This is a genomic window from Rathayibacter tritici (assembly GCF_001641005.1).
GTDB lineage: Bacteria > Actinomycetota > Actinomycetes > Actinomycetales > Microbacteriaceae > Rathayibacter > Rathayibacter tritici.
This window is the reverse complement of sequence record NZ_CP015515.1, coordinates 113,114-570,388: the sequence shown is the minus strand read 5'-3', so window position 1 is coordinate 570,388 and position 457,275 is coordinate 113,114. Positions and strand designations below refer to the sequence as shown.

Genomic DNA, 457,275 nt, shown 5'->3' with positions numbered 1-457,275 from the left:
GAGGCCCTCGTCGAGGCGGCTCTCGATGACGCACACGAGCGCTTCAACGGGCGCATCGTGCCGGCCTGCCCGTTCGTCGCCGAGTTCATCGCCGAGCACCCCGACTACCAGGAGCTCCTCGCCGGCTGAGCCGGGCTGAGCCGAGCCGAGTCGGGGAGCCGCCGCTCCCCTCCGACCCGCACGCCCGTCAGGGCACGCGCCGGAGCCACTCCGGAGTCGAGTACTTCGTCCGCACCAGCTCCTCGGCCGCCGCGTACTCCTCCTCGGTCAGCGTCCCCGGCTCGCCGCCGTGCAGCTGCACGAAGGTCGCCTTCATCCGCTCGATGATCTCGGCGCGACTGAGCCCGGTCTGGCTGCGCAGCGGGTCGACGCGCTTCACGGCGGAGGCGATGCCCTTGTCGGACAGCTTCTCGCGTCCGATCCGCAGTACCTGCACCATCTTCTCGGCGTCGATGTCGTAGCTCATGGTCACGTGGTGCAGCACCGCGCCGGAGCCCAGGCGCTTCTGCGCCGCTCCGCCGATCTTGCCGGAGGGCGAGGTGATGTCGTTGAGCGGCTGGTAGACCGCGTCGATCCCGAGCGACTGCAGCGCGCTCACCGCCCACTCGTCGAGGAAGGCGTAGGAGTCGGCGAAGGTCAGCCCCTGCACGAGGTCGCCGGGAACGTAGAGCGAGTAGGTGACGACGCTGCCCGCCTCCATGAACATCGCGCCGCCTCCGGAGATGCGGCGCACCACATCGACGCCGTACTTCGCCGCGTTGTCGAGGTCGACCTCGTTCCGCAGCGACTGGAAACTGCCGATCACGACGGCGGGTCGGTCCCACTCCCAGATCCGCAGCGTCGGTTCGCGGCGGCCCTCGCCCACCGCGGCGGTCAGCACCTCGTCGAGTGCCAGGTGGGTCGCCGGAGGAACGGCCCGGTCGTGCACGATCCGCCAGTCGTAGTCGCGCCAGCTGGTGGCCTGTTGCAGCGAGCGCCGGATCGCGACGGCGACGGCCTCGGGAGTGAAGCCGAGGAGGACCGCATCGGCGGGGAGCGCCTGCCGGATGGCAGCGGCGAGGGACTTCGCGTCCGTCTCGACCGGGAGCCCGATGACCGCCCGGTCGATGTCGTCCAGTGCCGTGTCCGGCTCGAGGAAGAAGTCGCCTGCCAGCCGGAAACCGGCGAACCGTCCGTCGACCACGTCGAGGTCGACGACCACGAGCTTTCCGCCGGGGACCTTGTACTCGCCATGCATGACGCCAGCCTAGGCGCCGCTCGGTGCGGGGAAGCGCTCGCCCAGCCACTCCACCAGATCGGTGGTGACCTCGGCCCGGTTCAGCTCCTGGAAGAGTTCGTGCCGAGCCTCCGCGTAGACGCGCACCGAGACGTCCGTGTATCCCGCGCGGCGCCGGTAGGACCGGGCGAGCGCGCGCACGGAGCGCTCGCCGCCGAGGGTGTCGTCGGCGCCCACCACCAGCAGCAGCGGCAGCGGATGCGCGGGCCGGCGCTTCGGGCGCCCGACCAGCCGCAGGGTCTCGACCAGGCCGATCCGCTGCGCGAGCGGAGTGGTGAAGGTGAGCGGGTCGTCGTGGAACCGCTGCCAGACGTCCGGGTCGCGCGAGAGCCACTCGAGCCCCAGGCCGCCGGGAACGCGGTGCCGCTTCGTCAGGTCGCCCGCATTCATCCAGCCCGGGAGGCGGTAGGCCGTACCGCTGAGCACGAGCGCGGCGTAGTCGGCCGCGTGGTGGTCGATGATCCGCTGCGCCATCAGCGACCCCCAGGAGTGACCGAGCAGCACGATCGGCACGCCGGGGCTCTCCTCGGCGAGCAGCCGGGTCAGGCGGAGGATCGCCGCCTCCGTCGCGCGCAGGCCGCCCGGGCCCAGCAGTCCGAGCCGGGAGGAGTCGCCGCGGTGCTGCTGGAGCCCGGTCCGCCCGTGGCCGCGGTGGTCGTCCGCCGCGACGGCGTATCCCGCGGCGACCAGCGCCTTCGCCACCTCGAGGTAGCGCCCCGAGTGCTCGCCGACGCCGTGGGCGAGCTGCACGATCGCGCGAGGCGCGGGGTGCGGCCACCAGCGGTAGTGGATGGTGACGCCGAAGGCGTCCTCGAAGGTCCTGTCGACAGCGGCGTCGGTCATGCTGACCAGTGTGGCGCTCCGGCCGCTGAGCGCGAGGGACGCGCTGAGAACTGAGAAAATACTCATGATCCACCGGTGTGCACCCCGGTCGCCACTGCGGCTCGCTACCGTTTCCTCTGACGGGTTCCCCTGACGAGCGACCCCTACGACCGTCCCCCGACCCCCTTCTCGAGCGAGGCCACCCCTTTCATGACCGTGTCGCCCCTGATCTGGACCCTGACGATCGTCTTTATCGTCCTGCTCCTTCTTTTCGACTTCTTCTTCCACGTTCGCAAGGCGCACGAGCCCACGCTGAAGGAGTCGGCGACCTGGTCGGCGCTCTATGTCGGCATCGCTGTGCTCTTCGGCCTCGGCGTCCTCGTGTTCGGCGGAGCGACTCCCGGCTCCGAGTACTTCGCCGGCTACATCACCGAGAAGGCCCTCTCGGTCGACAACCTGTTCGTCTTCCTGATCATCATGGCGAGCTTCAAGGTGCCCCGAGCCGACCAGCAAAAGGTCCTGCTCTTCGGCATCGTCTTCGCGTTGATCGCCCGCACCGGCTTCATCTTCCTCGGCGCCGCGCTGATCAACTCGTTCGCCTGGGTGTTCTACATCTTCGGCCTGATCCTGCTGCTGACCGCGTTCAACCTGGTGAAGCCGGGCGACGACCACGCCGGCGACAACGTGATGGTGCGCCTGGCTAAGCGGCTCTTCAAGACCAGCGACCAGTACGACGGCGACAGGTTCTACACCCGGATCAACGGCAAGAAGGTTCTCACGCCGATGATCCTCGTGATGGCGGCGATCGGCGGAACCGACATCCTGTTCGCCCTCGACAGCGTGCCGGCGATCTTCGGCCTGACCAGCGACGTGTACCTCGTCTTCACGGCGACTGCATTCTCGCTGCTGGGCCTGCGTCAGCTGTACTTCCTGATCGACGGCCTGCTCGACCGCCTCGTCTACCTCAGCATCGGCCTGGCCGCGATCCTCGCCTTTATCGGCGTGAAGCTGATCTTGCACGCGCTGCACGAGAACACCCTGCCGTTCATCAATAACGGCGAGCACGTGGACGTGTTCGAGATCGGCACCGGCCTCTCGCTCTCGGTCATCATCGGCGTCCTGGTGATCACCGTGATCGCCTCCCTGGTCAGCCCGAAGGGCCGCCGCATGGCCGCCGAGGCCGCCGAACGCCGCCGCGTGGCCGAGACCGCCGGAGCGGACGTCGACGCGACGCACTGACCCGCTGCATAACGAAGGCTGGGACGCCGTTCCAGGGCTGCAGGGCCCGGAACGTGCGTCCCAGCCTTCGTTGTGACGTCACCGAGCGCGGTACCGGTGCTCCGGGCGGCCGGTAGTGCCGTAGCTGAGGGTCATCTCGACGAGGCCGCGGCCCGCGAGGCCGGAGAGGTAGCGCTGGGCGGTGGCGCGCGAGATCCCGGCCCGCTCGGCCACGTCGAGGGCCGAGAGCTCGGCACCGGACTCAGCCAATCGCGCGAGGACCAACTGCTCAGTCGCCGAGCGTGACGGCTGCGCGGCGGAAGCGTCGCCCGAGTGCAGGATCCGCAGGGCCCGCTCCACCGCCTCCTGATCGGCCGCGCGGTCCTCCCGCAGCACGTTCCGAAACCGCACGTAGGCGTCGAGGCGTTCGCCGAGCAGCCGCGCCTCGAACGGCTTGATCAGGTAGCCGAGAGCCCCCGCGTGCAGGGCCCGACGCACCGTCCCCCCGTCGGAGGCGGCGCTCACCACGAATGCGTCGGTGTCGAGCTCCCGAAGCAGCGCGATCCCGCTCTGATCCGGCAGGTGGACATCGAGCAGCAGCAGGTCGGGGGCATGCTCGGCGACGGCCGCCCGCGCCGCCCGGGCCGTGTGTACCGGAGCCAGCGCGGTCAGACCCTGCCGCGCGTCCACCAGGTCCGCATGCAGCTGGGCAACCCGGAAGTCGTCGTCCACCACCAGCACTGTGCGCTCCTGCGCCGTGTCCGCGCTCACCAGTCACCCCCGTCCAGCTGCGGCGGCCTGACCGACCCGGGGAGCCGCGCGCAGAGCACGGCCCCCGACTCCGCCCCGCCTGCGTCCGCCAGCCAGACCTCGCCGCCGCGCCGAGCGGCCACCTCGCGGCAGAGCGGGAGCCCGAAGCCGCGCCCGTGCACCCGACCGTCGTCCGCGAGAGGGTCGCTCGCGCCCGACCGGTCAAACAGTGACTCCGGATCCACGACGCCGTCGCCGGAGTCGGCGACCGTCACGAAAAGAGCGTCGCCGTCGTCCAGCAGCTCGACCTCGACGAAACGCACGTCCCGCCGCCCCTCGACCGCCGCGCGCACCGCGTTGTCGACGAGGTTCCCGATCACCGTCGCGACGTCCTCCGGCTCGACAACGGTGCCGCGCACCAGCGTCTCCTCGCCGAGCGTCAGCAGCACGCCGCGCTCGGCCGCCTCGATCCCCTTCGCTCCGACGAGCGCCTGCAAGTACGGCTCCTGCAGCCGGTCGGCGTGCTGCACGGGGTACTTCAGCGGCCCGCGAGTCAGCACCTCGTCGAGGTAGTCGCGCGCCGAACCCGTCCGCCCCGCGTCGAGCAGGCCCGCGACCACGTGCAGGCGGTTGGCGAACTCGTGCCGCTGCACGCGGAGCGCGTTGGTCATCGCGCCGACCGCGTCCAGGCGCCGGCTGAGCGCGGCGAGGTCCGTGCGGTCACGGAGCACGACGACCACCCCCAGGTCGCGGTCGCCGCGGGTCACTCGGCGGATGTCGACGTAGACGATGCGCGAGCGGACCACGAACCCCTCCTCGCCGCCGGCCCGGGCCTGCTCCACGGAGTGCAGGGCGGCGCCGATCGCATCGGCCAGCGGAGTCGGCAGCTCCAGCGCGGCGAGCGGTCGCCCGTGCAGCGCCCGCCCGGTCGGGTCATCGGAGCCGAGGATTGCCGCGGCCCGTGCATTGCAGACGCCGACCCGCCCGTCGCGGTCGAGCGCGAGCACGCCCTCGTCGACCCCGTTGAGTACCGCGGCCTGGTCTTGGACGAGCGAGGTCAGCTCCTCCGGGGCGAGCCCGAGCGTCAGACGCAGCAGGCGGCGGCGGATGAACAGGGAGGCGACGGCGGCGAGCACGAGTCCGGCGAGCGCCGCGGCGAGGACCCCGAGCAGGGTGGTCGGCAGGTCGGTGAAGACACTGGAGCGCGCGAAGCCGATGCTGACCTCGCCGACGACCCGCTGCTCCCCCGCCGCGAAGACCGGTACCTTCGCCCGTGCCGACTCACCCAGCGTGCCGGTGCCCCAGGAGACGCTCTCGCGCCCGGCGAGCGCCTCGTCGGGGCTGGTCGAGACCCGCTCGCCGAGCCGGTCGTCGTCGGGGTGCGCGAGGCGGATGCCCTGGTCGTCGGTGATCACCACGAAGAGCGCGCCGGTGCGCTGCTCCACTCCGGCGGCGACCTCCTCCAGCGGGCCCTCGCGCAGCTCGGCGGCGTCCGGCGCGCCGGGCACAGCGGAGGAGGCGGCGACCGCGTCGCGCACGTCGGGGTCCTCGGCGACGGTGCGGGCGATGGCGAGCGCCGTCCCCTCCGCCTCACCGCGCAACTGCTGAACGCTGAGCGCCGTGACGAGGCCGGCGCAGACCAGGACGGCGGCCGAGACGGTGGCGAGTTGCAGGACGAGGACGTGCGTCGCGAAGCGCATCGCCCCTCCTCGCCGTCGTTGTGCGCAGAATGCGCAGAAGCCACACTATGCGCAGATGTCGCCGTAATGAGCGATACCGCGGCGAGGGCTCCGGGGCTGCCTAGGGTTTCCCCATCTCGCGTCCGGCTCTCCCGCCGAGCGCGGGCGGAGGCACCCGACGAAGGAGTCAGCTGTGTTGGTAGTACTCGGATTCACGATGATCCTGGCCTTCATGGCCCTGATCATGACCAAGCGGCTGACGCCGATGGTCGCCCTGATCGTCGTGCCGACGATCTTCGGCCTCTTCGCGGGAGCCGGTCTCGGCATCGGCGACATGGTGCTCGAGGCGATCGGCAACCTCGCGCCCACGGCCGCGCTGCTGATGTTCGCGATCATGTACTTCGGGATCATGATCGACGTCGGGCTTTTCGATCCGCTGATCCGCTTCATTGTCCGCGCGCTCGGCGACGACCCGGCGAAGGTCGTGCTCGGCACGGCGCTGCTCGCCGGCGCGGTCTCGCTCGATGGCGACGGCTCGACCACCTTCATCGTCACCACCGCCGCGATGCTGCCGATCTACCTCCGCCTGGGGATGAATCCGGTCGTGCTGACCTGCGTCGCGGGCCTGGCCAACGGCACGCTCAACATCGTCCCCTGGGGCGGACCGACGGTGCGCGCCGCCGCGGCCCTGCAGGTCTCGCCGAGCGAGATCTTCGTGCCGATGCTCCCCTCGCTCGCGGTGGGCCTGGCCGTCACCCTCGTCTTCGCCTGGTTCCTCGGCCTCGGCGAGCGCCGTCGCCTCGGCACGCTCGCGCTGGCTGAGCCGATGCTCGAGCAGGAGCTCGTCGGCGCCGGTCGCGGCTCCTCCTCCCGCTCCGGCGGAGCCCGCACGAGCGGCGGCCTGGCGGCGCTGACCGGAGGCATCCGCACCATCGCCCGGGAGCGTTTCTCCTTCCTCCGCGGCCCTCAGGCCCTGCGCGGGGCCCAGGTAGCGGTCGCCGCCCGCGTGCAGGCGGACGACGGCGACACTGCGATGGCCGACTCGATGCTGGACCCCGAGCGCGAGACGCTGCGCCCGACGCTGATCTGGGTGAACCTGGTCCTGACCCTCGCCGTGATGACGCTGCTCGTCGCCGACATCCTGCCGCTGCCCTACGTCTTCATGGTCGGCTCGGCGATCGCCCTGCTGATCAACTTCCCGACGATGAAGGACCAGGCGTCCGAGATCGTCAAGCACGCGCCCAGCATCGTCGGCGTCGTGTCGATGGTGCTCGCGGCGGGCGTGCTGATCGGCGTGCTCAATGGCACGGGCATGGTCGATGCGATGGCGGAGTGGGTCGTCGCGGTGATCCCGCCGGCTCTCGGCCCGTTCCTCGCCGTGATCACGGGCGTGCTGAGCATCCCGATGACCTTCTTCATGTCGAACGACGCGTTCTACTACGGCATCCTCCCCGTGCTCTCCGAGAGCGCAGCGAACTACGGCATCTCGCCGGTCGAGATGGCTCGCGCGTCGATCACCGGCCAGCCGGTGCACCTGCAGAGCCCGCTGGTGCCGGCGATCCTCCTGCTCGTCTCCCTCGCCGCAGTGAACCTCGGCGACCACCACCGCAAGGTGCTGTGGCGCGCGGTGATCGTCTCGCTGGTCATGCTGGCCGTCGGCGTGCTCGTGGGCTCGATCCCCTTCGGCTGACGACGAGCAGGCCCGAACGCTTCTGGCGGGATCGCGTGCTGCGGCGGGGTCCCGCCCGTGGGTGGACGCCGACGGCATCCGTCCTGCGGGGCCGCTACCGCAGCAGCGGCGCCAGGTTCTCGGTCCAGACGTCGGAGCCGACCTTGAGGATGAGGGCGCCGACGACGACGAGGAACGCGACGCGGATGAACCGGCTGCCGCGGGCCACGGCCATCCGGGAGCCGAGGTAGGCGCCCGCGACGTTCGCGACGCCCATCAGGAGGCCGAGCAGCCAGATCACGTGGCCGCCCGGCACGAAGTAGAGCAGGGCGCCGAGGTTGGTCGCGACGTTGACGATCTTCGCCTTCGCGCTGGCGAGCAGGAAGTCGTAGCCCAGCGCAGTGATCAGGGCGATGATCAAAAAAGTGCCGGTGCCGGGACCGATCAGGCCGTCGTAAAAGCCGATCAGGAGTCCGAGGACGGCCGCCGTGACGAGGTGCCGGCGGCCCGCGTGCTTGAGCACGGTGACGCTGCCGAGGGCCGGACGCGCGATCGTGACCACGGCGACGACGATGAGCGCAACGACGATGATCGGCTTGAACACCGTGGCCGGAAGCAGGCCGGCGAGCGTCGCACCACCGTAGCTGCCCGCGAGGGCGACCGCCGCCATCGGCACCGCGGTGCGCAGGTCCGGTCTCGCCCGGCGGTAGTAGGTGATCGCACTGGTGGTCGTGCCGAAGACCGACGCGAGCTTGTTCGTGGCGAGGGCCTGCACGGGAGAGATGCCGGGGACGAGCAGGAGGGCGGGGAGTTGGAGCAGGCCACCGCCGCCCACCACCGCGTCGATCCAGCCGGCCGCGAAGGCGGCAAGGATCATCAGCGCGAGAACGGGGAGGCCGAGATCCTCGGTGAAGGTCAGCATCGGGGGAATCCTACGGTGCTCCGACGCGTCACCGCGGAGCGATGCCCGCCCCTCCTACGCCTCCCGCGACCGCCCCGCAAGTCCTTGGGCGGCCCCGGCCCCGCGCCTACGGTCAGAGCATGGACGCACAGGACATCCGCTGGAACGACGAAGCCCGAGACAAGATCCTCGAGGACTCGGACAGAGTGCTCCGCGAGGCGGTACTCGACCTCGCGACGAGCAAGAAGGGTGAGCCCTGGGAAGACGTCTTCGCCGAGCTGAACGCGCGTCTGAAGGACCGCTTCATCGACTTCGAGCCCGGCCCGGACCTCCGCAAGTACGCCGAGGCCGTCTCCGCCGGGGAGATCGAGACCGGCTCGTGAGCGAGCACGACCGCGACGCGGCCCTCGACGACGAGATCACCTCGATCCATGCCCTCGGCGAGGGGCGCGTCGGCGAGACGGCTGGCCCGGAGGACGAGGACCACGAGCTCTCCCCCGAGCAGGACGCCCGGATCGAATCCGAGCTGAAGAATCGTGGCGGCGCGAGCTGATCGAGCCGCAGTATCTCGACCGAACGCGAGCGTCCAGCGGCGTCAGTGAAGCATGCCGGGCAATTCCGCCATCGAGGTGAAGACGGTGGCTCCCTCGGCTTCCAGCCACGAGGCGGGGGTCAGCCCGCCGGCGTAGCCGAAGACACGCATTCCTGCGGCGCGGGCGGCGCGGACTCCGTATTTGCTGTCCTCCACGACAACGCAGTTCTCCGGCTGGTGCCCCAACCGGTGAGCGGCGTGCAGGAAGATGTCCGGTGCAGGTTTGCCGTTGAGCACTTCCGAGGAGCTGAAGATGCGGCCCTCAAAGCGACGAAGGAGACCTGTGTGCCCCAAGGTCTTTCGGATCTTCTCGTGACTGCCGCTCGACGCAACGCAGGTTCGGAACTCGAGCTGGTCGAGAGCGGCCTCGATGCCGGGGACCGCCTGCAAATGGGCGTCGAAGGCCTCGTCGTACCACGGCTGGTACTTCTCTTCCCAGTCGAGCGGTAGCTTCCTACCCAGGTGCTCCTCGAGCTGCGAACAGAAGTGGGAAGCGGGTCTGCCGAGGAAGCGATCGACGACCTCCTCGGTGGACAGCTCCCAACCGAATTCTGCACAGATCCGCTTGTCGACCTCGACGGCGAGCACCTCACTGTCGACGAGAACTCCGTCGCAGTCGAATATCACGAGGTCGACGTGGTCAAGCATTGACATCCTTTACCCTTCCCTTAATTTTTCATTTCGTCGTGGATTTGCCGCACATGCATCAGCTAATATTGAAAGGGTGTCCACGGTTGTCCCGGGCCACATAATTCGATCATGCACCGCCAGGCGGACAGGGTGAAGCCCCGCGGTGAGCGCGCCGACAAGTTCGAAGTCTGAACCATCTCCGACAAAGATTGTTTCCGACGGAGTTGCGTTAAGCAAGGCAGCTGCCTGCTCAAAAATGGACGGCGCCGGCTTCATCCTTCCCGCTTCCGAAGAAAGTGTTATGGCCGCAAAAGAATCGGAAATACCCGAATCAGCGAGTAACGAGCGAACATCTGAACTGCAATTCGACACCAACCCGAGAAGCCGACCAGATCCGCTGATTTTTCCTAACTCTCTCGTGATTCTCGGCTGTGCAGCATAAAATTCTGCACCATGAATAGCGCGACGCGCAGCCAAGGCGTCGCGAACAGCAGTGCTCGACCATTTTTTATCTAGGTTCTGTGATAACTCGTCAAGGTATTGCTCGAGAGGCCTCGTCTCTCTTGCCTGCCGTGTTGCGTCCCAGGCCGTCCGTAATAACCTCGGATCCTCGTCGAGATGCTCGCAGAAAGCGTAGAATGCTTGCGCCTTCGTCGCTTGAGGTAGCGGGACTAATGTTTCCCATAGATCAAAGAGGATCCATTGAGCGTCGACTTCCTCCAAAAGCGATTGAACTGTGCGGGCAACCGGAATGACAGTTGGTGAATGCCACCGAGAATTATCGATGATAACATCCGCATGGTCCTGGGGGCGATTTTGCTGTAGAAAGAACCGTTGTCCCGGGATGTATTTTTCATGATACTTGCGTAGGACACTGAGTCCTTGATGTGGCACGTCCCTGCGATACGCTCGGTCGAGCATTTCCTGGGGCTCGACGTGCAGGAAAACCATGTAATCGATGAATTCCCGCACATCTTCTCGGAGTAAGAAGATTCCCTCGACTATCATGACGCCACCGGCGGCGACGACGTAATTCTTTTTTATGGAGAACGTATCGCTATCGAGGTCAAGGTGCTGAAGCTGAGCATTAAGCGTCCCCGTGTCGCGTAATGGTCGAAGAAGGCCGTCAATCAGCCGTTCCATGTCGATGCTTTTCTCGAGATACGCTTCTGATTCAGTGAGCCTTTCGTCGTAACGTATTTTTTTCGGGTTGTGAAAGTCATCGACGTGAACGATAGTAGCCGCAACCCCGGACTGAGCCAGCACTGCCTGCATCCGACTCGCCATCTGACTCTTGCCGGATGTATCTGGCCCGGTAATGCCGACAACTATTGGTGCGACATGAGTCCGTCTCTCGAAGACGCCGGCCAGGACCGCGTCGAAGGCAGGTATGGAAGTGCTCATGAGGGCCACCTCGTGGGACGCAGAATTTTCAGATGCTCACTCAGCCGAGTGGAGAGGTCTCGGTAAAGCTCTTGCCCATACTGAGCGTTGTCCTGGTACTCGGGCGGAGTCGGATCGAGCCGAAGCGCTGTGATGTCGTTTCGATGAGAGCCATCGATGAGAACTCGCCCTTGCCGATCTGCGGCGAGACGGAAAGGCGTGTCTGGCGCGCGAACCATCCGACCGGAGCTGTGCATAATTTTAGGAGTCCGGCCGACGTACCCGAGCGCCTGAACAATGAGTGCCGCCCGGTCATACAAATCGCGCTGATCTTGCAGCAAACTGATGGGCATCATTGAGACTTGAGAGATCTGCCCCTGAGACGCACGTAAGAAGATAGCCTTGGACTCATGTCGCAAGCCAGTATCCCGAAAGACATTTCCCGATGCACTGCACACTGCCGCGTCCGTCACCGGCACCTCTCGATTCAAATCCTGGTAAATACGAGCTTCCTCCCGCGAGGAGTAAAACAAGCGAGCTTTCGACCGTTGCAGTACCAAGATCTCTCGCTTTCCAAACTTTTGGGGAGCCCGCGCTCGAAGGGCCAGTAGGACGCGAAGGGCGGACATCGCAGAATGCGACGATCCGGCGACAACGATCGGCTTAGTAGGATGCATGTCAAGGGTGTCGAGCGTGCGCGCCTCTTCAGCCGGGTTGAGGAGATGTCCGGAGAGGATCGTTTTGTCGCGCCACATCTCGAGTGCTGGGTGGAGCAACTCATGTCGCCCTGTTGCGATCACGAGATGACGCGAGGTCAGCTCTTGTCCAGTGTCCAGCGTCACTCGAGGCGCGCCGCCGCAGACAACGATTTCTCGCCCCGCACACCCGGTCATAACCGCTTCCGCGGGAAGCGCTCCGGTGAGGACAGCGCCGACTCTGTCCAAGGCTGAAGCCAGCTGTCGAAGGTCGATTGGCCCTTTAGCGTTGGCGACTTTCCCTACGAGGTCGTCGCTGAGGAGGGGAGCAAAATCGGCCTTCAAATCAATATCTTTAAAGAATCTTGAGCCGATAGAAGTGCTTTGAATCGCGTAGCCGTGAAAATCACCACCCCCTACCCGGGTACGCTTCTCAACAATTCCGATGCGTCGCTTGAGCAACCAGGGGGCCGAGGCGAGGAACGTCGTCGTTCGAAAGCCACCTCCAAGGAAGAGGATTTCGAAATCTACGTCAGAAGTTGGCATGAGCTGCGAGGAGCCGTTCGAACCGGTCGCAGATGTCATCTGCTTGGGTCATCGTCAAGATGAGAGGCGGGCGGATCTTCAGGACGTTGCCGCGTCCGTACCGTGAAGTACGCATAATCAATCCGAAGTCCATCGCCTTTCGAGCAAGATCGTTGGTTAGGTCAACGTTCGGCGTTCCGTCTACGTCAGCGATTTCGATTCCGATCATCAGACCGACGCCTCTCACATCGTTAATCACCGCATATTTTCTTTTCATTTCGTTCAACCGCCCGAGGATACGGTCACCCGTCGCACGAACGTTAGCGAGGAATTCCTTATTGTCGATCACCTCGAGGGTCGCGATGGCCGCCGCCGCGGCCATGATATTAGAACCATATGTGAAGGAGTGCTGATCACTGGGCAGTCCGGCCATGTCATCGCTGGCGAGGATGGCCGCGACTTGCGCGCCGGAGCCGCCTAGACCTTTTGCGACCGTGATCGCATCAGGCTCAACGGCAAAATGTTCGGCCGCGAACATGCGGCCCGTCCGTCCTATGCCTGTCTGAATTTCGTCGAGAATCAATTTGACGCCAGTATCGTCGCAGAATTTACGCAACTTTTGGAAGTAGCCATCAGGCGGGACTATGTTGCCGCCGTTCCCGGAAATTGGCTCGACCATGAACGCCGCTACGCTTCCACTGCTGGCATACTCCATGAAGTCGTACAGGCGCTCGGTACATAGCGAGCCGCAGCTGGCTTTTTGCTGCCCATAGAAGCACCGGTGACAGTACGGATCGGGGACCTGAAGCGAGTTATGAAAAAGCGTCTGAAATGGCTCCCGGCGGAAAGCGTTGCCTGACATGCTCGTCATCATCATCGTCTGACCGACGTGCGCTCGAAAGAGCGTAATAACGTCTCGTTTTCCCGTTGCCCGCTGAGCCATCTTGATTGCGCCCTCGTTTGCTTCCGATCCACCGGCAACTTTAAGGTGCGTACGAGTAATGGACGCGGGAGCAAGGTCAGCGAGGCGCCGCGAGAGATGATTAATTTGATCTGTTTGGAAGCTGCTCGTGACGTGGATAAGTTGATCAGCCTGATCCTTAATCGCCTTGACGACGGCCGGGTGGGAGTACCCGAGACTCAGGTTGAAGGTCGCCGACGCACAATCGAGGAACGCGTTACCCTCGTCATCGAAGAGGTAAACGCCTTCTCCTCGGACCATCTTCTGCGCCGTAACTGGATAGTAGACAGCGCTTGGATCAGTTACCTGAGTATTTTCGATCGACAAAATTTTCTCACTTCCACGGTAAACTAATAACCGCCCCGGCAAGTAGAGCAGAACGCCGCGTGAGGCATGCCGCTCACGTTCCTCGACCCCTGGGCTAAATGTTCGACACGAACTTAGCAGGAGAAAATGAGGAAACCGCATCTGGCGCGCTTCGGCGCCTGATTGGCATTCGGCAGCGGGGTGGGCGACTGCACCCGTCCTGCTCGTGGCATAAGAGCAGACCTGCTGACTGGTGGCGAGGTGTCGTACCCGAGCGCGTGGCCCGCGGTATCCGCATCGCAGGGGCGGACTCTGGCACCGGCAAGGTCTCCGTTATTCAGGGCGCGACGTTTGTGACACCCCTGATCTCTCGGCGCTAGGGGTCCGGCGTCGCCCGCGTCCGACGGTAGTCCGCCCAGATCGAGGAAGAGCGCCTTAGCAGCCAACGGGCCGCAGCGGAACACGGAAGGCCCGCTCCCCGTCGAGGGAACGGGCCTTCCGGCTGTCTGGTGAGGACGGAACGTGCACCGACTACGCCGAGAGGCGCTCGTAGTCCGTGTAGCCCTCGGCTCCGCCGCCGTAGACCGTCTCCTGGACGACCTCGTTCTCGGGGTGACCGCCCTGCCAGCGCTCCACGAGGTCGGGATTCGCGATCGCTGAGCGGCCAACGGCGACGGCGTCCGCGTGGCCGTCGGTGATCAGCTCGGTCGCCTCCTCGCGGCTGGTCGGCGAGCCGAAGCCGCTGTTGGCGATGAAGACGCCGTCGAAGCGGGAGCGAAGGCTCTGGACCAGCTCGCCGGTCGGCTCGGCGTGCAGCACGCTGAGGTAGGCGAGCCCGAGCGGAGCGAGCCCGTCGACCACAGCCTCGTAGGTGGCGCGCACGTCGTCGGCGTCGGTCTCGACGACGTCCTGGATGTTGTGGGCCGGCGACAGGCGGATGCCGACGCGTCCGGCGCCGACCTCGTCGGCAATGGCGCGGGTGACCTCGAGCACGAACGCGGCACGCTCGGCCGGGGTCCCGCCGTACTGATCGGTGCGCACGTTCGAGACGGGCGAAAGGAACTCGTGCAGCAGGTAGCCGTTGGCGCCGTGCACCTCGACCCCGTCGAAGCCCGCGTCGATCGCGCGACGGGCGGCCGCGACGAACTCGTCCCGCACGATCGCCAACTCCTCGGTGCTCAGCGCGTGCGGCACCGGGAACGGCTTCTTGCCGGAGGGGGTGTGCACCTCGCCGTCGATGGCGACGGCGCTCGGGGCGACGATCCGCTCGGTCCCGGTGATCTCGATGTGCGAGACCCGGCCCGCGTTCATCAGCTGCATGACGATCCGTCCATCCGCGGCGTGCACGGCGTCGGCGACCGCACGCCAACCGGCCGCTTGCGCGTCCGTCTCGATGCCCGGCTGCCCGGCGTAGCCCTTCGACTCGGCGCTGGGGAAGACGCCCTCGCTGATCAGCAGGCCCATGCTGGCGCGCTGGGCGTAGTACTCGGCGACGATCGCGCCGGGCACCCCCTGCTCGTCGGAGCGCAAGCGCGTCATCGGAGCCAGGACGATGCGGTTGGCGAGATCGAGGTCGCCGGCGGTGAGGGGGGAGAACGGATCCACGGGATCGCCTTTCTAGGCAGCTGTCTCAGGAGCATCCCTGAGGGGGAGGCACGCGCACCTTGCGGCGCACTCCGAGCGTCAACCGCGAGCGGCGCGCGGCCATTCCTCCTCTCGGCGTTCTCCCATACCCCACACGAGGCACGCGGTCGACGGCCCGCCGCCTCCCGACCCACCTCGGACACCGGGGCTGTCTACACTCGGGAGGCGACGACGAAGGAGTGTGCGCGATGCCGGCGAGACCCCACCACCCCGTGAGTTCCCTGCGACTGCCGGCGCTCGTGGCCCTCCTGGTCGCCGCGACCCTTGCGCTGGTCCCGACGACCGCGGCGGTGGCCGAGTCGCCCGTCGCGTTCTCCTCCTCCCCTGTGCTCGACTCGGCCGGCGTGCTGAGCCCCGCTGAGACGACCGAGATCGAGCGGGCCTCGAGCGCCCTCAACAATCAGCACCGCGTGCAGCTCTTCGTCGCCTTCGTCGACACCTTCACCGATCCCTCCGACCGCACTGCTTGGGCCGATGAGACCGCAACGCGCAACGGGCTGGGCACCGACGACGTCCTGCTGGCCGTCGCGGTCGACGCCCGTCAGTACCAGGTGTCGGTGGCGCAGGGCTTCGCCCTCGACGAGGAGCAGGTCTCCTCGCTCCAGACCGACGACATCGAACCCAGGCTCGCCGCGGGCGACTGGGCAGGAGCCGCGGTGGCGGCCGCCGACGGCATCGGGCAGCGCCTGGACGCGCCCACCACCGGCGAATCCCTCGGCTCGGGACTGCTGATCGCGCTCGGGGTGCTCGCTGCCCTGGTCGTGATCGGACTCGTGGTGCTGTTCCTCGTCCGTCGCGCGCGGCGTCGCCGGGCCCAGGAGGCGGTGGAGGCCTCGATAGACGAGCTCGCCACCCGCGCGGGGTCGGCCCTCGTCCACACCGACGACGCCGTCCGCACCAGCGAGCAGGAGGTCGGCTTCGCGGAGGCGCAGTTCGGCGCCGACGCGACCGGCGCGTTCCGCGAGGCGCTGGTCACCGCGAAGCGCCTGCTCGGCGAGGCCTTCACCCTGCAGCAGCGGCTCGACGACGCGGAGCCGGAGACGGATCAGGAGCGCCGCGACGGCTACCAGCGCATCCTCCAGCTCTGCGCCGACGCCGAGCAGACCCTCGACGAGCGCGCGAGCGCCTTCGACGAGTTGCGCGACCTCGAGAAGAACGCCCCGCAGGTCGCCGCCGCACTCGCGGCCCGCGCCACCGAGGTCGGCGACCGCCTCCCCTCGACCCGCGCCCTGATCGCCGACCTCTCCGTCCGCTACGCGCCGACCGCGGTCGAGGACGTGAGCGACGACGCCGACCAGGCCGAGGACCGGCTCCGCTTCGCCCGTGACCAGCTCGCCGCCGCCCAGCAGGCGATGCAGGCCGGCGACTCCGGCCGCGCCGCCGTACTGCTACGCGCCGGGCAGCAGGCCGCCGAGCAGGCCTCGGGGCTCGCCGATGCCGTGGCCGCCCGCCGGGCCGACCTGCAGCGGGCGGAGGCGTCGCTCGCCGGCCGCCTCGCCGAGATCCGCGCCGACGTGGCGCAGGGTCGCGCACTCGCCGCGTCCGACGCTCCGGAGTCCGCCGCCCAGGCTCAGAACGTCGCCACCGCCGTCGCCTCGACCGAGGCCGCCCTCGACGGGGTCGAGCGCGCGGCCGGTTCTCAGCCGCACGACCCGCTCGCCCTCCTCGAGGCACTCGCCGCGGCCGACGCGACCATCGACGCGGCCGTCGGCGGGTTCCGCGACGCCCAGGCCCAGCGCGAACGCGAGCGGGCCGCCCTCGGCGCCGAGTTCACCGCCGCCCGCAGTCGCGTCTCGGCCGCCGAGGACTTCATCGCCGCCCGGCGCGGGGCCGTCGGCTCCGAGGCCCGCACCCGCATCGCCGAAGCCGCCCGCTCCGCCGAGTACGCCGAGCGGATGGCGACCATCGACCCGCGCGAGGCCCTCGCTTCGGCCCAGCGCGCCTCCTCCCTCGCCCAGCAGGCGCTGGAGCGGGCGCGCACCGACGCGGGCAGCTACTCCGCCCCGAATGCCGTCGGCAGCCCGTACGGCCACGGCACGGCGGGCGCCTTCCTCGGCGGGATCCTGGTCGAGTCGCTGCTGAGTGGGGGACGCAGCGGCGGCTACCGCTCGGGCGGCTTCGGCGGGGGCGGGCTCGGCGGCTTCGGCGGGGGCGGCTCGTCCCAGCGCTCCGGCGGCGGCGGGTTCGGCGGGGGACGCAGCGGAGGCGGACGTCGCGGCGGCGGCGGCGGACGCTTCTGATCCTCCCGCCGCACCACGGCTCACCACCCCGGCACCACCTACGACACAAGGAGAGACATCATGGCTCAGAGACAGTCGATCTTCGGCCGCATCGCGCAGCTCGCGAAGGCCAACATCAATGCGCTCCTCGACCAGGCCGAGGACCCGCAGAAGATGCTCGACCAGATGGTCCGCGACTACACCGACAGCATCCGCGACGCGGAGTCCGCGATCGCGACCACGATCGGCAACCTGCGCCTGCTCGAGGACGACTACCGCGAAGACGAGCAGAACGCCCAGGAGTGGGGGAGCAAGGCGCTCGCCGCGAGTCGCAAGGCGGACGAGCTGCGCACCTCCGGAAACGCGGGCGACGCCGACAGGTTCGACGCGCTGGCCAAGGTCGCGCTGCAGCGCCAGATCCAGTCCGAGAAGGAGGCGAAGGACGCCGAGCCGACCATCCGCTCGCAGACCGAGGTCGTCGACAAGCTCAAGTCGGGCCTGAACCAGATGCGCGAGAAGCTGCAGCAGCTTTCCAGCAAGCGCGACGAGCTGATCGCCCGCGCGAAGACCGTCGAAGCGCAGAGCCAGGTGCAGGACGCCGTGAAGAGCATCGACCTGATGGACCCGACGAGCGAGGTGAGCCGTTTCGAGCAGAAAATCCGCCGCGAGGAGGCGCGCGTGCGCGGCGCGGAGGAGCTCGCCTCCTCGAGCCTGGACGCGCAGTTCGAGTCGCTGGAGGACCTCGGGGAAATGACCGAGGTGGAGGCGCGCCTCGCCGCGCTGAAGTCCGGCCGCCCGCAGGACTCGATCAGCTCCTGACGCCCGCGCGCCTCCGACTGCTCGTTCCGTCGGAGGCGCGCGCCCCCATTGCGCCACATCCGGGCGCGAGACTGGCAATCGCCCTGGTGCGGTGGTGCCCGCGTCCCCGTAGTGTTCACAGTAGGTTGCCCGTGACCCCGGCCGCCCACATGCCGCGTCCGGCCACTACCGACGCGGTGAACCATGAGCGGACCGCCCCCGTCGGGATCGCTCGCCAAGAGACTGTCGCCGCCGACGGTCACCACGAAGAGCGAGGCGCTGATGAGCACCCCCACCACCACGTCCGTCCCCGCAGGCGCCCCCCGCGTCGTGCGGACCCGACCCCGCGCCGACGGTCGCGTCAACCCGACGACCGAGTACTCCGGCCTCCTCAGCACGGTCCGCGACGCGGGGCTCCTGCGTCGTCGCACCGGGTTCTACTACACGATGTTCGGCGCGCTCGTCCTCGCGCTCGGCGGTATCGTCACCGGCTTCGTCCTCCTGGGCGACTCCTGGTTCCAGCTTGTGCTCGCCGCTGCCCTGGGCATTGTGCTCACGCAGTTCGCCTTCCTCGCCCATGAGGCCTCGCACCGCCAGGTGTTCGAGTCCGGCAAGGCCAACGACGTCGCAGGACGCACCCTCGCCAACCTCGTCGTCGGCATCAGCTACTCCTGGTGGATGACCAAGCACAGCCGTCACCACGCGAATCCGAACGTTCTGGGCAAGGACCCGGACATCGAGCGCGACGTCGTCTCGTTCACTGCCGAGGACGCTGCGCGCTCGCGCGGCCTCTACGCCTGGCTCACCCGCCGCCAGGGCTACGCGTTCTTCCCGCTGCTGCTGCTCGAGGGCCTCAACCTGCACCTGCACGGCTTCCGTACCGTGTTCGGCAAGGGCAAGGTCGACAAGCGATGGGTCGAGATCTCGATGCTCGTCACCCGCGTCGGCCTCTACCTCGCCGTCGTCTTCTGGGCGCTCCCGCTCGGCATGGCGTTCGCCTTCGTCGGCGTGCAGCTGGGCGTCTTCGGCCTGTACATGGGCGCCTCCTTCGCGCCGAATCACAAGGGCATGCCGCTGCTGCCGAAGGAGGCGCGCGTCGACTTCCTGCGCCGCCAGGTCCTCACCTCGCGCAGCATCCGCAGCACCTGGTTGACCGACCTGTACATGGGCGGCCTCAACTACCAGGTCGAGCACCACCTCTTCCCGAACATGCCACGCCCGGCGTTGCGCCGCGCGCAGGTCATCGCCAAGGAGTACTGCGCCACCCACCAGATCCCGTACACCGAGACCTCGCTGATGGAGTCGTACGCGATCGTTGTGCGCTACCTCAACAAGGTCGGCCTCTCGGCCGGCGGCGACCCGTTCGACTGCCCCGCCGCCTCCGCCTACGGGCGCTGAGTCCCCGCCTTCGAGGGCCCCTCGCACCGATCCGGTGCGGGGGGCCTTCGTCGTCGGCGCGAGCGCAAGGGGGTGCCCCCGGCGGCGTCGGAGTCGTAGCGTCGGACCATGAGCAGCTCCGACTACGACATCGAGCCCACCCCGTCCGACGCGACCGACGACGCGCGCACGCCCGACCCCGCGACCGAGACCGGCACCTCCGCCGGTCTTGACGAGATCGGCGGCGCCTCCTCTCCTCTGGCCGACGGCGTCGGCGCCGACGGCGAGGAGCAGAACCCGCCGCTGCCGGACTGGGGGCCCACCGACGGCGTCCACGGGACCGACGCCGAGACCGACGCTTCGGGTACCGAGCAGCGCTGATTCGTCCACGGCCGGGACCTTCTCGGCCGGTCGGCGAACGATCCGACTGCGTTCCGAGCAGGTCCCTCCGTGTTCGCCCGAGGGTCGACCGGCGGTGTGTCGCCGCGCCCTACACTGGCGAAATGCAGCCGACCGAACGCGCCCTCCGCGTGATCTCCTACAACCTCCGGGAGCACCGAGCGCACGCGGAGATCGCTCCTCTCGCCGCCCGCCATGACATCGACGTCCTCTGCCTGCAGGAGTGCGACACGACAAAGCTGCCGCAGGAGGTAGGCGCGCTCCGACTCGCCTCGGTCACCGCCCGCAACCGTCTGGGCCTGGCTGTCTACTACTCGCAGGATCGCTTCGAGCTCTCGGCAAGCGCTGCGTTCGAGCTCAGCAAGTCCATGCACGACCGGGTGATGTCACCGGCTCACGAGCGCTTGCTGGCCGTCCGCCTCGACGACCGCGACGGCGGCTCGATCGCGGTCTCCTCGTTCCACGCCGCTCCGCTGTCGGCCGGCAACGCCCTGCGCCGCAAGCAGATCGACGAGGCACTGAATCGGCTGCGGGAGTATGCACCGGACACCCCATCGCTCATGGTCGGCGATTACAACTACCCGTGGTTCTTCCGCAGACTCGACCGCCGGATGACCCGCAACGGCTACCTGGTCTCGCGCAGCGACTCCCCCACCTATGCGCGCTACCGCTACTTCAGCGGGCACTTCGACTTCGCCATCAGCGACTCCGTGCGGATCGAGCGTGTCTCGACGCTGCCCCAGGGCGTTTCGGACCACCTCCCGGTGATGGTCGACGCGCACTACACGGTGCCGGCCGCCTAAGCGCCTGCGTCGTCGCGGTCGCTAGGCTCGGGGGGTGACGACCTTGATCCTCGCCCGGCACGGAGAGACTGTCTGGCACTCCGAGAACCGCTTCGCGGGCTCCTCCGACATCGCACTGACCCCCCGGGGTCAGGACCAGGCCGCGACTCTGGCGGCCTGGGCCGTCGACGCCGACCTCGAGGCGGTGTACTCCTCCACCCTCGTCCGGGCCGTGCGCACCGCCGTGCCGGCCGCGCGCGCCGCCCACCTCGAGCTCCAGCCCGACCCGGCGCTGGTCGAGGTCGACTTCGGCCGCGGTGAGGGGCTGACGACCGACGAGATGGAGAAGCGCTTCCCGGACGAGTACCACGCGTGGGTCGCCGCCCCGGCGATCCAACCGATGCCCGGAGGCGAGTCGGGCCTGGACGCCGTTGCCCGCGCCAACACCTCGCTCGCCCGGATCCACAGCGAGCACCCCGACGGCCGCGTACTCGTCGTCGCGCACGGCACGCTGCTCCGCTTGCTCCTCTGCGCCTACCTCGGCATCAACCCCGAGACCTATCGGCACACCTTCCCCGTGGTCGACAACGTGTCGCTGACCACGCTGCGCTGGGACGAGACCGGCATCGGACTGCTCGGCTACAACGTTCCGCCCGTGCAGACCCAGCGGCGCTCCAGCTGAGCGCAGTGGCCGGGCCGGAGCGCCCTCCGGCGAGCGCGGGCTCGATCGGCCTCGTGCTCGGGTCGGTCGCGAGTGTGCAGCTCGGCGCCTCCTTCGCCGTACTGCTCTTCCCCGCCGCGGGGCCGCTCGGCACCGTGACGTTGCGGCTGGTGTTCTCGGCCGTCGTGCTGCTCCTGGTCTGCCGTCCGCGGCTGCGCGGCCACAGCCGCAGCGACTGGGCGACGGTCGCCGCGTACGGACTCGCCCTCGGCGGGATGAACGCCTGCTACTACGAGGCGATCGCTCGGATCCCGCAGGGCGCGGCGGTGACCCTCGAGGTGCTGGGGCCGCTGACGCTCTCGGTGATCGCCGGGAGGAGCCTCGCGAGCCTCGTCTGGGCTGTGCTCGCGCTGGCCGGCGTGGTGACGCTCTCGCAGGGCGGCTTCTCGGCGCTGGATCCGGTTGGTGTCGGCTTCGCGCTCGGCGCGGCGGTGCTCTGGGCGGCGTACATCGTGTTCGCGGGGCGCACCGGCGGGCGGTTCCAGGGGCTCGACGGGCTCGCACTGGCGCTCGCGGTCGGAGCAGTCGTCTCGCTGCCGGTCGGCATCGCGTCCGCCGGGCCCGCCCTCGTGCTGCCGCCGGTGCTGCTGCTCGGGCTCGCCGTGGCGGTGCTCTCCTCTGCCGTCCCCTACGCGCTCGAGCTGCTGGCGCTGCGGCGGCTGCGCTCCTCCACATTCTCGATCCTGATGTCGCTGGCGCCCGGGGCCGCCGCGCTGTCGGGCTTCCTCGTGCTCGGGCAGCGGCTCAGCGCGGTCGAAGTGGTCGGGATCGCACTCGTGGTGGCCGCGAGCATCGGAGCGGTGCGGAGCGCGCGGACCCCCACATGAGGGGTATTAGTTTGTTAGCCTAGCTATGTGCCTTCAATCGGGACTCCGCGGAACGACCGCACTCCGACGACCCTCGCAGACGAGCTGCGGGCGGCGACCGGGCGGCTCCGGCGACGACTCCCCGAGCAGGGTCAGCACGAGCTCAAGGATCGGAGCCTGCTGTACTCTGCGGCGGCGGCGCGCGCGGTCGCCGACCGGTGAGCGCGATGTTCCGCTCCCTCGCGGTGCCGAACTACCGGATCTGGTTCGCCGGCGCGATGGTCTCGAATGTCGGCACCTGGATGCAGCGCACCGCTCAGGACTGGATCGTGATCAACGACCTCACCGATCACGATGCGACGGAGCTCGGCGTGACGATGGCGCTGCAGTTCGGGCCGCAGCTGGTAATGGTCCCCTTCTCCGGCTTCATCGCCGACCGCTTCGACCGTCGCACGCTGCTGATGGCCACCCAGGGCGCGATGGGGGCGCTCGGGCTCGGGCTGGGCCTGATCGTCGTGACAGGCGTCGTCCAGCTCTGGATGGTGTACCTCTTCGCTCTGCTGCTGGGCTTCGCCGCCGCGATCGACGCACCCGTGCGCCAGACCTTCGTCTCGGCACTGGTGGAGGAGCACGATCTCACCAACGCCGTCTCGCTGAACTCGGCCTCGTTCAATTCGGCCCGGATGATCGGGCCGGCTCTCGCGGGCGTGCTCATCGCCGCGATCGGTTCCGGCTGGGTGTTCCTGCTCAACGCGGCGAGCTTCCTCGCCGTGCTGCTCTCGCTCCGGGCACTGCACCGCGATCAGTTGCGCAGCGCCCCGCGCGCGACCCGCGAGCCGGGCGCACTGCTGGAAGGGTTCCGCTACGTCTCGAGGCGGCCGGACATCCTGGTGGTGCTGGCGATCGTGTTCCTGATCGGCACGTTCGGCCTCAACTTCCCGATCTTCGCCTCGACGATGGCGACCGTCGAGTTCGACCTGGGGGCGAGCGAGTTCGGCCTACTCTCCTCCGCGATCGCCGTCGGCTCGGTGCTGGGGGCGCTGCTCTCGGCTCGGCGGGACCGCCCGCGGCTCCGCCTTATCGTCGGCGCCTCGGCCGCATTCGGCCTCGCGCTCGCGCTGGCCGGACTGATGCCGACCGTCTGGGCGTTCGCGATTTTGCTCCCCTTCGTCGGGATCGCGTCGCAGACGCTGATGACCTCCGCCAACGGTTACGTGCAGCTCTCGACAGCGCCGGAGATGCGCGGCCGGGTGATGGCGTTGTACCTCGCGATCTTCGTGGGCGGGACGCCGGTCGGTGCGCCGCTGATCGGTTGGGTGACGGACGCCTACGGGCCGCGCCAGGCGATGCTGGTGGGCGCCGCCTCCGGGATCGCGGCGGCCGCGATCGGGGTCGGCTTCCACCTCCGCCTGCGCCATGCCGCCCGGTTCGCGGCGGCCGACGTCGAGCCCGGCTCAGGTACCGGGGCCCGCCCGCTCCTGAGCCCCCGCGCGTGAGAGCGCGCCGAACTGTACAGAAAATCGCGAGCAACGTACACTCACCGCATGGTCACGATCTCCGTCACGGATGCGCGCGCGAACTTCTCCGACCTCGTCGAGCGGTCCCACACCGAGGCCGTCATCGTCGAACGCCGCGGGCGAGCGGAGGCTGTCATCGTCAGTCCCGAGCAGTACGAGCGGATGATGGACGCCCTCGAGGAGGTCGAGGACGTCCAGGCCTTCGACGCCGCGATGGCCGAGGAGGGCGACGACATCCCCTGGGCTCAGGCCAAGGTCGATCTCGGCTGGGAATGAGCAGCTACCGCATCAATCTGCGGCCCGCGGCCGTCAAGGCTCTTCGGGGGATCGACCAGCGGGACCGGAAGCGGATTCAGGGCGTCATCGCACTTCTCGGTGAGGATCCCCGACCGCCCGGCGCCACGGCCCTGCGAGGACGGCCCGGACTCCGGGTCCGCGTTGGCGACTACAGAATCCTTTACACCGTCGACGATGGCGTGCTCCTCGTCGTGGTCATCACGCTCGGCCACCGCCGCCAGGTCTACGAGCGATGATCCTCTCACCCCTCACGCCTCGCGCGTGATCTCGACGCGGACGAAGAGCTTCGACGAGCGCGGACCCGCGAAGACCCCGCGCAAGGGCGCGATGTCGTTGTAGTCGCGGCCCCGGCCCACGATGACGTGGCGATCGCCGATGTCCATCAGATTGGTCGGATCGTAGCCGCGCCACGCGCCTCCGCAGAACCACTCCACCCAGGCGTGCGACTCCCCCACCACGGTTTCGCCGATCTCGGCGTGCGGCTTGGGGTGGAGGTAGCCCGACACGTAGCGCGCCGGGATACCCACCGAGCGCAGCGCCCCGAGGACGATGTGGGTGATGTCTTGGCAGACGCCCTCGCGTGCGGTCCACGACTCCGACGCCGTGGAGTGCACGCCGGTAACGCCCTGCCGGTACGTCATCGCCCGACCGATCGTCTCGGCGATCGAGAGCGCGGCCTCGCAGGGGCCGGAGGCGTCGTCGGCGAGCGACCGGGCGAGTGCCGCGAGATCCTCCGCGGGCGCGGTGCGGTGGGTCTGCTTCGACTGCTCGACGTACTCCGTGCGCGTCTCGACCTGCTCGGACAGCTGCTCCCAGCCGGTGGGGTGGTCGGGATGAGGCTTCGGCCGGATCTCGACGAGCGAGGTCGCCGTCAGCGAGAGCTCACGATGGGCGTCGAGCACGTCGAACGACGAGACGCGGGTGCCCCAGTAGTCGGTGTAGGCGTGCACCGAGGTCACCGGCCGGATGTCGAGGTTCGAGAACAGCACCAGCTGCCCGTCGGAGGAGGCGGGCAGCATCCGCGCCTCGTTGTACGACGCGACCACATCTCCCGCGTAGGTGAAGCCCGTGGTGTGTCTGATGCGCAGCCTGCTCACAATGCCTCCCCGATCCAGCTCGGCATGACGTTGGTGGGGAAGTACCGCTGGCGAATCGCCTCGGACGCGGCCGACGTCGCCTCCTGCACGCTGTCCATATGGCGCGGCAGGTCCACGAGGATGTCGGTGATCGGCCGGAACTCCAGCTCGCTGCGGATCCGCCCGAGGACGCGCTGCGCATCTCCCGAGTGGCCGATGCGGCCGGTGCGCGGCTCGATGTCGCGCATGCACGCCTCCGCCCGCGAGACCGAGAAGAGGATCGAGCGCGGGAAGAGCCGGTCCAGGAGGAGGAACTCGGCCGCGTTCCGCGCGCTCGGCACGCCACGGTAGGTGCGCAGGTAGGCCTCGTAGGCGCCGCAGGAGCGAAGGATCGTGGTCCAGGAGGGGCCGCTCGCCTCGGTGAGCGACCGGGTGGCGAGGAGCCGGGCGGTCATGTCGGCGCGCTCGATCGAGCGGCCGAGGGTGAAGAACTGCCAGGCCTCGTCGCGCGAGGTCGCCGACTCGATGATGCCGACGGCGAGGGCGGAGCGCTCGCGTACCCAGCTGAAGAACTCCGAGACGCGCTCGCCCGACACGCGGCGCGGCATCCGGGTGCGCGTGGTGTTCAGGCACTCCCAGAGCTCGGTCGAGACGATTTCGCGGGCGCGGCGGGCGTTCTCGCGGGCGGCGCCGAGCGAGTAGGCGATCGAAGCGGGGTTTGCGCGGTCGATCGCGAGGATGCTCAGCACGTCGGCGCGGGTGATGTCGCGCATATCGTCGGGCGGGGTCGAGCCCATCACCGACAGGAGCGAGCGACAGGCCGTGTCCTCGTCGATCCACGGATCCTCGAGGAGGAGCTGGAGGTGGACGTCGAGGATGCGGGCGGTGCCGTCGGAGCGCTCGATGTAGCGGCCGATCCAGAACAGCGACTCGGCGATCCGGGAGAGCATCAGTCGTCCTCCCCTGCCGCGAGAGTCTGCTGCTGCTGCTGCTGGTCCTGGTCGTTGGTCGGCGCGTCCTGCGGCGAGTGGTCGGGGGTGTGGTTGAGCGGGTAGACGATCGGGATGGAGCTGGTGACCGCGGCCTGCTCGGCGACGAGCGCCTGGATGTCGCGTGCCTCGGGCTCGGCGGTGCGCGGATCCTCCAGACCGACCACCCAGGTGTCCTTCGATCCGCCGCCCTGCGACGAGTTGACGACGAGCTGCCCCTCCGGGAGCGCGACGCGGGTGAGACCGCCGGGCAGCACCCAGACGTCGGTGCCGTCATTCACGGCGAAGGGCCGCAGGTCGGCGTGGCGGGGACGCATCCCGTCGTCGACGAGGGTGGGGATGGTGGAGAGCTGCACGACCGGCTGGGCGATCCAGCCGCGCGGGTCGGCCTGGAGGCGCGAGCGCAGCTCGGCCAGCTCCTTCGCGGACGCGGCCGGCCCCACGACCAGCCCCTTCCCGCCGGAGCCGTCGACCGGCTTCACGACGAGCTCGTCCAGGCGGTCGAGCACCTCCTCGAGCGCGCCCGGGTCCTCCAGCCGCCAGGTGTCGACGTTCTTGATCACCGGCTCCTCCGAGAGGTAGTAGCGGATGAGGTCGGGCAGGTAGGTGTAGACGAGCTTGTCGTCGGCCACGCCGTTGCCGACAGCGTTGGCGATGGTGACGGTCCCGAGCCGGGCGGCGAGCATCAGGCCGGGGGAACCGAGCATCGAGTCGGCGCGGAACTGCAGCGGATCGAGGAACTCGTCGTCCACGCGGCGGTAGATCACGTCCACCCGGGTGGGGCCGGAGGTGGTGCGCATGAACACCTTGCCGCCGGTGCAGAACAGGTCACGGCCCTCGACCAGCTCGACGCCCATCAGGCGGGCGAGCAGGGTGTGCTCGAAGTAGGCGGAGTTGTAGACGCCCGGGGTGAGCACGACGACTGTCGGGTCATCGACTCCCTCCGGGGCCGAAGCGCGCAGGGCCTGCAGCAGCTTGTTCGGGTAGTCGCCGACCGGGCGCACGCGCATCGAGACGAACAGCTCGGGCAGGGTCTGCGCCATCATCCGGCGGTTCGAGATCACGTAGGAGACGCCGGAAGGCACCCGCACGTTGTCCTCGAGGACGCGCCAGCCGCCCTGCTCGTCGCGGATCAGGTCGATGCCGGACACCTGGATCCGCACGCCGTTGGCCGGGACGATGCCCGCCGCCTGACGGTGGAAGTGGTGAGAGCTGGAGATCAGGCCCGCCGGGATCACTCCGTCGGCGACCGCGTTCTGCGGGCCGTAGACGTCGGCGAGGAAGGCCTCGAGGGCGCGGACTCGCTGCGTGATGCCGCTCTGCACCTCGTTCCACTCCGCGCGCTCGATCACCCGCGGCACGGCGTCGAGGGGGAACGGACGCTCCTCCCCCGCGAAGTCGAAGGTGACACCCTGCGCGAGGTAGGAGGAGGCGAGCGCGTCGGTGCGGCCGCGCAGCTCCTCCTGGGTCATCCGCGCGAGCGAGGAGTAGATGTCGCGGTAGGCGCCGCGGACCCCGTCGGGGCCTCCTGCAGACGCCACGTCGGCGAACATCTCGTCCCAGGGGGCGGCACCCGAGACGGGCCGCGCGACCTTCTGGGACCCGTATCCGTCGAAAAGGTCACCCATGACACGACTCTAGTGCGGGGCGCATTGCCGGGATGTTCCGGGGAGCGCGGGCTGTCCGGCTCGCGGTCACGGACGACATCAGACCTTGCACGCGGCACTCGTCCCGTGAACGCTGTAACCTTTCAGTGGCATCGCTACATGGGTGCGCTCGGTTACACTGCAAGCAGTACCCGATGGGTTACATTATGGTATGTAGCCGTACGGTTACACCTATGGAGGAGGCGGACGATGTTCAGTGGAGTGAACGACCTGAGGCAGCTCGTGGTCTCACTGCGAGAGAACGCGGGCCTCAGCCAGGCCGAGCTCGCCCAGCGTGCAGGACTCTCCAGGAAGTGGGTGAACGAGTTCGAGCGAGGTAACCCCAATGCGAGAGTCGGTGCGGTGCTCGACGTGCTCCGAGCACTGGGTTACGGCCTCGAAGAAACAGCGCTCGATGCCCGCCGCGCGTGAGCTCGTCGCCTATCTCGACGGCAGAAGAGCCGGAACCTTTCTGCAGGAAAGCACGGGCAACACCGTCTTCGTCTATGACGAGGAGTACAGGCGCGACCCGCTGAGCACCCCCCTCTCCTTATCGATGAGCACAGCAGTGGAGCGACACAACAAGCGGAAGGTCCTGCCCTGGCTCAACGGGCTCATCACCGACAACGACGCAGCACGAAGCGCCATTGCTCAACGCTTCGACGTCAATCCCAAGAATCCATTTGCCATCCTCGAACACACAGGAGCCGACACCCCAGGAGCCGTTCAACTTCTTCCTCCTGGAAAAGGATCTACCGACGCGGACAGTGACCGGACCGCGGTAGAGAGATTGGCAGACGAGGACGTCGCCGAGCAGCTTCGATTGGTCATCGACGAGTACCGCGATGGGACTCCGGACGCGCGCCTCGATCAGCGGTTCTCTCTCCCTGGAGCGCAACCCAAGATCGCGCTCGTTCGCGACCGAGGCGAGTGGGCACGTGCGTTGGGCGCAACTCCGACAACCCACCTCCTCAAGCCGGTCCCACCGGACGGATTCCGGCGCGTCGACGTCGTCGAATACTTGACATTGACCGCGGCGAGCAACCTGGGTCTCACGACTGCCGAGTTCTGGATTGAGCAGATCGGGCCACACCGAGTCTTCGTCTCGAAACGCTACGACCGAGAGCCCGGAGCAGACGGAATCATCCGGCGATTACATCAGGAAGACCTAGGACAGGCCCTGTCAACGGATCCTGCGAAGAAGTACCAGCGACGGGATGGTGGACCAGGGATCGGCGCCGTCGCGACCCTCATCCGCGCTCTTGCACTCAGCGACAGCCAGAGAGTGCAGACCGGATGGGAGTTCTTCCGTGGTGTTGCCTTCAACAGCGTCGCCTACTGCACCGACGCGCACATCAAGAACTATTCGATGATGCTCGACGGCGCCCACTCTCAACTAGCACCCCTCTACGACCTGAACACCATCGCCCCCTACCTTGACGATCGGTCGCGATTCGGGGCCAGGGGTGAAGCACCACAGGCGGCAATGTCGATCGACGGTGAATACCGCTTCGATGCGATGTCCGACGCAGGCTTCGCGAAAGAAGCGAAGAAGCTCGGGGTGGACGGCGGTCGAGCCGTCGATGAGGTCCGTCGGCTTCGCCGCGACCTGGTGGGAGCCTTCGAGATCGCCCGCGACTCCCTCGTCACTGTCGATGACGACACGACGAGCTTCGCCCAGGAGGTCGTCGACGGGGTGGCCCGCATTCCTTCCCTGACGCGCTCCTGAGCAGCCAAACGAGGGCCGGGAATGAATCCGGCTGCGCGCGGTTGTATGCCCTTGTACATGCAGACGCATAGACCAGGCCCCGCCGGGCCGGAGGACAGAAGGAGCGCCCGATGCAGTTCGGCATCTTCACGGTCAGCGATTCAACGACCGACCCCACGACCGGACGGACACCGTCGGAGTCCGAGAAGATTCAGGCGACCCTCGCGATCGCGCTGAAGGCCGAGGAGATCGGCCTCGACGTCTTCGCCCTCGGCGAGCACCACAATCCGCCGTTCTGGTCCTCCTCCCCCACTACCACGCTCGGCTACCTCGCGGCGAAGACCGAGAGGATCCAGCTCTCGACCGCGATGGCGCTGATCACCACGAACGACCCGGTGAAGCTCGCCGAGGACTACGCGATGCTTCAGCACCTCGCCGGCGGCCGCGTCGACCTGATGCTCGGCCGCGGCAACACCGGCCCCGTCTACCCGTGGTTCGGCAAGGACATCCGCCGCGGCATCGAGCTGACGATCGAGAACTACGACCTGCTCCATCGCCTCTGGACGGAGGAGTACGTCGACTGGGAGGGTCACTTCCGCACCCCCCTCCAGGGCTTCCAGTCCACCCCGCGCCCCCTCGACGGCGTCGCGCCGTTCGTCTGGCACGGCTCGATCCGTTCGCCCCAGATCGCCGAGCAGGCCGCGTACTACGGCGACGGCTTCTTCGCGAACCACATTTTCTGGCCCGCCTCGCACACGCAGAAGATGGTGGAGCTCTACCGCCAGCGCTTCGAGCACTATGGCCACGGCACCGCGGACCAGGCGATCGTCGGGCTCGGCGGGCAGATCTTCCTGGCGCAGAACTCGCAGGACGCCCTCTCGCAGTTCCGCCCCTACTTCGACAACGCCCCCGTCTACGGCCACGGCCCCTCTCTCGAGGACTTCACCGAGCAGACCCCCCTCACCGTCGGCTCCCCGCAGCAGATCATCGATCGCACCCTCGGCTTCCGCGAGTACGTCGGCGACTACCAGCGCCAGCTGTTCCTGATGGATCACGCGGGCCTTCCGCTGAAGACCGTCCTGGAGCAGATGGACATGCTCGGCGAGATCCTCCCCGCTCTGCGCGCCGGATTCGCCGAGGGCCGCCCGGCGCACGTGCCGGACGCGCCCACCCACTCCTCCCGTGTCGCCGCGCGCGACGCGCAGCCCGAGCCCGTCACCGTCTAGTCAGGAGCCCGCATGGACACCCGCAGGATCACCGTCCTCTCGGCCGGCCTCAGCCAGCCGTCCTCGACCCGTCTGCTCGCCGACCGCCTGGCCGACGCCACCGAGTCCGCCCTCGTCGAACAGGGCTTCGCCGTCGAGCGGAGCGTCGTGGAGCTGCGCGACCTCGCGCACGACGTCACGAACAACCTCCTCACCGGCTTTGCGAGCCCGGCACTGCAGACTGCGCTGGACGCCGTCGCCGGCGCCGACGGGCTGATCGCCGTGACGCCGATCTTCACCACCAGCTACAGCGGGCTCTTCAAGTCGTTCGTCGACGTCCTCGACACGGAGGCGCTGCGCGGCCTACCCGTGCTGCTGGCCGCCACGGGCGGATCACCCCGCCACTCCCTCGCTGTCGACTACGCGATGCGTCCGCTGTTCAGCTATCTGCACGCGGCTCCACTGGCGACCACCGTGTTCGCGGCGACGGACGACTGGGGCGGCGCGACCGAGGACGGACGGGCGCTGCCTTCGCGCACTGAGCGCGCCGGACGCGAGCTGGCCGCCGAGGCCGCCCGCTCCTCCCGCTCCGGATCCGCCCCCGACCCGTGGGCGCTCGACGGATCGTTCGAGGGGATGCTGGGCCGCCGCAGCTGAGCGTCCGGCGGGCCGTTTTTTCGACGACCCGCTCCGGCCGGCCTGGGCGTGGAGAGTGCGGGGTGACCACCCCTGTGTGCCACCGGGGGTGTCAATCCCCCCCGTCCAACCGACCGGGCCGGTACCGACTCGCGGTACGGTCATCGCAAGCGCCCGTCCTGTGCGCCTGGAGCGCACCGTTCGAGCGGAAGGCGGGATCGCCGTGAGTGCTATCGCCGCGAATGCCGCCCAGCAGAAGGTCGCGGGCCGTTACTACCTGATTGAGCGGATCGGCTCCGGGGGGATGGGCTCGGTCTACCGGGCTCGTGACGAGTCGGTGCAGCGCGACGTCGCGGTGAAGGTGTTCCGCGCGGAGGCCTCGGACCCTGAGGACGTCGCCCGTCAGGAGCGCGAAGTGCGGATGCTGAGCTCCTTCGCCCATCCCAATATCGTGAACCTGTTCGACGCCGGCCTGCACAACTTCGGCGGCGACGTGCGCCGCTACGTCGTGATGGAGCTCGTCGCCGACCCCACGATGGAGGCGCGGCTCGAGGCCGGCCCCCTCCCCGCGGGTGAGGTCGCTGCGATCGGCGCGCAGCTCGCCGAGGCGCTGGCCTATCTGCACGAACGGGGCGTCGTGCACCGCGACGTGAAGCCCGCGAACATTCTGGTCAGTGACGTCGCGTCCAGCGGCTACGACCGCACGGCCAAGCTCACCGACTTCGGCGTGGCCCACTTCATGGACGGGTCGCGCCTGACCAGCGACGGCGTCGTGATCGGCACCGCCAGCTTCGTCAGCCCGGAGCAGGTTGCGGGCGAGCAGATCAGCGGAGCGAGCGATGTCTTCTCGCTCGGGCTGGTCCTCCTCGAGGCGCTGACCGGGCACCGCGAATATTCGGGAACGGTCCTGGAGGCAGCGATCGCTCGCCTGCACCACAGCCCCTCCGTGCCGGACACGCTGCCCGCGGAGTGGAGGACGCTGCTGTTATCGATGACGCAGCGGAATCCGGACAAGCGGCCGACCGCTGACGAGGTGGCACACAGTCTGCGTGGAGGGGTGGCGGCGGGGTCCGCTTCGAACTCGCGCGCGGCTCGGATGCGGCGCACGGTGATCATCGGCTCGAGCGTGGTGGGCGTCAGCGCGATCGCGGCGCTCTCGTGGATGCTGGGAGTGCTGACCGGGCGCTGACCGCCGTGCGGTGCGGGGGCCGCGCGATCTGCAGGCACCCGTGCGATTCGCAGGTCACGCGTGCGATTCGCAGGGGACGGTGCGATTCGCAGGGGCTCGTCGGCGGAGAGCGCTCTCCGCCGCGTGGCGCCGGTCCGGAACGACGGATCTCCTGCACATCGGACTCGCCCTGGCTCGGGGTGCTGTGGTCTTGGACGTGCGCGGTCTGTCGGGGGCCGTGCGATGTGCAGGGGGCCGTGCGATGTGCAGGGGCTTCCAGGCGGAGAGCGCTCTCTTCCGCGTGACGCCGCTTGGGCATGACGGATCCCCTGCACATCGGACGGTGGGGACGGAGGAAGGCCTACGCCTCGCCGGGGAGCGCGAGGCGGAGGACGATCCGGGTCCAGGCGCCGAGGTAGATCCGGTCGCCCTCCTGCACTTCACGCCGCTGACCGGCCGCGATCGGCGTCTGTGGGAGGGGTGCGCCGGCCGCCGCGAGGTAGGTGCCGTTCGCCGACTGCAGGTCCTCGACCCACCAGCGGTAGCCGTCCGTGCTCAGCTGACAGTGCCGGCGTGAGACTCCGGAGTCGGAGCCGCAGTCGACCTGAGGCGAGATGCCGCGCGAGACGGAGGGCCGCCCCACCAGCTCGGTGCGCTCGCGCAGGACGACCGTCGCGGGCGGTCCGGGCGAGGGCATCGGGTCGTCGGCGCGCTGCTCGGCGTACCACTCAGGATCGACCCAGAGCTCGGCGATCCAGGGGCGGTCCGGATCGGCGGAGGCGGCCGTGCGGGCGGACCCGGTGGCCGGCGCGGACGTGGCCTTCTCCGGCGGCGCCACCTCCGGAATCACCTCGGTCGGCGGGGCGGCATGCGGAGCAACAGCCGCGGCAACAGCCACGGAGCCGGCCGGCGGCACCGTCGCGACCGGCGTGTCAAAGCCCGCCTCCTGCTCCGGAATGAGCTCGGTCGGAGCCGCGGGGTCGACCCGCGGCGCAGAGGCCTCCCCCGGGTGCTCGGCCGGGTCGCCGCCCGGTGTCGCCGATCCGCCGACCTCGCCCGGCGCGCGCACGGCGCCCGAGGCGGTGAACGGATCGGCCTCGGGCAGGGAGCCGGTGGTGAAGTCGTAGCCGCAGTTCTCGCAGAACAGCGCACCGGCCTCGTTGGGGAACGAGCAGTGCGGGCAGACCGAGGGTCCGGTCGGGATCGCCGTGGTCGGCGCGGCGGGAGCGGGAGGCGTGACCGGCGCGGCTCCGATCGGCGCCCCGCAGACGTCGCAGTAGTCGCCCGACTGGGAGGTGTGCCCCTCGGGGCAGCGGAAGCTCACTTGCGCACCCGTGTCGTCTTGGTCGACGCGGTGTCCAGCGCCATCTCGTCGAGACGGTCGACACCGCGCCTGAGCCGCACCGTCCCCTCGTTCGGGTTGTCGATCTCGACGACCTTGCGCAGCTTCGCGGTCGCCTCGTCGTTCCCGGTGACGGACGCGAGCTGCACGGCGCGGCCAAGCTTCACCGTCGCGGTCGCCTCGTCGCCCCGGGCTTTCGCCGCGAGTCCGTCCTGGATCGCCGAGGCGAGCTCGGTCTGGCCGGTGTAGTGCGCGACGGCCGGGTCGATACGGGCGGTCAGAGCGGAGTCGTCGGTCCAGCGAGCCTTCACCAGGGCGGAGGCGACCACCTGGTCGCGGACACTGAGCTGCACCCGCGCGGCCAGCTGCTCCGCACCGACCGGCTTCGATGCGACCCGGACAGCCACGTGGTACTCCCGAGACTCATCGCCCCAGGCGCCGGTCGGGTAGGCGCCGGTGAGCGGATTCACGGCGGAGCGCCGGACGCTGAGGTCCTCGAGGTTCGGCGCCACCTGGCGGACGAAGAGCAGCTGCGCGCCCTGCGGCGTCCACACCCGCAGCTCGCCGTTGGCGACTCCGCGGCCCATCGACGCCCGCATCAGCGTCTCGAAATCGGCGGCCATGTCGGCCGGGTTCGCGATCAGGCCCACGGTACCCAGCAGGGCGCTCGCGATCGTGCGCGCCTCCTCGACGATCCAGCGCGAGCCGACGCCGCGCACGTCGCACTGGAACTCGCCGCCCGCCGCTCGGATCGCCGCATCGAGCTGCATCCGCGACTCGTGCTCGTTCTTGCCGTCCGTGAGCAGGATCGCGTGCCGCTGGGTCGCCTCCGGAACTGTCGCGAACAGCTGGCGGGCGAGGGTCAGCCAGGTGCCCATCGCGGTGCCGCCGTCGGCCTGGAGGTAGCCGATCGCTTCCTTCGCCGCGGCACGCGCACCCGGCTCCATGCGCACCATCGATACCGTGGCGTTGGGGTAGGGGAAGGCGCGGTCGGCACGCTCGGAGCCGGCGACGATCGCGAAGAATGTGCCGTCAAGGATCTGGTCGACGGCCACGGCGGCGGCGCGCTTGGCGGCCGTCATGTTCTCGCCCGTCATCGATCCGGAGCAGTCGACGATGATGATCTCGGCTGCGGCACCGTCGGACCCGGCGGCTCCGGTGCCGGACGCGGTCACCGTGATAATGGCGTGCACGTCAGTCGCGCCGTCCGAGAGGAACTCGTTCTGGAAAACCGTCGCGCTGAACTCCGCCATTGCGTCAGTTTATGGGGACGCCCGACGCGGCGGGCCCCGGCACCACGATGGTGTACCGCGTGCACCGCGGAACGCACCGGATGCCGTTGCTCGTAGCGTTCACGCTGGTCGCGCTCTTCATCGGGATCGCCGAGAGCATCGCGACCTCGGCGGGGGCCTGGCTCTACCCCGATCAGGTCGTCGGCTGGCAGCCCGTGTCGGTGTCCACGCTGGTCTCCTGGTTCCTGCTGATGATCGTCTCCGTCCTGCTCGCTCGTCCACCTGCCGCGCGCACCGGACGCGACTCTGCCCGTCGGCCCCCGCCGGCGGACCACCGACGCCTGACCGCCGAGCGCCCCCCCCGTCCGGGTTCGGTGGCGACGCCGAGGCAGTCGAGGAATCCGCGGTACGACCGGGCCGCAGCGATCCTGACGCGCGCCATCGTTGCCGGATTTGACGTCGTACTGCCCGTGCGGGACAGGGGAGAGGGATACACTGCGGAGCCGACCCGCTGTGCCGGGTCTCAGGCACTTCATTGATCGGGCACCACCGCTGCGGCCCTCCGGACAGAATCGGCTGCTTCCATGCCACACCACGACAGCGCCCAGGGGCACCACGACAGCGCCCAGGGACATCTCGACAGCGCCCCCGGTGCTCTGCGCCCTCGGGCGGACCGGCGACCCACCGTCTCGGTCGTGATCCCCGCCTTCAACGAGGAGGTGATCATCGCCAGATGCCTCGAGGCGCTCGGGAATCAGAGCGATCCGGCCGACGAGATCATCGTGGTCGACAACGGCAGTCGCGACGCAACGCTCGCGATCGTCGCTCGATTCGCGCGGGTTCGGGTCGTGCACGAACCGCGTCGCGGCGTCGGCCACGCGCGCTCGAGCGGTTTCGACGCCGCCAGAGGAGACGTCATCGCCCGGATCGACGCCGACTCGCTCGTCCGCGCCGACTGGGTCGAGAGCATCCGCACGATCTTCGCGACCGAGGACATCGATGGAATCGGCGGGGGCGCAGCGGTCGCTGAGCTCTCCCCCCACGGCCGGTTCTGGTTCAGTTGCTGGTACCGGGGCTTTCGGGCGTGGCACCAGCGCAGCATCGGTGTGCGGCCCATGCTCTACGGCTTCAACAGCGCGTTCCGCCGCGACGCGTGGCTCACGGCCCGGCCCCTGGTCGGAGCCGACGACGAAGGGATCAGCGAGGACGTCGATGTCACCATCGCCCTCCTGCGCACCGGCCACTCCCTCCGCTACGCACCGACGGCGATGGTGAAGGCCCGGCTGTTCCGCTCGATCGACCGCGACAAGCTCTCCCGCTACTACCGCACCGACACGCTGACCCTCGCGCGGCACGGCTACGGCAACCCGGCCCGGCGACGCACGTGCTCGGCGCCGGTGGCCGCACCGCCCGCGTCCGTGACGTCCCCAGCGGATCCGTCACCTCGATGAGCGAGGTTGTGAGTACGACGCCCGCCGCGGTCGTTCCCCGCCCGCACTGGTACCAGTCCCCGCGCTTCTGGCTGAGCGCAGCGACGGCTGTCATCGTTGCGCTGATCGTGTGGAGCGCCTGGCCGACCGTGGTCGACGCCGTGGGGAACCTGAACCGGATCAACCTGTGGATCCTCGTGCTGCTGGTGCCCCTGCAGCTCGCGAGCTTCGCTGCCACGGGTGAGGTCCTCTTCTCCTTCCTCCGCTCCCAGGGCGAGATCTCGCGGGTGGGTCCACTCACGGCCATGCGGATGTCGCTCGAGTTCAACTTCGCGAATCACATGTTGCCCGCCGGCGGCTCCGCCGGCATCGCCTATACGGCGTGGAAGCTGAGCACCCTCGGCGTGCCAGTGAGCCGCGCCACGTTCGCCCAGCTCGCGCGCTTCGCCGTGACCTTCGCCTCCTTCCTCCTCCTGCTCCTCGTCGCGGCCGGCTCGCTCCTGTTCTCGGGCGATCCGGCGCCGGGAGTGCTGTGGCTCGCCGCCCTCATCGGCGGCCTCGCGATCGGCGCCACGATCGCCGGCTTGGTGCTGCTGCGCCGCCGCCGCCTGCTGCACCGGTTCGCCGGATTCGTCGCCTGCGCGGCCGATCGCGCCGTACGGCTCTTCCGGCGCCGCTCGAGGATCGACACGGTAGCGCTGGTGCGCTTCTTCGACGGTTTGCATCTCGAGCTGCGTCGTGTCCTGACCCGGCCGCGCGCCCTCATCGCTCCGTTCGCCTGGTCCTTCGCGGTGAACGCTCTCGATGCCGGGCTGTTCTGGGTGGCTCTCGCCTCGTTCGGGACGGCCGCCGATCCCGCACTCGTCTTCGTGGCCTACGGCGTGGCCACGGTCGCCAGCATGGTCATCGTCACACCCAACGGTGTGGGCGGCTACGAGGTCGCGATGGTGGGAACCCTCGTCGCCGGCGGCGTCGATGGCACGGTGGCCATTGCGGCGGTGGTCCTCGCGCGAGTCATCCTCCTCTTCGGGACCATCGTGTTCGGCTGGCTCTTCTACCAGCACAGCATCGCGACGGCCGGAGCACCGCGCGTGACGGCGGCCGGTCGCCGCTGAACCGCACCGGCGCCCGCCCCGCAGGCCCGTCAAGCCCGGCGCGGACACCGCCGGAGCCTGAGAGGCTGAGCACGTGCCTGCGTGGACCCTCGCCCTCATCAGTGGCGCCATCGGTGGCGCCACCCTTCTGATCGGCGCCTTTCTCGCCTGGTTCGTGCGCGTCCCTCCCAAGCTCACCGCCGCGATTTCGGCGTTCGGCGCGGGCGTGCTGATTTCGGCGCTCGCGTACGAGCTCGTGCAGGAGGCGGTGGACGACGGCGGGCTGCTCGCGACGATCCTCGGGACCCTCGCCGGAGCCGTGGTCTTCGTCGGCGCCGACGCGCTGCTCACGCGAGCGGGGGCGGGGAACCGCAAGAGCGCCAAGGGGTCGGGCGGCGGCGCGGGAGCGGCGATCGCCGCCGGCGCGCTCATCGACGGCATTCCGGAGTCGATCGTGCTCGGCCTCTCGGTCGCGCAGGGCGGGACGGGAGCGGCGATCAGTGTGCCGATCGTCGCCGCGGTCGCGATCTCGAACCTGCCCGAGGGCCTCTCCTCCACGGTCGGCATGAAGACGGACGGCCGATCCGCTCGCTACGTCTTCACCGTCTGGGGCGGGATCGCGGCGCTGTCGGCCGCGGCCGCGCTCGTCGGCTTCCTGGTCTTCGCGACGGCACCGGGAGCGGTGGTGGCGTTTGTGACGACCGTCGCCGCAGGCGCGATCCTGGCGATGATCTCGAACACGATGATCCCGGAGGCTTTTGACCGGGACAACGTGCTCACGGGGCTCTACGCGGTACTCGGGTTCGTGACGGCGTTCGCGCTGCATAGCGCTTCTTAGGACGCCACTTCTTATTGCTGCGCTTCTGAGAATCCCGCTCCGCGCGCGGCGGTGTGGACATCCTCAGCCCGAGATCGGCCTTCCCCCGACAGTCCCTGCCAGCCTGCCGAGGACGGAAGAGGACCTCGATGACTGCTCATTTTTCTGCTCGGCGCCACCGGCTCAGGCGGCGACTCGGCACACGGATACTGCTCGCCTGCATCGGCGTCGGTGTCACGCTCGGAATGCTCAGCGCGGGCGCTGCGCCGGCGAGCGCTGTCTCCGAATTCCGCGAGCAGATCCCCATTCAGGCCGGGAGCCACGTCGCAATCGGGAGATTCCGATGCACCGTCGGCGCCGTCCTCATTTCGACGACCTGGTACGGGTCGATGGGTCCGTCGGCCCGGGCGACGCGCTACATCGTCACGGCGGGACACTGCGGCCACGTAGGCGACCCGGTCAGAGTGAACCTCCAGGGCATCATCGGCTCGGTGATCTGGGAATCGCCAATACTCGACGCGGAGATCGCGCGGATTGACCCGATCGCCGAGAACAACTTCGGCTGCGATCCCAGCTCGGCGCTCCACCGCTGCACCATCGCCACGGCCTATACCCGGCGAGCAACCGGCCGAATCTTCCTGTTCGACAACGGCGGACGCTACGCAAGCCTGCCCGTCACCGGAATGGGCGTCCCCGGCGTCAATGAGGTCTTCTGCACGAGCGGCGCCTACTCCGGCGTGAACTGCAGCTGGGGTATCCATCCGCTTCCGCCCGGTTCTCCGCCGTACATCCTCGGCGCGAGGACTTTCCGCAACCAGGTCGAAGACGGGGATTCAGGAGGACCGGTGGCGAGCAGGAGTGGGACGCTGTACGGAATCATCAGCGATGGCACGTATCCAAAGGACCCGGATCCCGACTTCATGACCTACGTCCCCCTCAGTCGCATTCTGCAGGCGCAGCCCGGCTACACCCTCGCACCGCCCACCTGAAGCGGTGGTCGCCCGGCACCGGTCGGCGGCGTCCTGCGTCCGATCAACCGCTGAAGGCGGTGAGGGCGTCATCGAGGATGCTGAGGCCGCGAGCGACCTCCGCGGGGGTGATGACAGCCGGGGGAACGACGTGGATCCGATTGTCGGCGGTGAAGGGCAGCAGGCCTCGGGCGAGCAGGTCGGCCTTGAGGCGGGCGACGGCCGCGGCGGGCAGCGGAGTGCGCGCGGCCCGGTCGGTGACGAGCTCGAGCGCCCAAAAAACTCCTGAACCGCGGACCTCACCGATCAGGTCGTGCTTGGCCTCGAGAGCGGCCAGGCCGGGTGCGAGGTGCTCGGAGCCGATGATCCGCGCGTTCTCGACGATGCCCTCCTCCGCCATCGCTTCGAGCGTCGCGACGACGCTGGCCGCGGCGAGCGGGTGGCCGGAGTAAGTGAGGCCGCCGGGGAAGACGCGCTCGTCGAAGTGGTGGGCGATCGGATCCGAGAGGACGACGCCGCCGATCGGGACGTAGCCCGAGTTGACGCCCTTCGCGAAGGTGATGAGGTCGGGACGCACGTCGAAAGCGTCGAAAGCGAACCACTCGCCCGTGCGCCCGAAGCCGGCCATGACCTCGTCGAGGATCAGCTGGATGCCGTACCGGTCGGCGATCTCGCGCACACCCGAGAGGTAGCCGGGCGGCGGCGTGAGCACGCCCGCGGTGCCGGGGATGGTTTCCAGCAGGAACGCGGCGATCGACTCCGGCCCCTCTGCCTGGACAATGCGCTCGAGGTGGTGCAGGGCGCGCTCGCACTCCTGCTCGATCGTCTCGGCCCAGAACTCGGTGCGGTAGAGGTACGGTCCGAAGGCGTGCACGTGACCGCGGGCGTACTCGTTGGGGATGCGCCGCCAGTCACCGGTGGACACGATCGCCGCGCCGGTGTTGCCGTGATAGGAGCGATACAGCGACACGACCTTGTCGCGGCCGGTGACCAGGCGGGCCATCCGGATCGCGTTCTCGTTCGCGTCCGCTCCGCCGTTGGTGAAGAAGACCTTCGCCATGCCCTCCGGCGCCCGCTCGATGATCAGGCGCGCCGCCTCTGCACGGGTCTCGTTCGCGGAGGCGGGGCCGACCGTGGCGAGAATGCCGGCCTGCTCCTGGATCGCGGCGACGACCTTCGGATGCTGGTAGCCGATGGTGACGTTGACCAGCTGGCTCGAGAAGTCGAGGTAGCGGGTGCCGTCGACGTCCCAGACCTCGGCGCCGAGGCCGCCCGCGATCGGCAGCGGATTCAGGGCGCCCTGGGCCGACCAGGAGTGGAACACGCGGGACCGGTCCGCAGCGGTGACCGAGGCGTTGTCGCGGACGGCGGGAAGGGGCGAGGACGTCATGGAGTCCATCGTGCCGCGACCGGTGCACCTCCGCGCGGGCGGATCCGTCGACGCGCCGCCTCCGACCTGGCCGGAACGTCGAGGCCTGTGCGGATCTCCTCAGCGCCGAGCCGTGTCTCTCTCGACTCGCGCTGGCACTCTCTGTGCAGGGACGGCCCCGAGGCCTGATCGGGAACGGCTCGATCGTGCCCTTCCCGCCACTCGCTCCACGACTCTCACCAGGAGATCCCTTGACCGCCTATTTCTCGCTGCGCCACAGGCTCGGACGACGGTTCCGAAAGCGGAGGCGAATCGTTCTCGCGTCGCTCGCGGTCGCCGTCGCGCTGATCGGCGCAGGAACAGCGCCCGCGAACGCCGTCTCGGAGTTCCGCGAGAAGACCCCCCTCCAGGCCGGGAGCCGGGTGGAGCTACCGCGCGCGTACTGCACCGTCGGTGCCGTCCTCAGCTCGACGAGCTGGTACTCCCCGATGTCGCCCGGGATCAGGAAAACCCGATACGTCGTGCTGGCCGGGCACTGCGGGAACGAGGGTGATTCCGTCAGCGTGGCTGATCAGGGCGTGATTGGGAGGGTGATCTGGGAATCAGGAACCTCCGATCTCGAGATCGCCAGGATCGACCCGATACCCCGAACCAACTGGAACTGCGGTAGCGGGTCGATGATCCGCCACTGCGACCCTTACACCACCTACTCCCCCCGCGCCATCGGCAATATCTTCCTCCGCGACCACACGGGACGGTACGTGAGCATGCCCTTCGACGGCATGGGAGTCCCGGGTGAGAACGAAGTCTTCTGCACCAGCGGAGCGGTGTCCGGGGTGAACTGCACCTGGGGTATCGCGCCGCTTCCGCCGGACTCCCCGGCCTTCCTGCTTGGAGCGACGACGTGGACGGCGTCGGTCATCGCCGGTGACTCGGGCGGACCGGTAGCGAGCCGTGGCGGCAAGTTGTACGGGATCATCGCTGACGGCGCCCTGCCGGCAAGCACGCGACCCGACCTGATGACGTACCTCCCGATCTCCCGCCTCTTCGAGGAGCAGCGCGGCTACGTGCTCGCGCCTCCCGGCTGAGCCCGCTGCGAGCCCGTCGGCACCACGCCGGATGTGAGGACGCTACGGCCACCGCCGGTGCGGAGCCCTCACGTGCGGATCTCCTCATCCGGGGCGCGCCCTCTTCTCGGTCGCCGCCGCCATCCTCCCCCTGGCCCGCCGCCACCAGAGACAAAGGACTGACATGACCCTCACCACTCTCAGCGGAGCGCGCACCGCGCTCCGAGCCCTCAGCATCGGAGCCGTCCTCGCGGCGACCGCTGCCTTCGTTCCCACCGGCGCCGCCACTGCCGCGAATGCCCCGCAGGTCTCCCTCCTCGCCCTGGGAGACTCGACCACCCGAGCGTTCACCGCTTGCGGATCCTTCGCGGACTGCCCCGATCGCAGCTGGTCGACGGGCAGTGACCCTGCTGTCGACTCCTTCGCCCGACGTCTGCAGGACTCTCGCCCGTGGACGACGGTCAGCACCGCCAACTTCGCGCAGAGCGGCAATACCGTCTCTCAGGTCCCGGCGCGAGTCGCGGCCGCGGTCTCGGCGGGCGTGCATCCGAATGTCATCACGCTCCTGGTCGGCGGCAATGACCTCTGCGGCCCGAACGTGCCGGTGGCGAGCGACGGCTACACGATGACTCCGGTCGACACCTTCCGCCAGGGCGTGGACGCCGCGATGAGCGCGATCCGCAGCTCGTGGCCGACGGCCGGGATCGTCCTCGCATCGGTGCCGAACAACGCCTCGCAGTGGCACTCCGTTCGCGGGACCTCCGGCGCTGGGCGCTGGGCATCGGCTGGAGTCTGCCGCACCACCCGCGGAGTCAGCGCGACAGGCGCCCCCCTGAGTCCGGCGGCGGCTGCGGCCTCGGGCGCCGCCGCGGCGAAGCGCCTCGAGGACTTCAACACGGTCCTCGAGAACGCGTGCGCAGCGCAGGGCTCGCTGTGCCGCTGGGACGGCGGTGCGCTCAGCAGGCTCGACTTCACGCCCGACCTGCTCAGCACCGTCGACCACTTCCACCCCAACGTTGCCGGGCAGGCGAGAATCGCCGAGGTGGAGTGGAACGCGTCGTCGTTGGCGACCGGCTGAGCGACCCGACAGCCGGTGCGCGCGGCACAACGTCAGCTGCGGGTAGGTCTCATCGACGATGGTGGATAAGACGTGCTCTCAGCTGACGTTGTGCGGCGCCGACGCTCGCTCCGGGTCCGCACGTCGGCCGGCGCGACCCTGCGCCTACGATGGACGAGTTGTGGAAGGGAGCCGCGCATGCCCGCGACCGTCCGCGATCTGCTGGCAGAGCCGGCCTTCCGCCTCCGGGTGCTCGCCGGCGTGCACAACGAGGCCGACCTCGACGCCCCTCTGACCTGGGCGCACTCCTCCGACCTCGTCGATCCGACGCCCTGGCTCGAAGCGGGGCAGCTGCTGCTCACTGACGGCGTCCACTTCACCGGACACGACAGCGCCGAGTTCTCGGAGGAGTACGTCGCCCGGCTGCGTGGCCGCGGCATCCGCGCGCTCGGCTTCGCTACCCGGATCGTGCACGACAACGTGCCCGCCGCGCTGATCGTGGCCTGCGAGCGTCAGGGCCTGCCACTGGTGGAGGTGGCGGACCTCACGCCGTTCATGGGGATCATCCGTTTCGTCGCGGACGTGATCTCGCGGGAGCAGCGTGAGCGGCTGGAGTGGTCGCTGGAGGCCCAGCGGCGGGTCGCCCGCGCAGCACTGCGGCCGGACGGGCTCGCGGCGATCCTCACCGAGCTGGAGCGTCAGTTGGGGTGCTGGGTCGCCCTGTACGACGCGGTGGGGCAGCGGGTGCGCCTGCCCACGCGGCTCTGCGTGCCGGCGGAGGAGGCGGTCGCCGCGGCCGCGAGGCATGCGCTGAGCCGCGGCACCCGCGCGGGGCTGCGGCTGGACGACGGAGGAGGCGTAACGCTCCAGACGATCGGGCGCCGCGACCATCTGCGCGGGGTGCTCGCGGTGGGGACGGGCACGCCGCTGGATCCGGCGGGCAACGACCTGGTCGCGAGCGTCATCGCACTGGCGAGCATCGCCCTGGAGCAGCGGCGCGCCCTCGACTCCTCCCGCCGACAACTGCGATCGGGGCTGCTGGAACTGTTGGCCGCGGGCGCGTTCGACGTGGCCGAGAGCACGGCACGGCGGCTCGGGAGCCCGCTGCCGGACGAGCCGGTGAGGGTGATCGTGCTGAGCGCACCCGTTCAGGGCGACTCGCTCCTCGACGAGCTGGAGGTCGTGGCGGACGAGGACGACGCGACGCTGTTCTTCGCGGAGCGGGACGGATCCCTCGTCGCCATCACCGGCGCCGACGGGCTCGACCCGCTGATCGCGGTACTGGAGCGGCACGGAGCGGCGGGCGGCGCCTCCGCTCCGCTGGGCTGGGCCGACCTCGAGCGAGGCCTCGAGGAGGCGCGGCGGGCGGCGACGCGGGCGAGCGGCGCGCGTCTGATCCGCTTCGAGGACGTCGCCGCTGAGGGGATGCTCGGGCTGCTCACCGCGTCCGGAGGCGCCCCGCTCGCCCGCCGGATGCTCGCACCGCTGCTGACCCCGGACGGTGCGGTGTTGCTCGAGAGTGCTCGCGCGTGGCTACGCCGCAACGGCGCCTGGGAGCCGGCGGCGCGTGACCTGGGCGTGCACCGCCACACGCTCCGCAACCGCATCACCGCCGTAGAGCGCGCCCTCGGCATCGATCTCGGCGACGTCTCCGCCCGCACAGAACTTTGGACGGCGCTGCGGCTGATCCACTAGGACTGCCGCGGGAAGCCGAGATCGATGCCGCCGTGGGAGGGGTCGAGCCACCGGCTCGTGATGGCCTTCTGCTGGGTGAAGAAGCGGACGCCCTCGGCACCGTGAGCCTTGGTGTCGCCGAACAGTGACGCCTTCCAGCCGCCGAAGGAGAACGTCGCGACCGGCACCGGGATGGGGACGTTGATGCCGATCATTCCGACCTCGACCTCGTTCTGGAAGCGGCGGGCCGCTCCTCCGTCATTCGTGAAGATCGCCGTGCCGTTACCGAAGGCACCGGCGTTGATGAGCGCGACGCCCTCCTCGTAAGACGCGACGCGGACGATCGAGAGGACCGGTCCGAAGATCTCCTCCGTGTAGGCGCGGGACGTCGTCGGCACGCGGTCGAGAAGGGTCGGGCCGAGCCAGAAGCCGTTCGCGTCACCGTCGACCTCGATGCCGCGGCCGTCGATGACCACCTCGGCGCCGTCCTCCTGCGCGATCGCGATGTAGGAGGCGACCTTGTCGCGGTGCGCCTCGGTGATCAGCGGGCCCATGTCGCAGCCGCGGCGGCCGTCACCGGTGCGGAGGGCCGCGGCCCGCTCCCGGATCTTGTCGATCAGCTCATCCGCCACGGGTTCGACCGCGACGACGACCGAGATCGCCATGCACCGCTCCCCCGCCGAGCCGAAGCCGGCGTTGATCGCGGAGTCGGCGACGAGGTCGAGGTCCGCGTCCGGGAGGACCAGCATGTGGTTCTTCGCCCCACCGAGCGCCTGCACCCGCTTTCCGTGGCGGGTGCCGGTCTCGTAGACGTACTGGGCGATCGGCGTCGAGCCGACGAACGAGATCGAGCGGACGTCCGGGTGCTCGAGCAGCCCGTCGACGGCGACCTTGTCGCCGTTCAGCACGGTGTAGACGCCGTCGGGGAGGCCTGCCTCCTTCCAGAGCGCGCCGAGCCAGATCGCCGGTGACGGGTCCTTCTCGGAGGGCTTGACCACGACGCTGTTGCCGGCAGCGATTGCGATCGGGAAGAACCACATCGGCACCATCGCGGGGAAGTTGAACGGGCTGATGATCCCGACGACGCCGAGAGGCTGCTTCACCGAGTAGACGTCGACGCCCGTCGAGACCTGCTCGGAGTACTCGCCTTTGAGGTGGTGGGCCAGGCCGGTCGCGAACTCCACGACCTCCTGCCCGCGGGCGATCTCACCGAGTGCGTCCGAGACGACCTTGCCGTGCTCCGAGGTGATCAGCTCGGCAAGCTCCTGCTTCCTGGAGTCGAGCAGCTCCCGGAAGCGGAAGACGATCTGCTGCCGCTTCGCGAGCGACGTGTCGCGCCAGCCGGGGAAGGCGGCCTTCGCAGAGGCGACGGCGGCGGCAACCTCGGCGCGGTCGGCGAGGGCGACCTCCCTGGTCACGATTCCCCGGGCCGGGTCGTAGACCGGGGCGGTACGGCCGGACGAGGAGACCGAGGGAGCCCCGTCGATCCAGTGGCCGACGACGGACAGGGCGGTGGCGGGCTCAGCGATGCTCATGGCGACGACTGTAGGGACGGAGGCGGTCGCGGAGGTGCGCGGATCCGTCCAGCGCGGGCTGGGGGTACTGGACGAACGGGGAACACCGGACGGACCGGGGAACGCTAGTCCGCAAGCACGAAGCGGGCCAGCGCGACCGTGATGTTGTCGTGCCCGCCGCGCTCGTTCGCCCAGGCGACCAGCGCCTCCGCGAGGGTCACCGGATCGGCGCCCACCCGCTCCTGCGCCTCGCGGAGCACGCGCGCGAGGTCGTCTGCGGCCGACGCGTAGTTCCACAGCCCATCGGAGCAGACCAGCACCCAGCCAGCCTCGGTCAGCTCCTCGGAGGCGACGCGCGGCTCCTCGTCGTGCGCGTCGGCGCCGAGCCACCGGGTGATCGCGTGCGCGTCGGGCGCCGTCTCGGCCTGCTCCCGCGGCACTCCCGACGCGATCTGCTCCTGCGCCCACGAGTCGTCGACGCTCAGTTGCCGGGGCTCGCCGGCATCCGGGATCCAGTAGCTGCGGCTGTCCCCCACATTGCCGGTGACGAGGAGCGCTCCGTCGAGCACTGCCGCGGTGAACGTGCACGAGGGCGGATTCGCCCGCTTCCCGGGCAGGGCGGCGTCGATCGCTCCGGAGGCGCGCGCGGTCGCCATCTGCAGGAGCGCACGCCAGCGGTCCGCTCCTTCGCTTTCGCCGCCGACCTCGGCCTGCAGCGCGCTGAGCGCGGCCCGGGCCGCGGCGAGCGACGCTCTGTCGGAGTCGGGGGTCGACGAGACTCCGTCGCACACGACGAGGAGCGCCGTCCGCAGAGTGCCGTCCTCGCCCGCGGTCGCTCCGATCGCCATCGCGTCCTCGTTGGCGGGGTGGCGGAGCCCGCGGTCGCAGACGCCGCCGACGAGCGGGTGCGGCGCCTCGGCCCAGTGCTCGCGCTCGCTCGGCGCGGGGCGGCCGCACTGCTCGCAGTAGCCGTCCTCGGCGACCACTCCGCCACAGAAGACGCAGCTCGCGGGCGCCGCGACGGCGACGGGCGGAGTGGAGGCGGCGGCCGCGACGATCAGCGGCGTCCCACAGGCTTCGCAGAACGCGTCACCCGTGGTGACCGGCTCGCCGCAGGTCGGGCAGGGAGTCGAGAGCGCGGCGCTCATGTCAGCGTCCAGCGTCGGACCTCGTTGGCCCGGTCGACGAGACGCACGCGCTCATCGCGCTCGCGGGTAGAGGCGGCGAGCGCGCGGTAGGAGGCCTCGAGGCCGTCGCGGATCGCGGCCTCATTCGCCTCGACTCCGCCGAGGTTCGCACCCTCGGCAGGACCGTCGCGGTGCACCAGCTCGAGCGCGGAAGCGAGGACCTGCGTCGTCAGCTCCAGGCGGGTCCGCTGGTCGATGGACACGGAGTCGACGCTCGCGAGGGCGGCCGAGAGCGCGGGCAGTCCCCGGTCCGACTCCGCCAGTAGCTCCGCTCGGCGGCGGCGCGCGTCGGCGTAGGAGGAACGAGTGGGCGCGACGATGTCGAGGGCGTCGAGTGCTCCGTCGAGGTCGGAGCGCAGCTGCCGCACCCGGGCGAGGCCGAAGGCGGCCGGAGCGGTGTAATTCGCATCCGCGCGGGCGCAGATCACGTAGAGCGACTCGGCGACCTCGGGCTCACCGCTCGCCTCGCAGGCTGCGGCGAGCGCGAGCTTGGGGGCGAGCTCGCCGGGGACCTGCCCGTAGACAGTGTTGAAGGAGGCACGAGCGCCGACATCATCGCCGCGCGCGAGCTGCGCGAGGCCGCTCATCCACACCGCCCGCCACTCCCACGGATCCTCGGTGAGGATCTCGCCGGTCGCGCGCGCCGCCTCCTCCCAGCGCTGGGCCTCGATCGCCGCGCGGGCGCGGGCGAGGCGCACTTCGACGGTGACGGTGGGCGCGAGCGCGAGGGCACGCAGACGCACGATCGGGTCGGCGACGTTGACGCCTGCGAGCCACGACCGGGCCGGGTCGGACTCGTCACGGCGCAGCGCCGGCAGTGCGTCCCACGGCGGGACGCGGTCGACCACGTCGGCCACGGGTGCCTCGAACAGGGCCGACTCCGTCGAGTGCAGCGCGGGATGCCCGGGGCCGCGATCGGTAGCGACGACCTCGCGCAGCACGCCGAGCAGCTGGCCGCGCATCTCGTCGACGGTCGCGAAGCGGTCCTGCGGGTCGGGAGCGCAGGCCTTCGAGATCAGGCGGTAGAAGGAGTCGTAGCGCTGGAAGAGCGGCGTCTCGGAGACCGGCGGTAGCGACGCGACGAAGGTGGTCTGGTTGCCGCGGAAGTCGAGCACGAGCGAGGCCAGTGTGCGGCCGATCGTGTAGACGTCGGAGGCGACGGAGGGCCCGAGGTCGGCGACCTCGGGGGCCTGATAGCCGACGGTGCCGTAGATCGCGGAGTCCTCATCGTCGATCCGGCGCACTCCACCCAGGTCGATCAGCTTGACCTGATCGCCGACCTGAATCATGTTGTCGGGCTTGAAGTCGCAGTAGAGCAGGCCCTGATCGTGGAGGTAGGCGAACGCGGGCATCACCTCCAGCACGAACGCGAGCGCCTGATCCACCGGCAGCGGATCCGCGGCGCCGCCGTTCGCGTCCAGCCGCTCCTTCAGGATCTGCTTCAGGCTCGGTCCGCCGACGTACTCCATCACGATATAGCCGGCGCCGTCGTGCAGAACGAAGTTGTAGATCTCGACAATGAGCGGGTGCTCGACCTCGGCCAGGAACCGGCGCTCGGTGACGGCCGCCGCATAGGCGTCGGGGTCACCGGAATTGAGAAGGCCCTTGAGCACGACCCAGCGTCCCGAGACGTTCCGGTCGCGCGCGAGGTAGATCCAGCCGAGGCCGCCGTAGGCGAGGCAGCCGACCACCTCGTACTGCCCGCCGACCACGTCGCCCCGCTTCAGCTGCGGGGTGAACGAGAAGGGCGTGCGGCAGGTGGGGCAGAAGCCCTCTGTGCGGCCGGGCCGCCCGTCGCGTCCGCGGCCGACGGCCGTGCCGCAGTGCGAGCAGAATCGCTTGCGCTCGGGGAGAACCGCCTCGGTCATCAGCGCGGCCATCGGATCGGCGGCCGGGCGGGAGGGGACGGTGGTCAGTCCGGCACCCAGACGCGGGCCGCGGAGGCGGGTCGAGGTGGTGCCGACACGGCGGGTGACCCTCGAGCCGGTCTGCGCCGTGCGGGCGGAGCCGAGGGCCGCGGTGGCGAGGCGGGCGGAGGAGGTGCGGGTGCTTCGCGCGGTGGCCGGCTCCTCCACGGGGCCGGATGCGGCTGCGCGGGGGGTGCCCTCGGCGAAGCCGGTGCCGAAGGCGCCGGACGCGGTCGCCGGAGCGGGTGCCGGAGCGGGTGCGGCGCGACGGGCGGTGGGAGCGGACGCGGCAGCAGCGTCCCCGGGTGGCAGGCCGCAGACGTTGCAGTAGCCGTCCTCGATCGTTCCGGTGCAGCCGGGGGTCGCGGTGCAGGGGGCGCCGTTCATGGGGTGGCCTTCCGGTGGGGCGCGGGCTCGTGGTGCGGGAGGTCGCGGGTGACGACGTCGTACTGCTCGACCAGATGGCGGGCGAGCGGGACGGAGCAGGGCACCGCCTCAAGTGCGGCGCGCACCTCCTCCGCGGCCGCGAGTCCGACCGGGGTGGCAGCTCGGCCGTTGCCCTCGGCGCGCTCCCGCAGCGCCCGGAGGCGGAAGCCCAGGGCGGCGCGCTCGCGCAGCGGCGATGTGTAGGCGGCCTCGACCGCGTCGAAGGCTCGGCCGACGGCCGTGAGTCGGACGAGGTGCGCGTCCAGTTCCTCGCGGTTCAGCGGAGGCTCCCCGAGGCGCGAGACGTCGGGCACGGCGAGGCGAGGCGGGTCGGCGATCTCGCGGCGGCATCGGGCCACCAGCTCCCGCAGCGGTACTTCACGGCGCTCGGCCGCCTCGGCCAGCTCGCGGGCTCGACGGCGATCGCGCTCGAGCCCGCGCCGCTCCGACGCAGCGATGATCAGGTCGCGTTCGAGCCGGGCGGAGTCGCTCTCCAGCTGTCCGAGCGGCCCCGACACGTCGGCTCCCCGACCCGCCCTCTCGGCGAGCGCGTCGAGCCGGGAGCGCAACACGTCCACCCGCTCCGCTCGCGCGCGATCGACGGTGCCTCCGCCGTCGCGGGTCAGGTCGCGGCAACGCTCGATCTCGGCGCGCACCCCCACGATCCGTCCGGCGACGTCCGTGCCGCTCGGGTCGAGCTCGAGCCGGGAGCGCAGCTGGCCGACGACCGCGTCGCACAGGCGCACAGCCTCCACCAGCGACACGGCGCCGCTCCCGGAGGCGTCCAGGCGCCCCCAGATCAGCTGCGACATCCGCTCTCGCGCGACCACGTCGACGCGACCGGAGTCCCAGACGACCTCGAGTTCGGCGAGACGCCGGGTGACGGATTCACGCAGCGACTGAGCGAGCACCACGTCGGCCGTGTAGTTCTCGGCCTGCGGAGACGCCAGCGCGGCAGCGTCCACACGCGAGAGCTCGCGCGTCGTCCGCTGCAGCCAGCGGGTGAGCGCGGCGAGATACTCGAAGAGTTCGCGCTGCGGCGCGGCCTCCCCGAGCCGACCCGGGGCGGCGGGCGTCCCCTCCGCGAGACCGGTGCTCATCGGCCGTACACCGGAGCCGGAGGCGAGGCGTCGCCGAGGACACCAAGCCAGCGCCCGTAGATGCTCTGCCAGCGGCCGTCGCTGCGCACGGTCTCGAGCGCGGCGTTGACGAAACGCACGAAGTCGGGATCGTCGGCAGGCAGCCCCAGGCCGTAGGGCTCCGAGCTCAGCGCGTCGCCGACGACCTTCGCGTACGGGTCCTGCGCCACGAAACCCGCGAGGATCGTGTCGTCGCCCGCGATGGCATCGACCTCGCCGGCCTGGAAGAGCGCGAGGCACTGCGAGTGCGTGGCGGCCTCGACGGCGTCCACCTCCGGGTAGTCGTTCTGCATCCGGCTGAGCGTCGTCGTGCCGCTCGGCGCGCAGACCCGCTTGCCATCGAGGTCACCGATGCCGGTGACCGGGACGCCCTCGGGGTCGTCCGAGACGAGCACCTTGAGACCGGCGTCGTAGTACTCCGCCGAGAACGCGATCGAACTCCAGCGGTCGCAGGTCATCGTGAGAGTGCGCGCGACCATGTCGACCTGCGGGGCGCCGTCGCCGCCCGTGAGCGCTGGGAGGCGCTGGGCGGAGGTGATCACGACGTAGTCGATGGCATCGGTGCCGAGGATCGCGCGGGCGACCTCTCGGGCGATGTCGACGTCGAAGCCCTCGATCGCTCCGGTGATGGGGTTGCGGGCACTCATCAGCAGCGTGTCGGCCGAGACACCGACGCGCAGGGTCCCGCGTCCGCGGATCTCGGCGAGCCGGGTGCTGTCGGTCACGCCGGTCGGCGCGTAGGAGGTGACGGCCGAGGGCGAACAGTCGGCGGCGGCAGGAGCGGCAGGAGCGGCGGAGCTCGCTGTCGGAGTCGGAGTCGCGGCGGCCAGGGGCGCGCCCAGGTCGTCGGCCCCCGTGCTGCACCCGGCAAGGGCGAGAGCTGCGGCGGTGACCAGGGCGAGGGCGGCGGCGCGCAACCGGTTCATCGGTACTCCTCCAGTCGCTGGGCGACGCCCCGCCAGGCGAACACGGCGCCCGCGAGACCCGTCGCCAACAGCACCCAGGAGACCAGGGAGGAGAACTCCGCGCCCCGGTCAAGCGTCGTAGCGGCGGCTACAGCCTTCTCCTGCACCACCTCGCGGGCGTCGCTGGAGAAGGTGCTGAAGAGGTCGTTCGGCGTTCCGGTCCCGGTCGCCGTGGCGACGCGGACGGCTTGATCCCACTTCCCGGCCTCGTCCACCTTCCGAATCTCCGTGTGGAACGACTGCCACTGCCCGAACTCGTCGACCAGCCGCGTCCGCGCCGACTCGTCCCGCAGGTCACCCGAGAGCTTGTCGCGCGCCGACGCGACCGCCTGCGTGTACCGCTCCTCGAGGGCTGCACCGGACCCGCGTGTGATCAGCGTGAAGCTCTCGAGCGACTTGGCGTCGCTCGCCGCGATAAGGGCGTTCGAGACGGTGAGCGCTTCGCGGTACGACTCGACGCGGGCCGTCCCCGCGTCTGCCGCGACCGATCCGTAGGCGAGCGCACCGCCGATGCCCAGGACGAGCAGGAGGGCGGTGCCGGTCGCGAGCGGACGGTTGAGGTAGCGGTGGGTGCGCCGGGCCAGCCAGACCTGCGCCGCCAGGAGGAGGACCAGCATCACGAGCGAGCCGATCAGCAGCAGGACGCTCCAGCGGACGGCGTCGTAGGCGGACGCCACCCGGTCGGCGCCGGAGCTGACCAGCCCGTCGAGGTCCTCGAGGATGCCGCCGTCCCCCGAGAGCGCCGCCGACGCCTGATCGAGATACGCCGACGCAACGGGGAAGCCCTGGCGATTGTTGGCGCGGGCCTGCTCGATCAGACCGCTGTAGGTCGTGATGCTGCTCGCGACACGGGCGAGGGCTGCGGTGTCGGCCGAATCGGCGGCCGACAGTCCGGCGATCGCCGACGCGGCGCCCGTGAGGCTCGACACGTAGGACGCACGCAGCTCGGTCGGCTCGAGCCCGCCGACGAGGAAGGTGTTCGCCGCGATCGCATTCGCGTCGACGAGCATCGTGCGCACGTTCTGCACGCCGAGGAGCTGAGCCGACTGCTCCCTGGCCGTCGTCGCGGCACGCGCCTGCATCGCTCCGGCCTGCTGCGCGAATACGCCGAAGAGGACGGCGGCCAGCGCCGTCAGCGCGAGGAGGAGGCGCAGCGCGCCCGGTGTGGTCGCGGTCGCACGGGCAAGGAGGGAGGGTCTGCGCGGAGCAGGGCGGTGGGCGACCTGGACGGGAGGCGACTCGGGGAGCCTCTGCGCGGGGGGCGCGGCCTGGGCGGTGCTCATGGGGACTCCTCCTCGGGGCTGCCGGGGGCGGGGGGCTCGGTGCCGCTGTCGGTGGTCGTGGCGTCGGAGGCGTCGGAGGCGTCCCCAGGGCTCCCGCCGTCCTCAGGGCTCCCCACGTCCTCAGGGCTCTCCACGATGTCGTCCGGGAGCAGGATCCGCAATTCGTCGAGCGTCGGCTCCTCCACGTCGCGCAGCCGCCAGGCATGGCGGGCGATCGCGGCGTCGAGGACGTTGCGTACCCAGCGCCCGTTGCCGAACGCCTCCGTGCGCTGCTGCGCCGACGCGAGCTCGGCGAACGCGGCGAGCGCCGTCTCCGTCGGCTCGAAGTCCGCGGAGGCGGCCAGCCGGCCGAAGATCGCCGAGAGCTCGTCGTCGGAGTAGTCGGCGAAGTCGATCGTGGTCGAGAAGCGGCTGGCCAGGCCGGGGTTCGTGTCGAGGAAGCCCTGCATCGGACCGGAGTAACCGGCGACGATCACCACGAGGTCTCCGCGGTGGTCCTCCATGTCCTTGACCAGAGTGGTCACCGCCTCCGCCCCGTACTGATCGAGCGCGAGCGCGTACGCCTCGTCAATGAAGAGGACCCCGCCGCGCGCCGAAGCGATGACCTCGGCCGTCTTCGTCGCGGTCTGCCCGAGATAGCCGGCTACCAACTCCGACCGGTCGACCTCGACGAGCACCCCCTTCGAGAGGATGCCCAGCGAGCGGTAGATCCGCGAGACCAGCCGCGCGACGGTCGTCTTCCCCGTGCCGGGATTCCCCGTGAAGACGAGGTGGCGCGTGAGTGTGGGCGTGCTGAGCCCGGCGGCCTGGCGCAGCGTGTCGATCCGGAGCAGCTGAGTCTGCCGCTTGATCTCGCTCTTCACCCGGTCGAGCCCGGTCAGGGCGTCGAGTTCGGCGAGCAGGTCGTCGATGGATTCGGGCGGGTCGAGTGGCTCCGCTTCGGGCGCGGGCTCGGTGACGGCCGCGGCGGTGGGGGCCGCCTCGTCCTGTGGGCCGTCGTGCTCGGTCCGGCGCAGACGGGCAATAATCTCGTCGACCCCGGGAACGCCTGCGGGAAACCCGGCAGAAGTGGTCCCGCCGATGCCGTCCGCGGGGCCCGCTACCGTCGCTGCTCCGCTCCCCGTCGCGGTCGTCCCCCGGGCCCCCGGGACCGCGGCGAGCTGGGCTGCAGCCGTCGCGGAGGCGGAGGCGATACCCCCGATGCCGGGGTCACCGAGTGCGCTCGCGGCGGAGACGACCTCGGTCAGGGCACGCGCATAGGCCACGGCGTGCGAGGAACCCGCGCCGGCCAGCGCGAAGAGCTGATCGGTCGGCGCCGACCGCCAGCGCCGACCCCTCGAGGCGGCGGTGAAGAAGGCCTCGAGGCCGCCCGTCGCGCCGGTGGCAGCAAGCCAGTCCTGGCCGGCCCCGCGGATCGACTCGGCGACGGCGGCGGCCAGCCGCGCACCCTCCTCGCGGACGACGGCGGCGTCAAGACCCGCGGCTACCCCCGCGAGCACGAGGGCGTCGAGTGCCGGCGCGAGCATGGTCACGAGGCACTCGGCGGGGTCAGCGAGCCGGGCCCGGACGAACTGCCGGGCTGCGGGGGCGCGTCGAGACCACTCGGCGAGAGCGAGGAGTCCGTGAACTTCTCCGCCAGGAACTGCCCGTGTGCGATCAGTGCTGAGGCGTCTTGGCGCGAGACGGCGTCCGAGATGCGGTCGAGCGTGCCCCCGAGGAGGTCGAGCTGGTCGCAGAGGATCATCAGCGAGGTCTTCCCTTTGTGCACGGCGCGGCGGTCGGCGAAGTCCCTCGGCAGTCGGAGGTACCCCTCGACCGCCTCGGGGAGGTAGCTGGTCGCGGTCGCGACGACGGTGTGGCCCTGCCTGCTCATCCCGCCGAGGCGGTCGAGTCGGGGCACCATCTCGCGCACGGTCTCGTCGATCCGCTGGATGCGAGCCGCGACGATTCCGGGCACCTGCCCCTCGGTCCGGCTGCTCACCCGGTCGAGCGCCGCGAGGATGTCCTCGCTTGTCGGGACGCGCGGCAGAGCGGGCGCGGTCTCCTCCGGCTCAGCGGGGGCGCCCGAGAACAGTCGGGAGAACCAGCCCATCGGCTAGCGGCCGAGATCGAGCGAGGACGCCGCGTCGATGTCCGAGTTGCTGCGGCGAGCGCGCTCCACGTAGTCGCCCGCCTTGGCCGTCTCGGTCTGGAGGACCCCGACGGTCTGGGCCATGCTGTCGAGCGCCTTGATCTTGAAGTCCGAGATCGAATCCATCGTCTGGTAGATGTTCGCGAATGCGGCCTGCAACTGCGGCAGCCCGACGGTGGCGGAGGCCGCCTGCGATTGGATCGAGGCCGACTGGTCGGCGAGCATGCGCGAGGTGGCCTCGATCATGTTCGACGTCGTCGTGTTGAGCGCGGTGATCTGATCAAGGACGAGACGCTGGTTGGCGAGCGCCTGCGCGACGATGACCGCGGTACGCAGCGCCGACACGGTGGTGGTCGTCGCGCGGTCGACACCCTTGATGAGTTCGACGTTGTTCTTGATGACGACATCGATCGCGAGGTACCCCTGAATCGACACGGCGAGCTGAGTCAACAGGTCCTGGTGCTTCTGGCGCGCGTAGAAGAGGACGTCCTCGCGCAGCGCCCTCGCCCGCTCCGGGTCGGACGCATCGAGCTCCGCAATCTTCGCCGAGAGCTTCACGTCGAGCCGCTCGGCGACGTAGATGTATTCGTTGAGACGCGACATCGTCTCCCAGAGGTTCTGCTTCTCGAGGTTGAGCGCCGCGTTGTCCTTCCGCAGCTCGTCCTGCCCGTCGTACAGGGCCTGGATGATGGCGTTGAGGTGCGACTGGGCGCTCTCGTACCGGCGGAAGTAGTCGGTGATCCTGTTGCCGAAGGGGATGAAGCCGAGGATCTTCTTCTGCACGTTGTCCTCGGACGGATCCAGATCCTCCACCGTGCGACGCAGTTCGAGCAGCGTCTTGCCGATGGTCGACCCCTCCGAGAGCCCGCCCTCCTTCAGTGCACGCACGGGCGTGCTCAGCAGCCGGTTCGACGAGTCCGCGGCCGAGCGGATGTCGGCGTCGCCCATCGTGCGGATGTCGTTGGCCCGCGTCGCGAACTCGGGGCTGCGCGCCTCGGTCGACAGGAGGGTGTCGAGGTAGCCGTCCACCTTGGCCTCGAGGCCGGGCAGGGCCGCCTCCGGGACCTTCGGCGCGATCGACGGCGCCGAGGTGGTCGGCACCGCCGCCACCGGCTCTGGCGGTGTGAGCGAGAGGGCATTCTGGACGGGCGGCTGCAGGGCCTCGGTCATCGGGATCCTCACCGTTCCTGGCGCTCAGCGCCGACTGGGATGGACGTCCCACAGCATATCCCGGGCTCTCCCGGTCGATCCGCGGGAGCGGCGAGGACGGACGAGTCGACGTGATCCGGTGGCTGTGGAGGAGCATCTGTCGACGCTCAAGCCGCTGTCGGACGCCTCCGCAGCGTCGCCACGGCGACTCCGGCCAGGGCGAGCGCACCGCCGAGCAGTGCGGCGAGAGGTGGAGTCTCGCCGAGGACGAGCCAGGACAGTAGGACGACCACCGCGGGCACCGCGTACGTCGAGGCGGCCGTGCGCCCCGCGCTGGACCGGGCGAGGACGTAGCCCCAGGTCGTGAAGGCGACCGCTGTCGGGAAGATCCCGAGATAGACGACTGCGAGAACGGAGGAGACCGGCGCGGTGCGGAGCGCCTCGATCAGCTCCGGCGCGAAAGGCAGGCACGCGAGCGTCCCGGCAAGGCAGCCCAGCCACGTCATCGTCGGCGCATCGATCCGGTCCAGCAGGCGCTTCTGGAGCGTCGCGGCACTCCCGTAGACGACGGCCGCGACCAGGCCCAGGACGACCCCGATCACGTCGAACTGCCCGGTCGAGGTGGAGAACGCGATCACCGCGACACCGGTCAGCGCCACGAGCATCCCCGCGATGAGCCGTCGCGGGAAGCCCTCGCCGAGCAGCAGCCCCGCGAGCACCGCCGTGATCATCGGCGCGATGTTGACCAGCAGCGCCGCCGTTCCCGCATCGACATGCCGTTCCGCCGCGTTCAACGAGAGGTTGTAGACCCCGAACCACGCGACTCCCCAGGCCACCACGAGGACGAGGAGGCGACCGCGCGGGACCTTGGTGCGCGGATCGGGAGCAGCGGCCAAGCGGCGCCGGCGAGCGGAGAGGACGAGCCGGACGACAGTGAGCGCCAGCGAGCCGACCACGATACGCCCCAGGGTGAGCGAACCAGGACCGAAATCCCCGGTCGTCGCGCGGATCCCGACGAAGGCTGACGCCCAGAGCAGGACGGTCACCACAATCGCCGCCCAGAGCAGGACGGCGTCCCTGGTGGAGGGTCGCGCGGAGGAGGCAGTACGGGTCATGAGGCCATCGTGGCGTCCGCGGGAGGCGTCCACCATTCCTCGCTCGCCTGCGCCGCGCGGAGCCCGCCTGGCGCATCCGGGCTGCGAAACGGGCGAGTTCGCAGCGCGCGGGAGCACGATGGCCGCGTGATCTCTGTCGAACCCGTCACCCGTTCCGCGCCTCCGCTCGGCGGAGCGCGCATCCTGCGGCAGCGCTGGACCGAGGCGACCTTCCTGCACTGGCGCGTCGACCCCGCACTGGTGGCGCCCCACCTGCCGCCCGGGACCCGGCCGGACGAGCACGACGGTTCATCCTGGGTAGGCCTCATCCCGTTCCGACTCTCGCGGACGGCCTTCCTCAGCGGACCGCGGGTGCCGTGGCTCGGCACGTTCCCCGAGGTGAACGTGCGCCTCTACTCCGTCGACGAACACGGGCGTCGGGGCGTCGTCTTCGTCTCACTCGACGCGGCGCACCTGGTGGCCGTGCTGACGGCGCAGGCGGTGTTCGGGCTCCCCTACCGATGGGCTCGGATGAGCATCGAGCACCGTCACGGCGCGGTGATCTACGACACCATCCGGCACACGAACGCGACCGCCCACTCGCGGATCGTCGTGCGCCCCGGAGAGCCCACGGGCGACGATCCGCTGGCCTCGTTCCTCACCGCACGCTGGGCCTACCACGAGCGACACGTGGGCTCAACCTGGTACGGACGGAACCTGCACCGTCCGTGGCCGCTGCACCGAGCGGAACTGCTGGCGCTCGATGATGGACTGCTCGAGACGGCCGGCTTCCCAGGGCTGGCGTCGCGGGCGCCGGACTCGGTGCTGTACTCGCCAGGAGTCGAGACGGTGTTCACACTGCCGCGGCGGGTGTGATGAGAAGAGCCCCACGGAAGGGGGTCGCGCTGGCGACATTCATCGGAGAACATTCGTTTGTATCGATGTCAGCTTCACCTGGGGGAACCGTGGAATTCACCGAACGACTCATCGCTCTGGCGACGAAGGTCCATCAACAACGCGAGATCATCCAGACGGAGGAGGCGACGAAGAACGCCTTCATCATGCCCTTCATCTCGACGATCCTCGGCTACGACGTCTTCAACCCACTCGAAGTCGTCCCGGAATTTATCGCGGACGTCGGGGTGAAAAAGGGCGAGAAGATCGATTACGCCATCGTTCACAACGGCGACGTGCAGATGCTGATCGAATGCAAAAAGTCCACGGAACCTTTGCGCATCGAGCACGCATCGCAGCTGTTCCGCTACTTCGCGGTCACCACTGCGAGGATCGCGATCCTCACCAACGGCGAGCAGTACCACTTCTACACCGACCTCGACGCTCCGAATCGGATGGATGCGAAGCCGTTCCTCGTGTTGGACCTGACGGACATCGACGAGACACTCATCCCCGAGCTGACGAAGCTGACCAAGGAGGTCTTCGACCTCGATTCGATTATCAGTGCGGCGGGCGAACTCAAGTACATCGGACAGCTGAAACGGGAGCTCGGCACCCAGTTCGCTGCCCCCAGCGACGAGTGGATCAAGTTCTTCACCACCCGGGTCTACGAAGGCGCCTACACGCAGAAAGTGCGAGAGCAGTTCTCGGCACTGGTGTCGAAGGCGTCCAAGCAATTTCTCAACGAACAGGTCAATGAGCGGCTGAAAACCGCTCTCGGTGCGCCCAACTTCCCTCGCACCGAGGCGATCGCAGCAGAACAGTCGCTCACCAGCCAGGCCGTCGTCGAGGAGGAACTCGAGGAGCAGAGTGACATCGAGACAACTCTGGAGGAGCTCGAGGCCTTCCAGATCATCAAGGCCATCGCCTGCAGCGAGGTGAAGGTGAACCGGATCGCGCAGAGAGACGCGAAATCGTACTTCGCCGTGATTCTGGACGACAACAACCGCAAACCGGTGGCCCGCCTACACTTCAACCGTAAGCAGAAGTACCTCGGCACCTTCGACGCGGAGAAGAACGAGACCCGGCACCCGATCGCAGCCCTCGACGAGATCTATGAGCACGCCCAGACGATCAGGGAGACCGTGCGCGCCTACGCGTAACGCTGCGTCGGCGTAGGCTCCTCCACAACCTGCAGATCTCCCGTTCCTCTGATGGGGTGACTGGAGCACCACCGACAGTCGACCGGTGCGTACTTGGCTGTCAGCATGACCCCTCGGAACGGCCCTGACCACTTCGACAGCGATCTACTGTCGTCGGTGAAGAACGTGAGCGGACGGCATGCTGAGCGCTCCGCCATCGAAGCTTCGCGGTACCAGGCGATCGAGGAGACGCGCCGCATCGCGATGAGCGCGTCGGCCGCGCTCGCGGGCGAACACGTCCAGGTGGAGGTAGACCGGGCGGAGGCGGCACACCGCGCGCTGATCGCGGAGCTTGCGACGGGTCTGCGCGTCTCCGAGGCGCACGCGTCGGCACTCGTCGACGAGGCCCGCCTACTGGTCAATGATCTCCCCGCGACGCTGCGTGCACTCGCCAACGGAACACTCTCGCCCGAACACGCGCGGATCGTGGTGCGAGCAGCGCTCGACGTACCGGCCGACGTCCGGGGACGCTTCGACGAAGAGGCCGCGACGATGGCGGCCACCTGCACGCCGCCCCAGTTGCGGCGCGCGCTCCGGTCACTCCGCGAACGGCTGCACCCCCAGACGCTCAGCGAGCGGCATGCTGACTGCGCTCGCCGCCGATCCCTGTGGGTCGAGGGACTCGACGATGGGATGGCGATCCTGCATCTCTACGCTGCAGCTCCCGACGTGCTTGGTGCACTGGACAGGATCGACCGGGCCGCGCGCTCACTCGCAGACCTGCCGGACGAGGAGCGGACGCTCGGACAGTTGCGTGCGGACGTCGCGGCAGCGCTGCTACTCGACGGCGACACTCCCGGCGAGCGGAACGGGACACGGATGCCGACGGGCATACGGGCCGAAGTCGCCGTCACTGTACCTGCGCTGACCCTCCTCGGACGGTCCGACCAGCCGGGAACGCTCGACGGATACGGACCCGTCGATCCCGAGACAGCGCGACGTCTCGCTGCCGGGGCGCCGTCCTTCACGCGGCTGCTCACCCACCCCGAGAGCGGAGCGGTGCTCTCCGTCGGACGCGACTCCTACCGAGTACCGGCGGACCTGCGACGCCACCTGCAGCATCGCGACGGGACCTGCCGGTTCCCCGGCTGCACCCGCAGCACGCGGCACGCGGACATCGACCACACGAGGGAATGGCAGCACGGAGGAACCACCTCCGCCGACAACCTCGCGCACCTTTGCCGCCACCACCACCGGCTCCGCCACACAACCACGTGGACCAGCGAGCAGGAGGCGGACGGGACTCTCCACTGGCTGAGTCCGACGGGGAGACGGCACACGACGCGGCCCGAGGACGCGGGGCAACGCCAGAAGGAGGAACCCGAACGGACCGAAGACGGCGGGCCCTGACGGGACGTGCAATCCCAGCCGTGCCGAGCAACGCACTACGAGGTCAAGGGGCCAAGCCGCTTCTGCGCGCCCGCGTAGCGTGAAGAACTCCGGGCGGAAGGCGCGGGATGGAGCAGCAAGGAGCAGCGATATGGCAGCAGCGAAGAACCGTGTCGAAAAGACCACCGGGACCGCGGCGGTCCTGTTCGACATCGACGGGACGCTCGCGGACACGAACTTCCTCCACGTCGAGGCATGGTCACAGGCTTTTTGGCAGTGCGACCTCGTCGTCCCCGCCTGGCGGATTCAGCGTGCAATTGGCGCCGATTCATCGGAACTGCTCGACATGCTCCTCGAAGACGACGTGAACGACGACCGACGTGCTCTAGTGAAAGTGCTGCACACGAAGAATTACGCCGAGACGACAGCGCGGATCACTCCCCTTCCGGGGGCACGAGAACTCGTCGCTACGCTCGTAGGCCATGGGCTTCACGTCGTCCTCGCGACGTCGGCGCCGCAGAACGAACTCGACGTTCTTCTCGACGTCCTCGACCTCGGCGGCTCCGTTTACGCAGTCACCAGCGGTGCTGATGTCTCGACCGCGAAGCCCGCCCCAGACCTGATCGCGATCGCCCTTGAACGAGCGGGCGTCTCGGCGGACCGTGCGATCATGGTGGGCGATGCGACCTGGGACGTCATCGCTGCCGAACGGGCCGGTCTGGCGACCGTCGGTGTCCTCTCCGGCGGCACCTCCGAGCACGATCTTCGAGAGGCCGGTGCCGTCGCTGTCTATGATGACGCCGCGACGGTCCTCACCGGTCTCCACGAGGGCCCGCTCGCAAGCCTCCTGAACTGATCATCAGCCCGCTCAGGAGGCCTGGGAGTCTCAGCTGCGGGGCCGCCGGCGAAGCACGAGAAGCGTGCCTCCGATGACGGCTGCGACAGCGGCGAGTGCGCCGCCGATCCAGAGCACGTCGCCGAGCAGCGCGGGGTTCGATCCGGACCGTGCCTGAGCGTCGTCAGCCGACCCGAGACTTCCCGAGACCGCGATGGTCCCATTGCAGTCCGGGATCGAGCTTGATCCTTCGGCAAGCGTGGTGCCCTCTGTCGGCGCCCAGTCGAACGCGTACTGCCCAGACACGGGGTGCCCATCCGTCGACACGACCTGCCAGGTCACCTCGTAGTGACCGGCCACGCCGAGCTCCAGCGGCATCGAGGCCTCCGGCCCGACGACGGCGACGCAGCCGTCTCCGTAGTAGAGCCCGTCCGGCCCGACGACGCGCAGTGCGGCCGCCGTCCCGTCCGTCCCCAGCACGAGGAGATCGTCGTTGGTCGTGAGTTCCAGTGCCCCCGGCTGCTCGGTCACCGTGGAGTCCGCAGCCGGAGTCGTCGAGACGAGGTAGTTGTGCGCACTCGCGGGCGCCGCGACCGTGATCGAGCTGAGGAGCCCGATCACGGCCGCGGAGACAACGAGTTTACGACGAGTCACTCCGACGCCTGAGGGTCGCGGCGGCGGGATGCGAGACCGACGGCGACGCCTACCGCGCCGACGACGAGGCCTCCGACGCCGAGGATTCGGGCGAGGAGGTCGTCCCCGCCCGTCGCGGTCGTCGTCGAGGCTGTCGTCGCGACCTCGCCGTCCCCATCGTCGTGGCCTGCTTCGCCGTGGTGTCCGCCGCCGTGGCTGGAGCCGGCCTCCGCAGCGGTCACTGCGACCGTGGGTGCGGGTAGCTCGGGCTCGTCCTGGCCCTCGACGGTCGGCTGGTCCCAGGTGGTGCTACCCGTCTCGCAGGTCTGCAGCACTGGGAACTCCAGAGTGGAGCCGGCCGCGTCCGCGGGGAGCTGGAGCTGGAGGGAGACCGTGTCGCGGTAGCCGTCGGCGAGCGGAGTCTTCGCCGTGTAGACCACGTCCGAGACGCGCTTCGTCGCGGTGTTGCCGTGGGAGTCCGTGACCGGTTCCGCGATCGCGACTTCGTTCTTCACGACGTCCCAGTTCGGGTTGACGGTCGGGCTGACCGAGTTGATCCCATCGGGCATCGTGATGGTGAGACCCGTCGTGGGTGAGCCCTCGCAGCCGTGGGCGAGCGAGAAAGTGACGACGGAGTAGGAGCCCGCGGCGGTGCTGCTCGCGGCAGCGGTCACGTGGGCGCTGGCTGCGGTGGGGGCGGCGAGCGCGAGCGCGAGCGCTCCGGTGGCGACGAGGGCGCCGCTGCCGGCGATGCGCAGGCGGGAGAAGGATGAAGGAGAGCAAATCATGGCGGTCGTGTCCTCTGAGGTGTCCGGCCCAGTGCCGGGGTTCAGGACGCAGCGCGGGTTCGCGGTGCGCGCGGGTGCGCCGACCGGGGCCGCTCCCACGCGGGAGGGACGTCAGGCGGCGCGAAGAGCGCGCGCGGGCGGTCCACGGTGTCGGAGGACCGAGAGGACCGTATCGAGCGTGCGGGGTGCTCGTGGCTCGGGAGCGCCCGTCACCGCCACGCCCGGGCTCTGCGGGAGCGCCAGGGCGGATGCTTCGGCGACGATCCGCACGACGACGCGGTGCAGTTCTGCGCCGAGGGTCCAGAACAGCCGCTCTCCGTGGCGGAGTGCGGCGATGGTGAGGCCTGCGGCGGCGAGGTGGGCGACAAGCATCAGGGGCCTGTGGGCGGCGTGCCCGCCTTCGCCAGCTATCAGCTCGATGGTCGATCCGTCATGGAAGTGCGCGGCGCGGCCAGTCGTGCCGATCACGCTCACCTCTCCTCCGGTGCCTGTCACGAGGAAGAGCCCGTGGTAGGCGATCTGGCTGAGCAGGACGGAGGCGGTCAGGCGCGGGAGGGAGAGATGGCGTCCCGAGAGGAGCACGCAGACGACGACCGCGAATGCCGCGGCGAGGGCGAGGACCGCGGGAGCAGGAGTGACGGCGCCGGCGAGCGTGTGGGAGGCGGCGGCGGTTGCGGTCGCGGCGAGAGCGGCCGAGGCACCGCGTGCCACTCGTACGCCTCGGGTCTGCACCGGCTCGTCCTCTCGTCCTCGCGTCCCGCGTGCGCGTGACGACTCCAGGATAATCGACGTAGAGGCGAGGCTCACTGACCTTCGGTTCTGCGCCGTTACGAAGCCGTTACCTAGATCGCCGAAAGAATTCCAAACCCTCTCCGTGAGGGCTCCGAACACTTGTCAACGGCCGCGAAACGGTCCACACAGAACAGGTCCACCGCGTCACGTGGGGGCCGTCTCACGAAGGAGAAATCCCATGCGATCCACCAAGCGTTCCGCCCTCGCCGCATTCGCCCTGTTGGGCACCGCCACCCTCGGCCTCACCGCCTGCTCGAGCGGTAGCGGCTCGACCACCACCTCCAGCGACACGGCGACCGGGATGTCGACCCCGATGGCGACCTCGTCCTCCGCTTCGTCCACCCCGATGGCCACGATGGACCCTGCCGCGAACCTCGTCGGCGCCGGCTGTGCCGCTTACGCCGCCCAGGTTCCGGACGGTGCAGGCTCGGTCGAGGGCATGTCGCTCGACCCCGTTGCAACTGCCGCGTCGAACAACCCGCTGCTGACCACGCTGACCGCTGCGGTCTCCGGTGGCCTCAACCCCGATGTGAACCTGGTCGACACCCTGAACAGCGGCGAGTTCACGGTCTTCGCCCCGGTCGACGACGCGTTCGCGAAGCTCGATGCAGCCACCGTCGAGACCCTCAAGACCCCCGAGGGCGCACCCACGCTGTCCTCGATCCTGACCTACCACGTCGTCCCCGGCCAGATCGCCCCTGACGCGATCGCCGGCGACCACGCCACTGTCCAGGGCGGTAACGTCACCGTCACCGGCTCGGGCGACGACCTGAAGGTTAACGACGCGTCGGTTATCTGCGGTGGCGTCAAGACCGCCAACGCGACCGTGTACCTCATCGACACCGTGCTGACCCCCCCGGCCAGCTGAGTCCCTCGGCGGTGAGAGCCGCCGATCACGCCGAAGGGCGGACACCGCGAGGTGTCCGCCCTTCGGCGTTCCTGCGTTCGTGACGTCAATGACGGGAGGCGTAGACCCCGGTCAAGGGATCCACGCCTCCCGTCATGCGCGGGCCTGCTACTCGGCGGGTGTGCTGATCTCGCGAAGGATGCGATCGCCGGGGCGGGCCTCGACCATCTCCGCCTCGATCTCGGCGCGGTCGAGCAGCTCTTCCATCCGGCGACGGCGGTTGCGCGTGATCAGAGTGACGACCGTGCCCTTCTTGCCGGCCCGGCCGGTGCGGCCGGAGCGGTGTAGGTAGGTCTTGTACTCGTCGGGGGCGTCAGCCTGGATCACGAGGTCGATGTCGTCGACGTGGATACCGCGCGCGGCGACATCGGTCGCGACGAGGACGTCCACGCGTCCGCTGGTCAGCAGGGCGAGGTTGCGCGTGCGGCGGGACTGATTGAGATCGCCGTGCAGGCTGGTCGCGGGGATGTCCGCGTGGTCGAGCTGCTCCGCCAGCTGTTCAGCGAAGGCGCGGGTGCGGGCGAAGATCAGCGTCTTGCCCCGGCGGGCGGCGAGCTGCTCGATGATCTCGGCCTTGTCGCGATCCTCGATCAGGAGCACGCGGTGGTCGATGGTCGAGGACGCCTGGTCCTCGCCGGCGACTTCGTGGACGCTCGGATCGACCAGGAACTCGTTGACGAGCGTCGCGACGCCCTTGTCGAGCGTGGCCGAGAACAGCAGGCGCTGACCGCCGTCGGCAGTCTGGCGAAGGATCCGTTGCACCGGCTCAAGGAAGCCCAGGTCGCACATGTGGTCGGCCTCGTCGAGCACCGTGATGGTGATATTCGAGAGGTCGAGGCGGCCCTGCTCGACGAGGTCCTCGAGGCGGCCCGGTGTCGCGATCACGATGTCGACACCGCGCTGGAGCGCGCCCACCTGCTTGTACTGGGGGACGCCTCCGTAGATGGTTGTCGTGAACAGTCCGACCGAGCGGGCGATCGGCTGGATCGTGCGGTCGATCTGCATCGCGAGCTCTCGGGTAGGAGCCAGGATGAGCGCACGCGGAGCGCGGCCCGGCTTGCGGCCCTTGGCTCCGTTGTTCTCCATCAGACGCTCGACGACAGGGGCGCCGAAGGCGATCGTCTTGCCGGAGCCGGTCTTGCCTCGTCCGAGAACGTCTTTACCGGCGAGCACCTCAGGGATGGTCGCGGCCTGGATCGGAAACGGTGACGCCGCTCCCAGCTCGGTCAGCATCCGGACAATGTTGCCGCCCAGACCGAGGTCACCGAACGTGACGCCCTCGACGTCGACGGCGAGCGTGGCCGTCGCCTCGAGGCGCTCGAGCACGACGTCATCACCCTGGTGCGGTACGCGGGCGTCGCGGCTGGGGTAGAAGTCCGAGCCGGAGTCGCGGCGCGAGGGCCGGGAGTCACGGTCGTAGGAGCGAGCCGGGCGGTCGCCGCGGTCGTGACCGCGCGAGGGACGCGAGTCGCGGTCGAACGAGCGGGCGGGACGCTCACCGCGGTCGTAGGAGCGCACCGGACGCGCATCGCGGTCATTCGGGCGGGCGGGCCGGTCATCGCGTCCGGAAGAGCGCGCCGGACGGTCGTCGCGGTCGAACGAACGCACCGGACGTGCATCGCGGTCGTACGAGCGAGCCGGACGGTCATTCCGGTCGAAGGAACGCGCCGGACGTGCATCGCGGTCACCGCCACGCACCGGACGAACATCACGGTCGTACGAGCGAGCCGGACGGTCATTCCGGTCGAAGGAACGCGCCGGACGTGCATCGCGATCGCCGCCACGCGCCGGACGGGCATCACGGTCGTACGAGCGGCCGGGCCGTTCGTCGCGATCGCCGCCACGCGCCGGACGTGCATCACGGTCGTACCCGCGCGCGGGCCGCTCGTCGCGGTCGTACCCGCGGGCCGGACGCTCCGTGCGCTCCGTGGCGCGCGCCGCGCGCTCGTCGGCGTTCCAGCGCGCCTTCTTGGGCGCGTTCTCGTCGATCGGGCGGAAGCCGCGGTGGCCCTCGCTGCGGGAGCCGGGCTTGGCCGCGGGGAAACGCGAGCGTCCGCCGAGTTGTGACTTCCCGCTGGAGGCGCCGAAACGGTTGGGTTCGAAGTTCTTGGCCGGACGTCCGCCGGCGGGCTTCTTGTTCTTGGGCATGGCAGTTCTTCCTGGGTTCAGGTCGTGCGCGAGGAAGGCGACGCCGGAGCAGCCCCGTCGTGGAGAGCGTCCGTGCGCTGGACTGCTGCGGGGCAGCAGGGGAAGAACCCGGGCGAGTCGTTGACCGGGGCCGATTCACACAGGTGATTCGCCTCACGACGACTGTCGGAGGCTCGGCTCACGTGACGAACAAACCCATCCGCACGAGAACGCGCGGTGTCAAGAGCCGACCGAGCGAGTCTACACGCGGCTCCACGCCCTGGCTAGGCCGCCGGTCAGCAGCACAGCGACCGCCCACTACTGCGAGGCGCGCCGAGCCCGGTACGCCGCGACGTTGGCGCGGTTCCCGCAGTTCCCCGTGTCGCAGTAGCGCTTCGAGCGATTGCGGGAGAAGTCGACGAGCACCGCCTCGCAGTCCTCCGCGGCGCAGACGCGGATCCGCTCGCGCTCATCTCCGCGAACCACGTCGACGAATGCCATGGCCGCCTCGACCACGATGCGGGTGGCGAGCGGGCTCTCGTCGCGCGTCGCGTGAAGGTGCCAGCCGTAGGGTCCGTGCCGCACCAGTTGCGGCAGCGCGCGTCCGGAGTCGAGCATCGCGTTCACCACGGGCACGAGGTCCTCCTCGGCCCGGGTGAGCCAGAGAGTGCGGAGGGAGGAGCGGATCGCCCGCACCGCCTCCAGCTCGTCGGCCGACCCGTCGCGGCTGCCGGTGTAACGGTTCTCGAGGAGGAACTCGTCCAACTGCTCGAGTGTTGCCATCTCATCGTCTCCGGACGCCGAGAGTTCGGGGAGCGTGTTGACCAGAGAGGCGGTTGAGGTCAGCGACGCCTCGACGTCATAGGCGAACACCATGTTGACTCCTGACAGTGCGGCTCAGTAGTGTGCGATCAGCTCGTTGTCACGAGTGTAATCATCTTGACTCCTGAAGGGACGGCCATGACCGCCGAGAGTACTGCTGCCCTCGCCCTCCCCGCCGAGACAGCGCCCAAGCCAGCGCGCCATCTCGGCTCCGGCCTCGTGGTCGCCGTGGCCGCGTCGGCGGCGTTCGGTCTGGGCGGGCCCTTCGTGAAGCCGCTGCTCGAGGCTGGCTGGACGCCCGCGGCGGCGGTCCTCTGGCGGGCCGGCGGCGCGGCCGTGATCCTCGCGATCCCCGCCATACTCTCCCTCCGCGGCCGTCGGCGCGTGCTCCGGCGGAACCTCGGCACGATCGCGCTTTACGGAGTGTTCGCGGTCGTCGCCGCTCAACTCTGCTTCTACAGCGCGATCGAGCACCTCTCCGTCGGCGTCGCCCTGCTGATCGAGTACCTCGCCCCTGTCTTCCTCGTCCTGTTCTCTTGGGCGCGCACCCGCCGCCATCCCGGCCGCTTCACCCTCGTCGGCTCGGTGCTCGCACTCGGCGGCCTCGTCCTCGTGCTCGACCTGTCCGGCGAGTCCTCGCCCGAGCTGATCGGAATCGCGTGGGCGTTGACCGCCTCGCTCGGCCTCTGCGTCTACTACGTCATCGCCGGGCGCGTCGATCCCGAGCTGCCGCCGATCGCGCTCACCGCAGGGGCGATGGTCGTCGGTGCGGTGATCCTGCTGGTCCTCGGGGTGCTCGGAGTCACGCCGCTGCGCGCGACCTTCGGCGACGTGCTGTTCGTCGGCGCCGAGGTGAGCTGGCTCCTGCCCGCAGGCGTGATCCTGGGCATGTCGACGGTGCTGGCCTATCTGCTCGGGATCGAGGGCGGACGTCGGCTCGGGACCCGCATCGCCTCCTTCGCCGGACTGACAGAGGTGCTGTTCTCGATCGCGGCCGCGTGGCTGATCCTCGGCGAGCTGCCCGCGCCGATCCAGTTCGGCGGCGGCGCGCTGATCCTCGCCGGAGTGGTGCTCGTGCGTCTCCAGCGAGAGCCCGGCACCCCCTGATTGCGGGGTACTGCATCCGCAGTGCCGGGCACTCCGTACGCTGATCGCACTCCTGCGCGAGCCCAGCCGATCCCCGCGACGCGTAGCCCCACTCCTGCCCGGCGACGTCGCCGAGCTGCTACAGCTCGCGGTCGCCGGTGCTCCGGCGACGACACGGTGCGCTGCTTCGCTCGGCCCGTCTGAGCCGACGCCGATCAGTCCAGCGAGCAGCCCGGCTCGTCCGACAGCGCCCGCTCGATCCGGGCACGGTGATCCCCGGACATCGGCGGCAGGGCATCGGGCGCGAACCAGCCGACCTCGGTCGACTCGTCGTCGGCGACGTGGGCCTCCCCCGAGATCCACCGGCAGCGGACCACGTGGTCGAGGTACTGCGAGCGGTCCCCGTGGGGATACTGCATCGGCGGGAGCGTGTGCACCTGCACGAGGCGCTCGACCTCGATCTCGACGCCCGCCTCCTCCTGCGCCTCCCGGCGGGCGGTACCGGCGACGGTCTCGCCCGGGTCGATGATGCCGGTGACGGCTGTCCAGGCACCGGTATCGGCGCGGCGCACGAGCAGGACCTCGAGCGCCGGCTCCTCACGGAGGATCACCGCGGTCACTCCCGTGAGCCAGAGCAGCTCGGTCCCGATCCGCTCGCGCAGCCGCAGGACGAACTCGGGAGTGGCCATCAGTGAGCCTCGGGCCGGAAGTCGAACGCGACAATGCCGGCCGTGTCGACGAACGGGCCGACGAACTCCTTGAACGCGTCGTGCGCCGGGTCCCAGTGGGCGGGATCCTGCACCGCGGGCCGGCCGAGGTAGTAGTGCAGGTCGCCCTCGGACGAGAAGGTCAGCAGGAACGCGCGGTCGAACCCCTCGCCCGCGCCCTCGATGCTCAACTGCGGCCCGGTCTCGATCGACTCGATGTAGGGTCGCCCCTCGCGCACACACTCGTCGGCCAGGGCGAGGAAGCGTCGGACGACCTCCTCGGCCTCGGCGGCCAGTGCCGTCGGGCGGAAGCGGATCAGGACGATGTGCCGCAGCGTCCCGGGGCGGAAGTCCCGCGCGACGAAGCGCTCAGGGCCGATCTCGTCGAGGACCGCTGCGGCCCGCTCCGGTCCGCTGCGCCAGCGCGAGCCGACCGTCTCAGCCGCGTCCCTGATGTCCGTCATGCCGACGCCTTCCCGGCGCGGGCGGCACGCCGCCGCTCACGATACCCCTCGACCAGGTTGTAGACGACGGGCAGCACCACGAGCGTCAGCACAGTCGAGGAGACCAGGCCGCCGATCACGACGATTGCCAGCGGCTGCGAGATGAAGCCGCCGTGGCCCGTGATCCCCAGCGCCATCGGCAGCAGGGCGAAGATCGTCGCCAGGGCGGTCATCAGGATGGGCCGGAGCCGCCGCTCCGTGCCGTGCAGCAGCGCCTCCCGCACCGGCATCCCCCGATCGCGGTACTGGTTCACCAGGTCCACGAGCACGATCGCGTTCGTGACCACGATGCCGATCAGCATCAGCACGCCGATCAGGGACGGCACGCCCAGCGGCACGCCGGTGATCACCTGCAGGAGGATCGCGCCGGTCGCCGCGAACGGCACCGACACGAGCAGCAGCAGCGGCTGCAGGAGTGAGCGGAAGGTCGCCACCATCACGACGTAGACGATCAGGATCGCAACCAGGAGCGCGATGCCCAGCTGCGAGAACGCATCGGCCTGATCGGCCGTGACTCCGCCGAGGGAGGCGTCGACGCCGGCCGGCAGGGTGGTCGCGTCGATCGCGTTCTGCACGGCGATGTTCGCCGAGGCGAGGTCGTCGCCCTCCGGGGTGACCGTGATGGTCGCGGTGCGTTGGCCACGCTCGGTCGTGATGGTGGCGGGCCCGTCCGTCTGCTCGACGGCGGCGAGGCTCGAGAGCGGGACGGTCCCGGTGACGGTCGGCACCTCGAGGGTCCGCAGCTCATCGATGGTCGCCGGCGGCTGCGCGTCGGCGAGGTAGATCGAGAGCGTGCGGTCCTCGATCACGACACTGCCGACCTGAGTAGGCTGCAGCGCCTGGCTGACGAGCGTGCCGACGGCCACCTCGCTGAGCCCGGCCCGCGCGGCGGCATCGCGGTCGACGCGCACGGCGATGTAGGGCAGCGCGGAGGAGAGGTTGCTCTCGGCCTGGCTGATCCCATCGGTTCCGCGCAGAGCCTGGAGCAGCTGGTCGCTCGCACTCTGCAGGTCGCTCTGCGAGGCGGTCGAGAGGTCGACCTCGATGTCCGAAGAGGCGCCGAAGCCGGACGAGGCGGCGACGCTGATGTCCTCGGCCGAGGCGACGCGTGAGAGCGCATCGCGGACGTCGGCCTGCACGGCCTCCTGGTCGGCCGATTCGTCAGTGGTGACGGAGTAGCGGATCGAGGTGCCGCCTCCGCTTCCCCCGCCGAAGGCGCTCTGCAGCCCGCCGGACGAGCCCACGGTGAGCTGCACGGTCTCGACGCCGCCGACGCCGAGGATGGCCGTGCTCGCCTGCTGCGCCGTCGCGTCCTGCGCGCTGAGGCTCTGCCCGACGGGAACGTTCTGGGTGACGGTGAAGGTGTTCTGGCCGCTCGCACCGAGGAAGTTCGTCTTCATCAGCGGGTACAGCGCACCGGTCCCCACCAGCACGAGCAGCGCCAGGAGCACGGTGACGACCGAGTGCTTCAGCGTCCAGTGAATGATCGGGCCGTAGACCGACTGCAACCCGCGCGCCCTGCGAGGCGCAGCGTGGGCACCGTGGAGCGGTGCTTCCTCGACGGGAGCGGCGGTGTCGGGAGCGGCGGTGTCGGGAGCGGCGGTGTCGGGAGCGACGCTCGCCGCGAGGGGCCCGCCCGCAGCAGCACGCTCCTCCGCGAGCGCCGCCTGCGCCGCCTGACGCACGGCCGGCCGCTTCGAGGGGCGGAGGAACCAGTAGGCGAGCACGGGCACGATCGTCAGGGCGACGACGAGCGAGGCGAGCAGCGCGATCGAGACGGTCAGTGCGAAGGGCCGGAACAGCTCGCCGGTGGTGCCGCCGACGAACGAGATCGGCAGGAACACCGCGACCGTGGTGATCGTCGACGCGGTGATCGCCCCGGCGACCTCGCGGACGGCCACTGCAATGGTCCGGGCCCGGTCCTCACCCGCGTCGAGGTGTCGCTTGATGTTCTCGATGACGACGATGGAGTCATCGACCACGCGGCCGATCGCGATCGTGAGCGCGCCGAGGGTCAGGATGTTCAGGGTGTAGCCGGCCGTCTGCAGACCGATGAACGTGATCAGCACCGAGGTCGGGATCGAGATCGCCGTGACCAGGGTCGAGCGCACCGAGAGCAGGAACAGCAGGATCACCAGCACGGCGAAGACGAGGCCGAGCGCCCCCTCCTGCGCGAGCGAGGCGATCGACTCCTGGATGTACGGCGCCTGGTCGAAGACCGAGGTGAAGGTGGCGTTCTCGCCGATCGAGGCCTCGAGGTCGGGCAGCAGCGCGCTCACGCCGGTCGACACGTCAACCGTGTTCGCTGCCGGAAGTTTGGTGATGGAGAGGGTGAGGGCGGGCTGGCCGTTCACTCGCGAGATCGAGGTGACGGGGGCGTCGGTGATGGCGACCGTGGCGACGGAGCCGAGGGTGCTGACGGCGGGGACCGCTGCCGCTGCGCCTGCGGCCGCCGACGGCAGCAGCGGCAGCGCCGCGATCGCGTCGGTCGAGGCGAGCTTGACGCCCGACTGCACCGAGAAGGTCGAGCCGTCCTGGGTGATCCGACCACCGGCGACCAGGACGCCGTTCTGCTGCAGCGCCGAGCGGATGTCGCTGGTCGAGAGTCCGGCCGCCGCGAGCGCCGCGTCGTCGGGCGTAATCGTCACGCGCTGAGCACTCTCGCCGACCAGCGCCGCCTCGCGGACGCCGTCGACCTCTTCGATGTCGGGGATGACCGTCGTGCGTAGCCGCTCGGCCAGCGCGTTCGCATCGCCGTCGCTCGACACGGCGAGCTGGAGCACCGGCAGATCGTCGAGGGAGCCGGTGACCACCTGCGGGTCGACGTCGTCCGGGAGGGTGCTCCTGATCCGGTTGATCGCCTGCAGGATTTTCTGCTCGGCGGTGGCCAGATCGGTGCCGTAGGTGAAGGACGCCGCGATCAGCGAGGAGTCCGTCGAGGACGTCGCGCTGGTCGCCTCAAGGCCCGGTACTCCCTGGATCGCGGTCTCGATCGGCGTCGAGACGTCGTCGTTGACCACCTCCGGAGCAGCGCCCGGGTAGGACGTGACGACGGCGAGCTGGGGGAAGGAAATCGACGGCGCGAGCTCCTGCTTGAGCCCGGTGAGTGCGACGGCGCCGAAAACGGCGATGACGACGGTGACGAGCGCGATGAGCGCCCGGTTCTTCATGCTGAGGACCGCGAGGAGATGCACCCTCCGAGTCTTCCATCAGCCCACTGAGTATTGGGCGGGACGTCATGTCCCGGATCGACAGATCGCTGCTGCGCCTCAGCCCAGTCGCGTCTGGGCCCTCGACCGTCCGACCGGCAGTCCGAACCGGGCGAACCGGGCGAAGATCGCTCTCAGCTGCTGGCGCAGCGCTCGCATCGGCGGGGTGGCGCACCCTCGGGGGCACGACCCAGGAAAAACCCTGGCGCGCCTCCGAGGTCGCCGGACCCTCCTGGGCACGATGGATTCTCGATTGACTGGAGGAAGAGTCACTATGACCGAAACCGCACGACGAGGCCCTCGTCGGCTACTGATTGCTGCCGCCGCCCTTCTGATCGCGACAGTGGCGGGCGCGGGCATCGCGCTGTCCAGCTCGGCCTCTGACAGCGGAGCGCCCGGTGAGACGGACGTGCTCCGCGACACGGGGGCGCTGATCGTGCGGCGCATCGACCTGGCCGACCCGGTCGCCCGCTCCAAGTGGCTCAGCGGGACGCCGATCGACGACGCGCAGCGCGAGGAGGTCGTCCTCGACGAGGCCGCGCATCGCGCATCGGAGCAGGGCACCGACACCGACCTCGTCCGCCGCGTCTTCCGCGCGCAGATCGACGCCAGCAAGACAGTGCAGCGCGGCCTGATGGAGCAGTGGAAGCAGCATCCGGACGCAGCACCCACGTCCGCGCCTGACCTCACCACCGTCCGGACCGAACTCGACGAGATCGGCGGCTCGCTGGTGAGTGCCCTCGGCCGCGCCGCCGACGTCGCCGGGAGGCCCGAGTGCCCCGACCTCGTCGCCACGGAGCGCGAGCGCGACGCGGCGGGCCTGGATGATCTGCATCGGAGCGCGGTCGAGACGGCCTGGCAGACGTTCTGCGCCGGATGAGCTCCTCGCCGACGGCCTCGGATTCAGACCACGTCGGCGAGGTACCCCGGATCGGCAGCCGGGTGCCGGGCGACCTGAGCCCACGCCGTCGCGAGCGCCTGCACGGCCCGATCGGTCGCTTCCGGCGAGTAGCCGATCGGGATGCGCAGGAAGCGTTCGAAGGCGCCGTCGATCCCGAACCGCGGACCCGCGGTGATCAGCAGGCCCACCGTCCGGGCGGCGAGCGCCAGCTGCGAACTCGCGGGCCGGCCGAGCCCGACCCAGGTGGAGAGGCCGCCCGAGACCCGCGGCACACTCCACTCCGGGATCGTGTTCGCCAGCGCCACCTCGAGGTGGTCGCGACCCGCCCGCAGCTGCGAGCGGCGCAACTCCAGCACCCCGTCCATCCGCCCGAGCATGTCCGCGACCAGCAGCTGCTCCAGGATCGGGCAAGGACTCAGTGGAGATCCGGTCGACAGCGTTCAGGTCGCCCTCACCGAGATGCGGGACTCCTCGGTCGGATGCCCTCGTCTCCCGCTCAGACATCATGGCCGAACGGCGATCACCACACCGAGGGCGACCGGCTTGATGGCCTCGGTGACGACGATCCGTTGAGAGATCTCGATCGAGCGCATCGCCAGGGCGGGAGCGAGGAAACGCGCCTCCCAGACCGTCATATCGCGCGAGGCCCTTTCGAGGACGATCGACACGATATCCACGTCGGGACCCTCCTCGCCGCCGGGCACGAAGCAGTTCGCAGCGAAGCGGAGTCCCGGCTCTCCGCTCGCCCGCCCGCCTCCGCTGAAGGAAATCCATTCCCCGATCTCGACGAGGGCATCCCACGGTCGCTTCTGCGATCCGCCTGTCACGGTCGAAGCCTGCCCGTCATGCCATCGGACTCTCCTGCTGGAACGGCCGTTCAGGACGGATGGTGCACGTCACCCCTCGCCACGGTCGCGGCCTCCCCTTTCGAAAATAGCGAGCTTTGGAGTTCCCCTTTCTCGAACCGGAAGCCGATGCCTCTGAGAGACACGCCCGAATCAGACGTTATGAATAATGCTCCACGTTCGAGATGAGGATACCGAGAATGGTCAATATAACTGCTATATTGAGGGCAATTAGAAAAGCCAGTAGATAGGCGGGGGCCGGGCTCAATGCCATGTCTCGAACGAGTCGCACAAAATTCATTCCAGCAATGAGGGCAGCAAAAGCGAACCATATCGGCGAAAGCGTGACAGCAAGAAGGGCCATCGCGAGCAGCAAGACCACACCCAGGACGGGTGACCTATACAGTTTTTTATCGTTTCGATGCAGAGCTGATGAAAGCATGTCGTCGCCATCCGGTCGAAAATTCCGTCGAAAGCCTATCCGATACCGCAAACCGTGTCACCGTGCGATGCAGCAAGCGTGAAGACGGAGCGCGCGCAATAGGAAGGCTGTTGAACGTCGATGCCGCCTAGGTTAAGCTTGAAGCGGTAGCTCCCATAAACGAATCCAGCACCATCAGAAACCCCCTGACCAGTATCACTTCCGACATAACTCCACCCGAATGCCGAGGTGCGGCCACCTCCGTCAACATAATGTGCTGTGACAATCGATGAGTCGTCGGCGCAAGCCTGACCCGTTGTCCAGAATTCCCCAAGCGTACCGCCGACTTGATTCGAGAAGCTGCCGCGCGTCGTATAAGTTCGGCAATCATCCTGGCTGGAAAGAACTGACGCTTTGCTTTCTGTTGTCGCGATCTGGATCGACGTTGGTCTGATCCAGACTTCAAAAAGAGACTTCTCTGCCGGGGTAAGGGACGCAAGTTTTGCTTCTGGTTCGGGCGAGGTTGCTACCGAGCCATAAACAGCCTTTGCGTCGGCGGCGAGGTCTACTTCATTGGCAGCTGCTGCCGGTGAAACCGAAACGATTGCCAAAGTTGCGGCGGCAGCCACCGCGAACAATTGCTTTCTAGCTCTTCCCATGTGAAATCCCCTCCCCAAAAAAGATGCCACTTATTCACGACTCTCGATCCTCTGGCTTCGGAAGCGGTGCGGGCCACATTTCCCAGCAACCCGCCGAGGTTCGAAGCCCGTCACCCATCATCGAAGGCACCGACAAGGATGTCAAGGGGCTCTTCGGAGTTGAGGGTGTAGCCGTGCGGATGTATGGGGGGCGCGTCGGAACCGGGAACGGGGTCGAGGTTTTCCGATGATGGGAGTTTCTACGCTGCCCACCCGAAAGACTTCCACGTGCCTCACGCTACCTTTTGCGACCCGGACCTCACGACCTTTTGCCGCCTCTACGAGCTGGGCTTGCGCGCGGTGGGTCTCTAACCGGACCGGGGGCTGGAGTGCCGTGTCGTCGATGCCAACCTGGAGCGTCCCCGCTTCGGTGGACTCGGGGAGCAAGCTTGGGAGCTTCGAGCGCTATTCATAAGCTTCTTACCAGCCTAGTCGATAAAGTTCTTCCCGATCACACTCGTCTTCCTCTCGGAATTTCCTGTCCGCGCTCATCGACCCGAGATCCGGCCTTCGCGCCTACCGCGAAGATCATGTCAGGGGAGATCTTATTACGCCGACTCCACTTACCGAAAAGATTCGTGTTGCGCATCGGAACCGGTCGATCGATCGCGTAGCCCTCACGACGAAGATCGTCAGCGATACGCGCGCCGAACCTCGCCTGCCCTCTCATACCCCATCCGAGCGCGACGACCGCGAAGAGACCCAGAAGAACTGCGAGGGGGGTCTGCCATGGCGTCCTCGCCAGGACGAACATCGCAACGCCCATGCCGACGTATCCGATGACGAAAAGGACCACCGAGAGGCCAAGATTACGCCTCACCGGTTCGTGCTGCTCGCAGTAGTCCGGTCCGATGAGCTCTCCCGACACGCGAGAGGTCGAACTGTCTGTGATTTCCATACTCTTCACTCTCCTGCTGAGCATCAATGCCGAGCAGCATCGTCCGCGTCACGTTCGGATTCAGCTTCCCGGTCGCGCTCGTCTTCCTCACTGAAGGTCTTGGCCGCGCCCATCGAGTCGAGACCCAAGCCCGTCGCCGCGTAAGGCAGAGTCGCCCGGGCCATCCCCACGCCTAGCGCTCCTCCCTCGACGTATATTCCAGCCACGCCACCTCCTGCCGCCAAGCCATTGAAGACCGCCCCGCCGCAACCGAGGTTGTCGCCGCCTACGCAGGCGTACAGATCCAGCCCTGCCCTCACGGCTCCGAGCCCAACCCCCACCCATCCCACGGCGGCACTCACCTCGACCACCGCGCCGACGCCCGTCAGCGCGAAGGCGACGGGTCCGATCCCGATCCCGACCGTCGCGACCGTGTCCATCCAGTCCCACAGACCGAGCGGATCCGGCGCGTTCGGCGGGTTGTTCCCCGCATACAGATACGCCTCGTGCGTCGCGCCCACGAGCGGGTCGACCGACAGGAACAGCGCCGTCACCGGGTCGAAGTACCGGGCTCGCAGGTAGAGGAAGCCCTTTTCGGCGACGACGTACTGGCCCGCGAACTGCAACACGGTCGATGCCGTCCCGGTCTTGGCCTGCACAGCGCCCTGCGCCGTGTACGCATATCCGGCGACGACGGCGCCCGAGACGTCGGTCAGCTGCACCGGCCCGGAGACGATCGCGACCGAGCCTCCGCTGCGGTGAGCAGCGGCCTCTGGCTACACCACGTCGGCGAGGTACCCCGGATCGGCAGCCGGGTGCCGGGCGACCTGCGCCCACGCCGTCGCGAGCGCCTGCACGGCCCGATCGGTCGCCTCGGGCGAGTAGCCGATCGGGATGCGCAGGAAGCGCTCGAAGGCGCCGTCGATCCCGAACCGCGGACCCGCGGTGATCAGCAGCCCCGCCGTCCGGGCGGCGAGCGCCAGCTGCGAGCTCGCGGGACGGCCGAGCCCGACCCAGGTGGAGAGGCCGCCCGAGACCCGCGGCACACTCCACTCCGGGACCGTGTTCGCCAGCGCCACCTCGAGGTGGTCGCGACCCGCCCGCAGCTGCGAGCGGCGCAACTCCAGCACCCCGTCCATCCGCCCGAGCATGTCCGCGACCAGCAGCTGCTCCAGGATCGGCGTGCCGAGATCGCTCGCCGAGCGCGCGAGTGCCAGCTTGCGGATCACCGCCCGCTCAGCGCGGATCCAACCGATCCGGATTCCGCCCCACAGCGTCTTGCCGACGGAGCCGATCGAGAGCACGGTGCCCTCGGGCCCGTAGGCGGCGAAGGGTAGCGGCGACATCCGCCGGTCGATGTCGAGCTCGGCCGTCGTCTCGTCGGCGATGATCAGGGTGCCCTGCCGGACGGCCGCGCTGATCGCCCGCTCCCGCAGTTCGGGGGCCATCGAGCGGCCGGTCGGATTGTGGAAGTCGGGCATCAGGTAGGCCAGGCTCGGGCTCGTCCCGCGCAGCGCGGCGATCAGGCCCTCCCCGTCCCAGCCGTCGGCGCCGTCGACGTTGACCGACACGAGCCGCGCACCGGCCAGCCGCAGTGCCTCGTACGCGTGCGGGTAGGTCGGCGCCTCGATCAGCGCCCGGTCCCCTCGGGCGAGGAGGGTCCGCGCGACGAGCGCGATCGCGTGCTGCGCGCCGATCGTCACCATGATCTGGCCGGGCTCGGTGCGCAGGCCCCGCGCGGTGTAGCGCTCGGCGATCGCCCGGCGCAGTACCGGCAGGCCGACGATGTCGTAGGAGCCGGAGTCGAAGTGCTCGGGAGCCAGCTGCGCCGCCCGGGTGTAGGCCTCGGCCAGCTCGGGGACGGCGGGCAGTGTCGCCTTCGTGAAGTCGAGAAAGTCCGGCGCGAGCGAGGGCACGGCGTGCACCGCCGCTCCGGGGAGGCGCGTCACGCTGCCGGAGCCGCGCACGCTGACGAGGTACCCACTCTCGCGCAGCTCACGGTAGGCGGCGGCGACGGTCGTCCGGCTGACGCCGAGGCGGGCCGAGAGCTCGCGCTCGGCCGGGAGGCGGCTGCCGGCGGGGATGCGGCCGTCGATCCCGAGCAGGCGGATCCGGTCGGCCAGCGCGAGGTACGCCGGGCGGATGCCGCGCTGCTCGCGCCAGTCGCCGAGGAGGGTCTGCAGGGCGCGAGCGCCGAAGTGGACATCAGCCATGCGTCCACGGTAGCCGGATTGGACCGCGCGAAAAAGGCCAATGGCGCGGTCGGATGTTCTCCATGACGATGATCGCACCGGCCGAGGCAGCCGCTCCTCCAGCGGGCCAGTGGCGCCTCCAACCCGTGCCGCGGCTGCTGAGCGGGCTGGTCCTGTATGGCTTCGCCGACGCGATGATGATTCGCGCAGCCATCGGAGTGGATCCCTGGACGGTCTTCGCCCAGGGCCTCGCTCACCGGACCGGCCTCGGCATCGGACTGCTCACGAACATGATCGGCCTGCTCGTCCTGCTGCTGTGGATCCCCCTCCGGCAGAGGCCCGGGCTCGGCACGGTGCTGAATGTGCTCGTGGTCGGCACGATGATCGACGTCGGCCTGCGCGTGCTGGCGACGCCGGAGGAATGGTGGGCGCGCGGGCTCCTCTTCGCGGGCGGGCTGGTACTGCTCGCGGTGGCGAGCGGGATCTACATCGGCGCGCACCTGGGCCCCGGGCCTCGCGACGGGCTGATGCTGGGCCTGCACACTCGCACGGGACTGCCGATCTGGATAGCGCGCTCCGGAGTCGAACTCACGGTGCTGATCCTCGGCTGGGCGCTGGGCGGCGACGCCGGCCTCGGTACTCTCCTCTTCGCGGTGCTGATCGGGCCACTGTGCTCGGTGACGCTGCCCCTCCTCGGGGTGCGCAGGCACTGACAGCGCGACGGCCCCGCCCCCGGATCGCTCCGGAGACGGGGCCGTCCATGCGGTCGGGCTAGCGCTTGCCCGCGATCTCCGCGCGCATCCGGGCCGCCTCGTCCGAATCCTGGATCGAGGCGATCCCCTCGGTGATCGACGTGCCTGACGCCGGAGCCTCGTGCTCCTCCGCGCCGAAGGTCGTCTCGTCGAAGGGCGAGCGTCCGCCGAGAACCTCGCGGACCTGCACCATATCGATCTGCTTGGTCCAGGTGCCCACAAGCAGAGTCGCAACCGCGTTACCGGTGAAGTTGGTGACCGCGCGGGCCTCCGACATGAAGCGGTCGATGCCCACGATCACGCCGACGCCGTTGACCAGGTCGGGGCGGAAGGACTGGAGGCCGCCGGCCAGCGTGGCCAGACCCGCTCCGGTGACGCCGGCGGCGCCCTTCGAGGCGATCATCATGAACAGCAGGAGGCCGATCTGCTCCGGGATCGACATCGGCGCGCCGGTGGCCGAGGCGATGAAAAGGGACGCCATCGTGAGGTAGATCGCGGTGCCGTCGAGGTTGAAGGAGTAGCCGGTGGGCACAGTGATGCCGACGACGGGCTTGGAGACTCCGAGGTGCTCCATCTTCGCGATCAGGCGGGGCAGCGCCGCCTCCGAGGAGGAAGTGCCGACGATGAGCAGGTACTCGCGGGCCAGGTACTTCATCAGCGAGAAGATGCTGACGCCGGTGACCAGGCGCAACAGCAGGCCCAAGACCACGATCACGAAGATCGCGCAGGTGATGTAGAAGCCGATCATCAGGGTGGCGAGCGCGACGACCGCGCCCCAGCCGGTCTTGCCGACGACGGCCGCGATGGCCCCGAATGCGCCGATCGGAGCGACCCAGAGCACCATCGAGAGGATCCGGAAGACCAGGACCTGCAGCTGCTTGATCACCCCGAGGATCGGCTGGCCCTTGGCGCCCATCTTCTGCAGTGCGAAGCCGACGAGCAGCGCGACGAAGAGGGTCTGCAGGATGCTGCCGTCCACCAGCGAGGAGAACAGCGAGACGGGGATGATCCCGAGGATGAAGTCGGAGGTGCTCTCGGCCTTCAGGTCGCTGGTGTCGTAGGTGGCGCTCGAGATGTCCAGGCCCTCACCCGGGTGCAGGATGTTGCCGACGACGAGGCCGATCGCCAGAGCAAAGGTCGACATCACGATGAAGTAGCCCAGCGCGAGACCGCCGACCTTGCCGACCGTGGCAGCCTTCGCGATCGAGCCGATGCCGATCACGATGGTGCAGAAGATGATCGGCGCGATCATCATCTTGATCAGCCCGACGAACGCCTTACCGACGGGCTCCAGGGTCGCCGCGAAAGCGGGGGCGACAAGCCCGACGATGATGCCGGCGACCACGGCGATGATCACGGCGATGTACAGCCAATGATTGCGGTCGATCCGCCGCCGGGTCTTCGGCGGGGTGACCGCAGGGAGCAGCCGGTCGTGCGGCGTGCGAGGCGTCTTCGCCATGAGGTGTCCTTCTCTTCGTCGAGGTCAGGGGGTAGAACGATGGTGGCTCCACCGCCGACGCGCGGCACGGTTGCGTTCATACTGTTCACGGCCGAGGCTGTCCACGGCGGGGCAGTTCACGGCGGGGCTGTCCACGGCGGGGCAGTTCACGGCCGAGGCTGCCCACGGCGGGGCGCTGCGGGCGCTCGCTCACGAGGGGGTGGCATGGTCAGGACGACGAGCGCACACGGGCCGCGCGGCAGCATCGCAGCCCGCCTCTTCGTCGTGCAGCTGCTCTGCATCCTGCTGATCGCGGCCGCGGCCGTCGCCGTGCTGGCACTCGACGCGCGCGGCCGGGCGGGCGAGGAGGCAGCGCAGCGAAGCCTCGTGGTGGCGCGCACCGTGGCCGACAACCCGTTCGTGCTGCAGGCCGCGGGCGAGCCGGATCCGGCCGCGACTCTGCAGCCCTACGCCGAGGAGATCATGCGCGACACCGGCGTCGACTTCCTCACGATCATGAATCCGGACCGCACCCGCTACACCCACCGCGACCGCGACCAGATCGGCCTGCCGTTCCGCGGCACGATCCAGCCAGCGCTGGAGGGCCGCACGTTCACCGAGACATACACCGGCACGCTCGGCCCCTCGGTGCGCGCCGTCGCGCCGATCGAGAACGCCGATGGCAGGGTGGTCGCGCTCGTCTCGGCCGGGGTCACCCTCTCGAGCGTGGACGCCTCCTTCGCCGCCCGCGTGCAGGTCGTCGCCTGGGGTGCGCTCGGGGCGGTCGCCCTCGGCGCGCTCGGCTCGTGGCTCCTGGCCCGCTACCTGCGCCGCGTCACCGGCGGCAGGGGCCCCGAGCAGATGAGCCAGGTCTTCGCCTACTACGAGTCGGTGCTGCACTCGGTGCGGGAGGGGCTGCTGCTGGTGGACGACCGCGGCCGGCTGGTGCTCGCCAACGACCACGCGCTGGAGCTGCTGGGGCTCGAGGGCGTGCGGACGCCGGTGCCGGTCGCCGAGCTCGACCTCCCCGACGCGCTGCGCGAGCTGCTGCAGGACGACGAGCCCGTCTCGGACCGCCTGATCGTGGCCCGCGAGCGGATCCTCGTGGTGAACGAACGGCCGGCCGCCTCCCCCGGTGCCCGGCCGATGGGCACGGTCATCACCCTGCGCGACCGCACCGAGCTGCAGCGGGTGAGCGGCGAGCTGGAGTCGCTGCGCACCCTCTCCGATGCGCTGCGCTCGCAGACCCACGAGTTCTCGAACCGTCTGCACACCATCGCCTCGCTGATCGAGCTCGGTCGACAGGACGAGGCGCTCTCCTTCGCGGCAGGCGAGCTGAACCTCAGCCAGCGCCTGGCCGACCGGGTCCTCGGCTCCGTGCAGGAGCCGGTGATCGCCGCGCTGCTGCTGGGCAAGGCCGCGCAAGCCCGCGAGCGCGGCGTCGAGCTGCACTTCGAGACCCACCTCGAGCCCGGCACGCAGGGGCTCGAGCCGGGGGATCTAGTGACCGTGCTCGGCAACCTGATCGACAACGCTCTGGACGCCGCCGCGTCCTCCGCCCCCGACCGCACGCCGTGGGTCGAGGTCTACCTCGGCCTCGCGGAGGGCGAGCTGGTCGTGCAGGTCTCCGACAGCGGCCCCGGAGTCGAGGGCGCCGCCGACGTGTTCGCGCGCGGCTACTCCACGAAAGAGTCGGACGGCTTCGGCCGCGGCATCGGTCTGGCGCTGGTGCAGCAGGTGGTGGAGCGGCTCGGCGGCACGATCGAAGTGTCGCGCCACGTCGGCGCGGTGTTCACCGTGCAGCTGCCGTTGCCCGCGCGGGTAGCGTCATGATCCGGGTGCTCGTCGTCGAGGACGAGCCGCTGACCGCGAGCGCCCACGCCGACTACGTCCGCCGGGTCGAGGGCTTCGAGGTGGCCGCGGTCGCGGGCAGCGGGGCGGAGGCGATCCGGGCCCTGCGCGCGGATCCGGGGATCGCGCTGATCCTGCTCGACATGAATCTGCCGGACATGGGTGGCCTCGACCTCTGCCGGGCGGTCCGGGCGGCGGGTCTGGACGTCGACGTGATCGCGATCACCGCCGTCCGCGACGCCGCGGTCGTGCGCGCCTCCGTCGCCGCCGGGGTCGTGCAGTACCTGATCAAGCCGTTCGTCTTCAGCGTGTTCGCGGCGAAGCTCGCCAGCTACCGGGCCTACCGCGAGCGGATGCACAGCGCCGACGTCGCCAGCCAGCACGAAGTCGACGGCGCCTTCGCGGCGCTGCGCACCTCCAACGCTCCGGGCCTGGCGAAGGGTCTCTCCGCCGAGACGCTCGAGGCCGTCACTGCACTGCTGGGCCCCGTCGGCCTCTCGGCCGCCGAGCTCGCCACCCGCCTCGATATCTCGCGGGTGACGGCTCGCCGCTACCTCGAGCATCTCGCCGACTCCGGAGTCGCGGACCGCGCGCCCCGCTACGGCTCCCCCGGCCGCCCCGAGCTCGAGTACCGCCGCCGCTGAGTCGGAGTCACGCGGCCCGCACCGCCTGAGCGATCTCCTCCTCGATCAGGTCGTGGTTGATCGCCGCGCCCACGCGCAGGCCGTCGGCGGCGGAGGCGACCACCTGCGACATCGGCTCGACCAGCGAGCCCGCGGCGAACACCCCGGGCACGCCCGTCCGGCCCATCGGGTCGACGGCGAGGTGCCGCGCGACGCCCGACGCGTGGTCCGCGAGCTCCAGCCCGAGCCCCTCCGGAAGCCGCCCCTGCACCCGCGGGCCGACGACGACCGCATCGAGCGCGTGCCGCCGCCCATCGATCACGACCCCCACTAGGCGGTCCTGCTCCACGAGGACTCTCTCAACCAGGCCAGGCAGGAGGGCGATCCCGCGCGCGGCAAGCGCCGCCGCCTCCTCACCCGTCGGCGCGGGCGCCCCGTTCTGCAGGATCGATGTCCGCTCGCTGAGCTGCCGGAACATCTGCGCCTGATGCGCCGCGAACGAGCTGCCGAGCACGCCGATCCGCTGCCCGCGCACCTCGAAGCCGTGGCAGTACGGGCAGTGCAGCACGTCGCGTCCCCAGCGGTCGGCGAGCCCGGGAACGTCCGGCAGCAGATCGCGGACGCCTGTCGCGAGCAGGAGTCGGCGGGCACGGAGGACCGTGCCGTCGGCGAGGGTCGCCGTCACCCCCTCCGGGCCCGCGGAGGCGCGCACCGCGTCGCCCGCAACGACCCGGGCCCCGTAGCCCTCGGCCTCCGCTCGGGCCAGGCGCACCAGCTCGGTCGGTGACGTGCCGTCTCGGGTCATCACGTTGTGCGCGCCGGGCGAGGGCGCGTTCCGCGGCGGTCCGCCGTCGACCAGGAGGACGTCGCGGAGACTGCGGCCCAGGGCCGTGGCGGCGGCGAGGCCGGCGAAGGAGGCGCCGAGGATGAGGACGTCGGCGTGGGCATCGGTGGAGGGGCCGGTAGAGGCATCGGTGAAGGTCATGCCCCCGATGCTCCGCCGCCCTGCACGAACCCGCGAGGATCCGTGCTGTTCCGGCACGCGCCGCAACTCCTCGTGCCAGGATGGCGCCGTGCCCGAGACCCCGCCCACCCCCTCCGACGACGAGATCGTCGCCGCCGTCGGACCGCGCCTGCGACGCCTGCGCACCCGCCGCGACCGCACTCTCGCCTCGCTCGCGGCCGAGACCGGCATCTCGGCGAGCACACTGTCGCGGCTCGAGAGCGGCGGCCGGCGCGCGACGCTCGAGCTGCTCCTCCCGATCGCACGCGCCCTCGGAGCGCCGCTCGACGAACTCGTCGGGGCCGCGCCGGAGGATCCGCGAGTGCACGGGCGGCCGGTGCGCCGGAACGGCATGCTGATCCAGCCGCTCAGCCGTGATGCGGGGGCGCTCCAGGCGTTCAAGCACACGCTCCCGCCCGGGCCGGTGACGGAACCCGGTGAGCAGGGCATCCACGAGGGCTTCGAGTGGCTCTACGTCCTGAGCGGTCGGCTCCGCCTGCGCCTCGGCGAGCACGACCTGGTGCTGCCCGCGGGTGAGGCCGCCGAGTTCGACACCCGCGTGCCGCACTGGTTCGGCCGCGCCGACGAGCAGCAGGTCGAGTTCCTCAGCCTGTTCGGCCGCCAGGGCGAGCGGATGCACGTGCGCGCATCGACGCGCCGGTAGACGCCCTCACCCCTCGCCGAGCACCTCGGTCGATCGCCGCCCCCACCGCCCCACTACCCCGATAGTGGGGCGGGTTGTACCGGCAGGTTCTACTAGACCTGAGTTTCCCTCCGCCCTACGCTGCAATCACAGAGGAAACGCTTGTTTCCGCATGATGAAAGAGGAACCCTACAGTGCGCCCAACAGCCCTAGTCGGCATCGCCCTACTCGCCGTTCTTACCTGTACGGTAACAGCCGCAGCGACGCCCTCTCCCCCGCCTCCATCGCAGTCCGACCAGAAACAAGAAGATTCCTGGCACTTCTCTCCCGAGGTGCAGGACTTCATCGATCGCGTCGGCTGGAATCGTCTGGACTACGAGCGCGGAGCCGGGTCTCTTCTCGATTGGCTCGATGAGAACAAGGCACAGGATCAGGGCTTCCTCTTCGGGGCCGTCTCCGCAGACAACCGAAGCTACGAATTGTACTGGAGCGGAGCGTCACCGCTCAGCGCCGCTGCGGTCGCCAGAGGCAAAGAGTTGAACCTCGACGTGACGATTGTCGACCGCCCCTTCGCCTGGAAGGACATTGACCGGCAGGCCCGATCAACGATGGCTGCCGCCGAGGAATTCCGGAAGCTCGGGTTCGTCATCAGTGCGGTCAAAACTCTGAGTAAGGACACCGCGGATCTTGTGGTTGTCGGGTCTTATGTCGACCCGACAACAGCACAGAACACGAACTCCCTCGGCGAAAAAGCGCGTTCCCTCATTCAGGACAAGCTTTCATCCCTCGGGCCGATTTCGACGCAGATCACGTCCGACGTGAAGGCTGTGAACCACGCCACAGCATCGCGCAATGACGACAACGCTCCGTACTACGGCGGCGGGTTCATGTACTCGTACTTCGGCGTTCAGGCGAACAGCGCAGTCTGTTCATCGGGGTTCTCACTGCGATTCGACTCGAACAATGCGACGACGACGGCGCGTCATTGTCAACCGCCCGGCGGCTCCTGGACATCGTATGACAACTACTCGTCCCATCTCGGCGGCATCGTCGCAACGTCTCCTGACTATGGGGCTGCTCGCCTCGAATCCGCAGGCTCGGGCAGAGTCTTCGACGGCGGGGTGAACTCCTCCTCAAGCGTTCCCGTGAAGGGACATCAAGCTGTCGGAATCGGGAATGAAGTGTGTTCCGAGGGCGGAAATACCGGTGTATCCTGCGGTGGCGTCATCGATAATATGGCGGTTCTCTGGAATGATGGACAAGGCGACCCCTTTTACAACATCCAAGCCGAAAAGGACGATTGGATCAACGCAGGAGGGAACAGTGGCGGACCAATGGTCGTGCCCTGGTCTGACGGATTCGGGGCAGTCGGGATGATTCAGTACGGCAACACTCCCACCTCGTGCCCGTCATTGGCGCATTCGGAGGATGTCGACTGCTATCGAGGCGTCGGCTTCACCTCGATCCAGAATATTGCGGAGGCCTGGGGAGCGGGTCTCGTCACAGGATAGACCTCAGAGAGGAGGACGAGGCGAATCCGCGCCTCGCCCTCCTCATCGGTGTCAAAGACGACGGAGGTCGGGCGTTGCTCTGATCATAAGAACAACAGTGCGCACCAGGACGAGCAAGGCCGAGATCCCCGCGCAGAGGCTGATACCGAGCAGGACACTCACTGGCCCAGCCAACGGTGTCATCTCTGTAGCCCATGCGGCCGCTGCCATTCTAGCAAAGTTCAAGAAACCGAACGCAAAGAAGGCGTGCTGTATTTCTTTAGCGATTACTGTGGCGCCACCGGCAAGCGGCCATATAACAGAGAGGAAGAGTAATCCTAGGCAGACTCCTATCCGGAGTAGGTGATTCTCTGCGATCTGCAACCCGAAGAGCAGCAACAGGGAGATTCCGATTCCTACCGCCGCGAAAGTCCACTTCGACGTCCGGCGAACGAAGACAGCGGCAAGCACAGCCCACCCCAGTGCAGATGCGACTACTCCTGCAATTCCGATGGCTCCCATTCCGCTCGCCATCGTAGCGATGTTGTCACCTTGTTCGGACTGCACTGCTCGGATCAGCCTCTGAGCCAAGTCGATCACGGTGAGAGACGATCCGGCAAGGAGGAGAACACTTGCGAGGATCGCTCCCCATCCCGAGGCCGCGAAGCTCAAACGCACGTGTTCGTGAGCGCCGCTTATACGGCTCATCACCCGTTCCGCAGTGGTCGATCTTTTCATGCGAGATTCTCCCTTACAACGACGCTCATTTTCTCCACAACGATGCTCTCCTCCGTGAGTGCTGCCACCCGCGGACGTGAGCATAGAATACCGACGTCATCGGCCCGCGAGAGCCCATCGATGTCCGACGACACCGGCCGACAGTTCCCACTCCAGACGCCCATCACCGCCGCGCGCGTCCTCCGCTGCTCGGGAGGAGCGCGCTCCCGAGCCCAGGCCGGGATCAGCCCAGGTGGGCGACGGCCTCCTGCGGAGCCTGCGCGAGGAACTCCTCCTTCTTCACCCGGATCATCGCGACGGCGACGACGGAGGCAACGACCAGTCCGATCGCGGCAGCGACGAAGACCGCGGAGTAGCCAGCGACGAACGCGACGGGCGACTGCTGCTCTCCCGCGACGCCCGCGTAGAGAGTGGTGAAGATCGAGAGTCCGATCGAGCCGCCGATCTGCATGGCGGCGTTCGCGGTCGCTCCCGCGGCCCCGGCGTCGTGCGCCGCGACTCCAGTGAGCGCGAGATTCTGCAGCGGCACGAAGACCATCGCCATGCCGATGCCGAGCAGGATCAGCGCGGGCAGCACCTCGACGAGGTAACCGCCACCCGGGGTGATCCGGCTGAGGTAGAGCAGGCCTGCGGCGGCGATCAGCGGGCCGACGATCATCAGGACGCGCGGGCCGGTGCGCGGCAGCAGCTTCGCGGCGACTCCCGCGACGACCATGATCGTCACCGTCATCGGCAGGTTCGCCAGGCCGGCCTCGAGCGGCGGCAGGCCGAGGACCAGCTGCAAGTGCAGGGTCAGGTAGAGGGTGGAGCCGATCATCACGCTGCCGACGATCGCCTGCACCAGGAACGCTCCACCGCGGACACGATCGGCCACGATGCGCAGCGGCAGCGAAGGGTGGTCGGAGCGGGCCTGGATCCGCACGAAGAGGGCGAGCAGCAGGACGCCGACCAGGAGGAACCCGAGCGTGTCGACACGGAGCCAGCCCTGCTCGGCGAGGGTGAAGCCGTAGACGACGCTCGCGAGGCCGAGCGCGACGGTGATCGTCCCCGCGACGTCGAAGCGGTTGCGACCCTCCGCGCGGCTCTCGGTGACCAGCAGCTGACCGGCGATCGCGCCGACCACCACGACCGGGACGTTGACGAGGAGGCACCAGCGCCAGTCGGCGAATTCGGTGAGCAGTCCGCCCAGCACGAGGCCGACGGCGGCACCCGCTCCGGCAACCGCGCCGAAGACGGCGAAGGCCGTGCCCCGCTCGCGGCCGGAGGGGAAGGAGACGGTGAGCAGGGCCAGCGCGGCCGGGGCGAGCAGCGCGGCGAACGCACCCTGCAGACCGCGCGCGGCGATCAGCTCGGTGCCGGAGGAGGCGAGGCCGCCCCACGCCGAGGCGGCGCCGAACCCGATCATGCCGATCAGATACGTGCGCTTGCGGCCGGTGTAGTCGGCGATGCGCCCGCCGAGCAGGAGGAGCGCGCCGAACGCGAGCGCGTAGGCGGTGACGACCCACTGGCGTTCGACATCGGTGAGGCCGAGGTCGGCCTGCGCGGCGGGGAGGGCGATCGTGACGATGGTGCCGTCGAGGACCACGACGAGCTGTGTGAGCGCGAGGATCACGAGCACCCACCAGCGGCGGGCGGAAGAGGGAGCGGACGGGGAGGGCATGGCGGCCTTTCGCACAGGAGCGGAGCGGGACCGGCGGGTCCGGATCCGAGCCGCGTCGTCGGGGCCGAACCACCCCAACCAGTTGGTTGGGCGAAGAAGAGTGTATCGTTCGAGCGCCCGGAGGTGCACCATGAAGCCGATATCCGATCTGGCGGTACCCGCGCGCGAGCGGATCCTGCGCGCCGCCTCCGTCGAGTTCGCCGCCCACGGCTTCGCCGGCGCTCGAGTGGACCGGGTGGCCGCTGCCGCGGGCCTGAACAAGGAGCGGCTGTACGCCTACTACGGCGGCAAGCGCGGGCTGTTCGTCGCGACCATCGTCGAGGCCCTCAGCGCCCTCGACGAGACACTGCTCGCCGACGCGGCAGACCTGCCCGACCTCGCGGGCCGCATGTTCGACCACGTCTGGGAGCACCCGGAGTTCCTCCGCCTGCTCACCTGGGCGCGCCTGGAAGGCGCCGGTGTCTGGGAGGAGGCCGGCGAGCGGCTCGGCGGCGTCCCCGCCCCGGAAGCGCGGGTCCTCGAGTGGCAGCACGCGGGAGTCGTCGATGCGAGCTGGTCGGCCGACGACCTCTTCATCGCGCTCCTCGGCCTCTGCGAGATCTGGCACCTCACCCCCTTCGCCTCCCGCGGCGACGAGGAGACGCGGGACCGCCGTCGCGCCTTCGTCGTGCACGTCGCGCAGCTCGTGGGCACTCCGCGCTGAGGCGGCTCAGCCGGTGGGCGGCGGCGCGGTCGGGGTCGAGGTCGGCTGGCCCAGTCGAGGCTGCGGCGCGATCCCCTCATCGCCCGGCAAGACCACTCCCGCCGCTCGTTGAGCGTTGTCCTCGAGAAGAAGCGATTCGAAATCGCCCGGAGCGCACGGCATGACCGCGTCGATCAGGTACTGATCCTCTACGGCTCCGGTGTGAAAACTCGCACGCAAGACCGGCCCACCCTCCCCATAAACATTGGGCCACAGAGTCGGCCCCGTCACCCTCACCGTCATCCCCAGCGACTCCCAAAACTCCGCGACCTTCCGAGCATCACCTGAGCTGCCCAACGTTTCCTGGACCAGTTGAATAGTTGTCTACGCGGCGAGGTTCTCGGTGATCCATGCCTGCTCGGCTTCGTTCGGGGTCCGATAGTCAAGCCCCGAGTGAAGTCGTTGTTGATTGTAACGCAGTTCGATGTACCGTGTCACGTCGCGGATCGCTTTCTCTCTTGTCGGATATTGAGTGCGATTGCAGCGCTCGTTCTTCAGTGTTCCGTTGAATGATTCGGCCCACGCGTTGTCCCAGCAGACTCCCGTCCGGCCCATCGATTGTCTGATGTCGAGCTTCTTCGCGAGTTTCCCGAAGTCGGCGGAGGTGTAAACGGAGCCGCGGTCGCTGTGGAAGATCGTTTTCGCGGCCCGGTTCGGCTGGTTCCTTGCCGCCATTTCGAGAGCTTCGCTGACGAGTTCGGTACGCATGTGGTCGGCGAGGGCGTACCCGACGACCTTCTTTGAATAGCAGTCGAGGACGGTCGCGAGGTAGACCCATCCTTCCCAGGTGCGGATATAGGTGATATCACCGACCCATTTGCAGCCGGGTCGGTTTGCGGTGAAGTCCCGCTTGACGAGGTCGGGGATGTCAGTCGGATCGCCTGGGGTCGTGGTCACCGGCCGCCAGGGCTTGGGCTGGCAGGGTTCCAGTCCTGCTGCGCGCATGAGCCGGCGGACGGTCTCGTGGGCGACTGGACGGCCCCACCGCGCCAGCTGCGCGGTGATGCGGCGGTAGCCGTAGGTGCCATCGGAGGCCTGAGAGGCTGTTCGGATGAGTTCGGTGATACCTATACGCCATTCAGCGGTTGCGGAGGTCTTGCGATCGCGCCATTCGTAATAGCTAGATCGATTGACGCCGACCGCCTGGCACAGTCCGCGGATTGATAGCGTGCGGCTGGGGTCGCGTTCTTCGCGGCGAATGAGTTCGAGCTTGGCGGCTAGCGGAACTTCTTCGCGAAGAACGCGGATGCTTTTCCCAAAAACAGGTTTTCCTCTTCGAGTTCGCGGACCCGCCGTTCGAGTTCCTTTATTCGCGCCCTGTCCTGAACGGTCAGTTCTTCTTCGCCGCCGGCACTGCTTCGGCGATGCGCAGCCACCCAATTAGTGAGGGTCTGCGGAACCAGTCCGAGCTCTCGAGCGACGTCCGCGACGGATCGCGACCTATCAATCACCTCGCGCACTGCCTCCGCGCGGAACTCCGGAGAATACTTCCCACGGGAACTGGACATCCCGGGCCTTCCTTTCGGTCATCGCGGTAATCCTACCAATTCCGCGGTGGTCCAGAAAGAATGGGGCACCTCAACCCTCGACATCCGTCCCCGCCGGAGCCCACAAGTCGTAGCTATAACTCGCACCCTTCACCCCATCGCCCAAGCCGCACTCATCGGGCCGCGCCTCTCCGGTGCGCGGTGACCACCCCTCCACATCCAGACGCCCCGCGGAATCCCGAACGAACTCCACCACCCGATCCCGACCCTCCCGTGGACTCATCGTGCTCACCGGCCTCGCCTCCCTCTCCGCCGCACAAGCGGAGACCATCACCACGAGAACAACAGCAGTCGCCGCCGAGAGGACGCGGCGGACGACGCGGTTCATCCCTCCGAGCCGGAACTCGACGGATCGGGCTCAAGCGGCAGGTCCCGCGGATCCGGCTTCGGCACAACCCCTTCATCACCCGGAAGGACCGCGCCCGCGTCGCGTTGCGCATTGTCATCGAGGAGGAGCGATTCGAAATCGCCCGGAGCGCACGGCATGACCGCGTCGATCAGGTACTGATCCTCTACGGCTCCGGTGTGAAAACTCGCACGCAAGACCGGCCCACCCTCCCCATAAACATTGGGCCACAGAGTCGGCCCCGTCACCCTCACCGTCATCCCCAGCGACTCCCAAAACTCCGCGACCTTCCGAGCATCACCCTCGACATCCGTCCCCGCCGGAGCCCACAAGTCGTAGCTATAACTCGCACCCTTCACCCCATCGCCCAAGCCGCACTCATCGGGCTGTGCGGCACCGCTGCGCGGCCACCACCCAGTCACATCGAGCCGCCCCGCGGAATCCCGAACGAACTCCACCACCCGATCCCGACCCTCCCGTGGACTCATCGTGCTCACCGGCCTCGCCTCCCTCTCGCCCGCACAGGCGGACATCATCATGATCAGCAGAACAGCAGCGGCCGCCTGGACAACACGGCAGTCGACCCGACTCATTCCTGCGACCCACGGTTGGACGGAGTGATTCCCACTGGTGGGTCCCGCGGATCCGGCTTCGGCACAACCCCTTCATCGCCCGGCAGGACCGCGCCCGCATCGCGCTGCGCGTTGTCATCGTCCAGCAACTGCTCCGCATCGCCCGGAGAACACGGCATGACCGCCCCGATGTTGTACTGATTCTCGACCGCGCCCGTATCAAAACTCGCCCGCAGCACCGGCCCACCCTCGCCGTACACCGTCGGCCGCGGAGTAGTATCCGTCACTCTCACCGTCATCCCCAGCGACTCCCAAAACTCCGCGACCTTCCGAGCATCACCCTCGACATCCGTCCCCGCCGGAGCCCACAAGTCGTAGCTATAACTCGCACCCTTCATGCCGTCGCCCAAGCCGCACTCATCGGGCTGTGCGGCACCGCTGCGCGGCCACCACCCAGTCACATCGAGGCGCCCCGCGGAATCCCGAACGAACTCCACCACCCGATCCCGACCCTCAAGTGGACTCATCGTGCTCACCGGCCTCGCCTCCCTCCCGCCCGCACAGGCGGACAACGTCATCACCAGCAGAACGACAGTCGAAGTGACCGGGATACGCCCTCGATCACCACGTGTGCGCATTGCTGAACCCCTTGATCATCCGCTTCTGCGTCTCAGTCATACCGAGCGGCTTGTTCTCCGTCAGTAGGTCGGCCTGCCCCGAGAGAGCCCGGGCAGTGTTGCGCAGCGATTCCGTGCCTTTGTCGAAGTACCCCGCCAGGTCGCCGTAGTCTCCTTTTGTAGCGTCGTGGTTCGTCACGATCCTCCCCTTGTCGCCGCCCGTCTCGACTCCGAAGACTGTCGCTCCGAAGTCCTCGTCGGCGGGGTTCGTGTGGTGGTCCCAGCTGAAGAAGCGGCCCATCCATGCGGCCTCGTCGCCGCTCTCGGTCTCGCCGATGTACTTGCCTCGCGCCTGCCCCGCGTACACGGCCTCCGCGTGCAGGTCGCTCGCCTTGTCGACGCTGTCCGGCAGGCCGGCCGAGCCCAGTGTCACGACGACCCCGAGCTCGACGTCCGAGCGCGAGGCGGCGACCGCCATCACGGTACTGCCGTAGGAGTGGCCGACGACGTTCGGCTTCGGGAGGTCATCGCCGCGGACGGCCGAGAGTCCTTGGACAGCGGAGGCGAGAGCGGCTCCGCCGGCGACAGCCTCCTTCGAGGTGAGAACGTCCAAGCCGTCCCCGCCGATGGAGGGCATCGGCGGAGTCTCGTAGCCGATCCAGGCGACGACGGCGCTGCCGGGCGGAAGGAGCGACTGCAGATTCTGCGACGCCTTCGTCCACTCGGTCATGCCCTCCGTCGTCTGCCCCATCCCGGGGACGGCGTAGGTGACGTTCGTCGCGGTGTCGAGATCGCCGATCGAGACGGCGGCGAGTGGGGGCTCGTCGTCGGTCAGGGAGATGAGGAAGCGCGGGTCCTGACCGAAACGGCGCGTCAGTGACGCCCGGATGCTCCTCAGCGCAGCCAGCTGCGACTCCACCGCCGTCAGCCGCTCAGCCGCCTCGTCGTTCCCCTCTTTGCGCAGGCCCGCCGCCTCCCCCTCCAGCGCCGCGATCCAGGTCGTGAGCGTGCTCTCGTTCGCCGTCGCCCGCGCACCGTACGGCACCCCCTCGAGGTTCCCGATCACCCCCGGCAGGCCGGCGACCAGCGCCTCCTGCTGTGCTGAAAAGCGTGCGCCGTCGGTGGGGTCGAGGCTCCGCCACCACTCGTTCACGAGGGCAGGAGCGACCCGTCGGAGCCGCGCTGCGAGGTCGGGCGACGAGGCAAGGAGTGCTGCGAGGTCCTCGGCCGAGAGCGTCGAGAGAGAGTCGAGCAGGCGCCGACCGCCGAGGGGCTGCGCAAAGGTGCCGACGACGTCGAGCACAGGAGTGGAGAGTTCTCCTCCCCCGGCGGCGGCGAAGGCCAGGGAGATCTGTTCGACCCAGCTCGCGTCGGCCGCGCTGATGGCCAGTAGCTCGCGGAAGCCCCGGAGCACCGAGAAGGACTCGACCGGCGCCCACGAGCAGCGGTTGCCGAACACTCCCCACGCTGTCATCAGGTCCTTCAGCCGCCATCGCAGCGCGTCATCGGCCTGGCGAATCTCGGAGACGAAGACGTCGAGGTGCTCGGGGTCGGCGGAACTCGTGCCTCCGAAGGCCCGCCCGCCCACAGAGGTGCGGCTGACGGAGATCGGGGAGAACACTCCCGAGATCGTCGGCGGCACGATCGGCTGATCCGAGGGCGGCCGGTCGAAGACCTCGTCGACCCCGGCGGTCAGGGCCGCGACGGGGTCGGCACGTCGTCGCTGCTCGCGCTCAGCCGCTCGCTGCTCCCAGGCGGCGTACTCCTCGCGGCGCTGACGCTCCTGCGCGGCGCAGCTCGCGACGACCCGTACCGTGTCGGCGAGTTCGTGTAGTTGCCCGCTGAGCCGATTGCGGTTGTCGGTCTCGCAGAAGCAGACCTGCCGGAATAGCTCGGAGTAACCGCCTCGAAAGTCCCGGAGCGCGTACTCCATCGCGGCGGACCGCAGCAGGCCCTGGGTCGAGAGCGAGACGGCCGCCTGCTCAGCGGCGTCGGCGAGGGCCACTGCCGCAGCATCGTCGAAGGGGAACTCCATGACCGCCTCCCGAATGAGAACATCTCGGAAAGGTTAGATCGGACGCCACGGTCGGCTGTCCAGTTGGCGCGAGACGCCGCTCGTCCCGCGACACGGTGGCCGCTGCTCAGCGCCGCTCGCTCGGGACCCGCGGCTCACTTCGCCGCAGTCAGCCGTTCCAGGTACCCCGCGAACGCGCGCAGGTCCTCCTCCGGCCACGCGCTGAGCGCCTCCTGCATCCGCTGCCGCTGCTGCCCCCCAAGGTCGCGCATCCGCTCGCACCCGGCCGCGCTGAGCGAGAGGAACCGCGCTCGGCCGTCTGCAGGGTCCACCGTCATCTCAACGAGGCCCAGGTCGACGAGCTGGCGGACCTGGCGGCTGATCGCACTGCGGTCGACTCCGAGCCGCTCCGCCGCGGCGCCGGAGTGCACCGGACCGCAGCGCTCGAGCATCCGCAGCAGCCTCAATCCGAAGGGCGGCAGCGCCGGGTCGATCGACGCCGCCGCGTCCCGGACGGCGAGGCGCACGTGGACGGCGAGCACGGTGATCTGCTCCTCGACCTCGTCCAGCGCCTGGGCCGAGGACGTGGCGGCGGGCATCAGGAGCGCTCGATCACGTCGGCGTGCCGACGACGTCCGGCGCAGACGCTCTCCCGGCTCTCCTCGGCGTGGACCGCGTCGTCCGTCCGTTCGGCCTGGCCGACGGGCCGCAGAGCCGCCTGGCCGTCGGCGGCGGCGATCAGCGCGTCCTCCGCGGCCCGGAGCGCGGTCGCGGGCTCCGCCGCGAGCTGCACCGCGTTCTTCGAGCCCAGGCTGACGTTCGGCAAGAGGATGACGGCGATCAGCGTGACGATCGCGAGCGGGATGCTGAAGAGGAAGACGGTGCCGACTCCGATCCCATAGGCGCTCTCGACCACGACGCGCACGGCGTCGGGCAGGGTCGCCGGCTGCGGGATCGTGCCACTGCCCAGGGCCTGCGCGGCGAGGACTTGATCGGCCGGCGTGAGGCCCGCGATCCCGGTCGCGATCCGGTCGGCGATCACGGTGCCGAGCACCGAACCCAGGACAGAGACGCCGACAGTGCCGCCGAGGCTGCGGAAGAAGGTCACCGCGCTGGTCGCGACGCCCAGGTTCTTCACCTCGATCGAGTTCTGCACGACGAGGACGAGGTTCTGCATCAGCATGCCCAGGCCTGCGCCGAGCACGGCCATGTAGACACCCACGAGCACGAGGTCGGTGTCGTAGCGCAGGGTGCTCAGGAGGGACGTACCGATCACGGCGAGCACGCCGCCGCTGATCATGATCGCCTTCCACTTGCCGGTGCGCGAGATGATCCCGCCGAAGATCGTCGAAGCGATCAGCAGACCGGCCATCATCGGGATCGTGAGCAGGCCCGACTGGGTCGGTGTGGCTCCGCGCGCGAGCTGCATGTACTGCGCGAGGAACACCGCGACGCCGAACATCGAGACGCCGACCGAGATGCTCGCCACGACGGCGAGACTGAAGGTGCGGTTCCTGAACATTCCCATCGGGATGATCGGTTCGGCCACGGTGAGTTCGGTGACGACGGCCGCGATCAGCAGGACGACCGCTCCGCCTACCATGACCGCGGTCTCCCACGATGCCCAGCCGACGCTCTTTCCGGCGAGCGAGACCCAGATCAGCAGGAGCGAGACGCCGCCGGCGATCAGGACCGCGCCGAGGTAGTCGATCCGGACCGTGCGCTTGGGGTGCGCGGGAAGGCGGAGGGTCATCTGGAGCAGAATGATCGCGACGATGGCGACGGGCATCGCGATGAAGAAGTTCCAGCGCCAGCCGAATGCGTCCGTCACGACGCCGCCCAGCAGCGGGCCGCCGACGGTGCCGATCGCCATGACTCCGCCGAAGAGCCCGGCGTACTTGCCGCGCTCACGCGGGCTGATGATGTCCGCCATGATGATCTGGCTCAGCGCGGCGAGTCCTCCGGCGCCCAGGCCCTGGAACACGCGGAAGACGATCAGCATGGTCGTGTCCTGCGAGAAGCCGGCCAGGGCGGAGCCGACGACGAACAGGCCGAGGGCGAGCTGGATCAGCAGCTTGCGGTTGAACAGGTCGGCGAACTTCCCCCAGAGCGGGGTCGAGACGGTGGTCGCGAGCAGGGTCGCGGTCACGACCCAGGTGTAGGCGTTCTGGTCGCCCTCGAGGTCCGAGATGATCCGGGGCAGCGAGGTCGAGACGACCGTGCCCGCGAGGATCGAGACGAACATGCCCAGCAGCAGGCCGCTCAGGGATTCGAGCACCTGACGGTGCGACATGGCGCCGTTCGGCCCGGCGGGGGCGTGCGGCGCGGCGGTTCCGCGCGATGCGGCGCGGTGTTCGGGGTGTGACATGGGCTCCTTCTCGGCACGGCAGCGGTCCTAGTTGATTCTGATCAACTATTGACTGGCTGCAACTATATAGCCGAGCGTCACAAATCGCTAGCGCTCCTCCGTCGCCGGTCGGGCGCCCTGCCGCCCGCGCCTATCCTCGGAGGGTGGACAACATCGATCGGAAGATCCTCGATCTCCTGCGCCAGAACTCCCGCGCGGGCTACGGCGACATCGGCGGAGTCGTCGGCCTCTCAGCCTCCGCCGTGAAGCGGCGCGTCGACCGCCTCGTCGCCGATGGCGTCATCCGCGGCTTCACGATCAAGGTCGACCCCACCGTCGACGGCATGGCGACAGAGGCCTACGTCGAGCTCTTCTGCCGCGGCACCGTTGCGCCGGACGAACTGCGCCGGATCCTCACCGCGGTCCCCGAGGTCGTCGACGCCGGCACGGTGACCGGCTCGGCCGACGCGATCGTGCACATCCGCTCGCGCGACATCCCCAGCCTCGAACTCGCCCTCGAGAAGGTGCGCATCGCGCCGAACGTCGACCACACCCGCTCAGCGATCGTCCTCTCTCGGCTCATCCAGCGCAGCGAGGCATAACAGGACCCGCCACTCGCTCGACACCGACGCACTCCAGCTGGTAGACCATATGTGTATGGTCATTCCAGGAGGGTGGGGCATGAGCGGCAGCGAGAGAGCGGGCACGGCGGCAGAGCGAAGGAGGCGCCTCTGGCTGATGCTGCCGATCCTGTTCGTCGGCGTCCTTATCGGCCGCGCGGTCGCGAAGGCGATCGGCGCCGAGGATCCGTGGAACGTTGTCGTGACCGCTGCCGTCGCGGCAGTGCTGGCGGTTGTCGTTCTCGTGCTCGTCGACAGGCCGCGCTGACCCTCCTCCTGGATCGGAACCCGATGGAGGGAACGACGATGGAACGAACGAGAACGAGCACGGCGCTGGTCGCCGCCGCGGCCACCCTGCTGGCGGTGCCGCTGTTCGCGGCTCAGGCCGCACGAGCGGAGCCGGCGAGCGGCGGTGGGAGCGGTGGGAGCGGTGGGAGCGGTGGGAGCGGCCAAGTCCACCTCGAGGCGCGCGGAGGCTCCGCCTCCACGGTGATTTTCGACGTCACCGATGGCACGCGGATCATCGCGCTGGCCGGCGGCGGAGTGGGATTCACGGACGGTGCCGAGACGTCCGAGGCACTCCCGGAGCGGATCGATGTCGGCCGCGGCCGCACGGTTTCGGGGCACTGGTCGATCGACGACTCCGACACGCTGACGTTCCACTTCGCGCCCGACGTCTCGGCAGGCGCGGCAAAAGGTGGCCAGCACCTCGACAGCGACTGGGGCTCGGCCGACTGGGGCCACTGCGTCGCAGGGAACGGGGTGAGCGGTGCGGCGACCGGCGGCCTGATCGGCGCGATCAGCGGTCCGGGAGCGATCGTCGGCGCGACCGGCGGGATGCTGACCGGGATCATCGGCGGCGCGATCACCTGCTGACGGGCGTCCGATCGGGCGAGCGAGCGTCCGTGACGACGGCGCCGCCGATCCGGACGAGATCGGCGGCGCCGTCGGGATCAGAAGCCCGAGGGAGAGAAGGCCTGCGCCATCTGGGAGAAGAGCGCCACCGACCAGCCGATCACGATCAGGATCGAGACGACCACGACGCCGAGGAAGATCCAGAGCGGGAGCAGTCCACCGCCGGTCACGCGCTTCACGATGACGCTGCGTCCGATCACGTAGACGTACGGCGCCACGAGGAAGGCCCACGCCCAGTGGAACGGACGCTGCAGGCCGGCTCGCTTCAGCTGACGCCAATCGAGGAACGCGAAGACGACCTCCGCGGCGTAGATCAGGAAGCCGACGATCTGGAGCACGCCGAGTCCGACGAGGTAGGCGGTCGACATCCCCATCGAGGACCTGGGTCCGTACGTCGTGGCCGTCGTCGAGTCGACGACCGCGCTCGGCGGCAGCAGAAAGATCGAGAGCGCCGAGAGAAGGGGCAGGAGGACGACCACCCAGATCCACGCCGTGGCGGTGACGATACTCGGGTCGCGCTGCTGGGCGGTGGCACCGGGCGCTGCGGCGTAGGCCGGGTACTGCGGCTGCTGCGCCTGCTGCGGCTGCTGCGCCTGCTGGCCGTAGCCCGGCTGCGGGTCCGCGGACGCCGGCTGCTGCGGGTACTGCCCCGAGGCCGACTGCCCGTAGCTCGTGCCGACTCCGCTCGATGTCTCGCCGTAGGCCGGGCGCGCAACGGGCGGAGCGGGCGCGACGGGCGGAGTCGGTGCGGCAGGCGGAGTCGGCGCTGCGGCCTGCGACGAAACGTCCTCAGCCGCGACGGTGGGCGCCGCCGTCGGCGCGTCCCGAAGCGACTCCGTCCAGCCGGCCCCGTCCCACCAGCGCTGACGGGACGAGCCCGCCGGGTCCGGGTACCACCCTGCACGGGGTCCGGAGGCCTCGCCGCCGATGCGTGCGCCCTGGTCCGAGCCGGTTCCGTTGTCGTCGGTCATGACGTCCTCCACTCCGCTCCGGGCGTTCTGCCCGCGATCTCGACCCACCGTAGCGCCGCGGCGCGATGCGCGGCCTGAGGGCCCGCTGATCGAACGCTGTCCACCACCGCAGGCACCTGAGCCGCGCGACCACCAGGATGGACGCATGCCCCACCTCCTCCGCGCCCGCGCCGCCCTCTTCGACATGGACGGGACGCTCGTCGACTCGACGGCCGTCGTCGAGACCATCTGGGGCGCCTTCGCCGAACGCTTCTCGCTCGATCGCGACACGGTGCTCGGGGCCGTGCACGGCGTCCGTGCCGCCGACAGCGTCCGCCGCTTCGCTCCCGCAGGCAGCGACGTGGACGCGATCGTCGCCGAGCTCGACGCGTACGAGCTCGAGCACACCGAGGGGACCGTCGAGATCCCCGGCGCGAGGGCGTTCCTTGCCTCGCTCCCCCGCGAGCGCGTCGCCCTGGTCACCTCCGCGAGCCCCGCGTTGGCCGGCGGCCGATTGTCCGCCGCGGGCCTCCCCTCCCCGGACACCGTCGTCACCGCCCACGACGTCGCGAACGGCAAGCCCGCTCCCGACGGCTACCTCGCCGCCGCCGCCCTGCTCGGCGTCGCCCCCGAGGACGCGCTCGTGTTCGAGGACGCCGAGGCGGGCATCCGCGCGGGTCTCGACGCCGGCATGCGCGTGATCGTCGTCGGAAGCCACGAGAGCGCAAGCACCCGGGGTCTGCCGCGGATCGCGCACTACTCCCACGCGCGAGCCATCGTCGAGGGCGACGAGCTCCTCCTCACCCTCGGCGGACCCCGGTAACGGATCGCGTCGATCAGTAGCGGATCGCGTCGATCACCTTCACCCGCACGGCGACGATCGCCGGCACCAGACCCGCGAGCGCACCGACGAGTGTCGCTGCGCCGAGTCCGAGAACCGCCGCCTCGGCCGGGAACGGCGGGATATCGCTGATGCCGGCTCCTGCTGGGTGCTGGTGACGGCGCCGTCCGGGCCGATCGTCTCGACCGGGTCGCGCGGAGTCTCGACGCGGATGTCGTAGATGAGGTCGCCCGACGCGACGGCGGCCCCCTGCTGCACGGAGACGTCGTCGACGGTGCCGGCCGCCGTCGCCTTCAGCGGCACGGCGGGGTCGGTGGCGACGGTGCCCTGCAGGGTGAGGTCATTGGTGACCGTGCCGCGGGCGACTGCGACGGTCGGCTCGGTGATCTCACCGGTCGGCCGCGTCGGATCGGCCTCGGCCGCTCCGTTCGGGAAGAACGCGATTTTCACGAGGGCGCTGCTCGCCGCTGCGATGATAACCATCCATACGATCGGGAACACCCAACGCCGAACCGCACCCACCACGTCCCCCGACCCCACTTCGCGAGCACTCCGTCATGGCGCGCCGGAGGCAGCCTATCCGGCGCGGGCGTTGACGTTGCGCCCGTGGAACGAACGTCAGCCGGCGAGCGCCGCGACGACGGAGGCGATCCGCCGCTCCCGCGTCTCGGCAGCCTTGGCCCCCTCGACCGATGCGACATGCGCTTTCCGCGCACTGGGCGAGAGCGCTGCGAAGCGCTCCGCAGCGCCCGCCTCGGCCAACGCGGAGGCCAGGTCCTCCGGCACGACGACCTCGCGCGGCGCGGTGTCGAGCTCGATCACCACGTCGATCGCGTCGCCGCCGGCCAGCCCCGTCTCGCGGCGCTTCTCGGCCGAGAACGGGACCAGCGCACGGCCTCCCATCGCTCCGACCGTGCTGGTGAAGCGGTAGCCGTTCACGGTCACGACGACCGCGGGCCGCTTGCCACCGCCGAGGGACTCGAGGACCTCGGGCGGAACCTCGATGCCGGTGTTCGTGCCGGTCTGGAAGAGCGTCGTTGCGAACTGCACGAGGCGATAGTGGCACGGACTCTCTCGTGTCGCACGGTCGGTGGCCATACTGACCCGCATCGCCCGTCGACTCCCTCTTCGTCCCCCGTCACCGATCTGGAGCGCTCGACGGCGTTCTCCGCGGCGCTCGGCTCCGCGGGGACGTGCTCAGCAGGCGCGGGTGTCCGGGTCGCCGAGCGAGGAGCGTACGGTGTCGACCGTCATCCGCCCGTCCGGGTCGAGCCGGGTCAGCATGCGCGCCATGATGTCAGCCAGCTGAGGGATCTGCTCGGGCTCGAGAGGGTCGATGACGTCGGCCAGCACGGTTGCCACGTGGCCGGGCGCGGTGTCGACGATCTTCTGCATCCCCGCATCGGTCAGCACAGCGTTGGTGGCGCGGCCGTCGGAGTCGCAGCGGCGCCGCTCGAGGTAGCCGCGTGCGACGAGGCGAGTCACCACATGCGAGAGCCTCGGGAGGGTGGCGTTGGTACGGGCCGCGAGCGTGGTCATCCGCAGGGCGCGGTCGGGCGCCTCGGAGAGCATCGCCAGCGTGAGGTACTCGAAGTGGGTGAGTCCGGCGTCGCGCTGAAGCTGGGTGTCCAGTGCCCCGGGCAGCAACTCCACGACCGCGATGAACCGCAGCCAGGCGCCGAGCTGATCAGGCGTCAGCCACCGGTTCTCAGGCGCACTCATCCCCCCACCCTAGCGACTACTTGCCGCGACAAGTATGCAGCCCCTGCACCCTCGCCCGCCCGCCACCGATGAGCCCCTCCTCAGCGGAGCCCCTCGCGCCCCCCTCACCGCGAACCGGGGATCCGCGTGCTAGCGGATCGCCGTAGCCGAACGCCTCCCGCTCCACGAAACGCACCCCACCGCGACGCCGACCGCGCCACGCCCGGCCAGGACGGGCGGGGAAACAGGTTCACACCACGTCGTCGCTCAGGTCGATCGGGTTCCCGAAGCGGTGGTTGGTGATCGAGATCGCCTGTTCGCGGAGGAAGGGCAGCAGTTCGACGCGACCGGCGGGGGTGACCGGATCAGCGTAGATCACCGTGTCGAGGGCGCCGCCGAGTGCTTCGGCGAGGGCGGTGGCGAGGGGGATGCGGGATCCGTCGGCGCGGGTCAGCGGGACGGGTGCTCCGGTGCTGCCGCGGGTCATGCCCGCGACGACGTCGCTGAAGGACCCGGTCGAGTCGGAGGATCGGCGCAGCACGGCCTGCTGTCCGCCCGGGGACGGGGTGCCGGCGCTGGCCTGCGGGCCCGCGTAGCCCTCGACGCGGTCGGAGACGATGTCGCCGATGATGCGGATGCGTGTCGCCGTGATCCGGCCGGCCGCGGCACGCTCGAGCCAGTGGGCGTCCGTCTCGACGACGATGCGCGGGACGAGGCCGGCCATCTCGGCGAGCTCGTCGCCGCCGAGCATCTCTTGGACTCGCGCGGGGAGCGGGATCGAGGTCGAAATGTCCATGCGCGAGCGCGTCAGCAGGCCGGCGGCGATGACGCGGAGGAGCTCACCGAGATCTCCGCCATCGGCCAGCCGGAGGGCGATCGGGACGCGGAGGTAGCGGAGAAGATTGCGCTCGACGCCGAGCTTCGAGATGTCGGTGACGACTCCGAACTCGGTGGCCCAGGCGAGCTGGTCGGAGAGGGCTGAGCGTCGGAGCAGGTCGAACTGCTCGAAGCGGAGCGCGGACTGGGCCGCCTCGATGAACTGACGGACGCGAGCGTCGAGGCCGCGCAGGTGCAGTGTCGAGGAGGAGCGCGCGGGTGAGGGCTTCCACGAACCGAGCCCGATGAGGTGGTGCGGCCCGCCGGCCTTCGCGCCACCTCCGACCGAGGAGCGCTTCCATCCGCCGAACGGCTGGCGCCGGACGATGGCGCCGGTGATGCCGCGATTGACGTACAGGTTGCCGGCCTCGACGGAGTCGATCCAGAGGGCGAGCTCGTCGGCATGCAGTGAGTGCAGGCCCGCGGTGAGGCCGTAGTCGGTGCCGTTCTGCATGCGGATGGCGTCCTCGAGGGTCGCCGCGTGCATGATCCCGAGAACCGGGCCGAAGAACTCGGTGAGGTGGACGTAGCTGTCCTCGGTGACACCCTCGCGCACTCCGGGCGACCAGAGCGTGCCGCTCTCGTCGAGGCGGCGCGGCTCGACCAGCCACGATTCGCCGCCGCCCAGGGTCGTGAGCGCGTGCAGCAGCTTGCCGGTGGGCTCCTCGATCAGGGGACCCATGACCGCCGACGGATCATCGGGGCGGCCGACGCGCAAGGAGGTGACGGCGTCGACCAGCTGAGCGCGGAACCGCTTCGAGCGGGCGACCGAGCCGACCAGGATGACCAGGGACGCGGCGGAGCACTTCTGTCCCGCATGGCCGAAGGCGCTGCGGACAATGTCGGCGACGGCGAGATCATAGTCGGCGTGGGGCGTGACGATGATCGAGTTCTTGCCGCTCGTCTCGGCCTGCAGTGCGAGGTCGGGCCGCCAGGAGCGGAAGAGCCGGGCTGTCTCGTAGGAGCCGGTGAGCAGGACGCGGTCGACGAGCGGGTCGGTGATCAGCGCACGGCCCAGCTCGTCCTCGTCGAGGTCGACGAGCGCCAGGAGTTCGTGCGGGATGCCCGCGTCCCACAGCGCCTCGACCAGCACGGCGGCCGAACGGCGGGCCTGCGGGGCCGGCTTGAGCACCACTCCGGAGCCGGCGGCGAGCGCCGCGAGGATCGAGCCGGCCGGGATCGCGACCGGGACGTTCCACGGCGGTGCGACCACGATCACCCGCTCGGGGACGAACGTCGCTCCGCCGACCGCGTCGAGCTCGCGAGCGCGGGTGGCGTAGTAGTGCGCGAAGTCGATGGCTTCCGAGACTTCGGGGTCGGCCTCGGCGATCGTCGTGCCGGTCTCGGAGGCCATCACCTCGATCAGGCGGTCGCGGTTGGCGGCGAGGACGAGGCCGGCGCGGTCGAGCACGGCGGCCCGGTCGTAGCCCAAGCGTTCACCCCAGCGCTCGGCGCGCCGCGACACCGTGCGCAGCACCTCCTGGAGCTGCTCAGGCGTCTGCACCCGGGCGGCGTCGGCGGTACTGGATCCGATGGTCGACCCGGGGATGCGCTCCGTGATCAGTCGGGCCCAGCGGCGGTTGCCGGGGAGGGCGGGGTCGGTGTCGGGCTCGTTGTGGAAGCCGGTGGTGGCGGCAGCAGCACCGGACCCGCGACTGAGCCCGAGGACCGCCTGGGTGAGACCGTCTGCAGCCGGATCCTCCACCCGCTCACCGGCACCCGCGTGCTCTTGCACCAGGCGGCGGCCGGAGCCCGCGGACCACTCCCGCAGCCGGTCCTGGCTGCGGTTGGGGGGCGGGACGGAGTCGTCGAGCGCGTCGAGCGAGATGCGGAACCGGCCGAGCTCGCGCTGCAGCACCTCCTCGTCCTCACCGCGGAACGCGGCCGAGAGGAAGTTCTCGGGGCTGCTGTTCTCCTCGAGTCGCCGGATGAGATACGAGATCGCCACGTGGAACTCGTGCGGGTGCACGACGGGCGTGTAGAGCAGGAGCCGTCCCACGTCCTCGCGAACGGCTCGCGCCTGCCCCGTCGCCATGCCGAGCAGCATCTCGATCTCGACCGCGTCGGTCACGCCGCGCTCGGTCGCGGTGAGCCAGGCCCAGGCGAGGTCGAACAGGTTGTGCCCGGCGACGCCCACGCGCACCGCGTCGGTGCGCTCGGGCCGCAGCGCCCGGTCGAGCAGACGCTTGTAGTTCGTGTCCGCCTCCGCCTTGCTCCCGACGGTCGCGAGCGGCCAGTCGTGCAGGGCCGCGTCGACGCGCTCCATCGCCAGGTTCGCGCCCTTGACCACGCGGACCTTGATCGGTGCCCCGCCGCGGGCCCGCCGCTCGCGCGCCCAGTCGGTCAGCTCGTCGAGCACGCGAACGGAGTCGGGCAGGTACGCCTGCAGGACGATGCCCGCTTCGAGCTCGAGCATGCCCGGCTGTTCGAGGAGGCGCCGGAACACGGCGACCGTCAGGTCGAGGTCGCGGTACTCCTCCATGTCGAGGGTGATGAAGGTGGGCTCGGCGCTGGACGCGGCGGCCTGGTAGAGCGGAGTGAGGCGCTCGACGACGCGGTCGACCTCCTCCTCGAAGGCCCACATCGAGAGCGGACTGACGACACTCGAGACCGCGACGCTGACGTAGTCGACGTCCGGCCGCTCGAGCAGGCGGAGCGTCCCCTCCAGCCGCCGGCGCGCCTCGCGCTCGCCGAGCACCGCCTCGCCGAGCAGGGTCAGGTTCAGCCGGTCGCCACCCTCCCGCAGGGCCGCGACGGCCTCGCCCAGACGCGCTTCCGAGGCGTCGACCACGAGGTGGCCGACGAGGTGCCGCAGCACCCGTCTCGCCGCCGGCACAACCACCCACGGCAGTACCGGACCCACGGCCCCGCCGGTACTGATCGCGGCGCGCAGGTAGGAGGGGAGGAACGCGGGCGTCTTCGCAGTGAGCGCCGCGAGGTTCTCGGCCGCGACCGACAGGTCCTCGGGCCGGACCACGCCGTCGAGGAAGCCGACGGTGAAATCAAGGCCGTTCGGATCCTGGAGCACGCCCGCGAGCCGCTGCGCCGCAGGCTCGACCGGGAACTCGCCGCTGCGGGCGATCCAGCGCCGGACCAGGGACTCGACGCGCTCGAGCATCGGACGGTCGTCGTCCTCCAGCAGTACCTCGACGCCGGACGGTGCTGCCTCGGACTCGAGCCGCTGCTCGGGCGCCTGCTCGAGCGCCTGCTCGACCACGTCCGCCGGCTCGTCGCCGACGTCCTCCGCGCTCCCCGACGCACCGCCGTCGCCCTGCACGAGCGCACCACCGTCGCCCTGCACGACCGCGTCGTCGGGCTCGCGCTCCGGGTCGCTGCCGGGCACTCCTGGGGTCGTCGACTGCTGCATCCTCCGAGGCTAAGCCCGACTCGGTGCCCGGAGGCGGCGTGACGCGGTGCTCCCGCGGACTCGGCCCCGAGCCGCCCCTGTGGAGGAGCATCTCAGTGCCGGCGGTGGTCCTGGATCGTCATCCTCGGACCGTGCCGCGGCTTCCGCACCCCGCTACAGCCGATCAGCCGGATCACCCGCTGCCGGTGGCCGCGCCACGGCTCCAGCAGCTCCAGCATCCCGTCGTCGTCGACCCCGAGATGCCCGGTGAGCGCGAAGCCGACCGCCGCGGCGAGGTGGTAGTCGCCCACGCTGACCGCGTCCGGGTCACCGTGCGCGCGCATCATCACCTCGGAGGCCGTCCACGCTCCGATCCCCGGCACCGACTGCAACCGCCGCGCGATCTCCGCGCCGCCCCGCCCGAGGGCGAGCGTCCGCTCGAGCCCGGAGGCGACGAGCGCCGCGGTGAGGACCGTGCGCGATCGCCGCGGGTCGACTCCCGCCCGGTGCCAGTCCCACGACGGCACGCGCCGCCACTGCTCCGCACTCGGAGCCACATGCAGGGCGACGGGCCCCGGCGCAGGTTCCCCGTGCAGCCGGACGAGCGCGCGGTAGGCGCGCCACGCCTCGGTGCTGGTGACCTTCTGCTCCAGGATCGACGGCGCGAGCATCTCGAACACCAGGTTCGCGCGGGTGAGCCGCAGGCCGACCGTGCGCCGGAGCACCTCGGCGAGCGGCGCGTGCGCCGACAGGTCGAGCCCGCTCCAGTCGTCGCCGTGGCCGAGCAGCTCGGGGACCCGGTCGATCAGCCACTCCGCTCCGTCGCCCCAGGCGCGCGCGTGCACCGATCCGTCGACCGCCTGCCGCAGGTGCAGGGTGCCCGGCCCGAGCGGAGTGCGGAACCCTCGCCAGAAGCCGGACGCGTCCACGAGCATGGTCGGGTCGCCCGAACCGCGCAGCAGCGTGCGGAGGGTGAGCGCGAGGCTCACCGGCTCCGCCGGCGCGTAAACCGTCGCCCAGGAGGACTCGGGAGCGGGGGCGGCGATCGACACGCAGCGATGCTAACCGGCGGCTCCGACACTGCGAGCAGACGCTCTCCGCAGAGCCCCCGTTCACGCCGTGTTCGGAGCGACACGCCCGGCGGTTTGGTCCAACAGGAATGAACACATGCGCGGATCGGATCCCTCGTTGTGACTGGTCAGCGTGCGGATTCCGGGCGTAGCTTCGCGATGTCGCGGCGGCACTCCAGCCGTCCGACACCCGCCTATCACTGGAGATGCGCACATGTTCGATACGACCTTCATCCGCAACGCGATCGTCAAGAGCTCTGAGACCGCTCTGGACCGTCGCCGCTTCTTCGAGGCCACCGGCGTCGCCGGCCTCGGCATCGGAGCCGCGGCACTCGCCGCGCCCACCGCCTCCGCCGAGGAGGTCGCTGCCAGCGGCCCCAGCGACGCCTCGATCCTCAACTTCGCCCTCAACCTCGAGTACCTCGAAGCAGAGTTCTACCTCCGCGCGGTGTACGGCGACGGTCTGGGCGGCTCGGACGTGACCGGGAAGGGCACGCCCGGCGGCGTCATCGGCGGCCGGCCCGTCAACTTCACGACCCCGTGGCTCAAGAGCTTCGCCACCGAGGTCGCGAACGACGAGAAGGCGCACGTGAAGTTCCTCCGCTCGGCTCTGGGTACGTCGAGGGTTGCGCGTCCGGCGATCAACCTGAAGGACAGCTTCAACGCCGCCGCCACCGCGGCAGGGCTGATCAAGGCGGGCCAGAGCTTCGACCCGTTCGCGAGCGAGGCGAACTTCCTGCTCGGCGCGTTCGTTTTCGAGGACGTCGGAGTGACCGCCTACAAGGGCGCCGCTCCCCTCATCCAGTCGAAGACCTACCTCGACGCGGCTGCGGGCATCCTCGCGGTGGAGGCGTACCACGCCGGTGCCATCCGCTCGGCGATCTACGCCGCCGACCTGTCCGACTCGGCGAACAAGCTCTCCGACGCTCGCGACAGCCTCGACGGCAAGACCGACCTCGACCAGGGCGTCAAGGTCAATGGCCAGGCGAACATCGTCCCGACCGACGGCAGCTCCATCGCCTTCAGTCGCACCCCGGGCCAGGTCCTGAACATCGTGTACCTGAACCCCAAGGCCTCGCGCACCGGCGGATTCTTCCCCCGCGGCGTGAACGGTGAACTGAACACCAGCCAGGCCAACTAGCACCGAGTACGACGACGGGCCCTTCCTCGAGGCGGCGAGGAGGGGCCCGTCGTCGTCCGCGTGCACATCCGTTCACCAGGTCCTCTAACCTGAGCGAGTGAAGATCGGGATCCTGACCTCCGGCGGCGACTGCCCCGGCCTCAATGCCGTCATCCGCGGTGCCGTGTACAAGGGCATCAAGGTCTACGACCAGGAGTTCGTCGGGTTCCGCAACGGCTGGCACGGCGTGGTCGACGGCGACTTCCTGCCGCTGGGTCGACCCGAGATCCAGGGCATCGCCAAGCAGGGCGGCACGATCATCGGCACCAGCCGCACGAACCCCTTCGAGGGCGAGAACGGCGGACCGGAGAACATCGCGGAGATGATGGCCCGCAACGGCATCGATTCGATCATCGCCATCGGCGGCGAGGGCACTCTCGCCGCAGCCAAGCGCCTCACCGATGCGGGCTTGAAGATCGTCGGCGTCCCCAAGACCATCGACAACGACCTCGGCGCCACCGACTACACCTTCGGCTTCGACACCGCCGTCGGCATTGCGACCGATGCGATGGACCGCCTCCGCACCACCGGCGACTCGCACGGCCGCTGCATGGTCGCCGAGGTCATGGGCCGCCACGTCGGCTGGATCGCGCTGCACTCCGGTATGGCCGCGGGTGCCCACGTCATCCTGATCCCGGAGAAGCGCACGTCACTCGACCAGATCGTCGAGTGGGTGCAGAGCGCTCAGGATCGCGGCCGCGCGCCGCTGGTCGTGGTCGCCGAGGGCTTCTCGCTCGACACGATGGACGACGCCCACTCGGAGCGAGGCCTCGACGCCTTCGGCCGGCCCCGCCTCGGCGGCATCGGCGAGCTGCTCGCCCCGCTCATCGAGGAGCGCACCGGCATCGAGACCCGCGCCACCACGCTCGGCCACATCCAGCGCGGCGGGACGCCCACCGCATTCGACCGCGTGCTCGCGACCCGCCTGGGCATGGCCGCGATCGACTCCGTCGTGGCCGAGCACTGGGGCCGCATGGTCGCCCTGCGCGGCACCGACATCTACCACGTCGACTTCGCCGAGGCCCTCGGCATCCTCAAGACGGTGCCCGACGCCCGCTACGAGGAGGCGCGCATCCTCTTCGGATAGCGCGAATCTCGACGAATCGCACTGGGGCGTCTCGAGACCGACTCCCTCAGCCCTTCGCTCCGTCCGGGGTCGCCGTCGCCACGATCTGCGCCCGCGCCAGCGTGTGGAAGTGGACGTTGAAGCCGAGGATCGCAGGAGTCGACTCCGGATCCAGATCCAGCGACTCCACGTCGAGGGCGTGCACCACGAAGAAGTAGCGGTGCTCGCGGTCCGGCGGGGCCGCTCCGATGAACTGGCGCAGCCGCATCTCGTTGGGGAGGGTCTGGGCGCCTGCCGGGAGCAGCTCGAAGCCGGCGGCTCCGGCTCCGGTGGGCAGCCCCGTGGTGTCGGCGGGGAGGTTGTAGACGGCCCAGTGCCAGAAGCCGGAGCCGGTCGGCGCATCCGGATCGAACACGGTGACGGCGAAGCTCCTCGTCTCGGCCGGCGCTCCCGACCAGCGCAGCTGCGGCGAGACGTCCTCGCCACCGGCGCCCTCCCCGTAGTGGCGGGCGGACAGGGGCGCTCTGTCCGCGATGTCGTCGCTCTCCAGCGTGAAAGTCGGTACGTCGCCGAGGCGGGCGTAGGGGTCGTAGGTCCAGTCGGACATCCGGTTCTCCGTTCGGGTCGAGCGGGCGGGGCCCGCGATCTTAGCCTAGGAACCCGCTCCGGCCCGCCGAAAGGCTTGCGGAGCAGGTCACGACCCGAGAGAGCGTCCCGGCCGGTGGTTGAACGCCACGAGGATCACGCCGAACGGGATGGTGAGCGGGTACCCCAGCAGCAGCGCGAGGCCGGCCGTGCCACCGGTGACCGCCTGGCTCGCGCGCAGCAGATACAGGCCGAGCGAGACCAGGAAGGCGCCAGCGACGAGGCCGAACACGTCCTCCAGGCGGGAGTGCGGCACGGTGGCGGAGGCGTCGGACACCCGATGATGCTGCCACCCGCCGCGCCTGGGGCCCGCGCCCTCGTATGATGTGCCGGTGCTGCCGAAGATCCTGCTGTTCTACCGCTTCGTGCCGCTGGCCGACCCCGAGTCCGTGCGGCTGTGGCAACGGGAGCTGTGCGAGTCGCTGAGCCTGCGCGGGCGCCTGCTGATCTCGGAGCACGGGGTGAACGGCACCCTCGGCGGCGGGATGGATGCGCTCAAGCGCTACCTCCGCCGCACCCGTGAGCACTCGGCGTTCCGCGGCCTCGAGGTGACGTGGAGCGACGGATCCGGCCTCGACGACGCGGGCCGCAGCCTGGACTTCCCCGGGCTCTCGGTGAAGGTGCGCGACGAGATCGTCTCGTTCGGCGCTCCCGACGAGCTGCGGGTCGACGCGGGCGGCGTCGTCGGGACGGCTCCGCGGCTGGACCCGGACCAGCTCGACGCCCTCGTCGCCGAGCGCGAGGACGTGGTGCTGTTCGACGGCCGCAACGCCTTCGAGGCCGAGATCGGCCGCTTCGAGGGAGCCGTCGTGCCCGCGGTTGCCAGCACCCGCGAGTTCGTCGAGCAGCTCGACGCCGGCGTCTACGACCATCTCAAGGACCGCCCCATCGTCACCTACTGCACCGGCGGCATCCGCTGCGAGGTCCTGTCGAGCCTGATGAGGGCACGCGGCTTCGGCGAGGTGTACCAGCTCGATGGCGGCGTCGTCCGCTACGCCGAGGCGCGGCGCGACCGCGGGCTCTGGCAGGGCGCGCTCTACGTGTTCGACGGCCGCGGATCCGTCACGTTCTCCCCGGATGCCGAGGTGCTCGGCCGGTGTGCCTCCTGCGCGGCGCCGACGAGCCGGATGCGCAACTGCACCGACGCCTCCTGCCGCGCGCAGCTCGTCGTCTGCGCGGACTGCGAGGCGACGGCCTGCGCCGCGCATGCCGGCCCTACGCTCGTTCCATGAGCATCCACGCGCGCGGACGCGCCCTTGTCGACCTCCACACCGCCCCCGAGCTGCTGCAGGTGGTGAACGTCTGGGACGTGATCAGCGCGACCACGGTCGCCGCCCTCCCCGGGACACGCGCGCTCGCGACCGCGAGCCACTCGATCGCCGCGACCTTCGGCTACGAGGACGGTGAGCGGATCCCGCTGGAGCTGCACCTGGGGATGATCGAGCGGATCGTCGCCGCCGTCGAGGTGCCGGTCTCAGCCGATCTCGAGGCCGGCTACGGCGATGCGGACGAGACGGTTCGCCGCGCCATCGAGGTCGGCGTCGTGGGGGCGAACCTCGAGGACCAGGCGAAACCGCTTCCCGAGGCGCTGCGCGCGGTCGAGAAGGCCGTCGCTGCGGCCGAGGAGGAGGCGGTGCCCTTCGCGCTCAACGCCCGCACCGACGTCTTCCTCCGCGCCGGCGAACGCGACCGCGGCGAGGTCCTGGCCGACGCGATCGAGCGCGGCCGCGCCTACCTCGACGCCGGCGCGACCTGCTTCTTCGTGCCCGGGCTCCTCCAGGACGCCGAGCTGGAGGCCCTGGTCGGCGCCCTCGGCCGGCAGCGCGTCAGCGTCATCGGCGTCCCCGGATCGCAGTCCCCCGCCCGCTTCGAGGAGCTCGGGCTCGCCCGCGTCTCGTACGGCCCGTGGACGCAGCGCGTCGCCCTGACCGCGTTGCAGGACGCAGCCGTCGCGCTCTACTCCGGTCGGCCCCTCCCCGAGGGCACCCGTCCCCTGAACTGACCGCCCGGGCACGGGCCCGCGGGCGTAGCGTGGGCCCATGTACCGAGCCATCGTCGTCGAGCGGCACTCCGACTCCGACACCGACACCCCGAACCGAGCCCGCCTCCTCGAGCGCGACGACCCCGACCGCTCGCACGGCGACGTAACGATCGCCGTCGAGTACTCGAGCGTCAACTACAAGGACGCCCTCGCGCTGGCCGGGCGGCCCGGTATCGTGCGGCGCACACCGCTTATCGCCGGCATCGACCTGGTCGGCACCGTGGAGTACGCGGACGGCGAGGCGGGCGAGCGCTTCGACTCCGGCGACCGCGTGGTGCTGAACGGCGCGGGTCTCGGCGAACTCCACGACGGCGGACTCGCCGAGCGGGCCAGGGTCGACTCCGGCTCGCTACTGCGTCTGCCCGGCGCGATCTCGTCGGCGCGCGCGGGAGCGATCGGCACCGCGGGCTTCACAGCGATGCTGGCCGTGCTGGCCCTTGAGCGGCACGGCGTGCGCCCGGGTAGCGGGCCGGTGCTGGTGACGGGAGCGTCCGGCGGAGTCGGGTCACTGGCCGTGGCGCTCCTGGCCCGGCTGGGCCACGAGGTCGTCGCCTCGACCGGTCGGCTCGGCGAGCACGGCGCACTGCTGCAACGCCTCGGCGCCTCCGACGTCATCGACCGCGCCGAGCTGCAGGAGGGCGGCAAGCCGCTGCAGTCCGAGCGGTGGGCGGGAGCCGTGGACTCCGCCGGCTCGCACACCCTCGCCAACGCCCTCGCGCAGACGTGCTGGGGCGGGACCGTGGCCGCGTGCGGCCTCGCGCAGGGCTCCGATCTGCCGGTGAGCGTGATGCCGTTCATCCTGCGTGGAGTGACGCTCGCGGGCGTCAACTCGGTGCAGGCCCCGCGCAAGCTCCGCGAGGAGGCGTGGCGCCGACTCGCGCACGACCTCGATCGTGAGCTCCTCGACGGCCTGACCACCACGGTGCCCCTCGGCAGCGCCGTCGATGCCGCCGAGGACGTGCTCGCGGGCCGCTCGCACGGTCGGACGCTGGTGGATGTCCGCGCCTGACGACGCAACGTCAGCTGAGAGACCATCTCATCCACTATCGTCGATGAGGACGTCTCTCAGCTGACGTTGTGCGGCGGCGCGGCTACTCCGCGGCCTCGGTGGCGCCGCTCGGCTCGGCCGATGCGTGCTCCACGGACGGGTCGGGCCGGGCCGTGTGCTGCTTGGCCGTGCTGCGGGGCTGCGGAGACCGCTTCGCGGCGGGCGCAGGCTTCGCGGCGGCAGCCTCCTCGGCCCGTTCAGCCTGCTCCGCGACCTCGGGGAGGATCACCAGATCGTCGGCGTCGACCACGGGGATCGCCGCGGTGCCGAGCTGGAGCGCCGCGATCAGCTCGGGCGCGTGCTTCGTGCTCACGATCAGTCGGGAGTAGTCCTCGTCGACCAGGTCGATCACGACGGCCGACGAGGTGCGCTTGAGCAGCAGGAAGTCCCTACCGCCGTGGAACTTCCAGGTGCCGACCGCGAGGGTGAGCGGCACCGCAGTGCCCGGCGCGCTGACACCACGGACCCAGATCCAGGGGTCTTCGGTGACCGTCGCCGAGCGGATGTTCGCCCGGTCGACGACGACGTCGCTGCAGTGGAACGCGAGCAGCCGTTCGGCCACGGTCAGGCGGAGTTCGAGGCGGTCGGGGAGCACGGTCACGACGGGCATGCCCCTAGTCTGCCCGCCGCCTGCCGCCGGGTCAGCGCTGGGTCGCACAACGATGCTCGATTGCGAGCGTCGGTGGCAGCATGGTCGGATGGCGATGGATCCGGACGAGGCGCTCCTCCTGGACGCCCTGCTGTCCGAGCGGCAGGCCGGGATGCGGCTCGACATGGCCCGGCTCGAGGCCTCGCTCGTCGAGCTCCTGCGCGACCGGGCCGACGGCACCGCCGACGACGAGCACGACCCTGAGGGCACTCCCCTGTCCGCCGAGTGGTCGCGAATGGCCGGAGTCCGCGACGCCCTGGTGCGCACCTCGCGCGAGCTGGACGGCGCTCGCGCTCGCCTCGGCAGGGGCGAATACGGCGACTGCGCCTCCTGCGGCCGCCCGGTCGGCGCCGCCCGCCTGACCGCCCGGCCCACGGCCGAGCTCTGCATCGCCTGCGCCCGTCAAGCGGAGTCGCGCGCCCGCTGAGCACCCCGGCCCGGTCGCCCTCACCATGCCGCGCCTGAAAGCCCCCACAGATTGCGGCGCACAGAAACCCGGTTTCTCCTGCGAGCATTCACATCTGGTCATGTCCCCCGAATAGGGCAGGCCCTCCTCCCCTTCGAAAGGCACCCCTGCGATGACCGAGACGTCGACCGCCCGATCGACCGGCGCCCCTCCCGCCCCCGACAAGCGCGCCTGGCGCTCGCTGATCGTTCTGCTCGCGGGGATGTTCATCGCCCTGCTCGACACGACCATCGTCAACGTCGCGCTGCCCACCATCCGCACCACGCTCGACGCGTCGGAGTCGACGCTCTCCTGGATCATCTCCGGCTACGCCCTCGCGTTCGGCCTCGCGCTGATCCCCGCCGGCCGCCTCGGCGACCGCTTCGGGCACAAGTGGATCTTCGTCAGCGGAGTCGCACTCTTCACCCTCGCGAGCATCGCCTGCGGTCTCGCGGCCGACGATGCCCAGTTGGTCGTCGCCCGCGTCGTCCAGGGCCTCGCCGGCGGCATCTTCGTCCCCGCGGTCAATGCCTACATCCAGCTGCTGTTCCGCGGACCCTCGCGCGGCAAGGCGTTCGCCGTGATGGGCGCGGTCCTCGGAGTGTCTTCGGCGCTCGGTCCGATCATCGGTGGCCTGATCATCCAGGCCTTCGGCGACGAGAACGGCTGGCGCCTCGTCTTCTGGGTGAACGTACCCATCGGCATCGCGACCCTGATCGCCGCCGCGATCCTCCTCCCCGCCCGCCGCGACCTCGAGACCGGCGAGCGCGCCCCGAGCGGAGGTGTCGACTGGCTCGGACTGGTACTCGTCTCGGGCGGCCTGGTCGCGTTGCTCGTCCCGCTCATCCAGGGCGAGGACGAGGGCTGGCCGCTCTGGACCTTCCTCTCGATCGCTGGCGGAGTCCTCCTCCTCGCCGCCTTCGGCGCCTGGGAGGTCCTCCACGTCCGCCGCGGTCGCGCTCCGCTGGTGCCGCCGTCGCTGTTCCGCCACCCCGCCTTCACCGGAGGCGTGATCCTCGCGCTGGTCTACTTCGCCGCCTTCACGAGCATCTTCTTCACCATCTCGCTGCTCTGGCAGTCGGGCCTGGGCCACACCGCGCTCGAGTCGGGCCTCGTCTCGATCCCCTTCGCGATCGGCAGCATCATCAGCTCGTCCCAGAGCAACCGGATGACCGCGCGTCTGGGCCGCACCGTCCTGGTGATGGGCAGCGGTCTGCTGGCGATCGGCCTGGGCTGGGTGTGGCTGGTGCTGCTCGCCGCGACGCCCGACTCGATCAGCAACTGGCAGCTCCTGCCGCCGCTGCTGATCGCGGGCCTGGGCAACGGTTTCTTCATCGCCCCGAATGTGCAGTTCATCGTCTCGACCGTCGACCCTCAGGACGCAGGCGCGGCGAGCGGAGTGATCTCGGCGATCCAGCGCATCGGCTCGGCCGTGGGCATCGCGGTCATCGGCAGCGTCCTGTTCGGGGGCCTGGTCATCACGGGGCCGGATACGGTGGCCTCCGGCTTCCTCGATGCCGCGGCTCCCGCGATGCTCCTGAGCACCCTGATGGCACTCGCCGCCTTCGCCCTGGTGTTCGTGCTGCCGAAGTCGGTCTCGCGCCGGGGGTGACGCCGCGTGCCCGGCCCCCGCACACGGCCGGGCACGACGGAACGAGCGTCTCCTCTACGCCCGAGCGGCGGCAGCGGCCCTGGCCGCCGCCGGCAGCGCGTCCACGATGCGTCCGATCGCCGAGTCGTCGTGCGCGGCCGAGACGAACCAGGCTTCGAACACCGACGGCGGCAGCGAGACGCCCGCGTCCAGCATCGCGTGGAAGAACGCCGGATACCGGAACGACTCCTGCGCCTGCACCTGCGCGTAGTTGCGCACGGGGTGGCCCAGGTCTGTGAACATGAAGCTGAAAAGGTTTCCCGCCGTCTGCACGGTGTGCGCGACGCCCTCGGCGGTCAGCGCCGCCGAGACCTCGCGCTGCAGCGTCCGCGCCGTGGCGTCGAGAGCGGCGTAGACCTCGTCGTCGGCCAGGTGCAGAGTCCTGATACCCGCCGCCACGGCGACCGGGTTCCCGGAGAGCGTGCCCGCCTGATAGACCGGCCCCAGCGGGGCGAGATGGTCCATCACGTCCGCGCGACCGCCGAGCGCCGCGACCGGCATCCCTCCGCCGATGACCTTGCCGAAGGTGAAGAGGTCGGCTCGATACGGAGCCTCGGCGTCGCGGTTCTCGAGCCCCCACCAGCCGCCGGCGCTCACGCGGAAGCCCGTCAGCACCTCGTCCATGATCAGGAGCGAGCCGTTCGCATGCACGAGCTCGGCGAGGGCCGCGTTGAACCCCGGATCGGGCGCAACGACGCCCATATTGGCGGCGGCCGCCTCGGTGATCACCGCCGCGATGTCGGGGCCGCGCTCGGCGAGCACCGCGCGCACGGCGTCGAGATCGTTGTAGGGCAGCACGATCGTCTGGGCCGCGGTCGCCGCGGTAACGCCGGCGGAGGCGGGGAGGGAGAGGGTCGCCAGCCCGGATCCGGCGTCGGCGAGCAGTCCGTCGGAGTGGCCGTGGTAGTGGCCGGAGAACTTGATCAGCAGGTCGCGGCCCGTGACGCCGCGGGCGAGGCGGATCGCCGTCATCGTCGCCTCAGTGCCCGTGGAGACCAGACGGAGCTTCTCGATCGGCGACACCCCGCCGGCCGTGATGCGCGCCTCGACCAGCTCGGCGAGATCGGTCTCGGCAGGAGTGGACGCGCCGAACGAGAGGCCGCGAGCTGCCGCCTCCTGCACGGCGGCGACCACCTCCGGGTGCGCGTGCCCGAGGACGGCGGGGCCCCAGGAGCAGACCAGGTCGACGTACTCGCGGCCGTCCGCATCCGTGATGTACGGGCCTCTCGCGGAGACCATGAAGCGCGGGGTCCCGCCGACCGAGCGGAAGGCTCGCACGGGCGAGTTGACGCCTCCGGGGATCGCGTGCCGGGCACGCTCGTACAGGGTGTCGTTCGCCGAGATGGTCACGTCCCCAGGGTACGCGCGCTGCCCGGCTCCCTCCCCGCGAGGGGCGGTTTCGGACCGGCCGAGCCTTGCCCGGCGCGGGGCTACCGCAGCAGGTCGCGGGCGATCTCGACCGCCCAATAGGTGAGCACCGCGTCGGCCCCGGCGCGGAGGATGGCGGTCACCGACTCGAGGATCGCCGGCTCGCGCGAGATCCACCCGTTGGCGGCTGCGGCCTCGATCATCGCGTATTCGCCCGAGACCTGATACGCCCAGACCGGCACGTCCGAGACGGCCGCGACGTCCGAGAGCACGTCGAGGTAGCTCATCGCCGGCTTGACCATCACCACGTCGGCGCCCTCCGCCAGGTCGAGCGTCGCCTCGCGCAGGCCCTCTCGGCGGTTCGCCGGGTCCTGCTGATAGGTGCGCCGATCGCCCTCGAGCGTCGACTGCACCGCTTCGCGGAACGGGCCGTAGAAGCTGGAGGCGTACTTCGCCGAGTAGGCGAGGATCGCGGTGTCGAGGTGTCCGGCCCTGTCCAGGGCGGCGCGAATCGCTCCGACCTGGCCGTCCATCATCCCGGACAGCCCGAGCAAGTGCGAGCCGGCCGCGGCCTGCGCGAGCGCCATCTCCTCGTACCGGAGGAGCGTGGCGTCGTTGTCGACGCGCCCGCGGTCATCGAGCACGCCGCAGTGGCCGTGGTCGGTGAACTCGTCCAGGCACAGATCGGTCTGCACGACCAGAGCGTCGCCGACCTCCTCGACGACGACCCGCGTCGCCGCGTTGAGCACACCGTCGGGGTCCGTCGCTCCGGAGCCGACCGCGTCGCGCGTGGTGGGCACGCCGAACAGCATCACACCGCCCAGACCCGCCTCGGCCGCCTCGGTCACCGCGCCGCGCACGCTCTCGAGCGAGTGGTGCATCACCCCCGGCATCGAGCCGATCGGCCGCGCGTCGGTGATCCCCTCGGCCACGAAAAGGGGCAGGATCAGCTGCGCCGGGTGGATGCGCGTCTCCTGCACGAGTCGGCGGAGTGCGGGAGTCGTGCGGAGGCGGCGCGGGCGGATGGCAGTCATGCTCTCCAGCGTAATCCCGCCCGGCAGCGCACCTCCCGGCAGCGCACCTCCCGGCAGTGCTCCTCCCCAGCGCACGGCGCCAGGCACTCTCCACAGTCCAGACCGATCGGCGCCCGCGCCCGCGCCGGATCGTCGATCCTCATCGCGTGACCGACCTCCTCGCTCTCCTTTCCGCCGCCGGCGGCATCGCCCCCTCGAGCGCACTCACGAGCGCTGGCATACGACGCGCCGCGCTCGAGCACGCGCTGTCGACCGGCCGGGTCATCCGTGTCCGTCGTGGGTGGTACGCACTCGCCGATGCTCCCGCCCTCGAGCTCGCCGCTGTCCGATCCGGCGGCCTGCTCACCTGTGTCTCCCTTCTGCGGCACCTCGGGCTGTGGACGGTGGAGCGCCCCGCCCTGCACGTCGCCCTCGGTGCCTCATCGGTTCGGGCGGTGCGCGCGGGAACCGTCGGGCACTGGCGCCGCTGGCCGGGACAGGGGCAGCGCTCGTTCGCGCAGGACGGGATCGGTGCCGCGATCCTGCACCTGCTGACCTGCGTCAGCGAGATGGACGCGATCGTCACCGTCGACTCCGCGCTGAACACGGGTCTGCTGGCCAAGGAGGAGCTCGACGCACTCCGAGCGCTCGCACCGATCGGGAAGAGAGCGCTCTTCGACCTCGTGGATGGCCGGAGCCAGTCGGGCCTGGAGACCAAGACCCGAGTGAGCATGAGGCGACACGGAGTCCAGGTACGCGCTCAGGTCTTCATCCCCGGCGTCGGACACGTCGACGACATCATCGGCGAGCGCCTCGTCGTCGAGAGCGACGGATACCGCTATCACTCGTCGCTGGCGCAGTTCCGCGAGGACCGGCGGCGGGACCTTGAGCTCGCCCGGCGCGGCTACCTCTGCCTCCGGCTGGACAACCACCAGATCATGGACGACTGGGCTCGGACCGAGGACGTCTTGCTCACACTGATCCGAAATCGGGAGCATCTGTGGACGCCGGCGCAGAGGCGACGACACAACATCAGCTGAGACACCATCTCATCCACGATGGTGGATGAGATGGTGTCTCAGCTGACGTTGCGTTGGGCGAATCAGCGGGGGGCGCGCTCGGTGGCGACACCGGCGACCGCGTCGATGAGGGAGGAGGCCGACCTCTCGTCGGCGACCACGTCCACGCGCAGGCCGAAGGCGCGGGCGTCCTTCGCGGTCTGCGGCCCGATCGCCGCAACGAGGATGGACTCGGGGACCGGGCCGAGCTGCTTCTGCACCTGCTCCGCGACGCTGCCCGACGTGACGAGGATCGCGTGCACCGCGCCGCTGGCGACGTCGGCGACGACGCGCTCCTCCACCGGGACCCCGACCGTGCGGTACGCGACCGCCGAGCGCACGTCGTGCCCGATACGGGTCAGCCCCTCGGTCAGCAGCGGCTTGGCGATCTCGGAGCGCAGCGTCAGCACGCGCAGGGGGTGCCTGCCGCCCGTCGCTTCCTCCCACTCGGCGAGCAGGCCGCGGGCGGAGTTGTCCTCGGAGGGGACCAGGTCGACGGAGTAGCCCGCGGCGACGAGCGCGGCAGCCGTGGTCTCGCCGACCGCGGCGACCTTGGTGGTCTCGGGCACGGTGGTGCGCAGGAGAGAGAGGACATCGACCGTCGTAGCGCTCGTGACCGTCATCCAGTCGAAGGCGCCCGCCTCGAGATCGGCGAGAGCCTGTTCGAGCGCGGGGAAGTCATCGGTCGGCGCGAAATTGATCATCGGAGCAACGACGGGCGAGGCGCCCTTGGCTCGGAGGGCGGCGGCGACACCGTCCCCCCACGGGCCTCCGCGGGGGACGAGGATGCGCCAGCCCTGCAGCGGCTTCTCCCACTGGGAGTAGGCGGCGGGGACGATCACGACGGGGCTCCCAGGGGTGCGAGTTCGGCGGCACCCGCACCGAGAAGCGCGTCAGCGAGCAGAGAGCCGCAGCGGAACGCGGCTTCGACGACGGGCAGTTCGCGACCACCATACTGCGAATCCGCCCAGTGTCGACCACCGCCGACCGAACCGTTATCCACCGGCTCCGCCACCTCCCGCGCCAGGGATGCGGCGCCGTCCGTGGCGAAGACCACACCGTGCAGCACCACGCGGTCGGCCTCCACGACGGCGGAGGCTCCGATCGGAGCGGCGCAGCCCGCCTCGAGCGCGGCGAGGAGGGAGCGCTCGGCCGTGATCGCGGCACGGGTGGGCAGGTGCTCGACGGCGGCGAGCGCGGCGCGCAGCTCCTCCGACGGCTCCTCGTCGCGCACCTCGATCGCCAATGCGCCCTGTCCGGGCGCGTGCGGCGACACATCGAAGCCGAGCACCTCGGTGATCGCGTCGACCCGTCCCAGGCGGCGCAGGCCCGACAGGGCGAGCACGATCGCGTCCAGCGGTGAGGCGCTGCCGGGCAGCACCCGCCGCAGCCGCGTGTCGATGTTCCCGCGGATGTCCACGATCTCGAGGTCTGCACGCGCAGCCAGCAGTGCCGCGCGGCGGCGGGGCGAGCCCGTTCCCACGCGCGCGCCAACGGGCAGGGTCGCCAGGGTGAGGCCGTCGCGCGCGCACAGCGCGTCGCGCGGATCCTCGCGCTCGGGCACTGCGCCGAGCAGCAGGCCCTGCACCGGGGCGGTGGGCAGGTCCTTCAGCGAGTGCACGATCGCATCGCAGTGCCCCGCGAGCAGCGCGCCGCGCAGCGCACTGACGAACACGCCGGTGCCGCCGAGGGAGGCGAGCGAGCCGCGCATGCGGTCACCGTCGGACTCGATACGCACCAGCTCGACGGGCACCCCCGCCGCGGCCGACATCGCATCCGCCGTCATCCTGGTCTGCGCCACGGCGAGCGCGCTCGCGCGAGTGCCGACGCGGATACTCACGACCGAGGGCTCCCGATCACAGCGCCACTGCGGCGATCACGGCGCCACTCCGGCGAGGGCGGGCTTGAACCCCGCTCGCACGTTCTCGCAGCAGCCGGGGCGGCAGACGTCGTACCAGGGGCCGAGCGCCGTCATCGACGGACGCTCCTCGGTCGGCACACCGTTGACGCGCTCGAGCACGAGGTCGATCAGGCCGGAGACGTAGACCGGGTCCGTGCCGGGGGTTGCGACGCGGAGCGCGACGAGACCGTGCTCCTGGGAGGTCTCGAGTGCCTCGTTGTCGAGGTCCCACATCACCTCCATGTGGTCGGACACGAAGCCGAGGGGGACGATCAGCAGCGCGCGGCGGCCCCGGGCCGGCAGCTCAGCGATGGCGTCGTTGATGTCCGGCTCGAGCCAGGGCTGGGTGGGCGGACCGGAGCGCGACTGGTAGACGAGCTGCCAGGGCACGTCCTCCTCCGTGGCGGCGGCCATGACGACCTCCGCGACCGCGAGGTGCTGCGCCTCGTAGGCGCCGCCCGGGCCGAACTCGTGCACGTCGACGACAGTGCCGTCCTCGTGACGCTCGTGGGGTCCGCTGCGCGCCGCGTCCGAGCTGGGGATCGAGTGGGTGGCGAAGAGCACCTCGACCTCGGTCGTGACGTCGAGGTCGGGCATCCGCTCGCGCAGCTCGTCGAGACCGTCGTGCACGGCCTTCACGAACGGCATCACGAAGCCCGGGTGGTCGAAGAACTGGCGCACCTTATCGATCCGGAGGTGCCCCTCGAGCCCGGTCGCGTCCAGCGCGGCCGCGAAGTCCTCGCGGTACTGGCGGCAGGACGAGAAGGAGGAGTAGGCGCTGGTCGCGATCGCGAGCAGGTTCGTGAACCCGCGCTCCTTCGCCTCCGCGACTGCCTCACTCAGGTAGGGCGCCCAGTTGCGGTTGCCCCAGAGCACGGGGAGGTCGATGCCGCGGTCGGCGAGCTCGGCCTCGAGCGCCTTCTTCAGCGCGCGGTTCTGCGCGTTGATCGGGCTGACGCCGCCGAAGTGGCGGTAGTGGTGGGCGACCTCCTCGAGGCGCTCCTCGGGGATGCCGCGACCGCGCGTGACGTTGCGCAGGAACGGGATCACGTCGTCCTGTCCCTCCGGTCCGCCGAAGCCGGCGAGGAGGATGGCGTCGTAGGCCACGGGGATCTCGACATGCTCGGGACCGGATGCCGCCGCGGGTGTGGCACCGCGGACGAGGATCTGGTCGCTGGTCGTGTCACTCATCGGAGCACCTCGGCGATCTGGTCGGCCTCGATGCGCCGGCCTGTGTAGAAGGGGACTTCCTCGCGCACGTGGCGGCGGGCCTCGGTGGCGCGCAGGTCGCGCATGAGGTCCACGAGGTTGACGAGCTCCTCGTCCTCGAGGGCGAGGATCCACTCGTAGTCGCCGAGCGAGAACGAGGCGACCGTGTTCGTCAGGACGGAGCGGAATCGCGAGCCCTGGCGCCCGTGCTGGGCGAGCATCGCGCGGCGCTCCTCCTCGGGGAGGATGTACCACTCGTAGGAGCGGACGAAGGGGTAGACGGTCAGCCAGCGAGCCGGCGCCTTGCCGCGCATGTACGCGGGGAGGTGGTTCGCGCTGAACTCGGCGTCGCGGTGCACACCCATCGCGTTCCAGGTCGGCAGGAGGCCGACCAGCAGCTCCGAGCGCCGCACTTCTCGGTACGCGCGCTGCAGCTCCTCCGGGGCGGATCCGGTGAGCCACAGCATGATGTCGGCGTCGGCGCGCAGGGCCGAGACGTCGTAGGTGCCGCGGACGGTTACGCCCCCTCCGTCCAGCTGGGCGACGAGGTGCTCGTACTGCTTCACCGCGGGAGCGACGGCATCGCTGGAGAGGGTGAACGGACGTGCGGGATCCCTGCGGAGAACCGCCCAGAGCGTGTACCCCAGGGCCTGATCGGAGTGATCCTGATCGGCGGGGAGCTGTGGCGCCGCAACGGCGGCGCTCGTGTCGGGGGCGGACTGAACGGGATCCGCCGTGCCGGCGGTCTGATCAATCATTGATCCATCATCCCTCCGCTCGTGCCGATGCACAAAAGCGGCGGTGGCTCTGGCGCCGAAGGGCCCGGGACGCTAGCGCTCCGGGCCCTCGTGGCGCTCACTCCTCGATGATCTGCTTCGCGATACCCCAGGCGACCAGGCCCACGGCGGCGGCGGCACCGACCGCTCCCGCGATCAGCGCGGAGGGGTTCTCGCGACGGACGACCCGGAGCTTGCGCCCGAGGTTCCGCTGGGCCATGCGCAGCTTGCGCGGGACGTTGACCTTGTACTCGATCGCGTCGAGAGTTGCGGCCAGCTCGGAGCGCGCACGCTCGATGTCGGCCTTCAGCTGGCCGGGAGTGAGCTCCGCCGGATCGACGAAGCGGGGCGTACTGCTGCTGACGGATCGCTCAGTTGTCATAGCTGCCCACTCCCTTGAACGCCTGGACGTCCTTCTTGATGCTGTCGATCGACTCCTGCGGAACCGGCGGCACGGCCTTCTTGATGGTGCGCACGCCCACGAGGGCGAGGATCACGGCCACCAGGAGGAAGAACACGGTCACGATGAGCGCCGACAGCCACGCAGGAACCCAGGAGGCGATGCCGATGATCGCGAAGGCGACCAGCGTCGCCCAGGCGGTCAGAAGCAGGAAGGCCGCGACCGCGAACAGGGCGACCGCGAGACCTGCGCTCTTCGCCTTACCCGCGAGCTCACTCTTGAGCGACGCGACCTCGGCCTTGACGAGCTCGATCACAAGACCGGGCAGGTCACCGACCAACTCCCCCAGTGATCGGGCGTTCTTCGGATTGCGTTCATTCACCACGGGAGCTCCTCGAGGGTGGGACGTGCCGGCCGGCGCGTGCCTGGCACGGCCGGAGGGATGAGCACTAGGCCTTGCTGGTGGAGGTGGACGTCGCCGATCCTCCGGAGCCGCCCGATGCCGCGGCCTCGTCGACCTTCGAGGCGGCCGTGCGAGCGGCGGCCGATGCCTCCGCGTCGCTCGCCCCCTGGGCCTTCTTGCCACCGGACACGGCCTTGACGACCACCGAGCGCACGACCTCGTACGCCTTGTCGGAGACGCTGCTCAGCTGCGTCTTCGCCGCTCCACCGACGGCACCCGCGACGTCCTGCACGGGCTGCGTCTGCCAGAACTTCGACGCCGCCGAGGCGATCTGCTCGTACCGCTTGCGGCCGGCGCGTGCTCCCAGCACATACCCGGCTGCGGCTCCTGCCACGAAAAGAATCTTGCCCTTCACGCCTACTCCTCGTCCTGGGTCGCTCTCGCGATCGTCCACGGGGTCGGTGACCACTCGTGCCGGGGCACGCCACACGCTCGCGCGGATGCCTGGGCCTAAGAGTAGCCGTCGGCGTCGCGGTTCTCGCTCGGGAGTCCGACGCCTTGACGCACCAGTCGGCGCCGGATAAGGGCGGCCGTCTCGGCGGCGTGCGGGAGTACCGAGGCCAGACCGGTGCCCGCGATCCAGGTGCCGGTCACAGCGACTCCCTCGAGCGGGGCCACCGCCTCGCGGAACGCCTCCAGGTGCGCCCGGCGGCCCAGCGCTGCGGCGGGGCGGACGTTCGCCCAGCTGACCCGGGCGGAAGCGACGAGCGACGCCGGGTCGAGGGCGACGCCCAGCAGCGTCGAGGCGTCCAGCAGCGCGATCGCGGCCGCCTCCGCGTCGGGGCGCCCCTGGAGCGGCGGCCGCTCGCCCGGTCGCCCGTAGGAGAGGCGCAGCACGTGGCGCCCGGGCGGGAGGGAGGCGGCCAGCCAGTCCCACTTGGCGGTCGCGTGGGTGATCGCCTTGGCGGTCACGTCGGTCGCGGTGGGCGCCACGAGTACCCCGGATCCACGAGGTGCCGCGTCCAGGCGTGCATCGTCCACCACCAGGGTCACCAGCTCGACGGAGTCGTCGGGCGCCTCGTCCGCGCTCTCCGCGACCGCGGGCGCGAGGCCGGCGAGCAGCGCTCGGGCATCGCGCTCGGGCGTGGCGACGATGAGCGAGCGGGCGGTCAGCGTTCCGTCGGCGAGAGTCAGGACGACATCACCGTCGGAGCCCTCGAGCCTCTCGACGAAGGCTCCGGTGCGGATCTCGCCGGAGAGGTAGTCGATCCGCTGGACCAGCGCCGCGACGAGGCGGTGCATCCCGCCCTCGAGCCCGCGGACCGCGACTCCGGCCGGGAGGTTCGCGCGCAGGGCGGCCACGGCCCGGGCGAGCGACCCCGCACGGGTGAGGGCGCCGTTCAGGCCGGGCGCGGCGAGGTCGACGTCGATGTCCTCGGGCCGGCTGGAGTAAACGCCGGACACGACCGGCGCGACCAGGTCCTCGAGCACGCGCACGCCCATCCGGGTGCGCACCAGCTCGGCGAGGGAGTGGGCGCGGCCGATCCGCAGCACCGGCATCAGGGTGTCGAGCCAGGCCCGCCAGGCGCCGCGGCGTCCGAGCGCCCGCACGACATCGGGCGCGAGCGGAGTCCCGGGGATGCCGAGGATGCCGGCCCGCGGCGATGGAACGCAGCGGCCACCCGAGAGGTGCAGCCATGAGCCGTGCGTGCGCGGCTCCACGATCGACTCGGCGAGCGGGACGCCGTCGAGGGTCAACGCGGCGAGAGCCTGCTCGACGTGCCCGCCCCGGGTGGCGAAGCTCTCGGCGCCCGCGTCGAGCTCGACTCCGGCGATCGTGAACGGTGCGACCGAGCCGCCGACCCGCTCCCCCGCCTCCAGCACCACGACCCGGAGGCCGATGCGCAAACACTCGGCGGCGGCGGCGAGGCCCGCCACTCCTCCGCCGACCACCGCGACGTCGTACTGCGCGGCGTCTCGCCGACGCTCCTCGCTCACGGCCGCCAGGCGTGCGCGAACGCGACGAGGCGCGTCAGCACGTCGGGGTCGGACTCGGGCGGCACGCCGTGCCCGAGGTTGAGCACGTGCGCGGGGGCGCTGAGGCCGCGGCGCAGGACGTCGTCGACGTGCGCCTGGAGGACCTCCCACGGCGCGGTCAGCAACGCGGGATCCACATTGCCCTGCACCGGCACGAAGCCGCCGAGGCGGTGGTTCGCCTCATCCAGGGGGATCCGGTAGTCGACCCCCACCACGTCGGCGCCGATGCCGTGCATCGCCCCGAGCAGTTCCCCCGTGCCGACGCCGAAGTGCACGATCGGCACGTTGCGGCGCGTCTCGCCGTGGTCGAAGGCGAGGTCGCGCACGTGCGCGAGGGCGCGGGCGGAGGCGGGCGCGACGTGCGCCGTGTAGTCCGAGAGGGAGAGCGCGCCAGCCCAGGAGTCGAAGAGCTGCGCCGCACTCGCTCCGGCGAGCACCTGCGCGCGCAGGAACCGGCCGGTCACCTCGGCCGTCCACTCCATCAGCTGCGCCCAGGCGGCGGGGTCGGCGTGCATCATCGTGCGGGCGCGCAGGTGATCCTTGGACGGCCCGCCCTCGACCAGGTACGCGGCGAGAGTGAAGGGAGCGCCCGCGAATCCGATCAGCGGGGTATCGCCGAGACCGGCGACCGTGCGGCGAACGCCCTCGCGGATCGGCTCGAGCGTCTCATCGAGCACGGACGGGTCGATCGACGCCAGCTCGGCGACGTCGGCGGCCGTGCGCACCGGCTTGTCCAGCACCGGCCCCCGCCCGGGGACAATGTCGACGCCGACCCCCGCCAGCCGCAGCGGGATGACGATGTCGCTGAAGAAGATGCCCGCGTCCACTCCGTGCCGGCGTACCGGCTGCAGCGTGATCTCGCTCGCGAGGGCCGGATCGAGGCAGGCGTCGAGCATCTTCGTGTCGGTCCGCAGTGCCCGGTACTCGGGGAGGCTGCGGCCGGCCTGGCGCATGAACCAGACGGGCGTCGTCTCGGTCCGCTCCGAGCGATAGGCGCGGAGCAGCGCCGAATCGGCGGTGCGACCGGCGGAGAGGGGGTGCAGCGGATCGAGCAGGCCGTCGGTGGAGGAGGTCACCGCGGCATTATTTCAGGCGCATCCGTGATTCCCGGCGCATCCGTGCATTCCTCCCCCGCCCCGCGCCCCGCCTTCGGGGAGCGCGGGTACACTGACGTGGTGCTTCTGTGTCTGACGGCGTCGCACAAGAACGCCAGCTTCGATCTCCTCGAGAAGCTCTCCGTCGACTCCGCCGCCGTGACCGCGGCCCTGTCCGGGGGGATCGACTTCGTCTCCGGAGCCGTCGTCGTCGCGACCTGCAACCGCTTCGAGGCCTACCTCGACATCGAGGAGCCGCTGACCGCCGCGCGGGCCGTCGCGGTCGAAGCCGCGACCGCCGCCGTCAGCGCTGCGACGGGCGTGGAGCAGGACGAGCTGCGCGGCAGCGTCGACGTCGTCTCGGGCGACCAAGTGGCCGAGCACCTGTTCGCCGTTTCCAGCGGGCTCGAGTCCGTTGTCGTCGGCGAGGGCGAGATCGCGGGCCAGGTCCGCCGATCCCTCGAGGAGGCGCGACGCCTCGGCACCACCTCCTCCGAGCTCGAGCGGCTGTTCCAGCGCGCCTCGCAGACCTCCCGCGGCATCAAGAACCGCACCGGACTCGGCAGTGCCGGCCGCTCGATCGTGCGCCTCGCCCTCGATCTGGCGGCGAGCCGCATCACCGACTGGCGCGCCGCCCGCGTCCTGCTCGTCGGCACCGGCAGCTACGCGCGGGCCACCGTCGCCGCCCTGCGCGACCGCGGAGTCGTCGACATCGCCGTGCACTCCCCCTCCGGCCGCGCCGAAGGCTTCGCCGCCCGCCGATCGCTCCGCCCCATCGACGCGACCGACCTCGCGCTCGAGGCCGTCTCGGCCGACATCGTCATCACCTGCACCACCACACCGGAGCCGGTGCTCGATGCGGCGCTGCTCGCCGAGGGCCGCCTGCAGGGCTTCTCCCGCGAGCGCCAACTCGTGATCGACCTGGGCCTGCCCCGCAATGTCGCCGCTGACGTGACCTCGGTCACCGGTGTCGAGCTGCTCGACCTCGAGACCATCAGCCTGCACGCCCCGCTCGACGTGCTCGACGCGTCGCAGCAGGCGCGCGCCCTGGTCGACAGGGCGGTCCGGAAGTTCTCGGACGTCGCCGACGAGAAGAGCCTGACCCCGGCTGTTGTCGCGCTGCGCTCGCACGTCTTCGACGCGCTCGACGCCGAGATCGAGCGCGCCCGCTCCCGCGGCGACGAGGACGGCCGCACAGAGCAGGCCCTCCGCCACCTCGCGGGCGTCCTGCTGCACACCCCCAGCGTCCGGGCCCGCGACTACGCGCGAGCCGGGGCTCAGGAGGCGTACCTCACCGGACTCGAGGCGCTGTTCGGCATCGAGGTCCCGGCCGAGCCCGCCGCCACCGCCCGCCCCGACTCGGGTGCGGCCACCGCGTGAGCCTGCGACTCCCGTTCAACGCGTAACCGCTACGCACCCCTCCTCTCCGCTGCCCTCCCGCCTCCCCGCCCTCCCCGCGAGATGCCACTTATGAGGCCGACACGCCGCTACGGCGCGTCACAAGTGGCATCTCGCCCAGCGCGTTAGGCGCCGCGTAGACCAGCGAACAGGTACGCCTCCAGCTCGGTGAGCGGGATGCGCTCCTGCTTCATCGTGTCGCGGTCACGGACAGTCACGGCGTCGTCCTCGAGGGAGTCGAAATCGACGGTCACGCAGTACGGGGTGCCGATCTCGTCCTGGCGGCGGTAGCGGCGGCCGATCGCTCCGGAGTCGTCGAAGTCGACGTTCCAGAGCTGGCGCAGCTGGTCGGCGACGCGGCGGGCGAGCGGCGAGAGGGCCTCGTTGCGCGAGAGCGGAAGGACGGCGACCTTCACCGGCGCCAGGCGCGGGTCGAGGTGCAGCACGGTGCGCGTCTCGACCTTGCCCTTGGCGTTCGGCGGCAGCTCCTGCTCCTCGTAGGCGTCGACGAGGAACGCCATCAGGGCGCGGGTCAGGCCGAACGACGGCTCGATCACGAACGGCACGTAGCGCTCGTTCTTGTTCTGGTCGAAGAACGAGAGGTCTTTGCCCGAGTGCTCGATGTGCGTCTTCAGGTCGTAGTCGGTGCGATTCGCGACTCCCATCAGCTCGCCCCACTCGCCCGAGGCGAAGCTGAAGCGGTACTCGATGTCGACAGTGCGCTTGGAGTAGTGGGACAGCTTGTCCTTGGGGTGCTCGTACTGACGGATGTTCTCGGGGTTCATCCCGAGGCCGACGAACCAGTCCCAGGCGAGCTGCATCCAGGTCTCCTGCCACTCCTCGTCGGTGCCGGGCTCGACGAAGAACTCGAGCTCCATCTGCTCGAACTCGCGGGTACGGAAGATGAAGTTTCCCGGCGTGATCTCGTTGCGGAACGCCTTGCCGATCTGGCCGATGCCGAACGGCGGCTTCCGCCGGGCGCTCTGCAGCACGTTCGCGAAGTTGGTGAAGATGCCCTGCGCGGTCTCGGGGCGGAGGTAGTGCAGTCCGGACTCGTCGTCGACGACGCCTAGGTAGGTCTTCATCAATCCCGAGAACTGCTTGATCTCGGTCCACTGACCGACCTTGTCTGGGTGCTCCGGATCGGGGATGTCATCGAGGCCGTTCGCGGGCGGGTGGCCGTTGACCTCCTCGTACTTCTCGAAGAGGTGGTCGGCGCGGTACCGCTTGTGGGTGATCAGCGACTCCGTCAGCGGGTCCGAGAAGACGCCGACATGGCCGGAGGCGTGCCAGATCGCCGTGGGCAGGATGACCGCGGAGTCGAGGCCGACCACATCGCCACGACCCTGCACGAAGGTCTTCCACCACTGGCGCTTGATGTTCTCCTTGAACTCCACGCCGAGCGGCCCGTAGTCCCACGCGGAGCGGGTGCCCCCGTAGATCTCACCCGAGGGGAAGACGAATCCCCTGTGCTGCGCGAGGGTGATGACTGTGTCGAGGGTGGTGGGTTCTGCCACGGGTTGCTCCTCAGCTGTTCGGGCGCACGGGGCCCCGGCGCGCGCCGGCTGCGCGCGTCCTTCTGGTGTGCCCCCATGCTAGCCGCGGGCTCGCGGCGCCGGCCCGCCCGTGACGGGCATGATGAACGGATGAGCGCTCTCCCGCCGATCGTCGTGTCCGCTGTCGCCGTCGTGCGCGAGCGGCGCGTCCTCATGGTCACCGCTCGCGGCCGCGACGTCCTCTATCTCCCCGGCGGCAAGGTCGACGAGGGCGAGAGTGCGATCGACGCGGCGGCGCGGGAGACCCGCGAGGAGCTCGGCGCCGACGCGCTCGGGCTCGAGCCGCTGTTCACCGTTCGCACCCAGGCGCACGGCGAGCCGGAGGGGGGCGACGTGCACATGAGTGTCTTCGCCGCCCAGCTCGATCGCGAGGCGCGCCCGAGCGGCGAGATCGACTCGCTGCACTGGGTCGACAGCTCCGACGCTGATCGCTGCCCGCCCGCCGGGGTCGAGACTCTCCGGCTGCTTCGCGCCCTGGGCCTGGTGAACTGACGCAGTCGGCTCCGCGTCGAGTGCGGGGCGGCTACCCTCGTGGCGTGGAGACGAGACGACGAGCGCGGGACCGGACGACGGCGCAGGAGCCGGGCCGGCTCGAGGCGGTGCGCCTGGAGGCCGCGGTGCCGATCCTGCGGATCTTCTCGGTCGCCAAGGCGGGCGAGTTCTACGTCGACTACCTCGGCTTCGAGGTGGATTGGGAGCACCGTGCCTCGCTCGACGCGCCCCTCTACCTCCAGGTCTCGCGCTCGGGTCTGCGCCTGCACCTCAGCGAGCATCACCGCGACGGCAGCCCGGGTGCGGCCGTGCACGTCGCGCTCCGCGGTGTCCGCGAGCTGCACGCCGAGCTCGATGCGAAGGCCTACCCGTACCTCAACCCCCGCATCACCCGCACGCCGTTCGGCTTCGCACTCGAGGTGATCGACCCGTTCGGCAACCAGCTCCGCTTCGCCGAGCCGGTCCCGGTGCCGCAGGCGACCTGAGCGGAGGCCCTCCGGCCGGTGACACGACGCGAACGCCAACTGGTCAACCATTCATCGCCCGTCCATGCGCTTCGGAGTCGGATCCCCTACCGTGGGAACAATGGTTTCACGGGGGACGATCGAACGGCCGGTCACGGCAGGGGCAGCGACACGGCGACGTCGACCGCGGCCCCTCTTTCTCGACGCCGCTCCGCTGGCGACGGGCCTGCTCGGCTCGCTCTCCATCCTCTTCGGTTCACTCGGCGTGGGCTACCTCCCGGCCGACTCGCCGATCCGCGACTGGCCTGTCGTCGCGTCGATCCGCGCCACCGGCTGGCTGACGGAGTGGAGTGCCGCCCTTGTGGTCGGCGGCGGGATGCTGCTGCTGATCGCCTGGCTGCGCCTGCGCTCAGTCGCACTCGCCGCCGGACCCGGCTCCGTCCGCACGATCCTGGTCGCCGCCCTCGCCTGGGCCGCACCGCTGCTGGTCACGGTACCGCTGTTCAGCCACGACATGTTCTCCTACGTCGCGCAGGGCCGCCTGATGACGCAGGGGATCGACCCTTACACGAACGGCGTCGCGACCCTGCCCGGCTGGTTCAGCCTCGGCGTCGATCCGCTCTGGGCGGACACCCCCACGCCGTACGGGCCGTTGTACCTCCTGGTCGAACGCACCGCTGTGCAGCTCGCGGGCTACGGCTCGCCCGAGCTCTCCATCGCGATGCTCCGCGCCGTCTCGGCAGCGGGAGTGGTCGTGATGGCGGTCTACGCACTGCGCCTGGCGCGCCTGCGCGGCCTCTCCGTGTCGCTCACGGCATGGACACTTGTCGCCAATCCGCTCACGCTGGTGCTGTTCATCGTCGCGGGTCACAACGACTCCGTGATGCTGGCGCTCATTCTCGCCTCGCTCTACTACGCGCAGACCGACCGCCGCATCGCTGCCGTCGTGCTGATGGCCGGCGCGATCGCGATCAAGCCGATCGCTGTCCTCGCCCTGCCCGTGCTCGCGCTGCTGTGGCTGCGTCACGACGCGACCTGGCGTGAGCGCGCCCGCGGCTGGCTGTGGACCGGCGCCGGGGCGCTGGGCCTCGTAGTCGCGGTGGGGCTGCTCGCGGGTGTCGGAGTCGGCTGGGTCGCGGCGATGGTCGTGCCCGGTTCGATTTTGCACTGGTACGCGCCGATGTCGTTCGTCACGGTCGCCCTCTCCCGCACCGTCGAGTTCACGGGCCACGACCCTGCCGCGGCCATCGCCGTGGCGAAGGTCCTCGCGCTGGGCCTCGCCGGTCTGATCGCCGCGCGCCTGATGCTCTCGCGCCGGTCGATCGATCCGCTCGCCCGCCTGTCCGGAGCGCTTCTGGCATTCGTGACGGCCTCGACGGCCGTCCACCCGTGGTACGTCCTATGGATATTGCCGATCGCTGCACTCGCGCGGCCCTGGCGCGGCGCTCACGTGCACCTGGCGGTGTACGCGTCGATCTTCCTGATGTGCGTCACGCTGGCGGAGCCGGTCGATGGCGGGGGCGGCACGATGGACCAGATCCCGGGTCGAGTGGCCACTATCGCCGCGATCGCCGTAGTAGGGATGTACACCCTCCTCGGCTACACCGACGAGGAGCGCGTCGAAGGCCCGCCCCTGGCACGCGCCCTGCCGTTCGGCTCCGAGCTCCTCGCGCGCTTCAGCGGTGGCCGCCTGGGCGACGCCCGGCTCGCCAGCACGCGCACGCGCGACTAGAGCCCCGCGCGACCAGAACCCGCTCGCGCTCAGGAGTCGTCGCGCTGGCGAGGGGTGCGGCGATCGATGGCCGCTTGCGCCGCGGCGGCGGTCGAGTCCGCAGAGCCGACGGGTCCGCCCGGGCCCGCGAGCACGCTCGAGAGCGACGACAGCCAGCCGACGTCATCACGTCGACCATTCAGCGCCGTCGTGAACAGCGGTAGCTCGCTGCGTGTGGCGTGGATCGCGTAGGACTCGCGGGTGAAGCCGTTGTCGGGGACAACCGGGTCGCGACCACGGGCCGGTGCGGCTTCTGCCGGAGCGGGGTCTCCGTCCGCGGGGTCCGCCTCCAGGGGTTCCACGTCCACGGGTTCCGCCTCCACGGGATCCACGTCCGCGGGTTCCGCCTCCGCGGGATCCGCCTCCACGGGATCCACCTCCGCCGCCTGCTCCTGGGGGGCGTCGCGCTCGTCGCGCGGGTCAGTGCTGTCGTGGTCCACGGTGATCCTCCTGCTCTCCGCTCCTCGCGGCGGAGCGGACGCCGCGGAGTGACGCGGCGCCCGGACAGGCTATCCCTCGTTCAGGGAGTGCGGTCGTCGGTGGCGCCGGATGGCGGCGCGGGGCGCCAGATGACCAGTTCTGTGCGGCGCTGTGCGCGCGTGCCGTGGCGCAGGGTGACCACGTCGCCCTCCAGGCCGGCAGCGAAAACGCGGCGGCCCGGCCGGTTGAGCAGTTCGTCCGCCAGAGCCGTCTCCAGCTCGCGCACCCGCTGGGAGAGCGACTGCACCTGATTCTCGAGCTGCAGGATCCGGGCGATACCCTCGAGCGAGACGCCCTCGGAGGACGCTCGCGCGACCTCGCGCAACTGCACCACGTCGCGCATCGAGTAGCGGCGCGACTTCCCCGCGGTGCGCGTCGGGCTCACAAGCCCGAGGCGGTCGTACTGCCGTAGCGTCTGCGGGTGCATCCCCGCGAGCTCGGCGGCGACGGCGATCGCGAAGACGGGCGTGTTCTCGTCCATGTCCCCTCCTCCTCCGACCGGCCGCGCCGACCAGTGCCTCGACTAGTAGCGGGCCTTCTCCAGGATGTCCTCGCGCGGATCCTCGTCCGGCTCGGCGGCGGCGAAGGCCTCGAGGGCCTCGCGGGCGGCGGCGGACAGATGGCCCGGGACGGCCACCTGGAGCACCGCGAGCAGATCGCCCGTGCCCTTCGAGGTCGTGACTCCGCGGCCCTTGACCCGCAGTACCCGACCGCTCGGCGTGCCCGCGGCGACCCGCAGCTTGACGGGCTCGCCGCCCAGCGTCGGCACCTCGATCGTCGCGCCGAAGACGGCCTCGACGAAGGTGACGGGGACTGTGACCCGCAGGTTCACTCCGTCCCGCTCGAAGACGGGGTGCTTGCGCACCGAGACGGTCAGCACGAGGTCTCCGGGCTCGCCTCCGTCGGGGCTCGGGCGACCCTTGCCACGGACGCGGATCTTCTGCTCGTCGGCCACGCCAGCCGGGATGCGCACCGAGAGGGTGCGCCCGTCGCCGGTCTGCAGCTGCACGGTGTCACCACGCGTGGCGGTGCGGAAGTCGATGGTGGTGCTGGCGGTGACATCGGCGCCCTTCTGCGGGCCGCCATATCCGCGGTAGCCGCCGCTGGGCTGGCCGAAGCGACTGCCTCCGCCGCCGAACATGCCGCCGAGGATGTCCTCGAATCCGGGCGGTGGGCCCTGCTGCGTGCTGTAGGTGTTGCGCCCACCCTGGCCGAACATGCCGCCGAAGACGTCGTCGAATCCTCCGGGCTGGCCGCCGGCGGTGAAGCGCGCCCCGCCGCCCATCGCGCGGATCTGGTCGTATTCTTTGCGCTGATCGGCGTCCGAGAGCACGGTGTACGCCTCGCTGATCTCCTTGAAGCGCGCCTCGGCCTTCGCGTCGCCGGGGTTGGAATCCGGGTGGAACTGGCGGGCGAGCTTGCGGTACGTCTTCTTCAGGTCCGCCGCGGAGACGTCCTTGGACACGCCGAGGACTGTGTAGAAGTCCTTGTCGAACCAATCCTGGCTGGCCATGTGCCTCTTCCTGTGTCGAATGCGGCGAGGGACCCCGCCCGGGGCGGCAGCGTTCTGCCGAGCGGGGCGGGGTCCTCCGCGGTGGTGGTGCGGGTGATCGGGTCAGTCCGCGGGGACGGCCACGACCACCTTGGCGGCCCGCAGCAGCGAGCCTCCGAGGTAGTAGCCCGACTCGACGACGTCCGCGACCGTGGAGGTCTCGGCTCCGGGGGTGGGCTGCTGGAAGATCGCCTCGTGAATGGTCGGGTCGAACAGGTCCCCCGCGGCGCCGGTCTTCACCAGGCCGAGCTTCTCCACTCCGCCGCGCAACTTCTGCGCGATGGCCGTGAACGGGCCGCCCTCGGCGAGGTCGCCGTGTTTCTCGGCGCGGTCGAGGTCGTCAAGCACGGGGAGGATGACCTTCACCGCGTCGCCGATCGCCCGCTCCTTGTCGACCTGGCGGTTCGACTCGGTGCGCTTGCGGTAGTTCGCGTACTCGGCGGTGACCCGCTGAAGGTCGGCGAGGTGCTCCGCGGCGAGCGTCTCGGCGCTGGACTGACCGGAGAGGAAGGAGAGGTCGGCGTCCGAGAGGCTGGTCTCGACGTCCGGCCCTTCGGCCTCGATGAGGCCCTCCTGGTCTTGCGCGTCCTGCGCCGCCTCGGCTCCCGCCTCGCCGCCAGTGACCGACTGCTCCTCGGGGAGGTCGCGGGGCTCGTCCTGGGGCTCGTTCTCGGGGTGGCTCTGGGCTGCCATGACTACTTCTTGTCCTTCGGCTCGTCCTCGTCGATGACCTCGGCGTCGACGATGTCCTCGTCGGCCTTCTTGTCACCGTCGGCCGGAGCGTCCGCGGGGGCGCTCTGCGCAGCCTGGTCCTGGGAGTAGATCGCCTGACCGATCTTGGTCTGCGAGGCGTTGAGCGCGTCGAACGCGGTCTTGACGGCCGCGTCGTCGTCGCCGGCGAGCGCGGTCTTCAGCGCGTCGACATCGCCCTGCACCTCGGACGTGACGTCCTCCGGCAGCTTCTCCTCGTTGTCCTTGATCAGCTTGTCGATCGAGTACGCGAGGGTCTCGGCGTTGTTGCGGATCTCGGCGGCCTCACGGCGGGCCTTGTCCTCGGCAGCGTGCTCCTCGGCCTCGCGGACCATGCGGTCGATGTCGTCCTTGGGCAGCGAGGAGCCGCCCGTGATCGTCATCGACTGCTCCTTGCCGGTGCCCTTGTCCTTCGCGGACACGTGCACGATGCCGTTGGCGTCGATGTCGAAGGTGACCTCGACCTGCGGGATACCGCGCGGGGCCGGCGCGATCCCGGTCAGCTCGAAGGTGCCCAGGTTCTTGTTGTCGCGGGTGAACTCGCGCTCGCCCTGGAAGACCTGGATGGCGACGGACGGCTGGTTGTCGTCGGCCGTGGTGAAGGTCTCGGAGCGCTTGGTCGGGATCGCTGTGTTGCGCTCGATGAGCTTGGTCATGATTCCGCCCTTGGTCTCGATGCCCAGCGAGAGCGGAGTCACGTCGATCAGAAGGACGTCCTTGCGCTCTCCCTTGAGGACACCGGCCTGCAGCGCGGCGCCCACGGCAACGACCTCGTCCGGGTTGACGCCCTTGTTCGGCTCCTTGCCGCCGGTGAGCTTCTTCACGAGCTCGGCCACGGCCGGCATGCGGGTCGAGCCGCCGACGAGGACGACGTGCGCGATGTCCTCGACCTTGACGCCCGCCTCGGCAATGACGTCGGTGAAGGGCTTGCGAGTGCGCTCGATCAGGTCGCTGGTGAGCTCCTCGAACTTGGCGCGGGTGAGCGTCTCGTCGAGGTTCGCCGGGCCGTTCTCGGTGAGCGAGAGGTAGGGCAGCTGGATGCTGGTCGAGGTGCTCGAGGACAGCTCCTTCTTCGCCTGCTCCGCGGCCTCCTTGAGGCGCTGACGAGCGATCTTGTCCTTGGAGACGTCGACGCCGGTCGAGTCCTTGAAGCGCTTGACCAGGTGGTCGACGACGCGCTGATCCCAGTCATCGCCGCCGAGACGGTTGTCGCCGGAGGTCGCGCGGACCTGGATGGTGGAGAAGTCGTCGTCCTTGCCCACCTCGAGGAGGGAGACGTCGAACGTCCCGCCGCCGAGGTCGAAGACGAGGATGAGCTCGTCCTCCTTGCCCTTGTCCAGGCCGTAGGCGAGGGCGGCCGCGGTGGGCTCGTTGATGATGCGCAGAACGTTGAGGCCCGCGATCTCGCCGGCGTCTTTCGTCGCCTGGCGCTCGGCGTCATTGAAGTAGGCCGGGACGGTGATGACCGCGTCACTCACCTTGTCGCCGAGGTACTGCTCCGCATCGCGCTTGAGCTTGCCCAGGATGCGGGCCGAGATCTCCTGCGGCGTGTACTTCTTCTCCTCCACGCCGAACGTCCAGTCCGTGCCCATGTGGCGCTTGACCGAGGCGATGGTGCGGTCGACGTTGGTGACGGCCTGGCGCTTCGCGGTCTCACCGACCAGCACCTCGCCGTCCTTGGTGAACGCCACGACCGACGGGGTGGTGCGGAAGCCCTCGGCGTTGGCGATGACGGTGGGCTCGCCTCCCTCGAGGACGGCCACGACAGAGTTGGTGGTTCCCAGGTCGATGCCTACGGCACGGGACATATGCGTTGTTCTCCTTCGCGATCGGCGTCGCTCAGGCGACGGCCGATCAAGTCACGGGTGGTGGGGAGTCCTCTGCGGGAGTTGAGTCCCGCACGCTCAAGTTTAGCCATCCTCGCCCGAGCGTCAAGTTCACCCTCACGAACCTGAGCCTGGAGAACTCAACTTCGACCGCAACCCGGCCCCTCCTCCCCGTCCCGCAACCCGGCCCCCTCCTCCCCGTCCTCGCGATCACCGCGCGACCGGCGCCCGGAGCACGCCGTGAGCGCGGTAGTTCGCGAGTTCCACGTCGTCGAGCCCGTACTGATCGAGTTCGAGCAGATGCCGGCGCAGCGAGAGGGTCGGGAACGGGAAGGGCCGCCGGGACAACTGCTCATCGACCTGGTCGAGGTGGTTGAGGTAGATGTGGCAGTCGCCGGCGCTCCACACCAGCTCGCCGACCGTGAGCGCGCAGTGGTCGGCGATCAGGTGAGTGAGGAGGGCGTAGCTGGCGAGATTGAACGGCACGCCGAGGAACAGATCGGCGCTGCGCTGGTAGACGTGACAGGAGAGGCGGTCATCGTCGACGTAGAACTGGAAAAGGACATGGCAGGGCGCCAGAGCCATGTCGTCGATCTCGCCGACGTTCCACGCCGAGACCACGATCCTCCTCGAGCTCGGATCGAAACGGATCTGTTCGACGGCCCGAGCGATCTGATCGATCGACTCCCCCGTCTTCGTCCCCCATCGTCGCCACTGCGCACCGTAGATCGGCCCGAGGTCTCCGCTCTCATCGGCCCACTCGTCCCAGATCGACACACCCCGTTCCCGCAGCCAGCCGACATTCGTCTCGCCGCGCAGGAACCAGAACAGCTCCTGCGCAATGGACGGGAAGTGCACCCGCTTGGTCGTCACCAGCGGAAAGCCTGAGCCAAGGTCGTAGCGCAGGTGCCGACCGAAGACGCTGAGGGTTCCGGTGCCGGTGCGGTCCGACCGGCGACTGCCGTTGAGCCGGACGTCGCGCAGGAGCCATTCGTAGGACGACGACACGTGCAGCCCTTCCAGTGCTGTCGAGGTGGAACGTCCGCGTCACGGCGAGCGGAGCGCGGCAGAGGGATCAACCGGAGAAGTCGATGACGATCTTCATCTCCGACGTCATACGGTACTCGGCGAAAATCGTCCGCAGCCCCTCGAAATCGGCGAACGGATGGACGCGAGTGACGAGCGAGTCGACGTCCACGACTCCGGAGGTGATCGCCGCGAGTGCCGTGCGGATGACGACGGCGCTGCGATGCATCGGGAAAGCGCGGACATCGAAGGGGACGGACACGATCCTGATGCCCTTGGCCAGCACGAGCCAGGTGTCGAACTTCTGCAACTCCTGTGACGCACCGTAGAGGACGTACCGCCCATTCGGGCGCAGGCGCCGCATGGCCTGACGTCGAGGATCGTGCTCGTCGTCGTCGACGCGGATCGTCGGGAGGCCGTCGAAGACGTAGTCGAAGTGGTCGTCGGGGATCTCGGTGAGCTCGCCGGGCGTGACCGCACGGTCGGCGAAGATCGCGGCCGCCTGCGCATTCCGGGCGGGATTCTGATCGAGGACCACGACCTCACTGACCGCGAACGTCTTCTGGAGGATGCTCCCGGCGATGATGCCGATCGGTCCGGCACCCAGAATCAGCACCCGGTCACCCACGGCCGGCGGATTGCCGAGGATGGAGCGGAGCACTCCCGTCGTCGGCTCGATCAGGGACGCGCCGATGTCCGGCAGTGAGGACGGGACCACGACCGCCGCGGCGCGCCGGTCGTCGACGAAGGACCGCTCGGCCGGGAAGGGATCCGTCTTGCGCTCGCCCGCGAAGACGGGCCGCACGCTGCGGTACTCGGCGAGCCCGTCGAAGTCCGTCTGACCCCAGTACACGAGGCGGTCCCCGACGCGGACAGTCTCGGCCGCGGCGATCTCCGGTCCCACATCGATGACGTCGCCCACGTACTCGTGGCCGAGGACGACGGGATAGTCGTCGGGGAAGAGGTGCCCCTCGAAGAAGGAGACGTCGGTGGAGCAGAGCGAGACAGCGCGGGTGCGCAGGAGGACTCCGTCGGACGGGGTCGACGGGATCGGTCGAGTGGACGAGCGGAGGTCGCCGGGACCGGCGAGTTCGACGACCTGCATCCGATCGGTGCCGACGAGGGGAGGGCGTCGGTCATCGAGCGCGGGACGGGAGAGGGTGAGTGCCATGATTCCTTCTTGGTTTTCTCGGGTGGAGTGGTGTGGGTCGGGATGGTGTCGGGCCCGGGTGCTCACGGGCCCGGGTGCTCACCTCGCGCGCCCGGTGGCCCAGCGGCGCATCAGCGGCCGCTCGAGTCCGTAGTACAGAGCGGCCGCGGAGGCCGCGGAGGTCAGCGCCGCCACTGCGAGCAGGAGCAGCGACTCCCCTGGCCCCGAGGAACGGGCAGCGCCGGAGAGGAGAACGAGCACGGGCTGGTGGATGAGGTAGAACGCGAAGGACCACTCCCCGAGCCGCCGCCACCAGGGCGAACCGTCTCCGCGCGGTCCGCGGGCGTCGTGCGCGGCCAACGCCGCGATCAGCCACAGACACGGGAGGACGATGACCGCCTTCTGCGACCAGAGCGCGGGCAGGAACAGCGCGCCGATGTACGCGAGCACCAGAACCACCGCCGGGAGCGCGCGCGACGCGGGCCGGAACCAGCCGTCCCGCACCGCGATCGCCGCGCAGATCCCGAGGACGAACTCCGGCAGCCTCCCCACCGGGAGAACGTAGAGGAGCCAGTACTGGACACTCCGCACGGAGGAGTCGTGCGCCATCGGCTCGCCGATCGGAAGCAGCTGCGCGAGGAGCACGGTGCCGACGATCACGAGGAGCGCCAGGCCGGCGACAGCCAGGACGACCCGGCGGGGCGGGCGTCCCACGATCGCTCGCGCGGCGAGCGGGAACAGCACGTAGAAGAGCGCCTCGACGCAGAGCGACCAGCCCGGCGCATCGAGGCCGAAGTAGACAGCGGGGTCGGGCGACCACGCCTGCGTCATCAGGAGGTAGCCCGGCAGCAGGTGCGCGGCGCCCGGGCTCACGAGGAGCGCCACGACACCGCAGACCCAGTACACCGGGAGGATCTTGACGAAGCGCCGTCTCCAAAAGCCCGCGGCTGTATCGTCGGGCCGCACCGACCAGGCGATGACGAAGCCGCTGAGCAGGAAGAAGAAGCTCACCCCGGCCGCCCCGATGTGCTCCGCGACCCGCCAGAGTGGATCCGCGATCTCTGGTGAACCGCCGAGGAACGGCGCTTGCGGGAGTGCCGCGTGGAAGACGAACACAGCCAGCGCGGCGGGGAAGCGAGCGGCAGTGAGCGACGGGAGCCGCGCCGCACGGGACACGGCACCCGTGCCCGACGCGACGCCGGCCCTCGGTGACTGCGGCTGGGCATCGATCGCGCTCATCACCGCCTCTCGTCGTCGGAGAGATCAGGCGCAGAGCAGGGAGACGCCGATGGCCGTTCCCTTGCCTTGGAAGTAGGCGAGCTGGACCAGAAGCTCGGCGAGCGGCTCGATGTACCGGGCATTCCCGAGCGGACCCGCGTCGACCGCGTCGAAGCCCAGAGAGACGAGGAACCCGAGCACCTGCGCCTTGGCGTCCTCGTCGTCCCCCGCCACCGGCACGAACAGCGAGCCGGCCTCGAAGGACGCCGGGTCGTGGTTGGGAGCGAGCACGGCGTTGAGCGCCTTGACGACCTTGGACCGACCCAGGTGCGCCGCGATCTGCTCACCACCGGAGGTGCTGAAGCCGACGGTGAGGCGAGCGAAGTCCGCGGAGAGCGGGTTGGTGGCGTCGAGAACGGTCTTCCCGGCGAGTGCTGCGACCTGCTCCGGCGCGAGCTCGAGGGCCGCCTCGTACGGCAGCGCGAGGACCACCAGATCCGCTCCCGCCAGCGCTGCGACCGACTCCTCTTTCGGTGTCTTCCGCGTGACCTGCTGGACGTCGTTGCCGCTGCGACGCGCCGCGCGTGCCAGCGCACCCCCGACGTTTCCGTCTCCGATGATCGCTACAACACTCATAGATTGAACTCCCGTTCTCGTGACTGACTGGAACGTCACGATCATGGAGTCGCATCGCGCCGCGATCGAGACCTGATCCGCGAAGTGAGCTATCGTCGCAGCCGAACGGTCGGCGCTGGACGATCGCGGAGAGGGGCGGGATGTCGCTGGAACTGCGTCAGCTCCGGATCTTCGTGACCGTCGCCGACGAGCTGCATTTCGGCCGCGCCGCCGCGCACCTGCGGCTCCCGCCGTCGGTGGTCAGCGAGCAGATCAAGCGCCTGGAGCAGTTGATCGGAGTCGAGCTGTTCGATCGCAGCCGTCGGGCGATCAGCCTCACCGCCGCCGGGAGCGAGCTGGTGGCTCCGGGGCGCGCCCTGCTGCACGACGCCGAATCCTTCGTCGGGACTGCGCGGGCGAACGAGCACCCGGGTCGCGTCCTGCGCCTGGGTATCGGTCTCGGCATGGGGCGCCGGCTCGCCTTCATCCTGCGCCTGTTGGCGAGCGCCGGTCACTCCGTGCGGACCGTCTCCGTGCCGCCGGCGGAACGCTGCGCTCTCCTCACCGCAGGCGAACTCGACGCCGCGTTCATCCGCGGGCGCGTGCGCCGCGGCCCGCTGATCGCGCATCACGTCTGGGACGACGAACTCGTCGCCGCGCTGCCCGAGCACCATCCCCTCGCCACTCAGGAGTCTGTGCAGCTCGCCGACCTGGCCCAGTCCCCCGCCGCGCTCGTCCCGCGGGAGGAGAACCCGGCGCTGCACGACATCCTCTCCGGCGGCTTAGCTGCGCTCGGCCTCAGCGTCGAAGTCGGCATGCGCTTCAGCACCGTTGAGGCGACCTTCGCCGAACTGGTGGCTCACCCCACGGCGATGTGGACGCCGGTGTTCGCCGCGTACGAGACCGAGCACGTCTACGAGGGCATCTCGATCGCGGCGATCCAGCCCCGCCTGACGCTCCCGGCGTTCCTCGCCGTGCACCCCCGATCGATGGGGCGGTTGCAGTTCGTGATCGATGCGAGCAGGAAGAGTGGCGCCGGGGCGCTGCAGCAGTCTCCGCGCTGAGCGGGACCCGCCCTCCCGGCGCTTCCGGGCGTTCACCTCCTCCCCTTACGGTGGGGCCATGACGACGCGCACCGGCCGCTGGCCCGTCCTCGCCTGGGGCCTGTGGGACTGGGGCGGCTCGGCCTTCAACGCCGTCGTGACGACCTTCGTCTTCACCGTCTACCTCACCACCGACGGGCTCTTCGGCACGCCGAGCGGAGTCTCCGCCGCGCTGGGCTGGTCGCTCGCGGCCGCAGGAGTGGTCGTCGCCGTCATCGCCCCGATCACCGGCCGGCGAGCCGACCTCGGCGGCCGCCGCCGACTCTGGCTGGGGGTCCACTCGGGAGTCGTCGTTCTCTGCATCCTGCTGATGTTCTTCGTCCGCCCCGAGCCGGCCTTCCTCTGGCTGGGGCTCGGACTGCTCGCGGTCGGCACGGTCTTCTTCGAGTTCGCGAGCGTCAACTACAACGCGATGCTCACCCAGATCTCGACGCGGGCGAGCATCGGCCGCGTCTCCGGGTTCGGCTGGGGTCTGGGCTACGTGGGCGGCATCGTGCTGCTGCTGATCGTCTACGTCGGCTTCATCGCTCCCGAGGTCGGCCTCTTCGGAGTGACCGGCGACGACGGCCTCGACGTGCGGGTCTCACTCTTGCTCGCCGGTGTCTGGTTCGCGGCCTTCGCCCTGCCCGTCCTCTTCGCGGTTCCGGAGGCGCCCGCGCGCGCGGGCCGGTGGGAGCGGGTCGGGGTGATCGCCTCCTACCGGGCGCTGTTCGCGCAGGTCGCGGCTCTCTGGCGCGAGAGCCGCAGCACCGTGACCTTCCTCATCGCCAGCGCGGTGTTCCGCGACGGGCTCACCGGCGTCTTCACCTTCGGCGGCGTGCTGGCACAGGGCACCTTCGGCTTCAGCGCCGGCGAGGTGATCCTGTTCGCGATCGCGGCGAACCTCGTGGCCGGAGTGGCGACCATCTCGGTCGGTGCGCTCGACGACCGCATCGGCCCGAAGGCGGTGATCGTCGCCTCGCTGACCGGCCTGGTGATCTGCGGCGCGACCGTCTTCGCGCTGCACGACGGCGGGAAGACGGTGTTCTGGATCTTCGGGCTACTGCTGTGCCTGTTCGTTGGACCGGCGCAGTCGGCGAGCCGCAGCTACCTCGCGCGCCTCATTCCGGAGGGACGCGAGGGCGAGATCTTCGGCCTGTACGCGACGACCGGACGGGCCGCCTCGTTCCTTGCTCCCGCAGCCTTCGCGGCCGCCGTCTCGATCGCCGCCTCGGTCTCGGGGAGCGCGGAGTCGAACGTGCAGTACTGGGGCATCCTCGGCCTCGTCCTGGTTCTCGCGGTCGGGCTGATGCTCCTCCTGCCGGTGCGCCGCCCGCCGTCGAGCGCCCCTCTCGCGCCACAGACCCGCCACACGCCGTCGATTCGCCTAGAGTGACCGGGCCGCGCCGAAGCGGCGTGAAGGAGGTCGGGGATGTCGTCACGCCCCGCGGATCAGCGCACACCAGGACCGGAGCGGCACACGGACGAGGCGGTGCCCGCGGTCGAGCGGCCGCAGACGGCTCCGGTCTCCGAGTGGCCGACGGTGCCCGGCGCACCGGTCGCCCCCGAGAGTCCTGAGCACCCCGCTCGCCCCGCGAAGGTGCGGGTGCGGAAGAAGCGGCGGGAGTCGCGAGGCACCCGCGCTCGGCGCATCCTCCGGCGTGTGGGGCTGACGGCCCTCGCGGTGGTACTCCTCGTTGCGCTCGTCGGCGTCGTCGCGCTGATCCTCGCGCCGCACCAGCTCTTCTGAGCGCCCGACGCCTGCACGCAGACAGTGCGGCACGCAGACAGTGCGGCACGCAGACAGTGCGGCACGCAGACAGTGCGGCTCAGGCCGTGGCGATCCAGAAGACGATCAGCAGCAGCGTGACCAGGAAGCCGGTCAGGAAATTCAGCGCGAGGAAACGCTTCCAGCCGGCGTTCGCGCGCTCCGCCTCCGCATCGCCGAGCGACCGGTACTGCCAGATGCTCACCGCGTAGGGCACCGCGAGGATCGCCGCGAGGGTCCCCGGCCACGGCAGCAGAAGCAGGAGCAGCCCGCTCGCGACGTAGGCGGCGATGGCGAGGCGCGTGGTCGCCCTCGCTCCGATCACCGTCGCGATCGAGCCGATGCCGCCCGCGCGGTCGGCCAGGATGTCCTGCACCGCTCCGAAGGCATGGCTGGCGATCCCCCAGAGGAAGAACGCCACCAGCAACGCCACCAGCGGGCCGGTGACGACGGTGCCCGCGAGGGCGATCCCATAGACGGCCGGGCTGACGAAGTGTGTCGCCGAGGTCAGCGAGTCGATGAAAGGCCGCTCCTTGAATCGCAGTCCCGGAGCACTGTAGGCGATCACAGCAAAAACGCTGATCGCGAGGACGAGCCACGAGACCGGGGACCCCAGCACCACGAGGGCCACCAGGAACGGTACGTTCGTCGCCACCGCGGCGATCAGGGTCGCGCGGTGCTGACTCCGGTCGAGCACGGCGCCCTCGACACCGCCCTTGCGGGGGTTGCGCAGGTCGGACTCGTAGTCGAAGACGTCGTTGATCCCGTACATCGCCAGGTTGTAGGGGATGAGGAAGTAGATCGTGCCGAGCACGAAGGCGAGGTCGATCTCGCGCGTGGTCAGCAGATACGCCGCCGCGAAGGGGTAGGCCGTGTTGACCCAGCTCAGCGGGCGGCTCGAGACGAACAGCGCGCTCAGCCGGTTCACGGCTCGCTCCGACGTCGCGCGGGCAGGAGGACCCAGAGCGCCGGGAGCGCGAGGGCGGCGGCGATCGCGTAGGCGAAGTCCTCGATCGGAGCGACACCGATCCGGATGCCCGAGATGAGGTCGTCGTCGTAGGCGACCAGCAGGCCCACTCCGATCATGATGTTGTCGAAGACGGCGGTCATCACCAGCAGCACGGCGAGCGTGCCGAGCACGGCGGCCGGACGGAGGATCCGCCGGCGCAGCGCGGCCAGCAGCAGCACCAGCACCACCGCGAGGAACACGGCGTTGAGGAGGAGGTAGGTCACGCCCGAGCCCCCGCCCGCCGAGCGGCGTACCGGGACAGGAAGCCGTGCACATCCATCGTCAGGTAGCAGAGCAGCGTGAGGAAGAGGACCTCCTCGACCGGCAGCTCCGGTGCGAGCTGGAGCCCGGTCATGGAGGACGTCTCGCCGCGGAAGAAGATGCCCAGGCCGATCCCCACGAGGTCCCACACCAGGAAGAACGCGACTCCTACCGGCAGCACGATCGCCGCGCGGCGCGCATCCGCCCAGAAGAACAGCCGGAACCGCCGGTCGAGCACGACCATCCCGGTGATCGAGACGAGGAGCGCGAGCAGGTAGAGGATCCCCACGCCTACTCCCCCGCGGGAACGGGCGCGACCGGCGCCGAGGGCGCCTCGCGCACGGGCAGCGGCTCGGTCCTGACGTCGCCGCGGACGCGCTTGAGCATGACCTCGGCGCTGATGATACACATCGGCAGGCCGATCCCGGGGATGGTGGAGCTGCCCGCGAAGAGCAGGCCGTCGACGTGCTTGCTGACGTTCCCGGCGCGGAAGAACGCGCTCTGCGAGAGCACGTGCGCGGGGCCGAGCATCGAGCCGCGCCAGGCGCCGAGATCGCTCTCGAAGTCGGCCGGGCCGATGGTGCGGCGCACGACGATCCGCTCGGCGAGGTCGGTCGCGCCGGTCCAGGTCGCGATCTGCTTGATCACGGAGTCGGCGATCGCCTCGACGCGCGCGTCGCCCGCTCCGTCCACCCCGCCGTGCCCGATCGAGGGGTCGGCGGGGATCGGGACGAGCACGAACAGGTTCTCGTGCCCCTCCGGCGCCACGCTCGCATCGGTCGCGCTCGGGCGGCAGACGTAGATCGAGGCCGGATCGGGAACGGTCGGGTGCTCGCCGAAGATCTTGTCGAAGTTGTCGCGCCAGTCCCGCGTGAAGAGCAGGGTGTGGTGCTCGAGCTCGGGGAGCTTGCCGCGCACGCCGAGCAGCACGAGGACGGCGCTCGGGCCGGGCTCGCGCGTCTCCCAGTAGGCCGGCGGGTAGGTCCGCAGCTCCTCGGGGAGGAGCGACTGCTCAGTGGTGAAGAGGTCGGATGCGTTGACGACCAGGTCCGCGGGAATCCGCTCCGTGCCCTCGGGGCCCGTGAACTCGACTCCGACGACCTCGGCCCCGCGGCGCCCGCCGCGCGGGGAGCGGGCGGTGAGGATGCGCGTCGCGGGCGAGGAGGTGCGGATGCGTACGCCCGCCTCCTCGGCGACGTCGGCGACCGCCTCGATCAGCGTCGTGAATCCGCCCATCGGGTAGAGCACGCCGTCGGCGAGGTCGAGGTGGCTCATCAGGTGGTACATGCTCGGCGCGTTGAACGGCGAGGACCCCAGGAACACGGCCGGGTAGCCGAGGATCTGACGCAGCCGGTTGTCGGTGACCGCCTTCGCCGCGAACGTGTCGAGCGGGGTGAGCAGCAGGCGGCCGAGCGTCCCGGTGCGGCTGAGCACGTCGCGGCGCAGCAGCGGGAGGAAGGAGGAGAAGCTCGTATAGAGGAAGCGGCGCTTCGCCATCTCGTAGGTGTCGCGCGCGGAGTCGAGGTACACGCGCATCCGCTCGCCCGCCCCGGGCTCGATGCTCTCGAAGAGCGCGAGGTTCGACTCCAGGTCCGCGAGCACGTCGATCGGCTCCTCGACGCCCTCACTGTAGACGCGGTAGCCGGGGTCGAGGGTGACCAGGTCGAGCCGCTCGGCGGCGCTGGTGCCCATCAGGCGGAAGAAGTGGTCGAACACCTCGGGCATCAGGTACCAGGATGGGCCGGTGTCGAAGCGGAACCCCTCGTGCTCCCACGAGCCGGCGCGGCCACCGACGACCTCGCGCGCCTCCAGCAGGGTCACGTCGTAGCCGTCGCGGGCGAGCAGCGCGGCGGAGGCGAGGCCGCCGATTCCGCCGCCGATGACGACCGCTCGGTGCGGTCCGGTCTTCGAACGGGTCGCGCGGACCGGACCGGGACCCAGCCGCGGGCCGAGCGTCGAGACGGCGGCCTTCGCGGCGAGCGCCGCCTTGGTGGCCGTGGGCACACTGACGCGGGCGCGGAGCAGTTCCTCGGCGGGCGTCGCGCGGATCCGGTCGGCCAGCGCGGCGAAGAGGGAGTGGGCCAGCCGCACCGCGCGCCGGCTCGAGCGCGGGAGTTCCGGGACGATGGCGGCTGCCTCGGCGAGGTCGGCGTCGAGGTCGGCGAGCAGGGCGGCCTTGTCGCGCTCCGAGAAGGCGTGCGGATCGACTCCGGGGAAGTAGCTGCGGCCGAGGCCGTCGACATCGGCGTCGAGGTCGCGGAGGAAGTTGACCTTCTGGAACGCGGCACCCAGGCGGCGGGCACCGGCGACGAGGCGCTCGCGCGCGACCGCCGAGACGAGCCCGGCGTCCGGAGCCGCGAGGAACACGTGCAGGCACATCAGCCCGACGACCTCGGCGGAGCCGTAGACGTAGGCCTCGAACGACTCGGGAGTGTGCGCGGTCTCGCGCAGGTCGGCCCGCATCGACGCGAAGAACGGGCGGGTCAGCTCGGTGCCGAACCCGGTGGCCCGCGCTGTCCGGGCGAAGGCGTGAATCACCAGATTGGAGCTGTAGCCGGAGGCGAGCGCGCGCTCGGTTTCGGCCTCGAAGGCGTCCAGCGACTCCTCCACGGCCGCGCGGTCGAGTTGCGCCTCCTCGGCGACACCATCCACGATCTCGTCGGCGACGCGGACGAGGGCGTAGACATCCTCCACGCGCTTGCGCACGCCGGGTGCGAGCAGGCGCGTGGCCAGACCGAAGGAGGTGGAGTAGCGACGGATCACCTGCGCGGACGACTCGTGCGCGACGCGATCGTACAGTTCGCTCTGGCGGCTCATCGTGCCACCGTACGGGGACACAGGCGCAGGAACGGCATCGCGCTGCGCATCCGCGCGTGGCGGGACGCGCTCATCGGGTGCGCCCGACCACGCTGGCCACGAGCGGGCGGACCTCATTGCGGAACGCCTCCGGGACCGCCGGGGTTTCCAGCGCCGCCCAGGCACGGTCGACGAACTGGTTCGCGAGACCCTCGGCATAGCTGCGGGCACCGCAGTCCTCGAGAATGCCGCGCACCCGCTCGGCAGTCTCGGGAGCGAGGTACTCGTCGCCGATCAGGGCCTCGATGTCGGGCCAGCAGTCGGTGCCGGCCGCGTGCGCGATGAGAACGGTGCGTTTGCCCTCGCGCAGGTCGCCCAGCGTGGTCTTGCCGGTCTGCCCCTCCACGCCGAAGACACCGAGCAGGTCGTCGACGATCTGGTAGGCGATACCGATCCAGCGCCCGAACTCGCCCAGCGCGTCCACCGCCGCGTCTGAGGCGCCGGCGAGGATCGCTCCGGCTTGCAGCGGCGCCTCGAACGAGTACACCGCCGTCTTCAGGCGCTCCATGTCGAGCACCTCCTCGACCGAGGGCAGGCCGGGCATCAGCGAGAAGTCGACATCGGCGAGTTCGCCGGCGGCGGAAGCGAAGACGGCCTCGTCGAGCAGAGTGAGCAGGCGGGCGCGCACTTCGTCCGAGGCACCGACGCCCTCGACGAGGCGGTGAGCGCCGGTGAGGGCGAGGTCGCCCGCGATCACGGCGACCGACGTGCCGCGGTGCTCGGCGATCGGGATGGACAGGCCCGCGGTGGTGGCCTCGTCGCGATAGCTGCCCGAGACGTTCGGGCCGCCGCGGCGCACGAAGTCGCGGTCGATCACATCGTCGTGCACGATCAGTGCGGTGTGCAGGAGCTCGAAGGCGGCGCCGAGGTGCGCGGCGGCCTCCGGATCCTGACCGCCGTGGGCCTCGTAGGCCGAGATCACCATCAGTGGGCGGAATCGCTTGCCGCCGCGGGTATTGGCCTCCAGCGTCTGCCAGAGAGTGAGATAGCGAGGTCCCAGCCGCACTGCCCGGGACCTCGCCAGCGAGAAGAATCTGTCCAGGACGGCATCGACGTGCTCCTGCCTCAACCGGGACAGAACCACGGGGTCGCGCGTATCCACGTCGGAAGGCTAACAAAGCAGTGATCGTGAAGGATGAGCCGATTGGAGTGTTGCGGCGTGCTTGACTTGCAGCTATGACTTCGCCAGGCACCGCCGTGCAGACGGACCAGATCGAGCAGGTGGACCACATCGAGCAGGTGGACCACATCGAGCAGGTGGTCCTCCTCGACGAGGCCGGGAACGCCGTCGGCGTTGCCGACAAAGCGACCGTGCACAGCACCGCGACTCCCCTGCACCTCGCGTTCTCCTGCCATGTCTTCGCCCCGGACGGCGCCCTCCTGGTCACTCGCCGAGCTCTGCAGAAGCGCACCTGGCCCGGCGTCTGGACGAACTCCTTCTGCGGCCATCCCGCCCCGAACGAGCGGATCGAGGACGCCGTCGTGCGCCGTGCCGAGCGCGAGCTCGGTGCCCGGCTGGCGACGCCGGAGGTCGCTCTGCCGGACTTCCGCTACCGCGCGGTCGACGCCTCCGGAATCGTCGAGAACGAGATCTGCCCGGTGTACACGGCGACCCTCGAGAGCCGGGAGGCGCTCGATCCGCGCCGAGACGAGGTCATGGACTACGAGTGGGTCGACCCGGAGGCGACGGTGGCCGCCGTGCGCGCGACTCCGTGGGCCTTCTCACCCTGGCTCGTCCTGCAGCTCCCCCGCCTGCTCGGCTGACCCCCGCCCTCTCCCCTCCGCGAGATGCCACAAAGGTAGGCGTTCGTCGGCGTGTCGCGCACTCAAGTGGCATCTCGCGGCGGGCGTTAGGCCGAGTAGACGTCGGTGCGGTGGAAGTTCAGGGACGAGCGCGAGGCGGTCGGGCCGCGCTGGCCCTGATAGCGCGAGCTGTACTCGGCCGAGCCGTAGGGCTTCTCGGCGGGCGAGCTGAGGCGGAAGAAGCACATCTGGCCGATCTTCATCCCCGGCCAGAGGGTGATGGGCAGAGTCGCCACGTTGCTCAGCTCGAGAGTGATGTGGCCGATGAATCCCGGGTCGATGAACCCGGCAGTCGAGTGCGTCAGCAGGCCGAGCCGGCCCAGCGAGCTCTTGCCCTCCAAGCGCGCCGCGATGTCGTCCGGCAGCGACACCTCCTCGTAGGTCGACCCGAGCACGAACTCGCCCGGGTGCAGGATGAACGGCTCGCCCTGCGGCGTCTCGACCAGGTGGGTCAGCTCAGGTTGATCCTCGGCCGGATCGATATAGGGGTAGCGGTGATTGTCGAACAGCCGGAAGAAGCGGTCCAGGCGCACATCGACGGACGACGGCTGCAGCATCGACGGATCGTGCGGGGTGAGCCCCACGCGTCCGGAGGCGAGTTCGAACGAAATGTCGCGGTCGGAGAGGAGCACGCTGCGATCCTAGGGCGTGAGGCGACCTCGGACCTGGGGCAGGCGCGACCCTTGCTACGATGTCCTGGTGCGCCCGAGCGGCGCCGCGCGAGTGTAGTTCAATGGTAGAACTTCTGCTTCCCAAGCAGATGGCGCGGGTTCGATTCCCGTCACTCGCTCCACACCTGCTCAGCGGCCAGAGTGCCACTCGAGCACGATCTCGTCTGCGGGAAGAGCTTCCTACAGCTCGCTCTCTCTTCGCTGCTCACCCTGCGGACACCTGAAGTCCGGCGGAGACGTCGAGACTCCTTTTCGCTCGCTCGACGTAGCGGCGACACGCCATTGCGCCGTAGACCGGGCCGAGCTGCTTCTTCGCAGCCCCTTCGCCCCGGGTCTCGTCCACGAAGGACGCGAGATCATCGAGGCATTCCGCGACGGGGTCGCCGGCCTCGACGAGACCGTCGGTGTCTTCGTCACCTTCGGCTCCGAGGACTTCATCGTCCACGTCGCCGTCCGCGACAACCGGGACCTCTACGCCTTCGTCATCGACGAGCTGACCCAGCGCCGCGAGGTCGCCGACGTCCGCACCTCCGTCGTCTACGAGCACCTGCGCGAGCAGGTCGTCCTGCCGCTGGGGCCGCGCGTCACCTCCGTGGAGAAGAACGGACACATAAGATAATGTTTAACTCAGCCGCCTTCACCTAAAGAATACGAGGCCCTGATGGCGCAGCGCTCCGCCCCGCCCCGCCCTGCCGTCGCGGACGCACTGCTCCTCCTGGGCCAGCTCGTCCGCGAAGCGCGACTCGGCCGCCGATGGACACGGGACGAACTCGCCGTGCGTGCCGGTGTCTCGACACCCACTGTCGCCGCCATCGAGGCCGGCGCCCCCGGCACGGCCGTCGCCACGGTTTTCAGCGTCGCCGAGCTGGTCGGCGTTCCGATCTTCGGGATCGACGACCCGCTCGAGCTGGCCCGCCGCCGCAGGAGCGGTGAGGAGAAGCTCGCGCTCCTCCCCTCGCGTGTCCGCCACCGCACAAGCGACGATCTCGACGATGACTTCTGATCGCGTCTACGTCTGGACCTGGCTCCCCGGAGCCCAGACGCCGGTCGTCGCCGGGGCGCTCGAGCAGCGCGGCGACCGCTTCCCCTTCGTCTACGCCTCCTCCTACCGCGCGCGCCCTGACGCGATCAGTCTCTACACACCCGAGCTCCCGCTCCGCGACGGCACGATCGAGCCGCGCGACGGACTCGTCCTCGCCGGCGCACTGCGCGACGGGAGCCCCGACGGCTGGGGGCGCACGGTGATCGACGAGCGCTGGGGAGCCGGAGACCGCGGGCTGACCGAGCTGCAGTACCTGATCGCGTCGGGGTCCTCTCGATTCGGGGCTCTCGACTTCCAGGAGTCTCCGACGAGCTACGTCCCCCGGGAGGACCGTTCCTCCCTCGACGAGCTGCACGAGGCGGCCGACCGACTCGAGGCGGGACTCGCCCTCTCGCCCGCGCTGGACGCCGCGCTCCTGCGCGGCACCAGCATCGGCGGCGCCAGGCCGAAGGCGACCCTCGTCGATGACGCAGGGGTGGAGCACATCGCGAAGTTCTCCTCGAGCAGCGACCGGACCTTCCAGGTCGTGAACGCGGAGGCCGCCGCCCTCGCGCTCGCGCGACGCGCCGGCCTTGACGTCGCCGAAAGCCGCGTCGTCTCCTCGCTCGGGAAGGACGTCCTCCTCGTGCGGCGGTTCGATCGCGAGGGCCGCCGACGCCGCCACGTCGTGTCGGCGCTCACCCTGAGCGGGGAGAGCGAATTGACCGCACGCTACGTCACCTATCCCGACGTGCTGGACGTGCTGCGGCGGCACGGACCGGCGGGGGTGGATCCGGGTCCCGAGCTGTTCGCGCGAATCGCCTTCAACATGGCGATCAGCAACTCCGATGACCACCCCAGGAACCACGCTGCGTTCTGGGACGGCCGTCACCTCGGCCTGACCCCGGCGTACGACCTCGCCCCGGGCAACCGCTCGGGTGAGACGGCGAGCCAGGCGCTCGCGTACGGCCGATTCGGCGAGAGGCGCGCAAACGTCGCCGCCCTCCTCCAGACCGCGCCCATCTACGGACTCGACCTCCGAAAGGGTCGCGCTGTCGTCGAGAGGATCGTCGAGGCCGTCCTCGACGGATTCGACGACGCGGTCGATCAGGCTCGCGTGCCCGAGCGGGACCGCTCTCTGCTCCGGGGCCACCTCTTCCTCAACCCCGGGGTGCTGCACGGCCTCACCGGCGTCGTAACCGGGTGGACGGGCGGCGTCGGACCCTCTTCCGTCGCGACACGCCGGGCGGATCCGCGGTAGGGCGCCGGATCGGGGAGCGCAGAGGGCAGGGTGGAGGGGTGAGCGAGCTCGTGCAGATCCCGTCACCGGGCGTCGCCCTCGAGTACGGGCAGCCCGGCCGGCCCGTGGTGGTCGTGCTGCACGACGTGTTCGGGCGCCTCCCGTGGCTGGAGCCGTTCGCCGAGGCAGTGGCGAAGCACGGCTACCACGTGCTCGTGCCGGACCTCTACGACGGCTGGGCCACCCTCACTCCGGAGGACGCGCGCGACCTCGCCGCGATGGCGGCGCAGGACCGAAACCTCGCCGTCGTCGCCGAGGCGGTGCACACCGGAGTCGCGGTAGGAGCGCAGCGCAGCGCCGTCATCGGCTTCGGGTTCGGCGGTCGGCTCGGGCTGCTCGCGGCGGGCACGGGCCTCGTCGACGCGGTCGTCGCCTACTACGCCACCCTCGGCGCCGAGGAGCACGTGCTCGTACCGTGCCCGACACTCCTGCACTACGCGCAGCACGACGAATGGCCCGCGGGCGATGACCCGGAGTCGTTCGTCGGTCGGCTGAAGGAGTCGGGGACTCCGGTCACGACGCACACCTACCCGGATACCCGGCGCCACTTCGCGAACGGCACCCTGCGCGACGCCGTGAGCCCGGCCTCCGCGGCCCTCGCCTACGCGCGGACGCTCTCGTTCCTGAATCCGCAGCTCATCGACACCTGAGCCTCAGCCCTGCACATCGTGCAGGTGGTGCTGGATGTCGTGCAGGTAGTAGCGGGCGATCGTCTCGACGGTGAAGGAGGCGCCGTCGCTGCGGCGGCCGGGGCGCTGCCACTGGGCGCCGGTGACGGAGTCGAAGATCTCGGCGACCCGCTCGGCCGCGTCGACCAGGTCGCGGCCGACCGTGCCCGGGTCCTGCTGGTCGTAGCGCTCCTCAACGGCGGTGACGTCCTGGTCCCAGTTGGGATAGAGCGGGTCGTCGCCCGTGAGCATCAGCTGCACCCGAGTGCGGTAGATCCGGTGCACGTCGCGCACGTGCGCCGCATACTCCAGGGGCGACCAGGTCTCATCGTCCGGCCGACCCGCGGCGTCGTCGCGCTCGAGCACGTACGGCCAGGCGGCGGCGTTCTCTCGGATGAGCCCGGCGACCTCGTCGGCGTCGACGAGCGAGGCGTCGAATCCGCACTCGAGGCAGGGCCGCTCGAGGACCCAGGTCCAGTCCTTGGTGTCGGGAGTGATCGGCATGGCACCAGAGTAGAACGCCCCGGGCTCAGCAGCGCGCCGAGGTCTCCTGCACCGCGCTGCGTTCGCCGTCGGCCGTCCACGGGAGCTGCGGGAGACCGTCCGCTCCGGCCGCCGCGCCCTGCTCGACCGCGATCGCGGCCAGGGCCCGGGCGACGGTCGCGGCGAAGTCGCCGCCGGGCGTCGAGCTGTTGATCGAGACGGCCACCGTCAGTCCCGAGACCGGGTCGGAGTAGGCGGCGGTGACGAAGCCCGGCGCCACGCCGGAGAAGCCGCGGAGGGGACCGGCCTCGTGTCCACCGAGTCCAGCGCGGAGATAGTCGGCGCGGCCCTGGCCCTGCGCGATCGGGTCCTGCCACACGGCGTCACCTGCGGGGTCGGCGGCGAGGCCCGAGGCCAGGCGCCGCAGATCCTCGAGATCCGTCAGGGCGCCACCGGCCGCGCCGAGTGCGGACGGGGATGCGGCGGTGACGTCGAGCCGCACGTCGCAGCGCCTCTCTCCGGTGACCGGGTCGAGCGCGACAGCGTAGCCGTGCGGGGACGGGGCGGGGAGATCGACCTCGGAGCCGCCCGGCAGCTTCGTGCTGCGCAGGCCGTACCGCGACACCACGTACTGGTCGTACAGTTCGCCGATGCTGCGCCCGGTGACCTGCGTGGCGACGAGGCCGGCGAGCAGCGGCCCGGTCGAAGAGTCGGACCAGACCGCCCCGGGGGCCGTCGAGGCCCCGCGCACCTGGGCTGAGGCGAGTAGCTCCAGCGTCGGCCACTGCCGCGCCGGGTTCCGCAGCACGGTCGGCCAGAGCGGCGAACGGAAATCGGCGAGGCCCGAGGTGTGCGCGCAGAGTTGGCGCAGGGTGAGGCCGTCGACGCCGGGAAGGGAGCGCAGGGTCTCGCCGATGTCGGCGTCGAGGTCGACGCGGCCGGACTCGGCCAGCGCGACGACCACGTCGCACGTCATCGCCTCGGTGCCGCCGGTGCCCAGCCGCAGGTGGACGTCCGTGGTGAGCGGAGTGGTGCGTTCGTCCGACTCCCAGCCGACTGCGCCCTCCCAACTGCCGCCCCACGGCGACCACACTCCGGCGACCGCTCCGGTCGCACCGGCGATGCCGAGCGTCTCTTCGAGGAGCCCCGTCAGCGCGGCGGAGAGTTCCTCCGACGCGGGCTGCGCGGGAGCATCGGCGACGCGGGCGGCGGCCGGCGTGCATCCGGCCAGTGCGAGCACCAGGACCGGGACGACGAGCAGCCCCGTCCGCGTCAGTGTGCGAAACCCCATGCCGTGCGACTCCCCTGGTCGTCTGAGAACGGCACCACTGTACGGGGGCGTCGGCGGGCCGCGACGGCCGGTCTGCGCACCGGCGCGATTCGTGTCCTGACCGTGACCGGTGGCTGCCAGTGACGGGCGCAGCCCTGATCGTGATCGGCGCGATCCACCTCATGGGCGGCGCGGTCCACCCCGTTCCCAAACCGGCAGGCCGCGGGTTACGAAGAGGGGGAGTACAGCGCAGAGGCGCTGCTCGAAGGAGGTAAGAGACCATGCGTAGATCCCCTAATCGACTGCTGGCGACTCTCTTCGGAGCCGTCTATGTCGTCGTCGGGCTTCTCGGCTTCGTCGTCACCGGAGGCGTGCAGTTCCTCTCGACCGAAGGCGGGCTCCTGCTCGGCATCTTCGAAGTGAATCCGTTGCACAACATCGCTCATCTGCTCATCGGAGGCGCGCTGCTGATCGCGGGCCTGTCGACCGTTGCCGCGGCGAAGAGCGTGAACGCGACGGTCGGAGCGGTGTACCTGTTGCTGGGCATCGTGGGCTTCTTCTTGGTCGATACCGCTCTGAATGTGCTGGCGCTGAATACCGCCGACCACTTCCTGCACCTGGCCAGCGCGCTGGTGCTCCTGGGAGTCGGACTCGGTACCGAGAAAGGGGCGAGGACGCGTACCGCCGCGACCGCCTAAACCCGGGCGGCATCGCCGCCCCTCCAGACTCCGTCCGCCGCGGGCCCGCCGTTTTCCGCGGCGGACGGACCGAACGGCCCCGGACGACACGATGCGGTGTGTCGATCCGGGGCCTCCTTTCTTTCCCCACCCGTCCCCGACCGCATGATCGGAGCAGTCATGACGACCGTGGCACGCTGCAACGCCGCCTTCGCCGGACTGGGTGCGGGCCTCGTTCACCTCTCGATCGCCGCCGGTGGTGAGGGAGTGCCGGCCCCCGTGATCGGTCTGCTCGGCGCCGTCGAGATCCTCTGGAGCGTCCTCGTTCTGTCACGCGGGCGGATCCTTCTGCCGCGAACCGCACTCGTCGTCGCGGTCGCCGCTCTCGCCGCCTTCGTGCTGGCCCTGGCGACCGGCGCTCTCGCCGAGCCGATGCCCGCGCTCGCCGCAGCGGTCCTCGAGCTGACCGCCACCGCCGTGGTCGCCGTCTCGCTCCGCTCGTCGCGGACCGAGGAGCGCACCGTTTCGCCCACGCGCGCCCTGATCGGCCTGCTGGCCGGCGCACTGGCCGTTTCGGCCCTGGCGACTCCGGCGTTGGCCGCCTCCTCAGGGGGTTCCGGCGAGAGGGGTGGGATGCACTCGGTCGTCGACGGTGGCCACCAGCACTGACACGCAGGCACACTGGATCGCAGGCACACTGGCCCACGGTGCCCCCTGGTCCCGGCGGCGTCGCTCGGCTAAGGTAAGGCCAACCTAAGTCGTCGAGGGAGGCCACCGTGTCGAACGTCGTACCGTTCTCCGAGGCCCTGCGCCTGCGCATCGGCCAGTCCGGTGCCGACGACGAGGGCGCCGCCTTCATGACCTCGCTGATGACCGGCTCCGGCAGCCGCGACGACTACATCGCGCTCATCTCGCAGCACTACTTCGTCTACGAAGCGCTCGAGGCCGTCGCTGAAGACATGGCCGGCGATCCGGTCGCGCAGCCCTTCCTCTCGGCCAAGCTCACCCGCCTCCCCGCGATCGCGGAGGACCTGCGCTTCCTCGTCGGCGAGGACTGGCGCGAGCGCATCCGCCCGCTGCCCTCGACCAGCGCGTACGTCGACCGGATCCGCACCGTTGCCGCAGGCTGGAGCGGTGGATTCGTCGCGCACCACTACACGCGCTACCTCGGCGACCTCTCCGGCTGCGCGATCGTGAGGGCCCTGCTGCAGCGGCGCTTCGGCTTCGAGACCAACGGCGTGGGCTTCTTCCTGTACGGCGAGATCGCCGCCCCCTCGGCCTTCCGCGCCACCTACCGCGAGCAGCTCGATGCGGCGGGCTGGGACGACCAGGAGCGCGAGCGGGTCATCGCGGAAGTCGCGGAGGCGTACCGGCTGACGACGGAGCTGTTCCGCGACCTCGCGCGCACCTGCGCGGCGGCCTGACACCGCGCCCGTGCCGGGCGGGCATCAGTCCGCGGACGCCTCGGCGACGGCGGCCGGCTCCGCTCGCCGCTCCGACATGAAGCGCAGCACGTCCTTGTCGACGATGATGTCGCTCGGGCGCAGCGGGCGGGTGAGGTAGAGCCCCTCGAGGCTCGTGATGCGGCTGAGTGCCACGTACGTCTGGCCGGGCGCGAAGGCGCGCTGACCGAGGTCGACCACGGCCGAGTCGTAGGTCTTGCCCTGCGACTTGTGGATCGTGACCGCCCACGCCAGACGGAGTGGGAACTGAGCGAACTCCGCGACGATCTCGCGGGTCAGCTTCTTCGTGGCCGCGGAGTAGGAGTAGCGGTAGCGCTCCCAGGTCGCGGGCGCGACCTCGTGCACCTCCCCGTCCACCTCGACCCAGACCGTGCCCGCGACCTTCGTCACCCGGCCGATGGTGCCGTTCACCCAGCGCTGATCGGAGTCGTTGCGCAGGAACATCACGTGCGCGCCGAGCTTGAGCTCGAGCTTCTGATCCGCCGGGTAGGCGCGCCCGCCGAAGTCCCCGCTGATCTCGGCCGAGGCCGTCTTGAGCGGACCTTTCAGCCGGGCGAGCGCCGCCTGGTTGATCCGGTTGACGGTGTCGTTGCGGGTGGCGAGCGTGATCGCGTCGTCGGCCGGGGGCGTGCGGGCACCGGCCGCGTTGAGCACGTCGGCAATGTCCTTCGTCACCATGCCGAAGCGGACCGCATTGAGCATCCATTTAAAGCGCTCATCGCTCTGCCGATGGATCCGGCCGAGCTCGACGATCCGCAGCGGCGCCTCCTGCCAGACCAGCGCGTCGAAGAACCACAGCGAGCGGTAACGGTCGGCGAAGTAGGCGCGCTCCTCCGGGTCGCCGGGGACGGGCGCGAGCTGGAACGGGTCGCCGAAGAGCACGACCTGCACGCCTCCGAACGGTTCGGAGCGCCGCTGCCGCGCCTGACGCAGGCTGCGGTCGATGCCATCGAGGAGGTCGGCGTTGACCATCGAGATCTCGTCGATCACGAGGGTGTCGATGGTGTTCAGGAGCTTGCGCAGCTCGGGCGGCTGGTCGAGGTCGGAGTCGGCGATCACGCCGATGGGCAACCGGAACAGCGAGTGGATGGTCTGGCCGCCGACGTTCAGCGCCGCGACCCCGGTCGGCGCGCAGATGACGATCTGCTTGTCGGTGTTCCAGCTCAGGTGGTTGAGCAGGGTGGACTTGCCGGTGCCCGCGCGGCCGGTGACGAACAGGTGCTCGCGGGTGTTCTCGATGAGCTCGAACACCCGCTGCTGCTCGTCGGAGAGGGTGGGCTGGGTCACCGGTCCACTGTACCCGCGGCCTGCGCGAGGTCCACCGCGGACGGCGCGGGTCAGCCGCGCTTCTCGAGCGCGGCGAGTCGGTCGTTGTAGGCGGTCAGCTCGGCCTCGTCGGTGCGGTCGGCCTGGCGGTCGCGGCGCTTGGTCTCGCGGGCGTCGGAGCGGCTCCACATCATCGCGACCACGATCGCCAGGGCGAGGGTCGGGATCTCGCCGATGCTCCAGGCGATGCCGCCGGCCGCCTGTTGATCGGCGAGAGCGGAGGTGCCCCAGCCCATCGCTCCGTACCAGTCGGCAAGCAAGAGGCCCTCCCCCGTCATCAGGGCGAGGCCGAAGAAGGCGTGGAACGCCATCGTGCCCAGCAGCAGCAGCAGGCGCATCGGGTAGGGCACGCGGTGCACGCTCGGGTCGACTCCGATCAGCACACTGACGAAGAGGTAGCCGGTGATCAGGAAGTGGACGATCATCCACTCGTGGCCGATGTGGTCGGTGGTCGCCCAGCGGAACAGCGGCGAATAGTAGAAACCCCAGAGCGAACCGACGAATAACAGCGCGGCGACGATCGGATGCGAGATCGCGGTAGCGAAGCGGGAGTGCACGGCGAGCAGCACCCACTCGCGCGCGCCGCGGGAGCCGTCGGTGCGTCGGGTGGCCGCTCGGGCGATCAGGGTGACCGGGGCCGCCGGGACGAGCAGCAGCGGCACCGCCATCGTCAGAACCATGTGCGAGAGCATGTGGGCGCTGAACAGATACTTCTCGTAGGCGTTGACGCCGCCGTTCGTCATGTAGGCCAGCAGCAGCATGCCCGCGATCCAGAGGATCGTGCGGTGCAGCGGCCAACGGTCGCCGCGGCGGTGCAGCCGCACGACTCCGGCGATGTAGAAGGCGATGGCGAAGCCGCAGATCAGGAGCCAGACCAGGTCGACGTTCCACAGCGTGAGGACGTTCATCGCGCTCGCGGGCGGGGGCAGCGGTTCACCGGTGAGCAACTGGGCCGGGGTCGGGTCGGTGAGCTGGCTGGCGACGACCTGATCGACGGGAGTTGCGGTGCGGGCGAGCGCCGCGGCGACTCCGGAGGCGATGCCCATGAAGGCGAGCTCGGCACAGACCAGCCACCAGAAGCTGCGGCCGCCGACACCGCCGGCCCGTCTCATCCGCTCGATGAGGAACCGGCGCTGCAGGACACCGAACAGCCCCAGCGCGACCAGCACCGCGACCTTGACCAGCACGAGGATCCCGTAGCCGGTGAGCAGGTTGTCGAGGGTGGCGAGCCGCAGCTCCGCGCTGACGTATCCGGAGGCGGCGACCGCGACGAAGCTCACGAGCGCGAGACTGGAGTAGCGCTCGATCACGGGCAGCAGACGCGTTCCACCGAGCAGCGGCCGGAGGGCGACCATCGTGATCAGGCCGCCCAACCAGATCGCCGCGAAGACGAGGTGCAGGCCCAGCGCGGTGACCGCGGCGTCGTGGCCGCTCGCTCCTGCCGCGTGCCCCTGCTGCGCCATCGGCAACAGCGTGAGCAGGGCGAGGGCCGTCACGAAAACGAGGGCGGTCTGATTGCGTACGGCGAAGCAGAGGACGGTGACGACGGCGGCGAGCAGTGTCGTGGCAAGCCAAGCCTGCCCGACCGGGACGCTGCCGATGAAGTAGCTGAGCTTGGTGCCGAAGTCGCGGTCGAGGCTCAGCGGTGTCTGCGTGACGTTGAGGAAGGTCAGGAAGCCGGTCACCGCGCTGGCAGCGGCGAAGAAAGCAGCGCTGGCTGCGGCGACGTCGAGGGCCACCGAGAACTCGGTGCGCGGCTCGGCGGCGGGCTCGGCGACCGCCGTGCGCGCGGGGGCGGCGACGGTGCGAGGCGCGGAGGTGGAGGTGCGAGGCGCGGAGGCGCGAGGCGCAGAGCGGGCCTCGCGCGCGGCGGCGGCGCGGGGGCTCAGCGCGAAGAGCGTCAGCACGAGCGAGCCGATCATGCCCGCGGCGCCCAGATTGACGGCGAGCTTGGCGATCGGAAGACCGTAGCGGACCACGGGGCCGGGGTCGTTGAGCAGCTGAGCTGCGGCACCTCCACCGAAGGCCAGCGCCGCGAGGAGGGCGACGAGCGCTGCGGCGACGAGCACGAGCGCAGGGCCGACGATCCGGACGGTTCGATTCACCCTGTCAGCCTACGTTCCGCGGCTGGTCGGCAGCCGCGTCCGCGGACGACGACGGCCCCGGCGCAGTGCCGGGGCCGTGTCGGAGGTAGCGACTACTTCGCGGCGGCCTTGAGCTTGGTGCCCGCGGAGACCTTGACCGAGTGGCCGGCGGCGATCTGGATGGTCTCGCCGGTCTGCGGGTTGCGGCCGGTGCGCGCGGCGCGGGAGGTGCGCTCGACGGCGATCCAGCCGGGGATGGTGACCTTCACGTCGTTCGACACGGAGTCGGCGAGGGTGGTGAAGAGCGAGTCGAGGACGCCGTTGACGGCGGCCTGGCTCTGGCCGGAGTCGGCGGCGATCTTCGCGACGAGCTCGGTGCGGTTGAGCGACTTGTCAGCCATGGAGTGTCCTCCCAGGACGTTCTCGCTGTCGGAACAGCTGGTTGTGGTGGATCGTCCTCGGTAGGGGACGGACGTCCTCGACCGATCGGACCGTCGGTAACCTACCAGCCCCGTCCCGGATTTCCGGCGATTTCGGCCCCGGGATGCCCGGAACGACGCCGATCGCGCCCCGTGGTCCCTCCACAGGAGGTGCCTGGCGCGTCTCTCCACCGATCAGCTGATGTCCTCCCCACCGCCTCCGCCCTGTGGCGAGGATCGGCTCATGATGACGACGACACTCCTTCCTCCTTCTTCCGTTCGGCCCGCCGCGGCCCTCCCCCGAAGCCCGCGGCGACGCCGTCCGGCCCGCCGGCCCCAAGAACCCGGACTCACCGCGCTGGCGCTGGGCCTGCTCGCGCTGGCATCCTCCGTGCATCCGCTCTGGGCCCTGCCCGCGGTCGCCGTGGCGGCGGTGGCCGCGGCCCTGTCGGCACGGGCGCTGCGCTGGGCGGGCGAGCGCAGGAACGCGGTCGTCGGTCTCGCCTGCGCGGCTCTCGCGCTACTCGTCTGCTCCGTCACCGCGCCCGCCGCTGCACGGGCGGGACTCGCGGTCCTGGCCTGGATCGCCGATTCGCGGCCGGGTCCGTGAGCGGGCGCGGCCCAGGCCACGTCGCTACAGTGGCGAGGGCGCGTGCCCGAGCGCGCCGGAGGGACGGCCACGATGGCGCAGGCGGACAGGTGGATCTCGACCGCGATCTGGTGGCACGTCTACCCGCTCGGCTTCACGGGGGCCGAAGCGAGCGCCGCGGAGGGCCCCGGTCCGCAGGACGAGCCGACGCACCGCCTCCGTGCGCTACTGCCCTGGCTCGACGACCTGCTGGCGCTGGGCTGCAACGGGCTCCTACTCGGGCCGGTCTTCGCCTCCTCGACGCACGGATACGACACGGTCGACCACTTCCGTGTCGACCCGCGCCTCGGCGACGAGGCCGACCTCGACGCGCTGATCGCGGCCTGCCGCGAGCGCGGCATCAGGGTGCTGTTCGACGGTGTCTTCAACCACGTGGGCCGCGAGCACCCCTGGTGGCGTGCAGCGGTGGCGGCGGGAGAGGGTTCGCGCGAGGCGGCGCGCTTCTCCCGGAGCGAAGGCTCCCGGGAGGTCGATGGACTCCGCGTGGACGTGTTCGAGGGCCACGACGCCCTGGTCGAACTCGACAACGCGCAGCCGGAGGTGGCGGAGTACATCTCGTCCGTGCTCGCGCACTGGCTGGAGCGAGGCATCGACGGCTGGCGCCTCGACGCGGCATACGCGGTCGCACCGGCCGACTGGCACGCGGCGATCGATCCGGTGCGGCAGCGCTTCCCCGAGGCGTGGTTCGTCGGCGAAGTCATTCACGGCGACTACGCGGCCTATGTGCGCGAGTCGGGGCTCGACTCCGTGACGCAGTACGAACTCTGGAAGGCGGTCCGCAACTCGATCGAGGAGGCGAACCTCTTCGAGCTGGCCTGGTCACTGGAACGCCACGACGGCTTCGTCCGCGAGTTCCTCCCGCTCACGTTCGTCGGCAACCACGATGTAACCCGGATCGCCAGCGCAATCCGCGACGAGCGCCACCACGGCCACGCCACCGCACTCCTCGGATTCGTCGCGGGCGTCCCGAGCATCTACTCGGGTGACGAACGGGGCCTGCGCGGAGTCAAGGAGGAGCGAGCCGGCGGCGACGACGCGATCCGCCCCGAGTTTCCGGCCGACCCCGCCCAGTGGCCGGGCGGGGAGGCCTACCGCGCGCACCAGGAGGTGATCGCCTTCCGCCGCCGGAATCCCTGGCTGGTCGGCGCGAGCATCCGCACCGTCGACTTGTCCAACACGGCCGCGCTGCTCGTAGCGGAGGGGCCGGAGGGACGCACCGCGCGGCTCGCCCTGAACCTGAGCGACGAGACCGCGACCGTCGGCGGCATCGAGGTGGCCGCTCACTCCTGGTCACTGCACGACTGACCTGGTCACTGCACGACTGACCTGGTCACTACACGACTGACCTGGTCACTACACGACTGACCCGGTCACTGCACGCCTGCACCGGTCACGAGGGGGAGCCGCAGGGCGATCGATCAACCGATGCGCGACGCCGGGATCAGCACGCCTGCTTCCACATCCGCGATGAAGTCCGGTCGCAGGACGCGGGCCTCGATGGCGAGGCCCCCCGAGGTCCAGCCGTCGCCGAGCGGGCGCTCGGGGGTGATCAGGACGTGGCCGGGAGTGGCGGATCGGCCCAGGACCGCGGCGACCTGTCCGACGGGGTCGTAGAGGGCGTGATCGACCAGGGGCGCGTACACCTCGTACGCGGCGAACTCGTCGCGGTTCCCGAGGAAAACCGGCAGCAGCTCCTCCCCCTCGCGCAATCCGTTCGGCCACCAGCGGAAGCGCTCGACGAGGTGGTGGCAGGAGGTGCACGAGGGCGAGAAGAAGACGAGATGGGTCGCGGGGCGGGAGAGCTCCTCGAGCGTCAGACGCTCCCCTGCGGCGGTGACAAGGGCGAGGTTCGGGTCCGCCGGGGACGCGAAGGGCGAGGGGGCCGCGGAGGTGGCCTGGGCCGCGGAGGTGGCGTGGGCGACGGAGGATCCGGCACGACGATCGCGCACCAGCACCAGCGAGACCGCGGCGAGAGCCGCTGCGAGGCCGGATGCGGCGACCGCCGCGACTCCGCCTCCGCCCGCGAGCAGGGCCGAGGGGGCGAGCCCGCCGAGGACTCCGGCGAGCGCCAGCACGAGCAGCACGGCGTTGCGCGCGACGGTGCGCCCGGTCATCCGCGCCGAGCCCAGCCCGCCGAAGCATTCGCAGTCGACGTCCTCCCTCGCACGGACCGCACGGACGGCAACGACCAGGAACACGATGTCGAGGAGCACCACCGGCACGAGCGCGGCGCGGTGCAGTGGGGCGGGCGACAGCACGACCGCGGCACCCAGCACGATCTCGACGACGGGGAAAGCGGTGGCGAACCAGCGGCGGCGCCGGAGCACGAGCGGGACGCCGAGAGCCGCGAGACTCGCGCGGAACTCCGCCGTGCGGCCGAGCTTGAGGGCTCCGCTGATGACGAGCACTGCACCCGCGCACCACCCGGCGACCGCGAGAATCACGTCCAGCATCCATCGCCTCCTCGTTCGGCTCCTGCCCGCAGGACGCTACCGGCGCGGATCGGCCGGACACGACGCAGGCGGGGAACGATGCGGAGGCGGCGCGATCCGAGACGCTCGGGCGCGGGGCAGCACAAGATCATGACAGGCCGGTACTCCACAGGATCGTGACAAGCCGGGACTGAACAGGCGGTACCCCTGCCCGCGCATCCTCCCGGCCTCGGACGCCCGCCTCGCCGTACACTGCGAGAAGATCGGAGGGGTCATGCGGGGACGGCGAGTGCGCGAGCAGCGGCACGAGAGTCCGGTGACCCCGCCGGCCGACCTCGCTCCGGTCCTCTCCGACTCAGCCCACGACGCGTCGGGCGACGTCTCGATCGGGATGCGGATCGCCGCCGCCTGGTCGTGGCGCTTCCTTGCCGTGGCGGCGCTGCTCTACCTCCTCGTCCGTCTCGTCTCGCTGCTGCCCCTGATCGTGGTGCCGGTGCTGATCGCTTTGCTGCTCACCGCGCTCCTGACTCCGCTGCGGAACCGGCTCGAGCGCCTGCGGCTGCCCCGCCCGCTCGCGGTCCTGGTCTCGATCCTGGCGATGCTCCTGCTGCTGTCCGGGCTCATCGCTCTGGTGATCGTGCAGTCGCGCTCCGGCTTCAGCGGAGTGGGTCAGCGTGCTCTCGACGCGGTCGATAAGGTCGAGGCCTGGCTCCAGGGACCGCCGCTGTCCTTCTCGGACGTCCAGCTCGGCGACTGGGCGCAGCGGGCGATCACCTGGGCCGACACGCAGGCCTCGACCATCGCGTCCGGTGCTCTCGCCGTCGGCTCGCAGCTCGCCGAGGTATTCGCCGGGACGCTGCTCACGCTCTTCTCGCTGATCTTCCTGCTGCTGGACGGCCGCCGGATCTGGCAATGGTTCCTCCGTCTCCTCCCCCGCCGTGCCCGGCCCGGGATGGAGCGCGGCGGCGCCGCCGGCTGGCAGACGCTGAGCCAGTTCGTGCGCGCGCAGCTCGGCGTCGCCGGGATCAACGCCGTCGGCATCGGGATCGGGGCGCTCGCCCTGCAGTTGCCGCTGGTCGTGCCGATCGCGATCGTGGTGTTCCTCGGCTCGTTCGTGCCGATCCTGGGCGCGATCGTGACGGGAGCGCTGGCTGCCCTCGTGGCGCTGCTGTTCAGTGGGCCGGTGGCCGCGCTGGCGATGATCGGCGTCGTGATCGTGGTGCACCTGCTTGAGGGGCACGTCCTCCAGCCCCTCATCCTGGGGACCGCCGTGAAGGTGCATCCGCTCGCCGTGGTGCTCGGAGTTGCGACCGGGCTCGAGGTGGCGGGGCTCGCCGGGGCGCTGTTCGCGGTGCCGACGATCGCGACGCTCAATGCGGCGATCACGGCCATGCGGGCGCGCGCGCCCGGCGCGGAGTGAGCGCGTTCGATCCGGCCGCTCGACCCGGATCGACGGTACTTGCCGCGCTCGCCTGCCCGGTCTGCGGCGGTGGACTGGCGCCCGACGCGCTGCCGCGCCCCTCCTCGCTCCGCTGTTCTCTGGGGCACAGCGCCGACATCGCGCGCCAGGGCTACGCCTCGCTGCTACGCGGGCGCCACGCGACCTCGGGCGACACGGCGGCGATGGTGCAGGCCCGCGCCGACCTGCTCGGCTCGGGCCACTACCGGACGATTCAGGACGCGGTGGCGGCGGCCGTGCCCGTGGGCGCGCGGCTCGTGGTCGACCTGGGCTGCGGCACCGGCGCCTACCTCGCAGCGGTGCTCGACGCGCACCCCGAGGCGGACGGACTGGGCCTGGACCTCTCGGCTCCGGCCGCTCGCCGCGCCGCCCGCGCTCATCCGCGCGCGGTGGTGGCGACCGCCGATCTGTGGCAGCCACTCCCGCTTGCGGACTCCTGCGCCGACGCGCTGCTCACTGTCTTCGCTCCGCGCAACGCCCCCGACATGCGGCGGGTGCTGCGGCCGGGCGGCGTCGCGGTCGTCGTCACCCCGCGCGAGCGGCACCTGCACGAGATCCGGGAGCGGTTCGGGATGCTGAGCATCGACGCGGGCAAGGCGGAGCGGCTCGACGAGCAGCTGGCCGGGCTCTCGCTCCGCGCGCGGGACGAGCTCGAGAGCACGGTGCGGATGAGCGCCGATGAGCTGCGCGCGGAGGTTCTGATGGGCCCGAGCGCGCACCACGTGGATCCGGACGTGCTCGACGCGCAGCTCGCGGGGGTGACGGGAACGACGGCGGTGACAGTCGCGGTGACGGTGTCGCGGTTCGTGCGGACCGGGTAGCCCGCGCGGCGGACGCCCCGTGCAGCCCCGGCGTCAGTACGTCTCGCGCAGGCGCTCCTGGTCGACGACGGCGGCCCGATCGGCGAGCCTGCGCAGGCCCGCGAGGGGCTGGGCCATCCGATGGTTGCCGCGCAGGACCGGCTCGGCGCGGTCGAGGAAGGCCCAGTAACCCGCGGTCACCGGGCAGGCATTCTCGCCCAGGCGCACCTTCGGGTCGAAGCGGCAGCCGCCGCAGTAGTCGGACATCCGGTTGATATAGGCGCCGCCCGAGGCGTACGGCTTGGTCGCGACGACGCCGCCGTCGGCGTGCTGCGACATCCCGATCACGTTCGCCGGCATCACCCACTCCGTGCCGTCGACGAAGACGTCCACGAACCGGTCAGTGAGCTGCGCCGGATCCCACCCCCGCTGCAGCCCCCAGTTGCCGAGCACCATCAGCCGCTGGATGTGGTGCGCCCAGCCGTGCCGGTGGACGTCGTCGAGGGTCTCGTGCAGGCAGTTCGCCTCGATGCCGCTGGGATCCAGGGCGAGCAGCTCGGCGGGCAGCGGGGTGGAGGCGCCCAGCGCCCGACTGCGGTCGCGGTACTCCGGGCCGAGGTGCCAGAACAGGTTCCAGACGTAGTCGCGCCAGCCGAGGATCTGACGGACGAATCCCTCCGTCGCTGCGATCGGCGCGCCGCCGGCGGCGTACTCGGCCGCGGCCGCGTCGATGACGGCACGCGGATCGAGCACGCCGAGGTTCATCGGGGCGCTGAGGAGCGAGTGCGCCATCGTCCAGTCGCCCGAGAGCATCGCGTCCTCATAGGTGCCGAAGTCGGACAGGCGCGACGAGACGAAATCGGCGAGCGCCGCCTCCGCTTCCGCCGGAGTCGCGGCGAAGCGGCGCGGGCCGTCGGCGCCGACCAGACGGACCGCTCCCTCCGCCTCCCATCGCATGAGATCGGCGCGCACCTCCTCGTCGATGTCGTCCTCCTCGGGCCACCACGGATCGGGCAGGCCGAGACGGGAGGCACCCTTGGGCGGCGGCTGGCGATTGTCGTGGTCGTAGTTCCAGCGGCCGCCCTCTGGCTGGTCGCCGCGCATGAGCACGCCGGTGCGCTCGCGGCTCCAGCGGTAGAAGTCCTCCAGTAGCAGGCGCTTACCGGAGCGGGCGAGGGCCCACTCGCGGAAGTCCTCCTCCGCAGTGATGAAGCCGCGGCTGGGCAGGATGCTCATGCCGAGCCGACGGGCGAGGCGGCGGCCGCCCCGGGTGGGCGGGTCGATCACCTCGAGGTCGTCGCGTCCGGCCAGGGCCTGGCCGAAGGTCTCTGCGCGGACGTACTCGGCGCGGTCGCCGAGCTCGCGGGCGCGGTGACGCAGCGCCGAGAGCAGCAGCTGCGCCTTCGCGCGGTGCATCGGGCGGCGTCCGAACGACGACCGCGCCTCGACCAGCAGCATCGGTCCGCCGTCGTCGAAGACCGGTCCGAGCTGGCCGATGACGCTCCAGCGGGTACGAGGGGAGCTGCTCATCTCCGACACGGTAGGCGGGCGGAACGGGCGGCTATAGGAGTTGCGCGGCACGGATGTGCAGGCGCCACGTCTTGCACCGCCGCCCGGGATGCAGAAGTCTCGGATCGAGCGCGGCCGATCCGACCGCGCACCGACGCGACGAAGCGAGGAGGCCGCAATGGCCCACCACGACCACGACCAGCACGAGGGTCACGAGCAGCACGAGGGTCACGACGAGCACGCCGCCGGGAGCGGCCGCCACATCGCCGCGGGCACGAGCACCGCGGGGACGAGCACCGAGGGGACGAGCACCGAGGGGACGAGCACCGAGGGGACGAGCACCGAGGAGAGCACCGGCGGCGAGTACACCTCGACCGGGGGCGTCTCGCACACCTCGACAAGCGAAGAGGGCAGCTATATCGACACATCCCGCAACGACGAGGACACCTCGGTGAAGGGCAGCTACGTCGACACGGGCACGGCCAGCACTGAGGGCGAGGACGAGGGGGAGTACACGGACCGCGACGAATGAGCGCCCCTCCCCTCCGGGCGGAGTGAGCGCTTCAGGCGGGCTTCAACGCCGCCCCGGATACCCGCGGGGACTGCGGGGGAGCCCGCTCGTCGAGCCCGGGAGGGCGCCTCCCCCGGACGCGGCACACACGTGGATGCCGCGTCCGTGATGCTCTCGACGCGGGAGTCGTGGGTCAGCGGCCGCCACCGGCTCCGGGGGCGTTACCGCTGTTCCCCCGAGCATCGCCGTTATTCCCTCCAGCGTTCCCGTTGTTCCCCCGGCCGTTCCCACTGTTTCCGGGAGCATTCCCGCTGTTTCCCGGGGCGTTCCCGCTGTTCCCGGGGGCGTTCCCGCTGTTCCCGCTGTTCCCGCTGTTCCCCGGGGCAGTCCCGTCGTTCCCCCCGTTCCCCGGAGCGTTGCCCCCGGTGCCGGGGGTGTCGCTGCTCGGGGCAGAAGGAGTTCCCTGCGTCGGCTCGGCCGGCTCGGTCGGCGTCTCCTCCGGCTCCGACTCGTCCGGCGAGGGGACGAGATCGTCCTCCGGCCCGACGGACGAGGGAGTGTCCTCCGGCTCCTCCTCGACCGGCGTCGACTCCTCGGGCGTCGGGCTGGTCGTCTCGACCGGCGTCGGCTCGGCAGCTCCGGCGATCAGGGCCTCGAGATCACTGCGGACAACATCGACCTGGACCTGCACGGTCTGTGCACGATCGGAACTGACCGAGCCCGCCGCGAGGGCGGAGTCGAGGGCTGCCTGGAGCCTGGCCAGCTCGGTGAGCGCCCCCTGGTAGTCGTCGGCCGACGCCTTCTCGGCGACGGCCACGACCGCGTTGTCGAGGGTCTGCGCCGTGCCCTCGTCGATCCCCTGCGGCGTGGAGGCGCATCCGCTCAGCACCAGGACTGAGGCGAGCACGGCGCCGGCGGCCCGCCATCGGAGGCCCCTCATGAGCGGATGCTCTCGCGCAGCCGGCGGAGATGGTCGCCCAGCTCGCCGTCGACCTGCGGCAAAGGCGACTGCGGAGCGTCGATCAGGATGATCGCGAGCCCGACGGCGATCGCGACCAGCGCGAGCACCACCACAATCAGCCACGGGCTCGGGCCGTGGCGCCGGCGCGGCGCAGGAGCCGACCGGGCGTCGGGGGCGGGGGCGGGGGCGACGCGCGGGGCCGGGGCAGTGCGCTGGGTCGGAGTGATCACCTCGGTCGCTGGCGTCGTGTCGGCCGGGAGCGGACGAGTCGGCTCGAACACCTCCGTCCGCGTGATCGGCTCCGTCGCGCCGAGCAGTTCGGTCGACAGCACCCGCGTCCCGGCGACGTCGGGGACGACGATGGCCGCCGGCGGGGAATCGCGCCGCGGGTCGATCAGTCGGCGTGCCGACTCCGCCACCTGCAGCGCGGTCGGGCGAGTGCCGGGCTCGCGCCGTGTCATCGCGGTCAGGAGCGAGGTCCAGCCGCTGCCGAGCGACTCCGAGATCTCGGGGTCGCGGAGCAGACGCGCGAGCGTGACCTCGATCGCCGAGCCGGTGAACGGGCGGCGGCCGGTCAGCGACTCCAGGAGCACGAGGCCGAGCGAGTAGATGTCGCTCGCTGCTGTGACCGGGTCGCCGTGCGCCTGCTCGGGGCTGAGGTAGGCGGCGGTACCGACGAGGGCGCCGGGCGCGGTGATCCGCGTCGCGTCGATGAGGGAGGCGATGCCGAAGTCGGCGAGCTTGGGGCGGAACTCGCGACTGGTCAGCGGGCTCGGCACGAGCAGCACGTTCGACGGCTTCACGTCGCGGTGCACGACTCCGGCCGCGTGGACCGTGTGCAGGGCCTCGCCGAGGTCTCCCGCCATCGAGGCGACGTCGTTCGGGGCGACCGGGCCCTCCGCGAGCCGCTCGGACAGGCTCGGCCCTTCGGCGAGTTCCATCACCATGTAGGCCTGCCCGTTCGTGTCGTCGCCGCCGTCGTGCGCGTCGTAGAGGGTGACGAGCGCGGGGTGGTTGAGGGCCGCGAGCAGGCGGATCTCGGAGGCCTTGCGCTGCAGGTCCTGCGCGTCGTCGATGCCGGGCGCGAACATCTTCAGCGCGACGGAGCGGCCGAGGACGCCGTCGCGCGCCCGGTAGACGGTGGCCATTCCGCCCCGGCCGATGAGTTCCTCGATGGTGTACCGGCCGTCGACCGTCGTCCCGACGATCCGGGTGTCGCCTGTCCGGTGGGATGCCACGGGTCCTCCTCGCGGTCGGCGGCGGGTGTGCCGCGCCCCCCGGTGCGACCGTCGACCCAGGGTAATACGTCGACCCTGCGCGCCGCCCTCCCCCCGGCCGGGCTGTCAAGCAGGTGCCCGGATGCGTGCCCCGACGTAGCGTCGGAGGTACCGACGAAAGGCGATGACATGGACCAGGACCGCACGCAGCAGAACGTCACGGAGCAGGACGATCAGGGCTCGACCATCGGCACGCCGGAGGGGGCGGCGCCCGCCACTTCCTCCGAGAGCGAGACCATCGAGAAGGACATCTCGGAGTCGCCCGGCAGCGAGCGTGAGACCGAGGCCAAGCAGGATTCGGACCCGGCCGAGAGCCGCACCGCCGTGTCCGGCTCGGCCGAGGTGAAGACCGTGCCCGGCACGGGTGGACCGGACGACGTGGGCGATGTCGAGGTCGACCCCGACGAGGTCTCGCTGAACGGCAAGCCGTTCCCGGGCCACGCGGGCACCAAGTAGGACGCGCGCACGACGTAGGACGCTCGGGAGCGCCGCGGCTGTGGCTGCGGCCCTCCCGCCTTCTTACTCCGGCGGCACCGGTGACGTCGGCGGCGGCGTCGGCGGCGGCCGCATGATCGGCGGGCGCGTGAACGAGTCCTCCCACTTCGGGAACGGAATCACGACCCCCGGCGGCGAGGAGACCGGCGCGACCGTCGTGCTCCGGCCGCCGATCGCGATGATCAGCTCCGTGGCGTCATTCGACCAGAACAGCTCGCTGACGACCTCTAGCGAGTAGCGACCGTTCTCTCTCACCGACCAGTTCACCCACCACCCGTCGCCCGTTTGTGCCCAGAGGTCCCGCTCCCCGGTCATCTCCCGCGTGTAGTAGTCCCAACCCTTCGACACGACGTAGCTCCGCATCGGCTCCAGCCCGGCCTCGTCATCGGAGCCACCCGGCACCTCGAGGACACGGCTCGCAGCGAAGTAGTAGCTGTTGTTTTCGGTGGCGCCGGGAAGTCCGCCGCCTACAGCGCCGAGCCCACCGAAGGGTAACCAGTCGACGCTGATCCATTCCCAGTCCGCGTCGCTGATCTGATGCTGCGCCTCCGCCAGCAGCGCTTCCAGATGCGCGTACCTCTCGCTCACCCGAGCGAACTCCTGCTCCTGGCTCAGCCCCGCGATGTCCTCGCGCGTTAGTCCCGCCGCATCCCGCATGTCCCGCTCCTCTCCTGCGCCACACCCGGCGCTCGTCATCGTCACCACCACCGCAAGTGCCAGCGCCCGCCACACCCCGCGTCTCACGGCCTCCCTCCAACGGCGATGCGCGCGATGGCCGCGGTCGTCGAGGAGTCCCGCGAGAGGTAGCCGACGGCGCCGCTCGACTCATCGGCCGTCATGTCGTGCCCGGTGACGGCGCGCGTGCCTTCGCCGGACTCCGAGGAGAACACGTCCACACCAGGGATGCCGCGCGGGTCCCTCCGGCGGCCCATCGCCCAGCGGCGGCCCCTCCGTGCGATGTGATCGGCGGCTGCCTCGGTAGCGTGCACCTCGTCGGCGTTCAGCTCGTCGACCTCCGTGCCGGCAGCGAAGCCGGGTGAGCCGTAGGCGACGAAGTCGTCGATGCGGTGCTCGGTGAGCTGTAGGGCGAGGGCGACGAGGGTCGACCCGTAGGAGTGGGCGGTGACGGTCAGGTGCTCCGGCGGCGAGCCTGCGCGGGACTCGACCACGCCGTCGAGGAAGGTCGCGAAGCGCTCGGCGCCGGACTCGGCCCGGGTCGTCGTGTTCACCTCGGGCAAGGACGGCGCCCGGTAGCCGAGCCAGGCGACAACGGCGGTCGAGCCGCCGCCGTTCTTCACCGTGGCTTCTCTCACCACAGCGGCCGCGTCGACGTTCTCTCTGACGCCTTCGAGTGTCGTCCCTGCGCCCGGCACATTCACGATGACCGTCGATGCTGTGTCGAGGTCCCCGATTGACACCGCGGCGGTCACCGCGCAGTCGTCGGTTCCGAAGCCGACTAGCTGCGCGACGGTCGAGTTCAGCCGTGCGCGCTCGTCGGCCTTCGCGAGGCCCGCCGCGAGCGCCCCGATCTGCCGCTCGAAGTCCTCAAGCGAGAGCCCCGTCGCCCCGGCCAGCCCCATCGAGCTGCGCATCCGCACCGGGTCGCGCATGGCGTCAGCGAGGAGCGACCGGGACGCCGCATCGCGGACGGCGGCGGGCAGCCCGTCGAGACCCGCGAGGCCCAGGCGCGTCGAGACCGGCAGCACCGCCACATCCTCGACAGCGAGATCGAAGCGCGACCACTCCGCGGCGATCTCGGCCGCACTGAGGCCCGGTTCGAGCAGACGGAGCACGCCCCGCGGTGTCTGAAAGGAGGCGCGGGCGTCGAGCGCGACGTCGGTCAGCCCTACGCCGCCGGCCTGCTCGAAGGCGGCCGCACTTCGCTCGGCCCAAGCGGCGTCCTCCAGGAGAATGGCGAGGAAGGAATCGGCTCCGGTGAACACATCGACGTACTCGACTCGCCCCCACGGGCACGAGTCGAGGAAGTCGGTCCAGCTCGAGTGCAGCAGCAGGAGCGGGTGGTTCGCCTCGTCCACCAGCGATCGGACGCCGCCGGCGAACACCCTCAGCCGCTCCGGATCCGCCGAACTGCGCGCTCGAGTGGGGGCGCCGCCTGGGATCGAGCAGCGGCTCCAGGTCCCGCAGGGCACCGAGCAGCGGATCGGCGGCGGCCTGCTCCCGCTGCGCCTCCCGCTCCCGCCACTCGGCGAGCTCGCGCCTGCGCCGCCTCTCACTCTCGGCCTGCCCGGACACGGCCGTCACCTGCGCGGCGAATCCGTTCAGCTCGTCGACGAGCCGGTGCCGGTCCGCGACCTCCTGCTGGAAGCCCTCGTAGAACATCCGCGAGTAGGTGCCCGAGAAGTCGATCATCGCCTGCTCGACCAGGCCACTCCTCGCCGGGAACTGCGCGTCGAGCACCGCGGCGAGTGCGGTCAGCCGGGAGCACAGGCGCTCGGCGACCTCGTTGTCGTACCTAAGGTCCACTGCGGATCTCACCTCTCCTGATGCGCGGACGGATCCTCAGGTTAGGGGAGAGGGAGGCGGGAGTACCGGAGTTGGCGCCGAATGCCTCGCGCCGTCAGGCGACCGGCGTGAGCAGCCCCGGGTCGCGACGGTCGACCGTGCGGGAGTTGTTCACGCGACGATCCACCGGGTACGCGGTGACGGTCGCGGCCATCGCGACGGAGGCGCGGTCGAGGGTGGCGAGCATCTCCTCGGCGGAGTCGAGCGGGACCGGGTCGAGCCAGGCGTCGCGCGCGTCGGGAGTGAGGAACACCGGCATCCGGTCGTGCACCTCGCCGGAGGCGTCGCGGGCCTCACGGGTGATGATCGTGAACGAGACGTGCCAGCCCTCTCCCTCCGTGCGGGCGGTGTAGAGGCCTGCGGCGGCGAGGATCGGCTCCTCACCGTGCACAAACCACGGCTGCTTGCCGTCGGCGCGCGTCTCCCACTCGTAGTAGCCGCGCATCGGGACGATCGCGCGGTGCTTGGCGAACGCGCCGCGGAACAGGCCGTTGGTCGCGACCGACTCGAGGCGCGCGTTGATCGGCGACGGCCGCTTTCCCGTCGACGTCCCCGTCGACCAGGACGGGGTGAAGCCCCAGGACGCGAGCTCGAGTTCACGCTCCCGCTCACCGTCGTGGACCCGCTCGCGCACGATCGGCGCGATGTCGGTCGGGGCGACGCTGTAGTCGGGCGCCCAGTCCGCGGCGTGCCCACCGGCCGCGACGAACTCGCGGATCAGCTCATCGGTCTCGGAGTCCATCGCGAAGCGGCCGCACATGCCGCCACGCTACGCCGCAGCTCCGACGTCGCGCGAGGAGCCGGGTCGGACCTCACGGGACTTCGCGGACCAGAAGCGCATCAGCGCGCCCGCCAGGACCGAGCCGAGTGTCCCCGCGGCGAGGTCGCCGAGGGTGTCCTCATAGCCGACGAAGATCGAGGAGTCGATGAAGCGGTGGCCCGCCCACTCGCCCCACTCCCACAGCACGCCCGCGGTGGTACCGAAACACGCGCAGAGCACGATCGCGGGAGCGAGCGAGCCGCGCTCACCCGACGCCGCCGGGACGACTCCGGCCCGCGCGGCCACGATGTACGCCACCGCGGCGATCAATCCGTTGAGCACGCAGTGCACCACCAGGTCCCACTGCGGCCACGCCTCGTAGAGCCCGAGCACGCTGCTCCAGGAGGCGACGAGCAGCGCCACCCCGAACGCGGCGTCGAGTGCCGGTCGGATGCCGAGGAACCTCGGCAGCACCAGGCCGATTGCGGCAAGCGCGAGCACCGCCACATCGACCAGGTCCCAGCCGACGCCGGCCGTCACGATGCTCACGGCCCCGACCGCGCGAATACCATCCGCCGTCCACTCACCGCGGGTGCGCGGGAGTTGAAGGAAGGTCTCGACGAGGGCGGAACTGCTCACGGGTTCGTGAAGCGAAGCACGGCCTGGACCGGTTCGTGGTCGGACGGCGCCGCACCTGCGTAGCGGACGGCGTTAATACCCGCCGAAACGACCTCGAACGCGCCCTCGCTGGCGAGCAGCCAGTCGATCCGCTTTCCCGGAGCGGGCGGCCGGTAGTTCGAGAACGTGCTCCAGGAGTGGGTGAGCTGCTGCTCGGCGGCCTCCCAGGAGTCGACGAGGCAGCCGTCGTCGAGCAGCGCACGGTAGGGGACCGTGTCGATGTCGGTGTTCGTGTCGCCCATGACGATCGCGGGACGGCCGAGCGCGAGCACCCGCTCGGCGATCAGCTCGGCGGAGCGCTGGCGCGAGCGTCGCGAGATGTGGTCGAAATGCGTCGAGATCACGGTGAACTCGCGGCTGGTCGCAGAGTCGGTCAGCTCCGCGATCACGGCTGTGCGCGGGATCCGGTTACCCCAGCTGCGCGAGCCGGCGATGTCCGGAGTGTCGGAGAGGGCGATCTGGCTCCAGTGACGGATGGCGAAGCGGCTGCGGTCGACGAAGAGCATCACGCGCTCGCCGCCGCGGTCGGCGTCCCGGCCGAAGCCCATCGCCTCGAAGGAGGGGCCCATCGCCTCGTGCACAGCGGCCGACTGATCCGGCAGCGCCTCCTGCACGGCGAGGATCGAGGGCCGCTCCTGCTCCAGCAGTCGCTGCACGAGCGGGCGGCGGCGGCCCCACTGGTCGGCGGCGCGGGAGGTCAGGCGCGGCATGCGACGACGGATGTTGTAGGTCATCACGTGCAGCTCGGGCGCCTCGGTCGGGCCGATCAGAGGCGACGCATCGGTCATCCTCTCAGCCTACGGCGGCGAATGCGGGCGGCCAGGAGGCTTGCGGTCGCCGCTCCCGGCCGCTCTACTTCCGACATGGCCCTCTCTCCCGCCCTTTCCGCTCTCGCCGACGAACGCTTCGTCTCCCTCACCACGTACCGCAGGTCCGGCGATGCCGTCTCGACTCCGGTCTGGATCGCCCGCGACGGCGATGAGCTGATAGTGACCACTCCCCGCCGCAGCGGAAAGGTGAAGCGGATCCGCAACGACACGCGGGTGACGCTGGTGCCGTGCGACCGCCGTGGCCGCGTCTCCGACTACGCGGTGCCGATCGAGGCGGCCGCCCGGATCGACGCCGATGCCGGGGAGGTCGAGCGGCTGGGCCGGGTGTTCCTGGGCAAGTACCGGCTCGAGTACCGGGTGTTCCTCCTGATCGAGGGCCTGGCGACGCGCGCCGACCGTACTCGCGTGATGCTCCGCGTCATCGACCGCTGACGCCGCCCCGGCCCTACACCCGCGGGACCCTCCGCCGGAAGGCCTGGGGGGCTTTGGACCCCGGGCCTAGCGTGGGGCAATCGCCGGTGCCCCTGCGCGCTCCCCGCGCGCGCTCCGGCGGCAGTCAGAAGGAGTACGCAATGAGCATCGGAGCAGGAATCTTCCTCCTCATCGTCGGCGCGGTCCTCGCCTTCGCCGTGGACGTGCAGGTATCGGGGATCGACCTCAAGCTGGTCGGCTACATCCTGATGGCGGCCGGAGCGGTCGGCCTGATTCTCGGGCTGGTCCTGTTGACACGCCGTCGCCAAGCCGTCTCGACCACACGCTCGGCCGTCGACCCGGCCAGCGGCGAGCAGGTCACGCGCCGCTCGAGCGAGAGCGACGGTCCGCTGATCTGAACGACGGAACGCTGATCTGATCTCAACGATGCAGGGCGGGACCGGTCGGTCTCGCCCTGCATCGTTCGCGGCTCTACTCGGTGGGCTCGTCCGGCTCGCCACCGGAGACGGTGTCGGTGTCGCCGCCGCCGGAGGAGGTGTCCGTCCCGGTGCCATCGGGGAGGTCCTCGGTCTTGTCGGTGTCCTCGCCCGTGGTGCGGTCGGTGCTCATGGCGCTCTCCCTTCGCGTCGGCGACCTGCCGACCGTCCCACTCTGCTCCGCCCGCGGCGAGCGGGGCAGGGGGTAGCGGAGGCAGACGCAGACGTGACAGGTCGGCGTCACACCCCGACGTGACAGCCCGGCTCGGCTAGTGCCACGCCTTCTGCAGCGAGGCTCGCGCCGACACGACCGCCGGATGCTCTCGGGAGAGCCGCTGCGCCTCGACGAACCGATATCGAGGCGGCGACGTCGGCTCGTGCCACAGTCCGAGCACCGTCCAGTGAGGGCGCTGGTAGGACCACCACCGCACACCGTCCCAGCACCGCCGGCCGTGACGCTGCTCCTGAAACATGCTCAGCGCCCAGGCCTGGCTCACCGCGCGCACCCGCGTGACGACCTGCGTGGGACGCAGAGACCGATCGAGGAGGCTCCTTGCGTCATCGAGGTCGAGCAGGGGCGTGTCGTCGGGGATGTCGAACACCCCGAGGACACGGCGGCCGGCGCGCAACCACGGAGTCTCGAACATGTCCTCGGACCACACCGCCAGGTCTCCGAAGGACTCGCCGATCGCGACCTCGGGTGTCTGCCCGAAGTACCAGGTCGTGTACGACGCGGGATTGTCGAGCCGGGAGAATCCCTGCGCCGGGCTGTAGACGTGGTCCGGGTGCCCGGAGGCGCCGGGCCCCGCCTCCGGATCGTGGGCGAAGACCCGATAGACCAGCACGGTCTACGCCATTGCGACGTCGAGGGCCTGGACAACCGGTGTGCTGCCGGACGCCTTGAGGACGTCGATCGGCCGCGCGCCGTCGAGGAGGGCACAGGAGCCGGTCAGCCAGTCGATCGCCGCGCGGCCCGACCACGCCTGCCGGGCCTTCGCCATGACGTAGTCGAGATCGAGCAGCAGCTGGATCGTCCGCGGCGCAGGCTGCTCGTTGCCCTTGCTCCACTGCGACGGCTGGCCGCGATGGACGTCGAGGAGACGCGCCAGCTCGGCGCCGCTTCCGAGCGAGTCGATGAGGAGCGCGACCCGCGCCTGGATCGCAGACTCAGCGGGGACCGCCGGGCGACGCCTGCTCGGAGAAGCGTCGGACACCGCCGGAATCTCGACGGCGACTTCAGTGCTGGCCATGACGCCTCCTTGTTCGGCCCGTAGAGTGCGGGCGCGCGCCACGCTACCACCCGACACTTGTGTCGGGAGGAGCGTGGCGCGGAGCGCGGGCGCTGCGGCGCCTACTCCTCGACGACGATCGTCGTGATGACCGGATTGCGGCGGTGACGGCGAGTCAGCCAGCGGCCGAGGGTGCGCGTGATCAACGCCTCCATCGCCTCCAGCTCGACCGGCTTGCCCGCGGCCTGCAGGACCGCGTCGTCGATCGCCTTACTCGCGTTCGCCTTCCAACCCGGCTCCTCGACGAAGCCGCGAGTGAAGAATTCGACGGGCTCGCCGAGCGTGCCCCGGTCGAGGTCGGCGATGGCGAGGACCGTGATGGCACCCTCCTCCGCGAGCACGATGCGATCGTTCATGGCGTCCTCGGTCGCGACGCCCATCGTGGTGCCGTCGACCAGGATCTGATCGGCCGGGATGCGCCCGCTGATGCGCGAGCGGCCCTTCACCAGGTCGATCGAGACGCCGTCCTCGATGACGAAGACGTCCTTCTCGTCGATCCCGGTGCGAGTCGCGATGGCCGCATTGGCGGTGAGGTGGCGCCACTCGCCGTGCACGGGGAGCACCGCCGTGGGGCGGAGGATGTTGTAGCAGTAGGCGAGTTCGCCCGCGCTGGCGTGTCCCGAGACGTGCACCTTGGCGTTGCCCTTGTGCACAACGGTCGCGCCCCAGCGAGTGAAGGCGTTGATGATCCGGTAGATCGCGTTCTCGTTACCGGGGATCAGCGAGCTGGCCAGCAGCACCGTGTCGCCGGGGCCGATGTCGATGATGTGGTCCTTATTGGCCATCCGCGAGAGCGCCGCCATCGGCTCGCCCTGCGATCCGGTGCAGATCATCACGATCTCGGTCGCGGGCAGCTTCTCGAGCATCTTCATGTCCACGACGAGGCCGGCCGGGATCTTGAGGTAGCCGAGATCGGCGGCGATGCCCATGTTGCGCACCATCGAGCGGCCGACGAAAGCGACCTTGCGGCCGTGGCGGTGCGCCGCGTCGAGGACCTGCTGGATGCGGTGCACATGGCTCGCAAAGCTCGACACGACGATGCGGCGCGGCGCGGTGCGGAACACCTGGTCGATCGCGGGGGCGAGGTCGCCCTCTGAGATCGCGAAGCCGGGGACATCGGCGTTGGTGGAGTCGACCAGGAACAGGTCGACTCCCTCATCGCCCAGGCGGGCGAAGCCGGGGAGGTCGGTGGTGCGACCGTCCAGCGGGAACTGATCCATCTTGAAGTCACCCGTGTGCAGCACGAGGCCGGCCTCGGTGCGGATCGCGACGGCGAGGCCGTCCGGGATGGAGTGGTTGACCGCGAGGAACTCGAGGTTGAAAACGCCGGCGTCGACGCGGTCGCCCTCCTTCACCGGGCGGGTGCGCGGGGTGATCCGGTGCTCGGTGAGCTTCGCGCTGATCAGCGCGAGGGTGAAGGTCGAGGCGATGATCGGGATGTCGCCGCGCTCCTTCAGCAGGTACGGCACACCGCCGATGTGATCCTCGTGGCCGTGGGTGAGCACGATGGCCTCGATGTCCTTCAGGCGCGAGCGGATCGCGGCGAAGTCGGGGAGGATCACGTCGATGCCGGGCTGGTTCTCCTCGGGGAAGAGAACGCCGCAGTCGACGATGAGCAGCTTGCCCTTGTGCTCGAAGACGGTCATGTTGCGGCCGATCTCGCCGAGGCCGCCGAGCGGAGTGATCCGCATTGCGCCCTTCTCGAGGGGCTTGGGCTTGGGGAGCTCGAGGTGGTGGCGGGCGGGCTTGGCGGTTCTGGCGTTTCTCATGCGGGACTTTCAGGAGGGAGTGGCTGGACGCATGCGCTCGGCGCAGGGTCCGACCGCGCGCCCGGTCGGGCCGCGGTGGTGTGTCGCTCCGGCGCTGTGAGCGCTGTCGGGAGCGGGTGGAGGTCTGCGGGACGGGGGCGGCGGGGCCGCTGTTCAGCGGGCGGTGCCGTCCGTGCGGCGCGCCTTTGCGCACCGACCGTCCCGTACATCCTGCCAGCCATCCCCGGGTTCGGGGTTCAGAAGGCGGGATCGGGTCCCGAAGGGGCTGACGGCCTGGCGCGCTCGACGCGTTTTCTGAGAGTAAGAGCGCTTGAGGGAATCTGGATAAAACGCTCTAAACCTCAAAAAAATCGTCGTCATGGATGCCGTTGACAACCCCTCCACGCCGAACGCCGGAGCGCTACCGGAGACTCTGATCGGTCGCGACGAGCAGACGACGGCCTTCCGCACCCTCCTTCGTCGTCTGCGGCGAGGGCGCACGGAGCAGTCCATGATCATCACCGGCCTGCGGAGCGTGGGGAAGACGGTCCTCCTGAACAGCTTTCGCTCGATCGCGCTGGAGGAGAACTGGGAGTTCATCGAGTTCGAGGCGGTCAAGCACGGCGAAGGCCGATTCCGCGGTCCGGAGCCGCAGAAGGCGAGCGATGTCGCCGCGCTCCTCGGCCGGTCGTCGCAGCAATCCGGTCCCACCAGAGCTGAACTGATCGAGATGGGCCTCCTTTTCACTCCTCAGCACGGTTTCGCCGCCTTCACCGTGCCCGACGTCGATCGGTTCATGAAGCGCGCCGTTCCGGTCCTGGACGTGCCCCCTGTCGTGAGCCGGCGCGCTCGTCGTGCGCCGTCCACTGAGAGTTAGCCACCATCGGCCACGCCGACGGCGACCGGATCAGGATCCGACCCGAGCACCGGTGAGCAGAGATTACGGCCGCAGTCCCGAGACGAGCGCCAGCAGCCCGTCCATCGACTCGACCACCAGCGGAGGGAGGTCGCCGCGCTCGGCGACGAAGGCGATCGGAGTGGTCGCGACGACGTGTCCAGCAAGCTCACCGTCGATGTGCACGACCAGGAGGCCCGCCCCCTCCGCCTCAGGGGTGCCGACCACGACCTCGTGCTCGCCGAGGAAGCCGACGCTCGGGTCCTTCCGGGCGGAGCGGATCCACGCGGGCAGCGGCTCCTCGGCGACGTACATCGAGAGGGCGTCCTGCAGTGACGAGCAGGCCACATCCTCCTGCGGGAGGCCGAGCCGGTGCGCCTCGAAGCCGCCGCCCACCGGTGTGATGAAGCCGAGCACGGCCTCCGGCTCCTGCGGGTCTTCGGTTCGGGCGCGGACGCGCCAGCCGTCCTCGCCGACCGGATCGAGCTCCACGTCGTCGACGGTCTTGGGTAGCGCTGTGCGAATCATGGGGCATCCCTTCTGCAGAGATCATCCAGTCCACCGAACGCCCGCCGCCGTGTCACCGGGGTTGACCCCCCGCGGCGGCGGCGCTTCGATTCGTCACGAACGGTCGTCATCCGCGCCCCCACGGAGCCGTTCGTGACGAATCAGAGCGAGGGGGCGGGAGGCGGGAGGGCGGGGGCGGTTCGTTGGGCACACGGCTCAGCACGCGGCCTGCTGCGTCCGGTTGAATGGGGGTGAGGCGCCTACTCTCGGCGCACCGGGAGGCGACATGGCGAACCACCGTTTCGAGCTGCGGTCCGGCCGCGGGATGGGCGTCTCGGCGGCGGGCGACCCCGTCGCCGACCGGCTGGTGGTGTTCTGCCATCCCACTCCTGGCGCGGGCGGCTTCGATCCCGATCCGATCGTCACGGGCCCCTGGGGCCTGCACCTGCTGATCCTCGACCGCCCCGGCTATGGCGCCTCCGACCCGGTCGACGCCGGGCACGGCCGCGTCGAGGACCGCGCGGACGACCTCGCCGAGTTCCTGCGCCGCTCCGAGCGCACCGCCCGTATGGTCGAGGGCGCCCGCTTCGGCAGCGTCGGTGTGGTCGGCTGGGGCTCCGGCGGAGTCTTCGCGCTCTCGCTCGCCGCCCGGCACCCCGACCTCGTCGACCGCCTCGCGCTAGTCGGCACGCCCGCTCCCCCGCAGGCCGGAGTGATCGTGCGCCCGACCTCCGCCTGGGAGCGCCGGGAGACCCTCCGCGGGGAGGACGCCGCCGCGATCGCCGCCGCCCTGCCGCAGACGCAGCCGGGCCTGGACGCACTCGGCATCGACTCCGATGACCCCGTGCTCGCCAGCCACGGCGGCCTGCGCAACCGGCTCGAGCGGATGCTCGGCGAGGGCTGGCGACAGGGTCCGGGCGGCGCAGCGACCGACCTCGCGGCACTCCGCGACGGGTCCTGGGCCGAGGACCTCGACTCGGTGGCCGCCGAGACACTGATCGTGCACGGCGACGCGGATCCGGTGGCCGGCGCCGAGGATGGCCGCTGGTACCGCAGCCGCCTCCCTCGGGCCCGCACCGCATCGGTCGACGGCGCGGGGCGGCTGGCTCTGGTCCGCGAGTGGCGGCGCATCCTCGACCACGTCGCTCCGCTCGAGCGCGGCGCGGAGGGACGATGAGCCGCCTGGGCGCCGGCCCGCGCGTCCTCGTCGCGGCAATGGCGGTCTCGGGAGTCGTGCACCTGGTGCACCCGCGGACGTTCGATGCCGTCGTGCCGCGCGGGATGCCCGGCTCGGCCCGCGGCTGGGTCCTCGTCTCGGGAGTCGCGGAGCTGGCCTGCGCGGCGGCGACGCTGCACCCGCGCACGCGCGGTCTGGGCGGTGTCGCGTCCGCCGCCCTGATGGCCGCGGTTTTTCCCGGGAATGTGCAGATGGCGCTCGACGCCCGACGGCCGCGGACCCGCGCGATCACCCTGCTGCGCCTGCCGTTGCAGGTCCCGCTGGTGCTCTGGGGACTCCAGGCAGCGCGGAGCCGCTGACACAACGTCAGCTGAGGCACCTTCTCATCCACGATGGTGGCTGACGAGGCCTCTCAGCTGACGTTGCGCTCCGCCGCAAGCCCACGCGCGCGCCGCTTGCCCGCTGCTACCGTCCAGGTCATGACCGACCAGAGCGCGGACGACCGCCGCGACCAGCTGACCAGCGCCCCGAAAGCGACGGAGGCCGACGCGGCCCCCCGCATCGACGTCACGACCACCGATACCGGCGACACCCGCATCGACATCCGCGAGGACACCGCCGTGCGTCCGGGCCGGGTCGACGAGAACGGCGACGAGCTCGACGAGAGCCGCGACGATGCCTGAGCGGCGCCGCGCCGCCCTCGTCTACAACCCCGTCAAGGTCGACCTCGAGGCGGTGAAGGCCGCTGTCGCGCGCGCCGAAGCGGCCGCCGGCTGGGAAGAGACGCTCTGGTACGAGACCTCGGTCGAGGATCCCGGGGCCGGCCAGACGAGGCAGGCCCTCGACGCGGGTGCCGACGTCGTGATCGCGGCCGGCGGCGACGGCACCGTGCGGGTCGTCGCCGAGGCCCTGCGCGGCTCCGGCGCCGCACTCGCGCTGCTCCCCTCCGGCACCGGCAACCTGCTCGCCCGCAACCTCACTCTCACGCTCGACGACATCGACAACTCCCTCACCGTCGCCTTCTCGGGTAAGGACCGCGCGATCGACGTCGGGCTGATCGACATCGAGACGTCCACGGGCCGCGACCGCCACGCCTACGTCGTGATGGCGGGCCTCGGGATCGACGCGAAGATGCTCGCCAACACCGACGACGACCTGAAGAAGCGCGCCGGCTGGCTCGCCTACGTGGACGCCCTGCGCAAGGCACTGCTCGATAAGAACCAGCTCGAATTCCGCTACCGCCTCGACGGCTCGAGGACCCGCAGGGTGCGCGCCCACACGATCATCGTGGGCAACTGCGGAGCACTGCCCGCGAACATCCTGCTGCTGCCGGACGCGGCCGTCGACGACGGCGAGTTCGACATCGTGCTGCTGCGCCCCGAGGGCTTCTTCGGCTGGGCGCAGATCATCTTCAAGGTCGTGTGGGAGAACGGAGTCCTCCGCCGCAGCGGCGTCGTCGGCACGAAGCTGATGGGGCTGACCAAGGAGGTGTCGGCGCTGCGCTACGTGAAGGGCCGGGACCTCACGGTGCGCCTCGAGCGAGCGCAGGAGATTGAACTCGACGGCGATGCGTTCGGCTCGACCGCAGCGTTCCGCACCTGGATCGAGCCGGGCGGACTGACGGTGCGCGTCCCTGCATAGGGCCGACGGCACGCGAGCAGAGCGGCCCGGTGCGCCTCCCGCCGGGAGAGGATCCTCATCCCTCCCGGCGGAGGCGTCTGCTCCGAGCAGGGCGATGCAGTGCGGCTTCGGGTGCCGCACCCCATGCGCCTGCATGAACACGGCGACTGTAGTGCGGGATCCGTCGCCAGCGCAACGGTCTCCTCCGTTCCGGAGAGCCGGGTAGGTAGTTTCACCCTGCGACTCTCGGGCTGCGCGACGGATTTCGCAGCTGTCGCCCGACCGGGACGCACGCCGTGCGACGCGGTTCGGGCTCGGCTCGCACGGGGCGTCGAGCGTGCAGCACGGGGTGTCAAGGTGGGACGGGAGGCTCGCCCGAGCCGATACCGTCCCGTCATGGGCTTCTTCGACCGCACCGACTCCTCGACTAGCGCCGCCGAGCCGCGGCCCAGCGCACCCGAACCGCAACGGCGCCTCTGGAGCGACGGCCTCGGCCGCTTCGCCACCCGCTGCCTGCAGGTGGTCGTCGTGCTGCTGCTGGCCTCGGTGCTCGTGTTCGCGATGACGCAGCTCACGCTGGTGCTCATCCCGGTGATGATCGCAATCATCCTTGCCGCGGCGATCCACCCGGTGCTGGCGTGGATGCGGCGCAAGGGCGTGCCGTCGATCCTCGCGACCTGGCTGGCCCTGATCGGTCTGCTCGCGATCCTCAGCGCGGTCGCGTGGCTGATCACGGTCGCGGTCCGCAGCCAGTGGGACGAGCTGGTCAGGAGCGCCTCCGACGGCATCACTTCGCTGCAGGACTACGTGCAGCACCTGCCTTTCCAGATCACGGATGAGCAGATCGAGTCGGCCCGCCAGTCGGTCGTCGACTTCCTCACCTCGAGCTCGTTCGGGAGCGGCGCGCTCGCCGGAGTCTCGGCGGCGGCGAACTTCATCACCGGCCTGGTGCTGATGATCGTGGTGCTCTTCTTCTTCATGAAGGACGGGCCGAAGATCTGGGAGTTCCTCCTGCGTCCCTTCACCGGCGCGGACTACGAGCGCGCCAAGCGTGTGGGGCACAAGACAGTGGACGTGCTCGGCGGTTACGTCCGCGGCACGGCGACCATCGCGGCGGTCGACGCGCTCGGCATCGGAGTCGCTCTGGCGATCATCCAGGTGCCGCTGGCGATCCCGCTGGCCGTCATCGTCTTCCTGACCGCGTTCATCCCGATCGTCGGAGCGACGGCCGCCGGCATCCTCGCCGCTCTCGTCGCTTTGGTCGCGAACGGGCCGATCGCGGCGCTGATCGTGATCCTGGTGGTCATCGTGGTGAACCAGCTCGAGGGCAACTTCCTCCAGCCGGTCGTGATGGCCCGCTCGCTCAAACTGCACCCGCTGATCGTGCTGATCGCCCTGACCGTGGGCACTGTCCTGGCCGGGATCGTCGGCGCCGTGCTCGCTGTGCCGATCGCGGCGGTGGTCTGGGGCATCGTGTCGATCTGGAACGGCCCCGCAGATCCCGCCGAGCCGGCACGGCAGAAGCGCCCGGAGACCGTGTGACGCGCCCTGGGAAGCGCCCGTGTGGCGTCAGCGGTCGCGCTCAGGGGTAGTGATCCCGTAGAGTCGAATCATCTCCTGGGCGATCGCCCGAATTCCACGGCTGAGAAGTCGCACGACGAAGAGACTCAGCCCCTGATAGTGACCGTACCCACCGAGCGCATCGCCCTCGGTCCTCCGGTTCGAACGCCCGCCTCGCACGCGGGTACCGCCCTTCACAGGACGCCGCGGAAGCCGTGCCGTTCCTCGTTCGACCCCCGTTCCTCCGACTCCGTCGGCGGTCGGGACGTTCTCCCCCGCCGAGCCGCCCTCCCCCGGAGGCGCGAGCTCAGCCCCTAGACGACCCGGACGACTCCGGCCGACGCGTGTATCACCCGCGAAGGACGAGTCGATCGGGTACCGCACACTCGTGCGGACTCTGACGACGCCGACCCCGGTCGGCGTCATTAACACATAAGGAAAAGAAATGCCTACTGGCACCGTTAAGTGGTTCAACGCTGAAAAGGGCTTCGGCTTCATCGCTCCCGACGACGGAGGCGCCGACGTGTTCGCGCACTTCTCCGCCATCGCGAAGCAGGGTTATCGCGAGCTCGTCGAGAACCAGCACGTCGAGTACGACGTCGAGCAGGGCCGCAAGGGCCCGCAGGCCGCGAACATCCGCGGCGTCGGCGAGTAATCTCCGACCTCGGACGCCCCGTCGACCAGGATCTCCGGATCCGGTCGGCGGGGCGTCCGTCGTTTCCGCGCCACCGCTCCTTCGTCTCCAGGCATCTCTCTGGTCCGCGATATCGGTATCCTCTCCGCGACTGCTCCCGAACTCACGGAGCCCGCGAGGCGGCCGGAAGGTTCGGCGCGTCGGTACGATTTCACGGCGGAGAGTGGATCGAGCAGCTCATGGCGAGCGCGACTAACACCGGTGAGATGATCGTGGTCTCGGAGCCGCCCGAGGGCACCTGATCGCCAGCGGACTCCCCACCGGCGGCGCTCAGACCACCAGCGGCCGGGCCGCGTGGACGAGTTCCTCGTGTGGCAGGGCTCGCAGCCGCGCGGCGATCTCGGCGCGGGCGCCCGCGTCGACGGCAGCCCAGGCGTGCTCCTGCGGACGCAGCGGAGTGAGGGTGACCAGATCGGCGTGACCGGTTGCGAGGTCGAGCCGTTCGGGCAGTTCGGGGCTGCGCAGGCCCAGGAGGACGCCGACGGTGCCCTGCTCGTCGGTCCAGGCGGGCGGCGCCTGGACGTTCCCGATCCGCGCGGTGTCGAGGGAGCTGCGGCAGGAGACGCCCTGCAGGGCAGCGCGCCGGGCCGCCTCGTACAGCAGGCGGAAGTGCCAGTGGTTCCAGAGTTCGGCGGTCGGGACGCCGCGGACGGAGGAGGTCTCGAGGCACAGCTCGATGCCGAGGCCGGTACCGGGGTGCGCGAGGCGGTCGAAGGGATCGCTCAGCCCGTCGGTCGCGAGCACCACGGAGTCGCCGCAGTCGACGCGGAGGAATGCCCGGTGGTCGGTGGGCCAGCGAGCGCCGCCACGGCTCCCGGGGTCTTCGGTGGAGATGACGACGGTGCGGTCGAGCGATCCGACTCCGCGCCAGGCCTCGGCCCGGTCTTCGGCGACGGCCTCGGCCAGCGCCCGCCTCTCGTCTTCGGTCCAGCGGATCTCACGAGTGCGGTTCAGGAACAACGACATGGGACTCCCTGTCCGCGCGACCGGCGTGCCGCGCTCCGGGAACGCTACGGCGCCGACCCCCGCTCCTGCTCCAAGCCCCCAGAGCGCTAGCTGTGTGATCGGCTCGGCGGGCGGCGCCTGCCGCGGAGAAGGGCTCAGCCCAGCGGGTTGATGCCGTTGGTGCGCCAGCGCTCGTCGGCCAGCTGGCCGGCGGTTCCGGCGCTCGGGTTCTCGCCGAGGGACTCGCCGCCCTCGACGGCGTCGGCGCCGAGCGCGGTGCCCGCTCCCTCGGCGGTGCTGCCCGGGGCGAGCAGGCCCTCCGCATCCTCCCGCGGGCCCACCTCGTCCTCGGGGGCGTTCTCGGAACCGCTCTCGCTCATCGGGTCGTAGCCGTGGTCCGGGTCGCGGCTCTCGTCGGCCGTCGTGTTCTCCTCGACCTCCGCGTCGGCGGGGCGGACGTCGACGGCCTCCTCAGCGTCGGTGGAGGGCGTCGCCTCGAAACCTGCGAACTCGGGGCTCTCGTCTACGCTCATGGCCGCCACGGTAGCACCGGCCCGGCCTGCGCTGGAGGGGTTCCGCCGGTCGGCAGCGCTGCCTCCGCCCTGCGGTCACGCCCTAGGCTCGGAGGGCTGGCACGGACGACGGGAGCGATATGCGACGACTCGGGTACGACACGTTCGGTGGGCCCGACCTGCTCTCCTGGCGGGAGGCTCCGGTGCCGATGCCGCGCCGCGGCGAGGTGCTGGTGCGCACGCGTGCGGCGAGCATCAACGCGACGGATGAGAAGATCCTGTCCGGCTCTGCACGGATCATGGCGGCCGGCCGCTCCCGCCCCTACGGCTTCGGACTCGACATCGCCGGTACCGTCGAGGCGCTCGGGCCGGGCTCGCACTCCGTCGCCGTCGGCGGTCGGGTGGTGGGGATGACCCGCGACGGCGACGCCTTCGCCGATGCGTCGATTGTCCGCAGCAGCTCGCTCGTCCCGCTCCCCGACTCCCTGGACTTCGTGCAGGCCGTCACGCTCGCGATGTCGGGCGGCACGGCGGTCGGCCTCGTGGACGCCCTGCACGTGCGCGCCGGCGAGCGGATCCTCGTCAGCGGCGGCTCCGGAGCGATCGGCAACCCGACGGTCCAGCTACTGGTGCGCGCGGGCTGCACGGTCGCGGCGACCGGCTCGGCCGCCTCCGCCGACATCCTCCGCGCGCTCGGCGCGGAGCCGCACGACTACCGCGCGCTCGACCTCGGGGTGCTGCGCGGCCGCTTCGATGCGGTCGTCGACGTCTCGGGACACCTGCCGGTCCACGACGCGGCGATCCTCCTCGCCAAGGGCGGCCGAATCGCGACCCTGGTGCCGAGCGGTCCGGCACTCGGCGCGCAGGCCGTCGGCGCGCTCCGCCGCGACCGGCCGCGGGTGCGCAACCTGATCGTGGTGGCGACGGCCGAGCGGATCGGGCGCGCGATCTCGCTCGCCACCTCCGGCGAGCTGCGGCCCGAGCCGGGTGCCGTGCATCCGCTGGGCGAGATCGTCGACGTGCTCTCGCGCCGCGCGACCGGCGTGGACCGCACCATCGGCAAGATCGTCTTCACGGCCGACGACTCGGCTCCACTCGGCTGATCGCTGCGGTCCGCGCCGACGAGCGGGCGGGCCGAGAACGAGCGGGCGGGCCGAGAACATTAGCGGTCGGCACTCCTGGGGACAAGGGCGCGATGCGCCCGGAGCCGCCGGTCAGGATGGAGGCATGCCCGCATCCCCCCGGTCCTTCCCGTATCCCCTCGGCGTCTCGCTCCGCGGCGACGCCGGCGCCGATGTCGCCGTCTACTCCGAGACCGCGGATAGCGTCGAGGTCTGCCTCTTCGACGAGTCCGGAGTGGAGACTCGCGTCGCCCTCACCGAGCGGACCGGCCACGTCTTCCACGGCCTCGTCCCCGGGATGGGCGTCGGCACCCGCTACGGCCTGCGCGTCGACGGCCCCTGGGACCCCGCCAACGGCCTCCGCCACAACTCCGCGAAACTGCTGCTCGACCCGCACGCCACCGCGATCGAGGGCTCCTACACCTGGTCGGAAGACGTCTTCGGGCAGTTCTACGACGAGCCGGACCGCCGGAACGATGCCGACTCCGCCCACGCCGTCCCCCGGTGCGTGGTCACCGACCCCGCCTCCTTCGACTGGAGCGGCGACACCGCCCCGCGCATCCCGCTCGAGGAAACCATCGTCTACGAGGTGCACGTGAAGGGCTTCACGAAGCTGCACCCCGACCTGCCCGAGGACATCCGCGGCACCTACCGCGGCCTCGCGCATCCCGCCGCGATCAAGCACTTCACCGACCTGGGCGTGACCTCGGTCGAGCTGCTCCCCGTGCACCAGTTCGTGCAGGATTCGCATCTCGAGGAGAAGGGCCTGCGCAACTACTGGGGCTACAACTCTCTCGGCTTCTTCGCGCCGCACAACGAGTACTCGCACGCCGGTGAGGACGGCTCGCAGGTCGACGAGTTCAAGGCGATGGTCAAGGCGTTCCACGAGGCAGGTCTCGAGGTGATCCTCGATGTAGTCTATAACCACACTGCCGAGGGCAACGACAAGGGCCCGACCCTCTCGTTCAAGGGCATCGACAACGGCTCCTACTACCGCCTGGTGGAGGAGGACCGCGGCAACTACTTCGATACCACCGGCACCGGAAACAGCCTCAACGTCGCGCACCCGGCCGCCCTGGGATTGATCATGGATTCGCTGCGCTACTGGGTGACGGAGATGCACGTCGACGGCTTCCGCTTCGACCTGGCCACCACTCTCACCCGCCAGAGCGGCGAGGCCGAAGTGCACAGCGCCTTCCTCGATCTGATCGCGCAGGATCCGGTGCTCGCGCCCGTCAAAATGATCGCCGAGCCGTGGGACACCGCGGGCTATCAGGTCGGCGGCTTTCCCGCGGACTGGTCGGAGTGGAACGGGAAGTTCCGCGACGACGTGCGCGACTTCTGGCACGGCGCCGACTCGGTGCTCGGGACCACTGCGCAGCGCGTGCTCGGCTCGCCCGACGTCTACGAGGCCGACCGCCGCTCGCCGCTCGCCAGCGTCAACTTCGTCACCGCGCACGACGGCTTCACCCTGGCCGACCTCACCGCCTACTCCCGCAAGCACAATGCGGCCAACGGCGAAGACAACAACGATGGCGAGAGCGATAACCGCTCCTCCAACAATGGCGCCGAGGGCCCGACCGATAACACGGCGGTCAACGAGCGGCGCAACCGCATGCGGCGCAATTTCCTCGCGACGCTGCTGCTCTCGGCCGGCGTACCGATGATTCTGGGCGGCGACGAGATCGCCCGCACTCAGGGCGGCAATAACAACGCTTACTGCCAGGATGACGAGATCTCGTGGTTCGACTGGGAGAATGCCGACCGCGAACTGCTCGCCTTCACTCGCGAGCTGATCGCGCTCCGGACCGCCGAGCCGGCACTGCACCCGAAGTGGTTCCGCCGAGCGCCCGGCGACGGCGGCACCGATACGGTCGACATCCTCCGCTCGGATGCGAAGGGGTTCGCCGACGAGGACTGGGACAACCCCGACGCCCGCTCGATCACCTTCGTCTTCTCGCACGAGGGCAGCGCGAGCTTCGCTCTGCTGCTGAACGCGGCCGAGAACGGCGTCGAGTTCACCGTGCCGGAGGCGCCCGGCGCCGAGTGGCGACTGGCCGCGTCGAGCGACCCCGACCAGGTTGTCGAGGACGAGGTCACCACGCTGATCGTCCGCGACGGCTCGTTCACACTGCTGCGCTCGGCCTCCTGATGACCGGCCGGAACCCGCGGCACCTCCGCTTCGGCGGGCGTATCGCGGGGTTCGGCACGGCCTCGGGCACGCGGATCGTGCTGGGCCTGTGGCAGGACACCCCCTTCGGCCCTTTCGCGGACGCGATGATCGAGACCGGCGATGGGCACCGCCTCCTGATTGCGCCCACCCTGGCGGTTGCGGAGGTCATCGGGTCGACGTACTCGTTCGACGAGGTGCGGATCGCTGCCGTGGCCTGGCGGAGGATCGCGGGTGGCCTGTCCGTCTCGGCCGGACCCCTCGACGTGCAGCTGCGGCTCGGCGGTCTCACGCCGCTCGGCCGGCTGCTGCGGATCGTGCCGCGTCCGATCGCCGAACATCCGGCCTGGCTGACCGCGATCTCGCCGGTCGCCTCCCTGCTCGTCCGCGGCGTCAGCACGGCCGGGTCGGCCGGGCACGGCCGCCGCGAGTACTACGGCGTGCGGGCGATCCGCCGCATCGAGCGCGTCCGCGCCGTGCTGGCGGAGGAGGACCTCGGTCCGCTGCGACCGCTGTCGCCGCCCGTGCGGTTCGGCTTCTCGTCGGCGCCCGCCGCTCCGGCGATCGTCGATGTCACCACCACCATCGCGCTGCCGCGTGAGGGGACCCACGCGCTGCGGCGCGACCGAGAGAGAGGAGCCGCCTCGTGAAGAAGGGCGACAAGATCAGCTGGAACACCTCGCAGGGGGAGACCCACGGCGAACTCGTCGAGAAGAAGACGAAGGAGTTCCACTTCGAGGGCCAGAAGTTCAACGCCTCGGACGACGATCCCTATTGGATCGTGCAGAGCGATAAGACCGACGCGAAGGCCGCGCACAAGGAGTCGTCGCTGACGAAGAAGTGAGGCGGCGCGCGTGAGTCGGCATGGGTGAGTCAGTGCGAGTGAGTCGGCATGGGTGAGTCAGAGCGAGCTGAGTCAGCGCGAGCTTGGCCCTGACGCTGTGCGAGCGCGCGGCGCAGGGCTCGAACGTCTCGAAAGCCCGCCAGTCGGGCGATCTCGGGGTCGGCGAAACGACGGCCGTGCTCCGCGTCGGCCGCGTGCATGCGCGCCCGCCTGACCCGCTCCTCCGTGAGTGCCGCCTTCGCGGATGACCCGGCCTGCGCGAAGATGTGCCGCAGATTCCGCGGCGATCGACCGACAGCCTGCGCGAGTTCTTCGACCGTGAAGTCGGGATCGGTCGCCCGCATCGCGATCACGCGAAGCGCCGCGCGATGCAAGCTCTCGGCGTCCTCCGAATGTTCCGGTGCTGTGGCCTCGAGCGCGTGCAGCAGGAGCGCCGTGGTGAGATGCCGCAGTCCCAGGCCGAAGTCGGCGAAACCGGCTTCTCCGCCGACCATCGTCGAGTTGAGGGCGATATTCGCGGTGGCGACGACCGCGTCACGGTACGCCTTCGCCGGTTGCGAGAACACCATTCCGAGCTCCAACTCGTGGCGCGCCGGAGCAGGAAGCCCGGCCAGATCGAATTCGATCTGATAGCGCGCGACCGGCCGAGCGGCAGCGAAGCGGAATGTGGAGGGTCCGCCGCCCGGCAGGACCGCCACGTCACCCGGACCGATCACCTTGGGCTTCTCTCCCCACATCGGCACGTGCAGGGTCGCCTCCCCCTCGATCTGCACGATCAACAGCGCGACCTGGGAGGAGCGCGCGATGGAGTACGCGCCCTCGCTGTGCCAGATCCGACCAGCACGGAAACCCTCGAAGCGGATCTCATCGGAGACGAGCCGGAAATCCGGATCGAAATCTCCGAGGAAGTCTCGCTCGGCCAGCCAATCCTGAGCCATGTCTCCTTGAAGCAAGTATTTTCGGCGTAACGAGTCGGGGGCCACAAGATTCTCCAAAAACTCACTTATTGATCGACGAATCCTCGTCGAAAAGCACTTCGTCGAGAAGTGATTGTGCGCCTCGTTGCCCCCAGATGCGAAGCGCAGTCACAAGTTCCGGCTTCGGCCGGACTACTTCCGGCCCCGATGCTTCCTCACTTGAACGTCATGGCAATGCTTCCTTCGTCCCCCTCTTCACAAACGAAAGATCGAGCACATGACAAACAATTCCTTCGACAAGTTCCGCGACGTCGGGTCACCCCTGTCCGACTGGACCATCCCCGCGGAGGACGGCGTCCACCGCCGAACCATCGTCAAGGGCGCGGCCTGGACCATCCCGGTCGTCGCCGTATCCGTCGCGACGCCGGCTGCCGCCGCGTCGAAGACGCCGACGCTTGCGTTCACTAAGGCGTCTTACACCGGAACTGCTTGCAGCACCATCACCGGCGTGCAGGTCAAGCGCACCACCGACGGCACCACTCCCGACCCGGGCAAGACCGTCACCGTCACGCTCAAGGACGGCTACACGTTCGCCGATGGTTCAACCACCTACACGGGAACGACCGATGCCAATGGGCTTGTCACGCTGCCGGACATCAAGGTCCCCTCAACGGGCGGCAAGAGCAACTTCGCTGCGAAGTCGGATGCCCTGACCACGAATGCACCCGTATCTGCGGACCCCTCCAAAGAGACCGGACTTTATCTCTACAACTTCACCGACGGATCGACCACCGGACCGGTGGCTAACTCGGGAACCGCGATCAAGACCATCTCCTCCGCCTCCGGCGGAGGTTACGTGTTCCAGAACTCGGACGGGTCAATCCACAGTAGCGACGGCACAGTCGTTCCCGGCACTGAAACAGGCGTTGACACCGGGGACGGCCTCGTCACTCTACAGGTTAGCGGGGGTGAAACCACCGTCTACTACAAAAAAGCCGACGGTGTTTATAGCTACAACTTCACCACCAAGAAGACGAGTGGACCTATCACGGACACTACAACCAATACGAGTTCGAAGACCGCAACAAAGCTGATCTCCAACGCGGGCGGAAGCGCCTTCGTTTACCAGAGCTCGGACGGGAGCATCCGTAACAGCGGCGGAGGTCTCGTGCCAGGAACGTCAACCGGCGTATCCACCGACCAGCGTCTCACGTCCCTCGCGACAAGCGACGGGACCACATCCCTGTACTACAAGAAGTCCGACGGCGTCTACATCTACAACTTCTCCACCAAGACGACGACCGGGCCCATCGCGAATTCAAAGGACGCGACTTCGCTCATCTCAGACGCCGGAAGCGGCGCCTTCGTCTTCCAGACCTCGGACGGAAGCATTTACAATAGTACCGGTGTTCTCGTCAAGGGTACCGACACGGGAGTTGACACGGGCGCAGGCCTCGTTACCCTAGCCACCGACGCCGGAAAGACCTACGTCTACTACAAGAAGGCTGATGGGGTATACCGCTATAACTTCTCCGATGGTACGACCACCGGACCAATCGAAAGCGCGACCGCGGACTCGAAGTCCGCAACGACGCTCGTCTCCGATGGAGCAACCGGCGCATTCGTTTATCAGAGTTCCGATGGCACGATCAGAAACAGTGGCGCCGGCATCGTCAAGGGCACCGAAAAGGACGTAATTGTGGATAGCAAGCTCGTTTCACTTTACAAGAGCGGCAGTACGACTTACGCATCCTACAAGAAGTCACCCGCTTGCAAATAGTAATACAACCTGGCGTTTCGTTATAGCCCTAGCAACTTAGAGAACTCGGCGAAAGCTAAAAGAGACGTCCGGACGCAAAGCGCGTCCGGACGGCTCTTTTTTCGCGATCACGCTTCCCACCCATCCGTCCAACAAGCTGTAGTTCATAGGACGACTATTTACCTCCATACCCTTCCTTGGCCCCCAAGATCGTTCGCGACGTTGTAGCATAAATTGCCGACCGGCGACCGCCTACCGCACGCCGCCTAACGCGGGGTTAACTGCCCAATGCAACATTAGCTCGCAGGGTCATAGCATAAACGAGTACCAAGAGCGTTCGTGTCAACCGGCACCGTTTGGCGGGCACTCGTTCTCACTGCCGAATGTATCAGCAACCGAAAAGCTTTGAAAATTCGCCCGCGCAGGCGACAAGGAGGCTTATGCAAAATTGGTTTTTTGCCGAGTGAAAAAGATGAGTCCGCGGACGGCGTTGAAGGCATCTCGGAAGGTGCGCAGTGGCCGCCGGTAGTCGGTGTGGAATATCCGCCAGGTCTTGATGCTAGCAATTGTTCTCTCGATCACGTAGCGGTGGGTGTTCACGAAGCGATTGTGGTGTTTGGCGTAATTTGGCAGATGTTCTTCGCTTGGCCTCTTCTTTATTGGTGTGACCATTCCGGTGCCTTGATAGCCTTTGTCGGCCAGCGTGTTCGAGAGGTTAACGGTGTCGGCCAACCCGGTTTCTCGAAACGCGTGGGCATCGTGATGCTTGCCCGCGATCGGATCCGAAATGTGGATCAACCGACCGGAGAGATCGGCGAGGACCTGGCAGTTGTGCCCCGTGGTCATGTGTTTCCCGGAGTACAGCTCTGGCGCGTCCGACCAGGACCAGCACGGCAGGAGCGTGCCGTCGATGACGGCCGTTGTCCCGCGGAGCGCGGCCTCGACGTCCGGTTGCTCGTCGTCTATCACGACATTGAGCATCGCCTCAACCGACGCGATCGTTCGCGACACGGTCGACTGACTGACACCGACCACATCAGCGATCAACTGCTCGGTCACATTCTGGCGATAATAGAGAAGAGTGACCCGCAATGCTCCCTCGAGGGAAAGTCTGCGCGGACGTCCTCGCCGCCGACGCCACATGAACTCGTTCTCGATCCGTTCGGCGAGGATCGCGTAGTGCTCGGCCGTCATTCCCGTAGTAGACTGTGTGCGCACCGGCTGGTTCCTTTGCGAAGAGTTTCTGTTAGAGGCTGCTCTTCAATCAAAGCGGATTAGCCGGTGTTATTCGTGACCGACACGCGCAAATCCATCTCGATCAATCGTATTTTGCATAAGCCTCAAGGTATCGAATGCGCAACTTATCAATAGAAATCTCAGACTGCTCTTTTGCGCTAACGGCCAAAATAATGTCGCCCGTCAACGGCACCTCAGCCGGCGTCCCGCCGCGTCGACATCTGCTCGTCGTTCAGCTTGTCGAGGGCGCGGCGCAGGGCGCGGACATCGCGGAAGCCGGAGAGCCGTGCGATCTCGGCTGACGTGAAGCGTTGGCCGCATGTGGTGGGCGCGGCGTGGTCCCGGGCCCGACGCACGCGCTCGGCCGTGAGCGCCAGCTTGGCGGAGGATCCGGCCTGAGCGAAGACATGCCGCAGATTTCGGGATGACGTGCCGATGGCGTGGGCGAGATGCTCGACGGTGAAGGCCGGATCCGTCGCCCGCAGGGAAATAACTCGAAGCGCCGCGCGGTGCACGTTCTCCGCATCCTCGGGAAGATCGGGGGCGGTCGCGTCCAGCGCGTGCAGCAGGAGGGCGGTCGTCAGATGACGCAGCCCGATCCCGAAGTCGATGTAGCCGGCGTCTTCGCTGCTCATCGATGAATTGAGCGCGATGTTCGCCGTCGCAGCAACGGCGTCGCGGAACTCCTTCGCCGGCTCGGAGAAGACCATTCCCGATTCCAGCTCCAGGCGAGCCTGAGGTGGAAGACCGGCCAGATCGTATTCGATCTGATAACGGGCCACCGGTCGCTGTGCGCGGAAGCGGAAGGGTCGCGCGGTTCCGCCGGGGAGCACCGCCAGGTCACCGGGCTTCACCACCTTGGGCGTCTCCCCCCACAGCGGCACCTGCACGGTCGCGTCGCCTTCGACCTGCACGAGAAGCAATGCCGTGCGAGAACGACGCGCGATAGAGTAATCGCCCTCGCTGTGCCAGAGCCGGGCAGCCCGATATCCGGCAAAGCGGATTTCGTCGGAGACGAGCCTGAAAGAGCTGTCCACGTCACCGAAGAAGTGCCTCTCGGCCAGCCAGAGCCGAGCATTCTCGCCCTGTAGTGAATACTTCCGGCGAACCGACTCGGATGCCATAGACCTCTCCCTGCTTCGGCCGAGACCTGAGAATCACCACGATCTCGTCGAGGTCGAACGAGCCGAGAAGTGATTCTCCACAGATGATCCGCTCCAGGGAAGAGCATGAGACAAGTTCCGGCAAAGGAACCTCTTTTTCCGGCTCCCACCGGGTTCAGCTGGACCGGCGACCCATCGGCGCCGACCGCAGCCGCGTTACCGCTCGCCGTTCACCTTCGCGAGAGCACGTCGCAACGCTCGCGCGTCCCGGAAGCCGGAAAGGCGGGCGATCTCCGCTGTGGTGAATCGACCGCCGTCTTCCCCGACCGCGGCATGAACGCGCGCTCGGCGCACCCGCTCGCCGGTGAGTGCGGCCTTTGCGGAGCTTCCGGTATGAGCGAAAACCTCCCGCAGCGTTCGCGAGGAGGCCCCCACGGCGTGCGCCAGCGACTCCACGGTGAAGTCGGGATCCGTCGCCCGCGCCGAAATGACCCGGAGGGCGGCTCGGTGCAGGCTGTCCGCATCCTCGGGAAGATCGGGCGCCGTGGCCTCGAGGGCGTGCAGAAGGAGCGCCGTCGAAAGATGCCGGAGCCCGAGAGCGAAGTCCGCGAAGCCGGCCTCGCCCTGGGTCAGCGAGGAATTGAAGGCGATGTTCGCGGTCGACGCGACAGCGTCACGATATCCTTTCGCCGGACGCGAGAAGACGACTCCCGGTTCGAGTTCGACCCGAGCCTGTGCGGGCAATCCGGCCAGGTCGAAGTCGATCTGGTATCGCGCGACCGGGCGTTCCGCCGAGAGGTGGAACGGCGCTGTCCCTCCTGGAAGAACGGCGACGTCACCCGGTCCGAGAATCCTCGGCAGGGCTCCCCACACGGGCGAGCGGAGAGTGCACTCACCCTCGATCTGGACGAGCAGCAGGGCCGCGGAAGAGCGGCGCGCGATGACATAGGCGCCCTCGGTATGCCGCATCCTGGCCATTCTGAAACCGTCGAACAGGATCTCGTCGGACACCAGCCGAAAGGCGGAGTCCAACTGCCCGAAAAGATCCCTCTCGGCGAGCCAGGCCCGGGAGTCTTCGCCGAGCAGGGAGAACGTGCGACGTGATGATCCGCTGGCCATAGATCCCCTTTGCGTCCGTGATCACCCGGATCGAGCCGGGGCCTCGCCGGGCGTCGGCGCGACGTCGAGTCATTCTCCGGGCGTCATCGGGCGAGCGGAGGAACATGGGCAAGTTCCGGCGGCGGCGACACCACTTTCGGCGGCCGCGGAGGGCCGATCGGTGCCGCTGACGAAGCTTCGGATGTCCATCCAGCACACCGACGGAAGTCAGAGCACATGACCAAGAATCGCTTCGAGAAGTACCGAGACGTCGACACAAGCCTGTCGGACTGGGCCCTCCCGGCCGCGGACGGCGTTCACCGTCGCACCCTCGTTCAGGGCGCCGCCTGGACCATCCCGGTCATCGCCGTGACCACCGCGACGCCCGCCGCGGCCGCGTCCAACTCGCCGACGCTGACGTTCACGAAGGCGTCGTACACCGGGGTGGGCTGCAGGTTCATCAAAGGCGCGCAAGTCAAGCGCACCACAGACGGAAGCACCGCGGATGCGGGGAAGAGCGTCACCATCACCCTCCGAGACGGGTACACCTTCACAGACGGCACAACGACGTATACGGCCACGACCGACAGCAATGGACTGATCACACTGCCCGACATCAAGGTCCCGAGAGACGGCGGGAAGTCGAGCTTCGGAGCTGTCAGCGGTGACCTGTCGACGAGCGCTCCGGTAACCGGCGCGAAATCGGAGGCGGCCTTCTCGGTACGGCACGACCAGAGCCCGGTCGAGTACGCCGACGTCCCGAACGGCTCAAAGCCGGTCGGTGGTCGGTATTACCTCACCAGTGACGGCAAGCTCTACTTCGGGAACACTCTCAAGGCCTCGAACGTCACGACAGCCGTCGGCCAATACAACCGGTGGAGCACTGAGGTGCCCCATTCTTTCTGGACCACCGCGGAATTGGTAGGATTACCGCGATGACCGAAAGGAAGGCCCGGGATGTCCAGTTCCCGTGGGAAGTATTCTCCGGAGTTCCGCGCGGAGGCAGTGCGCGAGGTGATTGATAGGTCGCGATCCGTCGCGGACGTCGCTCGAGAGCTCGGACTGGTTCCGCAGACCCTCACTAATTGGGTGGCGGCGCATCGCCGAAGCAGTGCCGGCGGCGAAGAAGAACTGACCGTTCAGGACAGGGCGCGAATAAAGGAACTCGAACGGCGGGTCCGCGAACTCGAAGAGGAAAACCTGTTTTTGGGAAAAGCATCCGCGTTCTTCGCGAAGAAATTCCGCTAGCCGCCAAGCTCGAACTCATTCGCCGCGAAGAACGCGACCCCAGCCGCACGCTATCAATCCGCGGACTGTGCCAGGCGGTCGGCGTCAATCGATCTAGCTATGACGAATGGCGCGATCGCAAGACCTCCGCAACCGCTGAATGGCGTATAGGTATCACCGAACTCATCCGAACAGCCTTTCAGGCCTCCGATGGCACCTACGGCTACCGCCGCATCACCGCGCAGCTGGCGCGGTGGGGCCGTCCAGTCGCCCACGAGACCGTCCGCCGGCTCATGCGCGCAGCAGGACTGGAACCCTGCCAGCCCAAGCCCTGGCGGCCGGTGACCACGACCCCAGGCGATCCGACTGACATCCCCGACCTCGTCAAGCGGGACTTCACCGCAAACCGACCCGGCTGCAAATGGGTCGGTGATATCACCTATATCCGCACCTGGGAAGGATGGGTCTACCTCGCGACCGTCCTCGACTGCTATTCAAAGAAGGTCGTCGGGTACGCCCTCGCCGACCACATGCGTACCGAACTCGTCAGCGAAGCTCTCGAAATGGCGGCAAGGAACCAGCCGAACCGGGCCGCGAAAACGATCTTCCACAGCGACCGCGGCTCCGTTTACACCTCCGCCGACTTCGGGAAACTCGCGAAGAAGCTCGACATCAGACAATCGATGGGCCGGACGGGAGTCTGCTGGGACAACGCGTGGGCCGAATCATTCAACGGAACACTGAAGAACGAGCGCTGCAATCGCACTCAATATCCGACAAGAGAGAAAGCGATCCGCGACGTGACACGGTACATCGAACTGCGTTACAATCAACAACGACTTCACTCGGGGCTTGGCTATCGGACCCCGAAGGAAGCCGAGCAGGCATGGATCACCGAGAACCTCGCCGCGTAGACAACTATTCAACTGGTCCAGGAAACGTTGGGCAGCTCACACCGACGGCAGCGTCGACTTCTACGCCACCTACGTCACCAAGGACGGAGTCGCTCACACCATCCGCCACGACCAGGACGCCGCGAGCTACACCGACGTCCCGAAAAACTCCACCCCGGTGGGCGGACGATACTTCCTCACCGACGACGGCAAGCTCTACTTCGGGAATACCCTCAAGGCCTCCGACGTCACGACGGCCGTCGGCCAGTACAACCGGTGGACCACCGACGGCAGCGTCGACTTCTACGCCACCTACGTCTCGACCGATGGCACTGCCCACACCGTGCGCCACGACCAGGACAGCGCATCCTATGCGAACGTCGCATCCGACTCGACCCCGGTCGGTGGCGGCTACTTCCTCACGAGCGGCGGCGATCTCTACGCTCGCGACACCCTCAAAGCCTCGAACGTGAAGGCAGCGGTCGGCGAGTACAACCGGTGGACAACCGACGGCAGCGTCGACTTCTACGCCACCTACGTCGGCGCGGCCTGCTGACCGACGTCACGGTAGAGGGACGCTCTCTGCCCTTGCCATGATCGGGTAGAGACGTACCCGGGCAGAGACGTACCGGATCCGGAACCGCCGGATCCGGTACGCCTACGCGATGCGGATCAGCTTCTTGTTGACGAACTCCTCCAGGGCCGGGCGGCCCATCTCGCGGCCGGTGCCGGAGCGCTTGACGCCGCCGAAGGGCAGCTCCGCGGCGTCGCCGAGAACGAGGTTGACCCAGACCATGCCCGCGTCGATCCGGTCGGCCAGGCGCAGCGCCTGCTCCTGGTCGGTCGTATACAGGTAGGAGCCGAGGCCGTAGGGGGTGTCGTTCGCGAGGTCTATCGCCTCGTCCTCGTCGCGGACGCGGTAGAGCGCGGCGACGGGACCGAAGAACTCCTCGCGGTAAGCGTCCATCTCGGGGGTGACCCCCTCGAGCACGGCCGGGGGGAAGAAGTTGCCGGTCACCTCGCCGCTCGCGCGCACGGTGGCCCCCTGCTCGCGCGCGGCGGCGAGCTGCGCCTCGAGGCGCTCGGTCGCGGCGGAGGAGGAGAGCGGGCCGAGCAGGGTGCCGTCCGCGAACGGGTCGGCCGGCTGGGCGCGGGTGAACGCCTCGGTGAATTTCTCGGCGAACGCGTCGTACAGCTCGTCGATCACGATGAAGCGCTTGGCGGCATTACAGGACTGGCCATTGTTGTCCAGGCGCGCGGCGACCGCGTCCTCGACCGCCTTGTCGAGGTCGTCGGTCGAGAGGAGCACGAACGGGTCGGAGCCGCCGAGCTCGAGCACGACCTTCTTGAGGTGTCGGCCCGCGAGCTCCGCCACGGCGGCACCGGCCCGCTCCGAACCGGTGACCGACACGCCCTGCACGCGCGGGTCGGCGATCACGGTCGCAGCCTGCTCGTTCGAGGCGTACAGGTTCAGATACACGCCGGCGGGAGCGCCCAGCTCCTCGGCCGCGGTGCGGAAGATGTCGGCGATGGCGGCGGCCGACTCCGGGCACTGCGGCGCGTGCTTGAGCAGGATCGTGTTGCCCGCGACCACGTTCGGACCGGCGAAACGGGCCACCTGGTAGTAGGGGAAGTTCCACGGCATGATGCCCAGCAGCACGCCCAGGCCGGCGCGACGGATCAGCGCGGAGCCGGTGCCCTCGGCCAGCTCGATCGGCTCGTCGGCGAGGAAGGCCTCGCCGTGCTCGGCGTAGTAGCGGTAGATGTCGGCGGCGAATCCGACCTCGCTCTGCGCCTGATCGAGCGGCTTGCCCATCTCGCGGACGATGATCGCCGCGAGCTCGTCGGCGCGCTCGGTGTGCCGCTCGGCCACTCGGGCGATCAGCGCCGCGCGGGTCGCCACGGGCACGGTCCGCGACCAGGAGGAGTAGGCGCCGTGCGCCGAGGCGATCGCCGTAGTCAGCTCGGCGTCGCCGATGGTCGCGTACTCGCGGAGGGTCTCGCCGGAGGCCGGATCGATGACGGCGTAATGGGTGCTCATGCGACCAGTGCTCCTTCGCGATGGGGGGGCCGGTGCGGTCGCGCCGTCCTCGTCGATGATCTCCTGCGCCAGGCGCCTGCCGACGCGGATCGCGCCGTCGACGTGCTGATAGCCCTCGGCGGCGAGGTCACTCGTGCCGAAGCGGAGGGGTCCCACCGGCTCCAGCTGCAGCGCGCCGTAGCGGGTCAGCCCGCCCAGGTCGAAGCTCGCGGCGTAGGCGCCCTGCGTCCACTCCTCGGACGCCCAGTCGCTCTCGTAGTAGACGAGCGGATCCAGCGCGGCCGGCCCGAAGTACGCGGCGAGCGCGTCGAGGATCGCCGTCTTGCGCTCCGGTGCATCGAGGCTCAACACGCGGTCGGCCTTCTCATCCGAGACGAAGCCGACCAGGGTGCCGCGCTCCTCCCCGTGGTTGGAGTTGTCGTAGGCCTCGTGCACGAGCGAGTGCGGGCTGAACGCGGTGCCGGAGAGTCCGTCGGCCCGCCAGAAGGGAGTCGCGTAGGTGGCGTGCACCTTGATCACGAGGCCGAGCGACTGGTGCTGCAGAGCCTGCTGGCGCAGGCGCGGTAGCGAGGGGTCGAACGACATGCGGCCGACGAGGTTCGGCGGTACGGCGATGATCGCTCGGCGGGCGCGGAGGGTAACGCCGTCGGCGCGGACGTCGACCCCGTCGTCGCCGTAGTGCACGGAGCGGACCGGGTGACCGAGCAGGACGCGCTCGGCGCCGAGGCGCTCTGCGAGCCGCTCCGGGACCTGCTGGAGGCCGCCGATCACGCGCTTGTCAAGGATGAAGTCGGCGTCGACCAGGTTGCTGAAGCTCCCCGCGCTCGCCGCCATCAGCAGCGCCTGGAGGAGGGAGAAGGCGTGCGCGGGCTTGGTGAGCATTGCGTCGGCGAGGAAGAGGGCGATGTTCGCCCGCGCCTCCTCGTCGTCGCTCTGCTGCTCCAGCCACGCGGCGAAGGTGATGCGGTCGTAGTCGCGGGCGCGCGGGTGCGCCCACGGCGCGGCGGGGTCCGTCTCGGCGACGAGGCGGTCGAGGACCTCGATCAGCCGGGAGATCTCGGACTCGGTGCGCTCGCTCCCGGGGAAGATGTCCCCGGTGAAGCGGCGGGCGGAGCCGTCCGCGCCGACGTAGACGCTCTCGCCCTCGCGGTAGCGGGAGTAGGTGCCCAGGCCGAGTTCATCGAGGGTCTCGATCAGCGCCGTCTGATCCGGCGAGACCCACTGGCCGCCGAGTTCGAGAAGCTGCCCCTCGATGACGCGGGTCTCGAGCCGGCCGCCCACGCGCTCGCGCGCCTCGACGACGACCACGTCATAGCCCTGCTGGTGCAGCCGGAGGGCCGCGGTGAGTCCGGTGGCGCCGGCTCCGATCACGACGACGTCGTGCTCGCTGGAGGACATGACTTCTCTTTTCGTCGGTGATCGCAGGAACGGACGCGCGATTGCGAACGATTCTGACACAGGAGCGGAGGAAAACGGCAGCGCTGCCGCACTACATAGACATGCTATGTTATTACGCCGCCGCCCCGCGCACCCCCGCCGCACCCCGCTCCGCCCCTCGAGAAAGGCCCCACCCCGTGACCCCCTCCCTCCACTCGCCCGCGCAGGGCTCGATCCTGAAGCAGCCGCTGGCCGTCTGGGCCGTCGCCTTCGCCGCAGTGATCGCGTTCATGGGCATCGGCCTGGTCGACCCGATCCTCCCGGCCATCGCCGAGAGCCTGCGAGCGACTCCGACCGAGACGTCGCTGCTGTTCACGAGCTACCTCGTGATCACCGGCGTCGTGATGTTCTTCACCAGCTGGCTGTCCAGCCGCATCGGCGCCAAGAAGACGCTGATGATCGGGCTGGTGCTGATCGTGGTGTTCGCGGCGCTCGCCGGTACCGCAGGCAGCGTCGAGGGCGTCATCGGCTTCCGCGCCGGCTGGGGCTTCGGGAACGCGCTGTTCATCTCGACCGCGCTCTCGACCATCGTCGGCGCGGCCAGCGGAGGCTCCTCCGCGGCGATCGTGCTCTACGAGGCCGCACTGGGCATCGGCATCGCCATCGGCCCGTTGCTCGGCGGGCTCCTCGGCAGCGTCTCGTGGCGCGGCCCGTTCTTCGGCACCGCCGTGCTGATGGCCGTCGGCGTCATCGCCATCGCGACGCTGCTGCGCGAGGACGGCCCGACGCCCGCTCCGACTCCGCTCTCGGCGCCATTCGCGGCCCTCAGGGACCCGGCCATCCGCACCCTGGCGGGCGCCGCCCTGTTCTACAACATCGGCTTCTTCGTGCTGCTCGCCTACACGCCCTACCCGCTCGGGCTGGACGAGATGGGCCTGGGTTTCACGTTCTTCGGCTGGGGCCTGGGCGTCGCGGTCACGTCCGTGTTCGTCGCTCCGCTGCTCACGCGGCGCCTCCCGCGCGCCGTGGTGCTGCGCTCGGTGCTGCTGCTGCTCGCGCTCGACCTGGTCGCGGGCGGGCTGGTGATCTCGTCGCGGGTCGGCCTGATCGCCTGCATCATCGTCGGCGGGCTGCTGCTGGGCGTCGTCAACACGGTGCTCACCGAGTGCGTGATGGAGGCGACGGAGCTGCCTCGCTCCGTCGCGTCCTCCGCCTACTCCGGTGTCCGCTTCCTCGGCGGCGCGATCGCCCCGCCGGCCGCCTCCGCCCTGGCCGCCGCGATCTCGCCGGCCTTCCCGATGTACGCCGCGGCTGGAGCGGTGGCCGTCGCCGCGCTGATCGTGCTGCTCGGCCGCCGCACCCTGGCCCGCGCCGACGCGCACGAGCCCGAGCCCGAACTCGTCGAAGCCCAGGCCATCACCTTCGGCGAGTGAGGCCGCGGCACAACGTCAGCTGAGAAGCCCTGTCATCCACGATGGTGGATGAGGAGGCCTCTCAGCTGACGTTGTGTTGGAGCACGTGGGAGCGGCGGCGAGGAGCCGCGGATGAACCAGGTGCGAGCGCCCGCGCGTCGCTCATCGGAGGGCGTGCTTGATGTTGGTGCGGGCCAGTGCGACGGCCTCGCCGGCTCCTGCGTTCATGACGATCTTCGACACGGCCAGAGCGAAGCCCTTCACCTGTGCGCCCGTGATCATGGGCGGCAGCGAGAGGGCGAGCGGATCCGTCACCACGTCGACGAGGACCGGGCCGCCGTCGGCGAGCGCCGAACGCAGCGCCTCCTCGACGTCACGCGGGTCCTCGACGCGGATCCCGCGGATCCCGATCGCCTCCGCCACCTTCGCGTAGTCGACCATCGGCACGTCGACGGCGAAGTCCGGGAAGCCGTCGACCAGCATCTCGACCTTCACCAGCCCGAGGGTGGAGTTGTTGAACACCACGATGGTCACGGGCAACCGGTAGGCCGCGACGGTGACCAGCTCGCCCATCAGCATCGAGAGCCCGCCGTCGCCGCTCAGCGAGACGACCTGGCGCCCCGGGTGCGAGAGCTGCGCGCCGACCGCCTGCGGGAGTGCGTTCGCCATCGACCCGTGCGTGTAGGAGCCGAGCAGGCGCCGCTTCCCGTTGGGGGTGATGTAGCGGGCCTGCCAGACATTCCCCATGCCGGTGTCGGCGGTGACGATCGCGTCCTCGGCGAGCAGGTCGTCGAGGGTGGCGGCGACGAACTCGGGGTGGATCGGGCTGCGCGTACCGACCTCGGTGTATTTCCCGACGACCCCGGTGACCAGCTTCTCGTGCTTCTTCAGCGTCTTGTCGAGGAAGCGGTGGTCCTTCCGCGTCACGAGCGGGGTGAGCGCGGTGAGCGTCGCAGCCACGTCGCCGTGCACGGGGTGCGCGACGCTGACCCGGCGCCCGAGCTTCGAGGCGTCGCTGTCGACCTGGGCGATCACGACCTTCGTGGCGTCGGGGAGGAACTGCTCGTAGGGGAAGTCGGTGCCGAGCAGGAGGAGCAGCTCGGCGTCGTGGATGCCGGCGTGCGCGGCTCCGTAGCCGAGCAGGCCCGTCATGCCGACGTCGTAGGGGTTGTCGTACTGGATCCACTCCTTCCCGCGGAGGCTGTGCCCGAGGGGCGCGCCGACCAGCTCGGCGAAGGCGACGACCTCGTCGTGCGCGTTCTGCACTCCGGCGCCGGCGAAGATCGCGACCGTCTTCGCCTCATCGATCGCGGCGGCGAGCGCCTGGACGTCGGCGGCGGCGGGGACCAGGACGGGCGCGGACGGCAGGACGAACGCGGGGAAGCCGTCCACCGCCTCCAGCTCGGCGATGTCGCCGGGGAGGGTGATCACGGCGACTCCGTGCAGGGCCACCGCGCTGCGCATCGCGGCGTTCACCACGCGCGGAGCCTGGGCGGCGGTCGAGATCAGCTCGCGGTAATTCGAGCACTCGACGAAGAGCCGGTCGGGGTGCGTCTCTTGGAAGTAGGAGGAACCGATCTCGTTGCTGGGGATGTGGCTCGCGATGGCGAGCACCGGGGCGCCGGAGCGGTGCGCGTCGAAGAGGCCGTTGATCAAGTGCAGGTTGCCGGGACCGCAGCTGCCCGCGCAGACGGCGAGGCGGCCGGTGAGTTGCGCCTCCGCGCCCGCGGCGAAAGCGGCGGCCTCCTCGTTGCGCACGTGGATCCAGTCGATGCCTCCCTTCTTGGAGCCGCCGCTGCGGCGCACCGCGTCGACGATCGGATTCAGCGAGTCGCCGACGATCCCGTAGATGCGGGAGACGCCGGCGTCGATGAGCTGGGCGATGAGCTGGTCTGCGACCGTCTTCTGTGCCATGACTCCATTCGACCTGATCCGGAGGCAGACCCGCCACTCCCCCCGCGCAGGCTCAGCCCCCGCGAAGGCTCAGCCCCCGCGCAAGCTCAGCCCCCGTCGCGCGCGGGGAACAGGCGCAGCAGCAGTCCGGAGCCGATCCAGACGGCAGCGATCCCGGCGACGAGCCAGGACGCTCCGAGCCCGGAGGCGGCTCCCGCCAGCACGGCGCCGACGGCTGCCGCGGCCGAGCGCAGGCCCGCACCGATCGTGAACACCTGCGAGCGGACCGCGGCGGGGCTCTCCTGGTCGCGCAGCAGCAGCATGGCAGCGGTCGCGGGGGCCGTGAACACTCCCGCCACGGCGAAGGCGACGACGGTGACGACGATGCCCAGGTCGGGCACCGCCACCAGCAGGACGGCGCCGGTCGCGACGTAGGCCGCGCCCATCGTCCAGGCCGGCGACCGGTGAGTCCAGCGGCGGACCGCCACCGCGAGTGCGCCGAGCAGGCCGCCGACGGCGAAGGCGGTCAGGATCCACGCGGCTGCGGCGGTGCTACCCCACCGCTGCACGGAGAGGCTGATCGCGGCGACCCCCGCGGCTCCGCCCGCCACCTGACTGAGGGTGCCGGCCGAGGTGACCACCGCGAGCGGCCGGTGCCGCACGAGGTGGGTGATGCCCGCCACGACGGTCTGCAGCACGCCGACCGTGGGTGTCGGACGCGCCTGCATCGCCAGGCTGAGCGAGCCGACGGCGCCGATCAGCGCGAGCACCGCCATCGCCAGCATGGCCGTCCGCGCCCCGCCGACCACGAGCGCGAGGCCGACGAGGGCGGGTCCGGCGATCGAGGCGACCGTGTACGAGAGCGAGTCCTGCGCGTAGGCGCGGCCCGGCTCCGGGATCGCACTGGTGACGAAGCTCGACATGCCGCCCATGTAGACGGGCGTCGCCAGCCCCGCCATCAGGAGCAGCGCAACGATCAGCGGAGTCGGCACCTCGCCGAGGAAGGCGGCGACCGCGAAGGCGACGGCGGTCGTGAAGGCGGCGCCGACCAGGAGCCGACGGGGGCGGCGGACCCGGTCGAGCACGGTGCCGACCAGCGGGGCGGCGATCACGGCGGGGAAGAGCGCCGCCCCGGTCAGCGCGCCGCCGAGTGCGACGTCGTCGAGGCGTTCGACTGCGAGGACAGGCAGCGCGACGATCATGCCGGCGCCCGCTAGGCGGAGGGGGATCGACGCGGCCTGATAGCTGACCGCGCTCACGCGGCACCGGAAATTGTCATCACCTCCGATGCTGCCACGGACAAACGGGGGCAGGCGCGGCCCTCAGGCGCGCCGTCCGCGCAGGGCGAGCTGCACCGCCGCGAGCAGGAGCAGCGCCGCGAAGAGGATCCCGGAGACGCGCGCCGGCAGGAGGAAGGAGAGGGAGACTCCGACGAAGGAGAACGCGGTCGCGGTCAGCCCTACCACCAGGCCCGCGCGCACGTCGAGCAGTCCGCGGCGGGCGTTCGCGATCGAACCGGTGACCGCTGTGGGGATCATCGCGGCGAGCGAGGTGCCCTTGGCCAGCAGGTCCGCGAGCCCGAAGGCGCCGACCAGGACCGGCACGGCGATCGCTCCGCCGCCGATACCGAAGAGTCCGGAGGCGACCCCCATCCCGGCACCGAGCGCCGCGAATCCCGGCCACACCCCCCAGCCCTCGGCGACGTCGCCGGTGTCGTTCGAACCGAAGACGGCCATCCGGACCGCTGCCGCCACCAGGAGCCCCACGAACAGCCAGCGCAGCACCCCCAGCGGCAGTCGCGCGAGCAACCAGGAGCCGGCGAGGGCTCCCAGCATCGCGGCGGCCGCGATCACCGCGGCGGGAGCCCAGGCGACCTGCCCGGCGAGCGCATAGCCGAACGCACCGGCGACCGAGGTCGGGGCGATCGCGAGCAGCGAGGTGGCGGAGGCGCGGCGCTGGTCCATCCCGGCCCACGCGATCAACATCGGCACCATCACGATCCCGCCGCCGACGCCGAAGGCGCCCGAGAGGGTCCCGCCGACGGCGCCGATCAGCGCCAGGACGAGGAGGGCCCGCGGGCGCACGCGAACGGTCGGCTGCTGGGCGGTCGCGTCGGTCACGGGTCCATGCCACCACAGTGCCGCGCCGAGGGCGAATCGCTCACCGTTCAGCGTGGACCGACCGGCTCTCTGACAGTTGCCTGGGCACAGCGTCTCGGACCGTGACATTCGCCGCGTCCGGTGCGTCTCACCTTCGAACATCGCCCGACCGACCGATCGGGCACCGAGTGAACCACTGAGCGAAAGAGGAGATCATGGCCGAGACCCCCGCGACCACCACCAGCAACAGCAGCACCGGACCCGGACGCACCGTGATCGAGGACGGCGTCATCGCCAAGGTCGCCGGCATCGCCGCCCGCGAGGTCCCCGGTGTGCACGCCCTCGGTGGAGGAGCGGCCCGGGCGATCGGCGCGATCCGCAACGCGATCGGAAACGACGATCGCAGCCAGGGTGTCAAGGTCGAGGTGGGCGAGCGCCAGGTCGCCGCCGACATCACCATCGTCGCCGAGTACCCGGCGCCCCTGCAGAAGGTCGCCGAGGACGTCCGCTCGGCCGTCGCCGACGCCATCCAGCACATCGCCGGTATGGAGGTCGCCGAGATCAATGTGACCGTCCAGGACGTGCACATCCCCGAGGACGACAGCCGGGAGTCCGACCCGCGCGTCGTCTGACCCGTCCCCCACCGACGCCCCGGGCCGAACGGCACCGGGGCGTCGGCATGCCCCCACCCGGAGAAATCCTGCATTCGCCCCGACGCGGTCTCGAGCAGGGCGGCGCGCTGCTCCCCGGTAGCGACGAGAGCGACGGCCTGGGTGGGTTGAACGCGCGTCTGCGTGGGACGATCGGCTGACCGTGGCGTGCTCTGTAGCCGTCGTACTGAATGCCGTAGGCGTCGTTCAAGGTCCTGAAGCCGTCGTACTGAATGCCGTAGGCGTCGTTCGGGGTCCTGAAGCCGTCGTTCTGAATGCTGTAGGCGTCGTTCAGGGTCCTGTAGCCGTCTTCCAAGGTCCTGTCGACCCGGGAGACGAATTCCCCTGGTGTCGGGTAACGTCCGATCCGGTCCCGCCTTCTGCCGGGGTCTCTGAACCCCGAGAGAAGGAGGAGGTCCGATCGTGGACGGTGACCACTTCGTGCTCTCCACTGCGACCCCCTGGGACGACCGCACCGAGATCATGGGCGTCTACGCCTCGGAATCATGGGCCCGCGAGGCCGCAACCACGTGGCTCCGCTCCCCCGACCGTGAGGCGTTTCCCCGCTGCGTGATCGAGGGGTGGAGCGGCGCCCACCTGCTCGGCCGCGAGGTCGTGGAGGGACTGGGCCTGGGCCTGGGCCTGGGCCTGGACGATGCGGACAGCGACGAATCGCTCCGTGGACCCGGCACGATCTGACGGGCAGCGCGCAGGACGCCCGTGCTCAGGAACCTCCTGCTGAGCCACCCCAGTGCAAGGGACGCTCGACATGCGCGGGCAGTGTTGTGGCCGCGTTTCCGGGGGCGCTGGTCACCTGCGCCCGGCGTCGAGGAGGAGCGCGCCGCGCAGATCGCCGAGGTCCTCGCGGCGGCCGAGATCGACCCGGGTTCGTGACGTCATCGCTCGAGCCTCCGCGCGGCCGCAGTACGCGCTCAGTGCGCAAGGGCCAGGACACCCACGACCAGCGCGCCGAGCCCCGCAATGCCGAGCAGTGAGACGAGGCTCTGCCGCCAGGAGAGTCCCGCGCGGACGACGGCGATCACGACGATCGCCGCCAGAGTCGCGACATAGACGCCCGCGCCGATGCGCAGGGCGAGCGTGGCGTCGATCCAGCCCAGGGCCGCCGCCCCGAGCGCGAGGACCGGCAGCGAAGCGGACGCGAGCGCTCCGCCGGCGATCCGGAGCATGGTGCGCGCCTCGGCGCCGGAGGGAGTCGCCGCGTGCACGACCTGGTGTGCGATCACTTCGGCGACGAAGCCGGCGGCCGAGATCCCGACGATCGAGACCACCAGGCTCTGCAGGGCGTGCACTGCGTCCGGGTGGTCGCCGACGAGGTAGATCATCACCACGGCCAGTCCGGTGAAGGTCGCGTAGACCCGCTCCTTGAGGGCGCGGGCGATCTCGTCGAGGGGGCGGCGGGTGCGTTCGGCCCAGCGGCCGGCTCGGCCCGGGCGCAGGCGCACCGGCGTCATCCGGCCGGCGGGTGCGGTGCGGCTCCCGGCCGATCCGTCAGCGGCCGATCCGTCAGTAGGAGGCGGAGTCGACACGAGCCGCGGAGGAGTCGCCCGAGAGCCGCGCGGCGAGGTCGCCGAGGATGGTCGCGGAGCCGCTGGTGCCGAAGCGGGTGACGCCCAGCTCGCGGTAGGCGAGGAGAGTGTCGAGGTCGCGGACGCCGCCGGACGCCTTCACCTGGACGGCCTCGGAGACGGCGCCGCGCATCAGGCGCAGGTCGTGCTCGGTGGCGCCGCCGCCGGCGAACCCCGTGGCCGTCTTGACGAAGTCGGCTCCGGCGCGCTCGGCGGCGCGGCTGCCCTCGACGATCTGCTCGTCGTCGAGGACGCTCGTCTCGAGGATGACCTTGACGATGCGACCCTCTGCGGCGTCGACGACCGCACGGATGTCGTCCTCGACGTCCTGGAGCAGGCCGCTGCGCAGGCGGCCGATGTTGACGACCATGTCGAGCTCGACCGCGCCGTCGGCGAGGGCCTGTCGCGATTCGGCGACCTTCGCCGCGGTGGAGGTGGTGCCGTGGGGGAAGCCGATGACCGTGCCGACCAGGACCGCGGAGCCGTCGAGCCGGGCGACGGCGTGGTCGATGTCGGAGGGGCGGACGCAGACGCTGAAGACACCGGATGCTCGCGCTTCGTCGAGCTGGGCGTCGACGTCGGCTCGGGTGAGCTCGGGCTTCAGGATCGCGTGGTCGATGAGAGCCGCGATCTCGGCGAGGGCGGGCAGGGTGGAGTCGGTCATTCGGTTATTTTACGGCCGGAGGAACGACGAAGGCCCGCGATCCATTGGATCGCGGGCCCACGGCGAGCGCGCTACTACCAGCTCGACTTGGTGATGCCGGGCAGCTCGCCGCGGTGCGCCATGTCGCGGAAGCGGACACGCGAGATGCCGAACTTCGTGAGGTTGCCGCGGGGGCGTCCGTCGACGGCGTCACGCGAGCGGACGCGGACGGGCGAGGCGTTGCGGGGCAGCTTCTGGAGGCCGACGCGGGCGGCCTCGCGGGACTCGTCGGTCCCGGCCGGGTCGACGAGGGCCTTCTTCAGCTCGAGGCGCTTGGCGGCGTAGCGGTCAACGACCACCTTGCGCTGCTCGTTGCGGGCGATTTTGCTCTTCTTAGCCATATTTAGCGCTCCTCGCGGAAGTCGACGTGCTTGCGCACTACGGGGTCGTACTTCTTGAGCACGAGACGGTCGGGGTCGTTGCGGCGGTTCTTCTTGGTCACGTAGGTGTAACCGGTGCCGGCCGTCGAACGGAGCTTGATGATGGGACGGACGTCCTGCTGCTTTGCCATTAGATCTTCACCCCACGAGCGAGAATGTCCTTGATGACGGACTCGATGCCACGGGCGTCGATGACCTTGATGCCCTTGGCCGAGAGGGTCAGGGTGACGTTACGGCGAAGCGACGGCACGTAGTACGTCTTCTTCTGCACATTCGGGTCGAAGCGGCGCTTGGTGCGCCGGTGCGAGTGCGAGATGGCGTGCCCGAAGCCGGGGACGGCTCCGGTCACCTGGCAGACTGCTGCCATGATTTCCTCCATGTGTGGTTACCGTGGATCACGCGGGACACATGGCCTCGCCCGACCCACCCAAGGTCACTTGTCGGCGCACCGCCCGGCCGTTCGGTAGGAGCCGGAGCCCCCGCCCGGCGGGCAGCACGCAAGCGCGTGCAGATGCACGCAACCTCGCTAGCTTAGGCGGGCCCGGGCGACTGCCGCAACACGCGCGGGGCGCCTGCTGCGCCGGAGATCCCGCCACCGTTTTGCCCGGCGACCTTCCCCCCGGCTACGGTCGCCGCGATGCTCCGGGACCGGGGCTCGAAAGGGAGGCTTGTGGAGCGGTTGAGGCGGCGCGCGCTGCTGCTGGGGATCGCCTCTTCGGCGGTGGCGCTGACCGGATGCACGCCTACGGAACCGGCGCCCGCGGACGTGCAACAGCCCGTCACTCCGGCTCTCCCGCGCCCCGCGCCGAGCGGAACCGCCGCGCCGGTGCCGGTGCGGGTGAAGGCGCCGCTGCCCTCGGGCACGATCTCGGAGCTGCCGGGGGACGGGAAGCTGCTCGCGTGGACCGTCGACGACGGCGCCGACTCCGGTGTGGTGGCCGCGTACGCGCAGTTCGCGAGGGACACCGGGACGCGCCTGACCTTCTTCCTCAACGGGCAGTACGACTCGTGGACAGTGAACGCGTCGGCGCTCGGTCCACTGGTCGCCTCGGGGCAGGTGCAGCTGGCGAACCACACCTGGTCGCACGCCGACCTCACGGACCTCTCGACCGCTGGGGTGCAGGAGGAACTGGGGCGTAACGGCGACTTCATCCGCTCGACCTACGGCGTGGAGGCGGCGCCGTTCTACCGGCCGCCGTTCGGCTACACCGACGAGCGGACCCGCGCGGCGGCGGCGGCGATCGGCTACCGGGCGACGGTGCTCTGGTACGGCTCGCTCTCGGACTCGGGGCGGATCACTCCGGAGCAGGTGGTCGGCTTCGCGGATCAATGGTTCCTGCCGCAGCACATCGTGATCGGGCATGCGAACTTCGACCCGGTGACGCAGGTCTACGCGCGGCTCGTCGACATCCTCCACGAGCGCTCGCTGGAGACGGTCACCCTCTGCGACGTCTTCGCGGTCTGAGCGCCGGTAGCAGTCAGCGGAGGCAGTCAGCGGAGGCAGGCGCGGGCGGCCTCGGAGACGGCGGCGGCGAGCGCGCGCAGCCGGGAGAGGTCGAGGTCGTCGGTCAGCACCAGTTCTGCTGACGGTCTGAAGGAGCGTGAGCTGGTCTACAGGCGAGGACGCCTCTAGCGTCGACACGTGTCTCCGCTGCCCGCCGTACCGCTGCCCGCCGTACCGCTGCTCGCCGCCCTGTCGGGCCTCGGCTTCGGTCTCTCGCTCATCGTGGCCATCGGCGCCCAGAACGCCTTCGTGCTCCGCCAGGGCCTCCGCCGCGAGCACGTGCCTGCCGTCGTGGCGATCTGCGCACTCTGCGATGCCGCTCTGATCGTGCTGGGGATCGCGGGGATCGGCGCGGTCCTGCAATCGGCGCCGTGGCTGCTGGTGGTGATCCGCTGGGGCGGCATCGTCTTCCTTCTGGTCTACGCGGCGCTCGCCGCCCGGCGTGCTCTGCGCCCGGGGACGCTCGACGGCGATCCGGCCGGCGCATCCACCTCGCTCCGCACGGCGATCGGCACGTGTCTGGCGCTCACGCTGCTCAACCCGCACGTGTACCTCGACACGGTCGTCCTGCTGGGCTCTGTTGCGAACACGCACGGCGAGGAGCGCTGGTGGTTCGGAGCGGGCGCCGCGGCGGGGAGCGTGCTGTGGTTCACCGCCCTCGGGTTCGGCGCCCGGGCGCTGCGTCCGCTGTTCCGGAGCCGCGTCGCGTGGCGGGTGCTCGATGCGGCCGTAGCAGTCGTGATGGTGGCGCTCGCGGTGTCGCTGGCCCTGCACTGAGACGGCGGAGCACGGAGACGGCGGAGCCCGGAGACGGCGGAGCCCGGCGGGAGCGCGGCGGCTGCACGGGAGCGCCTCCGACGCAAGGGTCCGGGCGCGCGGGCGCGGTGTGTTGGGATGAGGACGGCCGCCACCCGCCGCCGCCCCCCTCCCGCTCCCCCTGCCGTGGCGCGGCCGATCCGACAGGACGCCCGTGTCCACGAGCCCCCGCCCCACTCTCTTCGCCCTGCCCGGGCTCGGGCTCGACGGCCGTGCCTTCGACGCGCTGCGCCGGGAGCTCGCCGAGGTCGCCGACCTCGTCGCGCTCGACCTGCCCGGCGACTCCGGAACCTCGCTCGAAGCGATGACCGCTGCCACGATCCGCCGGATCCGCGAGCACGGCGCCTCCCGCTGGCTGCTCCTCGGGCACAGCATGGGCGGCAAGATCGCCTCGCTGGTCGCCTGCCGCACGATGACCGGCCGCTCGGGCCTGTTCGGGCTGGCCGGAGTCGTGCTGCTCGCCGGGTCGCCGCTCTCGCCCGAGCCGATGGCGGAGGAGCGCCGCTCGACCATGCTCGGCTGGGTCGACGACGGCCCACTCGACCAGGCGCAGGCGCGCGAATTCGTCGACCAGAACGTCGGCTCGCCGCTGCCCGCAGACACCGACGCGGAGGCGCTCGCCGAACTACGCCGCTACTCCCCCGAGGGCTGGCGCGACTGGCTCGAGCACGGCAGCCGCGAGGACCGCACGGCCGAGGCCGCGCTCGACGCCGCGCCGGCGCTCCTGATCGCGGGCGGGGAGGACGGCGACCTCGGCACCGACGCACAGGCCCGCCTCAACGGCTCCCTCTACTCCCGCGGTCGGCTGCTCACCCTCGCGGGGGCGGGCCACCTGCTGCCGTTCGAGCGTCCTGCCGAGGTGGCCTCCGCGATCCGGCGATTCTGGGAGGAGGAGGCCGGGGTCGCTCCTGTCGTGCCGGCGGACGTGGGCGCGGTCATCGCCTCCGCCCGCACCTCCACACGGGTGCGCGGTCTGCTCGCCGTGCGTGCGCTCGCCGACGATCCGGAGTACGCGCCGCGAGCCCTGACCGCCGTGCAGCTCATCGACCTCCGCGCGATCGCCGGCCGGGTGGTCCCGCAGGAGGGCGGGCAGATCGACCTGGCCGCCCGCGTCGACACGCAGCTCGCGAACGGCGAGGGCGACGGCTGGCGCAACGCGGACCTGCCGGCCGACCCGGTCGCCTACGGACTCGCGCTCGACACCCTCCGCGGCTTCGCCGGCCTCGGCGCCGACGAGCAGGACGCCCAGCTCAGGGCGGTCGCCGACGGCACCGCCACACCAGGCCAGCTCAGTGCACGCCAGCTGACCGCCTGGTTCGAGGACTGCCGTGTCGATCTGGTGAAGCAGTGGCTGGCCCACCCCGCCTCGATGGCGCGGATCGGCTACGACGGCTACGCCAGCGGCGGCGACACGCGTGCGCTGGTGACGGGCTTCCGGCTGCTCGGTGCCGACGATCGCGAGAGCTGGGAACCGACGACGAGGAGTCACCGATGAACACGACCGGCATGCGCCGCTTCGCGCTGGAGGAGACGGTCGACGCCCTCGTGATCGGCACCGGGGCCGGCGGCGCGCCGCTCCTGTCGGTGCTCGCCGCTCGCGGACTGCGCGTAGTGGCGCTCGAGGCCGGGCCGCACGTCGATCCGCTCGGGCACACGGCCGACGAGACGGCGGCCGTGGAGATCAACTGGATGCAGGAGCGCCTCAGCGGAGGCGCGACTCCCACCGCCTTCGGGCAGAACAACAGCGGCCGCGGGGTCGGCGGCTCGACGCTGCACTGGGGGGCGTTCACGCCGCGCCCCGACGCGCGCGACCTGCGGCTGCGGAGCGACTCGGGCGTCGGCCGCGACTGGCCGATCGAGCACGCCGAGCTCACCGCGTACATCGAGCGGGTCGAGGCGTCGATCGGAGTGGCGGGGCCGGCCGAGTACCCGTGGGACCCGACGCGCCGCTACCTTCACGGCCCGCTCGCGCGGAACGCCTCGGCCGACATGATGCTGCGGGGCTGCGCGGCGATCGGGATGCGCGCGACCGACGCGCCCGCCGCCGTGTTGAGCGGGGCGCGGGACGACGGCCGTCCCGCCTGCGTCAACTGCGGCCAGTGCCATCAGGGCTGCCGCACCGGCGCGAAGGCGAGCATGGACGTGACCTACCTGCCGGAGGCGGTGCGCGCCGGCGCTGAGATCCGCGCCGACTCGTTCGTGCACGGGATCGAGCTGGACGCCGCGGGCCAGGTGTGCGCCGTGGTGTATACGAGCGGCGGACTGGAGCACCGGCAGCGCTGCTCCGCCCTGTTCCTCTGCGCGGGCGGCGTCGAGACGCCTCGGCTCCTGCTCCACACGGGTGTCGCGAACAGCAGCGGGCAGGTGGGCCGGAACTTCTTGGCGCACGGGGCGACGCAGGTGTGGGGGACGTTCGAGAGCGAGATGCGCGGCTACCGCGGTTACCCCTCCTCCGCGATCACCGAGGACACCGTGCGTCCGGCCGACGCCGACTTCGTGGGCGGCTACCTGATCCAGAGCCTCGGCGTGATGCCGCTGACCTACGCCACGACCCTCGCCCGCGGTGCCGGGCTGTGGGGCGCCGAGCTGATGGACGCGCTCGACGGCTACCGCTTCGCCGCGGGGGTGGGGATCAACGCCGAATGCCTGCCCGCCGACCGCAACCGGCTGGAGCTGACCGACGAGCTGGACGAGCACGGAGTGCCGAAGGCGCGCATCACGTTCTCGGCGGGCGCGAACGAGGAGGCGATCGACCGGCATGCGATCCGGACGATGACCGCGATCGTGGAGGCGGCGGGCGCAACGAGCACCCGTGTGCTGGCGCGCACGGCGCACACCCTCGGTACGGTGCGGATGGGGACCGACGCGGGCGACGCGGTGGTCGACTCCGACGGCCGCAGCTTCGACGTGCCGAACCTGTGGGTGTGCGACAACTCGGTGTTCCCGAGCTCGCTGATCGCGAACCCGGCGCTCGCAACGATGGCGCTCTCGCTGCGGACGGCGGACCGCTTCTTGGCGGCGTAGGGCAGGCAGGCAGGCAGGCAGCGCATCAGAACGGCGGCGGGCGGTCGTCGAAGCTCGGGCGGGGGCCTGATCGCGGTCGCGCCTCGAGGGCCGGTGGCCGGGTCGTGATGCGGCGTCCGGTGGGGGTGGTCCAGTCGGCGGTGCCGTCGGGGTGGAGGACGTAGGTCCAGCGATCGCCGTGTCGTACGTGGTGGTGGGCGACGCAGAGGCTGGCGAGGTTGCCGGGATCGGTGCCGCCTCCGTTGCGCCATTCGACGACGTGGTCGGCCTCGGCGCCGCTGGCGGAGCGGGTGCAGCCGGGGAACCGGCAGGTCACGTCGCGGAGCTGGAGGAGGAGCCGCAGCTCGCGGTGCGGGAGTCGGCGGGTGCGACCGACCGAGAGGACGGCGCCCGTGCGCGGCTCGGTCATCACCCGGGTGACGGTCGCGGGGAGGAGGCTCCGGGCGGCGCCGGCGGGTATCGGACCGTAGCCGTCGAGCTCGGCGGGGGCGTCGTCGTGGCCGGAGGCGGTGCTCGCGGCGAGGGTGACGCGCACCTCGGCCCGGACGCCCGGGACCAGGGTCGGAGCGGGTCGATCGGCGCCGGCTTCGTCGGGGATCGTGCCGATGACGTCGGCATCGCACAGGATGTCGGCCAGGGCGTCGGCCCGCAGTTGCGCGAGGGTGCGCTCGTCTCCCCCGTCGAGCCCCGGGACGGGGAGCTCCCGGCATCAGGTTCGCGTCCCTCGGCATCCGACTCGCGTCCCTCGGGACCGTCGCGGAGAATCCGGGCGATCCGGTCGAGACGCGCGTACGCCCCGAGTGCGACCGGCGCCGGGAGAAGGGCGCAGAGCGTCGCCATGCCGTCCACCTCGGGGCTCAGCCACACCGCACGGTCCTCGCGAGCGCGTCGGTGACGGTCGGCGAGGGGCTGCTCGTGGAGTTCCTCGCGGAGCCTCGCCAGAGCGCGCCGCAGTTGCGTGGGTGTGGACCGGGCAGCGAGATCGGCGGCCCGCGCGTCGAACTCCGCCCGGGAGCCCGGCGGCAGGGTGGCCGCGACCGCGCACACGGCCTGGCCCGCCTCCCAGCGCAGCCGCGCCTCGGCGAGCGCAGAGCGGGTGGCCGGCAGATCCTCGACCAGGAGCCGCGCGTTCTCGAGCTCGCGGCAGGCGACCCGCTCGGACACTCCGAGGGCGACCGCGAACTCGGCACGGATCGATCGCTCGGCGAGCTCGCTCGAAGCATGCGGCGCCGACCCTCGGGCGAATGATTCCGGACGCTCGAGCGCGACGCGGTACCCGGCGTACAGCTCCTCGGCCGACGCTAGGAGCAGCGGAGATGCCGAGCGGGCGAGCGCTGCAGCCCGGTCACCGCGTGCGCGCACCTCGCCGAGCACCGCCTCCGCCGCCGCTGTCACTCCGTGTACTCTCATATAAGTATTGAACCAGCGACCACTGACAGTGGGGCCGCGGATCGTCCTGTTCCGGACAATCGCCCCCTGAATCGGCCCTGTGGAGGGACATTCTCACCGCTCACGGAGCAGCCGACCCTCCGTCCGGCTCCAGGCGCCGTCGGCTCAGGCGTACCGCCCCGCCACCTCGGCCAGGCACTCGCGGAAGACGCGCACGGCCGGCGACGCCAGCTGCGCCTCCCGCTGGGCCGTGAAGATCGTGCGGCGAGGCGTTCCCGGCAGCTCTAGGAGGCGGCAGTCCGGCTCCTCGCCCGCCCAGACCAGGTCGGGCATCAGGGCGACGGCGTGGCCGGAGGCGGCGAGGCGGATCTGCGCCTGAAGGTCGGCGGTCTCGAAGCGGACGTCGGGTTCGAAGCCCGCGACGCGGCAGGTCTGCTCGGCGAAGTGGCGGCTCGCGGTGCCGCGCGGCTCCATCACCCAGGCGCAGTCGCGGGTCGAGGCGAGGTCCACCACAGCGGAGTCGCGGCTGACGGCGAGGCGGATCGCGTCGGTCGTGAGATCGCTGCGCACCAGCCCCGGCAGCCACGAGGTGGAGTGGCCGGGGTACTGCTCGGCGACGACGAGGTCGAACTCCCGCGCCCACGACATCTCGTGCAGCGCCCCCTCCGGCTCGCGCTGCACCATCTCGACCCGCACCTCCGGGAAGCGCTCGGCCACGGCCCGAAGCGCGCCCGGCATCAGAGCGAGCGCCGCCGACTGGAACACCGCGACGCGCACCCGCCCGGTGATCGACTCGCCGGACGCCGCGAGCGCCGCCTCCGCCCGCTCGAGCAGGGCGAGCACCTCGCCGGCCGCCGCCACCAGGATCTCGGCCTGCGGAGTGAGCTGCACGCGCCGTCCGGCCTTGCGCAGCAGCTCGACTCCGGTCTCGCGCTCGAGCACCGCGAGCTGCTGCGAGACCGCGGAGGGGCTGTAGGCGAGGGCCTCCGCGGCGGCGGCGAGGGTTCCGCGGATGGCGACCTCGCGCAGCAGGACCAGGCGGCGGACATCGAGCACGGCGGCCTCCGATCGTTCAGCTGAGCTGACCGGTACCGGTAAGGAACGGTCGCTTCTGCTCAACGGTACTCGGTCGAATACTGAGGGGACCGACCCTCAGAGCAGAAGGACCGCACCATGACGGATCTCGCCAGCCCCGCTTCCGCGCCCGCCACCTCCGGCCCCGCTCCCGACTCCGTCGACCCCCGCCTCGTCGACGACAGCGTTGCTCTGGTCCGGCGCTGGCTGCGCGAGGCCTCCGCGATCCCCACCGACGCCTCCGGGGCGCAGCTGGCAGGCGTGCTGAAGGATCCGTCTGGCCTGGACTTCACGGTCGGCTTCGTCGACGGCGTCGTCCGCCCCGAGGACACCCGCGTGGCCGCGGCGGCGCTGAAGGCCATCGCGGGCGGCGTGCCCGGGTTCCTCCCGGCTCCGATGCGCGCGGCCGTCGCCCTCGGCGGCGTGATGGCGCCGCTGCTCCCGGACGTCGTGGTGCCGATCGCGCGCCGGGTGCTGCGGCGGATGGTCGGCCACCTCCTCATCGACGCGACCGACTCGCGCCTGGGCCCGGCGATCGCCGCGATCCGCCGCGACGGCGTGCGGCTCAACATGAACCTGCTCGGCGAGGCCGTCCTCGGCCGGGAGGAGGCCCGCCGCCGCCTGGAGGGCACCCACCGCCTCCTCGCCCGTGAGGACGTCGACTACGTCTCGATCAAGGTCTCCTCGAGCACCGCCCCGCACAACCCGTGGGCCTTCGACGCTGCGGTCGACGACATCGTCGAGGAGCTGGCGCCGCTGTTCGCGCGGGCCGCCGCCTCCTCGCCGCAGAAGTTCATCAACCTCGACATGGAGGAGTACAAGGACCTCGACCTCACCATCGCGGTCTTCACCCGCATCCTGGACCGGCCAGAGTTCACGGACCTCGAGGCCGGCATCGTGCTGCAGGCGTACCTCCCCGACGCGCTGTCGGCGATGATCCGCCTGCAGGAGTGGAGCGCGGCCCGCCGTGCCCGCGGTGGCGCCGCCATCAAGGTGCGCCTGGTCAAGGGCGCGAACCTGCCGATGGAGCAGGTCGAGGCGTCGGTGCACGGCTGGCCGCTGGCGACCTGGAGCAGCAAGCAGGACTCGGACACGAACTACAAGCGCGTTCTCGACTACGCCCTGCACCCGGAGCGGATCCGCGCCGTTCGGGTCGGCGTCGCCGGCCACAACCTCTTCGACATCGCCTACTCGTGGCTGCTCGCCGGTACCCGCGGCGTCCGCGAGGGCATCGAGTACGAGATGCTGCTCGGCATGGCGCAGGGCCAGGCGGAGGCGGTGCGCCGCACGGTCGGCTCGCTCCTGCTCTACACGCCGGTCGTCGCGCCGGCCGAGTTCGATGTGGCGATCGCCTACCTGATCCGCCGGCTGGAGGAGGGCGCGTCGAGCCAGAACTTCATGTCGGCCGTCTTCGAGCTCGAGGCCGATCCGGCGCTGTTCGCGCGGGAGGAGGAGCGGTTCCGCGCCTCCGTGGCCGCCCTCGACGGGGCAGTGCCGCCGGCGCATCGCGTGGCCGACCGGTTCGCCGCGAGCGGTCGCCCCGGCGTCGGCGACTTCCGCAGCACCCCGGACACCGACCCGTCCGTGGCTGCGAACCGCGAGTGGGCCGGGGCGATCCTCGCGCGCGTTCCCTCCTCCCGCGCGGGCGCCGACGCGATCGAGGCCGCCACGATCGGCACCCGCGGCGAGCTGGAGTCGGTGCTCTCCGGAGCGCGCGCCAGCGGCTGGAGCGACGTTCCGGCGGGCGAGCGCGCCCGCATCCTGCACCGTGCCGGCGACGAGCTGGAGGCGCGCCGCGCCGAGCTGCTGGAGGTCATGGCGGCCGAGGGCGGCAAGACGATCGACCAGGGCGACCCCGAGGTCTCGGAGGCCGTGGACTTCGCGCACTACTACGCCGAGCGCGCGCTCGAACTCGACGCGGTGGACGGCGCCCGCTTCCACCCGGCCGCGCTGACGCTGGTCGCTCCGCCGTGGAACTTCCCGGTCGCGATCCCGGCCGGAGGCGTGCTCGCGGCGCTGGCGGCCGGCTCCGCCGTGGTGCTCAAGCCCGCCGGTCCCACCGCCCGCTGCGGCGCCGTGGTGGCCGAGGCGCTGTGGGCGGCGGGCGTCCCCCGCGAGGCGCTGCGGCTGCTCCGTCTGCCGGAGGAGGAGCTGGGCCGCGACCTGATCGCCTCGCCCGCGGTGGACCGCGTGATCCTCACCGGCGCCTACGAGACGGCGGAGCTGTTCCGCTCCTTCCGGCACGACCTCCCGCTGCTCGCCGAGACCAGCGGCAAGAACGCGATCATCGTCACCCCCTCGGCCGACCTCGACCTCGCGGTGAAGGACGTCGTGGCGAGCGCCTTCGGGCACGCCGGGCAGAAGTGCTCGGCCGCCTCGCTCGTGGTGCTGGTCGGCTCCGTCGCCCGCTCGACGCGGTTCCGCGGGCAGCTGCTCGACGCGGTCTCCTCCCTCACCGTCGGCTACCCGACGGACCCCGCGACGCGGATGGGCCCGGTGATCGAGCCGGCCGAGGGCAAGCTGCTGCGCGGCCTGACGACGCTCGGCGCCGGCGAGACCTGGCTGCTGCAGCCGCGGACGCTGGACGAGTCCGGCCGGCTGTGGAGCCCGGGCGTGCGCGAGGGCGTGCGCCGCGGCTCCGACTTCCACCGCACCGAGTACTTCGGGCCGATCCTGGGGATCATGACGGCGGCGACCCTCGACGAGGCGATCGCGCTGGTGAACGAGGTGGACTACGGGCTCACCTCGGGCCTGCACGCGCTCGACCCGGACGAGATCGGCACCTGGCTCGACGGGATCGAGGCCGGCAACCTCTCCGTGAACCGCGGGATCACCGGCGCGATCGTGCAGCGCCAGCCGTTCGGCGGCTGGAAGAAGTCGGCGGTCGGGCCGGGCACGAAGGCGGGCGGGCCGGACTACCTTCTCGGGCTGGGCTCGTGGAGCGCGACGCCGTCGGAGGCGACGGCCGCGGTCGTCGGCCCGGCCGCGCGACTGCTCGCGGCGGCGCGCGGCGAACTCTCGGCCCAGGAGTACGCCGGCGTCGAGCGGACTGCCCGCAGCTGCGCCGCGGCGTGGGCCGCGGGCGCTCCCCGCGACGTGACGGGGCTGGCGGCGGAACGGAACGTGTTCCGCCACCTGCCCTACGACTCCGCCGTGCTGGTGCGCCTGGCCGACGGAGAGCCGCTCGGCTCGCTCGTCCGGGTGGCCGTCGCCGCGGCGACCGCTCGGGCATCCGTGGTCGTCTCGAGTGCTGTGGTGCTGCCTCCGCTTGTCGCCGCCGCGCTCGCCGAGACTGCGGGCGCCGTGGTGGTCGAGGACGACGCGGCGTGGGAGGCACGGGTGCGCGCCCACGGCGCCGGACGGGTGCGCCTGCTGGGCGCCCCCGCCGCGACGGTCACCGCCGTGACCGGTGGACGCCCCGACCTCGCCGTCTACGCCGGCGAGGAAACCGAGGCCGGCCGCCTCGAACTGCTGCCCTTCCTCCGCGAGCAAGCCGTCTCGCTCACCGCCCACCGCTTCGGCACGCCCGACCACCTCACCGACGCCCTGCTCTGACCTCTGCCGCGAGATGCCACGTGGGTGCGCCCCGCCCGGCGTGTCGCGTACATAAGTGGCATCTCGCGGCGGGGGAGGAGGGGGCGGGGCGGGCGGGGGTGTTGTCGGCGTATCGGGAAGGGGCGACGGGGACGCAACGGGGGATCGCGTTGTCTTGAGTCATGTTCGAGACAGACCAGGCGATCACCTTCTTCGGGTGCGATCGTGAAGAAGCGCGTGCCATTGCGGAGGCGTCCCGCCGCTACCCCGTGCGCTGCCGGGTGGAGGCTGTCCCCGTCAGCCCGGTGAGCGCGGCCCTGGCGGTCGGGACGCCCTGCGTCAGCGTCAGCCACGTGAGCGCCGTGACCGCGGAGACGTTGCACGCCCTCGCCGCGAACGGAGTGCGCTCGCTCATCACCCGGAGTATCGGCGTCGATCACCTCGACGTCGAGGCGGCCGCCGCGCTCGGCATCACCGTCGCGAACGTCGGGTACGAGCCCGACGGAGTCGCCGACCACACGGTCATGCTGATCCTCCTCGCCCTGCGCAACGCCCGGCCCACTCTCGCCGCCGTCGCCCGGCACGATTTCCGCGCGCCCGACACGCGAGGCCGGGAGCTGCGCAGTGTCACCGTGGCGGTGATCGGCGGCGGGCGCATCGGCTGCGCCGTCGCCGAGCGGTTGCGCCCCTTCGGCTGCCGCGTGCTGATCGTCGGCGGTTCCGGCCCGGCGCCCGAGGGCACGGAGCGAGTCCCGCTCGAGCAAGCGCTGGCCGCGAGCGATGTGCTCACCCTGCACCTGCCCCTGTCCGACACGACCCACCACTTCCTCACCGCCGAGCGGATCGACCGACTGCGGCCGGGCGCACTCGTGGTCAACACCGGTCGCGGCGGCCTGGTCGACACGGACGCGCTGCTCGCCGCCCTCGAGGACGGCCGGCTCGGTGGCGCCGCTCTCGACGTCGTCGAGGGCGAGGAGGGCTACTTCTCGGTCGACCACTCCGGCCGGCCGCTCCCCCACCGCTCCCTCGAGCGCCTGGTCGCGATGCCGAACGTCGTCGTCACTCCCCACCTGGCCTACTTCACCACCCGCACCCTTCACCAGATCATCGAGACGACGCTCTCGCTCTGCGTGGCTCACGAGAGGACCACCACCCATGTCTAAGACGACCATCGCCATCCTGTTCGGCGGCTGCTCCGAGGAGCACGACGTCTCCGTCAAGTCGGCACTCGAGATCGCCGCCGCACTGGACCCGGTCCGGTACGACGCCCTGTGGATCGGGATCACCCGCCGCGGCGAGTGGCGACTCTGCGAGGGCCCGCGCCCCGACTGGGAGTCGCAGCACGGCCGCGCCGCAGTGATCTCCCCCGACCGCGGGACCCGCGGCCTGCTGGTCGAGGACGAGGGCACCTTCCGTCGGGTCGGAGTCGACGTCGTCCTCCCCGTCCTGCACGGCACGGGAGGCGAGGACGGCTCCATCCAGGGCCTGCTCGAACTCTCCGGCGTCCCCTACGTCGGCTGCGACATCCAGGGCTCGGTGGTGTGCATGGACAAGTCGCTCGCCTACACCGTCGCGGCGCAGGCCGGCATGCCCGTGCCGGCGTTCACCGTCGTGCACCCGGGCGACAGCGTCGATGCGGCCAGCCTGAGCTTCCCCGTCTTCGTGAAGCCGGCGCGCTCGGGCTCCTCGTTCGGAGTCACGAAGGTCGAGTCCGCCGAGCGCCTCGACGAGGCAATCGCCCTTGCCCGCCAGTACGACCAGAAGGTGCTGATCGAGGAGCAGGTGCTCGGCTCGGAGGTGGGCTGCGCCGTCCTCGGCGACGGAGACGACCTGGTCGTCGGCGAGGTGGACCAGATCCGCCTGGAGCACGGGCTCTTCCGCATCCACCAGGAGGCGGAGCCGGAGAAGGGGTCGGTCAACTCCTCCATCACCGTCCCGGCCGACCTCCCCGAGGCGCAGCGGGCGTCGATCCAGGAGCGGGCGAAAGCGCTGTACCGGGCGCTCGGCTGCCGGGGCCTGGCCCGCGTGGACATGTTCCTGCTCGAGGATGGGCGCGTGGTCCTGAACGAGGTCAACACCCTGCCCGGGTTCACCTCCTACAGCCGGTACCCCCGGATGATGGCCGCCGCCGGCCTCGGCGTCTCCGACCTGATCGACCGCAGCGTCCAGCTGGCGATGACCCGATGAGCCCGGGATTCGTCTACCTCGACGACGCCGTCGACTCCGTGCTCTGGGACGCGAAGTACGCCGGCTCCGATAACTTCACCGGCGGCCCGGTCGACGGATATGCAACCGATCGGGTCGTGACGACCGCGGCGGTGGCGGCGGCGCTGCAGGAGGCGCAGGGCCGGGCCGCCGAGCGCGGACTGGGGCTGCTCGTCTGGGACGCCTACCGCCCTCAGCGCGCCGTCGACCACTTCATCCGGTGGGCGCAGGAGCCGGAGTGCCCGCGCGCCAAGAGCGTCTTCCACCCGCGCATCAGCCGCGCCGCAATGCTCGAGCAGGGCTACATCGCCTGCTCCTCGGGGCACACCCGCGGCGGCTCGCTCGATCTCACCCTCGTCGACTCCGCGAGCGGATTGCTGCTGGACATGGGCGGTCGGCACGATCTGATGGACGAGACCTCGCATCACGCGACCGAGGAGGTAGGGCCCGTCGCCGCGGACAACCGGCGGATCCTCTGCGCCATCATGCTCGACAGCGGCTTCCACCCGTATCCGCAGGAGTGGTGGCACTACACGCTCGCCGGCGAGCCCTTTCCCGACCACTACTTCGACTTCCCGATCACGTGACATCCTGCGCCCTGCCGCCCCGGCACGACAGCGACGGATCGGGATGCGCCGCAGACGAGGGACGGCAGCCTGCGCGGTCTACGGTTCACCGATGCGGGTCCTGATCGTCGAAGACGAACCCTTCCTCTCCCGGTCGATCAGCGACGGCCTCCGGCTCGAGGCGATCGCGTCGGACATCGCCGCCGACGGACACCAGGCGCTCGCGCTCCTGGAGACGACGGTGTACGACGTCGCACTCCTCGACCGTGACGTCCCGGGCCCGTCGGGCGACGATGTCGCCCGCGCTATCGTCGCCTCCGGTTCGGGGACGCCGATCATCATGCTCACCGCGGCCGATCGCCTCCTGGACAAGGAGAGCGGCTTCGAGATCGGCGCCGACGACTACCTCACGAAGCCCTTCGAGCTGCGCGAACTCGTCCTGCGCGTGCGGGCTCTCGCCCGGCGCCGCAGCCAGGCCCGTCCTCCCGTGTACGAGCGGGATGGACTGCGGATCGATCCGTTCCGCCGCGAGGTCTTCCTCGACGGCCGCTTCGTCGCCCTGACCCGCAAGCAGTTCGCCGTCCTGCACGTCCTCGCGGAGGCCGACGGCGGTGTCGTCAGCGCCGAGGAGCTGCTGGAGCGGGCATGGGACGCGAACGCCGATCCGTTCACCAACGCGATCAGGATCACGATCTCCGGCCTACGCAAACGACTCCCCGACCCGTCGCTGATCGGCACCGTGCCCGGCTCGGGCTACCGGATCGCGCCGCGCACCCCCGAGTCCGCCGAGACCCGGCGGAGCTGACGTGGCGCCGGCCCGTCGGCCTCGCTCGATCAGCATCCGCACGCGCCTGACGCTCAGCTACGTCCTGCTGCTCGGGCTGGCGGTCACCGGGCTTCTGGGGGCGATGTCACTCTTCCTCCTGCGCTACATCACCGACGAGTACTTCGTCTCGTACTCGCAGCGCACGAACGAGCAGATCTTCGTCCCCAACCGCACCGAGCTGCTCAGCGCCTTCGTTCCGGTCGCCGCCGGGGTGATTGTGCTCCTCCTGATCGCCGGGACCGTCGGCGGCTGGCTCCTGGCCAGGAGGATCCTCGCGCCGCTGGACGAGCTCACCCGCGTCGCCCGGCTGGTCGCCGCGGACGGCTACTCGCACCGGGTCGCGGACATGCCGTCGCGGGACGAGTTCGACGAGTTGGCCGAGGCCTTCAACGCGATGCTCGAGCAGACCGAGGCGCACGTCCGCGAGCAGGAGCGGTTCGCCGCGAACGCCTCGCACGAGCTCCGCACGCCGCTGACCATCACGAAGACGATGCTCGACGTCGCCCGGCGCGACACTTCCCCCGACATGGACCACCTGCTCGCTGATCTGTCCTCCGTCACCGCCCGCTCGATCGACCTGGTCGAGGCCCTCCTGCAGTTGAGTCGGGCCGACCGCCCCGTACCCGAGGCGGAGACCCTCGATCTGTCGCTGCTCGCGGAGGAGGCGCGCGACAGCGTCCTCACCCTCGCCGAGCGCGGCGGCGTCTCCCTCCGCCTGCAGGTCGAGCCGTGCTCCGCACTCGGATCCACGTCGCTGCTACTCCAGCTGATGACGAACCTGCTGCACAACGCGATCGTGCACAACGTTTCGGCGGGGTTCGTCGTGCTCCGGACGGAGCAGAGCGCGGAGGGAGCGGTCGTCACCGTCGAGAACAGCGGTTCCGCGATCGACCCGACGACGCTGCCGACCCTGCTGGAGCCGTTCGTGCGGGGCGGTACCCGCACCCGCCGCACGGATGGGGGCCACACGGGCACCGGTCTCGGTCTGGCGATCGTCTCGCGGATCGTCGCGGCCCACGGGGGCCGCCTGACACTCACGGCCCGCGAGGAGGGCGGGCTCCTCGTGCGCGTCATCCTGCCGAGTGAGCGACCGGAACAGCCGGGTCAGGGACCGGATCAGGCCACGCGGGGGCTCAGAACAGGCCGCGCGGAGGCTCGACGGAGGCGAGGACGCCGGGCGCCGCGATCACGCTGAGGCGGCCGACCTCCTCCGGGGTCAGCTCGGGCAGGCGCTGGGCGAGATCGAGGAATCGCTCGATCTCGGGCTCTTCGAGCACGTCGGATGCGAGCGTGCGGAACTTCGCGACGTACTGCTCGCGGCTGAACGGGTGCGCCCCGAGCGGATGCGCATCCGCCACCGCGATCTCGTCGACGATCGTCGTGCCGTCCGTCATCAGAATCTCGACGCGCGCGCCGAACGCCTTCTCGCTCGGGTCGGCGGAGTGGTAGCGGCGCGTCCACTCCGCGTCCTCCCGGGTGCTCACCCGGTGCCAGAGCGCGATCGTGTCGGCGCGGGCGGCGCGCTCGGGGGCGTAGCTGTGCACGTGGTGCCAGGCGCCATCCTGCAGCGCCACCGTGAAGATGTACGGCACGGAGTGGTCCAGCGTCTCGCGCGAGGCGCTCGGGTCGTACTTCTGCGGGTCGTTCGCGCCCGAACCGATCACGACGTGGGTGTGCTGCGAGGTGTGCAGGACGATCCGCTCCACGCGCTCCGGATCGGCGGCCTCGGGGTGCGTGCGGTGCAGGCGGCGGGCGAGGTCGATCAGCGCCTGGGCCTGGTACTCGGCCGAGTGCTCCTTCGTGTACGTGTCGAGGATCGCGCGCTTGGCCTCACCGCGATCGGGCAGCGGCACGTCGTAGCTCGCCTCGGCGCCGTCGAGCAGCCAGGCGATCACGCCGTCCTCGCCCTCGTAGATCGGCGAGGGGCTGGTCTCGCCGCGCATCGCCCGGTCGACCGCCTCGACCGCCATCTTCCCGGCGAAGGCCGGCGCGTACGCCTTCCAGCTCGAGATCTCGCCCTTGCGCGACTGCCGGGTGGCGGTCGTGGTGTGCAACGCCTGCGCGATCGCCTGCTCCGTCGTCGCGACATCGAGGCCGAGCAGTGTGCTGATCCCGGCGGCGGCCGACGGGCCGAGGTGCGCGACGTGGTCGATCTTGTGCTGATGCAGGCTGATCGCGCGGACGAGGTCGACCTGGACCTCATAGCCGGTGACGATGCCGCGCACGAGCTGCGCACCGCCGATACCGGCGTGCTGGGCGACGGCGATCAGCGGAGGGATGTTGTCGCCGGGGTGCGAGTACTCGGCCGCGAGGAACGTGTCGTGGTAGTCGAGCTCGCGCACGGCGACTCCGTTGGCCCAGGCCGCCCACTCCGGCGAGACGCGGCGGGCCGGATCGACGCCGAGGACGACCGACCCCTGCCCGCCGATGGAGGCGGGGTGCGCGAGCGCCTGAGCGCGGGCGGCGACGACGGGGCGGCGCAGGAGCGATGCGGTGGCGACGGCGGCATTGTCGATCACGCGGTTGACCACCATCTCGGCGACCTCGGCATCGATCTCGACCGGATCGGCGGCAACCTCGGCGAGCGCGTGGGCGAGCTGCCCGTGTCGGGGAAGCTCCTCCTCGCTGCGGTGAACGCGGACGTGGTGTTCGTGCACGGGCGGCTCCTTGCTCTCGCCCCTAGGCTATCGCCCGCCTCGCGGCCCGGCCGCGCGGGCAGAATGGGCGGATGGCCACCCTCACGCGCGTCGCGGCGTTCGACTGCGGCACCAACTCGCTCCGCCTGCTGATCGCCGATGTCGAGGGCGGCCGCCTCCGCGACGTGCACCGCCGCACCGAACTCGTGCGACTCGGCCGAGGCGTGGACCACACCGGCCGCTTCGACCCGGGGGCGCTCGAGCGGACCCTCGCCGTCACCCGCGAGTACGCGGCCGCCGCGCAGGAGGCCGGCGCCGAGCGCCTCCGCTTCGTCGCCACCTCGGCCACCCGCGACGCCGCCGACCGCGACGACTTCCTCGCCGCCGTCGAGCGGATTCTCGGGGTCGTCCCCGAGACGATCATCGGCGAGGAGGAGGCGCGGCTCTCCTTCCGCGGCGCGGTCTCGGCCGTCGACTCCGCCCGCCCCGTGCTCGTCGTCGACCTCGGCGGCGGCTCCACCGAGCTGGTCCTCGGCGGTGCCGAGCCGGAGCAGGCGCACTCGATGGCGGTGGGCAGCGTTCGCCTGACCGAGCGGCACCGTCGCGCTGCCGCCCCGGCCGAGGCCGCGCCGACCGCTGGCGAGCGCGCGGCGATCCGCTCCGACGTGCGCGCCGCGGTGGCCGCCTCCTCCGTCGACCTCTCGCGCGCCCGGAGCGTCGTCGGCGTCGCCGCGACCGTGCTGACGGTCACCGCGCACGTCCTGCGCAGCACCGACCGCGCGGCGATCGAGACTGCACTTCCCCTGACCGACGTGCTCGCCGCCTGCGACGAACTCGCCGCGCTCTCCCCCGCCGAGACGGCGGCCCTGCCCTGGGTCCGCGCGGGTCGCGAGGACGTGCTCGCTGCCGGCGCGCTGATCTGGGGCGAGGTCCTGCGCGCCGTCCAGGACGCCTCGCCGGCCGTGACCTCGGTCCGCTCGAGCGCCCACGACATCCTCGACGGCATCGCCCTGGGCCTCGGCCTCGGCTGACCTCCACGCGACCGTCGGCGGCGAGCGCCGCGCACCGACACCGCGCCCGCCGGAGCGGTACCGTCGGAGGATGAGCGACGCAGGCGAGACCAGGACGATCCAACTCCGACGCTACGAGCTGATGGACGGGGTGCTCGACGACTTCCTCGCCTGGTTCCCCGCGCGGATCGTGCCGGCGCGCGAGGCCCACGGCTTCCGAATCGAGTTCGCCTACGCCGACCGCGAGGTGAACGAGTTCGTCTGGGCGGTGAGCACGGCCGGCGACGCCGACGCGTTCGCCGAGGTCGAGCGGGCCTACCTGGCGTCCCCCGAGCGCGACGCCGCTTTCGCGGGCGAGCCCCAGCGCGTCGCGGTGCAGCACGTGCGGCTGGTCGAGCGGATCGTCTGACCGCTGTCAGCGCCGGGCGCGCCGTGCTGCCCCGAGCACTCCGCGCAGCACGAGCGCCCCGACCGCGATCGACCCGATCGCCCCCGTGAGCCGCACCATGATGTGCTTGGGCCGGTCGATGCCTTCGCGGTCGGCCGGCGACGGGAGCGACGCCGGAGCCAGCGCGCGCCCCGCCGCTCCCGCCTCGGCCAGGTGCGCGAGCCGACGCACCGCCTCGCGGTTGCGGAGCCACAGGCCCGCGTGCATCAGCGGCTGGGGGATGAGCGTGCCCGGCCCCTTCACGGGCGCCTCGTGCATCCGCACCCTCGCGCCGCGCGCGTGGGGCTCGACCTCGACGCGGACGCGGGCCTCGCCGAGCGGCCAGCCGGCGGCCTGGATGACCATCCGTCGCGGCGGGTCCCACTCGAGGACCGTGGTGCGGTCATCGATCACGAGCGGCCACAGGCCGAAGGAGTGGTGCAGGCGCGAACCGACATGCGGGAAGTCGGCGTCGACCTTCCGCATCCGGGAGGCGCCGACGACCCAGCTCGGGAACAGCCAGCCGGAGGCGAGCACCGCGAACACGGACTCGGGCGGGCAGTGGACGACGCGGGTGGTGCGGGACATCGCGGACTCCTTCGTGAAGTGGTGGGGCTGAGGCCGCTCCCAGCCTGGCAGGCCGGCGACGGCGATGGTGGCGCCTCAGACCGGGCTCGCCTCGGGCGAGAGGTCCGGCGACTCGCTCACCCCGAACTCGTGTCGCAGCGCACTGCGCGCGGCGTGCCAACCGGCCATACCGTGCACGCCCGGTCCGGGCGGCGTGGACGACGAGCAGAGGTACAGCCCCTTCGCCGGTGTCCGCCACGGGTCGGTCGTGGGGACCGGCCGGGAGAGCAGCTGCGCCACGCTCGCGGCTCCGGCGGCGATGTCTCCGCCCAGGTAGTTGGGGTTGTAGGCCTGCATGTCTCGGGCGGTCATCGAGGAGGCGGCGAGCACGCGGTCGCGGAACCCGGGGGCGAAGCGCTCGATCTGGGCGGTGATCGCCTCCTGCTGGTCGGCCGGCGAGTACCGCGGGACGTGCGTGTACGTCCAGAGCACGTGCCTGCCCTCGGGCGCCCGGGTCGGGTCGGCGATCGAGGGTTGAGCGACGAGAACGTAGGGGCTGCGGCTGTGCCGGCCGCGCTTCACGTCGCGCTCGGCCGCCGCGATCTCGGCGCGGCTCCCGCCGACGTGCAGCGTGCCCGCGCGGGCGAGCTCGGGGTTCGTCCACGGCACGGGGCCGTCGAGGGCGAAGTCGACCTTGGCCACGCCGTTGCCGTAGCGGAAGCGCTGGAGGGCGGCGGCGTAGGCGGCGGGCAGGCGATCGCCCGCCATCGCGAGTAGCGCCGTCGGTGTGCCGTCGACGAGGACGGCGCGGGCCGGAGGCAGCTGCGCGAGCGAGGTCACCTCGACGCCGGTCTCGATGGTGCCCCCGTGCACTCGCAGGTCGTGGGCGAGCGCGTCGACGATCGACTGGCTCCCGCCGACCGGAACCGGCCAGCCCCGCGCGTGGGCGTAGGCGCCGAGCGCCAGGGCCGCGGCGGCCGTCGACGGGCTGGGCATCGGGCGGATCGAGTGCGCCGCGACCCCGGAGAACATCGCCGGGGCGACCTCCTCCCGAAAACGCAGGTTCCACACGGGCGTGCCCTGCTCGAGCACCCGCAGTCCGAAACGGATCAGCACGCTCGGGTCGGTCGGGATCCGCAGCAGTGCATCGTTCGTGAAGCCGGCCACCCGGTCGGCCCGCTCGGCGAGCGGCCCCATCAGCGCCCGCCAGGCCGCCCCGTCGCGGCCCAGCGCCTCGGCCGTGCGGTCGAGGTCGCGGTAGGCGATGCCCGCGCGACCCCCGTCGAGCGGATGTGCGTAGGAGATCTCGGGGACGACCAGCTCGATGCGTCGGTCGAGCCCGAAGGCGCGGAAGAATCCGGACGCGAGCGCCATCGGGTGCACCGCCGAGCAGACGTCGTGGTGGAATCCGGGCAGCGTCAGCTCGGCCGTGCGCGCGCCGCCGCCGATCGTCTCGTTGCGCTCGAGGACGGTGACCGCGAGCCCGGCTCGCGCGAGGGTGACCGCGGCGGCGAGGCCGTTCGGTCCCGCTCCAACGACGATGGCGTCGACCACGCTCACCTCCTCCGCAGGGCGGAGAGGACACCTACGGCTCCGGCGGCGAGGGCCGCTGCGGCCCCCGCGTAGCTGAGACCGCGGTGGCGGATCATCCAGATCTGCGGCGTCATCGTGTGCGCGCGGTCGCTGAAGAGGCCGCGCGCACCGTGATCGCCGGGGACCGGTTCGTAGACGTTGTTCGGCAGCATCGGCTCGGTCTTGTCCGCAGCCTGCTGGCCGTCGAACGCGTTGCGGGCGAGGTACCAGTCCATGAAGCGGCCGGCGAAGCGGTCGCCGAGGATCGTGCCCGCGGTCGGCTCGCCCACCCAGGTGCGGCGGCGCGGCGTGTCGGCCACATCGGCGATCGCGATCGCACCCACCTCCGGCTCGTAGATCGGCGGCACCGGCTGCGGGTGGTGCGGCAGCTGGGACTTCACCCAGTTGAACTGAATGGTGTTGAGCGCCGGCATGTCGACCTCGGACAGCCGCACGCGGCTCTTCACGTGCAGGAGCTCGGCGGTGACGGCCTCGGTGAAGCCGCGCGCGCCGAACTTCGAGGCGCAGTAGGCCGCCTGCAACGGGATGCCCCGGTGCGCGAGCGCGGAGCCCACCTGGATGACATGCCCGCGGTCGCGCGGAGTCATTCGCGAGAGCGCCGCGCGAGTGCCGTTGACGAAGCCGAAGAAGTTCACGCCCACCGCGCGCTCGAAATCGGCCGGCTCGGTCGAGAGAAACTCGCCGAACACGCCGACCATCGCGTCGTTGACCCACAGCTCGATCGGACCGAGCTCGGCCTCGACCCGATCCGCAGCGGACTCGACGGCCTCGCGGTCGGCCACATCCGTCGGGATACCCAGCCCGCGCCGGCCCTTCTGCTCGATCTCGGCGACAGTGGCCGCGAGGCCGTCCTCGCCGCGCGCCAGCACGGCGACGTCCCAGCCGCGGGAGGCCAGCTCACGGACCGTCGCGCGTCCCAACCCGGCCGTGCCTCCGGTGACGACGGCGACTCCACGGCTCATGCGCGGGCCTCGCGGACGCGGGCCTCGCGGACGGAGCTCTCGCGGACGGAGCTCTCGCGGACGGGGGTCTCGGTGCGGGGATGCTGCCTCATGGTGCGGGCTCCTTCGTGAGGGCGCGGGATGCGTCGGGAGTTCCACGCTAGGTGCGAGCGCCACCGCGGCGCGCGGGGTTGCGCCGTATCGGTGGAGAGGTCGAAGGATCTTCGCCTGGGGAGGAGAATCGCCCTCGCCACTCACGGCCATCCCCCAGAGACCGCGGCCAGACTGACGCCCGCCCGAGCACCTCCGACCGGATCGACGCATGACTACTCTCCTCGACCTGAGCCTCGTCTCCGGCGTCCTCGTCGTCTCCGTCTACGCGCTCGCCGCCACCGCGCTGCTCCTCCTGCTCGCGGTCCACATCCGCTCCCGCGGCTCCGGCCGCATCCGCCGCGGCGCCCTCGCCGTCGCGTTCCTGCTCCTGGGCCTTCTCATCGGCATCGCCCTGGCCGCCCTCGTCGGCGAATCCGACGGCCCCTTCGGCGTCGATTTCACCCCGATCACCCGCCTCTGGATCGGTCTCGGATTCGGCGGCGTCGCCGTCGCCCTCGTCGTGCTCGTGCAGGCGATCCGCCGTCGGCGCGTGCGGGGCGTGCTCGCCTCCCTCGGCGTCGCGGTGCTCGTCGTGGCGACCGCCGCGATGAGCATCAACATCGACTTCGGCCAGTACCCGACGGTCCGCAGCGCGCTCGGGATCAGCGCCTACTCCGACTCCGACGTCCTCGCCGTCGTCCCGGGCGGCCCGCACGCCGACCTCGCGACCTGGATCGCGCCCCCCGGGATGCCTGCCGCGGGCTCGGTCTCGAGCGTCGCGATCCCCGCCACCGCCTCCGGATTCCCCGCCCGCGACGCCGTGGTCTATCTCCCGCCCGCAGCTCTCACCGCGGCCCCGCCGCTCCTGCCGGTGATGGTGATGCTCTCGGGCCAGCCCGGCTCCCCCTCCGACCCGCTCTCGACCGAGAAGCTCCAGCAGGCCCTCGACACCTACGCCGCCGCGCACGCCGGCCTCGCGCCGATCGTCGTCTCGCCCGACCAGCTGGGCGACCCGAACACGAACACGATGTGCATCGACTCGCCGATGGGGAAGTCGGCCACCTACCTCACCGTCGACGTCCCGAACTGGATCCGCGCCAACCTCCCGGTACTCGGCGACGCGCAGCACTGGGCGATCGGCGGCCTCTCGCAGGGCGGAACCTGCGCGATCCAGCTCGGCGCAGGCTTCCCGGCACTGTTCGGCAACATCATCGACGCCTCGGGCGAGCTCGCGCCGACGCTCGGCAGCGAGGCCGCCACCATCGCGCAGGGTTTCGGCGGCGACGCTACCGCCTACAAAGCCGCGACGCCGCTCGGCCTCCTCGCGAAGAACGCGCCCTACACCGGCACCGTCGCGATCTTCGGGGTCGGCGCCAACGACGCCTCCTTCCTCCCCGGAGCGAAGACCCTCCACGCGGCGGCGCTCGCGGCCGGAATGAACGCCACCTACATCGAGGTGCCCGGCAGCGCCCACGACGTCACGGCGTGGTCGGCCACGTTCGACAAGGGCCTCGAGATCCTGGCCGACCGCTGGAACCTCGTCCCCGCCGCCTGAGCGGCCCAGCGCTCAGGCCCGCCGCAGCGCCGCCTCGTCCTCCAGGAACCGCGGCCGGCTCGCCACGATCCCGCTGACCAGCAGCACGGCGACGCCCGCGAACAGCAGCGTGTACGCACCTCCCCAGCCGCCCTGCACCTCGTAGAGCACGCCGATCAGCAGGGGACCGAGGCACGCGAGACCGTAGCCGAGCCCCTGCGTCGCCCCAGAAAGGGTCGAGGAGCCGGTCGTCGTCCGCGTCCGCGCATTCACCAGCGTCAGCGTCATCGGGAAGGTGCTGACGCCGAGGCCCAGGCAGACCACCCAGGCCACAGCGCCGGCCAGCGGAGCAAGGACCAACCCCGTGTAGCCGACCGCGAGCAGCGCGCAGCACACCACCACGACCACGACCGGGTTGCGCATCCCCAGCGTCAGCGGCGGCACCACGAACGCGGCGGCCAGGCCGAACACCGAGAACAGCGCGAGCAGCGCACCACCCTGCGCAGGGTCCGCGCCCGCGTCGACGAGGATCGTCGGCAGCCAGGTGATGATCCCGTAGGTGTGCAGACCGGTCATGCCGAGCATCAGCACCATCGCCCAGAGCAGCGGAGTGCGCCACGCCCCGTCCACCCGACCACCCACCGCGGTCGGCGCCGTCCCGCCTCCTCCGCGGGCCGCGAGCGCGACCCAGAGCAGGCACGCCACCGCCGTCATCCCGGCCCAGACTCCGATCGCCCAGCGCCAGTCCACCCCCGAGGCGAGCGGCACCGCGACCAGCGGGGCGACGAACTGGCCCACCTGCAACAGCGCCAGGTAGAGCGAGCTGACCGTCTTGATCCGCTCGGCGAAGTAGCGCTTCACGATCGGCACGATGAGCACGTTCGAGGTGCCCACGCCCGCGAAGGCGACGACCGTCGAGAGCACCAGCGCGACGGGGGTCGGACTCAGCGCGCGAAGGGCGATCCCCAGCGTGGTCACCAGCGTCGCGACGGCGAGCGTGCGCTCGAGCCCGATCCGGCGCGAGGCGGCCGCCGCGACGAAGCCGAACACGGCGAACGAGGCAGTGACGATCGTGCCGAGCGCGCCGTAGAGCGCGGGGCCGAAGCCGAGGTCGGCGCCGATCGTGTCGAGCAGCGGGCTGAAGCCGGTGACGGCGGTGCGGAGGTTGAGCGCGGTCATCGCGATAGCGGCCAGGGCGAGGAGGGCGGTGGCGCGGAGCGTCGGTGCTGCGGTCATGGAGTCCCCAGGAGGTAGGATGATGGGATGAATTCCGGCGAGTCTAGCCCGGCCGCGCCGTTCCAGCGCGAGAGCGTGATCGATCACGTGACCGCACTGTTCCACGAGGAGATCCGCTCCGGCCGCTGGGCCGTGGGCGAGCGGATCCCGGTGGAGGCCGAACTCGCCCGCTGGACCGGCGCGGGCCGCAACTCCGTGCGCGAGGCCGTGCAGACCCTCGTGCAGGCGGGGCTGGTGCGGCGCGAGCAGGGTCGCGGCACCTTCGTGATCGCGCGCTCGCAGCTCGCCGAGTCGCTGCGCCGCCGCCTCCCGAGTGCCGCACGCCGGGAGGGACTCGAGCTGCGGTTCGCGATCGACGGAGCGACGGCCGCGCTGGCCGCCGAGCGCCGCACCGACGAGGACGTGGCCTCCCTCCGCGCCCTGCTGGAGCGCCGGGCCCGGTCGTGGGAGGCGGAGTCCGCCGAGCGGATCGCCGCGGACACGGCCCTGCACCGGGCCGTCGTCGTCGCGACGCACAACGACCTGTTCGTCGAGCTTTACGACGGATTGACCGGCGTGTTCGAGTCGGTCCTGGAGGAGGACGTCGTCGGCGAGGAGGATCCGCACGCCCGACAGCACGCCGAGCTGGTCGAGGCCATCGCGGCGGGTGATGCGGAGGGGGCTCGGCGCGGGATCGAGGAGCTGCTGGCACCGCTGCTCGCCCCGCTGCCGGCGGGGGCGGCGCACAACGTCAGCTGAGAGGCCCCGTCATCCACCATCGTGGATGAAGAGCACTCTCAGCTGACGTTACGTCGTCCGCCGAGCGGGATCAGCCCTGCGGTCGCCGCGTGGACCAGAGCGCCCACGCCACCAGCAGCGGCTGGAACACCAGGCGGACAGCGCGCTTGCGGTCGGTGTCGAGGCCGAAGGCACTCGTCCGGGTCAGCCACTGCGAGACGTTGCCGGGGAAGATCGCGGTGAAGAAGGCGGCGGCCGCGGCTCCGACCAGCGGCGCCCGGCGGCGCGCGAGCACCAGCGCGGCGCCCAGCCCGATCTCGACCACGCCCGAGGCGAGCACGACCGCGTCCTTGTCCAGCGGCACCCACTCCGGCACCTGCGCCTGGAACTCCTCCCGCTTGCGGGTGAGATGGCTCACCCCCGCGAAGACCAGGGTGGAGCCCAGGAGCACCTTGGCGCCGGCACGGAACAGGGACGAAGAAGACGTTTGCATGTCATCCATCGTTCCGGATGCGGGCCGCCGACGACACATGGCGCGGCCGGAGCGCACACACCTGCCGGTGTCGGAGGCGGCGCCTAGTCTGATCGGGTGACTGACCGCATTCTCGTCCTCACCACCGGTGGCACCGTCGACAAGGAGTACTCGCTCGCGGGCGAACTCGAGATCGGCGCGCCGATGGTGCCCCGCTTGCTCGCCCCGGTGCTGACCACGCTCGAGTTCCGTATCGAGGAGGTCCTCGCCAAAGACAGCCTCGACCTCGACGACGCCGACCGGGCGCTGATCGCAGAACGCGTCCTCGCTGCGGAGGAGGACCGGATCATCCTCACCCACGGCACCGACACGATGACCGCGACGGCCGAGGCGCTCGGCGTCGTCCGCGACCGCGTAGTGGTGCTCACCGGCGCGATGCAGCCCGCGCGGATGTCCGACAGCGATGCGGCGTTCAACCTCGGCACCGCGGTCGCCGCCGTGCAGCTGCTGCCGCCCGGCGTCTACCTCGCGATGAGCGGGCGGGTGCTGCCGGCCGGCTCCGTGGTCAAGGACCGGTCGATCGGCATGTTCCTCCCCGCCTGAGTGCCGCGCAGCCCGGGTCGTCCGGGGAGCCGTCGGCCTCAGGCCCCGGCGAGTTCCGCTGTGCAGCCCGCGCACAGCCCGAAGACGTCCACGACGTGGCGCGCATCCGTGAATCCGTTCTGCGAGGCGACCGAGCGAGCCCAGGTCTCGACCTCGTCGGCTGCGATCTCGACTGTCAGCCCGCACCGGCGGCAGATCAGGTGGTGGTGGTGCGTGCCCGGCGTGCAGGCACGATACAGGCTCTCGCCCTCGGGCGACTGGAGCGAGTCGGCCTCGCCCTCGACCGCCAGGTCCGAGAGGGCGCGGTAGACGGTCGCGAGTCCGATCGGCGAGCCGGAGGCGTGCAGGGCGCTGTGCAGGCCCTGGGCGCTGACGAAATCCTCGCGGCGCCCGAGCGCCTCGCGCACCGCCTCCCGCTGCCACGTGTTGCGCTTGACCACGGGACCACCTCCACTCCTGACGACCCGCGCCACGCTACCGCCCCTCGCCGACCACGGCCCGGGAGCGACGCACGCCCGTGCGGCCCACGATCCGGCAGACGGCGTAGATCGCGAACGAGATCGTCGTCACGTAGGGGCTGATCGGGATCGATCCGCCCAGCGCGAGCAAGATGCCGCCCACCAGCGCGCCCACCGCGAAGAGCACGCTCAGCAGCGGCACGACCACCGGTGAGGCGGAGAGGCGCAGCGCCGCAGCCGCGGGCGTCACCAGGATCGCGAGCACCAGCAGCGAGCCGACGATCTGCACCGAGACGGCGACCGCGAGGCCGAGCAGGAGCATGAACGCGATGGAGAGCGCCCGTGTCGGGATGCCGCGCGCGGCCGCCACGTCGGCGTCGACGCTCGCGAAGGTGAGCGGGCGCCAAATCAGCGCGAGCCCGACGAGAACCACCACCGAGATACCGATCAGCCAGCCGAGCTGCGGGTCGTCGACCGCGACGATCTGCCCGGTGAGCAGGCCGAACTTGTTCGCGCTACGTCCCGGGTACAGCGCCAGGCAGAGGATGCCGAGGCCGAGGCCGAACGGCATCAGCACGGCGATGATCGAGTTGCGGTCGCGGGCGCGCGAGCCGAGCAGGCCGATCAGGACGGCCGCGATCAGCGAGCCGACGATCGACCCCTCGACGACTCCTACCCCCAGCAGCAGCCCCGCGGAGGCGCCCGCGAACGACAGCTCGCTGATGCCGTGCACCGCGAACGCCATGTCGCGCGACATCACGAAGACGCCGATCAGCCCGCCGACCACTCCGAGGACCGCACCCGCGATCACCGAGTTGATCAGCAGCGCCAGCAGCGCCCCGTAGTCCGAGAAGTCGACGATCTGCGACCAGACGTCCATCACGACTGCCCCTCCTCGTGCTCGTGCACGTGCGAGTGGTCGGGCGCGCCGACCACGATGACCCGGCCCCGGGCGCGGATCACGTCGACCGGCGCGTCGTAGAGCTCGCTGAGCACCTCCGAGCGCAGCACCTCGTCTGGTGTGCCGATGCGGAAGCGACCGCCCGCGAGGTAGAGCACCCGGTCCACCATGCCGAGCACCGGATTCACGTCGTGGGTGACGAAGAGGACGCCGAGGTTCCGCTCACGGCGGTGCCGGTCGATCAGCTCGCTGACCCCCCGCTGATGCGCGAGGTCCAGGGCGATCAGCGGCTCGTCGCAGAGCAGGAGCGCCGGATTGCCCGCGAGCGCCTGGCCGACGCGAACGCGCTGCTGCTCGCCCCCGGACAGGCGGCCGATGGGGGCGTCGGCGAACGTCGTGGCACCGACGGCCTTGAGCAGAGCGTCGACGGCCGCCCGCCGGGAACGCGAGGGCAGCGGCAGGCCGAACCGGTGACCGTCGATTCCGAGTCCGAGCAGGTCGCGGGCGCGCAGCGGCGTGCCCTCGTCAGCGAGCTTCTGCTGCGGGATGTAGCCGATGCGCCGATTACCGCGGTGCACGGGCTCGCCGAGCACCTGCATCTCTCCCGCGCTGAGCTGCTGCTGACCGAGAACCGCCCGCAGGAGGCTCGTCTTGCCGGATCCGTTCGCGCCCAGCACCGCGACGAACTCTCCGGCGCGCACGTCGAGGTCGACGCCGCTCCACAGCTCGCGGTCGCCGAAGCGGAGCCCGGCGCCGCGCAGCCGCAGCACGGGCGCCGAAGGGCCCGCCTCCGGGAAGGCGGGCCTGATCGGGTCGGTGCCGTTCGGGGGGTCGTGCCTCACGGGGAGAGGGCTCCCTCGATCGCGTCGAGGTTCGCGGTCATCCAGCCGGTGTAGTCGTCGCCCTCGGGCAGTGTCTCGGTGACGCCGACGGTGGGGATGCCCGCGGCCTTCGCCGCGTCGAGCACCGCGTCCGTCTGCGTGCCCTCGGTCTGCTCGTTGTAGATCAGGGCGTCGACGGCCTTGCCGGAGAACAGCGCCAGCGTCTCCTGCAGCGTGGTCGCGGGGACGTCGGTGCCCTCCTCGACCGCCTCACTGAAGGCCTCCGGAGTCGCGTCGGTGAGACCGAGCGCGTCGGTGAGGTAGAGCGGCACGGGCTCGGTGATCGCGATGGAACGGCCGGAGAGCACACCTTTCAGCTCGCCCTCGCGAGCGATCAGGGCGTCGAGCCCCCCGTCGAGCCTGGCAAGGTTGGCGGAGTAGGTAGCGGCGTTGTCGGCGTCGAGCGCGGCGAGCTCGTCGCCGATCCGCCCCGCGACCTCCTTCATCAGCGTCAGGTCGTACCAGACGTGCTCGTTGAACTCCGCGTGCTCGTGCTCGCCCTCCGGCTCTTCCTCCGCGTGGTCGTGCACGTCCTCGAGCCCGGCGATCACGGTGGCCGTGATGACGGGGGCCTCGGTGTTGGCCGCACTGATCATGGTGTCGAGGAAGTGGTCGTAGCCGCCGCCGTTCTCGATCACGAGGGTCGCGCCGGACACCGCGAGCTGGTCGCGGGCAGTGGCCTCGTACTCGTGCGGGTCCTTGTCCGGGCTGTCGATGATGCTGGTCACCTCGACCAGATCGCCGCCGATGCTCGAGACGAGGTCGCCGTACACGTTCGTCGAGGCGACCACCTTCACGGGCCCGCCCGACGTGGCGGAGGCGGTGCCCGCTCCGGAGCAGCCGCTCAAAGCGAGCGCGGTGCCGCCCAGGAGGGCGGTGAGGGCGAGGAGGCGGGTCTTCACGGTGAGCCGATCTGCAACGGGGCGGGGATGACACCACGGTAGCGACTATTGATAACGATTGTCAAAGTCGCGGCATGAGTGCCGTCGATCTCCGTCAGGGCGCCGACCGGCCCGCGGAGTAGCGTGAGACACAAGCGGAGGGAGGACCGTGGCCGTCACGCTGCACGACGTCGCCCGCGCCGCCGACGTCTCGATCAAGACCGTCTCGAACGTCATCAACGACTACCCGCATGTGCGCCCCACCACCCGCGCACGGGTGCAGGCGGCCATCACGCAGCTGGGCTACCGACCCAACCTCTCGGCGCGGAGCCTGCGCAGCGGGCGCACCGGCGTGATCGGCCTCGCCCTGCCCGAACTGAGCCTCCCCTACTTCGCCGAGCTGGCCGACAGCGTGATGCGCGCGGCCGACGCGCAGGGACTGACCGTGCTCATCGAGCAGACCGGCGGCGACCCCGAACGCGAGCGCCGCGTGCTCGCGAGCGAGCGCCGGCAGCTCACCGACGGGCTGCTGTTCAGCCCGCTGGGCCTCGCCGACGAGGACGCGCTCGTGGTCGACTTCCCCCTGGTGCTGCTCGGCGAGCGGATCTTCACCGGGCTGGTCGACCACGTCACGATGCAGAATGTCGAGGCCGCGCGCGCAGCGACCGCGCACCTGCTCGCCTCCGGTCGACGACGGATCGTGGCGCTCGGGACGCTCCCCGACGCTGCCGTCAGCTCGGCATCGCTCCGCCTCGAGGGCTACCGCGCCGCGCTCGCCGACGCGGGCATCGACTACGACGAGCGGATGATCGGGGTCTCCGGACCCTGGCGGCGCTCGGGCGGCGCAGAGGCAATGCGGCGCGTGCTCGCCTCCGGGCTCGACTTCGACGCCGTGTTCGCACTCAACGACACCCTCGCGCTCGGCGCGGTGAGGGTGCTGCAGGAGGCAGGGGTTCAGGTACCCGAGGACGTGGCGGTGATCGGCTTCGACGACATCGACGAGGCGCGCTACTCCTCCCCCAGCCTCTCCAGCGTCAACTCCGGGCGCGACGAGATCGCTCGGACAGCGGTCGAGCTGCTGCAGGCCCGGATCGACGGCTCGCGCACAGGGCCAGGCAGCCTGCACGAGGCTGCGTTCACCGTCCTCGCGCGGGAGTCGGCCTAGCCACAGGTCCCGCAGCGGCAGATCTCGCGGGCCGCCGAGGTACAGCGGGCCGCCCGCGACTCCGGTGAAGTGCCGCGCTGGGCCACGGGTGCCGTCGTGGTGGGGGCGGCGGAAGCCCCGTCCGCGAATCCGGTTGCGGCCGCCGCGCGCGAGGTCGAGCACAGGCGCACTGGGCGGAGGCGGGGACCGGGGCCGGAGCAGGACTGCTCTTGACAGCGGCGAGGGCGGAGCGGAGCATCATCTACAACGTTAGAATGGCTGCTCACCGCCGAGCCCGCGGGAGCCAGACGCCCGAAAGGCCCCCATGACCTCCGTCCCCGCCGCCACCGCGCGCGTCAGCCTCGACCCCACCGCGGTCGTCGCCCCCGTCACTCCGCGCCTCTTCGGCTCGTTCGTCGAGCATCTCGGCCGTTGCGTCTACGACGGCATCTACGAGCCCGGCCACCCCACCTCGAACGAGGACGGCTTCCGCCTCGACGTCGTCGAGCTGGTCAAGGAGCTGGGCACCACGACCATCCGCTACCCCGGCGGCAACTTCGTCTCGGGCTACCGCTGGGAGGACGGCGTCGGCCCGCGCTCCGAGCGCCCCCGCCGACGCGACCTGGCCTGGCACTCGCTCGAGACGAACGAGGTCGGGTTGGACGACTTCGCGAAGTGGGCGACACTGACCGGCAGCGAGATCATGTACGCCGTCAACCTCGGAACCCGCGGTGTCCTCGAGGCGCTCGACGTACTCGAATACGCCAACGGACCGGCCGGCACCACCCTCGCCGACCAGCGCATCACCAACGGCGGGACCGAGCCCTACGGCATCCGGATGTGGTGCCTCGGGAACGAGATGGACGGCCCCTGGCAGGTCGGCCACATGAGCGCCGACGACTACGGGAAGCTCGCCTCCCGCACCGCCAAGGCGCTGAAGATCGCCGACCCCTCGCTTGAGCTGGTCGTCTGCGGCTCCTCCGGCTCGTCGATGCCGACCTTCGGCGAGTGGGAGCGCGTGGTCCTCGAGCACACCTACGACGACGTCGAGTACGTCTCCTGCCACGCCTATTACCAGGAGTACGACGGCGACCTCGGCTCCTTCCTCGCGTCCTCCCTCGACATGGAGTACTTCATCGCCACCGTCGCGGCGACCGTCGACCACGTGAAGTTCACGCTCAAGAAGACGAAGGACATCAAGCTCTCCTTCGACGAGTGGAACGTCTGGTACCTCACCGAGTGGAACGCGAAGGAGAAGGCCGACGCCGAGGGCGACCAGAGCACTCGCGAATGGGCCTACGCCCCGCGCCTGCTCGAGGACGTCTACTCCGTCGCCGACGCCGTCGTGCTGGGCAACCTGATGATCACGCTGCTGAAGCACTCCGACCGCGTCACCTCCGCCTCCCTCGCGCAGCTCGTCAACGTGATCGCACCGATCATGACCGAGCCGGGCGGCGGTGCCTGGCGCCAGACCACCTTCTTCCCGTTCTCGACGACCGCACGCCTGGCCTCCGGCTCGGTACTGCGCCCCCGGATCGACGTGGGGACCTACTCAACCGCTCGCCACGGCGACGCGCCCCTGATCGACTCCGTCGCCACGGTGGACGACGGCCGCGCGGCCGTGTTCCTGGTCAACCGCTCGCAGACGGAGCCGATCGAGGTCACCGTCGACGTCAGCGGCCTCGGCGTTTCGAGCGTCGCGGAGGCGGCAGCCCTGTTCGACGAGGACCCCTACGCCAAGAACACTCGCGACGATCAGCACCGCGTGCGCCTGCGCGGGGCCGCCGCGTCGCTCGCGGACGGGGTGCTGACGCTGACCCTCCCGCCCGTGTCGTGGACGGCAGTCGCACTCACGGCGTAGGGCCGATCGCCGCTGGCGGATGGTCCGCTCTGGACTCCACGGCAGAGTGGACGATGGCCGCGCTCCCTGATCCCCTCGCCTACGACCTCGAAGAGCTGCGCGACGGCTGCGTCGGCGCGAGCATCGACGCTGACACCAGCGTCCGCGGCGCCCGGGTGTCTCCGACACAACGTCAGCTGAGAGGCCATCTCATCCACCATCGTGGATGAGACCCCCTCTCAGCTGAGGTTGTGTTGTCCTCACTGCTCCGGGCGACTCAATCGAGCAGAAGCGCCGGTTCCTCCAGCACGCTGGCGACGTCGGCGACGAAGCGGCTGACCACATCGCCGTCCACCACGCGGTGGTCGAAGGAGCCGCCGACCGTGGTGACGAAACGGGGGCGGACTTCACCGTCGACGACCCACGGCTTCTGCTTGATCGTGCCGAGGGCGATGATCGCGACTTCGCCGGGGTTGAGGATCGGGGTGCCGGTGTCCATCCCGAACACGCCGATGTTGGTGATGGTGATGGTGCCGTTCTGCATGTCGGCGGCTGTCGTCTTGCCGTCGCGGGCGTCGAGGGTGAGCTTCTCGAGGGCTTGGGCGAGTTCGAGGAGGCTCATCGACTGCGCATCCTTGACGTTGGGGACGAGCAGGCCGCGCGGGGTGGCTGCGGCGATACCGAGGTTGACGTAGTGGCGGACGATGATCTCGGAGTCGGTCCAGGCCGAGTTGACTGTGGGGTTGCGGCGAACCGCCCAGATGATCGCCTTCGCCATGATCAGCAGCGGCGAGACCTTGACCCCGGCGAAGTCGGGCGAGTTCTTCAGGCGCTTGACGAACTCCATCGTCCGGGTCGCGTCGACGTCGACGAAGACGCTGACGTGGGGAGCGGTGAAGGCGCTGGTCGACATAGCGGCCGCGATGGCCTTGCGGACGCCGCGGACGGGGATGCGCTCTTCGCGGTCGTCGCTCCAGGCCGGGGTCTGGATGTTGCGGAAGACGCTGGCCTGGGAGGCGTGGCGGATGACGTCGTCGCGGGTCACCTCACCGGCGAGGCCGGTTGCCTGCACATCGAGGAGGTCGACGTCGAGGTCCTTGGCGAGCTTGCGAATGGGGGGCTTGGCGATGACCGGAAGCGCCGCGGCGGCGGGCACGGAGGCGGGACGGGCGGGTGCGGTCGGGCGCGCGGGTGCGGCGGCCGGCCCGGCGGCGCCGGATCGGCGACGGCGGGTCTGCACCTGGCCGCCGGCGGTTCCGTAGCCCACGAGCGCCGCACCGGAGCCCTCGCCCGGCTCGGTAGTGGAGGGGACGGGCGCCCTGCCTGCCTGCGCGGGGTGCGCGGGGATCGCGGGGACCTCGGAGCCGACCACTCCTGCTCCGGAGTGCACCGTGATGATCGCAGTGCCGACGTCGACTGTCTCGCCCTCGTCGACGAGCACGTCGACCACGGTGCCGCTGAACGGCGAGGGGAGTTCGACGAGTGACTTGGCGGTTTCGATCTCGACGAGGACCTGGTTGACGGCCACCTCGTCGCCGACCTTGACCCGCCACGCCACGATCTCGGCCTCGGTGAGACCCTCACCGACGTCGGGGAGGAGGAACTGCTCTGTCATCGGGGGGACTCCTGGGGGCTCGAACGGGCGGATGTCTCGGGCGTCAGTACGCGAGCGAGCGGTCGACGGCCTCGAGCACGCGGTCGACGTCGGGGAGGAAGAGCTTCTCGACCTTGGCGGGCGGGAAGGGGGTGTCGAAGCCGGCGACGCGCAGGACCGGCGCCTCCAGCGAGAAGAAGGCCCGCTCGGTGACCGTCGCCGCGATCTCGGAGCCGAGGCTGACGTTCGCGGGCGCCTCCTGCCCCACGATGAGCCGACCGGTCTTGCGGACCGACGCGAGCAGCGGCTCCCAGTCGATCGGCGAGAGCGAGCGCAGGTCGACGACCTCGACGCTCGTGCCCTCCTCGCCCGCGAGCTCGGCGGCCTGGAGCAGGACGGCGACCATCGGGCCCCAGCCGACGAGGGTGACCTCGGTGCCCTGGCGGACGACGCGGCTGGCGTGCAGCGGCAGGCCGGAGGAGCTGAGGTCGACGTCGCCCTTGGGCCAGTAGCGGCTCTTGGGCTCGAAGAACATCACGGGATCGTTGCAGGCGATGGCCTCCTGGATCATCCAGTAGGCGTCGTTCGGGGTCGATGGGCTGATCACGCGCAGACCGGCGGTGTGCGCGAAGTACGCCTCGTTGCTCTCCTGGTGGTGCTCGATCGCTCCGATGTGGCCGCCGTAGGGCACGCGGATGACGACGGGCATGGTCATGGTGCCCTCGTGTCGATTGGTCATCTTGGCCAGCTGGGAGGTGATCTGGTCGAACGCGGGGTAGACGAATCCGTCGAACTGGATTTCGCAGACCGGCCGGAACCCGCGCATGGCGAGTCCGATCGCGGTGCCGACGATGCCGGACTCGGCCAGCGGCGTGTCGAGCACGCGCTTCGCTCCGAATTCGGCGTGCAGCCCCTCCGTGATGCGGAACACGCCGCCCAGGGGGCCGATGTCCTCACCCATCAGCAGAACGCGGTCGTCCTGCGTCATGGCGCGGCGGAGGCCGGCGTTGAGCGCCTTGGCCATGGACATCGACTCGAGCTGCGACCCGGTGGGGGCCGCCTGCGCGGTCATCGTGCTGGTGTCGATCGTCATCACTCGCCTCCGAACGATTCTTCATAGCGCTGTAGCCATGCCTTCTGGTCCTCGACGAGCGCGTGCGGCTCCGAGTAGACGTTGTCGAAGATGATGCCCGCGGGCGGCGCCTCAAGGGCGAGCAGGCGCCGACGGATGTCGGACGCGAAGTCCTGCGCCTCCTCGTCGACGTCGTCGAAGAAGGACTGCGGCACGCCCTCGCTCCGCAGGAACGCGGCGAAGCGGGTGATCGGGTCCTTCGCGACCCACGACGCGAGCTCGTCGTCGGTGCGGTACTTGGTCGGGTCGTCGCTCGAGGTGTGCGCGCCGATCCGGTAGGTCAGAGCCTCAATGAACTGGGGTCCGCCGCCGGAGCGCGCGTCGTGCAGGTGCTTGGCGGTGACGGCGTAGCTCGCGAGCACGTCGTTGCCGTCGATCTGCACGCCCGGGATGCCGAAGCCCGAGGAGCGAAGGTAGAGGGGACTGCGCGACTGCGTCGCCACCGGTACCGAGATCGCGTAGTGGTTGTTCTGGAGGAAGAAGACCTCGGGCGTCTGGTAGCTCGCAGCGAAGACCATCGCCTCGCTCACATCGCCCTGGCTGGAGGCGCCGTCGCCGAAGTAGACGACGACGGCCTCGTCCTTCTCGGGGTCGCCCGTTCCGGTCACTCCATCGAGGGTGAGGCCCATCGCGTAGCCGGTGGCGTGGAGCGCCTGCGAGCCGAGTACCAGCGTGTAGATGTGGAAGTTGCCGTTGGCCGGATCGTTCGGGTCCCAGCCGCCGTGCGTCGTGCCGCGCAAGAGGGCGAGGACGCCGAGCAGGTCGATGCCGCGGATCTTGCCGACGACGTGCTCGCGGTAGGAGGGGAAGACGTGGTCCTGCGGGCGCATGGCGAAGGCGGAGCCGACCTGCGCGGCCTCCTGGCCGTGACTCGGCACCCACAGGCCGAGCTGGCCCTGGCGCTGCAGGTTCGCGGCTTCGATGTCGAACCGCCGGACCACCGCCATCTCGCGGTAGAAGGAACGGTGCTGGGCCTCGTCCACCCCTTCGAGGTAGGAGGCGTACTGCTCGGCCGCGGGGGTCGGTGAGAACCGCCCGTCCGCGGAGAGGAATTGGACAGTCGGCGACTCCGTGCTGGTGGCTACCACCCGACTAACCTATCCGTCTCGCGGGATGGCCCTCGGGGAGGGAAGCCACAATCTCGGCGGCCGCGGAGAGGAGCTTGTCCACAGAACTCGCCTCGCCGACGGACACACGGATACCCTCCGGCGGGAACGCCCGGACCACGACTCCGGCCCGCGCGAACACCTCGGCGGCCCGCGCCGTCTCCTCGCGGGTGTCGAACCAGAGGAAGTTGGCCTGCGACTCCGGGATGGTCCAGCCCTGGTCGAGCAGCGCCCGCCAGAGGTCGTCGCGGAGTCGGGTGATGCGATGAACGCGCTCGAGTAGCTCCGCGCGGTGCTCAAGGGAGGCGACGGCCGCGGTCTCGGCGAACCGGGTGACGGAGAGCGGGATCGCGGTGGAGCGGGCGGCATCGAGGATCCGCGCGTGACCGATCGCGTAGCCGACACGGAGCCCCGCCAGCCCGTACGCCTTGGAGAAGGTGCGGGCGATCACGAGGTTGGGGAAGCGGCCGAGCAAGCGGGTGCCGTCGACGGCGCGCTCGTCGCCGACGAATTCGGCGTAGGCCTCGTCGAGGAGCACGAGGACATCGCTCGGTACGCGCTCGAGGAGGGCCTCGACGTCGTCAGCGGTGGCGACGGTGCCGGTGGGGTTGTTGGGGCTGCAGACGATGAGCAGGCGCGTGCGCTCGGTCACGGCCTGCAGCATGGCATCGAGGTCGTGAGTGTCATCGGCGCGCAACGGTACGCGGACACTGGTCGCTCCGGCGGTGGTGACGAGCGAGGGGTAGGCCTCGAACGAGCGCCAGGCGTAGACGACCTCGTCGCCCGGGCCGGCCGCCGCGGTGATCAGCTGAGCGATGACCGCGACGGAGCCGGCTCCGACGATCACCTCCTCGAGGGGGACGCCGTATGCAGCGGCGAGCGCCGTGCACAGCGCCGTGGCCGCCGCGTCGGGGTAACGGTTGAAGTCGTCGACCTCGCGCACCCGCTCGAGCACGGAGGGCAACGGGTCGAACGGGTTCTCGTTGGAGGAGAGCTTGAACGCGTCGGAGGCGGCTGCGCGGCCCTGCTTGTAGGCGGGGAGCGCCAGGATCTCGGGTCGGAGGCGGACGGGAGGCTCCTGCTGGTCGGTCACCCGCCCCATGCTAGGCGGCACGGGCACGGGGACTGCCTCGTTCGGCGCGCGCCGTCGCCGGCCCGAGACGGCCGCTCGGAGGCACCGTCCCCCGTCGGGGTACCGCCTCGAACGCGGCTCAACGACACGAATCGATGGGGGGACGGGTGCCCACGGCGGCCATCCCCCGATTAGGGTGCAGAGATGCGGAGTCGAGGGCGAACCGAGCGGTGCAGGGGTGCGCGAGCACTTCTCCGTGGCACCTCCGCGGCGATCACTCTGGTCATCGCGGCCGGCGTACTCTCGGCCTGCACACCCGGGTCGGAGGGGGCTCGGCCGACCCCGACCCTCCGCGAGACCTCGATCGACGTGGCCGCGCCGCCCGCCTACACCGCCGCCCGCGAGGCCGGTCTCGCCCTCCGGGACGACTCGCTGGCGCTGCTGACCGCCACCGACGGCGCCGTCGCGGGTGCGGCCCGCACCGATCTGCTCGTCGCGATTGGAATCCTCAACGCCGCGCTGGAGGGGGGCTCGGCGGAGGCCATCACCGAGGCGACGGCCGCCGTGGCCGAGCAGCGAACCGCTCTGGCCGAGCGGGTCCTCGGTCTCGGCGCGGCGACGCTCGCCTTCGGCCGCGGGTCGGCCGCTCGGCGAAGCACCCTGACCGACGCCGTCGAGCAGCTCCGCGGCGCCCTCGCCTCCGGAGCCACGCTCGCTCCCCCTGCCCTCGCCGTGATCGAGGCACGTGAGCCGCTGATCCCCGAGCCGGGCAGCGGAGTCGGCCCTCCCCCGCGCCCCGCACCGCCCGCCGCTCCGCGGCCGAGCACCGCACCCGCTCCGAGCCAGGTGCCGATACCCGACCCCACCGCTGCGAGTCCCACTCCTGCTCCGGAGGCGCCGGCCCCGGAACCGGCTGCTCCGGAGGCGCCGGCCCCGGAACCGGCTGCTCCGGAGGCGCCAGCCCCGCAGCCGACCGCGGAACCCGAGCCACAACCCGAGCCCGCGCCCGTCCTCCCCCCGCGGACCTGCGCCGACGATCCCCGGCTCTGCACGCCCGGCCCGGAGCCGACCATCGGCGGGCCCCTCACCTGAGCCCCGGCTCGCGACCTGCGCCGTCGCCGGGAATAGTGGAGGCATGCGCAGACTTCTCCTCGGCCTCCTGACCAATGCTGTCGCGATCTGGCTCACGACCCTGGTCGTGGCAGGTGTCCGCGTCGACCCGTACGACGGGGGCCCGGCCGCCGCGGTGCTCACATACCTGCTGGTCGCGGTGATCTTCGGAGTCGTCAACGCCGTTGTGGGCGGGGTCGTGCGCGTCATCGCGTTCCCCCTGTACCTACTCACGCTCGGCCTCCTCTCGTTCCTCGTGAACGGGCTCCTGCTGCTGCTGACCGCCTGGATCAGCGGGCTCTTCGGCTTCGGACTCGTCGTAGACGGCTTTTGGTGGGGCGTGCTCGGTGCCCTCGTGCTCGCCCTGGTGAACTGGTTCATCGGTCTCCTCCTGCGCCCCTTCCTCCGCCGCCGTCAGGACTGACTCCACGGCCTCGGCACCAGCATCGACGTCCCCACGACCGACCGAGCGCAGTCCCGCGACATCGGTGGACAACGGCTGGAATTGGCCTGCTGTGGAGGAGCTTCGGTGCGCCATGATGGGCGGGTGACCCTCGACTCCGCTACGCCCTCGGCCTTCGCCGTGTGCTTCGTCTGCACCGGCAACATCTGCCGATCGCCGATGGCCGAGGTGGTGCTGCGCTCGCTCGCGGAGCAGGCTGGGCTCGGCTCAGCGATCGAGATCAGCTCGGCCGGCACCGGCGAGTGGCACCTCGGCGAGCACGCCGACCGCCGGGCCCTCGACGCGCTTGAGCGGCACGGCTTCGACGGCAGTCGGCACCGCGCCCAGCTCTTCGATCCGTCCCGGTTTGCCGAATGCGACCTGGTCGTCGCGCTCGACCACGGACACGAACGGGCGCTGCGCTCCTGGGCCCGCACGGAGGTGGACCAGCACAAGATCCGCCGCCTGCTCGACTTCGAGCCGGGCCTCTCTCCGCAGGGCGACGTCCCCGACCCCTACTATTCCGATGCGGCGGCGTTCGACTCGGTGCTCGCGCTCATCGAGCGCGCCTGCCGAGCCCTCTTCGCCCAGATCGAACCCGGACTGCGCGGCAACCGCTCGGTCCGCCCCGACTCCACCGACGCACGCGCCGCCCTCGTGCAGGACACCTGAGAACCGGAAGGCACCACCGCATGACCTCGCTCCCCACCCAGCCGCTGAGCCCCCTCGACGGCCGCTACAGCGGCGCCGTCTCGTCGCTCGGCGAGTACCTCTCGGAGGCGGGACTGAACCGCGCACGGGTGCACGTCGAAGTCGAATGGCTGCTGGCCCTGACCGATCGGCGCCTCTTCGGCTCGGAGCCCGTCGATGCCGCGACCGCCGAGGAGCTGCGCCGCCGCGCCCGCGACTTCGGCCAGCCGGAAATCGACGAGTTGGCGGCCCTCGAGGCTCGCACCCGCCACGATGTGAAGGCGGTCGAGTACCTCGTCCGCCGCTGGCTCGACGACCTCGGCCTCGAGCGGATCGCCGAGCTCACGCACTTCGCCGCCACGAGCGAGGACATCAACAACCTCTCCTACGCAATCGTCGTCCGCCGGGCTGTCGGCGAAATCTGGCTGCCGAAGCTGCGGTCGGTCGTCGACTCGCTGCGCGAACTCGCCGTCCGCTACCGCGACGAGTCGATGCTCAGCCGCACGCACGGCCAGCCGGCGACCCCGACCACGATGGGCAAGGAGTTCGCCGTTTACGCGTACCGGCTCGAGCGGGTCATCGCGCAGATCGAGGCCACCGACTACCTGGGCAAGTTCAGCGGAGCGACGGGCACATTCGCCGCGCACCTCGCCGCCGACCCGGGCACCGACTGGCCGGCCCTCGCCGAGCAGTTCGTCACCTCCCTCGGCCTCGTCTTCACCCCACTGACCACCCAGATCGAATCGCACGACTGGCAGGCCGAGCTCTACGGCAGGGCCGCGCACGCCAACCGGATCCTGCACAACATCTGCACCGACGTCTGGACCTACATCTCCCTCGGCTACTTCCGACAGATTCCGCAGGCCGGAGCGACCGGGTCGTCGACGATGCCGCACAAGATCAATCCGATCCGCTTCGAGAACGCCGAGGCGAACCTCGAACTCTCAAGCGCTCTGCTCGACTCGCTCGCACAGACCCTGGTCACCTCGCGCCTGCAGCGCGACCTCACCGACTCGACCACGCAGCGCAACATCGGAGTCGCGTTCGGCCACTCGCTCCTCGCCCTCGACAACATCGCGCGCGGCCTGCTCGAGATCGACCTCGACCCGACCGCGCTCGCCGCCGATCTCGACGGCAACTGGGAGGTGCTGGCCGAGGCGATCCAGACGGTGATCCGTGCGGAGGTGGCGGCCGGCCGCTCCTCGATCACCGACCCCTACGCGCTGCTCAAGGACCTCACCCGCGGCAAACGCTTGGGCGCCGACGACCTCGCAGTCTTCGTGCAGGGCCTCGACATCGGCGACGCGGCCAAGGAGCGTTTGCTGGCGCTGACGCCGGCGAGCTACACGGGGCTCGCCTCGGCGCTGGTCGACCGCCTGGGCTGACGCTCGGCCGGTGCCGCGGACATGCGGGACGGGCAGGGCAGGCGATGTCGGGGGTGGCGGGTAGCGTGCGCGGCGTGTGGGGGACGACTCGGCGTGCGGCTTCCCTCTGCGTGGCTCTGCGCCGCCTGCGAGTGGCGGCTCGGAGACACGCTTGACGGCGAACTGCCCCCGCCACGGGTCGACGTCGTCTACTCCATCCGCTTCGGCGCGCGGATAAAGATCAGCACCAGCACCAGCACCAGCACCACCCCGCGCCAGCGCCTGCACCGACTCCGACACGAGGAGTTACTCGCCGTCGAGCGCGGTGGACGTGCGCTCGAACAGCACCGGCACGCGCAGTTCGCCGTCGAGCGCCTGGAGCGCACCGAGTGGTTCGCCCGCAGCACGGCGCTCGACGCCGACGTCGAGACCGTGCGGGCCGGCGAGCCCGATCCCTGGGCCCTGCACCGCCGCTGACAGAGCGAGGCGCTCGCCCTCCGGCTCTGACCGCGCGCCGACCGACAGTTCGCGACGGATCACCTCAAGCGACGCGACAGGGCACTGAGACAGGGCCGAGACAAGCCGACGTGACAGGCCGGAGCGCAGCCCGCTGGATCACGCGCCGTGCGCGTCCTGTTCGTCGATGTCCGCGATCTCGGCGTCGTCGGGCTTGAACGTCAGCGAGAACATGGCGATCGCGACGAGGACGACGATGAACGCCACTCCGAACGAGATGAGCGCGACGACCGCCTCACGCGTGGACAGCAGCACGACGAGGCCGACGAAGGCGGACATCACCGCGGAGAAGCCGATCAGTTCGAGCGGGCGGAGGCGGTCCTTCCGGCTCGGCTGGAACGTACGCGGCGTGAACTCGCCGGGGTCGCGCTCGGCCCCGGAGGCGGGGTCAGGCTGTTGGCCTTCGGCGGTCATCGGTCTCCTCCGGAGGTCGGTGTCGTGGGGCCGACGGGGTCGTGTCCGGTGGCGGCAGCTGTGGCCCACTTGAGCGAGAACGCCGCGATCGCGAGGTACACCGTGAGCATCACGGCGTAAGCGCCGAGGAGACCGACGGTGACCACGGGGTGCGGCGGAAGGAGTCCGAAGGCGGCGCCGAGCAGCATGGTGCCGATGCCGACGATCACAGCGTCGCGTCCGACGAGACCCTGGCTACGGCGTCCGCTCGAGAACTCGAGGAAGCCGGAGAGCAGCGCCCAGCCGGCGACGAGGGCGACAAAAGAGAGCAGGTTCGCCACGGGGAGCGCGAGGAACGCGGCGACACCGGCCAGCAGGGTGAGTACCGCGGAGGCGACGGCGAGCGGGCGGGCACGACCACTCCAGCGGCGCAGCCCGAGGGCGAGCGAGACCGCGCCGGTCACTACCGCGAAGCCGCCGAAGACGGCCAGACCGAAGGCGGGCCCGTGGTCGGACGAGAACGTGACGACGCACCCGGCGACCGCAGCGATCACGGCGCGCGCGAGGGGCAGGGTCCACAGGCGGCGGTCGGAGTCGGCGGCGATGGCCACAGTCGAGCCTCTCTGGGATGGAGGAAGAAGGCGTCCGGGAACGAACGGCACAGCGCACGACGGCACGGCGCCGCGGACGTCAGCGATTTTACGCTCCCCCGGCCCCGCCCCACCCCGAAGAGGGGCGACGGGCGGGATCCGGGGTGAAGTCGCAGGCGGCTCAGCCGAGCCAGACCTCCTCGACGCGCGGGAACACGGCGTCGGCCGAGAAGCGCTCGCGGAAGCGCGCTCCAGCCTTCTCGACGACTTCGGCGCGGGCATCAGCGTCCGTGATCAGCTCGTTCAGCGCAGCGGCTAGGCCGTCCACGTCGCCGGGTGCGACGACCCGCCCGCAGCCGTCGCCGAGGACCTCGGGGATGCCGCCGACCGCGGTCGAGACGACGGCCGCATCGCGGGCGAGGGCCTCGAGGATGAAGATCGGCATCGCCTCATCGCGCGAGGGCAGCACAGCGATCGAGGCCTCGTCGAGCAGCGCGAGGAGGCGGGCGTTCTCGAGCGAGCCGAGGAACTCGATCCCCGGGACGCTCCGGTCGACGACCTCGGGCTCGCGGATCGGACCGGCGACCAGCAGGCGCCAGCCCTCGACGCCCTGAAGCTTCGCCCACGCCTGCTGCAGGACGTCGACGCCCTTGCGGTGGCTGACGACGCCGCCGAAGACGACGGTGCGGGTCTTCTCGCGCGGCGTGCCCTGCTCGAGTGCGTTGGGCACGAGGTGCACGCGATCGGCGGAGACGTAGCGGCGGCAGATCGCCGAGGTCTCCTCCGAGAGCGAGATGATCTCGTCGGCGCTGCGCAGCACGTCCTTCACCAGCCGCGGGTGCGCCGCGGTGAAGGCGGCGAACTCGCTGCCGTGCAGGTGGGCGACCGTGCGCAGGCCGAGGCGGTGCGCCAGGCGCAGGAGCGATCCCTCGCGCAGGAACGAGCCGCGCTCCGAGAGGTGCACGACGATCACACTGCCGGGCTCGCGGCGCGAGAGTGCGACGATGCGGGCCGCAGCGCCGGCGGCCAAGCGGGCCGCGGCGACATGCTCGCCCGGTGCCGTGCGTGAGGAGATGACCCGGACGTCCGAGCGGGCGAACGGCCAGCGCAGGTACCCGTTGACGACCTGCGTCATCCCTCCGGGGACCTCGCCGCTGCGGCCGACGTGGTAGATCGCCGTTTTCGGGCCCGCAGGGGCGGCCGGACGGCTGCGCGGCGGCACCGCAAGCAACGCCTGGATGTCGTCGCGGACACCGCGGAGTCGGCTCCGTGCGACGAGCAGCTTCTCGAGCAGCTCACCGCGGCGAGCGAGGACGGCGGAGAAGGTCCCGACGCCCGCCGCGGGGGTCGTCCGCGACATGTCGACCGTGATGTCGTGGATATCGATCGTCTCGAAGTGGCGCGAGGCCTTGGTGGACCCGTCCATCTGCAGGCTCACCGGGGCCGCGCCCTCGGTGAACGCCATGATGATCACGTGCAGCCGGTCGCTCATCGCGATCCTGGTCCGCTGGTAGAGATCGCGCAGCAGGATCTCGTGCTCGTCGTGGGTGTGCGCCGGATCCCAGTCGAGGATCCCGGCGTCGAGGTCAGCGGCGAGTCGGCGGGAGCGCTCGGCGTCGACGGCGACCTGGGTCACGACGACGATGTCGAGGTCCTCGCGCTCGGCGAAGCCCTTGATCGCGGCCAGCCACTCCTGCTCGGGGTAGGGCCGCGCATCCACCTCGTGATCCTCGCGGAGAGAGAGGACGAGCACACGCCGCTCCTCGTCGGGCTGCACGGCGAAGGCGCGCAGCTCCTCATCGCTCGCACCCTCGCCGTAGCCGAGGTCCGGCATTGCGGCGCCGACGCGCATGTAGGCGGCCGTCTTGTCGTCGCGCCAGCGGGTGTAGCTGGAGAGCGCCATCGAGGGCCACATGATCGCGCGCGGCAGCGGAGCGAAGTTGCGGGCGCCCACACCGGCGCGGATCACGCGGCCGCCGCCCAGACGCACCAGGGCGATGCCCGGGAGCATCACGAGGTGCTCCTTCATCCCGATCAGAGTCAGCTGGATCTCTCCCGGCTTGAACACCGAGTTCGCCCGGCCGGCCAGAGCCTCGCGGGCGAGCGCCGCGTACCAGCGCAGAAGCGAGCGGTAGACGGTGTCATCGGGTCCGAGACGCAGGCCGTCGTCGTAGCCCCACGGCGAGTGGCCAACGTAGACGTGCAGCGGTCCGGATGTGCGGAGCCAGTCGAGGAGCTGGCGGCGGAGGATGATATCGCCGATGTTCTCGTACTGGCCGCGGCCGACGGCGAAGATCGATCGAGCAGGTGTCACGGGCGGGCCTTTCGGAGGGGTTCGCGTGGGAGCGGGCTCAAGGCCGATGACGCTCTCGGCAGACTACCGTAGGCAGACTCAGCTTTTGGAAGCCTCAGCAGCTGTTGGTGACGAGGAAAGCCTTGAGGAATCCACCGGTCTGATAGAAGTACTGGCTGACGAGGTAATCGAGCCCCATCGGCTCTCCGGAGGGCACCATCGAGAGGTCGCCGGAATAGCAGCGCTGGAGGATCATCTCCGCGCGGACGAGATGGGGGGAGTTGGTGATCACGATGACGTGATCCCACCCGTATTCGTCGGCCATGTCGCGCAGCTGCCGAGCCTCCCCCTGAGTCGTGAGCGGATCGGCCGAATAGCAGAGCACGTCGCCGCCCGGCTCGTTGCACTTCTTATACTTTTTCTCCTCGTAGGGCGCATCCATTTCGCCGGGGCCGACCGAGAGCACCATCGTGTCGGTCGCTCCGGAGGTGATGATCCGCCGGGCGAACTCGACGCGCGCCCTCGTGGAGGGGCCGAGCACGAACACCGCGTCGGCCTGCTTCGGGATCGGATCCATCGGCGGCGTGACGTAGAGCGGGATGCCCGCGCCGAAGAGGGCGAGCACGACGAGGGGCACGAGCAGGAGACGGGCAATCACGGCGCGGGCGCGACGGCGGCGCGGCCGCTCCGGGGAGGGCGGGGTCGACGGGAGGTCGCTGGTCGTTGCCGTGTCCATCGCGTCCTCCCTCTCGTTGGGATTGCCACTCGCCCGCGGCGGCGGAGCCGTGAAGCGAAGGCGACTGCATTCACTGCTGGACAGCCCATCATCGCAGTGTTTCGGAGCGAGGTCGGACGTATGAACACCCGATGTCTCTTCCCGCTCAGCGGCTCGACACAGGGTCCCGCTCAGAGCCGACGGGTAGGGTCGCCGTTCCTCGATTGACAAGCACTCCCCCTCGTCCATCCCACAAACGAGCCTTGCCGGAGTCTTCTCCTGATCCGATCCCCTCTGTCCAGTCCATCGTCGGCATCGCTTGTGATCGTCGCGCTTACGCATTTATCCGGTGATTCGGCGGACCTTCAGCCTATATACCGCTACCCGCCCCATCACCACGCCCGAATGGGGGACCAAGAAATGAATCCACCTCATTCGATCATTGTCCGCACGGCCCCTATATAACGTCTGGAGAGCCAGCACCACCCCCTTGAGCAGCCCCTCTGGCCCCCTCTCGCCCCCTCCCCCGCACGCCCCCTCGATGACCCGGAGTCGATCGTGAACTTTCCGACAACGCAAGACCCAATCCGTCCTCGACGAGGACGCGCACGGCTCACCCTCACCACTGCTTTGACCATCGCTCTCGGCATCCTGGTCGCCCCTCTCACGGCTCCCGCCGCCTCCGCAGCCACCCTGGACCCGGGGGCCGGACAGAGCACTCGCATTGAGGAGAACAACTCCTCACTCGCTTACAGCGGCTCCTGGCGCACGATGTCCGGCGGCGACAGCGGCGGCGGAATCAAGTTCCTCAATAGCACCGGCTCCGTTTCGTTCAGCTTCCGCGGCACCGGCTTCAGCTGGATCAGCCGTACCACCGCCTCCGCCGGAATCGCCACCGTCACCGTCGACGGCGCGAGCACCTCGGTCGACCGGTACACCACAACCACCGCCTACCAAGTCCCGGTGTTCTCGAAGAAGGGCCTCACCGACACGATCCACACCGTCAAGATCGCGTGGAGCGGGCGGGCGAACAGCGCCGCGGATGACAAGAACCTGGTCATCGATGCGTTCGACATCACCCGCTCGACCGGCTCCGTCGAGCAGCCGGCCAGCGAGACCGGCGGCGGCGACGGACCCGTGCTCGACCCCTCCGGCGCCACCAGCCTCACCGTGCAGGAGACGGACCCCGCGCTGGACTACACGGGATCGTGGAAGTCGATGGCCGGCGGCGACAGCGGCGGCGGGATCAAATACCTGACCTCGGCCGGCTCAGTGTCCTTCACCTTCATCGGCACGTCGTGGCGCTGGATCAGCCGCAAGACCTCCTCCTCGGGGATCGCCGCGATCTCGGTCGACGGCGGCCCCGTCACGAGGGTCGACCGCTACAGCTCCACCGCGCAGTACCAGGTGCCGGTTTATGAGACGACCGATCTCTCCGCGGGCACGCACACCGTGACCATCTCGTACACCGGGACGAAGAACGCGAAATCGACCGACAGGAACCTGATCATCGACGCGTTCGTGCTCGCCGAGGACGGCCTGGCGACGACCGCGGTGGAGCTCTCCCCCCTGACCGACGGCTACACGGTGGCCTGGGACGCACCCTTCAGCCCGAGAGTCGTCTCCTACGACGTGCACCGCGCCAACGGCGACGGCTCCGGCGACACGGTCCTCAGCACGGTCACCACTCCGATGCGCCAGTACCGTGACGAGACCGCCGCCGTCGGCCGCACCTACACCTACTCCATCACGGCCACGGACGACGCCGGGCGCCAGTCGCGACTGAAGGAGACGGCGACCACCACCACCGATCTCCTCGACTCCCGCGCCTCGCTGCTGGCCGCCTTCAACTGCCCTGCCGCCACCAAGACGGTGTCGACCTCGGCGCAGCTTGTGGCGGCACTGAGCAACCCGTCCTCCGGGGAGGTCATCCGCCTCGCCGATGGCTGGTACACCGGGAAGTTCGCCCTCCGAGGCACAGCCGCCCAGCCCGGCTCGATCTGGATCTGCGGCTCTCCCAACGCCGTCCTCTCCTCGGGATCGACCTCCAGCGGCACCGCGCTCATCCTCAACACGGTGAAAGACGTGCACCTGGTGGGCTTCTCGGTCCGCAGTTCCTTCCAGGGCGTCCAGGTCCTCGCCAGCAAGGGCGTTTACATGGCCGGCCTGACCGTGACCGACATCGGCTACGAAGCGGTTCACTTCCGCAACCAGACCACCGATTCGCTGATCGTGGGCAGCACCATCCGCCGCACCGGCCTCGTCGCCGCCAAGTTCGGCGAGGGCGTCTACATCGGCACCTCCGACCGCAACTGGTGCGAGTACAACGGCTGCGACCCGGACCGCACGGCCCGCATCGCCGTGGTCGACAATTCGATCAGCGACACCGGCGCGGAGCCGATCGAGGCGAAGGAGGGCACCCTCGACGGGAACATCGTGGGCAACACGGTCCTCGGAGGCTCGCGGCTCTCCCCGGAGATCGTCTCGATGATCCTCGTCTCTGGGAACGGCTGGCTCGCCGCCGGCAACTCCGCCTCCGGCACCACCACCTACGGCTACCAGGTGATCACCCGCGCCGATGGCTCGGGCAATGACAACACGATCAGCGGCAACCTCGCGCTGAAGACCACGGACGCCGTGGTCTACCTGCACCAGCCGTCGAACTGGCCGACCAGCGGCAACTCGCTGAGCTGCTCCAACTCGGGGAAGGACCTGATCGGGAACATGGCCTGCACGCCGTGACCTGACCTGCCTCCGGAAGCCGGAGCCGCCGCCGTCGTTGACTCGACGGCGGCGGTTCCGCGTTCCGTGGCCTGCGACTTACGACGCGTACGTGTCAGGCGAGGCCGCTCAGACCCAGCCCTCCTACAGGGCGAACGGCGAGCAGGAGAAATGCGGTCCCTGCTCATCGTCGTGGCCATCTCGAGCCGAATCGGCCTGAGTAGACCTGCCGTTCCCAGCTCACGTTAAACAACCTACGGGCCAGTGGCGAACGGCAGGGATGCATTGGCTACCAGCTGGACGACAATGACAATTACCGCCCCCAAATGGGAATAGCCCAGAAACAAGCCCCAACGGGCCAGCCTCAGTGTCCTGTCGTCGCCCGGATCACGTCGACGGCACGCAAGGTGCCCCAAGACGATTGCAGGAATGTTGAGCAAGAAGAACCCGCACCATACGGAATAACGGGCGAGGTCCGAGGCGGGCCAGCGAAACTTGCCAGCAGCCGGTGAAGTCGTCGTTGCATCCATACGCCAACCCCCTGTCTCATCCACAGCACCCCGAAGTACGAACCCCACACGTACCATTGCAAGCGGTATTATTCAGGGTGAAGCACCCGAAAGCGCCAGTCACCGCAACTCCCGGAGTCAGCCAGGCCGTTCCACCAGCTACAGCATCATCGAGATCAGGAAGGATAATCCCACCAGATGGATGATCACTGCGCTCCTCGGCAACTTTTCGTGACTCGAAGCGCTTCTCCGGGTCTTTCCAGAATGTCAGCAGATTCTTCTCACTCATGCCTTCCTCCTTCATAAAGGGATAATTGCTCACTCAGCTCGACAGTAGCATTTTACAACTCAGCTGCGGAAAATAGACCGATACACGCCCTCCGTATTCACCAGATCGTCGTGGACACCTTCCTGCACGACGCAACCACCGTCTAGTACGAAGATTCTGTCGGCGTTGACTACCGAAGACAACCGGTGCGAAATGACCACCCGCGTACACTTCATGTGGTCGAGCGCCGCCTCCACGCGCCTTTCGGTTTCGAGGTCCAAGTGGCTTGTCGCTTCATCGAGCAACAGCAATTGAGGTCTACCCAGTAGGGCGCGGGCCAGCGCAAGCCGCTGTGCTTGACCACCAGAGAGTCCCGCTCCACCCTCGCCGACAGGTGTGTCGAATCCGAGCGGCATCGCCCGAATGTCCTCGTACAACTGAGCTTGCGAGCAAGCCTCGACGAGATCTTCATGCGAGTACTGATCCCGACCCATACGAACGTTCTCGCCGATAGAACCCGCGATCGAGCACAGGACGGCGCTTCGTTCGCGGTACGAGTCAACACCGACCGTTGGCCGACGCCGCCTTTGGGCCGACGCACCTTGTGAAGGCTTCCACTAGTTGCTGAGGCGAACTGATATTCCTACTGATGTAGGTCAGGGAGGGTTATTCAGGGCACACGATCAGCGCCTTGAAGTTCGGCGCGGATCACAAATCTCGTAGTGAATCAGCACGGCTCTGGATGGGCCTCTGGGCTTCGTAGCTTCTACGATTGTTGCGGCATGGTCGGCATGTAGCAGGTTGCGGCTATTGTGCATGCTTCGCGCAGCGGCGTGAACGGTGAGGTTCCACCGTCACGGTCAGCCTGAAGACAGTGAGCTTTCGTTCATCGACAGCGCTTGGCTTGCGGATAGTTCACGCGTGACGCGTCGAGGGCTATTTGGGCCCTGCCGGATCGCGATGATATGCCTGATAGCTGCCGATCCCCAGACTATGTAGCGTCTGCTCTGAGTAACCCTGTTGACATTCGGTCGCAGAGTTCTCTGAACAACTCAGCGGAGACTTGGCCTCCCGCTCGCCTGAACTTCGAGCCTACGACGACCGACCAGCGGCGACCGCGATGTGACCGGTATGGCATGAAGGGAATTCGAGGGCTCAACCGAGTGCCTCTCATAAGGAGACATGCAGCTCCGGCTTACCTGGACGACATGCAAACTGGCTCTAGTGACAGGCTGCGCCCGAGCATGTATAGGCTGGTGTCGTGGATGCGCAGTCGACCGGGTTCGTGCCCCATCGGTTGTCTGAGCTGAATCCATTGCAACATCCGGCCGTATCGAGCGCTTCCGTTCTGCCACCGACAAAGCCGCCGAGCAGGTGCTCGTCTATCTCGGCCATCCCGACGGGATGGTCGCCTGCGTCACAAGCCTTAAGTCCCAGGACGTGACATCTCTCAGGATCCTTCCATATAATTTCCCACTTGCTCATTTTCATCACTCCCTCAGTGACAGCATCCGTTTGTTCCGAATGCGGCGCATGATCCGTTACAGACTGTGTTGCCCACCGTCCAGCACCCGACGACACCAGTGATAGAAGGTACTGGCGTCACTGACACCGTGCCTCCGAACGCTTCATCGAGTTCGAGATCGGTGAGCAGCGTTACCCCAGAGGGATGCGATGAAAAATCTCGATCGTTCGATCGAGTAAACCGATATTCTGGATCCTTCCAAAAGATTTCCTCAGTCATCGATGTCTCTCCCTTTCTGCGATTCTCCTCGTCTGACATGACCACTTACCGCGGGTTCGAAATATTCCATCGCTATGGGTATTACCGCCTCCTGACATTGTCAGCGGCGGCCTTGTTCCGACAAGCTAGATTCAAGTGCCGGGCTCGTCAACTGAGACTTTTCACATGTTGTCTGATTGCGCGCGAATCGCTAAAACAGCAGCGATCCCGCGTGCTTGGAGGGAACCTGCGGGCTGGCGCGGAACGGAGGTCGCAGCGGCGCGGCTCACCTTCCCATAGCGCGAGCCTTCCGCACTTCCGGTGTCCCGTCACTCGCTGTCACCGTCCAGAGCCCAGCAGTCTGCGGCAAAGATCAGCAACGGAGTTTCTCGTCGGTGATGGGAGTTCCAGGAACGTCCGGTCTTTCGCCGCCTCTACGAGGAGGCTCACGGTCCTCACTCTTTCCACTAGCCTGTCCTCGTGGTGCCGCCCTCGTTCAGCGAATGGTCGCGCCGAGGCGACGTCGACCGCCCGTAGGAACACGACGTCCCACGGATCGCGCCGGGATGTCGCGGAGTTCTCTCAACAGCGGCGCTCGAAGGTCGAGCAGTCGCACCGGGAGAAGATTATCCGGAGCATCTCGGGGACTCAGATCGAGATGAGATTGACAGAGGAGTTCGAGCCATGCAGCGGCGGATCCGGACATGACGTCGGCGCGCCATCCCGCCGTGACAGTATCGGCTCACATACTGCTCTGGGCCGTGTGCCTCGCCGTATGGGGGTTGAGCAGCCTCCTTTTCATCGACACCGTCTTTCGCTGGCAGCGGTGCGGGTCCGTCTTCGCCGATGACGTGGCGGTGGATCTCGCCGCCTCATCGCTTCTCTCGGCCTGCGCAGCGTTACGCTGGCACTTCTGGGTGCGCAGCTTCGTGCCGCCCACCTACTACGCGATCCAGATGCTCATCCTTCTCTCGCTCGTTGATGGTGCAGGCAAACTTGGGATGTTCGCAATGCTCCTCAGTGATCCGATGATCGACCCCGTCGCGGAGTTCTGGGCTTCCTGCGGAATTACGAGCTTCGTCGCGCTCTCGCGGGTCTCGATCATCTTCCTGCCGCTACTCTCCGCGGCATTAGGAGCGGTGGTGTACGCGAAACCACACCGGGCGCGTCTGCTCCTCATTATCAACGGAGTGTTCCTCGCGGCGGCGCCCCTCCTCGTCGCGATTGTCGCTCCCTAAGCCGAGACGGACGGAGAGACGCGGCGGATGTGCTCTCTCCTCGCACTGTCGGGCCCTGCGCCTCGCCGGGCGGGACGGGACTGCGTACGCTCGGGGGCGCGTCCGGCCTCCGTGCGATGTGCAGGAGATTCATCTGGGAGAGCGCTTTCCTACGCTTCCGATGCGCCACTCCAGTCGAATCCCATGCATATCGCACGCCATCCTGTAGACCGCACGCAACCTTGCAGATCGAACCCGTTCCTACACACCGCACGCAGTCCTGCACAGCGCACGTAGTCCTGCACAGCGCACGTAGCTGCCCGGTTCGGGCCGTCTCGGCAGGACTTCGGTGCGATCTGCAGGGGATTATTGCGGGAGAGCGCGATCACGCGCATACGTGGAGCTGGGCCGATCGGATCTCCTGCAAATCGGACGTCAGCCTGCAAAGCGGACGCGGGCCTGCAAATCGGACGCGGGCCTGCAAATCGGACGTCAGCCTGCAAAGCGCACGCGGGTCGGCACGGCAGGGCGCCGACCCGCAAGCGCGTCACACGATCGCGGGCGCCTTCTGCAGCTTGTGGCGGGCCAGGAGGACGGCACCGACCACGGGGGTACCGGCCGTCTCGATCCAGTGCACGTCGGCGGCGGCCTGGGGAGCGTCGACCTTGCCCTCGATCAGGACGAGAACGGCGCCGTCGGCCACGCCGCGGAAGGTCGGCGACTGCTCGGTCGAGCCGAGGGTGCCGGTGACGACCAGAACGATGTCGTAGACCTTCTCCAGCTCCTCGACGAGCGAGCGGAGGGCGTCCGTCGCCATCGGGGTGCCCGCTTGGGCGCTGCCCGCGGGGAGCAGGTCGACTCGGTCGCTCGAACGCTTCACGATCGCGTCGTCGAGCGAAGCGGCTCCGGAGAGCACCTCGCGCAGGCCGGGGCGTCCGCCCGACGCGGAGGCGAGCGCCGAGCCCTCGGCGGTGCCGTCCACGATCACGACGGAGGAGCCGAGGACGGCGAGCGCCTTCGCCAGCAGCACCGCGCTGGTCGTGTGCGGGGTGTTCGCGGAAGCCGGGGCGACCGCGAACGAGGAGAACGAGCGGGTGCGGGCGATGGCGGAAAGCTCGAACGCGACGGCCGAGTAGCGGGCCGGAATGTCGCTCGAGTTCAGCAGCTCGTCGAGCTTCGTGGACTTCGCCGGGACGATCCCCAGCAGGGGGCGGTCCAGGGAGGAGCGCACGTCGTCGCCGCTGCGGATGCGGCGGTCGAGGGCGGTCAGCACGATCGCCACGCCGACGCCGACCACGGCGCCGCCGAGGAGGCCGAGCGCGAGCAGCACGAGCAGACCACCGGTGACGGGCAGCTTCGGCGGGATCGCCTGGCTGAGGACCTCGAGCTGGATCTGCGGGACGGCCACGCCGGTCGCCGTGGTCGTCGGGTCGGTGCCCTGCACGGCGGCGTCGAGCTGCGCGGCGACGGCGTTCGCGATGGTCGCGGCCTGCTCGGGCGAGGGGTCGGTCGCCGAGATCGTGATGACCACCGACTCCGGCTCGGAGAGGACGGAGACGCGCTTGGAGAAGTCCTCGATGGTCTCATCGAGCCCGAGGCCGTCGATGACGCCCTGGAGGACGGTGTCCGAGGTGCCCAGGGCGACGAAGGTCACCGTGGCCTGCGCGGCGGCGCTGTTCGCGGCCACGCGGTCCGAGGTGGAGAGGACGCCGGTCGAGGAGACCGCGACGTAGACGCGTGCGTCCGCCTTGTACTGCGGCAGCAGCACGGCGTTGAGTACCAGTGCCGCCACGGCGCCGAGCACAGCGAAGGCGACGATGTAGACCCACCTCCGGCCGATGCCGGCGAACAATCCGTTCAAGGTCATGGTTTCTGGTGTCCCTTTCGTCGCCTGCACCGGAGCGCAGGGGGTCTGTCGTGAGCGTCGTGATGTGTCGTCCGCGGTGCGCGGAACCGGCCGCGCGGGTGCGCGGGTGCGCGGGTGCGGTGGATCAGAGGTGAGCCTGCAGGAAGGCGAGGACCGCCTTCTTGTTGTTCGGAGTATTGTTCTGGAGCCCGTGGTGGCCGGAGCCGTCCACGCCGACTTCCGCCGCCACTCCGGCGTCCTGTAACGCGACCTGCATCTCGTCGGCCTGCTCGACCGGGACGAGCTCGTCCTCGGAGGTGAGCCAGATCTGCGGCGCGTCGCTCGCGTCGACCGACGAGATCGGCGAGGCGAGGACGCTCTGCGGGCAGGTCGTGGAGTCGATCTCGTCGCAATCGAGGTAGGCGAGGATCTGCTCCTTCGCCTCGGGCAGCGGCGTGCCCAGCGACATGCCGGCCTCGGTCATGTCGGCGACCGCCGAGAAGGCGACGACCGCCTTGACCCGCGAGCCCTCGGTGAGGGAACCCTCGCCGAGCGTGCCCAGCGTGGCTCCGATGATCGCCCCGGCGGAGCTGCCCATCACGCCGATGCGCGCCGGGTCGAGGCCGAAGCGAGAGACCTGCGCGGGGTCGCGCAGCCACTCGACCGCGGCTTGCGCGTCCTCGACCTGGCCCGGATACCGGCTGTCCTGGAGCAGGCGGTAGTCGACGGTGACGGAGACGAAGCCGCGCTGCGCGTAGTACTCGCACAGCTCGGTCATCCCGCCCTCGTTGCGCGCCCCGTCGACGAAGCCGCCGCCGTGCAGCATCAGCAGCGCGGGTCGGTCGGTGCCGCCCGTGGTGGGGAGACAGGCGTCGGCCTTCAGCGAGACGCCGTCGACGGAGCGGTACTCGATCGCCTTCTGCGTCGTGAAGCCGTCGGGCGTGCGGACGGGCTCGGGCTTCGGGGTGCAGCCGGCGAGCCCGAGGGCCACGGCCACGACGGCCGCCAGGACTGCGGCTCTGCGTGCTCGTGTCGTCTTCACTCGTGGGACTCCGTCTTCTTCTGCTCGTAACTGGGTGAGGTGCCGGGCTCATCCGCCGGCACAGCGGCCGGATCGGCTGTGACGCCCGCGCCCCGCGCCGGAACCGCGACCGGCTTGCGCTTCCTGCCGGGACCGCCGAGGGCCGCCGGCGGGACGTAGAACCAGCGGATCTTCGAGAGGTACCGGGTAACCACGATGGACAGCACGACGGCGATTGTCAGCACGACCAGCAGGAGCGGAATCTCGAAGCCGGCGATCACCGACCGGTCCTCGGGGAGGAGGAAGCGCAGAGCGGTGACGCAGAGCACGATCACGTAGAGGTGCAGGAGGTAGATGTGCAGGCTGCGTTCGCCGCAGACCGTGACGAAGTTCAGGAAGCGCACGCGCGAGAGCGCACGGGCCACGAGGACACCCATCGCCACCGCCGCCATCTGGCCGGCGAGGGCGAGGAATGGCACCCACCGGACCGGGAAGAGGAAGAGGACCGCGCTCAGCACGACGAACACCGGGGTCACGTACAGGAACGCGCGAGTGCTGTTCTTCTCGACAACGTCGATAATCCGCTTCGAATAGAGCGTGCCCACCAGATAGAAAACGAAGAGGGCTCCGATGCGATTCCAGCCCACGTTGGTGGTGTTCACGAGCCCGGTGGTGAACATCGTGCCGAGGATCGCGGCGAGCGCGACCTGGACGCGGTGGTCGACCCGGCGCAGGAGCCACGCGCCGAGGGTGAAGAGGAAGAGTCCGTAAATGAACCAGTAGCTGCTGCTGGGCCAGAAGAACAGCAGGAGCAGGTTGAGCGGGTCGGTCGCGGGCAGCTCACCGAGTCCGCCGTTGGCGAGCGGGACGATCAGGTAGAAGGCCATCCGAAGGAACGACCAGATCACGTAGAGCCACAGCAGCGGGTAGAGCCGGCGGCGCCAGAGGTCGCGGAAGCTCCACGTGGTGATGCGCGAGCCGAACAGACCCGACACCAGGAAGAACAGCGGCATCGGGAACAGCTCGAAGACGATCTTGATGCGGCCGAGAGTGTTCTCGACCCCGATGTCTCCGAGGTACAGCGACGTGTGGTAGTAGACCACGAGCAGAATGGCGGCGCCCTTGGCGAAGTCCACCCATTCACGACGGGCCCCGCCCGACGGCTTCAGCATCTTCATGTTCTCCCCCTTGCGGCGCCCCGAACCGGTCGTGTATCCGCCAGGAGATGCTCATCTCTCTGAGAAACACGATGGCGCGTTCGCGGCACGCGAGCGCTTGATAAGCCTAAAGGGTGTATGGTCCGCGCCGCGCACCGCAGGGTGGGGGCGGGGAGGGCGATACCGCCGGGTCCCGTCGCGATCGCGCTCACCGGCGCCCGTTCCCGACCTGCATCGCGGCCCGGTAGAGCGAGGGCGCCGCGACGGCGAGCCCGAAAAGGACGGAGCGCTTCGCATCCCGACGCCGGACGAGGGCGGCCAGGTGCCGCAGTCCCGCCTCGCCGTGCGCATCCCGCCAGAGCCGCTCGGCCTCATCGGCGCTGTGCGCACCCGAGGTCGCGTCCTTGAAGCGGGAGAGCAGGGAGAAGCGCGCCCGGTAGTAGGTGTAGTCCTGCGAGCGGAGCAGGCGCGGATCCAGTGCGCGGGCCGTCCGCTCGATCACCGCGGCGAGCCCGGCGAGCGAGTCGGCGCGCTGCGAGCCCGAGCGGATGATCGACCCGGAGCGCAAGCGGTACTCGTAGACGGAGTCGGGGATCACCACGACCTCGTCCGCCGCGGCGAGCAGCTGAGCGACCTGCGCCTGGTCGGAGTGCTGACGGATACGGGTGAAGTCGATGCTGTCGAACAGCTCGCGGCGGAACAGCTTGTTCCAGAGGTGCCCGGTCACCTCGCCGACCAGGAGCGCGGTGAAAGCGCCCCGGCCGGAGAGCGCGAGCGGGCCGCGCAGGGAACCGACGGGCGTGGATCCGGTGCCGTCGACCGTGACTGCCTGGGCGACCACCACGTCGGCACGGCCGCTCTCGCCCGCAGCGAGCAGGACCTCGACCGCGGTCTCTGGCCACTCGTCGTCAGCGTCCACCAGCCAGACCCACTCACCGGCGGCCTCGCGGACTGCGCGCTCGCGAGCCGCGGCGACGCCCTGGTTCTCGTCCTGGCGCAGGTAGCGGATCCGCTCGTGCTCGTCGGCGAAGGCGCGGCCGATGGCAGCCGTTTCATCGGTCGAGGCGTCGTCCACGACCAGGATCTCGAGCTCGGCGTGGGTCTGCCGCAGCAGGCGCTCCAGGGCGGAGGCGAGGTGCGCTTCCTCCTGGTACGCCGGCACCACGACCGAGACGAGGGTCACCTCTGCCCCGCAACCCGGCGCAGCACCGTCTCGAGGTCGCGGCCGCTCGACTCCAGGGAGAAGCGGTCGAGCCAGCGGTCGATGCCGCTGATCTCGAGCTCGCTCGCGCGGATCAGCGCGTCGGCGAGGTCGGTGGCGGAGGGGGTGAGCGCGAGCTCGCCGGTGAGGCCGGGGACGATCGCGTCCGCGACTCCAAGCGCCCCGGACACGGCGACCGAGGGGACACCGGCAGCGGCGGCCTCGACCAGCACGTTGCCGAAGCCCTCGCGCAGCGACGGGAGCAGCACGACGGCGTTCTCGTCGAAGTGGTGGAACCAGTCCTCCACCCAGCCCTTGTCCTCGAAGTCGACGCCGCGCGCGGCGGCCTCGGCCTTCATGCTCCCGAGCAGGGGGCCGCCGCCGAAGGAGACGACCGTCGCGGGAATGCCGCGGCGCTCCAACTCCTCGGCCGCGAGGATCGCGAGCTCGGGGCGCTTCTGCACGACCAGGCGGCACGGCAGCACAATCTGCAGGCCCGCGGCGGTGCCGGGGGTGCGCGCGACCTGGCGCGAGCGGTCGACCTTGGCGGTCGCCGGGTTCGGGACGACCGTGCAGCGCTCGCCCGCGACGCCGAAGCCGGCGACGAGCTCGCCCGCGACGGGATGCGAGATCGCGATGACGTGGTCGGCGCGGCGGTAGAGCCTCTTGGCGAGCGCGAGCTGCACCTTCTGCGTCCTCGAGAAGCCGGGGACGCCGAGCGAGACAAGGTTGCGCTCGCTCACGATGGTCTTCGGGCGGTCGGCGCGGGCCGTCATCTCGGCCGACGCGAGCAGCACGATGTTCGGGTAGCCCTGCAGGGCGACCGCGACGTCGGGGGTGCGCCGGCGGAACAACTCCTTGAGCATCCTCGCCTTGCCCACGTGGCCTGTGCCCGCGCCGATGCGGTGCAGCACCGCGCCCTCGGGCAGGTACTCGTCGGTGCTCTTGACCGAGGTGGTGACGACGTCGACGTGGTGGCCCTGCTCGAGGAGCCAGCCCATCCAGGTGCGGGCGACGAACTCGGCCCCGCCGCCGTGCAGCGACGTGACGACGAACATGATCCGCATCCGCGGTCCCTTCTCCTGGGCCGCGCTCATCGCACGACCTCCGCGCCGAGGCCGCGGGTGTTCAGCGCCGAGAGGCGACGCACCTCGGGCATGGCCGACTCGATGGTGGCGCGCACACCGCCGTCACCCGGCTCGGCGAGGATGCGGTCGATCACCGGGAGGACACGGTCGGCGAAGCCGGGGAGCGGCTCGACGCAGAGCTGGGGCAGGCCGATCAGGCGCATGATGCCCTCGACCTTGCCCTGGGTGGCCAGCGTGATCGCGGGCACGCCGAGCGAAAGCGACATGATCGCGAGGTGCATCCGGCCGGTCACGGTGAGCAGGGCGTCCTCGGCCAGACCGCGGATCTCGGCGGGCATCAGCACGCGGTCGACGACGGTCACACCCTCGGTACCCACGCGCTCGGCGACCGCGCGCACGGCGACCTTGTCGTCGCCGATGGGGCGGGAGACGTGCGGGAGGAGCACGACGTGCACGCCGGCGGCGCGGAGGCGGTCGACGATCCGCTCGTACTCGGGCACCTGGTCGACCATCCCGGCGACCAGGGCGCTCGCGTTCACGAGGGCGAACGGGACGCCCTCGGGTAGTCCCAGCCCCTCGCGAACGCTGCGGTCGCGGGTGCGGGCCGAGAAGACGATGTCGGTCACCTCCTCCACACGCTGCACCCCGATGCTCCGGGCGCGCTCGGCCGAGAGCGGGTCGCGGAGCATGGGGACGACACCGGCGCGCGAGGCGGCGATCAGGGAGCGGCGGGCGGCGAGGCGCGCCGTCGCGTTCCAGGAGAAGCCGAGGATGCGCGTGGGCACCCCGGCCTCGGCGGCGGCCTGCGCGAGCAGGGAGCGGCGGACCGATCCGCGGAGGCTGTACTTGCCGTCCATCATGTCGGCGCCGACGACCGAGACCGAGCGGGAGCGGCGGATCAGCGCCGCGTAGGCGCGGAGGTCGGCGGCATGCGCGTCGCCCACTCCGTAGACCAGGTGCGGGAGTTCGACGACCGTGACCCGCTCGGCCTGATCCTCGGGGATCACGACGTCGCCCGCGTACCGCTGGACGACGACGACGGGGCCGGACGTGTTCTCGAGGAACGCCTCCAGCATCGCCTGGTCGCCGATGTTGCCGCTGCCGGGGGCGGCGATCACGAGGTGCGACTCGGGCTCGGGGCGGAGGGTCGCGAGGGCGTCGCGGAGGACTCTGCCGTCGCGGCGGGCCGGCAGGCGGGTCGTCGTGACGAAGTCCTTTTTCCAGGACTTCACGACGCCGAGCTTGAGTGTCATCGATCTCTTTCGGTGGGGGGAACGGCGGCGCTCTGCCGCTCGGAGTCGGGGGTGCCGGCCGTGACCGCGCCGTCGACCAGGGCGCTGTCACCGGTGGGACTGGTGGCGTCGACCGCGGCCGGGGAGGGAGCGGCGGCCGGGCGGCTGCGGCGGAAGTGGCGGCGCAGGTCGGCGAGGCCGAGGATCTGGCGGCGGAAGGCGGGCAGGATCAGCATCCAGAGCCCGACTCCGACCAGGACGACCGCGCCGCCCACGAGCAGGCGGAGGATCGGCTGGTCGGCGGAGATCGCAACGGTGGAGAAGTACGAGCCGACCGTGATCGATCCGAACGCGATGCCGCTGCGCAGGCCGTTGGTGAACATGTCGCGCACCGGGGCGTCGGAGGAGCGGCCGATCCAGATCAGCGCGATCGGCCACGTCAGCGCGAGCGAGGCGGCGTAGGCGATGGCGACGCCCGTCACTCCCCAGGTCGAGCCGACCAGGATGAGCACGACCATCAGCGGACGGGTCGCCAGGCTGTACCAGACGCTCTGACGCACCAGGCCCTTCGCGAGAAAGACCCACCAGGAGCAGTACGCCGTGGCCTGGAAAAAGCCGGCGACGAGCAAAATCTGGAAGATCGGCACCGAGCCGAGCCAGCGCTCCCCCAGCAGGATGCGGATGACCGAGTCGGACTGCGAGCCGAGCAGCGCGAGCACCAGGCCCATCACCGTCAGCATCGCCGACTGGCCGAAGAGGATGAAGGTGCGGAAGCGCTCGCGCTCGTCCTGCAACTTCGACAGCACCGGCAGGGCCACCCGCTGCGCCGGAGCATTCAACTGCTGCAGCGGCAGCATCATCAGCTGGAACGCGCGGTTGTAGAGGCCGAGGTCGACCGGGCCGAAGCGCGCACCAATGATGACGGAGTCGACGTTCTTGCTCGCGTAGGTGAGCGCCTGGGTGGCGAACACGCCGCCTCCGTAGCGCAGGAAGTGGCCCATCGCCTCCCCGCGGCGGTAGCGGCCGGGCCGCCAGCCGGTGATGACGACGAGCATCAGCACGCCGATCAGCGGCTGCACGACCTGGCTCGCGGCCAGCGCCCAGTAGCCGGCACCGGCAAGCGCCATCAGCACGCCGACCGCGAGGCCCAGCACCTGACCGACGATGTCGACCAGGGTCAGCTTCACGAAGCGCAGGTGCCGGGCGAGGTCGGCGCGGAACTGCGTCGAGATGCCGTTGAGCAGGAAGGTCGAGGAGAGCACCACGGTCAGCAGCTGGAGGCGGTCGTCGCCGTAGAGCGCGGCGATCGGCCAGGAGGCGGCGATCACGAGCAGCGTCAGCGTGAGGCCGATGCCCGCGTTCATCCAGAACAAATTGCTCTTCTGGCCCGGAGTGATCTCCTTCGCCTGGATCGCGGCGGAGGAGAGACCGAAGTCGCGGAAGATCTCGCCGATGCCGATGATCGCGGTGACCATCGCGAGCAGGCCGTAGTCGGCGGGGGCGAGCAGGCGGGCGAGGACGACGATGCTGCCCAGCTGGACGGCGATGCGGATCGCCTGGCCGCCGATGGTGACGGCGGCGCCGCGGCTCGCCGAGCGGCCGAGGCTCGGGGACGGCTTCTGCGTGGTTGCGCTCATCGCGTCGAGCCCTTCTTGGTGGCGAGTGCGCCCTCGTAGGCGTTCTTGAGCTGGCGGCCGAGCACGTCCCAGTCGCGCCCGGACAGCGCGGGGAGACCCTCCGGCGCTCGGGTGCGAGTGGCGGTGAGCGCCGAGGCGATCAGCTCGGGCGTGAGGTCGCCGTCGTACTCGATCACCCAGTCGTTGCCGACTTCCTCGGCGAGGGCCGTGTTGGCGGGCGTGCGGGGCACCAGGATCGGGCGGCCCAGCGAGAGGGCGACCAGGATCGAGCCGGAGTTGTGCATCTCGCGGTAGGGCAGGACGATCAGCTCGGCGCGGCCGATCTCGTCGACCATCTCGGCGTCGTCCACCCGGCGCAACGTCGTGTGCACCCGCGCATCACGGGCGGCGCGCTCCTCCACCAGCTCGCGCTGGCCCGTGCTGGGGCTGCCGACCACGTGCAGCGAGAGGGAGTCGTCCTCGAGCCTGCGGAACACGTCCATCAGCTCGACGACGCCCTTGTAGGGCCGGATGATGCCGAAGTACAGCACCCGGCCGTGTTCGCGCTCGGGCAGCGGGTGCTCGGCGAACTGGTCGCGGTAGTGGCCGTGCAGGACCGTCACGGCGGGCGCTCGGCCGGGAGTGAGAGTGGTGGGGTTCAGACGCACGAACAGGTCGGTCGCGCGGTCCATCCTGGCGAGCGAACGGCGCTCGGCGGCCGGCCCGAGCTCGTGCGGGTGCAGGTTGTGCACGGTGCGCACGAGCGGGATGCGCTGGAGCGCGAGGCGCACGAGCAGCACGTCGAGGGCCCTGCGTCGCAGGAACCGGTGCAGCGGGTTGCGGCCTCGGATCATCAGCTCGGGCCAGTGCACGTGCAGCACGTCGTAGTCGGCGAGCAGGGCGCTGCGCCAGGAGAAGAACAGCAGCTCGACCCCGGGCGCGAGGCCGTCGACGATCGAGTCCACGTACTGGGTCGTCGAGTCCGGCGGCGCGAGCGACTGCTGCACGACCAGCGCGGCCGGCGACGAGGCGTGCCGCCGCGAGCGGCGGCTCATCGCTCACTCCGCATCACGGCGGCCATCGGCGGGTCGAAGATCTGCACGCCGAGCGGCTGGCGCATCCGAATGCCCTGGGAGAAGTCGGGGACGTGCACCGGGTTCAGGCAGATGATGACGAGAAAGCCCAGGAGCAGGTGGCTCGGACGGACCGCGTCGATCGCGTTGTAGCCCGCGAGGCAGACCAGGAAGCCGAGCAGGCCGGCCGCCGGAGCGACGTCGCGGCGGCTCAGCGCGCTGCCGAACAGCGCGATCATCAGGATCACGAAGAACAGCAGGCCGGGGACACCGACGCTGATCAGCAGCTGCAGGAACGAGTTCTCGATGACCACGTCGGAGAAGTTGCGGCCGCTGATGCCCGAGGTGGCCGCTCCGGAGCCGAGCCAGTTCGAGAGCTGGGCGGCCTTGACCGCGACCGTGACCCCGAGATCGCGGGCGCCGGCCGAGATCGACGCGTCGAGGTTGTTGTTGCGCGCGGTGACCGGTTCGAAGTTGAGCACGCCGACTCCGGCGATCAGACCGGCGAGAAGGATCGAGCCGGGCCGCAGCAGCGAGCGGTCCGGGTTGAGGACGCCGACCGCGACGAGCCCGACGACGACCGCAACGGCCACGGCGGCCATCGGTCCGCGCGAAACGGTCGCGACGACTCCGGCCGACGCCAGGATGCCCAGCAGCAGATCGGAGCGGCGCGAGCCCTGCAGCCAGGCGCCGAACGCCAACGCCGCACCCACCGTCAGGAAGGTGCCCGCGAGCAGCGGGTGGCCGAACGTGATCTCGGCGCGGTAGAGCGACCAGTGCTGGTCCTGCTCGGTGCCGAGCGCGGCGTAGAGCGGGCCGAGGATCGGGGAGCTCTGCGCCACCAGCTCGAGGCAGGCGTAGAGCGCGAGCAGGCCCGAGAGCCAGACCCAGGTCTTGCGCAGCAGCACGGCCTCGCGCTGGGCGTCGAAGACCAGCATCGGCAGGCCGACGCAGACCGCGATGCTGGCCATCCACGAGACACCGGCCGAGACGAAGGAGCCGCGGACCGTCGCGACGGCCGCCCAGACCAGGAATGCCGCGAAGGCGAGAATCGCGATGGCCCGCCACGGGGTCAGCACCAGCTCACGCATCCACTCGCGGATCGGCGCCCGCCACAGCTGCGGCGCGAGCGCCCGGCGCACCGCCCAGACGATCAGGAAGACCGCCCACAGCGTCATCCGGAAGGTGAAGCTGGACGGCGTGAGCGGCGAGGGCACGATCGCGAAGAACGCAAGCGCCATCGCCGGCAGCCAGTGCGCGGGCACCCTCAGCAGCACGAAGGCGCCGACGATCCCGGCGACGCCTAAGGCGACCACCTGCGCGCCGGTGCCGGGGGTCCGCGTGGTGAAGATGTACCCCATGCCGGCGACGATGATCACGGCGACCGTGAACAGCGTGCCGACGACGAGGCGCCGCGGGAGGAGATCGATCACGTCAGGGAGTCCTTCTAGCATCGGGAGAAGCGGGCGGAGGGGGCGGGCGGTGCGGCGCTCACGGGAGTGGTCCCGTCAGCCTCGATGAGGATCGCGATGCCCTCGCGAGTCGCCTCTCGGCGGCTGGGACGCCTGCGATGCCGTGCCCTCCTCCTCCGCTGCTCGACCCTGGCCACGGCCCCCGGGGAGGAGGGGTCGCGTCGGTCCTGCCGCCGATCAGGCGGGGCCCTCCTGGAGCCAGCGCTGGAAGGTCAGGACCATGTCGGTGTTCGTGAAGCCGGGGACCACGTGGCCCAGCTGTCCGCCGTCGCCGCTGTGGTAGGCGATGGTCGCTTCGCGGGCGACGGGCAGAGCCAGGCGGCGCAGACGTCCGCCGTGGATGTCGGCCGGGACGAGCGAGTCGGCCGATCCGGCGGTGATGCGCAGGCGCGTGCCCGCCCAGACCGACTGCGGGAGACGCGACGGGTTACCGGCGCGCAGTGCGGTGAGGTCGCCGCCGTACGCGGCGACGACGCGCCCCGGGTCCCGCGACTCGGTGTCCTCGATGTCGTAGACGCCGCTGGAGTGGTAGGCACCGTAAATGGTCGGCACCAGGCGATTCGCGTAGGCCCAGCAGAGCAGGGCGCCGCCGCCGGAGTTCGAGCGGAGGAAGCTGGCACGCACGGACCACAGGCTGCTCACCCAGGTGACGGCGGCCTTCTGCGCGGCGAGCGCGGGAGCACTCGTGTAGGCGCTGCTGCCGCTGTACTGCGGGCAGATGCTGACGTAGCCCTGATCGACGAGCTGATCGGCCGAATACTGGTAGGCGCCGGAGAGAGCTGTGTAGTCGCTTCCGCTCGCGTGGTAGTACCAGACGACCGGCACCGAGAGGTTCTTCCCGGGTACCGCGCTGTGCGGGACGAACAGGCGAGCGGGGTCGTTACCGATCTTCACGTCGATGATCTCGTAGGGCTTCCCGCCGACACGTGAGCGCGCCGTGTCCCTGCGGGAGACCTCGCCTGGGAGCTTCGGGATCGCGGAGTAATTCGCCGCGGCGAATGCGGGAGTCGCTACAAGTGCGGAGGCGGTCGCGGCGACTCCGGCAGCAGAGGCGGCGAGCAGGATGCGGCGCGATAATCCGCGCGGGATGTCAGTCATATCGAGGTTCCTTCGGAGCTTTCACGATCAGAATCGAGTCGGCCGACCAGTCCGATATCGACGCACGAGAAGTCGCGTCCGGCCCCCCAACCCACTCGGAAGTGTACGGGCCGAAGATGACGCCCGGATGACGTTCTCATCACATCTGATCGCTCGGCGGTCATCAACGGGATGAGGGGAACAGTCGGCGGGAGAAGCCCGAGGACTTCTCGGCAGAGTCGTGTACGACAAAGGGCACGGCGGAATCCGCGGAGACGATCCGGCGGGCCGCAGCCTGCTCCAGCGTTCCGCGGGAAAGACTCTCTATCTCGACGGTGACCGCGAGCCCGGATTCGGCTAGGCGAGTGGCGATCTGCACCTGGTGGTCGTCGACGTGCTCGCCGAAGGAGGCGCGTCGCGGCACCAGGAGCGGCATCCGGCCCTGCTCGATGGCGCTGAGCGCCGTGCCCACTCCCCCGTGCGCGATCACGACGTCGGCCGCCGCCATCGCCTCGTTGAGCTCGTCATGCGGCACCGAGTGGCGGCCCTGGATTCCCAGCCCCGACACGTCGTTCGCGCCGGTCTGCCAGAGCACCTCCACGCCGTCCAGGAGCGGCGCGAGCGCGGCGAAGAAGCGCGGGAAGGGGTAGCCGTCCTGCGTGCCGACCGAGACGACGGCCCGGCGGATCGGCCGCGGGACGACGTCTTCGACGCGGTAGGTATCGAAGATCGAGCCGCCGAAACTCCACCGGTCGTCGGCCCAGGAGCGGTACTGCGTGTAGGTCGAGACGGCCGGGACCCGGGCGAGGATCCGGCCGGTCACCGACGGGCCGAGTACGCGCGCGGCGCTCTCGATGTAGTGCGCGGGGATGCCGCGCGAGGCCGCCAGCGGGAGGAAGGAGAGGGCCGGGCTGGCGCCGGTGCTGAAGACGGCGTCGAAGGAACCGCGGGTCAGCAGCGAGCGGCCGATCATCGCATTGCGCAGCACCGGCGCGACGGCACGGGGCGGCGGATCGGCGAGGTGCGTGATGCGCCGGTCGGCGAGGAGGGTGCGGCTGAGGGCACTGTCGACGGTCGCCCAATGCTGCTCCTCGGGGTCGACTCCGAGCAGCCCCGAGAGTGCGAACATCTCTTTGAGATGCCCGCCCCCGGAGCAGACGAACAGATACGAAGCCATACGCGCCTTCACTGGTGATGATCGAGAGAACAGGCGTGTGAACGATCGATCGCCCGCCGAGAACGACCACCGATCCCTGGTGCAGAAGTCGCCATATCGTAGCAGGAGCAGAAGTCGGGGAGTCATTGCGAAGTGAATTCTTCAGCCGTAGAACACGATGTCTGCTCACGTAGTCGGGTGCTCTCAAAACGAAAGCGCCTCAGGTCGAGTGGAAGAGTGCCTTAGTCGGGAGAAGGAGTGACTTCGGTCGAGAACGACGAGAGCGGACTGATATCCGCTCGGCCGCGATGCCTAGCGGATCAGCCGATTCCCGTCGATCACGTTCGCGGCTCCGGGCGCACGCGTAGCGTCGGAGCACCGGCGCAGAGGCCGGTCGACCCAGGAGGAGCGCCATGAGCGACAACGACCAGAACAGCCCCGTGATGGACGGAGCCGATGACGCGAGCAACGACGAGAAGCTCAGCGGTTTGATCGACCAGGTCGAGCACGACCACGGGGCCGAGGGAGCCGGCGCCATGGCGGATGCCCTGCGCGAGCGCGCCGAGGAGACCGACACCGATATCGCCGACGAGTCGGAGGCGACGGGTTCGGTCGAGGACAGCGGCACCGCTCAGGTCTGAGCGAGGGCCGACCCGGTGCAGCACGCCGTGGCCTCGTCGACACCCGCCTGCACGCCTAAACCACAAAGACCTCCGGGACGAGGCGGGTCCAGTGGCCCGCCTCGTCCCGGAGGTCTTCGCTGACGTCGCCCCGTGGGAGCGCGTCGGGGAACTGCGGCTAGGTCGTCAGAGCAACCGCCGGGGGCGTCCGGGCGGCCGTGATCGCCGGGTAGGAGCCCGCGATCATCCCCACCACGACGGTCGCGCCCAGACCCGCGAGGACGATCCCGACCGGGATGGTCAGCGGAGCACCCGAGGTCGCGGCGAAGAATGCCACCGCCGCCGTGCCGAGGACTGCGCCGCCGATCCCGCCGAGGAGCGAGAGGAGGAACGCCTCGATGAGGAACTGCGCGCGAATGTGACCGCGGGTCGCGCCCAGGGCCCGGCGGAGGCCGATCTCACGCCTCCGCTCGAGCACCGAGATCACCATCGTGTTGGCGATCCCGATCCCGCCGACGAGCAGGGCGACCGAACCGACTCCGAGAAGCAGCCCGTTGAACGAGGCGTCGACGGTGTTCTTGGCCTGCAGGACGTCCGACGGCCGCGCCACCGCGACGGTTCTGGGCTTCACCGGGTCGATGCTCGGTGCGAGCAGCTGCTGGATCCGGGGCACTGCCTCATCGGCGGACCGCTCGTACACGGTCGTCGGGTTCCCCTTCCAGCCCAGGAGCGTGCGAGCCGCTGATCCGGGGACGAGCACGGCGCTGTCCAGCTCGGGCGCGAGCGGGCTGCGGCCGAGGACGCCGATCACGGTGAGATCGGCGTCGCCCACGTGGACCATCGAACCGGGCTCCTCGATCCCGAGCGCGCTCGCGGCGGTCTCGCCGAGGACCACCGTCGGAAGCTCGGACGACGCCGCGTCGAACCACCGGCCGACGGCGACCGGTGACTCCGTCACGCCGAGCAGGCGCTGATCGGCGACAGCGACCGTGAGGCCATTGGTATTGCCCAGATCGACGAGGCGGTTGCGGTAGGCGCCGACCGGGAGGACGGCCACAGATGCCGCCGACTCGACGCCGTCGATCCGGAGCACCCGCTCGACCGCGTTCGGGGCCAGCGGGACCGGGGCGCTCATGACGCTCGCAGCGGAACTCGCCGTGAGCAGATTCGTGCCGAGATCGTGGAGGTTCTTCTCGACCTGCGCCTGCGAGGTCGCGGAGACACCGACCACCGCGATCATCGCCGCGATTCCGATCGCGATGCCGAGCGCCGAGAGGATCACGCGGAGTGGACGCAGCCGCAGCCCGCCGCTGCCGATCCGGAGGAGGTCACTCGCGAGCAGGCGTGAGCGGCTCATGCGGCTGCTCCCGTCGCCCGGATATCGGACTCAACCCGTCCGTCACGGATCGCGACCACCCGCGGAAGGCTCTCCGCGAGCGCCCTGTCGTGCGTGATCACGACGATGCTCGTTCCCTGGGCGTTGAGCTCGCGCAGAAGCGCCACGACCGCGGCCCCGGACACGGAGTCGAGGGCACCGGTCGGCTCGTCCGCGAGCAGGAGCGGCGCGTCCGAGACGATCGCCCGGGCGATCGCGACCCGCTGCTTCTCTCCGCCCGAGAGCTGATGGGGACGGTGGTGCAGGCGATGGGCCAGCCCGACTCTGTGCAGCGCGTTCTCCGCCGCCTCCCGGCGTCGGCGCAGCGGCGTGCCGACGTAGAGCGCCCCGTCCGCCACGTTGTCCAGGGCGCTGCGGGTCTCGTCCAGGTGAAACTGCTGGAAGACGAAGCCGAGCATCGTCGCCCGCAACCCGGAGAGTCGCCGGTCGCCGACCGTACCGATGTCGACGCCGTCGATCAGGACGGTGCCGGTGGTCGGACGATCGAGCAACCCCATGATGTTGAGCAGGCTCGACTTGCCGGATCCGCTCGGCCCGACGATCGCGAGGAGCTCGCCGCGGTCCACGGACAGCGTGACACCGTCGACGGCGCGGACCGCGGGGCTGCCGTGATCGCGCGTCACGTCGCGGAGGTCGAGGAGGGTCATGCGCTCGCCGCCCCGACGGTCAGGGCGTCGTGCAACCCGTCCCCGGACACCTCGGCGACGCCGTCAGCGACGAGTCCCACCGTCACGGGGATCCGCTGCTTCGATGCGTCGCCGCCGATCACCTCCAGTTCGTAGCCCCCGCCGGCGCGGGCGAGGAGCGCGTCGACCGGCACGGTGAGGACGTCGTCGTGGCGCTCGCCGATGAAGGCGGCCTGCACCGACGCCTCCTGGAGGCCGTCCGCGACGGCGGGATCCGTGAGCGCGATCTCGACGGGGACGACCCGGCTCGTTGACGGATCGTCCTGGCTCTGGCTCTGGCTCCCGGAGTTCTGCCCGCCCGACACCTGAGCCCGACCGACGGACGTCACGCTGGCGGGCGCCAGGGTGCCGTCGGGCATCGTGACGCTCACCGCCGCTCCGACCGACGCGAGGCCCTGGTCGGCGAGGGGCAGCATCACCTGCACCGACGGGGCATGCGCGGTCAGCGTGATCACGGTGGTCCCCGCTCCGACCGGCGTCTCGACGGCGACCGGAGTGGCGCCCACGCGCACGACGTCCGGAGCCACGACGATGGCGGACTGGGGAACCTCGCCGGTCTGGGGGATCTTGAGGGCCTTCTGCCACTTCCGCACTGCCTCGGCCGTGGGCTCGAGGAACTCCTCGTCCGGCACCCGCGGGAAGTACCCGAGCTCGGACAGGTTCTGCTCGAGCTGTAGGACGTCCGCCCCCTTCGCGCCGACGGAGAGGTCGCGCCAGACCGGGACCGTGCCCAGGAGCAGCACCGTGGGGACGGTGTCGACTTCGTACACGGTGTCGCCGCGTCCGAGGGAGGTTCCGACGGCGGGGACGGCGGTGAGCGTGCCGGTCGCGCGGGAGGTCGGCGACTTGACCGCTGGATAGCGCAGCGTCCCCTTCTCGGTGGTCGTCTTGGCGACCGTGCCGGTCGTCACCTGAACCGTCCGCCCGACGGGTGCAGCTGGGGACTCCGGGCTCGCGGAGGACGCCCCCCAGGGCGCCCAGAGCGCGAGGCCACCGACCGCGGCGAGCACAAGCACCGCCGAACCGGCCAGAACGAGCCGACGTCGCGTCGCCATCACTGCGACATCTCGTCGAAGCAGGTACCCGAATCCTGGTTGAGCGTCGCGTCCGTCTTCAGCAGCTTCGACATGGCCTCGTTATCCCACTGCCCGTCGGCCTGGAGATCCGGGACTTTGTGCCCCTTCGCGATGATGCACGAGCGCAGTTCGCCGTTGTACACACGCATCGCCGCGGAGTCCTCGGCCGTGGGCTGCGGCTCCGCGCCGACTTCCTCGGCGCAGGCGGCGTCCGCGGCGTCCTTGATCTGCTGCGACACACTGTCGCCCTGGGCACCGTGGTCATCAAGGCACGAGGACATTTTCCGCATGTACTCCTCGCGGGTGTTCTCGAAGGTCCCGAGCGTCGCGGCCGCCTCCTTGAGGGACGGGGTCGCCTCGGCAGCGGCGCCCTCCGCCGGCGCGGAGGAGCAGCCGGCCAGGAGAAGGGCGCCGAGGGCGAACGAGCTGAAGATCGTGAGGATCTTCGTCACCGGAGTCGAGGGGCGAATGCTCATTAGGGGTTCCTTTCGTGGAGTGTCATCGGCGCCGTTCATGGGACGACCAATTCGGAAACCATACGAAATCGATCCGTGACGATCCGTCAATTCATGCCGTCATCGGAAGCGATTGCGCCATTTTCGGAGCCGTGGGACGCAACTTCCGTCCGGAGGATGAGCGCCCGCCTCCGGGAGGAGGACCCCGTCGCAGCGGTCGGCTCGGGTCCGCGTCGTCGGGCCGGACCCGTGTCAAGGCGCGAAGTGACGCTCCCGGCGGCACCCCGGAAGAGGACGAGGCACGCTCGTCGCAGCGGTTCCCCGTTCCGCCCGCACTCCTGAGGACTGCATGGACCCCTCCCCCGACGCCCCGGTCGAGACGCTGCTGCCCGCCGAGGAGCCGCACTCTCGCAGCCTGTCGATGACCAGCGTCGTCCTCGGGCTGTGCTCCATCGTGGTCGGCGCGATCCTCGTCGTCCCCGTGATCGGGATCGCCCTCGGCATGGTAGGACTGCGTCGGGAGCCCTACCGCAAGCTGGCGCGCACGGGCATCACTCTGAACTGCGCGATGCTCGCGCTCTTCGGGGCGGTCCTCGTCGCCATGATCCTGTTCAGTGGTGAAGCGAGCGAAGCGCCGTGAGCGGGCGAGCGGCGGGCTCCCGGCCATGATCCCCCTTGCCGTCCTCGGAGCGGTCCTGGCCGGCGGACTCGCGCTCCACGTGATCCGGCCCGCGCGGATCGCCCTGCACCGACTCGCGCTCGGACGGCCGGCGCCCTCGCCTGGGCAACCGCAGGCAGAGCCGGCCGCGCCGAGCGAGGACCAGGAAACGCAGACCGGCCCCCGGTGACCCGACGACGACCCCGGCCTTCTCCACCGAGGCGCAGGGACTCGTCGGTGACGATCGGGCCAACCGTCCTGCGCTTCTCCGCCGGGACGCGGTCCTCGGCGCGACCGGGAGCCGCGTCAGCCGAGAGCCGCGTCGGCCGAGAGCGAGAGCGAGAGCGCATGCCGCTGCACGTCCCGCAGCTGCCTCCTCGCGGTGCGCTCGCCGCGCGCGAAAACCTCGAGCGTGGCCCGTGCGGTGCGGTTCGCGCAGTGCCGTTCGAGGTGTCGATCCGTCGCGGACGGGCCGTGAGCGACGGATCGGACCGGCCGGGGGCGGCGGGGTGCGACGCGGGACTGGCGCGAGGCGGGGGAGAGCTGGGCGCGGAGGCCGGGGCGCGCCTACTCTCGGGCATGACCGCGATGGCTCCGCAACTCCGGCACGACCGCTTGGTCACCCCCGACGTGCTGCGAGGAGTGGCGGTGGTCGCCATGCTGATCGCGCACGCGATGCCGCTCGTCCCGAGCCGACGGACGGGAGCTTTCGGCCTCCTCGCCTGGAACGTCAACGACCTTGCGTCGCCGCTGTTCGCGCTGGTGATGGGGATGTCGGCGGCGCTGGTGCTCGCGCGGCCCGGCGCCTCCCCCGGCCGGGTGCTGCTGCGGAACGCGATCCGCGGCGCCGTGCTGGTGGCGCTCGGGGTGTGGCTCGGCATCTGGGGCAGCTGGATCGCGATCGTGCTGCAGTACCTCGGGGTCGTGCTGGTGCTCGGCACCCCGCTGCTCCTCCTCCGCTCTCGGCTGATCGCCGTGGTCGCCGCCGTGCTGGCGCTCGTCGCCGGGCCGCTGAACGCCGCGGTAGCCGCCGCGGCACCCGGCTCGCCGCTCACCCTCTGGCTCTTCACCGGGCCGAGCTACCGCGCGACCAATCTGCTCCCGTTCTTCCTCCTCGGCGCCCTGCTGCTGCGCCACGGAGCCCGGCGCGACCGCCTGCTGCCAGTGCTTGCGGCGGTGGCGGTCGTCGTCTACCCGGTGCGGCTCGTGGTCGAGCCCCTGCTCGGAGCAGAGACCCTCTCCGGAGGCCTGCCGGACACACTGCACGACCTCGGGCTCGTGCTCGCGACATACGTCGCGGTGGTGCTGCTCACCACCTCGCGCTCGGCAGCCGTCCAGCGCGCGCTGGTGCCGCTGCGGGCGATCGGCACGCTGGCGCTCTCGGTCTACGTGCTGCAGGTCGCCCTGGTCGCGGCGCTCGCTCGCGCGGGCTTCGGCTACGCGGCCGACGCTCCGCTCGCCGCGCTCGCCCTGGTGCTCGGGCTCTGCGGGGCGGCACTGCTGTGGTGGCGCGTGCTCGGCGCCGGCCCAGTCGAGCGGCTGACGTCGCGGCTCACGGGGCTCGTGCCGCGGTGAGCGGCGGACATGTCGAACCGGAACTGAGTTGTCGCAGACGCTCCGGGGTCCGGTGAGCGCTGCCCGCCACACCAGGCAGGACACCGCGAACAAGACCGAGGCATGGGCGGCCGAGCGCGCCGCCCTTCCGCCCGAGCTACGCGCATCGCGCGAGACGGTCGCGGCCTCGTTCCCAACCGGGAGCCCGTACCCACGACGCTCTCCCCGCAGGAGAATGAAAGCGCCAACGCGTTGCTCGCCCAGCGCACACGGGAGGCCAGGTCGCGACCGCGGCGGACTCGACCGATAGCGCCAGGCGTGACAGGCACAGGGGAGAAAGCCGGCCGCGGAGTCCAAGGGAGTCCTGCCCCACCTCATCGAGGCGCTGTCGCGGCCGTGAGCCCGAACGTGACGCCCTCAGCCGCTGGCTGACCTCACCCAACTTGTCACAGCCTCCGTTTACGATGAGGCGCACGCATTGCTGATCGGAGGTACGTAGTGAGCATCCGCATCACGGTAAGCCCGGAGGTTCTGCGTTGGGCCACTGACCGTGCCGGCTGGACCGACCTCGCCATCCATGATCGCTTCCCGCGCTTCGATTCCTGGCTCGCTGCGGATCCTTCTCCGACCTTGAAGCAGCTCCAATCCTTCGCTCGAGCGGCGCACGTCCCATTTGGTTACCTCATGCTTCCGACGCCTCCTGAGGAGTCCCCACCCATCCCGGACTTTCGAACGCGCGGCGACCAGGCTCGGGCGGAGCTCTCTCCGAACCTTCGAGACACCATTTATTCTTGCCAGCGCCGTCAGGCGTGGTACAGAGATTTCGCGATAGCGCACGGCTTTGATGAGGTAGCGCTGGTCAAGATCGCTTCTATCGGTGATCCGATCGAGCCGGTCGCGGACCACATTAGCTCTGCGATTGGATTCGAGATAGAGGGCCGTAGTCGCTTTCGCAGCTGGGAAGGCGCCTTCCGTCAACTCATCGATCTGATCGAAGCGGCGGGCGTCCTTGTATCCGTCAACGGAATCGTGGGTTCTAATGCCCGCCGAGCGCTGGACCCGGACGAGTTCGGAGGATTCGCACTCGTCGATACTTACGCGCCGCTCATCTTCGTGAATGCCGCGGATACGAAGGCAGCCCAGATCTTCACGATCGTGCACGAGCTAGCGCACATCGCTGCGGGAGAGTCCGCGCTCTCCGACCCCGGCGTTGCCGCCTCCGACCATGATGCGCATGAACGTTGGTGCAACCACGTCGCCGCCGAGGTCTTGGTGCCACGAGCGACTCTGCCTGCGGCGTTCCGGGGAACGGCTGACGCGCCCGAGCTGGACCGCCTCGCCACGGTCTATCGCGTGAGCACCCTCGTCGTATTGCGCCGTCTGTTCGACATCGATCTGATCGGTCGGGACGAGTACCGAACCCGCTATCGAAACGAATTGACGCGTGTTCGAAAATCGGCTCGTGGATCCAGCCCGAGCGGCGGGAACTTCTACAAAACGCAGCCGCTCCGCCTCGGTCGCCGCTTCGCGCGCGCAGTTGTAGCGGATGCTCGTAGCGGGGGAACAACCTATGGCGACGCCTTCCGGCTCCTCGGAACGGCGAAGGCCGAGACGTTCGGGAAGCTTGCAGAGGAACTCGGGGTGGCGGCGACGACCTCGCAACGTGGGTCCAAGAGCACCTCGGCATGTTTGAGTCTGCGGACGCCGTCACGGCAGTCAAGCTGACCGAGTTGGCGCAATGGGCAAGCGACGGCACGTTCACCCAGGCTGCCATTGATGAGTTCCTGAGCGTCGCCGACTACTACCTCGTGGCTCATGCGGCCGCACACGGACACACCGTCGTCACGCACGAGGGATACCAGGCCAACGCCCGCAAACGAATCCTCATCCCGAACGCTTGCCGAGCGCTCGGAGTCCCGTACTGCACTACCTTCACAAGGCTGCGGGACCGAGACGTCCGACTAGCGCTCGACGTCCCCTGACCCGACTGGACCACGACGAGGGGCCGATCCGCGAGGACGAAGCATGCATCTTTCAGGAGGTCGGATCCGATATCTTATTTGCCGTCTTCCGCAAGCCGGCCACACCCTCGATCTAGCCGACTACCACTGAAGGGAGGCGCACTATGGCAACCATCCGCGCTGAAGTATTCCCCGCGGGGGACTCCTCGCCGACGAGCTCGAGGCGCGCGGCTGGACTCAGGCCGAGTTCGCTGAGATTCTTGGCCGTCCTCCCCAGTTCGTGTCCGAGATCATCGCCGGCAAGAAGGAGATCACTCGCGAATCTGCGGCGCAGCTCGGCGCGGCCCTGGGAACGTCGCCCGAGATGTGGCTGGAGCTTCAGGACTAGTACTTCCTCTGGCGTCAGGGGCAGGATCAGCGCACCCAGGCGTCTCTAGGAGAGGTTCGGGTGCGTGCGCGTCTGAAGGAACTCGCGCCGATCTCGATAGCGTCGAGCGACTCACGACTAAGCACATCCTTCCCCAGAAGGAGCTGCGCAACAAAATGCCCTTCGAAGTTGTCGGAAGCCTCGGGAACCTTCTCCTCGTAAACGATTCGCTCAACACCCTACTCGGCGACAAAGACTTCGAGTCCAAGAAGCGCATCTTGCGGAGCGATGGACTCAACTACGACATTGGAGGAGTTCTCGATGCGGCGGAGTGGACCAAAGACTCGATCGTGGCCCGGACACGTCTTCTTGCCGAACGTGCATATGACGACGTATGGATGCTCCCGCTGTAATCGAGACTCACGTCCGCCCGAGGGCTTGCCGCCCGCTTCACATCACGCGACGATCAGTTCCCGGCCGGTCACGCGACGATCGAGGTAACCGAGCTGATTCATCAACGTCCGGACCACGGCTTTGCCAAGCTCCAGGGGGACGGCATTGCCGAGCTGGCGCTGAACGTCGGCGCGGGGCCCGTCGATCATGAAGTCGTCGGGGAAGGACATGAGCCGCAGCATCTCGTTGACGCGGAGGCGTCGTGCGCGTTCTTCGCCAGAGGCGGTGCGGACGTTCTCCCAGTGGAACGGGCCGACCCACGGGCCGGGCTGAGCCTGGAGTGTGGTGGATGGCCGGTCAGGGTCGAGGCGGAGCAGGAAGGTCCAGTAGCGACTGCGCCATTCGAAGTGGTTACGGCCGCCGTAGCGTTCGGTATGCCACAGGTAGTTCTGACCAGGCGGGATCTCCGCGGCAAGTTCTCCGTAGTTGCCGTCGACGATCTCGTCTTCGGCCGCGCGCACGAGTCGGGGCAGTCCGGCAAACGCCTGAGAGGTGGTGATGTGCGGGATTTTGCTGGCGTCGACGGTACGGCTGTGCTCGCTCCATCCGGAGTGGGTGGGCTCGGGGAACTCGAACTTCTCCCCGTCACGGCGCCCGACGACGAACACACGGCGACGAAGCTGCGGGACCCCGTAGTCCGCGGCCAGCAGCACCTTCCACTGCGGGTTGTAGCCGAGCTCGCCGAGTCCCTTGAGGAGCCGGTCGAACTGAGCCCTGTGGGTCTTGTACGTCAGGCCCTGCACGTTCTCCAGGATGAACGCCTCTGGGCGTGACTCGCGCACGACACGGACGTACTCGTCCAGCAGCGAGGCATTGGGGTCGCGGCTCTCGCGCTTCTGCTCCAACCAGAACCCGGACTTGCTGAACGGCGTGCACGGCGGGCCGCCAACGACCAGCACCGGCTCCTCGGCCCGCAGCCCTGCTGTGGCGAGGATCTGCTCGGTGGGGACCTGTCGGATGTCGCCGGTGAGGGTCGTGGCGCCGTCGAAGTTCGCTTTCAACGTCCGCAACGCGGGCTCGTTGTAGTCCGTCGCGACCGACACGCGAAGGAGGCCGCTGCCAGGGTCGCCGGCCGCGAGGGGCTCGGCGTCGGCACGTTCGACGGCGAGGTCAAGGCCCCCTGCTCCGGAAAACAGGCTCACCACCGGAAGCTGCTCGCCCATGTGCCACCTCTTCCTCAACGTGCACGCACAGCCCGGCCCCTGCAGGCGATGCGTGTCCAACCAGTATCGTCGACACGAGTATGCCGACAGCCACCGACATACCCACCGTGACCACGGGCATCGGTGGACAACCCGAGCCGGAAGGGGTTCTGTGGAGGAAGAGACGCTCGCCGGACGCGCCTTCGGCGAGGTCTACCGCGTCCAGGGGCGCAGCGACTTACACGCATTCCTCCTCGACGCCGTACGTGCCTCCGGCGGCCGTGTGCTGTATGCGAGCGACCGACACCGCGCGCCGGTCTACCTCGGCGTGCAGCTGGACTCCGACGAGCGGATCGGGATGCTCATCTACCCCTTCCGCGTCACCGGGAACTCGATCAAGAACCGTCCCGACGACGAGGTCCGCGGACAGCTCCGCTACGGCGCCGAGGAGTCCTGGAAGCGAGAGCACCCCGTCGGGCGGGATGTCGCCGGCGTGGACGTGACCATGATCCTCGGCGTCGACCTCGCCGACGGCGTCATCCTCGGCCTGGACGCCAACCTCTGGGACCCTCTGCCGATGGGCATCTCCTTCTATGCCAAGGACGCCGAGATCCAACAGGCCACAGCGTCCGGCTGGCACGTCTGGGAGAAGATCAACCGGCCAGGAACGAAACGCTCCGAGCCCCGCTCCCCCACCAGCCTGGAGACAGTCGTCGCGTTCACCCCCGACCGCCTCATCGACTACGCACGTCTCGAACGACGAGCGACCTCTCTGCGCTTGGACCCGCCGCTGCGATACTCGGCTGCTATCGCACTCGCAGACAAGACGGCGGTCGACGAGCTGCCACGTCGGCACGTGTTGGAGGAGCAGTTCGCACTCACCAGCGAGCAGATCCTCGACATCATCGGCGGCCGTAACCGGCTCTCGGTCGCCGTCCGCGGTGGGGTCGCCGAATACCACCTGGAGCACCTGCTCGACAGTTCGCCCGACATCGCCGCGGTCGAGCGGCTCGACGTGGACGCGATGCACGACTTCAACGTCACCCTCTCGGACGGCAGGGTGAGGAGGGTCGAGTGCAAGAACGCAAGCCCGAAGACCTCCGCCAGCGGTAGCTTCAAGGTCGAGGTTCAGAAGACCCGGGCCTCCAAGGGAGATCCCGCCTCGCGCTTCTATCCCGTCGACGGGTTTGACGTCGTCGCGGCCTGCCTCTTCTCACCGGCTGGACGATGGGAGTTCCGTTACGGGCTCACCTCACGTATGGCGCGGCATAAGGACTTTCCCGACCGGCTCGCGCCGATCCAGACGATCACCGACGACTGGGCGGAGAGCCTATCCGCCCTCAGGGAGTGACCTCTCGTCGGTCGCGCACGACGTCCACGACACTCGTGGCGAGAGAGGTGGGAGCTTCGTGTTTCCAGAACCGCAGCACGCGCCAGCCTCGTTCCTCCAGCAACTCGGTGGTCTCGATATCGCGGAGTCGGTTTCGACCGATCCTGCCCTCCCCGTAGTCGCGGTTTGTCGACGGCGTCTTGAAGCGCTTGGGCCAGCCGTGCCAATAGCATCCGTCGATGAGCACCGGGCGGCGTTACGAGAAGCCCACGGCGTGTACATAGCTCGAGGCTACGCGCCTCGCTGCCATGTCAGAATCCAGCCCGCGTGCCCTGCCGTCGCCCCAAGCGGCGGGTGTGTCTCGTGACACAGGAACGATCCTCACGGATATATTCAGCCGTAGGAGGCCGTTTTCGACGAGGAGCACCAATGACTGCACAGCCTGCCCAGAGCTCAAATTTTGAGTAGAGTCATAGCGCATCGACTTCGCGCTTCAAGAATGGTGTGCATATAGACACATACTCTCTCGCGCGAAAAGTCTGGCGGACCGCGCTCGCCTAGAACGCTCCGATGGTCGAGGACCGACTCGCTCGCTGGTCGTGAGCACCCGCCGCGGACGGCCCGTGCGCCGCGAGCACCAGGTCGCGCACCGCGGTGGCCGGGAGCGACGCGGCGCCGGGCGGCAGCAGGTCCGCGTCCGAGGCCAGCACGAGCGGAGTGTCGGCCGACGAGGACGGCAGCCTCCCGTGGGTGCCGCGCACCAGCGACGCGTCCAGCGGCACCAGGTTCATCGCGTAGCGCAGTCCGAGCGCCTTCTTGGCCAGGTTACCCGCCGCCTTCGCCTTCACCAGCGGGTCGGCCGGGTCGAAGAAGAGCTCGGCCGGGTCGTAGCCGGGCTTGCGGTGGATATCGACGCCGCGGGCGAAGTCGGGCGCGCGGTCGTCGTCGAGCCAGTAGTAGTAGGTGAACCACGCGCCCGGCCGGGCGACCACGACGAACTCGCCCGAGCGCTCGTGGTCGAGGCCGTAGCGGGCCTGCGCCTCCCGGTCGAGCACCTCGTCGACGCCGTCGAGCGCCTCGAGGAGCGAGCGCACCCGCGGCAGATCGGCCGCGTCCTGCACGTAGACGTGGGCGACCTGGTGGTCGGCGACCGCGAACGCGCGCGAGGTCCACGGATCCAGCTGCTCGCGGCCGTCCTGCACATACACCTCGAGCAGGCCCTCCCTCCGCAGCGCCCGGTTCACGTCGACCGGGGTATCCGCGTCGGCGATCCCGTACTCGGCGACCACGATCACTGACGCGCCCTGTGCCTCCGCGTCATCGAGGAGCGGAGCGAGCACCACGTCCAGCTCCGTCGCGGCCCGGCGCGCCTCGGGCGAGTCCGGTCCGAAGCGCTGAAGGTCGTAGTCGAGGTGCGGCAGGTACGCCGTGGTCAGCTCGGGCGGGCCGGAGCCGTCACCGGCCAGCACGTGCCGGGTCGCGTCGACCATCCACTGCGTCGAGCGCAGCGACGCGGTCGGCCCCCAGTACTGGAACAGCGGGAACGCGCCGAAGCGCGACACCAGCTCGTCGTGCAGCGCCGGCGGGCGCACGTAGGCGTCGGGAGACTTGCGGCCGTCCGCGTGGTAGATCGGGCGCGGAGTGACGGTGACATCGGTCGTCGCCCCCATCGCGTACCACCAGCCGATGTTCGCCGCGCGGTACGGCTCCCCGCCGCGCCGACGCGCGGTCTCCCAGACCTTCTCCCCGGTGACCAGGCGGTTGTGCTGGCGCCAGAGGTGCACCTCGCCGAGGTCGCGGAAGTACCAGCCGTTGCCGACGATCCCGTGCTGGGCGGGCATCGACCCGGTGAGCATCGTGGACTGCACGCTGCAGGTGACCGCGGGCAGGATCGTGTCCAACGGCAGCCGCCCGCCGTCGCGGGCGAGGCGCGAGAGGCGGGGCATGTCGGCGAGCGCCGTCGAGGTCAGCCCGACCACGTCGAGCAGCAGCACGGGCCTCACAGCGCCGCCGCCTGCGGGAGGAGGGGCGCCAGTAGCGCGTCGCGGGAGGCGGGAGTGAGCAGGTGCTCGGCCGCCCAGGCGAGTTCGGCGCCGATGCCCGTCGAGAGGTCGCTCGGCGCGTCGGCGAGCACCGACCAGGTGTACGTCTCGACGTCGAGGTGGATCTCGTCGTACGGCCAGGCCGCGTCGACCGCGGAGACCGCCTCCACGAGCACGGCCGTCGTCGCCGAGAGCGGCGCCTCCGGCCGGTGGTGCAGCGGCACGTGGAAGTGCACCCGCCAGGGGCCGGTACCGGGGAGCGTGTCGAGCGCCTCCGGCACGTCATCGACGCGGAGCACGCCGTCGATCCCGTTCTCGCGGGTCTGGTGCAGGTAGCGCTTCTCGACGAACGGAGCCAGCGCGGCGCGGCCGGCCGGATCCTCCAGGTGCAGCGCGGCCGAGGCCTGCACCTTCACCACGCGCAGGCCCGCGTCGCGGATGCGCCGGACGGCGGTGGCCGGGTCGGCGAAGGAGACGGCGAGGTGGCAGGTGTCCAGGCAGACGCCGACGAAAGCCGGATCCACCACTCCGAACCGCGGGTGCAGCCAGTCGACGACGTCGTCGACCGTATCGAGGATGCAGCCGGGCTCGGGCTCGATCGCCAGGCGGATCGCGTGGCCGGTGGAGCGGCGCAGGTCGCGCAGTTCCTCGACGAGGCGGGCGAGGTTGCGGCAGGCCGCGTCGTCCTGCTCCTGGCCCCAGCCCTCGCGCCAGCCCAGCGGCAGCGTCGAGATGCTGCCGTCGGCGCCCGCGGGCAGCAGGTCGGCGAGGACCCGCGCGCAGTCGATCGTGTACTGCAGGCGCTCCGGGGTGGTCCAGTCGGGCCGGTAGACGTCGAGCTTGACGACCTCGGCGTGGAACGCGGCGTACGGGAAGGCGTTGAGCGTGCGGACTTCGAGGCCGTTGCGCTGGAGGGCCGCCCGCAGAACGGCGCGGTCCTCGGCGCTCGCGACCAGCCGGGCCGCGAGATCCCGCGGGATCCACAGACCGACTCCGACCAGCGCGAGCCCGGCGGCCACGCGCGCGGGTCCGGCGTACACGTCGAGCTGGCGGACCACTCCGGCCAGGTCCTCGGCGGGGTGGACGTTGGTGCAGTACGAGAGGTGCATCAGAGGACCTCCGCCATGCGCGGCGCGCCCCGGAGCACGGAGTTGCCCTCGAAGGTGCGGCTCGCTCGGGCCACGTCGACACCCGCGATGGGCGAGAGGTCCAGGCGTCCGCTCTGCCCGTAGAACTCGACCGGGTTCTGCCAGAGCAGCCGGTCCACGTCGGCCGCGCTGAAACCGGCCACGAGGAGCAGGCGGCCGGTCTTCGCGGTCGTGAGCGGATCGGAGCGGCCCCAGTCGGCGGCGGAGTTGACCAGCACGCGGTCCAGGCCGATCCGCTCGACCAGCGTCACCAGGCGGGTCTCGTCCATCTTGGTGTCGGGGTAGATCGAGAAGCCCATCCAGCAGCCGGAGTCGCGGACGGCGTCGACCGTGACCTCGTTGAGGTGATCGACCAGCACCTGACCGGGCGCGAGCCCCGAGTCGGCGACCACCTCGAGGGTGCGGCGGGTACCCGACTCCTTGTCGCGGTGCGGGGTGTGCACCATCGCGGGCAGGCCGTGCTCGCCGGCGAGCTCGAGCTGCTGACGGAAGACCTGGTCCTCCTCGGGGGTGAGCGAGTCGTAGCCGGTCTCGCCGACCGCGACCACGCCGTCCTTGGCGAGGTAGCGGTCCAGCTCGGGCAGCACGGCCCGGCAGCGCGGGTCGTTCGCCTCCTTCGGGTTGAGCCCGATGGTGCAGTGGTGGCGGATGCCGAACTGCGCGGCGCGGAAGCGCTCCCAGCCGATCAGGGCGTCGAAGTAGTCGGTGAACGAGCCGACGTTGGTGCGCGGCTGGCCGAGCCAGAAGGAGGGTTCGACAACCGCGCGGACGCCGGCGTCGAACATCGCCTGGTAGTCGTCGGTGGTGCGGGAGGTCATGTGAATGTGCGGGTCGAAGATGCGCATCGTCGCGCCTTTCTCATCGGTGGTGGTGGCCCCGCGGTCGGGGCGACGTTCGGGGGCGGTCAGCTCGGCAGGAGCACCGCCAGATCGTTCGGGAGAGGGCGCCCGGCCGCGCGGCGCTCGTCGGCGAAACGTTCGGCCATCGCCCGCAGCTCGGCGTCACTGCGCTCCTGGAGCCCGGCGACCGCTGCGAGCGGGATGCCGAGGAAGACGAGCTTGAGGACCCCGTGCCGCCAGGCGTGCGCGTCGAGGTGGCCGCGGGCGAAGGGGCCCATCGCGACGGCGACGAGACGGGTGTCGTTGGCGCGCAGGGCGTCGGCGGTCAGCTCCAGGCCGACGGCGGTGGTCGCAGGACCCGGGCCGGCCAGGGCGTTCAGCCCGGCCAGCACGCCGCGGCGCTCGGCGCCGTCCGCGCCGCGGTAGAGGCGGAGGAGGAGCACGGCCAGGTCGTCGTCCGTGAGGGCCTGCGCCGCGGACTGCACCAGGGCGGCGCGGGCTGCGTCGTCGTGCGTGCCGTGGACCAGGCCCTGCGGATCCTCGGCAGGCCGCACCGGTTCGCGTCCGGCTTCGCGACCCGCAGTGGGGAAGAAGCGCTCGATCCGCGACGGGCGCTCCAGGACCGCAACGCGGGCGGCCGTGGTCCACGGGTGCTCGACGCGCGCCGAGGCGCCGCCGCGCGCCTCCTGAATCGCCGCGATGCTCGCGATGGCCACGCGTGGCGCGTCGTGCGAGTGCCGGGGCAGCTCGACCGCCGCGATCCCGCTGTAGCCGATCTCGGCGAGGGTGGCGAAAGCCGCAGCGAGGTCGAGGGAGCCGGTACCGAGTTCGAGGTGCTCGTGCCGCTCCGGGAGCATGTCGTCGACCTGCACGTTGAGCAGCAGGCCGGCGGCGCTGCGGAGGGCGCCGACCACGCCCTCGGGCTCGACCACGACGCAGTGCCCGAGGTCGACCGTCAGCCCGAATGCGTCCGGATCGCCGAGTTCGCGGCGCAGCAGCAGCGCGTCGGCGACCGTTTCGACCAGCATCCCCGGCTCGGGCTCGAATGCCAGCCGCACACCGTGGCGCTCGGCCAGGGCGACCAGACCGCGCATCCGCTCGACCAGGAGACGCCAGGCCGCAGCCCGGTCACCGCCCGCGGGCACGACGCCCGACCAGAGCGAGACTGCGTCGGCGCCCAGCAGCGCGGCGATCTCGATGGCGCGCTCCACGAACCGCAGCCGCGGTTCCGCCTCCTGATCGACCAGCGTGGGCCGGTGCTTGGTGAAGGGATCGAGCAGATAGCGGGCGCCGGTCTCGATTACGACACGCAGGTCCAGCGCCTCGAGCCGCGACCGCAGCGCGAGCGTCTGCTCGCGGCAGTCGGCAGCGAACGGATCCAGGTGCGGGTGCCCGAGGGTGAGCGCGACGGCGCGGTAGCCGGCGGCGTGGATCACGGTCAGCGCGTCCTCGAGAGTGTGGTCGGCGAAGCCGTTGGTGCCGTAACCGAGCACGGGTCCGGTGACGCTCATGTGATGTCCGCCGTCCGCGGGCGGCGGAGCAGGAGGGAGCCGAGCGCGTCGAGCGCGAGCAGCGCGGCACCCAGCTCCGGCCGCTTCAGTCCGGTCAGTGCGGCCTGCAGCGGGATCATCCCGGTGATGCCCGCGCGGGTGGCCGTGCGTGCGGCCGCCGCCGTCGGCGTCCTCGACGCCTGCAGCTGCGCGGTGAGCACGAGCAGGAGCCAGCGACCCAGCCCCGCGGTGACGACCGCGGCCGGGGCGGCCCGGCGCTCGGCCAGGACGCCCCCCGCAGTGGACAGCGCGATCGACGCGGTCCCGGCCGCCGCCGCTCCCGCCGCGACCGGTGTGGTGCCGTGCACCTCGCCGCGCGAGAGCACAGTGACGCCCAGCGTGTGCGCGGCAACGGCGGCGGAGGCGGGGGCCGCCGCGCGCACGCCGTCCGCGCCCGCGCCGAGCAGCACGTCGAGTCCGCGGCAGGCCGCCATCACGACCGGGCCCAGCGGAGTCGGCTTCGCGAGCAGGTCGTACGACCAGATCGTCGCGGCGAGCGGCAGCGAGAGCGCGAGCGAGCGCCGTCCGTCCACGACGGCCGCGACCGCGACGCCCGCCGCGGTCAGCACGGCCGCCGTGCCCAGCGCCGCCGAGCGGCGGATCCGCCCCGACGGGATCGGCCGCTCGGGCCGCTCCCGGGCGTCGAGCTCGGCGTCCGAGTAGTCGTTGAGCGCCATTCCCGCCGAGTAGAGCAGTGCCGAGGACAGCGGGAGCGCGAGGGTGCCCGCCCCGAGTCCGCGGCCTGCCCAGGCTCCGCCCGCGAGGGTGTCGCCGATCACCGTCAGCGCTGCCTTCGCGCGGACCAGCTCCAGGTAGTCGCGCAGCTCAGCCATCGCTCCGCGTCCTGCTGCTCACCGGGGTGCGGCGCTCGGCGACGAGCGCACCGGTGCGGGCGGCCCAGGCCACCAGCTCCGCGGTCTGCTCGGCGAAGCCGTGCACGTCGCTCCCCCACGGGTCTTTGAAGAAGAAGCCGAGCTCGCCGACCGGGCCCGAGACTCCAGCCTCGTCCGCGAGCGCCAGCAGGCGGGCGAGGTCGAGGATCAGCGGGGCCGCGAGGGCGGAGTCGTACGCCGACCAGATCGTCTGCACGGTGATCCGCGAGCCGAGGAAACCCTCGGCGTGCACGTGGTCCCACGCCGTCTTGACGTCGCCGAGGTCCGGCACGTTGTCAATGTGCAGCGGAGTGACCACATCGTCGCCCAGCAGGCTGCGGAGTCCGCGGTTCTTCGAGACGAGCTTCGAGCGCACCGCCTCCGGGTCGGCGAGGGTCTGCCCGTCGCCGCCGCCGAGCAGATTCGCGCCCGCCCACGAGAGCACGCGCATCCCGCGCGCCGTGAACATCGGAGCGAGCACGCTGCGCAGCAGGGTCTCCCCAGTCTTACCGTCCTGCCCCGCGATCGGGATCCCGGCCTCGGCCGCCCACTCGTCCAGCGCCGGCAGGGCCAGCGCGGTCGACGGAGTGAAGCAGGCGTAGGCCGCGCCCGCGACGACGGCCGAGAGGGCGGCGATCGAGCTCGCCGGTAGCAGGTGCTCGCCCGGACGCGCGAGGGCGGTGCGGAGGGCGGCGAGGTCGTGGAACTCGGGGCGGTCGGCCGGCAGCACCTCGGTCGAGGCGACGTCGATCACGACGACCCGCGCGAGGCCGTGGCGCTCGCGGAAGGCGACGATGTCGGCGGCGCGCCGGTCGATATCCTCCTGCTGCGAGGCGGCGTCGGTGGGAGCGAGGCGGACCTCGGCGTCGGTCGCATCGATGCGCTCGGCGACCTCGGCGACCACCGAGGTCGGGAACATGCCGCCGGCCGCGAGGCCCGTCGCCTTCTCGAGCAACGGGGTCGGCGCGACGTCGTGGCCGCCGACGACGATGTCGGCGAAGCCCGCGAGCGGGACATCCTCGAAGGCGGGGGTCGCGGTGGCACAGCCTGAGCTGGGCGCGGCACCTGCGGCGATCGCGTGCAGGCCCACAACGGCCGTGGTGGCGACGCTGCCCCGGGCCCCGATCAGCCAGAGGCCGATGCGCTCGCCCGATCGGGAGGCGCGTGTGCTGGTGGTATCGGACGAGGTCATCGTTCTCTCCTGTCGGGAAGGGCGGGCGGGGCGGAAAGGGCGGAAGGGGCCGGCGGGGTGGAAGGCGCCGGAGGGCCCGGCGGAATGGCGAGCGTCGGCGCACACCCCGGCGATCGGAGTGCGGAAGGGCCCCGGCGCAGCGCGCGACGCGCCTCCGGCCGACGGTCTCGCGCACAACCCGCACGGGGGGCGCGCCGAGTTTGCGGGACCGTGCGGTGACTGGTTTCCTCAGGTGTGCTGACCCCCGAACCCGCCAGCCGGGCCGAGAAAAGGAGCTGAGCGTGGCCGAGCGCGCGGGTACCGCGACCGGCGACATGCTGAGGCTGTTCGCCGACGGTCGCCCGCGCACCCGCGCCGAGCTGGTCGAGGAGACGGGGCTCGCGAGGACCGCGGTGATGACGCGGCTGGAGCTGTTCTTCGAGCTGGGACTGATCGCGCACCTCGACCGCGCACCCTCGACCGGCGGACGCCCCTCCGCCCGCCTGGTCTTCGACCCGGCTGTGCGCTCTCTCCTGGCCATCGACCTGGGCGCGGCGCACTCGACCATCGCGCTGACCGACTTCGATGGACGCATCATCGTCGAGCGCCGCGAGGAGCTCGACATCGCGCAGGGTCCGGAGGCAGTGCTCGGGCACGCGCTCGACGTGTGCGAGGACGTGCTCGTCGCGGCCGGCGTCGAGCGCTCCGTGCTCGCGGGCATCGGAGTCGGCGTGCCGGGCCCGGTCGAGCACGCCAGCGGCCGCCCGGTGCGCCCGCCGATCATGCCAGGCTGGGACGGCTTCGACATCCCCGCCTTCGTGCGCCGGCGCTTCGACACCACGGTGCTCGTCGACAACGACGTGAACCTGCTGGCGCTCGGCGAGCGGGCCTCGCGCTTCCCGCACGCCCTCGACCTGATGTTCGTAAAGGTCGGCACCGGCATCGGTGCGGGCATCGTCTCGTCCGGCCTGCTGCAGCGCGGCGCTCTCGGCTCCGCCGGCGACCTCGGCCACGTGCAGGTCCCGCGCACGGCCCCGGCCGCGGCGGGCGGTCAGGAGGGGGACCTCGAGGCGGTGGCCGGCGGCTCCGCCCTGGCCGCCGGGCTGGCCCGGGCGGGACGAGACGTGCAGTCGGTGCGCGACCTGATCGATCTGCTGAACGCACGCGACCCCGAAGCGGTCGAGGCAGCGCGGATCGCGGGCCTGCAACTCGGCGAGGTGCTGGCCACCTGCGTGAGCCTGCTGAACCCCTCCGTCATCGTGCTGGGCGGATCGGTCGCCCTGGCCAGCCCGGAGATCCTCGCGGCCGTGCGCTCGGTGATCGACGAGCGCTCGCTCCCGCTCGCGACGCAGCGGCTCGACCTGGTGACCGCCGAGCACGGAGGCAGCGGAGGCGTGCGGGGCGCGGCGCTGATGCTGCGCGGGCACCTGCTCAGCCCGGCAGTGGTCGACGGCTTCCTCGAGCAGCTGCGGGCGGAGGGCCGGGCGGGCCGCTAGTGCCGCCGTGCGCTCTGCAGGAGCCGGTGCGATGTGCAGGACCCCGTGCGATTCGCAGGGGATCCGGCGCGCGCGGGCGGCACGACGGGCAGAAACGGGCCTCGACGGCGCGATCCCCTGCGAATCGCACCGGCCGCACCCGGTCAGGAGCCGACCCCCGCGCGGTCGGCCGCCTCCGGCTGGGCGCCGAGAGCGGCGGCCACGGCGGCGTCGATCCGCGCCTGCTCCCCGGCGGCCCGGCGACGGCGGCGGACCACGGTCAGCACGATGAGCCCGGTCAGCAGGGCGAGCAGGAGCAGCGCGCTCCACGGGATGGCCGCGGCGACGGACTCGGCTGTGGCGACCGGAACGTCCGGGATGACGACAGCGGAGTCGGCCTGAGAAGCCTGGTCGGCGGTGACGACAGTGCCCGAGAGCGTGGCGCGGGCGGTCGCAACGAAGAGCGGCCAGACGCCGGCCACGGTCAGCGTCCGCGAGACGGACGTGCCGGGTAGCAACTCCGGCAGTGGCTCCGGATCGATCGCGGACACCGACGCTAGGCCGAACAGGCCGGCGACGTTGATCTCGGCGCCCGGTGCGATGCGGGTGTTGCCCGCGTTGGTCACGGTGTAGTCGACGGTCGCGGAGCCGGGAGCGAAGGGGTTCCCACCGCCGTCGTACGAGACGGTGAGGCCGTCGATCGCCAGGCGCGGGACGAGGTCGCCGCCGACGCGCAGGTACATCCGGGAGCCCAGGCGCCGGTCGACCGAGACTCCGGTCTCGCCCTGCACCAGGATCGAGGAGACGACGCCCGCCGCGTAGTCGCCGGGCGTGACGTCGTCGGGGACGGCGAGCTCGAACGGCACCTGCACGCTCTCGCCCGCGGGAACCGTGACCTCGGGGGCGTCGAACGAGATCCAGCTGCCCAGCTGGGTCGAGGGTTCCGCGGCGGGGAGCAGGTCGAGCTGACCCGCTTCGGTGATGTACCCGTCGGCCGCGTAGACGCGGAAGGTCTGCGGCTCGTCGTCGTAGTTCGACACGATCAGCGCGTCGCTCAGCTGCCCGCCCGGGTCGAGGGCATACGCATAGTTCGGCCGTTCGCTGCCCTGCTCGGTGTCGGCGGGGCGCACCCCCCAGGTGACGGCGGGGTCCGCCTCCTGAGCACCCGCCTGGCCAGCCGCGAGGAGCGTCACGAGCAGCAGGGCGGCGATGGTGCGGGTGGTGCGTGGCAGGAGCGACATCGATCAGGCTTCCGTTGCAGTGCGGATGCCTCCCGCGAGATGCCACTTGTGACGGCGACGCGCCGAGCGCGGGCGTCATAAGTGGCATCTCGCGGAGAGACGGGGAGGGAGGGGGGCGGCCCGGGGGCCGCCCCACCGGGGCTAGCCGAGCGCGGTGAGCGTCAGCGTCGCGGTGTAGGTGCCGGTTCCGACCGAGAGCGGGAGCTTCAGGTCGAGGTCGGCGCCGAGGACCGAGGATCCGGTCGGGTGCTCGGCCGCGGCCGAGCCGAGGACGCGGGCGGTGGCGAGGCCGTCACCCGAGTCGAAGCCGGAGGGAATGGGAGCGCCGGCGACGGCACCGCCGTCGTTCTCCAGGACCTCGGGGGTCCAGCCGAGGTACTTGCCCGAGACGGTCGTGCTGCCGGCGCGGAAATCGCTCAGCTGTCCGGACACCGACCAGGCCGGCCCGTTGAGGCGCGAGTCGGTCACGCGGACCGGCACGAGCTCACCGGAGGCGGCGAAGTGGTCGCCCTTCTCCTCGGCGACACCGAGGTTCACCAGGTTGCTGGTGCCCTCGAGCGTCCAGGTCAGCTCGCCCTCGCGGGCCTCGGGGACGATGACGGCCACGGACTGGTCGCCCTCGGCCGCAGCGCCCGCCGCGGTTCCCGTGAAGTCGCCCGAGACAGCGGAGGCGGAGTTGCCCGCTCCGAAGTTGACCGCCGGAGCGTTGCCCGTAAGGACGATGCGTCCGCCGACCGTCGATCCCGCGAGCTGGACGTTGCCGGAGTTGCCCGACAGCGTCACATCGCCGCCGACGGTGTTGCCCAGCGTGCTGGACGAGCCGTCCGCTTCGGCGCCCAGAAGCACGCCGCGCGAGGAGCCAGTCACCGAGAGCGAGCCGCCGACGATCGCGCCCTGCACGTTCACGCCGAAGTCGCTGTCCGCGAAGACGGCGTCCCCGCCCACACTCGTCCGGTCCACGTCGACGTAGGTCGCCGCCGCGGTGCTCACTCCGCCCGCGACCGAGAGGTCGCTGAGCTCGACGTCGATGCCGCCGGCCTCGACCATCCCGCCGACCGTGAGGTCGCGCAGGTACAGGAAGCCGTTGCGGCTCCCCTCCGAGAGCGACACGACGTCTCCGCCGACGCTGGTGCCGTCGATCGAGATGCCGTACGCGTCGGTGCCGATGACGTCGCCGCCGATGGTCGCCGAGGTGGCGTCCAGCCAGGCGTCGTCGCCGACGATCACGTTGCCGGTGACGGTCACGTTGCCGAGGACGCAGGTGTCGCCCGCGGCGACGTTCAGGTCGCCGGTGATCGTCTGGTTCCCCAGCTCGGTGCTGCAGTCCGTCGTCGCCGCGAAGGCGGACGGTGCAGCGACCATCGCGAGGGACGCGGCCGCGAGGACCGCCGTGGGCGTCTTCCACTTCATGGGGGTTCTCCTCGGTGCGCTCGTGCGCGTCGTGCTGGTGGTGGTGCTGTCGGTGCGGCGCGCGCGGCGCGGGCTGCGCTCAGCCACGGAGCGCTGCGATCGCGGAGTAGCTGCGGGAAGCGGCCTCGAGGGAGTTCCCGGTGCTGGGCGGCGTCGCCAGGGTGGGAGCGGTGTCCTGCTCCCAGACGCCGAAGCGCTGGCCGCGGTCGCGCAGCTCCGAGAGGAACGCCTGGTAGGGCAGGTTGCCGGCGCCGAACTCGACGATGTCGTAGCCGTTGGTGTTGGCGTTGTTCGTCTTGCCGTCCTTGAGGTGCAGGATCGGGTAGCGGCGCGGGTTGCGCTTGATGTAGTCGAGCGGCTCGAAGCCCGGGTAGAGCTTCTTGCCGACGTAGGCCCAGTAGACGTCCATCTCGAGATACACGTGGCGCGGGTCGGTGTTGTCGTAGAACAGGTCGTACAGTCGGGTCGCCGGGTCGTCCGAGGCGAAAGCGAACTCGCCCGCGTGATTGTGCTGGTAGAGCTTCATGCCCGCGGCCGAGACCTGCTGGCCCCAGCGGTTCCACTCCTCCGCGGCGGCGAGGTAGCCCACCTTCGTGTTGACGTTGGTGGGCGCGTTGCCGGTGCCGAGGTGCGGCGTGCCGAGGATCTGCGCGATCTCGATCTGCTTCCCCAACTCCGAGCGGAGCAGGTTGGTGCCGACGTGCGAGCCGACGGCCCGCAGGCCGTTGTCGTCGAGCAGCTGACGGATCTGCTGCGGCGTGATCGCTCCGACGTTGCCCTGGGTGTAGCCGGCGAATTCGATCTCGCTGTAGCCGATGCGGCCGAGCTCCTCGAAGACGGCCCGGAAGCCCAGAGACGCGACCTTGTCCCGGACGCTGTAGAGCTGGATGCCGATGCGGTTGATCGGGACCAGGCGCGTGGATCCGGACGAGGGCGCGGGTGCGGCCCCGGCAGGCGCCGCGAGGGCTCCCGCTCCGACGCCGACCGCGACCGTCGATGCGGCCAGGGCCGTCATCAGCGAGCGTCGGCTCATCGGCTTGGCCGTGATGGATGCGTGGTGGTGGTGCATCATTTCTCCTTCGAAATGGCAGGTGGTTCGGGGGGTGGGGCCGGCCCGGTTGGGCCGGCCCCTCCGCGATCGCTACTGCTGGACCGTGAGGTTCAACAGAGTGGACGCGGCGGTGGTGTTCGCCGTGGCGGTGTGGGTGACGGTGAGCTTGTAGCTGCCCGCGGCGAGCTTGGGCAGCGTCACGACGACGTTCCCGTTCTCGTCGAGGGTGCCCGTGAGCATCGCGACGGTGGAGAGGTTCCTCTTCACCATCACGGTCACCTCGCCGGTGCCGGCGACGCCGGTGGCGGACTTCGCGCTGATCGAGACCTGCGCGCTGGCGCCGGGCTTGACCGGGTTCGGCGAGACGGTCGCGGTGAGCACCGAGGCGGCCTTCGAGACGATCAGACGGGCGGTGCCCTCCGACGCCGTGAAGGTGCCATCCGAGCCGTAGGTGGCGCGGAGGGTGTGTGTGCCGGCGCCGAGGGTCTGCGGGAGGGCGAAGGTCGCCTTCCCGTCCTTCAGCGCGGAGCGTCCGAGCTCGGTGGCGCCCTCGTACAGGACGACCTCTCCGCCGGGCGTTCCGCCCTCACCGGTGACGGTGACGGTCGCCTCTCCGGGTGCCCCGAAGCTCACGCGCGGAGCCGAGAGCGCCAAAGTCGTCGTGGAGGCGACAGTCGGGGCGTTTGCCGCGGCCAGGTCGATCGTGAACGACACCGTGCCGACGGTCGAGACGTTTCCGCCCGTGTCGGTGGCGCGGTACTGGATCGTCCGGGCGCCGTTCGTGGTGAACGGAACCGTGTACGCGCCGTTGGTGGCGCGGACCGTGGTCCACGTCGTGCCGTTGTCGGCGGAGTACTGGACGGTGGAGAGCGCTCCGTTGTCGGTCGCGGTGAGGCCGAGGGTCACGGGCTTGTTGTAGACGCCGCCGACTCCGGTGGGAGTTGCGGGGTCGAGCGTCGCCGCGACGGTCGGAGCCGTCTTGTCACCGGCGCCGACACCCTGGAAGGTGAGGGAGTCGAGCGACAGGCCGCTGGGCGAGGTCACGTAGAGCGACCCGGTGCCCTGGGGAGCGTTGGCGAAGGGGACGAGGACGTCCTTCCAGCCGGCTCCGGCGGGGATGGTCGCCGTGGCGAAGGGCGCTGCGTCAGCAGCGTTCCAGCGCAGATCGACCGTGCCTTCACCGGTGGCGCGGACCACGACGCCGGTCAGGTTGGCGACGTTCACCGGGTCCCAGCGCAGGAAGGATCCCGCACCGAGTCCGCTGACGGCGTTGCCGCCGCTGGCGGTGGTGTCCGCGTAGGGCAGGACGCCCTCCCGGGCGGCGTGCTCCGCCTCCTGCGTCTTCGGGTTCAGCCGCAGCGTCGCCTCGGCCGCGGCCGGGGGCAGTCCGTTGAAGCCGGCGTCCGTGTAGGTCACGACGACGGTGCCGTAGAGCAGCGCGCCGGGGCCGTGTTCGGGCGAGTCCTTCGAGGTGGGGAACGCTCCCGTGGCACCGGTGCCGGTGACCTCGGGGTGAGCGTGCTCGTCGTGGCCGAGGCCGTAGGTCCAGTTCACGCGGCTGCTGACGATCTGGTCGCCGTCTTCCGCGTCCTTACCGGTCACCCGGTAGGGGATCGCGTCGCCCCATGAGAAGAACGAGCCGTTGCCGGGCGTCTGGATCTGGATCTGCGGCGCCTGGTTGCCGACCGAGATGACCCGCGAGGTCAGGCTGAACTTGCCCTTGGCGTCGGTGACGCGCAGTCGGGCTGTGAACTGTCCGAGCTCGGTGTAGGTCTTCTTGGCCGTGACTCCCGTGGCGTCGAAGGTGCCGTCGCCGTCGAAGTCCCAGTCGTAGGTGAGTGCGTCACCCTCGGGATCGGTCGATCCCTTGGCGTCGAAGCTGACCTCGAGCGGCGTCTGGGACGCTGACAGCGGACTCGCCGTGAAACGCGCCTGCGGGGCCTTGTTGCCCTCGGCGTAATCGATCCGGTACAGGCCCGCGTCGGGGTTGGCGCGGAAGAATCCATCGCCGTACTCGAGCACATACATCGACCCGTCCGGGCCGAACTCCATGTCCATCGGGTTGTCGTGGATCGGCTGCGCGGCCTGACTGAGCGCCGCGTTGGGGAGGAAGTCCTCGATGTGCGTGACCGCGCGCTTCTCATCGAGCGTGAACGCCGCGATGTAGTCCTGCGAGAACTCGCCGAAGAAGGTCTTCTTGTCCCAGTAGGCCGGGAACTTCGACGTCGAACTGTTGTCCGCGTCGAAGTGGTAGACCGGTCCGCCCATCGGGCCCTGGCCGGTGCCGGTGCCGAAGGTGACGAGTTCGTCGAACGGCTGGTCACCCGGGTTGTCGCCGTAGTAGACGGTCGCCGCCTTGGCGTCCGGGATGTCGACGAGGCCGGTGTTCCAGCGCGAGTTGTTCTTCAGGTTCTCCGGGTCGAAGAAGCCGCGGGGCGTCGACGTCTCGAAGTTCCACTCGTTGTACGGCGCGTTGGGTCCGTGGACGTAGGGCCAGCCGGAGTTGTGCGGCTGGTCCAGTCCCGTGGCGTTCCACTCGACGAGGCCCATCGGGCCGCGGATGCCGTCGGCCGCAGCGGCCTTCGTGGCGTCGGGACCGTAGTCACCCCAGGAGAGAGTGTTCGTCTCGGCGTCCACATCGATCTTGAACGGGTTGCGGACACCCATCACGAAGATCTCGGGGCGGGTCTTCTCGGTTCCCACCGGGAAGAGGTTGCCCTCGGGAATCCGGTAGGACCCGTCGTCCTGCACGGCGATCCGGAGGATCTTGCCGCGGAGGTCGTTCGTGTTTCCGGCGCCGCGACGGGAGTCGAATCCCGGGTTCATCCGCGGCGCGTCGTTGTTCGGCGCGAAACCTGCGGCACCTGGCGCGCTCGCCGGAGTGTTGTCTCCGGTGGAGAGGTACAGGTTGCCATCGGCGTCCCAGTCGAAGTCGGCACCCACGTGGCAGCACTGCCCGCGCTGGGTCTCGACCTCGATGATCTTCTGCTCACTCGCCAGGTCCAGACCCGAGCCGGTCCACTTGAACCGCGAGAGGCGGTTGACGCCCTTCCACTGGTCCCAGTAGCTGTCGTCGGCACCCTCGGGGAGCATGTTGGGGGCGGCGCCGGTCGGCGTGTTCCCGGGAGGTGCGTAGACCAGGTAGATCCACTGGTTCTCGGCGAAATCGGGGTCGATGCCCACCGATTGCAGCCCGTCCTCAGAGTTCTGGTAGACGGGAATTGTGGCCACGACGCGCGTCGTGCCGGTCTTCGGATCGGTGTGGCGGATCTCGCCGTTCCGAGCGGTGTGCAGGACCGACTTATCCGGGAGGACGGCCAGGTCGAGGGGTTCGCCGACGTTCTTCGTCAGCAGAACCTTCTCGTAATTGCTCCAGTCGAGCGCGGACTCCGCGCCCGGCTCCGAGCCGTGGTCCACTCCGTCGTGGGCCGAGGCGGGCAGGCCGAGGGCGGTGAGTCCGGAGACCGTCACCAACCCGGCGATGCCGAGTGCGAGAAAACGCCTGATGCTTTTTCTCGAGGGTCGCTTACCATTCATGCGTGATGTGATTCCTTCAGTGAGGTGTTCATCGCAGAGGCCGGGTCCGTTGCTGTCCGCACGACGATGCGGATCCGGTCTCCTCCTGTCCGGCCCGTGGGCCGGCGTCTTGCACTCCCCCTCTCGCGGATGCCGATGGCGCGGCGGCCGGGATCGTCAGTGATCCGGGCGGCGCCGAGGTGGGGGTCGGCGCGAGATGGTTCCCGCGCCGACCCGGGCTGGTGGGGTCAGGACTCGAAGGCCGAGGGAAGGTACTCGGAGACGTTGTCCTTCGTGACGACCGGCGCAAAGAGCTGGATCTGGCGCGGGACGCCGAGCGAGCTGGTGTCGGCCATCGACTTGTTCTGCTCGACCAGGCGGGCGAGCTTGATGCCGTCCGCGGCCTGCGTCGAGGGGTAGACGACTGTGGCCTTGACCACGGAGTCGTCCGCCTCGATCGAGCGCATCACGTTGGCCGATCCGGCGCCGCCGACGAAGAGGAACTCGTCGCGTCCGGCGGTGTCGATCGCCGCGAGGACGCCCACACCCTGGTCGTCGTCGTGGTTCCAGATCGCGTCGATCTTCGGCGCCGCCTGGAGGAGGTTGGCCGCCGCCTGCTCTCCGCCCTGGACGGTGAAGTCCGCGGCAACGCGGTTGTCGACGTTCAGCCCGCAGCCCTCAAGTGCGTCCGAGAAGCCCTGGCTGCGCTCCTGGGTCAGCGGGAGGGAGTCGATGCCGGCGATCTCCGCGACTACGGCGCCGGGGTTGTCGCCCAGCTGCTCGCAGATGTAGGTGCCGGCGCTGACGCCCATGCCGTAGTTGTCGCCGAGGATCGTCGAGCGAGCGGCGAAGGGGCTGGAGAACTCGCGGTCGACATTGATCACGGTGATGCCCGCCTCCATCGCCTGGGTGGCGACCTGAGTGAGCGCTGCTCCGTCGATCGGCAGCAGCACGATTGCGTCGACGCCGTCGTTGATGAAGGTCTCGACCTGGCTGATCTGGAGGTTGACGTCGTTGGTGCCCTCCGCCGTGCGCAGCTCCACGTCGTCGTACTTCTCGGCCTCGGCGATGGCGGCGCGGCTGACGGCGCCCATCCAGCCGTGGTCGGCAGCGGGAGCGGTGAATCCGATGACGACGTTGTCGCCGGAGGCGTCGTTGTCGGAGGCGGCGACGGCCGCGGCGGTGCCGCCTGCGGCATTACCGGTCTCGACAGGGGCGTTGGAGATGCAGCCGGTGAGCATCAGCGCGACGGCGCCGAAGGCGATGCCGGCCGAGCCGAGTCGGGTGGTGCGGGTGAGTCGGCTGCGGGTGAAGGGGCGTGCGGGCATGGAAGTGATCTCCTTCGATCGATCCGAGGGGTCCGAGGGCACACGTGTCCTGCGGGGAAGTGACCTGAGTGGTCGGGTGGGGTGCTGGGTGTGGAGGAGCGGGGCCGGAGCCCCGGGGTCAGGACTTCCTGCCGCGCGCGGCGAACCGCTGCTGCAGCAGGACGGCGGCGACGATGATCGCGCCCTTCGCGACGGCCTGCGTCGAGGTCGACATGTTGTTCTGCGTGAAGACGTTGGTCAGGGTCGTGAAGATGAGGACGCCGAAGACGGTGCCGACGATGGTGCCGCGGCCGCCGGCCAGCAGCGTGCCGCCGACCACGACCGCTGCGATGGCGTCGAGCTCGTAGAGCAGGCCGTTGGTCGAGCTGCCCGCAGTCGTCCGGGCGAGCATCATGACGGCGGCGATGCCGGCGGTGAGCCCGGCGAGGCCGTAGACGTACATGGTGTGGCGGCGGACCTTGATGCCGGCGAGGCGGGCCGCCTCCGGGTTGCCGCCGACCGCGATGGTGCGTCGGCCGAAGGTGGTGCGGTTGAGCAGGATCCAGCCGGCGACGGCGACGACCACGAAGATGAGCACGAGCACTGGGATGCCGAGCACGTCAGCGCGGAAGAAGTCGAGGAACGGCGTGACGGTGACCACCTGAGTCTGTCGATTCGAGATCAGCTCGGCGAAGCCGCGCGCGGCGACCAGCATCGCCAGGGTCGCCATGAAGGCGACGACCCGGCCGTACGCGATCAGCGCACCGTTGATCAGCCCGCAGACGAGGCCGACGACGACCGCGGTGAGCACGATCACCAGCCAGGAGGTGTTCGCCGCGTAGTACTGCGTCGACACCGTGCTCGCCCAGACCGTCGCGAGCCCCATCACGGAGCCGACCGAGAGGTCGATTCCTCCGGAGGTGATGACGAAGGTCATTCCGATGCTCAGCACGCCGATCACGGCGGCGAGCCGGAGGATCGTGAGCACGTTGTCGACGCTGGCGAAGCGCTCCCCCGCGGTCGCGAATCCGACGATGCAGAGAATCACCAGCGCGAGCAGCAGGCCGACGTTGCGACCCAGCGAGCCCTGCATGATCCTGGCCAGCCCCGAGCGGGCGTCCTTGGACGGGGTCCCGCCCGAGGCGCCCCCCGCTGCGGCTGACGCGTGACGGGCGGCGTCCTCCTGCGGACCGCCGATCGACGGCGACGCGGTGTCGAGCTGTCCGCTCACGCTGCACTTCCTTCCATAACGAGATCGAGCACGCGGTGCTCGTCGATCGAATCGGCCGGGCCCTCGTGGACCACGGCGCCGTCGGAGATCACGAGGACACGGTCCGAGAGCCCGAGGACCTCGCCGATCTCGCTGGAGACCACGAGCACGGCGGCGCCGTTGGTCGCGAGATCCCTGATCAGGGTGTAGATCTCGGCCCGCGCGCCGACGTCGACTCCGCGGGTCGGCTCGTCGAGCAGGAGGACGCGGCAGCCGCGCACGAGCCAGCGGGCGAGGAGCGCCTTCTGCTGGTTGCCTCCGGAGAGGGTGCGGGCGTCGCGGTCGACCCCGGAGGGCCGCAGGTCGAGCGAGACCGCCTGCTCGGCCGCCGCTGCGCGCTCGGAGCGCTCGTCGAGGAAGCCGCGCTTGGCGAAGCGGTCGAAGGTCGAGAGGGTGATGTTGCGGTACACGGGCTCGTCCAGGAGCAGGCCCTGGCTCTTGCGCTCCTCCGGGCACAGGCCGATGCCGGCGTCCACGGCCGAGGTGACGGATCCGGCGCGCAGGCGCTTGCCCGCCACGCTGACCGTGCCGGTGCTCGCGCGGCGCGCGCCGTAGATGGTCTCGAGGATCTCGGAGCGGCCGGAGCCGACCAGACCCGCGAGGCCCACGACCTCGCCGGCGCGGATCTCGAGCGACACGTCCGAGAAGGAACCCTGCAGGCCCAGCTTCTCGACCTTCAGCAGCGTCTCGGCCTCGGTGTCCAGCTCCTGGCGATCGGGGAAGACGTATTCGACGGCACGGCCGGTCATCAGGGTGATGAGCTGCGCGGTCGGAGTGTCGGCGACGGCGAGGTTCTGCGCGACGGTGGCTCCGTCCTTGATCACGGTGATCCGGTCGCCGATGGCGCGGATCTCGTCGAGCCGGTGCGAGATGTAGACGATGGCGACCCCGGAGGCGGTCAGCTGACGGACCACGTGGAAGAGGTTCTCGACCTCCTCGGAGTCGAGCACGGCAGAGGGCTCGTCCATGATGATCACCCGCGCGTCGTGCGAGAGGGCCCTGGCCATCTGCACGATCTGCTTGCCGGCGGCGGAGAGGCTGCCGACCTCGCGGTTCGGCGAGATCTCCTTGTGGCCGAGTCGCTCCATCAGCTCGCGGGTGATCCTCGTCGCCGTGGCGCGGGCGGTGAAGCCGGCGCGGGAGAGTTCGTGGCCCAGGAAGATGTTCTCGGCGACCGAGAGGCCGTCGACCACGTCGAGCTCCTGGTACATCGTCGCGATGCCCAGGGCGAGGGCGGCTGTCGGGGACGGGATCGTAACAACGTTCCCGTCGACGAGGATCTCGCCCTCCGTGGGCTGGTGTGCCCCGGCAAGGGTCTTGATGAGGGTGGACTTGCCCGCGCCGTTCTGGCCGAGGAGGCAGTGCACTTCACCGGGTCGGACATCGAGGTCGACGCCGTCGAGAGCACGGGCGCCGGGGAAGACCTTCACGATGCCGCGCATCTGCAGAAGCAGCTGCTGAGACTCGTCGGACGGGCGGGGAAGAGGCTGTGCAGCAGGGCTGCGGGGGTCTGCGGTGACCATGCGGATGAAGCTACTTCCACTTACGTCGCGGGTCAAGCAAAAGTTCTGAACCGATTCGAAGGCGGTTCGGGCGATTGTCCAGTCACCTCGGCCGTCTTCTGCTTGCGCGTCAGGCCGGGGATCCGCAGGATTACGCGACATCTGACGGCGGGCCTTGAGACATCCCGTCCGCAAGAGAGCGCTCTCCAGACTCTCTGAACAATTCCGTGCTTGCGCAGCCCGGGCGCGTCGCGTCGCCATGCTCCGGACGCGCGACGTGTGCTCCCCTCACGAGTTCCGCCCGAGGTCCGCGACCGCCGCGAAAGTCCAAAAGTTGTCGCACTCGGCGCCGAGTGCGACAACTTTTGGACTTTCGACGGTCCAGAGGCGCGGGTGCGCTCGGCGTGGCTGGGCGCTGCCTCCGGCCGACCGCGGAGTGGCGCGTTCTGATCGGCTGGGCGCCGCCTGTCGTGGTCGATGACCTAATCTGCCGAGCAAAGCTCATGCAGCTGTCGTCAGCTTCGTGACAGAGCGGTCTTCGGGAGGGGCGGTAGCGGTGGTGGATCTGGGTGCGATCGAGGAGGACGTTCCGTTCGCGGCGGGGGTGGCGGAGTCGGTGGTGTCGGCGTTCACCGATGCGGCCGCTGTGGTGGAGGGGCAGTCGGGGGCGCGGGCGGGCTGGGCGGTGTCGGCGCTGGCGGAGTTCCGTGGCGGGTTCGCGGAGCTGTTCCGCCAGAACGCGCAGACCGCCGCGTCGGATGCGGCGGAGTTGGTGGCGCGGCTGCGTGAGGTGGCTGTGGCGGCGGGGCGCTTGCGGGACGAGGCTGCGAAAGAGCAGCAGCGGCGGGTGCTGGCCCGGGAGTGGAAGCGCGAGCAGGACTCCCGGAACCTGTTCGAGCAGGTCGGGGCGGCGCTGTTCGGTGAGGAGGATCCTCCGGTGGGGCCTGCGGCCGAGCAGGTGTCGATCCCCATCGAGCAGGGGGCGGTCGGGGCGCGGCAGACTCCGGCGCCGGGTGGCGGCGGGGTGGGGGGGGACGTCGTCTGCGCGGCCGGAGGATTTGCGGGCGTTCGCGGACGCCTCGTCGGCGGCGAATGACGAGCTGCGGGAGCGTCCTGGCCGGCTGCGGGGACTGTTGACGGATTTCGCGGACCAGTGCCGGTGGGGGGCGTTGGACGCGGACAGCGTGGTGACCGGGTTCCTCTCGTGGCTGGCGGCGAATGACCAGGACGTGGTGTGGGCGCGGAGCGTCGCGGAGGCGTTCGCGGCGGCGGGCGGGGAGGGAGTGGTGTCCACGCTCGCGGACAGTGCGCTGGCCCTCGCGCTGGGGTCGGCGGGGGTGGCGTTGTCGCGGGAGGACATCACGATCACGCCCGCGCAGGCGTATGGGGCGCCGCCGACGTCGGGGTTCGCGGATGATCCGGTGAACACGGGCACGGGGAACTTCCTCGAGACGGAGGTGGATCTGGGGTTTCCCGGCGGCGCGGGCTCGTTGCGGTGGGAGCGCACCTACAACTCCCTCGATGAGCGTGCGGGGGCGTTCGGGCCGGGCTGGTCCTCGGTGGCGCAGGTGCGGCTGCGCGTCGAGGACGACGGCGCGACCCTCGTGCTCCCGGATGGGCGGGAGGTGCTGTTCCCTCGGCAGGACGAGGGCTGGGACCGCGCCGTCGGCGAGAACCGGTGGCTGAGCCGCGAGAGCGGTCCGGAGGGCGACCGGCTCGTGGTGTCGGGGAACGACGGCTCCCGGTGGCTGTTCACGGCGGGCGGGCAGTGGCTGTCAGCGGCCAGCGGCCCGGGCACGCGGGTCGACGTCGCATACGACGAGGACGGTGCGCTGACGCGGCTGGTGCACGAGCGCGGCCGGTGGGTGGCTCTGGAGTGGTCGGGCGGGCGGATCGTTGTCGCGCACGCCTCCGACGGCCGCCGGGTGGAGTACGAGTACGACGCCGGCCGCCTCATCGCGGCAGCCGACCCGGGCGGGACGCGCCGGTACGGGTGGAACGCGGACGGTCTGATCGAGTCGGTGACCGACGCGGGCGGAGTCGTCGAGGTCCGCAACCGCTACGACGCGAAGCGGCGGGTGCTGGCGCAGACCTCGCCGTTCGGGCGCACCACCCGATACGCGTATCTGCCCGGCCGGGCGAGCGTCGTCTCGGACACGGACGGGTCCCGCTCGAACACCTGGATCTCGGACGCCCGGGGCCGCCTCGTGGGGATCATCGATCCGGCGGGGCGGCGGCAGTCGATGAGCTACGACGCCGCCGGGAACCTCCTCTCCGCGACCGGCCGGGACGGGACGGTCACCGCGCACGCCTACGACGCCCGCGGCCGGCTGGTGCGCACGAAGACCCCCTCCGGCGCGGACATCACCCGCGGCTACGACCAGTTCGACCGGGTGACGACCGTCGTCGCCGAGCAGGGCGGGATCACCCGCTACGAGTACGCGACCGACGAGGACCGCTCCCCGAGCGTCGTGATCGACCCGGAAGGCGGACGCACCCGGCTGACCTGGAACGCCGGGCTGCTGATCGAGGTCACCGACCCGGAAGGGGTGAGCGTCCGCCTCGGCTACGACCCGTTCGGCGACCTCGTCACCACGACCGACGCGGACGGGAACACCGCACGGCTACTACGCGATCAGGCGGGCCGTGTGGTCGCCGCAGTGTCCCCCTCCGGAGCGCGCACCGAGTACCGCTACACGCCGGCCGGTCTGCTCGCCTCCCACCGCGACCCGCTCGGCGCGACCTGGCGGTACACGTACGGGGCCGGCGGACGCCTCACCGCGATCGTCGATCCGCTCGGCGCGCGCACCATCATGGAGCACGGCGAACACGGCGCGGTGACCCGCACCATCGACCCCCTCGGCCGCGCGATCGCCCGGGAGTTCGATGACCTCGGGAACGTCTCCGCCGCGCTGCTGCCCGACGGGACATCGTGGCGGTTCGCGTACGACGCCCTCTCCCGCCTGACCGAGACCACCGACCCCGCCGGGCATCTCTGGCGCCGCGAGTACGACGCGGACGGCGCGCTCAGCGCCCTGATCGACCCGACCGGCTCGCGCACCACCGTCTTCACCGACCCGAACACCACCGCCGTCTCGGACTCCGCCGCCTCCTCCCGCACCCGCTTCGACCCCCTCGGCCGCCCCGTCGCCACCGAGGCGCACGACGGATCCACGGCCCTCACCGTCTACGACCGCTGCGGACGCCCCGTGGAACTCGTCGACGAAGAAGGCGGCCTCACCCGCCTGATCCGCGACGCCGCCGGCCGCATCACCGAACAGATCGCTCCCACCGGCGCCACCACCCGCTTCGAGTACGACCGGTGCGGACGCCTCGCGACCCTCACCGACCCCGCCGGCGCCGCAACGACGCTCGAGTACGACGCCGACGGGCGCCAGATCCGCTGGACCGGACCCACCGGCGAGACCGGCTGGAGCGAATACGACGCCGCCGGCCGCGTCACCGCCCGCCACACCCCCGGCCGCGGCACCGCCCGCTACCGCTACGACCCCCTCGGCCGCGTCGTCTGGTCCCGCGACTCCTGGCACGGCACCCGCCGGTTCCGCTACGACCCCGCCGGACAACTCATCGAAGCCGTCAACGGCGTCGGCGGCGTCACCCGCTACGAGTACGACGACCGCGGCCGCAACACCGTCATCGTCGACCCCCTCGGCGGCATCACCCGGCGCACCTTCGACGCCGCCGACCACGCCATCGCCGCCACCGACCCCCTCGGCCGCAGCACCACCGCCGGCTACGACCCCGCCGGCCGCCAACTCTGGCAGCAAGACCCCGACGGGCACCGCCTCTCCTGGACCTACGACACCGCCGGCCGCGAAACCAGCCTCACCGCCGACGGACGCCTGCTCTCCGAAACCCGCCGCGACCTCCCCGCCCGCCAAGCGGTCATCACCGACCACACCGGCCCCGGCGCCCCCATCGAACACACGCTCACCTGGAACCGCCGCAACCAGCTCCTCCGCCGCACCCGCGACGGCCAGGGCCTGGCCTGGGAATACGACGCCGACGGCCACCGCACCGCCGTCGCCGGCCCCGACGGCACCCGCACCCGCTACGAACGCGACAGCACCGGCAGAGTCACCGCGATCGAGCACCCACGCCTGGGCCGCGCGAGCTTCGAGTACGACGCCGCGGGGCACCTGATCGCCTCCACCGCCGGAGGGATCGCTCAGACCTGGCGGCACCGCGACGGCTTCATCACGGAGCACAGCACCGAGACGGGAGCGGGCACCGGGACGGCCCTAACCCGCGTGACCCGGGACGAGGACGGCCGCATCACCCGCCTCGACGCACCCACCGGCGGCGTCGACTACCGCTACGACAACGCCCAGCAACTCCTCGAGACCCGCACCGACGCCGGCACCTCGACGTTCGAGTACGACACCGGCGGACGCCTCACCCGCGAAACCCACCCCGACGGCCGCACCAGCACCCACGACTACGACGCCGCCGGCCAACTCCTCGCCACCACCCGCGAGGACGGCACCCGCATCGAATACCTCTACGACGGCCTCGGCCGCCGCACCCGCGTCACCGACAGCGACGGCCACCACCGCTCCTACGCCTGGAGTGCCACCGGCTGGCTCGACGCCGTCACCGACGGAACGTCCACCACCACCCTGCACGTCGACACCCTCGGCGAACTCGCCAGCATCAACGGCATCGACACCTGGTGGGACACCGCGTCGTACGCGCCCGCGCTGCTCGCCGTGGGCGACACCCCCATCCTCGCCACCCCGGGAGGCGTCACCGGCATCGGCGACACCTGGACCGGCGCCGGGTGGCGAGCCGACCGCCCAACAAGCGCCGACGACCCCTGGGGCACAGCCGCACCCGACACGCTCCCACCCGGCATCACCCTACCCGCCGGCATCGGCCTAACCGGGAGCGGCGGCCTCTCCATCGCAGGCCTGGAATGGCTCGGACACCGCGCCTACGACCCGGCGTCCCGGGGCTTCCTCACCGTGGACCCCCTCGACGCGATCACCGGTGCAGGCTGGTCAGGAAACCCCTACTCCTACGCCGGGAACGACCCCCTCCACGCGATGGATCCCACGGGGCTGCGGCCAGTGACAGACGCGGACCTGCGCGCCTACCGCGACGGGAACAACGGCGCCTTCGCCGCCGCCAGCGACTGGTGGTCGAACAACTGGGAATACGTCGCCGCAGGCGCCCTCGTCGCGATCGGCGTCGCCCTCATGTTCACCGGCGTGGGCACCCTCGCCGGCGCAGCTCTCGTCGGGGCCGCATCTGGAGCCTTCCTCGCCGGCGGCATCTCCGTCGCGACCCAGAAAGCCACCACCGGGAGCGTCGACTGGGGCCAAGTCGGCATCGACTCCGCCGTCGGCGCGCTCGGCGGCGCCGCTGGAGGAGCAGCCACCGCCGCCGCCAGACAAGCAGGCGCCGGCGTCTTCAAAGCCGAGATGATCGGCGCCCTCGCCGACAGCAACGTCAGCACAACCGCCGACTACCTCACCAGCCCCGGACCCCACACCACCGACAACCTCCTCGCCGCCAGCGCAGGAGGACTCGCCGCCGGCGGCCTCGGAGGCGCCGCCGGCCGACGCCTCGACAAAACAGCGGACAAACTACTCGACGAAATACCCGCAGTACCACGACTCCCGCAAGACATGAACGTAAGCCCGAAACCGCCACTAGTAAAGGACCCTTTGGGGCGGACGGTGGGGAAGAACGCGAACCAGAACGCCGAGGTCGGGGACCTCGTGGACCGGCTCAAGAAAACCGACGGCGTAGAGGATATTCGAGTTGATCAGCAACAAGTCAATGCACACGGTGAGCGCGTCGGCATTAATCGGCCGGACGTACAGTACACAGAGGCTTATGCAAAATACGATTGATCGAGATGGATTTGCGCGTGTCGGTCACGAATAACACCGGCTAATCCGCTTTGATTGAAGAGCAGCCTTTAACAGAAACTCTTCGCAAAGGAACCAGCCGGTGCGCACACAGTCTACTACGGGAATGACGGCCGAGCACTACGCGATCCTCGCCGAACGGATCGAGAACGAGTTCATGTGGCGTCGGCGGCGAGGACGTCCGCGCAGACTTTCCCTCGAGGGAGCATTGCGGGTCACTCTTCTCTATTATCGCCAGAATGTGACCGAGCAGTTGATCGCTGATGTGGTCGGTGTCAGTCAGTCGACCGTGTCGCGAACGATCGCGTCGGTTGAGGCGATGCTCAATGTCGTGATAGACGACGAGCAACCGGACGTCGAGGCCGCGCTCCGCGGGACAACGGCCGTCATCGACGGCACGCTCCTGCCGTGCTGGTCCTGGTCGGACGCGCCAGAGCTGTACTCCGGGAAACACATGACCACGGGGCACAACTGCCAGGTCCTCGCCGATCTCTCCGGTCGGTTGATCCACATTTCGGATCCGATCGCGGGCAAGCATCACGATGCCCACGCGTTTCGAGAAACCGGGTTGGCCGACACCGTTAACCTCTCGAACACGCTGGCCGACAAAGGCTATCAAGGCACCGGAATGGTCACACCAATAAAGAAGAGGCCAAGCGAAGAACATCTGCCAAATTACGCCAAACACCACAATCGCTTCGTGAACACCCACCGCTACGTGATCGAGAGAACAATTGCTAGCATCAAGACCTGGCGGATATTCCACACCGACTACCGGCGGCCACTGCGCACCTTCCGAGATGCCTTCAACGCCGTCCGCGGACTCATCTTTTTCACTCGGCAAAAAACCAATTTTGCATAAGCCTCAATATCCGACAAGAGAGAAAGCGATCCGCGACGTGACACGGTACATCGAACTGCGTTACAATCAACAACGACTTCACTCGGGGCTTGACTATCGGACCCCGAACGAAGCCGAGCAGGCATGGATCACCGAGAACCTCGCCGCGTAGACAACTATTCAACTGGTCCAGGAAACGTTGGGCAGCTCAAGACCGGCTATCGCGGACGTCTTACAGAACTTCCCAACCTCATTCGCACCGTCACCCGCCTCGAACTTTACCGACTCGGCTGGTAAATGCTTATGAATAACGCTCGAAGTGAAGGACTACCGTCATGCCGACGCAAGGGGGGTGCACCCAACGGAACTGGCCACCATCGTTGCGAAGAAGGTCACCGCAACTCTTGCTGGCCTATCCGCGGCGACCCGGAAAGCCGAGAACATGCATGAGAAGACGCTGGCTATCCGCTCTGTACAAGCGCCTGCTGTGAAGATCGTTCTTCACTGCGAGGACCGCGCCGTTCCGATTATCGATCCGTCAGACTTGCTGATTAAGCTACGGCAGCGTCTCGGTCCAATCGCCGATGTCGTGACTGTTGGGGCGTCCAAAAACACACGGGGGGGAATGGACGGTGCTCATGCCGTCGCTCGCGTAACACGCGCTTGCGGGCTTTATCTTGGCGTGTGCTTAGACCACCCTGAGCGAAGCTCTGCATCCGCGCAGGGCCAAGCGACTCCGTACTCTGAGGAGATGCGCAGCAACCCACCTCAGGCTGATCACAGACGGCACCTCGTCGCCGGCGTCGAGCTGCGCACGGTCGATGTCGGTCCGCCGGGCGCGACGGCGGTGTTCGTCCTGATCCACGGGATCGGGATGTCGCACCACACCTTCTCGCCGCTCGCCGCCGTGCTCAAGCGGTACGGCCGCGTGATCGGCGTCGACCTCGCCGGGTTCGGCGCCAACCGGCGTCCACGGCGCAGGGTGGGCCTTATGGAGCATGCGGAGCAGGTCGAGCAGGCACTGCGCGGCTTGAGTGTCTCGCGCGCCATCGTCGTGGGGCACTCGATGGGGTCGCAGGTGGCCGTCGAGCTCGGGCTGCGTACACCCGGGCTGGTCGAGGCAGCGGTGCTGATCGGGCCGGTGGTCGATCCGGAGCGGCCGGGAGCCGTCCGGCAGGGGCTGGCCCTGCTGCGCGACTGCCTCGGCGAGCCAGTGGGCGTGGACGCGATCCTGCTGGCCGACTACCTGCGCGGCGGTGTCCGCTGGTACCTGCGTCAGCTCCCCGAGATGCTGCGGTACCCGATGCAGGAGCGGCTCGCCGAGCTGGAGGTGCCGGTGCTCGTCGCGCGCGGCCGCGACGATCCGATCGCCACCCGTGACTGGTGCGAGCGCCTGGCCGCTCACGCGCGCGCGGGACGGCTCGTTGAATTCGTCGGCTCCCGCCACGTCGTTCCTCGCACGGAGCCCGACGCACTTGCGCGGGAGATCCTCCGCTTCGCTGCCGCCCTCGGCGAGACACCCGTCTCCCCGCTCACGCTGCGCGCGGAGCCGGCCGCATGAGCCGCCTCCGGCGCCTGCTGCGCAACGCCGTCTGGTGGATCCGCGACTACGCCTACGCCGTCGCCTGGCAGGCGCGCGGCGTCCTCTCGCGCCGTGCCCCTGATGACTACCTGGACGGTGATCGGCGACCGATCGTGGTCCTCCCGGGGATCTGGGAGACCTGGTCGTTCCTGCGCCCGATCATCGACCCGCTGCACGAGCGCGGGCATCCGCTGCACGTGCTGACGGGCCTCGGCCGCAACGGCCGCCCGGTTGCCCGCACCGCGGAGGACGTGGCCACCTACCTCGCCGAGCACCACCTCCGCGACGTGGTGATCGTCGCGCACAGCAAGGGCGGGCTCGTCGGAAAGTACGTGATGACCGAGCTCGATCCCGAGGGGCGGGTCGATCGGATGGTGGCGGTGTCGACTCCGTTCGGCGGCTCCCGTTATGCGCCCTACCTCGTGCTGCGCAGCCTGCGCGCATTCTCGCCGCGCAACGCCACGACCCTCCTGCTCTCGAGTCGCGCCGGTGCGAACGCGCGGATCACCTCGGTCTTCGGGCTCTTCGATCCGCACATTCCCGAGGGCAGCATGCTCGAGGGCGCGGTCAACGTGCGGATCGAGACCGGCGGGCACTTCCGCATCCTGAGCGATCTCGAGACGCTCGCCGCGGTCGTCACGGCGGTGTCCGCGGAGGAGCGCTCCTCCGCGGACCCCGCGGGACGAGACCCCTCGGGACGAGACCCCTCGGGACGAGACACCGCCGGACGAGACCCCGCAGGACGAGACACCGCCGGACGAGACCCCTCGGGTTGAGACACCGCCCGACGCCGTAGCAACCCCCGCCGCCGCCGCGGAACCCCCTGGTGCCCGCGGGCAGCGGGGCGGAGCGTGGAGCCATGCCCGCCCCTGCCACCGGCCCGACCGAGCTCCTCCTCGTCCGACACGGCGAGAGCCTCGCCAACATCGCGGCGAGCGCCGCTGAGGCCTCGGGAGCGCACGAGATCGCCGTCGATCGCCGTGACCCCGACGTCGAACTCTCCCCCGCGGGCGAGGAGCAGGCGCGTGCGCTCGGCCGCTGGCTGGCGGACGAGGCACGCCCCGCCTCCGCCTGGACCTCGCCCTACCGCCGAGCCGCCACCACCGCCCGCCTCGCCCTCGCCGAGGCCGGCATCGACCTGCCCCTCCGCGCCGACGAGCGCCTGCGCGACCGCGACCTCGGCGTCACCGACCGCCTCACGACAGCAGGAGTGCGGGCCCGGTTGCCGGAAGAGGCCGCGCGCCGCGACTGGCTCGGCAAGTTCTACTACCGGCCCGCGGGCGGTGAGGCCTGGACCGACCTCGCGCTCCGCGCCCGCGCGTTCCTCGACCACCTCGACGCCGCCGCTGCGCCCGGACCGGCCGTCGTCTTCTGTCACGACGCCGTCGTCCTCGTGCTCCGCTACGTCTGTGAGGGCCTGTCGGAGTACGAGCTGCTCGACATCGGCGCCTCCACTCCGGTCGCCAACGGATCCGTCACCCGCCTCATCCGCGAGGGCGAGGAGTGGCGGCTCGCGCTCTTCAACCGCACCGACCACCTCGAGCGCTCCGGCGCCCCCGTCACCCGGCACGACGACCGCGCCGCCGGAGAAGGAGACCCCCGTGAGTGACCTCGTCTCCCGCGCCCTGCTCGAGCAGCGCTGGCCCCTCCCCGAGCCCGGCGGGTCGAAGCACTCCCGAGGCGACGTTGTCGTGGTCGGCGGTGCCCGCAAGACGCCCGGAGCCGCGATCCTCGCGGGGATCGCCGCGTTGCGGACCGGAGCGGGGCGGATCACGCTCTGCGTCGCCGAGTCGGTCGCGTCGGCCACCGCGGTCGCGCTGCCCGAGTGCGGAGTGGTTCCACTCGCCGAGACGCGCACCGGTTCCGTCGCCGGGCGCGGCCTCGACGTCCTCGCCGGCGAGCTCGCCTCGGCGGACGTCGCCCTGATCGGTCCTGGCCTCGACGATCCGCGTGCGACCGCCGCGACCCTGCGCGCCCTCGCACCACTGCTCGACGACGTCCCCGCCGTCCACCTCGACGCCTTCCCGCTGGGCGTCCTGCCCGGCCAGCGCCGCACCGCACGGCGACTCGCCGGCCGGCTCCTGCTTACTCCGAACACGGAGGAGGCGTCGCGCCTGCTCGGCGCCGAGGTCGAGGACGTGGAGCGCGCTGCCGTCGCCGTCGCCGAACGCTACGGAGCGGTCGTGAGCCTGTTCAACACGATTGCCTCACCGGACGGCGACGCGGTGCGCATCGAGGGCACGCACCCCGGTCTGGCGACCGCCGGCAGTGGTGACGTGCTCGCAGGAGCGACGGCGGGTCTGCGCGGGCGCGGCGTCGACCCGATGGGCGCGGCGGCCTGGGGAGCATTCCTGCACACGCAGGCGGACACCCGGCTCTCCCTGCGAATCGGGCCCACCGGCTACCTCGCGAGCGAGATCCCGGGCGAGTTCCCGCGCGTACTCGCGGGCTGATACGCGCCTGCGCGCTCGTCAGCGCGGGACGTCGGCCACAGAGAACGCCACACCCGACGTGATCAGGATCGACGTCTCCCGAGGCTCGCCCTCGCCCTGGTTGACGGTGATCCAGCGCGAGGCCGACCCGTCCAGAGCCCGATCGATACTCTCGCGGACCTCCGCCGCCGTCGTCTCACTCAGACTGAACGGCGCTCCTCCGTACATGATCTCGACACGCCTCACAGCAGACTTTCCTCGCTCGGCCGAGGGGTGCCGTGGGGTTCCTCGCTGATACGCAGACCGTGTGCGGTGTGCGAGTCGGTCAGGAGCTGGCGGATCCAGTCCGGGTTGATGTTCGGCGCCCGACCGCCGTGGTACTTGAAGCGGAGCGGAATCGCCGGGTGCAGCCAGATCGAGGTCCGGCCGTCGCCGACCGCCTGGGAGTCCTTCCAGGAGAAGTAGAACGACTCATTGCGCGCGAGCTTCGAGCCGATCACGATCTGCAGGTGCGCCAGCAGTCGGTCATCGAAGTCGACCTCGAGGGTCGAATCGTAGATCAGTCGCCCCATCAGGCGGTTCTCCGTTCAGAAAGTCACCCGTCCGCGGAGGAGCGAGCGGAGTCGTGGGTGTCGATCCTACCGGCACTGAGCCTGCTCGCCACGCGTCGTCCTCGCTTCCGGGGCGAGGATCGAGTGCACTGCGGTGTCGCGCCAGGATCCGTCGGCCCGCCGCTGGTCGTGGCGGAGCACTCCCTCGAACAGGGCACCGAGGCGGAGGATCACCGCGCGCGGGCGGGCGTTGGCCGTATCGGCCTGCACCTTCACCCGCTCTTAGCCGCTGTCGAAGGAGAGCCCAAGCACGAGCCGCTTCGCCTCCGGGTTCACGGCGGAGCTCCACACGTCGGGCGCGGAGGCGGTCCAACCGAGGTGGGCCGCCTCGCGTCTTTGGTCGACGTCGGCGAGCGAGGTTGTGCCGACCCAGCGGGAGGGCGCCCCTCGCCGCGGGATTGTCCGTGGCGTGACGGGCTGCGCGGGCCCTCAGGCCACGGCGAGAGCGGCCACCGGCGACACCTTCGTCGCGCGACGGGCGGGGAGCACGGCCGAGACGACCGTGATCACGACGCCCACCACGAGCACGGCCACCAAAATCGGCACCGGGATGGTCGGCGGGATCAACCCGATGCCCGGCAGCGAGCCGAACACCGAGATCGCGCCGCACCAGCCGTAGACGATGCCGAGCACGATGCCGAGCATCGCCGCCGCGACAATCATCTGCGCCGCCTCGAGGACCACCATGACGCGCACCTGCGAACCAGTGAAGCCGAGCGCGCGGAGCAGGCCCAGCTCACGCTGGCGCTGCAGCACGCTGAGCGAGAGCGTGTTGACCATCCCGACGGCGGCCAGGACGACCGAGAAGCCCAGCAGGACGCTCATCACCGCAGTGCTCACCTGGATGAACTGCTCGAACGCGACGATCACGTCGGGGTTCGTCTCACCCGACCGCTGCATGATCGAGCTGAAGGTGGCGGCGGCGACCGCGAACATCGTGACCAGGGATACCCCGATCACCAGTCCGATGACGGCGCGGGCGCTGCGCGCGGGATGGCGGACGGCATTGGCGGAGGCGAGGCGCGCGACGGGGCCGTTTCCGAAGATTCGGCCGACGAGGGCCGTCAGCGGAGGAAGCAGGACCGGCGCCCCGAGGATCACCCCGGAGAACGACGCCATACCTCCGACGAGCCCGAGCAGCACGCCGCCGGGGTTGGTGAGCCCAACGACCACCCCGCCGGCCAGGAGTAGCGCGCCGCCGACGACGAAGACGATCGCCGTGACGTTGCGGGCGCTGCGGCCACGCAGCTCCTCATAGCGGGGTTCCGCGGAGGAGCCCGCGGCCTGGGACGGCGCCACCACGAGCACGCGGCGCGACCCGGACCACGAGGCGATGACCGTCGAGGCGACCACGGCGATCAGCGGCAGCAGCAGGCCGGGCGAAACGAGCGGGTAGTCGAAGCGGGGCAAAGCGCCGCTCCGGATCGCGAGTTCCGCGGCGAGCGCCACGAGAGCGACACCGGCGACCAGGCCGATCGCAGCGCCGAGGAACCCCTGCACGAGGCCCGTGCGGACGATCCCGCCACGCAGTGACTGGCCGGAGGCGCCGAGCAGGCGCAGCAGGGCGATCTCGCGGGTGCGCCCGGCGATGACGGTCGAGACGGCATTGGCCGTGACGATCCCGCCCACGAACACCGCGATACCGAAGAAGACGGCGCCGACCATCCCGAGCATGGCGGCGACCTGGCCGATGCTGTCGACCCCGGCCGCGGCGAAGGCCGCGACCATATCGGCGATGACCTGCACCAGCACGGTGCCGAACGCCGCGGCGAGTGCGGCGACGGTGACGATGGCGCCTCCGCCCTGGTGCGAGCCCGTACGCACGCTGCTCACGCGGCGCCCTCCATCGTGAGCATCGCGATCGAGACCTCCTCCGCGCTCATCCCGCGGCGGTCGTCGACGACGGCCCCGTCGCGGAGGAAGACGATGCGGTCGGCGTAGGCCGCCGCGATCGGGTCGTGGGTGACCATCGCGATGGACTGGCCGTACTCGCGCGTGGACGCGCGCAGCAGGGTGAGAACTTCGCGGCCGGTGCGGGAGTCGAGATTGCCGGTGGGCTCGTCGGCGAAGATCAGCTGCGGCCGAGTGGCCAGCGCCCGTGCGATCGCGACCCGCTGCTGCTGGCCGCCCGAGAGCTCGTGCGGCCGGTGCCGGAGGCGCTCGCGGAGCCCGAGGGACTCGATCAGCCGGTTCATCCACTCCTCCTCGGCGCCCGTGACAGCGCGGCCGTCGAGCTCGAACGGAAGGCGGATGTTGCCGCGGACGTCGAGGGTCGGCACGAGGTTGAAGGCCTGGAAGACGAAACCGACACTGCGGCGGCGCAGGACGGTGAGCTCGGCGTCGCTCATGGAGGTGATTTCCGCATCGCCGAGGACCACGCGGCCGGAGGAAGCCGTGTCGAGTCCGGCGAGCACGTGCATGAGCGTCGACTTGCCGGATCCGCTCGGACCCATCACCGCGGTGAACTCGCCGCGCTGGATCGAGAGGGTGACGTCGTCGAGGGCGACAACGGGCGGGGTGCTGCCGTAGAGCTTGCGCACGCCCTCGACGCGCGCTACGACGGAGGAGGTCTGGTTCTGCATGTCCTCGACGCTACGGAGCCGCTCCTGTCGCCGGCGTCGTCCGCCGGGGCCCGCACCGTCATCCCAGCGACGGACCCGGAGTGGTCCGCCGGCCTCCCGGATCAGCGGGCTCGGAGCCCCGAGCGGCGCAGCGAGAGGGCTGCGAGTGCGGCGGTGGCGTCGGGGTCTCCGCGGCGCCAGCCGGTCACCGCCTCCGGGTGCGCGGCGAGGATCTCGCGTGGCGACGCCTGGGTGAGCGCACGCAGGGCCAGCAACTCGGAGCCGGCCACGGTCGAGCCGAGCGCCCGCAACTGCGCGGTGCGGCGGACGAAGCGCAGTCGCGGCCGGAGCCACAGCAGGGCGAGGAGCAGGACCGGAAGACCGCCGACGGCGAGCCCCGCGACCACGGCCAGCGTGCTCGCAAGCTGCTGCTGGTCGCGGCCGGCGGCCGCCAGTACGGAGCCGGCGCCGCTCGCCTCGTCGAAGGGAGCACGCACAGCGTCGCCCAGGAGGGGGATGCCGCCCAGAGTGGTCCCCGCATCGCTCATCGTCGAGCCGAAGCCGCTGCCGGCGCTCTCGAGCCGGCGGCCGATCTCGGCGAGTCCGGCGATCAGCGAGCCGACCGCGATCCCCGCGGCAATCGCGACGACGGCGACTCCGAGTGCGAGGGCGTCTGCCACGATCTGCCGCGCGCGGACGGTTGGGAGGTCGGCGTAGATCTGCATGCGCCGATTATCCGGCGCTCGGCGGGGTGGTTCTGTTCACAACGCAGGAAGGATCGGATGGGACGCGGACTGATCCGCTGGACTGCCTCGCCTCCAGCCCGATCGTCCTGAGTTGTGAACACGATCGCCCGTCTCGGAGGACCGAACGTCCCTCCACAAGCACCGCGGGCGGTCCGGCCGTCGTGGTTGTGGCCATCGCCCCCTCCTCGGGCAGGCCTCAGGCGCCAGGCTCGCAGAATGGATTTCGACACCGAGTTGTCCCTGCGCGACGGCGTCGCCTCGCGATCGCAGCTGCTCGCGGCAGGTGCTACTGGCCGAGACCTCACGGCGGCGGTCAGCGACGGACGCCTCCTCCGCGGCCGGCGCGGCTGGTACGCCTCGCCGCGTCTCCCGCCGGAGGCCCTCGCCGCTTTCCGTCTCGGTGGTCGCCTCGCGGCAACCGACGCGGCACGCTCGCACGGCCTCTGGGTCCTGCGCTCGCCCGAGCTCCACGTACACGTCGGGCCGCACGCCGCCCGGCTCACCGCACCGCGCGGCGTCCGACTGCACTGGGATCCGATGCATCCCGCGGACGAGGTGCTCCGCGTCTCCCCGATCCACGCGCTGCTCCAGCTCGGCCGGACCGTCGGCGACGAAGACCTGCTGGTCGCGCTCGAGTCCGCACTCGAGAAGCGGATCCTCGGTTCCGATGACCTCGCCGAGCTGCGCGCCGCCTGCCCGCACCGACTGCAGGCGCTTCTCGTGTTCGCCCGCGACGACTCCCAGAGCGGCGTGGAGACCCTCGCCCGGTGGCGCCTGCACCTGATCGGCGTCACCGCCCGGGCGCAGGTGTACATCCCCGGCGTCGGGCGCGTCGACCTCGTGATCGGCCACAGCCTCATCGTCGAGCTCGACGGCCGATCGACGCACGACTTCGAGAACGATCGCCGCCGTGATCTGCACGCCTCGATCGACGGCTACGTCACCCTGCGGTTCTCCGCGTCTCAGGTGCTCACCTGCTGGCCCGACGTGGAGCGGGCGATCCTTGCCGCGATCGCGCGCGGCCTGCACCTGCTCTGAACGGCTCAGAGCAGCGCGTCAGAGCAGATCGTGCAGCACGACGACCTGCTCGCGCTCCGGGCCGACCCCGATCGCCGAGAACCGGGCGCCACTCATCGCCTCGAGGGCGCGGACGTAGTCCTGCGCCGTCTGCGGCAGGTCCGAGAAGTCGCGGCACCCGGAGATGTCCTCCTGCCAGCCGGGGAACTCCTCATAGATCGGCTTCGCGTGGTGGAAGTCGCTCTGCGAGACGGGGACCTCGTCGTGGCGGACGCCGTCGACGTCGTAGGCGACACAGACGGGGATTCTCTCCAGGCCCGAGAGCACGTCGAGCTTGGTGAGCACGAAGTCGGTGACCCCGTTGATTCGAGCGGAGTAGCGGGCGATGGGCGCGTCGTACCAGCCGCAGCGGCGCGGGCGGCCGGTGGTAGTGCCGAACTCGAACCCCTGCTTGCGGAGGTACTCGCCCCACTCGTCGAAGAGCTCGGTCGGGAACGGGCCGGCTCCGACGCGGGTCGTGTAGGCCTTGATCACGGCGATGACCCGGTCGATGCGGTTCGGCGCGACTCCGGAGCCGGTGGCCGCGCCGCCCGAGGTGGCGTTGGAGGAGGTGACGAACGGGTAGGTGCCGTGGTCGACGTCGAGCATCGTGGCCTGGCCGGCCTCGAACAGCACGGTCTTGCCCGCGTCGAGGGCCTGCGCGAGCACGAGGGACGTGTCGGCGACCATCGGGCGCAGGCGCTCGGTGTACTGCAGCAGATCCTCGAGCACCTGCTCGACCAGGATCGCGCGGCGGTTGTAGACCTTCACTAGCAGGTGGTTCTTCTGGTCGAGGGCGCCCTCGACCTTCTGGCGGAGGATGTTCTCGTCGAAGAGGTCCTGGATGCGGATGCCGACGCGGTTGATCTTGTCGGCATAGGCCGGGCCGATGCCTCGACCGGTCGTGCCGATCTGGCGTTTTCCGAGGAAGCGCTCCGTGACCTTGTCGAGGGTGCGGTGATAGCTGGTGATGACGTGGGCGTTGGCGCTGACGAGCAGCTTCGATACGTCGACGCCGCGGGCGCTCAGCGCCTCGAGCTCGTGGAACAGCACCTCGATGTCGACGACGACGCCGTTCGCGATGACGGGCACGACGCCCGGGGTGAGGATCCCGGAGGGAAGCAGATGCAGAGCGTACTTCTCGTCGCCCACGACGACCGTGTGCCCGGCGTTGTTGCCACCGTTGAACTTGACGACGTAGTCGACGCGGCTGCCGAGGAGGTCGGTGGCTCGTCCCTTGCCCTCATCGCCCCACTGGGCGCCGGTGATGACGATTGCTGGCATGGCGTGTCCTTCTCGACGGGAGGGGCGTACGGATGGGCGGGCTCGGCGCGGAAGTCGTGCCGCGTCCGCGCGACCAGCCGCTCGATTCTAGCGGAGGGGCGCAGTGGGCGGCCTGGCCTCTGCATCGCCGAGCAATGCTCTCGATCCCGTCATGCGCAGTTCACACGCGGCGCCTAGATTCGAGGACGTTCATCCACCACTCACCATGCGAACAGGACAACGATGCGCAGTCTCCGCGCCGCAAGCCTCCTCGCCGTCGTCGCGCTCGGGGCCACCACCGCCGCTCCGCTCGCCTCGGCCGCCCCGCTCGACAACGGCGTCGAACTCACCCTGGTGTCGACGACCGACACGCACGGGCACGTCTATGACTGGGACTACTTCGCGAATGCGCCCTACCCGGCCGCCGGAACGCTGGGCCTCACCCGCGTCGCGACCGAGGTCGACCGCCTCCGTGCCGAAAAGGGTGAGGAGTCCGTGCTCGTCATGGACAACGGCGACGCGATCCAGGGCACGCCGCTCACCTACTACTACGGTCTCGGCGACGGCGCCGCGGGCGTCCTCTCGGGCGAGACGACGCATCCGATGGCCACCGCTTTCAACACCATCGGCTACGACGCCCAGGTCGTCGGCAACCACGAGTACAACTACGGGCTCGACATGCTCAGCGCGTACGAGGGCGATCTGAACGCCCCACTGCTGGGCGCCAACGTCGTCGATGTCGCGACCGGGAAGCCGTACCACGACCCGTACACGCTGATCGAGCGCGAGATCGACGGGAAGACGGTCACCGTCGGCGTGCTCGGCCTGGTCACCCCTGGCGTCCACGTCTGGGACAAGCAGTACGTCGACGGCGTGCTCGAGTTCCAGGACATGGTCGCCGCCGCGAAGCAGTGGGTCCCGATCGTGCAGGAGCAGGCCGACGTGGTCGTCGTCCTCGCGCACACCGGCCAGGGCACGGTCCCGGACGCGGAGTACGACCCGGCCGATCTCAACGAGGACGTCGTGAACAACATCGCGACGCAGGTCCCCGGGATCGACGTGGTCGTCGCCGGCCACAGCCACAAGGACGTCCCGGAGACGCTCTTCACCAATGTCGCGGGCGAGCAGGTGCTGGTCACCCAGCCGAAGTTCTGGGCGCAGGGCCTCACGGAGGTCACCCTGAACCTCGTTCCGGACGCCGCTGGCGGCTTCGAGGTCGACTGGTCCGCCGGCAGCGCCCCCGTCGCGAAGCCCATCTCTGCGACGGATATCGCAGACGAGTCGACCGCGCTGGTCGACGCCCTCGCCGAGCAGCACGCCACCACCATCGAGTACGTGAACACCCCCGTGGCGGAGTCGGTCGAGGAGCTCTCGGCCGCGACGTCTCGTTACGAGGACACTCCGATCATCGACTTCATCAACACGGTGCAGGCCCAGACCGTCGAGGCGGCCCTCGAGGGCACGGAGTGGGCCGACCTGCCGGTGATCTCGCAGGCCTCACCGTTCTCGCGCACCGCCGTGTTCCCGAAGGGGCAGGTCAGCATCCGCGACATCGCGGGCCTGTACATCTACGAGAACACTCTGCGTGGGGTCGAGCTGACCGGAGCCGAGGTGCGCGAGTACCTCGAGTTCTCGGCCCGCTACTTCGTCCAGACGGCGGAGGGTGCGGTGTTCGACCCTGAGACCGGCACCAACGCGAAGACGGAGGACCGGCCAGACGGCATCCCGGACTACAACTACGACGCGATCTCGGGCGTGGACTACGTGATCGACGTCTCGCAGCCCGCCGGCTCGCGCATCCGCGATCTCTCCCACGCCGACGGGACCCCGGTCGCCGATGACGAGCGCTTCGTGATGGCGGTCAACAACTATCGTCAGAGCGGCGGAGGCGCCTACCCGGCCGTCGCGCAGGCTCCCCTCGTCTACGACGAGCGCCTCGAGATCCGCCAGCTGCTCATCGACTGGTCGACCGCCCGCGGCGTGATCGACCGGGCGGACTTCTCCGACCCCAACTGGTCGCTGACGACGCAGCCCGCCGCCGCGGTTCCGGTCGCGCCTGGGCCGACCGAGCCCGGCACCCCGACCGAGCAGCCGGAGGCGCCTGCGTCGCCGGAGCCCGTCACCACAGGGGCTCCGGTTGCCGCAGGCTCGGGACCGGGTTCGCTCGCTGAGACCGGTGCCGACGCGGCCGGCCTGATCGGCGGCGCCCTGGTGCTGCTGCTCTCGGGTCTCGCGCTGGTCATCGCGCGACACCGCCGCGCCGCGTAGCCGAGCAGTGTCGGACGGCGGTCGACGGGTCTCCCGTCGGCCGCCGTCCGGGGCCCCGGATCAGCCCCGGACGGTGCGCGACCGATGCGCCCGCCAGGCCGAGAACGCCCCCGTCGACCAGAGCGCCCAGACCACCAGCAGCGGTTGGAACACGAGCCGCACCGCCCGTGCCGTGTCCGTTTCGAGACCGAACGCCGGCGTCCGTGTCACCAGCTGCGAGACGTTCCCGGGGAACACCGCGATGAAGAACACAGCGACCGCGACTCCGATGACCACCCGCCACCGCGCGAGCACCGCCAGCGCGAGCCCGAGTGCGATCTCGACGAATCCGGAGGCGACGACCACGACATCCGGGTCCATCGGCAGCCACGGCGGGACCTGCGCCTGGAAGGCCTGCCGCGCGAGCGTCAGGTGGGCGGTCCCCGCCGTGACGAGCACGAGGCCCAGGAGGAGGCGGGCGAGAGTGCGCGGGGCGGAGCGTCGTCCTCCGTCGGGCGCTGTGGCGGCGGTCATCTCTCCAGTCTGCGCGCGGAGGGCGCCCGTGCCGACCGCGCACGCGTTCCGGCGCCGCCCCGTATCCTCGATACCGCCCCGTCTGCCGACCGTGAAACGAGATCCATGACCACCCTGCCCCGCCTGATGGCCTTCGACCTCGACGACACCCTCGCCGCGTCGAAGTCCCCCGTCGACCCGGCGATGGCCGACCTCTTCGTGAAGCTGCTCCAGGCCACCGAGGTGTGCATCATCTCGGGCGGCCAGATCGGCCAGTTCCGGATGCAGGTGCTCGACCGCCTCGAGGGCGCCGACCCCGAGGTCCTCGCCAAGCTGCACCTGATGCCCACCTGCGGCACGCAGTACTACCGGTACGAGAACGGCGACTGGGCGCAGATCTACGCCGAGAACCTCACCGACGACGAGAAGTCACGCGCCCTCGCCGCGGTCGAGGAGAAGGCGAAGGAGCTCGGCTACTGGGAGTCGGAGACCTGGGGCCCGATCCTCGAGGACCGCGACTCGCAGATCACCTTCTCGGCCCTCGGCCAGGCCGCACCCGTCGAGGTGAAGCAGGCCTGGGACCCGGACGGCGAGAAGAAGAACACCCTCCGCGAGGCCGTGCAGTCCGTACTCCCCGACCTCGAGGTCCGCTCCGGCGGCTCCACCTCCGTCGACATCACCCGCAAGGGCATCGATAAGGCGTACGGGATGAACAAGCTCACCGAGCTGACCGGCATCCCCCTCGACGAGATGATCTTCGTCGGCGACCGCCTCGACCCCGATGGCAACGATTACCCCGTCAAGGCGATGGGCGTCGAGTGCTTCGCCGTCGAGGGCTGGCACGACACCGCTGCGTACCTCCGCTCGTACGGCCTGTAGGCCGCTCCTCGCGGGACCTCTGCTGCGGCAGGGGTCCCGCCGATCCGGTCAGCGGTCCCCGTTCAGCGATCCCGTAGCGGTGCCGTCGAGGGTGAGGCGGAGCCGTCGGGGCAGCGACGCGACGACGATCGCGTGCGACTCCTCGATCAGCTCCAGCACCAGCCCGGGCTCGACGATCCCGCCGGCGTCCACCGTCACCCAGTGCTTCTTATTGAGGTGGTAGCCGGGAGCGATCCCGTCGACTCCCGCGACCACGTGCACCACGTTCTCGGGCAGCGCCTTCACGCTCACCACCGGCCGCCCGAACCGCTCCGTCTCGAGCGCGAACACCTTTCCCCCGACCTTCCACACCCGGGTCCCCTCCCCGAACGGAAACCCCGCTCCCGCCCCCGCGAGCCCCTCCAGAAACCGCTCCACCACCCCGTCGTCCACCCTGTCATCCTCCCGCAGCCCGCCCGCTCGTGCCGCAGGCACACCCGTTACTTTCTTCGTGCCCGCTGCGCTCGACCGTCTTCGACGGAAAGTAAGGGAAGTCCCGGTCAGCGATCCCTTATCGGGACGGCACCGCGCCCCTCCCCCCTCCCACACGGTGCGATCAGAGGCGAAACTCAGAGACCAAGCATCTCGAGTTCGGCCCCCGCGGCGTCAACGTCAACACCGTCGCTCCCGGCGCCACCGCTACTCCGGGGAACGCCGCCGCAGCGGACGCCCTCGTCGAGATGACGAAGGGCACCGTCGCCGGAACGCCCGTGCGCCCGATCGACATCGCCTTCGCCGTGAGGTTCCTCGTCTCCGACGAGGCGTCGTACGCCCACGGGACAGTCCTCGACATCGACGGCGGCATCGCGCACGTGCGGCTGGGCTGATCCGGATGGAGACCCCGCACTTCGCTGCCGCCGTCACCGCGTTCGTCACCGCCCTCGACGGGCGCATCGATCAGGGGATCACCGCATTCCCCGACCTGTTCGATCACGACGCGGTCATCGACGTGCCCTTCGACGGCTCCGGAGATCCCCAGCCGATCACGGGGCGGCAGGCGATCCAGGTCATGGCTGCCGGCCTCGAGGGCTTCCTCTGGTTCGACGAGGTCACGTTCCACGCCGTGCGAGCGACCGAGGACCCGGCGGTGGTGGTATGCGAGTACGAGGCGGTGCTCCGACGCGCGGACCGCGACGGTCGCCTCCGCCGCCGCTACATCTCCGTGATCACCCTCCGCGAAGGACGCATCAGCCACCTCCGCGAATACGGAGGCCCCTTCATGCCGACCAACTGACCACGAACCGGCCCGCGACAACGCCCGCTCCTTCCGCCAGGGGCCCGTGGTCCTCTCCTGCCTTCTCAGTCCGTCACCTCGGGGAGCGCGACCGCGATCGAGCGAACCGGATGAAGAAGCGGTGTGCAGGTCCGGTCGATCTCGGACGGCATCGACCCGTCGACGTCGACGGGCCGGCTGATGCTGGGCATGCTCGCCACGCTCGCGGAGTACGAGCGGGAACTCATCGTTGAACGAGTGAATGCCGGTATCGCCGCAGCCCGTGCCAGCGGGATCCGCTTCGGCCGACCCCTGTCGGACCCGGCGGTGGTCACGGACAAGTTCGCAATTGCCGCGGATGCGCGAGTGCGCGGCCGCACTGCTGAGGATGCGGCTCGCCTCGCCGGGTGGAGTCGCGCGTCGCTGTATCGGCACCAGGCGGACGCCGCTTGGCGCGCAGCTGCCGGAGAGCAAGCGGCGCCCCCAGTAAGGAATCGTCCTCCGTTCCTCGACGCGGTGGCCGAGGCAGGAGAGGCGTCCGCCCGGCTTGGTGCCGCCCCTCCTGCTTGACCTACTTCGCCTTAGTAATTGCAACCGACGACAAAGTTCTCATCGTCAACAAAAGGCCCGTACTGAACGCTTCGCACGGTCTCATAAGCGACCATGTCGTAACGGTACTGAGCGGCTGAGCTACACTTGTCGAAACGGTTGATAGTCTGAATCGCATTATACGGGCTGTCAGGACTTATTGCTGTGGCTCGCGTCTGCTGCCCACAGAAAAATCCAGTGCAGCCCTTGCGCAGCTGGATCTTTAGGCTGTGCGTGAAGACTGTGCCGCTCGAGGCGCAGACGCTCTGGCCACCCCAGTACAATTGATCGAAGCCGTTTCGGTAAATCTGGACAAACGTTCCAGCACACCCTCCCGCTCCATAACTCGCGGTGCTCGCCTGGTTGGGGTCCACCGGAGGCTCAAGTACCCACTTTCCGTTTTCATAGAGGAAGAACTTGGCACCTTTCGCATCGGTTTGTACGTTGACGACTTTACCGGTGATGCCTTGCTCATCGAGGAATGCCTGGTCGACCGATGGTCGGGGAACTTGTTCGTCGGCTGTGGCCACCGCAGTGCCACCGAAAATGGACAGGAGAACAACTGAAGTAAGAGCGTTATTCATAAGGTCTGTTTCGCGCGTGTCGCTGTGAAGACATCGACTTCTCGCGGGAGAGAATGGAAGTTCCTACACACCATTCTTGAAGCGAGAAGTCGATGCGCTATGACTCTACTACAGGTTTGACCTCTGGGCAGGTGACGGAGTTGGTGGCTCGGATATTCCAGGTCCTGTCCGGGCGTCCATCGTTGCCTGGCCGCCCCGCGCTTCTCAACCTGCGGGAGCAGGTCATCCTGACGTTGCTGCTGTTGCGACAGAACCTGAACCAAGCCGCCGTCGCGGACCTGCACGGCGTCTCCCAAGCCACCGTCTCGCGGATCTACCGGCGCATCGTTCCGCTGATCGAGCAAGCCTGTTGCTTCTCAGGGATTTCCCTGGAAGAAGCTGTCCGAGGCCGTGTCGTCCTGGTCGATGGGACAGACGTTCCCACCGGGAACCGCGCGAAAACGGGTCGGTCGAATTACTCCGGGAAGCGGCACCGACAAGGCCTCAATGTGCAGATCGCCGCAGATCTGGACGGCGGCCTCCTCGCCGCGTCAGACCCTGTCGCCGGCGCCCGTCATGATCGTGTCGCTCTCGCGCTCTGCGGCTGGGAGCCGATCCTCGATGACACGGACTGGATCGCCGACCCGGGCTACATCGGCACCACCGCGACCACTCCCCGCAAACGACCCCACGGCACCACCCTCGACGACAACACCAAGAAATCGAACCGGGAAATCTCCAGAACCCGATCCGCAGTCGAGAGGTGCATCGCCCACTTCAAGAACTGGAAAATCATCGCCACCGGCTACCGCGGACGCCTCAGCGAACTCCCCGCCATCATCCGCACCATCACAAAACTCGAACTCTACCGACTCGGCTGGTAAACAACCTTATGAATAACGCTCTAAGAGTAATCGCACGACGGATAGAGATTTTCACATTTCCCCACTAGAATTGTTTTAGTCTAAATGAATCAGCCAGTCAGGCGCCCCCTGGCGCGCTGATCGGTTCTTCGACTCCCCGGATGTTGATTCAGCTTCGAGAATCTGTAGCACCTGGTACATTGTCAGGCCAGATTCGACGGCGATTACGTCCGCCGTAGCCCCATAAGCGTTAGCTGCTAGAACGAGCTCTTTAATTCGTTCTAACTGCTCGCTCGAAAAGTGAGTGTCCGTTCCTCTATCGGCCAACTTTCGTAGGCTGATCAGGTTGACTTCCGGGTCAACGGAGTTTGTTTCCTCTTGTTCATGCATGCTCTCACAACTCCTCTGTCTGAAACCAAGGTACAGAAATCGATAGTCGAAATGGACTTCTGGCACTTTTGTCGTGGATTTTGCTGGACCGGGCATCTCCATCTGTCGCTGACCTCATCATGCCGCGGAGCTGCTGCGAGCCGGAAGCCTCGACCGAGAACCTTGTGGACTGCTCCGCCGCCCCCGTGGTCGTCGCAAGCGACCAGGACCACTGGTCCGGGTTCCGCCCCGACCTCATCGAGAAGCACGCCGCATGACCGGTGAGAATCCACCCGAGCACCTCGAGTGCCGCATCCGGGTAGTCGTCGTCTCCAAAATCTTGCGAGCGGTAGAGACGCGAGTGCTGAGAAAGGATGTCACTCATGCCCGTCTCTCGACCGAACTCGCGCCAGTTGCTCTGGTCCCAGGTATCTGCCGTGTACGCACCGGCGGCCAACTGCAAAGCATCCATCTGTGGCATGTGAGAAGTCTAGGGGCACCCGATCGCGACCGCGCTCTACGAGCAGACCTCCGAGCCCGCAGCACGAGGCCACTTAATCGCCGAAGTGAAAGGCCGAGTACGAGCTTCCGACGTTGAACCGACGCCCGTCCTTCCGGCGCTGTGCGAAGTCCGCGATCGTGTCGACGTCGTTCGGCTGCATCCCGAGTTCGCGGCACTTCGCCCGGACTTGTTCGACGGTTACGGCAGCCCACCGAGCAGGCCGATTCATCATGTCCGCCTTGAGTTTGTCTCCTTCGTTCCACTTGAGACCGCCGGAGTAGCCGGCCGCGCACGCCGCGGTACTCGTCAGAATCGATGCCACGTCCTCAGGGAGGTCGGTGGACGGTGACGCGGAGACAGCGGGCGGCTGAAGGGTCACCCCTGGGAGCAGGAGGTCGGGAGAGGCGTCCGCGATCCACTCAGCGCTGTGCGACTCGTTCCACTCGATCACGACGAGCGCCGTAGCACGAACACCCCACAGATCGTTCAGATGCTGCCGGTCGGGCCACGCGTAGACGATCCGTCGGTTGTCGAGCGCCGCCGGTGAGAGCCCTCGCCAAGTGAAGTGGGTGGTGTCGGCCCGAGCTGCGAGAGCGCTCAAGGTATTCCCAGTGACGTTGCGACGGGGGGGGTCACTAGAGCAATCGGGCCGACTTCTTGCTTGAGCAACCACCTGATCGCACGAGTGTTCTGAGTCTCATGGCTGTCACCGTCCCCCAGACGTGAAAGCGCGACCGGGAACGGGTAGGCATCTGATGACATCGGCCCTCCAACCTCTGGCTCTAAACTTAGCTGGGTGCTCGGGACGAGGACAGTGCTCAGTTCCCCTAAACGGCTCTGGAGGCGTCTCTTATGGGGATCGCCCAGGGGGACGCTCCGAGCGCCCACAGCAGCGCCCGGATGTGAGCAGCATCGCTCGGTGTCGTCATTATCGCTGCGCTTCGTGTCGTGGTTACATTGCGTCCGATGAACCTCTACTGGTCTCTGGCCGCCCCAGCTCTGGTGCTGTTGTCTCGTGTTCTGTGCGGGGAGGGCGTGTTGCGTCGTGCTCGCGTAGCTCTTCGCGGAGCAAGCGGATCTCGTCCGTGAGTTCGCGTACCTGTTCTTGGGTTCGCTTGTCGGCGTTCTCGTCGTGTTGCGCGACTCGCTCCACGATGTACGAGGCGAGGGTGGCGGTGACAACACCGATAAGCGCAATGCCGCCCAGCATGATGCCGGCTGCGATGAACCGCCCCGTTCCGGTCACGGGGTAGAGGTCTCCGTACCCGACGGTGGTGATCGTGACGAACGCCCACCACAGCGCCTGGTCGAACGTCGTGATCAGAGCTCCGGGTGTATCTCGCTCAGCATCGAGCACCGCCAAGGAAGCAACGAAGAGGAGCAGCGCGGTGCTCAACGCGGCGAACAGGATGACCCGGCCCCGGAACGCAGCGCCCGCACGGCGCTGCAGGATCGACACGAGTGTCACCAAGCGGAGGAGCCGAAGCGGGCGCAGGAGGGGTAGCGCCACCACGATGAAGTCGAACAGGTGCGTCACGAACCACCGTCCGCGCCGTTCGGCGAGAATCACATTGACGAGGTAGTCCAGGACGAACAACACCCAGGTTGCGTTGATCACAGCATCCGCTACCGCCGCTGTTGCCCCGGTGAGGTGGCCCAGCACTTCCCAGGCGTACGCGATCAGGAAGACTACCGCAGCCACCGTCAACGGCCACTCAGTGATCTCCTGCCAACGTTTCTGCTTCACCCGATGACCGTACACACCACCGGAGCGGGGTGGTGGCTGCTCACAGGCGCCGGGTTCAGGAGTCTGTCGCGTAATGGAATCAATCAGCGGGACGCCGAGCGTCCAGCTACGCCGTTACGTGCGGCTTGAGACGGTACAAGCCCTAGAACTGCCAAAAAGTCATCTACAGGTGTTTCCGCTCCGAGACGTGTGGCCAGTCGAATCGACCAGGCCACACGCTCACTACGCCGCCTTCGAGATTACCGACTCGGTCCAGCGCGAGTCGACGAGGCTCTTGAAGGTGGCTACCAGATCCTCGTCGGCTCGGAGCGCGCGTTGCGTGACTGCGAGGTTGGTGGCGCGCCCGCGGGCAAGGGTACTGTCGGTTCGCAAGACGCGCTTCGGAGTTGTGACCAGCTTGCCACCGCGGATGGTCGCGCGCTCGAGCTGAGCGAAGCTGAGCACACTGGTGCCGTAGAAGCGGTCCGCGGACATGAGCAGCGTGGGACGCGCCCAGCCCTTGGGTACGAGGACAACGGGCTCCCCGTTCGCGAGTGGGAGTTCCACCTCGCGGATGCTCCACTCCAGCTGGTCGATGTCCCAGATCTGTCGGCGGAACTTTCCAATCTGCCCCGCACCGGTCGTGAATTCATCGAAGTTCGCGACGACGTCCGCCGTGAACTGGATGAGCGCGTCGAAGGCGAGTCGCGTCGTGATGTCTGACGTGCGGTCCCGATCGATGCCCTCGATGAAGAGAGGTAGGCCTTCGAGCTGGCGCATCATGCCGACGCGGACGAGGGGGCGGAGGTCGCTCTGGAATGCTCCCCAGATCCATCGACCGACGTCAGACGCGCCACCGTGACCTCGGAAGCCGGCTGCTGCCATGCCGAGCCTCGTCTCCCAGGGTTCAACGAACTGCTGCAGGAGCGCGAGCCCCCGGGCGTGGTCGTTGCGCGACGCGGACAGGAGGCAGGAGACGACTTCGTTGAGGAAGGTGTCGATCGCGGTAACGGCCTGGCGACGGAACGGCTCGGGCATCGTGCTGAGACGCAGCGCGTGAGGGTCGAGGTAGAGGCCGTTGTCACAGCTCAGCTCGACGTTCACGAAAGGCACCGGTCTAGTGATCTGCAGGTATTCCGTGATTGTGGGCATGAGCCCTCCTTCGGGGTTGAGTGCCCGAGGGGGAACGCGAGGGCACTGAGTCCCCTGCGCTGAAGTTGACCATCCAAGTCACTCCGTGCCCCTCGGGCCGGTCCCTGGCCCGATCCCATTGCAACTGGGATCGGGCCAGTGGTCTATGTGCCTACGCGGACTCCTCCGACTGGCCAGCAGGAACCTGGCCTGCCTTGGGCCGGCGATTCGTGGTCGCCTTCGACCCGGGCTTGCTGATGTCGACGACGAGGAGCCCGTCCTCGACGGACGGCGTCCAGCGGTAGGCATCCGAGGTGTCGAGGCCGATGAACTGAGTGAAGAGCGTCCCCGCAATCAGCCAGGGACCGCGGTCCGTCGACCCTTGCGCACGCACGGGTAGGCGTTCTGGTTCGTCAGCGATGCCGGGCGAAGAGCGATGGCTTTCCGCTCCGCGTCCCAAAGGAGCTCGACGCCTTCGGGCTTGTCGATCGCCTCGAACGCAGCGCGGTTGATCGAGATGAGGCCACGCTTCTGGATCGTTATCGACGGCGTCGTCGGAACCGGTGCGATCCCCTTCTCGTACACCTGGAAACCCAGGGCCTACTCCTTCTGCCCTGCGAATCCCACCGTACCATCTATCGAGAAATTCATTCGTGAATTCCACCAGATTCACTTGTCAAAAGCGGTCTTTCGCCGAAACTGTCGCCGAGTATGTAGTCATCGATCGGCGATGTGGAGCATTTCGGCCGCGTCTCGTCACCTCAGTGGGTGAAGGTCCCGGGCGTGTGTTCATCCCGTTGCTCCGATCCTTCGTCCTCTCGCCGAAGGTGTTGACGGCATCGACTACGCGGAGCTGTGCTGTCGTAGTCAGTAGCCACTAGGCGTTGGCGAAATTATTTGGGACATCGACGAGGACGCTTTAAACGGACGGGGTAACGTTGTGTCGCCTGAGTGCGCAATGCGCCGAGAGCGCTGCCGTCGCCGTGTTCATGAGCTGTCCGGTGGGTCACGGTACTGACGACTGCGAGGACCGCCGTCCCATGAGGGGATCTCCTAACGGACGGTCGTCGGGACTCGCAGGCCGATCAGCTGACGACGACTCGCATGAACCGCACTCGGATGTCCGTGATGTTGACGTAGGCGTACTGCTGAGAAGTGGCGAACGCGAGGTGATCGCCCGTACTGAGATCCGCGGCGCCGTCCTCTTTGTCAATGTGGAGGGATCCCTCGAACACGATGAGCATCTCCGACCAACCCACTGGATCAGGCTCGGCGTCGTACCGGTCGCCGGGCTCGAGGACCCACGACCAGAGCTGCGCGTCCACGGCTGCGGGCACGGACGCGAGCAGCACCGCAGCGCTGCCGGGCACGTCTCCTTGCCAGGCGAGCTCGCGGATGTCGGCGCGAGGTGCGGCGGGCGCGGCGACGAGATCAACGAACGTCACCCCGAGAGCATCCGCGAGGTGATCCAAGCCCGTCAGGCTGATGTTCGCCTCGCCAGCTTCGAGCTTCACGACCGTGCGGCGACTGATCCCGGAGCGTTCCGCGAGGGCGACCTGGCTGAGGTCAGCGGTCGCGCGGAAGTGGCGCACGTTCGCGCTCACGTGTGCGAGGACGCCCGGCGTCTTTTCCCTTTGCATGTGCACTATTGTGCACCATAGAGTGTGCAGCATGGTGCACATGCTCTCCCGGAGAAGCCTGCTCTCGAAGCAGGAGGTCGCTCTCACCGCCGTCACAGCGGTGTGGGGTGCAACGTTTCTCATCGTGCACATCGCGGTGCAGTACAGCGGCCCGTGGTTCTTCGTCGGCGTGAGATTCACCACCGCCGGGATCATCAGCGCGCTCCTGTTCGCTCGTGTGCTGCGCGGCATCACCGGGAAGGAGCTGGGCGCGGGCTCTGCAATCGGCGCGATGATTTTCCTCGGCTACGGCTTGCAGACCGTGGGCCTCCAGACGATCACCAGCAGCACCTCGGCCTTCATCACCGCGATGTACGTCCCCCTCGTGCCAATCCTCCAGTGGATCGTGTTCCGCAAGCCGCCGCGGCTCCTGACCTGGATCGGAGTGGCCTGCGCATTCGTCGGACTGATCCTGGTCGCCGACCCGGGGAGTGTCGGCTTCGTCTTCGGCTTCGGAGAGATCGCGACGGTGATCAGCACCCTCCCGATCGCGGTCGAGATCGTCCTCATCGGCTGGTTCGCAGGACGCGTGCACCTCGGCCGCGTGACGGTCGTGCAACTGCTCGTCGCAGGCCTTCTCGGATTCCTGACCATGCCCGTCTCCGGCGAGCAGCCACCCGCGTTCTCCTGGGTGTGGGTCGCACCAGCCGTGGCCCTAGGAGCCGCGAGCTGCCTCATCCAGGTCACGATGAACTGGGCTCAACGGTCGGTCTCCCCAACGAAAGCGACCATCATCTACGCCGCTGAACCGGTATGGGCGGCGATCATCGGACGGATCGCCGGTGACCGGCTGCCTCCGATCGCCGTCGCGGGCGCCGCCCTCATCGTCGCCGGTGCGCTCGTCAGCGAACTCACCCCCCGCAAGCGAACGACCCCGAAGCGCTCTCTGGACGCTCTCGAGGCCCCCGATGCCCTCTCCCCGCGGCTCGAACAAACGGACTAGCTGTACCTCTATACCACTGAGGTGGCCGCCATCGTCTCGTATGGAATCGATCAGCGGAACGCCGAGCGTCCGGCTACGCACGCAACGTGCAACTGTAATCGGCATCAGCCCCAGAACCGACATACGGTCAGTTATTGGACAAGCGCGACAGGCCCATGCACGATCTCAGGGACGCTCTGCGATCACGCTGGTCACGTCTTCCATTGCCTTTACCCATCGGGTTGCCGGAGCGCTTCGAAGCCCGATGAGATCCAGCATGCGATTGAGATCATCGCCGAGATTGCGAGTGAAAATTGGTTCGTGGTGAGCAAGTCGGTTTCGCAGACGCCTGAGGGTTTCGAGATCCCCGTAGATACGGTTCCGCAACGCGTCCGCGGACATGGTCGGCGCTTGTGGGAAGGCCGCAGCAATGTGCGGTTGCCGGAGTCGAACATCGTGGCGGCCCGTGAAGAGCTTCTGCCAGAAGACGAACTTCAACTCGGCGATCACCTTACCTGTCGTCGGTTGCACATTTCGAACGTGCGATAGCTCGCGCCGAGGGTTGAAACCGCCGCCAGGACCTGGGTTCGGGAGGCTGCCGAAGAAGGTGGAGTTCCAAGGCCATCGCGGCCCGTAGACCTGCTCGAGCACGTCGGCTGCTGCGTTACGGGTCGTCACCTCGGAGAAGTGCGAAGGAAGCATCAGGGCGGCCGACACGCGCGCGTTCCACCCGTACAACGTCATCGCCCGCGCGAGATCTCCTCCGACAGCCGCGACGTAGGTCGAGGCACGCGGACCGCTGAGAGCGGCGCTGATCGCGGTGTCGTCGATCGGACTAGCTGCTGGCACCATCGCACGCTACAATACTCACCATGAGCCGTGGGACTCGCGGGCTTCGGCCTCCCCCCATGGACAAACGAAATGAGAGGGCCCCGTCGCTGAGACGGGGCCCTCGTTCGTTTTCCAGTGCGGTGACTCCGCGCTCCTCGGGTGGCGTCATTCCGCGGCCCTTGGATGCCGAACCCATGCCGCTACGTCACCGACGGCACCCGCGCCGCAGGTTGCGGACTGAGGGAACCCCGCGGAACCGCGGAGCCGCGGACCCGCGTGTGCAACGTGACACGGCAGAGTTCGTTCGCTGCTCCGGGACCTGTACTTACTCCCGAAAGAAGGTGACGGAACCGTAAGTTCCCTCGTCACCGCGCGTTAGTAGCCGTAGCGGTGTTGTCGCTGCAGGAACGCCTCGTGACCGCCCTCGAGGATGTCCTCGGCGATGCGTTGCACGCTCTCGGTGTCGATGGAACCGACCCCATCCGCGATGGCTCTGCCGCGGTGGGGGGTGTCGCCTCCATGATCCTCGAACTTCTCGATGATGGTCCGCCCTCGTCCGGGCTCTTCGGGCGCTGACCTCAGCGTGTACGTCAGCGCCGACCGGCTTGCCGGCATTGCGGGCCTCGGCCCTGCGCGGCGCCGCCTCGACATGATCTGGGCGATGTTCCGAGACAATCGGACCTACACACCCTCGGCCCGCTTCGGGGCCGCCTTTAGAGGAACCTGCACCAGTGCACACTGCCCCAAAGGCTCCTCAAACGACGACCACAGCGCCGCAACTCCTCGCAGCGTGAGCGCTTCGAGATGAGCGGCTTCCTGCAAGGAGATCGGTGTCCGGACGTCCAGTGGGTCGGTCATCGGATAACGGCAGCGATGGCTCCGAACTCAATCAGGGCGTCGGGACGCTCAGTGTGAGTGCGCGTCGAGCGACGTGAGGTACTCGGCGTTGCCTCGCATCGCCGGCTTGTACCGGTCGAGTTCAGCCGTGTCGACGTGGTCGGCCAGAAGGGTGAGCAGGCTCGCGAGTGCGGTGTTCACCTGTCCGGCAGCGTGGAGCGTGAGGGACTCGAACACTCCAAGGGCAACGGAGCCCGGGAACTCGTCCCGCGCTCGTGCGAACAACGCCAGAGAATCTTCGATCCGACCGAGATTGCGGAGGGTGCTGCCGTACTGGAGGTAGCAGCGGCGGCGGATGTCTCCGCTCAGTCCCAGCTCCATCGCCCGCTCGTAGAAACCGAGAGCGGTCGCTTCCTCTCCCGCCGTGTCGTAGGCGCCGCCGAGCTCGTAGACGACCCGGGGATTCTCGGGGTGCTCGTCGTAGAGGGGGAGAAGAGCGTCGATCGTGGGACGCATGTCCTCCCGGTTCCGGGCAGCGAAGATGCTGTCCAGTCGCGCATCGAGAGTGCCTGTCATGGCCGGTCCCCCTAGGAAATCTCACGTGAGCTGATTCGGACCGAGACAGTCTGACATTGACCGCGTCCGATTCACGCTGACCTCCGATAGCCGGTGACTCACCGGAGCGTATGCGTGTCGATCGCTGTCGTTCTGATGCTGCGGCTGCGTCGTCGTCGTCCTAGGAGCGCCAAGGCTGAAAGAAGAAGACGGCGACGTCCACTCCGCTGGGAGCGAGTGTGACATCGGTCGTCGTCCTCGGGTTGATGCGTTCCCGGCCCTCCATCTGCTGGATGTAGTGCCCGCCACCGGTGAGCCCGCCCGCTGAGCGACCGGTCGCGGCCGGGCGCCGCGGCGACGAGCGCACCGCCGCCCACTTCCGCCAGCTCGCGGCCTGGGGGTACGCGCTCTCCCCGGTCGAGCAGATCGTCACCGGCGACAGCACCCCCGCCGACGCCGCAGGGCTCAACTAGCCCCCTCCGGCGGGGACCGGCTCGCGCCGGTCCCCGCCTCTTGTCCGACTGCTGCACAGGGAGGCCGCACCATGACCACCACGACCACCGGATCCCGCCCCGCCCTCCTCGTCGACCCGCGCCAGGACGACCCGACGCTGCGAGCCGCCGAGGTCGCCGTCGACACCGCGGCCGCGACCGGCGACGCCGACACGACCGCCGCCGCAGCGCGAGCACTGATCGTCACCGCGACCGCCTACGGCTGGCCCACCGCGACCGCCCTCGTCTTCACATACGAGACCACCGGCCCCACCGCCCACGCCTGGGGACTGTGGAAGGTCCTCGGCGCCGACCGGCAGGTGCTCCGCGAGTGGGAGGCCGAACCGGGCGGCATGAGTGATGAGTCCGAGGAGGAGCTGATCGCCCTCGACCTCATCAGCAACCGTCGCGCGACCCTCGACTACACCGACTTCCCAAAGCCCCTCGGTTCCACGACCCTGATCCTCCACACGCTCGCGCTCTGAGCGCGTGGCGGAAAGCCCCCTCGGCCCCCGGGTCATGCGCGCGAAACAGCCACGCGCGCTCGGGCGGTGGTCAGCGGCGAGGACGCGGCTTGTTCTTCTCTCCCCGCCCGGATGTTCCGGTTCTCGATAACCCCGACCACCGCCAGGCCGGTAGCCACAGCGACGATTAGCGCCCACCCGAGCAGGGTGAACCACTCACCGGTAAACGCCGCATAGGTCTGCTCGCCGGCGATAGAGAAGAGCATCAGCGACAACCCGAACCAGACCATGCCGTTGCTGATCCGCGCGGCCCGCGCGAGCTTGGTCCACGGTTTCGTCATAACCTCACCTTTCCACCGCAGCCTGGTCGTGTCCACCGGCGGCGCGGCCAGCGACCAACGTGGCGTCATCCATGAGCACCACCGCAAGAGGTCCGCGACCGTCAGGGGAGCGGATCGAGCAGGTATGGGCCGCTCGTCGACGGCAGGTTCCACCTGCGCAACGCAGCCACACCCCGCACCGAGTAAGAAGCCCCCTCGACCCTCTAGAGCGCTTCGCGGGTTCGCCGTAGGACCACGCGAGCGTGGTCCTACGGCCTCAAGGAGCTGCTGCCGGATGACCCGACACGGCGGGGGAGTGCGGCGGCGTCGAGGTCCGCTCGCGTCGGCCGCGTCGCGCTGATGATGGGCATGTGAGGCGAAGAGGCCGCCGAACCTTTTCATCACTCGAACGGCTGTTCTACTCTCCTCATGGGTACGAATCGCCGCTACGAGCGCCACGTCGGGGCGCAGGTCGACCGTCGTATCGCGGAGTTCGTGCACCATGGCTCTCCCCTCGGCTTGACTGAGGAGGAACTCGACAAGACTCGACAGCGGCCGACCTGGGCGAGTGTTCCGCGGCCCGTCTGGGCGTGGATCCGATACCCCGCGACGTCGGTACGAGTCGCTGGGCTCGCGCTCGCCTGGTCCCGCCGAGCGGTGATGGTCGAATGGAGTGAAGACGGATCCACACGGCGCCTGTGGGTGTGGGCGTCCGCCGTGGAGGCCAGGGCCATCTTCCCAGGGGGCTGAAAGGCAACCCTCCGGCAGGCGCTCTCGTTCGTGACCAAAATAACTGCGGGCCCGGAGTTCGATCCGCGCGGCCAGGGAGCTGCCCAGCAGTTTCTCAGGATTTGCTTGAGGGCCCGCGTTGCAGGGCTCATGATGAAGCTGGACGTAAAGCTGAGCAAAGCCTGAATGCAATATTTGGGCCGCGGGAGTAGACCAGTAGACAGGCAACAGGAAGCCTAAGGTTCTTTCCGAAATTCGGGAAGGGAGCGATGGCTGGGGAGTTGACCATGTCTAACAATAAGAACTCTTGGATGAAAAAGGCCATGATTCCCGCCGCGCTCGTCGCGAGCATGGGACTGATGGGGGCGACGCCTGCGATGGCGGCAGAAGCCGCTAGCGCGACATCGAGTCAGTCGGCAATTTCCTCCGATTCCGACGCAAAGATCCGCGAGCATCTCGCGAAGTACGACGTCACCGGGTCGACCGCCGAAGGGATCATCCAGAAGGCGAAGGACGGGATCGCGTTGGATGCTGATACCGACACAAACCCGACGACCAGGGATGTGATGACTGTCGATGGCGTGAGTGTCTCGGTGCAGCGTTACGAGGACGGCTCCTTTATTGCCCTTCCTCGCGCCGCGACAAGCTCGAAAGATGACCACCTGCGGACCTCCACGGTCGCGGCGACCGATGGGAGCTACACGCTTGGTGACGGAATCACTGGGTGCGAGTCGTTGACTTCGGTCGGCACGGCTCCGTACGTGAACTGCTCGATTAACTACACCGGCTCGCTCTACTCCGGAAGCTTCTCCGCCAACTTCACCCTGAGCAACACCGGCAAGGCATCTATTCAGCGTGTATGGAACGAGAATGCCTCGGTTGTCGCCGGAACCTTCGGCGACACCCCGACCGTCTCGATCACGAACGCTACCGAGGGCACGTCACCCGCTGAGGCGCGGCTATACTTCACTTACGGATCGACCGCGGACCTCGCCGGGAGCACCGGCTCCATCCGGCTCGTCGCCTCCGGAACGAGTGCATCGGTAGTATCGCCCTAATCTCAACCATTCCCGGAATGGTCGTCCGCTTATCGAGCGGACGGCCATTCCGCCTTCTGAATTAAGGAATGCGAATGTTCGCAACAATGTCCTCCACCCAGGTGATCATCCTCGTTGGCCTCATCGTCCTCATCGTCGCAGGGCTGGCCTTCGTAGGCTGGGCTCTCTCGCGGCGCCGCCGGTAGACCATGCTTCACCCGATGACCGTGCACATCCCTCGGGCCGGTGTGGCGGCTGCTCACAGACGCCCGGTGCGGTAGTTTGTCCCGTGTGGGGATCGTCCACCGGGACACGTGCAGAGCACTGGATGAGCCGCGGGGTGTGGAATTGCCCGCTATGTGGAGGCGTCTTTGATCGCTTCAAGTCACCGTCGCTCAAGGCGGCCCACAGCGGCTCGTGACGGCGTTCTCACCCCGCTGCACTCAGCGGGCGAGATCTGATGTCAGCGGGCGAACGTGCGCCCATAGACCGAGCGCAGCTCCCGACGAACTCGTCAACGCTCACACGCAGCTGCCGCTCTAGGAAAAGCAGACTTTGGTCTAGCATCTAACTTGCGAAGCCAGCAACGCGCAGTTCCTGGCGTAGGGAGTCAGGCCAGCAGGGCGTCGACGTGCCAGCGAATTGTGTAAGCGACGTACGGTTCGAGTATATGAATTGTCTTCCCGACATCGTCGGGCATGTACTCGAACACGGGCTGCGGCGTGCCCCCAGCGGGGTCATCGTCTGATCCCGCCTCGAAGATGTCGGCAGCGGTCGCGTTCTCGTCCTCGGCCTCTTTAAGCTTGGCCTTCAGCGGCTTGGACGCAAGCTCGCTCATCTGCGCCAGCTTGCCACCGACCGTGACATCACCCGACTTCGAGGACTTGAGCATCGCGTCGATCTTCACGTTCAGCTCCACGAGGGAAAGGTCGAGAGGGGGGCCCAGCTCTTTCAATGCAGCGATGATGACCTGGTAGCCGTCAAAGGTCCGGCCGTCGAGGAGCTGGTGTTTTTTCCTCTTCTGACCTCGAACTGATGGCCCACCAATGAATCGTTGAACCCACTTGATCGCACCCTCGTCGCGCACTTCTCGGTGAAATTCTGCCCAGTCGCTGGGTGCTACGAGGGCTTTCGGCGTGTCGCTTCGCTCCAAAACTTCATTGACCGTCTCGACCAGCTCAAGGCAGAGCTGCTGCATGATCTGAGGGCTGCCGTAACTTGCCGCCGCTAGCCGATCGCCGAGGCCAAAGAGATCCGTCAGGTTGAGTTCAGGAAAGCCGAGGGAGGCGATCTCGGCTAGATCGGTCTGTGCCCAGGGGGTCACTTCGACAAGGGCCGTGCGGCCGGTCATATCTGAGACGAGATCGGTGGTCTCGGCGCGGCGATGCGGCAGAGTTATTAGGATTACGGTCGCGCCCACGTAAGCCAGAGGCTTAAGTGCTTGCACAAGTGCCACACGAACTTCTCGAGGGATGAAGTGGAAGTCATCGACCACGACCGTCACCCTGCCGCCCTTCGCAATGACGATCTCGACGGCCTCGTGAGCGGCTTGCTCGGCGTTGATAATGGTGTTTGAAGACGCTCCTACATCCAAAGTGTGCTCACCACCGATTTCCGCTCCTGCCTCGCCAATTCCGAAAATCCCCAACCGGCTCAGCAGGTTCCATTTGCTTCTGTCGCCCGTCACCTTCGACTGCGACTTTTCGCTGGGGATGCCCAAGTACCCGGCAAACCGCATCCAGAAGTCATCGACCTTCTGAATTGCGTGTCCCTGGATCGTGAACGCGTTCGGCGCCTCGCGCTGCGCCAACACGGTCTTGCCCATTTTGGTAGGGCCGATGACGGAAACGAGTGAGCCACCACGCCGGATGTGCTTGCGCAAAGTTGCAGCGGCATCGTCGTGTTTGCGGTCGACGTAGGTCAGGGTCGTGTTTTTACCAGGGGTAAACACGTTCGAGGAGAGGGTGGCCACGACGCCACCCTACGGGTCGAGGTTAGCGGGGCACAACGGAGTCGTTGAAGTGGTGCGAGGCGTTCCGTAAGGGGATCTTGCTCCGGACGTCGGGGATGGCGATTTGGCGCGTTTACGCTTGTCTTTGGTCTCGTAGGCGGTCACACTGAGACGTGCACACCTCGCCAGCTTCTGAGCAGCCCGATCCGCCGGTTGCCTTTGTTTCATATTCCTGGGCATCCACAGAGCACGTCGCCTGGGTCGCGGACCTAGCTCGGCGATTGCGTGCCAATGGAGTTGACGTCCATCTCGACCGTTGGGACGTGCGTCTCGGGCACGACCTGAACTTGTTCATGGAGCGGTACCGCGCTCCGTCGGCCCGGGTTCTAGTCGTGCTCTCCGATGATTACGGCCCGAAGGCCGACAACCGCGGCGAACAGCCTTCTGGTGTTGGCACGGAGACGACCATCGTCTCCCCGACCGTCTACCGCGACTTGGGAGGGAATCGAGTAATCCCTGTCGTCCCAGATTCTGGGACTGTGGTGGGGAAGCCTGTCCCGCCTGCATACCTGGACGGTAGACAGTGGATCGACTTCCGCGATGATCACGAGTACGCCTACGAGCGGCTGCTCCGCGACCTGCACGGGGTCCCGATCGAAATTGCTCCCGCGTTGGGACGCAACCCGTTCGTCAGTGCAACCGAAGCACAGGCCAGGACTGCGATCCGAAATGATCCCGCTCGTTGGCACGACGGGCGGACCAGCGCGGCGATTGAGGTGAACATGAACGAGAACTCCGGCCGCTTCGCCATCGGAAGCGACGAGACCCGTTTTGAACTCCAGTTGGACTACCTGTCTGGCAGCGGACCCCGACCGGGCGGAGAGAAGCGCGTGCGCCACTACAACGATCGGATCGGCAACATCGGCCTGATCGCTGCGGATGCAGACCAAACGAAGGCGTTCGTCGACCTCGCTGCCCTTCCGATGTCCAACCGAGTGGAGGTAACCACTCCGGGCGACGTGTTGGTCATGGTCAACCGCGAGGGCTACTGGGCACTTCTCATACACGATGATGTGGTCTTCCGGCCCGGCTTCAACGGCTTCGAAGCCGTGGCGCAACTGCGCTACGTCATCGCTGCCGATCGCACCGCCACTCTGAAGCCTGACGATCTACCGCCCAGGGCTGAGCAAGACGCATGATGGCTCGGCCGAACACCAGTGGTGTGCAGGCAGGCCACGAGAGCTCCCAGCGCGTCCCGTATGGGGATCGCCCAGCGAGACGCTCCGAGCGTCCATAGCAGCGCCCGGATTCGCGGGTCACGGAGCGCCGCAGATGACCCATCCGATCACCCGCCCGCTGAAGGGGCCGCGAGCGGAACACTCCCCGCCTGGCTGATCTCGTGGGATACGCACCACCAAACAGGACGCGCAGGCGCAACGCCCTGGCCGCCGCCAACGCCCCCGCCGAACGCATGTCGACTCCACCGAACCGACCACTCGATCACGCGCACCGACAACAACTGCACACGCGATACGACTCGACACTCGCAGCCGCCGCCCAGTCACTGTCAGACCCGCGTGAGGCGTCGCCCCGGCCGCGGTTCTGGCAAGGCGGAGGAGGGAGCCGTAACGGCGGACAACACCGCCAGAACCGTCCCCGGGCGGCGCCTAGTCGTTGCCGAGGATGATGATGGAGGCGGTCGGGGGTAACGCGTCCTCGTGGTACCGCTCGATCTCTTCGATGGCGGCCGGGTCGGCCTGCTCGAGGAACTGGGTGAGGCGGGCGACCTCTTCCGTCTCGCCGATCGATTCGGCGGCGCGGCGGAGGGCGTAGAGGGCGAGGAGGAAACCGCGGTTGGGTCCGTGCCGCCAGGGGATGGGGCCCTGGCCGCGCCAGCCGGCAGCGCGGAGGAGATCGAGGCCGCGGTGGTATCCGACGCGGGCGTAGGCGTAGGAGGGGAGCGCTGCGTCGATGCCCCAGACGCTGTCGGCGAGGAGGGCCCAGGCCAGTGGGGAGCGCGGATAGGCCGCGGCGAGGGCGGCGAATTCGACGGCTCCCGGGTCCGCGTGCTTGGTGAGGGCCGCGGTGACCGCGGGCTCCTCGGGGAGGAGCGTCGGTTCGGGGCCCAGCAGGTTCTCGCCAGTCATGCTGCCAGGCTATCCCGCTCCCGGTTGTCCGGGTCTGGGAGCCGACCGTCCGGCGCAGGCCTGGCGCTGCTCCACGGTGCCGCCGCGACGGAGAGGATCGCGGGGCAGTGAGCACCGCGGAGCAGCGGGCCCCGCTGATCCTCCCGCCATCGCCGTCGCGCGGAGGGGCGCCGCCGATAGCATCAACGCATGGCGACAAACCGCAGTGAAGTCGAGGCCTGGCTCACCGACATGGACGGTGTGCTGGTGCACGAGAACAAGGCGCTCCCCGGTGCGCCCGAGCTGATCCAGGAGTGGATCGACTCGGGGACGCCGTTCCTGGTGCTGACGAACAACTCGATCTTCACGCCACGAGACCTCGCGGCGCGGTTGCGCGGGTCGGGGCTGCATGTGCCGGAGGAGCGCATCTGGACGAGTGCTCTGGCGACCGCGGATTTCTGCGCGTCGCAGAAGCCGGGCGGAAGCGCGTTCGTGATCGGTGAGGCGGGGATCACCACCGCGCTGCACGAGGCCGGCTTCATCATGACCGAGACTGCGCCCGACTACGTGGTCGTGGGTGAGACGCGCAACTACAGCTTCGAGGCGATCACGAAGGCGATCCGTCTGATCGTGGCGGGGGCCCGTTTCATCGTCACCAATCCGGATGCCACGGGTCCGAGTTCCGAGGGCGTGCTCCCGGCGACGGGGGCGATTGCCGCGCTGATCACGAAGGCGACGGGGAAGGATCCGTACGTCGTCGGCAAGCCGAACCCGATGATGTTCCGCTCGGCGATGAACAAGATCGGCGCGCACAGCGAGAACACGGGGATGATCGGCGACAGGATGGACACCGACATCGTCGCGGGTATCGAGGCGGGTTTGCACACGGTGCTGGTGCTGACGGGCATCAGCGACGAGGCCGAGATGGAGCGCTACCCGTTCCGACCGGACGAGGTGCTGAGCGGGGTGCACGAGCTCCTGTCGGCGGAGCCGCTCGAGTCGGAGTTCCCACCGGAGTCTGCGGTCTGACTCTCGTCGGCGCGGTGGCTCCCCACGAGACGCGGGCGGCGGCGTCGCCGGGCTCAGAAGCGGACGTGCTGGAGCACCCAGGCGTGCATCGCGACGGCGGCCGCCGCTGACGCGTTGATCGAGCGGGTCGAGCCGAACTGGGAGATCTCGAGCACGGCCTCGGCGGCGTCCAGCGCGTCCTCCGAGAGCCCGGGCCCCTCCTGCCCGAACAGCAGCAGGCACCGCTCGGGCAGGCGGTAGGTCTCGAGCGGCACGCAACCGGGGACGTTGTCGATCGCGATCAGCGGCACCTCCGCCTCCGCCGCCCACTGCACGAGATCGGCCACCGTCTCGTGGTGCTGGACGTGCTGGTAGCGGTCGGTCACCATCGCGCCGCGCTTATTCCAGCGCCGCCGACCGACGATGTGCACGCTCTCCGCGCCGAACGCGTTGGCGCTGCGAACGATCGAGCCGATGTTCATGTCGTGCTGCCAGTTCTCGATCGCGACGTGGAACGGGTGCCGGGTGCGGTCGAGTTCCGCGACGATCGCGTCCATCCGCCAGTAGCGGAACCGGTCGACCACGTTGCGCGCGTCGCCGCGCTCCAGCAGTTCCGGGTCGAGACGGTCATCCTCCGGCCACTCGCCCAGCCAGGGGCCGACCCCGTTCGTGGTGAGCTCGACGGAGGCGGTGGGTCCCGCCGCGGGGGTCGCCTCGTTCTCCTGCACGATCGGCAACCCTACTGCGCGTGTGCGGTCGCGGTCGGCCCGAGAGCGCAGGGCACGCGGATCAGCCTGCGGGGCTGCCGGCCAGGGAACCGGTCAGCTCGCCGCCGCCTGCTCGGTTGACGAAACAGTAGTAGCTGCGCTCGCCCGCGTCCCACTGCTCCTGGGTGACGGGGAACGCGCCGGACACCTGCACGTCGCCGTAGGCCTCGGCCGCGGAGATGCTCACGACGCCCTGCGCCTGACAGAGCGAGGAGACGGTGACGGCCAGCGCCTCCTGGCCGGGGAAGGCGGCGTCGGTCAGCTCGGCCTTGGCCACGAGCTGAGCGGAGTGGGCGGTCGCGCAGTCGACGACGGTGAACTCCTCCGCCCAGACGGAGTCGAAGGGCTGCACGCACTCGCCGCCGAGCATCGCCCTCCACGCCCAGGTACCGGCGGGCAGCGGGCCGACCGTCGGCAGGGCCCCGGTCGGCGCGGGCGTCGCATTGGTGGGCGTCTCGCTGACGGCCGGGGCAGCCTGCGGGTCGGGCTGATCACCGGCGCTCCCGACGGCGATGCCGATGGCGAAGAGCACGGCGAGCAGAATCACGGCGCCCGCCGCAATCAACGCGATCAGGAGGCGCCGCCGGCTGAGGGTGCGCCAGAGCGGCGGTCCGACGGGGGCGGATTCTCGCTCGCGGCTCCCGGGGCGGGACCGGGCCGAGCGGGACGTGCGCGGCGCGGCGGCGTTGACGTGCGCGGCCGCGGGCGCGGTGCGAAAGGGAGCCGCTTCGGCGGCGACGGCGGGCTCGGACGCCGGCTCAAGGTCCCACGCGTAGGCGCCCGCGGTCTCCCGCCAGAGTTCCTCGTCGCCACCGTCCCTATCGGGCTCATCGCGCGGGGCGACGATCTGCTCCCACACGGGCGGCTGGTCCCAGTTGCCACGCGGGTCAGGCCACTCGTAGACGGCGGGCGGGGCCGGCTCTCGGGGGGCGGGCGCGGTCGCGCCGGTGGGGCGGCCGTCGGCGGCGGGAGGGGCATCGGCGGCGAGGGGGGCATCGGCGGCGGGAGGGGCGTCGGCGCGATCCGGGGTTGAGTCGTCGGCAGACGTGTCGCCGGACTCGCCGTCCTCGACGGGTGCGGGCGCCGCACTCAGCACGGGCTCTCCCGGCCAGAGACCGACCGGAGCAGCAGGGCCGTGGCGCGGTGCGGACTCGGCTTCCACGGGTCGCTCCGACCCCGACGTCGCCGACGCGCTCGGTGCGTCGGCCGCCGCCGCCTCGGATCCGTTCACCGCCGATCCGGCACCGTCCTCCGTCGGCCGCTGCACCGGAGCAGGGGGCCGAGGCGAGTCGAAGATGCTCTTCAGCCGGCCACCGCTGAGCTGCTGGAGCAGCCACTCGCTACTGCCGACGGGACGATCCGGCTCGGGACGCTCGTTCCCGTGAGGAGTCGACTCCCGGCCCTCGATCTCGCGGTCCTCCGGCTCCGGGTGCTCATCCGAGCCTCCGTCGCGTCCACCCTTGTCGACCATCAGCTCAGGCCGAGGTCGGCCAGACCGATCGCCGCGAAGTACGGGTAGCCGGCGTCCTCGATGATCTCGCGGGCCCCGGTCGCACGGTCGACAACGACGGCGACTCCGGCGATTTCAGCGCCGACCTTTCTCAGGGCCTCGATCGCCGTCAGCGGGGAACCACCGGTGGTGGACGTGTCCTCGACGACCACGACGCGCTTGCCCTCGAGGTCGGGGCCCTCGACCTGCCGACCGCGGCCGTGGTCCTTGGGCTCTTTGCGCACGACGAACGCGTCGTAGGAGAGCCCCCGAGCGGCGCCCTGGTGCAGGATCGCGGCGGCGATCGGATCGGCTCCCATCGTGAGGCCGCCGACCGCGTCGACGCGCTCGATCGGCGCGATCAGGTCGAGCATGACCTGCCCGATCAGCGGGGCGACGCGGTGGTCGAGGCTCACCCGCCGCAGGTCGACGTAATACGACGCCTGTGCGCCGCTGGTGAGGGTGAAGTCCCCGTGGAAGACGGCATCGGAGCCGATGTACTCGATGAGCTGGTGGCGTGCGTCGGTCACGCGCCTACTCTACGGGGCGCCCCCTCCCCCGCCCGGGAGCGCGCCCGCTGCGGCGTGCTCGCCCGCCTCGTCGGCGCCTCCTCGGAACTGGGTCATGTACAGCTCGTAATAGGCACCCCGCTGCTTCAGGAGCGCCTCGTGCGCGCCCTGCTCGACGATGCAACCCGACTCCATCACCAGGATGGTGTCGGCGTCGCGGATGGTCGAGAGACGGTGTGCGATGACGAACGAGGTGCGGTCGGTGCGCAGCGCGTTCATCGCGTGCTGCACGAACAGTTCGGTGCGGGTGTCCACCGAAGAGGTTGCCTCGTCGAGGATCAGCAGCGACGGATTGGCGAGGAACGCCCGAGCGATCGTGATCAGCTGCCGCTCACCGGCCGAGACGCTGCCGCCGTCGGCGTCCAGCACCGTGTCGTAACCGCCGGGCAGTCGGCGGACGAAGCGGTCGACCATCGTGGCTTTCGCCGCATCGACGATCTCGTCGTCGGTCGCGTCCAGGCGGCCGTAGCGGATGTTCTCGCGGATCGTGCCCTCGAAGAGCCACGCGTCCTGCAGCACCATGCCCACCCGCGAGCGCAGGTCGCCGCGGGCGAGGCTGGTGATGTCGACTCCGTCGACCAGGATCCGCCCGCCGGTGAGCTCGTAGAAGCGCATGACCAGGTTCACCAGCGTCGTCTTACCGGCTCCGGTGGGGCCGACGATGGCGACCGTCTGCCCGGGCTGCGCCGAGAAGGTCAGCTCCTCGATCAGCGGCTGCTCCGGGTCGTACGAGAAGGACACGCTCTCGAACTCGACGTGCCCATCGGTGCGCTGCGGGAGCGACGCGGTGGCCGTCTCCGGATCCTGCTCCTCGGCGTCGAGCAGCTCGAAGGTGCGCTCGGCCGACGCGACGCCCGACTGGAGCATGTTGGCCATGCTCGCGAGCTGCGTCACCGGCTGGGTGAACTCGCGGGAGTACTGGATGAACGCGGTCGCGTCGCCGAGCGTCAGCTGCCCGGAGGCGACGCGCAGGCCGCCGACCACGGCGATCAGCACGTAGGAGAGGTAGGAGACGAACGTCATCGCCGGCATGATCATGCCCGAGACGAACTGGGCGCCGAACGATGCGGTGTAGAGGCTGTCGTTGCGGCGATCGAACTCCTCGAGCATCTCGCGGTCGCGGCCGAAGGCGCGGACGATCTCGAGGCCGGAGAAGGTCTCCTCGATGTGGCCGTTCAGCGCGCCGGTGTTCTTCCACTGCGCGGCGAAGAGCTTCTGCGAGCGGGCGCCGATCACTCCCGCGATCACGCCCGAGAGCGGGATCGAGACCAGCGCGATCAGCGCGAGCTGCCAGGAGACGATGAACATCATTGCCGCAATTCCGATGATGGTCAGCACCGACTGCACCAGCTGCGAGAAGGCCTGCTGAAGCGCCGTCTGAATGTTGTCGACGTCGTTGGTGACGCGCGACATCACGTCACCGCGCTGGCGAGTGTCGAAGAAGCGCAGCGGGAGCCGGTTGAGCTTGGCCTCGATGTCCTGGCGGAGACCGTAGACCACGCGCATCACGAGCCCGTTGAGCAGGTAGCCCTGCGCCCACATCAGCACCGACGCGACCACGTACATCAGGAGCACGACGATGATCAGGCGGCCGAGCACCACGAAGTCGATGCCCTGACCGGGAACAATGTCGGTCTTCGAGAGCATGTCGGCGAAAGTGCCGTTGCCCGAGGCGCGCTGCTGCTCGATGATCTGCTCCAGCGGGACGCCCGCGGGCAGACCCGAGCCGATCACTCCGTTGAAGATTGTGTCCATCGCCTGCCCGAGGATCTTGGGGGCGATGACGGTGAGGACGACCGACAGCGAGACCAGGGCGACCACGAGGATCATCCGCGCGCGCTCGGGCCCGAGCAGCGCGAACAGGCGCTTGGCGGAGGGCCAGAAGTTCTGGGCTTTGCGGGCGGGCGGTCCGTCGCCGAACATCCCGCCGTCGCCCTCGCCGGGGTCGAACTCCGGCTCGAGGGACTCCGTCTCCGCGGCGGTGGACGTGGCGGCGGTCGTCTCGCGTGCGCGCGCCATCTCAGGACACTCCTTCGACGCTCAACTGGGATTCGACGATCTCGCGGTAGGTCGGATTCGTCTCACAGAGCTCGTCGTGCGTGCCGCGGCCGACCACCCGGCCCGCGTCGAGCACGACGATCTGGTCGGCGTGGCGGATCGTCGACACCCGCTGCGCCACGATGATCACGGTCGCGTCGGTAGTGGCCTGGGCCAGCGACTCCCGCAGCCGCGCATCCGTCGCGACGTCGAGCGCCGAGAACGAGTCGTCGAAGAGGTAGACCCGGGGCCTGGCAACGAGCGCGCGCGCGATGCAGAGCCGCTGGCGCTGCCCGCCCGACACGTTCGTCCCGCCCTGCGAGACCGGTTCGTCGAGCCCGTGCTCCTTCCTCCGCACGAAGTCCTCGCCCTGGGCGATGCGCAGCGCCTCCCAGAGCTCGGCGTCGGTCGCGTCGGGCCGGCCGAAGCGCAGGTTCGAGGCGATCGTGCCCGAGAAGAGGTAGGGCCGCTGGGGGACGAGCCCGATCACCTGGGCGAGCTGCGCCCGGTCGAGGGAGGAGACGGGCACGCCGTCGATCGTGACGGTGCCCTCCTGCGGGTCGAACAGTCGCGGCACGAGGCCGAGCAGCGTCGTCTTGCCAGCGCCGGTGGAGCCGACGACGGCGGTGGTGCGGCCCGGCTCCGCGACGACGTCGATCCCCGAGAGCACGGGGCGCTCGGCACCCGGGTAGCCGAAGACGACCCCCGAGAACTCGACGCGGCCGCCCGTCGGCGTCCGGACACCGCCCTCGGGGGTGGTCAGGCTGGTGCGAGCGTCGAGCACCTGCTGGATCCGCTCGGCGCAGACGACCGCACGCGGGATCATCATCACCATGAAGACTCCCATCATCACCGCGGTGAGGATCTGGAGGAGGTACTGCAGGAACGCGGTCAGCGAGCCCACCTGCATCTGACCGGCGTCGACCCGCTGCCCACCGAACCACAGCACGGCGGCGGTGGCGAGGTGCAGGATCATCATGATCGCTGGGAACATCAGCACGAAGATGTTGCCGACCTTGATCGACACCTCAGTGATCGCCGCGTTGGCTCTGCGGTACCGCTCCGACTCGAACGGCTCGCGCACGAAGGCGCGCACCACGCGGATGCCCGTGATCTGCTCGCGGAGCACGCTGTTGATTCCGTCGATCCGGTCCTGCATCAGGCGGAACAGCGGCAGCAGCAGGAACACCAGGACGCCGACGACGACGAACAGCAGCGGAACCGACACCCAGACCAGCCAGGAGAGCCCTGCGTCCTCGCGCAGCGCGAAGACGATGCCGCCGACACACATGATCGGTGCGGACACCATGAAGTTGAGGGTCATCAGCACGAGCATCTGCACCTGCTGCACGTCGTTCGTGCCGCGGGTGATCAGGGTGGCGGTGCCGAAGCCGCCCACTTCGAGCCCGCTCAGCGAGTCGACGCGGCGGTAGACGTCGCGGCGCAGGTCGCGACCGACGGACATCGCGGTGCGGGCGCCGAAGTAGACGGCGGCGATCGCCGCCGCGACCTGCACCAGGCAGACGCCGAGCATGGTCATCCCCGTGGCCCAGATGAAGTCGGTGTCGCCGCGGCCGATGCCCTGGTCGATGATCTCGGCGTTGAGGCTCGGCAGGTAGAGGGCGGCGAGCGTCGCGACGAGCTGCAGCACGACGACGGCGACCACCCAGCGCAGGTAGGGCTTCGCGTACGACGACGCGAGTCGGAGCAGGATCATGGGTCCTCCGGGGCGGGCAGGGGGGTGGGGCGGAGGCGGCCGCTCAGGAACGCGGCAAGTCAACCATCGACCACCGACACCCGTTCCGCAATCCGATGAGCGGATACCCGCCTCTCATCCGCCCGAAGCCGACGTGTCGGCGGCGGCTCCTACACTTTCAGGATGCGCATCGCCACCTGGAACGTGAACTCCATCCGGGCCCGCACCGGCCGCGTCGTCGACTGGCTCGTGCGCGAGGACATCGACGTGCTGGCCATGCAGGAGCTCAAGTGCAAGCCCGAACAGTTTCCGCACGAGGCCTTCGCCGACGCCGGCTACCACGTCGAGATGGTTGGCCTCAGCCAGTGGAACGGTGTGGGCATCGCCTCCCGACTGCCGATGGAAGACGTACAGATCGGGTTTCCCGGCATGCCCGGATTCGCCAAGGAGCCGGCGGCTGACGGCAGCTACCCGCTCGAGGCCCGCGCGATCGGCGCGACCGTCGACGGAGTCCGCGTCTGGAGCCTGTACGTCCCGAACGGCCGCGCGGTCGACGACCCGCACTACCACTACAAGCTCGACTGGCTCGCGGCCCTTGCGGCGAGCGCTCGCGAATGGCTGGCCGCTGAGCCCGATCTGCCCCTCGCGCTGGTCGGCGACTGGAACGTCGCTCCGCTCGACAGCGATGTCGGCGACCCGAGCCTGGGCCCCGGATCCACGCACGTCTCGGTCCCCGAGCGCGCGGCCTTCTCCGCCTTCGGGGCCGCGGGCCTGCGCGACGTCGTTCGCCCGCTCGTCCCCGAGGGCTACACCTACTGGGACTACAAGCAGCTGCGCTTCCCGCGCAACGAGGGTCTGCGGATCGACTTCGTGCTCGGCTCCCCCGCGTTCGGCGAGCTGGTCACCGGAGCATCGATCCACCGCGACGAGCGCAAGGGCGACGCCCCGAGCGACCATGTGCCCGTGGTGGTCGACCTCGACCTCGAGACGACCCTGGACGACGACCGTCCGATGATCTTCTGAGCATGGCCTCGTCGAAGAAGAAGCGCGCGCGGCCTCAGGGCGCCACGGCCGCTCCGGCCCGCCCCGCTCCCGCCCGGCCCGCTCCCGCCCGGCCCGCCGCCGCCCGGGACGAGTTCCGCACGGACGCGTACCGCTCCGTCCGCGAGATCATCGCCGCCGGGAAGCCGCACCGGCGCCGCTGGGACCTGGTGCTCTCCGTCCTCGGCTGCCTCGCGCTCGGCCTACTCTGCATCGTGCTGGGCTATCTCGCCGCGGTCCTCTCCGTCTTCCCCGCTCAGTGCGAGGGCCAGAACTTCGCCTGCGACTTCGACCGGATCGACTGGGGCGTCTCGATCGCGCTCCTCGCTCCACCCGCCCTGACGCTGATCGCCGTCGGCGTCACGGTCATCCGACACCTCGTCGGCCGTCGCTCGTTCTGGATCCCGATCGTCGGATTCGCACTCTGCGTCGGCGCCGCGTTCCTCGCCTCCTGGCTCGTCACCAGCTCGATTCCCGGCTCGGCGCTGGCGTAGCGCCGAGCCGGGCGGCCCTCAGCCGCAGCCGGGCTCGTCGCTGACGGTCACCGTCGTCGGATTGATCATCGGAGTGACGCGCACGGCCTGGTTCCCGAAACCTGTGCTCTCACCGGCGCTGAACTGCACGTCGAACGTCTTGGACTCCCCCGGCGCAAGCTGCACGGCGACCTTGGAGACGGGACGGCCGAGGTCCTCGAACGTCTGCGGGTCGTAACCGGTGCCGTCGCCCCAGGACGCTTCGGCGATACTCGTGCCGGGAGGACCGTAGACGTAGATGTTGGTCACGAAGTCGCCGAGCGGATACGGGCCCCGACCACCCGCCGCGGCGACGTAGGCCGGCAGGCCCTGAGCCACGGACTTCGTGATCGTGTTCGTGACGGTGACGGACGTCGAGAAGACCGCGCCGGACGCGGCACAACGATCGACGCTCGACTGCGCGACTGCCGTCTTGAGGTAGTAGTCCATCTTCGATCCGCGGGACGCGTCCTGGAAGAACACGCCCGTCGTCGTGCTCTCGGCGGTCGAGCCCGGCAGCACGCCCGCGATCGGGGTGGGCGAGAGGAGCGCCTGCTCGTCGGCGTCCGAGCTGAAGGCCAGGATCCTACTCTCGCCGACCGCCTTCACGATCGCCGGCAGCATCGTCGTCGGCTCCATCTCTCCGCCGAGGATCTTGCCCAGAATCGTGGCGCTCGCCTCGGAGAAGAACTCATCCGTCCGCTCGCCGACGACGGAGGCGGGGTAGCGGAAGTAGACCTCGTTGAGCAGCGTCGAGACGGTGTTGTCACTGGTGAGGACCGTGCCGTCGGTGAGAGTGACCGGGCCGGTCGAGGCGAGGAGGTAGGAGAGGGCGACGGGGTCGATGGCGAGCGCGCCGTCGATCTTCTGCTCGGGGAACTTCTGGGCCCAGAACTGCGAGGCGATCGACGCCGCGGTGGGGAAGTCGGGCCGGCTCGTCGAGACGTTGAAGGTCGTCGCGAGGTTGGGGCCGATGGTGTCGAGCGCGCTCTCCTCGACGGTGACCGGTTCCAGGCCCCTGAAGTCCGAGCTGGACTGCTGGCGGCCGATCGAGATCGCACCACCGTCAACGTCGAGCTGCATCACCGAGGAGGCGCCGCCGCCGAGCGCCTGGGACTCTGCCAGGTTCTGGAACAGCACGAGGTAGTGCCGCGGGCCGGAGGCGCCGAGCGAATCCGGCAGGATCGCGGTCAGCGGCTCGACCTGGTCCATCGCCGCGGTCGCCGTGGCCAGCTGCGGGCTGAAGGAGTCGAGGGCGGAGGAGACCTGCGGGACGAGCTGCTCACGGTCGACCCCCGAGACCCGGGCCTGCGCCTCATCGACGACTCCCTTGGCGACCGTGATCTTCTGCGAGAGCTCGGTGATCGCGGCGAGGTCGACCTTGCCGCCGACCGGCTTGAGGATGTCGAGCGAGGTCGTCGAGAGCGGAGTGACGATCTTGCCGGAGATGTCGTCGGCGATCTCTGTCGCGGCACGGACGGCGGACAGGTTCGGGCCGAGGTACGGGACGACCTCCATCACCCGCCACACCGGGTCGTCGGTCTCGTCCCGCGCCTCACCGGTGAGCGTCGCGATCTGCGCGGCCGTCGCCTCCGCTCCCGAGGTGTCGAACGCCGTGAGCTTGCCGGTGACCTGCGAGACCAGCGGGATCGCCTCGGTGAGCTTGTCGCGGACCGTCATCGCCTTGTCGTAGGTGCGCACCCCGAGGAGCACAACGACGACAGCGCCGATCAGCAGGACGAGGAGGACGATCAGCGTGATCCAGAGGCCGCGACGGCGGCGCGGCCTGCCGGAGGCGCGGCGAGAGGCGGACGTGGTGCTCATTGCAGAGAGCCTAAGCGACGGCCCCCGGGCGCGACGGGCTCCGCGCCACCGCAGCCGACCCAGGACGAGGGACACGGAGGAGAGGGAGCTCCGGGAGCGCGACTGCGTCGACCAGGCCCACGTCGCCCTCCGCGAGATGCGATCTATGACGCCTCCGGCCGGGGCAGTATCTAGTGGCCGTTGCAACGCGTTGTGTTTACTCTGCTGCTTCTTGTTCGAGCAGGGCGGCGAAGGCGGCGATGGGGACCTTCATTTCGAGGGTGGGCCGGGTCGGTGGTTCAAGGCCGAGGCGACGTGTACGAGTTCTTGTAGTGCCCAGTGAGCGAGGTCGGAGCCTTTCTCGACCCAGTGCAGGAAGAGGCGGTTGGTGTTCTCATTCGTGCCGCGCTGCCAGGGGGAGTGCGGGTCGCAGAAGAACACGGGCGTGTCGAGCTCTTTCGTGATGCGACGGTCGTCGGCGAGTCTGGTGCCGCGGTACCACGTGATCGACCCGCGGAGCTGTTCGGGGGGTCTTTCATCGCGGTGACCATCGCCGTAGCGACTGTGTCCGCGGTGTGATCTCCGAGCAGATGCAGCAGGATCGTGTAACGGGTGGTCCGTTCCACGAGGGTTCCGATCGCGGACCGCGAGCCGACGCCGATCATCACATCGCCCTGCCAGTGCCCAGGGACCGCGCGGTCCTCAATCTCCGCGGGACGGTCGGAGATTATGAACGCCGTCCGGTAAGGCGAGACGGGCCTGGTCGAGCCGCTGCTCTTGCGGGCGGTGCGGTGCGTGGAGAGCTGTTTCGCGAGGTCAGCGCGCAAAACCCCGCGGGTCTTGACGTAGAGCGACCGGTAATCGGAGCTTGTCAAGTTGTGTGTGTAAGTGGGCGGAGTCTCGGGTTTAGCGGTAATGGTTGAGGTGCTCGGGATAGACGAGGCAGAGCTGTTCGAGGGCTGTCATCAAGTTCGTCGCGCCTTGCCCTGAGGCACCGACCAAATGCAGGAGCAGGTCGGTCATGTAGCCGCTACGGGAGACGTGAGGGATGACCAAAGATCAGGAAGCGAACCGCTGCATACGCTGCTTTCCATTAGGGTCACGTAAGCCTCAAACAGCGAGGTCGAGGGGCAGATCAGCGATGTCTTTGAGTCGCTTTCCCTCGATCATCATGTGCAACGATTCGGTAGCGTCTCCGTGACCTTCGTGCTCTACAGCTTCAACTAGCTCCGGGAGAGCGAAGTGGTAGACGCAGTCGATGTCGCCTGTACCAAGCGCCACAGATGCGATCCGCGAGGGAAGCGGTTCAGCCGTGACGACGGCGATATGGGGGAGTCGACCCTTCCTGTTGCGGATCAAGTTGAGAGCCTCTGAGCGCGAGTTTTGCGCTCGATCGCTTCGGATCGTCCACTTGCAGGACACGACCGCGTGCAAGATGCGGCGGGTCTGATTCGATGACCGCATAGCCGTGTGGAGAGCAACGGTCTCGTCGACGAGGACTTCCTGAGCGTTGATTACCCTGTCGTCGACTGGCGCGCGCGACACGACGATGTCAGGGGCGATGGTGTACCCGTTCCCGAGCACCGCTTGCAGCTGAGGATTGGCTCGCACGGCAGCGTTGAGCTCGACGAGATGCGCGTACTGCTCAAAGACAGAGGCCTGTGCGGCCGCTCCGCGCCCGCCGACCTTCCTGATTTCCCAGTCTCCGGGACGAAGGGCTTGCAGCGCAGGGAAGGTTGCGTTGAGGAAAGCCGCGGTGGCCGACTCGAACTCGTTCCCGGAAGTTTGTCCCGCTCGTCGCTCGGCAATTGTCTCTACACGGAGACTCTCGGCCATCCGTTTGGCGTATTTGACGCTCGTGGTGTTATTCCTGTCGGCGTTACTGGGCACGCCATTGTCACTAAGGGTCAAAATCGATCCCATCAGCAGACCCGCGTGGAACTGGCGACGAGCCTCAGCAAACGCAGCCGTACTGCGATTGAGCTCCACTACGCGACGGCGTGGAGTCGGCGCTTTGTCAACGCTGCGCTGATTTGATTTCCGACTGCCGCGGCAACAGGCGGCGGGAAGGCGTTTCCAACCTGCCGGTATGCAGCCGTCTTTCGGCCAAACAACTTCCACTCATCGGGGAAGCCCTGAAGACGTGCAGCCATGCGAACGGTCAGCCTCGGCATCCCCTCGAAGCCGGACTCAGGGGCTTCGTCGGCGAGGGACTTACCGTTCACACCCAGCATCGCCCAAGCCGCTCTTGCGCGAGTAGGGCCGAGGTCCGGTCCGCCGTGTTTCTTAGACCCACCAACCAGCGTGGGTGCAATGGTGGAAGCGTTCCTCGCCCACTCGCCAGCACCCTCCCAGCCGTTGGCTGCCATCAGGTCGTGCAGCAGTTCGCCCACGGTCAGAGGAGTGGCTTCTTGGGGCGTCGGCCAATGAAAGTCATCGGCGTATTCGTTCCGGACTCCGGTGAAGATGACGCGGGGCCGCAGTTGCGAAACCCCGTAGTCAGAGGCGTTTATAAGGCGCCATCCTCCCGTGTAGCCCATCTTCTTGAGCTGACCTTCGACATCGAGGCGGTACATGTCGAAGACGGCGTCGAGCAGTCCTCGGACGTTCTCGAACATGACGGCCTTGGGGCGAATTTCATCGACCAGCTCGATAGCCTTCGGGAACAAGTTGCGCTCGTCCTCCGCGCCGAGCTGCTTGCCTGCCTTGGAGAACGGCGGGCAGGGTACGCCGCCCGCGAGCAGGTCGACACCCTTGTAATCGGCGCCTGACCAGGTGAGGAGGTCCTTTTCCATGACGTTCCACTCGGGGCGGTTGAGCTTGAGGGTCTGGCAAGCCGCGTGCTCGAGCTCAACGAGAGCTTCGTGGGCGAAGCCTGCCTGCTCCAAGCCGAGGGCCTGGCCTCCCGCACCGGTGCAAATTTCGATAGAGGTTAGGTCCGCGTTCACGGTGCTCCTTCAGATCTACTACGGACACGACACTACTCGAGACCACCCACATCGTGCCGTGGTCGTGCCATCACCATCATGGTCGGTGGCGGCGGCGCGACCAACATGGCATGTCAGCTGCAGGTAGGGAGCGCCGCCGCTCCTCTTGACCAGGGTTCCCCTACCTATCACGGTGGCTTCGATACGGCTGACCATCTCATGCTAGACGTAGCCACCGACAGTGGGCACCCCTAGCACCGTCGTGCGAGCGAGCACTCCAGCGCGTGTGAACCGGACGGGCAGCGGGTGGCGACCTCTGGGCTCGTCCTCTGTGATGCGCACTCATACGGCTCACCTCGCGTCGGCCTCACACGCGCAAGCGGTTTTGACAATCTCAGTCGTCCCGTATCCGGTGGGACACGAGACTCGCTGGTGGCTTGTATCTGGGGCCTACGCGGACTCGGCGTTAACTGATTTCAGCCAGTGCCGACCGATCGTATTGCGAGGGGTCGAAGCGAGTTAGTCGACGCGCATCTTCAGGAATTTGCGCTCAAGCTCTTCGCTCTCTGCAGCAACGCCTCCTGACTGCGGCGGCTGCGTACATCATCCTTACGCAAGCTTCTGCCCTCATCCAGGACTACCTGGAATTGCTCAGTTGCTAGTTGAACAGCCGTCACGATCGCCGACTCAATCTTCTCGGCGAAAGCTTGAACCGAAACCACGTAGGTCAGCTTCTTGGGCATCTTCAACCGCTTGCTCGCATCATCAAGGTTCGCACTTTCGAAGATTGGAACGATTTCCGGGTTAATCAGCGCCGACACCATCATGGCGATGTGGTATCTTGCAGCCTTCAGAGTGCTTGACTCAGGCGTTCGAGCGAAAAAGCGATCTACGCGGTAGAGGATCCACGCTGCGTAATAGAAGGCTTCGACGGGGTAGTCGCCCCACACGAACGAGCCTTCAGCTTCGAGCTCCTTGGGCGAGCCAATGGCGCGCGACGAATCCCCGAACAATGCTGCGGCGACGGCCCGGTTGAGTTCGGAAGTGGTCACAACCCTCGTCCGTGGGAAGTCGAGAGCGGACCCCTGATTCTGCCGCAATAGCGGAGGCCATCGATGCCCGACTGCCCGAAATACTCTTCGACATTTTTAGCCACTTGCGAACTCGCTTGGATATCAGCAGCGCCGATAGGCGTTTGCAGGTTAGTGGCGATGGCTACGCTAGTGCGCACTCCCGGGTCGCTCGAGCTAACGATCTTGACTGGAATCCAAAGCTCTTCCATTAGCTTCGGATCCGATTTCACCGCATCGCTCGCCGCCCAACGAACCAACTGATGACTTGTCTGACCTCCGTTGACGATCTGGTACCCAGAAATGAAGAACCGGTCTCCGGAACCACGAAGTGCGGTAGCAATGATGGTCAGGCCATTGTTCAGGAAGGGGAAATGCTCTCGGTCGGAGCTTTGAAGTGTGCCGATTATTCGAGTATTGACGGGGTTGTGGTTGCCGAGGTCGAGACGGACGTTATCATCAAAGATGCCAGGGCGCATGTTGCCGATGTCGTCCGTCAGCAACTTCAATGCCTCAGCACCAGAGATTAGACCAATGTAAGCCTCGCTTACTCGGTCCGTGGCCGGTATGGTCTGTCGCTTCTCGAAAGTAAATCGAATATTTTGAGGTCCGTGGCGCTCTTTAAGTTTGGCGGCCAGAGCATCATGACCGTGCGTCCGAAGTTGCAGGTTCTCGGAGTAGATACCGAGTTCTTGAATGCGGCTGATAGCTTGTGAAACTTGCAGCTCCTTGCGCGCGCTCTCGCCGTCGTTCGAGCTGGTCGTCACGTAGAACAATTCGCATGGAATTCGCGTGTCTTGGAACTTGTCGCCGCTCTCCGCGATCCGGTCGATGAGGTTGGCGAGGTCGACCAACGGCGCTGGAAGCGGAAGGCTTTTCGGCTTGATTGCATACTTGGTTACAGTCTCGATGCCGTGGAGGAACTTCGCGATCAGCTTTGAGTCATAGGACTCGCTAGTTTTCGCCTGAATAAAGATGATCCTGACAGAGTTTGACGTTTGATCGGCAATCAGGTAATCAATCTCCGAGGGCTCAAAAACGAGCTGCCCATTGACCACGACGGCCGCGATATCGATGCCCTCGTCGCTAGCTCCTCCGAGAACGGATCGCTCGATCTGCCGGACATCGTCACGCACATACGGGAAAAGGTAGTTGGCTGCAACATAGCGCTCGAACTGATCGGACTCGTCGCCGTCAAATCCGAAGTCTCTCGCGAACTTAGCTACTCGTTTTCCAGTCAACGTGTGCATTGGTCATCCCCTTGAGCGCGGCGCCACCGCTAGGCACCGGTGCGATACGCACCTTACCGTCCACTGTGTGGCTGAGCGAACTGCACGCTAGAACCTGAGGCCTATTCAGAGCACACGATCCAGCGCTTGGAAATCTACGCTTTCCTCCATCCTTGGGGAACAGATCCGTCAATAATCGCCTGATCAGCTTCGGGCTCGAGTCAGCATCCATCGCTTCCGTCACGAACCACGCCAACTCCGGCGTCGATGCGTGCTTCGGGATCTTCGAGCGCCGCCCCAGCTGGTGCGCGTGATGACGAGCCAAAGCCGCTCGTAACACGCCGACCGTCCGCGACGCCCGACGAACCTCACGCCGAACAATCGAACGGTCCCGACCGATCGCAGCACCGATTCGAGCGAACGACCACCCGTCCTGACGTCGAACCTCGATCATCAACCGCTCACGCAACGACAGATACCGCCCCTCGCCGACCTGTTCAGCCAGCGCAGGATCCGCAATCCCCGACCCCGCGTTCCCGTGATTAGGTCGCAGACCACCAGGCTGCCGCTACCACTCCGGACCCGACCGAGACGACGCGCCCACCGCGCACGCGGCCGCATGCTCCCCGACCCCCTCGAGCACGAGAGCCACAGACACCTCCCTCGCCTCCCCACCAAACCGACGACCCCGAGCAGGAACCCATGACGTAAACACTCCGAACTATCGAAGCGTCGCAACGACTATATGATTCCGCCCGGCGCGTCAGCCTCCTAAGTGGCACTCGCGGAGGGGGACGGGGGCGGCAGTGGCCGTTGCAGCGACCGCGCAGCACGCCTACGGTGTCGGGCATGCCGCATCTCGAGGTCCCCGGCGCGAGCCTGCACTGGAAGGCGGACGGCCACGCCTCCGCGCCCGCCCTGCTGCTCGTGCACGCGGGCATCGCCGACCTGCGGATGTGGGATCCGCTCGTCCCGAACCTCGCGCGCGAGCGCCTGGTGATTCGCTACGACGTCCGCGGGGCCGGCGGCACGAGCACGGCGGACGTCGAGTTCGACCCGCGACGAGACGCCCTGGATCTGCTCGATCACCTGGGAGTCGAGCGTGCGGTGGTCATCGGCTGCTCGCGAGGCGGCACCCTGGCCCTGGATCTGACGCTCGAGCACCCGGAGCGGGTGAGCGGCCTGGTGGCGATCGCTCCCGGCCTGGCCGGCTTCGACTACCCCGCGCTGACCACGGAGGAGGAGCGCCGCTTCGCGCAGGTCGAGGCGCTGGAACTCGCCGGGGAGCAGGAGGCGGCGACGATCCGCGAGGCGGAGCTGTGGGCCGTGGGCCCCGACCGCTCGGCTGGCGACGTCGATCCGGAGTTCCTCGCACAGGTGCGGGAACTCGCTCTCGCAGGCGTCGGCCACGAATCGGAGGCGCCGCGCCCGATCGAGCTGCCCCGGCCCGCACGCGAGCGGCTCGGGGAGATCGCCGTACCGACCCTCGTCGTGGTGGGCGCGCACGACCTGTCCGAGTCGCTGCCCGTCTGCGAGTACCTCGCCGCCGCGGTGAGCGGGGCGGAGCTACGTGTGCTCGAGGACGCCGCGCACCTGCCCAGCCTTGAGCGCCCCGAGGAGTTCCTCGCGGTGCTGCGCCCGTGGCTGGAGCGCCACGCCCTCTGATCAGCCCACGGCGGCCAGGTCGAACGCCCAGTCGACATAGAGCGCCGGCGGGTCGCCCTGCTCGACGAGATCGACCCGGTCGAATCCGGCCTCGACGCAGGTCGCGCTGGCATCGAGGTCGCCCTGCGCTACGAAGGCGTGCACGAAGCGCGGCACGGGGTGCTCCGCGGCCTCCTCGAGCAGCAGCCGCACAGAGTTCACGGTGACGCCGCGGGCGTGCGGAACGATGTTCCAGGCCGCCTCGTAAGCGAGTACGCCGCGCGAGGAGCCGTACCAATAGCCGATGGAGCCGACGGAGACACCGTTCAGCTCGACCACGTAGAAGAACGCATCTCCGTCCGCCCAACCGCGCAGGTAGCGGTCGTGACGCACGAGGATCTCGCTCTCGCTCTCGAGTTCACCGTTCGCCTGCGCGAGGGTGTCGCGGAGGATCGCGGCGTCCGCCTGCGACCAGGGGAGCAGACGGAGGTTCTCGGGGTGGTGGTCGATGCTGGCTGTTCTCTGGTCGCTTCCGGGTTCGGGTCCCGTCACGCGCTCCGATCCTCTCTCTCGGGGTGGCTCGTCGATCGAGCGCGCCACCAGGGTGTTCGGCGCGCCGGTTCGATCGGATGTCCCCGCACTCGGGATGCGGACACTGTGTCGCCCCATCCTCGACCCGATGACGGGCCAAAAACGGAGTGCGGAGTAATCTAGCCCCGAATGGGGGGCTTTGGCCTGTATGGAACCTGGGTGAATCCTGGCCGCAGGGTCCCCGAGGCGCAGCGCAGACGTGCCCACCAGACAGCGAGTTCGCCGCATCGCTCCACCACAACGCAAGAAAAGCGCGCCGCTGCGCCCATACGCTCGAAGTCGGAGCGCATTCCGCTCCGAACACCCCGTATCACCAGCGTGAGGAGGATCACCATGTCGCATGTCGTGCACAGCACCGTCGTCGGAGAACCCGAGGTCGTCGAAGACCGCGTGGAGAACTCCGCCGCCTGGCTGGACCTCGTCGCCGCTGCCACAGCGCTGCATCCGCTGCAGGCGCAGGACGGCTCGCTCGCCGAGCCGGAGTGCCTTGCAGACGCCCGGGCCCTCGTCGAGCGGATCGTCGCCGGAATCCGCACCCTCGCCCCCACCTTCCCGCACGACGCGGCCTACCTCGATGCGCTCGTCGTGGACCTCGAGCGCTGGAGCGCCGACGGGCTGGGGGTGCCCGACTTCCTCGACTCCCTCACCGCTTTCCAGCCGCAACTCGACCGCGTGGACGGCCGCCGCCACCTCGTGGTCTTCCCGATGTACACGCAGAACGGCAGCCGCGATCGCCACGTCGAGGCCGTCCTGGTCGAGGTCGTCTGGCCGCGGTTCGTCGCCGAGCTGGAGGCGGGCGATTACTCCAACGCTCTCTTCGTGCCGGTGCGCTTCCTCGATTTCACCGCCGGCTACGACACCGACAGCGCGGTGCTGTTCCCCGAGACGGTCGCGATGCGCTCCGTCCCGTCCTTCACCTGGGGTGCGATTTTCGCCGACCGCGAGGCGGCCCGATTCCGCCGCGTCGTCACGGAGGCCGCGCGGATCACGCGGCTCGAACTGCCGGAGGACGCGCAGCGCCTCCTCGCCGACCAGCGCCTGGCCGAGGAGTCCTTCGTGATGTGGGACCTCATCCACGACCGCACCCACATGCGCGGAGACCTGCCGTTCGATCCGTTCATGATCAAGCAGCGGATGCCGTTCTTCCTCTACTCCCTGGAAGAGCTGCGCTGCGACCTCACCGCGTTCCGCGAGGCCGTCGCCATCGGGCGCCGCCTCGGCGCGCTGGAGCGCCGCGACGACGAGCAGGAGGCGCTCGCCGAGCGCTCGCGCTTCGTCCAGTACGCGATCCTGTTCGACCGGCTCTTCCGCTTCCCGCTCACCGGATCCCGGGTGCGCAACTACGACGGCCTCGGCGGCCAGCTGCTCTTCGCCTGGCTGCACCAGCGCGGCGTGCTGCACTGGACCGACACCCGGCTGGCGTTGGAGTGGGACGGCGTCGCGGACGTGGTCGTCGCCCTCTCGGACGCGATCGACGAGCTCTACTGGCGCTCAATCGACCGACCGAAGACGGCGCACTGGCTGGCCGCTCACCAGCTGATCGCAGCGACGCTCACGCCGCACCCCGCCTCCGCCTGGGCACGCGGGCTCCCGGATGAGGTGCTCCTCGGGGCCCCGCGAGGCCTCACCGACGCCGTGCTGGACGACGAGTTCCCACTGTCGATGTTCTACGAAGCCCTCGGGAAGAAGATGGGCGACGTCATCGCCTCGACCCGCGGCATCACCGGCCGGGACTGAGGCGGCGCGCGGGAGGCGGCGGGCTCGCTCCGCCTCCTCCCGCGGCTCCGCCTGCTGACCGTCGTCCGTTAGCGTGGGGCGCATGCCCTCAGGTGACGCAGCCGCGGACCCGCTCGACGCGGGCTGGGTCCGGCGAGCGCCGAGCCGCGCGGGGTACGCGCGCGACGCGGTCACCGCGGGGATCCTGCTGATGGCGACGCTCACCTCCATCGCGCTGTACACCTCCGCGGGCTTCCCCGATGCGACGCACCCGATCGTCAGCGCCCTCTGGGCAGGCTCGATCACGCTCCCGCTCGCGCTGCGTCGGCGCTTCCCCGCGAGCGTCGCGGTCGGCCTCTCGGTCGTCTACGCGCTCGGGATCGTGCTGCAGGTGCCGGAGTCGCTGTTCGGGCAGATCTGCCTGTTCTTCGCCCTGTACTCCGTCGGCGCGTGGGGCCGGAACCGGCGGGCGGCCCTCGTCGTCCGAGTGGTGATCGCCGTCGGGATGCTGGGCTGGCTGCTCACCACGCTCGCCACGGGCGAGTACTTCGGCAGCTCGGTGCCGGTCGACGACTCCCCCGGCCTGCTCTCGCCCTACGCGGCGGAGTCGGCTCTCGCGGTGGTCTCCAACCTGCTCTACTTCGGCAGCTCCTACGTCTTCGGCGAGGCGTCCTGGCAGTCGGTCCGGCGGCTCGAGGCGCTCAAGGCGCGCACTGCCGAGCTCGACGATGAGCGCGTGCGGTCCTCCCAGCGGGCGCTGTCGTCGGAGCGGCTGCGGATCGCGCGCGAGCTGCACGACGTGGTCGCGCATCACGTGAGTGTGATGGGGGTGCAGGCCGGAGCGGCGCGGCGGGTCCTAGCGCGCGATCCCGAGCGGGCCGCCGCCTCGCTCAGCGCGATCGAGAGCGACGCGCGCTCGGCGATCGAGGAGCTGCACCGCATCCTGGTCGCCCTGCGCGCCGAGGACGCGGTCCCGAATCCGCTCACCGACGCCGCCTCGACCCGCGGAGTCGCCCAGCTCGAGGAGCTGGTCGCCGCCTCGAACGGCTCAGGACTGCCCACCGCGTTCCGCACGCTCGGCACGCCCCGCGAGATCCCGGCGACGGTGGGGCTGAGCCTCTACCGCATCGCGCAGGAGTCGCTCACGAACGTCCGCAAGCACGCGGGACGCGGCGCGCACGCCGAGGTGCGCCTGCGCTACGCCCCCGACGCCGTCGAACTCGAGATCGCCGATGACGGCGGCTCCGGCCCGCACCCCAGCGCCCCCGCCTCCTGCGGCCTGGGCCACACCGGCATGAGTGAGCGAGCGGCGGCAGTCGGCGGCTGGATCGAGATGGGGCCGAGGGAGGGTGGCTATCTCGTGCACACTCGGGTTCCGCTGTCCCCCGTCCGGGCGAGCATCCTGGACGCGGACGTTCCGGTGGGGGGCGACCCGGTAGCGTCGTCGGAGGCGTCGTGGGGGCGCCAGGAGCGAGCGAGCGGGGACCGCCCATGACCGAGCACGTGCGCGTGCTGCTCGTCGACGACCAGGAACTCGTCCGTGCTGGCTTTCGCATCGTCCTCGAGTCCGAGCCGGGGATCGAGGTCGTCGGCGAGGCGCGCACCGGATTCGAGGCCCTGCAGCGGGCCTCGGAGCTGTGCCCCGACGTGATCTGCATGGACGTGCAGATGCCCGGGCTCGACGGCTTGGCAGCCACCCGGGAGATCGTCACCGACCCCCGCCTGTGCTCGCGGGTGCTCATCCTGACCACCTTCGACCGCGACGACTACCTTTTTGACGCCCTCTCGGCCGGCGCGAGCGGGTTCCTGCTCAAGAACGCGTCGCCGGAGGAATTGGTCGAGGCCGTGCAGGTGGTGGCCCGCGGTGATGCGATGCTCACTCCGGACATCACGCGGCGCGTGATCGAGCGGTTTGCGGCCGGGCCGGAGCGTCCACCCGCGGCCGTCGAGCACCCCGGAGTCGCGGAGCTGACGGACCGCGAGCGCGAGGTTCTGGTACATCTGGCGCGGGGCTGGTCGAACGCGGAAATCGCGGCCGAGCTGTTCGTGGGCGAGGCGACCGTGAAGACACATGTGTCGAAGATCCTGATGAAGCTCGGCGTGCGCGACCGGATCCAGGCGGTGGTGTTCGCCTACGAGCACGGGATCGCGGTGCCCGGGCAGTCGTGAGCGCCGGGTGTCCACCGGTGTGGACAGCGGATGGACGAACCTGCGGACATCGACGAATGCGGAGATCGGCTGGACGGTTCCGCGGCGCAGCCCGCCGGATACGTCGGGGGCCGACCCGCGTGGTCAGCGCCGCGAGGGCGGGGCCGCCGGGCGGGGCGGGCTGCGACGGACGAACTCCATCCGGATGTCCGGCACGATTGTGCGGTCAAGCACGACCGTCATGTAGCGGCCGTCGACGCGGGCGCCGATCGCGACCACATCCGGATCCGTGTCCACGCGATAGCCGCGCAGCGCCTCCCCGTCCACGATCACCGGGACGCCGCGCACGATGTCCTCGTCGCGAAGAGCGGCGGCGACCACCGGCATCCCGCCGCGACGGCTGCGCACACGGCCCGGGAAAGTGTTGCGGAGCACGTCGCCCATGTGCGCCGCGAGACGCGACTCCAGGGGCCGGCTGCGCTCGGCGGGGATCGGCACGGAGGTGCGCACCGCCTCCCAGAGCACCGGATACCGCATCCGCGTCACCTGGTCGACCATCCAGGGCGGCAGGTGGTCGTTCTCGGCACGCTCGATCGCGCGGTCTTGCTCGGGGGTCAGCGGGACGTGGTTCACCGGGTCGGCGCGATTGCGCGGGTTCTTGAAGAACGAGTACGAGAGGGAGATCTCGATGAAGCGGCCGAGCGCCATCGTCTGCGCCGCGGCGAACTCCTCTAACCGCGGCTGCGGCGCGAACGCGAGGACGGGATCGCCGAAGCGAGCCGCGATCTCGTCCACCCCGGGAGGGGCAGGCATGTCGCGTACAGCTCCCGTCGTGTCCATGCGCATACGTCAAGAGTGGCCTGCCTCCCAGCCGATACCAACTTCTTGACGACAATCGGCTTTTCGGTCGTCGTCCGTCGACCTACCCGAAACGCCTGCGGCGGCGGGGTGGGCGCAGCGAGGGTGCCTCAGGGACTCCTCCGAGCGGCGGGCTGCGAAGATGGAGGGATGAGCGCTCTGCACGATCCCGATGTCCGCGGCTTCGCCTCCGACAACTACTCCGGTGTGCACGACGAGGTCCTCGCCGCGATCGCAACGGCCAACGGGGCGCACCAGATCGCGTACGGCGAGGACGCGTACACCGAGCGGCTGCAGGACGCGTTCCGCCGCGAGTTCGGCGAGCAGGCGCAGGCCTTCCCCGTCTTCAACGGCACCGGCGCCAACGTCACCGGCCTGCAGTCGATGCTCCCCCGGTGGGGCGCCGTCGTTTCGGCCGCCACCGCACACATCACCTCCGACGAGGGCGGAGCGCCCGAGAAGGTTGGCGGGATCAAGATCCTCACGGTGCCCACTCCCGACGGCAAGCTCACCCCCGGCCTGGTCGACCGGGAGGCGTGGGGGTTCGGCGATGAGCACCGCGCCCAGCCGCTCGTGGTCTCGATCACGCAGTCCTCCGAGCTCGGCACCGTCTACACACCGGAGGAGGTGCGCGCGCTGGCCGACCACGCGCACGGCCTCGGCATGCGGCTCCACATGGACGGCGCGCGGATCGCGAACGCCGCGGCCTCGCTCGGCCTGCCGCTGCGCTCCTTCACCTCGGATGCGGGCGTCGATGTGCTCTCGTTCGGCGGCACCAAGAACGGCATCCTGCTCGGTGAGGCGATCGTCGTGCTCGACCCGGCGGCCTCGACCGGACTCACGTTCCTCCGCAAGACCAACATGCAGCTCTCCTCCAAGATGCGCTTCATCTCGGCGCAGCTGCTCGCGCTGCTCGGCGACGGCGGCAAGGAGGAGCCCCTGTGGCTGCGCTCGGCCCGGCACGCGAACGCTATGGCGGCGCGGCTGCGCTCGGGGCTCGAGGCGGCGATCGCCGACGGTCGGATCGGCGGGCTCGAGTTCACGCAGCAGACCCAGGCGAACGCGGTCTTCGCGACGCTGCCGCCCGGAGTCGCCGACCGGCTCCGCGCCGCCTACCGCTTCTACGACTGGAACCCGGCGACCGGCGAGGTCCGCTGGGTGTGCTCCTTCGACACGACGGCGGACGACATCGACGCGTTCACCGCGGCCATCGAGCGCGAGCTGGCCGCGTGACGGCGCGCTCCCCGCGTGCGGCGGCGATCGGCGTCGCACTGGCGCTCCTCGTCGGGCTCAGCGGCTGCACCACGGCCGAGCGCTCCGACGCGCCGACCCCGTCGCCGTCGCCGTCCGCCACAGCCTCGGCGACTCCGTCGGCCACTCCGACGGCCTCGCCCACCGCCTCGACCCGGCTGGGCTGCGACTCCCTCCTGCCCGCGTCGCGCGCGGCCACGGCTCTCGGGGTCGCCCGCAGCGGCCTCGAGGGCAGCCGCGAGGTGACGACGCGCTCCTCGGGCGAGCTGATCCGCGAGGCGGCGGAGGAGAACGGCGGACTGCTCCGCTGCTCCTGGTACGACGAGGACGCGTCGATCACGGCGGCCGCGGTCGAGGATGCGGCGGAGGCGTTCGCCGGCCGCCCGGGTCCGCGGCTCGCGACCGACGTCGAGGCCTACGGATCCTGCACCGACGGCAGCTGCGACCTCGACCTGCTCGCCGGCACCACCTGGGTGACCCTGCAGCTGCGAGGAGCTGCGGCGGGAATCGACCTCGCGGCGCTCGCGACCGGCACGGCCGCGGCGGCCCTGGGCACCCTCGACGAGCCGGTGACCGCTCCTTCGCCCGTCTGCACCGAGGTTCTCACCGGCGAGCAGCTGACCGGAGCCGCCGGGCTCGCGCAGCCGACAGCGGCGGCCGGGACCGGGACGGCGACGACCGCATCCGCTGCGGCGGCGGCCCGGGCCGGGTACGTCTCCTGTAGCTGGAGCGATGCGGCCAGCGCGGCCTACTCGGGCGTGACCGTCGATGCGCTGCCGAACGGGGATGACGGCTGGCGCAACCTCTCGTTGACCTCCGGCCTGGCGATCCCGCTCGAGCCGCTCGACGGTTTCGGCGAGAAGGCCCTCACCGGTTGCGCGGCGGGCGTCTGCGAGATCGACGCGCTGGCCGAGGACGTCTGGTGGCGCATCACCGTTACCGGCGACGCCACGAAGGCCGAGTCCGTCGCCCGCTCCGTCCTCGCAAACTCCTAACCCTCCCGCGCTCCTCCCTCCCGCGAGATGCCACTTGTGCGCGCCTTCACCGGCGTGTCGCGCTCATAAGTGGCATCTCGCGGGGGGCGGGGTAGCGCCAGTACTCGTACCAGGAGGATTCGCGGCAGCGGAGGGACGCGTAGAGGCGGCGAGCGCCGGCGTTGGAGGCGAGCACCTGGAGCCAGAAGCGCTCGATACCGCGGCGCGACGCCTCCTCGAGGAGCGCGCGGATGACGGCGGAGGCGAGGCCGCGGCGGCGCGCGTCGGGGCGGGTCGCCATGCTGAAGAGGCCGCCCCAGAGCTCGCCGTTCTGCGCAGTGACCACGGCGAGACGGCCGGTCGCGGCGGGGCCGTCTCCGTCAACGGCGAGGGCAGAGGAGGAGGGGCAACCCAGGAGGATGCGCTCGGCGACCGCGCGCGCGTCCGCTCCGCCGCGTCCGTCGACCGACCACCAGAGGGCGAGCCAGTCCTCGTCGGGAGCCGCGGCGAGGCGGACAGGCGTCGGCAGCGCGGGCAGCGCGGCGAGCGCCTCCTGGACCGATCCGGTCAGCACGAGTGTGCGGTCGATCGGCGCGGCGCCCCGCTCGGCGAGTAGCTCGGTCAATCCCTCGGGGCTCGGCGGGCCGACCTGTACGAGGGGCGCGATGCCGTGCTGGTGGGCGAACGCCTCCGCCTCGTCGAGAGCGGCCGCCTGATCGGTGACGTCCCCGGAGGCGAGCAGCGAGTTGGCACGCTTGGTCACGCCCGCGGAGGCGCGCAGCTCCCACGCGCCGAGCGGGCGGCGCACGAGCGCGGGCCAGGCGTCGGCGGCGAGTCGGTCGAGCAGCAGCGGATCCATCGGGTCACGGTAGCGGGAGGTCCTTCGCGTCGTAGCTCACATCCCGCGGTTCTGGTGAACAGCATCCAGCTCCGGAGGGTACTCCTGCCGAGCCGACCCTCTTCTGACGCCCTGCCGCGCCGCTCCGGCTCGCGGAAACGACTCCGGCTCGCAGGAACCGCTCGATCGGACGAGCCGAGCGGGATCCTGCGAGCCGGAGGTAGCCGGAGGGACGAGCCCTACATGTTGATCATGTGCCCCTTCAGGCCGTGGAAGCCCTCCTGCAGCGCCTCCGACAGCGTCGGGTGGGTGTGCACGTTGCGGGCCAGCTCGGTCGCGGTGAGGTCCCACTTCTGGGCGAGGGTGAGCTCGGGGAGCAGCTCGGAGACGTCCGGGCCGATCATGTGCGCGCCGAGGAGCTCGCCGTACTTCTTGCTCGCGATGAGCTTCACGAAGCCGGTGGGCTCGCCGAGGCCGTGGGCCTTGCCGTTGGCCATGAAGGGGAAGGTCGAGACGGTGATCTCGTGGCCCTCATCCGTCGCCTGCTTCTCGGTGAGGCCGAAGGAGGCGATCTGCGGCTGGCAGAACGTCGCGCGCGGCATCATCCGGTAGTCGCCCAGAGTCTGGGTCTCGGCGCCGGCGAGGGTCTCGGCGGCGACGACGCCCTGCGCCTCCGCGACGTGCGCGAGCTGGAGCTTGGCGGTGACGTCGCCGATGGCGTAGATGTTCGGGACGTTCGTGCGCATGTGGTCGTCGATCGCGATCGCGCCGCGCTCGGTCAGCTCGACGCCCGTCTTCTCGAGGCCGAAGCCCTCCGTGCGGGGGACCCAGCCGATCGACATGAGCACCTTGTCGACCTCCAAGGTCGACTGCGTGCCGTCCTTCGCGGTGTAGGTAACGGTGACGTAGCCGTCCTTGTCCACGACCGACTCGACCTTGGTCGAGGTCAGAATCTCGACGCCGAGCTTCTTGTACTGCTTCTGGATCTCCCTCGAGACGTCCGGGTCCTCATTGGGGAGAGCGCGGTCCATGAACTCGATGATCGTCACGTCGACGCCGTAGTTCTTGAGGACGTACGCGAATTCCATGCCGATCGCGCCCGCGCCCACGATGGCCATCGTGTCGGGCAGCTCGCGGGTCATGATCTGGGTCTCGTAGGTGACGACGTTCTCGGAGAGTTCGACGCCGGGGAGGAGGCGGACGCTCGCGCCGGTCGCGATGATCGCGTCATCGAAGATCAGCGACTCCGTGCCGCCCGTGCTGAGCTGGACGTCGAGGCCCTTCGGGCCGGTGAAGGAGCCCACGCCGTCGAACTCAGCGATCTTGTTCTTCTTCATCAGGAAGTGGACGCCCTTGGTGCGGCCGTCCGCGACCGAGCGGCTACGGTCGAACGCCGCACCGAAGTCGAAGGAGACGTCGCCGGAGATGCCGAACTGCTTCGCCTGGGTGTGGAAGAGGTGGGCGAGCTCCGCGTTGCGCAGCAGCGCCTTGGACGGGATGCAGCCCACGTTGAGGCAGACACCGCCCCAGTACTGCTTCTCGACGACGGCGACGGACTTGCCGAGCTGGGCGGCGCGGATCGCGGCCACGTATCCGCCGGGGCCTGCCCCCAGGACGACGACGTCGAAGTGCTGGGCCATGGATGATCCTCCAGAGTCGTGGATGGTGGTGCGCGGGATGACCACGCCGTCTCCCACCGTACCGTTCCGGGGCTCGGAGGCGGCCCGGTCCTCCGTAGGCGAACGCGCGCGTGGGCGCGGACTGGGCCCACGCAGGAATGTCCGCGGGGCGGGGACGGTTGGAGTGCGATGGGCAACGGAGCCCGTCCCCCAGCCCCCGCACGGAAGAAGCCCGCCATGGCCCTCATCGCCTCCCGCACCGCCACGACCAGCGCCCCGATCCTCGACGTCCTCGCGGAGCGCTGGAGCCCGCGCTCCTACGACGCGACCGCGACCGTCTCGGACGAGACCCTCACGTCCCTCCTCGAGGCCGCGCGCTGGTCACCGTCCGCCAGCAACTCGCAGCCGTGGCGCTTCATCGTCGCCCGCCGCGGATCCGACGAGTTCGACCGCATCGTCTCGACCCTCGCCGGCTTCAACGGAGCCTGGGCCGGCTCCGCCGCCGTCCTGGTCGTCGCGCTCGCCGAGACCCTCGACGCCGAGGGAAAGCCGCGCCCGTGGGCCAGCTATGACCTCGGCCAGTCGATCGCCCACCTCAGCGTCCAGGCGCACCACGAGGGTCTGCACGTGCACCAGATGGCCGGCTTCGACAAGGACGCCGTCCGCGCCGCGTTCGACGTCGACGAGCGCTTCGACCCGGTGACGATCGCGGCGGTCGGAGTCGCTGCCGAGGCCGACGCGCTGTCGAACGAGACGCTGCGCGAGCGCGAGACCGCGCCGCGCAGCCGCCTTCCCCTGGCGGAGCTCCTGCTCGTTCAGGCGTAGCCGCCGCACGTCGAAGGCCTCCCCCGTCCGCGGATCGGGGAGGCCTTCTGTGTTACTCCCCGTGTCGGGCCGCGAGGTGGCGCCCGGGGCCCCTCCGTACGATCGGACGATCCGCCCGTCCGTCCCGCCATCCGGAGAGACATGCCCGCCACCCCCGCCGCCCGCACGAGCCTGGCCTTCGACGCCGAGCTCGGCCAGTCGGCGTTCCCCGTGCGCTTCGAGGGGGTCGGCCGCACTTTCGCGCCCGGGGCGCCGGTGCTGACGGACGTCTCACTCGAGGCGGCCGCGGGCGAGGTCATCGCGATCCTCGGCCCGAGCGGCTGCGGTAAGTCGACGCTCCTGCGCATCGCCGCTGGCCTGGACACTGCATCAGAGGGCTCCGTGCTGATCGGCGGCGCACCCGTCTCGGGCATCGACCCGCGCTGCGCGGTGGCGTTCCAGGAGCCGCGGCTGCTGCCGTGGCGGAGCATCGCCGATAACGTCGCGCTGGGTCTGCCGCGCGGCACTCCGCGTCCCGCCGCCCGTGCCGCCGTCGACGAGCTCCTCTCGCTGGTCGGCCTCACTGCGCACGCTCGCTCGCGCCCCCGCGAGGTGTCCGGAGGGATGGCCCAGCGCGCCTCCCTCGCCCGCGCGCTCGCGCGCAATCCCGGCGTGCTCCTCCTGGACGAGCCGTTCGGCGCGCTCGACGCACTGACGCGCCTGCGGATGCAGGACCTGCTGCTCGAGGTGCACGCGGCGGCTCCGGCGACGATCCTGCTCGTCACGCACGATGTCGACGAGGCCCTGCAGCTGGCCGACCGCATCGTGCTCCTCGGGCGAGACGAGCCCGGAGGCATCTCCCGGATCCAGCGGATCGTGACGGTCCCCGGCGTTCGACCCCGGGACCGCGGCTCGGCGGAACTCGCCGAGTACCGCGCCGAGCTGCTCGCGGGGCTCGGCATCGAGCGGCACTGACCCGGGCGGCACCGAGCCGTACGGCACCGAACCGGGCCCGCACCGATGGGGGCCGCACGGTCTCCCTCCACAGCCGCCGTCTCCGTCCGCTCTCCACCGAACCGGCTCCTTCCGGCACCATCGCTCCCCCGCAGCACCCACACTCACTCTTGTCACCGCATCCCGAAGTCGAGGCCCCCATGTCGTTCCCCAGCTCCCCGTTCACCACTTCCCCGCTCACCCGCCGCACCGCTCTGGCCGGCCTGCTCACCGCCGCCGCCGTCCCGCTCCTTGCGGGCTGCGTGCAGGGCGAGGGCGGAGCAGGAGCGGCGGCCGCCGACACCGCGGCCGGAGGCACCCGGGGCGGCACCCTCACGCTCGACTTCGCGACCTACAACCCGTTGAGCCTGGTCATCAAGGAGAAAGGCTGGCTCGAGGCGGCCCTCGCCGAACAGCAGGTCACCGTCGCCTGGGTGCAGTCGGCGGGATCGAACAAGGCCAACGAGGCCCTGCGCGCCGGAGCGATCGACGTCGGCTCCACTGCCGGCTCCGCGGCGCTGCTCGCCCGCTCGAACGGTTCGCCCATCAAGACGATCAACATCTTCTCGCAGCCGGAGTGGTCGGCCCTCGTGATTCCAGCAGGCTCAGCGATCACCGCCGTCGAGCAGCTGAAGGGCAAGCAGATCGCGGCCACCAAGGGCACCGACCCCTACTTCTTCCTGGTGCAGGCGCTCGAGGCCGCCGGGCTGAGCATCGGCGACGTGACGGTGCAGAACCTCCAGCACGCCGACGGCTGGGCCGCGCTGCAGAACGGCTCCGTCGACGCCTGGGCGGGCCTTGACCCGATCATGGCCGGTGCCCAGGCTGCCGGGGCGACCCTGCTCTACCGCAACGTCGACTTCAACTCCTACGGTCTGCTCAACGCGACCGAGAGCTTCCTCGCTGAGAAGCCGGACCTGGCGCAAACCGTGGTGAACGCGTACGAGCACGCCCGCGCCTGGGCGCTCGAGAACCAGGACGAGACGGCCAGCATCCTCGCCTCCGTCGCCGGGCTCGACGTCACGGTGGCGACCACGGTCATCACCGAGCGCAGCAACCTCGACGTCGACCACGTCCCGGGCTCCGCCCAGACCGACGTGCTCGCCGTGATCGGCCCGATCTTCGTCGAGAACGGCGACGTCGCCTCCCAGCAGCAGGTCGACGACGCGCTCGACTCGCTGCTCGACGGCACCTCCGCGTCAGCGGCTGACCCCAGCGCAATCGGGGCGTGAGGGGCAACGCCTCATTCCCCTGCGACCGCCCTGCCACCTGAGGAGACGACGATGACGATCCGCGACAACGAGACCGCGACCGACGCCGACCTGTTGAGCGCGGGCACCGGGCTCGTCCAGGTTCCGGGCGCGGCCGGGTTCGCCGTGGTGGGCCCCGCGGTCGCCGCCTCCCGGCGCCGGCTCCGCGAGGACCGCGCTCGGGGGTCCCGCCCGCTCACCTCGCGGCGCTGGTTCGTCGTCGCCGGCGGGGCGATCCTCCCCGTGCTGCTGCTCGCCGCCTGGCAGATCGCGACGACGAGCGGACTGGTCTCGGTCGCCGTGTTCCCCTCGCCCGCGATGGTGTGGGCGGCCGGAGTCGACCTCGCCCAGCGCGGCGATCTGGGGCAGGACGTCGCTATATCGACACAGCGAGTGCTCATCGGATTCGCCCTCGGCTCGGCTCTCGGACTCCTCGTCGGGGCGATGTTCGGCCTCTCCCGCGTCTGGGAGGTGGTCCTCGGGCCGACCCTCGGCGCGATCCGGGCCGTACCCTCGCTGGCCTGGGTGCCACTCCTGCTGCTCTGGCTGGGCATCGGTGAGGAGTCGAAAATCACGCTGATCACGATCGGCGCGTTCTTCCCCGTCTTCACCACGGTCGCGACGGCGCTCGGCCACGTCGACCGACACCTCGTCGAAGCCGGCCGCGCGTTCGGGCTCTCGAGCGTCCGGCTGTTCACGACGGTGCAGCTGCCCGCGGTGATCCCCGCCGTGATCTCGGGGCTGCGCCTCGCGCTCGCCCAGTCGTGGCTGTTCCTGGTCGCGTCCGAGCTGATCGCCTCCTCGATGGGCCTGGGCTTCCGACTCATCGACAGCCAGAACAACGGCCGGATCGACCGAGTGTTCCTCGCGATCATCCTGCTGGCCGTGCTCGGCAAGCTCACCGACGCCGTGGTCGGCGTCTTCCAGCGCTACGCCGTGAGGAAGTGGGCGTGAGCACCCGGGAAGGAGGTCCGAAGGTGAGCGAGACGATCGTCAACCTGCTCGACGAGCACCGACGCTTCCCTCCGCCCGCAGCCTTCGCTGCCCGGGCGAACGTCGGTCAGCAGGAGTACGCCCGCGCCGCCGCGGATCCGATCGCCTTCTGGGAGGAGGCGGCCCGCCGCCTCGACTGGGCGGAGCCCTGGCACACCGCGCACACCTGGGAGCCGGCCACGCCGCAACCCGACGGCTCGCTCTCGGTACCGCGCACCACCTGGTTCGAGGGCGGACGACTGAACGTCGCCGTCAACTGCGTCGACCGCCACGTGGACGCGGGCCGCGGCGAAAAGGTCGCGCTGCACTTCGAGGGCGAGCGCGGGGACCGGCGGTCCATCACCTACGCGCAGCTCCAGCGCGAGGTCGCCCGCGCCGCGCACGCGCTCACCGCGCTCGGGATCGGCACGGGCGACCGCGTCGTCGTCTACCTGCCGGTGATCCCGGAGACGGTCGTAATCACCCTCGCGATCGCGCGCATCGGAGCGATCCACTCGCTCGTCTTCGGCGGCTTCTCGGCCGAAGCGGTGCGGTTCCGGGTGGAGGACACTGGGGCGAAGCTCCTCGTCACCACCGACGGACAGTTCCGGCGCGGAGCAGCGGTGCCCGTCAAGGCGAGCGCCGACCAGGCGGTCGAGGGCGTCACGTCGATCGAACACGTCCTCGTCGTCCGCCGCACCGGTGAGCAGGACGTGCCCTGGACTCCGGGCCGCGACGTCTGGTGGCACGAGCTGGTCGACGCGCAGAGCGACGTCCACGAGGCAGAAGCCTTCGACTCCGAGACGCCGCTGTTCATCATCTACACCTCCGGCACGACCGGGAAGCCGAAGGGGCTGGTGCACACCAGCGGCGGGTACCTCACCCAGGCGTCGTGGACGCACTGGGCGGTCTTCGACGCGAAGCCCGACGACGTGCACTGGTGCACGGCCGACCTTGCCTGGGTGACCGCGCACACCTACGAGATCTACGGTCCGCTCTCGAACGGGCTGACCCAGGTGCTCTACGAAGGCACGCCGAGCACGCCGCACACGGCCCGGCACTTCGAAATCATCGAGCGCTACGGAGTGAGCGTCTACTACACGGCGCCGACCCTGATCCGCACGCTCATGACCTGGTTCCCCGAGGGGGTGCCCGTGCGGTACGACCTGTCGAGCCTGCGCCTGCTCGGCACGGTCGGCGAGTCGATCAACCCCGAGGCCTGGGTCTGGTTCCACGAGGCAGTCGGCGGCGGGCGCTGCCCGATCGTCGACACCTGGTGGCAGTCCGAGACCGGCGCCGCGGTGATGTGCCCACTGCCGGGCGTCTCGACACTCAAGCCGGGCTCGTCACTCGGTGCCCTGCCCGGACTCGGAGCCCTGGTCGTGGACGAGGACGGCGAGCGGGTCCCGAACGGCTCCGGGGGCTACCTCGTGGTCGACCGCACCGGGCCGGCGCTCGCGCGCACCGTGTGGGGAAATCCGGAGCGCTACCGCGACTCCTACTGGGCCCGCTACGCGCGACAGGGCTGGTTCTTCTCGGGAGACGGCGCGAAATACGACGCCGACGGGGACATCTGGGTGCTCGGCCGCGTGGACGACGTGATCAACGTCTCCGGCCACCGCCTCTCCACGATCGAGATCGAATCCGCCCTCGTCGCCCACCCGGCGGTCGGTGAGGCGGGAGTCGTCGGAGTCGCCGACCCGACGACCGGGCAGGCGATCGCGGCGTTCGTCATCCCCTCCGACGAGGCCGTCGACCGGGCCGAGGAGGACGCGGCCTACTGGAGTGGGCTCAGCTCGTCGCTCTCCGCTCTGCTGCGCGACCACGTCGCTACCGCCATCGGGCCGATCGCCAAGCCGCGCGACGTGGTGGTGGTGCCCGACCTGCCCAAGACGCGCTCCGGCAAAATCATGCGCCGCCTGCTCGGCGACATCCGCGACGGCCGTCCGCTCGGCGATGTGACGAGCCTCCAGGACGACACCGTCCCGGCGCGCATCGCGCGGATCGTCGCGCAGCTCGGCTGAGGCGAGCACGAGAGCGGTGTCGACGTTGCACGGAACCGGCGGCGGCGACGCGACGATCGTGCGCGCGTTCATCGAGTCTCACGACGCGACGGCTCCTCATCGCCGCCCACATCGGCTCGCTCGTCTCCTTCGCTGACATGCCACGGTCCCGCATCGACACACGCTCGTCACCCTGCCCGTCGTCGGCCCGGAGACCCTCGACAGGCTGCAGAACCTCGTTGTCGTGACCATGCGGATGATCGGCGACGGACTGGTGCCCGGCGGCGTGCTCTCCCCGAACGTGTACTCCGCTCGCGGCGAATCTCCGGCAAGCCCTCGACGACTCGGCCGCGGCCGGGAAGGACCTCGGGACAGCGGGAGGGTCGATCGACTCGTGACGGGTGGTGGCCACCGGCCGCTTCCGGGACGGGTCGCCACCGTCTCGGCGACCGAGAGAGCTCAGCGACCGCATCCGGAGTAGCGTGAGGCCGTGCGCGACGTCCAACAGCAGATCATCTCCGAGCTCCACGTCTCTCCCACCGTCGATCCGGCCGCCGAGGTCGAACGGCGCAGCGGCTTCCTCGCCGATTACCTCCGCGGCACGGGCGCGAAGGGCCTCGTCCTCGGCATCAGCGGCGGGCAGGATTCGAGCCTGGCCGGCCGACTCTGCCAGCTCGCGGTCGAGCGGGTGCGCGCGAGCGGAGGGGATGCCTCCTTCATCGCGGTCCGCCTGCCGTACCGGGCGCAGGCCGACGAGGAGGACGCCCAACTCGCCCTCGGCTTCATCCGGCCCGACCGCCAGGTGGTGTTCGACATCCACCAGGGCGTCGACGGCGTCGCCGCGGCGTTCGGCGACGCGGTCGGTGAGCCGATCAGCGATTTCGTCAAGGGCAACGTGAAGGCGCGGATGCGGATGGTCGCCCAGTATGCGATTGCCGGTCAGACGGGCATGCTCGTCGTCGGCACCGACCACGCTGCCGAGGCGGTCACCGGCTTCTTCACCAAGTACGGCGACGGCGGCGCCGACGTCCTCCCCCTCACCGGCCTCACCAAGCGGCAGGGCCGCTCGCTCCTGGAGAACCTCGACGCTCCGGCCCGCCTCTACGAGAAGGCGCCCACCGCGGACCTCCTCGATGACAACCCCGGCCAGACCGACGAGACGAACCTCGGCCTCACCTACGCCGACCTCGACGCGTACCTGGAGGGCGGCGACGTCGACCCGGCTATTGCCGAGGCGATCGAAGCGCGGTACGCCGCGACCGAGCACAAGCGCCAGGTGCCGCTGTCGATGTTCGATGACTGGTGGCGCTGACGCCGCGCTGGGACTATCCGTTCGCGGCACCGCTGAGGTCGAGGGCGGCGATGATGCGCTGCTCGTCGGGGTGCGCGAGGCGCTCGGCGTCCGGAGCGTGTCGAGGAGGAGGCGGACGTGGCCCAAGCCTGTGGGACTTTCACCCGGTCGGGCGAGGCGGCGGCCAAGGCGCGCATGGAGAAGACGTTGCTGCGGGACGGGCCGGTCATCGCGGGAGACTCACGGCGCACGTCGTCGGCGAGTCGATCAGAAACGTGGGTCCCCACGGCTCCTTCGCCTGCTGCTCGAGGATGGCGTGACCGAGGTCCCAGTAGCTGATGAGCTGCGTGTGTACAGTACGCTGGGCGCGCAGCTGCATGCCCTGGACACGTGAGGCAGCGCGCTGAGAAACGGCTCGCACCCGACTCGCTGAGCGGGTGCCCCCGGGGCATGGTTCGTCTGCGGCACCCTGAGGGCGATGCGGTAGCGAGTGGCGAGCCGGTCGATGGTGATGGGGCCTCCGTCACGACGTGGTGGGCGGGCAGCGGGAACCTCTGGCCGGCCCCGCTCGCGGCGCAAGGAAGGCCAGCCGCGCTGCGAGCGGGTCCGGTGCGACCTTCTAGGGACGCACGAGGGTCTTGATCGCGCGGCGCTCGTCCATCGCGGCGTATGCCTCCGCGATCTCGTCCAGCGGCAGCTCCAGATCGAAGACGAGACCGGGCTCGATCGCGCCGCTGAGCACGTCCGGCAGCAGCTCGGCCATGTAGCCGCGCACCGGCGCGACTCCACCGTTGACGCCCACGTTCGAGCCGAACATTTGCCGCACCGGCAGCTCCGGGCCGCCGTTGGGAACGCCGACATAGCCGACCATGCCGCCGGGGCGGGCGGAGTCGAGTGCCTGCTGCATCGACTCCTTGGTGCCGACGCACTCGAGCACGCAGTCTGCGCCGATTCCGTCGGTCAGCTCGCGAACGCGTGCCACGCCCTCGTCGCCGCGGGTCTCGACGATGTGCGTCGCTCCGAAGCGGCGGGCAAGGTTTTGCCGCGATTCGTGCCGCGACATCGCGATGATCGTGGTGGCGCCGAGGCGCTTGGCCGCGAGGACCGCGCAGAGACCGACCGCCCCGTCGCCGACGACCGCGACGGTCGAGCCCGCAGTGACACCGGCCGAGACGGCGGCGTGGTGGCCGGTGCCCATGACATCGGCGAGGGTGAGCAGGCTGGGGATGAGCGCGGGGTCCGGGTCGGCGTCGACGCGGAAGAGCGTGCCGTCGGCGAGAGGGACGCGCACCTTCTCGCCCTGGGCGCCATCGGCGAAGCCCTCCTCGTGCACGTCTGCGCCCCACCAGCCGCCGTTCAGGCAGGAGGTGGAGACGCCGTTGGCACAGTTCGCGCAGGTGCCGTCGCAGACGTAGAACGGGGCGATCACGAAGTCGCCGACTGCGACATCGTGCACCTTGTCGCCGATCTCCTCGACCACGCCGACGAACTCGTGGCCGATGCGGTGCGCCTCCGTAGTGGGCGTGACGCCGCGGTAGGGCCAGAGGTCCGAGCCGCAGACGCACGCCGCGGTGACGCGGACGATCGCGTCGCGTCCGGTGGAGAGCTGCGGGTCGGGGACCTCCTCGAGTCGGACGTCGCGCTCGCCGTGGATGAGTGTTGCTCGCATAGGTGCTCCTGGTCGAGAGGGGTGGGGTCGGCGTCAACGGTACGCCGGTGCCGCGCGCGGATGCTGCCGCGGCGGGGGCTTGCACGAACGCGAGACGACGCTCTCACCGACGGAGCGGCAGCACGGAGCGGAGCAGCGACGGGTGGAGCGGCCCGGCATCACGGCGGCACCTCCACCCACCCGTTGCGCCCGACCACGACGTGAGCCAGGAACCGCAAACCGCAGGCCTGGGCTCCGTCCTCGATGGCGCGGGTGGCCGCCCGGTCGGAAGGGAGCACGACCGCCTCGCCCGAGTGGCTGTGCGCGAGCCCGATGCCCGCGGCTCCCCGCGCGAGCACCTCGGCCAGCACGGCGGACACCGGGAGCTCGGCGTGCGCGGGAGGGCCGTCGGCCAGGGTCAGCACGTCGCGCACGGCTCCGGACTCGGCGAGCGCCACGGCGAGCACAGTCTCGAGCGGCCGCGCGGCGAGCAGCGGAGTGACGAGGGCAGCCAGACCCGCGGCGTCGGTCACGCGGGCGGCGCGCGAGGCGCGGTTCATCCTCCGTCGCAGCTCGAAGGAGGCGACCAGCCGGCATGCGGCGACCTCGCCGATGCCGCGGTGCCGCATCAGGTCGTTCACGCCGGCGCGGGCGACGGCGTCGATGCCGCCGAAGCGGGCGAGGAGGCGCTGCGCCACGACGGTCGCGTTGGCGCCGCGGACACCGGCTCCGATGAGCACGGCAAGGGTCTCGGCGTCGGTGAGCGCCTCGGGACCGCGGGCACGCAGGCGCTCGCGCGGCCGCTGCTCGGGAGAGAGGTCAGCCATGCGCGGCGATTCGAAGGACATGCCCGCGACGCTACGCAGGCCACCGTCGCCGCGGGCGCTTGCGACCGCATCTGTGGACAATCGAGCCCTCACCGCCCCCTGTGGAGGAGCCTTGGCCGCCGCTCGCCGTCGCGAGTGTCCAGGAGTTGTCGCACTCGGCGTCGAGTGCGACAACTTGTGGATACTCGCGGCGGCGACCGCAGCGGCGACGGCGCGCAACCGGCCTACGCCGGCTCCGTTATGCCCGCCGTCACCGACAGGCTCTCGCCGTCCGGCGCCACATCCACCAGCACCACGTCCCCGTCGCGCACCGTCCCGCCGAGAAGCGCCGTCGCCAGCTGGTCGTCGATCGCCCGCTGCATCAGCCTGCGCAGCGGCCTCGCCCCGTACTGCGGGTCGTAGCCGCGCTCGGCCAGCCACCCGCGGGCGGCCGGCGTCACCGCCAGGTCGAGCCGTCGCTCCGACAGCCGCTTCGACAGCCGGTCGACGTACAGCGACACGATCTCGCCCAGCTCGGTGCGGTCGAGCGCGTCGAAGATCACGATGTCGTCGAGCCGGTTCACGAACTCCGGCTTGAAGGCCTGGCGCACCAGCTGCTGCACCGCCTCCTCCTTCTGCGCTCGCGAGAGCGCCGGGTCGATGAGGATCTGCGAGCCCAGGTTGGAGGTGAGGATGAGGATCGTGTTGCGGAAGTCGACCGTGCGCCCCTGCCCATCGGTGAGCCGGCCGTCGTCGAGCACCTGCAGCAGCACGTCGAACACCTCGGGGTGCGCCTTCTCGATCTCATCGAGCAGCACCACCGAGTAGGGGCGACGGCGCACCGCCTCCGTCAGCTGACCGCCCTGCTCGTAGCCGATGTAGCCGGGAGGAGCGCCGACCAGCCGCGAGACCGCGAACTTCTCGCCGTACTCCGACATGTCGATCCGGACCATCGCCTTCTCGTCGTCGAAAAGATGACCGGCGAGCGCCTTCGCCAACTCGGTCTTGCCGACACCGGTCGGCCCGAGGAAGAGGAAGGAGCCGGTGGGCCGGTCGGGGTCGGCGATGCCCGCGCGCGTGCGGCGCACGGCGTCCGACACGGCCGACACCGCTTCGTCCTGCCCGATCAAGCGCCGATGCAGCTCGGTCTCGAGGTGCAGGAGCTTTTCGGTCTCGCCTTGCAGGAGGCGCCCCACCGGGATGCCGGTCCAGGCCGCGATGACCGCCGCGATGTCGTCGGCCGTCACCTGCTCATTGACCATGCGGCCTTCGAGCGGCTCCTCCTCGGCCTCGGCCGCCGAGAGCTCGCGTTCGATCACCGGGATGTCACCGTAGAGCAGCTTTGACGCGCGCTCCAGCTTCCCCTCGCGCTGCGCCCGCTCGGCCGCGATCCGCAGGGCGTCGAGCCGGTTCTTCAGCTCACCGACACGGTTGAGGGAGGCGCGCTCGCGCTCCCAGCGCTCCTGGAGCTCGTCGAGCTGGCCCGTGCGGCGGGCGAGGTCCTCGCGCAGCTTCTCCAACCGCGCCTTCGAGGCCTCGTCCTTCTCCTTCTTCAACGCCAGCTCCTCCAGCTTCAACCGGTCGACGGAGCGACGCAGCTCGTCGATCTCGACCGGCGCGGAGTCGATCTCCATCCGGAGCCGTGACGCGGCCTCATCGATCAGGTCGATCGCCTTGTCCGGCAGCTGACGGGCGGTGATGTAGCGGTTCGAGAGCGACGCGGCGGCGACCAGAGCGGAGTCGGCGATGGCCACCTTGTGGTGCGCCTCATAGCGCTCCTTCAACCCGCGGAGGATCGCGACGGTGTCCTCGACGGTCGGCTCGCCGACGAACACCTGCTGGAATCGGCGCTCGAGGGCCGCGTCTTTCTCGATGTACTGACGGTACTCATCGAGCGTCGTCGCGCCGATCATCCGCAGCTCACCGCGGGCCAGCATGGGCTTGAGCATGTTCGCCGCCGCCACCGAACCCTCGCCGCCGCCCGCGCCCATCAGGGTGTGCAGCTCGTCGATGAAGGTGATGATCCGACCGTCGGAGTCCTGAATCTCCTGGAGCACGGCCTTGAGCCGCTCCTCGAACTCGCCGCGGTACTTCGCGCCGGCGATCAGGGCCGAAAGGTCGAGGCTGACGAGCTGCTTGCCCTTGAGGCTCTCGGCGACGTCGCCCGCGACGATCCGCTGGGCGAGCCCCTCGACGACAGCGGTCTTGCCGACGCCGGGCTCACCGATGAGAACCGGATTGTTCTTGGTGCGGCGCGTGAGCACCTGACTGACGCGCCGGATCTCGGCGTCCCGTCCGATCACCGGATCGAGCTTGCCGCTCGCCGCGATGGCGGTCAGGTTGACGCCGTACTGCTCGAGAGCGGATTTTTCGTCCTGCTGGGGCATCCGACCGGCCTGCATAATGGTGGCCTCCTCCGTGACTCAGAAGTTGAGTTCGTTGGACTCAACTTTACCCCCGTCGGGGCCCGGGAGGTCAGGCCGTCAGTCGATCGCTGTGCCGGCCCCGCAGGACTTCGAGTGCCCTTCGGAGGATCGAGCGCAGCCGGAACTCGTCGACCCCGGTCAACGCCGCGATCTCGCCCTGCGAGAAACCGCCGGCTGCGGCGAGCAGCAGTAGCTCCCGGTCGGGACAGTCCAGGCCGAGCAGACCACCGCCGAGCGGACGGCGACCGAGCTCATTCGCGGAGCCGAGGGTCTCGCAGAGCACCTCGAGGATCCAGAGCACGGGCTCGGACGAGTGGGCCCCCTCGCGGGCACGGCGCCAGAGTGCGGTGAAGACGCCGGTACAGAGGCGGTCGCGGCCGACCGAGTCGGCCTGCACGGTTCCGATACACGCGGAGACGAGGCCACCGAAGCGGTCGACGAGCTCTCCCAGAGCGGAGCTGTCTCCCGCGGCGGTGCGCGTCAGCAAACGGGCGGCGTCCAGCGTCAGCGGCGGACGCACTCGTCCTTCGCTCGCCCCACCGCCCCCAGCACTCACAGGCTCCAGCGTGTCACCGACTCCGCGACTGCGGGACCAGTTGCACAAAAGGGGGGTGACAGGTATGCAGCGGATCCACTACCCGTCATCAGAGGCGCGGCCAGCGCGCGCGGGCGAAGCAGAAGAGCCCGTAGGCGATGAGCCCGTAGGCGATGAGCCCGACGGCGACGACACCCAGGAGGAACACGCCCGCGGGCAGACCCACGAGCGACCGCAACGCCTCATCGATCCCGCCCGTCTGCTCCGGATCGTGGCTGACGGCGGCGACGATCAGCAACACGCCCAGAACGGCGAGCACGACACCCTTGGCGATAGAGCCCACGATCCCCAGCCCGGTGACGACCGTGCCCGCGGCGCCCGCCGGCTTCGCGACATTCTCGAGAAACCTCCTGCTCGCTTCGCGGTAGACGAAGACGCCACCGACGGCGAGGACGGCCAGTCCCGCGATCACGAGCAGCGCGACTCCGCCCGGCGCGGCGAGGACCTGGGCACTCGCGTGTCCGGACACCGTGGGGTCGAACGGTGAGTTTGTCCGAACGTTGGACCGAACGGGGGCTTTCCACACCTCGGCTGTCCACACCTCGGCGCCCGATGCTCCGCCATTCCGGGTACGTCAGGAGGCGGTTGTCCACACCTCTCCACAGGGTTGTCCACAGCTGTGGAATCGCTAGAGGGACGAGCGGATCAGACGTCGACGGCTCGGACGAGACCGTCCTGCACACCGCCGAGCCAGTCGTAGACGCTGCGAATCGCGGCCACGCTCCCCTCCTTCGGCTCGACGTCGTCGGTGTCGTCGATGCCGAGGCGCACGGCGAGGGCGAGCCGCATATCGGTCAGAGCGCGGAGCCACGCGATGGCCTGCGACTCGTCGAGCCGGACCGCCACCTCGCCGAGCCCCTCGAAGATCCGGCCGTGGCTCGTGCCGTCGCCCGCGTCCAGGGCGGCCGTGACGGCGCGGGCATCGTCCATCTTGCGGGCGGCGAGATCCGGAGCGGTGAAGCGGCGGAACTCGTCGGCCGCCTCGGCGTCGTCGCGGTAGGCGTCGGGCAGGAGTCGGGCGAGCGCGGGATCTGAGCGCGCCTGCTCGGAGGATGCGCCACGGTCGAGCAGTTCGAGCATCTCGCCGGCCAGGTGGCGGAGGATCCCGGCCTCCTCGCGGTCGAAGCGGGCGATCGCCTCGCCGGAGGAGTCGCGACGGAAGGCGCGCATCAGCGCGCTCCGTCCGGGCGGGGTCGGCGGCACCGCGGGGCGCTTGCGCGAGAATCCCGGAGCTCGCTCATGCGTCGGCCTTGTGCAGCGTCGCCCAAAGGCCGTAGCCGTGCATCGCCTCCACGTGCCGCTCCATCTCCTCGCGGTTGCCGGTCGCGACGACCGCGCGCCCCTCCGTGTGCACCTGGAGCATCAGCCGCTCGGCCTCGGCCCGGTTGAATCCGAAGTAGCTGCGGAACACGTACGACACGTAGGACATCAGGTTGACCGGATCGTCCCAGACCAGCACGATCCACGGGACTTCGGCCGCCGATCGGGTCGCTACCCGCTCGTCCGCGCGCTCGATCGTGTCCGCCATCCCCCCAGCGTAAGTCGCGCCGACGCAGGAGCGGCGCGCCGGCGTCCCGCGCCCGCCCACGACGCGAGACTCCAGAAGTTGTCGCAGTCGACGCCGAGTGCGACAACTTCTGGATAGTGGGTGCGGGCCCCGGACCGACGGAGGCTACGAGAATCTAAGAGTTGTCGCAGTCGATGCCGAGTGCGACAACTTTTGGACAGTGGGGCTCCCGATGCGGGTCCGCTCTACGCCGAGAGCTTGGGCAGCACTTCCCGGGCGAAGAAGTCGAGGTGATCGAGGTCCTGCAGGTCCATGAACTGGAGGTAGACGCGCTCGCAGCCCGCCTCGCGCAGGGACTCGAGGCGGTCGACCGCCTCGTCCACTCCGCCCGCTACTCCGTGCTCGCGCAGCTCGGCCGGCTCACGGCCGATCGCCGCCGCCCGGCGCGTGAACTCCGACTCATGGCCGCCGCCCACCGCGATCAACGCGACCGAGTGCACAAGCGTCGAGGGCTCGCGCCCGATCGCGCGGCAGGCCTCGTCGGCCCGCGCGAAGGCACCCGGAATCGCGTCGAACTCGGGGAACGGCAGGTTGAAGTCGCTCGCGAACCGCGCCGCGAGCGCCGGGGTCCGCTTCGGCCCTCCGCCGCCGACGATCACCGGCAGCGGCAGGCGCGCGGGCTTGGGCAGCGCCGGCGAGTCGGTCAGCGTGTAGTGCTCACCGGCGAAGGAGTAGCGCTCGCCGACCGGCGTGGACCACAGGCCCGTCACGATCTCGAGCTGCTCCTCCAGCAGGTCGAAACGGCGCGGCGGGAAGGGGATCCCGTAGGCCGCGTGCTCCTGCTCGAACCAGCCCGTGCCCAGCCCGAGCTCGGCGCGACCGCCGGACATCGCGTCGACCTGGGCGACCTGGATCGCGAGGATCCCCGGTGGCCGGTAGGTGACGGAGGAGACGAGAGTGCCGAGCGCGATCCGCTCGGTTTCGCGGGCGAGGCCGGCGAGGGTGGTCCACGCGTCGGAGGGGCCGACGCCGGGATCGCCGTCACCCATCCGGAGGTAGTGGTCGGAGCGGAAGAAGCCGTCGTAGCCGAGGGCTTCGGTGGCCTGCGCGACGGCGAGGAGATCCTCGTAGCTCGCGCCCTGCTGGGGTTCGGTGAAGACTCTGAACTGCACGGGTCCAGCCTCGCGCACCCGGGCCGGATCGCGCGAGCCCGGCCGACCGGCCGCTGACCGGCCGCCGTGTACCGTGGCAGGTTGCCGCCGACGAGAGGACCCCCATGTCCGAGCATCCGTCCTCCCCGGACGCCGCCACCGCGACCGCGGGCGTGACCATCCCCGAGCACCGCCTGGCCCGATGGGTCTTCTGGCCAGCAGCAGCCCTGACCCTCTCGATCGCGGCCTTCGCCATTCTCGCGCCGAACGCCGCAACCGCCGTCTTCTCGACGCTGCAGACCACGGTTGTCAACACGTTCAGCTGGTATTACGTGCTGATCGCCGCGGTCTTTGTCGCGTTCGCGGTCTGGATGGGCGTCAGCCGCTTCGGCGACATCACGCTCGGCGCCGACGACGACAAACCCGAGTTCTCGATGCTCGCCTGGATCTCACTCCTCTTCGCCGCCGGCATGGGCATCGGCCTCGTCTTCTACGGCGTCGCGGAGCCGCTCACCCACTTCGCCACTCCGCGCCCCGGGGTCACCGGTGACGAGACGGAGCTCGCGCAGAGCGCGATCTCGCAGACCTACCTGCACTGGGGCGTCCACGCCTGGTCGATCTACGTCGTCGTCGGCCTCGCCCTCGCGTACGCGATCCATCGCCGCAAGCGGCCGGTATCGATCCGCTGGGCGCTGGAGCCGCTGCTGGGCCGCCGGGTCCGCGGAGGCTGGGGCAACGCGATCGACGTGGTCGCCCTGGTCGGCACGATGTTCGGAGTCGCGACCTCGCTGGGGCTCGGCGTCACTCAGATCTCGGCGGGCCTGGAGGCGAGCGGCATCGTGGAGTCGTCGCTCGCCGTGCAGATCGTGGTCATCGCGGTGGTCACCGGCCTGACCGTCTTCTCGCTGATCTCGGGCGTGGGCAAGGGCATGAAGTGGCTCTCGACCGCGAATCTACTGCTCGCGGCGGCCCTTCTGGTCTTCGTGCTGGTCGCGGGGCCGACGCAGTTCCTGCTCCGCGAGTTCGTCCAATCGCTCGGCAACTACCTGCAGAACTTCATCGGCCTGACGTTCACGGTCAGCGCCTACTCCGGCCGCGCGGGCGAGGAGTGGCAGGCCTCGTGGACCACGTTCTACTGGGGCTGGTGGATGTCGTGGGCGCCGTTCGTGGGTATCTTCATCGCTCGCGTCTCGAAGGGCCGCACCGTCCGCGAGTTCGTCGTCGGCGTCCTGCTCGTGCCGACGATCATGACCTTCCTCTGGTTCAGCGTCCTCGGCGGCACCGCCATCTATCGCGAGCTCTACGGCACCGGCGGTCTCGTCGGCGCGGACGGCGCGGTGGACACCAATACGGCCCTGTTCTCGATGCTGCAGCAACTGCCCGCCGGCTCGGTGCTGACCGTCGGCGCGATCATCCTGATCGGCATCTTCTTCGTGACCTCCGCCGACTCCGGCGCCCTGGTGATGGCGATGATCGCGACCGGCGGCCAGGCCGAGCCGCGCAACCCGATTCGCGTCTTCTTCGCCGTCGCGACCGCGCTGCTCGCCCTCTCGCTCCTGGTCGCCGGCGGACTCGACGCCCTGCAGACCGCCGCGATCCTCTCGGCCCTGCCGTTCAGCGTCGTGATGATCCTGATGTGCATCGCCACCGTGATCGCCTTCCGACGGGAGATCCGCGCCTACGACCGGGCCCGTCGCACGGCGCTCGTCGGCGACATCGGCACGTTCTACGGCCTCGAGGTCGAGGATCCGACCGAACGCGAGCCCGCTCATCCGCTCAAGCGGCTCGCGGAGCGACTGAAGGCCAGGCCGAAGGAGTAGCCCGACCACCTCGGGCAGCTGCGCGGCCGAGTCAGTGCACGTCGGTGAAGATCACCGTCGAGTGCTGGTCCACGTGCACCTGGACGATCAGTGCGGCTGGGTCGGCGACGGAGAAGGCGCGCTTCCAGGTCACCGAGCCTCCGGGGAGCACGGCGGTGGTCGGGTCGTTGAAGGTCTCGCCCGAGTCGTAGTCCGAGATGCGGGAGGCCTCGACACCGCCGGAGGACGCGTCGATGACCACGTACGGCTCGTACGGCTTGTCGGAGTTGTTCTTGAGGACGAACGTGAGGACCACGTTCTGCGCCTGGTCGGCTCCCGTCGCGTACTTGCCGGGCTGGTACGGCGCCGGGGAGGAGGCGCCGATCGCGATGCCGTCGTCGAACACCACGCCGTCGTTGAAGGTCGACGTCATCTGCTCCTCCTGGGCGGTGCCGGGACGCGAGACCGCTTGCTGCTTCCCGACGGCGCTGAGCACACCGAAGACCGTGACCACGACCACGACCACTGCGAGGACAACCCCGAGCGCGCCCAGGACGATCCCGCTCACAGCGAACCCCTTCGGCGGGCGCTTCTTCGCCAGGCAGACGATGCCCATGATCACCGCGGTGATGCCCGCCGGAGCGCCGAGTACCGGCACGAAGGCGAGGGGCACGGCGGCGATCCCGAGGATCAGAGCCGTAATGGCGAGGGCACTGCGGGCGGGCACGGACGGCGGCGCGGATCCGGCCGAGGGCGCGGGCGCGGCCCCTGCATCGGGACGAGGAGGAAGGGACTGAGGAGCGTGATGAGCATCTGTCATTCCTCCACTCTGCCCGAGAGGACGTCCCGCTCCTTCAGGATGGCGCGGAACGCCGCCCGCCCCGAGAGCACTCCGCGGAGATCAGCTGGGCGACGGGATGACGGGGTGCTCCGGCGGGTCCTGGTCGTCGTCGAGGCGGGCATCGGCGCCCTGGTCGAGTGCTTCGTCGACAGCCTCGGGGTCGTCGATCTCGGGTGGGACCGGCAGGGAACCGCCGTCGGGTCGGGTGGTGTCGGTGACGTCCTCGGGGGCGTCGAAGCCGAAGCTGCTCATCATTCCCTCTCCGCGCTCCGCCCGGGAGGCGGCGCTGCTGCGGGCAGCCTAGATCGCGGCGCGGGGCGCGGTCACGGACTTGACGACGGGGGCAGAACACCGATCGAGGACGAGCATTCTTGTCGAGTTCACGAGAAGTGAACACGACCACTGAACAGCCGCCTCAGTGCACGTACTCGAGGAGGTCGGCGCCGAGGGTGCGCATGCCCTCGAGCACGGCGAGGCGGTAGTGCAGGGTCGTGTCGTCGAACTGGGTCGCCACCGCGTAGGCGACGCCGGCGCGGGGTCCGCGAAGGACGCCCGCCTCAGCGCGGACGCCGACGTCGGTGCCGGTGGTGTTCACGAGCAGGACCCCGTGATCGGGGTGCCGATGCGCGAGCGGGTCGAGGCCGAAGGACGCGGCGACCATCGACAGGTCGGTCCCGAGCGAGAGCCAGCCGATCACCCGCGAGCTGACGGCGGCATCGACGACGTCGCCGTTCGCGAGGGTGGCCAGCAGCCAGGTCAGTTCCCGGGCCGAGCCGATCGAGAGCTGCGGTGCATCGTCGGGGCCCCGCTCGTCGCGGACGACATCGAGCAGAGCGGTGCGCGAGAGCCCCAGCGCCTCCGCCCGCTCGCGAACGGCGTCGAGACCGACGCGGCGGAGCAGGACGTTCGTCGCCAGGTTGTCGCTGGACGCGCCGACGAGTGCGGCGAGGTCGGCGATCGGCATCGACGGCACCTGGAGGTGCTGCCAGATCCCGGAGCCCGCGACCGCGTCGGCGGCGGTCCGGTCGACCAGCCGCAGGTTCTCCTGCGGCTCGTGCGCGAGGCGGGCGGCGACCTCGATCAACAGCACGACGGTGCCCAGGGACGCGGTGGGCATCGAGACGGAGTCGTCGACGGCGAAGAGGGTGCGCCCGGTCGTCAGGTCGACGGCGCGCGCCGAAACGACGACGCCGTCGACCGCGAGGCGTCCGAGGGCATCGAAGCCGCGCTGGAAGTTGTCGCGGTCGCCGGCCCCCTTGTGCCGGCCCCGCCGGTTGCGTCGGTTCTCACGGCGGGTCTCGCTGGTGGGAATCACCACGGTTACGGCCCCTTTACGGGTCGGGAGAGCGGTTGTGCGGAGGGGGACCGAGGTCCTCACGCGCCGGCGGGACGCGAGATCGGCGGACGAGCCCTCGGCATCGGTCGGCTCTCGATGCCCGGGGCTCCTCGTCTGTGGTGCGGGGAGGTGGTCGGTGACGACTACCAGATGGTGACGCGCTCGCTCGGGGAGAGCCAGAGGGCGTCGCCTTCGGAGACGTCAAAAGTAGCGTAGAACTCGTCGATGTTCCGAACGATCTGGTTGCAGCGGAACTCGGCTGGCGCGTGCGGGTCGATGGCGAGAAGGCGGATCGTCTCCTCGTCTCTCGATTTCTGCTGCCAGGCCTGGGCCCAGGAGAGGAAGAAGCGCTCGGCGCCGGTCAGACCGTCGACGACGGGCGGCTCCTGGCCCTCGAGCGAGATCAGGTATGCCTTCCAGGCGATGGCGAGCCCGCCGAGGTCGCCAATGTTCTCGCCGATGGTGAGTGCGCCGTTCACGTGGTGCCCGGGTGTGGTCGCCGGAGCGAGCGCGTCGTACTGCGCGATGAGCGCCGTCGTCCGCTCCTCGAATGCGGCCCGATCCTCCTCGGTCCACCAGTCGGTGAGGCGGCCGTCGCCGTCGAAGCGGGAGCCCTGATCGTCGAAGCCGTGGCCGATCTCGTGGCCGATGACGGCACCGATCGCTCCGTAGTTGGCTGCGGAGTCGCGCCCCTCGTCGAAGAAGGGGAGCTGCAGGATCGCTGCGGGGAAGACGATCTCGTTGAAGCCCGGGTTGTAGTAGGCGTTGATCGTCTGCGGGGTCATGAACCACTCGTCGCGGTCGAGCGGGCGGCCGATCTTGCCGAGCTCACGGGCGAACTCGACCTCGGCGACGCGGCGGGCGTTGCCGAGCAGGTCGGTCGGGTCGATCGAGAGGGCGGAGTAGTCGCGCCAGCGGACGGGATAGCCGATCTTGGGGGTGAACGTGGCGAGCTTCTCGAGCGCCCGCTCGCGGGTGGCGGGGCTCATCCACTCGAGGTCGACGATCGAGCGGCGGTAGGCCTCGATAAGATTCGCGACCAGCACGTCCATCGCGGCTTTCGCGGTCTCGGGGAAGTGGCGCGCGACGTAGGTGCGGCCGACCGCTTCGCCGAGGGACGCCTCGACCAGCGACACGCCGCGCTTCCAGCGCTCGCGCTTCTGCGGAGTGCCGGTGAGGGTACGGCCGTAGAAGTCGAAGTTGGCGTCGACGAACGCGCTGGAGAGGTAGGCCGCGGCCCCCCGGATCACCTGCCAGGCCAGCCAGTCGCGCCAGGCCGGGAGCCGGTCCTCGGCCAGCAGGCCCGCGAGGCCCTGGAGGAAGCTCGGCTGGCGGACGACGACCTCGGCGAGTGCCCCCTCCGGAGCCCCCATCGCGGTGAGCCAGACGCCGAGGTCGACGCCCGCGGCGAGCTCCTCGACCTCGGCCCAGGTGCGGAGGTTGTAGGTCGCCTGGCTGTCGCGGCTGCGGACCTTGTCCCAGTGCACGGCGGCGAGCTCGGTCTCGAGCGCGACGATCCGCTCGGCGCGCGCCTCCGCGGCATCGATGCCCGCCAGCGCGAGCATCCGCGCGACGAACGGCGTGTAGGCCTCGCGGACGGAGGCGAACTCCTCCTCGCGGTAGTAGCTCTCGTCCGGCAGACCGAGGCCGCCCTGGTTGACGAAGACGAGGTAGCGCTCGGGGCTGCCGGGGTCGTTGTCGACGAAGAGGCCGAAGAGGCCGGGGACGCCGGTGCGCTCGAAGGCACCGACAGCGCGGAGCAGGCCGGGAATCGAGTCGACCCGCTGCACGGCCGCGAGATCGTCGGCGATCGCAGCGGCGCCCAGCTCCTCCGCGCGCGCCTCGTCCATGAAGGAGGTGTAGAGGTCGCCGAACAGGCGCTCCTCGGTGCCGTGCTGCGCGGTCTGCGCCTCGACGATGATGTCGCGCACGGCCTTCTCCGCCTCCTCCTGCAGGACGTGGAACGAGCCGTACCGCGCCTTGTCTGCGGGGATCTCGGTGCGGTCGATCCACAGCCCGTTGACGTGCCGGTAGAGGTCGTCCTGCGGCCGCGTCTCGGGGTCGAGTTCGGAGCGGTCGATACCGGAGCGAGACGTCGTCGAAGTCATGGCCGACAGCCTACGTCGAGGCGCCGACAGCGGGGGTGAGTGACGTCGGGCGGCGGTCTGCGCCTCCGGCGCGGCGACGTGGGCGGTCCGACCGACCGTAGGCCGAGCCGCTCGTGCGGCAGAGGGGGATCATGCGAGGAAGACGGGCGGTCGCGTCGCGGCGTCACGGCCTGGCGAACTCCGGACCGATTCCGATGCGCCTGCGCCCTCTGTTTCCGCGGCGCTCTCCCGCCCACTCGGAACCCCGTCCGCGGTCGCCGACATCGCACGCCGGAGGGCGCGGACGTCGCGGAACCCCGAGAGCCGGGCGATCTCGGTTTGCGAGAACGATGCTCCGGCGGCGTTCTTCGACAGGTAGATGCGAGCGATGCGCACCCGCTCCGCCGTGAGTGAGGCCTTCGCCGAGGCGCCCGCCCGCGCGAAGACGTGGCGGAGGTTGCGCGGTGACGTGCTGACCGCCGCGGCGAGCAATTCGATGTCGAAGTCCGGATCCGTGGCCTTCGCCGCAATCGTCCGCAACGCGCCCCGATACAGGTCGCTGAAAGGCGTCATCAGCCAGGGCGACGTGCTTTCGAGCGCCTGCACCAGCAGCGCGGTCGTCAGGTACCGCACTCCCGCCGCGAAGTCCGAGAAGCCGGCGTCTTCGACGTCCATGCCCGAGTTCAACGCGGCGTTCGAGGCCGCGGCGACAGCGTCACGGTACTCCCGGGCGGGAGCGAGAAAGATCCGTCCCCCTGTGAGTTCGTCTCGGGCCGGCCGCGGGAGAGCGTCGAGGTCGTAGTCGACCTCATAGCGCGCGGTCGGGGAGCTGGAGGAGATCCGGAAGGAGTGCTCTGGGCCGGGGAGGATCGCTACGTCTCCCGGGCTGAGTTCGGCCGGTGCATCCCAGGCATCGCACTCGATCGAGGACACTCCCTCTATTTGCAGCAGCAGCAGTGCCGTCGAGGAGTCGCGACGGACCCGATAGCTGGCGCTGGTGTTCCACACGCGAGCGATGCGGAGTTCGGGCAAGACGAGTTCGTCGGCGACGAGACGGACGTCGGAATCGGCTTCGCCGTCGGGCATCTGCCTGTCCGCCAGCCAGCTGAACACCTCCGAGCCCAGAAGGGAGTATTTGTACCGCGGCGTCTCGGTAGGCATCAGCTTTCCATTCTCGGGATTCCTTGAAAGCGACGATCGCTCGGCAGTCGTGGAAATCGACTCGTCCCATCAGAATGCCTCGCTCATCACTATTCTGCTCCGTCGCGCGCAGTTTTCGGCGAAGGAACAGGCAGCGGGCGGCGACTGACAGGGCATTTTCCGCCTCCCTACATCTCGACGATTCGTCATTGATTTCGGAAAGTCAGTACGATCCTCGGTCGGCCTTGCAAAGAAGGCCAGCGCGATGAGAGAGCGGCGAAGCGGAACTCTTCGCAGCGAGGATCGCTCGGCCGGGAAAAGAGCCGTCAGGGTCGACCGTCACGGGAATCACCGGGCCGGTGCGACTCCCCGACTGACCAGTCGCTTCACCAGGAGTGACCGAACCCGAGCGCCACGGCACCGCAGTGACGGCGGCACCTGCCTCCTGTCCGCGGACGATCACGGCGGCCGCGCCGCAGGCAGAATCGACCGCTCCGCCATCTGGGGCAGGTCAGCTCAGACACCCGCGACGACTCCGGAGCCGCCCCAGAGTTACCGCCTCATCACGATTGATCGCGCCCTCCTCGCGCCCTCCTCGGCACTCTCCGCTCGCCGCCTTCCGTTCCGCTTCGCGTCGTGCGCCCCGAGACAGCGCACGCCACTTCCGGCAAGCACGGTCATAATCCCGGCAGGTTCGTCTCTGGTCATGGGCGTGCTCAGGACACTGTTCGACGTCCGTTGACACCCACAGAAAGTTCGAGCGCACCATGCCGAAGAAGAACACCCTACGAGCCACGTTCGACTCGTCCACGTGGACCATTCCCTCCGAGGACGGCCTCCACCGCCGCACCATCGTGAAGGGCGCCGCCTGGACCGTTCCGGTCGTCGCTGTGTCGATTGGTACGCCGGCTGCCGCAGCGTCGAACTCGCCGACTCTGGCGTTCACACAGGCGTCGTACAGCGGTACTGCGTGCGGCACGATCACCGGCGTGCAGGTGAAGCGCACCCTCGACGGAACCACTGCCGATCCCGGAAAAACGGTCACGGTGACGGTGACCGATGGCTATACCTTCAAAGACGGAACGAAAACCTACTCAGAGCGTTATTCATAAGGTCTGATTCGGGCGTGTCGTTCCGAGGCATCGGCTTCCCATTCGGGAGAATAGAAGTTCCAAAGCTCGCTATTTTCGGAACGGGAAGCCGATGCGGTACGACTCTACTACAGGCCTGGATGCGGAGCAATTGACGGAGCTGATCTGTCGGATATGGCAGATTGTCACGGGGAGGGGTGAGATTTCGGGACGCCCGGTGCTGCTGAACATTCGCGAGCAGGTCGTTATGACTCTGATCTTATTGCGGCAGAACGTGAACCAAACGACTATCGCGGATATGTTCGGTGTGTCGCAGCCCACGATTTCTCGCGCATATCGGCGGATCGTCCCGCTGATCGAGCAGGCCTGCTGTTTGTCGGGGGTGTGTTTAAAGACGGCTATCCAGGGCCGAGTGGTCCTGGTCGACGGCACCGATGTTCCCACCGGGAACCGCGCCGTGACGGGGAGAGCGAACTACTCCGGGAAGCGACACCGTCAAGGGCTGAACGTGCAAGTTGCCTCGGACGTGAACGGTAACTTGCTTTGCGTGTCCGATCCGACCCCCGGCGCTCGGCACGACCGAGCGACCATCAGCCTGTGTGGATGGGAACCGATTCTCGATAATGCCGAGTGGATAGCGGACCCAGCGTACGTCGGAACCACCGCAGTCACTCCCCGGAAAAAATTTCACCACGGACAACATGATGACAACACACGTACAGCCAACCGATACATCTCCTCCATCCGTTCGGCGGTCGAAAGATGCATCGCGCACTGGAAGAACTGGAAAATCCTCAAGACCGGCTATCGCGGACGTCTTACAGAACTTCCCAACCTCATTCGCACCGTCACCCGCCTCGAACTTTACCGACTCGGCTGGTAAATGCTTATGAATAACGCTCTCAGGAACAACCGACGCGAATGGTCTCATTACGCTACCGGACATCAAGGTGCCGGCGAAAGGTGGTAACACCACCTTCTCCGCTACCTCTGACGCGCTGAGTGCGACCGCACCGGTGAAGACACCAGCCGCCGAAGGCACCGCCAAGGGTACCTCTGGTAGGACTGTGACCAACACCTGGACCATCCCCAAGGCATCAACAGCCGCTGGGGCGACGTACTTCATCACGTCCGACGGAACGCTCTATCACCAAGAAGACGTTATTGCGAAGAACGTCACCTCGGCTTTCGGAATCGTCGTTCCCAACGGAACGGACACCGCGACCTACGTTTCCGGCGGCAAAGCCTATGCCGTCAGTGCCAGCGGCACGCCGACCAAGATTACCATTCAGGATTCCGACAAGAAAGATCTGACAATCAAGACCGCCGTCGGGGCGTCATACTTCATCACCAGCGACAACTCCCTGTACTACAAGGGTACGTTCATCGCCAAGAACGTCAGCTCGGCTTTCGGAATCGTCGTTCCCAACGGAACGGACACCGCGACTTTCGTCTCCGACGGCGTTGCCTATGGTGTCGTCACCGGCGGCAAGCCGACCAAGGTCGTTATTCAGGACTCCAACAAGAAGGACCTGACAATCAAGACCGCCGTCGGGGCGTCGTACTACATCACCAGCGACAACTCCCTGTACTACAAGGGTACGTTCATCGCCAAGAACGTCAGCTCGGCTTTCGGAATCGTCGTTCCCAACGGAACGGACACCGCGACCTACGTCTCTGACGGCGTGGCCTATGGCGTTGCGGGCAGCGGCACGCCGACCCAGTACACCGTGCCCAACCCGAAGACCGCCGCTGGGGCGCAGTACTTCCTCACTACCGACGGAGCACTTTACTACAAGAACGACAAAATGGAAGACAACGTGTCCTCCGCGTTTGGAATTGTCGTTCTGAATGGTACGGATACCGCCACGTACGTTGTAGCTCCCGCCTGTCAGTGATCAAACAGGTACCGCTTCGCAGCTAGCCAAGCCGTACCGCGCAGAAAGAGGTCTTCGAGACAACGCCACCACCACAGGCTGGTTGAGCTGTACGAGAGAAAAGCATCGGACACCGTCGGGTGTCGGGCATCACGCCCGGCACCCGACGGATCACCGATATCCAATCACCATCACCACCACCTCGAACGCTGAGCCATGATCACGCGAGAGTGCGCGGTGACCACTCGGTTGACGAGTAGACCTGCCCTTTCTCCATCACCGCGCCCACCTGCCCATCCCCGGCACAGGCTTTATCGCGAACGAGCCGCCTCACCGCCCGTGACTGCGCTCCGCTCGGAGCGCCCTCGTCATCGCTTCGGCCGAGGCGAAGCCCGACAATTCAGCGACGGCCTCCTGGTCCGCCGCGGTCGGTGCCGGCCGATGGTCGAGCATCCGTCGGGCGAGTCGCACTCTGGCGGAGCGGATCTCCTGCGCCGGCGTGCGAGGCGAGTACTCGAACGCGGCATACAGCCTCGTCACGGAAATGGCGAGATCCGTCGCGAGGGTCCGGACGTCGAACGCGGCATCGGTACAGCCGCGCTCGATCACGGTGTGCGCCCGACGCACGAGCCGCGCAGCGGAGACCGGCGCCGAGGGCAGCAGAGGCGGTCCCAGCTCCGCCAGCAGCGCGCTGACGCCGCTGCCGATCATGCCGCAGACGGAACTCCACGCCGGGTCTCTCGTCTGCAGCGAACCGCTCAGTACCGCACTCGCGGCGGCGACGAGGATCCTGGAGGTGGCGAGACCGGCGGGGATGACGGAGGCGCCGACGCTGCTCCAGGAGAAGAAGCGCTCCAGGGTGTCTCGACCCACCGACACCTCGACCGTGCCGCAGCGCCCACCACTGATTGCGCTCAGCGATGCCGCGGACCAGAGCACGAAACCGCCGCCCTCCTCGACCTCGCGGTGCATGCCCTCGGCGCCTCCGCTGAGCGTGAGCGAGCCCTCGACGAGCAGGCCGATGACGGCGCCTCCTGCCCGTCCGCGGCGCTCGAACTCGCGGGCGGTGTGCCACATCCGCCTCATTGTCATCTCCTCAGCGCAGAGGGCATCAGCGGCAAGGCGGAGATACCCTCCGCCGGAGGTGACGGTGACGCCGTGGCCGAGCAGCCAGTCCCGAGCCGCGATCCCCTCGGCCACGACTCCTCGTTCGCTGGGATGACTCCCCTCACCGCGCGCACACGGTGCCGTGCGGGATGGGCGCGAGGTGCGCTCCTGCTGCGCGTTGCGGGTGATCAAGCCCTCAGTGTCGGCGCAGGACGCCTCCGCCTGTCGAGACTTCCCGACTTCTCCGCGGAATCCTCCCGATCGCGGCGGGACATTCCTCGCATCGCACGCTCCACGGCGACACGACGATCGCGGCCGAGATTGTCGGCAGAGCACGGCCGCCATACCTAAATGGGCATCTCGCCATACTGATCTGGCAAACTCTGTTTGCGGGCACCGCAGTGAGCAGCCGATAGCGACCTGAAAGTCGCGTGATGACCGCCTCACTGGCACATTCCGGCACGATCGGCAGCTTATTTCGGAACATTGGCGCCACTCCCCACCCTCCTCGCGAGCTAAGCTGACGAAACTTCGCGGCTCTCGCGATGCTCGACTAGGCAGGGGAACTCATGCTGTACACATCCGACATCAACGCCCTTCTCTCGCTCGACTGCCTGGCTCTCTCACCGGCACCGTGGACGCACGGCCGATCGCGATGACCGAGCACAACTGGACCACTCCGGTGGTCGCGGTGACCGTGTCCGCTCCGGCCGCCGCCTCGTCGCTGCGGCCCTCGATGGCCTTCCTTCAGGTCTCCTACGGCGGCCCCGCCTGCACGACCATCTCCTGCGTGCAACTCCGTCGCACCATCGACGGATGCCGACCCGCCCGGGGCAGCATCGTCACCGCCACCCTCTCCGGCGGCTTCACCTTCGCCACCGGCTCGACCACCTGCGCGGCGATAGCCGACTCCACAGGGCTCGTCACCCTCCCCGCGATCCTGGTACCTGCCACCGGCGGAACCGGGCTGATCACGGCACACAGCGACGGCCTCTTGCTCAGCGCGCGGGTCTGCACCATGCCGGACTAGTCGAGCCGACGACGCCGGCCACGTCGTCACCCTCCTCTCCTGCGCCGATCCGCCCGCAGAGCCTTCGACATCGCGGGCGCCGAGAGGAAACCGGCGAGCTCGGCGACCGCCTCCCGATCCGCCGCGGTCGGTGAGACGCGGTGGTCGAGCATCCGCCGGGCGAGGCCGACCCTGGCCGAACGGATCGCCTGGGCCGGCGTGCAGGGCGAATGTTCGAACGCGGCGTACAGGGTCGTCATCGAGACCGAGAGCTCTTTGGCGAGAGAGCGGACATCGAAGGAGGCGTCGCGGCAATGACGCTCGATCGCGACGTGGGCGCGGCGCAGGAGGCGCACGGCTGTCACGGGAGCAGAGGGAAGCAGCGCCGGGCCGACCTCGGCCAGCAGAGCGCTGATACCGCTGGCGATCATGCTGCAGATCGAATCCCAGGCGGGATCTCGTGGGGCGAGCGGACCCGTCAACGCCGTGGTGGCAGCGGCGAGGAGGATGCGCGCGGTCGTCAAGCCCTGGGGGATGACCGTCGCGCCGGCGTCGGCCCAGGCGAAGAAGCGCTCGAGGATCTCGCGGCTCACGGCGACCTCGACCGTTCCGCACCGGCCTCGGCTGATCGCGGCGACCGAGGAATCGGACCAGAGGACGAAGCCGCCTCCCGTGGCGACCTCCCGCTCCGCGCCCGCGTCGTCCCGCAGGGTGAGGGAGCCCTCGACGAGCAAGCTGATGACGGCGCCGCCCGCTCGGCCCCGGCGCTCGACCTCACGAGCGGTGTGCCAGACCCGCCGCAGGGTCAGCTCGCGGGAGCAGATGGCGTCGGCGAAGAGGCGGAGATAGCCGCCGCTGGCAGACACGGTGACGCCGTGGCGCAGCAGCCAGTCGCGGGCGGTGGTTCCCTCGGCGACGACTCCGCGCTCGGCGAACTCTCGGTCGGCGGAGTCGGAGTCGGCGGAGTCGGAGTCGGAGTCGGCCGGGTCGGAGGCGGCCGGGTCGGGGGGACGGGTCGGCGCCGACTCGCGGGGGCGGCGGGAGGGCAGGTGGCTGAGGGAGGTCAAGCCATCAGTGTCGGGAACGGACGGCCGCGGAGGTCCAGACTTCCGGACCTCCGCGCCGAAACCTCCGGTTCGGATCGTCCTCGCTTCTGCTTCGGCGGGCGCGGCCAGAACCATGAGGGCCGTCCACATCCGTCCACACTCCCCCGGAGGCGCCCATGAACGACCAGACCCCCTACACCCCGCACGAGATCCGCATCGATGACGGCTGGAGCATTCCCGCCGGGGACGGCGTGCACCGCCGGACCCTGGTGAAGGGAACCGCCTGGGCGGTCCCCGTCGTCGCCGTCTCGATGGCCACCCCCGCCGCCGCAGCGTCCGGCGGGCCGACCCTGACCTTCACGCAGACCTCCTACAGCGGCACGGCGTGCGGCACAATCTCCGGCGTGCAGGTGAAACGCACCACCGACGGCTCGACCGCCGACCCGGGCAAGGTCGTCACCGTCAAGCTCGCGAACGGCTACACGTTCGCGGACCGCTCGACCTCCGTCTCACGGACGACGGGAACCGACGGGCTCATCACCCTGCCGGACATCACGGTTCCCGCCCGCGGCGGTGACAGCACCTTCAGCGCCACGTCGGACTCTCTCTCGGCGAGCGCGCCGGTGAAAACCGCCCTCAAGTCCGATGGGGCGTACGTCGCGAACAAGAACGGTCCCGGAGGGAAGTACTCGAGCGTCCCCGGTGACGCGACTCCCCTCCAGGGGAACTACTTCCTCAAGGGCAACACGCTCTACCACGGCGACACCGTGGTGGCCAGTGACGTCAAGAAGGCAGCCGGCTACAACACGGGAGGCAGCACCGACTACGTCGCCTACGTCACGACGGACGGCAAGGCCTGGCTCGCGCAGGGAGACGGGCCCGGAGGAGAGAAGGCCGCCCCTGCCGACTCGACACCTCTGGCCGGCAACTACTTCCTCTCGAAGGACGGGTCGCTGTACCACGGCGGCACGAAGGTATCCAGTGACGTGAAGCGCGCGGCCGGGTACAACACCGGCGGCAGTAACGACTACGTCGCTTACGTCAAGACCGACGGAAAGGCCTGGCTCGCCAGCGGGGACGGACCCGGCGGCGAGAAGGCGGCCCCGAAGGATTCGACCCCACTGCAGGGGAACTACTTCCTCTCGAAGGACGGAGCGCTGTACCACGGCGACACCAAGGTGGCCGACAATGTCAAGAAGGCGGCCGGCTACAACACCGGCGGCAGCACCGACTACGTCGCCTACGTCGCCACAGACGGCAAGGCCTACATCGCGAACGGTGACGGACCGGGTAGCGAGCACACCGGCGTCGCCAACGATTCGACGCCGCTGGCCGGGAACTACTTCCTCTCGAAGGACGGAACCCTTTACCACGGCGACACGGTGGTCAACACGGATGTGGTGGACGCCGCGGGGTACAACGCGGGCAACGACGACGACTACGTCACCTACACCAAGGCGGACAAGTGCTGAGGTAGCGAGTCCGCACCCGAGACGCGGGCGAGACGTCGTCATAACGAAGGCTGAATGCTGTCCAGAACCCCGAACTCGAGGTTCGACGGCACTCAGCCTTCGTTGTGATGGCGATCGGCGCGGGACGCGGCGCGAGACGCCGCGAGGTGGCGCCGGAGACACGCGCGTGAGCCTCCGGGTCGACTGAACTCGTCCGCTGGGTCGATCATGGCGAGCCGAGCGGCCGACGCGCGATCGGGGGGCCGACGGGCAGTGTGGCAGGCGTCGAAAGGAACCCCTTCATGTCGCTCGCGACCCGCTTGACCACACTGGCCAAGCCCTCCGGTACCCCCTGGCGACCCGAACGGATCATTGCGCTGGACATCGCGCGGTTCCTCGCCCTGATCGGGATGTTCGCGGAGCACCTGCTGACGACCAGGCACCCGGGACCGTTCCAGGAGGTCGTCACGGGATTCCCCTCGACGATGTTCGCGGTTCTCGGCGGTGTGAGCGTGGCGATCACGACTCGGAGCCTGCTGACAGCGGGTCGACCGCTGGCCGCGTGCGTGTCCGTCGCCGTCCGGGGCCTGATCATCGCGGTGATCGGGTTGGTCCTCGGGGCTGTCCCGCTGATCATCGTGATGGTCCTCGCCTACTACGGGGTGGCGCTGGTCGCCGTGGCATTCGTGCTCTGGCTGCCCACTGCGGTCCTCGTGATCATGGCGGCCGTCCTGACGGTGGCCGGACCGCACCTCATCCTCTGGGCGCGGACCACGTCGCCGGACGGGCCGGTCGCGTCGCCGTCGTTCGAAAATCCGCACGACTTCCTCCAGACGGTCTTCTTCACGGGCTTCTACCCCGCCATCACCTGGATCACCTATCTGCTGATCGGCCTGTGCGCCGGTCGGATGCTGATCTCGGGACGACGCCTCGCTGCCGTGGCGGTCCTCATTCCGGGAGCGGTGATGGCGGCCGCCGGGTTCGCCAGCGACCTCCTGAGCCGCCCCGCCATCGTCAGCGCGCTAGAGAGCGTGGGGATGCCGAGCGACAAGGCCGGGGAGCTGGTGATCTCGCAGGGGTACGGGACACCGCTCGGCGCAGGGTGGCTCGCGGTCCTCAACGCGACTCCCCACACGGGGACGACGGCCGACGTGCTGCGGACGGCGGGGACGGCGCTGGTCGTACTCGCCCTGCTGATCCTGATCCTTCAGCGCGACTCTCGTCCGCTGGCGCTGCCGGTGCGCGTGATCGCTCACGCGGGATCGGCTCCGCTCACCCTCTACCTCGGCCACTTCTTCGGCTTCTACGCGGTGCTCGGGCTCTCGGTGCTGACGAAGACGGAGTGGCTGGTGACCGGTCCCAACGCCTTCGTCCTGCATGTTCTTGCAGCGCTGGCGATCGGCGCGTACCTCCACGCGACGGCGCGGCGCGGGCCACTGGAGGCCTTCGTCAGCGGGCGGGTCCACGCGGTCGTGCGGCGGCTCCCCTTGTCGGCGTGAGCGCAATGAGTCGGGTCGCCGCGCCCGCCACCCCCCTTTTCCCCCACCACCCTCACCATGACGGAGATCACCCATGACCGCCCGACAGACCCTGCGCGAGCAGCGATCGAGCCTTCTCGTCGCCACCGTCGGAGCAGCATTCGGAACCTCTCTCGTCACGGTCCTGGCCGGCGTGGACGCGATCATGCGCGAGGCGCCGAGCACCAGCAGCAGCCACCTCGTTCCGCAGCTCCTCGCCGTCCTCGGCCCCGTCTTCTTCTGCATCGCCGCCTTTATCGGCGGCGTCGTGACGACCAACACCGTCGCCGCCACCGTCTCGACCCGGGTGCAGAGCATCGCTCTCCTGCGCCTGTTGGGCTCCACCGCCCGCGCCCAGCGCCGGGTCTTCATCCGCGAGGGGGCACTGATCGGCATCGCCGGGGCGGTGCTCGGGTTCGGGGGCGGCCTTGGACTCGGCCTGGCCCTGCTCGCGGCCGTCTCGGTCGCCGCCAGAGCCCCGTTCCTGGCTCCGAACATTCCCGTCGTCGTCGCGCTCCCGCTCCTGAGCGTCGTCGCCGTCACGATCGTCGCGTCCTGGTCGGGGTCGCGCGAGGTGCTCACCGTGTCGCCCCTTCAGGCCCTCGCCGCCTCGCAGGAGGCACCGATCGATTCGCGTCGGCGCCGCCCGGTCACGAACACGGTCGCCGCCCTGCTCGTCCTCGTCGGCTTCGCCGTGATCGTGCTGGGCGTGCTGCGCGGTACGGTCGATTACGGCGCAGTCCTCCTCACGCTGGTGGGCGGTCTCACCTCCTTCTCCGGCATCATCCTCGGGGCGCACGCGATCCTCCCCGGCTCGCTCCACCTCGTGAGCCGCCTGTTCGGATCGCGTCCGGAAGCGGCTCTGGCCCGCGCGAACACACTCCGCTCCCCCGACCGCAGTACCCGAGCCACCACCGGGGTGTTCATCGGCGTCACCGTCGTGACCGCCTTCTCGGTGGCGCTGGCAACGTTCCGCGGCATCCTCGATCAGGCGATCGCCGCGCGACCCGACTACTACATCGGGATCGACGATGTCGTGCAGCAGGTCAGTGCACTCGGGCTCGGGCTGGTCGCCTTCAGCGCTCTGCTCGCGGGCATCGGAGTGGTGAACGACCTCTCCATCAGCGTCCTGCAGCGTCGGCGCGAGATCGGGCTCCTCCGCGCGCTGGGTTTCTCCCGCGCTCAGGTGCGCCGGACGATCGTGATCGAAGCAGCCACCACGTCGATCACGGCCGTCGTTCTGGGTCTCGCGCTGGGGATCGCCTACGGCTGGGCGGGTGCGCTGTCCTTCCTCGCCTCGCTACCCGGAGTGGTCGCGACGGCACCCGTCGTCCCGCCCGGTCTGGTTCTCGGTCTGGTGCTGGCCACCGTGCTGCTGACGGTGGTCGCGGCGCTGGTCCCGGCCCGCCGCGCCGTGTCCGTGACGCCCGTTCAGGCTCTGCAGACGTGACGGCTCGCCCTGGTGCGGGCGTCGACGCTCCTGCCGACGCTGCACGCGCTGCGCACGTCGAACCCGCGGGCTCTTGCGGCGGAGTGCGGAGGCAGCGCGGCGGGGTCAGCGGGCGAGCTGCTCCTGGACGTAGGCGCGGATCGGGGTGGTGGGGCGGCCGATCAGGCGGGCGAGGGAGCCGTCGGTCTCGCCGAGGAGGCCGTCGGCGATGTTCGCGTCGAGGCCGACCACGAAGCCGACTCCGCCCTCGGGAACGCCGGACTCGGTGAGGATGCGGGCGTGCTCGTCGGAGGAGACGTGCGCGACCGCGGCGTCACGGTCGGCGACCTCAGCGACGAGCGCGGCCAGCTCGTCGAAGCTCCACGCGGTGTCGCCCGAGAGCTCGTGCACGGTACCGACCAGGGAGGCATCGGTCAGGGCCACTGCGGCGGCCTCGGCGTAGTCGCTGCGCGCGGCGCTCGCCACGCGGCCCTCGCCGGCGCTCGAGAGGGTGCTGCCGGTGGTGGCGAGCTCGGAGATCGTCTGGGCGTAGTTCTCGTTGTACCAGCCGTTGCGCAGGATCACGGCGGGGATGCCGGCGGCGGCGATCGCCTCCTCCGTGGCCTTGTGCTCGGGGGCGAGGAGAAGCGCACTCGTGGTCGCCTTCGGGGCGCTGGTGTAGACCAGGCGCGCGCCGACGCGAGCGGCGGCCTCGACGACGGCGGTGTGCTGCGCGACGCGTTTGCCGACCTCGGAGCCGGAGACGAGCAGAACAGCCTCGGCGTCCGCGAAGGCGACATCGAGCGAGGCGGTGTCCTCGAAGTCGGCGACGGCGGTGCGCACGCCGAGGTCGGCGGCGAGCGCCTCGAGCTTCGCGGCATTGCGGCCGGTGGCGACGATGTCGGAGGCGGCGGTGCCGCGGGCGAGCAGGTGCTCGACGGCGAGATGGCCGAGGTGGCCGGTGGCTCCGGTGACGACGAGGGTCATGAGGGGTCCTTCCGTAGAGGCGGCGGGCGTGCCGCTGTGGGGTGTAACGGGGGTGTCGATCCGAGGCATTCCCGGACTGTGAATCCGATGCTTGCCGAACTGCGGAACCCACTCTCCCGCCTCGCGCACGAGAACGAGAACAGTGGCGCTCACCGGATCGGCGCTGCTCGCCGGGGACGACGGGAAGGACGGGAAGGACGCTCTCGCCGCTGACGCCGAAATCGGCTCCTGCCCTTCTGCTCGGCGGCGCGGGGGCCCATCCTGGTGTAGCGGCCCCACTAAGGGTGGCCGACGTGTGCCGCCAGGAGCCCCCGTGAAACCTTTCGACGACTGGCTGCCCGCCCCGCTCGAACCTCGCGACACCCATGTGGGCGCCGCCGCCGCGAAGTGGATGCGGGCCATCGGCTGGTCTCCGCAGGGGCCGACGGAGGCGCTGCAGCTCGCCGGCGACGCGATCCGCGGCCGGGAGCACACCCTCGCGCGACTCCGTCACAACGCCCGGGCAGTCACGCTGCTCCGCGAGGGCGTCGGGCTCGCGATCCTCGCGGTCGATGAGGGCGCACTGCGGATCCGCGGCGGAGGGATCGACGAGACGCTCCGCTCGGGCGACCTGGTGCTGTACGCGACTCCGGCGTGCTTCGTCATCGAGAGCGATCGGCAGTACACCGCGGTCGAGATCACGCTCGCGCAGTCGCGGTTGCACCGGTTCTGGCTGGGGCTGCCCGAGCGGCCGACCGTGCTGCGGGCCAGCGATCCCTCCGCGACACTGGCCGTGACAATGATCCGCGCAGGCGCCGAACTCCGAGGAGAACCGGATGCGCCGACCTGGGCGAACCTGCTCAGCACGTTCGAGGCGCTCCTCGCGGCTGTGCTCATGACGATCGGGCCCCCTCTGCTCCCAGGAACACCGCCGGCGACGGCCGAGCTGATCCGACGGGCCGTCGCAGTCGTGGTCGAGGGCCACGCGGATCCGGCTTTCGATGCTGAGGCGGTGGCCGATGAGCTGTCCGTGCCGCTTTCCGAACTGGAGACGGCGATGTGCCGCACGGGCCGGACCGTGCAGTGGTACCTGCGGGCGGCTCGGGTCGACTCCGCGCGCGAGATGCTGGCCCGACGGGTTCGAGCCTCGTTCCGGGAACAGCAGGAGCTCGCGGGCGCTGCCGGTTTTTCCTCGGCTCGGGAGATGCGCCGGGCGATCGCGGAGCAGGAGCAGGAGGCTGACGCTGCGGCTGAACAGCCGCGCCGAGCGTCGACTCCGGGAGCACCGGGGTGACCACCGAGGCGACCACCAAGGTGCGATGTGCAGGGGATCGTCACGGGAGATCGCTCTCTTCCGCTTGATCGGGTCAGCGCGGTCGCGAACCCCTGCGAATCGCACGCCTCCCTGCGAATCGGACGCCCTGCGGATCGCACGGAGACCTGCGAATCGGACGGGGTCCTGCGAATCGGACGGAGTCCTGCGGATCGGACGGGGTCCTACTCCTGGCAGAGCGTTCACCGCTCGTTCGCCTGCCGGTCGCCTCCGCTCCCCGTCCCGGCCCGCCCGTCTTGGTCGACTCGTCTCATCACGTGCCCGCGACACACCGAAGGACGAGACAACGATGACCGACACCTCCCGCCGACTCCTGCTACCGATGGCCGGCCACGTCCGGGGGAAGCGCAGCCCCGTGACCTGCGCGCTCAAGTGCGCGAACGCGTGCTCGACCGCGACCTGCAACACCTCGCACAACAGCTACTTCCGCGACATCGTCTCGTCGCAGCTCACCCGCCGCAGCGCCCTCGGGCTGGGCCTGGCCGGCGCGGTCACCGTCGCCGTCACGTCGGCCGCAGGAGCGCCCACCGCGCAGGCCGCGCAGGCCGCCGCGGCCGACGGCTCGCCGCTCGCCTTCACTCCGATCGCCCCCGTGCCGTACACGGTCGACGCGCTCACGGTGCCGGAGGGCTTCGCCTGGCAGCCGATCATCCGCTGGGGCGACCCGCTCTTCGCCAACAGCCCCGCCTTCGACATCACCGACCAGACCGAGGCCTCCCAGGCCGCGCAGTTCGGCTTCAACAACGACTACACCGACATCGTCGAGATTCCGGGCTCGAACCGGCTCCGCGCGCTGCTCGTCGTCAACCACGAGTACACGAACGAGAACATCATGTTCCCGGCAGCGCAGCTCGAGGCCGAGCCCGAGCGGGTGCGTGCCGTCGGCCGCGCGGCCCACGGCCTCAGCGTGGTCGAGCTGGTCCGTACCGGGGTCGACCGCCCGTGGTCCTACGTCCGCGGCGGCGAGCGCAACCGCCGCTACCTGCTCGACACCCCGTACACCGTGACCGGCGCCGCCGCCGGCTCCGACCTGCTGAAGACGGTCGCCGACCCGGAGGGCCGCACAGTGCTCGGCACGCTCGCCAACTGCTCCGGAGGCACGACACCGTGGGGCACGATCCTCTCGGGCGAGGAGAACTTCAACGGCTACTTCCGCGTCACCGGCACGAGCGACGCGGAGAAGCGCTACGGCCTCACCGACTCCGAGACCTCGCGACGGTGGGAGCTCGACGACCCCCGCTTCGACGCCCGCACCCCGGGCTACGAGAACGAGCCGAACCGCTTCGGCTGGATCGTGGAGTTCGACCCCTTCGAGCCGACCTCGACACCGAGAAAGCACACGGCGCTCGGCCGCCTCAAGCACGAGGGCGCGAACGTCATCATCGCCCCGGACAACCGCGTCGTCGCCTACATGGGCGATGACGAGCGCTTCGACTACCTCTACAAGTTCGTGTCGGCGAAGCGCTACATCGAGGGCGACCGCGCCCACAACAAGACGCTGCTGGAGCAGGGCGACCTCTTCGTCGCCCGCTTCACCGGGGACTCCCCCGTGGCCGAGATCACCGGCACCGGAGCGGTCCCCTCGGACGGCGGCTTCGACGGGATCGGCGAGTGGCTGCCCCTGGTGCTGAACGGTGCCTCGATGATCGCCGGGAAGAGCGTGGAGGAGGTGCTCGTGCACACCCGCCAGGCGGCGGACCTCGCGGGCGCAACCAAGATGGACCGCTGCGAGGACGTGCAGCCCAGCCCGGTCAGCGGTCGGATCTACGTGGCCTGCACGAACAACTCCGACCGCGGCAAGGAGGGCAAAGAGGGCGCGACCGAGATCAACCCGCGCACCGAGAACCGCGACGGTCACATCGTCGAGATCATCGAGGACGGCGGCGACCAGACCGGCCGCACCTTCGCCTGGAACCTGCTGATGCTGTGCGGCGACCAGGCGCAAGGCGACGCGGTCTACTTCTCCGGCTTCCCGGCCGAGAAGGTCTCGCCGATCTCCTGCCCCGACAACGTGGCCTTCGACTCGGTCGGGAACCTCTGGATCGCCACGGACGGCGCGCCCGACGGCATCGGCTACAACGACGGCCTGTTCAAGGTCACGCTCGACGGCGACTCCCGCGGCAAGGTGGAGCAGTTCCTCTCCGTGCCGCGCGATGCCGAAACCTGCGGTCCGATCGTGCACGACCTCGACCAGCACGTGTTCGTGGCGGTGCAGCACCCGGGCGAGGAGGGGACGTTCGAGGCGCCGCACTCGCTGTTCCCGGACTACGGATCGACGGCGGCGGGAGCGGTGGCGGCGCCGCGGCCGACGATCGTGCAGATCCTGCCGGCGTCGCAGGTCGCTCCGCCGACGCCGGACCCGGGCCCCACAACCGGGCCGACGACTCCGGGCGCAACTCCTCCGGCCGCGGGGCCAGGCGCGGATCCGGCCACGGCGCCCACGACGACGCCGACCGGCACGCCAGAGCCGCTGCCGTCCGGCGGTTCGGGCGGCGAGCTCGCCTCGACCGGAGTCGAGAGCGTCGGGCTGATCGCCGGCGCGACGGCGCTCCTGGCTGCGGGCGCCACCGCCATCGGCCTCGGCGCGCGCCGCCGTGCTGCCGTGGAGGACGAGGACGGCTCTCGGGCGTGACCCGCGCCGGGAGGGGCGGCGGCGTCCGCTCCTCCCGGCCTCCGCGACGTCGGCATCCCCTGCACATCGGACAGCACGGGAGCCAGGGCAGAGTCGCCGGTGTGCGGTCTGCAGGGGATTCGCGGGAGGAGGGGCGTTCTGCCGCAGAAACTGCTGCGAGGTGTCGGGATCCCCTGCTTATCGCACGGTTGCCGCGAAAAGGGCGGCGCAGCCCCAGCGGCGAGGAGCAGGAGCGCACCTCAGAGCAGCCGGCGGGCCGAGGCCCACGCGGTCAGCTCGTATCGGGAGGAGAGCTGGAGCTTGCGGAGGACCGCGGAGACGTGGGACTCGACCGTCTTCACCGAGATGAAGAGCTCGGCGGCGGCCTCCTTGTAGGCGTAGCCGCGGGCGATCAGGCGCATGACCTCGCGCTCGCGGGCCGAGAGGCGGTCGAGTTCGTCCACCGACTCCGCCTGCTCGCCCGCGAGCGCACCGAAGGCGTCGAGCACGAAGCCGGCCAGACGCGGTGAGAACACGGCGTCCCCGCCCGCCACCGCGAGCACGGCCCGGCTCACCTCGGCGCCGGAGCTGGCCTTCGTGATGTAGCCGCGGGCGCCCGCGCGGATCACGCCGACCACGTCCTCCGCGGCGTCCGAGACGCTCAGCGCCAGGAAGCGCGACGGCGACCCGGCGCTGCGCCGCAGCACCTCCGCCCCTCCTCCGCCCGCGCCGCCCGGCAGGTGCACGTCGAGCAGCACCACCTCGGGCGCGAGTGACGTGACCAGGGCGACGGCGGAGTCGACGTCCGCCGCCTCCCCCACGACGTCGAGCTCGGGAGCGAGGTCGGCGCGCAGACCGGAGCGGAAGATGGAGTGGTCATCGACCAACAGCACGCGGGTCACCGCTCGACCTCCGCGGGGAGCCGCAGATGCACCTCGGTGCCGGTGCCACCGGCTCCGGGGCGCACCGTCGCGCTGCCGCCGGCCCGCGACATCCGCCCGATGATCGACTCGCGGATGCCGAGCCGGTCACCCGGAACCTCGTCCAGCTCGACGCCGGGACCGCGGTCGCGCACGAAGACGTCGACGCCCTGCGCGGACGACTCCAGGTAGACCGAGACATCGCCGCCCGCGTGCCGCGCCGCGTTGAGCACGGCCTCCCGCGTCGCGGCGAGGAGGGCGGCGGCACCGGGGACCGACGCGCCCACGGCCACAACGTCCAGGTGCACGGGGTAGTCGAGCTCGACGGCGGCGGCGATCGACCGGACCTCGGCCGCCAGGTCGTTGGCGACGGGGACATCCCGCTCGAACAGCCAGTCGCGCAGCTCGCGCTCCTGGGCGCGGGCGATGCGGGCGACCTCACTGGAGGCTCCGGCCCGGTTCTGGATGAGCGCAAGGGTCTGCAGCACGGAGTCGTGCAGGTGCGCGGCGATCTCGGCCCGCTGCTCCTCGCGCACGCGGGCCGCGCGCTCACCCATCAGCTCGGACCAGAGGGTGACCACCCGGGGCGCAGCGAGCACGCCCGCCGCGATCAGCAGCACGCCCACGGCGAGTACCGCGTTCAGGGCGCTCGGGCGCCCGGTGAGCACGGCCGCTCCGGCGAGCACCAGCAGCGAGCAGGAGGCGAGACGCACCGCGAAGCCGTAGCGCGCAGGCCGCACCGGGTCGCCGCGGTCGAGCCCCAGACTCCAGGCGACGGCTCCGCCCGCGAGCAGCCCCACCGCGACGAGGGCGCGGGTGACGTCGGCGTCGTCACCACGACCGACGGTGATCAGCACGGCGAGCACCGCGACCGCAGCGGCGAGGGTCAGCAGGCCGGCGACGGGAGCGGAGCGGCGGACGGCCGGTTCGGGGTCGCGCGCGTCGAGCGGCACCAGCGCCCAGAGCCAGAGGTAGAGGAGGGCGCCGCCCCCGCCGAGCGCGATCGTCGCGAGAGCGAGGAGGCGGGTGCCGCGCACGCTCCAGCCGAGGTGCTCGGCGAGGGCGGCGCAGACTCCGCCGAGCAGCATCGTCCGCGGGCGCCGCAGCGGAGGGCGGGCGATGGTGCCGGGGACTGTGCTCACCCCTGCATCCAAACAGGTCGGCCGGGTGAGCGGGGGGCTCTCAGGGTCGGATCAGGGGTTCCCCCGATGGTCCGGGCCGCCGGACGCGCGGGAGACTCGCAGCATGACAGGACAGAGCACGACACCGCCGGTCGCCCCGGAGCCGGACGGCACGGAGCGGCACGGCACGGGGACGACGCCGATCGGGACAGATCCCGCGGGCGAAGGCACCGCGGGAGACTCGGGCAGCGGCTCCCCGCAGGAGCCGCAGCCCACCGGCCCGTCCACCCCCGGCCCCACCGACCCCCCGCCCGTCGCCGAGAACCGCTTCGTACTCTGGCTGCGCGGCCTCGACCTCGCCCGCGGCCCCGGCTGGATCGGCGGCGTCTGCGCGGGCATCGCCGACCGACTCGGCATCGATCCGCTGATCGTGCGCGGCATCGTGCTCGTCGTCGCGGTGCTGGGCGGGCCGGCGCTCCTTCTTTACGCCGCCGCCTGGCTGCTGCTGCCCGATCAGGACGGCGCGCTCCCGGTGGCGCGGCTGCTCCGCGGCTCGCTCGACCGGGTCCACGCCGCCATCGGCGCCCTTGTGCTCGCGTCGATGCTGCCGGTGGCGCAGGGTTTCTGGTCGCTCGGCAGCACGTACACGGGGGCGGTGCCGTGGGCACCGGCGACTGGGCGGACGCTGTGGTCGCTCGTGGTGCTCGGACTGATCGCGGCCTTCGTGGTCTGGGTCGTGCGGCGCAGCCGGCGGTCGGACGACGCTGCCGCTGCGTACCCCGCCGAGGGCCCGTCCGCAACCCTGCCGGACGCCGCCGCCTCCCCCGCCTACCCCGCGCCGGATCCCGGCCTGGAGGACGTCCGCCCCTCCTCCCCCGAAGCCGTCGCTGAGTGGCGCGAGCGTCAGGAGGCGTGGCGCGCCGAACGGGAAGCCTTTCGCGCCCAGCAGGCCGCGTCAGCCCGCGAGACGGCGCGCGCCCGGGCGGAGGAGGCGCGTCTCGCCGCGGCCGCCGTCACCGCCGCGCGCCTGGAACGACAGCGCCTCCGTCGCGCCGCGAACCCTCGACTGGGAGCGGGCCTCACCCTGCTCGCCCTCGGGGCCGCCGCCCTGACCGGCGCTCTGGTCTCGCTCACCGCCTCCGGACCCACGGCCCTCGTCGTCGGCGCCGCATCCGCCGCACTCGTGCTCGCCGTCGTGATCGTGCTCGCCGGGCTGCTCCGGCGGCGCGCGATCGCGCTGATCGCCCTCGCGACGGTCGCGGTGGTGACGGCCGCCTGCGCCGCCGTGCTGCCGACCGACCGCACGCTGCTGCCGGTGCTCGGCTCCTACGGTTTCTCGAGCGCCGCGCCCGGCCGGTTCGCGACCCTTGCGGCGAGCGACCTGCAGGTCACGGTCGTGCCCGGCTCCGAGGACACCGGCGAACCGCTGGACCTCTGGGTCGGCTACGGGCGGGTGTCCGTCACCACGAGGGAGGGCACCGCGGTTCGCCTCGAGGCGACCACCGAGGACACCGGCCTCTGGGTGGTCGACGCAGGCGCGGTCGAAGCGCCCCGCGAGGTCCGCACCGACGGCGGCCGGCAGCTCTGGACGCAGACCTTCGGCGACCCGGACGCCGAGCCGTTCGTGGTCCGCATCGCCCAGGAGGGCGGCTCGATCCGCGTCTACGACTCCACCCCGGACGCCACGAACGACACCGCCACCCCGACCCCCGGCGCCACCCCGGCCGCCACGACCGAGTCAGGAGCCGCACGATGACCACCACGCCCACTCCCTCCCCCGCGCGTCCGCGGATCCGCATCGGCGCCGTCCTCTACGGCCTCGTGCTCGCCGCCGCCTCGATCGCCCTGCTCGTCATCGCGGCCGACCCGGTGCTGCGCGCGCAGGTCGTCGAGCGCGGGATCACCCTCGAACCCGGCGCCGCGCTCGCCCTGGTGATCGCCGCACTCGGCACGATGGCCCTGCTACTCGGCCTCACCCGCGTCCTCCGCCGCTGAGATCCGTCCCCTCCACCGGCACTCGCCGCACAACGTCAGCTGAGAGACCGTCTCATCCACGATGGTGGCTGAGACCCGCTCTCAGCTGACGTTGTGCGGAGCACCCGCCCTCGCAACCCCCTGCCCGACACTCGTCGGGAGGCGCAGACTCGTCGGAGGCAATCGCCCGCCACCCCTGGAGACGAGACCATGCCCGCCTGCGCCCCCGAAAGCCACCGCTGATGGAGCTGGGCATCGCCGCGATCGTCGGCGTCTCGGTCCTGGTCGCGGTCGCCGTCTTCTCGCGGCGCCTGGGCGTCGCCGCGCCGATCGTCCTCGTGCTCGCGGGCGTCGGCCTCTCCTCCATCCCCGGGGTGCCGGAGGTGGTCGTCCCGCACGAGTGGGTGCTCGACGGCGTGCTGCCGCCGCTGCTCTACGCGGCGGCGCTCAGCGTCCCGTTCATCGACTTCCGCCGGAACCTGGCCACGATCACCGGCCTCTCGGTCGTGCTGGTGCTGATCTCGGCGGCCGGGGTCGGCGCGCTCCTCTTCCTCCTGCTCCCCGAACTGGGCCTGGGCCTGGCGATCGCGGTGGGCGCGATCATCAGCCCGCCCGATGCCGTGGCCGCGACCTCGGTCGGGCGGCGCCTCGGCCTCCCGCCCCGGCTGCTCACCCTGCTCGAGGGCGAGGGGCTGATCAACGATGCGACCGCGCTGGTGCTCCTTCGCTCGGCACTCGCCGCCGCCGCGGGCACGCTCGCGACGCCGTGGGCCGCGATCGGCGACTTCCTCTACGCGGTGGTCGTCGCCGTGGTGGTCGGCTTCGTGGCCAGCGTGGTGACCGTCTTCGTCCGCTCCCGGCTCGAGGACCCGGTGCTGAACACCGTCCTCTCCTTCGTCGTCCCGTTCGTCGCCTTCATCCCCGCCGAGGGGCTGAGCGCCTCGGGGGTGCTCGCCGTGGTCGTCGCCGGACTGCACACCGGCCACGCCTCCTCCCGCGCCTTCACGGCGCAGTCGCGAGTGAACGACCGGATCAACTGGCGGACCGTGCAGGTCCTGCTCGAGAACGGCGTGTTCCTGCTGATCGGGCTCGAAATCCGCTCGCTGATCCCTGACGCCGATAGCGCGAGCCTTCCGGTACCGGCCGCGGTCGGCATCGGCCTGGTCGCGATGGTCGGCCTGATGGTGGTGCGCTTTCTCTGGGTCGGGCCGGTGCTCCTCGGCGAGCGCTGGCAGACCCGCCGCGCCGAGCGCCGGGCCCGCGAGCAGAAGGAGCTGCTGGAGTCACCCGAGGCGAGACGGCTGCCGAAGGAGGAGCGCGGCCGGGCGAAGCGGCGCTACCAGCTCCGACGCAGCGACTACCGGCACTTCAGCCGCAACGGCATCGGCTGGCGCGGCGGGGTCGTGCTCGGCTGGTCCGGGATGCGCGGAGTGGTGACCCTGGCGGCCGCGCAGTCGCTCCCCGAGGACATCCCGTACCGCCCGCAGCTCGTGCTGATCGCCTTCACCGTGGCCGTCGCAACCCTGCTGATCCAGGGCAGCACGCTGCCGCTGCTGATCCGGGCGCTGGGGATCCGCGGCATCGACGTACCGGAAGATCAGCGCGCGCTCGCCGGCCTGCTCGACGAGATCACCGAGAAGGGCCTGTCGGTGCTGGAGCGCCCGGGCGAGGTGGTCGAGGGCGCGGAGGACGTGGCGCCGGACGTTCTGGAGCGGGTGCGGCAGACCTCGTTCCTCCGCTCGGAGGCCGCCTGGGAGCGCTCGCGCGGCACGGAGCGGGCGGTCGGCGACACTCCGCACCGCCTCTACCGGGCTTTGCGGCTCGCGGTCGTCTCGGCCGAGCGGGAGGCGCTGCTCGATGCGCGTTCGCGCCGCGCCTATCCGCAGCGCATCCTCCGCGACGCTCAGTCGCTGCTCGATCTGGAGGAGACGCGCCTGCGGGTGCGCCGCGGCTAAGGCCCGTCGACGAGCGACACCCACCGGGCCGAACGCGACGGATCCGGCGACGCGCGCCTCCGCAGGCCGATCATCGTGCCGTCACTGCGGCTCGGCACCCGGACGGGTGGCGCGATTCTGCGAGGATCGAGATCAGCACGATCATCGTCTCGATCCGCTCGGTCGGATCCCTCCTCGACAAGGACGACACTGTGGGAATTCGTGAGTACGGACGCCTCCTCCGCCGGGGCTGGCTCGTCATCTCGATCGCCGTCGCCCTCGGTCTCGCGGCCGCCTCGGTGGCGACCCTGGTGTCGGAGTCGGAGTACCGCGCGCAGACGACGGTGTTCGTCTCAGTGTCGACCGCCGATAACCAGTCCAGCGCCGAGGTCGGCGCCTCCTTCACCAGCGCGGAGGCGAGGGTCGCCTCGTACGTCGCGCTGGTCGACTCCAGCTCGGTGTTGCAGCCGGTGATCGAGGAGCTCGACCTCGACCTGTCCGTCGGTGAGCTCGCGGCCGAGGTCACCCCGGCCGCACTCCCTGGCACCGTCATCATGAGCATCGATGTGGTCGACGCCGATGCCCGGCGGGCGGCGCAGATCGCGGATGCGGTCGCCGAGAGTCTGCGCAGCTACGTCGCGCAGATCGAGCGCCCCGTCTCGGGCGGAGCGAGCCGGGTCGACGTGAAGGTGCTCGAGGCCGCGTCCGTACCGAACTCGCCGCTCAGCCCCGACCTGCTGGTCTACCTGGTGCTCGGCGGAGCGACCGGCCTGATCGTCGGCGTCGGCGTCGTGGTGCTGCGCTCGCTCGGCGACTCCCGCATCCGCTCGGCGAAGGACGTCGCCGGCACCACCCTGCCGGTGCTCGAGTCGATCCCCTACGACACCGCGATCCGCCGGACGCCCCTCGTGGCGGACGGCCGCAGCGCCGTGGCCGAGTCGTTCCGGATGCTGCGCACGACGATCCTCTTCGGCTCCGGCACCTCCGAGCGCACCCTGCTCGTGTCCTCCCCGCGCGAGGGCGACGGCAAGAGCACGGTGGCCGCGAACCTCGCCGTCTCCATCGCCCAGATCGGCCGGACCGTCGTGGTGATCGACGCCGACCTGCGCGACCCGACGCAGTCGACGCTCTTCCGCATCCCGACCGGCGGGCCCACGCTCGCCGAGCTGCTGTGCACGGGCACTCTCCCCGCAGACGGCTCGCTGCCGATGAGCGCCCAGGGCGTGGCGGTGCTCCCGGCCGGCGGCAGCCAGGCGAACCCGAGCGACCTGATCGGCACCCCGGCGATGGAGCGCGTGATCGTGCACCTCTCGCGCCGCTACGACCACGTGATCGTTGACTCGCCCGCGATCCTGTCGGCCACCGACGCGGTGCTGCTGGGCAAGCTGGTCGCCACGACGGTTCTCGTCGTCGGGGCCGGAGTGTCGTCGTCGGCCGACCTCGTCGCTGCGGCCGATCGCCTACGGGATGTCGGGGGCGACGTCCTCGGATCCGTGGTCGCGCAGGCCCCCCGCACCGCGCTCGTCACTGCTGCCTCGTCGGCGTCGGCCTGAGACGCGGGGGCGTGGCAGCCTACGGCGGCGCCCCTCTGCGCGTGCCGTGACGAGGTGCGCTCCCGTGCCGGCGCGCGGCCCGTCGAGGTGGGCGGCGGTCCGCGAGGGTGGGGCCTCGCGCAGCCGGGCAACGACGGGGCGATCCGCCGGCAGCGCCTGCTCCGCCTGCCCTGCCACGATCCCCATGCCGCAGACGATCCAGAGCGTGTACGCCACCGGCCCCTCCTGGAGCGTCGGCAGCACTGTGTAGCTCACCAGCGTGCCCGCGACCACGGCCGTGGGGAGGAAGCCGTCAAGCGTCGGCGCGCGCAGCCCGCGGAGGAACAGGTACACCAGCAGCGCAGCGAAGAGCAGCATCACGAGGATGCCCGACTCGATCGCGAGCACCAGGAAGAAGCTCTCCACCAGCACGCTGTCGGTCGAGTACAGCTGCGCGCGCGGCCCCACCTTGCCCAGACCGAAGCCGAACGGGTGCGCAACGAGCAGCGGGATGTTCTCGAGCAGGCTGTCGCTGTGGCCGATCAGCGACGGGTCGGCGACGTGCGAGATCACCTTGTCCGTGTAGAGGTAGAGGGTGACTCCTCCGATCGCCGCCGCGGTCGAGACGGTGAGCATCGCCCAGACCAGCATCGGCTTCGCCCGGAAAAGCGCCCAGGCCACCAGGGTCACCGCGAGCATCGCGAGGCCGATGTATCCGCTGCGGGATTGAGTGAGGTACACGGCGACCAACGGCAGGAGGGTCAGTGCCCCCTTCAGCCAGAGCGGCCAGCGCGGACGCGTCCACAGCACGGCGAGCGCGATCGTGACGGCGACCGCGCTCTCGTTCGGGGCACTATAGGGGCTGAAGCCACGGGGGACGATACTGCCGGCGACGAAGAGCGAGGAGGGGAACGGCGTCCCGGGAGCAACCGGGAAGACCCGGAGGGTGAACAGCCAGTCCAGGCCCTGGTTCCAGGTGAGGATCGTCGTGATCGACGAGAGCTGCACCGCGACGACGAACGCAGTCGCCAGGATCACGACGTGGCGCTTCTCGAGCACCGCGGGCACGACGATCAGGGCGAGGAAGGGCAGGAAGTCGTTGCGCCAGCCGTAGGCCGCCTGGATCGGATTCGCGGTCCACACCGCCGAGACGAGGCCGAGCCCCACGATCATCAGCACCAGCACCACGATCGGCACGGGCACCCGCGTGATTCGACCGCTGACGAGCACGAGCAGGAAGAGCCCGAGGATCACGCCGTCCTTGATCGCACCGAACGCCGTCGCCGTGGCGCCGGGCAGGAAGGCGGACGCGACTCCGTTCGCCGGGAGCACGAACACCAGCGCGAGGACACCGAGCCAGGGCAGGCCGAGGCCGTCACCGCCGAGGAGGGTGCGGAGCGATCGGCGGGCGCGGACCGGGCCGCGGGCGAAGGTCAGGGATCCTACGCGCGGAAGCGGCGGCGCCGTCCGGGTCATGCCGAGCCGCCCCGCATGGTGAGGCGGCGGACGACCAGGGGGACGTCGGAGGGCCGCGGGACGATGGTGCGCGTCGGCGGCCGGATCGCGAGCACCATGACCACCAGCGCCATCAGGATCCCGCTCGCGTTGGCGACGGCGGCGGCGATCGCCCCATTCGCCGGGCCGAACGCGAACAGGATCCCGAGGCAGGTGAGCAGCCCGGCGCCCTGCGCGATGGTCAGGCTGATCCCGCGGTTGCGGGCCGAGAGCACCTCGCCGGCGCTCACGGTGACGACGACGAAGACCGAGCCGAGGATCGCGAAGAAGACCGCGGGCATCGCCTCCGCGAACTTGTCGCCGAAGAGCAACGGCACGCCCCACGGAGTGACGACGGCGAGGAATACGGCTGAGGCCAGGCCGACCGCGAAGGCCGAGCGCAGCGCGTCACCGGTGGCCGTGATGCGGGCGCCGCCCTCCGTCCGGCTGATGTCCGAGAACACGGGAGCGGCGACCGCGTGCGCGAGGAACACCGGCAGGGTTCCGATCGTCACGGCGACGGAGTAGAGGCCCGCCTGGTGCGAGCCGATCAGCGGCAGCATGATCACCTGGTCGAGGCGCTGGTAGGCGGCGTCCGAGGCCTGCGCGCCGTAGAAGGTGACGGAGCCGCGCACCAGCGGCCGCCAGGGCACCGGAGCGACCCCGCGGGGGCGGTTGAGTAGCGAACCGATCAGTGCCGTCACCGCGGAGCCGGCGAAGTTCGACCAGATCACGCCCGAGACCGTGATCCTGTCGAGCAGGAACAGCACGACGATCCCGCCGACGTACACCAGCGGCTGCGTGGCCTGAAGCAGCGCGACCGCGCCGAAGCGCCGCTGCGCTCCGACAACGCCGATATCGATCATCCAGCAGACCATGAGCGGCGTGCCGGTGAGCGCGACGAACACGGCGAGAGTCGCCGCCTCGTCCAGCGCCGAGAGGAGGGTCGAGGTGAGCAGCCAGGCGATCAGCGCCGCCGGGATCCCGGTCAGCAGGGCGAGCCGCCGAGCCGTGCGGACGGCGCCGAGGTCGCCCGCTTCGGCGAGGACGCGGCGCCGGATCTCCAGCGGCATCCCGAGCGCGAGCACGATGGGGATCAGGTACATCGAGGCGAGGGCAGCTGCCGTCTCGCCGCGTCCGCTCGGGCCGAGGGCCTGCGCGATCAGCGGGGCGCTCACCAGCCCGAGCGCTGCGACCGAGAGGCGGCTCGCGAGCATGGCGATCGGCGAGTTCAGGAGGCGCAGCAGAGCGCTCACGAGGCCTCCGCAGCTCGGGCGCCGACGGCGGCGAGCAGCCGCTCCTCGAAGCCGTCAAGAGCGAAGGTGCCGGTCTCGTCGCGGATGCTCAGGTGCATGCAGTCGCGCATCGGCGCCAGCTCGACCCAGACGCCGAGCGGGAAGCGCAGGTGCGCGGGTATCCCGCTGATCATGGTGTCCGGCTCGATCCGCGGCAGCAGCTCCTCCGAGACCGGTACCTCAGTCGAGGGCAGCGAGACGTGAATCTCCCAGGGCACGCGGGGCGTCCCCGTCGGGGGGCGCAGGGCGGCGAGCGGATGCTGCACGAGGTTCTTCACACCCAGCAGCGCACTCGCCAGCAGCCAGGTCGCCGGGAGGCCGGACTTCGTGGCCGCGGACAGCCGCTCGAGGAGCGAGGTCGCCGACCAGTCATCGGCGCGGAGGCGGCCGAGCGGGAGGGAGGGCGAGAAGTTCCCGGCGACCTCGGTGCCCTTGTCGACCCAGCGGCGGCAGTCGACGGGGACCACGACCCGGAAGTCGAGGCCGTCGGTCGCGCAATCCTGTAGGCAGCGGAGCACGAGGCTCGCCGTCTTGAGCGACACCGGCGGTCGGGCCGGACGCTTGCCCTCGCGTGCCTGCTCCGGGGTCGCGGCGATCGCGGCGAGCGTGTCGGGGCCGAGCACCGTGCTGACCAGGCGCGTGAGCCGGTCCGACTCCTGCTTCGAGAGGGTCGCGTCGAGCTGGTACCCCGTCTCGGTGCTGGCGGTGAGGGTGCGGAAGGTGTCGCGCGCCTTGCGGACGCCGGCGAGCCCCGTCAGCTCGAAGCGCTCCCTCACCTCGCGCAGCGCAGCGGCGGCGAGCGGCTTGGGGGCGATGCTGTCGACTCCCGGAGCGGCCAGCTTGTCGATCACGAGCGCCACGACCGCGGTGGCTCCCGTGCCGTCGAAGAGCGTGTGCGGGAGGGTGAAGCCGACCGTCGCAGTGTCGAACAGGAGGCGCACCGGCAGCTCCCCCGCGGCGAAACCACGACCGAACAGTCGGTGCGCCAGCTCCCCGTGCTCGAGAGGGCCGTCGACGACGCGCACCGCGCGCTCCGACGCGTCCAGGGCCGCCGCCACGTCGATCCGACGCCACCGACCCGCGCGGGTACGCCGACGCAGGAGGACGGCGCCGCGCGGCGAGAGCAGCACATCGCGCAGAGCGGTGCGCACGCGCTCCGCCGTCACTCCGGTCAGCGGACCCACGTGGTAGCTGATCAGGAGGTCGTCGTAGCCGAGGTCGCGCAGGGCCCTCACGCCCGGCTCCTGCTCGCTCCCGCGGTGGCCTGCTCGGCGATGACGCTCAGCAGCGAGCGCTCGTAGCCGGCGTTCACCTCGGCCCAGGAGTAGGAGTGCACGGCCCGCTGATGCCCGCAGTACGAGAGCCGCTCCTGCTCGATCGGGTCGTTCAGCACGGCGAGCACGCCCTCGGCGATCGCGTCCGGCGTGGGGGCGACGAAACGACCTGCCTGCCGGAGCACCTCGCGGTTGAAGACGGTGTCGCGAGCGACGACGGGGGCGCCGCAGGCCATCGCCTGCACGAGCGCCGGGTTGGTCCCGCCGACGCTGTGGCCGTGGAAGTAGGCCCCGGCGTGCTGCCAGAGCGAGTGCAGCCGGGCGTCGTCGCTGACGTGGCCGAACCAGTGCACGCGAACGTTCTGCTGGGCGAGGGCGCTGACGGCCTGATCGAGAGGGCCGCCGTAGCCGGAAGAGCCAACGATCACCACGTCGTGGCTGCGCGCGATCCGCTCGGCCGCCTCGACGAACTCGAGCACGGTGTTCTCGGGGACGAAGCGCGCCACGACCAGGGCGTAGCCGCGGTGGTTCAGGCCCGGCTCGACCGGGTAGTCCGGCGGGACGTCACCGCCGTAGGGGATGATGTCGCCGTCGCGGCCGAACTCTCGCTTCCAGCGCTCCTGGATCGCCGCCGCGTCGTAGACCATGCGGTCACCGTGGCGGGCGGTCCAGACCGCGCCCTGGTGGAACACGAACTTGGCGAAGCGGCCCCACTTGGCGCGGTCCCACTCGATCCCGTCGACGTTGACGACGGTCGGAATGCCGCGCTGTTTGAGGATCGGCAGCCAGAATCCGTTGGCGCAGTTGAGCACCAGAGCGACGTCGGGCTTGCGCTTCGCCGCGTCGAGGGCGGCGGTCAGGCCGTAGGAGAGAGTGCTGAGCGATTTGCTCTCGATGCCGTGCGTTTGCCGGGTGATAACGCGCTCATCGCAGTCCGGGTCGTGGAGAGCAGTGCTGCCCGGTCTTCCGTAGACAATAACCTCCCAGCCCTGTTCCGCAAGGAATGGCGCGAGACGTCTTACTGCTGTCTCGAAACCCCCATAGTAACTGGGATAACCTCGCGTGCCGATAATCACGACCGACCTGCCCATGTCCCGATTCTCCCTTGTTGTGCTGACGCCCACAGAATGCGATCGCCCGATGAACTCTGCTGTCGCACTACCGGGCCGTGCGGTGATGAACGGCAGTCGATCGACGGTGTTGTTACACCCCACGAAGGCGGGTATCGCGGTCATACTAGCCGCCCGGGCGCTGCCGCCCGCCACCGCTGGAGGGACAGGATAACGACACCCATCAGGAAGAAGATCGAGAGGATCAGAACGGTCATCCCGACGATGGTGCGCGGCCCTCCCGACAGCGCCGGATCGAGGAATTCGTAGACGTACCGCGCGGCGAGAGCGCCGCGCGCGAAGGTGTACGCGAACCACAGCATCGGGAACACCATCACCAGCCAAACGAGGCGCAGATCGACGGGGCGCTCGCCCGGCACCGCGAGCAGCTCGATCACGGCGAACGCCGGCACGAGCACATGCAGAACGATCGTGCTCGGGTTCAGCTGCGCTGGATCGCCGAGCGCGACGGGCCCGTAGATCATCAGGAACAGGCCCGACATGCTGAGCAGGGTCGCGGCATTGAGGGTACGCATCGCCGTGATCCTGGGAGACTCGCCCGTGGGCGCGGCGCTCCTGCGTCCGTTGGAGCGCGCGGCCCGCCAGGAGCTGCGGCCCGCGATCGCGAACGCGATGACCGAGAGGATGTTGGTGAGCGCCGTGACCGAGCTGAGGAAGTCGGCGGTGGCGTCAGAGCCCACCCGGGTCTGCGCGACGACGACCGCGCTGAGGACCACGACCGCCCCCAGCGAGGCGATCGCCCACCGAACGAGGGCAATGCGGCGTCGAACTCTCATGCGGACCCTCTCGTCGGATGTGGCGGCCCGGAGCGGCCGGATGCTCGAAGTCCGGGGCGGAAGCCCGTTCGGTACAGTCGGGACATCCATGAGAACCCATTCCCAGACAGGGGTCGAATGCCCGGCACAGCGTCGCACCGAAGGTCCCTACGGGTCCTGCTCGATGGTAATTGGTGGATTCGCGGCCCGATCTCGAATCGCGAGGTCATGCGCGAAATCACCTTCACCTGGGCGCGCCTCTTTCCTGAGGATTCACTTGTCGTCGCCGTACCCCTGACGGGGGTAGAGTTTGCGAGACAAGAACTGGCAGGACTTGCCAGAGTAGTGGCCACAAAACTGCGGCCGCAGGGGGTCAGCGCCATAGTCGAACTCGCCCTGCTCTCTCTCCGTCTCCGTCCGGACTTCACGCTCGCGCATAACTTCACCCCCCTTCTTGGGCGATCCGTCGTGTTCATCCAGGACTTTCTCTTCCTGACGAATCCGGAGTGGTTCACCCGCAAGGAGCGCGCCTACTTCTCGCTCATGCCGCTCACCGTCCGCCGTGCCGACCTGGTGATCGCGAGCAGCGTCGCGGAGTCGCAGCGCATCGTCCGCACATCGGCCGCTCGCCGCGCGGTTCCCGTCGGGCTCGGGCTCAGCCGGGCGTTCGCCGCCGCGGAGCCCGTCGCGCCCGCCGGGGTCGACGGATTCGACGGCTTCCTGCTCGCCGTCGGCCGCCTCACCGCCCGCAAGAACCTGGCCACCACCATCGAGGCCGCGCTCGCGTCGGGAGTGCTCTCCCCCTCCTTCCCGCTGCTCGTCGTCGGTGAGGCATCCGGCGCGCTCGCCGAGTTCTCGCCCGCCGTCCGCACCGCCCTCGACGACCACCTCGTGCGCCTGCTCGGCCGCATCGAGACGGAGGAGCTGCGCTGGCTCTACGAGAACGCCGCGCTGTTCCTCTTCCTCACCCTCGACGAGGGCTTCGGCCTGCCCACCCTGGAGGCGCTCGCCTGCCGCACGCCGATCCTCGCCAGCGACATCCCGGTGTTCCGCGAGATCCTCGGCGAGCGAGCGCGTCTCGTCGATCCGCGCGACGTGTCCGCGATCTCGGCATCGATCCGCGAGCTCGTCGCCGATCCGCCGGAACCGCCGGATCCGACTGCGGTGCTCGAGTACTACAGCTGGGATGCCGTGGTGACGCGCCTGCGCGCCGCGATGGTGGCGGTGCTGCCGTGAGCGGGCCGACCGTGTCGATCGTGATCGTCACCTACAACAGCCTCGGAGTGATCCGCTCCTGCCTCGACGCGCTCGCCGACCGTGACGAGAGCATCGAGATCCTGGTGGTCGACAATCTCTCGCGCGACGAGACGGTCGCCGTGCTGCGCGACGAGTACCCGGACGTGACGGTGGTCGAGAACACCGAGAACGCCGGCTTCTCGCGCGCGGTCAACCTCGGCGCCGCCCGCGCCACCGGCCGCCACCTGCTACTGCTGAATCCGGACGCGCAGATCTCGGCCGCCGTCGTCGGCTCGCTTGCGTCACTCCTGGACGCCGACCCGACGATCGGCGCCGTCTCCCCGCTGCTCGAGAACGAGGGCGAGGACGTCGTGATCGTCGCCGCCGGGCACGCCCCCACCGTCCGCCGGATGCTTCTGCACCAGACCGGCCTCTCGCGCCTCGGCCGGCGCTTCCCCGCCTTCGAGGGCCACTATCTCTTCGCCGCCGACCTGCACGGGCGGCCGCGCGACGTCGACTGGGTCAGCGGTGGCTGCCTGATGGTCCCGCTGGCCGTCTGGGACCGGATCGGCGGCCTGACCGACCGCTGGTTCATGTACGCCGAGGACGTCGAGATCTGTCTGCGGCTGCGCGCCGAGGGCCTGCGCGTGGTCCTCGATCCGCAACTGCACGCCCTGCACGCGATGGGCGGATCCTCCAGTGGCGTCGACGGCCGCGTCGGCACCGCCTGGATCGTGAACCTCTTCGACCTGTACGGCTGGCGGCTGGCCCGCTCCGACGCGGAGCAGCAGCTCTGGCGCGCCGTGGTGCTCGCCGGGATGGCAGCGCGGATGCTCGTGTACCGGCTATCCGGACTGCGCCCCTCGCGGGCAGCGGCGGCGGCCGGCCAGCTGCGGCGCTACGCGATCTACCGGCGGGCCCTGCGCGCCGCTCCGCTCACCCGCGACCGCGAGCCGCTCGCCGGCCGCCTGCTCGCCGGCCGGTGATCGATTCGTCGCAAAGGGTCGCTTCCGAGTCCGGGAAGCGACCCTTCGTGACGAATCAGAGCCCGTCCTCCGGGGGAGGGCGGGAGGGCGACTACGTTGTGGAGCCGCGGTAGAGCACTCGGAGGGTCTCCCGGGTCCCGTCGGGGGCGGTCGCCGTCACACGGAACGAGCCAGCCGGCAGCCGCGAGAGGTGCGTGTCCACCGACACCGACTTCGTGCGGCCCGCCGCCAGCGAGGTGACCTTCAGCTCACCGTACGGCGTCGGGATACTGAGGCGGACCGGCGTGTTCCCGGCGTTCGTCGCGGTGGCGGTCAGCACGACCGACCCGCCGCGCTTCACGCCGGTGATCGTCACATCGACATCGACCCGGGTGGCCGGAGCGACGACCGTGACGACGGGAAGGAGCGCACTGACGCCTCCCGAGACCGCGGTGATCGAGACGGAACCCGTGCCGGGACCCGCGGTCGCCGCGGGGAGCGGAGCGGAGCCGTCGGCGCCGGTCGTCGCGGTGGCGGTGGTGCCGCCCCCGGCGAAGCGGGCCGGGCCCTCGATCGTGTAGGCGACGTCGGCGCCGGCGACGGGAGCACCGGCCGCGTTCGTCGCCGTGACTCCGAGGCCGGTGATCGCCGCTCCGGTCTCGACGGTCTGCGCCTGCCCCGAGGGGGTCAGCGTGGCGATCGCGGCCGGGTCGGTGAACATCGACGGGCGCAGCGGAGTGACGGTCAGGCTCTCCAGGCGCGCGGTTCCCCCGGAGGAGAGGAGCGAGACGCCCGTGCTCCTCGGGTCGGCGAAGACCTGATCGGTGATCGTCGCGAGGCCGCCCTGCGCGAAGGTTTCCACGGAGGCGCGGTCGACGTAGAGCTCGAGGTGCAGCTTCCCGTCCTCCAACGCCACCGGCGCGGTCTCGACCGAGGGGAAGTCGGCGTCGAAGCCGACGTCACCCGAGCGGGTGCGGTCGACGCTCAGCTCACCGGAGGCGACGTCGTAGCTGATCGGCGTGCGCTGGCTCCCATCGGCGGAGTTGCGGACGGAGAGACCGAACGAGTCGGCATCGCCGGCGCTGAAGGTCGCGTCGAGCCTGTAGACGCTGCCCTCGGCGGCGGCGGCAGGCAGGGCCGTCTCGCCCTCGAGGATGTCGGCCGCGCCGAGGGTGAACGCCTCGTCACTGCTCGCGAGGCCCGCGGTCTGGTCGACGACCTTCTGCACGAGCGCCGGGGCGCCGTCGACGGTCTGCAGCGACAGCTCGCGCGGCAGAGCCATCGCTCCCCGCCACGTGCCGGTGGGGATCGCCTCGCCGTACTGCCAGTTGTTCATCCACGCGATCATGATGCGCTTGCCGTCGGGCGCGTTGTCGAAGGTGACTCCGGCGTAGTAGTCGCGGCCCCAGTCGAGCCAGTCGTAGTCGACGAGGCGGCTCTGCGCGGGCTCGTCCGACAGCATGAACTGGTCGGCGAGGATGTGGCCCCAGCCCGCGCGGTTGTTGTCGACGACCTGAAGGTGCGCCGTCCGCCCTGCGAGGTCCCCGACGTCCCAGGATGCCCAGTCGAGGCTCTCGCTGTCGCTGCCCGTCGCGGTGCGGACGACCTCACCGTCGACGACCAGAGTGACGCTGGTCTCGACGGAGCGGAGCTGCGCGGGGGTGTCGGCGAGCACCACGTGATCGACGGTCAGGTGACCCCAGCCTCCGGCCGCGCCGTCCTGCACCACGATCCTCGCCGTCCTCCCCTGGTGGGCCGAGACGTCCCAGCTCTTCCAGTTGAGGGCGCCGTCGTTCGTGCCGGCCGTGGTCGCCACCACCTCGTCGTCAATGACGAGCTGCACCTCGAGGGTCTGGGCATCGCCCTCCGGTCGGAAACCGCCGCCCACCAGCATGCTGAGGTGGTCGTTGTCGATCGTGAACTCCGGAGAGGTCATCGTGCCGGTGTTGTCGTCGCCCTTCGGGCCGCCCTCGAAGGTGTTGATCCGCTTCTCACCGAGGAAGAATTCACCGCCGTTCGTAGAGGGATTGGTGCCGTCGGCGAAGTCGCCGGTCACGGTCCAGCCGTTGTCCGTGAGGCTCTGCTGGTCCGGGAATTCGAAGCCGTCGAACAAGAGCTCACTGCCCGCTGGAGGATCATTGGCGAGCTGAGTGCCGTCGACGTGCGGGTGGTTGCCGCCGCCGACGAGGAAGTTCAGGTGGTCCTGGTCGACAGTGAAATCGGGCGAGCGCATCGAGCCGACCGGCCAGTCCCCATCGTTGAAGCCGTTGATCAACCCCGTTCCGGCGAAACCGGTGACCGCCTGCTGGCCGTCGATCGATCCGGTGGCCGGAGCGGCGCCGAACGGCCCATTCTTCCGGTTCCCCGGCTCGTTGTTCACGGTCCAGCCGTTGTAGGTGCCGTCGTCGAAACCGGCGAGGGTGGTTCCCTCGGGGAGGGTGTCGGAGCCGACGGTGGACTCGGAGGTGAAGGTGGTGCCATCGAAGTCGCCGACGAAGTACTGGCCGCCGGAGCCGCCTCCGACCGCGCCCGGGTTGAGGTTCACGACCATGACCCACTTGACGGTCGAAGGGTCGCCGTCGACCGCGAGCGGGAACAGGTCCGGGCACTCCCACACTCCGCCCGTCGCGTTGGCCGGGCCGAACTCGCTGAGCTCGGTCCAGTTCCGCAGGTCCGTCGACTTGTGCAGGAGCACCTTGTGGTCGTCCGCCTCCACGGTGACGACGACCCAGTAGGACGACTCCGGGGTGCCGCCGTCGTACCAGAACATGTGCGGGTCGCGAAAGTCGTTCTGGTCGCGGTCGATGACCGGGTTGCCCTCGTACGTCGTCCAGGTCTGCCCGGCGTCGGTGCTGTGGGCGAGTGCCTGCGCCTGCTCCCCCGTCCTGTAGGCGGCGGTGTACATCGCGACGAGGGGCGGGTTCTCGGCGGTGCCGAATCCGGAGGCGTTGTCCTTATCGACGACGATTGAGCCGGAGAAGATATCCGACTCCGCGTCGCCCGGGATCGCGAGCGGCTGCTCGGTCCAGTGCAGCAGGTCGGTGCTGGTGGCATGGCCCCAGCTCATGTTCCCCCAGCGGGTGCCCTGCGGGTTGTACTGGTAGTAGAGGTGGTAGACGCCCTCGTAGTAGACGAGCCCGTTGGGGTCGTTCATCCAGTTCTTCGTCGGCGAGTAATGGATCGCAGGACGATAGGTCTCTGCGGCGGGGTCGAGCGGAGCGGCGGGGTCGAGCGGAGCGGCGGAGACGGCCGGGACGGAGAGTCCGCCGCCGACGAGGCAGAGCGCGGCGGCGGCGGCCACGAGGCCGCTGCGTCGCGGAAGTGAGCGATGAGGAGAATGCATGGAAGAACGCCCTTCGTTGCGCGTGTCATGACTGACAACGTTGTCAAGTCAGGGGCAATCTACGGATTGTCCTCCGGACAATTCAAGGATTCTCTGCGAAAAAGATCAGACTGCGTCCACGTAGCACTCAGTGCGGGCAGGGCACCTCTCCGGAACCGCGGGCGATCAGCGTGGTCGGGATCACAAAGGTCTGCGCCGGCTCGTCCTCGCCGTCCAGCCGCAGGAACACGCGCTCCGCCGCCGTCCGACCGATCAGCGCAGGGTTCTGCGCGATCACCGAGACGGCGGGCTCGAGCATCTCGGCGAGGGGGATGTCGTCGAATCCGATCAGCGCGACCCGGCCGTGTGCGCCTCGGCCGCGCAGCGCGGCGAGCACCCCGATCGTGATCAGGTTCTGCCCGCCGACGATCGCGGTCGGCGGCGTCGGAAGCTCCAGCAGCGCGGTCGCCATCTCCTCGGCCGCGTGCTCGTTGTGCGCGCCGTGGCGGACGTATTCGGGCGGCACCGGCAGGCCGCGCCGACCCATCTCCTCATGGAAGCCGCGCTCGCGCTCCTTGGCCGTGAAGATCTCGGGCCGGTCGCCGAGGAATGCAATGCGGCGGTGTCCGAAGGAGACCAGGTGACCCACCGCTCGCGCGATGCCGGCCGCGTTATCGGTGATCACCGCATCCGCCGTGATGCCCGAGGGGACGCGGTCGACGAACACGGCGGGCGTGCCGCGGGCGACCTCGACACCCAAATAGGCCTGGCTCGGCGCGACGGTGGTCAGGATCAGCCCGTCGACGCGCCGCGACACGAACGCATTCACGCTGGAGCGCTCGCGCGCCGGATCGTCATCGAGGCTGGAGGCGAAGACCGCCACTCCGCGCTCGTTCGCCAGATCCTCGACCGCACGGTGCAGGGCTCCCGAGAACGGGTTGGCCACGCTGCCCACCAAAAGGCCCAGCGTGTTCGTGCGCCCGTTGGAGCGGCGGAGGTTCCCCGCGTGCAGGTCGGGCTGGTACTGCAACTGCGCAGCGGCGGCCCGCACTCGTTCGATCGTCGCGGTCGAGACGTTCGGCTCGCCATTGATGACGCGCGAGACCGTCTTGATGCCGACCCCCGCGAGAGCAGCCACGTGCTTCATGGTGGGGCGCCTTCCGGCACCTTCTGACAACGGTGTCACGTTCCGGTCTCGCTTTCTGCAGGATCGCTTGACCTTAGCGTCGCGAACCCGATAGACCTACTTCTGACATCGTTGTCGGGAGGCTGCTCCCGCCCTATGAACAGGACTTTCAATGACGAACCGTTCCCCTCGCCTCACCCGGTACATCGGCCTCGGCTCCGTCGCGATCCTCGCGGCCCTGGGCATGACCGCCTGCTCCAGCTCCTCCGGGGGCGACTCGCCCGCCGGAAGCAGCGACGGCGCCGGCGTCACCCTCATCGTGAAGACCACCTCCAACCCCTTCTTCGTCGCGATGGAGGACGGCGCCAAGGCGGCCGCGACCTCGGCCGGAGTCAGCCTCACGCTCGCCGCAGGCAAGGAGGACGGCGACGAGGACACCCAGATCCAGGCCATCGAGAACGCCATCTCCAAGGGCGACAAGGGCATCCTGATCACCCCGAACGGCCCCTCCGTCGTCGATGCGATCCAAAAGGCGCGCGACGCCGGCCTCTTCGTGATCGCCCTCGACACCGCCCCCGACCCGGCCGACGCGGTCGACATCACCTTCGCCACCGACAACTTCACCGCCGGCGAGTCCATCGGCAAGTGGACCGCCGCGCAGCTCGACGGCAAGAAGGCGACCATCGCGATGCTCGACCTCTTCGACGACAAGGTCGTCTCGGTCGACTACAACCGCGACCAGGGCTTCCTCACCGGTATGGGGATCGACGTCGCCGATAAGGCGACCAACGGCGACGAGGCGAAGACCGGCAGCTACAGCGGCGGTGACTACGAGCTCGTCGGCAACGAAGCCACTCAGGGCGCCGAGGACGGTGGGCGCACCGCGATGGAGACCCTGCTCTCCAAGAACCCCGACATCAACGTCGTCTACACGATCAATGAGCCCGCCGCCTACGGCGCGTACCAGGCCCTCCAGGCCGCGGGCAAGGAGAAGGACGTCCTGCTGGTCTCGATCGACGGTGGTTGCGCCGGCGTGAAGAACGTCAAGGACGGCCTGATCGGCGCCACCGCGCAGCAGTACCCGGTGAAGATGGCGCAGCTGGGAGTCGAGGCCATCGCGCAGCTCGCGGAGGACGGCACCAAGCCCAGCACCAGCGCCGGGCTCGACTTCTTCGACACCGGCTCGGCCCTCGTCACCGACACCCCCGTCGACGGCCTCGACAGCATCAGCTCCGACGACGCGTCCGGAATCTGCTGGGGCGACTAGCCCGTCACGGGCGGGGCGCCCCCGGCGCTCCGCCCCCCTCCTCCGTTCCCAGCGACCTCAGAAAGGCCATCGTGGCTCAGAAGACCACCGACCCGAATCCGCCGACCTCGGCCCTGGATCTCGCCAGCGAGTTCCTCGACCGACGCACGCCGCTCGACCGCGTCCGCGGGGTCCTGCACCGCTACCCCGCCGTCAGCCCCGCCGTCGTCCTCGTCCTGGCGATCATCGTCTTCGGAGTGCTGAACGACCGCTTCCTCGACCCCTCCAACCTCTCGCTGATCACTCAGCAGGTCGCGGTGGTCGGCACCCTCGCCGTCGCGCAGACCCTGATCATCCTCACCGCCGGCATCGACCTCTCGGTGGGTGCCGTGATGGTCCTCACATCGATGGTCATCGCGCAGACCGCGACCGCGAACGGCCTCCCCGCGATCGTCGCGCTGCTGCTCGGCCTGGTCGTGGGCCTCGTGGCCGGCGCCTTCAACGGCATGCTCGTGACCCGGCTCCGGCTCCCTCCGTTCATCGTCACCCTCGGCACGCTCAACATCTTCGTCGCGTTGACGCTGGTGTACTCGAGCGGATCGACGGTCCGCGGCACCGACATGCCGGCGCTGCTGCCCTCTACCGGCGGCACCTTCGACATCCTCGGCGTTCGGGTCAGCTACGGCGTACTGCTGATGCTCGCCCTCTACATCGTCGTCGCGTTCATCCTCGGGAAGACCGCCTGGGGCCGCCATGTCTATGCGGTCGGCGATGACAAGGAGGCCGCCCGCCTCGCCGGAATCAGCGTGAACCGCGTGCTGATGAGCGTCTACCTCGCCGCCGGGGCGATCCTCGCTATCGGCGCGTGGATCCAGATCGGCCGCACCAACGCGGCCAGCCCTAACGCTGGAGCCGACCTCAACCTCGACTCGATCACCGCCGTGGTCATCGGCGGCACCAGCCTCTTCGGCGGTCGCGGCACGGTCTGGGGCACTCTCCTGGGCGCCCTCATCGTCGGCGTTTTCCGTAACGGGCTCTCGCTCGCCGGACTCGACGTCCTCTACCAGACGCTCGCTGTCGGCGTCCTCATCATCGTCGCCGTCTCGGTCGACCAGTGGATCCGGAAGGTTCGCAAGTGACCCTCATCGACGCCGCGGGCACTGCTCCCGCCGCCGCCCGCACCCCCGTCCTGCAGGCCAAGCGCCTCGTGAAGACCTTCGGCCGAGTGGTCGGACTCGACGGCGTCAGCCTCGAGCTCTACCCCGGCGAGGTCCTGGCGATCATCGGCGACAACGGCGCCGGCAAGTCCACGCTGATCAAGTGCCTCACCGGCGCCGAAATCCCCGACGAGGGCGAACTCTTCCTCGACGGTCAGCCCGTCTCGTTCAAGCGTCCGCAGGACGCCCGCGGCGCCGGCATCGAGACGGTTTACCAGAACCTTGCCGTCTCGCCCGCCCTGGACGTCGCCTCGAACCTCTACCTCGGCCGCGAGAAGCGCAAGAAGGGGATCCTCGGCTCCGTGTTCCGGATGCTCGACACGGCAGGCATGCGCAAGGAGGCCCGCGCCGAGCTGACCGAGCTGGGCATCTCGACGCTGCAGGACGTGACGGTCCCGGTCGAGAACCTCTCCGGAGGACAGCGCCAGGCCGTCGCCGTCGCCCGCGCCGCCGCCTTCGGCTCCAAGGTCGTCGTCCTCGACGAGCCGACCGCCGCCCTCGGCGTGCGCGAATCGAACCAGGTGCTGCAGCTGGTGCGCAACCTGCGCGACCGCGGCATCCCCGTCATCCTGATCAGCCACAACATGCCGCAGGTCTTCGACGTGGCCGACCGGATCCACATCCAGCGCCTCGGCAAGAAGGCGGCGACGATCACGCCGCAGTCGCACTCGATGACCGACGCGGTCGCGATCATGACCGGGGCGGCGACCGCATGAGCGCACGGATCCTCGTCGCCGAGTTCACCGCGCTGCCCGGCAACGAGGAAACGGTCGCCGGCATGATCGCCGACCTCGCCGTTCTGGTCCGGCAGGAGCCGGGCAACGTCGAGTTCGTGCCCTACCGCCGAGAGGACGACCCGGCACGGTTCTTCGTGTACGAGGTCTACCGCGACGAGGAGGCGTTCCAGGCGCACATCTCGGCCGACTACGGAGCCGTGTTCAACGAACGGCTGGGCCCGCTGATCGTGGAGCCGAACTCGCAGCTGACCTGGCTCGCGGCGGTCTGAGCCGCACGGCCCCTAGCTCCGCGGCGTCGATCCATCGTCTGCGGCCGTGCCGATCCGAGCCCGCGAGCGCGGAACTCTCCCCGACCATCCGCCCGGCTCTGCACTCCCGGCCTACGGTTGAGCCCGCAGGACAGCGGCAGGTCCACCATCTGCGGGTTTCTTCCCGGCTGATGCGAGTAGTCATGTTCGTGAGCGCACAAGATCACGCGACGAAAGGGAACCTCATGGCCACCGCAGACGATGTACACAGAGCACGTCGGCAGGGCGAGAAGGACGGGTACGCGGCAGCCGTCGAGCAGCTGCGCGCCTTCACCGGCGTTGAAGGCCTCGAACCCGATCTCGAGTCACCCGAGCATGTCGCCTACCCGACGTACCTCCAGGACCTGAGCGAAGAACGCGATCAGATCGAGGCAGCTTTGGAGAACGATGAAGCCTCCATCGCCGATCTCACCGATCGCTCTTCAGAGGCCGCAGGAGATCATTCCCACGCCCTGCAGAACCGGCGGGAAGCCCGCGCCGATCGCAACGTCCTCGTCCGTTTCATTGGCTTGATGGGCGATCACCGCCTCCCCTCCGCGCATCGAGTTCGCCTTCTCGAGGGCGAGCTCATGGCCTAACACACCCTGTCAGCGAGGCGTCAGCAGGTCCTACGCGTGCTCGACGGGGAGATCGAACAGGTCACCGCGTGGATTGCTGACATGCTCGCCGCGGCCGACACGATCAAGGTCGATCAGCAGGAAGCTGAGTTCCGGCAGGAAGCTGAGTTCTGGCGCGAACAGGAACGGGTCCAGGCTGAACGCGATGTCTCACCGCGCTGGTGCATCGTCTACGACACTCTTGACGAGTTCATCGCGGAGGACCCGCGCCGTCAGGCCCGAGCGTGGACCCTCCCGGTTGTCGCTGGTGCCGACTTCGGGTACGACTGGCATCGAGACCTCGACGATGGCCCTGATGCGCCAGGACGATGGTCCCTTCACTACATCCAGGAGAACCACGAGACGATCCTCGAATATCGCCCTCTGTATGGGCCGGTCCGGATTTGGCTCCTGGGTACGGCAATCAAGGACCTCGAGGACGCGATGAAGGTCTTCGGGCCGATCGATACGCGAGAACGACGGCTGGAACGCAATAGCGTCGCGATCGTCCTCGACACCTACGCCGCCTACGCCAGCGCGCAAGGAGGAATCGCCCTCACTCAAGTGCTCAGATCGCAGGGCGGTCCGCTGTGAGACCTCGGACCGGAAAGCGGCGCTGGGCGACTCGCACCGCTGCTGAGCCCGGTCAGCCGGGCAAACTCCATCCGTCGTGTGGCGGCTCCGCGCGCAAAGGAGCTTCGTCGCCTAGATGAGGGAGCGCAGGCGTACGCGATAGTCCTCGGCCAGCTCGGGCGAGGTCACAAGAGGCCGGCCGCAGCCGCCACGTCGCTTGACCGCCGCCGTGCAGGCGGACGGGAAGAAGCTGAAGCTGCCCTTCACCGGTCCGGCTCGAGCCCGCGGGCGTCCCGAGAGCAGAATCCTGCGCTGTCCGGTGGCTCGACAGCTGTCCCGCTTGACCTCCTCGCGGAAGATGCATGGCACATCCGAATAGCCTTCCACTAAACAGCTCCGTCAAGCCAGGAGGCCTCCCCATGTCACAAGACCCGAAGTGTCATCAACCTCACGGCCCAGGACACCTACTCCGTCGGCCGCGCCAACAGAGCTGCCCAAAGTTTCCTGGACCAGTTGAATAGTTGTCTACGCGGAGAGGTTCTCGGTTATCCATGCCTGCTCGGCTTCGTTCGGGGTCCGATAGTCGAATCCCGAGTGAAGTCGTTGTTGATTGTAACGCAGTTCGATGTATCGTGTCACGTCGCGGATCGCTTTCTCTCTTGTCGGATATTGGGGCTTATGCAAAATCCCCTCGCACATCCAGCGAACAAGCCCCTGACCAGGGCTTTTGTGAAGCCCTACCGGGATTTTGCATAAGCCTCATTGGATGCGATTGCAGCGCTCGTTCTTCAGTGTTCCGTTGAATGATTCGGCCCACGCGTTGTCCCAGCAGACTCCCGTCCGGCCCATCGATTGTCTGATGTCGAGCTTCTTCGCGAGTTTCCCGAAGTCGGCGGAGGTGTAAACGGAGCCGCGGTCGCTGTGGAAGATCGTTTTCGCGGCCCGGTTCGGCTGGTTCCTTGCCGCCATTTCGAGAGCTTCGCTGACGAGTTCGGTACGCATGTGGTCGGCGAGGGCGTACCCGACGACCTTCTTTGAATAGCAGTCGAGGACGGTCGCGAGGTAGACCCATCCTTCCCAGGTGCGGATATAGGTGATATCACCGACCCATTTGCAGCCGGGTCGGTTTGCGGTGAAGTCCCGCTTGACGAGGTCGGGGATGTCAGTCGGATCGCCTGGGGTCGTGGTCACCGGCCGCCAGGGCTTGGGCTGGCAGGGTTCCAGTCCTGCTGCGCGCATGAGCCGGCGGACGGTCTCGTGGGCGACTGGACGGCCCCACCGCGCCAGCTGCGCGGTGATGCGGCGGTAGCCGTAGGTGCCATCGGAGGCCTGAAAGGCTGTTCGGATGAGTTCGGTGATACCCACACGCCGTTCAGCGGTTGCGGAGGTCTTGCGATCGCGCCGTTCGTCATAGCGAGATCGATTGACGCCGACCGTCTGGCACAGTCCGCGGATCGATAGCGTGCGGCTGGGGTCGCGTTCTTCGCGGCGAATGAGTTCGAGCTTGTCGGCTAGCGGAACTTCTTCGCGAAGAACGCGGATGCTTTTCCCAGAAACAGGTTTTCCTCTTCGAGTTCGCGGACCCGCCGTTCGAGTTCCTTTATTCGCGCCCTGTCCTGAACAGTCAGTTCTTCTTCGCCGCCAGCACGGGTTCGGCGATGCGCCGCCACCCAATTAGTGAGGGTCTGCGGAACCAGTCCGAGCTCTCGAGCGACGTCCGCGACGGATCGCGACCTATCAATCACCTCGCGCACTGCCTCCGCACGGAACTCCCGAGAATACTTCCCACGGGAACTGGACAACCCGGGCCTTCCTTTCGGTCATCGCGGTAATCCTACCAATTCCGCGGTGGTCCAGAAAGAAAGGGGCACCTCAACTAGACGTTTTGTGCAGCGCTGCTCGTGATCATCTCACCGCTTCAGCGACGCGGTCGGTCCGGTGCCTGCATGCGCGAGCACGAGGGACTAGATGCGCGCATCGTCAGGGGAGTTATCCCGCGCGCGGACGCGTCATCAGGTCGTCCCAGCGCACGTCGCCGACACGGTTCAACCCGCTGATGACACTTCATCCGCGAGCGCGCCCGCGAGCGCGGAGGGAGTGGCGTGCAGGTACAGAGTACGGATGCTCAGTGGAGGGAGCCCTTGATCCCGCATCACGGAACCTAAGCGGACCGCGAGGAGGGAGTTGCCCCCGAGTTCGAAGAAGTTGTCCGCAGGTTGTACAGGTACGCCAAGGAGGCTTGCCCAGATTGCCTGCAGCTGCTCAACCAAGTCAATCTTGCCCGACGCTTTCTTCTGGGGAGCCGCCACCTCGGGAGCCGCCCCCGTCGGCGCATCAGCACCCGCGGTCACCCGGACCGCACCCAGGATTGGAGCGGGGAGCGCGGTGACGTCCAGCTTGCCGTTGGTGGTCAGGGGGAGACCGTCGAGCACGGTGAACGTAGACGGCACCATGTGCGCCGGCAACCGCCGTCCGCACAGCTCTCGTAACGCGACAACATCGGGAACGACACCGACAACGTAGGCATCCAAGCGGGCATTTGCGGGGTCGCTCTGAACGTCTCCCCCGACGACGACTACGGCTTCAGTCACGTCCGGCGCTCTCTCTAGGAGAGCCGCGATCTCGCCGAGCTCGATGCGGAAGCCTCGCAGTTTGACCTGGGAGTCGATGCGACCCAGGTGTTCCAGCTCCCCGTCACTGCGAAGCATCCCGAGGTCCCCGCTGCGGTAGAGCCGCTCCCCGGTCAGCGGATCCGTGACAAACCGTTCTGCCGTGAGCTCGTCGCGTCCGAGATAGCCGTGAGCAACGCCTACGCCGCCGACCACGATCTCGCCGGGCACGCCCGCGGGGAGCAGCCGCAGTCTCGCGTCCCTTGTGGACGTCGTCCAACCGGGAAGCGGGCGCCCGACGGATCTGCTCCCGCGCAACGCGTCGCCGCGCGTGACCGTGCGGGCTGTGACGTGGACGGTCGTCTCCGTGATGCCGAACATGTTCACGAGGCGGCACTCGCGCTCGGGGTACCTGTCCATCCACCCAAGGAGCCGGCGGGCGTCAAGGGGCTCGCCGCCAAAGATGACGAGTCGGAGCGCCAGGCGCTCCTCACATACGGCATCCGCCTCGACGAGCTGACGGAAGGCGGAAGGCGTCTGGTTGAGCACGGTCACCTGTTCGCGCGCGAGGAGCGACCAGAACTCGGACGGGTCCCGGGTAACCCAGTACGGAACGACGACCAGGCGCGCCCCGGTGAGGAGGGCTCCCCAGATCTCCCACACGGCGAAGTCGAACGCGGTTGAGTGAAATAGGGTCCACGTGTCCTCGTGTCCCAGCGCGAGGTCCTTCCTCGTGGCTTCGACCAGGGCGAGGACGGATTCGTGGCCGACCACCACGCCTTTCGACCGTCCCGTCGAACCCGAGGTGTAGATAACGTAGGCAGCGTCCGTTCCGGCCTCAGGAAGGGCATTCTCGCTGACTGTCAATGCGCGTGAGCCGCTCGAGGAGGCGAGGGATTCAGGGTCGAGGATAAGCACTCCGTCCATGGGTGGGAAATTTCCCGCGCTCACAACTACACGGAGGCGGGCATCTTCGACCATGTCGTGAAGACGCTCCTCGGGATAGGCAGGGTCCATGGGAACGTAGGTAGCGCCAGCCCGGCATATGCCGATCATCAGAGCAACGAGCATGACGTCCCGCTCGAGCGAAAGGCCGATTAGCTCGCCAGGGCGCACGCCGCGCGCTCGAAGTCCGGCCGCAAGTGCGCTCGCCATCGCGTCGAGTTGTCGATAGCTAAGGATTCGGATGCCGTCCGTGATGGCAGGCTCATCTCCTCTCGCTGCGGCGACATCGGCGAACGATCGGTCGAGGCGGCGATGCTCCTTCCCCGCTGAAGAGGCGGCCTTTGCGAGCCCGTCGTGCAATGGCCTCACGACCGGAACCGAAGTCAAGGAGATGTCATCAAGCACCGTGGCGTCCGTTGCGTCACGCAGCTGGCCGTATACGCGCTCGATCAGCGCGAGCCGCGCCCGTAGATCTGCTTCGTCCGCCGCCTCCGCTCGGGCCAGCGCAAGCAGCACCACCTGCCCGTCCCGGACGGTCGGGAGGAGGGTGAGCGGGAACGGCGCGTCCACGGCGGGGAGCACCCGCTCATCTCGGCCATGCGTGGCTGTGGCAAACACGCCAGCGCTGACCCACCCGTCCAGGTCGGCGATGTCAGCGAGGTGCCGATCCGGCTGGACCAGTGCCTCCCGGACTTGGTTGAGAAAGCCGGAGACCGTGAGCGAGTCATCCACGAGGAGGGCGGAGAGAACGGTCCACTCGCTCTCGGCGCCCTCGGGGCCGTGCACGGCCAGCAGGGGCTGGGTGGTGCGCCCGATCCTGCTGAGTACGAGCGCCAAGGCTGCGACGACGTGAACAGTAGCGTCCTCGGCAGAGCCGGGCAGCTCAACGTGGAGGAGGTGGTCGCGACTGGCGGGGCATATGGGGACCTCCGCAAAGGGCTGCACCACGTCGCCTGCCGGCGGTGCAAGTCGGCGCGATGTGGCGGGGGGCATATCGACGGCGACCTCGCTCTCGAGAAGAGGCGCCTCGCCCACCGCGACACCCTGCGCAAGGGAGAGCAGAGCCTTGCTGCTCGTGGCCGAGCGATTAGAGACGGCCACGAGATCGGCTTCGCCGCCCGCGTACCGCAACACCACGAGACGCAGAATGCTCCCCGGGGCCAAGGGCCGGCGAACCTCCGCGGCAACGACACGCGCCGCTTCCGCGGAGCCCCGTGGAGCCGCACACACCTCATGCCACACCATTCGTCCGTCTTCGGGCGGGACGGCGTCGAGCAGCGGAACGACCACGGCGTGCGCCACACCGTCTACGACAGGTCGGAGAATCCGACCAGGGGTGACGAGGGTTCGAGACACAGTTGTCCTTTCGAAGGTGGGCAGTCGACATCGAGGCACAGTAGGCGAGGTGCTTCAACGAGCGGTGAAGCCGCCGTCGACGGTGAGGGAGGTGCCGGTCACATTTCGTGAGGCATCCGAAGCGAGCCACACAGCTGCCTCCGCGACGTCACTCGGCTCGATGAGGGCGTTCATGGGTTGCGATTGCACGAAGATCTGCTCGTGCTCCGAAGTGGGGACATCCAGCTGGCGGGCGATTTCGACGAGCATGGCGCCCTCGACCAGGGCGTCATCCCTAACGGAGCCCGGGCACAGCGCGTTGACCCGCACCTTGAAGGGCGCGTAGTCGAGCGCAGCGGCCTTGGAGAAACCCACCAGACCATGCTTGGCCGAGACGTAACCGGAGAAGTTGCGGTACCCCACCATCCCGGCCGTAGAGGAGACGTTAACGATGCTCCCAGAGCGACGAGCGGCCATATGAGCACCCACCGCGCGCACCGCGCGGAAGGCACCCGTGAGGTCAATGTCGATCATGAGGTCCCACTCGGCGTCGGAGATCTCGTGCACGATACGGCCGGAGGGCGAGGCGATCCCCGCGCAGTTCACGAGCGCATCGATCGCACCGAAACGGCCGATACCCGCGGCGACCGCCTCGTTTACGGCCTCGCTGTCCCTCACATCGGCGACCCGGACGAGGACGCCCGCTCCAGATTTCCGGCACAATCGCTCAGTCTCGTCGAGCTGGCTCCGCGTACCAAGGGCGTAGGGCACGCCCTCGATGTCCCGCGCGACATCCACGAGGACGACGTCCGCGCCCTGCTCGGCGAAGCGGACCGCGGTCGCCCGTCCCACACCGCGCGCGGCTCCGGTGATCATTGCGACCTTGCCAATAAGCGCGGTCATGCGACGTCCGGCGTGAGGACCTTGCCCACAATCGCATCGACGACGCGGCGGGGCTCCTCGACCAAATACATATGCGGTCCGCTAATCTCGACCGATCGCAGACCACCGGTGGTGGCCTCTGCCCACTGCTCCATCTGCGCCGAATCCACGAGTTCATCGTCAGTGCCCCGGAGTGTGAGGATCGGAGCCCGGATCGGGCGACGGTCATCTGGTAGGTAGTCCTCATGCATCTGAACGTCGGCACGCAGCATGGGGAGGAGGATCTCCCGGAGTTCCGGCATCGCGAGGGCGGGATGCTCGTAGCCAGCAAATCGCTGGACTTCCCGCAAGAACGCATCATCGTCCAGATCGCTGGCGCGTGCGGACCTACCGTTCCACGGTCCCGGCGAACCGCTGACGACGAGCCCCTTCACTTGAAGTTCTCCGTCCTCCTCAAGCCGCCTCGCGACCTCGAACGCGAGCACGGCTCCGAGGCTGTGACCGAATATGACGATCGCCGTCCCGCTTGGGACCGCGCGGCGGATCTGCGCCACGGCGTCCACTGCGGCGGCCGCGACGTCGCGAAGCGGCTCGTCGATGAAGCGCTCCTCGCGTCCCGGGAGCTGCACGGCGAAGCTATCAGCGCGGCCAGCGCTCAGTGCGCTCCATGCGCGGAACGCGGAGGCGCCGGCTCCTGCGTAGGGCAGGTACACGATGGTGGACATAGGGCGTTCTTCCCGTCTTTCGCTGTCTTGATCGGGTCAAATTGTGGATACAGTCCCACGGCGATCGCCGTGCGCATGGGGGTCGAACAAGCTGCGCCCCCCACAACATCGCGGCCACACGCAGAAGGCTCCTCGACTGCGATACGGCGAGGCGCACTCCGTCGATGAACTCCACCTGCACGCGACCCGCCGACGCGTTAACGCCAATCTAACGCCCGCTCCGAGGGGTGGGAAAGGTTGTCATCCCGCGTGGTGAGTGCCGTCACGTCTGCTTTGATGCCTGCCGGGAGCGGGGCGGCCAGCCTTGCGCCTGGCCGAAGATCGGCAGGATCCCGAGGAGTTTACCGGCTCTTCGCAGTTGAGGGTGTAGCCGTACGAGTGTGGGGTCGGCGCGTCGTGGCCGGGAGTGGGGTCGAGGTCTTCCGATGATGGAGGTTCCTACGCCAGCCATCAGAAAGACCTCGACGTGTCTCACGCTACCTTCGACGACCCTGATCTCACGACCTTCTGCCGCCTGGACGAGCTCGGCCTTCGTGTTGTCGGGCAGCATCTTGCGCCCGATCGGGCGGTGCTGGAATGTCGGGTTGTTGACCCTGATCCGTGGTGCGTGAAGTGTGGTGCGGAGGGCGTGCCTCGGGACACGGTGACGCGGCGTCTCGCGCACGAACCGTTCGGTTGGCGACCCACGACCCTGTTGGTCCGGGTGCGCCGCTACGCATGCACGGGCTGCGGCCGGATCTGGCGACAAGACATCACGAAGGCCGCGCAGCCGCGGGCGAAGCTCTCCCGCCGCGGCGTGCGGTGGGCGCTGGAAGGCCTCGTCGTTGGGCACCTCACCGTCGCCCGTGTCGCGGCCGGCCTCGGGGTGTCGTGGCATACCGCGAACGCGGCTGTTCTCGCCGAGGGGAAACGGGTCCTGATCGATGACCCGACCCGGTTCGAGGGCGTGACCACGATCGGTGTCGACGAGCACGTCTGGCGCCACACGCGCCGCGGAGACAAGTACGTCACGGTGATCATCGATCTCACTCCGATCCGCGCGAAAACTGGGCCTGCCAGGCTGTTGGACATGGTCGAGGGGCGCTCGAAGGCCGTGTTCAAGCAGTGGCTCGCCGACCGACCCGACACCTGGCGGGCGAGGGTCGAGGTCGTCGCGATGGACGGGTTCACCGGGTTCAAGACCGCGACCGCGGAAGAACTGCCCGACGCGGTTCCGGTGATGGACCCGTTCCACGTCATCCGCCTCGCCGGCGACGCCCTGGACCGCTGCCGGCAACGCGTCCAACAACAGTCGACGGGGCACCGCGGCCGTTCCAGAGACCCGCTCTACTCGGCACGCCGGACCCTGCACACCGGCGCCGACCTCCTCACGGACAAGCAACACGCCCGCCTCAAGACGGTGTTCGCGGTCGACGAGCACGTCGAGGTCGAGGCGACCTGGGGCATCTATCAACGCATGATCGCCGCCTACCGCGACCCGGATCGGACCGCCGGGAAGACGGCGATGCAAGCGCTGATCGACTCGATCAGCGGCAAGGTCCCACGAGCCCTGAAAGAGCTGGTCACCCTCGGCCGCACGATGAACGCCCGCGCCGCCGACATCCTCGCTTACTTCGACCGCCCCGGCACATCGAACGGCCCCACCGAAGCGATCAACGGCCGCCTCGAACACCTCCGAGGGTCCGCCCTCGGCTTCCGCAACCTCACCAACTACATCGCCCGCAGCCTGCTCGAAACTGGCGGCTTCAGACCCCGACTACACCCTCAATTACGATGAGCCAGTTTACCGGGAGTCCCTCCGCCAGCGTGGAGAAGCCGCATCAAGGCGTCCGCATCGTCTGGATCAACCTCGTACGCTGGCGTCCCGCCTGGAGCGCCACCGCGACCGGCCAGTCGCGGTTCGTGATGACTGTGGCCGCAAGGAGCGTCCCGAGGCTGTGCCGAAGAACAAGAAAAGTTGACCAGGCAGGTTAGGCATCTGAGAGGACTGCCCCGATACCCCCGATACCCCCGATTCCCCTCCGGCACCTCCGCCATCCGACACTCTCGCCCTGGCAGCAGTACGCCAGACCTCGATGGTCCTCGGGATCATGCCAGACAGAGACGCATAGCGGGCGGCACCCCGGAGGACGACTTTTTCATAGTCGGTGGCGGCTTCATGGACGTAGTCGGATCCTCGCCGAGGCGGATGAGCATCACGATCTCCGCGCAGAGCATCTACTCGCAGCTCACTCGCACCCGAGTTCTGTCAGCCCTTGAATAAACGCGTTCAACCGTCAGAGGTCGAGCGAGTAGTAGACGAGGGTCTCCGACCGATCAGTCTCAATGAAGCCGACCTTGGACATCACGTTCTGCGACGGGAGGTTCTCCACGCTCGTATCGGCGACAATCCGCCCCGCTCCGGCTTTTCGAGCGATCTCGACAGCTCGGCGAAGGGCCTCGGTCGCGTACCCACGGCCGCGAGCAGACGGCACTAGCCCGTACCCAACCTCGACCGTGCCATCCTTCGGCGGCCCGAAGAAACCAAGACCGCCGATCGCAGTATTGGTCTCTCGGATGCGAATCGCGTACATCGCAAACGGATGCTCGACTTCTCCCGTCTGCGCAGCCAAGCTCCTCAGCGGATCAATTTCGTCCGCAAACGGGTAGTCAGGCGCCCATGCCTCGTTGCCAGCAGGTTCTCCTGCCATGACCCGCGCGGCCTCGGACGGGGTGAAGGGATGCAGGATGAGTCTCGGTGATTCGTAGTCCACGCCATAATCTTGCCACCCAACGACCTGCCGGCGCGCCTGTTAGTATGACTGACCGTGTCCCTTTCCAGCGGCGCTGACGACGCGCTGAACATCCATGGTGCTTTCGCCACGTGGGCGAGGAAGCACCCCGACGCTCCGTGCGTAGTCTCAAGCGGCCGTACGTCGAGCTACCGGACCGTCGCTGCCACCGCGGATCAGATCGCCAGAAATCTAGCTAGCCTGGCCGTTGGCGGTGGCGACGTCGTCGCAATCGACGACCTGCCACGCTCCGAGCCGTTCGTCGCATTGCTGCTCGGAATTTTGTCATGCGGGGCGGTCTACACGGTGCTCCCGTCGCACTCAAAGGAACAACGCGCGGCCGCGCTCGCGAAGCTCGCCCCGCGTGTCGTCGTCGACAAAGCGCTCCTTCTGCGCCTCGCACTCGGGACATCTCCAAACTCAACATCGCGCGATGTACCCACGCTTAGCCCGGCCGAGCCGAGCACGATCTTCTTCACCGGCGGCTCGACAGGGGAGCCCAAGGGCACGATCAGCACCCATGGTGCCAGCGTAACGCTCTTCTCAGACCGCCGTCTCGCTGACTTCGGTCCCGGAACGATGATGCTGCAGGCGGCACCGATGCAGTGGGACGGGCTCACGCTGGAACTGTGGAGCATGCTGACGAGGGGTGGAGCAGTCCTCCTCGCCGATCACGGCGCGGTCCTCACCCCCGAAGACGTGCGCCGTTACGTCGAGCTCGGGCTGACTCATCTCTGGCTAACCGCTTCGGTCTTCAACCTGCTTGTAGACCAGGACCCGCTGTGTTTCGCGGGACTTCGACATCTGCTCACCGGAGGGGAGAAGGCCTCCGAACGTCACATGCGAGCGTTCTTAACCCACGTGCCGGATGTTCGTCTCACTAACGGCTACGGTCCAGCGGAAGCGACAGTCTTCGTCACAGCCCAGCACATCGTCGCCGAGGATCTCGTCGGCTCGGAGGGTGTCTCCGTCGGCGTACCGGTTGGAGGTGCCGAAGTCATCGTGGAGTCCCCGGCGGGGGAACCCTGCGAGGAAGGGCAAGTGGGGGAAGTCGTAGTGCTCGGGGACCGCGTTGGTCTGGGGTACCTCGGGCGCCCCTACGACCACCCGTTCAGCATTCGACCAGGGAGTAATGGGGAAGCGGACAAACGCGTCCTGCACACCGGTGATCTCGGCTACATCCGAGATGGCCGCCTGTACCTAGCAGGTCGGATTGATCGCCAGTTGAAGATCCGGGGGATGCGAATCGACGTCTCCGCGTTAGAGCGCGGCGTCTGCGCGGCGTTCCCCCTGCTCGAAGCCCGAGCGGTCGCGGTCCGTGACGATGACGGGGTGGCCACAGGTTTCGCAATGTACTACCGGGCAAACGAGGAACACGCGGCGGATTTGCTCGATTGGTTTGCACGAGAGTCGGTGATTTCACCGCGCCGGATCGAGCGCGTCCAGGCGTTTCCCACCACCCGGACCGGGAAGTTTGACGAGCTCGAGATGGAGCGCCTCGCACGCAGACCCTCGGACTCGGCAGCAACTGGGGACCTGGTGGCCTCGGTACTTGCGCGATACGGCATCCTGGCTGACTCGTCAGGGACCCTCTTTGAGCTCGGCGTGTCGTCGTTGGACGCCCTGCGGATCGGTATGGACCTCGGCCGCAACCTACCCTCCTTCGACGCACGACAATTGACGCCGACTTCGACCGTCGCTGCGATCCGGGACATGGTTTCCTCTGTTCCAAACCAGCCGCTTGAAAGAGACCGCGTCGATCTCGGATCCGCAGAGATCGACGATACGCTCCGAGGTTTCGTGCTGGCTCAGGCATTCGATGAACACGATGTGACCGCGCTATGCGCCCTACGATTCGACTGCGAGGAAGCTCTCGACCTAGATGTGCTCCTCGAAGCAGCTAAGGCGGTCCAGACAGCACATCCCCTTCTCAGAGCGCGGTGGAGTCTCGAAGTCGTGCGACCAGGTGAGACGAACAGCCGCCCCCTGCTGACAGCTGTCCAGCACGGCACACTCGAAGACGCGCTCTTCGCGTATCAGCTGGAAGTCGAGGATGGCGAGAACTGGCATGTGGTCTACGACAATCGAGGCGGGCGGTTCTCGTTCGGGATCGTAATTCATCACGTGATCTTCGACGGCTGGTCGGAAGACATCCTCCGCAGGGATTTTGCGCGTGCGTACTCGGCACTATTGCAGGGCCAACACGCCCACTTCGGGACCACATGGGGGACAGTCGTTGATGTCCATCGCAGGCGCGCGCTTGAACAGCGGCGACTCGCGGTCGCCGAGCGCCTCGATAACGCGGCGGCTCGCTTGGCGCACGTCCGTGATCCGCATCGAGACGAACGTTCTCGGGCGGTAGGACTAATGAAATTTCCACCGACACGCTGTCACAAAATTGCGATCCCGGAGGTTGCAGTGCGTGCTGTTCACGAGCGAGCGCACCACACCGGCGTGGAGCCCATCGCGGTCTACCTGCAGACTTACTATCTCTCCATCGGAGTAGATGACACGGGAACGAGTGGCGTCCCTGTATCGACGCGGCGGTTCTCGAGTGAGCTGAATATGATCGAGTGTGCCATCGCCATGGCGATCGTCAGACATCCTCGTGATGTCGAAGCTGGGGACGAACAGCTCCACTCGATCGCTAAAGAGTTCGCCGAAGCCAAGGCGTTCGCCGATGTGCCGGCATCGTCGATCGTCAACGCGGTCGGCATCTCGAGGAGCACCGCAAACCCGTTGTACTCCTCGATTTTCGTGCTGCAGGAGCCAGCCCGGGCGACAGATAGGTTCGGAGCACTTGAGGCGCGGTTCAGCCGCCCACAGACGCCCGAGATAGCGGTCGACCTAATCGTGGACGTGACGCCACACACACATGGCGGCGCGACACTCACAGTCCAGGGCTCTACTATGGTGTACGATATGTCGATGCTCGAGCTAATCGGTCAACGCTTCACGGCAGCGCTGCTGTCGAGCTGAGACAGCAGGACGACATGCCGAAGCCCGCAACCGACCTGGTACAGACCTACTACCGCACGGTCGACGACGATCCTGGAGCCGTGCCGTCCTTATTCTCCTTAGAGGCGGTCTACGAGCGTCCCGGGTACGAACCGCTCGTAGGACGTTCATCGATCGCGCGGTTTTACGACGGGAGGCGCGTGATCCAAGCCGGCGGGCACTGGATCGAGGAAGTCATCCACCAGGACGATCGAGTCGCGGTGCGCGGTCACTTTAAAGGTCGTTCGCACTCAGGGGAGCCCCTCGATGCGAGGTTCTCGGACTTCTTCGAGTTTGAGGATGGGCTGATCAGCCGCCGGACGACGTACTTTTTCGTGGCGAAGATCTAGTTAGAGCGTTATTCATAAGGTTGTTTACCAGCCGAGTCGGTAGAGTTCGAGTTTTGTGATGGTGCGGATGATGGCGGGGAGTTCGCTGAGGCGTCCGCGGTAGCCGGTGGCGATGATTTTCCAGTTCTTGAAGTGGGCGATGCACGTCTCGACTGCGGATCGGGTTCTGGAGATTTCCCGGTTCGATTTCTTGGTGTTGTCGTCGAGGGTGGTGCCGTGGGGTCGTTTGCGGGGAGTGGTCGCGGTGGTGCCGATGTAGCCCGGGTCGGCGATCCAGTCCGTGTCATCGAGGATCGGCTCCCAGCCGCAGAGCGCGAGAGCGACACGACCATGACGGGCGCCGGCGACAGGGTCTGACGCGGCGAGGAGGCCGCCGTCCAGATCTGCGGCGATCTGCACATTGAGGCCTTGTCGGTGCCGCTTCCCGGAGTAATTCGACCGACCCGTTTTCGCGCGGTTCCCGGTGGGAACGTCTGTCCCATCGACCAGGACGACACGGCCTCGGACAGCTTCTTCCAGGGAAATCCCTGAGAAGCAACAGGCTTGCTCGATCAGCGGAACGATGCGCCGGTAGATCCGCGAGACGGTGGCTTGGGAGACGCCGTGCAGGTCCGCGACGGCGGCTTGGTTCAGGTTCTGTCGCAACAGCAGCAAAGTCAGGATGACCTGCTCCCGCAGGTTGAGAAGCGCGGGGCGGCCAGGCAACGATGGACGCCCGGACAGGACCTGGAATATCCGAGCCACCAACTCCGTCACCTGCCCAGAGGTCAAACCTGTAGTAGAGTCATAGCGCATCGACTTCTCGCTTCAAGAATGGCGTGTAGGAACTTCCATTCTCTCCCGCGAGAAGCCGATGTCTTCACAGCGACACGCGCGAAACAGACCTTATGAATAACGCTCTTAGAGTCCTTTGAGCGTTATTCATAAGGTCTGATTCGGGCGTGTCGCTCCGAGGCATCGGCTTCCCATTCGGGAGAATAGAAGTTCCAAAGCTCGCTATTTTCGGAACGGGAAGCCGATGCGGTACGACTCTACTACAGGCCTGGATGCGGAGCAATTGACGGAGCTGATCTGTCGGATATGGCAGATTGTCGCGGGGAGGGGTGAGATTTCGGGACGCCCGGTGCTGCTGAACATTCGCGAGCAGGTCGTTATGACTTTGATCTTATTGCGGCAGAACGTGAACCAAGCGACTATCGCGGATATGTTCGGTGTGTCGCAGCCCACGATTTCTCGCGCATATCGGCGGATCGTCCCGCTGATCGAGCAGGCCTGCTGTTTGTCGGGGGTGTGTTTAAAGACGGCTATCCAGGGCCGAGTGGTCCTGGTCGACGGCACCGATGTTCCCACCGGGAACCGCGCCGTGACGGGGAGAGCGAACTACTCCGGGAAGCGACACCGTCAAGGGCTGAACGTGCAAGTTGCCTCGGACGTGAACGGTAACTTGCTCTGCGTGTCCGATCCGACCCCCGGCGCTCGGCACGACCGAGCGACCATCAGCCTGTGTGGATGGGAACCGATTCTCGATAATGCCGAGTGGATAGCGGACCCAGCGTACGTCGGAACCACCGCAGTCACTCCCCGGAAAAAATTTCACCACGGACAACATGATGACAACACACGTACAGCCAACCGATACATCTCCTCCATCCGTTCGGCGGTCGAAAGATGCATCGCGCACTGGAAGAACTGGAAAATCCTCAAGACCGGCTATCGCGGACGTCTTACAGAACTTCCCAACCTCATTCGCACCGTCACCCGCCTCGAACTTTACCGACTCGGCTGGTAAACACTTATGAATAACGCTCTTTGACGTCGGTTGATCTGGCTGCACAAGAGGACGAATGCTACTCGGCAGAGTGGAGCTACCTGACCACTGCCCATGAGCCATGGGGTTCTCGTGCCTCACGCGTTGCAGCGTTGGTTCCGCGCCAGTGACTGCGCAACGTACGGCGGCACGCTACACGACCAATCATTTCACCGCGAAAAGACATCACTGCCCCGTCTTGCCTGTCCTTCCGTCCACCCCTGTTGGGCGTATCAGGTCCGCAGCGCTGTGGCCAGCTCCCGCGCAGTCTGGTTCTCGAAGAGCAAGCGAGTCGGGAGACGGCGCCCGACCAACTCTCCGAGGTGACGCATGGTCCTCATCGCAGACATCGAGTCTCCGCCGAGGTCGAAGAACGAAACGTCCACGGGCACCTCGTCACAAGACAGTTCTCGTGCGAACGCGGCAGCAACCATATCGAGATTCGTCGTCACGCTGTCGATGCTACTGCGCATCCCGCGCCTCGTCGTCTCGGTTCACGTCTTCCGCTAGCCTCGCCACAGAGCCGCGAGGAGGACACGGATGACGATTGTGGCGCGCTCGCGTGTGCGAGACTTCGCGTGTGCGAGACTTGCCTGATACCTTGAAGGTGCTGCTGGTGACCAACGCGGTCAATAGCTTGGGCGCTGGTTTGGTGCTTCCGTTCCTCTGGCTGTACCTGACGGAGGTCCGAGGCTTCAGCGAGTGGGTACCCGCGACCGTGCTCGCTGTGCAAGCAATGACCGCGGTGCTCGGGGGGCTGGTCTGGGGTGCGCTCCTTGATGTGTTGCCCCGCCGTGCCGTGCTCCTCGTAGTGATGCTGGTCGCCGCGCTCGGAAGTGCGCTGTTCGCGGTCTCTTCGAGTTCCACGACTGCCGTCGTCGCGGGCGTGGTCTACGGCCTCGGT

429 protein-coding genes, 1 tRNA gene and 7 pseudogenes (2 of these 437 only partly in view) are annotated in these 457,275 nt (G+C 69.6%); 192 read left to right on the top strand and 245 right to left on the bottom strand.

What is annotated here, in order from left to right:
* Positions 1-129: the 3' portion of a GNAT family N-acetyltransferase gene (locus A6122_RS02625; RefSeq protein WP_068251295.1), read on the top strand. Its footprint begins 156 nt before the window's first position; only the last 129 of its 285 coding nucleotides appear in the window; its start codon lies beyond the left edge, outside the window; its stop codon occupies positions 127-129.
* A gap of 58 nt (positions 130-187) precedes the next feature.
* Here the strand turns inward: A6122_RS02625 and A6122_RS02620 are convergent, their stop codons facing one another.
* Both A6122_RS02620 and A6122_RS02615 read right to left on the bottom strand, forming a co-directional pair.
* Complete coding sequence (locus A6122_RS02620; protein WP_068251293.1) at positions 188-1,237, bottom strand: lipoate--protein ligase family protein; 1,050 nt, start codon at positions 1,235-1,237, stop codon at positions 188-190.
* Positions 1,238-1,246: 9 nt separating this feature from the next.
* Complete coding sequence (locus tag A6122_RS02615; RefSeq protein ID WP_068251290.1) at positions 1,247-2,119, bottom strand: alpha/beta fold hydrolase; 873 nt, start codon at positions 2,117-2,119, stop codon at positions 1,247-1,249.
* Positions 2,120-2,308: 189 nt separating this feature from the next.
* Here A6122_RS02615 and A6122_RS02610 point away from each other — a divergent pair, with 189 nt between their 5' ends.
* Positions 2,309-3,337, top strand: a complete 1,029-nt coding sequence (locus tag A6122_RS02610) for a TerC family protein (protein ID WP_084415765.1) — start codon at positions 2,309-2,311, stop codon at positions 3,335-3,337.
* Between the two features lie 78 nt (positions 3,338-3,415).
* Here A6122_RS02610 and A6122_RS02605 read toward each other — a convergent pair whose 3' ends face one another.
* Together A6122_RS02605 and A6122_RS02600 are read right to left on the bottom strand one after the other, a co-directional pair.
* A complete protein-coding gene (locus tag A6122_RS02605; RefSeq protein ID WP_068251287.1) occupies positions 3,416-4,087 on the bottom strand; it encodes a response regulator in 672 nt (223 codons plus the stop codon).
* A complete protein-coding gene (locus tag A6122_RS02600; RefSeq protein WP_068251284.1) occupies positions 4,084-5,766 on the bottom strand; it encodes a sensor histidine kinase in 1,683 nt (560 codons plus the stop codon). The genes A6122_RS02605 and A6122_RS02600 overlap by 4 nt, the downstream gene beginning before the upstream one ends.
* A 196-nt stretch (positions 5,767-5,962) precedes the next feature.
* Between A6122_RS02600 and A6122_RS02595 the strand changes: the two genes are divergently transcribed.
* Positions 5,963-7,435 (top strand): CitMHS family transporter, encoded by a 1,473-nt coding sequence (locus tag A6122_RS02595; RefSeq protein ID WP_084415764.1) that lies wholly within the window; start codon positions 5,963-5,965, stop codon positions 7,433-7,435.
* 94 nt (positions 7,436-7,529) lie between these two features.
* On the opposite strand, the gene A6122_RS02590 is transcribed toward A6122_RS02595, so the two are convergent.
* Complete coding sequence (locus A6122_RS02590) at positions 7,530-8,336, bottom strand: sulfite exporter TauE/SafE family protein (RefSeq protein ID WP_068251278.1); 807 nt, start codon at positions 8,334-8,336, stop codon at positions 7,530-7,532.
* 119 nt (positions 8,337-8,455) lie between these two features.
* On the opposite strand from A6122_RS02590, the gene A6122_RS02585 reads away from it, so the two are divergent.
* Positions 8,456-8,698: a hypothetical protein gene (locus A6122_RS02585; protein WP_068251275.1), complete on the top strand. Its 243-nt coding sequence runs from the start codon at positions 8,456-8,458 to the stop codon at positions 8,696-8,698.
* Positions 8,695-8,868 carry a hypothetical protein gene (locus A6122_RS16350; protein ID WP_157593777.1) on the top strand — a complete coding sequence of 58 codons (174 nt, stop codon included), beginning with the start codon at positions 8,695-8,697 and terminating at the stop codon, positions 8,866-8,868. The genes A6122_RS02585 and A6122_RS16350 overlap by 4 nt, the downstream gene beginning before the upstream one ends.
* Positions 8,869-8,910: 42 nt before the next feature.
* On the opposite strand, the gene A6122_RS02580 is transcribed toward A6122_RS16350, so the two are convergent.
* The 5 genes from A6122_RS02580 to A6122_RS02565 all read right to left on the bottom strand — a co-directional run bounded on the left by A6122_RS02580 (position 8,911) and on the right by A6122_RS02565 (position 15,012).
* The gene (locus tag A6122_RS02580) at positions 8,911-9,555 is read right to left on the bottom strand and encodes an HAD family hydrolase (protein WP_068251273.1); all 645 of its coding nucleotides are present in this window, start codon (positions 9,553-9,555) and stop codon (positions 8,911-8,913) included.
* 9 nt (positions 9,556-9,564) lie between these two features.
* Complete coding sequence (locus A6122_RS15480; protein WP_084415763.1) at positions 9,565-10,941, bottom strand: HAD family hydrolase; 1,377 nt, start codon at positions 10,939-10,941, stop codon at positions 9,565-9,567.
* Positions 10,938-12,161, bottom strand: a complete 1,224-nt coding sequence (locus A6122_RS16345; protein ID WP_146077295.1) for a hypothetical protein — start codon at positions 12,159-12,161, stop codon at positions 10,938-10,940. Before A6122_RS16345 ends, A6122_RS15480 begins: the two co-directional genes overlap by 4 nt.
* On the bottom strand, positions 12,148-13,428 hold the full coding sequence (locus A6122_RS02570; protein ID WP_208855043.1) for an aspartate aminotransferase family protein: 1,281 nt from the start codon (positions 13,426-13,428) through the stop codon (positions 12,148-12,150). The genes A6122_RS16345 and A6122_RS02570 overlap by 14 nt, the downstream gene beginning before the upstream one ends.
* Before the next feature lie 510 nt (positions 13,429-13,938).
* The gene (locus A6122_RS02565) at positions 13,939-15,012 is read right to left on the bottom strand and encodes an alkene reductase (RefSeq protein ID WP_068251262.1); all 1,074 of its coding nucleotides are present in this window, start codon (positions 15,010-15,012) and stop codon (positions 13,939-13,941) included.
* Positions 15,013-15,239: 227 nt separating this feature from the next.
* Between A6122_RS02565 and A6122_RS02560 the strand changes: the two genes are divergently transcribed.
* From A6122_RS02560 to A6122_RS02515, 11 genes are all read left to right on the top strand, one after another.
* On the top strand, positions 15,240-17,291 hold the full coding sequence (locus A6122_RS02560; RefSeq protein ID WP_068251260.1) for a TPM domain-containing protein: 2,052 nt from the start codon (positions 15,240-15,242) through the stop codon (positions 17,289-17,291).
* 60 nt (positions 17,292-17,351) lie between these two features.
* Positions 17,352-18,089: a PspA/IM30 family protein gene (locus A6122_RS02555; protein WP_068251256.1), complete on the top strand. Its 738-nt coding sequence runs from the start codon at positions 17,352-17,354 to the stop codon at positions 18,087-18,089.
* 261 nt (positions 18,090-18,350) lie between these two features.
* Entirely contained in the window at positions 18,351-19,466 is a 1,116-nt protein-coding gene (locus A6122_RS02550) for a fatty acid desaturase family protein (protein ID WP_068256897.1), read from the top strand.
* Between the two features lie 108 nt (positions 19,467-19,574).
* A complete protein-coding gene (locus tag A6122_RS02545) occupies positions 19,575-19,826 on the top strand; it encodes a hypothetical protein (protein WP_068251248.1) in 252 nt (83 codons plus the stop codon).
* Positions 19,827-19,948: 122 nt separating this feature from the next.
* Positions 19,949-20,647: an endonuclease/exonuclease/phosphatase family protein gene (locus A6122_RS02540; protein ID WP_068251245.1), complete on the top strand. Its 699-nt coding sequence runs from the start codon at positions 19,949-19,951 to the stop codon at positions 20,645-20,647.
* A 34-nt stretch (positions 20,648-20,681) separates the two neighbouring features.
* Positions 20,682-21,308: a histidine phosphatase family protein gene (locus A6122_RS02535; protein WP_068251242.1), complete on the top strand. Its 627-nt coding sequence runs from the start codon at positions 20,682-20,684 to the stop codon at positions 21,306-21,308.
* A gap of 5 nt (positions 21,309-21,313) precedes the next feature.
* Positions 21,314-22,174 carry an EamA family transporter gene (locus A6122_RS02530; protein ID WP_208855042.1) on the top strand — a complete coding sequence of 287 codons (861 nt, stop codon included), beginning with the start codon at positions 21,314-21,316 and terminating at the stop codon, positions 22,172-22,174.
* 27 nt (positions 22,175-22,201) lie between these two features.
* Entirely contained in the window at positions 22,202-22,375 is a 174-nt protein-coding gene (locus A6122_RS16340; RefSeq protein WP_157593776.1) for a hypothetical protein, read from the top strand.
* A 5-nt stretch (positions 22,376-22,380) separates the two neighbouring features.
* Entirely contained in the window at positions 22,381-23,649 is a 1,269-nt protein-coding gene (locus A6122_RS02525; protein ID WP_068256891.1) for an MFS transporter, read from the top strand.
* A gap of 48 nt (positions 23,650-23,697) precedes the next feature.
* Positions 23,698-23,946 (top strand): type II toxin-antitoxin system Phd/YefM family antitoxin, encoded by a 249-nt coding sequence (locus A6122_RS02520; RefSeq protein WP_068251239.1) that lies wholly within the window; start codon positions 23,698-23,700, stop codon positions 23,944-23,946.
* Positions 23,943-24,203: a type II toxin-antitoxin system RelE family toxin gene (locus tag A6122_RS02515; RefSeq protein WP_068251237.1), complete on the top strand. Its 261-nt coding sequence runs from the start codon at positions 23,943-23,945 to the stop codon at positions 24,201-24,203. Before A6122_RS02520 ends, A6122_RS02515 begins: the two co-directional genes overlap by 4 nt.
* A 12-nt stretch (positions 24,204-24,215) precedes the next feature.
* Here A6122_RS02515 and A6122_RS02510 read toward each other — a convergent pair whose 3' ends face one another.
* From A6122_RS02510 to A6122_RS02500, 3 genes are read right to left on the bottom strand one after another with little or no spacing between them, the layout of a single operon-like run.
* Positions 24,216-25,064: a transglutaminase family protein gene (locus tag A6122_RS02510; RefSeq protein WP_068251235.1), complete on the bottom strand. Its 849-nt coding sequence runs from the start codon at positions 25,062-25,064 to the stop codon at positions 24,216-24,218.
* Positions 25,061-25,993 (bottom strand): alpha-E domain-containing protein, encoded by a 933-nt coding sequence (locus tag A6122_RS02505; protein ID WP_068251232.1) that lies wholly within the window; start codon positions 25,991-25,993, stop codon positions 25,061-25,063. Before A6122_RS02505 ends, A6122_RS02510 begins: the two co-directional genes overlap by 4 nt.
* Complete coding sequence (locus A6122_RS02500; RefSeq protein WP_068251228.1) at positions 25,993-27,660, bottom strand: circularly permuted type 2 ATP-grasp protein; 1,668 nt, start codon at positions 27,658-27,660, stop codon at positions 25,993-25,995. The genes A6122_RS02505 and A6122_RS02500 overlap by 1 nt, the downstream gene beginning before the upstream one ends.
* 240 nt (positions 27,661-27,900) lie before the next feature.
* Between A6122_RS02500 and A6122_RS16335 the strand changes: the two genes are divergently transcribed.
* From A6122_RS16335 to A6122_RS02475, 5 genes are all read left to right on the top strand, one after another.
* A complete protein-coding gene (locus A6122_RS16335) occupies positions 27,901-28,110 on the top strand; it encodes a helix-turn-helix domain-containing protein (protein ID WP_237358222.1) in 210 nt (69 codons plus the stop codon).
* Positions 28,094-29,407, top strand: coding sequence for a HipA domain-containing protein (locus A6122_RS02490; protein ID WP_068251223.1), 1,314 nt, complete (start codon positions 28,094-28,096; stop codon positions 29,405-29,407). The genes A6122_RS16335 and A6122_RS02490 overlap by 17 nt, the downstream gene beginning before the upstream one ends.
* A gap of 110 nt (positions 29,408-29,517) precedes the next feature.
* Entirely contained in the window at positions 29,518-30,612 is a 1,095-nt protein-coding gene (locus A6122_RS02485; protein WP_068251220.1) for an LLM class flavin-dependent oxidoreductase, read from the top strand.
* 12 nt (positions 30,613-30,624) lie between these two features.
* Positions 30,625-31,248, top strand: a complete 624-nt coding sequence (locus A6122_RS02480) for an FMN reductase (protein WP_068251216.1) — start codon at positions 30,625-30,627, stop codon at positions 31,246-31,248.
* A gap of 202 nt (positions 31,249-31,450) precedes the next feature.
* Positions 31,451-32,416, top strand: a complete 966-nt coding sequence (locus A6122_RS02475) for a serine/threonine-protein kinase (RefSeq protein ID WP_146076670.1) — start codon at positions 31,451-31,453, stop codon at positions 32,414-32,416.
* 340 nt (positions 32,417-32,756) lie between these two features.
* Here the strand turns inward: A6122_RS02475 and A6122_RS02470 are convergent, their stop codons facing one another.
* Both A6122_RS02470 and A6122_RS02465 read right to left on the bottom strand, forming a co-directional pair.
* On the bottom strand, positions 32,757-33,719 hold the full coding sequence (locus A6122_RS02470) for an FHA domain-containing protein (RefSeq protein ID WP_068251211.1): 963 nt from the start codon (positions 33,717-33,719) through the stop codon (positions 32,757-32,759).
* Positions 33,716-34,990 (bottom strand): VWA domain-containing protein, encoded by a 1,275-nt coding sequence (locus A6122_RS02465; RefSeq protein WP_068251208.1) that lies wholly within the window; start codon positions 34,988-34,990, stop codon positions 33,716-33,718. Before A6122_RS02465 ends, A6122_RS02470 begins: the two co-directional genes overlap by 4 nt.
* A gap of 11 nt (positions 34,991-35,001) precedes the next feature.
* Here A6122_RS02465 and A6122_RS17540 point away from each other — a divergent pair, with 11 nt between their 5' ends.
* From A6122_RS17540 to A6122_RS02440, 5 genes are all read left to right on the top strand, one after another.
* Complete coding sequence (locus A6122_RS17540; RefSeq protein WP_068251205.1) at positions 35,002-35,508, top strand: DUF817 family protein; 507 nt, start codon at positions 35,002-35,004, stop codon at positions 35,506-35,508.
* Between the two features lie 45 nt (positions 35,509-35,553).
* Positions 35,554-36,420, top strand: coding sequence for a glycosyltransferase family 2 protein (locus A6122_RS02455; protein ID WP_068251201.1), 867 nt, complete (start codon positions 35,554-35,556; stop codon positions 36,418-36,420).
* Positions 36,417-37,514 carry a lysylphosphatidylglycerol synthase transmembrane domain-containing protein gene (locus A6122_RS02450; RefSeq protein WP_146076671.1) on the top strand — a complete coding sequence of 366 codons (1,098 nt, stop codon included), beginning with the start codon at positions 36,417-36,419 and terminating at the stop codon, positions 37,512-37,514. The genes A6122_RS02455 and A6122_RS02450 overlap by 4 nt, the downstream gene beginning before the upstream one ends.
* Before the next feature lie 73 nt (positions 37,515-37,587).
* A complete protein-coding gene (locus tag A6122_RS02445; RefSeq protein ID WP_068251194.1) occupies positions 37,588-38,331 on the top strand; it encodes a ZIP family metal transporter in 744 nt (247 codons plus the stop codon).
* A gap of 443 nt (positions 38,332-38,774) precedes the next feature.
* On the top strand, positions 38,775-39,299 hold the full coding sequence (locus tag A6122_RS02440; protein WP_157593775.1) for a trypsin-like serine protease: 525 nt from the start codon (positions 38,775-38,777) through the stop codon (positions 39,297-39,299).
* Between the two features lie 43 nt (positions 39,300-39,342).
* Here the strand turns inward: A6122_RS02440 and A6122_RS02435 are convergent, their stop codons facing one another.
* Positions 39,343-40,668, bottom strand: coding sequence for an aspartate aminotransferase family protein (locus tag A6122_RS02435; RefSeq protein ID WP_068256888.1), 1,326 nt, complete (start codon positions 40,666-40,668; stop codon positions 39,343-39,345).
* A gap of 230 nt (positions 40,669-40,898) precedes the next feature.
* Here A6122_RS02435 and A6122_RS02430 point away from each other — a divergent pair, with 230 nt between their 5' ends.
* From A6122_RS02430 to A6122_RS02420, 3 genes are all read left to right on the top strand, one after another.
* Entirely contained in the window at positions 40,899-41,735 is an 837-nt protein-coding gene (locus tag A6122_RS02430) for a chymotrypsin family serine protease (protein WP_068251188.1), read from the top strand.
* 163 nt (positions 41,736-41,898) lie between these two features.
* Complete coding sequence (locus tag A6122_RS02425; protein ID WP_068251186.1) at positions 41,899-42,792, top strand: SGNH/GDSL hydrolase family protein; 894 nt, start codon at positions 41,899-41,901, stop codon at positions 42,790-42,792.
* A gap of 177 nt (positions 42,793-42,969) precedes the next feature.
* Positions 42,970-44,466, top strand: coding sequence for a PucR family transcriptional regulator (locus A6122_RS02420; protein WP_068251183.1), 1,497 nt, complete (start codon positions 42,970-42,972; stop codon positions 44,464-44,466).
* Here A6122_RS02420 and A6122_RS02415 read toward each other — a convergent pair.
* The 10 genes from A6122_RS02415 to A6122_RS02370 all read right to left on the bottom strand — a co-directional run bounded on the left by A6122_RS02415 (position 44,463) and on the right by A6122_RS02370 (position 57,261).
* Complete coding sequence (locus tag A6122_RS02415) at positions 44,463-45,980, bottom strand: CoA-acylating methylmalonate-semialdehyde dehydrogenase (protein WP_068251181.1); 1,518 nt, start codon at positions 45,978-45,980, stop codon at positions 44,463-44,465. The two genes, A6122_RS02420 and A6122_RS02415, sit on opposite strands and share 4 nt — an antisense overlap.
* Before the next feature lie 104 nt (positions 45,981-46,084).
* Positions 46,085-47,107 (bottom strand): PP2C family protein-serine/threonine phosphatase, encoded by a 1,023-nt coding sequence (locus tag A6122_RS02410; protein WP_068251178.1) that lies wholly within the window; start codon positions 47,105-47,107, stop codon positions 46,085-46,087.
* Entirely contained in the window at positions 47,104-49,440 is a 2,337-nt protein-coding gene (locus A6122_RS02405) for a serine/threonine-protein kinase (protein ID WP_068251175.1), read from the bottom strand. The genes A6122_RS02410 and A6122_RS02405 overlap by 4 nt, the downstream gene beginning before the upstream one ends.
* Positions 49,437-50,579: a hypothetical protein gene (locus tag A6122_RS02400; RefSeq protein ID WP_068251173.1), complete on the bottom strand. Its 1,143-nt coding sequence runs from the start codon at positions 50,577-50,579 to the stop codon at positions 49,437-49,439. The genes A6122_RS02405 and A6122_RS02400 overlap by 4 nt, the downstream gene beginning before the upstream one ends.
* A complete protein-coding gene (locus A6122_RS02395) occupies positions 50,576-51,544 on the bottom strand; it encodes a glutamate ABC transporter substrate-binding protein (protein WP_068251171.1) in 969 nt (322 codons plus the stop codon). Before A6122_RS02395 ends, A6122_RS02400 begins: the two co-directional genes overlap by 4 nt.
* Positions 51,541-52,866, bottom strand: coding sequence for a hypothetical protein (locus A6122_RS02390; RefSeq protein WP_068251164.1), 1,326 nt, complete (start codon positions 52,864-52,866; stop codon positions 51,541-51,543). Before A6122_RS02390 ends, A6122_RS02395 begins: the two co-directional genes overlap by 4 nt.
* On the bottom strand, positions 52,863-54,392 hold the full coding sequence (locus A6122_RS02385) for an AAA family ATPase (RefSeq protein ID WP_068256885.1): 1,530 nt from the start codon (positions 54,390-54,392) through the stop codon (positions 52,863-52,865). Before A6122_RS02385 ends, A6122_RS02390 begins: the two co-directional genes overlap by 4 nt.
* A gap of 2 nt (positions 54,393-54,394) precedes the next feature.
* Entirely contained in the window at positions 54,395-54,958 is a 564-nt protein-coding gene (locus A6122_RS02380; protein WP_068251162.1) for a hypothetical protein, read from the bottom strand.
* 3 nt (positions 54,959-54,961) lie between these two features.
* Positions 54,962-56,167: a toxic anion resistance protein gene (locus A6122_RS02375; RefSeq protein ID WP_068251159.1), complete on the bottom strand. Its 1,206-nt coding sequence runs from the start codon at positions 56,165-56,167 to the stop codon at positions 54,962-54,964.
* Between the two features lie 146 nt (positions 56,168-56,313).
* Positions 56,314-57,261, bottom strand: coding sequence for a DMT family transporter (locus tag A6122_RS02370; protein WP_068256882.1), 948 nt, complete (start codon positions 57,259-57,261; stop codon positions 56,314-56,316).
* A gap of 126 nt (positions 57,262-57,387) precedes the next feature.
* Here A6122_RS02370 and A6122_RS02365 point away from each other — a divergent pair, with 126 nt between their 5' ends.
* From A6122_RS02365 to A6122_RS02350, 4 genes are all read left to right on the top strand, one after another.
* On the top strand, positions 57,388-58,116 hold the full coding sequence (locus A6122_RS02365) for a YqjF family protein (RefSeq protein WP_068251156.1): 729 nt from the start codon (positions 57,388-57,390) through the stop codon (positions 58,114-58,116).
* A gap of 89 nt (positions 58,117-58,205) precedes the next feature.
* A complete protein-coding gene (locus A6122_RS02360) occupies positions 58,206-59,297 on the top strand; it encodes a type I restriction endonuclease (RefSeq protein WP_068251155.1) in 1,092 nt (363 codons plus the stop codon).
* 105 nt (positions 59,298-59,402) lie between these two features.
* Positions 59,403-60,686 (top strand): HNH endonuclease signature motif containing protein, encoded by a 1,284-nt coding sequence (locus tag A6122_RS02355; protein ID WP_068251154.1) that lies wholly within the window; start codon positions 59,403-59,405, stop codon positions 60,684-60,686.
* 130 nt (positions 60,687-60,816) lie between these two features.
* Positions 60,817-61,521 (top strand): HAD family hydrolase, encoded by a 705-nt coding sequence (locus A6122_RS02350; protein ID WP_068251151.1) that lies wholly within the window; start codon positions 60,817-60,819, stop codon positions 61,519-61,521.
* A 30-nt stretch (positions 61,522-61,551) separates the two neighbouring features.
* On the opposite strand, the gene A6122_RS15470 is transcribed toward A6122_RS02350, so the two are convergent.
* The 3 genes from A6122_RS15470 to A6122_RS02335 form a co-directional block, all read right to left on the bottom strand.
* The gene (locus tag A6122_RS15470; protein WP_167542334.1) at positions 61,552-62,154 is read right to left on the bottom strand and encodes a copper resistance CopC family protein; all 603 of its coding nucleotides are present in this window, start codon (positions 62,152-62,154) and stop codon (positions 61,552-61,554) included.
* Positions 62,151-62,921, bottom strand: coding sequence for a YcnI family copper-binding membrane protein (locus tag A6122_RS02340; protein ID WP_068256880.1), 771 nt, complete (start codon positions 62,919-62,921; stop codon positions 62,151-62,153). The genes A6122_RS15470 and A6122_RS02340 overlap by 4 nt, the downstream gene beginning before the upstream one ends.
* A gap of 111 nt (positions 62,922-63,032) precedes the next feature.
* Positions 63,033-63,653: a hypothetical protein gene (locus A6122_RS02335; protein WP_146079787.1), complete on the bottom strand. Its 621-nt coding sequence runs from the start codon at positions 63,651-63,653 to the stop codon at positions 63,033-63,035.
* Between the two features lie 238 nt (positions 63,654-63,891).
* Here A6122_RS02335 and A6122_RS02330 point away from each other — a divergent pair, with 238 nt between their 5' ends.
* On the top strand, positions 63,892-64,581 hold the full coding sequence (locus A6122_RS02330) for a fasciclin domain-containing protein (RefSeq protein ID WP_068251140.1): 690 nt from the start codon (positions 63,892-63,894) through the stop codon (positions 64,579-64,581).
* Positions 64,582-64,728: 147 nt separating this feature from the next.
* Here the strand turns inward: A6122_RS02330 and A6122_RS02325 are convergent, their stop codons facing one another.
* Complete coding sequence (locus A6122_RS02325; protein WP_068251137.1) at positions 64,729-66,768, bottom strand: DEAD/DEAH box helicase; 2,040 nt, start codon at positions 66,766-66,768, stop codon at positions 64,729-64,731.
* Between the two features lie 297 nt (positions 66,769-67,065).
* Positions 67,066-67,623, bottom strand: coding sequence for a CGNR zinc finger domain-containing protein (locus tag A6122_RS02320; protein ID WP_068251134.1), 558 nt, complete (start codon positions 67,621-67,623; stop codon positions 67,066-67,068).
* Positions 67,624-67,707: 84 nt separating this feature from the next.
* Here A6122_RS02320 and A6122_RS02315 point away from each other — a divergent pair, with 84 nt between their 5' ends.
* Entirely contained in the window at positions 67,708-68,676 is a 969-nt protein-coding gene (locus A6122_RS02315; RefSeq protein WP_068251131.1) for an EamA family transporter, read from the top strand.
* 194 nt (positions 68,677-68,870) lie between these two features.
* Here A6122_RS02315 and A6122_RS02310 read toward each other — a convergent pair whose 3' ends face one another.
* From A6122_RS02310 to A6122_RS02300, 3 genes are read right to left on the bottom strand one after another with little or no spacing between them, the layout of a single operon-like run.
* On the bottom strand, positions 68,871-69,344 hold the full coding sequence (locus A6122_RS02310) for an NUDIX hydrolase (RefSeq protein WP_068251128.1): 474 nt from the start codon (positions 69,342-69,344) through the stop codon (positions 68,871-68,873).
* A complete protein-coding gene (locus A6122_RS02305; RefSeq protein WP_068251125.1) occupies positions 69,344-69,826 on the bottom strand; it encodes a Dabb family protein in 483 nt (160 codons plus the stop codon). The genes A6122_RS02310 and A6122_RS02305 overlap by 1 nt, the downstream gene beginning before the upstream one ends.
* Positions 69,823-73,059, bottom strand: coding sequence for an efflux RND transporter permease subunit (locus A6122_RS02300; RefSeq protein WP_068251122.1), 3,237 nt, complete (start codon positions 73,057-73,059; stop codon positions 69,823-69,825). Before A6122_RS02300 ends, A6122_RS02305 begins: the two co-directional genes overlap by 4 nt.
* A gap of 289 nt (positions 73,060-73,348) precedes the next feature.
* Between A6122_RS02300 and aroQ the strand changes: the two genes are divergently transcribed.
* Positions 73,349-73,954: a gamma subclass chorismate mutase AroQ gene (aroQ, locus tag A6122_RS16900; RefSeq protein WP_068251119.1), complete on the top strand. Its 606-nt coding sequence runs from the start codon at positions 73,349-73,351 to the stop codon at positions 73,952-73,954.
* Positions 73,955-73,977: 23 nt separating this feature from the next.
* Here aroQ and A6122_RS02290 read toward each other — a convergent pair whose 3' ends face one another.
* From A6122_RS02290 to yczR, 6 genes are all read right to left on the bottom strand, one after another.
* Entirely contained in the window at positions 73,978-74,340 is a 363-nt protein-coding gene (locus tag A6122_RS02290) for a hypothetical protein (RefSeq protein ID WP_068251115.1), read from the bottom strand.
* 138 nt (positions 74,341-74,478) lie between these two features.
* Entirely contained in the window at positions 74,479-74,802 is a 324-nt protein-coding gene (locus A6122_RS02285; protein WP_068251112.1) for a hypothetical protein, read from the bottom strand.
* A 495-nt stretch (positions 74,803-75,297) separates the two neighbouring features.
* Positions 75,298-75,870, bottom strand: coding sequence for a hypothetical protein (locus A6122_RS16330; protein ID WP_146085062.1), 573 nt, complete (start codon positions 75,868-75,870; stop codon positions 75,298-75,300).
* 520 nt (positions 75,871-76,390) lie between these two features.
* Positions 76,391-76,837, bottom strand: a complete 447-nt coding sequence (locus A6122_RS02275) for a hypothetical protein (RefSeq protein WP_146077273.1) — start codon at positions 76,835-76,837, stop codon at positions 76,391-76,393.
* Between the two features lie 23 nt (positions 76,838-76,860).
* Positions 76,861-77,538, bottom strand: coding sequence for an RHS repeat-associated core domain-containing protein (locus A6122_RS02270; RefSeq protein WP_068251104.1), 678 nt, complete (start codon positions 77,536-77,538; stop codon positions 76,861-76,863).
* 54 nt (positions 77,539-77,592) lie between these two features.
* Positions 77,593-79,029 carry a MocR-like transcription factor YczR gene (gene yczR / locus A6122_RS02265; RefSeq protein WP_068251101.1) on the bottom strand — a complete coding sequence of 479 codons (1,437 nt, stop codon included), beginning with the start codon at positions 79,027-79,029 and terminating at the stop codon, positions 77,593-77,595.
* Between the two features lie 173 nt (positions 79,030-79,202).
* Between yczR and yczE the strand changes: the two genes are divergently transcribed.
* Positions 79,203-79,721, top strand: a complete 519-nt coding sequence (yczE, locus tag A6122_RS02260) for a membrane protein YczE (protein ID WP_104261872.1) — start codon at positions 79,203-79,205, stop codon at positions 79,719-79,721.
* Positions 79,722-79,779: 58 nt separating this feature from the next.
* Here the strand turns inward: yczE and A6122_RS02255 are convergent, their stop codons facing one another.
* Positions 79,780-81,219 carry a cation:dicarboxylate symporter family transporter gene (locus A6122_RS02255; protein ID WP_068251099.1) on the bottom strand — a complete coding sequence of 480 codons (1,440 nt, stop codon included), beginning with the start codon at positions 81,217-81,219 and terminating at the stop codon, positions 79,780-79,782.
* A 204-nt stretch (positions 81,220-81,423) separates the two neighbouring features.
* On the opposite strand from A6122_RS02255, the gene A6122_RS02250 reads away from it, so the two are divergent.
* Positions 81,424-83,031 (top strand): ATP-binding protein, encoded by a 1,608-nt coding sequence (locus A6122_RS02250; RefSeq protein WP_068251098.1) that lies wholly within the window; start codon positions 81,424-81,426, stop codon positions 83,029-83,031.
* Positions 83,028-83,693, top strand: a complete 666-nt coding sequence (locus tag A6122_RS02245) for a response regulator (protein ID WP_068251097.1) — start codon at positions 83,028-83,030, stop codon at positions 83,691-83,693. The genes A6122_RS02250 and A6122_RS02245 overlap by 4 nt, the downstream gene beginning before the upstream one ends.
* Positions 83,694-83,700: 7 nt before the next feature.
* Here the strand turns inward: A6122_RS02245 and A6122_RS02240 are convergent, their stop codons facing one another.
* Positions 83,701-84,657, bottom strand: coding sequence for an NAD(P)/FAD-dependent oxidoreductase (locus A6122_RS02240; protein ID WP_068251094.1), 957 nt, complete (start codon positions 84,655-84,657; stop codon positions 83,701-83,703).
* 88 nt (positions 84,658-84,745) lie between these two features.
* On the opposite strand from A6122_RS02240, the gene A6122_RS02235 reads away from it, so the two are divergent.
* Positions 84,746-85,339 carry a helix-turn-helix domain-containing protein gene (locus A6122_RS02235; RefSeq protein WP_068251091.1) on the top strand — a complete coding sequence of 198 codons (594 nt, stop codon included), beginning with the start codon at positions 84,746-84,748 and terminating at the stop codon, positions 85,337-85,339.
* A gap of 311 nt (positions 85,340-85,650) precedes the next feature.
* A complete protein-coding gene (locus A6122_RS16320; protein ID WP_104261869.1) occupies positions 85,651-86,829 on the top strand; it encodes a chymotrypsin family serine protease in 1,179 nt (392 codons plus the stop codon).
* Between the two features lie 51 nt (positions 86,830-86,880).
* Here the strand turns inward: A6122_RS16320 and A6122_RS16315 are convergent, their stop codons facing one another.
* The gene (locus tag A6122_RS16315) at positions 86,881-87,546 is read right to left on the bottom strand and encodes a hypothetical protein (protein ID WP_146085061.1); all 666 of its coding nucleotides are present in this window, start codon (positions 87,544-87,546) and stop codon (positions 86,881-86,883) included.
* Between the two features lie 223 nt (positions 87,547-87,769).
* The gene (locus A6122_RS02225; RefSeq protein ID WP_068251086.1) at positions 87,770-89,206 is read right to left on the bottom strand and encodes an MFS transporter; all 1,437 of its coding nucleotides are present in this window, start codon (positions 89,204-89,206) and stop codon (positions 87,770-87,772) included.
* A gap of 130 nt (positions 89,207-89,336) precedes the next feature.
* Between A6122_RS02225 and A6122_RS02220 the strand changes: the two genes are divergently transcribed.
* The gene (locus A6122_RS02220; RefSeq protein WP_068251083.1) at positions 89,337-89,909 is read left to right on the top strand and encodes a TetR family transcriptional regulator; all 573 of its coding nucleotides are present in this window, start codon (positions 89,337-89,339) and stop codon (positions 89,907-89,909) included.
* A 363-nt stretch (positions 89,910-90,272) separates the two neighbouring features.
* Here the strand turns inward: A6122_RS02220 and A6122_RS02210 are convergent.
* The 6 genes from A6122_RS02210 to A6122_RS02180 form a co-directional block, all read right to left on the bottom strand.
* A protein-coding gene (locus A6122_RS02210) for an IS3 family transposase (protein ID WP_157593773.1) occupies positions 90,273-91,456 on the bottom strand; the annotation gives its coding sequence in 2 pieces (ribosomal slippage) (positions 90,273-91,204 and positions 91,204-91,456; 1,185 coding nt in all).
* Positions 91,457-91,819: 363 nt separating this feature from the next.
* The gene (locus A6122_RS02200; RefSeq protein WP_068251074.1) at positions 91,820-92,434 is read right to left on the bottom strand and encodes a hypothetical protein; all 615 of its coding nucleotides are present in this window, start codon (positions 92,432-92,434) and stop codon (positions 91,820-91,822) included.
* Positions 92,431-92,949 (bottom strand): hypothetical protein, encoded by a 519-nt coding sequence (locus tag A6122_RS02195; protein WP_146076825.1) that lies wholly within the window; start codon positions 92,947-92,949, stop codon positions 92,431-92,433. The genes A6122_RS02200 and A6122_RS02195 overlap by 4 nt, the downstream gene beginning before the upstream one ends.
* A gap of 85 nt (positions 92,950-93,034) precedes the next feature.
* Positions 93,035-95,065: an alpha/beta hydrolase gene (locus tag A6122_RS02190; RefSeq protein ID WP_068251068.1), complete on the bottom strand. Its 2,031-nt coding sequence runs from the start codon at positions 95,063-95,065 to the stop codon at positions 93,035-93,037.
* Between the two features lie 134 nt (positions 95,066-95,199).
* Positions 95,200-95,643, bottom strand: coding sequence for a MarR family winged helix-turn-helix transcriptional regulator (locus A6122_RS02185; protein ID WP_068251066.1), 444 nt, complete (start codon positions 95,641-95,643; stop codon positions 95,200-95,202).
* Positions 95,643-97,337, bottom strand: a complete 1,695-nt coding sequence (locus A6122_RS02180) for an MDR family MFS transporter (protein WP_068256871.1) — start codon at positions 97,335-97,337, stop codon at positions 95,643-95,645. Before A6122_RS02180 ends, A6122_RS02185 begins: the two co-directional genes overlap by 1 nt.
* A gap of 218 nt (positions 97,338-97,555) precedes the next feature.
* Between A6122_RS02180 and A6122_RS02175 the strand changes: the two genes are divergently transcribed.
* The 3 genes from A6122_RS02175 to A6122_RS02170 all read left to right on the top strand — a co-directional run bounded on the left by A6122_RS02175 (position 97,556) and on the right by A6122_RS02170 (position 98,887).
* A complete protein-coding gene (locus A6122_RS02175) occupies positions 97,556-97,993 on the top strand; it encodes an Lrp/AsnC family transcriptional regulator (protein ID WP_068251065.1) in 438 nt (145 codons plus the stop codon).
* 79 nt (positions 97,994-98,072) lie between these two features.
* On the top strand, positions 98,073-98,279 hold the full coding sequence (locus A6122_RS16310) for a hypothetical protein (protein ID WP_146076727.1): 207 nt from the start codon (positions 98,073-98,075) through the stop codon (positions 98,277-98,279).
* A 38-nt stretch (positions 98,280-98,317) separates the two neighbouring features.
* The gene (locus tag A6122_RS02170) at positions 98,318-98,887 is read left to right on the top strand and encodes a hypothetical protein (RefSeq protein WP_104261866.1); all 570 of its coding nucleotides are present in this window, start codon (positions 98,318-98,320) and stop codon (positions 98,885-98,887) included.
* A 77-nt stretch (positions 98,888-98,964) separates the two neighbouring features.
* On the opposite strand, the gene A6122_RS16305 is transcribed toward A6122_RS02170, so the two are convergent.
* Positions 98,965-99,897, bottom strand: coding sequence for a DUF2510 domain-containing protein (locus tag A6122_RS16305; RefSeq protein WP_167542333.1), 933 nt, complete (start codon positions 99,895-99,897; stop codon positions 98,965-98,967).
* Positions 99,898-100,042: 145 nt separating this feature from the next.
* On the opposite strand from A6122_RS16305, the gene A6122_RS02160 reads away from it, so the two are divergent.
* Positions 100,043-100,699 carry an HAD-IA family hydrolase gene (locus A6122_RS02160; protein WP_068251061.1) on the top strand — a complete coding sequence of 219 codons (657 nt, stop codon included), beginning with the start codon at positions 100,043-100,045 and terminating at the stop codon, positions 100,697-100,699.
* Between the two features lie 13 nt (positions 100,700-100,712).
* Here the strand turns inward: A6122_RS02160 and A6122_RS17210 are convergent.
* From A6122_RS17210 to A6122_RS02135, 5 genes and pseudogenes are all read right to left on the bottom strand, one after another.
* Positions 100,713-100,856, bottom strand: a pseudogene (locus A6122_RS17210) (ABC transporter permease); the annotation flags it as partial.
* 479 nt (positions 100,857-101,335) lie between these two features.
* Entirely contained in the window at positions 101,336-101,767 is a 432-nt protein-coding gene (locus tag A6122_RS02150) for a YdeI/OmpD-associated family protein (RefSeq protein WP_181026437.1), read from the bottom strand.
* 147 nt (positions 101,768-101,914) lie between these two features.
* Positions 101,915-102,439 (bottom strand): MarR family winged helix-turn-helix transcriptional regulator, encoded by a 525-nt coding sequence (locus tag A6122_RS02145; protein ID WP_068251052.1) that lies wholly within the window; start codon positions 102,437-102,439, stop codon positions 101,915-101,917.
* 229 nt (positions 102,440-102,668) lie between these two features.
* Complete coding sequence (locus tag A6122_RS02140) at positions 102,669-106,412, bottom strand: proline dehydrogenase family protein (protein WP_084416140.1); 3,744 nt, start codon at positions 106,410-106,412, stop codon at positions 102,669-102,671.
* Between the two features lie 341 nt (positions 106,413-106,753).
* Positions 106,754-107,692: a DNA-3-methyladenine glycosylase family protein gene (locus A6122_RS02135; RefSeq protein WP_308470995.1), complete on the bottom strand. Its 939-nt coding sequence runs from the start codon at positions 107,690-107,692 to the stop codon at positions 106,754-106,756.
* Between the two features lie 232 nt (positions 107,693-107,924).
* Between A6122_RS02135 and A6122_RS02130 the strand changes: the two genes are divergently transcribed.
* Together A6122_RS02130 and A6122_RS02125 are read left to right on the top strand one after the other, a co-directional pair.
* Positions 107,925-108,851, top strand: a complete 927-nt coding sequence (locus tag A6122_RS02130; RefSeq protein WP_068251048.1) for a ferritin-like domain-containing protein — start codon at positions 107,925-107,927, stop codon at positions 108,849-108,851.
* A 97-nt stretch (positions 108,852-108,948) separates the two neighbouring features.
* A complete protein-coding gene (locus A6122_RS02125) occupies positions 108,949-109,977 on the top strand; it encodes a 6-phosphofructokinase (protein WP_068251047.1) in 1,029 nt (342 codons plus the stop codon).
* Positions 109,978-110,023: 46 nt separating this feature from the next.
* Here A6122_RS02125 and A6122_RS02120 read toward each other — a convergent pair whose 3' ends face one another.
* Positions 110,024-110,563: a YbhB/YbcL family Raf kinase inhibitor-like protein gene (locus A6122_RS02120; RefSeq protein WP_068251042.1), complete on the bottom strand. Its 540-nt coding sequence runs from the start codon at positions 110,561-110,563 to the stop codon at positions 110,024-110,026.
* 87 nt (positions 110,564-110,650) lie between these two features.
* Positions 110,651-110,878, bottom strand: a complete 228-nt coding sequence (locus tag A6122_RS02115; protein ID WP_068251036.1) for a YitT family protein — start codon at positions 110,876-110,878, stop codon at positions 110,651-110,653.
* A gap of 58 nt (positions 110,879-110,936) precedes the next feature.
* Here A6122_RS02115 and trhO point away from each other — a divergent pair, with 58 nt between their 5' ends.
* The 3 genes from trhO to A6122_RS02100 are packed head-to-tail and all read left to right on the top strand — an operon-like array spanning position 110,937 to position 113,651.
* Positions 110,937-111,833: an oxygen-dependent tRNA uridine(34) hydroxylase TrhO gene (gene trhO, locus A6122_RS02110; protein WP_444758771.1), complete on the top strand. Its 897-nt coding sequence runs from the start codon at positions 110,937-110,939 to the stop codon at positions 111,831-111,833.
* Entirely contained in the window at positions 111,830-112,603 is a 774-nt protein-coding gene (locus A6122_RS02105) for an isocitrate lyase/PEP mutase family protein (protein ID WP_068251031.1), read from the top strand. Before trhO ends, A6122_RS02105 begins: the two co-directional genes overlap by 4 nt.
* Before the next feature lie 37 nt (positions 112,604-112,640).
* Positions 112,641-113,651: an MDR family oxidoreductase gene (locus tag A6122_RS02100; RefSeq protein ID WP_068251029.1), complete on the top strand. Its 1,011-nt coding sequence runs from the start codon at positions 112,641-112,643 to the stop codon at positions 113,649-113,651.
* Positions 113,652-113,733: 82 nt separating this feature from the next.
* Here A6122_RS02100 and A6122_RS17090 read toward each other — a convergent pair whose 3' ends face one another.
* Complete coding sequence (locus tag A6122_RS17090) at positions 113,734-114,300, bottom strand: hypothetical protein (RefSeq protein ID WP_068251026.1); 567 nt, start codon at positions 114,298-114,300, stop codon at positions 113,734-113,736.
* Between the two features lie 88 nt (positions 114,301-114,388).
* Between A6122_RS17090 and A6122_RS15450 the strand changes: the two genes are divergently transcribed.
* Together A6122_RS15450 and A6122_RS02085 are read left to right on the top strand one after the other, a co-directional pair.
* Positions 114,389-114,766 carry a TraR/DksA family transcriptional regulator gene (locus tag A6122_RS15450; protein ID WP_167542332.1) on the top strand — a complete coding sequence of 126 codons (378 nt, stop codon included), beginning with the start codon at positions 114,389-114,391 and terminating at the stop codon, positions 114,764-114,766.
* 151 nt (positions 114,767-114,917) lie between these two features.
* Positions 114,918-116,396 (top strand): MFS transporter, encoded by a 1,479-nt coding sequence (locus tag A6122_RS02085; protein ID WP_068251023.1) that lies wholly within the window; start codon positions 114,918-114,920, stop codon positions 116,394-116,396.
* Positions 116,397-116,450: 54 nt separating this feature from the next.
* Here the strand turns inward: A6122_RS02085 and hemL are convergent, their stop codons facing one another.
* Both hemL and hemB read right to left on the bottom strand, forming a co-directional pair.
* Positions 116,451-117,779: a glutamate-1-semialdehyde 2,1-aminomutase gene (hemL, locus tag A6122_RS02080; RefSeq protein WP_068256859.1), complete on the bottom strand. Its 1,329-nt coding sequence runs from the start codon at positions 117,777-117,779 to the stop codon at positions 116,451-116,453.
* Between the two features lie 86 nt (positions 117,780-117,865).
* Entirely contained in the window at positions 117,866-118,837 is a 972-nt protein-coding gene (gene hemB / locus A6122_RS02075; RefSeq protein ID WP_068251020.1) for a porphobilinogen synthase, read from the bottom strand.
* 146 nt (positions 118,838-118,983) lie between these two features.
* Here hemB and A6122_RS02070 point away from each other — a divergent pair, with 146 nt between their 5' ends.
* On the top strand, positions 118,984-119,856 hold the full coding sequence (locus A6122_RS02070) for a DUF559 domain-containing protein (protein ID WP_068251017.1): 873 nt from the start codon (positions 118,984-118,986) through the stop codon (positions 119,854-119,856).
* Positions 119,857-119,918: 62 nt separating this feature from the next.
* On the opposite strand, the gene A6122_RS02065 is transcribed toward A6122_RS02070, so the two are convergent.
* The 9 genes from A6122_RS02065 to hemE form a co-directional block, all read right to left on the bottom strand.
* Positions 119,919-120,713, bottom strand: a complete 795-nt coding sequence (locus A6122_RS02065) for a uroporphyrinogen-III synthase (protein WP_068256857.1) — start codon at positions 120,711-120,713, stop codon at positions 119,919-119,921.
* Entirely contained in the window at positions 120,713-121,714 is a 1,002-nt protein-coding gene (hemC, locus tag A6122_RS02060) for a hydroxymethylbilane synthase (RefSeq protein WP_068251014.1), read from the bottom strand. The genes A6122_RS02065 and hemC overlap by 1 nt, the downstream gene beginning before the upstream one ends.
* Positions 121,715-121,750: 36 nt before the next feature.
* Complete coding sequence (locus A6122_RS02055) at positions 121,751-122,965, bottom strand: ferrochelatase (RefSeq protein WP_068251011.1); 1,215 nt, start codon at positions 122,963-122,965, stop codon at positions 121,751-121,753.
* Positions 122,962-123,741, bottom strand: coding sequence for a hydrogen peroxide-dependent heme synthase (hemQ, locus tag A6122_RS02050; RefSeq protein ID WP_084415755.1), 780 nt, complete (start codon positions 123,739-123,741; stop codon positions 122,962-122,964). The genes A6122_RS02055 and hemQ overlap by 4 nt, the downstream gene beginning before the upstream one ends.
* Positions 123,742-123,838: 97 nt before the next feature.
* Positions 123,839-124,141, bottom strand: coding sequence for a DUF3618 domain-containing protein (locus tag A6122_RS02045; protein WP_084415754.1), 303 nt, complete (start codon positions 124,139-124,141; stop codon positions 123,839-123,841).
* Complete coding sequence (locus tag A6122_RS02040; RefSeq protein ID WP_068251009.1) at positions 124,131-124,544, bottom strand: phage holin family protein; 414 nt, start codon at positions 124,542-124,544, stop codon at positions 124,131-124,133. Before A6122_RS02040 ends, A6122_RS02045 begins: the two co-directional genes overlap by 11 nt.
* A gap of 64 nt (positions 124,545-124,608) precedes the next feature.
* A complete protein-coding gene (locus tag A6122_RS02035; protein WP_068251005.1) occupies positions 124,609-124,977 on the bottom strand; it encodes a hypothetical protein in 369 nt (122 codons plus the stop codon).
* A 95-nt stretch (positions 124,978-125,072) separates the two neighbouring features.
* On the bottom strand, positions 125,073-126,560 hold the full coding sequence (locus A6122_RS02030) for a protoporphyrinogen/coproporphyrinogen oxidase (RefSeq protein ID WP_237358220.1): 1,488 nt from the start codon (positions 126,558-126,560) through the stop codon (positions 125,073-125,075).
* Positions 126,557-127,675, bottom strand: coding sequence for a uroporphyrinogen decarboxylase (gene hemE / locus A6122_RS02025; RefSeq protein ID WP_068251003.1), 1,119 nt, complete (start codon positions 127,673-127,675; stop codon positions 126,557-126,559). The genes A6122_RS02030 and hemE overlap by 4 nt, the downstream gene beginning before the upstream one ends.
* Positions 127,676-127,774: 99 nt before the next feature.
* Between hemE and A6122_RS02020 the strand changes: the two genes are divergently transcribed.
* Positions 127,775-129,073: a glutamyl-tRNA reductase gene (locus A6122_RS02020; RefSeq protein WP_068256849.1), complete on the top strand. Its 1,299-nt coding sequence runs from the start codon at positions 127,775-127,777 to the stop codon at positions 129,071-129,073.
* A 143-nt stretch (positions 129,074-129,216) separates the two neighbouring features.
* On the opposite strand, the gene A6122_RS02015 is transcribed toward A6122_RS02020, so the two are convergent.
* On the bottom strand, positions 129,217-130,608 hold the full coding sequence (locus A6122_RS02015) for a glycine--tRNA ligase (RefSeq protein WP_068251000.1): 1,392 nt from the start codon (positions 130,606-130,608) through the stop codon (positions 129,217-129,219).
* Positions 130,609-130,737: 129 nt separating this feature from the next.
* Between A6122_RS02015 and A6122_RS02010 the strand changes: the two genes are divergently transcribed.
* The 3 genes from A6122_RS02010 to mptB all read left to right on the top strand — a co-directional run bounded on the left by A6122_RS02010 (position 130,738) and on the right by mptB (position 133,335).
* Positions 130,738-131,139 carry an NUDIX hydrolase gene (locus A6122_RS02010; RefSeq protein WP_068250997.1) on the top strand — a complete coding sequence of 134 codons (402 nt, stop codon included), beginning with the start codon at positions 130,738-130,740 and terminating at the stop codon, positions 131,137-131,139.
* A gap of 44 nt (positions 131,140-131,183) precedes the next feature.
* On the top strand, positions 131,184-131,624 hold the full coding sequence (locus A6122_RS02005) for a glyoxalase superfamily protein (RefSeq protein WP_208855041.1): 441 nt from the start codon (positions 131,184-131,186) through the stop codon (positions 131,622-131,624).
* A 100-nt stretch (positions 131,625-131,724) separates the two neighbouring features.
* On the top strand, positions 131,725-133,335 hold the full coding sequence (mptB, locus tag A6122_RS02000; RefSeq protein WP_068250991.1) for a polyprenol phosphomannose-dependent alpha 1,6 mannosyltransferase MptB: 1,611 nt from the start codon (positions 131,725-131,727) through the stop codon (positions 133,333-133,335).
* A 29-nt stretch (positions 133,336-133,364) separates the two neighbouring features.
* Here mptB and A6122_RS01995 read toward each other — a convergent pair whose 3' ends face one another.
* The 9 genes from A6122_RS01995 to A6122_RS01955 form a co-directional block, all read right to left on the bottom strand.
* Positions 133,365-133,814 (bottom strand): hypothetical protein, encoded by a 450-nt coding sequence (locus tag A6122_RS01995; RefSeq protein ID WP_068250988.1) that lies wholly within the window; start codon positions 133,812-133,814, stop codon positions 133,365-133,367.
* 80 nt (positions 133,815-133,894) lie between these two features.
* Positions 133,895-134,335 (bottom strand): heat shock protein transcriptional repressor HspR, encoded by a 441-nt coding sequence (locus tag A6122_RS01990; protein WP_068250985.1) that lies wholly within the window; start codon positions 134,333-134,335, stop codon positions 133,895-133,897.
* Between the two features lie 42 nt (positions 134,336-134,377).
* The gene (locus A6122_RS01985) at positions 134,378-135,367 is read right to left on the bottom strand and encodes a DnaJ C-terminal domain-containing protein (protein WP_068250980.1); all 990 of its coding nucleotides are present in this window, start codon (positions 135,365-135,367) and stop codon (positions 134,378-134,380) included.
* Positions 135,368-135,469: 102 nt separating this feature from the next.
* On the bottom strand, positions 135,470-136,099 hold the full coding sequence (locus tag A6122_RS01980; protein WP_068250978.1) for a nucleotide exchange factor GrpE: 630 nt from the start codon (positions 136,097-136,099) through the stop codon (positions 135,470-135,472).
* 2 nt (positions 136,100-136,101) lie between these two features.
* The gene (dnaK, locus tag A6122_RS01975; protein WP_068250976.1) at positions 136,102-137,964 is read right to left on the bottom strand and encodes a molecular chaperone DnaK; all 1,863 of its coding nucleotides are present in this window, start codon (positions 137,962-137,964) and stop codon (positions 136,102-136,104) included.
* A 228-nt stretch (positions 137,965-138,192) separates the two neighbouring features.
* The gene (locus A6122_RS01970) at positions 138,193-138,996 is read right to left on the bottom strand and encodes a thymidylate synthase (protein WP_208855062.1); all 804 of its coding nucleotides are present in this window, start codon (positions 138,994-138,996) and stop codon (positions 138,193-138,195) included.
* 61 nt (positions 138,997-139,057) lie between these two features.
* Positions 139,058-140,179, bottom strand: coding sequence for a zinc-dependent alcohol dehydrogenase (locus A6122_RS01965; RefSeq protein WP_084415752.1), 1,122 nt, complete (start codon positions 140,177-140,179; stop codon positions 139,058-139,060).
* Between the two features lie 78 nt (positions 140,180-140,257).
* On the bottom strand, positions 140,258-141,397 hold the full coding sequence (locus A6122_RS01960; protein WP_068250972.1) for an acyltransferase family protein: 1,140 nt from the start codon (positions 141,395-141,397) through the stop codon (positions 140,258-140,260).
* A 24-nt stretch (positions 141,398-141,421) separates the two neighbouring features.
* Positions 141,422-142,012, bottom strand: a complete 591-nt coding sequence (locus A6122_RS01955) for an NADPH-dependent F420 reductase (protein WP_068250969.1) — start codon at positions 142,010-142,012, stop codon at positions 141,422-141,424.
* 140 nt (positions 142,013-142,152) lie between these two features.
* Here A6122_RS01955 and A6122_RS01950 point away from each other — a divergent pair, with 140 nt between their 5' ends.
* From A6122_RS01950 to A6122_RS01940, 3 genes are read left to right on the top strand one after another with little or no spacing between them, the layout of a single operon-like run.
* Positions 142,153-143,055: a LysR family transcriptional regulator gene (locus A6122_RS01950; protein WP_068250964.1), complete on the top strand. Its 903-nt coding sequence runs from the start codon at positions 142,153-142,155 to the stop codon at positions 143,053-143,055.
* A gap of 58 nt (positions 143,056-143,113) precedes the next feature.
* Positions 143,114-144,469 carry an MFS transporter gene (locus A6122_RS01945; protein ID WP_068250962.1) on the top strand — a complete coding sequence of 452 codons (1,356 nt, stop codon included), beginning with the start codon at positions 143,114-143,116 and terminating at the stop codon, positions 144,467-144,469.
* A gap of 36 nt (positions 144,470-144,505) precedes the next feature.
* Entirely contained in the window at positions 144,506-144,823 is a 318-nt protein-coding gene (locus tag A6122_RS01940; RefSeq protein WP_068250959.1) for a hypothetical protein, read from the top strand.
* A gap of 79 nt (positions 144,824-144,902) precedes the next feature.
* Here A6122_RS01940 and A6122_RS01935 read toward each other — a convergent pair whose 3' ends face one another.
* From A6122_RS01935 to A6122_RS01915, 5 genes are all read right to left on the bottom strand, one after another.
* On the bottom strand, positions 144,903-145,769 hold the full coding sequence (locus A6122_RS01935; protein WP_068250957.1) for a prenyltransferase: 867 nt from the start codon (positions 145,767-145,769) through the stop codon (positions 144,903-144,905).
* A complete protein-coding gene (locus A6122_RS17205) occupies positions 145,766-146,074 on the bottom strand; it encodes a lycopene cyclase domain-containing protein (RefSeq protein WP_068250954.1) in 309 nt (102 codons plus the stop codon). Before A6122_RS17205 ends, A6122_RS01935 begins: the two co-directional genes overlap by 4 nt.
* A complete protein-coding gene (locus A6122_RS01925) occupies positions 146,071-146,400 on the bottom strand; it encodes a lycopene cyclase domain-containing protein (RefSeq protein WP_084415750.1) in 330 nt (109 codons plus the stop codon). Before A6122_RS01925 ends, A6122_RS17205 begins: the two co-directional genes overlap by 4 nt.
* 2 nt (positions 146,401-146,402) lie before the next feature.
* Positions 146,403-148,928, bottom strand: a complete 2,526-nt coding sequence (gene crtI / locus A6122_RS01920) for a phytoene desaturase family protein (RefSeq protein ID WP_068256842.1) — start codon at positions 148,926-148,928, stop codon at positions 146,403-146,405.
* A gap of 70 nt (positions 148,929-148,998) precedes the next feature.
* Positions 148,999-149,973: a polyprenyl synthetase family protein gene (locus A6122_RS01915; RefSeq protein WP_237358219.1), complete on the bottom strand. Its 975-nt coding sequence runs from the start codon at positions 149,971-149,973 to the stop codon at positions 148,999-149,001.
* Between the two features lie 170 nt (positions 149,974-150,143).
* Here A6122_RS01915 and idi point away from each other — a divergent pair, with 170 nt between their 5' ends.
* A complete protein-coding gene (gene idi, locus A6122_RS01910; protein ID WP_084415749.1) occupies positions 150,144-150,731 on the top strand; it encodes an isopentenyl-diphosphate Delta-isomerase in 588 nt (195 codons plus the stop codon).
* A gap of 86 nt (positions 150,732-150,817) precedes the next feature.
* On the opposite strand, the gene dcd is transcribed toward idi, so the two are convergent.
* Positions 150,818-151,402 carry a dCTP deaminase gene (dcd, locus tag A6122_RS01905; RefSeq protein WP_068250951.1) on the bottom strand — a complete coding sequence of 195 codons (585 nt, stop codon included), beginning with the start codon at positions 151,400-151,402 and terminating at the stop codon, positions 150,818-150,820.
* 87 nt (positions 151,403-151,489) lie between these two features.
* Here dcd and A6122_RS01900 point away from each other — a divergent pair.
* From A6122_RS01900 to A6122_RS01880, 5 genes are all read left to right on the top strand, one after another.
* Positions 151,490-151,563: transfer RNA gene (locus A6122_RS01900), tRNA-Gly, on the top strand.
* Positions 151,545-152,060 carry an Lrp/AsnC ligand binding domain-containing protein gene (locus A6122_RS17535; protein ID WP_308470997.1) on the top strand — a complete coding sequence of 172 codons (516 nt, stop codon included), beginning with the start codon at positions 151,545-151,547 and terminating at the stop codon, positions 152,058-152,060. Before A6122_RS01900 ends, A6122_RS17535 begins: the two co-directional genes overlap by 19 nt.
* Before the next feature lie 42 nt (positions 152,061-152,102).
* Complete coding sequence (locus A6122_RS01890; RefSeq protein WP_068250946.1) at positions 152,103-152,444, top strand: helix-turn-helix transcriptional regulator; 342 nt, start codon at positions 152,103-152,105, stop codon at positions 152,442-152,444.
* Positions 152,434-153,723 carry a type II toxin-antitoxin system HipA family toxin gene (locus tag A6122_RS01885; RefSeq protein ID WP_068250943.1) on the top strand — a complete coding sequence of 430 codons (1,290 nt, stop codon included), beginning with the start codon at positions 152,434-152,436 and terminating at the stop codon, positions 153,721-153,723. Before A6122_RS01890 ends, A6122_RS01885 begins: the two co-directional genes overlap by 11 nt.
* Before the next feature lie 38 nt (positions 153,724-153,761).
* Positions 153,762-154,412, top strand: coding sequence for a dienelactone hydrolase family protein (locus A6122_RS01880; protein WP_068250935.1), 651 nt, complete (start codon positions 153,762-153,764; stop codon positions 154,410-154,412).
* A gap of 3 nt (positions 154,413-154,415) precedes the next feature.
* On the opposite strand, the gene A6122_RS01875 is transcribed toward A6122_RS01880, so the two are convergent.
* Complete coding sequence (locus A6122_RS01875) at positions 154,416-154,934, bottom strand: DinB family protein (RefSeq protein WP_068250930.1); 519 nt, start codon at positions 154,932-154,934, stop codon at positions 154,416-154,418.
* Positions 154,935-154,959: 25 nt separating this feature from the next.
* Positions 154,960-156,204 (bottom strand): serine hydrolase domain-containing protein, encoded by a 1,245-nt coding sequence (locus A6122_RS01870; protein ID WP_068250927.1) that lies wholly within the window; start codon positions 156,202-156,204, stop codon positions 154,960-154,962.
* Positions 156,205-156,464: 260 nt separating this feature from the next.
* On the opposite strand from A6122_RS01870, the gene A6122_RS01865 reads away from it, so the two are divergent.
* From A6122_RS01865 to A6122_RS01855, 3 genes are all read left to right on the top strand, one after another.
* Positions 156,465-156,881 carry a DUF4383 domain-containing protein gene (locus A6122_RS01865; RefSeq protein WP_068250926.1) on the top strand — a complete coding sequence of 139 codons (417 nt, stop codon included), beginning with the start codon at positions 156,465-156,467 and terminating at the stop codon, positions 156,879-156,881.
* A 159-nt stretch (positions 156,882-157,040) separates the two neighbouring features.
* A complete protein-coding gene (locus A6122_RS01860; RefSeq protein WP_104261865.1) occupies positions 157,041-157,529 on the top strand; it encodes a hypothetical protein in 489 nt (162 codons plus the stop codon).
* A 107-nt stretch (positions 157,530-157,636) separates the two neighbouring features.
* Positions 157,637-158,284, top strand: a complete 648-nt coding sequence (locus tag A6122_RS01855) for a biliverdin-producing heme oxygenase (RefSeq protein WP_068250924.1) — start codon at positions 157,637-157,639, stop codon at positions 158,282-158,284.
* A 24-nt stretch (positions 158,285-158,308) separates the two neighbouring features.
* Here A6122_RS01855 and A6122_RS01850 read toward each other — a convergent pair whose 3' ends face one another.
* From A6122_RS01850 to A6122_RS01840, 3 genes are all read right to left on the bottom strand, one after another.
* Positions 158,309-159,610 (bottom strand): ATP-dependent DNA helicase, encoded by a 1,302-nt coding sequence (locus tag A6122_RS01850; RefSeq protein WP_068250923.1) that lies wholly within the window; start codon positions 159,608-159,610, stop codon positions 158,309-158,311.
* Positions 159,611-159,660: 50 nt separating this feature from the next.
* On the bottom strand, positions 159,661-161,754 hold the full coding sequence (locus tag A6122_RS01845; protein ID WP_068250922.1) for a bifunctional copper resistance protein CopD/cytochrome c oxidase assembly protein: 2,094 nt from the start codon (positions 161,752-161,754) through the stop codon (positions 159,661-159,663).
* A 92-nt stretch (positions 161,755-161,846) separates the two neighbouring features.
* A complete protein-coding gene (locus A6122_RS01840) occupies positions 161,847-162,134 on the bottom strand; it encodes an HU family DNA-binding protein (RefSeq protein ID WP_056037903.1) in 288 nt (95 codons plus the stop codon).
* 262 nt (positions 162,135-162,396) lie between these two features.
* Here A6122_RS01840 and A6122_RS16300 point away from each other — a divergent pair, with 262 nt between their 5' ends.
* Together A6122_RS16300 and A6122_RS01830 are read left to right on the top strand one after the other, a co-directional pair.
* Positions 162,397-162,762: a hypothetical protein gene (locus A6122_RS16300; RefSeq protein ID WP_146077277.1), complete on the top strand. Its 366-nt coding sequence runs from the start codon at positions 162,397-162,399 to the stop codon at positions 162,760-162,762.
* Between the two features lie 42 nt (positions 162,763-162,804).
* On the top strand, positions 162,805-164,106 hold the full coding sequence (locus A6122_RS01830) for an alpha-amylase family glycosyl hydrolase (RefSeq protein ID WP_237358218.1): 1,302 nt from the start codon (positions 162,805-162,807) through the stop codon (positions 164,104-164,106).
* A 113-nt stretch (positions 164,107-164,219) separates the two neighbouring features.
* On the opposite strand, the gene A6122_RS01825 is transcribed toward A6122_RS01830, so the two are convergent.
* On the bottom strand, positions 164,220-165,254 hold the full coding sequence (locus A6122_RS01825; RefSeq protein ID WP_068250914.1) for a MauE/DoxX family redox-associated membrane protein: 1,035 nt from the start codon (positions 165,252-165,254) through the stop codon (positions 164,220-164,222).
* A 253-nt stretch (positions 165,255-165,507) separates the two neighbouring features.
* On the opposite strand from A6122_RS01825, the gene A6122_RS01820 reads away from it, so the two are divergent.
* Positions 165,508-166,653, top strand: coding sequence for an AI-2E family transporter (locus tag A6122_RS01820; protein WP_084415748.1), 1,146 nt, complete (start codon positions 165,508-165,510; stop codon positions 166,651-166,653).
* Positions 166,650-167,513: a methyltransferase domain-containing protein gene (locus tag A6122_RS01815; protein ID WP_068250905.1), complete on the top strand. Its 864-nt coding sequence runs from the start codon at positions 166,650-166,652 to the stop codon at positions 167,511-167,513. The genes A6122_RS01820 and A6122_RS01815 overlap by 4 nt, the downstream gene beginning before the upstream one ends.
* A 33-nt stretch (positions 167,514-167,546) precedes the next feature.
* On the opposite strand, the gene A6122_RS01810 is transcribed toward A6122_RS01815, so the two are convergent.
* The gene (locus A6122_RS01810; protein ID WP_068250904.1) at positions 167,547-169,022 is read right to left on the bottom strand and encodes a cryptochrome/photolyase family protein; all 1,476 of its coding nucleotides are present in this window, start codon (positions 169,020-169,022) and stop codon (positions 167,547-167,549) included.
* A gap of 157 nt (positions 169,023-169,179) precedes the next feature.
* Here A6122_RS01810 and A6122_RS01805 point away from each other — a divergent pair, with 157 nt between their 5' ends.
* Complete coding sequence (locus A6122_RS01805) at positions 169,180-169,533, top strand: hypothetical protein (RefSeq protein WP_068250902.1); 354 nt, start codon at positions 169,180-169,182, stop codon at positions 169,531-169,533.
* 172 nt (positions 169,534-169,705) lie between these two features.
* On the opposite strand, the gene A6122_RS01800 is transcribed toward A6122_RS01805, so the two are convergent.
* Positions 169,706-170,452 carry an outer membrane protein assembly factor BamD gene (locus A6122_RS01800; protein ID WP_146077276.1) on the bottom strand — a complete coding sequence of 249 codons (747 nt, stop codon included), beginning with the start codon at positions 170,450-170,452 and terminating at the stop codon, positions 169,706-169,708.
* A complete protein-coding gene (locus A6122_RS01795) occupies positions 170,449-171,711 on the bottom strand; it encodes a serine/threonine-protein kinase (protein WP_084415747.1) in 1,263 nt (420 codons plus the stop codon). Before A6122_RS01795 ends, A6122_RS01800 begins: the two co-directional genes overlap by 4 nt.
* 168 nt (positions 171,712-171,879) lie before the next feature.
* Between A6122_RS01795 and A6122_RS01790 the strand changes: the two genes are divergently transcribed.
* Positions 171,880-172,206, top strand: coding sequence for a hypothetical protein (locus tag A6122_RS01790; protein ID WP_084415746.1), 327 nt, complete (start codon positions 171,880-171,882; stop codon positions 172,204-172,206).
* 63 nt (positions 172,207-172,269) lie between these two features.
* On the opposite strand, the gene A6122_RS01785 is transcribed toward A6122_RS01790, so the two are convergent.
* Positions 172,270-172,902, bottom strand: a complete 633-nt coding sequence (locus A6122_RS01785) for a hypothetical protein (RefSeq protein ID WP_068250895.1) — start codon at positions 172,900-172,902, stop codon at positions 172,270-172,272.
* Between the two features lie 83 nt (positions 172,903-172,985).
* On the bottom strand, positions 172,986-174,308 hold the full coding sequence (locus A6122_RS01780) for an alpha/beta hydrolase (protein WP_068250893.1): 1,323 nt from the start codon (positions 174,306-174,308) through the stop codon (positions 172,986-172,988).
* A gap of 37 nt (positions 174,309-174,345) precedes the next feature.
* On the opposite strand from A6122_RS01780, the gene A6122_RS01775 reads away from it, so the two are divergent.
* Positions 174,346-174,750, top strand: a complete 405-nt coding sequence (locus A6122_RS01775) for a hypothetical protein (protein WP_068250891.1) — start codon at positions 174,346-174,348, stop codon at positions 174,748-174,750.
* A 73-nt stretch (positions 174,751-174,823) separates the two neighbouring features.
* On the opposite strand, the gene A6122_RS01770 is transcribed toward A6122_RS01775, so the two are convergent.
* From A6122_RS01770 to A6122_RS01760, 3 genes are read right to left on the bottom strand one after another with little or no spacing between them, the layout of a single operon-like run.
* Complete coding sequence (locus A6122_RS01770) at positions 174,824-175,528, bottom strand: SOS response-associated peptidase (protein ID WP_068250888.1); 705 nt, start codon at positions 175,526-175,528, stop codon at positions 174,824-174,826.
* A 9-nt stretch (positions 175,529-175,537) separates the two neighbouring features.
* On the bottom strand, positions 175,538-176,167 hold the full coding sequence (locus tag A6122_RS01765) for a DUF2238 domain-containing protein (protein ID WP_068250886.1): 630 nt from the start codon (positions 176,165-176,167) through the stop codon (positions 175,538-175,540).
* Positions 176,164-176,994 carry an endonuclease/exonuclease/phosphatase family protein gene (locus A6122_RS01760; RefSeq protein WP_068250883.1) on the bottom strand — a complete coding sequence of 277 codons (831 nt, stop codon included), beginning with the start codon at positions 176,992-176,994 and terminating at the stop codon, positions 176,164-176,166. The genes A6122_RS01765 and A6122_RS01760 overlap by 4 nt, the downstream gene beginning before the upstream one ends.
* 75 nt (positions 176,995-177,069) lie before the next feature.
* Here A6122_RS01760 and A6122_RS01755 point away from each other — a divergent pair, with 75 nt between their 5' ends.
* Entirely contained in the window at positions 177,070-177,468 is a 399-nt protein-coding gene (locus A6122_RS01755) for a PPOX class F420-dependent oxidoreductase (RefSeq protein ID WP_068250880.1), read from the top strand.
* Positions 177,469-177,608: 140 nt separating this feature from the next.
* The gene (locus A6122_RS01750) at positions 177,609-177,866 is read left to right on the top strand and encodes a DUF6458 family protein (protein ID WP_068250879.1); all 258 of its coding nucleotides are present in this window, start codon (positions 177,609-177,611) and stop codon (positions 177,864-177,866) included.
* Positions 177,867-177,939: 73 nt separating this feature from the next.
* Here A6122_RS01750 and A6122_RS16295 read toward each other — a convergent pair whose 3' ends face one another.
* The 4 genes from A6122_RS16295 to A6122_RS01735 form a co-directional block, all read right to left on the bottom strand.
* Entirely contained in the window at positions 177,940-178,077 is a 138-nt protein-coding gene (locus A6122_RS16295) for a hypothetical protein (protein ID WP_157593772.1), read from the bottom strand.
* A 136-nt stretch (positions 178,078-178,213) separates the two neighbouring features.
* Entirely contained in the window at positions 178,214-178,789 is a 576-nt protein-coding gene (locus tag A6122_RS01745; protein WP_068250878.1) for an RES domain-containing protein, read from the bottom strand.
* Positions 178,790-178,792: 3 nt separating this feature from the next.
* Entirely contained in the window at positions 178,793-179,194 is a 402-nt protein-coding gene (locus A6122_RS01740) for a hypothetical protein (protein WP_084415745.1), read from the bottom strand.
* Positions 179,195-179,295: 101 nt separating this feature from the next.
* A complete protein-coding gene (locus tag A6122_RS01735; RefSeq protein WP_068250877.1) occupies positions 179,296-181,002 on the bottom strand; it encodes a ribonuclease J in 1,707 nt (568 codons plus the stop codon).
* Between the two features lie 358 nt (positions 181,003-181,360).
* Here A6122_RS01735 and A6122_RS01730 point away from each other — a divergent pair, with 358 nt between their 5' ends.
* Entirely contained in the window at positions 181,361-181,858 is a 498-nt protein-coding gene (locus A6122_RS01730; protein WP_068250874.1) for an AAA family ATPase, read from the top strand.
* A gap of 63 nt (positions 181,859-181,921) precedes the next feature.
* On the opposite strand, the gene A6122_RS01725 is transcribed toward A6122_RS01730, so the two are convergent.
* On the bottom strand, positions 181,922-182,404 hold the full coding sequence (locus A6122_RS01725) for a hypothetical protein (RefSeq protein ID WP_068250869.1): 483 nt from the start codon (positions 182,402-182,404) through the stop codon (positions 181,922-181,924).
* A 265-nt stretch (positions 182,405-182,669) separates the two neighbouring features.
* Between A6122_RS01725 and A6122_RS01720 the strand changes: the two genes are divergently transcribed.
* The 6 genes from A6122_RS01720 to A6122_RS01695 all read left to right on the top strand — a co-directional run bounded on the left by A6122_RS01720 (position 182,670) and on the right by A6122_RS01695 (position 187,395).
* Positions 182,670-183,560, top strand: coding sequence for an alpha/beta fold hydrolase (locus A6122_RS01720; RefSeq protein ID WP_068250865.1), 891 nt, complete (start codon positions 182,670-182,672; stop codon positions 183,558-183,560).
* Entirely contained in the window at positions 183,557-183,919 is a 363-nt protein-coding gene (locus A6122_RS01715) for a DoxX family protein (protein WP_068250861.1), read from the top strand. Before A6122_RS01720 ends, A6122_RS01715 begins: the two co-directional genes overlap by 4 nt.
* 120 nt (positions 183,920-184,039) lie before the next feature.
* Positions 184,040-184,243, top strand: coding sequence for a hypothetical protein (locus A6122_RS01710; RefSeq protein ID WP_068256825.1), 204 nt, complete (start codon positions 184,040-184,042; stop codon positions 184,241-184,243).
* Entirely contained in the window at positions 184,236-185,201 is a 966-nt protein-coding gene (locus A6122_RS01705) for a diacylglycerol/lipid kinase family protein (RefSeq protein ID WP_068250858.1), read from the top strand. Before A6122_RS01710 ends, A6122_RS01705 begins: the two co-directional genes overlap by 8 nt.
* A 375-nt stretch (positions 185,202-185,576) precedes the next feature.
* Positions 185,577-186,722 carry an AI-2E family transporter gene (locus A6122_RS01700; protein WP_068250855.1) on the top strand — a complete coding sequence of 382 codons (1,146 nt, stop codon included), beginning with the start codon at positions 185,577-185,579 and terminating at the stop codon, positions 186,720-186,722.
* A 463-nt stretch (positions 186,723-187,185) separates the two neighbouring features.
* The gene (locus tag A6122_RS01695; protein WP_068250852.1) at positions 187,186-187,395 is read left to right on the top strand and encodes a cold-shock protein; all 210 of its coding nucleotides are present in this window, start codon (positions 187,186-187,188) and stop codon (positions 187,393-187,395) included.
* A 309-nt stretch (positions 187,396-187,704) separates the two neighbouring features.
* Here the strand turns inward: A6122_RS01695 and A6122_RS01690 are convergent, their stop codons facing one another.
* Both A6122_RS01690 and A6122_RS01685 read right to left on the bottom strand, forming a co-directional pair.
* Positions 187,705-188,400: a hypothetical protein gene (locus A6122_RS01690; RefSeq protein ID WP_068250849.1), complete on the bottom strand. Its 696-nt coding sequence runs from the start codon at positions 188,398-188,400 to the stop codon at positions 187,705-187,707.
* 134 nt (positions 188,401-188,534) lie between these two features.
* Positions 188,535-188,912 carry a hypothetical protein gene (locus A6122_RS01685; RefSeq protein WP_146085057.1) on the bottom strand — a complete coding sequence of 126 codons (378 nt, stop codon included), beginning with the start codon at positions 188,910-188,912 and terminating at the stop codon, positions 188,535-188,537.
* 119 nt (positions 188,913-189,031) lie between these two features.
* Between A6122_RS01685 and A6122_RS01680 the strand changes: the two genes are divergently transcribed.
* From A6122_RS01680 to A6122_RS01665, 4 genes are all read left to right on the top strand, one after another.
* Positions 189,032-189,994 carry an NADP-dependent oxidoreductase gene (locus tag A6122_RS01680; protein WP_068250843.1) on the top strand — a complete coding sequence of 321 codons (963 nt, stop codon included), beginning with the start codon at positions 189,032-189,034 and terminating at the stop codon, positions 189,992-189,994.
* A gap of 124 nt (positions 189,995-190,118) precedes the next feature.
* Positions 190,119-192,164 carry a glycogen debranching protein GlgX gene (glgX, locus tag A6122_RS01675; RefSeq protein ID WP_068250841.1) on the top strand — a complete coding sequence of 682 codons (2,046 nt, stop codon included), beginning with the start codon at positions 190,119-190,121 and terminating at the stop codon, positions 192,162-192,164.
* Positions 192,164-192,832, top strand: a complete 669-nt coding sequence (locus A6122_RS01670; protein WP_068250838.1) for a hypothetical protein — start codon at positions 192,164-192,166, stop codon at positions 192,830-192,832. Before glgX ends, A6122_RS01670 begins: the two co-directional genes overlap by 1 nt.
* Complete coding sequence (locus A6122_RS01665) at positions 192,829-193,026, top strand: hypervirulence associated TUDOR domain-containing protein (RefSeq protein ID WP_068250835.1); 198 nt, start codon at positions 192,829-192,831, stop codon at positions 193,024-193,026. Before A6122_RS01670 ends, A6122_RS01665 begins: the two co-directional genes overlap by 4 nt.
* A 29-nt stretch (positions 193,027-193,055) precedes the next feature.
* Here the strand turns inward: A6122_RS01665 and A6122_RS01660 are convergent, their stop codons facing one another.
* The gene (locus A6122_RS01660) at positions 193,056-193,964 is read right to left on the bottom strand and encodes a helix-turn-helix domain-containing protein (RefSeq protein WP_068250833.1); all 909 of its coding nucleotides are present in this window, start codon (positions 193,962-193,964) and stop codon (positions 193,056-193,058) included.
* Between the two features lie 256 nt (positions 193,965-194,220).
* Here A6122_RS01660 and A6122_RS01655 point away from each other — a divergent pair, with 256 nt between their 5' ends.
* Positions 194,221-195,723 (top strand): hypothetical protein, encoded by a 1,503-nt coding sequence (locus A6122_RS01655; RefSeq protein WP_068250830.1) that lies wholly within the window; start codon positions 194,221-194,223, stop codon positions 195,721-195,723.
* Between the two features lie 417 nt (positions 195,724-196,140).
* Here the strand turns inward: A6122_RS01655 and A6122_RS01650 are convergent, their stop codons facing one another.
* The 3 genes from A6122_RS01650 to A6122_RS01640 form a co-directional block, all read right to left on the bottom strand.
* Positions 196,141-196,896 (bottom strand): transposase family protein, encoded by a 756-nt coding sequence (locus tag A6122_RS01650; protein ID WP_084415693.1) that lies wholly within the window; start codon positions 196,894-196,896, stop codon positions 196,141-196,143.
* Positions 196,897-197,132: 236 nt separating this feature from the next.
* The gene (locus tag A6122_RS01645) at positions 197,133-198,062 is read right to left on the bottom strand and encodes a helix-turn-helix domain-containing protein (protein ID WP_068250827.1); all 930 of its coding nucleotides are present in this window, start codon (positions 198,060-198,062) and stop codon (positions 197,133-197,135) included.
* 195 nt (positions 198,063-198,257) lie between these two features.
* A complete protein-coding gene (locus A6122_RS01640; RefSeq protein WP_068250824.1) occupies positions 198,258-199,160 on the bottom strand; it encodes a helix-turn-helix domain-containing protein in 903 nt (300 codons plus the stop codon).
* A gap of 216 nt (positions 199,161-199,376) precedes the next feature.
* On the opposite strand from A6122_RS01640, the gene A6122_RS01635 reads away from it, so the two are divergent.
* The 3 genes from A6122_RS01635 to A6122_RS16290 all read left to right on the top strand — a co-directional run bounded on the left by A6122_RS01635 (position 199,377) and on the right by A6122_RS16290 (position 201,815).
* A complete protein-coding gene (locus tag A6122_RS01635) occupies positions 199,377-200,078 on the top strand; it encodes a hypothetical protein (protein ID WP_068250821.1) in 702 nt (233 codons plus the stop codon).
* An 18-nt stretch (positions 200,079-200,096) separates the two neighbouring features.
* Positions 200,097-201,280 (top strand): IS3 family transposase gene (locus A6122_RS01630; protein WP_157593771.1). Its coding sequence is split into 2 segments (ribosomal slippage): positions 200,097-200,349 and positions 200,349-201,280, totalling 1,185 coding nucleotides; the frame shifts between segments, so codons are not numbered across the junction.
* A complete protein-coding gene (locus tag A6122_RS16290; protein ID WP_146085055.1) occupies positions 201,219-201,815 on the top strand; it encodes a hypothetical protein in 597 nt (198 codons plus the stop codon). Before A6122_RS01630 ends, A6122_RS16290 begins: the two co-directional genes overlap by 62 nt.
* Positions 201,816-201,917: 102 nt before the next feature.
* Here A6122_RS16290 and A6122_RS01620 read toward each other — a convergent pair whose 3' ends face one another.
* Together A6122_RS01620 and A6122_RS01615 are read right to left on the bottom strand one after the other, a co-directional pair.
* Positions 201,918-203,300 carry an NAD-dependent succinate-semialdehyde dehydrogenase gene (locus A6122_RS01620; RefSeq protein WP_068256816.1) on the bottom strand — a complete coding sequence of 461 codons (1,383 nt, stop codon included), beginning with the start codon at positions 203,298-203,300 and terminating at the stop codon, positions 201,918-201,920.
* A 51-nt stretch (positions 203,301-203,351) separates the two neighbouring features.
* Positions 203,352-204,698, bottom strand: a pseudogene (locus A6122_RS01615) (flavin monoamine oxidase family protein); the annotation flags it as partial.
* A 176-nt stretch (positions 204,699-204,874) separates the two neighbouring features.
* Between A6122_RS01615 and A6122_RS01610 the strand changes: the two are divergent.
* Positions 204,875-206,110, top strand: coding sequence for an MFS transporter (locus A6122_RS01610; protein ID WP_068250817.1), 1,236 nt, complete (start codon positions 204,875-204,877; stop codon positions 206,108-206,110).
* Between the two features lie 141 nt (positions 206,111-206,251).
* On the opposite strand, the gene A6122_RS01605 is transcribed toward A6122_RS01610, so the two are convergent.
* From A6122_RS01605 to A6122_RS01595, 3 genes are all read right to left on the bottom strand, one after another.
* On the bottom strand, positions 206,252-208,003 hold the full coding sequence (locus tag A6122_RS01605) for a pyruvate dehydrogenase (RefSeq protein ID WP_068250815.1): 1,752 nt from the start codon (positions 208,001-208,003) through the stop codon (positions 206,252-206,254).
* Between the two features lie 86 nt (positions 208,004-208,089).
* The gene (locus A6122_RS16285) at positions 208,090-209,241 is read right to left on the bottom strand and encodes an MFS transporter (protein WP_068250812.1); all 1,152 of its coding nucleotides are present in this window, start codon (positions 209,239-209,241) and stop codon (positions 208,090-208,092) included.
* Positions 209,242-209,304: 63 nt separating this feature from the next.
* Positions 209,305-210,102 (bottom strand): sulfite exporter TauE/SafE family protein, encoded by a 798-nt coding sequence (locus A6122_RS01595; RefSeq protein WP_068250809.1) that lies wholly within the window; start codon positions 210,100-210,102, stop codon positions 209,305-209,307.
* 194 nt (positions 210,103-210,296) lie between these two features.
* Between A6122_RS01595 and A6122_RS01590 the strand changes: the two genes are divergently transcribed.
* Together A6122_RS01590 and A6122_RS01585 are read left to right on the top strand one after the other, a co-directional pair.
* Positions 210,297-210,713: an Asp23/Gls24 family envelope stress response protein gene (locus A6122_RS01590; RefSeq protein WP_068250806.1), complete on the top strand. Its 417-nt coding sequence runs from the start codon at positions 210,297-210,299 to the stop codon at positions 210,711-210,713.
* A gap of 441 nt (positions 210,714-211,154) precedes the next feature.
* Positions 211,155-211,430, top strand: coding sequence for a hypothetical protein (locus tag A6122_RS01585; RefSeq protein ID WP_068250803.1), 276 nt, complete (start codon positions 211,155-211,157; stop codon positions 211,428-211,430).
* A 233-nt stretch (positions 211,431-211,663) separates the two neighbouring features.
* On the opposite strand, the gene A6122_RS01580 is transcribed toward A6122_RS01585, so the two are convergent.
* From A6122_RS01580 to rpmB, 5 genes are all read right to left on the bottom strand, one after another.
* Positions 211,664-212,194, bottom strand: coding sequence for a hypothetical protein (locus A6122_RS01580; RefSeq protein ID WP_146085054.1), 531 nt, complete (start codon positions 212,192-212,194; stop codon positions 211,664-211,666).
* Positions 212,195-212,255: 61 nt separating this feature from the next.
* Positions 212,256-212,981: a deoxyribose-phosphate aldolase gene (gene deoC, locus A6122_RS01575; RefSeq protein WP_181026372.1), complete on the bottom strand. Its 726-nt coding sequence runs from the start codon at positions 212,979-212,981 to the stop codon at positions 212,256-212,258.
* Between the two features lie 74 nt (positions 212,982-213,055).
* Positions 213,056-213,361 carry a 30S ribosomal protein S14 gene (rpsN, locus tag A6122_RS01570; RefSeq protein ID WP_068250798.1) on the bottom strand — a complete coding sequence of 102 codons (306 nt, stop codon included), beginning with the start codon at positions 213,359-213,361 and terminating at the stop codon, positions 213,056-213,058.
* 2 nt (positions 213,362-213,363) lie between these two features.
* A complete protein-coding gene (rpmG, locus tag A6122_RS01565) occupies positions 213,364-213,531 on the bottom strand; it encodes a 50S ribosomal protein L33 (protein WP_027692168.1) in 168 nt (55 codons plus the stop codon).
* On the bottom strand, positions 213,531-213,767 hold the full coding sequence (gene rpmB, locus A6122_RS01560) for a 50S ribosomal protein L28 (protein WP_068250795.1): 237 nt from the start codon (positions 213,765-213,767) through the stop codon (positions 213,531-213,533). The genes rpmG and rpmB overlap by 1 nt, the downstream gene beginning before the upstream one ends.
* A 303-nt stretch (positions 213,768-214,070) precedes the next feature.
* Here rpmB and A6122_RS01555 point away from each other — a divergent pair, with 303 nt between their 5' ends.
* From A6122_RS01555 to A6122_RS01540, 4 genes are all read left to right on the top strand, one after another.
* Positions 214,071-214,865 carry a polysaccharide deacetylase family protein gene (locus tag A6122_RS01555; RefSeq protein ID WP_167542331.1) on the top strand — a complete coding sequence of 265 codons (795 nt, stop codon included), beginning with the start codon at positions 214,071-214,073 and terminating at the stop codon, positions 214,863-214,865.
* 177 nt (positions 214,866-215,042) lie between these two features.
* Positions 215,043-215,681, top strand: a complete 639-nt coding sequence (locus A6122_RS01550; protein WP_237358217.1) for a LysE/ArgO family amino acid transporter — start codon at positions 215,043-215,045, stop codon at positions 215,679-215,681.
* Between the two features lie 193 nt (positions 215,682-215,874).
* Entirely contained in the window at positions 215,875-217,215 is a 1,341-nt protein-coding gene (locus A6122_RS01545; protein ID WP_104261860.1) for an alpha/beta fold hydrolase, read from the top strand.
* Positions 217,212-218,744: a GMC family oxidoreductase gene (locus A6122_RS01540; RefSeq protein WP_068250786.1), complete on the top strand. Its 1,533-nt coding sequence runs from the start codon at positions 217,212-217,214 to the stop codon at positions 218,742-218,744. Before A6122_RS01545 ends, A6122_RS01540 begins: the two co-directional genes overlap by 4 nt.
* 25 nt (positions 218,745-218,769) lie before the next feature.
* On the opposite strand, the gene A6122_RS17530 is transcribed toward A6122_RS01540, so the two are convergent.
* The 4 genes and pseudogenes from A6122_RS17530 to A6122_RS01530 form a co-directional block, all read right to left on the bottom strand.
* Positions 218,770-219,060 (bottom strand): HNH endonuclease signature motif containing protein, encoded by a 291-nt coding sequence (locus A6122_RS17530; RefSeq protein ID WP_335720339.1) that lies wholly within the window; start codon positions 219,058-219,060, stop codon positions 218,770-218,772.
* Between the two features lie 12 nt (positions 219,061-219,072).
* Positions 219,073-219,405: pseudogene (locus A6122_RS17525) on the bottom strand (HNH endonuclease); the annotation flags it as partial.
* A 125-nt stretch (positions 219,406-219,530) separates the two neighbouring features.
* Positions 219,531-220,154: pseudogene (locus A6122_RS17650) on the bottom strand (DUF222 domain-containing protein); the annotation flags it as partial.
* A 144-nt stretch (positions 220,155-220,298) separates the two neighbouring features.
* Positions 220,299-221,189 carry a LysR family transcriptional regulator gene (locus tag A6122_RS01530; RefSeq protein WP_068250779.1) on the bottom strand — a complete coding sequence of 297 codons (891 nt, stop codon included), beginning with the start codon at positions 221,187-221,189 and terminating at the stop codon, positions 220,299-220,301.
* Positions 221,190-221,306: 117 nt separating this feature from the next.
* On the opposite strand from A6122_RS01530, the gene A6122_RS01525 reads away from it, so the two are divergent.
* From A6122_RS01525 to A6122_RS01500, 6 genes are all read left to right on the top strand, one after another.
* Positions 221,307-224,762 carry a bifunctional proline dehydrogenase/L-glutamate gamma-semialdehyde dehydrogenase gene (locus A6122_RS01525; protein WP_068250776.1) on the top strand — a complete coding sequence of 1,152 codons (3,456 nt, stop codon included), beginning with the start codon at positions 221,307-221,309 and terminating at the stop codon, positions 224,760-224,762.
* A 161-nt stretch (positions 224,763-224,923) separates the two neighbouring features.
* Entirely contained in the window at positions 224,924-225,904 is a 981-nt protein-coding gene (locus tag A6122_RS01520; RefSeq protein ID WP_068250775.1) for an NAD(P)-dependent oxidoreductase, read from the top strand.
* Positions 225,897-226,928: a D-alanine--(R)-lactate ligase gene (gene vanA / locus A6122_RS01515; protein ID WP_068250774.1), complete on the top strand. Its 1,032-nt coding sequence runs from the start codon at positions 225,897-225,899 to the stop codon at positions 226,926-226,928. Before A6122_RS01520 ends, vanA begins: the two co-directional genes overlap by 8 nt.
* Positions 226,925-227,533: a M15 family metallopeptidase gene (locus tag A6122_RS01510; protein WP_068250771.1), complete on the top strand. Its 609-nt coding sequence runs from the start codon at positions 226,925-226,927 to the stop codon at positions 227,531-227,533. Before vanA ends, A6122_RS01510 begins: the two co-directional genes overlap by 4 nt.
* A gap of 91 nt (positions 227,534-227,624) precedes the next feature.
* Positions 227,625-228,317, top strand: coding sequence for a response regulator transcription factor (locus A6122_RS01505; protein WP_068250768.1), 693 nt, complete (start codon positions 227,625-227,627; stop codon positions 228,315-228,317).
* 1 nt (position 228,318) lies between these two features.
* Entirely contained in the window at positions 228,319-229,533 is a 1,215-nt protein-coding gene (locus tag A6122_RS01500) for a sensor histidine kinase (RefSeq protein ID WP_068250765.1), read from the top strand.
* On the opposite strand, the gene A6122_RS01495 is transcribed toward A6122_RS01500, so the two are convergent.
* The gene (locus A6122_RS01495) at positions 229,472-230,995 is read right to left on the bottom strand and encodes an MmgE/PrpD family protein (RefSeq protein ID WP_068250762.1); all 1,524 of its coding nucleotides are present in this window, start codon (positions 230,993-230,995) and stop codon (positions 229,472-229,474) included. The two genes, A6122_RS01500 and A6122_RS01495, sit on opposite strands and share 62 nt — an antisense overlap.
* 71 nt (positions 230,996-231,066) lie before the next feature.
* Between A6122_RS01495 and A6122_RS01490 the strand changes: the two genes are divergently transcribed.
* The gene (locus A6122_RS01490) at positions 231,067-232,005 is read left to right on the top strand and encodes a Ppx/GppA phosphatase family protein (RefSeq protein ID WP_068250759.1); all 939 of its coding nucleotides are present in this window, start codon (positions 231,067-231,069) and stop codon (positions 232,003-232,005) included.
* Between the two features lie 70 nt (positions 232,006-232,075).
* Complete coding sequence (locus tag A6122_RS01485; protein WP_068250756.1) at positions 232,076-232,393, top strand: NIPSNAP family protein; 318 nt, start codon at positions 232,076-232,078, stop codon at positions 232,391-232,393.
* Between the two features lie 6 nt (positions 232,394-232,399).
* On the opposite strand, the gene A6122_RS01480 is transcribed toward A6122_RS01485, so the two are convergent.
* The 3 genes from A6122_RS01480 to A6122_RS01470 all read right to left on the bottom strand — a co-directional run bounded on the left by A6122_RS01480 (position 232,400) and on the right by A6122_RS01470 (position 235,533).
* Complete coding sequence (locus A6122_RS01480; protein WP_068250753.1) at positions 232,400-232,999, bottom strand: SRPBCC family protein; 600 nt, start codon at positions 232,997-232,999, stop codon at positions 232,400-232,402.
* A gap of 75 nt (positions 233,000-233,074) precedes the next feature.
* A complete protein-coding gene (locus A6122_RS01475; protein WP_068250750.1) occupies positions 233,075-234,538 on the bottom strand; it encodes a phytoene desaturase family protein in 1,464 nt (487 codons plus the stop codon).
* On the bottom strand, positions 234,535-235,533 hold the full coding sequence (locus A6122_RS01470; protein WP_068250748.1) for an SDR family oxidoreductase: 999 nt from the start codon (positions 235,531-235,533) through the stop codon (positions 234,535-234,537). The genes A6122_RS01475 and A6122_RS01470 overlap by 4 nt, the downstream gene beginning before the upstream one ends.
* Before the next feature lie 301 nt (positions 235,534-235,834).
* Between A6122_RS01470 and A6122_RS01465 the strand changes: the two genes are divergently transcribed.
* Positions 235,835-237,160: an alpha/beta hydrolase gene (locus A6122_RS01465; protein WP_068250745.1), complete on the top strand. Its 1,326-nt coding sequence runs from the start codon at positions 235,835-235,837 to the stop codon at positions 237,158-237,160.
* Between the two features lie 12 nt (positions 237,161-237,172).
* Here A6122_RS01465 and A6122_RS01460 read toward each other — a convergent pair whose 3' ends face one another.
* A complete protein-coding gene (locus A6122_RS01460; protein ID WP_068250742.1) occupies positions 237,173-238,375 on the bottom strand; it encodes an MFS transporter in 1,203 nt (400 codons plus the stop codon).
* 27 nt (positions 238,376-238,402) lie between these two features.
* Between A6122_RS01460 and A6122_RS01455 the strand changes: the two genes are divergently transcribed.
* Positions 238,403-239,113: a FadR/GntR family transcriptional regulator gene (locus A6122_RS01455; protein WP_068250740.1), complete on the top strand. Its 711-nt coding sequence runs from the start codon at positions 238,403-238,405 to the stop codon at positions 239,111-239,113.
* Between the two features lie 70 nt (positions 239,114-239,183).
* On the opposite strand, the gene A6122_RS01450 is transcribed toward A6122_RS01455, so the two are convergent.
* Positions 239,184-239,585: a DoxX family protein gene (locus A6122_RS01450; protein WP_084415739.1), complete on the bottom strand. Its 402-nt coding sequence runs from the start codon at positions 239,583-239,585 to the stop codon at positions 239,184-239,186.
* Between the two features lie 96 nt (positions 239,586-239,681).
* On the opposite strand from A6122_RS01450, the gene A6122_RS01445 reads away from it, so the two are divergent.
* Entirely contained in the window at positions 239,682-240,167 is a 486-nt protein-coding gene (locus A6122_RS01445; protein WP_068250732.1) for an asparaginase domain-containing protein, read from the top strand.
* Between the two features lie 38 nt (positions 240,168-240,205).
* Here the strand turns inward: A6122_RS01445 and A6122_RS01440 are convergent, their stop codons facing one another.
* From A6122_RS01440 to A6122_RS01425, 4 genes are read right to left on the bottom strand one after another with little or no spacing between them, the layout of a single operon-like run.
* Complete coding sequence (locus A6122_RS01440; RefSeq protein ID WP_068250729.1) at positions 240,206-240,607, bottom strand: Fur family transcriptional regulator; 402 nt, start codon at positions 240,605-240,607, stop codon at positions 240,206-240,208.
* A 34-nt stretch (positions 240,608-240,641) separates the two neighbouring features.
* Complete coding sequence (locus tag A6122_RS01435; RefSeq protein WP_068250727.1) at positions 240,642-241,505, bottom strand: metal ABC transporter permease; 864 nt, start codon at positions 241,503-241,505, stop codon at positions 240,642-240,644.
* The gene (locus A6122_RS01430; RefSeq protein WP_068256808.1) at positions 241,505-242,335 is read right to left on the bottom strand and encodes a metal ABC transporter ATP-binding protein; all 831 of its coding nucleotides are present in this window, start codon (positions 242,333-242,335) and stop codon (positions 241,505-241,507) included. The genes A6122_RS01435 and A6122_RS01430 overlap by 1 nt, the downstream gene beginning before the upstream one ends.
* A 29-nt stretch (positions 242,336-242,364) precedes the next feature.
* Positions 242,365-243,309, bottom strand: coding sequence for a metal ABC transporter solute-binding protein, Zn/Mn family (locus A6122_RS01425; RefSeq protein WP_068250724.1), 945 nt, complete (start codon positions 243,307-243,309; stop codon positions 242,365-242,367).
* A gap of 148 nt (positions 243,310-243,457) precedes the next feature.
* Here A6122_RS01425 and A6122_RS01420 point away from each other — a divergent pair, with 148 nt between their 5' ends.
* Positions 243,458-244,453 (top strand): LacI family DNA-binding transcriptional regulator, encoded by a 996-nt coding sequence (locus A6122_RS01420; RefSeq protein ID WP_068250721.1) that lies wholly within the window; start codon positions 243,458-243,460, stop codon positions 244,451-244,453.
* 304 nt (positions 244,454-244,757) lie between these two features.
* Complete coding sequence (arfA, locus tag A6122_RS01415) at positions 244,758-246,293, top strand: arabinosylfuranosidase ArfA (RefSeq protein WP_068250719.1); 1,536 nt, start codon at positions 244,758-244,760, stop codon at positions 246,291-246,293.
* 256 nt (positions 246,294-246,549) lie between these two features.
* Here the strand turns inward: arfA and A6122_RS01410 are convergent, their stop codons facing one another.
* From A6122_RS01410 to hisC, 4 genes are read right to left on the bottom strand one after another with little or no spacing between them, the layout of a single operon-like run.
* Positions 246,550-247,887 (bottom strand): dihydrolipoamide acetyltransferase family protein, encoded by a 1,338-nt coding sequence (locus A6122_RS01410; RefSeq protein ID WP_068250713.1) that lies wholly within the window; start codon positions 247,885-247,887, stop codon positions 246,550-246,552.
* 43 nt (positions 247,888-247,930) lie between these two features.
* The gene (locus A6122_RS01405; RefSeq protein ID WP_068256807.1) at positions 247,931-248,938 is read right to left on the bottom strand and encodes an alpha-ketoacid dehydrogenase subunit beta; all 1,008 of its coding nucleotides are present in this window, start codon (positions 248,936-248,938) and stop codon (positions 247,931-247,933) included.
* Between the two features lie 20 nt (positions 248,939-248,958).
* The gene (locus tag A6122_RS01400; RefSeq protein WP_068250710.1) at positions 248,959-250,086 is read right to left on the bottom strand and encodes a thiamine pyrophosphate-dependent dehydrogenase E1 component subunit alpha; all 1,128 of its coding nucleotides are present in this window, start codon (positions 250,084-250,086) and stop codon (positions 248,959-248,961) included.
* Positions 250,087-250,090: 4 nt separating this feature from the next.
* On the bottom strand, positions 250,091-251,206 hold the full coding sequence (gene hisC / locus A6122_RS01395) for a histidinol-phosphate transaminase (protein ID WP_068250703.1): 1,116 nt from the start codon (positions 251,204-251,206) through the stop codon (positions 250,091-250,093).
* A gap of 174 nt (positions 251,207-251,380) precedes the next feature.
* Between hisC and A6122_RS17085 the strand changes: the two genes are divergently transcribed.
* From A6122_RS17085 to A6122_RS01370, 5 genes are all read left to right on the top strand, one after another.
* Entirely contained in the window at positions 251,381-252,268 is an 888-nt protein-coding gene (locus tag A6122_RS17085; RefSeq protein WP_068250702.1) for a hypothetical protein, read from the top strand.
* Between the two features lie 43 nt (positions 252,269-252,311).
* On the top strand, positions 252,312-252,710 hold the full coding sequence (locus A6122_RS01385) for a phage holin family protein (protein WP_068250701.1): 399 nt from the start codon (positions 252,312-252,314) through the stop codon (positions 252,708-252,710).
* A gap of 123 nt (positions 252,711-252,833) precedes the next feature.
* On the top strand, positions 252,834-253,400 hold the full coding sequence (locus A6122_RS01380; protein ID WP_068250699.1) for a low molecular weight protein-tyrosine-phosphatase: 567 nt from the start codon (positions 252,834-252,836) through the stop codon (positions 253,398-253,400).
* Positions 253,401-253,420: 20 nt separating this feature from the next.
* Positions 253,421-254,803, top strand: a complete 1,383-nt coding sequence (purB, locus tag A6122_RS01375; RefSeq protein WP_068250696.1) for an adenylosuccinate lyase — start codon at positions 253,421-253,423, stop codon at positions 254,801-254,803.
* Between the two features lie 93 nt (positions 254,804-254,896).
* The gene (locus A6122_RS01370; protein ID WP_084415738.1) at positions 254,897-255,259 is read left to right on the top strand and encodes a hypothetical protein; all 363 of its coding nucleotides are present in this window, start codon (positions 254,897-254,899) and stop codon (positions 255,257-255,259) included.
* Between the two features lie 138 nt (positions 255,260-255,397).
* On the opposite strand, the gene A6122_RS17190 is transcribed toward A6122_RS01370, so the two are convergent.
* From A6122_RS17190 to A6122_RS01350, 4 genes are all read right to left on the bottom strand, one after another.
* The gene (locus tag A6122_RS17190) at positions 255,398-255,712 is read right to left on the bottom strand and encodes a hypothetical protein (protein ID WP_237358215.1); all 315 of its coding nucleotides are present in this window, start codon (positions 255,710-255,712) and stop codon (positions 255,398-255,400) included.
* A complete protein-coding gene (locus A6122_RS01360; RefSeq protein ID WP_068250690.1) occupies positions 255,709-256,302 on the bottom strand; it encodes a DUF308 domain-containing protein in 594 nt (197 codons plus the stop codon). The genes A6122_RS17190 and A6122_RS01360 overlap by 4 nt, the downstream gene beginning before the upstream one ends.
* Before the next feature lie 160 nt (positions 256,303-256,462).
* Entirely contained in the window at positions 256,463-258,595 is a 2,133-nt protein-coding gene (locus A6122_RS01355) for a glycosyltransferase family 4 protein (RefSeq protein WP_068250687.1), read from the bottom strand.
* A 94-nt stretch (positions 258,596-258,689) separates the two neighbouring features.
* On the bottom strand, positions 258,690-259,310 hold the full coding sequence (locus A6122_RS01350; RefSeq protein WP_068250684.1) for a YdcF family protein: 621 nt from the start codon (positions 259,308-259,310) through the stop codon (positions 258,690-258,692).
* A 609-nt stretch (positions 259,311-259,919) separates the two neighbouring features.
* Here A6122_RS01350 and A6122_RS01345 point away from each other — a divergent pair.
* Positions 259,920-262,031 carry a hypothetical protein gene (locus tag A6122_RS01345; RefSeq protein ID WP_068250682.1) on the top strand — a complete coding sequence of 704 codons (2,112 nt, stop codon included), beginning with the start codon at positions 259,920-259,922 and terminating at the stop codon, positions 262,029-262,031.
* 525 nt (positions 262,032-262,556) lie between these two features.
* On the opposite strand, the gene A6122_RS16275 is transcribed toward A6122_RS01345, so the two are convergent.
* The 3 genes from A6122_RS16275 to A6122_RS17645 all read right to left on the bottom strand — a co-directional run bounded on the left by A6122_RS16275 (position 262,557) and on the right by A6122_RS17645 (position 264,531).
* Entirely contained in the window at positions 262,557-262,808 is a 252-nt protein-coding gene (locus A6122_RS16275; RefSeq protein WP_146076742.1) for a hypothetical protein, read from the bottom strand.
* 59 nt (positions 262,809-262,867) lie between these two features.
* The gene (locus A6122_RS01340; protein ID WP_068250679.1) at positions 262,868-263,281 is read right to left on the bottom strand and encodes an ATP-binding cassette domain-containing protein; all 414 of its coding nucleotides are present in this window, start codon (positions 263,279-263,281) and stop codon (positions 262,868-262,870) included.
* Between the two features lie 1,004 nt (positions 263,282-264,285).
* On the bottom strand, positions 264,286-264,531 hold the full coding sequence (locus A6122_RS17645; protein ID WP_167542329.1) for a mersacidin/lichenicidin family type 2 lantibiotic: 246 nt from the start codon (positions 264,529-264,531) through the stop codon (positions 264,286-264,288).
* 683 nt (positions 264,532-265,214) lie between these two features.
* On the opposite strand from A6122_RS17645, the gene A6122_RS01335 reads away from it, so the two are divergent.
* Complete coding sequence (locus tag A6122_RS01335; protein ID WP_068250676.1) at positions 265,215-265,748, top strand: hypothetical protein; 534 nt, start codon at positions 265,215-265,217, stop codon at positions 265,746-265,748.
* Between the two features lie 526 nt (positions 265,749-266,274).
* Here A6122_RS01335 and A6122_RS01330 read toward each other — a convergent pair.
* From A6122_RS01330 to A6122_RS01280, 11 genes are all read right to left on the bottom strand, one after another.
* Positions 266,275-267,594: a Wzz/FepE/Etk N-terminal domain-containing protein gene (locus tag A6122_RS01330; protein ID WP_068250674.1), complete on the bottom strand. Its 1,320-nt coding sequence runs from the start codon at positions 267,592-267,594 to the stop codon at positions 266,275-266,277.
* A 124-nt stretch (positions 267,595-267,718) separates the two neighbouring features.
* A complete protein-coding gene (locus A6122_RS01325) occupies positions 267,719-268,615 on the bottom strand; it encodes an alpha/beta hydrolase (protein ID WP_068250672.1) in 897 nt (298 codons plus the stop codon).
* Positions 268,612-269,772 (bottom strand): acyltransferase family protein, encoded by a 1,161-nt coding sequence (locus tag A6122_RS01320; protein ID WP_068250669.1) that lies wholly within the window; start codon positions 269,770-269,772, stop codon positions 268,612-268,614. Before A6122_RS01320 ends, A6122_RS01325 begins: the two co-directional genes overlap by 4 nt.
* A gap of 187 nt (positions 269,773-269,959) precedes the next feature.
* Entirely contained in the window at positions 269,960-270,934 is a 975-nt protein-coding gene (locus tag A6122_RS01315; protein ID WP_068250664.1) for a glycosyltransferase family 2 protein, read from the bottom strand.
* Positions 270,931-272,049, bottom strand: a complete 1,119-nt coding sequence (locus A6122_RS01310; protein ID WP_068250663.1) for a glycosyltransferase — start codon at positions 272,047-272,049, stop codon at positions 270,931-270,933. Before A6122_RS01310 ends, A6122_RS01315 begins: the two co-directional genes overlap by 4 nt.
* Positions 272,046-273,293: a polysaccharide pyruvyl transferase family protein gene (locus A6122_RS01305; protein ID WP_068250662.1), complete on the bottom strand. Its 1,248-nt coding sequence runs from the start codon at positions 273,291-273,293 to the stop codon at positions 272,046-272,048. The genes A6122_RS01310 and A6122_RS01305 overlap by 4 nt, the downstream gene beginning before the upstream one ends.
* Entirely contained in the window at positions 273,290-274,909 is a 1,620-nt protein-coding gene (locus tag A6122_RS01300) for a lipopolysaccharide biosynthesis protein (RefSeq protein WP_068250659.1), read from the bottom strand. The genes A6122_RS01305 and A6122_RS01300 overlap by 4 nt, the downstream gene beginning before the upstream one ends.
* A complete protein-coding gene (locus A6122_RS01295; RefSeq protein WP_068250657.1) occupies positions 274,906-275,943 on the bottom strand; it encodes a glycosyltransferase in 1,038 nt (345 codons plus the stop codon). Before A6122_RS01295 ends, A6122_RS01300 begins: the two co-directional genes overlap by 4 nt.
* Positions 275,940-277,394, bottom strand: a complete 1,455-nt coding sequence (locus tag A6122_RS01290) for an O-antigen ligase family protein (protein WP_068250654.1) — start codon at positions 277,392-277,394, stop codon at positions 275,940-275,942. The genes A6122_RS01295 and A6122_RS01290 overlap by 4 nt, the downstream gene beginning before the upstream one ends.
* A 216-nt stretch (positions 277,395-277,610) precedes the next feature.
* Positions 277,611-278,531, bottom strand: a complete 921-nt coding sequence (locus tag A6122_RS01285; RefSeq protein ID WP_068250651.1) for a hypothetical protein — start codon at positions 278,529-278,531, stop codon at positions 277,611-277,613.
* 163 nt (positions 278,532-278,694) lie between these two features.
* On the bottom strand, positions 278,695-279,687 hold the full coding sequence (locus A6122_RS01280) for a glycosyltransferase (protein WP_068250648.1): 993 nt from the start codon (positions 279,685-279,687) through the stop codon (positions 278,695-278,697).
* Between the two features lie 392 nt (positions 279,688-280,079).
* Between A6122_RS01280 and A6122_RS01275 the strand changes: the two genes are divergently transcribed.
* Positions 280,080-280,307, top strand: coding sequence for a hypothetical protein (locus A6122_RS01275; protein ID WP_068250645.1), 228 nt, complete (start codon positions 280,080-280,082; stop codon positions 280,305-280,307).
* Positions 280,308-280,464: 157 nt separating this feature from the next.
* Here the strand turns inward: A6122_RS01275 and A6122_RS01270 are convergent, their stop codons facing one another.
* From A6122_RS01270 to A6122_RS01255, 4 genes are read right to left on the bottom strand one after another with little or no spacing between them, the layout of a single operon-like run.
* A complete protein-coding gene (locus tag A6122_RS01270) occupies positions 280,465-281,643 on the bottom strand; it encodes an ABC transporter permease (protein ID WP_068250642.1) in 1,179 nt (392 codons plus the stop codon).
* Complete coding sequence (locus A6122_RS01265) at positions 281,640-282,329, bottom strand: ABC transporter ATP-binding protein (protein ID WP_068250639.1); 690 nt, start codon at positions 282,327-282,329, stop codon at positions 281,640-281,642. The genes A6122_RS01270 and A6122_RS01265 overlap by 4 nt, the downstream gene beginning before the upstream one ends.
* Positions 282,326-283,423: a peptidoglycan-binding protein gene (locus A6122_RS01260; RefSeq protein WP_068250636.1), complete on the bottom strand. Its 1,098-nt coding sequence runs from the start codon at positions 283,421-283,423 to the stop codon at positions 282,326-282,328. The genes A6122_RS01265 and A6122_RS01260 overlap by 4 nt, the downstream gene beginning before the upstream one ends.
* On the bottom strand, positions 283,423-283,920 hold the full coding sequence (locus tag A6122_RS01255) for a hypothetical protein (RefSeq protein ID WP_068250633.1): 498 nt from the start codon (positions 283,918-283,920) through the stop codon (positions 283,423-283,425). The genes A6122_RS01260 and A6122_RS01255 overlap by 1 nt, the downstream gene beginning before the upstream one ends.
* 328 nt (positions 283,921-284,248) lie before the next feature.
* On the opposite strand from A6122_RS01255, the gene A6122_RS01250 reads away from it, so the two are divergent.
* From A6122_RS01250 to A6122_RS17640, 6 genes and pseudogenes are all read left to right on the top strand, one after another.
* On the top strand, positions 284,249-284,539 hold the full coding sequence (locus tag A6122_RS01250; RefSeq protein WP_068250629.1) for a hypothetical protein: 291 nt from the start codon (positions 284,249-284,251) through the stop codon (positions 284,537-284,539).
* 492 nt (positions 284,540-285,031) lie between these two features.
* A complete protein-coding gene (locus A6122_RS01240) occupies positions 285,032-286,132 on the top strand; it encodes a DUF418 domain-containing protein (protein WP_167542328.1) in 1,101 nt (366 codons plus the stop codon).
* A 477-nt stretch (positions 286,133-286,609) separates the two neighbouring features.
* The gene (locus tag A6122_RS01235) at positions 286,610-287,836 is read left to right on the top strand and encodes an ImmA/IrrE family metallo-endopeptidase (protein WP_084415735.1); all 1,227 of its coding nucleotides are present in this window, start codon (positions 286,610-286,612) and stop codon (positions 287,834-287,836) included.
* A pseudogene (locus A6122_RS01230) lies at positions 287,782-288,093 on the top strand (DUF4411 family protein); the annotation flags it as partial. The gene A6122_RS01235 and the pseudogene A6122_RS01230, both read left to right, overlap by 55 nt.
* Positions 288,094-288,259: 166 nt before the next feature.
* On the top strand, positions 288,260-288,460 hold the full coding sequence (locus A6122_RS17185; RefSeq protein WP_308471237.1) for a HigA family addiction module antitoxin: 201 nt from the start codon (positions 288,260-288,262) through the stop codon (positions 288,458-288,460).
* Positions 288,439-288,852 carry an HNH endonuclease family protein gene (locus A6122_RS17640; RefSeq protein WP_373408567.1) on the top strand — a complete coding sequence of 138 codons (414 nt, stop codon included), beginning with the start codon at positions 288,439-288,441 and terminating at the stop codon, positions 288,850-288,852. The genes A6122_RS17185 and A6122_RS17640 overlap by 22 nt, the downstream gene beginning before the upstream one ends.
* A gap of 42 nt (positions 288,853-288,894) precedes the next feature.
* Here A6122_RS17640 and A6122_RS01220 read toward each other — a convergent pair whose 3' ends face one another.
* Entirely contained in the window at positions 288,895-290,115 is a 1,221-nt protein-coding gene (locus A6122_RS01220) for a DNA cytosine methyltransferase (protein WP_219817563.1), read from the bottom strand.
* Between the two features lie 91 nt (positions 290,116-290,206).
* On the opposite strand from A6122_RS01220, the gene A6122_RS01215 reads away from it, so the two are divergent.
* The gene (locus A6122_RS01215; RefSeq protein ID WP_068250620.1) at positions 290,207-291,385 is read left to right on the top strand and encodes a hypothetical protein; all 1,179 of its coding nucleotides are present in this window, start codon (positions 290,207-290,209) and stop codon (positions 291,383-291,385) included.
* On the opposite strand, the gene A6122_RS01210 is transcribed toward A6122_RS01215, so the two are convergent.
* From A6122_RS01210 to A6122_RS01180, 7 genes are all read right to left on the bottom strand, one after another.
* Positions 291,375-291,611: a PDDEXK family nuclease gene (locus tag A6122_RS01210; RefSeq protein WP_068250619.1), complete on the bottom strand. Its 237-nt coding sequence runs from the start codon at positions 291,609-291,611 to the stop codon at positions 291,375-291,377. The genes A6122_RS01215 and A6122_RS01210 overlap by 11 nt on opposite strands.
* A 310-nt stretch (positions 291,612-291,921) precedes the next feature.
* Positions 291,922-293,367 (bottom strand): alkaline phosphatase family protein, encoded by a 1,446-nt coding sequence (locus A6122_RS01205; protein ID WP_068250618.1) that lies wholly within the window; start codon positions 293,365-293,367, stop codon positions 291,922-291,924.
* Positions 293,364-294,515, bottom strand: a complete 1,152-nt coding sequence (gene eboE / locus A6122_RS01200; protein ID WP_068250616.1) for a metabolite traffic protein EboE — start codon at positions 294,513-294,515, stop codon at positions 293,364-293,366. The genes A6122_RS01205 and eboE overlap by 4 nt, the downstream gene beginning before the upstream one ends.
* Positions 294,515-295,399 carry a TatD family hydrolase gene (locus A6122_RS01195; RefSeq protein WP_068250613.1) on the bottom strand — a complete coding sequence of 295 codons (885 nt, stop codon included), beginning with the start codon at positions 295,397-295,399 and terminating at the stop codon, positions 294,515-294,517. Before A6122_RS01195 ends, eboE begins: the two co-directional genes overlap by 1 nt.
* 59 nt (positions 295,400-295,458) lie before the next feature.
* Complete coding sequence (locus A6122_RS17180) at positions 295,459-296,904, bottom strand: EboA domain-containing protein (protein ID WP_068250610.1); 1,446 nt, start codon at positions 296,902-296,904, stop codon at positions 295,459-295,461.
* Positions 296,901-297,776, bottom strand: coding sequence for an SCO3242 family prenyltransferase (locus A6122_RS01185; protein ID WP_068250607.1), 876 nt, complete (start codon positions 297,774-297,776; stop codon positions 296,901-296,903). The genes A6122_RS17180 and A6122_RS01185 overlap by 4 nt, the downstream gene beginning before the upstream one ends.
* Entirely contained in the window at positions 297,769-299,007 is a 1,239-nt protein-coding gene (locus A6122_RS01180) for an inositol-3-phosphate synthase (protein WP_068250603.1), read from the bottom strand. Before A6122_RS01180 ends, A6122_RS01185 begins: the two co-directional genes overlap by 8 nt.
* A gap of 281 nt (positions 299,008-299,288) precedes the next feature.
* Here A6122_RS01180 and A6122_RS01175 point away from each other — a divergent pair, with 281 nt between their 5' ends.
* Complete coding sequence (locus tag A6122_RS01175) at positions 299,289-300,482, top strand: ROK family protein (protein WP_237358214.1); 1,194 nt, start codon at positions 299,289-299,291, stop codon at positions 300,480-300,482.
* A 143-nt stretch (positions 300,483-300,625) separates the two neighbouring features.
* Here the strand turns inward: A6122_RS01175 and A6122_RS01170 are convergent, their stop codons facing one another.
* The 7 genes from A6122_RS01170 to A6122_RS01140 all read right to left on the bottom strand — a co-directional run bounded on the left by A6122_RS01170 (position 300,626) and on the right by A6122_RS01140 (position 311,698).
* Positions 300,626-301,702 (bottom strand): WxL protein peptidoglycan domain-containing protein, encoded by a 1,077-nt coding sequence (locus A6122_RS01170; protein ID WP_068250600.1) that lies wholly within the window; start codon positions 301,700-301,702, stop codon positions 300,626-300,628.
* A 141-nt stretch (positions 301,703-301,843) separates the two neighbouring features.
* Complete coding sequence (locus A6122_RS01165) at positions 301,844-303,112, bottom strand: autotransporter outer membrane beta-barrel domain-containing protein (RefSeq protein WP_068250599.1); 1,269 nt, start codon at positions 303,110-303,112, stop codon at positions 301,844-301,846.
* A 79-nt stretch (positions 303,113-303,191) separates the two neighbouring features.
* Positions 303,192-304,181 carry a sugar phosphate isomerase/epimerase family protein gene (locus A6122_RS01160; protein ID WP_084416130.1) on the bottom strand — a complete coding sequence of 330 codons (990 nt, stop codon included), beginning with the start codon at positions 304,179-304,181 and terminating at the stop codon, positions 303,192-303,194.
* Positions 304,182-304,253: 72 nt separating this feature from the next.
* Complete coding sequence (locus A6122_RS01155; RefSeq protein ID WP_104261856.1) at positions 304,254-307,700, bottom strand: PQQ-dependent sugar dehydrogenase; 3,447 nt, start codon at positions 307,698-307,700, stop codon at positions 304,254-304,256.
* Between the two features lie 227 nt (positions 307,701-307,927).
* Positions 307,928-309,007, bottom strand: coding sequence for a substrate-binding domain-containing protein (locus A6122_RS01150; protein ID WP_068256797.1), 1,080 nt, complete (start codon positions 309,005-309,007; stop codon positions 307,928-307,930).
* A gap of 118 nt (positions 309,008-309,125) precedes the next feature.
* Positions 309,126-310,079, bottom strand: a complete 954-nt coding sequence (locus A6122_RS01145) for an ABC transporter permease (RefSeq protein ID WP_068256795.1) — start codon at positions 310,077-310,079, stop codon at positions 309,126-309,128.
* Positions 310,080-310,213: 134 nt separating this feature from the next.
* Positions 310,214-311,698, bottom strand: coding sequence for a sugar ABC transporter ATP-binding protein (locus A6122_RS01140; RefSeq protein WP_208855058.1), 1,485 nt, complete (start codon positions 311,696-311,698; stop codon positions 310,214-310,216).
* A gap of 616 nt (positions 311,699-312,314) precedes the next feature.
* Between A6122_RS01140 and A6122_RS01135 the strand changes: the two genes are divergently transcribed.
* The 8 genes from A6122_RS01135 (at position 312,315) to A6122_RS01105 (ending at position 322,531) form a co-directional block, all read left to right on the top strand.
* Positions 312,315-312,854 carry a hypothetical protein gene (locus tag A6122_RS01135; RefSeq protein ID WP_068250593.1) on the top strand — a complete coding sequence of 180 codons (540 nt, stop codon included), beginning with the start codon at positions 312,315-312,317 and terminating at the stop codon, positions 312,852-312,854.
* Positions 312,855-312,927: 73 nt separating this feature from the next.
* Positions 312,928-317,637, top strand: a complete 4,710-nt coding sequence (locus A6122_RS01130) for a DUF6531 domain-containing protein (RefSeq protein WP_146085051.1) — start codon at positions 312,928-312,930, stop codon at positions 317,635-317,637.
* 124 nt (positions 317,638-317,761) lie between these two features.
* Positions 317,762-318,517 (top strand): transposase family protein, encoded by a 756-nt coding sequence (locus A6122_RS01125; protein WP_084415693.1) that lies wholly within the window; start codon positions 317,762-317,764, stop codon positions 318,515-318,517.
* Positions 318,518-318,640: 123 nt separating this feature from the next.
* Positions 318,641-318,793: a hypothetical protein gene (locus tag A6122_RS17070; protein ID WP_208855039.1), complete on the top strand. Its 153-nt coding sequence runs from the start codon at positions 318,641-318,643 to the stop codon at positions 318,791-318,793.
* A 454-nt stretch (positions 318,794-319,247) separates the two neighbouring features.
* Entirely contained in the window at positions 319,248-320,057 is an 810-nt protein-coding gene (locus A6122_RS01120) for an alpha/beta fold hydrolase (RefSeq protein WP_068250587.1), read from the top strand.
* A complete protein-coding gene (locus A6122_RS01115) occupies positions 320,054-320,854 on the top strand; it encodes an esterase/lipase family protein (RefSeq protein ID WP_068250584.1) in 801 nt (266 codons plus the stop codon). The genes A6122_RS01120 and A6122_RS01115 overlap by 4 nt, the downstream gene beginning before the upstream one ends.
* Positions 320,855-320,937: 83 nt before the next feature.
* Positions 320,938-321,687: a histidine phosphatase family protein gene (locus A6122_RS01110; protein WP_068250583.1), complete on the top strand. Its 750-nt coding sequence runs from the start codon at positions 320,938-320,940 to the stop codon at positions 321,685-321,687.
* Positions 321,680-322,531, top strand: a complete 852-nt coding sequence (locus A6122_RS01105) for an ADP-dependent NAD(P)H-hydrate dehydratase (RefSeq protein WP_068250582.1) — start codon at positions 321,680-321,682, stop codon at positions 322,529-322,531. Before A6122_RS01110 ends, A6122_RS01105 begins: the two co-directional genes overlap by 8 nt.
* An 18-nt stretch (positions 322,532-322,549) precedes the next feature.
* On the opposite strand, the gene A6122_RS01100 is transcribed toward A6122_RS01105, so the two are convergent.
* From A6122_RS01100 to A6122_RS01075, 6 genes are all read right to left on the bottom strand, one after another.
* Positions 322,550-322,756, bottom strand: a complete 207-nt coding sequence (locus A6122_RS01100; RefSeq protein WP_068250580.1) for a hypothetical protein — start codon at positions 322,754-322,756, stop codon at positions 322,550-322,552.
* A complete protein-coding gene (locus A6122_RS01095; protein ID WP_068250575.1) occupies positions 322,753-323,082 on the bottom strand; it encodes a DUF7882 family protein in 330 nt (109 codons plus the stop codon). The genes A6122_RS01100 and A6122_RS01095 overlap by 4 nt, the downstream gene beginning before the upstream one ends.
* Positions 323,083-323,148: 66 nt before the next feature.
* A complete protein-coding gene (locus A6122_RS17065) occupies positions 323,149-323,331 on the bottom strand; it encodes a GNAT family N-acetyltransferase (RefSeq protein WP_208855038.1) in 183 nt (60 codons plus the stop codon).
* 219 nt (positions 323,332-323,550) lie between these two features.
* The gene (locus tag A6122_RS01085; protein ID WP_068250569.1) at positions 323,551-324,954 is read right to left on the bottom strand and encodes an ABC transporter permease; all 1,404 of its coding nucleotides are present in this window, start codon (positions 324,952-324,954) and stop codon (positions 323,551-323,553) included.
* Positions 324,951-325,703 (bottom strand): ABC transporter ATP-binding protein, encoded by a 753-nt coding sequence (locus A6122_RS01080; RefSeq protein ID WP_068250566.1) that lies wholly within the window; start codon positions 325,701-325,703, stop codon positions 324,951-324,953. Before A6122_RS01080 ends, A6122_RS01085 begins: the two co-directional genes overlap by 4 nt.
* Positions 325,704-325,804: 101 nt before the next feature.
* Positions 325,805-326,407, bottom strand: a complete 603-nt coding sequence (locus A6122_RS01075) for a hypothetical protein (protein ID WP_068250563.1) — start codon at positions 326,405-326,407, stop codon at positions 325,805-325,807.
* 237 nt (positions 326,408-326,644) lie between these two features.
* Here A6122_RS01075 and A6122_RS01070 point away from each other — a divergent pair, with 237 nt between their 5' ends.
* On the top strand, positions 326,645-327,466 hold the full coding sequence (locus A6122_RS01070; protein ID WP_068250560.1) for an endonuclease domain-containing protein: 822 nt from the start codon (positions 326,645-326,647) through the stop codon (positions 327,464-327,466).
* A gap of 18 nt (positions 327,467-327,484) precedes the next feature.
* Here the strand turns inward: A6122_RS01070 and A6122_RS01065 are convergent, their stop codons facing one another.
* Positions 327,485-328,768 (bottom strand): adenylosuccinate synthase, encoded by a 1,284-nt coding sequence (locus A6122_RS01065; protein ID WP_068250558.1) that lies wholly within the window; start codon positions 328,766-328,768, stop codon positions 327,485-327,487.
* A 222-nt stretch (positions 328,769-328,990) separates the two neighbouring features.
* Here A6122_RS01065 and A6122_RS01060 point away from each other — a divergent pair, with 222 nt between their 5' ends.
* Entirely contained in the window at positions 328,991-331,015 is a 2,025-nt protein-coding gene (locus tag A6122_RS01060; RefSeq protein ID WP_068250555.1) for a 5'-nucleotidase C-terminal domain-containing protein, read from the top strand.
* A 60-nt stretch (positions 331,016-331,075) separates the two neighbouring features.
* Here A6122_RS01060 and A6122_RS01055 read toward each other — a convergent pair whose 3' ends face one another.
* Positions 331,076-331,528: a DoxX family protein gene (locus tag A6122_RS01055; RefSeq protein ID WP_068250552.1), complete on the bottom strand. Its 453-nt coding sequence runs from the start codon at positions 331,526-331,528 to the stop codon at positions 331,076-331,078.
* A gap of 105 nt (positions 331,529-331,633) precedes the next feature.
* Here A6122_RS01055 and A6122_RS01050 point away from each other — a divergent pair, with 105 nt between their 5' ends.
* On the top strand, positions 331,634-332,386 hold the full coding sequence (locus A6122_RS01050; protein ID WP_068250549.1) for an HAD-IIB family hydrolase: 753 nt from the start codon (positions 331,634-331,636) through the stop codon (positions 332,384-332,386).
* Positions 332,387-332,434: 48 nt separating this feature from the next.
* Here A6122_RS01050 and A6122_RS01045 read toward each other — a convergent pair whose 3' ends face one another.
* Positions 332,435-332,818, bottom strand: coding sequence for an MmcQ/YjbR family DNA-binding protein (locus tag A6122_RS01045; protein ID WP_068250548.1), 384 nt, complete (start codon positions 332,816-332,818; stop codon positions 332,435-332,437).
* A gap of 113 nt (positions 332,819-332,931) precedes the next feature.
* Here A6122_RS01045 and A6122_RS15415 point away from each other — a divergent pair, with 113 nt between their 5' ends.
* The 3 genes and pseudogenes from A6122_RS15415 to A6122_RS15410 all read left to right on the top strand — a co-directional run.
* On the top strand, positions 332,932-333,252 hold the full coding sequence (locus A6122_RS15415; protein ID WP_084415730.1) for an SDR family oxidoreductase: 321 nt from the start codon (positions 332,932-332,934) through the stop codon (positions 333,250-333,252).
* A 5-nt stretch (positions 333,253-333,257) separates the two neighbouring features.
* Positions 333,258-333,659, top strand: coding sequence for a nuclear transport factor 2 family protein (locus A6122_RS01040; protein ID WP_068250547.1), 402 nt, complete (start codon positions 333,258-333,260; stop codon positions 333,657-333,659).
* Positions 333,660-333,779: 120 nt separating this feature from the next.
* Positions 333,780-334,088, top strand: a pseudogene (locus tag A6122_RS15410) (recombinase family protein); the annotation flags it as partial.
* A gap of 131 nt (positions 334,089-334,219) precedes the next feature.
* On the opposite strand, the gene A6122_RS16260 reads toward A6122_RS15410, so the two are convergent.
* Positions 334,220-334,756, bottom strand: coding sequence for a hypothetical protein (locus A6122_RS16260; RefSeq protein WP_146085024.1), 537 nt, complete (start codon positions 334,754-334,756; stop codon positions 334,220-334,222).
* A gap of 146 nt (positions 334,757-334,902) precedes the next feature.
* Here A6122_RS16260 and A6122_RS01035 point away from each other — a divergent pair, with 146 nt between their 5' ends.
* Positions 334,903-335,673, top strand: a complete 771-nt coding sequence (locus A6122_RS01035; RefSeq protein ID WP_084415728.1) for a transposase family protein — start codon at positions 334,903-334,905, stop codon at positions 335,671-335,673.
* 373 nt (positions 335,674-336,046) lie between these two features.
* On the opposite strand, the gene A6122_RS01030 is transcribed toward A6122_RS01035, so the two are convergent.
* The 6 genes from A6122_RS01030 to A6122_RS01000 all read right to left on the bottom strand — a co-directional run bounded on the left by A6122_RS01030 (position 336,047) and on the right by A6122_RS01000 (position 341,020).
* The gene (locus A6122_RS01030) at positions 336,047-336,502 is read right to left on the bottom strand and encodes a hypothetical protein (protein ID WP_068250542.1); all 456 of its coding nucleotides are present in this window, start codon (positions 336,500-336,502) and stop codon (positions 336,047-336,049) included.
* Between the two features lie 73 nt (positions 336,503-336,575).
* A complete protein-coding gene (locus A6122_RS01025; protein ID WP_208855037.1) occupies positions 336,576-337,124 on the bottom strand; it encodes a hypothetical protein in 549 nt (182 codons plus the stop codon).
* Positions 337,125-337,475: 351 nt separating this feature from the next.
* A complete protein-coding gene (locus A6122_RS01020; protein ID WP_084415727.1) occupies positions 337,476-338,270 on the bottom strand; it encodes a potassium channel family protein in 795 nt (264 codons plus the stop codon).
* A gap of 222 nt (positions 338,271-338,492) precedes the next feature.
* Positions 338,493-339,401: a hypothetical protein gene (locus A6122_RS01015; RefSeq protein WP_068250536.1), complete on the bottom strand. Its 909-nt coding sequence runs from the start codon at positions 339,399-339,401 to the stop codon at positions 338,493-338,495.
* Between the two features lie 151 nt (positions 339,402-339,552).
* A complete protein-coding gene (locus A6122_RS01010) occupies positions 339,553-339,774 on the bottom strand; it encodes a hypothetical protein (protein ID WP_068250533.1) in 222 nt (73 codons plus the stop codon).
* A gap of 691 nt (positions 339,775-340,465) precedes the next feature.
* A complete protein-coding gene (locus tag A6122_RS01000; protein ID WP_084415726.1) occupies positions 340,466-341,020 on the bottom strand; it encodes a helix-turn-helix domain-containing protein in 555 nt (184 codons plus the stop codon).
* A gap of 31 nt (positions 341,021-341,051) precedes the next feature.
* Between A6122_RS01000 and A6122_RS00995 the strand changes: the two genes are divergently transcribed.
* Positions 341,052-342,002, top strand: a complete 951-nt coding sequence (locus A6122_RS00995; RefSeq protein WP_084415725.1) for a DMT family transporter — start codon at positions 341,052-341,054, stop codon at positions 342,000-342,002.
* A gap of 165 nt (positions 342,003-342,167) precedes the next feature.
* Here the strand turns inward: A6122_RS00995 and A6122_RS15405 are convergent, their stop codons facing one another.
* The 3 genes from A6122_RS15405 to A6122_RS00985 form a co-directional block, all read right to left on the bottom strand.
* Positions 342,168-342,833: a hypothetical protein gene (locus A6122_RS15405; protein WP_084415724.1), complete on the bottom strand. Its 666-nt coding sequence runs from the start codon at positions 342,831-342,833 to the stop codon at positions 342,168-342,170.
* Positions 342,834-343,187: 354 nt separating this feature from the next.
* The gene (locus A6122_RS00990; RefSeq protein WP_068250525.1) at positions 343,188-343,427 is read right to left on the bottom strand and encodes a hypothetical protein; all 240 of its coding nucleotides are present in this window, start codon (positions 343,425-343,427) and stop codon (positions 343,188-343,190) included.
* Between the two features lie 291 nt (positions 343,428-343,718).
* Positions 343,719-344,225, bottom strand: coding sequence for a tetratricopeptide repeat protein (locus A6122_RS00985; RefSeq protein WP_068250522.1), 507 nt, complete (start codon positions 344,223-344,225; stop codon positions 343,719-343,721).
* A 290-nt stretch (positions 344,226-344,515) separates the two neighbouring features.
* On the opposite strand from A6122_RS00985, the gene A6122_RS16255 reads away from it, so the two are divergent.
* Together A6122_RS16255 and A6122_RS00980 are read left to right on the top strand one after the other, a co-directional pair.
* Positions 344,516-344,677, top strand: coding sequence for a hypothetical protein (locus A6122_RS16255; protein WP_157593768.1), 162 nt, complete (start codon positions 344,516-344,518; stop codon positions 344,675-344,677).
* Between the two features lie 71 nt (positions 344,678-344,748).
* Complete coding sequence (locus tag A6122_RS00980; protein WP_068250519.1) at positions 344,749-345,180, top strand: hypothetical protein; 432 nt, start codon at positions 344,749-344,751, stop codon at positions 345,178-345,180.
* Positions 345,181-345,212: 32 nt separating this feature from the next.
* Here A6122_RS00980 and A6122_RS00975 read toward each other — a convergent pair whose 3' ends face one another.
* Positions 345,213-345,500 carry a hypothetical protein gene (locus A6122_RS00975; protein ID WP_104261817.1) on the bottom strand — a complete coding sequence of 96 codons (288 nt, stop codon included), beginning with the start codon at positions 345,498-345,500 and terminating at the stop codon, positions 345,213-345,215.
* A gap of 1,019 nt (positions 345,501-346,519) precedes the next feature.
* Between A6122_RS00975 and A6122_RS00965 the strand changes: the two genes are divergently transcribed.
* Positions 346,520-347,266 (top strand): hypothetical protein, encoded by a 747-nt coding sequence (locus A6122_RS00965; RefSeq protein ID WP_146085027.1) that lies wholly within the window; start codon positions 346,520-346,522, stop codon positions 347,264-347,266.
* Positions 347,267-347,855: 589 nt separating this feature from the next.
* Here the strand turns inward: A6122_RS00965 and A6122_RS00960 are convergent.
* Positions 347,856-349,217 (bottom strand): hypothetical protein, encoded by a 1,362-nt coding sequence (locus A6122_RS00960; protein ID WP_068250509.1) that lies wholly within the window; start codon positions 349,215-349,217, stop codon positions 347,856-347,858.
* A 152-nt stretch (positions 349,218-349,369) separates the two neighbouring features.
* Between A6122_RS00960 and A6122_RS00955 the strand changes: the two genes are divergently transcribed.
* Positions 349,370-350,395: a toll/interleukin-1 receptor domain-containing protein gene (locus A6122_RS00955; protein ID WP_084415723.1), complete on the top strand. Its 1,026-nt coding sequence runs from the start codon at positions 349,370-349,372 to the stop codon at positions 350,393-350,395.
* A 468-nt stretch (positions 350,396-350,863) separates the two neighbouring features.
* Here A6122_RS00955 and A6122_RS00950 read toward each other — a convergent pair whose 3' ends face one another.
* Positions 350,864-351,343, bottom strand: coding sequence for a DUF3151 domain-containing protein (locus tag A6122_RS00950; RefSeq protein ID WP_068250503.1), 480 nt, complete (start codon positions 351,341-351,343; stop codon positions 350,864-350,866).
* Between the two features lie 189 nt (positions 351,344-351,532).
* Between A6122_RS00950 and A6122_RS00945 the strand changes: the two genes are divergently transcribed.
* On the top strand, positions 351,533-352,351 hold the full coding sequence (locus tag A6122_RS00945; RefSeq protein ID WP_068250500.1) for an HAD-IIA family hydrolase: 819 nt from the start codon (positions 351,533-351,535) through the stop codon (positions 352,349-352,351).
* Positions 352,352-352,404: 53 nt separating this feature from the next.
* Here A6122_RS00945 and A6122_RS00940 read toward each other — a convergent pair whose 3' ends face one another.
* The 5 genes from A6122_RS00940 to A6122_RS00920 form a co-directional block, all read right to left on the bottom strand.
* Positions 352,405-353,058: a TrmH family RNA methyltransferase gene (locus A6122_RS00940; RefSeq protein ID WP_068256789.1), complete on the bottom strand. Its 654-nt coding sequence runs from the start codon at positions 353,056-353,058 to the stop codon at positions 352,405-352,407.
* A gap of 61 nt (positions 353,059-353,119) precedes the next feature.
* The gene (locus tag A6122_RS00935) at positions 353,120-354,568 is read right to left on the bottom strand and encodes a septum formation family protein (RefSeq protein ID WP_068250497.1); all 1,449 of its coding nucleotides are present in this window, start codon (positions 354,566-354,568) and stop codon (positions 353,120-353,122) included.
* Entirely contained in the window at positions 354,568-355,116 is a 549-nt protein-coding gene (gene pyrE, locus A6122_RS00930; protein ID WP_068250494.1) for an orotate phosphoribosyltransferase, read from the bottom strand. Before pyrE ends, A6122_RS00935 begins: the two co-directional genes overlap by 1 nt.
* Positions 355,117-355,125: 9 nt before the next feature.
* Positions 355,126-357,174, bottom strand: a complete 2,049-nt coding sequence (locus A6122_RS00925) for an ABC transporter ATP-binding protein (protein ID WP_068250491.1) — start codon at positions 357,172-357,174, stop codon at positions 355,126-355,128.
* A gap of 1 nt (position 357,175) precedes the next feature.
* The gene (locus A6122_RS00920) at positions 357,176-358,909 is read right to left on the bottom strand and encodes an ABC transporter ATP-binding protein (protein ID WP_068250488.1); all 1,734 of its coding nucleotides are present in this window, start codon (positions 358,907-358,909) and stop codon (positions 357,176-357,178) included.
* Positions 358,910-359,071: 162 nt separating this feature from the next.
* Between A6122_RS00920 and A6122_RS00915 the strand changes: the two genes are divergently transcribed.
* Both A6122_RS00915 and A6122_RS00910 read left to right on the top strand, forming a co-directional pair.
* Positions 359,072-359,911, top strand: coding sequence for an exodeoxyribonuclease III (locus A6122_RS00915; RefSeq protein WP_068250485.1), 840 nt, complete (start codon positions 359,072-359,074; stop codon positions 359,909-359,911).
* 2 nt (positions 359,912-359,913) lie between these two features.
* Positions 359,914-360,423: a DUF6264 family protein gene (locus A6122_RS00910; protein ID WP_068250481.1), complete on the top strand. Its 510-nt coding sequence runs from the start codon at positions 359,914-359,916 to the stop codon at positions 360,421-360,423.
* Positions 360,424-360,441: 18 nt separating this feature from the next.
* On the opposite strand, the gene A6122_RS00905 is transcribed toward A6122_RS00910, so the two are convergent.
* From A6122_RS00905 to A6122_RS17630, 6 genes are all read right to left on the bottom strand, one after another.
* Positions 360,442-362,265, bottom strand: a complete 1,824-nt coding sequence (locus tag A6122_RS00905; protein WP_068250478.1) for a DUF4012 domain-containing protein — start codon at positions 362,263-362,265, stop codon at positions 360,442-360,444.
* A gap of 1,089 nt (positions 362,266-363,354) precedes the next feature.
* A complete protein-coding gene (locus tag A6122_RS00900) occupies positions 363,355-364,233 on the bottom strand; it encodes an NgoMIV family type II restriction endonuclease (protein WP_084415722.1) in 879 nt (292 codons plus the stop codon).
* Positions 364,233-365,192, bottom strand: coding sequence for a DNA cytosine methyltransferase (locus A6122_RS00895; protein ID WP_068250475.1), 960 nt, complete (start codon positions 365,190-365,192; stop codon positions 364,233-364,235). Before A6122_RS00895 ends, A6122_RS00900 begins: the two co-directional genes overlap by 1 nt.
* A 515-nt stretch (positions 365,193-365,707) precedes the next feature.
* Entirely contained in the window at positions 365,708-366,223 is a 516-nt protein-coding gene (locus A6122_RS00890) for a hypothetical protein (RefSeq protein ID WP_068250472.1), read from the bottom strand.
* The gene (locus A6122_RS00885) at positions 366,220-367,491 is read right to left on the bottom strand and encodes an AIPR family protein (RefSeq protein ID WP_068250469.1); all 1,272 of its coding nucleotides are present in this window, start codon (positions 367,489-367,491) and stop codon (positions 366,220-366,222) included. The genes A6122_RS00890 and A6122_RS00885 overlap by 4 nt, the downstream gene beginning before the upstream one ends.
* On the bottom strand, positions 367,460-367,945 hold the full coding sequence (locus A6122_RS17630; RefSeq protein ID WP_418320029.1) for a helix-turn-helix domain-containing protein: 486 nt from the start codon (positions 367,943-367,945) through the stop codon (positions 367,460-367,462). The genes A6122_RS00885 and A6122_RS17630 overlap by 32 nt, the downstream gene beginning before the upstream one ends.
* A gap of 374 nt (positions 367,946-368,319) precedes the next feature.
* Between A6122_RS17630 and A6122_RS00880 the strand changes: the two genes are divergently transcribed.
* The gene (locus tag A6122_RS00880) at positions 368,320-369,135 is read left to right on the top strand and encodes an alpha/beta fold hydrolase (protein ID WP_068250467.1); all 816 of its coding nucleotides are present in this window, start codon (positions 368,320-368,322) and stop codon (positions 369,133-369,135) included.
* On the opposite strand, the gene A6122_RS00875 is transcribed toward A6122_RS00880, so the two are convergent.
* Positions 369,136-369,666, bottom strand: coding sequence for a GNAT family N-acetyltransferase (locus A6122_RS00875; protein ID WP_068250458.1), 531 nt, complete (start codon positions 369,664-369,666; stop codon positions 369,136-369,138).
* Between the two features lie 372 nt (positions 369,667-370,038).
* On the opposite strand from A6122_RS00875, the gene A6122_RS00870 reads away from it, so the two are divergent.
* From A6122_RS00870 to A6122_RS00860, 3 genes are all read left to right on the top strand, one after another.
* Positions 370,039-371,442: a DUF6421 family protein gene (locus tag A6122_RS00870; protein WP_068250455.1), complete on the top strand. Its 1,404-nt coding sequence runs from the start codon at positions 370,039-370,041 to the stop codon at positions 371,440-371,442.
* A gap of 82 nt (positions 371,443-371,524) precedes the next feature.
* Positions 371,525-372,916 (top strand): sensor histidine kinase, encoded by a 1,392-nt coding sequence (locus A6122_RS00865; RefSeq protein WP_068250452.1) that lies wholly within the window; start codon positions 371,525-371,527, stop codon positions 372,914-372,916.
* Entirely contained in the window at positions 372,913-373,590 is a 678-nt protein-coding gene (locus tag A6122_RS00860; RefSeq protein WP_068250449.1) for a response regulator, read from the top strand. Before A6122_RS00865 ends, A6122_RS00860 begins: the two co-directional genes overlap by 4 nt.
* A 123-nt stretch (positions 373,591-373,713) precedes the next feature.
* Here the strand turns inward: A6122_RS00860 and A6122_RS00855 are convergent, their stop codons facing one another.
* Entirely contained in the window at positions 373,714-374,382 is a 669-nt protein-coding gene (locus tag A6122_RS00855) for a hypothetical protein (RefSeq protein ID WP_146076735.1), read from the bottom strand.
* Between the two features lie 195 nt (positions 374,383-374,577).
* Between A6122_RS00855 and A6122_RS00850 the strand changes: the two genes are divergently transcribed.
* On the top strand, positions 374,578-375,660 hold the full coding sequence (locus A6122_RS00850; RefSeq protein WP_068250443.1) for a threonine aldolase family protein: 1,083 nt from the start codon (positions 374,578-374,580) through the stop codon (positions 375,658-375,660).
* On the top strand, positions 375,657-376,673 hold the full coding sequence (locus tag A6122_RS00845; protein ID WP_068250441.1) for a hypothetical protein: 1,017 nt from the start codon (positions 375,657-375,659) through the stop codon (positions 376,671-376,673). The genes A6122_RS00850 and A6122_RS00845 overlap by 4 nt, the downstream gene beginning before the upstream one ends.
* Positions 376,674-376,719: 46 nt before the next feature.
* Here the strand turns inward: A6122_RS00845 and A6122_RS00840 are convergent, their stop codons facing one another.
* Positions 376,720-377,511, bottom strand: coding sequence for a GNAT family N-acetyltransferase (locus tag A6122_RS00840; RefSeq protein WP_068250438.1), 792 nt, complete (start codon positions 377,509-377,511; stop codon positions 376,720-376,722).
* A 218-nt stretch (positions 377,512-377,729) separates the two neighbouring features.
* On the bottom strand, positions 377,730-379,130 hold the full coding sequence (lpdA, locus tag A6122_RS00835) for a dihydrolipoyl dehydrogenase (RefSeq protein ID WP_068250435.1): 1,401 nt from the start codon (positions 379,128-379,130) through the stop codon (positions 377,730-377,732).
* Positions 379,131-379,346: 216 nt separating this feature from the next.
* Here lpdA and A6122_RS00830 point away from each other — a divergent pair, with 216 nt between their 5' ends.
* The 6 genes from A6122_RS00830 (at position 379,347) to nadE (ending at position 386,443) form a co-directional block, all read left to right on the top strand.
* Positions 379,347-379,934 carry a nitroreductase family protein gene (locus A6122_RS00830; RefSeq protein ID WP_068250432.1) on the top strand — a complete coding sequence of 196 codons (588 nt, stop codon included), beginning with the start codon at positions 379,347-379,349 and terminating at the stop codon, positions 379,932-379,934.
* 141 nt (positions 379,935-380,075) lie between these two features.
* Complete coding sequence (locus tag A6122_RS00825) at positions 380,076-380,888, top strand: ABC transporter ATP-binding protein (RefSeq protein ID WP_068250429.1); 813 nt, start codon at positions 380,076-380,078, stop codon at positions 380,886-380,888.
* Between the two features lie 179 nt (positions 380,889-381,067).
* The gene (locus A6122_RS00820; RefSeq protein WP_068250426.1) at positions 381,068-382,138 is read left to right on the top strand and encodes an aliphatic sulfonate ABC transporter substrate-binding protein; all 1,071 of its coding nucleotides are present in this window, start codon (positions 381,068-381,070) and stop codon (positions 382,136-382,138) included.
* 51 nt (positions 382,139-382,189) lie between these two features.
* Positions 382,190-383,110: an ABC transporter permease gene (locus A6122_RS00815; protein WP_084415720.1), complete on the top strand. Its 921-nt coding sequence runs from the start codon at positions 382,190-382,192 to the stop codon at positions 383,108-383,110.
* 23 nt (positions 383,111-383,133) lie between these two features.
* On the top strand, positions 383,134-385,152 hold the full coding sequence (gene acs, locus A6122_RS00810) for an acetate--CoA ligase (RefSeq protein WP_068256781.1): 2,019 nt from the start codon (positions 383,134-383,136) through the stop codon (positions 385,150-385,152).
* 469 nt (positions 385,153-385,621) lie between these two features.
* Complete coding sequence (gene nadE / locus A6122_RS00805) at positions 385,622-386,443, top strand: ammonia-dependent NAD(+) synthetase (RefSeq protein ID WP_068250424.1); 822 nt, start codon at positions 385,622-385,624, stop codon at positions 386,441-386,443.
* A gap of 598 nt (positions 386,444-387,041) precedes the next feature.
* Here the strand turns inward: nadE and A6122_RS00800 are convergent.
* From A6122_RS00800 to A6122_RS00765, 8 genes are all read right to left on the bottom strand, one after another.
* The gene (locus A6122_RS00800; protein WP_068250420.1) at positions 387,042-388,091 is read right to left on the bottom strand and encodes a zinc-dependent alcohol dehydrogenase family protein; all 1,050 of its coding nucleotides are present in this window, start codon (positions 388,089-388,091) and stop codon (positions 387,042-387,044) included.
* A 158-nt stretch (positions 388,092-388,249) separates the two neighbouring features.
* Entirely contained in the window at positions 388,250-388,897 is a 648-nt protein-coding gene (locus A6122_RS00795; protein WP_068250418.1) for a JAB domain-containing protein, read from the bottom strand.
* 224 nt (positions 388,898-389,121) lie between these two features.
* Complete coding sequence (locus A6122_RS00790) at positions 389,122-391,278, bottom strand: ATP-dependent Clp protease ATP-binding subunit (protein ID WP_084415718.1); 2,157 nt, start codon at positions 391,276-391,278, stop codon at positions 389,122-389,124.
* Positions 391,279-391,351: 73 nt separating this feature from the next.
* On the bottom strand, positions 391,352-391,822 hold the full coding sequence (locus A6122_RS00785; protein ID WP_068250415.1) for an RNA polymerase sigma factor sigma-70 region 4 domain-containing protein: 471 nt from the start codon (positions 391,820-391,822) through the stop codon (positions 391,352-391,354).
* Positions 391,823-391,946: 124 nt separating this feature from the next.
* Complete coding sequence (locus tag A6122_RS00780) at positions 391,947-392,366, bottom strand: DUF1206 domain-containing protein (RefSeq protein ID WP_068250412.1); 420 nt, start codon at positions 392,364-392,366, stop codon at positions 391,947-391,949.
* Between the two features lie 176 nt (positions 392,367-392,542).
* Positions 392,543-393,067: a DUF2017 domain-containing protein gene (locus A6122_RS00775; protein WP_068250409.1), complete on the bottom strand. Its 525-nt coding sequence runs from the start codon at positions 393,065-393,067 to the stop codon at positions 392,543-392,545.
* A 67-nt stretch (positions 393,068-393,134) separates the two neighbouring features.
* Positions 393,135-393,425 carry an ATP-dependent Clp protease adapter ClpS gene (gene clpS / locus A6122_RS00770; protein ID WP_068250406.1) on the bottom strand — a complete coding sequence of 97 codons (291 nt, stop codon included), beginning with the start codon at positions 393,423-393,425 and terminating at the stop codon, positions 393,135-393,137.
* Between the two features lie 224 nt (positions 393,426-393,649).
* The gene (locus tag A6122_RS00765; protein WP_068250403.1) at positions 393,650-394,576 is read right to left on the bottom strand and encodes an LLM class F420-dependent oxidoreductase; all 927 of its coding nucleotides are present in this window, start codon (positions 394,574-394,576) and stop codon (positions 393,650-393,652) included.
* 104 nt (positions 394,577-394,680) lie between these two features.
* Here A6122_RS00765 and A6122_RS00760 point away from each other — a divergent pair, with 104 nt between their 5' ends.
* Positions 394,681-396,375, top strand: a complete 1,695-nt coding sequence (locus tag A6122_RS00760; RefSeq protein ID WP_084415716.1) for a BCCT family transporter — start codon at positions 394,681-394,683, stop codon at positions 396,373-396,375.
* A gap of 31 nt (positions 396,376-396,406) precedes the next feature.
* On the opposite strand, the gene A6122_RS00755 is transcribed toward A6122_RS00760, so the two are convergent.
* From A6122_RS00755 to A6122_RS00735, 5 genes are all read right to left on the bottom strand, one after another.
* Complete coding sequence (locus tag A6122_RS00755) at positions 396,407-397,081, bottom strand: DUF4190 domain-containing protein (protein ID WP_068250400.1); 675 nt, start codon at positions 397,079-397,081, stop codon at positions 396,407-396,409.
* 174 nt (positions 397,082-397,255) lie between these two features.
* Positions 397,256-397,450, bottom strand: a complete 195-nt coding sequence (locus tag A6122_RS00750) for a hypothetical protein (protein WP_068250397.1) — start codon at positions 397,448-397,450, stop codon at positions 397,256-397,258.
* A gap of 160 nt (positions 397,451-397,610) precedes the next feature.
* Complete coding sequence (locus A6122_RS00745; protein ID WP_068250394.1) at positions 397,611-398,513, bottom strand: serine hydrolase; 903 nt, start codon at positions 398,511-398,513, stop codon at positions 397,611-397,613.
* Between the two features lie 161 nt (positions 398,514-398,674).
* On the bottom strand, positions 398,675-400,639 hold the full coding sequence (locus A6122_RS00740) for a M13 family metallopeptidase (RefSeq protein ID WP_068250391.1): 1,965 nt from the start codon (positions 400,637-400,639) through the stop codon (positions 398,675-398,677).
* A gap of 129 nt (positions 400,640-400,768) precedes the next feature.
* The gene (locus A6122_RS00735) at positions 400,769-401,779 is read right to left on the bottom strand and encodes a hypothetical protein (protein ID WP_068250388.1); all 1,011 of its coding nucleotides are present in this window, start codon (positions 401,777-401,779) and stop codon (positions 400,769-400,771) included.
* A 746-nt stretch (positions 401,780-402,525) separates the two neighbouring features.
* Here A6122_RS00735 and A6122_RS00730 point away from each other — a divergent pair.
* The 3 genes from A6122_RS00730 (at position 402,526) to A6122_RS00725 (ending at position 404,747) form a co-directional block, all read left to right on the top strand.
* Complete coding sequence (locus A6122_RS00730) at positions 402,526-402,870, top strand: hypothetical protein (protein ID WP_068250385.1); 345 nt, start codon at positions 402,526-402,528, stop codon at positions 402,868-402,870.
* A gap of 91 nt (positions 402,871-402,961) precedes the next feature.
* On the top strand, positions 402,962-403,732 hold the full coding sequence (locus A6122_RS15395) for a transposase family protein (protein ID WP_084415715.1): 771 nt from the start codon (positions 402,962-402,964) through the stop codon (positions 403,730-403,732).
* A 184-nt stretch (positions 403,733-403,916) separates the two neighbouring features.
* The gene (locus A6122_RS00725; RefSeq protein ID WP_068250382.1) at positions 403,917-404,747 is read left to right on the top strand and encodes a hypothetical protein; all 831 of its coding nucleotides are present in this window, start codon (positions 403,917-403,919) and stop codon (positions 404,745-404,747) included.
* Positions 404,748-405,056: 309 nt separating this feature from the next.
* Here A6122_RS00725 and A6122_RS00720 read toward each other — a convergent pair whose 3' ends face one another.
* Positions 405,057-405,926 carry a helix-turn-helix domain-containing protein gene (locus tag A6122_RS00720; protein ID WP_068250379.1) on the bottom strand — a complete coding sequence of 290 codons (870 nt, stop codon included), beginning with the start codon at positions 405,924-405,926 and terminating at the stop codon, positions 405,057-405,059.
* Between the two features lie 541 nt (positions 405,927-406,467).
* Here A6122_RS00720 and A6122_RS00715 point away from each other — a divergent pair.
* Positions 406,468-406,863, top strand: coding sequence for a hypothetical protein (locus A6122_RS00715; protein ID WP_068250376.1), 396 nt, complete (start codon positions 406,468-406,470; stop codon positions 406,861-406,863).
* Between the two features lie 26 nt (positions 406,864-406,889).
* On the opposite strand, the gene A6122_RS00710 is transcribed toward A6122_RS00715, so the two are convergent.
* Positions 406,890-407,909, bottom strand: a complete 1,020-nt coding sequence (locus A6122_RS00710) for a helix-turn-helix domain-containing protein (protein ID WP_068250373.1) — start codon at positions 407,907-407,909, stop codon at positions 406,890-406,892.
* A 155-nt stretch (positions 407,910-408,064) separates the two neighbouring features.
* On the opposite strand from A6122_RS00710, the gene A6122_RS00705 reads away from it, so the two are divergent.
* From A6122_RS00705 to A6122_RS00695, 3 genes are all read left to right on the top strand, one after another.
* Positions 408,065-409,360, top strand: a complete 1,296-nt coding sequence (locus A6122_RS00705; RefSeq protein WP_068250370.1) for a hypothetical protein — start codon at positions 408,065-408,067, stop codon at positions 409,358-409,360.
* Positions 409,361-409,641: 281 nt separating this feature from the next.
* Positions 409,642-410,838, top strand: a complete 1,197-nt coding sequence (locus A6122_RS00700; RefSeq protein WP_068250367.1) for a heparan-alpha-glucosaminide N-acetyltransferase domain-containing protein — start codon at positions 409,642-409,644, stop codon at positions 410,836-410,838.
* A gap of 73 nt (positions 410,839-410,911) precedes the next feature.
* Entirely contained in the window at positions 410,912-412,306 is a 1,395-nt protein-coding gene (locus A6122_RS00695) for an ABC transporter permease (protein ID WP_068250364.1), read from the top strand.
* Between the two features lie 105 nt (positions 412,307-412,411).
* Here the strand turns inward: A6122_RS00695 and A6122_RS00690 are convergent, their stop codons facing one another.
* Positions 412,412-413,272 (bottom strand): NmrA family NAD(P)-binding protein, encoded by an 861-nt coding sequence (locus tag A6122_RS00690; protein WP_068250361.1) that lies wholly within the window; start codon positions 413,270-413,272, stop codon positions 412,412-412,414.
* 313 nt (positions 413,273-413,585) lie between these two features.
* On the opposite strand from A6122_RS00690, the gene A6122_RS00685 reads away from it, so the two are divergent.
* Together A6122_RS00685 and A6122_RS00680 are read left to right on the top strand one after the other, a co-directional pair.
* Positions 413,586-414,545 (top strand): helix-turn-helix domain-containing protein, encoded by a 960-nt coding sequence (locus A6122_RS00685; RefSeq protein ID WP_068250357.1) that lies wholly within the window; start codon positions 413,586-413,588, stop codon positions 414,543-414,545.
* Between the two features lie 328 nt (positions 414,546-414,873).
* Complete coding sequence (locus tag A6122_RS00680; protein WP_068250355.1) at positions 414,874-417,216, top strand: PhoX family protein; 2,343 nt, start codon at positions 414,874-414,876, stop codon at positions 417,214-417,216.
* Between the two features lie 239 nt (positions 417,217-417,455).
* Here the strand turns inward: A6122_RS00680 and A6122_RS00675 are convergent, their stop codons facing one another.
* Entirely contained in the window at positions 417,456-418,097 is a 642-nt protein-coding gene (locus A6122_RS00675; RefSeq protein WP_068250351.1) for a LuxR C-terminal-related transcriptional regulator, read from the bottom strand.
* Positions 418,094-419,257, bottom strand: coding sequence for an ATP-binding protein (locus A6122_RS00670; RefSeq protein ID WP_068250348.1), 1,164 nt, complete (start codon positions 419,255-419,257; stop codon positions 418,094-418,096). Before A6122_RS00670 ends, A6122_RS00675 begins: the two co-directional genes overlap by 4 nt.
* Positions 419,258-419,360: 103 nt before the next feature.
* Between A6122_RS00670 and A6122_RS00665 the strand changes: the two genes are divergently transcribed.
* The 4 genes from A6122_RS00665 (at position 419,361) to A6122_RS00650 (ending at position 424,697) form a co-directional block, all read left to right on the top strand.
* Positions 419,361-420,992, top strand: coding sequence for a PspC domain-containing protein (locus A6122_RS00665; protein WP_068250345.1), 1,632 nt, complete (start codon positions 419,361-419,363; stop codon positions 420,990-420,992).
* Positions 420,989-421,231 (top strand): hypothetical protein, encoded by a 243-nt coding sequence (locus A6122_RS00660; protein ID WP_068250342.1) that lies wholly within the window; start codon positions 420,989-420,991, stop codon positions 421,229-421,231. Before A6122_RS00665 ends, A6122_RS00660 begins: the two co-directional genes overlap by 4 nt.
* Positions 421,232-421,452: 221 nt before the next feature.
* On the top strand, positions 421,453-423,165 hold the full coding sequence (locus tag A6122_RS00655) for a cation:proton antiporter (protein WP_068250340.1): 1,713 nt from the start codon (positions 421,453-421,455) through the stop codon (positions 423,163-423,165).
* A gap of 191 nt (positions 423,166-423,356) precedes the next feature.
* A complete protein-coding gene (locus A6122_RS00650) occupies positions 423,357-424,697 on the top strand; it encodes a tyrosine-protein kinase domain-containing protein (protein ID WP_068250337.1) in 1,341 nt (446 codons plus the stop codon).
* On the opposite strand, the gene A6122_RS00645 is transcribed toward A6122_RS00650, so the two are convergent.
* The 5 genes from A6122_RS00645 to A6122_RS16885 form a co-directional block, all read right to left on the bottom strand.
* Positions 424,605-426,152: an O-antigen ligase family protein gene (locus A6122_RS00645; protein ID WP_068250334.1), complete on the bottom strand. Its 1,548-nt coding sequence runs from the start codon at positions 426,150-426,152 to the stop codon at positions 424,605-424,607. The two genes, A6122_RS00650 and A6122_RS00645, sit on opposite strands and share 93 nt — an antisense overlap.
* The gene (locus A6122_RS00640) at positions 426,149-427,426 is read right to left on the bottom strand and encodes a lipopolysaccharide biosynthesis protein (RefSeq protein ID WP_068250332.1); all 1,278 of its coding nucleotides are present in this window, start codon (positions 427,424-427,426) and stop codon (positions 426,149-426,151) included. Before A6122_RS00640 ends, A6122_RS00645 begins: the two co-directional genes overlap by 4 nt.
* The gene (locus tag A6122_RS00635; RefSeq protein WP_068250330.1) at positions 427,423-428,700 is read right to left on the bottom strand and encodes a hypothetical protein; all 1,278 of its coding nucleotides are present in this window, start codon (positions 428,698-428,700) and stop codon (positions 427,423-427,425) included. Before A6122_RS00635 ends, A6122_RS00640 begins: the two co-directional genes overlap by 4 nt.
* Entirely contained in the window at positions 428,697-429,830 is a 1,134-nt protein-coding gene (locus tag A6122_RS00630; RefSeq protein ID WP_068250327.1) for a glycosyltransferase, read from the bottom strand. Before A6122_RS00630 ends, A6122_RS00635 begins: the two co-directional genes overlap by 4 nt.
* A gap of 140 nt (positions 429,831-429,970) precedes the next feature.
* Positions 429,971-430,645, bottom strand: coding sequence for a Pr6Pr family membrane protein (locus A6122_RS16885; RefSeq protein WP_068250324.1), 675 nt, complete (start codon positions 430,643-430,645; stop codon positions 429,971-429,973).
* A gap of 324 nt (positions 430,646-430,969) precedes the next feature.
* Between A6122_RS16885 and A6122_RS16880 the strand changes: the two genes are divergently transcribed.
* Together A6122_RS16880 and A6122_RS00615 are read left to right on the top strand one after the other, a co-directional pair.
* Positions 430,970-431,860 (top strand): glycosyltransferase family 4 protein, encoded by an 891-nt coding sequence (locus tag A6122_RS16880; RefSeq protein ID WP_167542326.1) that lies wholly within the window; start codon positions 430,970-430,972, stop codon positions 431,858-431,860.
* Positions 431,857-432,846, top strand: a complete 990-nt coding sequence (locus A6122_RS00615; protein WP_068250318.1) for a glycosyltransferase family 2 protein — start codon at positions 431,857-431,859, stop codon at positions 432,844-432,846. The genes A6122_RS16880 and A6122_RS00615 overlap by 4 nt, the downstream gene beginning before the upstream one ends.
* A gap of 91 nt (positions 432,847-432,937) precedes the next feature.
* Here A6122_RS00615 and A6122_RS00610 read toward each other — a convergent pair whose 3' ends face one another.
* Together A6122_RS00610 and A6122_RS00605 are read right to left on the bottom strand one after the other, a co-directional pair.
* Positions 432,938-436,168 carry a GH32 C-terminal domain-containing protein gene (locus A6122_RS00610; protein WP_104261824.1) on the bottom strand — a complete coding sequence of 1,077 codons (3,231 nt, stop codon included), beginning with the start codon at positions 436,166-436,168 and terminating at the stop codon, positions 432,938-432,940.
* Positions 436,169-436,295: 127 nt separating this feature from the next.
* Positions 436,296-437,294, bottom strand: a complete 999-nt coding sequence (locus A6122_RS00605; protein WP_068250312.1) for a LacI family DNA-binding transcriptional regulator — start codon at positions 437,292-437,294, stop codon at positions 436,296-436,298.
* A gap of 151 nt (positions 437,295-437,445) precedes the next feature.
* Between A6122_RS00605 and A6122_RS00600 the strand changes: the two genes are divergently transcribed.
* From A6122_RS00600 to A6122_RS00575, 6 genes are all read left to right on the top strand, one after another.
* The gene (locus A6122_RS00600; RefSeq protein ID WP_068250309.1) at positions 437,446-438,540 is read left to right on the top strand and encodes a substrate-binding domain-containing protein; all 1,095 of its coding nucleotides are present in this window, start codon (positions 437,446-437,448) and stop codon (positions 438,538-438,540) included.
* 71 nt (positions 438,541-438,611) lie between these two features.
* Positions 438,612-439,658 carry an ABC transporter permease gene (locus A6122_RS00595; protein ID WP_068250306.1) on the top strand — a complete coding sequence of 349 codons (1,047 nt, stop codon included), beginning with the start codon at positions 438,612-438,614 and terminating at the stop codon, positions 439,656-439,658.
* Positions 439,655-440,452 carry an ATP-binding cassette domain-containing protein gene (locus A6122_RS00590; RefSeq protein ID WP_068250304.1) on the top strand — a complete coding sequence of 266 codons (798 nt, stop codon included), beginning with the start codon at positions 439,655-439,657 and terminating at the stop codon, positions 440,450-440,452. The genes A6122_RS00595 and A6122_RS00590 overlap by 4 nt, the downstream gene beginning before the upstream one ends.
* The gene (locus A6122_RS00585; RefSeq protein ID WP_068250301.1) at positions 440,449-440,742 is read left to right on the top strand and encodes a putative quinol monooxygenase; all 294 of its coding nucleotides are present in this window, start codon (positions 440,449-440,451) and stop codon (positions 440,740-440,742) included. Before A6122_RS00590 ends, A6122_RS00585 begins: the two co-directional genes overlap by 4 nt.
* Before the next feature lie 224 nt (positions 440,743-440,966).
* Positions 440,967-441,359, top strand: coding sequence for a hypothetical protein (locus A6122_RS00580; RefSeq protein ID WP_068250298.1), 393 nt, complete (start codon positions 440,967-440,969; stop codon positions 441,357-441,359).
* A gap of 36 nt (positions 441,360-441,395) precedes the next feature.
* Positions 441,396-441,971, top strand: a complete 576-nt coding sequence (locus A6122_RS00575) for a hypothetical protein (protein ID WP_068250295.1) — start codon at positions 441,396-441,398, stop codon at positions 441,969-441,971.
* A gap of 504 nt (positions 441,972-442,475) precedes the next feature.
* On the opposite strand, the pseudogene A6122_RS00570 reads toward A6122_RS00575, so the two are convergent.
* The 4 genes and pseudogenes from A6122_RS00570 to A6122_RS00555 all read right to left on the bottom strand — a co-directional run bounded on the left by A6122_RS00570 (position 442,476) and on the right by A6122_RS00555 (position 448,446).
* Positions 442,476-443,752, bottom strand: a pseudogene (locus tag A6122_RS00570) (IS3 family transposase).
* Positions 443,753-443,995: 243 nt separating this feature from the next.
* On the bottom strand, positions 443,996-446,794 hold the full coding sequence (locus tag A6122_RS00565) for a non-ribosomal peptide synthetase (protein ID WP_146085030.1): 2,799 nt from the start codon (positions 446,792-446,794) through the stop codon (positions 443,996-443,998).
* A 120-nt stretch (positions 446,795-446,914) separates the two neighbouring features.
* A complete protein-coding gene (locus tag A6122_RS00560; protein WP_068250290.1) occupies positions 446,915-447,742 on the bottom strand; it encodes an SDR family oxidoreductase in 828 nt (275 codons plus the stop codon).
* Positions 447,739-448,446: a thioesterase II family protein gene (locus A6122_RS00555; RefSeq protein ID WP_068250287.1), complete on the bottom strand. Its 708-nt coding sequence runs from the start codon at positions 448,444-448,446 to the stop codon at positions 447,739-447,741. The genes A6122_RS00560 and A6122_RS00555 overlap by 4 nt, the downstream gene beginning before the upstream one ends.
* Positions 448,447-448,912: 466 nt before the next feature.
* Between A6122_RS00555 and A6122_RS00550 the strand changes: the two genes are divergently transcribed.
* Positions 448,913-450,223 carry an ISL3 family transposase gene (locus tag A6122_RS00550; RefSeq protein ID WP_068250249.1) on the top strand — a complete coding sequence of 437 codons (1,311 nt, stop codon included), beginning with the start codon at positions 448,913-448,915 and terminating at the stop codon, positions 450,221-450,223.
* Positions 450,224-450,722: 499 nt separating this feature from the next.
* On the opposite strand, the gene A6122_RS00545 is transcribed toward A6122_RS00550, so the two are convergent.
* Positions 450,723-451,199 carry a GNAT family N-acetyltransferase gene (locus A6122_RS00545; RefSeq protein ID WP_068250283.1) on the bottom strand — a complete coding sequence of 159 codons (477 nt, stop codon included), beginning with the start codon at positions 451,197-451,199 and terminating at the stop codon, positions 450,723-450,725.
* Between the two features lie 54 nt (positions 451,200-451,253).
* On the opposite strand from A6122_RS00545, the gene A6122_RS00540 reads away from it, so the two are divergent.
* The gene (locus A6122_RS00540; RefSeq protein WP_068250280.1) at positions 451,254-454,196 is read left to right on the top strand and encodes an AMP-binding protein; all 2,943 of its coding nucleotides are present in this window, start codon (positions 451,254-451,256) and stop codon (positions 454,194-454,196) included.
* Between the two features lie 14 nt (positions 454,197-454,210).
* The gene (locus tag A6122_RS00535) at positions 454,211-454,564 is read left to right on the top strand and encodes a nuclear transport factor 2 family protein (RefSeq protein WP_068250277.1); all 354 of its coding nucleotides are present in this window, start codon (positions 454,211-454,213) and stop codon (positions 454,562-454,564) included.
* Positions 454,565-454,588: 24 nt separating this feature from the next.
* On the opposite strand, the gene A6122_RS15380 is transcribed toward A6122_RS00535, so the two are convergent.
* Positions 454,589-455,359: a transposase family protein gene (locus tag A6122_RS15380; protein ID WP_084415710.1), complete on the bottom strand. Its 771-nt coding sequence runs from the start codon at positions 455,357-455,359 to the stop codon at positions 454,589-454,591.
* 223 nt (positions 455,360-455,582) lie between these two features.
* Between A6122_RS15380 and A6122_RS15375 the strand changes: the two genes are divergently transcribed.
* The gene (locus A6122_RS15375; RefSeq protein WP_084415709.1) at positions 455,583-456,353 is read left to right on the top strand and encodes a transposase family protein; all 771 of its coding nucleotides are present in this window, start codon (positions 455,583-455,585) and stop codon (positions 456,351-456,353) included.
* Positions 456,354-456,604: 251 nt separating this feature from the next.
* Here A6122_RS15375 and A6122_RS17625 read toward each other — a convergent pair whose 3' ends face one another.
* Entirely contained in the window at positions 456,605-456,805 is a 201-nt protein-coding gene (locus A6122_RS17625) for a phosphopantetheine-binding protein (RefSeq protein WP_418320027.1), read from the bottom strand.
* A 173-nt stretch (positions 456,806-456,978) separates the two neighbouring features.
* On the opposite strand from A6122_RS17625, the gene A6122_RS00520 reads away from it, so the two are divergent.
* On the top strand, positions 456,979-457,275 hold the beginning of the coding sequence (locus A6122_RS00520) for an MFS transporter (protein ID WP_237358299.1). Its footprint extends 930 nt past the window's final position; only the first 297 of its 1,227 coding nucleotides appear in the window; the start codon lies at positions 456,979-456,981; its stop codon lies beyond the right edge, outside the window.

Coding starts and splice junctions, on each gene's coding strand:
- A6122_RS17070 (WP_208855039.1), top strand. CDS start 318,641: ATGGATCACCGAGAACCTCGCCGCGTAGACAACTATTCAACTGGTCCA.
- A6122_RS00935 (WP_068250497.1), bottom strand. CDS start 354,568: ATGGTCGACAAGGGTGGACGCGACGGAGGCTCGGATGAGCACCCGGAG.
- A6122_RS17645 (WP_167542329.1), bottom strand. CDS start 264,531: ATGACTGAGGAAATCTTTTGGAAGGATCCAGAATATCGGTTTACTCGA.
- A6122_RS02410 (WP_068251178.1), bottom strand. CDS start 47,107: ATGAGCGCCGCGCTCTCGACTCCCTGCCCGACCTGCGGCGAGCCGGTC.
- A6122_RS01945 (WP_068250962.1), top strand. CDS start 143,114: ATGACGACGCGCACCGGCCGCTGGCCCGTCCTCGCCTGGGGCCTGTGG.
- A6122_RS01080 (WP_068250566.1), bottom strand. CDS start 325,703: ATGCAGAACCAGACCTCCTCCGTCGTAGCGCGCGTCGAGGGCGTGCGC.
- A6122_RS02505 (WP_068251232.1), bottom strand. CDS start 25,993: ATGCTCTCCCGGATCGCCGAGTCGCTGTTCTGGATCGGCCGCTACATC.
- A6122_RS02085 (WP_068251023.1), top strand. CDS start 114,918: ATGACCGAGACGTCGACCGCCCGATCGACCGGCGCCCCTCCCGCCCCC.
- A6122_RS00825 (WP_068250429.1), top strand. CDS start 380,076: ATGCCCGCCACCCCCGCCGCCCGCACGAGCCTGGCCTTCGACGCCGAG.
- A6122_RS02170 (WP_104261866.1), top strand. CDS start 98,318: ATGGAACGAACGAGAACGAGCACGGCGCTGGTCGCCGCCGCGGCCACC.
- A6122_RS01640 (WP_068250824.1), bottom strand. CDS start 199,160: ATGGCCAGCGGATCATCACGTCGCACGTTCTCCCTGCTCGGCGAAGAC.
- A6122_RS01760 (WP_068250883.1), bottom strand. CDS start 176,994: ATGACCGATGCGTCGCCTCTGATCGGCCCGACCGAGGCGCCCGAGCTG.
- A6122_RS16300 (WP_146077277.1), top strand. CDS start 162,397: ATGATGACGACGACACTCCTTCCTCCTTCTTCCGTTCGGCCCGCCGCG.
- glgX (WP_068250841.1), top strand. CDS start 190,119: ATGCCCGCATCCCCCCGGTCCTTCCCGTATCCCCTCGGCGTCTCGCTC.
- A6122_RS02545 (WP_068251248.1), top strand. CDS start 19,575: ATGAGCAGCTCCGACTACGACATCGAGCCCACCCCGTCCGACGCGACC.
- A6122_RS02585 (WP_068251275.1), top strand. CDS start 8,456: ATGGACGCACAGGACATCCGCTGGAACGACGAAGCCCGAGACAAGATC.
- A6122_RS00800 (WP_068250420.1), bottom strand. CDS start 388,091: ATGCGAGCAACACTCATCCACGGCGAGCGCGACGTCCGACTCGAGGAG.
- A6122_RS02390 (WP_068251164.1), bottom strand. CDS start 52,866: ATGAGCACCGCCCAGGCCGCGCCCCCCGCGCAGAGGCTCCCCGAGTCG.
- A6122_RS01885 (WP_068250943.1), top strand. CDS start 152,434: ATGACTTCTGATCGCGTCTACGTCTGGACCTGGCTCCCCGGAGCCCAG.
- eboE (WP_068250616.1), bottom strand. CDS start 294,515: ATGCACCTCTCGTACTGCACCAACGTCCACCCCGCCGAGGACCTGGCC.
- A6122_RS01620 (WP_068256816.1), bottom strand. CDS start 203,300: ATGAGCACCCATTACGCCGTCATCGATCCGGCCTCCGGCGAGACCCTC.
- A6122_RS00695 (WP_068250364.1), top strand. CDS start 410,912: ATGACCGCCCGACAGACCCTGCGCGAGCAGCGATCGAGCCTTCTCGTC.
- A6122_RS00860 (WP_068250449.1), top strand. CDS start 372,913: ATGACCGAGCACGTGCGCGTGCTGCTCGTCGACGACCAGGAACTCGTC.
- A6122_RS00645 (WP_068250334.1), bottom strand. CDS start 426,152: ATGACCCGGACGGCGCCGCCGCTTCCGCGCGTAGGATCCCTGACCTTC.
- lpdA (WP_068250435.1), bottom strand. CDS start 379,130: ATGGCCCAGCACTTCGACGTCGTCGTCCTGGGGGCAGGCCCCGGCGGA.
- A6122_RS02190 (WP_068251068.1), bottom strand. CDS start 95,065: ATGGAGTTCCCCTTCGACGATGCTGCGGCAGTGGCCCTCGCCGACGCC.
- A6122_RS01070 (WP_068250560.1), top strand. CDS start 326,645: ATGGATTTCGACACCGAGTTGTCCCTGCGCGACGGCGTCGCCTCGCGA.
- A6122_RS16345 (WP_146077295.1), bottom strand. CDS start 12,161: ATGCCAACTTCTGACGTAGATTTCGAAATCCTCTTCCTTGGAGGTGGC.
- yczR (WP_068251101.1), bottom strand. CDS start 79,029: ATGGCTGATGTCCACTTCGGCGCTCGCGCCCTGCAGACCCTCCTCGGC.
- A6122_RS01655 (WP_068250830.1), top strand. CDS start 194,221: ATGACAAACAATTCCTTCGACAAGTTCCGCGACGTCGGGTCACCCCTG.
- A6122_RS00580 (WP_068250298.1), top strand. CDS start 440,967: ATGGCCACCGCAGACGATGTACACAGAGCACGTCGGCAGGGCGAGAAG.
- idi (WP_084415749.1), top strand. CDS start 150,144: ATGACTTCGCCAGGCACCGCCGTGCAGACGGACCAGATCGAGCAGGTG.
- A6122_RS01810 (WP_068250904.1), bottom strand. CDS start 169,022: ATGAGCAGCTCCCCTCGTACCCGCTGGAGCGTCATCGGCCAGCTCGGA.
- A6122_RS15450 (WP_167542332.1), top strand. CDS start 114,389: ATGGCGATGGATCCGGACGAGGCGCTCCTCCTGGACGCCCTGCTGTCC.
- A6122_RS02420 (WP_068251183.1), top strand. CDS start 42,970: ATGCCCGCGACCGTCCGCGATCTGCTGGCAGAGCCGGCCTTCCGCCTC.
- A6122_RS01860 (WP_104261865.1), top strand. CDS start 157,041: ATGACGACCGTGGCACGCTGCAACGCCGCCTTCGCCGGACTGGGTGCG.
- A6122_RS02310 (WP_068251128.1), bottom strand. CDS start 69,344: ATGGCCACTCCCGAGTTCGTCCTGCGGCTGCGCGAGCGGATCGGGACC.
- A6122_RS00975 (WP_104261817.1), bottom strand. CDS start 345,500: ATGACGAAACCGTGGACCAAGCTCGCGCGGGCCGCGCGGATCAGCAAC.
- A6122_RS01770 (WP_068250888.1), bottom strand. CDS start 175,528: ATGTGCGGCCGCTTCGCGATGGACTCCGAGACCGATGAGCTGATCCGC.
- A6122_RS00815 (WP_084415720.1), top strand. CDS start 382,190: ATGACGATCCGCGACAACGAGACCGCGACCGACGCCGACCTGTTGAGC.
- A6122_RS02615 (WP_068251290.1), bottom strand. CDS start 2,119: ATGACCGACGCCGCTGTCGACAGGACCTTCGAGGACGCCTTCGGCGTC.
- A6122_RS16310 (WP_146076727.1), top strand. CDS start 98,073: ATGAGCGGCAGCGAGAGAGCGGGCACGGCGGCAGAGCGAAGGAGGCGC.
- A6122_RS02045 (WP_084415754.1), bottom strand. CDS start 124,141: ATGACAACTGAGCGATCCGTCAGCAGCAGTACGCCCCGCTTCGTCGAT.
- A6122_RS01715 (WP_068250861.1), top strand. CDS start 183,557: ATGAGCCGCCTGGGCGCCGGCCCGCGCGTCCTCGTCGCGGCAATGGCG.
- A6122_RS01065 (WP_068250558.1), bottom strand. CDS start 328,768: ATGCCAGCAATCGTCATCACCGGCGCCCAGTGGGGCGATGAGGGCAAG.
- A6122_RS01635 (WP_068250821.1), top strand. CDS start 199,377: ATGACCAAGAATCGCTTCGAGAAGTACCGAGACGTCGACACAAGCCTG.
- aroQ (WP_068251119.1), top strand. CDS start 73,349: ATGACCGAAACCGCACGACGAGGCCCTCGTCGGCTACTGATTGCTGCC.
- A6122_RS01040 (WP_068250547.1), top strand. CDS start 333,258: ATGGAGACCCCGCACTTCGCTGCCGCCGTCACCGCGTTCGTCACCGCC.
- A6122_RS00990 (WP_068250525.1), bottom strand. CDS start 343,427: ATGCCGGCAAGCCGGTCGGCGCTGACGTACACGCTGAGGTCAGCGCCC.
- A6122_RS01115 (WP_068250584.1), top strand. CDS start 320,054: ATGAGCCGCCTCCGGCGCCTGCTGCGCAACGCCGTCTGGTGGATCCGC.
- A6122_RS01145 (WP_068256795.1), bottom strand. CDS start 310,079: ATGCAGGGCTCGCTGGGTCGCAACGTCGGCCTGCTGCTCGCGCTGGTG.
- A6122_RS01165 (WP_068250599.1), bottom strand. CDS start 303,112: ATGAAGTGGAAGACGCCCACGGCGGTCCTCGCGGCCGCGTCCCTCGCG.
- A6122_RS01690 (WP_068250849.1), bottom strand. CDS start 188,400: ATGTCGTTGTTCCTGAACCGCACTCGTGAGATCCGCTGGACCGAAGAC.
- A6122_RS00655 (WP_068250340.1), top strand. CDS start 421,453: ATGGAGCTGGGCATCGCCGCGATCGTCGGCGTCTCGGTCCTGGTCGCG.
- A6122_RS01150 (WP_068256797.1), bottom strand. CDS start 309,007: ATGCCCGCACGCCCCTTCACCCGCAGCCGACTCACCCGCACCACCCGA.
- A6122_RS01840 (WP_056037903.1), bottom strand. CDS start 162,134: ATGGCTGACAAGTCGCTCAACCGCACCGAGCTCGTCGCGAAGATCGCC.
- A6122_RS02370 (WP_068256882.1), bottom strand. CDS start 57,261: ATGACCCGTACTGCCTCCTCCGCGCGACCCTCCACCAGGGACGCCGTC.
- A6122_RS00730 (WP_068250385.1), top strand. CDS start 402,526: ATGCCGAAGAAGAACACCCTACGAGCCACGTTCGACTCGTCCACGTGG.
- A6122_RS15395 (WP_084415715.1), top strand. CDS start 402,962: ATGCGGTACGACTCTACTACAGGCCTGGATGCGGAGCAATTGACGGAG.
- A6122_RS00795 (WP_068250418.1), bottom strand. CDS start 388,897: ATGGCTGACCTCTCTCCCGAGCAGCGGCCGCGCGAGCGCCTGCGTGCC.
- A6122_RS16885 (WP_068250324.1), bottom strand. CDS start 430,645: ATGAGAGTTCGACGCCGCATTGCCCTCGTTCGGTGGGCGATCGCCTCG.
- A6122_RS02120 (WP_068251042.1), bottom strand. CDS start 110,563: ATGTCCGACTGGACCTACGACCCCTACGCCCGCCTCGGCGACGTACCG.
- A6122_RS01980 (WP_068250978.1), bottom strand. CDS start 136,099: ATGGCAGCCCAGAGCCACCCCGAGAACGAGCCCCAGGACGAGCCCCGC.
- A6122_RS00920 (WP_068250488.1), bottom strand. CDS start 358,909: ATGATCCTGCTCCGACTCGCGTCGTCGTACGCGAAGCCCTACCTGCGC.
- A6122_RS00660 (WP_068250342.1), top strand. CDS start 420,989: ATGACCACCACGCCCACTCCCTCCCCCGCGCGTCCGCGGATCCGCATC.
- A6122_RS02340 (WP_068256880.1), bottom strand. CDS start 62,921: ATGATTTGCTCTCCTTCATCCTTCTCCCGCCTGCGCATCGCCGGCAGC.
- A6122_RS01680 (WP_068250843.1), top strand. CDS start 189,032: ATGCGACGACTCGGGTACGACACGTTCGGTGGGCCCGACCTGCTCTCC.
- A6122_RS17540 (WP_068251205.1), top strand. CDS start 35,002: ATGGGGACGCCCGACGCGGCGGGCCCCGGCACCACGATGGTGTACCGC.
- A6122_RS01435 (WP_068250727.1), bottom strand. CDS start 241,505: ATGGACGTCTGGTCGCAGATCGTCGACTTCTCGGACTACGGGGCGCTG.
- A6122_RS01410 (WP_068250713.1), bottom strand. CDS start 247,887: ATGACAGAGCAGTTCCTCCTCCCCGACGTCGGTGAGGGTCTCACCGAG.
- A6122_RS01800 (WP_146077276.1), bottom strand. CDS start 170,452: ATGAGGGGCCTCCGATGGCGGGCCGCCGGCGCCGTGCTCGCCTCAGTC.
- A6122_RS01160 (WP_084416130.1), bottom strand. CDS start 304,181: ATGCACCACCACCACGCATCCATCACGGCCAAGCCGATGAGCCGACGC.
- A6122_RS01075 (WP_068250563.1), bottom strand. CDS start 326,407: ATGCAGATCTACGCCGACCTCCCAACCGTCCGCGCGCGGCAGATCGTG.
- A6122_RS01330 (WP_068250674.1), bottom strand. CDS start 267,594: ATGACCTTGAACGGATTGTTCGCCGGCATCGGCCGGAGGTGGGTCTAC.
- A6122_RS00880 (WP_068250467.1), top strand. CDS start 368,320: ATGCCGCATCTCGAGGTCCCCGGCGCGAGCCTGCACTGGAAGGCGGAC.
- A6122_RS01295 (WP_068250657.1), bottom strand. CDS start 275,943: ATGAGCCGCCGCTCGCGGCGGCACGCCTCGTCGCCGGCCGCGCTGGTC.
- A6122_RS01820 (WP_084415748.1), top strand. CDS start 165,508: ATGCGGGGACGGCGAGTGCGCGAGCAGCGGCACGAGAGTCCGGTGACC.
- A6122_RS02255 (WP_068251099.1), bottom strand. CDS start 81,219: ATGGCGAAGACGCCTCGCACGCCGCACGACCGGCTGCTCCCTGCGGTC.
- A6122_RS02400 (WP_068251173.1), bottom strand. CDS start 50,579: ATGAGCACCGGTCTCGCGGAGGGGACGCCCGCCGCCCCGGGTCGGCTC.
- A6122_RS01480 (WP_068250753.1), bottom strand. CDS start 232,999: ATGTCCCGCACCACCCGCGTCGTCCACTGCCCGCCCGAGTCCGTGTTC.
- A6122_RS01460 (WP_068250742.1), bottom strand. CDS start 238,375: ATGACCGCAGCACCGACGCTCCGCGCCACCGCCCTCCTCGCCCTGGCC.
- A6122_RS00840 (WP_068250438.1), bottom strand. CDS start 377,511: ATGGATCCGCTGCTGCTCGACCGACTCGCCGCCGACGCCTGGCCCGCG.
- A6122_RS01750 (WP_068250879.1), top strand. CDS start 177,609: ATGAGCATCGGAGCAGGAATCTTCCTCCTCATCGTCGGCGCGGTCCTC.
- A6122_RS01710 (WP_068256825.1), top strand. CDS start 184,040: ATGACCGACCAGAGCGCGGACGACCGCCGCGACCAGCTGACCAGCGCC.
- A6122_RS01670 (WP_068250838.1), top strand. CDS start 192,164: ATGACCGGCCGGAACCCGCGGCACCTCCGCTTCGGCGGGCGTATCGCG.
- A6122_RS01305 (WP_068250662.1), bottom strand. CDS start 273,293: ATGACACTCAAGCTCGGCGTCGTGAAGTCCTGGAAAAAGGACTTCGTC.
- A6122_RS02305 (WP_068251125.1), bottom strand. CDS start 69,826: ATGACGGACATCAGGGACGCGGCTGAGACGGTCGGCTCGCGCTGGCGC.
- A6122_RS00630 (WP_068250327.1), bottom strand. CDS start 429,830: ATGGGCAGGTCGGTCGTGATTATCGGCACGCGAGGTTATCCCAGTTAC.
- A6122_RS02185 (WP_068251066.1), bottom strand. CDS start 95,643: ATGCCCGCCGCCACGTCCTCGGCCCAGGCGCTGGACGAGGTCGAGGAG.
- A6122_RS01350 (WP_068250684.1), bottom strand. CDS start 259,310: ATGGACACGGCAACGACCAGCGACCTCCCGTCGACCCCGCCCTCCCCG.
- A6122_RS01180 (WP_068250603.1), bottom strand. CDS start 299,007: ATGACCTCGTCCGATACCACCAGCACACGCGCCTCCCGATCGGGCGAG.
- A6122_RS01485 (WP_068250756.1), top strand. CDS start 232,076: ATGAGCGACGCAGGCGAGACCAGGACGATCCAACTCCGACGCTACGAG.
- A6122_RS00830 (WP_068250432.1), top strand. CDS start 379,347: ATGGCCCTCATCGCCTCCCGCACCGCCACGACCAGCGCCCCGATCCTC.
- A6122_RS01660 (WP_068250833.1), bottom strand. CDS start 193,964: ATGGCTCAGGATTGGCTGGCCGAGCGAGACTTCCTCGGAGATTTCGAT.
- A6122_RS02555 (WP_068251256.1), top strand. CDS start 17,352: ATGGCTCAGAGACAGTCGATCTTCGGCCGCATCGCGCAGCTCGCGAAG.
- A6122_RS00535 (WP_068250277.1), top strand. CDS start 454,211: ATGCCGAAGCCCGCAACCGACCTGGTACAGACCTACTACCGCACGGTC.
- A6122_RS00605 (WP_068250312.1), bottom strand. CDS start 437,294: ATGAAGCACGTGGCTGCTCTCGCGGGGGTCGGCATCAAGACGGTCTCG.
- A6122_RS02355 (WP_068251154.1), top strand. CDS start 59,403: ATGACCCCTCGGAACGGCCCTGACCACTTCGACAGCGATCTACTGTCG.
- A6122_RS00865 (WP_068250452.1), top strand. CDS start 371,525: ATGCCCTCAGGTGACGCAGCCGCGGACCCGCTCGACGCGGGCTGGGTC.
- A6122_RS01965 (WP_084415752.1), bottom strand. CDS start 140,179: ATGGCACTCACCCTCTCCCGTCCCGCGCTCGATGACCGACGCCCTCCC.
- A6122_RS01385 (WP_068250701.1), top strand. CDS start 252,312: ATGCGCAGACTTCTCCTCGGCCTCCTGACCAATGCTGTCGCGATCTGG.
- A6122_RS02140 (WP_084416140.1), bottom strand. CDS start 106,412: ATGCTCGAGCGCGTCGAGTCCCTGGTCCGGCGCTGGATCGCCCGCAGC.
- A6122_RS00910 (WP_068250481.1), top strand. CDS start 359,914: ATGGCCTCGTCGAAGAAGAAGCGCGCGCGGCCTCAGGGCGCCACGGCC.
- purB (WP_068250696.1), top strand. CDS start 253,421: ATGACCTCGCTCCCCACCCAGCCGCTGAGCCCCCTCGACGGCCGCTAC.
- A6122_RS02540 (WP_068251245.1), top strand. CDS start 19,949: ATGCAGCCGACCGAACGCGCCCTCCGCGTGATCTCCTACAACCTCCGG.
- A6122_RS00850 (WP_068250443.1), top strand. CDS start 374,578: ATGAGCGCTCTGCACGATCCCGATGTCCGCGGCTTCGCCTCCGACAAC.
- A6122_RS00980 (WP_068250519.1), top strand. CDS start 344,749: ATGACCACCACGACCACCGGATCCCGCCCCGCCCTCCTCGTCGACCCG.
- A6122_RS01725 (WP_068250869.1), bottom strand. CDS start 182,404: ATGATTCGCACAGCGCTACCCAAGACCGTCGACGACGTGGAGCTCGAT.
- A6122_RS01035 (WP_084415728.1), top strand. CDS start 334,903: ATGCGCTATGACTCTACTACAGGTTTGACCTCTGGGCAGGTGACGGAG.
- A6122_RS01685 (WP_146085057.1), bottom strand. CDS start 188,912: ATGAGCGTAGACGAGAGCCCCGAGTTCGCAGGTTTCGAGGCGACGCCC.
- A6122_RS01095 (WP_068250575.1), bottom strand. CDS start 323,082: ATGGGGCGACTGATCTACGATTCGACCCTCGAGGTCGACTTCGATGAC.
- A6122_RS01805 (WP_068250902.1), top strand. CDS start 169,180: ATGGCCCACCACGACCACGACCAGCACGAGGGTCACGAGCAGCACGAG.
- A6122_RS01705 (WP_068250858.1), top strand. CDS start 184,236: ATGCCTGAGCGGCGCCGCGCCGCCCTCGTCTACAACCCCGTCAAGGTC.
- A6122_RS01140 (WP_208855058.1), bottom strand. CDS start 311,698: ATGCGCGGCATCGTGAAGGTCTTCCCCGGCGCCCGTGCTCTCGACGGC.
- A6122_RS16305 (WP_167542333.1), bottom strand. CDS start 99,897: ATGACCGACGACAACGGAACCGGCTCGGACCAGGGCGCACGCATCGGC.
- A6122_RS02450 (WP_146076671.1), top strand. CDS start 36,417: ATGAGCGAGGTTGTGAGTACGACGCCCGCCGCGGTCGTTCCCCGCCCG.
- A6122_RS02525 (WP_068256891.1), top strand. CDS start 22,381: ATGTTCCGCTCCCTCGCGGTGCCGAACTACCGGATCTGGTTCGCCGGC.
- A6122_RS01950 (WP_068250964.1), top strand. CDS start 142,153: ATGTCGCTGGAACTGCGTCAGCTCCGGATCTTCGTGACCGTCGCCGAC.
- A6122_RS01060 (WP_068250555.1), top strand. CDS start 328,991: ATGCGCAGTCTCCGCGCCGCAAGCCTCCTCGCCGTCGTCGCGCTCGGG.
- A6122_RS01865 (WP_068250926.1), top strand. CDS start 156,465: ATGCGTAGATCCCCTAATCGACTGCTGGCGACTCTCTTCGGAGCCGTC.
- A6122_RS02490 (WP_068251223.1), top strand. CDS start 28,094: ATGCCCGCCGCGCGTGAGCTCGTCGCCTATCTCGACGGCAGAAGAGCC.
- A6122_RS02595 (WP_084415764.1), top strand. CDS start 5,963: ATGATCCTGGCCTTCATGGCCCTGATCATGACCAAGCGGCTGACGCCG.
- A6122_RS01505 (WP_068250768.1), top strand. CDS start 227,625: ATGCGGGTCCTGATCGTCGAAGACGAACCCTTCCTCTCCCGGTCGATC.
- A6122_RS01605 (WP_068250815.1), bottom strand. CDS start 208,003: ATGGCACAGAAGACGGTCGCAGACCAGCTCATCGCCCAGCTCATCGAC.
- A6122_RS01275 (WP_068250645.1), top strand. CDS start 280,080: ATGAGCGACAACGACCAGAACAGCCCCGTGATGGACGGAGCCGATGAC.
- A6122_RS02325 (WP_068251137.1), bottom strand. CDS start 66,768: ATGCCCAAGAACAAGAAGCCCGCCGGCGGACGTCCGGCCAAGAACTTC.
- A6122_RS02415 (WP_068251181.1), bottom strand. CDS start 45,980: ATGAGCATCGCTGAGCCCGCCACCGCCCTGTCCGTCGTCGGCCACTGG.
- A6122_RS15405 (WP_084415724.1), bottom strand. CDS start 342,833: ATGGTGCCAGCAGCTAGTCCGATCGACGACACCGCGATCAGCGCCGCT.
- A6122_RS01110 (WP_068250583.1), top strand. CDS start 320,938: ATGCCCGCCCCTGCCACCGGCCCGACCGAGCTCCTCCTCGTCCGACAC.
- A6122_RS01455 (WP_068250740.1), top strand. CDS start 238,403: ATGAATTCCGGCGAGTCTAGCCCGGCCGCGCCGTTCCAGCGCGAGAGC.
- A6122_RS01170 (WP_068250600.1), bottom strand. CDS start 301,702: ATGTCGCTCCTGCCACGCACCACCCGCACCATCGCCGCCCTGCTGCTC.
- A6122_RS01310 (WP_068250663.1), bottom strand. CDS start 272,049: ATGAGCGCGGCCCAGGAGAAGGGACCGCGGATGCGGATCATGTTCGTC.
- A6122_RS01000 (WP_084415726.1), bottom strand. CDS start 341,020: ATGCAAAGGGAAAAGACGCCGGGCGTCCTCGCACACGTGAGCGCGAAC.
- A6122_RS01125 (WP_084415693.1), top strand. CDS start 317,762: ATGACGGCCGAGCACTACGCGATCCTCGCCGAACGGATCGAGAACGAG.
- A6122_RS02250 (WP_068251098.1), top strand. CDS start 81,424: ATGGTCAGGACGACGAGCGCACACGGGCCGCGCGGCAGCATCGCAGCC.
- A6122_RS01250 (WP_068250629.1), top strand. CDS start 284,249: ATGGACCCCTCCCCCGACGCCCCGGTCGAGACGCTGCTGCCCGCCGAG.
- A6122_RS02010 (WP_068250997.1), top strand. CDS start 130,738: ATGAGCGCTCTCCCGCCGATCGTCGTGTCCGCTGTCGCCGTCGTGCGC.
- A6122_RS02105 (WP_068251031.1), top strand. CDS start 111,830: ATGAGCATCCACGCGCGCGGACGCGCCCTTGTCGACCTCCACACCGCC.
- A6122_RS00995 (WP_084415725.1), top strand. CDS start 341,052: ATGGTGCACATGCTCTCCCGGAGAAGCCTGCTCTCGAAGCAGGAGGTC.
- A6122_RS01540 (WP_068250786.1), top strand. CDS start 217,212: ATGAACACGACCGGCATGCGCCGCTTCGCGCTGGAGGAGACGGTCGAC.
- A6122_RS01755 (WP_068250880.1), top strand. CDS start 177,070: ATGGCCCTCTCTCCCGCCCTTTCCGCTCTCGCCGACGAACGCTTCGTC.
- A6122_RS01050 (WP_068250549.1), top strand. CDS start 331,634: ATGACCACCCTGCCCCGCCTGATGGCCTTCGACCTCGACGACACCCTC.
- hemB (WP_068251020.1), bottom strand. CDS start 118,837: ATGACTGCCATCCGCCCGCGCCGCCTCCGCACGACTCCCGCACTCCGC.
- A6122_RS01465 (WP_068250745.1), top strand. CDS start 235,835: ATGACTACTCTCCTCGACCTGAGCCTCGTCTCCGGCGTCCTCGTCGTC.
- A6122_RS01520 (WP_068250775.1), top strand. CDS start 224,924: ATGTTCGAGACAGACCAGGCGATCACCTTCTTCGGGTGCGATCGTGAA.
- A6122_RS00555 (WP_068250287.1), bottom strand. CDS start 448,446: ATGTCCACCATCGTGTACCTGCCCTACGCAGGAGCCGGCGCCTCCGCG.
- A6122_RS00700 (WP_068250367.1), top strand. CDS start 409,642: ATGTCGCTCGCGACCCGCTTGACCACACTGGCCAAGCCCTCCGGTACC.
- A6122_RS02425 (WP_068251186.1), top strand. CDS start 41,899: ATGACCCTCACCACTCTCAGCGGAGCGCGCACCGCGCTCCGAGCCCTC.
- A6122_RS01960 (WP_068250972.1), bottom strand. CDS start 141,397: ATGAGCGCGATCGATGCCCAGCCGCAGTCACCGAGGGCCGGCGTCGCG.
- A6122_RS02600 (WP_068251284.1), bottom strand. CDS start 5,766: ATGCGCTTCGCGACGCACGTCCTCGTCCTGCAACTCGCCACCGTCTCG.
- A6122_RS02610 (WP_084415765.1), top strand. CDS start 2,309: ATGACCGTGTCGCCCCTGATCTGGACCCTGACGATCGTCTTTATCGTC.
- A6122_RS02550 (WP_068256897.1), top strand. CDS start 18,351: ATGAGCACCCCCACCACCACGTCCGTCCCCGCAGGCGCCCCCCGCGTC.
- A6122_RS01120 (WP_068250587.1), top strand. CDS start 319,248: ATGCGCAGCAACCCACCTCAGGCTGATCACAGACGGCACCTCGTCGCC.
- A6122_RS01320 (WP_068250669.1), bottom strand. CDS start 269,772: ATGAAGATGCTGAAGCCGTCGGGCGGGGCCCGTCGTGAATGGGTGGAC.
- A6122_RS02560 (WP_068251260.1), top strand. CDS start 15,240: ATGCCGGCGAGACCCCACCACCCCGTGAGTTCCCTGCGACTGCCGGCG.
- A6122_RS01990 (WP_068250985.1), bottom strand. CDS start 134,335: ATGGACGAGAACACGCCCGTCTTCGCGATCGCCGTCGCCGCCGAGCTC.
- A6122_RS00665 (WP_068250345.1), top strand. CDS start 419,361: ATGACAGGACAGAGCACGACACCGCCGGTCGCCCCGGAGCCGGACGGC.
- rpsN (WP_068250798.1), bottom strand. CDS start 213,361: ATGGCTAAGAAGAGCAAAATCGCCCGCAACGAGCAGCGCAAGGTGGTC.
- A6122_RS00950 (WP_068250503.1), bottom strand. CDS start 351,343: ATGACTGGCGAGAACCTGCTGGGCCCCGAACCGACGCTCCTCCCCGAG.
- A6122_RS02180 (WP_068256871.1), bottom strand. CDS start 97,337: ATGTCGCACCGTCAGGTGCTCGAATCCCTGAGCGGCCTGCTGCTGGGC.
- A6122_RS00680 (WP_068250355.1), top strand. CDS start 414,874: ATGACCGACACCTCCCGCCGACTCCTGCTACCGATGGCCGGCCACGTC.
- A6122_RS16275 (WP_146076742.1), bottom strand. CDS start 262,808: ATGAGTGAGAAGAATCTGCTGACATTCTGGAAAGACCCGGAGAAGCGC.
- A6122_RS01730 (WP_068250874.1), top strand. CDS start 181,361: ATGGATGCCGTTGACAACCCCTCCACGCCGAACGCCGGAGCGCTACCG.
- A6122_RS17625 (WP_418320027.1), bottom strand. CDS start 456,805: ATGGTTGCTGCCGCGTTCGCACGAGAACTGTCTTGTGACGAGGTGCCC.
- A6122_RS01490 (WP_068250759.1), top strand. CDS start 231,067: ATGGCCACCCTCACGCGCGTCGCGGCGTTCGACTGCGGCACCAACTCG.
- A6122_RS01255 (WP_068250633.1), bottom strand. CDS start 283,920: ATGAGCATTCGCCCCTCGACTCCGGTGACGAAGATCCTCACGATCTTC.
- A6122_RS01405 (WP_068256807.1), bottom strand. CDS start 248,938: ATGACCGCGCAGGCGGCCCCCACCGGGTCGCAGCTCGAGTCGATGTCC.
- A6122_RS01645 (WP_068250827.1), bottom strand. CDS start 198,062: ATGGCATCCGAGTCGGTTCGCCGGAAGTATTCACTACAGGGCGAGAAT.
- yczE (WP_104261872.1), top strand. CDS start 79,203: ATGATGATTCGCGCAGCCATCGGAGTGGATCCCTGGACGGTCTTCGCC.
- deoC (WP_181026372.1), bottom strand. CDS start 212,981: ATGACCGACTCCACCCTGCCCGCCCTCGCCGAGATCGCGGCTCTCATC.
- A6122_RS01450 (WP_084415739.1), bottom strand. CDS start 239,585: ATGCAAACGTCTTCTTCGTCCCTGTTCCGTGCCGGCGCCAAGGTGCTC.
- A6122_RS01695 (WP_068250852.1), top strand. CDS start 187,186: ATGCCTACTGGCACCGTTAAGTGGTTCAACGCTGAAAAGGGCTTCGGC.
- A6122_RS00690 (WP_068250361.1), bottom strand. CDS start 413,272: ATGACCCTCGTCGTCACCGGAGCCACCGGCCACCTCGGCCATCTCGCC.
- A6122_RS17085 (WP_068250702.1), top strand. CDS start 251,381: ATGCGGAGTCGAGGGCGAACCGAGCGGTGCAGGGGTGCGCGAGCACTT.
- A6122_RS01155 (WP_104261856.1), bottom strand. CDS start 307,700: ATGAATGGTAAGCGACCCTCGAGAAAAAGCATCAGGCGTTTTCTCGCA.
- A6122_RS02480 (WP_068251216.1), top strand. CDS start 30,625: ATGGACACCCGCAGGATCACCGTCCTCTCGGCCGGCCTCAGCCAGCCG.
- A6122_RS00790 (WP_084415718.1), bottom strand. CDS start 391,278: ATGCAGGCCGGTCGGATGCCCCAGCAGGACGAAAAATCCGCTCTCGAG.
- A6122_RS00985 (WP_068250522.1), bottom strand. CDS start 344,225: ATGACAGGCACTCTCGATGCGCGACTGGACAGCATCTTCGCTGCCCGG.
- A6122_RS01195 (WP_068250613.1), bottom strand. CDS start 295,399: ATGCGCATCTTCGACCCGCACATTCACATGACCTCCCGCACCACCGAC.
- A6122_RS00560 (WP_068250290.1), bottom strand. CDS start 447,742: ATGACCGCGCTTATTGGCAAGGTCGCAATGATCACCGGAGCCGCGCGC.
- A6122_RS00870 (WP_068250455.1), top strand. CDS start 370,039: ATGTCGCATGTCGTGCACAGCACCGTCGTCGGAGAACCCGAGGTCGTC.
- A6122_RS02520 (WP_068251239.1), top strand. CDS start 23,698: ATGGTCACGATCTCCGTCACGGATGCGCGCGCGAACTTCTCCGACCTC.
- A6122_RS00905 (WP_068250478.1), bottom strand. CDS start 362,265: ATGAGCACCACGTCCGCCTCTCGCCGCGCCTCCGGCAGGCCGCGCCGC.
- A6122_RS00740 (WP_068250391.1), bottom strand. CDS start 400,639: ATGACTTCGACGACGTCTCGCTCCGGTATCGACCGCTCCGAACTCGAC.
- A6122_RS02245 (WP_068251097.1), top strand. CDS start 83,028: ATGATCCGGGTGCTCGTCGTCGAGGACGAGCCGCTGACCGCGAGCGCC.
- A6122_RS02465 (WP_068251208.1), bottom strand. CDS start 34,990: ATGGCGGAGTTCAGCGCGACGGTTTTCCAGAACGAGTTCCTCTCGGAC.
- A6122_RS02200 (WP_068251074.1), bottom strand. CDS start 92,434: ATGAGTCGGGTCGACTGCCGTGTTGTCCAGGCGGCCGCTGCTGTTCTG.
- A6122_RS01790 (WP_084415746.1), top strand. CDS start 171,880: ATGGACCAGGACCGCACGCAGCAGAACGTCACGGAGCAGGACGATCAG.
- A6122_RS01510 (WP_068250771.1), top strand. CDS start 226,925: ATGAGCCCGGGATTCGTCTACCTCGACGACGCCGTCGACTCCGTGCTC.
- A6122_RS00925 (WP_068250491.1), bottom strand. CDS start 357,174: ATGGCGCGCGCACGCGAGACGACCGCCGCCACGTCCACCGCCGCGGAG.
- A6122_RS02500 (WP_068251228.1), bottom strand. CDS start 27,660: ATGGGTGACCTTTTCGACGGATACGGGTCCCAGAAGGTCGCGCGGCCC.
- A6122_RS02315 (WP_068251131.1), top strand. CDS start 67,708: ATGACCGCCGAGAGTACTGCTGCCCTCGCCCTCCCCGCCGAGACAGCG.
- A6122_RS02435 (WP_068256888.1), bottom strand. CDS start 40,668: ATGACGTCCTCGCCCCTTCCCGCCGTCCGCGACAACGCCTCGGTCACC.
- A6122_RS01265 (WP_068250639.1), bottom strand. CDS start 282,329: ATGACCCTCCTCGACCTCCGCGACGTGACGCGCGATCACGGCAGCCCC.
- A6122_RS01890 (WP_068250946.1), top strand. CDS start 152,103: ATGGCGCAGCGCTCCGCCCCGCCCCGCCCTGCCGTCGCGGACGCACTG.
- A6122_RS01030 (WP_068250542.1), bottom strand. CDS start 336,502: ATGCCACAGATGGATGCTTTGCAGTTGGCCGCCGGTGCGTACACGGCA.
- A6122_RS15375 (WP_084415709.1), top strand. CDS start 455,583: ATGCGGTACGACTCTACTACAGGCCTGGATGCGGAGCAATTGACGGAG.
- clpS (WP_068250406.1), bottom strand. CDS start 393,425: ATGGCGGACACGATCGAGCGCGCGGACGAGCGGGTAGCGACCCGATCG.
- A6122_RS16315 (WP_146085061.1), bottom strand. CDS start 87,546: ATGAAAAGATCGACCACTGCGGAACGGGTGATGAGCCGTATAAGCGGC.
- A6122_RS02240 (WP_068251094.1), bottom strand. CDS start 84,657: ATGACCTTCACCGATGCCTCTACCGGCCCCTCCACCGATGCCCACGCC.
- A6122_RS00885 (WP_068250469.1), bottom strand. CDS start 367,491: ATGCACACGTTGACTGGAAAACGAGTAGCTAAGTTCGCGAGAGACTTC.
- A6122_RS02375 (WP_068251159.1), bottom strand. CDS start 56,167: ATGACCGAGGCCCTGCAGCCGCCCGTCCAGAATGCCCTCTCGCTCACA.
- A6122_RS00585 (WP_068250301.1), top strand. CDS start 440,449: ATGAGCGCACGGATCCTCGTCGCCGAGTTCACCGCGCTGCCCGGCAAC.
- A6122_RS00775 (WP_068250409.1), bottom strand. CDS start 393,067: ATGCGCGCCTTCCGTCGCGACTCCTCCGGCGAGGCGATCGCCCGCTTC.
- A6122_RS00750 (WP_068250397.1), bottom strand. CDS start 397,450: ATGATGAGCAGCTTCGGCTTCGACGCCCCCGAGGACGTCACCGACACC.
- A6122_RS02385 (WP_068256885.1), bottom strand. CDS start 54,392: ATGCTCGCGCCGGCACTCGACGCCCTCGTGCTCGCGGGGGTAGCCGCG.
- A6122_RS01285 (WP_068250651.1), bottom strand. CDS start 278,531: ATGACTGACATCCCGCGCGGATTATCGCGCCGCATCCTGCTCGCCGCC.
- A6122_RS01340 (WP_068250679.1), bottom strand. CDS start 263,281: ATGGGTCGGGATCAGTACTCGCATGAAGATCTCGTCGAGGCTTGCTCG.
- A6122_RS00600 (WP_068250309.1), top strand. CDS start 437,446: ATGACGAACCGTTCCCCTCGCCTCACCCGGTACATCGGCCTCGGCTCC.
- A6122_RS02350 (WP_068251151.1), top strand. CDS start 60,817: ATGGCAGCAGCGAAGAACCGTGTCGAAAAGACCACCGGGACCGCGGCG.
- A6122_RS01955 (WP_068250969.1), bottom strand. CDS start 142,012: ATGAGTGTTGTAGCGATCATCGGAGACGGAAACGTCGGGGGTGCGCTG.
- A6122_RS01470 (WP_068250748.1), bottom strand. CDS start 235,533: ATGAGCCGTGGAGTCGCCGTCGTCACCGGAGGCACGGCCGGGTTGGGA.
- A6122_RS01270 (WP_068250642.1), bottom strand. CDS start 281,643: ATGAGCCGCTCACGCCTGCTCGCGAGTGACCTCCTCCGGATCGGCAGC.
- A6122_RS01280 (WP_068250648.1), bottom strand. CDS start 279,687: ATGGCTTCGTATCTGTTCGTCTGCTCCGGGGGCGGGCATCTCAAAGAG.
- A6122_RS02485 (WP_068251220.1), top strand. CDS start 29,518: ATGCAGTTCGGCATCTTCACGGTCAGCGATTCAACGACCGACCCCACG.
- A6122_RS00915 (WP_068250485.1), top strand. CDS start 359,072: ATGCGCATCGCCACCTGGAACGTGAACTCCATCCGGGCCCGCACCGGC.
- A6122_RS00820 (WP_068250426.1), top strand. CDS start 381,068: ATGTCGTTCCCCAGCTCCCCGTTCACCACTTCCCCGCTCACCCGCCGC.
- A6122_RS02275 (WP_146077273.1), bottom strand. CDS start 76,837: ATGGAAATCACAGACAGTTCGACCTCTCGCGTGTCGGGAGAGCTCATC.
- arfA (WP_068250719.1), top strand. CDS start 244,758: ATGACCTCCGTCCCCGCCGCCACCGCGCGCGTCAGCCTCGACCCCACC.
- A6122_RS02515 (WP_068251237.1), top strand. CDS start 23,943: ATGAGCAGCTACCGCATCAATCTGCGGCCCGCGGCCGTCAAGGCTCTT.
- A6122_RS01055 (WP_068250552.1), bottom strand. CDS start 331,528: ATGACCGCCGCCACAGCGCCCGACGGAGGACGACGCTCCGCCCCGCGC.
- A6122_RS02330 (WP_068251140.1), top strand. CDS start 63,892: ATGCGATCCACCAAGCGTTCCGCCCTCGCCGCATTCGCCCTGTTGGGC.
- A6122_RS01825 (WP_068250914.1), bottom strand. CDS start 165,254: ATGCTGGACGTGATTCTCGCGGTCGCCGGGTGGTGCGCGGGTGCAGTG.
- A6122_RS01525 (WP_068250776.1), top strand. CDS start 221,307: ATGACGGATCTCGCCAGCCCCGCTTCCGCGCCCGCCACCTCCGGCCCC.
- A6122_RS02160 (WP_068251061.1), top strand. CDS start 100,043: ATGCCCCACCTCCTCCGCGCCCGCGCCGCCCTCTTCGACATGGACGGG.
- A6122_RS00965 (WP_146085027.1), top strand. CDS start 346,520: ATGAAAAAGGCCATGATTCCCGCCGCGCTCGTCGCGAGCATGGGACTG.
- A6122_RS02145 (WP_068251052.1), bottom strand. CDS start 102,439: ATGAGTGCGCCTGAGAACCGGTGGCTGACGCCTGATCAGCTCGGCGCC.
- A6122_RS02455 (WP_068251201.1), top strand. CDS start 35,554: ATGCCACACCACGACAGCGCCCAGGGGCACCACGACAGCGCCCAGGGA.
- A6122_RS02055 (WP_068251011.1), bottom strand. CDS start 122,965: ATGAGTGACACGACCAGCGACCAGATCCTCGTCCGCGGTGCCACACCC.
- A6122_RS00735 (WP_068250388.1), bottom strand. CDS start 401,779: ATGCCTACCGAGACGCCGCGGTACAAATACTCCCTTCTGGGCTCGGAG.
- A6122_RS15480 (WP_084415763.1), bottom strand. CDS start 10,941: ATGAGCACTTCCATACCTGCCTTCGACGCGGTCCTGGCCGGCGTCTTC.
- A6122_RS01740 (WP_084415745.1), bottom strand. CDS start 179,194: ATGGCCAGCACTGAAGTCGCCGTCGAGATTCCGGCGGTGTCCGACGCT.
- A6122_RS01335 (WP_068250676.1), top strand. CDS start 265,215: ATGACGTCGGCGCGCCATCCCGCCGTGACAGTATCGGCTCACATACTG.
- A6122_RS02380 (WP_068251162.1), bottom strand. CDS start 54,958: ATGGGCTGGTTCTCCCGACTGTTCTCGGGCGCCCCCGCTGAGCCGGAG.
- mptB (WP_068250991.1), top strand. CDS start 131,725: ATGGTTTCACGGGGGACGATCGAACGGCCGGTCACGGCAGGGGCAGCG.
- A6122_RS01870 (WP_068250927.1), bottom strand. CDS start 156,204: ATGGGGTTTCGCACACTGACGCGGACGGGGCTGCTCGTCGTCCCGGTC.
- A6122_RS17190 (WP_237358215.1), bottom strand. CDS start 255,712: ATGACCGCCGAAGGCCAACAGCCTGACCCCGCCTCCGGGGCCGAGCGC.
- rpmG (WP_027692168.1), bottom strand. CDS start 213,531: ATGGCAAAGCAGCAGGACGTCCGTCCCATCATCAAGCTCCGTTCGACG.
- crtI (WP_068256842.1), bottom strand. CDS start 148,928: ATGAGCCGCCAGAGCGAACTGTACGATCGCGTCGCGCACGAGTCGTCC.
- A6122_RS01260 (WP_068250636.1), bottom strand. CDS start 283,423: ATGGCGACGCGACGTCGGCTCGTTCTGGCCGGTTCGGCGGTGCTTGTG.
- A6122_RS01875 (WP_068250930.1), bottom strand. CDS start 154,934: ATGCCGATCACTCCCGACACCAAGGACTGGACCTGGGTCCTCGAGCGG.
- A6122_RS01720 (WP_068250865.1), top strand. CDS start 182,670: ATGGCGAACCACCGTTTCGAGCTGCGGTCCGGCCGCGGGATGGGCGTC.
- hisC (WP_068250703.1), bottom strand. CDS start 251,206: ATGGGGCGGGTGACCGACCAGCAGGAGCCTCCCGTCCGCCTCCGACCC.
- A6122_RS02395 (WP_068251171.1), bottom strand. CDS start 51,544: ATGAACCGGTTGCGCGCCGCCGCCCTCGCCCTGGTCACCGCCGCAGCT.
- rpmB (WP_068250795.1), bottom strand. CDS start 213,767: ATGGCAGCAGTCTGCCAGGTGACCGGAGCCGTCCCCGGCTTCGGGCAC.
- A6122_RS00610 (WP_104261824.1), bottom strand. CDS start 436,168: ATGCATTCTCCTCATCGCTCACTTCCGCGACGCAGCGGCCTCGTGGCC.
- A6122_RS02320 (WP_068251134.1), bottom strand. CDS start 67,623: ATGGTGTTCGCCTATGACGTCGAGGCGTCGCTGACCTCAACCGCCTCT.
- A6122_RS01785 (WP_068250895.1), bottom strand. CDS start 172,902: ATGCGGGATGCGGCGGGACTAACGCGCGAGGACATCGCGGGGCTGAGC.
- A6122_RS02130 (WP_068251048.1), top strand. CDS start 107,925: ATGTTCGATACGACCTTCATCCGCAACGCGATCGTCAAGAGCTCTGAG.
- A6122_RS00855 (WP_146076735.1), bottom strand. CDS start 374,382: ATGCCTGCCCCTCCCGGGGTGGACGAGATCGCGGCTCGCTTCGGCGAT.
- dnaK (WP_068250976.1), bottom strand. CDS start 137,964: ATGTCCCGTGCCGTAGGCATCGACCTGGGAACCACCAACTCTGTCGTG.
- A6122_RS01940 (WP_068250959.1), top strand. CDS start 144,506: ATGTCGTCACGCCCCGCGGATCAGCGCACACCAGGACCGGAGCGGCAC.
- A6122_RS17090 (WP_068251026.1), bottom strand. CDS start 114,300: ATGCCCGTCGTGACCGTGCTCCCCGACCGCCTCGAACTCCGCCTGACC.
- A6122_RS02590 (WP_068251278.1), bottom strand. CDS start 8,336: ATGCTGACCTTCACCGAGGATCTCGGCCTCCCCGTTCTCGCGCTGATG.
- A6122_RS01590 (WP_068250806.1), top strand. CDS start 210,297: ATGGCCGAGACCCCCGCGACCACCACCAGCAACAGCAGCACCGGACCC.
- A6122_RS00705 (WP_068250370.1), top strand. CDS start 408,065: ATGAACGACCAGACCCCCTACACCCCGCACGAGATCCGCATCGATGAC.
- A6122_RS01700 (WP_068250855.1), top strand. CDS start 185,577: ATGGGCTTCTTCGACCGCACCGACTCCTCGACTAGCGCCGCCGAGCCG.
- A6122_RS02220 (WP_068251083.1), top strand. CDS start 89,337: ATGAAGCCGATATCCGATCTGGCGGTACCCGCGCGCGAGCGGATCCTG.
- A6122_RS15380 (WP_084415710.1), bottom strand. CDS start 455,359: ATGCGCTATGACTCTACTACAGGTTTGACCTCTGGGCAGGTGACGGAG.
- A6122_RS01985 (WP_068250980.1), bottom strand. CDS start 135,367: ATGGCCAGCCAGGATTGGTTCGACAAGGACTTCTACACAGTCCTCGGC.
- A6122_RS16295 (WP_157593772.1), bottom strand. CDS start 178,077: ATGAGCACCGACCGCACCACGGGCGAGGACACCGACAAGACCGAGGAC.
- A6122_RS02225 (WP_068251086.1), bottom strand. CDS start 89,206: ATGCCCTCCCCGTCCGCTCCCTCTTCCGCCCGCCGCTGGTGGGTGCTC.
- A6122_RS00760 (WP_084415716.1), top strand. CDS start 394,681: ATGTCCGAGCATCCGTCCTCCCCGGACGCCGCCACCGCGACCGCGGGC.
- A6122_RS01015 (WP_068250536.1), bottom strand. CDS start 339,401: ATGCCCACAATCACGGAATACCTGCAGATCACTAGACCGGTGCCTTTC.
- A6122_RS02405 (WP_068251175.1), bottom strand. CDS start 49,440: ATGAACGGCGCCCCCTGCACCGCGACCCCCGGCTGCACCGGAACGATC.
- A6122_RS00945 (WP_068250500.1), top strand. CDS start 351,533: ATGGCGACAAACCGCAGTGAAGTCGAGGCCTGGCTCACCGACATGGAC.
- A6122_RS02100 (WP_068251029.1), top strand. CDS start 112,641: ATGTACCGAGCCATCGTCGTCGAGCGGCACTCCGACTCCGACACCGAC.
- A6122_RS01300 (WP_068250659.1), bottom strand. CDS start 274,909: ATGAGCGCAACCACGCAGAAGCCGTCCCCGAGCCTCGGCCGCTCGGCG.
- A6122_RS17180 (WP_068250610.1), bottom strand. CDS start 296,904: ATGAGCGTCACCGGACCCGTGCTCGGTTACGGCACCAACGGCTTCGCC.
- A6122_RS01735 (WP_068250877.1), bottom strand. CDS start 181,002: ATGAGAAACGCCAGAACCGCCAAGCCCGCCCGCCACCACCTCGAGCTC.
- hemQ (WP_084415755.1), bottom strand. CDS start 123,741: ATGATTGATCAGACCGCCGGCACGGCGGATCCCGTTCAGTCCGCCCCC.
- vanA (WP_068250774.1), top strand. CDS start 225,897: ATGTCTAAGACGACCATCGCCATCCTGTTCGGCGGCTGCTCCGAGGAG.
- A6122_RS01650 (WP_084415693.1), bottom strand. CDS start 196,896: ATGACGGCCGAGCACTACGCGATCCTCGCCGAACGGATCGAGAACGAG.
- A6122_RS02620 (WP_068251293.1), bottom strand. CDS start 1,237: ATGCATGGCGAGTACAAGGTCCCCGGCGGAAAGCTCGTGGTCGTCGAC.
- A6122_RS02580 (WP_068251273.1), bottom strand. CDS start 9,555: ATGCTTGACCACGTCGACCTCGTGATATTCGACTGCGACGGAGTTCTC.
- A6122_RS02290 (WP_068251115.1), bottom strand. CDS start 74,340: ATGGACGGGGTGCTGGAGTTGCGCCGCTCGCAGCTGCGGGCGGGTCGC.
- A6122_RS01185 (WP_068250607.1), bottom strand. CDS start 297,776: ATGGCTGAGCTGCGCGACTACCTGGAGCTGGTCCGCGCGAAGGCAGCG.